Annotated in this window: 426 protein-coding genes, 5 tRNA genes, 14 pseudogenes and 1 riboswitch (2 of these 446 running past the window's edge); of the genes and pseudogenes, 192 read left to right on the top strand and 253 right to left on the bottom strand. The window is 61.9% G+C overall.

The genetic code is table 11. The features are described 5' to 3' along the window. From AC0NIE_RS21985 to AC0NIE_RS21975, 3 genes are all read left to right on the top strand, one after another. On the top strand, window positions 1-780 hold the end of the coding sequence (locus AC0NIE_RS21985) for an extracellular solute-binding protein (protein WP_473487353.1). Its footprint begins 1041 nt before the window's first position; 780 of the gene's 1821 nt are visible here — the last part of the coding sequence; the start codon falls outside the window, past its left edge; it ends in the stop codon at window positions 778-780. Between the two features lie 23 nt (window positions 781-803). Beyond that, window positions 804-1484 carry a DsbA family oxidoreductase gene (locus tag AC0NIE_RS21980; protein ID WP_473487354.1) on the top strand — a complete coding sequence of 227 codons (681 nt, stop codon included), beginning with the start codon at window positions 804-806 and terminating at the stop codon, window positions 1482-1484. A gap of 501 nt (window positions 1485-1985) precedes the next feature. After that, window positions 1986-3872, top strand: coding sequence for an ABC transporter ATP-binding protein/permease (locus AC0NIE_RS21975; protein WP_473487355.1), 1887 nt, complete (start codon window positions 1986-1988; stop codon window positions 3870-3872). A 60-nt stretch (window positions 3873-3932) separates the two neighbouring features. Here AC0NIE_RS21975 and gor read toward each other — a convergent pair whose 3' ends face one another. The 3 genes from gor to rpiA all read right to left on the bottom strand — a co-directional run bounded on the left by gor (window position 3933) and on the right by rpiA (window position 6764). Next, a complete protein-coding gene (gene gor / locus AC0NIE_RS21970; RefSeq protein ID WP_473487356.1) occupies window positions 3933-5321 on the bottom strand; it encodes a glutathione-disulfide reductase in 1389 nt (462 codons plus the stop codon). A gap of 152 nt (window positions 5322-5473) precedes the next feature. Further along, window positions 5474-6049, bottom strand: a complete 576-nt coding sequence (locus AC0NIE_RS21965; RefSeq protein ID WP_473487357.1) for a DUF2059 domain-containing protein — start codon at window positions 6047-6049, stop codon at window positions 5474-5476. Further along, complete coding sequence (gene rpiA / locus AC0NIE_RS21960) at window positions 6036-6764, bottom strand: ribose-5-phosphate isomerase RpiA (protein WP_123151354.1); 729 nt, start codon at window positions 6762-6764, stop codon at window positions 6036-6038. Before rpiA ends, AC0NIE_RS21965 begins: the two co-directional genes overlap by 14 nt. Window positions 6765-6911: 147 nt before the next feature. Here rpiA and AC0NIE_RS21955 point away from each other — a divergent pair, with 147 nt between their 5' ends. From AC0NIE_RS21955 to AC0NIE_RS21915, 9 genes are all read left to right on the top strand, one after another. Beyond that, window positions 6912-7595 (top strand): phosphoglycolate phosphatase, encoded by a 684-nt coding sequence (locus AC0NIE_RS21955; RefSeq protein WP_123151353.1) that lies wholly within the window; start codon window positions 6912-6914, stop codon window positions 7593-7595. Between the two features lie 126 nt (window positions 7596-7721). Beyond that, a tRNA-Val gene (locus AC0NIE_RS21950) sits at window positions 7722-7796 on the top strand. A gap of 455 nt (window positions 7797-8251) precedes the next feature. Beyond that, window positions 8252-9514, top strand: coding sequence for an ABC transporter substrate-binding protein (locus AC0NIE_RS21945; RefSeq protein WP_473487358.1), 1263 nt, complete (start codon window positions 8252-8254; stop codon window positions 9512-9514). Between the two features lie 69 nt (window positions 9515-9583). Then, entirely contained in the window at window positions 9584-10651 is a 1068-nt protein-coding gene (locus AC0NIE_RS21940; RefSeq protein ID WP_473487359.1) for a carbohydrate ABC transporter permease, read from the top strand. 1 nt (window position 10652) lies between these two features. Next, entirely contained in the window at window positions 10653-11528 is an 876-nt protein-coding gene (locus AC0NIE_RS21935; protein ID WP_123151345.1) for a carbohydrate ABC transporter permease, read from the top strand. A 4-nt stretch (window positions 11529-11532) separates the two neighbouring features. After that, the gene (locus tag AC0NIE_RS21930) at window positions 11533-11682 is read left to right on the top strand and encodes a hypothetical protein (protein WP_473487360.1); all 150 of its coding nucleotides are present in this window, start codon (window positions 11533-11535) and stop codon (window positions 11680-11682) included. Continuing rightward, a complete protein-coding gene (locus tag AC0NIE_RS21925; RefSeq protein WP_473487361.1) occupies window positions 11675-12745 on the top strand; it encodes an ABC transporter ATP-binding protein in 1071 nt (356 codons plus the stop codon). The genes AC0NIE_RS21930 and AC0NIE_RS21925 overlap by 8 nt, the downstream gene beginning before the upstream one ends. A 121-nt stretch (window positions 12746-12866) precedes the next feature. Then, a complete protein-coding gene (locus AC0NIE_RS21920) occupies window positions 12867-13124 on the top strand; it encodes a PepSY domain-containing protein (protein ID WP_473487362.1) in 258 nt (85 codons plus the stop codon). Window positions 13125-13355: 231 nt separating this feature from the next. Next, complete coding sequence (locus AC0NIE_RS21915) at window positions 13356-13832, top strand: hypothetical protein (RefSeq protein ID WP_123151340.1); 477 nt, start codon at window positions 13356-13358, stop codon at window positions 13830-13832. A 112-nt stretch (window positions 13833-13944) separates the two neighbouring features. Here AC0NIE_RS21915 and AC0NIE_RS21910 read toward each other — a convergent pair whose 3' ends face one another. Next, window positions 13945-15825 carry a L,D-transpeptidase family protein gene (locus AC0NIE_RS21910; RefSeq protein WP_473487363.1) on the bottom strand — a complete coding sequence of 627 codons (1881 nt, stop codon included), beginning with the start codon at window positions 15823-15825 and terminating at the stop codon, window positions 13945-13947. Window positions 15826-16038: 213 nt separating this feature from the next. Further along, window positions 16039-16785, bottom strand: coding sequence for a 3-oxoacyl-ACP reductase family protein (locus AC0NIE_RS21905; protein WP_123151336.1), 747 nt, complete (start codon window positions 16783-16785; stop codon window positions 16039-16041). Between the two features lie 99 nt (window positions 16786-16884). On the opposite strand from AC0NIE_RS21905, the gene AC0NIE_RS21900 reads away from it, so the two are divergent. Continuing rightward, window positions 16885-17499, top strand: a complete 615-nt coding sequence (locus AC0NIE_RS21900) for a TetR/AcrR family transcriptional regulator (protein WP_473487364.1) — start codon at window positions 16885-16887, stop codon at window positions 17497-17499. Window positions 17500-17559: 60 nt separating this feature from the next. Here AC0NIE_RS21900 and AC0NIE_RS21895 read toward each other — a convergent pair whose 3' ends face one another. Beyond that, entirely contained in the window at window positions 17560-18471 is a 912-nt protein-coding gene (locus tag AC0NIE_RS21895) for an alpha/beta hydrolase (protein ID WP_473487365.1), read from the bottom strand. A gap of 47 nt (window positions 18472-18518) precedes the next feature. On the opposite strand from AC0NIE_RS21895, the gene AC0NIE_RS21890 reads away from it, so the two are divergent. Continuing rightward, complete coding sequence (locus tag AC0NIE_RS21890) at window positions 18519-18971, top strand: MarR family winged helix-turn-helix transcriptional regulator (protein WP_473487366.1); 453 nt, start codon at window positions 18519-18521, stop codon at window positions 18969-18971. Window positions 18972-18976: 5 nt separating this feature from the next. On the opposite strand, the gene AC0NIE_RS21885 is transcribed toward AC0NIE_RS21890, so the two are convergent. Both AC0NIE_RS21885 and AC0NIE_RS21880 read right to left on the bottom strand, forming a co-directional pair. Further along, a complete protein-coding gene (locus tag AC0NIE_RS21885) occupies window positions 18977-19588 on the bottom strand; it encodes a pyridoxamine 5'-phosphate oxidase family protein (RefSeq protein ID WP_473487367.1) in 612 nt (203 codons plus the stop codon). A gap of 72 nt (window positions 19589-19660) precedes the next feature. After that, complete coding sequence (locus AC0NIE_RS21880; RefSeq protein WP_095492986.1) at window positions 19661-20014, bottom strand: gamma-butyrobetaine hydroxylase family protein; 354 nt, start codon at window positions 20012-20014, stop codon at window positions 19661-19663. A 199-nt stretch (window positions 20015-20213) separates the two neighbouring features. Between AC0NIE_RS21880 and moaA the strand changes: the two genes are divergently transcribed. From moaA to AC0NIE_RS21825, 11 genes are all read left to right on the top strand, one after another. Continuing rightward, window positions 20214-21209 carry a GTP 3',8-cyclase MoaA gene (gene moaA, locus AC0NIE_RS21875; RefSeq protein WP_473487368.1) on the top strand — a complete coding sequence of 332 codons (996 nt, stop codon included), beginning with the start codon at window positions 20214-20216 and terminating at the stop codon, window positions 21207-21209. Between the two features lie 148 nt (window positions 21210-21357). Then, window positions 21358-22278: a DMT family transporter gene (locus AC0NIE_RS21870; RefSeq protein WP_473487369.1), complete on the top strand. Its 921-nt coding sequence runs from the start codon at window positions 21358-21360 to the stop codon at window positions 22276-22278. A 40-nt stretch (window positions 22279-22318) separates the two neighbouring features. Then, window positions 22319-22951, top strand: coding sequence for a molybdenum cofactor guanylyltransferase MobA (mobA, locus tag AC0NIE_RS21865; protein ID WP_473487370.1), 633 nt, complete (start codon window positions 22319-22321; stop codon window positions 22949-22951). Further along, window positions 22948-23457, top strand: coding sequence for a molybdopterin-guanine dinucleotide biosynthesis protein B (gene mobB, locus AC0NIE_RS21860; protein ID WP_473487371.1), 510 nt, complete (start codon window positions 22948-22950; stop codon window positions 23455-23457). The genes mobA and mobB overlap by 4 nt, the downstream gene beginning before the upstream one ends. A gap of 214 nt (window positions 23458-23671) precedes the next feature. After that, window positions 23672-24454, top strand: coding sequence for an ABC transporter substrate-binding protein (locus tag AC0NIE_RS21855; RefSeq protein ID WP_192359880.1), 783 nt, complete (start codon window positions 23672-23674; stop codon window positions 24452-24454). 112 nt (window positions 24455-24566) lie between these two features. Further along, window positions 24567-25280, top strand: coding sequence for an ABC transporter permease (locus AC0NIE_RS21850; protein WP_473487372.1), 714 nt, complete (start codon window positions 24567-24569; stop codon window positions 25278-25280). After that, entirely contained in the window at window positions 25277-26110 is an 834-nt protein-coding gene (locus tag AC0NIE_RS21845) for an ABC transporter permease (RefSeq protein ID WP_473487373.1), read from the top strand. The genes AC0NIE_RS21850 and AC0NIE_RS21845 overlap by 4 nt, the downstream gene beginning before the upstream one ends. A 63-nt stretch (window positions 26111-26173) precedes the next feature. Next, window positions 26174-27043, top strand: coding sequence for an NAD(P)-dependent oxidoreductase (locus tag AC0NIE_RS21840; RefSeq protein WP_473487374.1), 870 nt, complete (start codon window positions 26174-26176; stop codon window positions 27041-27043). 8 nt (window positions 27044-27051) lie between these two features. After that, the gene (locus AC0NIE_RS21835; protein WP_473487375.1) at window positions 27052-27753 is read left to right on the top strand and encodes a DNA alkylation repair protein; all 702 of its coding nucleotides are present in this window, start codon (window positions 27052-27054) and stop codon (window positions 27751-27753) included. Between the two features lie 297 nt (window positions 27754-28050). Beyond that, window positions 28051-28293: a GNAT family N-acetyltransferase gene (locus AC0NIE_RS21830; protein ID WP_473487376.1), complete on the top strand. Its 243-nt coding sequence runs from the start codon at window positions 28051-28053 to the stop codon at window positions 28291-28293. Between the two features lie 47 nt (window positions 28294-28340). Then, window positions 28341-28910, top strand: a complete 570-nt coding sequence (locus AC0NIE_RS21825) for a DUF3299 domain-containing protein (RefSeq protein ID WP_473487407.1) — start codon at window positions 28341-28343, stop codon at window positions 28908-28910. An 11-nt stretch (window positions 28911-28921) separates the two neighbouring features. Here AC0NIE_RS21825 and AC0NIE_RS21820 read toward each other — a convergent pair whose 3' ends face one another. The 4 genes from AC0NIE_RS21820 to AC0NIE_RS21805 all read right to left on the bottom strand — a co-directional run bounded on the left by AC0NIE_RS21820 (window position 28922) and on the right by AC0NIE_RS21805 (window position 31551). Continuing rightward, a complete protein-coding gene (locus AC0NIE_RS21820; protein ID WP_006333679.1) occupies window positions 28922-29413 on the bottom strand; it encodes an Lrp/AsnC family transcriptional regulator in 492 nt (163 codons plus the stop codon). A 120-nt stretch (window positions 29414-29533) separates the two neighbouring features. Continuing rightward, window positions 29534-30151, bottom strand: coding sequence for a uracil-DNA glycosylase family protein (locus tag AC0NIE_RS21815; protein WP_473487377.1), 618 nt, complete (start codon window positions 30149-30151; stop codon window positions 29534-29536). A gap of 16 nt (window positions 30152-30167) precedes the next feature. Continuing rightward, window positions 30168-30779, bottom strand: a complete 612-nt coding sequence (locus tag AC0NIE_RS21810) for a glutathione S-transferase (RefSeq protein WP_473487378.1) — start codon at window positions 30777-30779, stop codon at window positions 30168-30170. 148 nt (window positions 30780-30927) lie between these two features. After that, window positions 30928-31551, bottom strand: a complete 624-nt coding sequence (locus AC0NIE_RS21805; RefSeq protein WP_473487379.1) for a thermonuclease family protein — start codon at window positions 31549-31551, stop codon at window positions 30928-30930. Between the two features lie 76 nt (window positions 31552-31627). Here AC0NIE_RS21805 and AC0NIE_RS21800 point away from each other — a divergent pair, with 76 nt between their 5' ends. Beyond that, window positions 31628-33148: a sensor histidine kinase gene (locus tag AC0NIE_RS21800; RefSeq protein ID WP_473487380.1), complete on the top strand. Its 1521-nt coding sequence runs from the start codon at window positions 31628-31630 to the stop codon at window positions 33146-33148. Window positions 33149-33253: 105 nt separating this feature from the next. Here AC0NIE_RS21800 and AC0NIE_RS21795 read toward each other — a convergent pair whose 3' ends face one another. Further along, window positions 33254-34249 (bottom strand): nicotinate-nucleotide--dimethylbenzimidazole phosphoribosyltransferase, encoded by a 996-nt coding sequence (locus tag AC0NIE_RS21795; protein WP_473487381.1) that lies wholly within the window; start codon window positions 34247-34249, stop codon window positions 33254-33256. Between the two features lie 182 nt (window positions 34250-34431). Here AC0NIE_RS21795 and AC0NIE_RS21790 point away from each other — a divergent pair, with 182 nt between their 5' ends. Both AC0NIE_RS21790 and AC0NIE_RS21785 read left to right on the top strand, forming a co-directional pair. Beyond that, entirely contained in the window at window positions 34432-34665 is a 234-nt protein-coding gene (locus AC0NIE_RS21790; protein WP_473487382.1) for a DUF1289 domain-containing protein, read from the top strand. 7 nt (window positions 34666-34672) lie between these two features. After that, window positions 34673-35377 carry a TIGR02281 family clan AA aspartic protease gene (locus AC0NIE_RS21785; RefSeq protein WP_473487383.1) on the top strand — a complete coding sequence of 235 codons (705 nt, stop codon included), beginning with the start codon at window positions 34673-34675 and terminating at the stop codon, window positions 35375-35377. 24 nt (window positions 35378-35401) lie between these two features. Here the strand turns inward: AC0NIE_RS21785 and AC0NIE_RS21780 are convergent, their stop codons facing one another. Continuing rightward, window positions 35402-36145 (bottom strand): SDR family oxidoreductase, encoded by a 744-nt coding sequence (locus AC0NIE_RS21780; RefSeq protein WP_473487384.1) that lies wholly within the window; start codon window positions 36143-36145, stop codon window positions 35402-35404. Between the two features lie 34 nt (window positions 36146-36179). Further along, window positions 36180-36299, bottom strand: a pseudogene (locus tag AC0NIE_RS21775) (SDR family oxidoreductase); the annotation flags it as partial. Window positions 36300-36531: 232 nt separating this feature from the next. On the opposite strand from AC0NIE_RS21775, the gene AC0NIE_RS21770 reads away from it, so the two are divergent. Then, window positions 36532-37467, top strand: a complete 936-nt coding sequence (locus tag AC0NIE_RS21770; protein WP_473487386.1) for an AraC family transcriptional regulator — start codon at window positions 36532-36534, stop codon at window positions 37465-37467. 99 nt (window positions 37468-37566) lie between these two features. Here the strand turns inward: AC0NIE_RS21770 and dusA are convergent, their stop codons facing one another. Next, window positions 37567-38562, bottom strand: coding sequence for a tRNA dihydrouridine(20/20a) synthase DusA (gene dusA, locus AC0NIE_RS21765; protein WP_473487387.1), 996 nt, complete (start codon window positions 38560-38562; stop codon window positions 37567-37569). 143 nt (window positions 38563-38705) lie between these two features. Between dusA and AC0NIE_RS21760 the strand changes: the two genes are divergently transcribed. After that, window positions 38706-38855 carry a hypothetical protein gene (locus AC0NIE_RS21760; RefSeq protein ID WP_473487388.1) on the top strand — a complete coding sequence of 50 codons (150 nt, stop codon included), beginning with the start codon at window positions 38706-38708 and terminating at the stop codon, window positions 38853-38855. Between the two features lie 97 nt (window positions 38856-38952). Continuing rightward, window positions 38953-40230: an NAD(P)/FAD-dependent oxidoreductase gene (locus AC0NIE_RS21755; protein ID WP_473487389.1), complete on the top strand. Its 1278-nt coding sequence runs from the start codon at window positions 38953-38955 to the stop codon at window positions 40228-40230. Window positions 40231-40335: 105 nt separating this feature from the next. Here AC0NIE_RS21755 and AC0NIE_RS21750 read toward each other — a convergent pair whose 3' ends face one another. From AC0NIE_RS21750 to AC0NIE_RS21735, 4 genes are all read right to left on the bottom strand, one after another. Continuing rightward, window positions 40336-41664, bottom strand: a complete 1329-nt coding sequence (locus AC0NIE_RS21750; RefSeq protein ID WP_473487390.1) for an aspartate aminotransferase family protein — start codon at window positions 41662-41664, stop codon at window positions 40336-40338. Between the two features lie 85 nt (window positions 41665-41749). Next, window positions 41750-42880: a phosphotransferase enzyme family protein gene (locus AC0NIE_RS21745; RefSeq protein WP_473487391.1), complete on the bottom strand. Its 1131-nt coding sequence runs from the start codon at window positions 42878-42880 to the stop codon at window positions 41750-41752. 169 nt (window positions 42881-43049) lie between these two features. Next, entirely contained in the window at window positions 43050-43718 is a 669-nt protein-coding gene (locus tag AC0NIE_RS21740) for a haloacid dehalogenase type II (RefSeq protein WP_473487392.1), read from the bottom strand. A 192-nt stretch (window positions 43719-43910) separates the two neighbouring features. Further along, complete coding sequence (locus tag AC0NIE_RS21735; protein ID WP_474044013.1) at window positions 43911-44807, bottom strand: LysR substrate-binding domain-containing protein; 897 nt, start codon at window positions 44805-44807, stop codon at window positions 43911-43913. 75 nt (window positions 44808-44882) lie between these two features. On the opposite strand from AC0NIE_RS21735, the gene AC0NIE_RS21730 reads away from it, so the two are divergent. The 5 genes from AC0NIE_RS21730 (at window position 44883) to AC0NIE_RS21710 (ending at window position 50499) form a co-directional block, all read left to right on the top strand. Continuing rightward, a complete protein-coding gene (locus AC0NIE_RS21730) occupies window positions 44883-46052 on the top strand; it encodes a four-carbon acid sugar kinase family protein (protein ID WP_473487394.1) in 1170 nt (389 codons plus the stop codon). Further along, on the top strand, window positions 46039-47052 hold the full coding sequence (gene pdxA / locus AC0NIE_RS21725; protein ID WP_473487395.1) for a 4-hydroxythreonine-4-phosphate dehydrogenase PdxA: 1014 nt from the start codon (window positions 46039-46041) through the stop codon (window positions 47050-47052). The genes AC0NIE_RS21730 and pdxA overlap by 14 nt, the downstream gene beginning before the upstream one ends. Then, window positions 47049-47762 (top strand): 4-hydroxythreonine-4-phosphate dehydrogenase, encoded by a 714-nt coding sequence (locus AC0NIE_RS21720; protein ID WP_473487396.1) that lies wholly within the window; start codon window positions 47049-47051, stop codon window positions 47760-47762. Before pdxA ends, AC0NIE_RS21720 begins: the two co-directional genes overlap by 4 nt. Window positions 47763-48316: 554 nt before the next feature. Next, window positions 48317-49642, top strand: coding sequence for an NAD(P)/FAD-dependent oxidoreductase (locus AC0NIE_RS21715; RefSeq protein ID WP_473487408.1), 1326 nt, complete (start codon window positions 48317-48319; stop codon window positions 49640-49642). A 179-nt stretch (window positions 49643-49821) separates the two neighbouring features. Beyond that, window positions 49822-50499 (top strand): aspartate/glutamate racemase family protein, encoded by a 678-nt coding sequence (locus AC0NIE_RS21710; RefSeq protein ID WP_473487397.1) that lies wholly within the window; start codon window positions 49822-49824, stop codon window positions 50497-50499. A gap of 249 nt (window positions 50500-50748) precedes the next feature. On the opposite strand, the gene AC0NIE_RS21705 is transcribed toward AC0NIE_RS21710, so the two are convergent. The 4 genes from AC0NIE_RS21705 to AC0NIE_RS21690 all read right to left on the bottom strand — a co-directional run bounded on the left by AC0NIE_RS21705 (window position 50749) and on the right by AC0NIE_RS21690 (window position 55591). Next, entirely contained in the window at window positions 50749-52203 is a 1455-nt protein-coding gene (locus tag AC0NIE_RS21705; protein ID WP_473487398.1) for an aldehyde dehydrogenase family protein, read from the bottom strand. Beyond that, window positions 52200-53474 (bottom strand): NAD(P)/FAD-dependent oxidoreductase, encoded by a 1275-nt coding sequence (locus tag AC0NIE_RS21700; protein WP_473487399.1) that lies wholly within the window; start codon window positions 53472-53474, stop codon window positions 52200-52202. The genes AC0NIE_RS21705 and AC0NIE_RS21700 overlap by 4 nt, the downstream gene beginning before the upstream one ends. 61 nt (window positions 53475-53535) lie before the next feature. Further along, the gene (locus AC0NIE_RS21695; protein ID WP_473487400.1) at window positions 53536-54705 is read right to left on the bottom strand and encodes an alanine racemase; all 1170 of its coding nucleotides are present in this window, start codon (window positions 54703-54705) and stop codon (window positions 53536-53538) included. Window positions 54706-54724: 19 nt separating this feature from the next. Then, window positions 54725-55591 carry a GNAT family N-acetyltransferase gene (locus tag AC0NIE_RS21690; protein ID WP_123145917.1) on the bottom strand — a complete coding sequence of 289 codons (867 nt, stop codon included), beginning with the start codon at window positions 55589-55591 and terminating at the stop codon, window positions 54725-54727. A gap of 304 nt (window positions 55592-55895) precedes the next feature. Here AC0NIE_RS21690 and AC0NIE_RS21685 point away from each other — a divergent pair, with 304 nt between their 5' ends. After that, window positions 55896-56834 (top strand): ornithine cyclodeaminase family protein, encoded by a 939-nt coding sequence (locus AC0NIE_RS21685; RefSeq protein ID WP_473487401.1) that lies wholly within the window; start codon window positions 55896-55898, stop codon window positions 56832-56834. 119 nt (window positions 56835-56953) lie between these two features. On the opposite strand, the gene AC0NIE_RS21680 is transcribed toward AC0NIE_RS21685, so the two are convergent. The 11 genes from AC0NIE_RS21680 to AC0NIE_RS21630 all read right to left on the bottom strand — a co-directional run bounded on the left by AC0NIE_RS21680 (window position 56954) and on the right by AC0NIE_RS21630 (window position 70291). After that, entirely contained in the window at window positions 56954-58261 is a 1308-nt protein-coding gene (locus tag AC0NIE_RS21680) for an NAD(P)/FAD-dependent oxidoreductase (protein ID WP_473487402.1), read from the bottom strand. Between the two features lie 204 nt (window positions 58262-58465). Beyond that, a complete protein-coding gene (gene tdh / locus AC0NIE_RS21675; protein ID WP_474043997.1) occupies window positions 58466-59500 on the bottom strand; it encodes an L-threonine 3-dehydrogenase in 1035 nt (344 codons plus the stop codon). After that, on the bottom strand, window positions 59500-60687 hold the full coding sequence (locus tag AC0NIE_RS21670; RefSeq protein ID WP_473488379.1) for a glycine C-acetyltransferase: 1188 nt from the start codon (window positions 60685-60687) through the stop codon (window positions 59500-59502). Before AC0NIE_RS21670 ends, tdh begins: the two co-directional genes overlap by 1 nt. A 38-nt stretch (window positions 60688-60725) precedes the next feature. Then, window positions 60726-61670, bottom strand: coding sequence for a homoserine kinase (locus AC0NIE_RS21665; protein WP_473488310.1), 945 nt, complete (start codon window positions 61668-61670; stop codon window positions 60726-60728). 33 nt (window positions 61671-61703) lie between these two features. Then, window positions 61704-63131 (bottom strand): threonine synthase, encoded by a 1428-nt coding sequence (thrC, locus tag AC0NIE_RS21660; protein WP_473488311.1) that lies wholly within the window; start codon window positions 63129-63131, stop codon window positions 61704-61706. Between the two features lie 64 nt (window positions 63132-63195). Further along, entirely contained in the window at window positions 63196-64506 is a 1311-nt protein-coding gene (locus tag AC0NIE_RS21655; RefSeq protein ID WP_473488312.1) for an NAD(P)/FAD-dependent oxidoreductase, read from the bottom strand. Window positions 64507-64563: 57 nt separating this feature from the next. Beyond that, window positions 64564-65442 carry an ABC transporter permease gene (locus AC0NIE_RS21650; protein ID WP_123145912.1) on the bottom strand — a complete coding sequence of 293 codons (879 nt, stop codon included), beginning with the start codon at window positions 65440-65442 and terminating at the stop codon, window positions 64564-64566. A 35-nt stretch (window positions 65443-65477) separates the two neighbouring features. Continuing rightward, window positions 65478-66428 carry an ABC transporter permease gene (locus tag AC0NIE_RS21645; protein ID WP_095492955.1) on the bottom strand — a complete coding sequence of 317 codons (951 nt, stop codon included), beginning with the start codon at window positions 66426-66428 and terminating at the stop codon, window positions 65478-65480. Window positions 66429-66497: 69 nt separating this feature from the next. Then, window positions 66498-68168 (bottom strand): peptide ABC transporter substrate-binding protein, encoded by a 1671-nt coding sequence (locus tag AC0NIE_RS21640; RefSeq protein ID WP_473488313.1) that lies wholly within the window; start codon window positions 68166-68168, stop codon window positions 66498-66500. 38 nt (window positions 68169-68206) lie between these two features. Next, window positions 68207-69871: an ABC transporter ATP-binding protein gene (locus tag AC0NIE_RS21635; RefSeq protein ID WP_473488314.1), complete on the bottom strand. Its 1665-nt coding sequence runs from the start codon at window positions 69869-69871 to the stop codon at window positions 68207-68209. Between the two features lie 51 nt (window positions 69872-69922). Continuing rightward, window positions 69923-70291: a hypothetical protein gene (locus AC0NIE_RS21630; RefSeq protein ID WP_474043995.1), complete on the bottom strand. Its 369-nt coding sequence runs from the start codon at window positions 70289-70291 to the stop codon at window positions 69923-69925. 363 nt (window positions 70292-70654) lie between these two features. Here AC0NIE_RS21630 and AC0NIE_RS21625 point away from each other — a divergent pair. From AC0NIE_RS21625 to AC0NIE_RS21615, 3 genes and pseudogenes are all read left to right on the top strand, one after another. Further along, window positions 70655-71979, top strand: a pseudogene (locus AC0NIE_RS21625) (NAD(P)/FAD-dependent oxidoreductase). Between the two features lie 84 nt (window positions 71980-72063). Next, a complete protein-coding gene (locus AC0NIE_RS21620; protein ID WP_473488316.1) occupies window positions 72064-73137 on the top strand; it encodes a tartrate dehydrogenase in 1074 nt (357 codons plus the stop codon). 10 nt (window positions 73138-73147) lie between these two features. After that, window positions 73148-73624, top strand: a complete 477-nt coding sequence (locus tag AC0NIE_RS21615) for an Lrp/AsnC family transcriptional regulator (protein ID WP_473488317.1) — start codon at window positions 73148-73150, stop codon at window positions 73622-73624. Between the two features lie 40 nt (window positions 73625-73664). On the opposite strand, the gene AC0NIE_RS21610 is transcribed toward AC0NIE_RS21615, so the two are convergent. Together AC0NIE_RS21610 and AC0NIE_RS21605 are read right to left on the bottom strand one after the other, a co-directional pair. Next, a complete protein-coding gene (locus tag AC0NIE_RS21610; RefSeq protein ID WP_473488318.1) occupies window positions 73665-75041 on the bottom strand; it encodes an aminotransferase class III-fold pyridoxal phosphate-dependent enzyme in 1377 nt (458 codons plus the stop codon). Between the two features lie 13 nt (window positions 75042-75054). Next, entirely contained in the window at window positions 75055-75897 is an 843-nt protein-coding gene (locus AC0NIE_RS21605; protein ID WP_473488319.1) for a GNAT family N-acetyltransferase, read from the bottom strand. 321 nt (window positions 75898-76218) lie between these two features. On the opposite strand from AC0NIE_RS21605, the gene AC0NIE_RS21600 reads away from it, so the two are divergent. Continuing rightward, window positions 76219-76908 carry a haloacid dehalogenase type II gene (locus AC0NIE_RS21600; protein WP_473488320.1) on the top strand — a complete coding sequence of 230 codons (690 nt, stop codon included), beginning with the start codon at window positions 76219-76221 and terminating at the stop codon, window positions 76906-76908. 109 nt (window positions 76909-77017) lie between these two features. Here AC0NIE_RS21600 and AC0NIE_RS21595 read toward each other — a convergent pair whose 3' ends face one another. From AC0NIE_RS21595 to argE, 5 genes are all read right to left on the bottom strand, one after another. Further along, window positions 77018-78493, bottom strand: coding sequence for an NAD-dependent succinate-semialdehyde dehydrogenase (locus AC0NIE_RS21595; protein ID WP_473488321.1), 1476 nt, complete (start codon window positions 78491-78493; stop codon window positions 77018-77020). A gap of 20 nt (window positions 78494-78513) precedes the next feature. Then, window positions 78514-79557: a tartrate dehydrogenase gene (locus AC0NIE_RS21590; RefSeq protein ID WP_473488322.1), complete on the bottom strand. Its 1044-nt coding sequence runs from the start codon at window positions 79555-79557 to the stop codon at window positions 78514-78516. A 177-nt stretch (window positions 79558-79734) separates the two neighbouring features. Continuing rightward, on the bottom strand, window positions 79735-80091 hold the full coding sequence (locus AC0NIE_RS21585; RefSeq protein ID WP_292178204.1) for a cupin domain-containing protein: 357 nt from the start codon (window positions 80089-80091) through the stop codon (window positions 79735-79737). A 14-nt stretch (window positions 80092-80105) separates the two neighbouring features. Next, window positions 80106-81029, bottom strand: a complete 924-nt coding sequence (locus tag AC0NIE_RS21580) for a 2-hydroxyacid dehydrogenase (protein ID WP_473488323.1) — start codon at window positions 81027-81029, stop codon at window positions 80106-80108. A gap of 17 nt (window positions 81030-81046) precedes the next feature. Then, window positions 81047-82171, bottom strand: a complete 1125-nt coding sequence (argE, locus tag AC0NIE_RS21575) for an acetylornithine deacetylase (protein ID WP_473488324.1) — start codon at window positions 82169-82171, stop codon at window positions 81047-81049. Window positions 82172-82413: 242 nt separating this feature from the next. Between argE and AC0NIE_RS21570 the strand changes: the two genes are divergently transcribed. Next, on the top strand, window positions 82414-83292 hold the full coding sequence (locus tag AC0NIE_RS21570) for a GNAT family N-acetyltransferase (RefSeq protein ID WP_473488326.1): 879 nt from the start codon (window positions 82414-82416) through the stop codon (window positions 83290-83292). Window positions 83293-83342: 50 nt separating this feature from the next. Here AC0NIE_RS21570 and AC0NIE_RS21565 read toward each other — a convergent pair whose 3' ends face one another. The 5 genes from AC0NIE_RS21565 to AC0NIE_RS21545 form a co-directional block, all read right to left on the bottom strand. After that, the gene (locus tag AC0NIE_RS21565) at window positions 83343-84521 is read right to left on the bottom strand and encodes a MalY/PatB family protein (RefSeq protein ID WP_473488327.1); all 1179 of its coding nucleotides are present in this window, start codon (window positions 84519-84521) and stop codon (window positions 83343-83345) included. A gap of 164 nt (window positions 84522-84685) precedes the next feature. Beyond that, window positions 84686-85825 carry an amino acid ABC transporter permease gene (locus tag AC0NIE_RS21560; RefSeq protein ID WP_473488328.1) on the bottom strand — a complete coding sequence of 380 codons (1140 nt, stop codon included), beginning with the start codon at window positions 85823-85825 and terminating at the stop codon, window positions 84686-84688. Window positions 85826-85828: 3 nt separating this feature from the next. Then, on the bottom strand, window positions 85829-87016 hold the full coding sequence (locus AC0NIE_RS21555; protein ID WP_473488329.1) for an amino acid ABC transporter permease: 1188 nt from the start codon (window positions 87014-87016) through the stop codon (window positions 85829-85831). A gap of 67 nt (window positions 87017-87083) precedes the next feature. Beyond that, complete coding sequence (locus AC0NIE_RS21550; RefSeq protein ID WP_473488330.1) at window positions 87084-88097, bottom strand: amino acid ABC transporter substrate-binding protein; 1014 nt, start codon at window positions 88095-88097, stop codon at window positions 87084-87086. 202 nt (window positions 88098-88299) lie between these two features. Then, a complete protein-coding gene (locus tag AC0NIE_RS21545) occupies window positions 88300-89253 on the bottom strand; it encodes a LysR family transcriptional regulator (protein WP_473488331.1) in 954 nt (317 codons plus the stop codon). Window positions 89254-89484: 231 nt separating this feature from the next. Here AC0NIE_RS21545 and AC0NIE_RS21540 point away from each other — a divergent pair, with 231 nt between their 5' ends. Continuing rightward, a complete protein-coding gene (locus AC0NIE_RS21540) occupies window positions 89485-90087 on the top strand; it encodes a cupin domain-containing protein (protein WP_473488332.1) in 603 nt (200 codons plus the stop codon). Window positions 90088-90370: 283 nt separating this feature from the next. On the opposite strand, the gene AC0NIE_RS21535 is transcribed toward AC0NIE_RS21540, so the two are convergent. Then, window positions 90371-92545, bottom strand: coding sequence for a xanthine dehydrogenase family protein molybdopterin-binding subunit (locus tag AC0NIE_RS21535; RefSeq protein ID WP_473488333.1), 2175 nt, complete (start codon window positions 92543-92545; stop codon window positions 90371-90373). A gap of 11 nt (window positions 92546-92556) precedes the next feature. After that, on the bottom strand, window positions 92557-93027 hold the full coding sequence (locus tag AC0NIE_RS21530; protein WP_473488334.1) for a (2Fe-2S)-binding protein: 471 nt from the start codon (window positions 93025-93027) through the stop codon (window positions 92557-92559). 320 nt (window positions 93028-93347) lie between these two features. Between AC0NIE_RS21530 and AC0NIE_RS21525 the strand changes: the two genes are divergently transcribed. Together AC0NIE_RS21525 and AC0NIE_RS21520 are read left to right on the top strand one after the other, a co-directional pair. Continuing rightward, a complete protein-coding gene (locus AC0NIE_RS21525) occupies window positions 93348-94067 on the top strand; it encodes a response regulator (protein ID WP_123145889.1) in 720 nt (239 codons plus the stop codon). Continuing rightward, window positions 94064-95545 (top strand): ATP-binding protein, encoded by a 1482-nt coding sequence (locus AC0NIE_RS21520; RefSeq protein WP_473488335.1) that lies wholly within the window; start codon window positions 94064-94066, stop codon window positions 95543-95545. Before AC0NIE_RS21525 ends, AC0NIE_RS21520 begins: the two co-directional genes overlap by 4 nt. 183 nt (window positions 95546-95728) lie before the next feature. Here AC0NIE_RS21520 and AC0NIE_RS21515 read toward each other — a convergent pair whose 3' ends face one another. The 4 genes from AC0NIE_RS21515 to AC0NIE_RS21500 all read right to left on the bottom strand — a co-directional run bounded on the left by AC0NIE_RS21515 (window position 95729) and on the right by AC0NIE_RS21500 (window position 100022). Next, window positions 95729-95995 (bottom strand): BrnA antitoxin family protein, encoded by a 267-nt coding sequence (locus AC0NIE_RS21515; protein WP_473488380.1) that lies wholly within the window; start codon window positions 95993-95995, stop codon window positions 95729-95731. Window positions 95996-96524: 529 nt separating this feature from the next. After that, a complete protein-coding gene (locus AC0NIE_RS21510; protein WP_473488336.1) occupies window positions 96525-98390 on the bottom strand; it encodes a CHASE2 domain-containing protein in 1866 nt (621 codons plus the stop codon). Window positions 98391-98395: 5 nt separating this feature from the next. Next, window positions 98396-98932 (bottom strand): FecR domain-containing protein, encoded by a 537-nt coding sequence (locus AC0NIE_RS21505; RefSeq protein WP_473488337.1) that lies wholly within the window; start codon window positions 98930-98932, stop codon window positions 98396-98398. A 496-nt stretch (window positions 98933-99428) separates the two neighbouring features. After that, window positions 99429-100022 carry a hypothetical protein gene (locus tag AC0NIE_RS21500; protein ID WP_473488338.1) on the bottom strand — a complete coding sequence of 198 codons (594 nt, stop codon included), beginning with the start codon at window positions 100020-100022 and terminating at the stop codon, window positions 99429-99431. Window positions 100023-100054: 32 nt separating this feature from the next. On the opposite strand from AC0NIE_RS21500, the gene AC0NIE_RS21495 reads away from it, so the two are divergent. Together AC0NIE_RS21495 and AC0NIE_RS21490 are read left to right on the top strand one after the other, a co-directional pair. Beyond that, a complete protein-coding gene (locus AC0NIE_RS21495) occupies window positions 100055-100315 on the top strand; it encodes a DUF305 domain-containing protein (protein WP_473488339.1) in 261 nt (86 codons plus the stop codon). A 67-nt stretch (window positions 100316-100382) separates the two neighbouring features. Continuing rightward, complete coding sequence (locus tag AC0NIE_RS21490; RefSeq protein ID WP_292542701.1) at window positions 100383-100715, top strand: four-helix bundle copper-binding protein; 333 nt, start codon at window positions 100383-100385, stop codon at window positions 100713-100715. Between the two features lie 178 nt (window positions 100716-100893). On the opposite strand, the gene AC0NIE_RS21485 is transcribed toward AC0NIE_RS21490, so the two are convergent. The 4 genes from AC0NIE_RS21485 to AC0NIE_RS21470 all read right to left on the bottom strand — a co-directional run bounded on the left by AC0NIE_RS21485 (window position 100894) and on the right by AC0NIE_RS21470 (window position 106341). After that, the gene (locus AC0NIE_RS21485; protein WP_473488340.1) at window positions 100894-104061 is read right to left on the bottom strand and encodes an efflux RND transporter permease subunit; all 3168 of its coding nucleotides are present in this window, start codon (window positions 104059-104061) and stop codon (window positions 100894-100896) included. Continuing rightward, window positions 104058-105506: an efflux RND transporter periplasmic adaptor subunit gene (locus tag AC0NIE_RS21480; protein WP_473488341.1), complete on the bottom strand. Its 1449-nt coding sequence runs from the start codon at window positions 105504-105506 to the stop codon at window positions 104058-104060. Before AC0NIE_RS21480 ends, AC0NIE_RS21485 begins: the two co-directional genes overlap by 4 nt. Further along, complete coding sequence (locus AC0NIE_RS21475) at window positions 105503-105904, bottom strand: FixH family protein (protein WP_473488342.1); 402 nt, start codon at window positions 105902-105904, stop codon at window positions 105503-105505. Before AC0NIE_RS21475 ends, AC0NIE_RS21480 begins: the two co-directional genes overlap by 4 nt. A gap of 122 nt (window positions 105905-106026) precedes the next feature. After that, window positions 106027-106341, bottom strand: a complete 315-nt coding sequence (locus AC0NIE_RS21470) for a hypothetical protein (protein WP_473613707.1) — start codon at window positions 106339-106341, stop codon at window positions 106027-106029. Between the two features lie 354 nt (window positions 106342-106695). On the opposite strand from AC0NIE_RS21470, the gene AC0NIE_RS21465 reads away from it, so the two are divergent. After that, window positions 106696-107064: a hypothetical protein gene (locus tag AC0NIE_RS21465; protein ID WP_473488344.1), complete on the top strand. Its 369-nt coding sequence runs from the start codon at window positions 106696-106698 to the stop codon at window positions 107062-107064. 43 nt (window positions 107065-107107) lie between these two features. Here the strand turns inward: AC0NIE_RS21465 and AC0NIE_RS21460 are convergent, their stop codons facing one another. The 9 genes from AC0NIE_RS21460 to AC0NIE_RS21420 form a co-directional block, all read right to left on the bottom strand. Beyond that, window positions 107108-108517 (bottom strand): adenylate/guanylate cyclase domain-containing protein, encoded by a 1410-nt coding sequence (locus tag AC0NIE_RS21460; RefSeq protein ID WP_473488345.1) that lies wholly within the window; start codon window positions 108515-108517, stop codon window positions 107108-107110. A gap of 356 nt (window positions 108518-108873) precedes the next feature. Then, the gene (locus tag AC0NIE_RS21455; protein ID WP_473488346.1) at window positions 108874-109158 is read right to left on the bottom strand and encodes a copper-binding protein; all 285 of its coding nucleotides are present in this window, start codon (window positions 109156-109158) and stop codon (window positions 108874-108876) included. 38 nt (window positions 109159-109196) lie between these two features. Next, window positions 109197-109685 (bottom strand): cupredoxin domain-containing protein, encoded by a 489-nt coding sequence (locus AC0NIE_RS21450; protein ID WP_473488347.1) that lies wholly within the window; start codon window positions 109683-109685, stop codon window positions 109197-109199. A 43-nt stretch (window positions 109686-109728) separates the two neighbouring features. Next, a complete protein-coding gene (locus AC0NIE_RS21445; RefSeq protein ID WP_473488348.1) occupies window positions 109729-111087 on the bottom strand; it encodes a multicopper oxidase family protein in 1359 nt (452 codons plus the stop codon). An 18-nt stretch (window positions 111088-111105) separates the two neighbouring features. Next, window positions 111106-112563 carry a TolC family protein gene (locus tag AC0NIE_RS21440; protein ID WP_473488349.1) on the bottom strand — a complete coding sequence of 486 codons (1458 nt, stop codon included), beginning with the start codon at window positions 112561-112563 and terminating at the stop codon, window positions 111106-111108. Continuing rightward, window positions 112560-112793, bottom strand: coding sequence for a hypothetical protein (locus AC0NIE_RS21435; protein WP_473488350.1), 234 nt, complete (start codon window positions 112791-112793; stop codon window positions 112560-112562). The genes AC0NIE_RS21440 and AC0NIE_RS21435 overlap by 4 nt, the downstream gene beginning before the upstream one ends. A gap of 84 nt (window positions 112794-112877) precedes the next feature. Beyond that, window positions 112878-113360, bottom strand: coding sequence for a hypothetical protein (locus AC0NIE_RS21430; protein ID WP_473488351.1), 483 nt, complete (start codon window positions 113358-113360; stop codon window positions 112878-112880). Between the two features lie 30 nt (window positions 113361-113390). Continuing rightward, entirely contained in the window at window positions 113391-113828 is a 438-nt protein-coding gene (locus AC0NIE_RS21425) for a YqaA family protein (protein ID WP_473488352.1), read from the bottom strand. Window positions 113829-113854: 26 nt separating this feature from the next. Continuing rightward, window positions 113855-115870, bottom strand: coding sequence for a multicopper oxidase domain-containing protein (locus tag AC0NIE_RS21420; RefSeq protein ID WP_473488353.1), 2016 nt, complete (start codon window positions 115868-115870; stop codon window positions 113855-113857). A gap of 302 nt (window positions 115871-116172) precedes the next feature. Here AC0NIE_RS21420 and AC0NIE_RS21415 point away from each other — a divergent pair, with 302 nt between their 5' ends. The 5 genes from AC0NIE_RS21415 (at window position 116173) to AC0NIE_RS21395 (ending at window position 121164) form a co-directional block, all read left to right on the top strand. Next, entirely contained in the window at window positions 116173-116892 is a 720-nt protein-coding gene (locus AC0NIE_RS21415) for a FadR/GntR family transcriptional regulator (RefSeq protein WP_473488381.1), read from the top strand. A gap of 123 nt (window positions 116893-117015) precedes the next feature. Further along, window positions 117016-117990 (top strand): sialic acid TRAP transporter substrate-binding protein SiaP, encoded by a 975-nt coding sequence (locus AC0NIE_RS21410; protein ID WP_473488354.1) that lies wholly within the window; start codon window positions 117016-117018, stop codon window positions 117988-117990. A gap of 145 nt (window positions 117991-118135) precedes the next feature. Continuing rightward, the gene (locus AC0NIE_RS21405; protein WP_473488355.1) at window positions 118136-118708 is read left to right on the top strand and encodes a TRAP transporter small permease; all 573 of its coding nucleotides are present in this window, start codon (window positions 118136-118138) and stop codon (window positions 118706-118708) included. A gap of 3 nt (window positions 118709-118711) precedes the next feature. Then, window positions 118712-120118, top strand: coding sequence for a TRAP transporter large permease (locus tag AC0NIE_RS21400; RefSeq protein WP_473488356.1), 1407 nt, complete (start codon window positions 118712-118714; stop codon window positions 120116-120118). After that, complete coding sequence (locus AC0NIE_RS21395) at window positions 120115-121164, top strand: L-idonate 5-dehydrogenase (protein WP_473488357.1); 1050 nt, start codon at window positions 120115-120117, stop codon at window positions 121162-121164. Before AC0NIE_RS21400 ends, AC0NIE_RS21395 begins: the two co-directional genes overlap by 4 nt. 47 nt (window positions 121165-121211) lie before the next feature. On the opposite strand, the gene AC0NIE_RS21390 is transcribed toward AC0NIE_RS21395, so the two are convergent. Both AC0NIE_RS21390 and AC0NIE_RS21385 read right to left on the bottom strand, forming a co-directional pair. Continuing rightward, a complete protein-coding gene (locus tag AC0NIE_RS21390) occupies window positions 121212-123704 on the bottom strand; it encodes a TRAP transporter permease (protein ID WP_473488382.1) in 2493 nt (830 codons plus the stop codon). A gap of 181 nt (window positions 123705-123885) precedes the next feature. Beyond that, window positions 123886-124869: a TAXI family TRAP transporter solute-binding subunit gene (locus AC0NIE_RS21385; RefSeq protein WP_473488358.1), complete on the bottom strand. Its 984-nt coding sequence runs from the start codon at window positions 124867-124869 to the stop codon at window positions 123886-123888. Between the two features lie 117 nt (window positions 124870-124986). Here AC0NIE_RS21385 and AC0NIE_RS21380 point away from each other — a divergent pair, with 117 nt between their 5' ends. Further along, window positions 124987-125859 carry a MurR/RpiR family transcriptional regulator gene (locus tag AC0NIE_RS21380; protein ID WP_473488359.1) on the top strand — a complete coding sequence of 291 codons (873 nt, stop codon included), beginning with the start codon at window positions 124987-124989 and terminating at the stop codon, window positions 125857-125859. A gap of 12 nt (window positions 125860-125871) precedes the next feature. On the opposite strand, the gene AC0NIE_RS21375 is transcribed toward AC0NIE_RS21380, so the two are convergent. Further along, window positions 125872-127194 (bottom strand): aspartate aminotransferase family protein, encoded by a 1323-nt coding sequence (locus AC0NIE_RS21375; protein WP_473488360.1) that lies wholly within the window; start codon window positions 127192-127194, stop codon window positions 125872-125874. A gap of 93 nt (window positions 127195-127287) precedes the next feature. Between AC0NIE_RS21375 and AC0NIE_RS21370 the strand changes: the two genes are divergently transcribed. The 3 genes from AC0NIE_RS21370 (at window position 127288) to AC0NIE_RS21360 (ending at window position 129224) form a co-directional block, all read left to right on the top strand. Next, entirely contained in the window at window positions 127288-128145 is an 858-nt protein-coding gene (locus tag AC0NIE_RS21370) for a beta-keto acid cleavage family enzyme (RefSeq protein WP_473488361.1), read from the top strand. Between the two features lie 249 nt (window positions 128146-128394). Then, entirely contained in the window at window positions 128395-128670 is a 276-nt protein-coding gene (locus AC0NIE_RS21365; RefSeq protein ID WP_165848381.1) for a hypothetical protein, read from the top strand. Between the two features lie 179 nt (window positions 128671-128849). Beyond that, entirely contained in the window at window positions 128850-129224 is a 375-nt protein-coding gene (locus tag AC0NIE_RS21360; protein ID WP_473488362.1) for a hypothetical protein, read from the top strand. Between the two features lie 141 nt (window positions 129225-129365). Here AC0NIE_RS21360 and AC0NIE_RS21355 read toward each other — a convergent pair whose 3' ends face one another. Continuing rightward, a complete protein-coding gene (locus tag AC0NIE_RS21355; RefSeq protein ID WP_473488363.1) occupies window positions 129366-130058 on the bottom strand; it encodes a N5-glutamine methyltransferase family protein in 693 nt (230 codons plus the stop codon). Window positions 130059-130850: 792 nt separating this feature from the next. Here AC0NIE_RS21355 and AC0NIE_RS21350 point away from each other — a divergent pair. After that, window positions 130851-131525: a LuxR C-terminal-related transcriptional regulator gene (locus AC0NIE_RS21350; RefSeq protein WP_473488364.1), complete on the top strand. Its 675-nt coding sequence runs from the start codon at window positions 130851-130853 to the stop codon at window positions 131523-131525. Window positions 131526-131720: 195 nt separating this feature from the next. Here AC0NIE_RS21350 and AC0NIE_RS21345 read toward each other — a convergent pair whose 3' ends face one another. After that, window positions 131721-133469 carry a PAS domain S-box protein gene (locus AC0NIE_RS21345; RefSeq protein WP_473488365.1) on the bottom strand — a complete coding sequence of 583 codons (1749 nt, stop codon included), beginning with the start codon at window positions 133467-133469 and terminating at the stop codon, window positions 131721-131723. Window positions 133470-133909: 440 nt separating this feature from the next. Here AC0NIE_RS21345 and AC0NIE_RS21340 point away from each other — a divergent pair, with 440 nt between their 5' ends. After that, entirely contained in the window at window positions 133910-134434 is a 525-nt protein-coding gene (locus AC0NIE_RS21340) for a helix-turn-helix transcriptional regulator (RefSeq protein WP_246805124.1), read from the top strand. A 132-nt stretch (window positions 134435-134566) separates the two neighbouring features. Here the strand turns inward: AC0NIE_RS21340 and AC0NIE_RS21335 are convergent, their stop codons facing one another. After that, the gene (locus tag AC0NIE_RS21335; protein WP_095492896.1) at window positions 134567-134869 is read right to left on the bottom strand and encodes a DUF982 domain-containing protein; all 303 of its coding nucleotides are present in this window, start codon (window positions 134867-134869) and stop codon (window positions 134567-134569) included. A gap of 215 nt (window positions 134870-135084) precedes the next feature. On the opposite strand from AC0NIE_RS21335, the gene AC0NIE_RS21330 reads away from it, so the two are divergent. From AC0NIE_RS21330 to AC0NIE_RS21320, 3 genes are all read left to right on the top strand, one after another. Then, the gene (locus AC0NIE_RS21330) at window positions 135085-136218 is read left to right on the top strand and encodes a glycosyltransferase family 4 protein (protein ID WP_473488366.1); all 1134 of its coding nucleotides are present in this window, start codon (window positions 135085-135087) and stop codon (window positions 136216-136218) included. Next, window positions 136190-138352 (top strand): amylo-alpha-1,6-glucosidase, encoded by a 2163-nt coding sequence (locus tag AC0NIE_RS21325; protein ID WP_473488367.1) that lies wholly within the window; start codon window positions 136190-136192, stop codon window positions 138350-138352. The genes AC0NIE_RS21330 and AC0NIE_RS21325 overlap by 29 nt, the downstream gene beginning before the upstream one ends. Before the next feature lie 161 nt (window positions 138353-138513). Continuing rightward, a complete protein-coding gene (locus AC0NIE_RS21320; protein WP_473488368.1) occupies window positions 138514-140289 on the top strand; it encodes an alpha,alpha-trehalose-phosphate synthase (UDP-forming) in 1776 nt (591 codons plus the stop codon). A gap of 197 nt (window positions 140290-140486) precedes the next feature. Here AC0NIE_RS21320 and AC0NIE_RS21315 read toward each other — a convergent pair whose 3' ends face one another. Genes AC0NIE_RS21315 through AC0NIE_RS21305 form a run of 3 tightly spaced genes read right to left on the bottom strand, consistent with a single transcriptional unit; the run spans window position 140487 to window position 143414 of the window. Next, a complete protein-coding gene (locus AC0NIE_RS21315) occupies window positions 140487-141158 on the bottom strand; it encodes an ABC transporter ATP-binding protein (protein ID WP_473488369.1) in 672 nt (223 codons plus the stop codon). Further along, window positions 141155-142396 (bottom strand): ABC transporter permease, encoded by a 1242-nt coding sequence (locus tag AC0NIE_RS21310; protein WP_473488370.1) that lies wholly within the window; start codon window positions 142394-142396, stop codon window positions 141155-141157. Before AC0NIE_RS21310 ends, AC0NIE_RS21315 begins: the two co-directional genes overlap by 4 nt. A gap of 7 nt (window positions 142397-142403) precedes the next feature. Then, a complete protein-coding gene (locus AC0NIE_RS21305) occupies window positions 142404-143414 on the bottom strand; it encodes an efflux RND transporter periplasmic adaptor subunit (protein WP_473488371.1) in 1011 nt (336 codons plus the stop codon). A gap of 139 nt (window positions 143415-143553) precedes the next feature. Here AC0NIE_RS21305 and AC0NIE_RS21300 point away from each other — a divergent pair, with 139 nt between their 5' ends. Next, window positions 143554-144246 carry a TetR/AcrR family transcriptional regulator gene (locus AC0NIE_RS21300; RefSeq protein WP_473488372.1) on the top strand — a complete coding sequence of 231 codons (693 nt, stop codon included), beginning with the start codon at window positions 143554-143556 and terminating at the stop codon, window positions 144244-144246. A gap of 65 nt (window positions 144247-144311) precedes the next feature. On the opposite strand, the gene AC0NIE_RS21295 is transcribed toward AC0NIE_RS21300, so the two are convergent. From AC0NIE_RS21295 to AC0NIE_RS21275, 5 genes are all read right to left on the bottom strand, one after another. Continuing rightward, window positions 144312-144842, bottom strand: a complete 531-nt coding sequence (locus tag AC0NIE_RS21295; RefSeq protein ID WP_473488373.1) for a cupin domain-containing protein — start codon at window positions 144840-144842, stop codon at window positions 144312-144314. A gap of 21 nt (window positions 144843-144863) precedes the next feature. Next, the gene (locus AC0NIE_RS21290) at window positions 144864-145727 is read right to left on the bottom strand and encodes a class I SAM-dependent methyltransferase (RefSeq protein WP_473488374.1); all 864 of its coding nucleotides are present in this window, start codon (window positions 145725-145727) and stop codon (window positions 144864-144866) included. 213 nt (window positions 145728-145940) lie between these two features. Then, window positions 145941-146447, bottom strand: coding sequence for a hypothetical protein (locus AC0NIE_RS21285; protein WP_473488375.1), 507 nt, complete (start codon window positions 146445-146447; stop codon window positions 145941-145943). Window positions 146448-146620: 173 nt separating this feature from the next. Continuing rightward, window positions 146621-149134 carry a two-component system VirA-like sensor kinase gene (locus AC0NIE_RS21280; protein WP_473488376.1) on the bottom strand — a complete coding sequence of 838 codons (2514 nt, stop codon included), beginning with the start codon at window positions 149132-149134 and terminating at the stop codon, window positions 146621-146623. Further along, a complete protein-coding gene (locus AC0NIE_RS21275) occupies window positions 149131-150075 on the bottom strand; it encodes a cytochrome-c peroxidase (protein WP_473488377.1) in 945 nt (314 codons plus the stop codon). Before AC0NIE_RS21275 ends, AC0NIE_RS21280 begins: the two co-directional genes overlap by 4 nt. Before the next feature lie 202 nt (window positions 150076-150277). On the opposite strand from AC0NIE_RS21275, the gene AC0NIE_RS21270 reads away from it, so the two are divergent. Beyond that, entirely contained in the window at window positions 150278-151027 is a 750-nt protein-coding gene (locus AC0NIE_RS21270) for a response regulator (protein ID WP_473488378.1), read from the top strand. Between the two features lie 82 nt (window positions 151028-151109). On the opposite strand, the gene AC0NIE_RS21265 is transcribed toward AC0NIE_RS21270, so the two are convergent. The 7 genes from AC0NIE_RS21265 to tpiA form a co-directional block, all read right to left on the bottom strand. Next, a complete protein-coding gene (locus AC0NIE_RS21265) occupies window positions 151110-152465 on the bottom strand; it encodes an IS5 family transposase (protein ID WP_473490040.1) in 1356 nt (451 codons plus the stop codon). Window positions 152466-152714: 249 nt separating this feature from the next. Then, window positions 152715-153017 (bottom strand): DUF982 domain-containing protein, encoded by a 303-nt coding sequence (locus tag AC0NIE_RS21260; protein ID WP_473487096.1) that lies wholly within the window; start codon window positions 153015-153017, stop codon window positions 152715-152717. A 352-nt stretch (window positions 153018-153369) separates the two neighbouring features. Continuing rightward, a complete protein-coding gene (locus tag AC0NIE_RS21255; RefSeq protein ID WP_473486996.1) occupies window positions 153370-153909 on the bottom strand; it encodes a DUF1697 domain-containing protein in 540 nt (179 codons plus the stop codon). Window positions 153910-153923: 14 nt separating this feature from the next. Then, complete coding sequence (locus AC0NIE_RS21250; protein WP_352953448.1) at window positions 153924-155561, bottom strand: CTP synthase; 1638 nt, start codon at window positions 155559-155561, stop codon at window positions 153924-153926. 139 nt (window positions 155562-155700) lie between these two features. Continuing rightward, window positions 155701-156813 carry a L,D-transpeptidase gene (locus tag AC0NIE_RS21245; protein WP_473487097.1) on the bottom strand — a complete coding sequence of 371 codons (1113 nt, stop codon included), beginning with the start codon at window positions 156811-156813 and terminating at the stop codon, window positions 155701-155703. Between the two features lie 212 nt (window positions 156814-157025). Beyond that, window positions 157026-157511, bottom strand: coding sequence for a preprotein translocase subunit SecG (gene secG / locus AC0NIE_RS21240; RefSeq protein ID WP_473486997.1), 486 nt, complete (start codon window positions 157509-157511; stop codon window positions 157026-157028). A gap of 178 nt (window positions 157512-157689) precedes the next feature. Further along, complete coding sequence (gene tpiA, locus AC0NIE_RS21235) at window positions 157690-158457, bottom strand: triose-phosphate isomerase (protein WP_473486998.1); 768 nt, start codon at window positions 158455-158457, stop codon at window positions 157690-157692. A 144-nt stretch (window positions 158458-158601) separates the two neighbouring features. Between tpiA and AC0NIE_RS21230 the strand changes: the two genes are divergently transcribed. The 6 genes from AC0NIE_RS21230 (at window position 158602) to lexA (ending at window position 164967) form a co-directional block, all read left to right on the top strand. Then, the gene (locus AC0NIE_RS21230; RefSeq protein WP_473486999.1) at window positions 158602-160494 is read left to right on the top strand and encodes a peptidyl-prolyl cis-trans isomerase; all 1893 of its coding nucleotides are present in this window, start codon (window positions 158602-158604) and stop codon (window positions 160492-160494) included. Continuing rightward, window positions 160491-161501, top strand: coding sequence for an anthranilate phosphoribosyltransferase (gene trpD / locus AC0NIE_RS21225; RefSeq protein ID WP_473487000.1), 1011 nt, complete (start codon window positions 160491-160493; stop codon window positions 161499-161501). Before AC0NIE_RS21230 ends, trpD begins: the two co-directional genes overlap by 4 nt. A gap of 4 nt (window positions 161502-161505) precedes the next feature. Next, entirely contained in the window at window positions 161506-162357 is an 852-nt protein-coding gene (trpC, locus tag AC0NIE_RS21220; RefSeq protein ID WP_473487001.1) for an indole-3-glycerol phosphate synthase TrpC, read from the top strand. 66 nt (window positions 162358-162423) lie between these two features. Continuing rightward, window positions 162424-162918, top strand: a complete 495-nt coding sequence (moaC, locus tag AC0NIE_RS21215; protein WP_473487002.1) for a cyclic pyranopterin monophosphate synthase MoaC — start codon at window positions 162424-162426, stop codon at window positions 162916-162918. 2 nt (window positions 162919-162920) lie between these two features. Beyond that, window positions 162921-164126 (top strand): molybdopterin molybdotransferase MoeA, encoded by a 1206-nt coding sequence (locus AC0NIE_RS21210; protein ID WP_473487003.1) that lies wholly within the window; start codon window positions 162921-162923, stop codon window positions 164124-164126. A gap of 103 nt (window positions 164127-164229) precedes the next feature. After that, the gene (gene lexA / locus AC0NIE_RS21205; RefSeq protein WP_095492879.1) at window positions 164230-164967 is read left to right on the top strand and encodes a transcriptional repressor LexA; all 738 of its coding nucleotides are present in this window, start codon (window positions 164230-164232) and stop codon (window positions 164965-164967) included. Here lexA and AC0NIE_RS21200 read toward each other — a convergent pair. Beyond that, window positions 164961-167417, bottom strand: coding sequence for a ComEC/Rec2 family competence protein (locus tag AC0NIE_RS21200; RefSeq protein WP_473487004.1), 2457 nt, complete (start codon window positions 167415-167417; stop codon window positions 164961-164963). The genes lexA and AC0NIE_RS21200 overlap by 7 nt on opposite strands. A 102-nt stretch (window positions 167418-167519) precedes the next feature. On the opposite strand from AC0NIE_RS21200, the gene gltX (AC0NIE_RS21195) reads away from it, so the two are divergent. Both gltX (AC0NIE_RS21195) and gltA read left to right on the top strand, forming a co-directional pair. Further along, the gene (gene gltX, locus AC0NIE_RS21195) at window positions 167520-168944 is read left to right on the top strand and encodes a glutamate--tRNA ligase (protein WP_473487005.1); all 1425 of its coding nucleotides are present in this window, start codon (window positions 167520-167522) and stop codon (window positions 168942-168944) included. A 181-nt stretch (window positions 168945-169125) separates the two neighbouring features. Then, the gene (gene gltA, locus AC0NIE_RS21190) at window positions 169126-170454 is read left to right on the top strand and encodes a citrate synthase (RefSeq protein ID WP_065009590.1); all 1329 of its coding nucleotides are present in this window, start codon (window positions 169126-169128) and stop codon (window positions 170452-170454) included. Between the two features lie 97 nt (window positions 170455-170551). Here the strand turns inward: gltA and lpxB are convergent, their stop codons facing one another. The 17 genes and pseudogenes from lpxB to AC0NIE_RS21105 all read right to left on the bottom strand — a co-directional run bounded on the left by lpxB (window position 170552) and on the right by AC0NIE_RS21105 (window position 187511). Next, entirely contained in the window at window positions 170552-171736 is a 1185-nt protein-coding gene (gene lpxB / locus AC0NIE_RS21185) for a lipid-A-disaccharide synthase (protein ID WP_473487006.1), read from the bottom strand. Further along, window positions 171726-172628: an LpxI family protein gene (locus AC0NIE_RS21180; protein WP_473487007.1), complete on the bottom strand. Its 903-nt coding sequence runs from the start codon at window positions 172626-172628 to the stop codon at window positions 171726-171728. The genes lpxB and AC0NIE_RS21180 overlap by 11 nt, the downstream gene beginning before the upstream one ends. Beyond that, window positions 172615-173448, bottom strand: coding sequence for an acyl-ACP--UDP-N-acetylglucosamine O-acyltransferase (lpxA, locus tag AC0NIE_RS21175; RefSeq protein ID WP_473487008.1), 834 nt, complete (start codon window positions 173446-173448; stop codon window positions 172615-172617). The genes AC0NIE_RS21180 and lpxA overlap by 14 nt, the downstream gene beginning before the upstream one ends. Window positions 173449-173461: 13 nt before the next feature. Continuing rightward, window positions 173462-173920: a 3-hydroxyacyl-ACP dehydratase FabZ gene (fabZ, locus tag AC0NIE_RS21170; RefSeq protein WP_123145852.1), complete on the bottom strand. Its 459-nt coding sequence runs from the start codon at window positions 173918-173920 to the stop codon at window positions 173462-173464. A 1-nt stretch (window position 173921) separates the two neighbouring features. Then, entirely contained in the window at window positions 173922-174980 is a 1059-nt protein-coding gene (gene lpxD / locus AC0NIE_RS21165) for a UDP-3-O-(3-hydroxymyristoyl)glucosamine N-acyltransferase (RefSeq protein ID WP_473487009.1), read from the bottom strand. 180 nt (window positions 174981-175160) lie between these two features. Continuing rightward, window positions 175161-177512, bottom strand: a complete 2352-nt coding sequence (bamA, locus tag AC0NIE_RS21160; RefSeq protein WP_473487010.1) for an outer membrane protein assembly factor BamA — start codon at window positions 177510-177512, stop codon at window positions 175161-175163. A 217-nt stretch (window positions 177513-177729) separates the two neighbouring features. Beyond that, a complete protein-coding gene (gene rseP, locus AC0NIE_RS21155; RefSeq protein ID WP_473487011.1) occupies window positions 177730-178872 on the bottom strand; it encodes an RIP metalloprotease RseP in 1143 nt (380 codons plus the stop codon). Between the two features lie 116 nt (window positions 178873-178988). Further along, the gene (locus AC0NIE_RS21150; protein WP_473487012.1) at window positions 178989-179834 is read right to left on the bottom strand and encodes a phosphatidate cytidylyltransferase; all 846 of its coding nucleotides are present in this window, start codon (window positions 179832-179834) and stop codon (window positions 178989-178991) included. Next, window positions 179831-180574 (bottom strand): annotated as a pseudogene (locus AC0NIE_RS21145) (isoprenyl transferase); the annotation flags it as partial. The gene AC0NIE_RS21150 and the pseudogene AC0NIE_RS21145, both read right to left, overlap by 4 nt. Window positions 180575-180591: 17 nt before the next feature. Continuing rightward, a complete protein-coding gene (frr, locus tag AC0NIE_RS21140; RefSeq protein WP_077384157.1) occupies window positions 180592-181146 on the bottom strand; it encodes a ribosome recycling factor in 555 nt (184 codons plus the stop codon). 126 nt (window positions 181147-181272) lie between these two features. Beyond that, a complete protein-coding gene (pyrH, locus tag AC0NIE_RS21135; protein ID WP_095492866.1) occupies window positions 181273-181995 on the bottom strand; it encodes a UMP kinase in 723 nt (240 codons plus the stop codon). A gap of 311 nt (window positions 181996-182306) precedes the next feature. Next, window positions 182307-183230 carry a translation elongation factor Ts gene (gene tsf / locus AC0NIE_RS21130; RefSeq protein WP_473487013.1) on the bottom strand — a complete coding sequence of 308 codons (924 nt, stop codon included), beginning with the start codon at window positions 183228-183230 and terminating at the stop codon, window positions 182307-182309. Between the two features lie 117 nt (window positions 183231-183347). After that, on the bottom strand, window positions 183348-184145 hold the full coding sequence (gene rpsB, locus AC0NIE_RS21125) for a 30S ribosomal protein S2 (RefSeq protein ID WP_095492864.1): 798 nt from the start codon (window positions 184143-184145) through the stop codon (window positions 183348-183350). 178 nt (window positions 184146-184323) lie between these two features. Then, window positions 184324-184935: a LysE family translocator gene (locus AC0NIE_RS21120; RefSeq protein ID WP_473487014.1), complete on the bottom strand. Its 612-nt coding sequence runs from the start codon at window positions 184933-184935 to the stop codon at window positions 184324-184326. Next, the gene (locus AC0NIE_RS21115) at window positions 184932-185210 is read right to left on the bottom strand and encodes a DUF4031 domain-containing protein (protein WP_095492862.1); all 279 of its coding nucleotides are present in this window, start codon (window positions 185208-185210) and stop codon (window positions 184932-184934) included. Before AC0NIE_RS21115 ends, AC0NIE_RS21120 begins: the two co-directional genes overlap by 4 nt. A gap of 72 nt (window positions 185211-185282) precedes the next feature. After that, on the bottom strand, window positions 185283-186581 hold the full coding sequence (locus AC0NIE_RS21110; protein WP_473487015.1) for a hypothetical protein: 1299 nt from the start codon (window positions 186579-186581) through the stop codon (window positions 185283-185285). 99 nt (window positions 186582-186680) lie between these two features. Next, window positions 186681-187511 (bottom strand): cell envelope integrity EipB family protein, encoded by an 831-nt coding sequence (locus AC0NIE_RS21105; protein WP_065009579.1) that lies wholly within the window; start codon window positions 187509-187511, stop codon window positions 186681-186683. Between the two features lie 138 nt (window positions 187512-187649). Here AC0NIE_RS21105 and AC0NIE_RS21100 point away from each other — a divergent pair, with 138 nt between their 5' ends. The 4 genes from AC0NIE_RS21100 to AC0NIE_RS21085 all read left to right on the top strand — a co-directional run bounded on the left by AC0NIE_RS21100 (window position 187650) and on the right by AC0NIE_RS21085 (window position 190672). Continuing rightward, entirely contained in the window at window positions 187650-188114 is a 465-nt protein-coding gene (locus tag AC0NIE_RS21100) for a RidA family protein (protein WP_123145841.1), read from the top strand. Window positions 188115-188121: 7 nt separating this feature from the next. Continuing rightward, window positions 188122-188850, top strand: coding sequence for a glycerophosphodiester phosphodiesterase (locus tag AC0NIE_RS21095; protein ID WP_473487016.1), 729 nt, complete (start codon window positions 188122-188124; stop codon window positions 188848-188850). Window positions 188851-188892: 42 nt separating this feature from the next. Continuing rightward, on the top strand, window positions 188893-190110 hold the full coding sequence (locus AC0NIE_RS21090; RefSeq protein ID WP_473487017.1) for a GNAT family N-acetyltransferase: 1218 nt from the start codon (window positions 188893-188895) through the stop codon (window positions 190108-190110). A gap of 130 nt (window positions 190111-190240) precedes the next feature. Next, window positions 190241-190672 carry an HIT family protein gene (locus AC0NIE_RS21085; protein WP_473487018.1) on the top strand — a complete coding sequence of 144 codons (432 nt, stop codon included), beginning with the start codon at window positions 190241-190243 and terminating at the stop codon, window positions 190670-190672. A gap of 84 nt (window positions 190673-190756) precedes the next feature. Here AC0NIE_RS21085 and clpA read toward each other — a convergent pair whose 3' ends face one another. From clpA to AC0NIE_RS21065, 4 genes are all read right to left on the bottom strand, one after another. Next, window positions 190757-193225 (bottom strand): ATP-dependent Clp protease ATP-binding subunit ClpA, encoded by a 2469-nt coding sequence (clpA, locus tag AC0NIE_RS21080; RefSeq protein ID WP_473487019.1) that lies wholly within the window; start codon window positions 193223-193225, stop codon window positions 190757-190759. A gap of 6 nt (window positions 193226-193231) precedes the next feature. After that, the gene (gene clpS / locus AC0NIE_RS21075; RefSeq protein ID WP_473487098.1) at window positions 193232-193558 is read right to left on the bottom strand and encodes an ATP-dependent Clp protease adapter ClpS; all 327 of its coding nucleotides are present in this window, start codon (window positions 193556-193558) and stop codon (window positions 193232-193234) included. Window positions 193559-193865: 307 nt separating this feature from the next. Further along, window positions 193866-194195: a phasin family protein gene (locus AC0NIE_RS21070; RefSeq protein WP_123145836.1), complete on the bottom strand. Its 330-nt coding sequence runs from the start codon at window positions 194193-194195 to the stop codon at window positions 193866-193868. Between the two features lie 71 nt (window positions 194196-194266). Further along, window positions 194267-194509 carry a hypothetical protein gene (locus tag AC0NIE_RS21065; protein ID WP_473487020.1) on the bottom strand — a complete coding sequence of 81 codons (243 nt, stop codon included), beginning with the start codon at window positions 194507-194509 and terminating at the stop codon, window positions 194267-194269. A 2-nt stretch (window positions 194510-194511) separates the two neighbouring features. Between AC0NIE_RS21065 and AC0NIE_RS21060 the strand changes: the two genes are divergently transcribed. After that, window positions 194512-195927 carry a D-alanyl-D-alanine carboxypeptidase gene (locus AC0NIE_RS21060; RefSeq protein ID WP_473487021.1) on the top strand — a complete coding sequence of 472 codons (1416 nt, stop codon included), beginning with the start codon at window positions 194512-194514 and terminating at the stop codon, window positions 195925-195927. Window positions 195928-195972: 45 nt separating this feature from the next. Here AC0NIE_RS21060 and AC0NIE_RS21055 read toward each other — a convergent pair whose 3' ends face one another. The 4 genes from AC0NIE_RS21055 to AC0NIE_RS21040 all read right to left on the bottom strand — a co-directional run bounded on the left by AC0NIE_RS21055 (window position 195973) and on the right by AC0NIE_RS21040 (window position 199429). Further along, the gene (locus tag AC0NIE_RS21055) at window positions 195973-196671 is read right to left on the bottom strand and encodes a DnaJ domain-containing protein (protein ID WP_473487022.1); all 699 of its coding nucleotides are present in this window, start codon (window positions 196669-196671) and stop codon (window positions 195973-195975) included. Further along, window positions 196671-197402 (bottom strand): vWA domain-containing protein, encoded by a 732-nt coding sequence (locus AC0NIE_RS21050; RefSeq protein ID WP_473487023.1) that lies wholly within the window; start codon window positions 197400-197402, stop codon window positions 196671-196673. Before AC0NIE_RS21050 ends, AC0NIE_RS21055 begins: the two co-directional genes overlap by 1 nt. A gap of 98 nt (window positions 197403-197500) precedes the next feature. Continuing rightward, window positions 197501-197938, bottom strand: a complete 438-nt coding sequence (locus tag AC0NIE_RS21045; RefSeq protein WP_473487024.1) for a DUF1489 family protein — start codon at window positions 197936-197938, stop codon at window positions 197501-197503. Window positions 197939-198025: 87 nt separating this feature from the next. Continuing rightward, window positions 198026-199429 carry an L-serine ammonia-lyase gene (locus AC0NIE_RS21040; RefSeq protein WP_473487025.1) on the bottom strand — a complete coding sequence of 468 codons (1404 nt, stop codon included), beginning with the start codon at window positions 199427-199429 and terminating at the stop codon, window positions 198026-198028. Window positions 199430-199590: 161 nt separating this feature from the next. On the opposite strand from AC0NIE_RS21040, the gene AC0NIE_RS21035 reads away from it, so the two are divergent. Beyond that, entirely contained in the window at window positions 199591-200346 is a 756-nt protein-coding gene (locus tag AC0NIE_RS21035) for a DUF599 domain-containing protein (RefSeq protein ID WP_473487026.1), read from the top strand. Here the strand turns inward: AC0NIE_RS21035 and AC0NIE_RS21030 are convergent. The 5 genes from AC0NIE_RS21030 to AC0NIE_RS21010 all read right to left on the bottom strand — a co-directional run bounded on the left by AC0NIE_RS21030 (window position 200283) and on the right by AC0NIE_RS21010 (window position 204289). Beyond that, on the bottom strand, window positions 200283-201092 hold the full coding sequence (locus AC0NIE_RS21030) for a YdcF family protein (RefSeq protein ID WP_473487027.1): 810 nt from the start codon (window positions 201090-201092) through the stop codon (window positions 200283-200285). The two genes, AC0NIE_RS21035 and AC0NIE_RS21030, sit on opposite strands and share 64 nt — an antisense overlap. A 26-nt stretch (window positions 201093-201118) precedes the next feature. Beyond that, entirely contained in the window at window positions 201119-202684 is a 1566-nt protein-coding gene (locus AC0NIE_RS21025; RefSeq protein ID WP_473487028.1) for an amidase, read from the bottom strand. Then, window positions 202684-203142 carry a GNAT family N-acetyltransferase gene (locus AC0NIE_RS21020; protein ID WP_473487029.1) on the bottom strand — a complete coding sequence of 153 codons (459 nt, stop codon included), beginning with the start codon at window positions 203140-203142 and terminating at the stop codon, window positions 202684-202686. The genes AC0NIE_RS21025 and AC0NIE_RS21020 overlap by 1 nt, the downstream gene beginning before the upstream one ends. A gap of 7 nt (window positions 203143-203149) precedes the next feature. After that, window positions 203150-203437: an Asp-tRNA(Asn)/Glu-tRNA(Gln) amidotransferase subunit GatC gene (gene gatC / locus AC0NIE_RS21015; protein WP_473487030.1), complete on the bottom strand. Its 288-nt coding sequence runs from the start codon at window positions 203435-203437 to the stop codon at window positions 203150-203152. Window positions 203438-203581: 144 nt separating this feature from the next. Further along, window positions 203582-204289 carry a metal-dependent hydrolase gene (locus AC0NIE_RS21010; protein WP_473487031.1) on the bottom strand — a complete coding sequence of 236 codons (708 nt, stop codon included), beginning with the start codon at window positions 204287-204289 and terminating at the stop codon, window positions 203582-203584. A 100-nt stretch (window positions 204290-204389) separates the two neighbouring features. Between AC0NIE_RS21010 and ruvX the strand changes: the two genes are divergently transcribed. Next, a complete protein-coding gene (gene ruvX, locus AC0NIE_RS21005) occupies window positions 204390-204875 on the top strand; it encodes a Holliday junction resolvase RuvX (RefSeq protein WP_123145825.1) in 486 nt (161 codons plus the stop codon). On the opposite strand, the gene AC0NIE_RS21000 is transcribed toward ruvX, so the two are convergent. The 3 genes from AC0NIE_RS21000 to AC0NIE_RS20990 form a co-directional block, all read right to left on the bottom strand. Then, the gene (locus AC0NIE_RS21000; RefSeq protein ID WP_123145824.1) at window positions 204842-205153 is read right to left on the bottom strand and encodes a DUF6105 family protein; all 312 of its coding nucleotides are present in this window, start codon (window positions 205151-205153) and stop codon (window positions 204842-204844) included. The genes ruvX and AC0NIE_RS21000 overlap by 34 nt on opposite strands. Beyond that, window positions 205153-205731: a hypothetical protein gene (locus tag AC0NIE_RS20995; RefSeq protein WP_473487032.1), complete on the bottom strand. Its 579-nt coding sequence runs from the start codon at window positions 205729-205731 to the stop codon at window positions 205153-205155. Before AC0NIE_RS20995 ends, AC0NIE_RS21000 begins: the two co-directional genes overlap by 1 nt. Before the next feature lie 128 nt (window positions 205732-205859). Next, window positions 205860-207488: a DNA alkylation response protein gene (locus AC0NIE_RS20990; protein ID WP_473487033.1), complete on the bottom strand. Its 1629-nt coding sequence runs from the start codon at window positions 207486-207488 to the stop codon at window positions 205860-205862. Window positions 207489-207652: 164 nt separating this feature from the next. Between AC0NIE_RS20990 and AC0NIE_RS20985 the strand changes: the two genes are divergently transcribed. From AC0NIE_RS20985 to dprA, 4 genes are all read left to right on the top strand, one after another. Beyond that, window positions 207653-208633: an aspartate carbamoyltransferase catalytic subunit gene (locus tag AC0NIE_RS20985; RefSeq protein ID WP_123145822.1), complete on the top strand. Its 981-nt coding sequence runs from the start codon at window positions 207653-207655 to the stop codon at window positions 208631-208633. After that, entirely contained in the window at window positions 208630-209916 is a 1287-nt protein-coding gene (locus AC0NIE_RS20980) for a dihydroorotase (protein WP_473487034.1), read from the top strand. Before AC0NIE_RS20985 ends, AC0NIE_RS20980 begins: the two co-directional genes overlap by 4 nt. Window positions 209917-210038: 122 nt before the next feature. Further along, window positions 210039-210626 carry a glycerol-3-phosphate 1-O-acyltransferase PlsY gene (plsY, locus tag AC0NIE_RS20975; RefSeq protein WP_473487035.1) on the top strand — a complete coding sequence of 196 codons (588 nt, stop codon included), beginning with the start codon at window positions 210039-210041 and terminating at the stop codon, window positions 210624-210626. Next, window positions 210623-211747 (top strand): DNA-processing protein DprA, encoded by a 1125-nt coding sequence (dprA, locus tag AC0NIE_RS20970; RefSeq protein WP_473487036.1) that lies wholly within the window; start codon window positions 210623-210625, stop codon window positions 211745-211747. The genes plsY and dprA overlap by 4 nt, the downstream gene beginning before the upstream one ends. A gap of 244 nt (window positions 211748-211991) precedes the next feature. On the opposite strand, the gene AC0NIE_RS20965 is transcribed toward dprA, so the two are convergent. Continuing rightward, window positions 211992-212067, bottom strand: a tRNA-Lys gene (locus AC0NIE_RS20965). Between the two features lie 263 nt (window positions 212068-212330). On the opposite strand from AC0NIE_RS20965, the gene AC0NIE_RS20960 reads away from it, so the two are divergent. Continuing rightward, a complete protein-coding gene (locus AC0NIE_RS20960) occupies window positions 212331-212822 on the top strand; it encodes a BA14K family protein (RefSeq protein WP_473487037.1) in 492 nt (163 codons plus the stop codon). Window positions 212823-212896: 74 nt separating this feature from the next. Here AC0NIE_RS20960 and glpK read toward each other — a convergent pair whose 3' ends face one another. The 21 genes from glpK to coaD all read right to left on the bottom strand — a co-directional run bounded on the left by glpK (window position 212897) and on the right by coaD (window position 233748). Further along, window positions 212897-214390: a glycerol kinase GlpK gene (gene glpK, locus AC0NIE_RS20955; RefSeq protein ID WP_473487038.1), complete on the bottom strand. Its 1494-nt coding sequence runs from the start codon at window positions 214388-214390 to the stop codon at window positions 212897-212899. An 84-nt stretch (window positions 214391-214474) separates the two neighbouring features. After that, window positions 214475-216217, bottom strand: coding sequence for an ABC transporter substrate-binding protein (locus AC0NIE_RS20950; RefSeq protein WP_254025941.1), 1743 nt, complete (start codon window positions 216215-216217; stop codon window positions 214475-214477). Window positions 216218-216289: 72 nt separating this feature from the next. Continuing rightward, window positions 216290-216571: a DUF2160 domain-containing protein gene (locus AC0NIE_RS20945; protein WP_473487039.1), complete on the bottom strand. Its 282-nt coding sequence runs from the start codon at window positions 216569-216571 to the stop codon at window positions 216290-216292. A gap of 27 nt (window positions 216572-216598) precedes the next feature. After that, window positions 216599-217417: a carbohydrate ABC transporter permease gene (locus AC0NIE_RS20940; protein ID WP_065007668.1), complete on the bottom strand. Its 819-nt coding sequence runs from the start codon at window positions 217415-217417 to the stop codon at window positions 216599-216601. Window positions 217418-217529: 112 nt separating this feature from the next. Then, window positions 217530-218396 (bottom strand): carbohydrate ABC transporter permease, encoded by an 867-nt coding sequence (locus tag AC0NIE_RS20935; protein ID WP_473487040.1) that lies wholly within the window; start codon window positions 218394-218396, stop codon window positions 217530-217532. A 2-nt stretch (window positions 218397-218398) separates the two neighbouring features. Beyond that, window positions 218399-219469 (bottom strand): ABC transporter ATP-binding protein, encoded by a 1071-nt coding sequence (locus AC0NIE_RS20930; RefSeq protein WP_473487041.1) that lies wholly within the window; start codon window positions 219467-219469, stop codon window positions 218399-218401. A 13-nt stretch (window positions 219470-219482) separates the two neighbouring features. Beyond that, window positions 219483-220565 carry an ABC transporter ATP-binding protein gene (locus AC0NIE_RS20925; RefSeq protein ID WP_473487042.1) on the bottom strand — a complete coding sequence of 361 codons (1083 nt, stop codon included), beginning with the start codon at window positions 220563-220565 and terminating at the stop codon, window positions 219483-219485. A gap of 28 nt (window positions 220566-220593) precedes the next feature. Next, the gene (gene glpD, locus AC0NIE_RS20920; protein WP_473487043.1) at window positions 220594-222120 is read right to left on the bottom strand and encodes a glycerol-3-phosphate dehydrogenase; all 1527 of its coding nucleotides are present in this window, start codon (window positions 222118-222120) and stop codon (window positions 220594-220596) included. Between the two features lie 126 nt (window positions 222121-222246). Further along, complete coding sequence (locus AC0NIE_RS20915) at window positions 222247-223014, bottom strand: DeoR/GlpR family DNA-binding transcription regulator (protein ID WP_473487044.1); 768 nt, start codon at window positions 223012-223014, stop codon at window positions 222247-222249. A gap of 125 nt (window positions 223015-223139) precedes the next feature. Further along, a complete protein-coding gene (locus tag AC0NIE_RS20910) occupies window positions 223140-224552 on the bottom strand; it encodes a pyridoxal phosphate-dependent decarboxylase family protein (RefSeq protein WP_473487045.1) in 1413 nt (470 codons plus the stop codon). Between the two features lie 55 nt (window positions 224553-224607). Further along, complete coding sequence (locus tag AC0NIE_RS20905) at window positions 224608-225339, bottom strand: proteasome-type protease (RefSeq protein ID WP_095492829.1); 732 nt, start codon at window positions 225337-225339, stop codon at window positions 224608-224610. 31 nt (window positions 225340-225370) lie between these two features. Beyond that, on the bottom strand, window positions 225371-226165 hold the full coding sequence (locus tag AC0NIE_RS20900; RefSeq protein ID WP_473487046.1) for a transglutaminase family protein: 795 nt from the start codon (window positions 226163-226165) through the stop codon (window positions 225371-225373). A gap of 61 nt (window positions 226166-226226) precedes the next feature. Then, window positions 226227-227168, bottom strand: a complete 942-nt coding sequence (locus AC0NIE_RS20895) for an alpha-E domain-containing protein (RefSeq protein WP_473487047.1) — start codon at window positions 227166-227168, stop codon at window positions 226227-226229. A gap of 173 nt (window positions 227169-227341) precedes the next feature. Next, a complete protein-coding gene (locus tag AC0NIE_RS20890; protein ID WP_473487048.1) occupies window positions 227342-228754 on the bottom strand; it encodes a circularly permuted type 2 ATP-grasp protein in 1413 nt (470 codons plus the stop codon). A 172-nt stretch (window positions 228755-228926) separates the two neighbouring features. Next, entirely contained in the window at window positions 228927-229163 is a 237-nt protein-coding gene (locus AC0NIE_RS20885; RefSeq protein WP_095492825.1) for an Lrp/AsnC ligand binding domain-containing protein, read from the bottom strand. 230 nt (window positions 229164-229393) lie between these two features. Beyond that, window positions 229394-230524, bottom strand: a complete 1131-nt coding sequence (gene tgt / locus AC0NIE_RS20880) for a tRNA guanosine(34) transglycosylase Tgt (RefSeq protein WP_473487049.1) — start codon at window positions 230522-230524, stop codon at window positions 229394-229396. After that, entirely contained in the window at window positions 230521-231633 is a 1113-nt protein-coding gene (queA, locus tag AC0NIE_RS20875; protein ID WP_473487050.1) for a tRNA preQ1(34) S-adenosylmethionine ribosyltransferase-isomerase QueA, read from the bottom strand. The genes tgt and queA overlap by 4 nt, the downstream gene beginning before the upstream one ends. A gap of 12 nt (window positions 231634-231645) precedes the next feature. Beyond that, window positions 231646-232044 carry a hypothetical protein gene (locus AC0NIE_RS20870; RefSeq protein WP_473487051.1) on the bottom strand — a complete coding sequence of 133 codons (399 nt, stop codon included), beginning with the start codon at window positions 232042-232044 and terminating at the stop codon, window positions 231646-231648. After that, window positions 232041-232553 carry a peptidylprolyl isomerase gene (locus AC0NIE_RS20865; RefSeq protein WP_023801171.1) on the bottom strand — a complete coding sequence of 171 codons (513 nt, stop codon included), beginning with the start codon at window positions 232551-232553 and terminating at the stop codon, window positions 232041-232043. Before AC0NIE_RS20865 ends, AC0NIE_RS20870 begins: the two co-directional genes overlap by 4 nt. Window positions 232554-232581: 28 nt before the next feature. Beyond that, complete coding sequence (locus AC0NIE_RS20860) at window positions 232582-233172, bottom strand: peptidylprolyl isomerase (RefSeq protein WP_473487052.1); 591 nt, start codon at window positions 233170-233172, stop codon at window positions 232582-232584. 75 nt (window positions 233173-233247) lie between these two features. Next, window positions 233248-233748 (bottom strand): pantetheine-phosphate adenylyltransferase, encoded by a 501-nt coding sequence (coaD, locus tag AC0NIE_RS20855; RefSeq protein WP_473487053.1) that lies wholly within the window; start codon window positions 233746-233748, stop codon window positions 233248-233250. A 336-nt stretch (window positions 233749-234084) separates the two neighbouring features. Here coaD and AC0NIE_RS20850 point away from each other — a divergent pair, with 336 nt between their 5' ends. Continuing rightward, window positions 234085-234237 carry a hypothetical protein gene (locus AC0NIE_RS20850; protein ID WP_473487054.1) on the top strand — a complete coding sequence of 51 codons (153 nt, stop codon included), beginning with the start codon at window positions 234085-234087 and terminating at the stop codon, window positions 234235-234237. A gap of 58 nt (window positions 234238-234295) precedes the next feature. Here AC0NIE_RS20850 and gyrA read toward each other — a convergent pair whose 3' ends face one another. Continuing rightward, complete coding sequence (gene gyrA, locus AC0NIE_RS20845; RefSeq protein ID WP_473487055.1) at window positions 234296-237106, bottom strand: DNA gyrase subunit A; 2811 nt, start codon at window positions 237104-237106, stop codon at window positions 234296-234298. A gap of 192 nt (window positions 237107-237298) precedes the next feature. Beyond that, on the bottom strand, window positions 237299-238153 hold the full coding sequence (locus AC0NIE_RS20840; protein WP_473487056.1) for an AraC family transcriptional regulator: 855 nt from the start codon (window positions 238151-238153) through the stop codon (window positions 237299-237301). A gap of 103 nt (window positions 238154-238256) precedes the next feature. Here AC0NIE_RS20840 and AC0NIE_RS20835 point away from each other — a divergent pair, with 103 nt between their 5' ends. The 3 genes and pseudogenes from AC0NIE_RS20835 to AC0NIE_RS20825 form a co-directional block, all read left to right on the top strand. Then, window positions 238257-238793, top strand: coding sequence for a hypothetical protein (locus tag AC0NIE_RS20835; RefSeq protein WP_473487057.1), 537 nt, complete (start codon window positions 238257-238259; stop codon window positions 238791-238793). Window positions 238794-238870: 77 nt separating this feature from the next. Beyond that, on the top strand, window positions 238871-239503 hold the full coding sequence (locus tag AC0NIE_RS20830) for a MarC family protein (RefSeq protein ID WP_473487058.1): 633 nt from the start codon (window positions 238871-238873) through the stop codon (window positions 239501-239503). A gap of 146 nt (window positions 239504-239649) precedes the next feature. After that, window positions 239650-239949 (top strand): annotated as a pseudogene (locus AC0NIE_RS20825) (transposase); the annotation flags it as partial. Between the two features lie 63 nt (window positions 239950-240012). Here AC0NIE_RS20825 and AC0NIE_RS20820 read toward each other — a convergent pair. From AC0NIE_RS20820 to AC0NIE_RS20810, 3 genes are all read right to left on the bottom strand, one after another. Continuing rightward, window positions 240013-240762: a hypothetical protein gene (locus AC0NIE_RS20820; RefSeq protein WP_473487059.1), complete on the bottom strand. Its 750-nt coding sequence runs from the start codon at window positions 240760-240762 to the stop codon at window positions 240013-240015. Window positions 240763-240834: 72 nt separating this feature from the next. Then, on the bottom strand, window positions 240835-241260 hold the full coding sequence (locus tag AC0NIE_RS20815; protein WP_473487060.1) for an OsmC family protein: 426 nt from the start codon (window positions 241258-241260) through the stop codon (window positions 240835-240837). 133 nt (window positions 241261-241393) lie between these two features. After that, window positions 241394-241912 carry a single-stranded DNA-binding protein gene (locus AC0NIE_RS20810; protein WP_473487061.1) on the bottom strand — a complete coding sequence of 173 codons (519 nt, stop codon included), beginning with the start codon at window positions 241910-241912 and terminating at the stop codon, window positions 241394-241396. A gap of 218 nt (window positions 241913-242130) precedes the next feature. On the opposite strand from AC0NIE_RS20810, the gene AC0NIE_RS20805 reads away from it, so the two are divergent. The 9 genes from AC0NIE_RS20805 to AC0NIE_RS20765 all read left to right on the top strand — a co-directional run bounded on the left by AC0NIE_RS20805 (window position 242131) and on the right by AC0NIE_RS20765 (window position 250691). Then, window positions 242131-242520 carry a cupin domain-containing protein gene (locus tag AC0NIE_RS20805; RefSeq protein ID WP_473487062.1) on the top strand — a complete coding sequence of 130 codons (390 nt, stop codon included), beginning with the start codon at window positions 242131-242133 and terminating at the stop codon, window positions 242518-242520. Between the two features lie 75 nt (window positions 242521-242595). Then, window positions 242596-242910 (top strand): ArsR/SmtB family transcription factor, encoded by a 315-nt coding sequence (locus tag AC0NIE_RS20800; RefSeq protein ID WP_473487063.1) that lies wholly within the window; start codon window positions 242596-242598, stop codon window positions 242908-242910. Then, complete coding sequence (locus AC0NIE_RS20795; RefSeq protein ID WP_473487064.1) at window positions 242907-243401, top strand: SRPBCC family protein; 495 nt, start codon at window positions 242907-242909, stop codon at window positions 243399-243401. The genes AC0NIE_RS20800 and AC0NIE_RS20795 overlap by 4 nt, the downstream gene beginning before the upstream one ends. A gap of 21 nt (window positions 243402-243422) precedes the next feature. Continuing rightward, window positions 243423-244028, top strand: a complete 606-nt coding sequence (locus tag AC0NIE_RS20790) for an ATP-dependent Clp protease proteolytic subunit (RefSeq protein ID WP_473487065.1) — start codon at window positions 243423-243425, stop codon at window positions 244026-244028. Window positions 244029-244153: 125 nt separating this feature from the next. Beyond that, entirely contained in the window at window positions 244154-244411 is a 258-nt protein-coding gene (locus tag AC0NIE_RS20785) for a hypothetical protein (RefSeq protein ID WP_473487066.1), read from the top strand. A 771-nt stretch (window positions 244412-245182) separates the two neighbouring features. Beyond that, window positions 245183-248104, top strand: a complete 2922-nt coding sequence (uvrA, locus tag AC0NIE_RS20780) for an excinuclease ABC subunit UvrA (RefSeq protein WP_473487067.1) — start codon at window positions 245183-245185, stop codon at window positions 248102-248104. A gap of 34 nt (window positions 248105-248138) precedes the next feature. Next, window positions 248139-248609: a GNAT family N-acetyltransferase gene (locus AC0NIE_RS20775; RefSeq protein WP_473487068.1), complete on the top strand. Its 471-nt coding sequence runs from the start codon at window positions 248139-248141 to the stop codon at window positions 248607-248609. A 27-nt stretch (window positions 248610-248636) separates the two neighbouring features. Beyond that, window positions 248637-249443 (top strand): DUF72 domain-containing protein, encoded by an 807-nt coding sequence (locus AC0NIE_RS20770; protein WP_473487069.1) that lies wholly within the window; start codon window positions 248637-248639, stop codon window positions 249441-249443. 96 nt (window positions 249444-249539) lie between these two features. After that, on the top strand, window positions 249540-250691 hold the full coding sequence (locus AC0NIE_RS20765) for a GGDEF domain-containing protein (RefSeq protein WP_473487070.1): 1152 nt from the start codon (window positions 249540-249542) through the stop codon (window positions 250689-250691). 40 nt (window positions 250692-250731) lie between these two features. Here the strand turns inward: AC0NIE_RS20765 and AC0NIE_RS20760 are convergent, their stop codons facing one another. The 6 genes from AC0NIE_RS20760 to urtA all read right to left on the bottom strand — a co-directional run bounded on the left by AC0NIE_RS20760 (window position 250732) and on the right by urtA (window position 257165). Then, window positions 250732-250908 carry a hypothetical protein gene (locus tag AC0NIE_RS20760; RefSeq protein WP_473487071.1) on the bottom strand — a complete coding sequence of 59 codons (177 nt, stop codon included), beginning with the start codon at window positions 250906-250908 and terminating at the stop codon, window positions 250732-250734. A 456-nt stretch (window positions 250909-251364) separates the two neighbouring features. Then, complete coding sequence (gene urtE, locus AC0NIE_RS20755) at window positions 251365-252060, bottom strand: urea ABC transporter ATP-binding subunit UrtE (protein WP_473487072.1); 696 nt, start codon at window positions 252058-252060, stop codon at window positions 251365-251367. A gap of 70 nt (window positions 252061-252130) precedes the next feature. Next, a complete protein-coding gene (urtD, locus tag AC0NIE_RS20750; protein ID WP_473487073.1) occupies window positions 252131-252877 on the bottom strand; it encodes an urea ABC transporter ATP-binding protein UrtD in 747 nt (248 codons plus the stop codon). Between the two features lie 3 nt (window positions 252878-252880). Next, window positions 252881-254113, bottom strand: coding sequence for an urea ABC transporter permease subunit UrtC (gene urtC / locus AC0NIE_RS20745; protein ID WP_473487074.1), 1233 nt, complete (start codon window positions 254111-254113; stop codon window positions 252881-252883). Further along, complete coding sequence (urtB, locus tag AC0NIE_RS20740) at window positions 254110-255729, bottom strand: urea ABC transporter permease subunit UrtB (protein ID WP_473487075.1); 1620 nt, start codon at window positions 255727-255729, stop codon at window positions 254110-254112. Before urtB ends, urtC begins: the two co-directional genes overlap by 4 nt. A gap of 125 nt (window positions 255730-255854) precedes the next feature. Further along, on the bottom strand, window positions 255855-257165 hold the full coding sequence (urtA, locus tag AC0NIE_RS20735) for an urea ABC transporter substrate-binding protein (RefSeq protein WP_473487076.1): 1311 nt from the start codon (window positions 257163-257165) through the stop codon (window positions 255855-255857). A 301-nt stretch (window positions 257166-257466) separates the two neighbouring features. Between urtA and AC0NIE_RS20730 the strand changes: the two genes are divergently transcribed. Further along, window positions 257467-257862 (top strand): hypothetical protein, encoded by a 396-nt coding sequence (locus tag AC0NIE_RS20730; RefSeq protein WP_123145941.1) that lies wholly within the window; start codon window positions 257467-257469, stop codon window positions 257860-257862. Between the two features lie 68 nt (window positions 257863-257930). On the opposite strand, the gene AC0NIE_RS20725 is transcribed toward AC0NIE_RS20730, so the two are convergent. The 3 genes from AC0NIE_RS20725 to AC0NIE_RS20715 form a co-directional block, all read right to left on the bottom strand. Beyond that, window positions 257931-259502 (bottom strand): GMC family oxidoreductase, encoded by a 1572-nt coding sequence (locus tag AC0NIE_RS20725; protein ID WP_473487077.1) that lies wholly within the window; start codon window positions 259500-259502, stop codon window positions 257931-257933. A 47-nt stretch (window positions 259503-259549) separates the two neighbouring features. Continuing rightward, complete coding sequence (locus AC0NIE_RS20720; protein WP_473487078.1) at window positions 259550-260098, bottom strand: gluconate 2-dehydrogenase subunit 3 family protein; 549 nt, start codon at window positions 260096-260098, stop codon at window positions 259550-259552. A 79-nt stretch (window positions 260099-260177) separates the two neighbouring features. Beyond that, window positions 260178-260573, bottom strand: a complete 396-nt coding sequence (locus AC0NIE_RS20715) for a VOC family protein (protein ID WP_473487079.1) — start codon at window positions 260571-260573, stop codon at window positions 260178-260180. Between the two features lie 365 nt (window positions 260574-260938). Here AC0NIE_RS20715 and AC0NIE_RS20710 point away from each other — a divergent pair, with 365 nt between their 5' ends. After that, entirely contained in the window at window positions 260939-261244 is a 306-nt protein-coding gene (locus tag AC0NIE_RS20710; RefSeq protein ID WP_077384009.1) for a ribbon-helix-helix domain-containing protein, read from the top strand. Here the strand turns inward: AC0NIE_RS20710 and AC0NIE_RS20705 are convergent. Further along, complete coding sequence (locus tag AC0NIE_RS20705) at window positions 261241-261951, bottom strand: purine-nucleoside phosphorylase (RefSeq protein ID WP_473487080.1); 711 nt, start codon at window positions 261949-261951, stop codon at window positions 261241-261243. The genes AC0NIE_RS20710 and AC0NIE_RS20705 overlap by 4 nt on opposite strands. An 85-nt stretch (window positions 261952-262036) precedes the next feature. Further along, a complete protein-coding gene (cckA, locus tag AC0NIE_RS20700; protein WP_473487081.1) occupies window positions 262037-264607 on the bottom strand; it encodes a cell cycle histidine kinase CckA in 2571 nt (856 codons plus the stop codon). Between the two features lie 368 nt (window positions 264608-264975). On the opposite strand from cckA, the gene AC0NIE_RS20695 reads away from it, so the two are divergent. Further along, window positions 264976-265710, top strand: coding sequence for a hypothetical protein (locus AC0NIE_RS20695; RefSeq protein ID WP_473487082.1), 735 nt, complete (start codon window positions 264976-264978; stop codon window positions 265708-265710). A gap of 101 nt (window positions 265711-265811) precedes the next feature. Here AC0NIE_RS20695 and dksA read toward each other — a convergent pair whose 3' ends face one another. Next, window positions 265812-266228 carry an RNA polymerase-binding protein DksA gene (dksA, locus tag AC0NIE_RS20690; protein ID WP_006202025.1) on the bottom strand — a complete coding sequence of 139 codons (417 nt, stop codon included), beginning with the start codon at window positions 266226-266228 and terminating at the stop codon, window positions 265812-265814. Between the two features lie 263 nt (window positions 266229-266491). Between dksA and AC0NIE_RS20685 the strand changes: the two genes are divergently transcribed. The 4 genes from AC0NIE_RS20685 (at window position 266492) to AC0NIE_RS20670 (ending at window position 270656) form a co-directional block, all read left to right on the top strand. Beyond that, window positions 266492-266995: a SixA phosphatase family protein gene (locus AC0NIE_RS20685; RefSeq protein ID WP_123145940.1), complete on the top strand. Its 504-nt coding sequence runs from the start codon at window positions 266492-266494 to the stop codon at window positions 266993-266995. 319 nt (window positions 266996-267314) lie between these two features. Continuing rightward, a complete protein-coding gene (locus AC0NIE_RS20680; RefSeq protein ID WP_473487083.1) occupies window positions 267315-268829 on the top strand; it encodes a YcjX family GTP-binding protein in 1515 nt (504 codons plus the stop codon). Further along, window positions 268826-269914, top strand: coding sequence for a YcjF family protein (locus AC0NIE_RS20675; protein WP_473487084.1), 1089 nt, complete (start codon window positions 268826-268828; stop codon window positions 269912-269914). The genes AC0NIE_RS20680 and AC0NIE_RS20675 overlap by 4 nt, the downstream gene beginning before the upstream one ends. A 187-nt stretch (window positions 269915-270101) precedes the next feature. Then, window positions 270102-270656 (top strand): hypothetical protein, encoded by a 555-nt coding sequence (locus tag AC0NIE_RS20670; protein WP_473487085.1) that lies wholly within the window; start codon window positions 270102-270104, stop codon window positions 270654-270656. A gap of 94 nt (window positions 270657-270750) precedes the next feature. On the opposite strand, the gene AC0NIE_RS20665 is transcribed toward AC0NIE_RS20670, so the two are convergent. Continuing rightward, window positions 270751-270909, bottom strand: coding sequence for a hypothetical protein (locus AC0NIE_RS20665; protein WP_473487086.1), 159 nt, complete (start codon window positions 270907-270909; stop codon window positions 270751-270753). Between the two features lie 13 nt (window positions 270910-270922). Here AC0NIE_RS20665 and AC0NIE_RS20660 point away from each other — a divergent pair, with 13 nt between their 5' ends. The 3 genes from AC0NIE_RS20660 to AC0NIE_RS20650 all read left to right on the top strand — a co-directional run bounded on the left by AC0NIE_RS20660 (window position 270923) and on the right by AC0NIE_RS20650 (window position 273669). After that, the gene (locus AC0NIE_RS20660; protein ID WP_473487087.1) at window positions 270923-271093 is read left to right on the top strand and encodes a hypothetical protein; all 171 of its coding nucleotides are present in this window, start codon (window positions 270923-270925) and stop codon (window positions 271091-271093) included. Between the two features lie 174 nt (window positions 271094-271267). Continuing rightward, complete coding sequence (locus AC0NIE_RS20655) at window positions 271268-273124, top strand: monovalent cation:proton antiporter-2 (CPA2) family protein (protein WP_473487088.1); 1857 nt, start codon at window positions 271268-271270, stop codon at window positions 273122-273124. Next, on the top strand, window positions 273121-273669 hold the full coding sequence (locus AC0NIE_RS20650; protein WP_473487089.1) for a DUF924 family protein: 549 nt from the start codon (window positions 273121-273123) through the stop codon (window positions 273667-273669). The genes AC0NIE_RS20655 and AC0NIE_RS20650 overlap by 4 nt, the downstream gene beginning before the upstream one ends. A gap of 103 nt (window positions 273670-273772) precedes the next feature. On the opposite strand, the gene folK is transcribed toward AC0NIE_RS20650, so the two are convergent. The 3 genes from folK to folP form a co-directional block, all read right to left on the bottom strand. Then, the gene (gene folK / locus AC0NIE_RS20645) at window positions 273773-274285 is read right to left on the bottom strand and encodes a 2-amino-4-hydroxy-6-hydroxymethyldihydropteridine diphosphokinase (RefSeq protein WP_473487090.1); all 513 of its coding nucleotides are present in this window, start codon (window positions 274283-274285) and stop codon (window positions 273773-273775) included. After that, entirely contained in the window at window positions 274269-274628 is a 360-nt protein-coding gene (gene folB, locus AC0NIE_RS20640) for a dihydroneopterin aldolase (protein ID WP_123145775.1), read from the bottom strand. Before folB ends, folK begins: the two co-directional genes overlap by 17 nt. Window positions 274629-274738: 110 nt before the next feature. Continuing rightward, window positions 274739-275581, bottom strand: coding sequence for a dihydropteroate synthase (folP, locus tag AC0NIE_RS20635; RefSeq protein ID WP_473487091.1), 843 nt, complete (start codon window positions 275579-275581; stop codon window positions 274739-274741). A gap of 84 nt (window positions 275582-275665) precedes the next feature. On the opposite strand from folP, the gene AC0NIE_RS20630 reads away from it, so the two are divergent. Beyond that, entirely contained in the window at window positions 275666-276283 is a 618-nt protein-coding gene (locus tag AC0NIE_RS20630; RefSeq protein WP_123145937.1) for a DUF922 domain-containing Zn-dependent protease, read from the top strand. A gap of 46 nt (window positions 276284-276329) precedes the next feature. Here the strand turns inward: AC0NIE_RS20630 and AC0NIE_RS20625 are convergent, their stop codons facing one another. The 3 genes from AC0NIE_RS20625 to AC0NIE_RS20615 form a co-directional block, all read right to left on the bottom strand. Continuing rightward, window positions 276330-277358 carry an NAD(P)/FAD-dependent oxidoreductase gene (locus tag AC0NIE_RS20625; protein WP_473487092.1) on the bottom strand — a complete coding sequence of 343 codons (1029 nt, stop codon included), beginning with the start codon at window positions 277356-277358 and terminating at the stop codon, window positions 276330-276332. Window positions 277359-277565: 207 nt separating this feature from the next. Further along, window positions 277566-277886 (bottom strand): 2Fe-2S iron-sulfur cluster-binding protein, encoded by a 321-nt coding sequence (locus AC0NIE_RS20620; RefSeq protein ID WP_006334837.1) that lies wholly within the window; start codon window positions 277884-277886, stop codon window positions 277566-277568. A gap of 101 nt (window positions 277887-277987) precedes the next feature. Continuing rightward, window positions 277988-278356, bottom strand: coding sequence for an Hpt domain-containing protein (locus tag AC0NIE_RS20615; RefSeq protein ID WP_473487093.1), 369 nt, complete (start codon window positions 278354-278356; stop codon window positions 277988-277990). Window positions 278357-278627: 271 nt separating this feature from the next. On the opposite strand from AC0NIE_RS20615, the gene AC0NIE_RS20610 reads away from it, so the two are divergent. Then, entirely contained in the window at window positions 278628-285185 is a 6558-nt protein-coding gene (locus tag AC0NIE_RS20610) for a kinesin (RefSeq protein WP_473487094.1), read from the top strand. 76 nt (window positions 285186-285261) lie between these two features. On the opposite strand, the gene AC0NIE_RS20605 is transcribed toward AC0NIE_RS20610, so the two are convergent. The 5 genes and pseudogenes from AC0NIE_RS20605 to AC0NIE_RS20585 form a co-directional block, all read right to left on the bottom strand. Beyond that, entirely contained in the window at window positions 285262-285705 is a 444-nt protein-coding gene (locus AC0NIE_RS20605) for an SRPBCC family protein (protein WP_473487095.1), read from the bottom strand. A 172-nt stretch (window positions 285706-285877) separates the two neighbouring features. Continuing rightward, on the bottom strand, window positions 285878-286672 hold the full coding sequence (locus AC0NIE_RS20600; RefSeq protein ID WP_473530225.1) for a methyltransferase domain-containing protein: 795 nt from the start codon (window positions 286670-286672) through the stop codon (window positions 285878-285880). Window positions 286673-287002: 330 nt separating this feature from the next. Next, window positions 287003-287563 carry a pyridoxamine 5'-phosphate oxidase family protein gene (locus AC0NIE_RS20595; protein WP_473489999.1) on the bottom strand — a complete coding sequence of 187 codons (561 nt, stop codon included), beginning with the start codon at window positions 287561-287563 and terminating at the stop codon, window positions 287003-287005. Window positions 287564-287609: 46 nt separating this feature from the next. Next, window positions 287610-287792: a BBE domain-containing protein gene (locus AC0NIE_RS20590; protein ID WP_473490001.1), complete on the bottom strand. Its 183-nt coding sequence runs from the start codon at window positions 287790-287792 to the stop codon at window positions 287610-287612. Between the two features lie 711 nt (window positions 287793-288503). After that, window positions 288504-288782: pseudogene (locus tag AC0NIE_RS20585) on the bottom strand (FAD-binding oxidoreductase); the annotation flags it as partial. A gap of 32 nt (window positions 288783-288814) precedes the next feature. Here AC0NIE_RS20585 and AC0NIE_RS20580 point away from each other — a divergent pair. Beyond that, window positions 288815-289204, top strand: a complete 390-nt coding sequence (locus AC0NIE_RS20580) for a cupin domain-containing protein (RefSeq protein ID WP_473489998.1) — start codon at window positions 288815-288817, stop codon at window positions 289202-289204. An 865-nt stretch (window positions 289205-290069) separates the two neighbouring features. On the opposite strand, the gene AC0NIE_RS20575 is transcribed toward AC0NIE_RS20580, so the two are convergent. Beyond that, entirely contained in the window at window positions 290070-291890 is a 1821-nt protein-coding gene (locus AC0NIE_RS20575; protein WP_473489997.1) for an adenylate/guanylate cyclase domain-containing protein, read from the bottom strand. A gap of 846 nt (window positions 291891-292736) precedes the next feature. Between AC0NIE_RS20575 and AC0NIE_RS20570 the strand changes: the two genes are divergently transcribed. Then, window positions 292737-293906, top strand: coding sequence for an aldose epimerase family protein (locus tag AC0NIE_RS20570; RefSeq protein WP_473487301.1), 1170 nt, complete (start codon window positions 292737-292739; stop codon window positions 293904-293906). Window positions 293907-294370: 464 nt separating this feature from the next. Here the strand turns inward: AC0NIE_RS20570 and AC0NIE_RS20565 are convergent, their stop codons facing one another. The 4 genes from AC0NIE_RS20565 to AC0NIE_RS20550 all read right to left on the bottom strand — a co-directional run bounded on the left by AC0NIE_RS20565 (window position 294371) and on the right by AC0NIE_RS20550 (window position 298485). Beyond that, window positions 294371-294976: an ABC-type transport auxiliary lipoprotein family protein gene (locus AC0NIE_RS20565; protein ID WP_425294063.1), complete on the bottom strand. Its 606-nt coding sequence runs from the start codon at window positions 294974-294976 to the stop codon at window positions 294371-294373. Between the two features lie 110 nt (window positions 294977-295086). Beyond that, complete coding sequence (locus tag AC0NIE_RS20560; protein ID WP_473487300.1) at window positions 295087-296460, bottom strand: MlaD family protein; 1374 nt, start codon at window positions 296458-296460, stop codon at window positions 295087-295089. 14 nt (window positions 296461-296474) lie between these two features. Beyond that, complete coding sequence (locus tag AC0NIE_RS20555) at window positions 296475-297296, bottom strand: ABC transporter ATP-binding protein (protein WP_473487299.1); 822 nt, start codon at window positions 297294-297296, stop codon at window positions 296475-296477. A 1-nt stretch (window position 297297) separates the two neighbouring features. Further along, entirely contained in the window at window positions 297298-298485 is a 1188-nt protein-coding gene (locus AC0NIE_RS20550) for an MlaE family ABC transporter permease (protein ID WP_473487304.1), read from the bottom strand. A 99-nt stretch (window positions 298486-298584) separates the two neighbouring features. On the opposite strand from AC0NIE_RS20550, the gene dgcA reads away from it, so the two are divergent. Further along, entirely contained in the window at window positions 298585-299568 is a 984-nt protein-coding gene (dgcA, locus tag AC0NIE_RS20545; RefSeq protein ID WP_473487298.1) for an N-acetyl-D-Glu racemase DgcA, read from the top strand. Here the strand turns inward: dgcA and AC0NIE_RS20540 are convergent. Continuing rightward, on the bottom strand, window positions 299539-300756 hold the full coding sequence (locus AC0NIE_RS20540; protein WP_473487297.1) for an MFS transporter: 1218 nt from the start codon (window positions 300754-300756) through the stop codon (window positions 299539-299541). The two genes, dgcA and AC0NIE_RS20540, sit on opposite strands and share 30 nt — an antisense overlap. A gap of 129 nt (window positions 300757-300885) precedes the next feature. Then, window positions 300886-301707: a UDP-2,3-diacylglucosamine diphosphatase gene (locus tag AC0NIE_RS20535; RefSeq protein ID WP_123145761.1), complete on the bottom strand. Its 822-nt coding sequence runs from the start codon at window positions 301705-301707 to the stop codon at window positions 300886-300888. Window positions 301708-301826: 119 nt separating this feature from the next. On the opposite strand from AC0NIE_RS20535, the gene AC0NIE_RS20530 reads away from it, so the two are divergent. Next, a complete protein-coding gene (locus AC0NIE_RS20530; protein ID WP_095491981.1) occupies window positions 301827-302606 on the top strand; it encodes an SDR family oxidoreductase in 780 nt (259 codons plus the stop codon). 54 nt (window positions 302607-302660) lie between these two features. On the opposite strand, the gene AC0NIE_RS20525 is transcribed toward AC0NIE_RS20530, so the two are convergent. After that, window positions 302661-303629 carry an MBL fold metallo-hydrolase gene (locus AC0NIE_RS20525; protein WP_473487296.1) on the bottom strand — a complete coding sequence of 323 codons (969 nt, stop codon included), beginning with the start codon at window positions 303627-303629 and terminating at the stop codon, window positions 302661-302663. 142 nt (window positions 303630-303771) lie between these two features. Between AC0NIE_RS20525 and AC0NIE_RS20520 the strand changes: the two genes are divergently transcribed. Continuing rightward, entirely contained in the window at window positions 303772-304716 is a 945-nt protein-coding gene (locus AC0NIE_RS20520; RefSeq protein WP_473487295.1) for a LysR family transcriptional regulator, read from the top strand. A 197-nt stretch (window positions 304717-304913) separates the two neighbouring features. On the opposite strand, the pseudogene AC0NIE_RS20515 reads toward AC0NIE_RS20520, so the two are convergent. Beyond that, window positions 304914-305240 (bottom strand): annotated as a pseudogene (locus AC0NIE_RS20515) (alpha/beta fold hydrolase); the annotation flags it as partial. Between AC0NIE_RS20515 and AC0NIE_RS20510 the strand changes: the two are divergent. The 3 genes from AC0NIE_RS20510 to AC0NIE_RS20500 all read left to right on the top strand — a co-directional run bounded on the left by AC0NIE_RS20510 (window position 305237) and on the right by AC0NIE_RS20500 (window position 309696). Continuing rightward, window positions 305237-305893 carry a LysR family substrate-binding domain-containing protein gene (locus AC0NIE_RS20510; protein WP_473487294.1) on the top strand — a complete coding sequence of 219 codons (657 nt, stop codon included), beginning with the start codon at window positions 305237-305239 and terminating at the stop codon, window positions 305891-305893. The pseudogene AC0NIE_RS20515 and the gene AC0NIE_RS20510 sit on opposite strands and share 4 nt — an antisense overlap. A gap of 213 nt (window positions 305894-306106) precedes the next feature. Continuing rightward, entirely contained in the window at window positions 306107-308431 is a 2325-nt protein-coding gene (locus AC0NIE_RS20505; RefSeq protein WP_473487293.1) for an NADP-dependent malic enzyme, read from the top strand. An 80-nt stretch (window positions 308432-308511) separates the two neighbouring features. After that, on the top strand, window positions 308512-309696 hold the full coding sequence (locus AC0NIE_RS20500; protein WP_473487292.1) for a DUF2865 domain-containing protein: 1185 nt from the start codon (window positions 308512-308514) through the stop codon (window positions 309694-309696). Here the strand turns inward: AC0NIE_RS20500 and gltX (AC0NIE_RS20495) are convergent. From gltX (AC0NIE_RS20495) to AC0NIE_RS20480, 4 genes are all read right to left on the bottom strand, one after another. Next, window positions 309614-310987 carry a glutamate--tRNA ligase gene (gene gltX / locus AC0NIE_RS20495; RefSeq protein ID WP_473487291.1) on the bottom strand — a complete coding sequence of 458 codons (1374 nt, stop codon included), beginning with the start codon at window positions 310985-310987 and terminating at the stop codon, window positions 309614-309616. The genes AC0NIE_RS20500 and gltX (AC0NIE_RS20495) overlap by 83 nt on opposite strands. Before the next feature lie 340 nt (window positions 310988-311327). Then, window positions 311328-313133 carry an ABC transporter ATP-binding protein gene (locus AC0NIE_RS20490; RefSeq protein WP_473487290.1) on the bottom strand — a complete coding sequence of 602 codons (1806 nt, stop codon included), beginning with the start codon at window positions 313131-313133 and terminating at the stop codon, window positions 311328-311330. A 568-nt stretch (window positions 313134-313701) separates the two neighbouring features. Then, a complete protein-coding gene (locus tag AC0NIE_RS20485) occupies window positions 313702-315447 on the bottom strand; it encodes an NAD+ synthase (protein WP_473487289.1) in 1746 nt (581 codons plus the stop codon). A gap of 109 nt (window positions 315448-315556) precedes the next feature. Next, window positions 315557-316270 carry a DNA-3-methyladenine glycosylase I gene (locus AC0NIE_RS20480; RefSeq protein ID WP_473487288.1) on the bottom strand — a complete coding sequence of 238 codons (714 nt, stop codon included), beginning with the start codon at window positions 316268-316270 and terminating at the stop codon, window positions 315557-315559. Window positions 316271-316354: 84 nt separating this feature from the next. Here AC0NIE_RS20480 and AC0NIE_RS20475 point away from each other — a divergent pair, with 84 nt between their 5' ends. Next, window positions 316355-316918 carry a DUF1003 domain-containing protein gene (locus AC0NIE_RS20475; RefSeq protein WP_473487287.1) on the top strand — a complete coding sequence of 188 codons (564 nt, stop codon included), beginning with the start codon at window positions 316355-316357 and terminating at the stop codon, window positions 316916-316918. Further along, window positions 316915-317502, top strand: coding sequence for a DedA family protein (locus AC0NIE_RS20470; protein WP_473487286.1), 588 nt, complete (start codon window positions 316915-316917; stop codon window positions 317500-317502). The genes AC0NIE_RS20475 and AC0NIE_RS20470 overlap by 4 nt, the downstream gene beginning before the upstream one ends. Before the next feature lie 3 nt (window positions 317503-317505). On the opposite strand, the gene AC0NIE_RS20465 is transcribed toward AC0NIE_RS20470, so the two are convergent. The 3 genes from AC0NIE_RS20465 to AC0NIE_RS20455 all read right to left on the bottom strand — a co-directional run bounded on the left by AC0NIE_RS20465 (window position 317506) and on the right by AC0NIE_RS20455 (window position 319007). Further along, the gene (locus AC0NIE_RS20465; protein WP_473487285.1) at window positions 317506-318093 is read right to left on the bottom strand and encodes a hemerythrin domain-containing protein; all 588 of its coding nucleotides are present in this window, start codon (window positions 318091-318093) and stop codon (window positions 317506-317508) included. A 40-nt stretch (window positions 318094-318133) separates the two neighbouring features. Next, window positions 318134-318493 carry a diacylglycerol kinase gene (locus tag AC0NIE_RS20460; RefSeq protein WP_027155134.1) on the bottom strand — a complete coding sequence of 120 codons (360 nt, stop codon included), beginning with the start codon at window positions 318491-318493 and terminating at the stop codon, window positions 318134-318136. 94 nt (window positions 318494-318587) lie between these two features. Next, a complete protein-coding gene (locus AC0NIE_RS20455; protein WP_473487284.1) occupies window positions 318588-319007 on the bottom strand; it encodes a GFA family protein in 420 nt (139 codons plus the stop codon). 258 nt (window positions 319008-319265) lie between these two features. On the opposite strand from AC0NIE_RS20455, the gene AC0NIE_RS20450 reads away from it, so the two are divergent. From AC0NIE_RS20450 to AC0NIE_RS20440, 3 genes are all read left to right on the top strand, one after another. After that, complete coding sequence (locus tag AC0NIE_RS20450) at window positions 319266-319640, top strand: antitoxin Xre/MbcA/ParS toxin-binding domain-containing protein (RefSeq protein WP_473487283.1); 375 nt, start codon at window positions 319266-319268, stop codon at window positions 319638-319640. After that, window positions 319600-320448 carry an RES family NAD+ phosphorylase gene (locus AC0NIE_RS20445; RefSeq protein WP_473487282.1) on the top strand — a complete coding sequence of 283 codons (849 nt, stop codon included), beginning with the start codon at window positions 319600-319602 and terminating at the stop codon, window positions 320446-320448. The genes AC0NIE_RS20450 and AC0NIE_RS20445 overlap by 41 nt, the downstream gene beginning before the upstream one ends. A gap of 75 nt (window positions 320449-320523) precedes the next feature. Next, complete coding sequence (locus AC0NIE_RS20440; protein WP_473487281.1) at window positions 320524-320934, top strand: SMI1/KNR4 family protein; 411 nt, start codon at window positions 320524-320526, stop codon at window positions 320932-320934. Window positions 320935-321006: 72 nt separating this feature from the next. On the opposite strand, the gene AC0NIE_RS20435 is transcribed toward AC0NIE_RS20440, so the two are convergent. Beyond that, window positions 321007-321339 carry a dihydrofolate reductase family protein gene (locus tag AC0NIE_RS20435; protein WP_473487303.1) on the bottom strand — a complete coding sequence of 111 codons (333 nt, stop codon included), beginning with the start codon at window positions 321337-321339 and terminating at the stop codon, window positions 321007-321009. Between the two features lie 373 nt (window positions 321340-321712). Here AC0NIE_RS20435 and AC0NIE_RS20430 point away from each other — a divergent pair, with 373 nt between their 5' ends. Continuing rightward, window positions 321713-321979, top strand: a complete 267-nt coding sequence (locus AC0NIE_RS20430; RefSeq protein ID WP_473487280.1) for a type II toxin-antitoxin system ParD family antitoxin — start codon at window positions 321713-321715, stop codon at window positions 321977-321979. Then, window positions 321976-322341 carry a type II toxin-antitoxin system RelE/ParE family toxin gene (locus tag AC0NIE_RS20425; protein WP_473487279.1) on the top strand — a complete coding sequence of 122 codons (366 nt, stop codon included), beginning with the start codon at window positions 321976-321978 and terminating at the stop codon, window positions 322339-322341. The genes AC0NIE_RS20430 and AC0NIE_RS20425 overlap by 4 nt, the downstream gene beginning before the upstream one ends. Before the next feature lie 155 nt (window positions 322342-322496). Here AC0NIE_RS20425 and AC0NIE_RS20420 read toward each other — a convergent pair whose 3' ends face one another. The 3 genes from AC0NIE_RS20420 to AC0NIE_RS20410 form a co-directional block, all read right to left on the bottom strand. Then, a complete protein-coding gene (locus AC0NIE_RS20420) occupies window positions 322497-323870 on the bottom strand; it encodes a class II 3-deoxy-7-phosphoheptulonate synthase (RefSeq protein ID WP_192359343.1) in 1374 nt (457 codons plus the stop codon). A 187-nt stretch (window positions 323871-324057) separates the two neighbouring features. Continuing rightward, window positions 324058-327555 carry a transcription-repair coupling factor gene (mfd, locus tag AC0NIE_RS20415; RefSeq protein ID WP_473487278.1) on the bottom strand — a complete coding sequence of 1166 codons (3498 nt, stop codon included), beginning with the start codon at window positions 327553-327555 and terminating at the stop codon, window positions 324058-324060. A gap of 14 nt (window positions 327556-327569) precedes the next feature. Then, window positions 327570-327857, bottom strand: coding sequence for an FAD assembly factor SdhE (locus AC0NIE_RS20410; protein ID WP_123145930.1), 288 nt, complete (start codon window positions 327855-327857; stop codon window positions 327570-327572). Between the two features lie 325 nt (window positions 327858-328182). Here AC0NIE_RS20410 and recG point away from each other — a divergent pair, with 325 nt between their 5' ends. Beyond that, entirely contained in the window at window positions 328183-330291 is a 2109-nt protein-coding gene (gene recG, locus AC0NIE_RS20405) for an ATP-dependent DNA helicase RecG (RefSeq protein WP_473487277.1), read from the top strand. Here recG and AC0NIE_RS20400 read toward each other — a convergent pair. The 4 genes from AC0NIE_RS20400 to AC0NIE_RS20385 all read right to left on the bottom strand — a co-directional run bounded on the left by AC0NIE_RS20400 (window position 330243) and on the right by AC0NIE_RS20385 (window position 335662). After that, window positions 330243-331001 (bottom strand): DUF502 domain-containing protein, encoded by a 759-nt coding sequence (locus tag AC0NIE_RS20400; protein ID WP_473487276.1) that lies wholly within the window; start codon window positions 330999-331001, stop codon window positions 330243-330245. The genes recG and AC0NIE_RS20400 overlap by 49 nt on opposite strands. 79 nt (window positions 331002-331080) lie before the next feature. Then, window positions 331081-332904 carry a glutamine--fructose-6-phosphate transaminase (isomerizing) gene (gene glmS / locus AC0NIE_RS20395; RefSeq protein ID WP_473487275.1) on the bottom strand — a complete coding sequence of 608 codons (1824 nt, stop codon included), beginning with the start codon at window positions 332902-332904 and terminating at the stop codon, window positions 331081-331083. Between the two features lie 248 nt (window positions 332905-333152). Next, on the bottom strand, window positions 333153-334514 hold the full coding sequence (gene glmU / locus AC0NIE_RS20390; protein ID WP_473487274.1) for a bifunctional UDP-N-acetylglucosamine diphosphorylase/glucosamine-1-phosphate N-acetyltransferase GlmU: 1362 nt from the start codon (window positions 334512-334514) through the stop codon (window positions 333153-333155). Window positions 334515-334915: 401 nt separating this feature from the next. Then, a complete protein-coding gene (locus tag AC0NIE_RS20385; protein ID WP_473487302.1) occupies window positions 334916-335662 on the bottom strand; it encodes a cytochrome c biogenesis CcdA family protein in 747 nt (248 codons plus the stop codon). Between the two features lie 174 nt (window positions 335663-335836). Between AC0NIE_RS20385 and AC0NIE_RS20380 the strand changes: the two genes are divergently transcribed. From AC0NIE_RS20380 to rpmG, 8 genes are all read left to right on the top strand, one after another. Next, window positions 335837-336214: a COG4315 family predicted lipoprotein gene (locus tag AC0NIE_RS20380; RefSeq protein WP_473487273.1), complete on the top strand. Its 378-nt coding sequence runs from the start codon at window positions 335837-335839 to the stop codon at window positions 336212-336214. A 455-nt stretch (window positions 336215-336669) separates the two neighbouring features. Further along, window positions 336670-339312, top strand: coding sequence for a type I DNA topoisomerase (gene topA / locus AC0NIE_RS20375; RefSeq protein WP_473487272.1), 2643 nt, complete (start codon window positions 336670-336672; stop codon window positions 339310-339312). Window positions 339313-339318: 6 nt separating this feature from the next. Then, window positions 339319-341625 (top strand): ribonuclease R, encoded by a 2307-nt coding sequence (gene rnr, locus AC0NIE_RS20370; protein WP_473487271.1) that lies wholly within the window; start codon window positions 339319-339321, stop codon window positions 341623-341625. A gap of 17 nt (window positions 341626-341642) precedes the next feature. Next, window positions 341643-342077, top strand: a complete 435-nt coding sequence (locus tag AC0NIE_RS20365) for a DUF983 domain-containing protein (protein ID WP_473487270.1) — start codon at window positions 341643-341645, stop codon at window positions 342075-342077. 73 nt (window positions 342078-342150) lie between these two features. Next, window positions 342151-342885, top strand: coding sequence for an NUDIX hydrolase (locus AC0NIE_RS20360; RefSeq protein ID WP_473487269.1), 735 nt, complete (start codon window positions 342151-342153; stop codon window positions 342883-342885). Between the two features lie 21 nt (window positions 342886-342906). Beyond that, window positions 342907-344082, top strand: coding sequence for an MFS transporter (locus AC0NIE_RS20355; RefSeq protein WP_473487268.1), 1176 nt, complete (start codon window positions 342907-342909; stop codon window positions 344080-344082). A 104-nt stretch (window positions 344083-344186) separates the two neighbouring features. Next, window positions 344187-344642 (top strand): YqfO family protein, encoded by a 456-nt coding sequence (locus AC0NIE_RS20350; protein WP_473487267.1) that lies wholly within the window; start codon window positions 344187-344189, stop codon window positions 344640-344642. A 325-nt stretch (window positions 344643-344967) separates the two neighbouring features. Then, window positions 344968-345135, top strand: a complete 168-nt coding sequence (rpmG, locus tag AC0NIE_RS20345; protein WP_006201775.1) for a 50S ribosomal protein L33 — start codon at window positions 344968-344970, stop codon at window positions 345133-345135. Window positions 345136-345678: 543 nt separating this feature from the next. Here the strand turns inward: rpmG and AC0NIE_RS20340 are convergent. Next, on the bottom strand, window positions 345679-347052 hold the full coding sequence (locus AC0NIE_RS20340) for a PleD family two-component system response regulator (protein WP_473487266.1): 1374 nt from the start codon (window positions 347050-347052) through the stop codon (window positions 345679-345681). Between the two features lie 33 nt (window positions 347053-347085). Further along, entirely contained in the window at window positions 347086-347442 is a 357-nt protein-coding gene (locus AC0NIE_RS20335) for a response regulator (RefSeq protein WP_287247952.1), read from the bottom strand. A 250-nt stretch (window positions 347443-347692) separates the two neighbouring features. Between AC0NIE_RS20335 and AC0NIE_RS20330 the strand changes: the two genes are divergently transcribed. Further along, window positions 347693-347992: a DUF3572 domain-containing protein gene (locus tag AC0NIE_RS20330; protein WP_473487265.1), complete on the top strand. Its 300-nt coding sequence runs from the start codon at window positions 347693-347695 to the stop codon at window positions 347990-347992. Between the two features lie 24 nt (window positions 347993-348016). Here the strand turns inward: AC0NIE_RS20330 and AC0NIE_RS20325 are convergent, their stop codons facing one another. The 4 genes and pseudogenes from AC0NIE_RS20325 to AC0NIE_RS20310 form a co-directional block, all read right to left on the bottom strand. Further along, window positions 348017-349504: a hypothetical protein gene (locus AC0NIE_RS20325; protein ID WP_473487264.1), complete on the bottom strand. Its 1488-nt coding sequence runs from the start codon at window positions 349502-349504 to the stop codon at window positions 348017-348019. 150 nt (window positions 349505-349654) lie between these two features. Beyond that, window positions 349655-349870, bottom strand: a pseudogene (locus AC0NIE_RS20320) (S8 family serine peptidase); the annotation flags it as partial. A 71-nt stretch (window positions 349871-349941) separates the two neighbouring features. Continuing rightward, window positions 349942-350073 (bottom strand): annotated as a pseudogene (locus tag AC0NIE_RS20315) (DUF6065 family protein); the annotation flags it as partial. A 151-nt stretch (window positions 350074-350224) separates the two neighbouring features. After that, on the bottom strand, window positions 350225-350800 hold the full coding sequence (locus tag AC0NIE_RS20310) for a GNAT family N-acetyltransferase (protein ID WP_473487263.1): 576 nt from the start codon (window positions 350798-350800) through the stop codon (window positions 350225-350227). Between the two features lie 68 nt (window positions 350801-350868). Between AC0NIE_RS20310 and AC0NIE_RS20305 the strand changes: the two genes are divergently transcribed. Next, the gene (locus tag AC0NIE_RS20305) at window positions 350869-352197 is read left to right on the top strand and encodes a DNA polymerase IV (protein WP_473487262.1); all 1329 of its coding nucleotides are present in this window, start codon (window positions 350869-350871) and stop codon (window positions 352195-352197) included. A 37-nt stretch (window positions 352198-352234) separates the two neighbouring features. Here the strand turns inward: AC0NIE_RS20305 and AC0NIE_RS20300 are convergent, their stop codons facing one another. Next, window positions 352235-352741 carry a hypothetical protein gene (locus tag AC0NIE_RS20300; RefSeq protein ID WP_473487261.1) on the bottom strand — a complete coding sequence of 169 codons (507 nt, stop codon included), beginning with the start codon at window positions 352739-352741 and terminating at the stop codon, window positions 352235-352237. A gap of 184 nt (window positions 352742-352925) precedes the next feature. Here AC0NIE_RS20300 and AC0NIE_RS20295 point away from each other — a divergent pair, with 184 nt between their 5' ends. Next, window positions 352926-353807, top strand: a complete 882-nt coding sequence (locus AC0NIE_RS20295) for a DMT family transporter (RefSeq protein ID WP_473487260.1) — start codon at window positions 352926-352928, stop codon at window positions 353805-353807. Window positions 353808-353952: 145 nt separating this feature from the next. On the opposite strand, the gene AC0NIE_RS20290 is transcribed toward AC0NIE_RS20295, so the two are convergent. The 3 genes from AC0NIE_RS20290 to AC0NIE_RS20280 form a co-directional block, all read right to left on the bottom strand. Then, window positions 353953-354963: a methyltransferase gene (locus AC0NIE_RS20290; RefSeq protein WP_473487259.1), complete on the bottom strand. Its 1011-nt coding sequence runs from the start codon at window positions 354961-354963 to the stop codon at window positions 353953-353955. A gap of 105 nt (window positions 354964-355068) precedes the next feature. Continuing rightward, window positions 355069-358596: a DNA polymerase III subunit alpha gene (gene dnaE / locus AC0NIE_RS20285; RefSeq protein ID WP_473487258.1), complete on the bottom strand. Its 3528-nt coding sequence runs from the start codon at window positions 358594-358596 to the stop codon at window positions 355069-355071. Between the two features lie 389 nt (window positions 358597-358985). Then, on the bottom strand, window positions 358986-360998 hold the full coding sequence (locus tag AC0NIE_RS20280) for an acetyl-CoA carboxylase biotin carboxylase subunit (RefSeq protein ID WP_473487257.1): 2013 nt from the start codon (window positions 360996-360998) through the stop codon (window positions 358986-358988). 203 nt (window positions 360999-361201) lie between these two features. On the opposite strand from AC0NIE_RS20280, the gene AC0NIE_RS20275 reads away from it, so the two are divergent. Together AC0NIE_RS20275 and AC0NIE_RS20270 are read left to right on the top strand one after the other, a co-directional pair. Beyond that, a complete protein-coding gene (locus AC0NIE_RS20275; protein WP_473487256.1) occupies window positions 361202-362329 on the top strand; it encodes an S-(hydroxymethyl)glutathione dehydrogenase/class III alcohol dehydrogenase in 1128 nt (375 codons plus the stop codon). A gap of 366 nt (window positions 362330-362695) precedes the next feature. Then, window positions 362696-363163, top strand: coding sequence for a YaiI/YqxD family protein (locus AC0NIE_RS20270; protein WP_473487255.1), 468 nt, complete (start codon window positions 362696-362698; stop codon window positions 363161-363163). On the opposite strand, the gene AC0NIE_RS20265 is transcribed toward AC0NIE_RS20270, so the two are convergent. Then, a complete protein-coding gene (locus AC0NIE_RS20265; protein WP_473487254.1) occupies window positions 363160-364212 on the bottom strand; it encodes an autotransporter outer membrane beta-barrel domain-containing protein in 1053 nt (350 codons plus the stop codon). The genes AC0NIE_RS20270 and AC0NIE_RS20265 overlap by 4 nt on opposite strands. Before the next feature lie 402 nt (window positions 364213-364614). Here AC0NIE_RS20265 and AC0NIE_RS20260 point away from each other — a divergent pair, with 402 nt between their 5' ends. The 4 genes from AC0NIE_RS20260 to AC0NIE_RS20245 all read left to right on the top strand — a co-directional run bounded on the left by AC0NIE_RS20260 (window position 364615) and on the right by AC0NIE_RS20245 (window position 368673). Next, window positions 364615-366054: a caspase family protein gene (locus AC0NIE_RS20260; protein ID WP_473487253.1), complete on the top strand. Its 1440-nt coding sequence runs from the start codon at window positions 364615-364617 to the stop codon at window positions 366052-366054. Window positions 366055-366203: 149 nt separating this feature from the next. Then, window positions 366204-366887: a DUF1345 domain-containing protein gene (locus tag AC0NIE_RS20255; RefSeq protein ID WP_473487252.1), complete on the top strand. Its 684-nt coding sequence runs from the start codon at window positions 366204-366206 to the stop codon at window positions 366885-366887. Window positions 366888-367001: 114 nt separating this feature from the next. Continuing rightward, on the top strand, window positions 367002-367883 hold the full coding sequence (locus tag AC0NIE_RS20250) for a cytochrome b/b6 domain-containing protein (protein ID WP_473487251.1): 882 nt from the start codon (window positions 367002-367004) through the stop codon (window positions 367881-367883). Between the two features lies 1 nt (window position 367884). Next, a complete protein-coding gene (locus AC0NIE_RS20245; RefSeq protein ID WP_473487250.1) occupies window positions 367885-368673 on the top strand; it encodes a molybdopterin-binding protein in 789 nt (262 codons plus the stop codon). Window positions 368674-368718: 45 nt separating this feature from the next. Here AC0NIE_RS20245 and AC0NIE_RS20240 read toward each other — a convergent pair whose 3' ends face one another. Further along, entirely contained in the window at window positions 368719-368958 is a 240-nt protein-coding gene (locus AC0NIE_RS20240; protein ID WP_473487249.1) for a hypothetical protein, read from the bottom strand. After that, the gene (locus tag AC0NIE_RS20235) at window positions 368945-369697 is read right to left on the bottom strand and encodes a hypothetical protein (RefSeq protein WP_473487248.1); all 753 of its coding nucleotides are present in this window, start codon (window positions 369695-369697) and stop codon (window positions 368945-368947) included. Before AC0NIE_RS20235 ends, AC0NIE_RS20240 begins: the two co-directional genes overlap by 14 nt. Before the next feature lie 164 nt (window positions 369698-369861). Continuing rightward, window positions 369862-369948, top strand: a riboswitch (glycine riboswitch). Between the two features lie 148 nt (window positions 369949-370096). On the opposite strand from AC0NIE_RS20235, the gene gcvT reads away from it, so the two are divergent. From gcvT to gcvP, 3 genes are read left to right on the top strand one after another with little or no spacing between them, the layout of a single operon-like run. Then, complete coding sequence (gene gcvT / locus AC0NIE_RS20230) at window positions 370097-371197, top strand: glycine cleavage system aminomethyltransferase GcvT (protein ID WP_473487247.1); 1101 nt, start codon at window positions 370097-370099, stop codon at window positions 371195-371197. 8 nt (window positions 371198-371205) lie between these two features. Beyond that, window positions 371206-371574 (top strand): glycine cleavage system protein GcvH, encoded by a 369-nt coding sequence (gene gcvH, locus AC0NIE_RS20225; protein ID WP_095492592.1) that lies wholly within the window; start codon window positions 371206-371208, stop codon window positions 371572-371574. 17 nt (window positions 371575-371591) lie between these two features. After that, window positions 371592-374402 (top strand): aminomethyl-transferring glycine dehydrogenase, encoded by a 2811-nt coding sequence (gene gcvP / locus AC0NIE_RS20220; RefSeq protein WP_473487246.1) that lies wholly within the window; start codon window positions 371592-371594, stop codon window positions 374400-374402. A gap of 71 nt (window positions 374403-374473) precedes the next feature. Here gcvP and AC0NIE_RS20215 read toward each other — a convergent pair whose 3' ends face one another. Continuing rightward, on the bottom strand, window positions 374474-375640 hold the full coding sequence (locus tag AC0NIE_RS20215) for a GGDEF domain-containing protein (RefSeq protein ID WP_473487245.1): 1167 nt from the start codon (window positions 375638-375640) through the stop codon (window positions 374474-374476). A gap of 267 nt (window positions 375641-375907) precedes the next feature. On the opposite strand from AC0NIE_RS20215, the gene parE reads away from it, so the two are divergent. The 4 genes and pseudogenes from parE to AC0NIE_RS20195 all read left to right on the top strand — a co-directional run. Then, on the top strand, window positions 375908-377959 hold the full coding sequence (gene parE / locus AC0NIE_RS20210; RefSeq protein ID WP_473487244.1) for a DNA topoisomerase IV subunit B: 2052 nt from the start codon (window positions 375908-375910) through the stop codon (window positions 377957-377959). A gap of 24 nt (window positions 377960-377983) precedes the next feature. Further along, a pseudogene (locus AC0NIE_RS20205) lies at window positions 377984-378666 on the top strand (IS5 family transposase); the annotation flags it as partial. 74 nt (window positions 378667-378740) lie between these two features. Then, window positions 378741-378965 carry a hypothetical protein gene (locus AC0NIE_RS20200; RefSeq protein WP_473487243.1) on the top strand — a complete coding sequence of 75 codons (225 nt, stop codon included), beginning with the start codon at window positions 378741-378743 and terminating at the stop codon, window positions 378963-378965. A 12-nt stretch (window positions 378966-378977) separates the two neighbouring features. Next, window positions 378978-379622 (top strand): annotated as a pseudogene (locus AC0NIE_RS20195) (ABC transporter substrate-binding protein); the annotation flags it as partial. A 187-nt stretch (window positions 379623-379809) separates the two neighbouring features. Here the strand turns inward: AC0NIE_RS20195 and AC0NIE_RS20190 are convergent. After that, entirely contained in the window at window positions 379810-380931 is a 1122-nt protein-coding gene (locus AC0NIE_RS20190) for a DUF2336 domain-containing protein (RefSeq protein WP_473487242.1), read from the bottom strand. Between the two features lie 224 nt (window positions 380932-381155). On the opposite strand from AC0NIE_RS20190, the gene AC0NIE_RS20185 reads away from it, so the two are divergent. Together AC0NIE_RS20185 and AC0NIE_RS20180 are read left to right on the top strand one after the other, a co-directional pair. Next, window positions 381156-381632: a MaoC family dehydratase gene (locus AC0NIE_RS20185; protein ID WP_473487241.1), complete on the top strand. Its 477-nt coding sequence runs from the start codon at window positions 381156-381158 to the stop codon at window positions 381630-381632. Between the two features lie 3 nt (window positions 381633-381635). Then, window positions 381636-382517, top strand: a complete 882-nt coding sequence (locus AC0NIE_RS20180) for an HpcH/HpaI aldolase/citrate lyase family protein (protein WP_473487240.1) — start codon at window positions 381636-381638, stop codon at window positions 382515-382517. Between the two features lie 12 nt (window positions 382518-382529). Here AC0NIE_RS20180 and AC0NIE_RS20175 read toward each other — a convergent pair whose 3' ends face one another. Together AC0NIE_RS20175 and AC0NIE_RS20170 are read right to left on the bottom strand one after the other, a co-directional pair. Next, window positions 382530-383138 carry a flavin reductase family protein gene (locus AC0NIE_RS20175; RefSeq protein WP_292185688.1) on the bottom strand — a complete coding sequence of 203 codons (609 nt, stop codon included), beginning with the start codon at window positions 383136-383138 and terminating at the stop codon, window positions 382530-382532. Continuing rightward, window positions 383139-383723: a nitroreductase family protein gene (locus AC0NIE_RS20170; protein WP_292185691.1), complete on the bottom strand. Its 585-nt coding sequence runs from the start codon at window positions 383721-383723 to the stop codon at window positions 383139-383141. Between the two features lie 155 nt (window positions 383724-383878). On the opposite strand from AC0NIE_RS20170, the gene AC0NIE_RS20165 reads away from it, so the two are divergent. Continuing rightward, complete coding sequence (locus tag AC0NIE_RS20165) at window positions 383879-384844, top strand: hypothetical protein (RefSeq protein WP_473487239.1); 966 nt, start codon at window positions 383879-383881, stop codon at window positions 384842-384844. Window positions 384845-384896: 52 nt separating this feature from the next. Here AC0NIE_RS20165 and AC0NIE_RS20160 read toward each other — a convergent pair whose 3' ends face one another. From AC0NIE_RS20160 to AC0NIE_RS20140, 5 genes and pseudogenes are all read right to left on the bottom strand, one after another. Further along, window positions 384897-385835 (bottom strand): lysophospholipid acyltransferase family protein, encoded by a 939-nt coding sequence (locus AC0NIE_RS20160; RefSeq protein ID WP_473487238.1) that lies wholly within the window; start codon window positions 385833-385835, stop codon window positions 384897-384899. A gap of 119 nt (window positions 385836-385954) precedes the next feature. After that, window positions 385955-387931 carry a threonine--tRNA ligase gene (gene thrS / locus AC0NIE_RS20155; RefSeq protein ID WP_473487237.1) on the bottom strand — a complete coding sequence of 659 codons (1977 nt, stop codon included), beginning with the start codon at window positions 387929-387931 and terminating at the stop codon, window positions 385955-385957. A 167-nt stretch (window positions 387932-388098) separates the two neighbouring features. Next, a pseudogene (gene blaOXA, locus AC0NIE_RS20150) lies at window positions 388099-388924 on the bottom strand (class D beta-lactamase). A gap of 136 nt (window positions 388925-389060) precedes the next feature. Beyond that, the gene (gene yidD, locus AC0NIE_RS20145; protein WP_473487236.1) at window positions 389061-389423 is read right to left on the bottom strand and encodes a membrane protein insertion efficiency factor YidD; all 363 of its coding nucleotides are present in this window, start codon (window positions 389421-389423) and stop codon (window positions 389061-389063) included. Between the two features lie 7 nt (window positions 389424-389430). Next, on the bottom strand, window positions 389431-389877 hold the full coding sequence (locus tag AC0NIE_RS20140) for an iron-sulfur cluster assembly scaffold protein (RefSeq protein WP_473487235.1): 447 nt from the start codon (window positions 389875-389877) through the stop codon (window positions 389431-389433). Between the two features lie 240 nt (window positions 389878-390117). On the opposite strand from AC0NIE_RS20140, the gene folE reads away from it, so the two are divergent. From folE to AC0NIE_RS20125, 3 genes are all read left to right on the top strand, one after another. Beyond that, window positions 390118-390753 (top strand): GTP cyclohydrolase I FolE, encoded by a 636-nt coding sequence (folE, locus tag AC0NIE_RS20135; protein WP_023801043.1) that lies wholly within the window; start codon window positions 390118-390120, stop codon window positions 390751-390753. A gap of 138 nt (window positions 390754-390891) precedes the next feature. Then, window positions 390892-391362, top strand: a complete 471-nt coding sequence (gene hisI / locus AC0NIE_RS20130; RefSeq protein ID WP_473487234.1) for a phosphoribosyl-AMP cyclohydrolase — start codon at window positions 390892-390894, stop codon at window positions 391360-391362. Window positions 391363-391446: 84 nt separating this feature from the next. After that, a complete protein-coding gene (locus tag AC0NIE_RS20125; RefSeq protein ID WP_473487233.1) occupies window positions 391447-392415 on the top strand; it encodes a patatin family protein in 969 nt (322 codons plus the stop codon). A gap of 35 nt (window positions 392416-392450) precedes the next feature. Here the strand turns inward: AC0NIE_RS20125 and recJ are convergent, their stop codons facing one another. The 5 genes from recJ to AC0NIE_RS20100 form a co-directional block, all read right to left on the bottom strand. Then, complete coding sequence (gene recJ, locus AC0NIE_RS20120; protein ID WP_473487232.1) at window positions 392451-394235, bottom strand: single-stranded-DNA-specific exonuclease RecJ; 1785 nt, start codon at window positions 394233-394235, stop codon at window positions 392451-392453. Window positions 394236-394296: 61 nt separating this feature from the next. Continuing rightward, complete coding sequence (gene glpX, locus AC0NIE_RS20115) at window positions 394297-395280, bottom strand: class II fructose-bisphosphatase (protein WP_473487231.1); 984 nt, start codon at window positions 395278-395280, stop codon at window positions 394297-394299. Window positions 395281-395421: 141 nt separating this feature from the next. Continuing rightward, window positions 395422-396735 carry a homoserine dehydrogenase gene (locus tag AC0NIE_RS20110; protein WP_473487230.1) on the bottom strand — a complete coding sequence of 438 codons (1314 nt, stop codon included), beginning with the start codon at window positions 396733-396735 and terminating at the stop codon, window positions 395422-395424. Window positions 396736-396777: 42 nt separating this feature from the next. Continuing rightward, window positions 396778-397995 (bottom strand): LL-diaminopimelate aminotransferase, encoded by a 1218-nt coding sequence (locus AC0NIE_RS20105; RefSeq protein ID WP_473487229.1) that lies wholly within the window; start codon window positions 397993-397995, stop codon window positions 396778-396780. A gap of 62 nt (window positions 397996-398057) precedes the next feature. Next, window positions 398058-398495 carry a hypothetical protein gene (locus AC0NIE_RS20100; protein WP_473487228.1) on the bottom strand — a complete coding sequence of 146 codons (438 nt, stop codon included), beginning with the start codon at window positions 398493-398495 and terminating at the stop codon, window positions 398058-398060. A gap of 66 nt (window positions 398496-398561) precedes the next feature. On the opposite strand from AC0NIE_RS20100, the gene phaC reads away from it, so the two are divergent. The 3 genes from phaC to AC0NIE_RS20085 all read left to right on the top strand — a co-directional run bounded on the left by phaC (window position 398562) and on the right by AC0NIE_RS20085 (window position 402144). After that, window positions 398562-400397: a class I poly(R)-hydroxyalkanoic acid synthase gene (gene phaC, locus AC0NIE_RS20095; RefSeq protein WP_473487227.1), complete on the top strand. Its 1836-nt coding sequence runs from the start codon at window positions 398562-398564 to the stop codon at window positions 400395-400397. Between the two features lie 215 nt (window positions 400398-400612). Beyond that, entirely contained in the window at window positions 400613-401878 is a 1266-nt protein-coding gene (locus AC0NIE_RS20090) for a YcbK family protein (protein ID WP_473487226.1), read from the top strand. Between the two features lie 191 nt (window positions 401879-402069). Continuing rightward, window positions 402070-402144, top strand: a tRNA-Glu gene (locus AC0NIE_RS20085). Between the two features lie 166 nt (window positions 402145-402310). Here AC0NIE_RS20085 and AC0NIE_RS20080 read toward each other — a convergent pair. From AC0NIE_RS20080 to AC0NIE_RS20070, 3 genes are all read right to left on the bottom strand, one after another. Beyond that, on the bottom strand, window positions 402311-403189 hold the full coding sequence (locus AC0NIE_RS20080) for a DUF4238 domain-containing protein (protein ID WP_473487225.1): 879 nt from the start codon (window positions 403187-403189) through the stop codon (window positions 402311-402313). Between the two features lie 79 nt (window positions 403190-403268). Continuing rightward, complete coding sequence (locus AC0NIE_RS20075) at window positions 403269-403571, bottom strand: hypothetical protein (RefSeq protein WP_473487224.1); 303 nt, start codon at window positions 403569-403571, stop codon at window positions 403269-403271. Beyond that, a complete protein-coding gene (locus AC0NIE_RS20070; RefSeq protein ID WP_473487223.1) occupies window positions 403568-403819 on the bottom strand; it encodes a hypothetical protein in 252 nt (83 codons plus the stop codon). The genes AC0NIE_RS20075 and AC0NIE_RS20070 overlap by 4 nt, the downstream gene beginning before the upstream one ends. 210 nt (window positions 403820-404029) lie before the next feature. Here AC0NIE_RS20070 and AC0NIE_RS20065 point away from each other — a divergent pair. The 4 genes and pseudogenes from AC0NIE_RS20065 to AC0NIE_RS20050 form a co-directional block, all read left to right on the top strand. Beyond that, window positions 404030-404257: pseudogene (locus AC0NIE_RS20065) on the top strand (helix-turn-helix domain-containing protein); the annotation flags it as partial. A gap of 121 nt (window positions 404258-404378) precedes the next feature. Further along, window positions 404379-404768, top strand: a complete 390-nt coding sequence (locus tag AC0NIE_RS20060) for a hypothetical protein (RefSeq protein WP_473487222.1) — start codon at window positions 404379-404381, stop codon at window positions 404766-404768. A gap of 1048 nt (window positions 404769-405816) precedes the next feature. Next, complete coding sequence (locus tag AC0NIE_RS20055) at window positions 405817-406422, top strand: NADPH-dependent FMN reductase (protein ID WP_473487221.1); 606 nt, start codon at window positions 405817-405819, stop codon at window positions 406420-406422. A gap of 80 nt (window positions 406423-406502) precedes the next feature. Then, complete coding sequence (locus tag AC0NIE_RS20050; protein ID WP_473487220.1) at window positions 406503-406691, top strand: hypothetical protein; 189 nt, start codon at window positions 406503-406505, stop codon at window positions 406689-406691. A 102-nt stretch (window positions 406692-406793) separates the two neighbouring features. On the opposite strand, the gene AC0NIE_RS20045 is transcribed toward AC0NIE_RS20050, so the two are convergent. Further along, the gene (locus AC0NIE_RS20045; protein WP_473487219.1) at window positions 406794-407276 is read right to left on the bottom strand and encodes an SRPBCC family protein; all 483 of its coding nucleotides are present in this window, start codon (window positions 407274-407276) and stop codon (window positions 406794-406796) included. 418 nt (window positions 407277-407694) lie between these two features. Between AC0NIE_RS20045 and AC0NIE_RS20040 the strand changes: the two genes are divergently transcribed. After that, window positions 407695-408111 (top strand): hypothetical protein, encoded by a 417-nt coding sequence (locus tag AC0NIE_RS20040; protein WP_473487218.1) that lies wholly within the window; start codon window positions 407695-407697, stop codon window positions 408109-408111. A 391-nt stretch (window positions 408112-408502) separates the two neighbouring features. Here AC0NIE_RS20040 and AC0NIE_RS20035 read toward each other — a convergent pair whose 3' ends face one another. Continuing rightward, complete coding sequence (locus AC0NIE_RS20035) at window positions 408503-408712, bottom strand: hypothetical protein (protein ID WP_473487217.1); 210 nt, start codon at window positions 408710-408712, stop codon at window positions 408503-408505. Continuing rightward, window positions 408706-408957, bottom strand: coding sequence for a hypothetical protein (locus AC0NIE_RS20030; protein WP_473487216.1), 252 nt, complete (start codon window positions 408955-408957; stop codon window positions 408706-408708). Before AC0NIE_RS20030 ends, AC0NIE_RS20035 begins: the two co-directional genes overlap by 7 nt. A gap of 169 nt (window positions 408958-409126) precedes the next feature. On the opposite strand from AC0NIE_RS20030, the gene AC0NIE_RS20025 reads away from it, so the two are divergent. Next, complete coding sequence (locus tag AC0NIE_RS20025) at window positions 409127-409291, top strand: type II toxin-antitoxin system antitoxin (RefSeq protein ID WP_082982500.1); 165 nt, start codon at window positions 409127-409129, stop codon at window positions 409289-409291. 15 nt (window positions 409292-409306) lie between these two features. Here AC0NIE_RS20025 and AC0NIE_RS20020 read toward each other — a convergent pair whose 3' ends face one another. Further along, window positions 409307-409600: a hypothetical protein gene (locus AC0NIE_RS20020; protein WP_473487215.1), complete on the bottom strand. Its 294-nt coding sequence runs from the start codon at window positions 409598-409600 to the stop codon at window positions 409307-409309. A 549-nt stretch (window positions 409601-410149) separates the two neighbouring features. On the opposite strand from AC0NIE_RS20020, the gene AC0NIE_RS20015 reads away from it, so the two are divergent. Further along, complete coding sequence (locus AC0NIE_RS20015) at window positions 410150-410431, top strand: hypothetical protein (protein WP_473487214.1); 282 nt, start codon at window positions 410150-410152, stop codon at window positions 410429-410431. Between the two features lie 125 nt (window positions 410432-410556). Here AC0NIE_RS20015 and AC0NIE_RS20010 read toward each other — a convergent pair whose 3' ends face one another. Further along, window positions 410557-410946: a hypothetical protein gene (locus AC0NIE_RS20010; protein ID WP_473487213.1), complete on the bottom strand. Its 390-nt coding sequence runs from the start codon at window positions 410944-410946 to the stop codon at window positions 410557-410559. Between the two features lie 282 nt (window positions 410947-411228). Here AC0NIE_RS20010 and AC0NIE_RS20005 point away from each other — a divergent pair. From AC0NIE_RS20005 to AC0NIE_RS19985, 5 genes are all read left to right on the top strand, one after another. Then, a tRNA-Ser gene (locus tag AC0NIE_RS20005) sits at window positions 411229-411318 on the top strand. Window positions 411319-411736: 418 nt separating this feature from the next. Further along, complete coding sequence (locus AC0NIE_RS20000) at window positions 411737-412504, top strand: hypothetical protein (RefSeq protein ID WP_473487212.1); 768 nt, start codon at window positions 411737-411739, stop codon at window positions 412502-412504. An 89-nt stretch (window positions 412505-412593) separates the two neighbouring features. Next, window positions 412594-413064 carry a DUF992 domain-containing protein gene (locus AC0NIE_RS19995; protein WP_473487211.1) on the top strand — a complete coding sequence of 157 codons (471 nt, stop codon included), beginning with the start codon at window positions 412594-412596 and terminating at the stop codon, window positions 413062-413064. Window positions 413065-413359: 295 nt separating this feature from the next. Beyond that, window positions 413360-413575, top strand: coding sequence for a hypothetical protein (locus tag AC0NIE_RS19990; protein WP_473487210.1), 216 nt, complete (start codon window positions 413360-413362; stop codon window positions 413573-413575). A gap of 169 nt (window positions 413576-413744) precedes the next feature. Further along, complete coding sequence (locus tag AC0NIE_RS19985) at window positions 413745-414020, top strand: hypothetical protein (RefSeq protein ID WP_473487209.1); 276 nt, start codon at window positions 413745-413747, stop codon at window positions 414018-414020. Between the two features lie 380 nt (window positions 414021-414400). Here AC0NIE_RS19985 and AC0NIE_RS19980 read toward each other — a convergent pair whose 3' ends face one another. The 3 genes and pseudogenes from AC0NIE_RS19980 to AC0NIE_RS19970 form a co-directional block, all read right to left on the bottom strand. Continuing rightward, complete coding sequence (locus tag AC0NIE_RS19980; protein ID WP_473487208.1) at window positions 414401-414583, bottom strand: DUF1214 domain-containing protein; 183 nt, start codon at window positions 414581-414583, stop codon at window positions 414401-414403. 112 nt (window positions 414584-414695) lie between these two features. Next, window positions 414696-414812, bottom strand: a pseudogene (locus AC0NIE_RS19975) (hypothetical protein); the annotation flags it as partial. 234 nt (window positions 414813-415046) lie between these two features. After that, on the bottom strand, window positions 415047-415322 hold the full coding sequence (locus AC0NIE_RS19970) for a hypothetical protein (RefSeq protein WP_473487207.1): 276 nt from the start codon (window positions 415320-415322) through the stop codon (window positions 415047-415049). A 90-nt stretch (window positions 415323-415412) separates the two neighbouring features. On the opposite strand from AC0NIE_RS19970, the gene AC0NIE_RS19965 reads away from it, so the two are divergent. Next, the gene (locus AC0NIE_RS19965; protein ID WP_473487206.1) at window positions 415413-415667 is read left to right on the top strand and encodes a hypothetical protein; all 255 of its coding nucleotides are present in this window, start codon (window positions 415413-415415) and stop codon (window positions 415665-415667) included. Window positions 415668-415837: 170 nt separating this feature from the next. Continuing rightward, on the top strand, window positions 415838-416017 hold the full coding sequence (locus AC0NIE_RS19960; RefSeq protein ID WP_473487205.1) for a hypothetical protein: 180 nt from the start codon (window positions 415838-415840) through the stop codon (window positions 416015-416017). A 1223-nt stretch (window positions 416018-417240) separates the two neighbouring features. On the opposite strand, the gene AC0NIE_RS19955 is transcribed toward AC0NIE_RS19960, so the two are convergent. Next, on the bottom strand, window positions 417241-417558 hold the full coding sequence (locus AC0NIE_RS19955) for a KTSC domain-containing protein (RefSeq protein WP_473487204.1): 318 nt from the start codon (window positions 417556-417558) through the stop codon (window positions 417241-417243). A 145-nt stretch (window positions 417559-417703) separates the two neighbouring features. On the opposite strand from AC0NIE_RS19955, the gene AC0NIE_RS19950 reads away from it, so the two are divergent. Next, complete coding sequence (locus AC0NIE_RS19950) at window positions 417704-418024, top strand: DUF2934 domain-containing protein (RefSeq protein ID WP_474043746.1); 321 nt, start codon at window positions 417704-417706, stop codon at window positions 418022-418024. A 146-nt stretch (window positions 418025-418170) separates the two neighbouring features. On the opposite strand, the gene AC0NIE_RS19945 is transcribed toward AC0NIE_RS19950, so the two are convergent. Next, window positions 418171-419073 carry a hypothetical protein gene (locus AC0NIE_RS19945; protein WP_474043745.1) on the bottom strand — a complete coding sequence of 301 codons (903 nt, stop codon included), beginning with the start codon at window positions 419071-419073 and terminating at the stop codon, window positions 418171-418173. 465 nt (window positions 419074-419538) lie between these two features. On the opposite strand from AC0NIE_RS19945, the pseudogene AC0NIE_RS19940 reads away from it, so the two are divergent. After that, window positions 419539-419793: pseudogene (locus tag AC0NIE_RS19940) on the top strand (IS1595 family transposase); the annotation flags it as partial. 189 nt (window positions 419794-419982) lie between these two features. Here AC0NIE_RS19940 and AC0NIE_RS19935 read toward each other — a convergent pair. The 3 genes from AC0NIE_RS19935 to AC0NIE_RS19925 all read right to left on the bottom strand — a co-directional run bounded on the left by AC0NIE_RS19935 (window position 419983) and on the right by AC0NIE_RS19925 (window position 423733). Continuing rightward, a complete protein-coding gene (locus AC0NIE_RS19935) occupies window positions 419983-420900 on the bottom strand; it encodes a class I SAM-dependent methyltransferase (protein ID WP_473489597.1) in 918 nt (305 codons plus the stop codon). Window positions 420901-422660: 1760 nt separating this feature from the next. Further along, complete coding sequence (locus AC0NIE_RS19930; protein WP_473489596.1) at window positions 422661-423320, bottom strand: DUF2161 domain-containing phosphodiesterase; 660 nt, start codon at window positions 423318-423320, stop codon at window positions 422661-422663. 116 nt (window positions 423321-423436) lie between these two features. After that, entirely contained in the window at window positions 423437-423733 is a 297-nt protein-coding gene (locus tag AC0NIE_RS19925) for a DUF982 domain-containing protein (protein WP_473489595.1), read from the bottom strand. A 287-nt stretch (window positions 423734-424020) separates the two neighbouring features. On the opposite strand from AC0NIE_RS19925, the gene map reads away from it, so the two are divergent. Beyond that, entirely contained in the window at window positions 424021-424848 is an 828-nt protein-coding gene (map, locus tag AC0NIE_RS19920) for a type I methionyl aminopeptidase (RefSeq protein ID WP_123150673.1), read from the top strand. A gap of 48 nt (window positions 424849-424896) precedes the next feature. Next, the gene (radC, locus tag AC0NIE_RS19915; protein WP_473489594.1) at window positions 424897-425652 is read left to right on the top strand and encodes a RadC family protein; all 756 of its coding nucleotides are present in this window, start codon (window positions 424897-424899) and stop codon (window positions 425650-425652) included. A 51-nt stretch (window positions 425653-425703) separates the two neighbouring features. Here the strand turns inward: radC and AC0NIE_RS19910 are convergent, their stop codons facing one another. Next, entirely contained in the window at window positions 425704-427155 is a 1452-nt protein-coding gene (locus tag AC0NIE_RS19910; protein ID WP_473489593.1) for an MFS transporter, read from the bottom strand. Between the two features lie 142 nt (window positions 427156-427297). Between AC0NIE_RS19910 and AC0NIE_RS19905 the strand changes: the two genes are divergently transcribed. The 8 genes from AC0NIE_RS19905 to AC0NIE_RS19870 all read left to right on the top strand — a co-directional run bounded on the left by AC0NIE_RS19905 (window position 427298) and on the right by AC0NIE_RS19870 (window position 434150). Further along, window positions 427298-428206: a LysR family transcriptional regulator gene (locus tag AC0NIE_RS19905; protein WP_473489592.1), complete on the top strand. Its 909-nt coding sequence runs from the start codon at window positions 427298-427300 to the stop codon at window positions 428204-428206. 167 nt (window positions 428207-428373) lie between these two features. After that, complete coding sequence (locus tag AC0NIE_RS19900) at window positions 428374-428511, top strand: hypothetical protein (RefSeq protein ID WP_244603015.1); 138 nt, start codon at window positions 428374-428376, stop codon at window positions 428509-428511. Between the two features lie 454 nt (window positions 428512-428965). After that, complete coding sequence (gene coxB / locus AC0NIE_RS19895; protein ID WP_473489590.1) at window positions 428966-429781, top strand: cytochrome c oxidase subunit II; 816 nt, start codon at window positions 428966-428968, stop codon at window positions 429779-429781. Window positions 429782-429868: 87 nt separating this feature from the next. Beyond that, on the top strand, window positions 429869-431638 hold the full coding sequence (ctaD, locus tag AC0NIE_RS19890) for a cytochrome c oxidase subunit I (RefSeq protein WP_473489589.1): 1770 nt from the start codon (window positions 429869-429871) through the stop codon (window positions 431636-431638). Further along, a complete protein-coding gene (locus tag AC0NIE_RS19885) occupies window positions 431635-432339 on the top strand; it encodes a cytochrome c oxidase subunit 3 (RefSeq protein WP_473489588.1) in 705 nt (234 codons plus the stop codon). Before ctaD ends, AC0NIE_RS19885 begins: the two co-directional genes overlap by 4 nt. 13 nt (window positions 432340-432352) lie before the next feature. Next, window positions 432353-433075, top strand: a complete 723-nt coding sequence (locus AC0NIE_RS19880; protein WP_473489587.1) for a heme-copper oxidase subunit III family protein — start codon at window positions 432353-432355, stop codon at window positions 433073-433075. Between the two features lie 9 nt (window positions 433076-433084). Beyond that, complete coding sequence (locus AC0NIE_RS19875; protein ID WP_473489586.1) at window positions 433085-433489, top strand: cytochrome C oxidase subunit IV family protein; 405 nt, start codon at window positions 433085-433087, stop codon at window positions 433487-433489. 187 nt (window positions 433490-433676) lie between these two features. Next, window positions 433677-434150: an aminoacyl-tRNA deacylase gene (locus AC0NIE_RS19870; RefSeq protein ID WP_123150665.1), complete on the top strand. Its 474-nt coding sequence runs from the start codon at window positions 433677-433679 to the stop codon at window positions 434148-434150. 57 nt (window positions 434151-434207) lie between these two features. Here AC0NIE_RS19870 and AC0NIE_RS19865 read toward each other — a convergent pair whose 3' ends face one another. From AC0NIE_RS19865 to AC0NIE_RS19850, 4 genes are all read right to left on the bottom strand, one after another. Further along, on the bottom strand, window positions 434208-435026 hold the full coding sequence (locus AC0NIE_RS19865) for a DUF2189 domain-containing protein (RefSeq protein ID WP_473489585.1): 819 nt from the start codon (window positions 435024-435026) through the stop codon (window positions 434208-434210). Between the two features lie 53 nt (window positions 435027-435079). Then, window positions 435080-435361, bottom strand: coding sequence for a hypothetical protein (locus AC0NIE_RS19860; protein WP_473489584.1), 282 nt, complete (start codon window positions 435359-435361; stop codon window positions 435080-435082). A gap of 72 nt (window positions 435362-435433) precedes the next feature. Then, the gene (locus tag AC0NIE_RS19855) at window positions 435434-436363 is read right to left on the bottom strand and encodes a heme o synthase (RefSeq protein WP_473489583.1); all 930 of its coding nucleotides are present in this window, start codon (window positions 436361-436363) and stop codon (window positions 435434-435436) included. A 111-nt stretch (window positions 436364-436474) separates the two neighbouring features. After that, complete coding sequence (locus AC0NIE_RS19850; RefSeq protein WP_473489582.1) at window positions 436475-436855, bottom strand: c-type cytochrome; 381 nt, start codon at window positions 436853-436855, stop codon at window positions 436475-436477. Window positions 436856-437142: 287 nt separating this feature from the next. Here AC0NIE_RS19850 and AC0NIE_RS19845 point away from each other — a divergent pair, with 287 nt between their 5' ends. Together AC0NIE_RS19845 and AC0NIE_RS19840 are read left to right on the top strand one after the other, a co-directional pair. Continuing rightward, window positions 437143-438030 (top strand): alpha/beta fold hydrolase, encoded by an 888-nt coding sequence (locus AC0NIE_RS19845; RefSeq protein ID WP_473489581.1) that lies wholly within the window; start codon window positions 437143-437145, stop codon window positions 438028-438030. Between the two features lie 70 nt (window positions 438031-438100). After that, window positions 438101-438427 carry an antibiotic biosynthesis monooxygenase family protein gene (locus AC0NIE_RS19840; RefSeq protein WP_473489580.1) on the top strand — a complete coding sequence of 109 codons (327 nt, stop codon included), beginning with the start codon at window positions 438101-438103 and terminating at the stop codon, window positions 438425-438427. Between the two features lie 81 nt (window positions 438428-438508). On the opposite strand, the gene tig is transcribed toward AC0NIE_RS19840, so the two are convergent. Together tig and AC0NIE_RS19830 are read right to left on the bottom strand one after the other, a co-directional pair. Then, on the bottom strand, window positions 438509-439981 hold the full coding sequence (gene tig, locus AC0NIE_RS19835; RefSeq protein ID WP_473489599.1) for a trigger factor: 1473 nt from the start codon (window positions 439979-439981) through the stop codon (window positions 438509-438511). 543 nt (window positions 439982-440524) lie between these two features. Continuing rightward, a complete protein-coding gene (locus AC0NIE_RS19830; RefSeq protein ID WP_473489579.1) occupies window positions 440525-441184 on the bottom strand; it encodes a hypothetical protein in 660 nt (219 codons plus the stop codon). A 521-nt stretch (window positions 441185-441705) separates the two neighbouring features. On the opposite strand from AC0NIE_RS19830, the gene AC0NIE_RS19825 reads away from it, so the two are divergent. Then, window positions 441706-441788, top strand: a tRNA-Leu gene (locus AC0NIE_RS19825). Window positions 441789-441862: 74 nt separating this feature from the next. Here the strand turns inward: AC0NIE_RS19825 and AC0NIE_RS19820 are convergent. Genes AC0NIE_RS19820 through AC0NIE_RS19810 form a run of 3 tightly spaced genes read right to left on the bottom strand, consistent with a single transcriptional unit; the run spans window position 441863 to window position 445065 of the window. Continuing rightward, on the bottom strand, window positions 441863-443311 hold the full coding sequence (locus AC0NIE_RS19820; protein ID WP_473489578.1) for an aromatic amino acid lyase: 1449 nt from the start codon (window positions 443309-443311) through the stop codon (window positions 441863-441865). Between the two features lie 60 nt (window positions 443312-443371). Further along, complete coding sequence (locus AC0NIE_RS19815) at window positions 443372-443953, bottom strand: GDYXXLXY domain-containing protein (RefSeq protein WP_473489577.1); 582 nt, start codon at window positions 443951-443953, stop codon at window positions 443372-443374. Next, window positions 443950-445065 (bottom strand): DUF2157 domain-containing protein, encoded by a 1116-nt coding sequence (locus AC0NIE_RS19810; protein WP_473489576.1) that lies wholly within the window; start codon window positions 445063-445065, stop codon window positions 443950-443952. The genes AC0NIE_RS19815 and AC0NIE_RS19810 overlap by 4 nt, the downstream gene beginning before the upstream one ends. 237 nt (window positions 445066-445302) lie before the next feature. Between AC0NIE_RS19810 and AC0NIE_RS19805 the strand changes: the two genes are divergently transcribed. Further along, window positions 445303-445443, top strand: coding sequence for a DUF1127 domain-containing protein (locus tag AC0NIE_RS19805; protein WP_091596947.1), 141 nt, complete (start codon window positions 445303-445305; stop codon window positions 445441-445443). 53 nt (window positions 445444-445496) lie between these two features. After that, window positions 445497-445637 (top strand): DUF1127 domain-containing protein, encoded by a 141-nt coding sequence (locus tag AC0NIE_RS19800; protein WP_023802557.1) that lies wholly within the window; start codon window positions 445497-445499, stop codon window positions 445635-445637. 373 nt (window positions 445638-446010) lie between these two features. Here AC0NIE_RS19800 and AC0NIE_RS19795 read toward each other — a convergent pair whose 3' ends face one another. Next, window positions 446011-446619, bottom strand: a complete 609-nt coding sequence (locus AC0NIE_RS19795; RefSeq protein ID WP_473489575.1) for a hypothetical protein — start codon at window positions 446617-446619, stop codon at window positions 446011-446013. A gap of 93 nt (window positions 446620-446712) precedes the next feature. Here AC0NIE_RS19795 and trmFO point away from each other — a divergent pair, with 93 nt between their 5' ends. From trmFO to AC0NIE_RS19780, 3 genes are all read left to right on the top strand, one after another. Beyond that, the gene (trmFO, locus tag AC0NIE_RS19790; RefSeq protein WP_473489574.1) at window positions 446713-448125 is read left to right on the top strand and encodes a methylenetetrahydrofolate--tRNA-(uracil(54)-C(5))-methyltransferase (FADH(2)-oxidizing) TrmFO; all 1413 of its coding nucleotides are present in this window, start codon (window positions 446713-446715) and stop codon (window positions 448123-448125) included. 77 nt (window positions 448126-448202) lie between these two features. Next, window positions 448203-448493 carry a type II toxin-antitoxin system ParD family antitoxin gene (locus AC0NIE_RS19785; protein ID WP_473489573.1) on the top strand — a complete coding sequence of 97 codons (291 nt, stop codon included), beginning with the start codon at window positions 448203-448205 and terminating at the stop codon, window positions 448491-448493. After that, on the top strand, window positions 448477-448809 hold the full coding sequence (locus tag AC0NIE_RS19780) for a type II toxin-antitoxin system RelE/ParE family toxin (protein WP_473489572.1): 333 nt from the start codon (window positions 448477-448479) through the stop codon (window positions 448807-448809). Before AC0NIE_RS19785 ends, AC0NIE_RS19780 begins: the two co-directional genes overlap by 17 nt. Before the next feature lie 52 nt (window positions 448810-448861). Here AC0NIE_RS19780 and AC0NIE_RS19775 read toward each other — a convergent pair whose 3' ends face one another. From AC0NIE_RS19775 to secDF, 3 genes are all read right to left on the bottom strand, one after another. Continuing rightward, window positions 448862-449689 carry a phytoene/squalene synthase family protein gene (locus AC0NIE_RS19775; RefSeq protein WP_473489598.1) on the bottom strand — a complete coding sequence of 276 codons (828 nt, stop codon included), beginning with the start codon at window positions 449687-449689 and terminating at the stop codon, window positions 448862-448864. 25 nt (window positions 449690-449714) lie between these two features. After that, window positions 449715-450104, bottom strand: coding sequence for an Mth938-like domain-containing protein (locus tag AC0NIE_RS19770; RefSeq protein ID WP_126106226.1), 390 nt, complete (start codon window positions 450102-450104; stop codon window positions 449715-449717). 104 nt (window positions 450105-450208) lie between these two features. Then, on the bottom strand, window positions 450209-452045 hold the 3' portion of the coding sequence (secDF, locus tag AC0NIE_RS19765; protein WP_473489571.1) for a protein translocase subunit SecDF. It continues 716 nt past the right edge of the window; the window shows 1837 of its 2553 coding nt (coding positions 717-2553); its start codon lies off the right edge, out of view; it ends in the stop codon at window positions 450209-450211.

Raw genomic sequence — 452045 nt, 5'->3', positions numbered from 1 at the left:
TGGGCCAACAAGAACTTGTTTGGCGGCAAGTACATGCGCACCATGAGCTATTGGCAGAATTCCGAGCTTTCCGCGCTCGGCCATCCGGCCGACGACAGGGAAAAGGCGCTTCTGGCACCCTACCCGGGTCGTGTGCCAGCCGATGTCATGGACGGCACCTGGCAGCCACCCGTCACCGACGGCTCGGGCCAGGACCGCAAGGTGCTGAAAGCTGCCTTCGACATATTGAAGGGCGCGGCCTATACCTTGCAGGATGGAGTGATGCTCGATCCCGAGGGGAAACCCTTCGGCTTCGAGATCCTGACCGCCTCTCAGAACGAGGAGCGCCTTGCCGCCATCTACCAGCGCACGCTGGCGAAGATCGGCATCGCTGTCACCATCCGCAGCCTTGACGGCGACCAAATCCAGTCGCGCAAGCAACGTTTCGATTTCGATGTGCTGATCGGCACCAGCGGCTTCGAGAACTCGCTGTCGCCGGGCATCGAGCAGCTCGGGCGCTGGGGATCAGCTGCCGCCAATGCCGAAGGGTCATTCAACCTTGCCGGCGTCGCCGATCCGGCGATAGATGCCGCACTAGAGGCGATGCTCGACGCCCGCAGCCGCGAAGATTATGTTGCCGCCGTCCGGGTCCTCGACAGGTTGTTGATCTCCGGCCACTACATGGTTCCGATGCAGCACAACACGCAGCAATGGCTCGCCTACTGGAGCTATCTGGAACATCCGCAAAAGACCCCCATATCCGGCTATCGACTGCCGACATGGTGGCGCAAGCCGAAGTGACCTCTTCGGAACAGGAGATCAAGATGAGCGACGAGAAGTCGATTACCGTCGATGTGGTCTCCGACTTCGTCTGTCCGTGGTGCTTCATCGGCCAGAAGCGACTCGACAAGGCGATCGCCGCGGCAAGCGATGTCGACGTGCACATACGCTGGCGGCCGTTCCAGCTCGACCCGACCATCCCGCCCGAAGGCAAGGATCGCCGCGAATACATGGTGGCCAAGTTCGGCAGCGACGAACGCGTCCGCGAGATCCACGCCCGCATCGAGCCACTGGGCGAAGCCGAGGGGATCAACTTCGCCTTCGCCGCCATCAAGGTCGCGCCCAACACGCTGGACGCTCACCGCGTCATCCGCTGGGCTGGCGCCGCCGGCGAGGTCATGCAGAACCGGCTCGTGCGGCGTCTGTTCCAGTTGAATTTCGAGGAAGGCGCCAATCTGGGCGACCATGTCGTACTGATCAACGCCGCCCGCGAGGCCGGTATGGATGCGTCCGTGGTCGAGACGCTTTTGCCGACGGACGCCGATGTCGAGGCGGTGCGCACCGAAATCGCCACTGCTTCGCGCATGGGTATCACGGGCGTGCCGTGCTTCCTGCTTGAGGGCAAGTATGCGGTGATGGGCGCGCAAGACGTTGACACGCTCACCGACGCCATTCGCCAGGTCGCGGCGGCAAAGGCGCGGGGCGAGTTGGAGAAAGCGAACTGATAGACGCCATTCCATAGGCGCGTTTGGCGACATTGCCACAGCAGCCAACGCCCTCCGGTCACTTTCCGGCTGCCGCCAGGTCGATATGGCAACAAGGATGACGGCGCGTCTTTGCGTCGATTCGTCTTCCGCAACATAAAAATCGGCCGATCGACCACGCTCTTCCCATAACAAAACTGTGCAAAAAGCTTTCCCTAGGGGAAGGTGCTGGCGCCCGCCCGCATGAACCACCAACTCATTGAAATTATAGAGATAATCTGCTTCGAGAACGACATCGCATGGCGTTGCCGCTGTTGCTTAATGGCAACGGCTAGGGGTTCAATCCTCCACAGACCGAGAAAAGATAATGGAAAATGATCAATTGGTGTTACTGTCTGTAACAAAACTAAAAGAGGTTTGGGCGGGATTGTGATTCGGGTCGGTAGACCAGAGCGACATTCAATATCGGAAAAATGGCTCCGCGGTGCCGCAAGGCCGCCGCTCCTGACACCGGTTTCCTCGATGCGCAGCTTCTGGGGGCTGATGCGGGCCTACTGGTTCTCGGACCGCTGGGTGGAGGCCTGGACGCTGACGCTGGTCATCGCGCTGTTTACCGCGCTCTCCAGCAAAGCCGGCGTCTGGTTCGCCGAAGCATCCGGGGAACTGGTCAACTCGATCGCCTTTTACCACGATGCCGCGAACACCACGCCGCTCGCATCGCTGCTCACCAATGCCGGCATGCTCATCCTTCTGGTCGTGCTCAAGGACGCGGGCTTTACCGGCATCCGCACCTTTGTTTCCGCAACGCTGCATCGCAAATGGCGCGGTTGGCTGGACAGCCGTTTCAACGAAGCGCTTCTCGACACCAATCACACGCACTTCCATGCCCAGCATGGTTCCTCCGGCACTGCTGCTCCCGACAACATCGACCAGCGCGTCCAGGAATCGATCAAGGACATGACCGGCGGAGCCATCGGCCTCGCCATGGGGGTCATGGCTGTCGCCACATCGCTTTATTTCGTCGGCCGGAAACTGCTTGAAACCTCGGCGGAGGTGAAAGGGCTGGAGTTCCTCGGCAGCTATGGCAGCGCGGTCCTGGCTTTCCTGGCGGTCGCCATATACGTGCCGCTGAACACCTGGATCGCGGTGAAGCTCGGCAGACTGCTGGAGCGGCTCAACATCCGGATGCAGCAGTCCGAAGGCAGTTATCGCGGCGAGTTGACGACGTTCCTGCGTCGCAGTTTCCACGTCGCCGCCTCACAGGGCGAGAATGTGCAAAAGACGATGCACGACCGGCTTTATGTCGACATCGACCGCACCTGGGCAAGGCTGAACATCGTCAACACCGGCTACCGTTCTTTCGAGCTGGTCTACAATTTCATCGGCGCCCGCATTGTCGCCTACGGGCCGGGCCTCGTCCCCTACATCCACAACCGTTTCGATCTCAAGGGCTACATAACCGGCTCCGAGATGGTCAACTCGCTGATCAGTCAGTGTTCGTGGTTCATCCATGTCATGCCTTCCATTGCGGCTCTGCGGGCCAACAGCCAACGCGTGACCGAACTCGCCAACGCGATCGAAAACGTCCAGCACCCGCAGGAATTCTACAGTCTCACCGGCTGCTCCGATTTCCGCTATGATCGCCAGAACCCGGTTTTCGGCTTGACCATCCAGAAGCTCGAGCTGACCCATCAGGGCGAGGACGCCACGCCGTTCCTGAGTGCTGCGAATTTGCGCTTCCGACGCGGTGAGTGGACGTTCCTGAAGGGCGAGTCGGGTTGCGGCAAGACATCGCTGATCAAGGCAATCAACGGCTTGTGGCCCTATGGCCGCGGTACCATCGTCTTCCCGGAAGGGGTCGAAAGTTTCTATGCCGCCCAGGAGGTCAAGCTGCAGCAGGTCTCGCTGAAGCAACTGGTCTGCCTGCCCGGCTCAGAGCGCGATTACACCGACACGCAGGTTGCATCGGCTTTGCACAGAGCGGGCCTTGGCGATTTTATCGAACACATGGCCGATGAAAGCCGCGAGGGCATGAACTGGGATCAGGTGCTTTCGGGCGGCCAGAAACAGAAGCTGGTTGTCGCTCGTATCGTGCTGCAGCAGCCCGGGCTGCTGTTCCTTGACGAAGCGACCGGCGCGCTCGACCCCGAAGGGAAGATCGCCTTCCATCAGGCGATCAAGGACAATTGTCCAGACGTCACGGTGATCTCGATCATGCACGAGGCCGTGCCGCCAAGGTCGCTTTCAGGCGCCGAATTCTACCACAGCATCGTTGCCATCGCGGACGGCGTCGCGACCAAAAAGCCGCTGGCGCCGAGCCTGCCGGTCGAGCTCACCACCATCCTCGAGCACCCAAGGCCGGTCGAGGAAAGATGGCTGCGCTTCCCTCGCCGCATGAGGCAGAAATAGCGGCGACACAACATCGCTGCCCAGTGTCGGCGGCTGTTCCGTCCGGGCGAAAGCAAAACGTCAGACGCGCTCGCCGTCCTTCACCCGGTAGGTCGGCTTGTACATGGTGACGAGTTCTTCCGCTGCGGTCGGATGCACGGCCATCGTGCGATCGAAATCATCCTTGGTCAGCCCCGCCTTCAGCGGAATGCCGAGAAGCTGCGCCATCTCGCCGGCATCCGGCCCAAGGATATGGGCGCCGAGCACTTTTTTCGAGGCGCCGTCGACCACCAGCTTCATCAGCATTTTTTCGTCGCGGCCCGACAGCGTGTGCCGCATCGGCCGGAAGGTGGCGCGGTAGATCTCAATATCGGAAAAACGTTTTATCGCCTCGTCTTCCGACAGGCCGACCGTGCCGATCTCGGGCTGCGAAAAGACCGCGGTGGCGATTGTATCATGGTCGGGCGCGGTCGGGTTGCCCTTGAAGGCGGTCTCGATGAAGCACATCGCCTCGTGGATCGCCACCGGCGTCAATTGCATGCGGTTGGTGACGTCGCCGATCGCCCAGATGTTGTCGATGTTGGTGCGCGAATATTGGTCGACATTGATAGCGCCGGTCTTGGTCATCTCGATGCCGACGCCCTCAAGACCCATGTTTTCGGTATTGGGAAGACGCCCGATGGCGAGCATGACCTGATCGACCGTCAGTATCTTGCCGCCGGTGACGACAGCATCGAGGCGACCGTCCGGGCGCTTCCTGATCCATTCGGATACGGCATGGCAGAGGATTTTTATCCCCTTCTTTTCCATCGTCTCGTGCAGCATGCGCCTGAGATCCATATCGAAGCGCGAGAGAATCTCCTTGCCGCGATAGACCAGCGTTGTGTCGACGCCGAGGCCGTGAAAGATGTTGGCGAATTCGACGGCAATATAGCCGCCGCCCTCGATCATGATCGCGTTCGGTAATTCCTTGAGGTCGAAGGCCTCGTTGGAAAAGATGCAGTGCTCGTGGCCGGGCAGAGCCGGGTGCGGCGCTGGGCGGCCGCCGGTGGCGATGAGAATCTGGTCGGCGGTGACGGTGCGGTCGTCGCCGAGAAGATGCACCACATGCGGATCGACCAGCATGGCGCGCGACTGAAACGTCTCGCCGCCGGCACCTTGGACATTCTTCCTGTAGATGGCTTCCAGCCGGCTGATCTCGCGATCCTTGTTGGCAACCAATGTCTGCCAGTCGAAGCTCGCCTGCGGCACGGTCCAGCCATAACCTGCGGCGTCGGCAAAATGTTCGGGAAATTGCGAGGCATAGACATAGAGCTTCTTCGGCACGCAGCCGCGAATGACGCAGGTGCCGCCAAAACGGTATTCCTCGGCAATGCCGACGCGCTTGCCGAGTGCCGCCGCCATGCGCGCCGCCCTCACCCCGCCGGAGCCGCCGCCGATGACGAAAAGATCGTAGTCGTAACCGGCCATGGTGCGGCTCCTTGCCCTTCAAAATGTTTGAGACAGGTAGGCTGCAAACCACCGAAAGAAAAGCCCGGACCACCACGCTGCGCATGCTGTCGGACGCGCAACGGACGCCGGGCTTTCCGGTCCAGCAGCGATAACGCCGCCGGGAAATATGCTCAGTTCTTCGGTGCTTCCGGCTCCGTACCAGCCGCAGGAGCCGCGGCGTTCGCCGGTGCGGCCGGCGCGGCGGCCTTCGCTGCCGCGGCCAGCGTTTCGCCGACCTGCTGGGCGAGATCGCGAGCGACGCCGTTCTGCCAGATGTCGGCCGCCTTGAGCAGGTCACGTGTCACGGCCGGGCCGCTGTCGAGCAGCTTCTTGCCGGAATCGGAATTGTAGAAAGCGGCGATTTCGGTAAGCTCTTTTTCGGAAAATACCTTGGCGTAGGCCATGGCTGCTTCCTTCTCCAGATCGGCGCGGCGCGAGGCCAGCGCCAGAGCCTTTTCGCTAACCGTTCTGCCGATCAGCTCCTGCATGTCCGGGTTCTTTTGGATAAGCTGCTGCTGAAGCGCGGCGGCGGCTTGCGGCAGGATGTTGTCGAACGGGTCCGTCGCGTGGATCGCCGCGACGGCGGCGCGGGCCGCCTTCAGATGCCCGTCGGTGACGTCCTGCGAGAACGCCGGCGATGAAAACGCAAAGACGGCTGAAGCTGCCAGAATGGCAGAAAAACGGCGAACCCGGTTATGCAACGTCATGATCGATAGAACTCCCTGGTTTTCGGGCGGCATGGACGGTTTGGATGCCGTCGCCGGCTATGATGGCCGCTGATGCCAGCCCGATGAAAAGACCATGCTCGACCACGCCCGGAATGGCATGGAGAGCATTCGAAAGCGCTCTTGTATCCGGAATGCGGCCAAAAGATGCATCGAGGATAAAGTGGCCGCCGTCTGTAACAAAAGGCTGCCCACCCGTCATCCTCAATGTGACGGGACCGGAAAGGCCGAGCCTTTCGGCCGCCGCGGCGACCGCGATTTCCGTGGCACGCAGGCCGAACGGGTTGACCTCGATGGGCAGTGGAAAACGGCCGAGCGTCTCGACCATCTTCGAACGGTCGGCAATGACGATCATCCGAGCGGAAGCCGCCGCTACGATCTTTTCGCGTAGCAGCGCACCGCCGCCGCCCTTGATCAATGTCAGCGCCGGATCGATCTCGTCGGCGCCATCGATGGTAAGGTCGAGTTCGGGCGTTTTTTCCAGCGTCGACAGCGGCACGCCAAGCTCGCCGCAAAGGATGGCGGTGCGCTCCGAGGTCGGCACGCCGATAATGGTGAGGCCGGTGGCGACCTTTTCGGCGAGCAGCCGGACGAACTCTTCGGCCGTCGAGCCGGTGCCGATGCCGAGCCGCATGCCGTCGCTCACATGGGCGAGCGCTGCCCGTGCGGCTTCGACCTTCAATTGTCTCGCATCCATGTCGCGCCCCAAAATTTGTATCGGCGCTCCTAGCATCTTTGCCCGTCCGGTCAAAGACTTTGCCCTGTGGATTGACCAAGCACTGCTTGCCTGGATGGGCTGAAGCGGCTATCGCCTGCCGGCAGCGCAATCGTCACAGGACAGGCCATGACCCGACCGATCATCGTGTTCGACCTCGACGGGACGCTGATCGATACAGCGCCAGACCTGCTCGACAGCCTCAACCACAGCCTTGCCGCCAGCGAACTGGTAGCCGTCGACGAGGCCGGCTTCAAGCGTTTCGTCGGCCATGGCGGGCGGGTGATGATCGAGCGCGCGCATGCCGCGCAGCAAAGATCGCTGGCAGTGGAGGAACACGACCGATTGCTAAAGCTGTTCCTTGATCACTACACCGACAACATCCCGGGCAAATCGCGCCCCTACCCCGGCGTCGTCGAGACGATCGCCCGATTCGAAGCAGCCGGCTATCTCCTGGCCGTCTGCACGAACAAGTACGAAGCCAACTCGGTGGCGCTGATCGAGGCGCTCGGCCTGGCGAAGCATTTCGCGGCGATTTGCGGTCAGGACACGTTTTCGTTCCGCAAGCCCGACCCGCGCCATCTGACCGAAACCATCGTGCTGGCCGGCGGCGATCCGCACCGCGCGCTGATGGTGGGTGATTCGCAGACCGACATCGATACGGCGAAAGCCGCGGGCATTCCCGTGGTGGCGGTCGATTTCGGCTACACCGACCGCCATGTGCGCGAATTCGAACCATCGGCGGTGATCTCGCATTTCGATGCGCTGACGCTTGGTCTGGCCGAACGCCTGATTGCCGCTGCGGGGCACTGAACGACGGCGACCGGGTCGCTCCCGGCGGAGTTGCATTCGGTCTTCGTCGGAACGCCCGGACATCGCCTTGACTTCCCCGGCCGGCCGGCCTTATATCGCGGCGCGCTTGGCCTTCGGGCAACGAGCGGGCGATTAGCTCAGCGGGAGAGCACACCCTTCACACGGGTGGGGTCGCAGGTTCAATCCCTGCATCGCCCACCAATACCCGCTTCCGGTACAAAGCTACCATCCGCTTCGCAGCCGCCGACGCTTCGAACTTCCGCCTCATGGCCAGGTTTGCCATGACCCGGTTCATGCGATTCGCCAGGCAGCTGGGTACACATCACTAAGCGCTGTCTACCCTTGGAATCGCTCGAGCTGCACATTGAACGCGGCCGGGAGAAAGTTGACGGACGATAAAATCGTCCTAGGTGAACTGCTATCTCAGTGGCCCGCGAACTGACGAGGGGAAATCGCCGTCGACCTCCTGCTCAGACCAGATGAAACTGCGCAATTGCAAATGCGTCCGGCTTCCGCGAACATTGCTGGACCCCATCAAGGGCCCGTAGCGGCCGACCCGAAACTGAGCCCTGGCTTCCCAGCCCGCTGTCATGGCGGCCTCGGGGATGACCCTGGATCCAGCCAGCGACCTTAAAGTCAAAAGGGAGGAATAACCGATGAACCTGACAAAACACCTTGCCGGTGTGGTGATCGCGTCGACCTGTCTGTGTGTGCCGGCGCTGGCGCAGACCAAGTTGACCATGTGGTATCACGGCGCCGGCAATGAGGTGGAGTCGCGAATCCTCAACCAGATCATCTCCGACTTCAACACCAGCCAGTCCGACTGGACGGTGACCATCGAGAGCTTCCCCGAGAAGAGCTACAACGATTCCGTTGCGGCGGCGGCCCTGGCGGGCAACCTGCCCGACATCCTGGATGTGGACGGGCCCGTCATGCCCAATTGGGCCTGGGCCGGCTATCTGCAGCCGCTGCCGATCGACGAGAGCGAGTTCGCCGACTTCCTGCCCGGCACCAAAGGCGTGTGGGATGGCAAGCTCTATTCGGTCGGTCTGTGGGAGGCGGCGGTGGCGCTTTTTGCACGCCAATCGACGCTGGATGAATTGGGCTTGCGCACCCCGACCCTCGACAAGCCCTGGTCGAGAGAGGAATTCATGGCCGCGCTCGATGCCGCCAAGGCCTCCGGCAAATATGAATTCGCCCTTGATCTCGGCATGAACGACCAGGCCGAGTGGTACTCCTATGCCTTCTCGCCGTTCCTGCAGAGCTTCGGCGGCGACATTGTCGACCGTTCGACCTACAAGACCGCGGAAGGCGCGCTGAACGGCGAGGCTGCGCAGGCCTTTGGCAAGTGGTGGCAATCATTGTTCACCGGAGGCTATGCGCCGGGCACCAGTGAGGACCCGGCCGATCAGCAGACCGGTTTCATCGGCGGCAAGTTCGCCTTCCAGTGGAACGGCAATTGGCGCGCGGTGGCAACGATGGAAGCCGTGGATGACGTTGTCTTCCTTCCAGCCCCCGATTTCGGCGCCGGCAACAAGATCGGCGCGGGATCCTGGCAGTTCGGCGTCTCGGCCAAGTCCAAGCATCCGGAAGGCGCTGCCGAGTTCATCAAGTTCGCCGCGCAGGACAAGTACCTGGCCGCCTTCTCCGACGGCATCGGCCTGATCCCGCCGACGCCCTCGGCGGCGCAGATGACGAAGAACTACAAGGATGGCGGCCCGCTCGCGGTGTTCTTCGACCTCTCCAAAGCACAAGCTCTGGTGCGCCCGGTCACCCCGGGTTACGTGGTCCAGGCCAAGGTCTTCACCAAGTCATTGGCCGATATCGCCAATGGTGCCGACGTGGCCGACACGCTTGACGCGGCGGTCGACGAGATCGACGCCGACATCGAAAGCAATGGTGGCTACGGCCACCGCTAGATCTGTCGCGCCGGGGTCCTCGCCAGCCGCGGACTCCACCCTCTTTGGCTTGCTGGGCGGATACGGCAAATGGCGTCGAAACTAACCCTGTCGAACCGGGCGGGCTGGACATTCGCCCTGCCGGGCTTCGCACTCATCTTTACATTCATCGTCCTGCCGTTTTTCTTCGCGATCGGTCTGTCATTGACAAATCAGCGGCTGCTGTCGCCGAACCCCACCCAGTTCGTCGGGTTGGAAAACTATCAGCAGCTCCTGGGCCTTGCGGTGGTGACCCTTGAGCCAGAGCGCAACGATGCTGGCGAAATGATCCGAAACGAGGCCGGCGAAATCCAGTATCCGCGCCTGCGTGCGATCACCCGTAGCGACGACTATCCTCAGTATCGCGGCATGCGCGAGTGGTTTCGCTGGCAGTCCGGCGAGAACGTCATGATCGTCATCGCCAGCGACGTTGTGTTCATGAAGGCGCTGGTAAACACCGTCCTGTTCGTCCTGGTCGTGGCGCCGGTGCAGGGCAGCCTCGCGCTGATGCTTGCTTTGCTGATCAACCACAAGGTCAGGGGCATCAACCTGTTCCGGACCATCTACTTCATGCCGGTGGTGGTCTCCATCGTCGTGGTCTCGCTCCTTTGGCGGTTCATCTATGACGGCCAGAACGGGCTGTTGAACAGCATCCTCCAGGCCCTCACCTTCGGCCTCTTCCCGCCCGTCGACTGGCTCGGCAATCCCTCGACCGCGCTGCCCGCAGTCATGGCCATGTCGATCTGGCAGGCCGTCGGCTTCCATATGGTCATCTGGCTAGCCGGGTTGCAGACGATCAGCCCGACGCTCTACGAGGCCGCCGCCATCGAGGGGGCTTCGATATGGCAGACCTTCCGCTATGTCACCTGGCCGGGCCTGCGCAACACCGCCGTGCTTGTCCTTGTCGTGATCACCATGCAGGGCTTCGCGCTTTTCGCCCAGATCGACGTGATGACCAATGGCGGTCCGCTCGACAGCACCCAGACCCTCGTCTTCCAGGCGGTCGAGCGCGGCTACGGCAAGCAGGACATCTCCGGCGGCTCGACCATCTCGGTCATCCTGTTCGCGATCGTGCTGGCGATCTCACTCACTCAGCGCTGGCTGACACGGGAGCGTTAAGATGGCCTTCAATCCTGACAATTACGGCCTGAGGCTCTTCGTCCGCTATCTGGTGCTGTGCCTGATTGCCTTGATCTTCATCTTTCCGCTCGTGTTCATGATCAACTCGAGCTTCAAGCCCGACAGTCAGCTCCTCGCGGACACCTCCAGCCTGCGTGCTTTCCTGCCCGTCGGGGACATCAGCCTCAACAACTATTTCGGAGCGTTCCGGCGGGCGCCTGTCGGCCTGTTCGTCCTAAACTCGGTTCTGGTCACCGGGGCGACCGTCCTTCTCTCATTGTTGATCTGTTCGCTGGCCGCATTCTCCTTCGCTTTCCTGCGGTGGAAGGGGCGCGACGTGGTGCTCTCGATCGTCATCGCCACGCTGATCATCCCTTTCGAGACCATCGCTATCCCGCTCCTGCTCCTGGTCTCGAAACTGCCCTGGATCGGGCTTGATGGGCTGCACTGGGGCTGGCTCAACACCTACAGGGTACAGATCATCCCCTGGATCGCCGATGGGCTGACGATCTTCCTGTTCGTGCAGTATTTCAAAGGACTGCCGGGCGAGCTAATCGAGGCAAGCCGGGTGGAGGGCGCGAGCTGGTGGCAGGTCTACTGTCGCGTTGTCATGCCGCTTTCAGGGCCGGTTCTGGCGACTGCCGCCATCCTGAAGTTCCTCGTGATGTACAACCAATATCTCTGGCCGCTTATCGTCGTGCAGCAGGAAAACTACCGCCCGGTCATGGTCGGTCTCGGCTACTTCTTTCAACTCAACGTCGCCTGGGGCGAAGTCATGGCCTATCTCACCCTTATCACCGTCCCGGTGCTGATCTTCTATCTCTTCCTGCAGCGCGCCTTCATCGCATCGATCGCCTCGACCGGTGTGAAGGGCTGAATGCATGGTTCTCGCGCTCAAACGCCAGTGGATCTGGGACGACTGGTACGCCCATGACGGCAAGCGCGGGCACGGCTATTTCCTCAAGGCCGACCAATCGATCGGTGATCCCGGATTGCCGCACATGAACCAGGGAGCCATTGCTTATGGCTGAGGTCTCGCTCAAGGCCGTCAAGAAATCCTATGGTCGCGTCGACGTCATCAAAGGCGTCGATATCCACATCAACGATGGCGAGTTCGTCGTCTTTGTCGGACCGTCAGGTTGCGGGAAGTCCACCTTGCTGCGGGTGATCGCCGGACTCGAGGACATAACCGAAGGCATCCTCGAGATCGGAGGCCGGGTGGTCAACGAACTCCCACCCAAGGAACGCGGTGTTGCGATGGTGTTCCAGAACTATGCCATCTTTCCGCACATGACGGTGCGCGAGAATATCGCGTTCGGCCTTACGATCGCGGGCGCTTCCAAGCAGGAAAAGGAGCAGAAGGTGGCCGAGGCCGCACGCATCCTGCAAATGGAACATCTGCTCGACCGCCGCCCAAGTCAACTTTCGGGCGGCCAGCGCCAGCGAGTCGCTATCGGGCGCGCAATCACCCGGAAACCGTCCGTATTCCTGTTTGACGAGCCGCTCTCCAACCTCGATGCCGCGCTGCGCATGGACATGCGTATGGAAATCGGCCGGCTGCGCAGGCAACTTGGCACAACGATGATCTATGTCACCCATGACCAGGTCGAGGCGATGACGCTGGCTGACAGGATCGTCGTCCTCAAGGACGGTCAAGTCATGCAGATAGGAGCGCCGATGGAACTCTATCACGAGCCGGCCAACAGGTTCGTAGCCGGCTTTCTAGGAGCCCCGTCGATGAATTTCCTGAAGGTCGACGTCCTCGACCTCGATGGCGAAGCGGCAACAGTTGGCAATCAATCCCTGGAGCCGATCAGGGTAGCGACCAGAAGGCGCTCCTTCCGGAAAGACGGCAAGGCCATCCTGGGTATCCGTCCGCAGTACCTCCGGGCGGCGCAACCTGGAGAAGGCATGCTGCATGGCGTCGTGGCACATACCGAGCGGTTGGGCAGCGAGACGGTCGTGGACCTGACACTTCGCGACGATCACGAGCTCATTGCCGCCTTCGATGAAGACAAGATCTTTGAACCGGGTAACGCCCTGGAGCTCACGTTCGACACGGCCTTAGCCCATCTCTTCCCCGACGAGGCGTGAGTTGCAGACGTGAGCAACGACAACGCGATGCGGCGGCGCGATTCGCGAGTGTCCATTCCAGAACCCCGGAACAAACCTGCATGGCCGCGAGTTTCTACTCCTTGAAGAGTGAGGGAAAGCCATGTCCAGACGTGTTTTGGCGACAGGTGTCGTAGTCCTCCTTCTCGGCGGACCGGCCCTTGTCGCAGACGGAACCCAGCTGCCGCCGCAGAATGCCAGGAAACTGTCGGAAATAATCGCCAAGGTCGAGCAGCGCGACGACTTTCGCTACGTCGACGAGGTCGGCTGGGACAGCGGCTCCTACACCGTCACCTATTACACGACCGACAAGGCGAAGGTCGAAATCACCTACGATCCGGTGACAGCCGAGCCGAAATAGATCGCGGCCATCTTCCCCCAGCCGATATGTGCGGCCGGCTTTCTCTTGAAGGACCGGGAACAATTCCGGCAGGTTACAGCGCAGCCTGGGGACGATCCCTCGGAAGCGGGCGGCGGCGTGGCTTCACCAAGAGCGGGGCGACGGTTCCCGCACGCTTTTCGGCATCCCCTTGCGCCGATGCGCCTTTGATGGCTGACTGCGGCGTGATCATTGAGCCGCACGGGGGTGGGCATGGCGACGGCAAAGCATGTGGCGAAACGCGTTCTGATGATGCTCGCCGGCTATTTCGTTGCGGTGCTGGTCGGACTGTTCGCAGTAGTAACGATCTATGGTGCATTGAGTTCGCTGCCTGATGCACCGGCGTATTTCGATCTCATGGGGGTCTCCCCCATCGCGGCGCTGGTCGTGCCGCCGCTCGGCATGTTGATCTATTTCCTGACGATCATGATGACCGGCCTGCAGACGCTGATCTTCGCGCTGATCGCCGAATTGTTTTCGCTGCGCAGTTTTTGGCTGCATATGGTCTTCGGCGCCGCAGCAGCGGCTGCCGGCTTCTTCCTGATCTGGCCGAGCGCGCCGGAGGACCTGAGCCCCGAGCGCTGGGCCGATATCGGCATCATCGCCGCCGCCGGTCTGGTCGCCGGCCTGGCTTACTGGCTGATTGCCGGGCGCGAGGCCGGCTTCCGGCTCCCGCTCTCCCTACGCTAATGTATGTCGCGCAAAAGTGTGCAGCGGTTTTGCGATAACGACATGCATAAAACAAAACAGCAACCTAAAGCGCGTCGCATGAGGCCGGTCAAACGCGACGCGCTTTAGAATCTCAGCTTGCCGGCGAGCGCACCGCTTCCGTGCTGTCGAGTGCCTGCTGCAGCCGCGTGTCGCGGTCATAGACGTCGCTGAAATATTCGACTTTGCCGGACATGTCCGGCCAGGCGGTGAAATAGGCGACATAGATCGGGATCGTGCGCGCCACCTTTTCGGTCGAATGTCCGTGCTTCAGCTTCTCCGCAATGTAGTCGACCGAGGTGCCGAGCACGGCCGCCGCCATGCCGCGCGGATCCTGCAGACGAACGCAGCCATGGCTGAGCGCGCGCATGTCACGCTGGAAAAACGACTTTTGCGGCGTATCGTGCATGTAGATTGCGTGCTTGTTGGGGAACAGGATCTTCAGTTCGCCCAGCGCATTGGCCTCGCTCGGCAGCTGGCGCACGCCATAAGGTACTTTCGCGCCATAGGCACCCCAATTGACCGAGGAGGAGGGAATGCGCTTGCCGCGCCCGTTGATCACTTCGTAGCCGGCGCGGTCGAGATAGCCGGGATCCCTGCGCAGCCGGGGCAGCATCTCGTTGACGAGGATCGACTGCGGCACGCCCCAATAGGGATGGAAGTCGACCTGCTCGACCTGATCGTAGAAGAAGGAAGTCTGGTTGGTGGTCTTGCCGATGACGGCGCGAGTCTTCAGCTTCTCCTCGCCATTTTCGATGTAGCTCGCCGTGAAGGCCGGCTGGTTGATGAAGACGCGCGGACTGCCGAGATCGGATGGCAGCCAGCGCAACTCTTCCAGCGCGACCTGCACCTTTTGAATCTTGTCGGCCTTGGACGTCCCGACCAGCGCCGCGACGGTGCGCGGACCGATGACGCTGTCGCCCTTCATGCCAGCCTTCTTCTGCACTGCCTTGATAACCGGCACCAGTTCCGGATCATAGACCTCGCTGGTGGCGAGCCTGGCCAATATCTCGCCATAGGCGCCGCCCATCTCGTCGTCTAGATTGCGCGCGATCTTCGCCAGAAGCTTCGGCAGTTCGGGGCTGGTCTGCCCAGGTTTCAGCAACAGCTTGGGGTCAACGACGATCTCGTCTTCGGCGCTGGCCTGAAGTGATTCCAGTTCGACGCGCAGCGCCTGGTATTCCGCATTCTGCGGATGCCGTGATTCGAGATAGGTGCGCACTTGCTGGGTGCGCACCAGCGTTTTCAGCACGCCTTCGATGTCGAGCGGCTTGGCCGGGAAATCATAGTAGCCGGTGATGCGATTGGGATCGACGCGGCCGCTTTGCGCGTCGTGGACATAGCGCAAGACGCGCGCCGACAGCGCCATCTCGAAGCGGACGAGTTCCTGCAGCCGCGCATCGGCCCCGCCGGTCGATGCGCCGGCGGCGGGCACTTCAACCGAATAGTCGGCCGGCGTCAGGCCATAGCTCGTCGCCTCGCCAAGCACCCGCACCGCATCCTGCGCGCGACCGTTTGGGCCGGTCCCGGTCACCCAGATGAAATCCGGATTGGCCGAGTAATAAGCGATCAACGCCTTGGCAATGTCAGGTTCCGCATAGAGCTCGTAGTCGCCGAGCCCGGCAATCGCTTCGCGAAAGGCGTCGCTGGTGAGCGACGGTACAAAGGCAGCGTCCTGTGGTGCCACCGGCTGTGGTGCTGCCATCAATGTCGCAAAATCGACACGCACCAGCCGGTCGGCCTTATAGGTATAGTAGGACGGGCTGTTGATCCTGCTGCCACCACCAGCGAATTCTCTCGGCCTCGGTCTGTGCCTCGGCGGCGGAGGGAAATCACCGTGGGGCGCGCGCCTGATACCACCGCCGAAAAGCCTCTCGAAAAGCCCTTGCGCGTCCGCCTGCGGCATGCCGAAGGCCAGCATTACCGTGACAACTGCAAGCGGCATCACGGTTGCTTTGTTTCCGAGGAATTTCATGGATCACCCGCTCCGGCTGCAACCGGTTCCCGTTCCGTATCGCTTGACGGTCTCGCCCACCGCACGGCGGGATGTAAGACGCGACCACACCGATTCATACCGATTTCGTTAAGCTTCCATAAATTTCGGCTATCCTGTTGCAGAACAGTTTCACAACGCCGTGACAACTAAAGCGAATTGGGCCCGCTCCGGTTCCCGAAAATAGTGCATGGGTCAGGCGTTGGCGCCGCCGTCGATCGTCAGTGCGGCGCCTGTCACAAAGCGCCCTTCGGGACCGGCCAGCCAGGCGACCATCCCGGCGATCTCTTCCGCCTTGCCGAAGCGGGGCGTCGCCATCTTCTGTCGCTGGTGCTCGGCGTGCGGGCCACTGGCCGGGTTCATATCGGTATCGGTCGAGCCAGGATGAACGACGTTGGCGGTGATGCCGCGCGAACCGAGGTCGCGCGCCAATGCCTTGGTCAAGCCGACCAGTGCCGCCTTGCTGGCCGAGTAGGCGCTGAGGCTGGTGTCGGTGACACGCTCCGCCAGATTGCTGCCGATCGAGATGATCCTGCCACCCTCGCCCATATGCACGACTGCCGCCTTCGAGGCCACGAACGGGGCTCTGACATTGACCTCCATGGTTTCATCGAAGTCGGCGAGCGGCAATTCATCGATCGGCGCGGCGCGCCAGATACCGGCGCTGTTGACGAGGATGTCCAGTCGCCCGAAGGTCTTCACTGCCTCGCTGACCGCCTCCTGGATCGCGGCAGCGTCGCGATTGTCGGCTTTGAGAGCAATGGCGCGACCGCCGGCTGCCTCGATTTCCCCGACGACAGCGCGGGCCTGCTCCTCGCCATTCACGTAAGTGAGTGCGACGCTGGCGCCGTCGGCCGCGAGCCTTCGCGCAATCGCTGCGCCGATGCCGCGGCTGCCGCCGGTGACGAGCGCAGCCTTGCCGTTCAAGCCTTGCGATGACATTCTTTTCTCCTTTTTTGTAATGATCGATACATAAATGTCTGCCAGCCTTGCCCGGGTGCGTCAATAGATTTATGTATCAATCAACACAGAAAGGATGCCATGCCCGAACGAGGCCGTCCCCGCACCTTCGATCGAACCGCTGCCTTGCGGCGCGCAATGGAGGTGTTTTGGGCCAAGGGCTACGAAGGGGCATCGATGAGCGAGCTGACCGCGGCGATGGGCATCAACTCGCCCAGCCTCTACGCCGCCTTCGGCAGCAAGGAAGCGCTCTTCCTCGAAGCGGTCGAGCTCTACACGCAGGTCGAAGGCACCGATATCTGGTCCGCACTGGAAAAGTCGCCGACGGCGCGCCAGGCGGTCGAGCGCTTCTTGCGCCAGACGGCCAAGGCCTATTCGCAGACCGATCGTCCGCAAGGCTGCCTGATCGCACTCGGCGCGCTGCATCAGGACTCAAGCCGCGGCGCCATCTGCGATGACCTGCGCCGCCGTCGCGCCGAAAACCGCGCAGCCTTGCTGAGACGGCTGGAACGCGGCGTGGCGGAAGGCGAATTGCCGGAAAATTTCGACTGCCGCACGGCTGCGACCTTTTATGCGACTGTGCAGCACGGCATGTCGATCCAGGCGCGCGACGGCGCATCGCGCGCCGCCCTTCTGGCGACGGTGTCTGGGGCCATGGCGGCGTGGAAGGTGATGGCCGGCACGGACGCGGCATGACAACCGCGACCGCTATGGCGGCTGGACTCCGGGTTGGGCCGGAAAAGCAAGATGTTCAGGTCAATGCAGCAGCGACGGTTCCCGGTGTTCGGCAACGAAACCGATCGCGCGCTCGACCACGCCCCTATCGGCGAGAATGCGGCGATGGCCGAGCCCATCGGCCCAGTAAAGCCTGATATGGTCGCCGGCGCCGGCATAGAGCCTTGCATGGTCGGCGGACACTTCGCGGTCGTCTGGCGCATGGATGACCAGCGTTGGCACCGGCGTGCTGGCAAGCTGGCGGTCGCCGGTGAATTCGTGCAGCGGTCGGCCGGCGATGCGTTCGACCCGGTCGGCCATAGCGGCCTGCGAGCGTGGGCCGACACTGAGCATGCGGCTGAAATCATTGAAAATCGCCGGCAGGGAGCTCGGCGCCGCGATCAGCACCAGCCGCTCGGCCGCCAGCGGCGGAATGTTCTTGACCGAACCGACAACGGCATTGGCGGCGACGGCACCGCCGAAGGAATGGCCGACGACCGCCACGAACGGACCGAACCATTCGCCGGTCAGCCGTGCGGCTTCGACAGCGCTGACCAGTGTCAGCCGGCGGCCCTGCGATTGGCCGTGGCCCGGCAGGTCGAGCGAGACAACCTTGTAACCGGCGTCACGATAGGCTTCGATCAGCGCGCGCATATATTCGGTGCGCGAACGCCAGCCATGGATGACGAGCACCGTGCCGGCGGCCCGCCTGCCCGGCTCTGGCCTGAATTCATGCACCATGACGCAGCCGTTTTTGGTCTTCAGCCGATGATGGCGCGCCTCGGCCATGAAGCCGGCGGCGCGGTCGACGGCGCGTCGCTCGCCGTCGCTGAGAACCTTGGCGTTCGGCGTGCGGCAGAACAGTTCGAACGCCGCGCGCCCTGTAAGGCGGGGAGCCACGTGTTCGGCGGCAGCAAACACGCCCCGGATGACCTTCAATCCAAATGATGCCATAGTGGCGACCCATCCATTCGTTCAAGCATGAACATAATAGTTCAAACATGAACATTAAACAAGAGCTACCCTGGGACAACCCGCGTTTTCGCAACTGGGTCGCGGTGGCGCGCGCCTGCCATGTGCTGGAGCGCACGCTGGCGGTGAAGCTCGCGCCGCTGGACCTGAAGCCGGCGCAACTCGACGTGCTGATGAACCTGTACCGCCATCCCGGCATGTCGCAGCACGATCTCGCCCGCCGGCTGCTGGTGGGCCGCTCCAACGTCACCATGCTTTTGCCGCAACTCGAGACACGCGGCCTGCTGCGCCGCGAAGGCGATCGGAAAGACAAGCGGGTGCTGCGGCTGACCTTGACCGAAGCCGGCACGGAACTGCTGATGCAGGCGCTGAAGGTCCATATGGCGCTGATCGAGAAAGCGATGAGCCAGTCGACGCCGGAGCAATGCGACATGATCGGCGAGCAGATGCGCAAGATTGCCGACGTGCTCAAGGAAGCGTGACCCGCTCACCACATCGACTTTTTCGCGCGCTCCGGCCATTCCCTGTCGTAAGCCTCGCCGTCGATGGCTTTCCGGCTGGTGATTTCCAGGATTTTTCCGGGTGTCGGCAGCGACTTCGGGTCGACATGCCTCGCCGGGTTCCACAATTCCGACCGGACAATGGCGCGGGCGCACTGGAAATAGACCGAATCGATATCGATGACCGTGACCGAACGCGCCGGTCGGCCGTCGACGCTGAACGAGGCACACAGCGCGGCATCAGTGGTGATGTGGGCGCGGCCGCTGACGCGCAGCGTCGTGCCGCAGCCTGGGACCAGGAACAACAGGCCGACGCGCGGATCGCGAATGATGTTTCTTAGCGAATCAGCACGGTTGTTGCCGCGCCGGTCCGGCATCATCAGGGTTTTCGGATCATGGATGCGGACGAAGCCGGCGAGATCGCCGCGCGGCGAGCAATCCAGCCCCTCCGGCCCGCTGGTCGCGAGCGCGACAAAAGGCGAGGCCTCGATGAAGGCGGCGTACTCGGGAATCACATGGTCGAGTTCCTTGACCAGCGAGGTCTCGCCGGGCAGACCATAGAGCGCTTCGAGCTGTTCGACCGTGGTAATGACGGACATGTTTTCGTCTCCGCGTATCCGCCGCCGCTACTCGATATCGGTGACGTTTTGACGACGGGGCCTGGGCCGGCGCTACCGATCGCGGCTTAGCCCCTTCTCTTCCAGCTCGGCGAGATAGGCGGCCCAGCGTGCGTCCTTCTCATGACCCAGCGTATGCAGGTAATTCCAGGTGAAGATGCCGGTATCATGAAAATCGTCGAAGGTGATGCGGACGGCATAGTTGCCGACCGGTTCGATCTTCAGGATCGCAACGTTGCGCTTGCCGGGAACGGTCACGCGCTGTTCGGGCGAATGGCCCTGCACTTCGGCCGATGGCGAGGCCACCCGCAGCAGCTCCGCCGGCAGTTCGAACGGCTGATGGTCCGGGAATGTCACGGTAAGCAGCCTGCGGTCCTTCGAGACCCTGAGTTCCTTCGGCGCCGTCATAGTGATAAGTTCCGCATCATCTGTCCTTTCCCTACGCCGCTTCGCGCAGCGGGAAAAGGCCGCTTCGAAACTTCCGACACGATCTGTCGGTGGCGCGATGTTGCCCAGGATCGAAACTTCTTATCTTGAATGGCAGGTTGGATCGTATCACATAGCCATATATAACGAAGCCGTTCGCAGCCATGGGAAACGCACCAGCATGGACATGATCGATCCTTTTGGTCGCACGATCAGCTATCTGCGCGTGTCGGTCACCGACCGCTGCGACTTCCGCTGTACCTATTGCATGGCCGAGGACATGGCGTTCCTTCCCAAGAAGGATCTGCTGTCGCTGGAAGAGCTCGACCGGCTATGCACGGTTTTCATCGAAAAGGGCGTCAGGAAATTGCGTCTTACCGGCGGCGAGCCGCTGGTGCGCAAGAACATCATGCATCTGGTGCGTCAGATTTCGCGTCATCTCGAGAGCGGCGCTCTGGAAGAACTGACGCTGACCACCAACGGCTCGCAGCTTTCGCGCTTTGCCGCTGAGCTCGCCGATTGCGGGGTCAAGCGCATCAACGTTTCACTGGACACGCTGGACCCGGAAAAATTCCGCCGGATCACCCGCTGGGGCAATCTCGACAAGGTCATGGACGGCATCGACGCTGCGCAGGCAGCGGGGCTGAAGGTGAAGCTCAATGCGGTGGCGCTGAAGGATTTCAACGACGCCGAGCTGCCCGAGATGCTGCGCTGGGCGCACGGCCGCGGCATGGAGTTAACGGTCATCGAAACCATGCCGATGGGCGAGATCGACGCCGACCGTACCGACCAGTATCTGCCGCTGTCGCTGCTGCGCGCAGCACTTGAGCGGCAGTTTACGCTGACCGACATCCCCTACAAGACCGGTGGTCCGGCCCGCTACGTCCACGTCGCCGAGACTGGTGGCAGGCTCGGCTTCATCACGCCGATGACGCATAATTTCTGCGAGAGCTGCAACCGCGTCCGGCTGACCTGCACCGGCACGCTCTATATGTGCCTCGGCCAGGAGGATGCCGCCGATCTGCGTGCACCATTGCGTGCATCCGAAGGCAATGAACTGGTCGCCGACGCCATCGATGAAGCCATTGGCCGCAAGCCCAAGGGCCATGATTTCATCATCGACCGCCGTACCAACCGTCCCTCGGTGTCGCGGCACATGAGTGTCACCGGCGGCTGATCTTCTCGGTCACAACGCCGAAATAAATCCTGCCGCTCTTGCGAGAAGGATGTAGCGGGCCGCGAAAGGCTGTGGCCCAGCCCTTTAACGTTGCTGTCTTATGACCGGCTGCTACAGGCTTGATGCAAAAGCACAACCGGTAACGCCTTTGCTTCTTTCCCCAAATCTTCGCGGCGCGCTGTTCATGGTGGTGGCCATGATTGGTTTCACCCTCAACGACGCGATCACCAAAGTCTCGTCGGAATCCATGAACATGGCGCAGGTCATGCTGATCCGCGGCGCCTTCGCTTCGCTTTTCGTGGGCCTGCTTGCCTGGCAACGCGGTGCGCTCGCCCTGCCCGGCTCGATGCTGCAGCCGATGGTTGCGGTGCGCGTCGCCGGCGAAGCCGGTGCCACGGTGTCGTTCCTCATCGCCCTTGCCCATCTGCCGATTGCCAATGTCTCGGCCGTGCTGCAGGCGCTGCCGCTGGCCGTGACGATGGGCGCAGCGCTTGTGTTCAACGAAGGCGTCGGCTGGCGGCGCTGGCTGGCCATCGCCATCGGTTTTGCCGGCGTGCTGATCATCGTGCGGCCCGGCTTCGACGGGTTCAGCATCTATTCGCTGCTGGCGCTGGCCTGCGTCGGCTGTTGTGCGGTGCGTGACCTGGCCACCAAGCGGATACCGCAAGCCATTCCGACATTGCTGGTGTCGACCACAACGGCACTCGCCATGACAATGCTCGGCGCGGCGCTGCTTTTGCCAATGGGCGGGTGGACACCGATGACGGGTGAAAGCACGGCGTTCCTGGCATTGGCGGCAGTGCTCGTGGTCATCGGTTACCAGTTCATCATCATGGCGATGCGGGTGGGCGACATCTCGTTCATCGCGCCGTTCCGCTACACAGCCCTGCTCTGGTCGATCCTGCTTGGCCTGTTCATCTTCGGCGACGTCCCCGACCTGCCGATGATCCTCGGCGCCATCGTCATCGTCGGCTCCGGCCTCTACGCACTTTACCGCGAACGGATCGTCGGCCGGCGAAAGACAGCCGCCGAAAGCGCTGGACCTGATATGGCGCCGGACGGCATATAGGCTTGCCGTTCGCGGCGAGTGACCGCATGGACGATAGACGATGACTAAAGAGATTGCCGGCGTCATTCTGGCCGGTGGCCAGTCGCGGCGAATGGGCGGCGGCGACAAGGGCCTGCTTGCGCTTGGCGGCGGCAGCCTGCTGGACCATATCGTTGCGCGCTTTGCTCCGCAGGTCGGTCCGCTGGTGCTCAGCGCCAATGGCGACCCGGCACGGTTTGCCGGGGTTGGGCTTCCGGTGGTTGCCGATACGGTAAAAGGTTTTGCCGGACCGCTCGCCGGGATCCTGACCGGCCTCGAGTGGGCTGCCGCGAACACGACTTGCGAGGCCCTTGTCACGGCCGCGGGCGATACACCGTTCCTGCCCGAAAATCTGGTTGAACGGCTGGCCGCGGCGGTCGACGAACGTCCCGGCACTATCGCCGTCGCCTGTTCCGGCGGCAAACGGCATCCGACATTCGCGCTCTGGCCGTTGGAGCTCCGTGAGGCTCTGCGGCGTTTTCTGGTCGACGAGGACATCAGGCGGGTTTCCGCTTTCATCGACCGGCATGAATTTGTCGATGTGGAATTCCCGATGCTGACCTCGGGAGGCCATCTGCACGACCCTTTCTTCAACATCAATACGTCAGATGACCTTGTTCGGGCCGAACGTCTGTTGCAGAGGATGGAGCCATGATGAGACGCGTCTTCGGTGTCACCGGCTGGAAGAATTCCGGCAAGACGACACTGACCGAAAAGCTGGTCGCCGAACTCGTTCGGCGTGGCTGGAAGGTGTCGACGGTGAAACACGCCCATCATGATTTCGACATCGACAAGCCGGGAGCGGACAGCTTTCGCCACCGACAGGCCGGAGCCACGGAAGTCGCCATCGTGTCGGACAGGCGCTGGGCGCTGATGCACGAATTGCGCGACGAGGACGAGCCGACGCTGGACGCGATCCTGTCGCGGCTCGGCACCTCCGACATCGTGCTGGTCGAAGGCTACAAGCGCGAAGTGCACAACAAGATCGAGACGCGGCGGCTGGAGGCTAAGGACCGGGCACCGCTTTCGGCAACTGATCCGCATATCGTCGCCATCGCCGCCGACTTCGCCATAGCGGGCCAAAGCCTGCCTGTCTTCGATCTCGACGACACGAAATCGATAGCCGACTTCATCGAGCGCACGACAGGTTTGACGCGCTGAGCCACTGCCGACGGACATTCGGCCGCCCCCTATTTCCTCGTTGGTATGCCTGCCCCAACGTCAGCATTGTCTGGGAATGCGAAACCCCGCAAGCAACGGTTTTACAGTTGCTTTTTCTTGGGAAAGAATGGGAGTATCGCGCCAGCGGGCGGTCAAAAGAACCGCCCACAGAGCCGTTTGGAACGACGGCCGGGAACATACAGAGAGGACCATCATGCGTACTGCACTGCGTATAGCGCTCGCCGCTTCGGCCGCGCTGCTGACATTGGGCGTTGCCCAAGCTCAGGAGAAAACTTTGAGGATCGGCACGGAGGGAGCCTATCCGCCGTTCAACAACCTGACTGCCGATGGCCAGCTCGTGGGCTTCGACATCGATATCGCCAAGGCGCTTTGCGACGAGATGAAGGTGAAGTGCACTTTCGTCGCGCAGGATTGGGACGGCATCATCCCGGCGCTTCAGGCCGGCAAGTTCGACGCCATCGTCGCCTCGATGTCGATCACGCCGGAGCGTGCCGAGAAGGTCGACTTCACCAACAAATACTACAACACGCCGCCGGCGATCGCCGCGCCCAAGGACAGCGACATCAAGGGCGTGACCAAGGAAGATCTCGCCGGCAAGACGATCGGCGTGCAGGCGTCCACCACCCACTTCAACTATTCAACCAAGGCTTATACCGACAGTACAATCAAGCCGTACCCGACCGCGCAGGAATATCAGCTCGATCTCGCCAATGGCCGCGTTGATGCGGTCAACGACGATATCACTGTTCTCGAAGGCTGGCTTGCCACGCCGGACGGCGCCTGCTGCAAGCTGATCGGTGCGATCACGCCCGACATCGAGATCCATGGTCCCGGCGCCGGTATCGCCGTACGCAAGGGCGAGACCGAGTTGGTCAATCAGTTCAATAAGGCGATCGACGCCATCCGCGCCAACGGAAAGTACAAGGAAATCAACGACAAGTATTTCAAGTACGACGTCTACGGCGGCGAGTCCTAATCCTTCCGGATTGACAGCGAACGGCGGGACATCCCCGCCGTTTGCAAGGAGCGGCGCGGGAGGGGTGACGCGCCGCTCTCAAAAAAAGCCATAGAGGAGAACAGGCAGGCGGATGCAAAGCGTTTGGACGCTGCTCAGTTGGGGACCCGAAGGCTGGCTCGACGACATCGCCTATGGTGTTTTCATCACCGTTTCGCTTGCAGCCGCGACCCTGCCTGTCGGTCTGATGATCGGCTTCCTGGTTGCACTGGCCAAGCAATCTGACGAACCGTCACTGCGGCTGGCCGGCAATATCTACACCACGATCTTTCGTGGATTGCCCGAGCTGCTGACCCTGTTCATGATCTTTTACGGCGCGCAAATCGGCATCCAGCAATTGATGCGCCTATATGACCCGACCGCTGCGGTCGAAGTGAACGCATTTGTTTCCGGCATGATCGCGCTCGGCGTCGTCTTCTCGTCCTATGCCAGCGAGGTCTTCCTCTCCGCGTTCCGCGCCATTCCGAAGGGACAGTATGAGGGCGGCTATTCGGTTGGCCTGTCAGGCGGGCAGACGATGCGACTGGTGGTGCTGCCGCAGCTTATCCGTATTGCCCTGCCGGGTCTTGCCAATCTGTGGCTTATCCTGCTCAAGGATACAGCGCTGGTATCCGCCATCGGTCTTGCCGACATATTGCGGCAGGCAGGCGTCGCCGCTCGCGTCACCAAGCATGCATTCCTGTTTTTTGGGGTCGCTGCTCTTATCTATCTGCTCCTCGCCGTCATCTCGTCCTTCGGCATCAATGCCATTGAACGCAGGGTTGGCCGACAACAGGTGCAACGATGAGTGCGGCAGCAGCCGACGTGGCGACCAAGGTCGAAAAACCGCCAGCAATCCCGCGCGGCTGGTCCCGGCAACGTGTATTGGGATATGCGTTGGTCGGTCTCTGGATCGTGCTCGGCATCGGCATGATTGTATACTTGGTCGAGGCGTGGAATTCCGAACTCTTCCAAAAATACGCTCCGGGCTACATCTCTGGCCTTGGCGTGACGCTCACGCTTGTCGCCGTGTCGATCGTGTTGGGAGCCGTCCTTTCAGTTCCTGTCGCCTACGCGCGGATGTCCAGGAACCGGATCCTGTCCAGCGTTGCCTACGCTTATGTCTACTTCTTTCGCGGCACTCCGCTTTTGACACAAGTCTTTCTTATCTACTATGGAGTGGGTTCGTTTCGACCGGCACTTGAAGCTGTCGGCCTGTGGGGCTTTTTTCGTGAAGCCTGGTACTGCGCCATTTTCTCGTTCACCCTCAATACAGCGGCCTATCAGGCTGAGATCCTGCGCGGCGCTATCGAGAGCGTCCCCAGAGGTCAGTGGGAAGGCGCTGCCTCGCTTGGCCTGCACAAACTGCAAACACTGCGCAAGATCATCCTGCCACAGGCGCTGATCGTGGCGCTGCGTCCCTATGGCAACGAGATAATCCTGATGATCAAAGGCTCCGCCATCGTGGCCCTCATCACCGTCTATGATCTGATGGGCATTACGAAGCTCACCTATTCGCGCACTTTCGACTTCCAGTCCTATATCTGGGCGGCGATCATCTATCTGATCATTGTCGAGATGCTCCGCCACGCGGTCGAGTGGATAGAACGGCGCATTACCATACATCTGCACCGCTGACTCCCATAGCTTTGCCTGATCCGCTAAGAAGGCCGGAAACAGGCTTCTAAGGGATTCGCAAACATGGCATCGGTGGCATTTCTCGGTCTTGGCGTCATGGGCTATCCAATGGCCGGACATCTCAGTAACAAGGGCGGCCACGACGTCACCGTCTATAACCGCACCAAGGCAAAGGCCGAGCAATGGGTTGCCCAGCATGGCGGCAGTGTTGCCAACACGCCGGCTGAGGCGGCCGACGGCAAGGACTTTGTCTTTTCCTGTGTTGGCAATGATGACGACCTGCGCGCGGTGACGATTGGAGCCGAGGGTGCGTTCCAGTCGATGAAGAAAGGAGCCATCTTCATCGACAACACCACGGCCTCGGCTGAAGTCGCGCGCGAACTGGCTGAGAAGGCGCAAGTGCGCGGTTTCTCGTTCCTCGACGCACCGGTCTCCGGCGGTCAGGCAGGCGCCGAAAACGGCGTGCTGACCGTCATGGTCGGCGGCGAACAGAAAGCCTTCGACAAAGCAAAGCCCGTCATCGATGCTTATGCCCGCATGGTCGGGCTGATGGGTCCGGCCGGCTCGGGCCAGCTCACCAAGATGATCAACCAGATCTGCATCGCCGGTCTTGTCCAAGGACTGGCCGAGGGCATCCATTTCGGCAAGAAGGCCGGGCTCGACATCGAGAAAGTCATCGAGGTGATCTCCAAGGGAGCGGCCGGCTCATGGCAGATGGAGAACCGCCACAAGACGATGAATGCCGGCAAATATGATTTCGGCTTCGCCGTCGACTGGATGCGCAAGGATCTCGGCATCTGCCTGGCGGAGGCCGATCGCAATGGCGCCACGCTGCCGGTGACGGCACTTGTCGACCAGTTCTACAAGGATGTGCAGGGGATGGGCGGCAAACGCTGGGACACGTCCTCGCTGCTGGCGCGATTGGAAAAGTAGGTTTTGTCGTGGCCGAGCTTTCGCCTCAATCCAGCGCCGAGGAGATTGTCGCCCATCTGCGCTCGATCGGCTCGCAAGAGAACCGCCTTGGCATGCTGCGCTACGGCATCAAGATCGAACGTGCGCTCGGAATCTCGCATGGCGTGCAGCGGCAGATTGCCAAGAAAATCAAGCGCAACCATGAGCGTGCCTTCGAACTGTGGGAGTCGGGCATCATGGAAGCGCAGTTCATCGCTTCCGTCACAGCCGATCCGAAGCGGTTTTCTGCCGCGGATGCAAGACGATGGGCGGCGACTTTCGACTCGTGGGATATCGTCGACGGCGTCTCCGATCTCTTTGTCGATACGGATTGCTGGCAGGAACTGATAGAAGAGTTCGCGGCCGACGAACGGGAGTTCGTTCGACGAACGGCTTTTGCCATGATGGCCTGGTCGGTCGTCCACCGGAAGAAGGAGCCAGAGGCGACCTTCCTCGACTTCCTGTCGATCATCGAAGCGCACGCCGGCGATGGCCGTAACTTTGTGAAGAAGGCGGTGAACTGGGCGCTTCGCTCTATCGGCAAGCGATCGATGAAATTGCACGGCGCTGCCCTTGCCCTGGCACAGAAGCTGGCCGGATCGACCGACAAGACGGCGCGCTGGATCGGCAAGGACGCTGCAAGGGAGCTTTCCGATGCCAAAACGCTCGAGCGGCTCGCCAGGAAAGGCTGACCGGAGGAAAATCCGCTTTACTGAGGTGACGCGACCCACGCGCGCCGATTTCGAGAACCTGTTCGAGCAGCCTGGCGCACCAAAATACTGCTGGTGCATGGCCTGGCGCCACCTCGAAAACCGCGAACATGCGTCCAACGATGAGAGAAGACGGGCCATGATGGCACTCATCGAAGCCGGCACGCCGGTCGGCATTGTCGCTCATGCCGAAGGCAAGATGGTAGGCTGGTGCTCCGTGGCGCCACGCGAGACATATCGCAAGCTGTCGCGGGAGCAGGACGACAGGGAGGCGGGCGTATGGTCAGTCGTCTGCTTCTATGTGCCGAGCGCATGCGCAGCCGCGGGCTGGCAAGCGCACTGCTCGACGCGGCCATCGATCACGCCTTCGCCCGAGGGGCCAGGACGATCGAGGCCTATCCGGTCGACCAGGCATCGCCGAGTTACCGTTTCATGGGCTTTCGAGAGATGTTCGTGGCCCGCGGATTCCACGAGATCGGCATGGCCGGCTCGCGCCGGCATGTGATGCGGCTCGAACGTTGACGCTGTCGGCGACGGCAGCTTTACTCCTGTCAAATGGAGAGCACACGATGAGCAATCGTCTTAAATCGACAGCGGCGCTGGCGGCCGTGCTGATTTCCATAATGGCGGGCAGCGCTTCCGCCGAAACCGCGCGCATATTCTGGAAGGACCTGCGCCCGGCAACCCAGCCCGCTGCCGAAAGTGTCGGATTGCCGATGATTGCGGCAAAAATGCCTGATCGTGGCGAGACGCTGTCTCTCAATTTGCAGGACAAGACCGTCCAACTGGCCGGGTATGCGCTGCCGCTCGATCGCGACGGCGATCTCGTCTACCAGTTCCTGCTGGTGCCGTGGACAGGTGCGTGCAGCCACATGCCGACGCCGCCGCCCAACCAGATCGTCCTTGTCACGCCCGCCCGCCCCTACAGGATGTCCGAAGCCTATCAGCCGGTATCTGTGACCGGCGCCCTGGAGCCGGGCATGGAGAAAAGTCAGCTTTTCATCCTCGACGGTGTCAGCGTGATCCAGTCGGGTTACACCGTACGCAAGGCGGAGGTGGCGGATGTCGATCTCGTGCCGGGCACGATCACGCTGCCGGCAAACTCGCCCTGGACTTTCCTCAACAAAAAGAAGAACTAATAAAAAAATCCTCAGGCAGCGTTGGCGCCCGATTCCTTGTCCAGAACCATGTAGTCCAGCGGCATTTCGGTGGTGTACTTGATCTGCTCCATGGCAAACGACGACGAGACGTCGCGGATCTCTATCTTGGCGATCAGCCGCTTGTAGAAGGCGTCGTAAGCAGCGATATCGGGCACTACCACGCGCAGGAGATAGTCGACGTCACCGCTCATGCGGTAGAACTCGACCACTTCCGGAAATTCCTGGATGACCTCCGAAAAGCGCCGCAGCCACTCATGGCTGTGCGAATTGGTGCGGATCGACACGAACACAGTGACGCGCACATTGACCTTTTCATGATCGAGGATGGCGACGCGCCGCTTGATCACGCCCTCCTCCTCGAGCTTTTGGATGCGCCGCCAGCAGGGCGTGGTCGACAGTCCGACTTTCTTGGCGACATCGGCGACCGCAAGCGTCGCGTCCTCCTGCAAAAGGCGGAGGATTTTTCTGTCAAGGCGGTCCATTTCGGTGCTCCCACGGGGATAGACTAGGAATAGATTGGCTATAGTCCTTCTTATTTAGGCCATTCACAAGAAAGAAATTCTGCCAGATGGCGCAAAAGCGAGTGATTTCTTGCTTACGCTTCAGCCGAGGCGATAGCGGATTTCCGATCTCAGAAACGGCAGCAAATCCATTTCAAACCACGGATTGCGCTTCAACCAGCCGGTGTTGCGCCACGACGGATGCGGTAGCGGCAGCACCTTCGGGTTGCTGGGCACATCCCAGATGGTGCGCCAATCCTTCACGGTCTCCGTCAGCGAGGACCGGCGCGCGGCGCCCATGTGCCAGGATTGTGCATAGAGGCCGATCGTCAGCACCAGGTCGATATGCGGCATCAGCGCCATCAGCGGCGCACGCCAGGCCGGTGCACATTCGCGGCGCGGCGGCAGGTCGCCGCCCTTGGCATCCTGGCCGGGAAAGCAAAAGCCCATCGGCACGATGGCGAATTTTGTCGTGTCGTAGAATTCTTCGCTGCTGACGCCCAGCCAGTTCCGCAACCGATCGCCGGAGGCGTCGGTGAACGGCATGCCTGACATATGCACCTTGGTGCCCGGCGCCTGGCTGGCAATCAGTATGCGGGCGCTCGACGACGGCCTGAGCACCGGGCGCGGCTCGTGCGGCAACGGGCGGCCGATCGGGTTTTCGACGCAGATACGGCAGGCGCGTACCCTCGCCGCGAAGTTTTCCAGCTCTTCGCTCATTCTCGGGAACTCATTCTCAGGCGGCAGCGCTCGGCCGGCTGGAGATCGCCTGATGCCAGCGCAGCACGTTGGCACAGTCTTCCGGCACCTTGATACGCGCCGGCTTCATGAAGTCGATGGCAATCAGCCCGGTGATGTCGGCGATCGAATAGGCGTCGCCGGCGACGAACTCCCGGTTCGCCAACTCGTCGTCGAGGAGTTTCAGGAATCCGACGACTTTCGGCTTGTTGGCCTCGCCCCATTCGGGGATTTGTGGACTCTCCCATTCCTTCATCGCCGGATGGATGTGCCGGAACGCGGCAGTGACGCAACTGAGCAAGTTGAGCTCCATGCGTCTTTGCCACATCTCGACCAGCGCTTTGCCGAGCGCGCCGCGGCCGAACAAAGCCGGTTCCGGATGCAGTTCCTCAAAATAGCGGCAGATGGCGACGGATTCGGTGATGACGGTGCCGTCGTCGAGTTCGAGCACCGGCAGGCGCTGCAGCGGGTTGCGCGAACTGACCGGCTGCTTTCTGTGCTCCAGCGCGCCCATGTCGACGGGCACCAGAGGAACCTCAAGCCCTTTTTCGGCAAGGAAGACGCGAACCCGCCGTGGATTGGGCGCCCGGCCGCCGTCGAAGAGTTTCATTTCATTCCTCCTATCGGATCGGCCCAAAACCGGAATCGATTTCCGGAAAGCACGATGCGAATCAAGAATTCCAGCGCATGCCTTGTGCGTCCTAATGGACGCACGTCGCTCTGATCAGGTCTGTTGCAACAAACTATAGGGTTGACCATCACCGGAAGCGAAAAATTTCTCGCAAGGCATCGCCAATCGAAGCCAAAGTGCCGTGCTTCCTTTCGGTCACTTCGTGATCGTGGCTCTCGCGCCAATCGTGCGGCTCGTCGAAAGTGCCGGCCCAGATGCCGGCCTTGCCGGAGCGGGCAGCGGCTTCTTCGGTTTCGAAATCGCCATAGGCAACTGCCCAGCCGGCCTCGACCTGGGCGCGGTTGAGATTCTTGCCGCCGGCGTTGCAGTCGCCGAGCAGCCGGCCGTAGCGATCGCGCTGCCAGCCGGTGCAGGAGACGGGTTTGCCTGATATCAGACGCACCAGCGACTGCCGCGCCAGCTTGCCGCAGGGATAGCCGGCGCCGTCCTTGCGGCAGACCTGCGAATATTCCGGCGCGTCAATGCCGCGCATACGGATGCGCTCGATACCGAGCGTGATCGTATCGCCGTCATTGACGACGGCGGCACCCTCCGTCTTGCGCGTCTCGATCCGGTCAAGGCGCGCCGCCAGAAGGATCAGCAGACCGAGGACGACGACTGTCAGTGCGTAGTCCACCAGCCGGCGCCAAATGCTTCGCGGCGGCGGCGGCATGTATCGCTGTCGCGGCCGCCGCGACCACGAACGGCTCATATGGCAAACCGTTGGTTAATCATTCGAACGTAGCTTAACAATTTGAAACCGCTGCACGCATAAATTTGAAGTCTCCATGCCCTTGCAACGCTCGACCACAGCGGACAAGTTTATTGTGGACCGCAGGAAACCCCATCGCAACAGCGATGTGGCGCGTGCGGTGCGCAAGACGCGCGACCGTCTTTCGCAGCAGGCCGGAAATCCTGATTTCGACCGCGAGCTGTTGAAACTCCACGCCCGTGCGATGTTAGGCGGCGCGATCATCGTTCCGCTTCTCGTCCTGGCGACCGCCGCGACCGGTCTGTTTGCCGGCGTCGGTAAGGGAATTGGCGTCTGGGCGCTTTTGATACTCATCTGCTACGCCATCGTCGTGTTCATGGCGAGGCGCGTCGACCGAACGGAAGCTGCCGAACTCAACCCGCTGCAAACGCACGGTGAATTCCTGATAGGCCATTTCCTTTGCGGCCTGGGCTGGGCCTGGTTTGCCTGGCTCGGTTGCGACGCTTGCCAGATCGACCAGTTCCAGTTGATCAAGGGTGTGGTGCTGCTGCTTGCCATGGCAGCGACCGCGATCACAGCGTCATCGTTGCGCGGTGCGTTGCTGGCGACTTTCGCCGTTCCGGTGGCCACCTATGCCTATGCCGGCGCCAGGCAGTGGATGCCGGTCGAGTTGATCATGGCCGGGTTGCTGATTGTCTCGCTGCCCTTCTTCGCCTATGTGGCGCGCCGGCTCAATCGCTCGTCCTTGATGCTGCTCTCGTTCCGCTCCGAAAAGGACGCGCTGATTGCCGAATTGGACACGGCGAAATCGATGTCGGACGAAGCGCGGCGACGGGCGGAGGACGCCAACCTGGCAAAGTCGCGGTTTTTGGCCTCGATGAGCCACGAGTTGCGGACGCCGCTCAACGCCATTCTCGGTTTCTCCGAGGTGATGGCGAACGAGGTGCTCGGCCCGATGAGCAACCCGACCTATCGCGACTATGCTCGCGATGTCCACGACTCTGGCCAGCATCTGCTCGACCTGATCAACGAAATCCTTGACCTGTCGCGCATCGAAGCCGGCCGCTACCAGCTTAACGAAGAGCCGATGATGCTGCTGTCCGTCGTCGAGGATTGCTGTCACATGATGGAGTTGAAGGCGCGCAACAAGGATATCCGGATCGTCCAGGATTTCGAAAACGCCTTGCCGCGCCTGTTCGCCGACGAACGCGCGGTGCGACAGATCGCGCTCAATCTTTTGTCGAACGCCATCAAGTTCACCGGGACTGGCGGCGAGATCCGCGTGCGCGTCGGCTGGACGGCGGGCGGCGGCCAATACCTCTCCGTCAAGGACAACGGGCCTGGCATACCGGAAGACGAGATTCCGGTCGTGCTGTCCGCCTTCGGCCAGGGCTCGATCGCCATCAAGAGCGCCGAACAAGGCACCGGGCTTGGCCTGCCGATCGTCCAGAGCCTGCTCGCCATGCATGGCGGCGAGTTCGAACTCCATTCCAAACTGCGCGAAGGCACCGAGGCGATCGCCATCTTCCCGTTGAGCCGGGTTATGGAGGAATTGCCGGCGCTGCCGACCAAAGCCGTTGCTGCGCGCCGGCGATAGACGCTCAATGCATGTCGCGCAAAAGTGTGCAGCGGTTTTGCGATAACGACATGCGTAAAAACAACCTAAAGCGCGTCGCATGAGGCCGGTCAAACGCGACGCGCTTTAGCGAACCGCCGCCGCCATGCCCGAGCTGGTGAGCGCCGCCGCCTTGACCAGGCCCGCGGCAAGGGCCGCCCCTGCCGCCTCGCCGTGGCTCACGCCCAGATCGAGGAGCGGGCGAAGGCCAAGCCGCTCGGCGGCTCGGATATGAGCAGGTTCCGGCGACAGGCCGGCAAGAAGACAATGGTCGAGCGCGGTGGGGTTGGCGGCATGCAGCGTCGCGGCGGCGGCAGTCGCAACTAGCCCATCGAGCAGCACCGGGATCTTCTGCATCCGGGCGGCGAGGATGGCGCCGGCGATCGCCGCGAATTCACGGCCGCCAACCCGGCGCAACGCTTCCAGCGGGTCCCTGAGACCTGTGCCGTGGAAGGCTAGCGCGGCATCGACCACTTCCGCCTTGCGCGCCCGCATCGATGCATCGGCGCCCGATCCGGATCCGACCCAATCGGCGCCCTTGCCGCCAAACAGTACGGCAAACAAAGTCGCTGCAACGGTGGAATTGCCGACGCCGAGGTCGCCAAGGCAAAGCAGATCGGTGCCGCCGGCGATCGCCTCCATGCCGAAGGCCATGGTGGCGGCGCAGCCGCGCTCGTCAAGTGCTGCGTCCTCGGTGATGTCGGCGGTCGGCATGTGCAGCGCTAGATCGAACACTTTCAGCCCGAGATCATTGGCGATGCAGATCTGGTTGACCGCCGCACCCCCGGCCGCGCAAAGCTCGACGGCGTTCGCCGTGGCAGCGACGGGCCGTGGCGAAATGCCGTGGCGAGCGACGCCGTGATTGCCGGCGAAGATCGCCACCAGGGGCCGGTTCACTGCCGGCGGCGCACGGCCGCTCCAGGCAGCGAGCCACGCGGCGATGTCCTCGATGCGGCCGAGCGAACCTGTGGGTTTGTCGGCCTTGGCAAACAGCGCACGAACGCGGGCTTCGGCTGCCGTGTCGGCCGGCGGCAGGGTCGCCAGAAGATTGCGAAAATCGTCGAAGGGCAGCGCGCTGGTCATGTCGTTGGTGATCGTTCCCAGAGTTGGTGAGCGGCATAGCCGCCTTGCTCGGCCGGCACAACAGCCTGCATTGACGCGAAAGCGGTTGCCGGCGGCGCATTCCGGAGGGCTTGCATTGGCCTTGCCGTTACACCATGTGGAAGCGAGACAAGGGATTCCTGACGGAACCCTGAGAGAATATTATGACGGCTATCGAATCCCCATGCATCCTGGTCTGTTCGATCGATATGAAAACCGGCTTCTGCTTCGGTTGCGGCCGCACGCGCGAGGAAATCGGCGCCTGGATCGAGATGACCCCTGAAATCCGCCGCAACGTGATGGCCGAGCTGCCGGCCCGGCTGGAAACAGTTGACCGCAGACCGCGCCGGGAAACCCGCCGCACCCGCCTCGCGCGCGAACGCGACGCTCTCTCGTGAGCCACATATGAACCGGTTTTTCTGGGTTTTGATGATCCTGATCGGGGTAGGCGTTGTCCTGCTCATGCTTAACGATTCCGCCGGCAGCACATTCGGCGTCGAGAATTACGATTTCAGCCGGCTGATCTGGCTTGGCGCGTTGGTCGCGCTCATCGGCGCCGCCCTCCTCAGATCAGGCAGACCCTTGGGCACGATGGCCCGCAATCTGGGCACCTGGGCCGTCATCGTGCTCGCACTGATCGCCGGCTACCAATACCGTTATGAATTGCAGGATTTCGCCAGCCGGGTAACGGCCGGCCTTGTTCCCGGCAGTCCGCTGGCATTGGGCCTTGAGGACGGCCATGCCACGGTGACCCTGGACAAGGCCGGCAATGGCCATTTCGAAGCGCGCATCATGGTCAACGGCACGCCGGTCCGGGCCGTGGTCGATACCGGCGCAACCAGCACCGTGCTGACCGCGCAGGACGCGCAAGCGGCCGGGTTCAATCCAGCCGTTCTCAATTTCACCATACCGGTTTCCACCGCCAACGGCATGGCGCGCGCCGCCGCCGTGAGAACCGACGAATTGGCGATCGGCGGGATCGTGCGCAAGGACATGCCGGTGATGATCGCCGCGCCCGGCATGCTCGGCCAGAGCCTGCTCGGCATGAATTTCATCGGCTCACTGTCCGGTTTCGACGTGCGCGGCGACCGCATGATCTTGCGCGATTGAACAGTCGGGCTGCTTCGGCGCCGCTCAATGAGCGTTGAGCATCTCGACCGCTTGATCAAACCGGCCGTCCCGCTCCGCCCAGCGCAGGAAGCCCACGCGCTCCACCAGTATCTCCTTGGGCGTCGGCTCCCGGCTGAACAACGCCATCGCCTCGTCAATGAACGCATTGAGCGGCATATACTCGTCGCGCGTCGACTGGCCGGGCGTGAGTTCAGTGCGAACCGCGGGCGGCGCAAGCTCGATCACTTCGACCTTGCCCCTGAGTTGCTCGCGCAACGACACCGTATAGGAATGGATCGCCGCCTTGCTGGCATTGTAGGTCGGCGTGCCACTCAGCGGCACGAAGGCCAGGCCTGACGAGACGTTGACGATCACGGCATTTTGCCGAGCCGCCAGATGCTCGATCAGCGCATTGGTGAGGCGGATCGGCCCGAATAGATTGGTGACGATCGTCTCCTCCGCGTCGCGCAGATCGCGGGTCCTGGTCAGATCCTCGCGGCGCATGATGCCGGCATTGTTGATGAGTACGTTGAGCGCCGGGTGCTCGGCGACTACGCGTTTGGCAAATGCTGCGATTGCTTCCGGATCTTCAACATTGCCGACCATGGCGTGCATGCCCTCACGCCCGGCGATCGTCCGCTCGAGCGCCTCCTTGCGCCGTCCTGCGACGATCACAGTGTTTCCAAGCGCATTGAAGCGCAGCGCCAGTTCCCGCCCGATCCCGGATCCGCCGCCGGTGATGAGGATCGTATTTCCGGTCATTTTCATCGTTCTGTGCTCCATCTATTCCAGCCAATCGGGGTCAAACGATCCCGCCGTTTGCGAATACCGTCTGCCCATTGATCCAGGCACGGTCCCCGCTGCAGAGCGCCGCGATTGCGTCGGCAATGTCGGAAGGCTCGCCGATGCGCTGATGTGGCGAAGAGCCATGGCGACATCGCCAGCACGGCTCGTCTCGGTGACACGTTCTGTCCAGACATATAGATCCCTTTCCTTGTCGAGCGGGCTTGTTCGGTTGGGACATTTCCTACAGGGCGATGCGGTCGACAGCTTGCCAACACCTGCGCAAAACTTGCTCGATCCTGCAGCCCACGTGATGTTTGTCCGCCCGCATGCTAGGATCGCCAGCATCGCGCCGCTGCAGGAGACATTGCATGGACGTCCTCAAACATGCCGTTCACACCTATGCCGCCCGCCATGCCAACCGGGACGGCCTGGCGCTGACGCCAGTGCCGGGCCTGCGGATGATGTGCGTCGAGTCACCACCTGGCGACTTGCACTCGGTCTATCGGCCGCTGGTTTGTCTGGTTCTGCAGGGTGCCAAGCTCATGACCGTGGGCAGGGAGCAGCAAGTTTTCTCCGCCGGGCAATCCGTGATCGTGAGCGCGGACATGCCGGTCGTCGGGCGGATCGTGCAGGCAAGCCAACGCGAGCCCTACCTGGCTGTCGCAGTCGAACTCGAGATGACGCTCCTGCGCGAGGTCGCGGCGCAGTTGGGCAGCGTGCGTGCGCAGCGCCCGTCAGAGACACGCACCTTGTTCGCTGAGGACACCAATGCCGCAATTCTGGATTGCGCAGTGCGGCTGATGCGCTTGCTGGACCGACCGGACGCTACCTCGCTCCTGCGCCCCGGAATTATGCACGAGCTGCATTATTGGCTCCTCTCCGGTCAGCATGGCGCGGCTCTGCGGTCGCTTGCGGATCCGGACAGTCACGCGAGCCGTCTCGCGGCGGCCATCGCGATTCTTAGAACCGAATATCGATCGCGTATTCCCGTCGAGCGCTTGGCGGCGGCAGCGGCGATGAGCCTCACCGCCTTCCACAAGCACTTCAAGCACATGACGTCGCTGACGCCGGGACAGTATCAGAAGCGGCTTCGCCTAATCGAAGCACGCCGCCTTATGCTCGATGAAGGCTTTTCGGCAACCAGCGCTGGGTTCGAGGTGGGCTACGAGAGCATCTCGCAATTCACCCACGAATATCGCCGCACATTCCAGGCGCCGCCGAAGCGCGATGCGCTGCGCACTCGATCCATGTCGCACGCGATCAAAGAAGAAATGCAGGACGCCGAGCGGGCGAGCGCTGCTTAGCTTGGACTAGGTTTGCCAGAGCTATCGACGGTCCTCTGGTTTGCTGAACAGACCGCGGAAGACACGCAAGCGACCGCATGATCTTGCGCGATTGGACAGTCAGGCTGCTTCGGCGTCCGTCCCGCTAAAATCGACTGCAGCGAAAGCCGCCTTCAGCACATCGGGTCCGGCGTCCGGCCTTGTCGCATCGGTCGAAAGGATCTGCCGGTAGCGGCGCGCCCCGGGCAGGCCGTGGAACAGGCCGACCATGTGACGGGTGACGTGGCCAAGCCGCCCGCCCCGCTCGATGTGGCGTGCCGCATAATCCGCCATGGCATCGATCAGCGCGGCAACGTCGAACGCGTTGGGTTTGTCGCCGTAAAACGCCGCGTCGACGCCTGCCAGAATGCCCGGCGTATGATAGGCGGCGCGGCCGAGCATGGCGCCGTCGACATGATCAATGTGATCGAGCGCCTCTTCAAGGGATTGAATGCCGCCGTTGATGCCGATGAATTTGTTTGGATTTTTGGCCTTCAGCTGATACACCCTGTTGTAGTCGAGCGGCGGGATGTCGCGGTTTTCCCTAGGGCTCAGCCCTTCCAGCCACGCCTTGCGGGCATGCACCCACAGCGCGTCTGCGCCGGCCGCGAAAACCCCGTCCGCCAGTGCATCGAGCGCCGGCTCAGGATCCTGCTCGTCGACGCCGATGCGGCATTTGACGGTGACGGGGATGCCGACAGAAGCCTTCATCGCCGCGACGCAATCGGCGACCAGAACCGGTGCTTTCATCAGGCAGGCGCCGAACGTACCCGACTGGACGCGGTCGGACGGGCAGCCGACATTGAGGTTGATCTCGTCATAGCCGAAGGCTTCGCCGATGCGGGCCGCCTCGGCAAGCTTCTGCGGATCGGAGCCGCCGAGCTGCAACGCGACCGGATGTTCCGTACCATCGAAGCCGAGCAAGCGCTCGCGCTCGCCGTGGATGACCGCGTCGGCGACGACCATCTCGGTGTAGAGCAATGCCCGGCGCGTCAACTGGCGATGGAGGAACCGGCAATGCCGGTCCGTCCAATCCATCATAGGTGCAATGGCAAACCGCATGCTTAAGTAATTCATTTCATTCCACTTTTTCGCTCTCAATCCGTCCAATGCCCCATTGGACCGACGGATAAAGAAGTTCCCATATCATATCCAAAAACACGCTTAACAGCGACGGAAGCTTCTGAGAAGCAGCGCTTGAGCCCGGATTGGTCACCTGAATGTGCACGAAAGCGATGAAGGCCAGTCATCCGAAAGCTGACCACGCGGCCCGCTATCAAGGGGATTTAACCTGGCAAATCGCCGAGGCGTACTGCGGCGTCTGCGCCACTGCCGCATTTCCTGCGGTTTCCGCCGCGCAGGACGACTGATTGTTGCAGGCCCATGGCAAGGGCCGTACCTCACAGCGCGGGAGCGGAGCTACACTTCATCCTGTCGGCGTCCCGACGAGCGCGAGAGGTGTTCAAAATGAAGCTTACCTCCTATTGGCATGATACGTCGAAAGCCTTTGCTGGGGCGACCCGCGAACCCCTCTCCGGCGATTTCGAAGTCGCCGTAATTGGGGCGGGCTTCACCGGTCTCAATGCCGCGCGCAAACTGGCCAAGTCTGGCGTGAAGGTCGCACTCATCGAGGCCGAGCATGTCGGATATGGTGCATCGGGGCGCAATGGCGGGCACCTCAACAGTGGTCACTTCGCCAGTTTTGGTGCGGCCAAAGCGCACTTTGGAGAGGCCAAGGCTCGTCGGTTCTGGCGCTCCTACGACGACTCGATCGACATGATCGAAGCCATCATTGCTGAAGAGGGCATCGACTGCAGCTTCCGCAGAGGAGGCAAGCTCAAGCTTGCATCCAAGCCATCGCATGTGAAGGGGCTGCAGGCCATGTGCGAGGAGCTTCGCCGCGAAGTGGACCCCTCGGTGGAGTGGCTCTCACGTGGCGATGTCCGCAAGGAGCTGGGTTCGGAGGCCTTTCACGGCGCCGTGCTGTCACCCAAGTCGGCGATGATGCATATGGGCCAGTATGCCAATGGCATGGCGGACGCAGCCGCTCGCCATGGTGCGACGATCTGGGAGCACAATCCCGTCCAGTCCTGCATCCGGGTGTCAGATGGCTGGCGGATCACTTCGCCGACCGGCTCGCTCGCTGCCCGCCGGGTCATCCTTGCGACCGACGCCTATACAACCGAGAATTTTGACTACTATCGGCGACGGATGATGCCAATTGCATCTTTCATCGTCGTGACGCGCCCGCTTACCCCCGAGGAGATCGCGGCAACCCTGCCGGGCAATCGGAACTACACGAACTCGCTCAACATCGCCAACTACTTCCGACTCACCCCGGACAACAGACTCTTGTTCGGCGGGCGTGCGAAGTTCTCGGCTGCCTCTAACCAGAAGACAGACGTGAGTTCCGGAGATCTTTTGCGCAAGCAGATGCTCGATGTGTTCCCGCAACTGGCCGATGTCGAAATCGACTATTGCTGGGGCGGTCTCGTCGGCTGCACTCAAGACCGCTATCCGCGCGCCGGCGCCGCCGATGGCCTGATCTACGGCATGGGCTATTCAGGACATGGCGCGCAGCTCTCGACGCTGATCGGAAGTGTGCTAGCGGACATTGCCATGGGCCACACAGATACCAATCCAATCGGTGGCATGGACTGGAATGCCGTCCCGCTGCATACCGGCAAGCCGTGGTTCCTGCCAATGGTGGGCACCTATTATCGGCTGAAGGATATGCTTGCCTGATCCCGCCGAGAGGCCCCAAGTGGCCGACCGACACCGCCAATCTCGGCGCGCACTGAACTAGGATCTGGGAACCAGGACCAGGCCACCTGCTCGCAGGCATGCGGTCTAGCCTGCGACCTTGATGAGCGCCCGCTCCATGGCTGCAAGGAAGAGGTCGACATGCTCGGCCTGACAAACGAGCGGCGGGCGCACTTTTAGCGAATCCTCGTTGGCCCCTGTCGTGCTGACAAGGACGCCGTCGTCGCGCATTGCGTTCACGACATCCAGCGCCATTGCCCGCCTGCCTGCCGCCGGGGCACCCTCAGGCCCTATATCGATGCCAAAGAACAGACCGGCGTTGCGGATCGCAAGAATTCCGGGCTGCTGCTTCGCGAGTTTCTCCAGCCCGGCTCGGAGGCGCTGGCTCATGGCAAGCGCTTTCTGAGGGATCTGGTCGCGCTGCAGGATCGTCAGCACGGCGTCCGCGGTCGCTATGCCAACCGTATTTCCGGCGAATGTGTTCGAGTAGCGAGAGGTGGCACCAAATTGCTCCATCGGTGCTTTACGACCAACGACAGCGCCAATTGGAAATCCATTGCCCATCGGCTTGCCGAGGGTAACAAGATCCGGAACGATCCCGTGCCGCTCAAAGCCCCACATATGAGCGCCGGTTCGCCCGAAGCCCGGTTGAACTTCGTCGGCGATGACGAGACCACCTGCCTCCCGGACGGCCGCAACTCCACTGGCAATGAAGCCAGGGGGATCGACCCATACGCCATCGCTGGAAAAAATACTGTCGATGAGCAGGGCCGCAACGCCGATGCCACGACGGTTCAGATCCACAATGGCCGAACGAATCTGTGCCTCGAAAAAGTCCGCAGCCTGGGCTTCCGGCACCCCTGCCGGCCCAGGTAGGGATACCATACGCACGAATGGGCTGAGCTTGACCGCGTCGCCCAGGTTCGGGGAAACCGCGGCGGTAGCCGCACTTGTGCCGTGATACGCGTAAGTCGAGACGATCACGCCTTCGTTGCCGCTCGCAAATCGCGCGATACGCAGGGCGAGATCGTTGGATTCACTCCCCGTGCAAGTAAAAACCACCCGGTCGAGCTCGCTTGGGAAAGTGTCGACCAGTCGCTCGGCATAGTCGATAAGTTTTGGCTCGAGATAGCGCGTGTTGGCGCTTATCCGGCCCGCCTGTTCTGCCATTGCGGCGTTTACTTCTGGGTGGCAATGGCCGAGCGACGGCACGTTATTGTAGAAATCAAGATAAGCCCGCCCGTCAGGGTCGTAGAGCCACATGCCTTCGCCGCGAACGAAGTGCACGGGCCGGCGGTACTGGAGCCGATAGGAGGCCCCAAGTACTTCGTCACGGCGAGCAATTAGCTCGGACTCGCGCCTGGGAAGGTCGGACTCGCCGGGCCTGTAGCGATTAGGCATGAGATCTCTGGACATGTGCTGCTGCCTATTTGAAAGAGTACCTTGATCAATTCGCGGTTCGTCTTTTGGCTACTGTGCCGGTCGAGCGAACCGAAATGCGTTACGGCTGAAACGACGGCATTGCCGCCAGGACGGCCGCCTCGCCCGATGCGACACCAAGAGGCGCCAGGATGGAAAGTCCGTGCTCGGCACGCGCGACATTCTTTTTGATGTACTGGGCGTCGGCCGGAAAAAGGTGGGATCGCCAGTAGTTGACCAAGATCAATGCGCTTTGTCGCGCCCGCATCAGTCCGACGAGCAGTGTTGCTTCCAGTGCCGAAAATGGAATGACAGAGGCGTAGCCGGCGATAAGATGCTCGGCTCCACCCAAAGGAAGGGTCGAATCCCCTACGACGTGACTTGCTGCGATCGCCAGGTCCTGGATCCTGGGGCTCCAGCAGCCATCGCCGAAATCGATGAAACCCATTCCCTGGCCCGTCACCATCATATTGAACGGGCTGGGATCATTATGAGTTACCTGCCACGCCACGTCAGAGATTTGTGGCTCAACGAACTCCGCATACTCCGCCATCGCGACGCGTACGCTATCGGCAATGCTCCCGGATGGCAGGTATTGCTCCAGTTCCATCAACCGCGACCAGCAACCGACATGCCAAAGAACGGGACGGTGAGCCGCGGGCACACTGACCAGCTCAAGAGCTAGGTCCAGCCGGGCGAGAGCACTGCCGGTTCGAAAAAGCAGGTCGGGAGTTGGCGTCGCCTGGTGCAGCGGAATGCCCTCAATCCGGGTCTGCAAGTACCCGCATGTCCCCTCTTGCTCAAACATCAATGCGCCGCTGGTCGTGCGGGGCACTTCGGGTGCAACGAAGCCCGTGAACCCTTGCAATCCGGCCATAGCGGCGGTTTGAAAACGAAAGCTGTCGACCGCCTCCGCTCTTGCCGACGTCTTCAGGATCAACCGGCGGCCGTCCGACAGGTTGACGTCAACGGTGCGCTCAACCTCGGAGGACAATATCTCGATCGATCCCGTCAATCCGTAGTGGCGCTTCAGTAGTGCCGCCGACATGTCCGGTTCGGAGGAGCCCGGCCGCATCGCCAGGATTGCGGCGGCATCGCGAAAATAGGCGTCGGTTGAAGCTGCCGCGTTAGGCAGATGATCGCATCCTGCCGTCATAGAGCCATTGAGCTGACCAGCTTCTTCATCGGGGACCAGATCAACACAAGCACCCAATTCGAAAAATCCTCGCCTGTTGGGGACGGTTGTTCTTCATGCTTCGACAGATGGAGCGCTCCAGCGATGGCGCGCCGCAGGTCTATTTCTCGGGGTATTTGAGACGGCGCCGCTGGCAGCCCTCGAAAATGGGCGCAGTGCTCTGCGGGGCTCCGGCCTATCCTCGCCCTCAGAGTCCGAAAACGCCTGGTAGCTGAGTCACATCGCGGATTTCGGTGTATTCGTAAAAGGGATTGGCCGGCTCGTGGCGGCGATTGACCCAGACCTTGCTCTTGATCCCCAGATCATAGGCGGACATCAGGTCGTGGCGGAAAGACGAGGAAACATGCGTGATATCCTCCGGGCCGCAACCCAGCATGTCGAACATGTATTCGAACGCCTTGAAGTGCGGCTTGTAGGCACCCGCCTCTTCAGCGGTCAAGACGGCATGAAAGGGCGCACCGAGCTTTGCCACGTTCGACGGAATCTGGGCCACCATGGAGTTCGTCAGGGTGACCAACGGAATTTCCTTGGCCAGTTTAGCCAATCCCTCGGGTACGTCCGGATGCGGCCCCCAGGTGGGGATGCGGTTGTAGATCGTTTCGGCGTCTTCGGCACGGAATGCGACGCTGTTGCGGCGGCAGGTGCGTTCCAGTGCGTTGTGAACGACATCTGCATAAGGCTTCCAGTCCTGCAGCACCTCATCGAGGCGGTAGCCCTGGAAGTTTCTGATGAATTCGTCCATGTGCGGCCCATCCAGAAGATGACCGAACAGGTCCCTGGCGGCTTCCGCCATTTGGAAATTGATGAGCGTGCCGTGGCAATCAAAAGTCACGTATTTCGGCCGGAAGCGATCCATGTCCTTGGTTCCTGTCAATCTGCCCTACCAGCCGAGCATAATCGCAGGCGTTTGGCAGAATGTGCCGCAATGCATGGTCATTCAGCAGAAGGCCCTCCGGTCGACCGCCAAACCAGCACGCCCTTTCGCAGTGCTGTCTCTTTCGCCCCGCCTGAGCCGATACGGGCGCAAAGGCGACCTTATTTTCTTAGTTTAGCTGTTCTCAAGCACCTGCCGCTTGAACGATCTCTCGGACTCTGCGGTCAGCCAATCGCGCAATGCGGCGAGGCCGGTTGAAACAATGACCGACTTCGGATGGATCAGGCCGTAGTCCGTCCCGTCGCGATCAAAGCCGAGAGGTGCTTCCAATCGCCCATTCGCGACGTCATCCGCTGCGATCGCCTGGGGGGCAAGAGCAACGCCAAGACCACCCAGGGCCGCTTCTGCCATCAGGAAATGATGATCCAGCAATTGGGTCGTTCGAGGGCGCGGCGCATCCATGTGCGCGTCGAGCCACGCTTCCCAAGCATTCGGTCGCGTCCGTGATCCGAGCGCCACATAGTCGCCACTCTCGAACCGCTTGCGCAGGGATGGCAGCATGACCGGACCAACCCGCTCCGGCATCAGCCTGGTGATGGTCCATTCCGGGTCCACCAGAAAATCGAGTCGGCGGATCGCAAGCGTCACCCGGTCACGCGCGAAGTCGAGCCCTCCGCCGCCGGTTGACAGATGCACCTCGACATCCGGGTATCGATCCTGAAACCCAGACAAGCGGGGGATCAGCCAGCGCATCGCCAGCGAGCGTTCGCAGGACAGGATGATCGGAATGGGCGTCGAGCTGGATCTGATTTCTGCCAAGGCATCAGTGATTAAATGGAACGCCTTGCCGGTTGCCTCCGCCAGCTTCACGCCATCGGAGGTCAGACGCACCCCTCGCCCGTCCGCTTCGAGCAAACGCAGACCAAGATCGGCGGAAAGTTTGGAGACACGGCGGCTGACTGCACCATGCGTCAGAGCGAGTTCGGCGGCCGCAGCACGCACAGATCCCAGACGCGCCACTGTCTGGAAGGCACGCAGATCGTCCAAAGAAGATACGTCAGATCGTTTCATTGGTGATTATATATCACCAACAATCGTCAGATCATATGGATAATCGCCGTCGATCATTCTGCTATTATCACCAACATGAAGCGCAACACATCTTTCCAGGTCGGGATAATCGCCGACGACCTGACCAGTGCTACCGACGGCGCGGCGGCCTTTCTCGCGAGAGGCCACGCACCTGTGATCAAGCGACAGGTCGACGGCGCGGAGAATGGAGCTGTCGCTTCGATCGATACCAACAGCCGCGCCTCCGACATCTCACAGGCAAGAAAGGCTACGGCCGACGCCGTGTCGGCCCTCTCGAATGCCCGCCTTCTGTTCAAAACCATCGATTCGACCCTGCGCGGCCATATCCGCGAGGAAGTCGCCGCCGCCTTTCGCGCCAGCGGCCGGAGCAAGCTTGTCATCGCTCCAGCCTTTCCCGAAGCGGGGCGGCTCACCGTCGGCGGGATCCAGACGGTGAACGGCATCCCTGTGAGTCAAAGCGTCTACGGCCGTGATCCAGTCCATCCCGCAGGCACATCGCACATTGCCGATCTGGTCGACCCGTCCCTGGGGATACCGACCATTCTCGCCCCAGACAGTTCCGGCGATGCGGCGACGAAAGGGTCCATTCTGATCCTCGACGCCGACAGCCAGGAGGTACTGAACCGGCAGGTCGCCAGCATCCCCAATCCTGAGACTGTTCTTTGGGTGGGCTCTCCTGGTCTCGCCATCGCGCTAGCATCGCTGGTCCCTGCCGTGCTGGATGGGCGCCCGGCAACCGGCCAAGCCGCCGGGCGGGTGGTGATCGTCGCAGGAAGCGCCAATCCGGTGACGCGCGTCCAATGCGAGACCTTGTGTGCACGAGGCGTTCCCGTCGTCAGCGACCTGGCCGACGCTCCCGGCGACGCCCGTGTGATTTGCCTTCGGGCACCGCTGCAACGGCAGGAGAATGCCAGCGCGGTGATGACGAACCTCGCCGGACAGGCAGCCGCAGCGGTCGCCCGGCGCGACTATGACGCGGTGATTGCCACCGGCGGCGAGACGATGGCCGCGATCCTCGACCGCCTCGGCATCAGCAGTTTCTGTCTCACCCGCGAGCTGGAGCCCGGATTTCCGGTCGGCCGCGCCGAACGGGCGGACGGAACGTCGCTCACCATCGCCATGAAGGCGGGAGGGTTCGGCTCACCTTCGGCACTCCTTGATGCCGCCCGCGACCTGCTGGCCAAACCGCTTTCAAGAAAGGCTCTGATCGATGACCGCCCATGACGCTCCTCTAGCCGTGACCATGGGTGATCCCTCCGGCATCGGCCCCGAGATCATCGCAAGAATGTATCTCCGTCGACCGGACAAGCGACACTGGATCGTCGTCGGTGATCCGCTGGTGATGAGCCACGCCCTCCGCGCGCTGGATGCTGAAGTGCGGGTCCGGCCGATCGCCTCCGTCGATGAGACCGTGCTCGATGACGGAACCCTCAACGTGCTTTGCTCCTCGCAGCTTTCCGCCCTGCCACCGGTCAGCCAGGTTTCGGCCGTCAGTGGACGCGCGGCGTTCGACGCCATCGTTGTCGCGATCGGACTGGCGCGGGACGGTTGGGTGGGCGGCATCGTAACGGCGCCGATTCACAAGGAGGCCCTCGCCGCCGCCGGTCTGCACTATCCCGGCCACACCGAAATCCTGGCCGATCATGGCGGGGCTCCCAAGGTCGCCATGATGCTGGCGAACGAGGACATTCGCACGGTTCTTGTTACCATCCATTGTTCGCTGTCCGAGGCGATCCGCAAAGGCGATTTCGCGGCGCAGATGGACGCCATCCGGTTGGCCCATGCCGGTGCGCAGGCGCTTGGCATCTCCCATCCGCGCGTCGCCGTCGCCGGCCTCAATCCGCATGCCGGCGAAGGCGGTCTCTTCGGAGACGAGGAAATCCGCATAATCCGGCCGGCAATCGAGGCGGCCCGTGCCGAAGGCATCGACGCCTCCGGCCCATGCCCAGGCGACACCGTGTTCATGCAGGCCCGCAAGGGCCGTTTCGACATCGTGGTCGCGCAGTATCACGACCAGGGTCTCATCCCGGTCAAATATATGGGCCTCGACCATGGCGTGAACGTCACGCTGGGCCTGCCATTCGTGCGCACCAGCCCCGATCACGGCACCGCCTTCGACATCGCGGGGTCTGGCGTTGCCGACCCCTCCAGCCTGGAGACCGCCTTCGACTATGCCCTTCGGCTCAAGGCCTCCCTCCCGAACCGGAAAGCCGTCACCCCATGACCCAATTCGACTTCATCTTCATGCTGACGCGCAACGACCGCACCGTGACCGACGCCGCCGTCCACGTCGAAACGGCGCTCCGCACCGGAATCCGCCACATCGGCTTCAAGGACATCGGCCTGCCGCTCGACGCGCTCGCCGACCTCGCCCGCCAGATCCGCGCGGGCGGAGCCAGCACCTATCTCGAAGTCGTATCGCTCGACCGCGACAGCGAGATCCGCTCGGTCAAGGCGGCGATTGACCTCGGCGTCGACTTTCTCCTCGGTGGTACCCATGCCCAGGACGTGCTGCCGCTGCTGGAAGGGACGCCCATCCGCTACTATCCGTTTCCTGGCCGCGTCGTCGGGCATCCGAGCATTTTGGAAGGATCGCAGGCCGAGATCGTCAAAAGCGCCTTCGCGCTCGCCAGCCATCCCGGTGTCGCCGGTCTCGACCTTCTCGCCTACCGTTCGGCAGGCAATGTGCCGTCTCTCATCGACGCTGTGTGCCGGGCCGTGCCCAAGCCCGTTATCGTCGCGGGATCGGTGGATCGCCCGGATCAGATCGAGACTATTCGCAAGAGTGGCGCAGCGGGATTTACCGTCGGTACCTCTGCGCTGGACGGCCGGTTCCCGGCAGAGGGCCCCGCACTGGAATTCCAGCTGCGGGCGATCTCGGCGTGCCTCGAAGGACATCAAGAGAGCATGGGAGGTGAGGAACGATCCTGGTAGACAGCAACGTTCGACTTTCGTTCTTCACTTGGCCAAAATCGCAGCTTCGAGCCGACTTGGCCGACCGGAAGATGGAGCCCTCGAGAACCGCTGGCCTCCAGCTTGCGCTATCCATTCCGACGCGACCCCTATTTCGGAACCTCAGAGGCAGCATCAGCGACGCGTGGGATTATCCGCTTCGGCCGCGCTCAAACGGACATTATTCAAATCGGCGCTTCAAATCTGTGAGCGCCTCAGGGCTGAGGCATTTTACGGTCGCGCTCCTTGCCACGGCCGGCCTTGTCGATTGCTGTCTTCATGTTGTCGTAGATACCGCGCCGCCGAATGCCACCGAACACGCGGAAGGCGATTATGGAACTTCGTCAAGAGATTATGACATTGATTTTAAAGCGTCAAAAACGGCAGCGCCGCGGCTCTTGAAGACGATAAAATCGCCGTCACTTGCCGGATGCCGGCGATATTCGGCGCAAAATACCGAAATGCCGCTGCAGTCAGTGCATTCTGCGGCACCAGTCGCCGATACTGCTAGCGCTCATTTGATTGCCGAGGCCGCCATGTCCCCTTTAATCCACCACATCAGCAGCGATGAAACGCTGCCCAAGTCAGCGGACGTCGTGGTGATCGGCGGCGGGATTGTCGGCGCCAGCGCGGCCTATTTCCTGGCGCGGCGCGGCCTGTCGGTGGCGCTTATCGAAAAGGGGTATGTCGGCTGCGAGCAGTCGAGCCGGAACTGGGGCTGGTGCCGTCGGCAGAACCGCGATGCACGCGAATTGCCGCTTGCCAATCTGGCGCTGCGGCTGTGGGAAGAGCTGACCGAAGAGATCGGGCACGACCTTGGCTTCCGCCGTTGCGGGCTCATCTATGCGACCGCGGATCCAAAGCAGCTCGCCGAATGGGACAAGTGGCGCGCCGTTGCGCGGCGGTTCGACGTCAAGACGCGGATGCTTACGGCCGACGAGGCCACTGCCGCCGTTCCTGCGGCTGGCGGCCGCAAATGGCTGGGCGGTGTCCACGCGGCAGACGATGGCAAGGCCGAGCCCTGGCTTGCCGCTCCTCGGATCGCCGAGGGCGCCCGCAAGCATGGCGCGACCATTCATCAGAACTGCGCGGCACGCGGCCTGGATATCACCAATGGGCAAGTGAGCGGCGTCGTTACCGAGAAAGGCCTTATCCGCACCAGTGCGGTGCTATGCGCCGCCGGCGCCTGGGCATCGGCTTTCCTGCGTATGCATGCGGTGTCGATGCCGCTGGCCAGCGTCCGTCAGACCGCCCTGCGGACCGGTCCGGCACCGGATTTCGGCGAGGCCGTCTTTACCCCCAACTTTGCCATGACGCGCCGGCTCGATGGCAGCTACACGATCGCCGTCAGCGGCCGGGCGACCCTGGAGATCACCCCGCAGGGCATCCGCTATGTCCGCCCGTTTCTGCCGATGTTCATGAAACGGCTGAAGGCCGTCGAGATCGGCATAGGCCGCTCATTCTTCGAGGGCCCGGACTCACTCCGTCGCTGGCATCTCGACAAGCCGACCCCCTTCGAGCGCATCCGCGTCCTCGATCCGGCGCCCGACCAGCGGATGCTGGCGACCATCAAGACCCGGGTCAAAGCGATGTTCCCCAGCGTTGCCGATGCCGGCGTCGTGTCCACCTGGGGCGGGTATATCGATTCCACACCGGACGCGGTGCCGGTGATTTCCCCGGTGGACAGCATCGGCGGCATGTTCGTCGCCGCAGGCTGTTCCGGACACGGCTTCGGCGCCGGCCCCGGGTTGGGCCATCTGGCGGCGGATCTGGTCGCCGGTGGCGCGGCATGCGTCGATCCGACTCCGTTCCGCCTGTCGCGCTTCACGGACAGATCGAAAATTGAAGTTGGCGACTTCTGATGCAATTGACCGCATGGCGACAGCAAGGAGCGCCGTGCGATCGCGGATCTGCATATCGGCTGGCCTAAGCGCGATCCGGACCGTTTGGTGAAGAGGATTCTTACGAGGGACCAGGTTGATGAACTGGTCAAGACATCCAGTTCCGCCAACTCAGCTTCCAGCAACTTGATGGAAACCACATGCCAAATCAAACCACGAGCGCTTCCGCCAGAAAGCTGGCTTTCATCCACACGGTTTCCAGCCTTGTTTCCGAGTTCGAGGGCCTCGCCAAAGAACGCTTGCCCGACTGGAAGCCATTCGCGATCCTCGACGAGAGCCTCCTGAGAAATACCATTGAGCGCGGGTCGCTATCCGATCTGACGAAACGAAGGCTTGCTACCTACGTATGGTCGGCAGTCGACGCCGGGGCAGATGCGATTGTCGTCACATGCTCGACTCTCGGACCGGCAGTCGATGCCATTGCGCCGCTTTGTCCTGTGCCGCTATTCCGTATTGATGAAGGCATGGCCAAAGCCGCTGTCGAGCATGGAAACCGCATAGGTGTCCTGGCGACCTTGTCCACAACGCTGGTGCCGACCGTGGATCTGCTGAAGCGCAAGGCATGCGAGGCGCGCAAGGATGTAGCGATCGACGATGTGCTTGTTGAGGGAGCATTTCAACTCCTCGCCGGCGGCGACGTCGAAGCGCATGACGCGCAAATCCGCCTAGCTCTCGAAGAGCTGTCGAAGAAGGTCGATGTGGTCGTTTTTGCGCAGGCTTCGATGGCTCGTGCGGTGCGGGGCACGGCCCACAGTCTTCCAGTTCTGACAAGCCCCGTACTTGGGGTTGAAAACGTGAAACGGCGTTTGGAGCGGTGAGCGCGCGCAACTGGTGATAGATTTCGCTTCTTGAGCCGACATCCACACCTTTCCTCGCTTATCGACTACGAGCACTTGGGATTCGAGTGGATTTCGCGCCCGAACACCACGTCCTGCTGGTTGCTGCCTGAGAGCTCGGCGACAGGCGCAGCGAGCCGCGCAGTCTTCACTTTAACTGGTTAACGATCCGCCCGGCCCACTGGCATAGATGGCGCCACCTGCGCCCTCTCCACATGGCGAAGATGTCGCCTAGAAATAACCGAGGATGGACTTGACCTCGAGATACTCCAACATGCCCTCGAGGCCGTATTCGCGTCCGTTTCCGGATTGCTTGAAACCACCAAATGGCGCGTGTGGATCCCACGCCGGGTAGTTGAGATGCACTTGACCGGCGCGAATCCGCGACGCGACGTACTTGGCGACGTCCATATCCCTGCCCTGCACATGGGCCCCGAGGCCATAGATGGTGTCATTGGCGATGGTGACGGCCTCGTCGACTGTGTCGTAGGGGATAATGCAAAGGACCGGCCCGAAGACCTCCTCCTGAGCGATGCGCATGCCTGTGCGCACGTCGGAAAAGATGGTCGGCTTCACATAGAGCCCGACATCTAGGCCGTCCGGACGGCCCAGTCCGCCGGTGAGAAGTTTTGCGCCTTCCGAAACGCCGACGTCGATCATTGTTTGGGTCCGGTCGAACTGAGCACGATTGGCGATTGCTCCGTGGGTGGTGGCCTCCGAAAGAGGATCGCCGACGACAATCTCATCCGCGGCCCGCTGGGCAATTGACTCGATCTCGGAAAGCAGCGCGCGCGGCACGATCATACGCGTCGGCGCACTGCATGACTGGCCGAGATTGCGGAAGGCGGCGGCTATGCCCAGCGAAACGGCGCGATCGAGATTGGCGTCGGGCAGGATCACGTTCGGCGACTTGCCGCCGAGCTCCTGCGCGACCCGCTTGACCGTCGGCGCGGCGGCCTGGGCCACCGCGATGCCGGCACGGGTGGAGCCGGTAATGGAGATCATGTCGACATCCGGATGGGAGGCGAGACCCATACCCACGCCTGGGCCGTCACCATTGACGAGGTTGAAGGCACCGGCAGGGAAGCCGGCTTCCTCAATAGCCTCGGCGAACAGCAGGGCGTCCAGAGGAGAGAGCTCGCTTGGCTTCAGCACGACCGTGCAGCCTGCGGCGAGCGCCGGCGCAACCTTGGCGGTGATCTGGTAGAGTGGCCAGTTCCAAGGCGTGATCAGGGCGCAGACACCGATCGGTTCGTGGGTGACGGCGGTGTGGCCGCGCTGCTCGACGAAGGGGAAGGCTGTCAGGACATCGCGAGCGACCCTCACATGGGCGATCGCGAGCGGCACCTGCGCGGTGCGCGCATATCCGATCGCCGCGCCCATTTCGAGGCTCAAGCATTGCGCAAGCAGTTCGTTGCGCGCTTCGAGCAGCGCCTGCAGGCGATCAAGCAGACCCGCGCGGTGTTCCGGCTTGGTACGGCTCCAGGTGGTGAATGCCCGGCGGGCCGCCGAGACGGCCGCGTCCACGTCCTCGCTGTTTCCGAGCGGAAACGGGGCCACAACCTCTTCCGTGGCCGGATTGACCACGACGCCCGTGGCGGTGCCCCGCGGCTCGCGCCATTCGCCGTCGATGAAGAACCTGCCCAGGCGGCCGTTGCGGGACAGGTGTTCAAGGGGCGTGGTCATGTCACGAGGTCCTTCATGCGGTAATAGGCACCGAGGATCGGCAGGAACCAGGGACGCCCGAAGTATCCAGGGATCGCCGGCCAGTCGAAATCCTTCCAGGGGTTCAGATCGGGGCGCCCGTCCATGACCTCGGCCATGATGCTGCCCATCAGCGTCGACATCTGGGTGCCGTGTCCGCTATAGCCCATTGAGTAGTAGATGCCGTCGCGCTCTCCGGCGCGCGGCAGGCGATCGCGGGTCATATCTACCATGCCGCCCCAGCAGTAATCGACCCGGGTGCTGGCCAGTTCCGGATAGACTTCGACCATCGCCGCTTTCAGGATGCGGCCGCTCTTTTCGTCGGATTGAGGATTGGACACCGCAAACCGCGCTCGCCCGCCGAACAGCATACGATTGTCCGGCGTGAGCCGCCAGTAGACAACGAGGTTGCGCGTGTCGACGACATTGCGTCGGGTCGGCATGAGGCGCTCGAGTTGCGAAGGCGACAGCGGTTCCGTCACAATCAAGAAGGCGCCGACCGGCACGATGCGACGGCGTATCCATCCGAGCGGACCAACCTGGGAAATGCCGCTCGCCAGCAGGACCTGACGCGCGACGATCTTGCCGCGCGGGGTCTCTACTTCATGCCCGGCGGTGACCTTGCGCATCGCGATGACGGGAGCCCGTTCATGGACCTCGGCGCCACGCCGTGCCGCGGCGGTCGCCAGACCCCGGACGAACCGGCCGACATGCATGCTGGCGCTCTTGGGAAACAGCAGCCCACCATAGTAGCGGTTGGTGCCGACTTCGGTTAGCAGGTCGGCGCGCGCGATCATCCTGGTTCCGGGATCGACATTGGCCGCCAAGAGTTCCTGGCTGCGCGCCAGCATGTCGTAGTGCTCAGGCTTGGCCGCAAGCTTGAGCTTGCCGACACGGGCGAAGCTGCAGTCGATCCGTTCTTCCTGCACCAGCCGCTCGACCATGTCGACGCCAGCGTCGAAGGCCTTGTAGAGCGCGTTTGCGGCCGGCTTGCCGTGCTTGCCGGCCATGATGGCATAGTTCTGGGCAAAACCGTTGTTGCACATGCCGCCATTGCGGCCGGATGCGGCGTTGCCGATCGTTTTGGCCTCCAACAGTGCAACCCGGGCGCCCTTCTTGGCGAGGGCCAGCGCCGCGGAGGATCCAGTCAAGCCGCCGCCCACAACCGCCACGTCGTAGTGGCCTTCGAGCGGTTTGGACGTGCCCTCATTGAACGGCTGAGAGGTGTCCAGCCAATAAGATGTAAGCTTCATAGTTGCACCACCAGTGCGTCAGTTTGCATGGGCGCCATGCAAAGCGTTGCGATTGGAGCCCCTACCATCCGCGGATCCGCTCCCAACGCGCTTCGATCCTGGGACTGTCCCCGTTGACGACGGCGTAGAAGTGATGCTGGGCGGCCATCGCGCAGGCATGGTTGGGCAGAATCCGGACCCGAGCCCCGAGCGGCAAATCGGGCATGGACTTTCCAGAACCAGCACGAATGGCGAGGATACCGTGTTCCTGGCTGGCCTGCGCCACGATCACATCTTCAAGCACCCGCCCCTTTTCGTCGCAGACCACGCCGTAACCTTGGTCGATCTGCTGGTTTGCGGTTCCCCGGTCGCGCGAAAGCGCCATCCACCCCGCGTCGACCAGCACCCAACCCTTTTCCGGCTTGGACCCGATCACCGTGGCCAACACGGAAATCGCGATATCGTCGAGACCGCAGACCCCTACCCCGTGCTGGACGAGGTCAAAGAACATGTAGACCCCGGCGCGCAGCTCCGTGACGCCTTCGAGGTTCTCGGCGAAGTGCGCCGTCGGCGTGGAGCCTAGGCTGACGATCGGGCAGGCATGGCCGTGAGCGCGCAAAGTTTCGGTGGCGCGCACGGTGGCCGAACGCTCGTTCTCGGCTGCCTTGACCAGCGCATCGGCCGTGCTCAAGCCATAGGACTCGCCGGCATGGGCGAGGACGCCGACCAGGTTGGCGCCTGCTGCGACGACCCTGTTGGCCACCTCGAGCAGCTTGGGATCGTCCGGCTTCAATCCACCGCGATGGTCATCGCAGTCCAGTTCGATGAAGACGGACGGCGTCACGCCGGTGTCCTCGCGTACACCGGCAAGGGCGTCGGCCTGGTCCACGGAATCGAGCAACAGCTTCACATCAGCGCCGGTACGGCGACAAAGCTCCATGGCGCGGACGACCGAAGCCGGCGACATGCCGACCGCATAAGTCATGTCTCGAAAGCCGTGGCCGGCGAAATACTCCGCCTCGGCGATGGTCGAGACCGTGATCGGACCGGGTTCGCCGGGGAACACATACCGGGTGACGTCGATGCTTTTGGCCGTCTTCATATGCGGGCGCAGCACCACGCCAAGCTTTCTGGCATGCTCGGCCAGACGCTGGATATTGCGCTCGAGCCGTCCCCGGTCCAGAAGCAGCGACGGGGTGATGAGGGCGTCGATCGTTTGGGCCGCTTCACGTGTCTTTACACTCGTATCCATCGCTCCCCTACCTCATTCCTTAACCGAACGACTGATTTGCCACGGCATACATGCGGGCCGTCCCGTCGGAGACGGGCCGTCGCCCCTTGACCATCGCGATCGCAGCACCGACGCGCGCGAGGCCCAGGCTATCCAGCCAGTCGCCCAATCCGTGTTCGGCATAGACGTCGATGCGCACGAATTGGCCGTGAAGCGTCGCAAGCTGGGCCAGGATCAGGAGTCGCGCGTCTTGGGCGCTTTCGGCTGCAACAGGGCCGACCACGTAGCCGCGGCCGAACCGCCTGGCGATGGCGTAGCCTGCAATACGCCCCGCGCGTTCGATGACCAAAACATTGCCCGCATCAGCGAGGCCAGCCACCATCGACGGCCGGGGCATGCCTGTGGCCCGTTCGTCGAAGGCCTGGATCGCCGCGAGGTCTGGGACCGTCGCCTGACGGATGCCATCGCGGGTACTCTGCGTCACGGCAACGGTCAGCGAGCCCTGGTGCTGAAGCACCGTGCCCCAGGCATTGAAGCCGCGTCGCTTGTAGAGCGCGAGCCCCTCTTCCGTCGAATTGAGCAGCACGTTGCGCCCGTCCGTGGCCTGAAGCAACCCGTCAAAAAGCCGGGAGCCGTTGCCACCGCCTTGCGCGGAGCCAGTGACTATGATCATCCCGGCAGTGGCATAGGCCTGTCCGTAATTCCAGGACATGGCAGTGCCGATCACCTGTCCCGCCCGCTCGAGGACTAGGCCATTGCCGACCGTCACGGCAAATTCCCAGTCCTCCTGGCGATAAGGCCAGCCCATCTCCTGCGACAGCTTCAGCGCGCCCGGCACATGGCGGGTCTCGAATTTCATCAGCTCGGTCGGGGCGCTGACGATATCCCTGTCATGATCAACGGCCATAAGTGCAACGCTGTCGCTTGATCCAAAGTCAGATTGAAGTCGGACCTTAGAGTCGCGCCAGGCGGACAGTTTTCGCTGCTGTTTTGACCTTTGAATTCAGCGGGATCATTCGTTTTGAGCCGTCCGTCGGCATGCCATATGGCGCAAATCGGGCGAGGAATATCTGGCACCTTGAATCGCCCTTCGTGGCTGCCCCGCGATCGGCGTCCGCACGATTCACAATGGACGTGATCCCAGCCTCATCAATGGCTTAGCCGCAACATTCCCCAGCGATGAAACGCTTGATGCTCAGAAGGAATTTTGGATGATCTACATCAGCGAAGAGGAGTCAGCCGCCCTCGTCACGCATGAACTTGCCTTCGAGGCGGCGCGGGAGGCTCTCGTGGCGGCAGCATCGCCGCAGAGCTTGGTCTTTCCCGCTGTTCTCGGGCGCACACAGGAGGCGACCAATACCTTCTCAATCAAATCCGGTTCGTCGGACGACCTGACTGGAGTGAAAATTGGTTCCTTCTGGTCGGGCAACCCGGCACGTGGCCTTCCCCGCCACAACTCCACCATCGTGCTGCTCGATCAGCATACAGGTCGGCTCGGCGCCGTAATCGAGGCCGGCAAGGTCAACGCCTACAGGACGGCCGCCGCCGACGCGGTTGCGGCCGATCTTCTTGCGAGCAAGCAAGCCAAGGTTCTGGCGATATTCGGCGCCGGCAACCAGGCGGGCCTCGAAGTGATGGCGCTGGCACGCATCCGCCCAATCGAAACCGTGCTGGTCGTGGCCCGGCCTTCGCCGCGACGCGACGCGCTTGTCGATCAGATCGGAGAAAGGGGTCTGGAGGCGCGCGCTGCCTTGCCCGAAGAAGCCGTGCGCGCGGCCGACATCGTGGTGACGGCGACACCCTCACGCGAACCGCTGTTCGACGCCGCTTGGGTGGGACCCGGAACCCATATCGTCAGCATGGGGTCGGATGCTCCGGGCAAGCGCGAATTGCCGAGCGAATTGTTTCCCAGGGCACGTCTGTTTTGTGATCTGCTTTCCCAGTCCGTCCAGATCGGCGAGTTCCAACATTTGCGCGACGAGATCGACGCCGGCGTGCTTGCGGTAACACCAATCGGCGACGTCATTGAAAAGCGTGCGCCCGGACGCCGCTTCGACAACGAAATCACGGTCTTCGACAGTTCTGGTATCTCACTACAGGATCTCTACATGGCCGACGCGCTGATCCGCGCAAACGCGTCCCACCGCTGATCTAACGTGCTAGCCCGCAGCACTGCTGTACCACGCACCACCGTTAGCGATGGCGGCATGCGGCAAGGCCACTCGGGCGTCGATCCTGTGCCGTAGCGTGTCCACGAGCCTAAGCAACGTCAATGCAATTTGAGACGCGGACGGACAACGCGGTTGACATGGCCGACCAGGATAAGAGCCAGGCCCTTGATCCAGCCATGTATGGCCAGCAAGTGCATGCGGTACAAAGACACGTAGATCATCCTGGCCAGCCGCCCCTCAATCGCCATCCGCCCTCCGACGAGGTTTCCCATTAAGCTACCGACGGTGGAAAACCGGCTCAACGACACTAACGAGCCCTTGTCCCGATAGACAAATGCTTCCGGCGTTTCCCCAGCAATCACGTGAAGAATGTTGCGATAAGCGGTCGATGCCATCTGGTGGGCAGCCTGAGCTCGTGGTGGCACCGGGCCGCCCGCCCCCTCTGGCTTGAAAAAGCAGCAATCGCCTATGGCGAAGATGCGCTCGTCCCGGCTCGTTTGGAGGGTGGGGAGGACGACAAGTTGCCTGCTACGCGCCACCTCAAGTCCGTCGAGCTCTCCTAGAATATTTGCCCCCTGCACTCCTGCAGCCCAGACGCAAATATTGGCGTGTATCTGCTCCCCGGTAGCGCACCTCAATCCCGTTTCCGTTGCTTCCGATACAGCTGTGTTTGCGAGCACCCGGACGCCGAGGGCCTCAAGTTCCTGATGTGCGGCCTTTGCTAAAGCATCTGGGAGAGCCGGAAGAATTCGCGGCCCGGCCTCTATCAATGTGACCCTCAGCCGGGTCTCGTCGAAGACTTCCAGGCCATAATGTCTAAGAGATGATGCAGCATTGTAGAGTTCAGCAGCGAGTTCAACGCCTGTCGCACCGCCACCTACGATAGCTATATCAACAAACGCGTCGTCGGTTGGATCAGCTGACATTGTCCTGGAAACTCGAAGACAATGATTCAACAACTTCAATCGAAAGCGATCCGCTTGATGACGGTCTTCGAGGAAAAGACAGTGATCCTTGACTCCGGGAGTACCGAAGTCGTTTGAAACCGACCCGATTGCGATAACGAGGTAATCGTATCTGAGCCGATGTCGACCAACCAGCTCCGACCCGTCATCGTCGAAAATCGGCGCCACTATAACCTGCCGCGCTGTGCGATCGATGGCCTCCAACGACCCGTAGAAGAAGCGGTAGCCCCAACGGTGCCCGTGTCCGCGGTAGCCAACTTCGTCAAGATTTGCGTCGAGTGATCCGGCCGCGACCTCATGGAGGAGCGGCTTCCAGACATGGGTGTGGTTCCGCTCCACAAGAATGATATCGAAATCCTTACGGCCGAGACGTGCTCCGAGCCGCCGCACGAGTTCAAGACCTCCAGCCCCACCGCCAATGACGACTATTTGAGTCTTCATTGCTGCTTGCCCGGTCTCGTTGAGGGATGCCTCTCAACACGACTACCCGCTGTCAGAGGCGCCAGATGGCAATCAAGTCCTGGATTCGATAGCCCTGAATGATAAAGAAGCGTCATCATCGCCCTCACGAACTCAAAAATCGCGTTGTTCCCGGGCGTTCACGCCGCGAATGGCGAGCCCTGGAGTCCAGCCCCAAGGCCGCCGTCACCAGTCCATCACCACCTTGCCCGAATTGCCGCTCTTCATCGCCTCGAAGCCGGAGATATAGTCGTCCACGCCGATGCGGTGGGTGATCAGGCCGCTGACATCGAGCGGTCCCTGCACCAGTGCGATCATCTTGTACCAGGTCTCGAACATCTCGCGGCCATAGATGCCCTTGAGATGCAGCATCTTGAAGATGACCTTGTTCCAGTCGATCTCGAAGCCGGTCGGCGCGATGCCCAAAATGGCGATCTTGCCGCCATTGTTCATGGCGTCGATCATGTCGCGGAAGGCGGGTGCCGCACCCGACATTTCGAGGCCGACGTCAAAACCTTCGGTCATGCCGAGCGCCGGCATGATATCGCGCAGCTTTTCCTTCGACGCGTCGACCACATGCTGGACGCCGAGTTTTTTCGCCAGCGCCAGCCGCACCGGGTTGATGTCGGTGATGACCACTTTTCGCGCGCCGACGCACTGCGCCACCAGCGCACCCATGATGCCGATCGGCCCGGCGCCGGTGACCAGCACGTCCTCGCCGACGAGATCGAAGGACAACGCGGTGTGAACCGCATTGCCTAAGGGATCGAAGATTGCAGCGATCTCGTCGGGCACATCGTCGGGGATCGGCACGACATTGTGCTGCGGGATCGCCAGATATTCGCCGAAGGCGCCCGGCCGGTTGACGCCGACGCCGAGCGTGTTGCGGCACAGATGCCCCCTGCCCGCCCGGCAATTGCGGCAATGGCCGCAGACGATGTGGCCTTCGCCCGAAACACGCTGGCCGATCTTGTATTCGGTGACCGCCGCGCCGAAGTCGGCGACAGTGCCGACGAATTCGTGGCCGGTCACCATCGGCACCGGCACGGTCTTTTGCGCCCACTGATCCCAATTGTAGATGTGGACGTCGGTACCGCAGATCGCGGTCTTCTTGATCTTGATCAGAACGTCGTTGGGGCCGATTTCCGGCACCGGCACTTCTTCCATCCAGATGCCCGGCTCGGCGCGAGATTTAACGAGTGCGCGCATCATGTTGGACATCAGCCAATCACTCCAAGTTCGCGACCCACCTCACCGAACGCAGCCACTGCCCGGTCGATATCGGCGGCCGAATGGGCGGCCGACATCTGCGTCCTGATGCGGGCCTGGCCCTTGGGCACGACGGGGAAGGAAAAGCCGATCACGTAGATGCCGCGCTCAAGCAGCATGTCGGCCATTTGCGAAGCCAGCGCGGCATCGCCGATCATCACAGGAATGATCGGGTGGTCGGCTCCGGCCAGCGTGAAGCCCGCTTTTTCCATGTTGGCGCGGAAGCGCGAGGCGTTGTCGTAGAGCCGGCGACGCAAGCCGCCGCCCTGCTCGATCATATCCAGCACCTTCAGCGAGGCCCCGGCGATCGCAGGCATCAGCGTGTTGGAAAATAGATAGGGCCGCGAGCGCTGGCGCAGCCATTCGACCACCGGGCTGCTCGCCGCCGTGTAGCCACCCGAGGCACCCCCCAGCGCCTTGCCGAGCGTGCCGGTGAGTATATGGACCCGGCCCTCGACGCCGCAATATTCCGGCGTGCCGCGGCCGTTCTTGCCAACGAAGCCGACTGCATGGCTGTCATCCACCATCACCATTGCATCGTATTTTTCCGCGAGGTCGCAGACGCCCTGGAGATTGGCGATGATGCCGTCCATGGAAAAAACGCCGTCGGTGGCGATCAGCTTGAAGCGGCTGCCTTCGGCCTTCTTCAATTCCTCCTCGAGCGCCGCCATGTCGTTGTTGGCATAGCGAAAGCGTTTTGCTTTGGAGAGCCTGACGCCGTCGATGATCGAGGCGTGGTTCAGCGCGTCGGAAATGACCGCGTCCTCCTCGGAAAGCAGCGTCTCGAACAGGCCGCCATTGGCATCGAAACAGGAACCGTAGAGGATTGTGTCCTCCATACCGAGGAAGCTCGATATCTTTGCCTCGAGCTGCTTGTGCTCTTCCTGCGTGCCGCAGATGAAACGCACCGACGCCATGCCGTACCCGTAGCGGTCAAGCGCCTGCTTGGCCGCGTCGCGCAATTCGGCGCTGTCTGCGAGCCCGAGATAGTTGTTGGCGCAGAAATTCAGCACCTTTTCGCCGCCCACCTCGATCTCGGACGACTGGGGCGAGGTGATGACGCGCTCGCGCTTGTACAGGCCCTCCGTCTCGATCTGCGAAAGCAGCTCGCGAACGTGGTCTTTGAGAGTCGGTGCCATCGTGCTTCCACTTCCATTTGTGATCTTCGCGGTCTTGCTCATGCGATCTCTCCCCGGAGCACGCGCAACATGCGCTCGAAGTGGCTTGGATCGTGTGCTTTGAGGAGCGCAGCTTCCCGGGGCTGGTACAGATCCCAGAGACGCGATAACCAAAAACGAAAGGCTCCAGCGCGCTGCATCGCAGGAAGCAATAAGCGTTCGGGTCCAGTGAGCGCGCGAACTGACTCATACGCGCCGAGAAAGGCGGCAACTTGCTTAGTGTCTTGGCGGCCGGTGCCACTATCGACGCACCAGTCATTGAGGCACACGGCAATATCAAACAAAAAGGTGTCGCATCCGGCGAAGTAGAAATCGAAGACGCCGGTCAGGTGACCATCTTCAAACAACACGTTGTCACGAAAGAGATCAGCGTGCACCGGCCCCCTTGGGAGTTGCTCGTAGGTGGAGGACACAGCAATCTGGTTCTGAAAGGCCAGCTCGCTCGAGAGCAGCGAGCGCTGTCCCTCAGATACGCAGCGGCCGACCACCGGCACCACCTCGTTCCACCATTCGAGGCCGCGCGGATTGGCCTGCCGCCGTGGGTAGTCGCTCCCGGTCACGTGCATTCGCGCCAGGATCTCCCCGACAGCGCGACAATGCGACTCTGTCGACGCCGTCACGCTCTCGCCAGGAAGCCTGTTGACGATCACGGCAGGCCGGCCTTTCAGCGTGTGAAGGATTTCGCCTCTGACGTTGGCAACCGGATCCGGGACCGGCATTCGCTGCGCCGCAAGGTGCTTCATCAGGTGAAGGTAGAAGGGCAATTGCTCGAACGTGAGCCGCTCGAACAGGGTCAGCACATATTCGCCTGCCTCGGTATCCACAAAGTAGTTCGTGTTCTCAATTCCGCTCGTGCTGCCGCGAACGGAATTCGGCTGTCCCAGGCCCAGAGCCTGAAAGAAGGTTGCGACTTCGTCGGGTGACAGCTCGGTATATACGGCCATGGCGAAAAAGGTCCCGGTCGCGGAAGCAGCCTTTCAGCAGACCGCGGCCTGCAGGGTTTCGGCGATGTAGGTCTTTACGGTCTGTGCATCGGCGGGAAGCAGTTTGAACCGTCTCGGCAAACCCTCTATGCCATCGAACCGTTGCGGAGGAACTGGCTCTCGGCCCAGGGCCTCTCTGATGGTCTCCGCAAATTTGACCGGCAGGGCCGTCTCGAGCACGATCATCGGCACATCCGAAACCGAATGCTCGCGCGCGACCTTCACGCCGTCTGCAGTGTGTGGATCGATCAGCGCGTTGGAGCGGTGCCACGCGTCACGGATCGTCTCCAACCGGTCGGCGTGGGTGCTCTTCCCGCTGCGGAAACCAAAATGGTCCGCCGCCTTCCCGAAGGCGGGATCCCCGCTGAGATCGAACGACCCGCTTTCGCGCAGTTGATCGTCGAACAGCGATCTCGTCCGGCTGGCGTCGCGACCGAGCCAGTCGAACACGAAACGCTCGAGATTGGAGGCCTTGGAAATGTCCATGGATGGGCTCGAGGTTTCATAGGTATCCGCCCGGCCCCGCACGCGATACACCCCAGTGCGGAAAAACTCATCGAGCACGTCGTTCTCGTTGGTCGCAATGACGAGACGGGCAATGGGAAGGCCCATCATGCGCGCAACATGACCGGCGCAGACATTGCCGAAATTGCCCGAGGGAACGGCGAAGTCGACCTCTGACGAATTCTCTTCAGTCACCTGAAAATAGGCAGAGAAGTAATACACCACCTGAGCGACCAGCCGGGCCCAGTTGATCGAATTGACGGCGCCGATCCGGTGGCGCCTCTTGAAGTCAGCATCGCCGGACACGGCTTTCACGATGTCTTGGCAATCGTCGAACACCCCTTCGATGGCAATGTTCTGAATGTTGTCGTCCTGCAGGCTGAACATCTGGGCTTGCTGAAAGGCGCTCATGCGTCCGTGGGGCGACATCATGAAGACGCGAATGCCCTTCTTGCCGCGCATGGCATATTCCGCCGCGCTGCCTGTGTCGCCACTGGTTGCCCCGAGGATATTCAGCTCCACACCCCGCCGCGCCAGTTCATACTCGAGCAGATTGCCGAGCAACTGCATCGCCATGTCCTTGAACGCCAGGGTGGGACCGTTCGACAGTTCCGCCACATGGAGACCCGTCTCAAGCGTTCGCACGGGCGCGATCCTGGCGGTCCCAAAAACCTCGGGCCTGTAGGTCTTTGCACAGATGGCCTTCAGGTCAGCGGGCGGAATATCGTCGATGTAGAGCGACAGGATTTCAAAGGCGAGCACTGGGTAGGACAAGCCGCGCCACCGATCCAGCGTAGCATCATCCAGCCGAGGGTAGACCTCGGGCACATAGAGGCCGCCATCCGGGGCAAGACCTTCAAGCAGAATCTCGCAGAACTTCCTGCGTTCGGGATGGCCGCGCGTGGAGATGTAGTGCATGTGATGCTGTTCCTTGTCGCCGCTATCGTTCGGCAAGGGTCGAGAGATCGCCACCCTTCGGCCTTCAGCGGCTGGCGCGCCACCAGGCGATACGGTCCTGCAGGGCGTAGGCCTTGATAACGGCCGGGATGAACCACGGATTGCCGCGATAGAGCGGGATCGCCGCAGGCGGTCGGAAATCGAATGCGGTGCGCGCCCGATCGCTATGTCCCATCAGCTTGTGAGCCGCACGCATGCCGACCCATGGCGCCCAGACCACGCCCGAACCGCAGAAGCCGGTGGCATAGACCACGCCATCCTTCTCGAAGATCCTGGGCAGCATGTCGCGGTGCATCGCCACATTGCCGAACCAGCTGTGCGAAAGGCGAACCTTCTCCAGTTCTGGGAAAATTTCGCCCAGCCCGTTTCGCAGACGGAGCGTCGGGGCTGCCGGATCGCCTGCACGCGAGCTGTCGCGCCCGCCGAGCAGGATGCGTCTGCCGTCCGGCGAAGGGCGGTAATAGAAGCCAAGCTCGCGGCCCTCGCCCATCATCATCCGCTTCGGCATCAGGCGCGCCATCACCTCAGGCGCGAGTTCCTCGGTGGCAATGATCCGGCTGCGAACCGGAACCAGCCGACGGCGCAGGAAGGGACTGGCGCCATCCGTGTAGCCATTTGTGCAGACCAGCACCTGCCGCGCCTGCACCGTTCCGGCCGAAGTCGCGACGCGGAACCCGGAGCTATCCCTTTCAATCGAGGTCACGGGCGTGTTCGAATGCACCGCCAGTCCCGAAGCGAGCGCCACCCGCAGGAGCTCCGCGTGGAATTTGGCCGGGTGCAGCCCACCGATGTCCATCCGGACCATGCCGCCGCGATAGAAGTCGGTGCCGACGTAGTTGCGCTGCTTTGCATATGGAACAGCGTAAGATTCGATCCCCAGTTTCCTCGCCAACGCCTCGGCGCCGCGGGCCATCTTCTCGTACTGTTCATATCCGATGGCGCCCTTGAACAGGCCAACCAGTTGAAAGTCGCAGTCGAGCTTTTCCGACTTGATGAAGTCGTAAAGGAATTCGCGCGCGACCTTGCCCTCGGCCTCGATCGCCATGGTTTTTTCTTCGCCGAAGCGCCGGGTGATCGTGGCGTAGTCCAGCCGGATACTCCCGCTGGTAATTCCGCCATTGCGCGTTGAAGCACCCTCGCCCGGATTCATCGCATCAAAAGCTGCAACCGAACGCCCCTCGCGCGCCAGCGCAAGCCCGGCCGAAAGGCCGGCGTAGCCGGCGCCGACGATCGCCACATCGACCTTCCTGGCCAGGGGCTGCGGCGGCAGCGGCATGACGGGCGCCGCTTCCCACCAGTAGGGTGTGTTTTTGTCGGCGACTTTCGGCTCGTGCATGTGAGTCACTTCTCACTGGGTTTTCGGGATCGGAATTGGGCCGCATTTGTCGACAGATCAGACACGGTCGTCTCGCACGTCGAGCGCATCACGCAGCCCGTCGCCGATGAAATTGAAACTTGTCACGGCCATGGTGATGGCGGCCCCGGGAATGATCGCCAGCCAGGGCGCACTGTCCAGATACTGCTGGGCGCCCTCGAGCATGTTGCCCCAGCTGGGTAGCGGCGGCTGAATGCCATAACCCAGGAAACTGATATAGGCTTCCAGCAGGATCGCGCGCGCCACTGTCAGGGTAGCGGCCACGATGATCGGACCCATGGCGTTTGGAAGGATTTCGCGGAACATGATGTGCGTGCCGCTCAGTCCCAGCATGCGCCCGGCCAGCACAAACTCGCGCTCGCGCAATGACCGCACCTCGGCCTCGACAATTCGGGCTACCTCCATCCAGCTGGTGACAGCGACGATCACGGTGACCATGGCCGGGCTTGGCTTCAGTGCCGCGGCCAAGGCCAGCAGCAGGAAGATGGAGGGGAATGACAGGAAGCCGTCGACCGTGCGCATCAGCGCTGCGCCGATCCAGCCGCCGCGGTAGCCCGCGATCACGCCGACGAACGTTCCGATAAGCGTCGACAGCAGCATGGCAGAGAAAGCCACCAGCAGTGAGGTCCTCCCCGCCATGAACAGTCGCGCCGCCACGTCCCGCCCCAAAGGATCGGTCCCGAGATAGTGGTCGCCGGTCAGCGGCGGTGAAAAGCGGGCGCGCAAATCGATGTATAGGGAATCATAGGGCAGGAGATGAGGGCCGAACACGCATGCCAGCGTGAGAACGGTGATCATCGCCACCCCCAGCAACGCCAGGTGATGGCTCGTGAACCGGCGCACGGTGCGGCTGCGCCACCAGCGGCTTGGTTCTGCATTTGCGGCGAGAGCGGTCATTTCGGGTGCCTCCTGTTGGGCGTGAGGTTACGCGCTCAACCCAGACGAATACGCGGGTCGACGATCGCCACCACGATGTCTGCGATCAGGTTGCCGAGAATGACGAGGATGGCTGAGAACATCAGCAGTCCCATCACGACCGGGTAGTCGCTGTAGCCGAGGCTGTCCAGGAACAGCCGCCCCATGCCTGGCCAGGTAAACACTGTCTCCGTCACCAGCGCGCCGGTCAGGATGCTGGGAAGCTGCACCCCGGCCAGTGTGATCATCGGCAAAAGCGCATTGCCGACGACGTGCTTCATTATGACTCGGCGCTCGCTCAGGCCCTTGGCGCGGGCGGTCTTGACGAAATCCTGGCTGATGGCGTCGAGCGTCGCCGTGCGCATGTAGCGGCTCCAGATCGCGACATGCACCAGCGACAGCACGATGCTTGGCAGGATCAGGTGATGCAGGTAGTTCAGGACCGAACCGTCGCCGATCGTGTACATGTTGCCTGCAGGGACCCAGCCCAGCCGCAGGGAGAAGATATAGATGCCGACGAGCCCGAACCAGAAGGTCGGGATTGACAGCGCGACCATGGCGCCGATCGTCGCCAGATGGTCGAACAGCGAGTAGCGGTGCGTGGCGCCGCGGATACCGATCCAGGTGCCGATCGCGATCGCAATCGCGGTGGACGTACCCATCAGCAGCAGCGTGGCAAAGACGTGCCGGCCAATCACGGCCAGCACAGGCGCGCCGTCGCGGAAGGAGTGGCCCCAGTCGCCCTGGAGAAGCCGCCAGGCCCAGTCGAGATATTGCATCCACAGCGGCCGATTCAGCCCCAATTGCTCTTTCAGGCGATCGAGATCGTCCTGCGTCATGCTCGGATCGAGCCCGAATTGCGCCAGTGGCCCCCCCGGTAGCAGGTTCAGGACGAGGAACCCGATGAGCGAGACGATCAGGAGCAGGATGAGGCTCTGCGAGAGCCGGTTCAGCAGGAAGCCGCGCATTCAACTCTCCTCTTTCAAGACAGCGCCGAAGACTGGCCGCCGCCGCGAGGCGGCGGCGGCGTATGTATGTCAGCCCTTCCAATACCATCCGGCGGCATGCCAGGATGCGACGCGGGTGTTGGAATTTGCCTCGAAACCCTCCAGCCCTTCCTTGCGGCCAAACACGTTGGTGGAGGCAAACAGAGGCAGGAACGGCAGATCCTGACGGACGATTTCCTGCACACGCAGATAAATGGCGCGCCGCACTTCCCGATCGAAGGTGCGGGTGCCCTTCTCGAGCAGCGCATCGACCTCCGGGTTGGAGTATTGGCCTGTGTTCGAGCCCTTTCCGCCCTTCGCGACGATCGCCTTGGTGTGCAGGCGGTTGGAAACGTCGGGGTCGCCCGCGATGACATTTGTTACACCGGAGATGGCCGACTCGAACTGCGATTTGAGCCAGAAATCGCCCCACATGACGGCGGCCGGCAGGTTGGAGATGGTCATCTCCACCCCGATCTCGGCGAATGTCTGCTGCAGGAACTGCTGCGTCTGCTCGCGCAGGTGGTTGCCGGAGGTGGTGGAGTTGGCGAACGACAGACGCACCCCGTCCTTCACCCGTATTCCATCGGCTCCGGGTACCCAGCCGGCCTCGTCGAGGATCTGGCCCGCGCGCTCGATGTTGAACTCCTGGGCCGGCAGGTTCGGATTGTAGTAGTAGGAACTCTGCGGCATGAACGTCTCGGTGGGGGTGTGGACCCCGTAATAAATTGCTTCGAGGATCGCTTTCCTATCGATTGCGGCGTAGAGCGCCTGGCGGACCGCCGGGTCCTTGAATTGCGGCTTCTCAAGATTGAGATAGATCGACTCGACCGATGCCCCAGGCTCCAGCTTGACCACACGATCCGATAGTTTGCTGGCTTCCGCGTAGCGGTCGGCGGTTATGAATGCCTGGTCGACAAGATCAATGTCGCCGCTCTTGAACTGGGTGTAGAGCACCGTCATGTCGGGGATGTATTTGAAGACGAGCCGCTCCAAATAGGGGCCCTCCCCGACATAATCCGCGTTCGCGACGAGTTCGATATGATCACCGGCAACGCGCTGCGCCCACTTGAATGCGCCAGTGCCGACAGGCGCCTGATTGAAGGCGGCGGCGTTGGGGTCGGCCTCTTTTTCGAGGATGTGCTTGGGAACCATGAAGGTTTCGGCGAGAAACGACAGGTAGGGGGCGAAAGCCTCCTCCATCCGCCAGGTCAGCTCGGTCGGCGAGACCACCTTGATATCGCGCACCAGCGAATGGCCGGCCGTGCGCCAGGCGCGGAATTGCGGATTGGTGATGAGCTCAAGAGTGAATTTCACATCCTCAGCCGTGAAGGGCTTGCCGTCGTGCCAGCGGACGTCGTCACGCAGGCGGATGCGCCACTTAAGACCGTCCTCTGAAATGTCGCCGTTTTTCTGGCTTGGCACTTCGACCGCAAGATTGGGCTGAAGAACGCCTTTGGGATCCATGCGGAAGAGCGCATCGAAAAGCGAGAAATGCACAGCGTCGTCGACCTCAATATGCGGCATCAACGGGTTGAACACGGTGGGTTCCTGCGAAAGTCCGACGACGACGCGACCGGTTGGGCTCGCTGGCCGGGTCTGGGCGAAGGCGGGCTTGCCCAACAGATTGGGCGCAATGAGGCCTGCCGCCCCGCCTATCGCCATCAATCGCAGTGCATCGCGCCGCGAGTAGTTTGATTTGGTGTCTGAGCGTTCAGTCATTGGAATTCCCCTTGTTCTGGCGGTGTCCGCCGTGGCTCTTACCCATTTGCTACAACCGGACGGGTAGATCCCGGCTGCTCTCCAGGAATCGCCGCCACCAGCTCACGCGTGTAGGCTGATTGCGGGTCGAGGAAGATTTGCGAGGGCGGTCCGCGTTCCACGATCCGCCCTTTCTGCATCACCGCGATTTCGTCGCAGATCTGGCTGGCGACGCGCAGATCGTGGGTGATGAAGATCATCGAAACGCCGGTCTCCCGCTGGATCTGGTCCAGCAACTGTAGGATCTGGGCCTGGATCGACACGTCGAGCGCCGACACAGCTTCGTCGGCGATCAGCAGCTTCGGTTTGAACATCAGCGCCCGAGCGATGCCGATGCGCTGGCGCTGCCCACCGGAAAATTCATGCGGAAAGCGACCAAAGGCGCCGGCATCGAGTCCGACATGAGCCAGGAGCGCCTTCGCCTCATCACGCGCTTGGGCATAGGGCGTTCCGTGCGCGACTGGGCCAACGGTCAGGATGTGGCCGATCGTCGATCGCGGGTTGAGCGAGGCGAAGGGATCCTGGAAGATCATCTGAACCCGCGGCCGCAGCGGGCGGAATTCGGCTTCGGAAAGCTTGGCGATGTCGCGGCCCTCGAACAGAATCCCGCCGCCGTCGCTGTCCAGCAGCTTGATCAAAAGCCGACCAAGCGACGATTTGCCGGAACCGCTTTCGCCCACAACGCCCAGCGTGCGCCCGGGCGCCAGATCGAACGAGACCTCGTTGACCGCGGGCACGACGCGCTGCGAGCCGAACAGGGAACTGCCGCTGCGGTAGGTCTTCACCAGGCCTTCGACCTTCAGGATCGGCGCTTTGTTGGCCGTCTCCAGAGGAACGCGGTCCTCGCCGGTCAGGCGCGGGACGGCCGCGATAAGGCGCCGGGTATAGGGATGGCCCGGCGACTTAAGCACCTGTTGGGCGCTACCCTGTTCGACGATGTGGCCCTTCTCCATCACGACGACACTGTCTGCGATCTCGGCCACCACCCCGAAGTCGTGGGTGATGAACATGACGCTCATCCCCTTGCGGCGCTGAATGTCGCGGATCAGCTCCAGAATCTGTGCCTGTGTGGTCACGTCGAGCGCGGTCGTCGGTTCATCCGCGATCAGGATCGTGGGTTCAAGCGCCAGCGCCATGGCGATCATAACCCGCTGCCGCTGCCCGCCAGAAAGCCGGAACGGATACTGATGATACATGAGTTCGGGGTCGGGCAGCCCCACCTCGGTCAGCAACTCGACAGCGCGGCCGCGACGGGATTTCGGAGTGCCGACGCCATGCGCCGCCATGACTTCGTCGATCTGCGCGCCCACCGTCATCAGCGGGTTGAGTGCCGAGAGCGGATCCTGGAAAATCATCGAGACAACCCGGCCGCGTAAGCTGCGCAGCTTGTCGGGCGACAGGCCTATGATGTTCATCCCATCCAGCTGGATGGCGCCCGAGGAGACGCGGATCACCTTGGGCAGAAGCCCCATGATCGCATTGGCTGTGACAGACTTTCCCGATCCGGATTCGCCGATGATGCACAGGATCTGGCCGCGCTTCAGATCAAAGGAGATGTTCTCGACGGCATGGGTCCGTTCCATGCCTTGCGGCAAATTCACCGTGAGGTCGCGTATCGAAAGCGCCACATCGTGGGGGGCTACAGCCTGAATGCTTGCGATCATCGAGATCACCTCCCCTTTCAACCGAGCGGGTCCACGCTGTTGCGGACCGCATCATCGCCCTTTGAGCAGAAGCGCCTCACCGTAGCGGCCGTCGTCTGGCCATCTCGGCGCTTCGCGCCCTGAGGCTGCGAGAAACTGATTCTGCTCATCCTGGCGGGTCCCTTGATGAAATCCGGTCCGTGTACCGGACACTGTTCCCTTTTCTTGGAGAACTCTCCGGGCGTAAGCCATGCCTATCAGAAGTCCTCTGGAGCTCGCCTGCCATAAGGAAGGGTTGCTCCGTTCTTTCAGCCAGTTTGACTGTTCTGTATCCGCATAGTCGTCGAAATTTGGCCCTCGGGCGGCAGGAACTTCTGAAAAGAACGTCCAGTTCGGCATTTCAGTCTGCAGCTGTTCGGCGCCCGCGACATGATCAGGCAACCATATCCTTCATGCGGCAATACGCCCCCACGACGGGCAGGAACCAGGGCCTTCCGGTGTGCATCGGCACCGTGTGCCAGGATGCGGTCGAGCGGATCGGTGTCCGTGCGGCCAATCGCAATGTCGGCCAAGGCACTGCCGATCAGGGTCGGCAACTGTGCGCCGCGCCTGAATAGCCATGCCGTGGATGACGCGACTGCATGAAGTGTACTCCTGCTTGCCCCGGTGACAGCGAGCTTTTCGCGCAACAATTGGCCGTCCTAGAGGCCGCTAACCGAAGGAAATTCCGTCCAGGCATGAACTCCGCAGCCTGCCTCTGCGGGCGGCAGGTTAGGATGCTTCAAATTACCGGAGTCCCCATCCATGCCCGCGCCGCTCATGCACATCGATTCCAGCCCTTCCCTGCCTCGCGAGGCGGACGTCGTCGTCATCGGCGGCGGCGTGTAGGCGTATTCACGGCATATTATCTCGCACGCCGCGGCGTCAGCGTTGCCCTGCTGGAGAAAGGACGCGTTGCTGCCGAACAGTCCAGCCGCAACTGGGGCTGGTGCCGCCAGCAGAACCGTGACGCGCGCGAGTTGCCGATGGCAACCAAGAGCCTCGATCTCTGGGAAAAAGTGGCGCAGGAGACTGGCGAAGACACCGGCTTTCGCCGTTGCGGGCTGCTCTATCTCTCGCAGAACGACGATGAGCTCGCAGGTTGGGCAAAGTGGCGCGATTTTGCGAGGACGGTCGGCGTCACGACGCATATGCTGAGCGCGGAAAAAGCCACCGAACGGGGTAAATCGACCGGCCGCAAGTGGAAGGGCGGCGTTTTCTCACCGACCGACGGAACGGCAGACACCTCGAGGGCGGTACCTGTAGCCGCGCGTGGGATCATGGCGGCTGGCGGCTCCGTACATCAATATTGCGCGGCTCGCGGCATAGAGTTGAGCGCCGGCCGGGTCAGCGGCGTCGTTACAGAAGCGGGAACCATCCGGACAACGACCGTGGTCATGGCCGGAGGCGCGTGGGCTTCTTCCTTCTGCAACCAGCTTGGTATTCGTTTCCCGCAAGCTGCCGTGCGTCAGTCCATTCTAGCCGTAGCGCCGGGCGCAAATGGCCTGCCGGATGCCCTGCATACCGCGCGCGTCTCGCTGACGCGGCGCGGCAACGGTGGATACACGCTGGCGATCAGCGGGCGGGCGCGAGTCGATCCAACACCGCAGCAGCTCAGGTTCAGCCGCGAGTTCGTGCCCATGTTCGCCCGCCGCTGGCGCAGTCTGGCTCCGGGAGCGTTCGAGGGCTGGCGTCAAGGTCATGAAAGCCTGAGGAAATGGGTACTTGACGACGTGACACCAATGGAACGGAATCGGATTCTCGACCCCAAACCTGACATGAGGCAGATTCGCCTAACATATCAAAGAGCCTGCGGCTTGCTGCCCGAACTCAAGCACACCGCGATTTCTCATGCTTGGGCGGGCTATGTCGACAGCACGCCCGATGGCATCCCGGCAATCGGTGAAGTCGAGGGAATTCCGGGCTTCCTTCTCGCCGCGGGATTTAGCGGCCACGGCTTCGGGATCGGCCCCGGCGCGGGGCATATGATCGCCGATATCATCACCGGCAGCGAGCCGATCGTCGATCCGCGTCCTTATAGGCCGGAGCGTCTGAAGACCGCTGCGTGGGGCAAGGTCGCTGAATTCTGAGAAGACCGATTTGCCAAGGTACGATCGGTCGCACATGAGATCGAGGCCGCGAGGCGGCCAGCACTAAAAACAGGGAAAGTGACGATGCGCGAATATGAGATTGCCGCCATTCCGGCCGACGGGATCGGCCCAGAGGTCATTGCCGCCGGTCTCCAGGCGCTTGAGACACTTGAAGAGCGCTGCGGCGACTTCAAGCTGCGCGTCCAGCACTTCGACTGGGGCTCAGACTACTACAAGGCCCATGGTCGGATGATGCCCGAGGACGGTGTGACGCAACTGAAGCGTTTCGACGCTATCTTCTTTGGCGCGGTCGGTGCTCCCGATGTGCCCGACGACATCACTCTCTGGGGCCTCCGGCTGCCGATTTGCCAAGGCTTTGATCAATACGCGAATGTGCGGCCGACGAGGATATTGCCCGGTATTGTTTCGCCGCTGGCAGGCGTTGGCCCTGGCGATCTGGATTGGGTGATCGTGCGGGAGAATTCCGAGGGCGAGTATTCGGGCCACGGCGGCCGAGCCCATCGCGGCCTCCCCGAGGAGGTCGGAACCGAGGTCGCGATCTTCACGCGCGTCGGCGTCACCCGCATCATGCGCTATGCATTCCGGCTGGCGCAGTCACGGCCGCGAAAGCTCCTGACAGTTGTTACGAAATCCAACGCGCAGCGTCACGGCATGGTAATGTGGGACGAAATCGCCGCCGAGGTGGCACGGGAATTCCCGGACGTCACGTGGGACAAGATGCTGGTTGATGCTATGACGATGCGTATGACGCTGAAACCACGGAGCCTCGATACGATCGTCGCCACCAATCTTCACGCCGACATATTGTCGGACCTTGCAGGTGCGCTTGCGGGCAGTCTCGGCGTAGCACCGACCGCCAATATTGATCCCGAGCGGCGCTATCCCTCGATGTTCGAGCCTATCCACGGCTCGGCGTTCGACATTGCCGGCAAAGGTATCGCCAACCCTGTCGCCACCTTCTGGACCGCCGCCCAGATGCTCGACCATCTGGGCGAAAGCGAAGCGGCCGACCGGCTGATGCGCGCTGTGGAATCGGTGACAAGGGAAGGCGTGCTGACGCCGGACGTTGGTGGCACCGCGACCACGCAGGAAGTAACGGACGCCGTTTGCCGGACGATCCGCGGTTCGAACGTGTGACAGGTTTCTGATGAAGCTCGACAAGATCGACATCAAAATTCTCTCCGAGCTGCAAAAGAACGGGCGCATATCCAACGTCGAGCTTGCCGAGCTGGTGTATCTGTCACCGAGCCCCTGCCTGATGCGGGTCAAGAAGCTTCAGGCGGAAGGCTTCATCACCGGTTATTCCGCCCTGATCGACGTCTCCAAGCTCGGGCAGACGTTGACGGTCTTCACCGAGATCACGCTCAGGAACCATCGGCAGACCGACTTCGCGCGGTTTCTTGCCACCGTCGAGAAGATCGATTCCGTCATCGAATGCCATCTTGTTTCAGGCGGCTACGACTACCTGGTGAAGTTTGTCACAGCGGGAATCACCGAATACCAGACGGTCATGGAGCGCCTTGTCGAAATGGACATCGGCATCGACAAATATTTCAGCTTCGTCGTGCTGAAATCCCCTATCGTGAAATCTCATTTGCCGCTCGACGCCATATTCGACAGATGAGGAAGAGGCTGCCCCGCGCATGCGGCGGCAGTCTGGACGATCATCTTTTCATCGCCGCCCGCACGTCCTTGTCTTCGAGGGTTTGATCCAGCGTCATCCGCGTGCGTTCGAGGATTCCATCGATATCGTCCTCCGTGCAGCAGAGCGGCGGCGCATAGCCCAGGATGCCGCTGTTGAAGGCGCGGATGATGAGGCCGTTCGCCCATGCGCGGTCGAAAATACGGCGACCCGGATCGGCTGCCGCCGGCAGCGGCGTCTTGCGCTCCTTGTCAGTGACCAACTCGACCGCGGCCAGCATGCCGCGACCGCGAATATCGCCAACCAGCGGGTGGTCGGCGAGCGAGCGAAGGCCTTCCATCAAGCGCTTCCCGGCCTTCCGCCCGTCCTCGAGCAAGCCCTCTTCGTAGAGACGCAGGCATTCCAGCCCCACCGCCGCGCTCACGGGATGGGCTGAATAGGTGTAGCCATGGCCGACGGGCGCTTTGCCGGCTCCGTCCGCGATCGTATTGTAGACATGGTCCGACATGAAGACTGCGCCCATCGGCACGTAGCCCGAGGTCAGTCCCTTCGCCGTGGTTATGAAATCCGGCACCACATCGTCCTCTTCACAGGCGAAGAGCGGACCGGTGCGGCCAAAGGCAGTGATGACTTCGTCGGCAACGAACAGGATGTCGTGTTCCTTGCACACGGCGTGCAGGGCCTTCAGCCAGCCTGTCGGTGGAACGAGGACACCGCCCGAACCCTGAATGGGTTCGGCGTAGAAGGCCGCAACGCGGTCCGCGCCAAGTTCCGCGATCTTGGCGCGCAGGGCCGCGACCGATGCGTCGATAATCGTCTGCGGATCGGAACCGACCGGATTGCGATAGGCGTAGTGCGAGGGAATTTTGTGCTGCCAGTCGTAAGGCACGCCGAAGCCCGCATGGAAAGCGGGGATCGCGGTCAGACCGGACCCTGCCGTCGAGGATCCGTGGTAGCCATACTCGACCGAGATGAACTGGTCCTTTTGCGGCGTACCCTTGGCATGGTAGTAGTAGCGAATGAAACGGATCGTGCTGTCGACTGCGTCGGAACCGCCCAGCGTGAAATAGACATGGTTCAGATCGCCGGGCGCCAGTTCGGCAAGTCTGGCAGCAAGACGAATGGCAGGCTCGGACCCCAGCCCGAAATATCCTGTCGCATAGGGAAGCTCTCTTAGCTGCTTGGCCGCTGCCTCAACGACGCTTTCCTGCCCGTATCCGACGTTTACACACCATAGACCAGCGAATCCGTCCAGCAGCGTTTTCCCGCTTGCATCGGTCACCCTTGCGCCCTTGGCGGATTTGAGCACCCGCACACCGGCTTCCTCGTGGCTCCGATAGCATGAAAACGGGTGAACCAGATGCGCGCGATCGAGTTCGATCAGTGAGTTTGCCAGCATTTCTTCCTCCGATTCAACCGAGTGCCTGACTGACCAACGCATATGTGCGGTGATGCGCGGGCTTGCTTTCTTTGTGCGTGGCCATGGAGCGTCGCATCGTGATCCCACCGCCGACGTGCGCGAGCCCGCGCCCGGTGAGCCATTCAGCAAGATCCGTTGAAACGTCGGTATCGACACGGACGAACTGGCCCTGATGATGGGCGAGCAGAAAGTCGATCAGGGCTTTGGCCTCGGTACCGTTTCTCGCCACCACCGGCCCAATGACCAGCCCCCGGCCGAATGGCCGGATGGCGGAAAAGGCCTGAGTATCGCCTTCATCGCGAATGACGGCGAACTTCGCGCGCTCGCGAAGCAGCTTCATCAGCGCCGAACGGTCATGGCCACTTGCCTCGCGATCCAGCACCCCGAGGCGGGCAAGATCGCCGCTCTCTGCCCAGGATACACGGGCCGGCGCGGAAACAGGCAATGCCTCGCCCTGATGCTGTACGATCTCGCCAGTCGTGACGAAGCCCAGCTTCTCATAGAGCGGCAGGCCTTCCCGTGTCGCCGCCAGGCAACAGCTGCGCTCACCCGCCTTGGCAAGCGCCTCTTCCATCATCTTTCGGCCGAGCCCGCGGCCGCGCATGGCCGCATCGACGATCACCATGTTGATGGCGGCGGCATCGTCGCCGTAGGGGGTCATCATGATGGTCGCCACCACCCGTCCTTCTTCCAGAGCGACGATCCCCCGGCTGACCGACTGGACCAGCTCCCAATCCTCGCGGCGATGCGGCCATTTAACTTGGCGAGACAACTCGACAGCACCTTCCAGGTGCCCCGGTGTCATCTCTTCAAGGATGATCTGTTGTGTGGTCATGATGAATTTCCGGCCTTCGTCTTCAGGTGCTAACGGTAGACCACCAAAGACAGCAGTTCCTCCCGACCGGCAGCCATGCGCGACGCGTTTTCACTATCCTTCGCCGCTCGCGCCGCATCTTCTGCCGAAGCATGGCCGACAGGCCGCGCTGCTCCCAAAGCTCGAAAGGACACGTGGCGCAACTCTCTGCCAAACCGGCGATGCAATACGAAACGATCTGCTTCAGGTCGCAGCGAATGCGGCCGTTAGTCTTCCAGATCTCCGACTATGGTGATCGTGGTACAGGCACGCTGTGCCGAGAAAACTAGGAGGATGGTCGCCATGTCGACGTTCAGACCGAAATATATCACCTTCGACTGCTACGGCACGCTCACCAATTTCGATATGGCCGGTGCGGCGCGGCGCGTCTACGGCGAGCGCCTCTCCCCAGAGGCAATGGCCAGCTTCGTGGAGGCTTTTAGAGGCTATCGCCTTGACGAGGTGCTGGGGCCATGGAAACCCTTCCTCGAGGTGGTGCAGAATTCCATCGAACGCAGCTGCAAGCGCATCGGTATCCAGTTCAAACCCGAAGATGCCCAACGCATCTATGACGAAGTGCCAACCTGGGGTCCGCACCCCGACGTCCCGGCTGGCCTGTCCAGAGTGGCCAAGGAAATCCCACTGGTGATCCTGTCCAACTCCATGAACAGCCTGATCATGTCGAATGTGGAAAAGCTCGGCGCGCCCTTTCACACCGTCATCACCGCCGAAGAGGTTGGCGCCTATAAGCCGCTGATGAAGGGCTTTGAATACATGCTCGACAAGCTCGGCTGCGGCCCTGAGGACATTACTCATGTGTCGTCCTCATTCCGCTACGATCTCATGACCGCCTATGATCTCGGTATCAAGAGCAAGGTCTGGGTGAATCGCAGCCACGAGCCCGCGAACCCCTTCTACGAATACACCGAGATCAAGGATATCGGAGGACTGGCCGCCGCCGTCGGACTGGAGCCCGTTCGGGAAGTTGCTTGAGGCTGGCGGGCCTCCGGCCATCGCGGCATCCGAAGTATCGAATGAGAAAGGGGCGGTTCGGCCGCCCCTTTCTCATTGCTTGTCTCGCTCTTGAGATTCGAAAAGGCCTCTAATTCAACCCGCCGACGTGAAGCGTCTTGACCTCCAGATATTCCTCAATCCCCAGCTGCGATCCTTCGCGCCCCAGCCCCGACTGCTTCACACCGCCGAACGGAGCGACCTCTGTCGAGATCAGGCCGGTGTTGAGCCCGACCATACCGAACTCCAGCGCCTCGGCCACACGCCACGATCGTTTGAGGTTTTCCGTGTAGAAATAGGCGGCAAGGCCGAAGGGTGTTCCATTGGCGATCGCGATGGCTTCCTCCTCGGTTTCAAAACGGAACAACGGCGCAACGGGCCCGAACGTCTCTTCCGACGCCAGCAGCATTTCGGTCGTGGCGTCGCCGAGCAGAATAGGCCGGGCGTATTGCTTGCCTTCCGGCACTGCTTCGCTCCGGGCAATTATCCGGGCGCCTTTCTCCAAAGCATCGGCGACATGCCGCTCGATCTTCTCGATGGCGGCCCCATTGATCATCGGCCCGATGACGACGCCCTCCTCTGTACCGGCGCCAACCTTCATCTCTGCAACTCGGCTGGCGAGCTTGGCAGCAAACGCCTCATAGATGCCGGCCTGCACGAGAATGCGGTTGGCACAGACGCAAGTTTGGCCGCCATTGCGAAATTTGGAGTTTACCGCCCCTTCGAGGGCGAGATCGAGATCTGCGTCATCGAAGACGATGAAAGGCGCGTTCCCGCCGAGCTCGAGGCTGAGCCTTTTGATGCCGTCGGCGGCGCCCTTCATCAGAAGCGCGCCGACGCGGGTTGAACCTGTGAAGGAGATCTTGCGCACCGTTTCGTTGGCCATCAGCTCTTTGCCGATCTCCGCCGGCATGCCGGTTACGATGTTGATAACGCCTGCCGGGATGCCCGCCCGCTCCGCCAGGACGCCGAGCGCGAGCGCCGAAAAGGGTGTGAACTCCGACGGCTTGATCACCACCGTGCAGCCGGCGGCAAGTGCGGGCGCCACCTTGCGCGTGATCATCGCATTCGGAAAATTCCACGGGGTGATGACGGCGCAGACGCCGACTGCTTCCTTGAGAACCAGAATGCGGCGATCGGCAGTGGGTGACGGAATGGTCGAGCCACCGATCCGGCGCGCCTCCTCCGCAAACCATTTCACGAACGACGCGCCGTAGCGGATCTCCGCGAGCGCCTCGGCAAGCGGCTTACCCTGTTCCAGAGTCAGCAGAAGCGCCAAATCCTGTTCATGCCGGCGAATGAGGTCGTGCCAGCGTTCCAGCAGTCCCCCGCGCTCGGCATGAGTCTTCTTCTTCCAACTCCTGAACGCCTCGGCCGCAGCGCCGATCGCGGCCCTGGTCTCGTCGCCCCCCATGTCGGGAACGGTGCCGAGAACATTCAGGCTGGCAGGGTTGGTGACCTCGGCGACGGCCTTTGTGTCCGCGTCCCGCCACACACCGCCAATCAACGCCTGCTGGCGGAACAGGTCGGTATCGTTAAAGGTGCCAATCTTCGTGATCGCATTCATGGTCTTTTTCCTCTGCCCTTTCAGCTCAATGCCGCAAGCACGGCTCGCGTGATTGTTTCAGTCCGGTCCTTGCCTGCGATCGTGCCTATGCCCTGCGCGGTTACGGACTCGATCGCCGACATCACTTCGGCCGCAGCATGCCGCTCGCCCAGATGCTCCAGCATCATCGCACCGGACCAGACCGCGGCGATCGGATTGGCGACGCCGAGATGCGCGATATCGGGTGCCGAACCATGGACAGGCTCGAACATGGAAGGTGCGCTGCGATCGGGATTGATATTGGCAGAGGCGGCATAACCCAGCCCGCCCTGGATGGCCGCTCCGATATCGGTGAGGATGTCGCCAAACAGGTTCGAGGCGACGATTACGTCGAGGCTGTCAGGCGCCAGCACCATGCGGGCAGCCATGGCGTCGATGTGGTAGTGCGAGACCTCCACATCGGGATAGTCCTTCGCTATCTCGCGCGTCACCTCATCCCAGAAAACCATGGAATGTTTCTGCGCGTTGGATTTGGTCACAGATGCGAGCTTCTTGCGGCGCGCCCGCGCCTGTTCGAAACCGAAACGCATGATCCGTTCGACACCCGCACGCGTGAAGATTGCTGTCTCAATCGCGACCTCATTGGCTGTGCCGGAATGAACGCGCCCGCCGGCACCGGAATATTCGCCTTCCGTATTCTCGCGTACGCACAGGATGTCGAAACCATCGGATCGGAGGGGCCCCTGAACGCCCGGCAACAGCCTGTGCGGTCGTATGTTGGCGTACTGCGTGAACCCTTTCCGGATCGGCAGGAGCAGTCCGTGAAGCGATACTGAGTCGGGCACTTCGGCGGGCCACCCCACAGCACCGAGATAGATCGCATCGAATTTCCGCAGTATCTCGATGCCGTCTGGCGGCATCATTGCGCCGGTTTCCAGGTAATAGGCGCACGACCATGGGAAGCTTGTGCCATCAAGGGCGAAACCGCCCCGTTTTGCCGCCGCCTGCAGCACCTGCCATGCCGCCCCAGTCACGTCTTTGCCGATGCCGTCGCCGGGGATGAGCGCTATTTTATAGGTCGTCATTTGATGGAGGTCCTCATCCGGCACTAGCGTTTCATCGGAACAATAATGGACCGCGCGCCGCATTTTCCGTCGAGGATGAGCCGCCCGACGGCGTTGAATCGCGTCAGGCGGAACTTGGAAAGTCGATTGTTCTGGAACCGCCGCGCGCGCTATTCGGCCGGACCTTGGGCATTGAACTCAGTCATAAACGCAGACGTAGATCTTGCGCACGGTCTCGATCGTACGCCAGACGCCGACGAAACCGGGCTTCATCACGAAACTGTCGCCGGCGCGGTAGGTCTTCGTCTCGCCCGCCTTCTCCTCGATTTCGATCACACCCGAAATGATGTGGCAGAACTCGTAGGTAGTGCCCTTGATCGAATGCGTCTCGCCGGGGGTCGCCTCCCAGACGCCGGTCAGAACCTTCTCACCTTTCGAGGCATCCTGCGCCCAGGTTTTGAAGGATGGAGTGCCAGAAATGAGCCGCTCCGGCAGCGGCAATGCCTCCTTCGGCGTGAAGGCGGGATTTGTGTCAATCGTGGTCAGCAGTGACATGTGAGGTTTCCTGGTTAGTAGCCGAGCGTTCGATCGACGAGGCCGATCAGTTCGTTGCCGGCGCGGTGGCGCCGGATGTTGTCCACGGCGGATTGCGCCGCCGTATGCGATTGTGTCACCGAGGCAATGTGCGGCGTTATCATCACCTTCGAATGCGACCACAGCGGATGGTCTTCCGGGAGCGGTTCTGGATCAGTGACATCAAGCATCGCCGCAGTTAGGTGACCGGTGTCGAGCGCGTCGATCAGCGCGGCCTGGTCGAGTTGCGGACCCCTGCCGACATGCAGCAGCTGCGCCCCGGCTGGTAGCAAGGAGAAGAGCCCGCCATTGAGAATGCCGCTCGTTTCCTGTGTCAGCGGTAGCAGACAGACGAGAATGTCCGTCTGCTTTAGAAAGCGGGGCAACTGATCGGCGCCGTGAAAACAGGCAACGCCCTCTATCCGCTTTTCGCGGCGGCTCCATCCGGCTAGCGGAAACTGGAACGGCTTCAGGCGCTCGATTGCCGCCTGCGCCAGCATGCCAAGACCAAGAAAACCGACCCGGCGTTCGGCCGCCTGCCGAGCGGCAATCGGTTGCCAGAGGCACCTTTTCTGCTGCTCGAGATAGGCGGGCATCTCCCGGTGGAGCGCCAACACGCCAAGCGCGACGTATTCCTGCATCATGCGTATGATGCCATCCTCGACCATGCGCACAAGCTTCACATGGCTTGGCACCACGTCCTGATTGAACTGGTCGACGCCCGCTCCGATGGAAAATAGCACTTCCAGATTGCGGTAGCGCGAGATCTCGTCCGGCACTGTCCAGGTGATGAGATAGCGCACATTCTCCGGCTCCATCTCCTCGCCGGAATGGAAGAATTCCAGATCCGGGAGTTCGCGCGCGAAGATCTCGCGGAACACCGCAGCACGCGCCGCATCGGAATTGAAAAGAAATGCCATGGAACCCGCCCTCTAGTTCATGCTGCAAGGCGCGCGCCGAGATCCTCGATCATGCTCTGGCAGGCAGCAAGTTCACCGATCTCGATGTATTCATTGGGACGATGCGCGCGGGAAATTTCGCCGGGGCCGCAAATGATCGCATCGATACCGGCCTGCTGATAAAGCCCGGCCTCCGTGCCGTAACTAACCGCTGTGAGCGGCTCCTGCCCCGTCAGCTCGGTCAGAACCGCCGCTAGCTCACTACCCTTCGCGGGCGCAAGGGCGGGATAGGAACTCAACTCGTGCCAAATTACCTCGAAGCCGCTGTCGCGCAGGGCAAAAAGCTCGGCCTTGACCGGCTCAAGCAGGGAGGCTGGAGAAACGCCCGGCACGGCACGTACCTCGATATCGGCAGTGCAGTGGCCAGCGATGATGTTGACCGCCTGTCCACCGGCGATGACGCCCACCTGCAAGGAAGAATATGGGGGCTCGAAATCTTGATCGAGCGGTCCGTCGGCGAGGGATTGGCCATAGGCCACGGCGTGCGTGATGACGCCGGCCATGGCGTGCACGGCATTGAGTCCGAGATCGGGGCGTGACGAATGGCCGGATCGCCCGATCACTTCGAGCCGCGCCGCCGCCTTCCCCTTGTGCGCACGCACAGGTTGCATCCGGCTCGGCTCGCCGACAATCGCGCCAAGCGGCCTCTCGCATAGCATCGGCAACGCAACCAGAAGATGCGGCACACCACGGCACCCCGCCTCTTCATCGTAGGAGAATGCGAGATGAACTGGCTGCCGCAGTTTCATCGCCGCAAGCCCCGGCAGCGCGGCCAATGCGCAGGCGAGAAAGCCCTTCATGTCGGTGGCGCCGCGGCCGTAAAGCCTGCTGCCCTCGCGACGCAGGACGAACGGATCCGAGCTCCATTCCGGCTCGCCGGCCGGCACAACATCCACATGTCCGGAGATGATGTAGCCCCGACCCTCGCGCGGGCCGACCGTGACGAACAGGTTGGACCGGTCGCCCTCGGGACCGGGCAGAACCGTCACCTCGGCTCCGGCTGCCTGACAGTAGTCGCGGATCCAATCGACGATCGCGCCGTTTGGCGTGCCCATAACAGAGGGAAATGCAATCAGGGTCGCGAGGATTTCTTCCACGTTCATGGCGGTCCGCTCTGCTTGCACATTGTCACCGGGTGCGACCAGCCTATCCGTAGGCAGCAGTGTTCCCTGCCGAATCGCGTCGTGCTTTGGCTGAAGATTGCGAAAAAACGCCTCGAATCAGCGAAACCTGCTGGCTTTCCCCTGTAAAGCTGCGGCAAATGAGGCCTGTCGCAAACATGGCTAAAGGCGCCAGGATCAAGACGCATGCCTTGGGCATTCGTTGAAGGAGCGGATCGACTAACATGCAGAGATCAGTGCGCCTGAAATCCTTTGAACTGGTCGCGCGGGACATCAATGATGTCGACGTTGATCTGCTGCATGCACTATCGATTTCTGTCCGCTGGCCGCATCGCCCCAAGGACTGGAACCTACTGCGCCGCGCCGGCCACGGCATCGTCGCCGTTGACGGAATTGGGCGCGTCTTCGGAAGCGCGATGTGGTTTCCCCACGGGGACGATTTTGCCACCATTGGTCTGGTGATCACGACGCCCCGCGCACAGGCGCAGGGAGGTGGCCGATGGCTCATGGAACAGGTACTTGAGCAGTGCGGGGATCGCAATCTGGCCCTGAATGCAACCCATCCCGCCTATCCTCTGTATATTTCACTCGGCTTCACGAGCGAGGCGATCGTCTACATGCGCCAGGGCGAGGCCCCACAAAAACTCCCGCCGATGCCAGTTCTGGATGGTGAACTCAGTGAGCTGCCCAGCGACAGACTTCGCGAGATCACCGAGCTGGACGCGCGTGCGTTTGGGACAAATCGTGCGGGGCTACTTGCGTTGCTCGCAGAGGATGCCTCGATAGCCACTCTGAGCCGCGGTGGCGAGGTCTTTGGCTATTCCATGTGTCGCGAGTTCGGGCGCGGCCATGTGATTGGCCCCATTGTGGCTCGAAGCGACCAGGACGCGGTCCATCTCACCGCCGTCCATCTGAAGAAGCTGGCAGGTCGATTCGCGCGCGTCGATACGCGCGAGAGGGATGGCGTGTTTGCCGAGTTCCTTCAGCAGAGCGGCCTCGGCATTGCCGAGACCGTGACGACAATGTCCAAAGGCCGCCGGTTCCTGAACCGGGAAAGCAACGGACCTTGGGTTTACGGATTGGCCAGCCACGCCTGGAGCTGAATGCAAGCACGCTATCGCCGTCAAGCAGCAGATGTGCAGGTTCAAGGCTCTCACAACGACTCCAGCGCCCTGGACATACGTTCGAGCCCTCTGCGCAACAGCGGACGAGGGCAACCGACATTGAGGCGAATGTAGCCTTCGCCACCGGGTCCATAGACGCGCCCATCGTACAAATTGACTCCGGCTCGGTCGACGAAAAACCGCTGAACGCCTCCCACCTTCCGATCGAGCCCGCGCGCATCCAGCCACACCAGGAAGGAAGCGTCCGGCCGCATCGGTGTGATGCCCGGCAGGCGATCCTCGGCGAACTTGAGGACGAAATCGACATTACCGCCGATGTAGCGCGTCAGCTGATCCAGCCACGGCGCGCCGGTGCTGTAGGCGATCTCTAGCGCCAGCCGTCCAAAGAAGTTGGCGTTGACCATGAACGATGCCTGCATGCTGGCCAGAAGCGCCTCGCGCCGCTGCTTGTTGGCCACCGACACGGTTGCGGAGGGCACGCCGGCCAGATTGAAGGTCTTCGTTGGAGCCGTGCAGATGAATGACTTTTCCGCGGCATCCTCCGAGAGGGACGAGAAGACAATGTGCGGGCGATCCGATAATCTGATATCGCAATGGATGTCGTCAGATATGACGAGGATGCCGTAGCGCTCGCAGACATCGTTCAGCGCCGTCAATTCCTCGTGCGTCCACGCCTTTCCAGCTGGATTGTGCGGATTACACAACAGGAAGGCCTTGGCCCCGGCTGCCAGTTTCGCGAAGTTCTCCAGGTCGAGCTCGTATCGGTTATTCTGCAACCTTAGCCTGTTGACCAGCAGCTTCCTTCCGTTGCCCTGAATTACTTCGAAATAAGGCGAGTAGATGGGAGACTGCACAATCACCCCGTCCCCGGGCTTCGTGAAGGTCCGAAGCATCGCGGCCACCGACGGCATGATCGCTGGCGCCGGCAGCAGGGATTCCAGTGCCGGCGACCAGTCGTGCCGACGCGCGAACCATGATTGCACAATCTCGTAGTGACGGGGGTCGCGGCGGGTATAGCCATAGATACCATGGTCCGCGGCTTCTCGCAGGCGCGCGATGACGGTTTCAGGCGCGCGAAAATCCATGTCCGCGGTCCATAGCGAAAGCAGATCTTCGCCCTCGACCCGAGGCGAGAATTCGTCCCACTGATTGGCCCATTTGACTGACCCAAATTGGTGGCGATCATAGATCCTGTCGAAGTCGATCATTCCAACATTTCTTTCCGCAACCGTAGATTGCGATGCATCTGCACAGCCATTGCTTGATTTCCGGGTGTGGTTTTTGCCGCTCGCCGCTGCTCGAACTTTCGGAGCGCTATCTGAGGATTTTGCGCAGGAAACTGTCGAGCACGGTCTGTCGCATATTCCGCTTCCTAGCTCTCGTGGCCGCGCGCCAACGCGCGCTCCATCGACTGCGAGTAGCGGGACATTCCAAAGCAGAAGATCCAGTAGACCAGCCCGGCGAAGAGATAGCCGGTCGAGGAGATCGTCGGCCCAGCCCAGTTCGGGTCGACTCGCGCCGTTTCGACGGCCCTCAGGAAGTCCGCAATGCCGACGATCGCTACCAGCGTCGTGTCCTTGAACAGCCCGATAAAGGTAGAGACTATGCCTGGGATAACGATCGTGAGCGCCTGCGGCAGGATGATCAGACGCATCATGGTGAAATAGCTGACGCCGAGCGCCTTTGCCGCCTCATATTGCCCCTTGGGGATCGCCTGAAGGCCTGCGCGCACCACCTCGGCCATGTAGGCGGACGAGAACAGCGCTATCGCAATCAGCGGACGCAGCAACCGATCGGGCGTCAGATAGTCGGGCACGAAGAGCGGCATCATGAAATTCGCCATGAACAGCACCGTGATGAACGGCACACCCCTCACGACCTCGATGAAGGTGACACATACTGCTCTGACGAGGGGAAGCTGCGATCGCCGGCCAAGCGCGAGAAGCACGCCGAGCGGCAGCGAGAAGACGATGCCCACGATCGACATGAGCAGCGTGATGAGCAGACCTCCCCACAAGACGGTATCGATGACCGGCAGATCGAGCGACGCGACGCCCCTCAACAGCACGAAGGCGACGAACGGATAGACAATAAAGAGCAGCAACCCAGCCAGGTTGCGCCGCGGCGCTTGTTTCCACATCAGCCAGACGATCAGCACGGCGCCGATTGCCAGCGTCAGGTCCACCCGCCAGCGCTCGGACACGGGATACGCCCCGTAACGGAGATAGTCGAATTTCTCGACGATGAACGGCCAACAGGCGCCGTCAGGGTTGGCGCGGCATTCTTCCTGTCCGTCGGCCCAGACTGCGTCCAAGACTGCAAAACTCACGAACTGCTGCAAAAGCCATGCCGCGAGAACCGTGAAGCAGATCGTCAGCGCGCCGGAGAACGGTGTCGGGAACAGGTTCTTTCTGATCCAGGTCGCCGGGCTCGGCCGGATTCCACAAGGCGGTGCCATCGGGGGCAGAAGCGAGCTGTTAACGAGCGGCGGATGCAGGGACTGGTCGCTCATGCATCACCTCTCGACGATCGCGAAACGTTGATTGAACGCGTTCATGGAAATCGACGTGACGAGGGAAATCGCGAGATAGACCGACAGCGTGATCGCCATCACCTGGACGGCGGCGCCGGTTTGGTTGAGCACCGTTCCCGCAAAAATCTGAACGAGGTCGGGGTAGCCGATAAACACGGCGAGTGAGGAATTCTTCGTGAGGTTCAGGTAGTGGCTAGTCAGGGGCGGTATGATGATGCGCAGTGCCTGCGGAACAATGACCAGGCGAAGCGTTTTGCCCGGCGCAAGCCCGAGCGCATGGGCGGCTTCGGTCTGGCCTTTCGGAACAGCCTGGATGCCGCTGCGGACAATTTCCGCGATAAAGGAAGCGGTGTAGACGGAGAGACCGATCAGAAGGGCGGCGAACTCCGGATAAAGCTGGTGCCCACCCCGGAAATTGAACCCTTTCAACTCCGGCACCACGAACGACACCGGCGAGCCGACCAAAAGGAACACGGTCAGAGGCAGTCCATTCAGGGCAGCGAGGCTGACCCACAGCACGGGCAGCTGTTTTCCGGTGCGGTTCTGTGCGCGCCTGGCGTAAGACCAATAAGCGACGCAGAAGATGGTAGCCGCCAGGAATGCAAGTCCCACGGTACCTGCTCCTGCGTAGAGCTGGACTTCCGGAATGATGAGACCGCGATTGTTCAGATAGACGCCGCCGGGGAGTTCGATCGACGCCCTCGGCGCAGGCAGCGCTTTCAGGACTGCATTGTACCAGAACAAAAGCTGCAGCAATAACGGGATGTTGCGTATGATCTCGACGTACGAAGCCGCGACCTTTGAAACGATCCAGTTCGGTGACAGGCGGGCAATGCCGACGACAAAGCCCAAGACTGTGGCCAACACGATTCCAAGCAAACTCACATAGAGCGTGTTGACCACACCCACCCAGAACGCTTGGCCGTAGGTGGAGAGCGTGTCGTAGGGGATCAGCGTCTGATTGATGTCGAAGCCGGCGGCCTCGTTCCAGAAGCCGAAAGACAGCGGAATCCCGCGTGCCCTCATGTTCGACGCAGTCTGGACGGCAACGCCCACGGCCAAAGCCAGCAGGCTGGCAGCCAGCAAAAGCTGATAGATGATGCCGCGGACCTTGGCGTCGTGCAGGGACAGGCTCCTGCGCGAGGGCGCGGCGAGCAGCACATCGGACATGACCCTGTTCCTGTGTTGGTGAAGAAAGACGCCGGCGCAATCGCCGGCGGCTCGTGACCGACCCAGCCTAGCGGATCGGCGGGGCGTACTGGAGACCGCCCTCACTCCAAAGAGCGTTCAGGCCGCGCTCCATCTTGAGCGGCGAGGCCTTCCCGATATTGCGATCGAACACTTCGCCATAGTTGCCGACCTGCTTGATAACGTCCACGGACCAGGTATCGCCAAGCCCGAGATCCTTTCCGAGGCTGCCCTCTGCTCCGAGCAGCCGACGAATGTTCGGGTTGTCCGACGACTTCATTTCATCGACATTCTCAGAGGTTATTCCCAACTCTTCGGCGGCTACCATGACAAGGAGCGTCCATTTGGCCACATTGAGCCAGTGATCATCGCCCTGCCGCACGGCAGGCCCAAGCGGCTCCTTGGAGATAAGTTCGGGAAGCACGACGCTGTCGTCAGCCTTCGCCATACGCTGGCGCGACGCATTCAAGGTGGACGTGTCAGCGGAGAGGACGTCGCAGCGACCTTCGTCGTAGGCCTTTACGACGGCTTCTTCATCAGCAAACCCGACGGTCGAGTATGACATCGAATGCGACCGGAAGTAATCGGCGAGATTCAACTCGGTCGTCGTGCCCTGAGTGACGCAGATGGACGCGCCATCCAGATTCTTGGCCGAACCGATGTTCTCTGCTTTGCGGACCATGAAGCCCTGGCCATCGTAGAAATACGTGCCCGCAAAAAGTATTCCGAGAGATGTGTCGCGGGATGACGTCCAGGTTGCGTTATGTGCGAGTATATCGATCTCGCCCGACTGTAGGGCGGTGAAGCGGTCCTTCGGCGTAAGCGGAATGAACCTTACCTTCTGCGCATCCCCCAGAACCGCTGCGGCAACAGCGCGGCAATAGTCGACCACGAATCCGGTCCATTTGCCCTCATTGTCCGGAAGGCTGAATCCGGCTGTCGCTGAGTTGGTTCCGCAGGTCAGAACTCCGTTCTTCTTGACATTTTCGACCGTCGCGGCGGACGCGTTGGATGCGACGAGCCCTATAGCTGCTCCGACCAGTCCTTTGAGAATTGCCTGCATCTTGGTTCCCCTTATTCTCTTGTGGAGCACCAAGGTTGCGCAAGCGTCATTATTGGTCAAATTCATTCTCGTCATGATGAATATGAGCCCCACTCATACACATGGCTACGCTCGTAAGGGTTTCAGCCGTTAATCCCTGTCTGAAGACACATCTTCTCATACCAGCGCACTTCATTGGAGCAACGCGACGTGTGTCTCCTGTTTATTTCCTCTGTTCTCTCTCAGAAACAATTTCTCTCTTCTTTATCTGCGACTCAGAGTAGATATTTGAGAGAACTTCTTTGAGCCAGATCGTCCCTGGGTCTGTGGCCATCTGCGGATGAAGGAGCAACCACGCGCTCACATTTGGGATCGGCAGGGGCGGCGAAAGGAGCGTCACTTCACTCGCTTTATCAAGGATTTGGAGGATTCCGTCACCACAATGAGCAACAAGTTCGGTGCCTCGCAAAACCCACGGAAGTGCCAGATAATTCGATATCGTCGCGACCACGTTCCGCCGCAAACCAAGCTCCTTGAGGGCGGCATCGGCAAGCCCGCTGGAAACACCATCGGCGGAAACCTGCAAGTGAGACGCTGACAGATATGTCTCCATTGACATCGCCGAACTTGCGATTTGGCTGCCGCTCCAAACTGCGCAGAAGAGACGATCCTGGCCCAGTTCGATCTTCAACAGGCTTGGGTCATCCTTGATCACTGCTCCAGTCAATGCACAGTCGATCTGTCGAAGATGAACCGAGGACGGAATATCGAGCCCGTTCGCTGGAATAATGTTCAACGTGGCACCGGGCGCCTGCCTGGAAAACTCCCTGAGAAGACGTGGTATGATTATCATCGCATGGTAGTCAGTGAGTCCGACACGAAAGTTCCGCCGAGTGGTTGCGGGATCGAAAGTTTGATGGCGATCAATCGAGGCTCGAATCGTTGCTAATCCGGCTGAGATGTCTGGCAGAAGCTCAACCGCCCGCGGGGTTGGCCTCATAACTCCTCCATCGCGCGTGAACAGCTTGTCGCCGAAAAGGTGCCGCAGCCTGGATAAGGAATGACTGATCGCAGATTGCGTTCTTCCCAATTCGCATGCCGTACGCGTAACGCTTCTTTCGCGCATCATTACGTCGAATACGCGCAGCAAATTCAGGTCGAGGTCATCGAAGCTCATGAGATTGCCATGAATGGTTTGTCATGAATCAGCACCGAAAGATGACCCGTCTCAAAGAGCCGATAAGGCCTTGGTTTTTCATCATGAGGCGAGAACGTCCACGAGTCACGCGCGCCTCGTTTTGCAGAGAATAGGGACGGCCTGCAACAGGCAGCGGAACCGACCGGCATGCAGCCGGTTGAATCGGCATGAAGGCTCGTCTTCCGACAACCAGCAATGCAAGGCTACATCATGAGCGTTCTGCAGAGTACCAAGAAAGCCGTCGAGCAGGTTACCGGTTTCGCAGCACCGGGCAGGCAAGAAGTAACCGATCTTGTAAGGCGGCGAAAAGCAAATGAGTTTTGGTTCAAGGATGATGGCCTGGTACCCAATCATCCGTTTTGGCCGCTTGTCGCCTATCGCGGCGCCGTGAGGCTGCCCGAAGAATTTGATCCCACAGCCGTCTTGGAGGAGCTTTTCGAGGTCAATGGATGGGGGGACAGCTGGCGGAATGGCATCTACGACTACGTTCACTACCATTCGCGAATACATGAGGTGCTCGGGGTTGCGGCCGGTACGGCCAAAGTCCGGTTTGGAGGCAAAAAGGGCCGAACCCTGTCCCTGAAGGCCGGCGACGTCGCGGTTCTTCCGGCCGGCACCGGGCACCAATGCCTTTCGGCATCCGACGATTTTCTAGTTGTCGGCGCCTACCCTCCATTTGGGACCTATGACGAATGCACGACTGCCCAGGAGCATGATCGCGCGCTCGCGACGACCAAGAAGGTAAGTCGTCCACGCAAGGATCCCGTCTATGGGAGCAGAGGCCCGCTTCTGCAAAGTTGGAAGAAGACCTGAAGCAGGCGCAGATCGATCGAAGACCCACAAGCACAGAACGCACGAGCTGGGGCGTCTCGCGCTCCTGGTCGCATTGTTTGGAAAACCCATCGATCAAGACGGGCACTTGGTGCTCGGCGATTACGGCCAGGTTGTTGCCGAGCGCCGCCGGCCCGTGACAGCCAGGTGCACGCCGTCGCACCAGGCGCCGCGTCGGCCCACGCCGACGCGCTGGCCACGAGCCCCGTAAGCAGAACGGGCACGCACGATCGTCCGCCGCGCCTGTTCTTCGAGCGCCTCCATGTCATGCGAGGTCATGGTTCTTCAGCGGCAGCGTGCGAATGCGCTTTCCGGTGGCGGCGAAGATCGCATTGAGGACAGCCGGCGCAGCGACCGCGATAGTCGGCTCGCCGACGCCGCCCCAGAAGCCGCCGGATGGCATTATGATCGTCTCCACCTCCGGCATGTCGGCCATGCGCACGACCTCGTAGCTGTCGAAGTTCTCCTGCTCCATGCGGCCGCCATTGACGGTGCATTCGCCGTAGATGCAGGCGGAAAGGCCGTAGACGAAAGAGCCCTCGACCTGCCTCTCCACCTGTGCGGGGTTGACGACATGACCCGGATCGGTGGCCGCCACGATGCGGTGGATCCTGAGCTGCCCGTCGATGGTCTCAACCTCCGCTGCCGCCGCGACATAACTGCCGAAGCCCATGATCTGCGCCAGGCCGCGGTGAACGCCGGCCGCCGGCGGGGTGTCCCAGCCGATCCGTTCGGCAACCGCCTCCAGCACGGCGAGATGCTTCGGATGTTTGGCCATCAGCTTGCGGCGGAAGGCGAGCGGGTCGACGCCGGCCGCATGGGCGAGTTCGTCCATGAAACACTCGACGTAGAGCGCATTCTGGTTGAGGTTGACGCCGCGCCAGAAGCCTGGCGGGATCGGTGGGTTGCGCATGGCATGGTCGACAAGCAGATTGTCCACCGTATATCCCAGCGTGCCTTCCGTGCCGCTGAGGACCAGCCCCTGGAAGACGACCGGGTCCATGCCGTTCTGCATGGCTTCCGGCCGCACCGCGGCAAGGATCGACTGGCCGGAGATGCGCATGTGCAGAGCGGTCAGGTTGCCATCGGCGTCGAGCGCGCCCGTCAGCCGGCATCGGGTGGTCGGGTGATAGGCGCCGTGCAGCATATCCTCTTCGCGCGACCACATGAGCTTTACCGGCGTCCCCGGCACCTGCTTGGCAATGCTGACCGCCTGGCGCACATAGTCCTGGAAGTTGCCGCGCCGGCCGAAGCCGCCGCCGAGATGGATCTTGTGCACCTCGCATTGCTGCACCGGCAGGCCGGCGGCCTCGGCCGCTGCAGCAAGGCTCGCCTCGCCATTCTGGGTCGGCACCCATACCTCGCAGCGCTCCGGCGTGTAGAGGGCCGTCGCGTTCATCGGCTCCATGGTCGCGTGGTTCTGGTAGGGGAAGGCATAGGTCGCCGTGACCGTCCGGCCGGCTGCGGACAGGACAGCACCGGCGTCACCTTGCTTGGCGCCGACGAAGGCGTCATTTGTGCCGAGCCCCTCTTCGAGCATCGCCGCGATCGAGGCGCTGGTGACCTGCCTGTTGGGACCTTCGTCCCAAACGACCGGCAAGGCATCGAGAGCGGTCTTCGCTCGCCACCAGGTGTCGGCGACAACCGCAACGGCGGTTTCGTCGACCTGAACGACGGTGCGCACGCCGGGCATGCCTGCGACCGCCGCCGCGTCAAAGCTCTCCACCTTGCCGCCGAAATACGGGCAGGCCCGGATCGCCGCGTTGAGCATGTTCGGCAGTCTGAGGTCGACGCCATAGACCTGGCTGCCGTTGAGCTTGTCGGCCGTATCGAGCCGCGGCAGCGGCTTGCCGGCTATGGTCCAATCCTTCGGATCCTTCAGCGTGACATTGGCGGGCGGCGTCATCCGCGCGGCGGCGGCGGCCAACTGTCCATAAAAGGTGGCGCGATCTGATGCTGCATGCGTGACCATGCCCATCCTTGCGGTGCATTCGCTGGCCGGCACGCCCCATTCGGCGGCCGCAGCGGCGATCAGCATCTCGCGCGCGATGGCGCCGCCAATACGCACATATTCGTGCGATTCGCGGATGCCGCGGCTGCCCCCGGTCGAGAAATTACCCCACACGCGGTCGCGCGCAAGGTTTTGGGCCGGCGACGGATATTCGGTCGTGACCTTGGACCAGTCGCAATTCAACTCCTCGGCGACGAGTTGCGCCAGGCCGGTCAGCGTCCCCTGCCCCATCTCGGAGCGGGCGATGCGGATGACCACCGTTTCGTCGGGCCTGATTACCACCCAGGCATTGATCTCCGACGTGGTCTCGGCGCCCTCGGCAAGCGCAGGTTTGATGAACGGCACGTTGAATCCGAGGGACAGGCCGCCGGCCGTGGAGGCCACGCCGATGATGAAGCTGCGGCGGGAGATGGAAATTATGGCGTTCATGACGGTTCTCCTCAACCGCGTTGCGTGGTTTCGCCGCTTTTGGCGGCCAGCTTGATCGCGGCGCGCACCCGGTTGTAGGTGCCGCAGCGGCAGATATTGGTGATCTCGGCGTTTATGTCCTCGTCCGCGGGGTTCGGGTTCTGCATGAGCAGACCCGCCGCAGCCATGATCATGCCGGCCTGGCAGTAGCCGCATTGCGGCACATCGAGCGCCAGCCAGGCCCGCTGGACCGGATGCGAACTGTCCGGCGAAAGCCCCTCGATAGTGGTGATTTGCTGGTCCGGCTCGACCGCGCTCACCGGCAGCACGCAGGAGCGCGTGGCGACGCCGTCTATATGGACGGTGCAGGCGCCGCAGGCGGCAACGCCGCAACCGTATTTCGTCCCGGTAAGCCCGATCTGCTCGCGGATCACCCACAGCAGCGGCGTGTCCGGATCGACCTCGATGTCACGTGGCGTGCCGTTGATGATCAATCTGGCCATTGTGCAATCCTTTCGATCAAAGGCTGGCGAGGACCTCCGTCCGGATGCCGCACGGCATGGCCTGGCGGCAAAGACTGGAAGTCCGGGCTAGCGACGAGGCCAAGTTAGGCGGAAGCTGTCGCAGAACCTTGTCCCGACGACCGGCAGTTCATCGCAAGCTGTCGCAGGCGCTGCGCTCTGATACATTTCGTTACACTTCTCACGCTTTGTTGATGCCGCGCGAGATTGCCGCCGTGGCGCAGAAGGTGATCATCCGTGTAGACGCAAACTAGATATCGTCGATACTGGCCGACTATTCAGCGGCGGCTTTGGAGCATTGTATGGAAGCGGCGCAGCACATCGCGGTCGTCGACGACCACAGGGACATCCGCGACCTGGTCGGGAAATACCTCACCCAGCAAGGTTATCGCGTCAGCGTCGCCGACAGCACGGCCGCGCTCAAGCGGCTGCTCGACCGCAGCCTGCCCGATCTTATCGTCCTCGACGTCATGATGCCTGGCGAGGACGGCATTGCCGCCTGCCGGCACGTGCGCGGAACGGTCGACGTTCCGATCATCTTCCTTACCGCCATGGCCGAGGAGGTCGACCGGATCGTCGGCCTCGAGATCGGGGCCGACGACTACCTGACCAAGCCGTTCAATCCACGGGAACTGCTGGCGCGGATCAAGGCCGTGCTCAGGCGCGTCCACAGCCTGCCGCCGCAGCGCGGTCGTCTAAAGTCGAACGCGCTTCGGTTCGACCGCTGGACGCTGAATGTCGGCCGCCGCGAGTTGGTCGGGCACGACGGCGTGGCGGTCGCGCTCAGCACGGCCGAATTCCGCCTTCTCACCGCTTTTATCGAGCATGTCGGGATCGTGCTCAGCCGGGATCAGTTGCTCGACCTCACCGTCGGGCGCTCGGCCGACGGTTTCGACCGGGCCGTCGACAACCAGGTGAGTCGGCTGCGCAAGAAGATCGAGGCGGACCCAAAGAATCCGATGCTGATCAAGACGCACTGGGGCGGCGGCTACTGCTTCACCGCCGAGGTGGCCCAGGCATGATGCGGTTGTGGAGACGCAGTCTGGCGGCCCGCTTCCTGATGCTGGTGCTGCTTGCGCTCGCCCTGTCGCAGGCGATCACGTTCCTGATCTCGTGGGACGAGCGCGGCCAGGCCCTGCACGCGGCGGCCAAGGGCGAGTTCGTCAGCCGCACGTCCTCGCTTGCGCTTCTGCTGGACACGACGCCGCCCTCGCTTCGGCCCGACATCCTCAATGTCAGCGGCACGGCCTATACGCGCTTCTGGACCTCGGACGATGGACCGAGCAATCCCCTCGCCTGGCAGCAGGAAGCCTTGACAGAGCTCGCCAAGCCGCTGCCAGGAATTGCCGGCAAGTATGCCGCGTATATGAACGGGCAGGCCTCGACCGCGGTCGATGCCGCTGATCCTTCCGTGCCGCCGCGCATGCTGGATTTGTCCGGCAATGGCATGCCATTCTCGCGGCCGGCCAAGTTTCTCTATATGGACGCCGCCCCAAACGGCATGGGCCTTTCCGTCCGCCTCGAGGATAGCACCTGGCTGAACGCCGCCTACGCCAAGGCGATGCCGAACGCCTTCTGGACGGCGCAATCGGCGATATCGCTGGCGCTCACCGCACTCATCCTGTCCGCCATAGCGATTTTCGGGGCGCAGGCAATCGCGCGTCCGTTGCGACGGCTCGCCAATGCCGCTGAACTTTTCGGCCGCGGCGAGGCCGTGCCGCGGCTGCCGGAATCAGGACCGGACGACATCCGCCAGACCGCCGAGGCGTTCAACCGCATGCAGGAGCGCCTGCAGCGCTTCGTCGAGGACCGGACGCGCATGCTGGCGGCGATCAGCCATGACCTGCGCACGCCGCTGACCTCGCTCCGGCTGCGCGCGGAGTTCGTCCAGGATCACGATCTCCAGGAAAAGATGCTGAAGACCATCGAGGAAATCCAGACGATGACGGAAGCAGCGCTCGCCTTCGCGCGCGAGGACGCCGCGGTAGAGGAGACGCGAACCGTCGATCTTTCGGCGCTGGTCGGCAGCCTCTGCGACGATCTCGCAGATCTGGGCCAAAACATCACCGTCAGCGACGGGCCAAAGGTGCTGTACCGCTGCCGGCCGGACTCCCTGCGCCGGGCGATCCGCAACCTCGTCGAAAATGCCATCCGCTACGGCGAGCAGGCCAAGGTGAGCCTGGTCAGGCGTACCGACAGCCTGGACATCATGGTCGAGGACGCCGGGCCCGGCATTCCGCCAGGCGAAATGGAACAGGTGTTCGCCCCCTTCTTCCGCCTGGAGCAGTCGCGCAACCGGGAGACCGGCGGCGTCGGGCTCGGCCTGTCAATCGCCCGCGCCATCGCCCGTCACCACGGCGGCGACATCGTGCTGGAAAACCGGAGCAGCGGCCTTCGCGCGGTCATCCGGCTGCCGCTGATCGACATGGCCAAGCAGCTTGCCCCGGCGCCTGTGCCTGAGACCAACCCTCCGACCGGACTGCAATCCTTGCCGGTTTGACCGAAACCCGTTCCCGCGATCGCGCCAGGCGCTCGCATTTGCGTTAATGCATGTCGCGCAAAAGCATGCCCCCGGGCCTGACCCGGGCCTGACCCGAGGGTGTGCAGCGGTTTTGCGATTTACGACATGCATAAAACAACAACCTAAAGCGCGTCGCATGAGGCCGGTCAAACGCGACGCGCTTTAGGTGATGGCGTCTGAACGGTCGTCCTCGGCGGCGATCCGCTTCTCGACGATGGCTCGCAAAGCGTCGTTAATAGGGTCCTGCCAGCCCGGTCCGTCGCCCTGGAAGTAATCCAGGACAGCTCGATCAATCCTGATTGAAACAAGCTCTCTGACATTTGGAGCAGCTGCGGTTTCGCGAACCGGTGCGGCCGGCTTCTTGGCAGGCTTGAAGGCGGCTTCGGCGGCAGCCATTGGATTTGTCGGTCGGCGCGGAGGATTTGCCATTGATGGTCCCGACTCGAGATAACGAAAGGAAGAGACATGCAACGCAATACGCATCTGAATGCCTCGGCCCACTGCCTGGAACAGTGAATCGAATGTCGACGCGAGAGGCAATGGTCTCGCCTCCCCGGGAGCAGGAAATGCGCGCCCTTGCATTATTTGCCGGCGTGTTGGTGGCTACGCCCTCGATGGCGACGGTGCAACTGGGCCCCTGTCCATTATTGGGACACAGATTCACGGTAGCGTTTCGCCGATACCTGATCGGCAAGGTTCGACCTCTCTCTGTCTTTCCGCCGCACAGCCTGAACCGGAAGTTCTAACCCAAAGGCGACCTTCGCCAGCCCATTTTGCTGCCCGATAGCCGACATTCGCGGCACAGCGCTGATGACCCGAAGCCGCCTTCCATCAATGCGGATTTTTCAAAATCTCCCGTTCGGGTTGGCCGAGGCCTCAGGCAGGATTTGAAGTGTCGCGGCCAAATGGGCGCCATTCAGACATTCCGGTACCATCATTGTTCACGGGGCCTAGTATCCTACAGCGTCTGCGAACTCTGCCACAGCCAGATTGCGAGCGAGCCTGAACGCCCGCGGACCTGTGCTTGCACAGGTCCTCTTAGAGCACCAGATTTGAACAACTCGCAGTCGCGGCCGGCGACTTGCACCATTTTGTCGCTCACTGCGACTTCGGCATTTTGGTCGGCCGCGATCTCCATCAAGCGACTGGCGACGTTAACCGTATCACCAGTAGTCGCGATGTGCTGACGGCCTTTGCCACCGAGTCTCGACGCAACGATTGTTCCGTAATGCGCTCCGATCTTGAAGCCGAGCCTCGATGCAGTTGATGCGGGCAACGAGACGAGCCAGTTGTTGGTACGGCTGGAGAGCGCTGCGCAGCAGCGGGCAGCATTGAAGGCATCATCTGTCGCTGCTTCCGGTAGACCGAACAGGATCATGGCTCCGTCACCCATGAAATTCGTGACAACCCCACCACAGCTTGTCACCTCTTCGTCCACCAACGCATGGAACGTGTTCAAAAGTTCGCGTGTGGCGTTCGGCCCCAATGTTTCGCTCAGTCCGGTGAAACCGGACAGGTCAATGAATATGATGGCGGCGTCCCTCCGGACAGGTTCCAGGAGAAAGTCGCCATGCTTCGCGAGCCACCCCGCAAGGCCCGGGGCCTGAACTCGTTGAAGCAATTCGCTCTGCGTGGCGAAATACTGGGCCTGGTTCCTGCCCAACCAAAGCTGCGCGGCCCCGAACAAAATAGCTGGCGGAATGGCGGCGGCCATCGGCAACGCCGCGCTCAGCCAGATATGGTGTGAGAATGCGGTCATATTGACCACGAACCAGATCACAACCACGCCGACGATCGCCGCAAGGCCGATGGCGTTGCGACGCCATGCCAACAGCCCCACAAGAACCACTGGCAGCACCACTGCAAAGCCGGCATCTGCAAGGCGAACGTACTGATCTCGCACTATGCCGTCGCCGGTCATCAGATGGGCAATGGCCGTCGACATGACCTCGACGCCTGGGAGCACGGGATCAAACGGTGTCGGGAAAACATCGCCGGTGCCGGTTGCAGTTGCACCGATCACAACAATTCGATCCCGAATAATGCCGCCATCGACTTGGCCCCCCAGCACCGTCGTGGCGCTGATCGTGCGGATCGTGCCGCGGGGGCCATAGAATGTCAGAGGGAGTATGTGACCAATGTCCGTCCGAATCCGCTGTCTGCCCAGAGATAGATAGTCGGGCGCAATTCCCGGATCCTCTCCCACCGCCATGGCGGCAACGCGCAGGGAGAAAGACGCTTCCGTCCGATCTTCGGCCCGAAACAGCAACGGGACGAACCGAGGCGTTCCCGTCCAGTCGGTAACCACGTTCACGACGCCGACAGCGGCGATATCCGAGAACGCTTCCAGGGGCCACAGAAACCGCTTGGCATTCGGCACTCGGGCGAGAGGGCCATCGCCCTCGACTGCAATCGATTGTTTACCTCCCGAGTAGACCGCTGCAGCAGCGATTACGCTTGAAGTCCTACGAAGCGAACGCGCGAGCGCCTCATCATCATCTTTTTTCCCGGGATCGACCAGCAGCAGGTCGACCGCAATGGCTTTCGGCCCAAAGCGAGCTATCGTATCGACAATCCGGGCAAGCGTGGCGCGGCTGAGGGGATAGCGGCCGTCGTTTCGGACTGTTTCGTCGTCTATTGCGACAATGGTAATCAGCTCCGGCGGCTTTGCCGTTCCCCGAACAAGCGTTCGAAGATCCGTCATCGTTGCTTCGACGCGATCGAGGGACCACATGTTGCCGCGCCAGTGCGCAAAGCCAAGGCCGACCCCCCAAAGACCCGCCAGAACGAGCGCAATCAGCGTCTGAAGCGCTCGCCCGCTCATTTAGCTTACTGACCGAAACGGGCCATCAAAGCCGAAACACGTGCGGCGGGCCAGCGCTTGACCGTCAGTGTGCCTGTTCCGGCTTCCACATCGACGCCTTCGCCCGGCCCGAGGACTACGCCAGCATTGGACGCCGGCCTTTGCACGGCGACGCGACCTTTGACGACGAAAACAGACGTCTTGCCACGGGCAACGTCGACTGCCCATTTTGTGCCTCGCACCGCGGCGATCGCCTGCGGGGTGACGACAGCGAAGCCACCCCGGACCCTGCCGGCTGGAGCATCGAGCAACAGCGCCTTGCGCCGTAATGTGACCGCATCGGCACTACCATTTCGATCACGGTCCACCAGTGCAAAACGAGCGCCATCTTCCGCAATGATGGTAAGGCCTTCCCGGCATCTCAGAATTTGTCGGGACGTACCGGCTACCAGTCGGAACGTACAGCCGGCGTTATTCGACTGCGCTGAAGCGGTATCCACCCAGAAGACACAGGCAAGCATGCATGCAATCAGGCTCCGGAGATATCGGCCACTTGCGCTCATGAACGTCTCCTTGCTTTTGCGAAAATCTGCGGCAAGAAAATCTTTGCATTGTCTTCTGCGGTCAGCTTGGCAGTATACTCATGCGTACGAACCGGCATTTGCAGCCGCGTTGCCCTAAAGATAGCACGGTGCCGACCAGCGATCTTAACACGATAGCTTGCTCCAACACCAAATAAGGCGACATCAAGCCGTTTGAAGCGGCCGCGATGCGAATGTCGCGAACGTCACGCGGCGACGCTGCTGTTCGGCTCATCTGCCAGAACGAGCAGGTCGCGCCACTACCCGTCATTCGCAGCGCGCCTATTAGCTGACCTTCAGCCACTGGCCGGAGACGACCCATACAAGACGGCAGCAGGTCAGTAGTGCGTGCCTCGAAGCGGACATTCCATATCGGCATATTACCTGATGATGCTCCTTCCTCATCCGCCGCATCGCCCGCCAGTCGCGAGTAACGGGACGGACTCTTGAAAGAGGTCGATACGGGTGAAAGATCACCTCACTTGGTTTGAGGCGGCTCATCATAGCAGATGTTGTAGAGGATTCGGCAACGCAGCTTCGTCATGTCCGGATAGTCATAGACACAGATCATCGACTTGAAAAACAGGTCGGTTTCACTGAATCCGTGCATCGCCTCTTCGTGCTGCATTGCTTGGTCGATGTTCGACTGAGGTATCATGGAGGCGAAAAGCTCGGCTTCCGGAAAGTCTTCAATCCTCTCGAACTTCTTGATCGAGTCGAGTTCGTTCATGACATGGAACATCTCGAAGGGCTTGTTCCCTTTGAAGATAACGTCGATCAAGCGTTCCGCCACCTCGTCGTAGGCGTCTTCTCCGCGACGTCGCAGATCGGCAATCATCTTCTCTCTGGTTCCGTCGAACCTGCGCCGGGCGATGTTTCTGCAGAGCTTGAGTTCATTTGCGATGGTCACGGAGAACTCGTCGCCTTGGCTCTTGTCCAGATAAGAGGCTTGCTCAAGGTCGTCGATCGCCTTGTCGAAACGGAGCTGCCACCTGTAAAGCTTGGCTCGATTGATATGTGGAGAAGGGTTCGGGTTTACCTCAAACGATCGCGTGTAGAGATCAAGGCGCATCAGCCGGGCACACCATGCCGGGAATGGCCAACATGGACATGTCGGGCATGGATGAAGCGCACAAGGCCAACATGGCGGCAATGATGAAGATGCATCCTGCCATGATGCAAGGCATGATGGCCAAAGACCCTGATGTCGCCTTCGCTTGCGGGATGATTGCGCATCACCAGGGCGCGATCGACATGGCCGAAGTCGAGCTGAAATACGGCGACAACGACGAAGCCCAAGAAGATGGCTCAGACGATCATCGCCGCCCAGACCAAGGAAATCGGCGAGTTCAAGCAGTGGCTTGAGACGAACGCGAAGTGATCGTTAGGAGGCGCCGTAGCGCGCTCCTAGGATCGAAGAAAGGACACCCCCATGCATCACCTTAGCCCCGAAATGAAAAGCTGCATCGACGAATGCCTGCGCTGCTATTCCGTGTGCCTTTCGACCGCGATGGGCCACTGCCTGGAACTGGGCGGTCAACACACCGAAAAACAACACTTCACGTTGATGATGGCGTGCGCCGAGATCTGCCGGACATCGGCGCATTTCATGCTCATCGGTTCCGAGCACCACAAGCATACCTGCGGCGAATGCGCGGAGATCTGCAACGAATGCGCGGATGACTGCGAGCGTCTCGGTGACATGCAGGAATGCGTAGAGGCCTGCCGTCGCTGTGCAGAGAGCTGCCGGAAAATGGCGGCGTAGATCTCATCAGAGGGCGCCCGGTTCAGACCGCGCGCCCTCGCTACTGCGAATGTCATCTGAAGAACACGAACTTGACCAAGGCGGCGATTGCCAGCGCGACAAGGACGAGGAGGATGAAGCCTGCCAGGCCCATTCCCTACATTCCGCCCGACATCATCTGATCCATCATTTTTCGCCCTTATTCCGCGGCCAATTTCACCCGAAAGTCTGCTCTTGGCTCCTCGACCGCACTCCGGATCGGCAACCGCCAGCCCTTGACGATGCCGTAGACGGCGGGAATCACGACGAGCGTCAGGATCGTCGAAGAAATCATGCCGCCGATCATGGGGACGGCTATCCGTTGCATGACCTCCGATCCGGTTCCCGTGCTCCACAGGATTGGCAGGAGGCCCGCCATGATGGCGACGACGGTCATCATTTTCGGCCGCACGCGCTCGACGGCGCCGAACATGATCGCCTCGTTCAGGTCCATCTTGGTCAAACTCCGCTTCCCGGCCACACATCTGGCCTTCGCCTCGCTCCATGCGTTGTCCAGATAGATCAGCATGATGACCCCGGTTTCGGCGGCCACGCCGGCCAGCGCTATGAAGCCCACCGCGACCGCGACCGACATGTTGAAGCCCAGCCACCACATCATCCAAATGCCGCCGACGATTGCGAATGGCAGCGACAGCATGACGATCAGCGTCTCGGTCAGCGCCCGGAAGTTGAGGTAGAGCAGCAGGAAGATCAGCGCGAGCGTTAGTGGCACGACGATCTTCAGCCGTGCATGGGCACGTTCGAGATATTCGAACTGCCCGCTCCAGGCGACCAAATAACCTGGCGGCAGTTTTACTTCTGCGGCGACGGCCTGTTGCGCCTCGCCGACATAGCCGCCGAGATCACGGCCGGCGATGTCGACGAAGATGTAGACTGCAAGTTGTCCGTTCTCGGTGCGGATCGAGGTCGCGCCGCGCGTGAGTTCGACCTTGGCGACTTCCCCGAGGGGCACGAAGCCGCCGCCAGGCAGCGCGATCTGCACGTCGCGGGCGATTGCGCCGGGATCGCTTCTCAGCGCGCGCGGATAGCGGATAGCGACACCATAGCGTTCGCGGCCCTCGACCGTGGCCGTGATGACCTTTGCGCCGAGCGCCATGGAGATCACATCCTGCACGTCGCCGACCGACAGCCCATAGCGGCCGAGGGCGGTCCGGTCGGGAACGATATCGAGATAGTAACCTCCGATCACCCGCTCGGCGTAGGCGCTGGACGTGCCGGGCACGGCCCTCAGTACCGCCTCGATCTGGCGCGCGACATTTTCCATTTGAGCGAGATCGGTGCCGTAGACCTTGACCCCAACGGGCGTGCGTATGCCCGTCGACAGCATGTCGATGCGGGCGCGGATCGGCATGGTCCAGGCATTTGAAACACCTGGAAACTGCAGCGCGGCGTCCATCTCGGTTTTCAGACCTTCCGATGTGACTCCGGGCCGCCATTCTGATTTCGGTTTCAGGTTGATTATCGTTTCGAACATCTCGGTCGGCGCGGGGTCGGTCGCGGTCTGTGCCCGGCCCGCCTTGCCGAAGACAGACTCTACCTCAGGGAATGACTTGATGATCCGATCCTGCATCTGCATCAGTTCGGCGGCTTTCGTGACGGACAGGCCCGGCAGCGTCGTCGGCATGTACATCAACGTTCCCTCGTCGAGATTCGGCATGAACTCGCTGCCGAGTTGGCGCGCCGGCCAAACCGTCACTGCAAGGGCGGCAATCGCGAGCAGGATCGTGAACATCTTTGCCCTCAGCACGCCGGCGATGATCGGCCGGTAGATCCCGATTAGCAGCCTGTTGAGTGGATTTCTGTGCTCTGGCACGATGCGGCCGCGCACGAGCATCACCATCAGGGCGGGCACTAGCGTCACCGAGAGCAGCGCCGCCGCCGCCATGGCGAAGGTCTTGGTGAAGGCGAGCGGACCGAACAGGCGGCCTTCCTGGCTTTCCAGCGTGAAGATCGGCAGGAACGAGACGGTGATGATGAGCAGGCTGAAGAACAGCGCTGGCCCGACCTCAGCTGCAGCCTTGATCAAAACCTCGATGCGGGGTTTGCCCGGAGGCGCCCGTTCCAGGTGCTTGTGGGCGTTCTCGATCATGACGATCGCTGCATCGATCATCGCACCAATGGCGATCGCGATGCCGCCCAGACTCATGATGTTGGAGCCGAGGCCAAGCAGCTTCATAGCGGCAAAAGCCATCAGGATGCCGACGGGCAGCATGATGATGGCGACCAGTGCGCTCCTCACGTGAAGCAGGAACACGATGGTGACGAGGGCGACCACGATGCTCTCCTCCACGAGCGTCGACTTCAGAGTCTCGATCGCAGCCTCGATGAGCTTTGAACGATCGTAGACGGGAACAATCTCGGTGCCCTCGGGCAGGCTCCTTTCGATCTCGGCGAGACTCTCCTTCGCGTTTTCGATGACCGTCAGCGCGTTCGCGCCCACCCGCTGCAGCACGATGCCGCTCGCGACCTCGCCCTCGCCGTTCTGTTCGGCGATGCCACGGCGCTCGTCAGGCACGATCTCGACCTTGGCGACGTCGCCGAGCCTGAGCGGCACGCCGCTGACTGACTTCAACGCAATGCTTTCGATGTCGGACACACTCTTCAGGTAGCCGCGTCCACGCACCATGAATTCGAACTCGGAGATTTCGACCGTGCGGCCGCCCGTGTCCATGTTGCTGGTGCGAACCGCTTCGCCAATTTCCGAAAGCGTCACGCCCTGAGCGCGCATCCGCGACGGATCGACCACGATCGAGTACTGCTTGACGAAGCCGCCGACGCTTGCGACCTCGGACACCCCTTCCGCCTTCGAGACTGCGAAGCGCACGACCCAGTCCTGCAGGGAACGGAGTTCCGCGAGGGACAATTCTTTGGCAACGACCGCGTACTGATAAACCCAGCCGACGCCTGTCGCGTCCGGTCCAAGCGCCGGGGATACGCCATCGGGCAGACGGCTGGCGGCCGCGTTCAGATATTCGAGCACGCGGCTCCGCGCCCAATAGGGATCGGTGCCGTCCTCGAATATCACGTAGACGAAGGACACCCCGAAAAAGGAGAAACCCCTGACCACCTTGGATCTTGGAACGGTGAGCATTGAGGTTGTCAGCGGATAGGTGACTTGATCTTCGACCACCTGCGGGGCTTGGCCCGGATGATCGGTGAAGATGATTACCTGGACGTCGGAGAGATCCGGTATGGCGTCGAGCGGCAAGGTCCGGACCGCATAAATCCCTGCGGCAGCTGCGAGCGCCGTGGCAAAGAAGACAAGAACAAGATTGCGCGCCGACCAGGCGATGAGATTCGCGATCACGGCTGCGCCTCCGCAGGCGTCAGAGCGCTGAGGGCTGCTTTCAAATTGCTTTCGGCATCGATCAGGAAGTTCGCCGAGACGACGATGCGTTCGCCCTCGACGATGCCCTCCATGATTTCGGTCATGCGTTCGCCGCGCAGGCCGATCTTCACGTCGCGCGGCTCAAAGCGGCCTTCACCCTTGTCGACGATCACGATCTGGCGCGCGCCCGTGTCGATGACGGCACCGTCAGGGACCGTCACGACCGGCTCGGTCGCGCCGGTGGCGACCTCGACCTCGGCATACATGTTCGCCATTAGCAGCCGATCGGGATTGGGCAGCTCGATGCGCAGCCGCGCGGTGCGCGTCTGGCCCTGGATTTCGGGATAGATCAGGCTAACCGTGCCCTCGAACGCCTTGCCCGGCAGGCTGCGAATGCGCACAGCTGCCTTGTCCCCGACCCGAACCGAGCTCAACTCGTATTCCGGCACGTCCGCCACTACCCAAACGACGGAGACATCGGCGATCCGGAACAGCGTTTCTCCTGCGTTGGCCATCATCCCGTCGACGGCCATCCGTTCGAGGACGACGCCGCTTCGGGGGGCCGTCAGCGTGACCGATATCGGCACTTTCTTCGTCTTCTCGATTTCCTCGATCGCCTCGACCGGGACGGCGAGATTTTCGAGGCGTTGGAAACTTCCGGTGGCGGCTTTGCGTCCGCCACCGCTTTTCAGGTCAGCAGCGTAGAGCGCCCCGGCTGCGGCGATTTCTTTGGCATAAAAGCGCACGAGCGGCTGACCCTGCTCGACTACATCTCCTGTGGTGATGGCCGCCACCTCCTCGAGGAACGCCTCGGTGCGGATCGACACGACGCTGACGCGGCGTTCGTCCAGCGTGACTGTGCCGGGAACACGGACCGGGCGCACAATCGCGCCTTTGGTGGCAAGCGCTGTCTTCACGCCTGTGCGTTGCAGCTTCCCTGCCGACACCTTGACGGTCGACCCGTCATCCGCCTCGCCGTCGAAGACAGGGATGTAGTCCATCCCCATGGAGTCTTTCTTGGGTGTCTGCGAGGTGTCTGGCAGTCCCATAGGATTTCGGTAGTAAAGGATCTTCCGCTCGCTCGGCGCCACCGCTTCGCCGCCTGCTTTCATCTTGGGTCGAACCTCGAAGCTAACGTCTTCGCTCGCCAGGACCGCGACGAAATCCCGGCCATCTTCGGTGCGGTTTGGCGTCGACGAATAGGCGGGATCTCCGTCGGGATGGCGGTAGTAGATGACGGGACCAGAGGGAGTCGGATCGGCAGTCGCCGGCTTCGGTCCCGCGTCGAGCGGGCGCCCGATGGTCGTCTCAATCATTTGCACGACGTCCGAGACGGACAGATCTTGTTGTCCGGCCGAGTATCCGCCGGCGCCCGCCCCGGCCGCCAATACGGCGAGGGTCAGGAATGAGCCGAGCTTATTCATTGGACGGCCTTGAATTCCAGGCGGCGCTCGACCGTTTCGCTCTCGCCCTGGACCTTCGCAGCGATCGAGAAGCGCCAGCCTCCCGCCATGATGAGGTTGGTCTTGAAGCGATAAATGCCGGACTCCTCGGATGGCAGCACCTCGACGGGCGCCGCCATCGCCTCCATTCCATCCGGAGCCATGTCCATTCTGGTGGCGAATACGACAGCGTTGTTCACCGGAGCGCCTGTCCTCTTGTCGAGGAGCCTGACGGCGACGACTGCACCGTTCCCTTCCTTGATCTCGTTCTCGACGAGTTGGAATTCGTAGTCCTCGGGCGCGGCCTTGGCCGCTTGGGAAGCCGCGATGACGGATGCGAACGCAAGCGTCGCAGCGCGTGGGGAAAAATTCGATTTCATGTTTTCAAGATTCCGAATGTCATTGAGCTGTTGCGCACGGCATTGGCATGGCAGACACCATGCGACTCCGCCCGCGCAGCATTCGGCCGCACGGATTCCGGCGCTGGAAGCGCCTGTGACAGTCAGGCTTTGGGTGGTCTGGGCGGGGGTTTCCCGATAAGCGACGAAAGGACCGCTTCCCTGCCGTTGAGGAACTCCTCTCCGCTCGGGGCTTGGACGAGGAACGTCGGCGTTTCGGGAACCGGAACGCTGCCGAGGCCCGACACGCACAGGACCGCGAGCGGGCAATCCTTGCCGCAGTCCGGCACCATTGGCTTGCCGTCCGGGCAGCAGGGCATGTCGCCCTGCATGATGGATAAAGTCGACCCGGCAACAGCAGCGCTCGAAGACGAAGCTCCCAAAGGTGCAAAGGCCAGCCCAAACACGGCCAGCAACAAGAGCACCCTTCCGAAACCGAACGAATTCGTCATCGTTTACACTTTGGCATAGGCAGCCACCGCGCGATAGTGTCTCGGGTGTTTATGACCTTCTTGTGAAATCGCGCAAAAGCCATCGCCGCCAACGCTTCCACTCATGCTTTGATCACTTCGAGCCGATGCAAAGAAGAAGCGATTTCGTTCTTCACGATGCCTAATCGCCGCGGCAAAGACTTCATACGACCGCCTCAAGCGCTGCGCACGTCGAGGAATATCCGGCCTTTCTGGATGCCTCCGCCCACTCCGAAACGGAGATTCGATTCGAATATCGACGCGAGAGATGATAGTCTGGTTTTGGATCCTCGGGAGGAGGAGATGCGCGCCATTCCATTTTTTGCCGGCGTGTTGGTGGCTACGCCCTCGATGGCGGCGGAGCAACTGATCTTTTACACTGCCAATTTTCCAGATGCCACCTCGGTCCGGCTTAGCATCCTGAACAATAGCGTCTCGCGAGATGGGGACTATGACTTCGACGTCGCTATTGGCTTAGTCGAAACAGACGCGAACGGCGCCATCAGGTACGAAGATACCGGCAAGCATCGTGCACGCGTTCGCTGCAATTATCCGGCGTATGTGAGCGTGGGCGCGCGAAGATATCCTATAGAGATGCCTCTAAGCCGTTCCGCACCTGACGATTGGAAAGAGAATCTCTGGATAACATTCTGCGCGGCCCCCTCGTCATGATATCCGTGACGTGAGGTCACCGGATCATCCGATCTCCAACCAATCATAGCGGCTTATGCCCTTGATGCTGCCGATTAGGTTCTGACCTGACCGTCGCCGTAACAGGCCGCACACTTCGCGGCGCATCGTTCGGCCGTGAAGCGTTCCGGTCGGGATCCTGTGGTTGGTAACTTTGTATCTTTGACGCCTGCATCGGCAGCAGATGGACGTCGACGGTTTCAGATCGGCCCGGGACGGTTGCAGCCCTCAGCGTTTGCCACTCAGGCGTCCTCAAATGCCGCGGCAGTTTGCAGGCGAGTTCGTCCGAGATGACGATGCGGGCATCCGTCAGCTTACACATGGCCTGAAGCCGTGCGGCCAGATTCACTGAATCGCCAATTACTGTGTACTCACTATGCAGTTCTCCGGGTATGACGCCTCCGATCACGTGGCCGAAGTGAACGCCAATCCCGAAAGTTAGGGGATCCCCGCCGTCGCGCATCCTTTTCTCGCTCCATAGCTCGAGAAAGTTGGACAACTCGACCGCGCATTCGAAGGCCCGGAGCGCGGCGGTCGGGAGTGGCATAGGAAACCCGAACACAGCCATGACGCCATCGCCGATGAATTTATCCACGATCCCGTCACATCCCGATACGGCTTGCGTCACCCGCCGCCTATATTCGGTGAGGAGGATGGCAATCTCCTCAAGCGGCATCGTCTCGGCGAGTCCGGTGAAGCCTCGGATATCGACGAACAGTATTGCCGCCTCCTGACGGCGAAGGCCGAGATGTGCACCCCCCGTCGCCAGGCGCTCGGCCGTCTCGGGAGCAAAGAAGCGGGCCAAGTTCGCCCGCTCGCTCGAACTTGCGACCGCTTCTTGCACCAGCCGCTGGATGTCGAGTACCAAAACGATCTGGATCGCCGCGACGACGGTGAAAGCCGCAAGGCGAACTACCGCCGCCTGAACTTCCTCGCAAGAGACGCGGAAAATGGCCTCAAAACCGTCCTCCCAAACCGGCAACAAGGCGACGGCCAAGGAACCGAGAATGACAAGGATTGCAAAGGCGGCAACCGGCCCTGCGCGCATGCGCATGCTTGCGTGTGAAAGAAGCACGAACGCGATCACGAGGCTTGGCGTTGCCAGTGCATCGACCAAAGAGGAGGTGGGGTCAAGAAGATGCTCGGCGGTCAGATAGATGACAAGGGACGCGTCTACCGCGACATAGACCCAATTCAGCCACGGGCGGAACAACCTCGTTATCACCAGGCCCACAGCTACAAAGGTAATCGCGGCGTAGGCGCTCAGCAGGGTAACGTGAATCTCGTGATTAACGATGTCCGGTTCGAGCGCGACAGAGAGCGCGAACACGAACAAGGCCACGAAACGCCAGAGCGCGGTGCGTAGTTCGTTGCGCTGTTCGACCTCCGAAATAAGGCCGCCGATCTCGGTTCGAGCGCGATTGCTAGATGTCATCGGTATTCAGCTCGACTTCTCAATAGGTGAACCCATCGGCGCGGACCGCGTCCTTGGCTTCGGGGCCACAAACATTGGCCTCCAAATGGGCAGCAGGGATCATCGACCGTCCCAACAGACGATCGTGCCGCAGTTTGATTTCGCGGGATTTATCGGAGCATGTCCCGTCTGAAGCGCTTCATCTCGCGGCCAAGCTGCGAACTGATGATACGGCCCAGCACGTTCCGAATGCTTTCCGAAAGGCGAAAAGCACTTGTCCTCGGCTCCGACAGTGCGTCACCCGACGGCCAAAATGGATCCTAGCAGCCACGGGCGGCGCGGGCCGACGTTTCCGACGGCCCGCTACCGCACCTCGCCTACTTGATTTCCGTGACCGTAATGCGCCCTTTCACACGGTCCGCGACGAACTCTATCGCTTGACCTTCCTTGACTTTGTCGAGCATCGCATCATCGGCGACCACGAAAACCATTGTCATCGCCGGCATGCCGAGGTTCGTGAGTTCTTCGTGCTTGATCGTGATCTTCTTCTGTTTCGTGTCGACCTTGGTGACCTCGCCCTTGGTATATTCGGCAGCCAGGGTCGCGGTAGCAAATGCGAGCGCGATGGTCGCGGCGGCGGTGATTTTCACAAACGATTTCATTTCAGATATCCTTCTGTTTGCTCAGAGTTGACGAGAAATCAGGGAGCGACGACCTTGATGTCGCCCTTCATGCCTGACTCGTAGTGTCCGGGAATAAGGCAAGCGAACGCGAAATCGCCAGCGTTGGCGAACGTCCAGATGATCTCGCCAGACGCGCCCGGGGCAAGTCGGATTGAGTTCGGATCGGCATGTTCCATCTCTGGGAACTTCTCCATTACCGCCTTGTGTTCCATGACCGCGGCGTACTGATCCATGACGAACTCATGATCTCCTTCGCCCTTATTCACGAACTTTAGGCGGATCGTCTCGCCCTTCTTGACTTTCAACAGGGCTGGTTCAAAAACCATTGCCCCGTCGTCCTTTTCCGTCATGGTTATGTTAACCGTCCGTTTTGCTTGTGCTTTCTTGCCGGGCGTTCCGATTTCCATTGACGCGGCCTCACCGTGGCCGCCACTGTGATTTCCCCCGGCTAAAGCCGCGCCGGGAACGACTGCCATCATCATGGCCGCGATCATCATTCGTTTCATGCTGGTCTTTCTCTGTTTGTTGGGGTTTGAGACGGTGGGCATTTCATCCCTGTTTTCCGTGGCTGCCGTGCGCTGCCGGAGCCATCGTTTTTGCGTCACCTGACTTTGCGGCGGCGGGAACGTCACCCGTCCACTCATAAGCAACGGTTCCTTCCGGATGCTGGTACCAGCCGGGATCGGCGTAATCGTTCGCGGACAGGCCCTCGCGGACCTTCACGACCGAGAACATGCCGCCCATCTCGATCGCGCCGAACTGTCCCCATCCCGTCATCATCGGGATGGTGTTGTCGGGAAGCGGCATCTCCATCTCGCCCATATCGGCCATGCCGCGGTCACCCATGGCCATGTATTCCGGCTGGACCCGGCGGATCTTGTCGGTGACTTTCGAGTTGTCGACGCCGATGAACGTGGGCACGTCGTGGCCCATGGCGTTCATTGTGTGGTGCGACTTGTGGCAATGGATCGCCCAGTCGCCCTCGTATTTGGCTTCGAACTCATATGCCCGCATGGCGCCGACGGGGATGTCGATCGACACCTCCGGCCACCGCGCCTCCGGCCGGACCCAGCCGCCATCGGTGCAGGTCACCTCGAAGTCGTAGCCATGCATGTGGATCGGATGGTTGGTCATCGTCAGGTTGCCCACCCGAACCCTGACGCGGTCGTTCTTTGCCACCGGAAGATGACTGATCCCCGGAAAGACGCGGCTGTTCCAGCCCCAGAGATTGAAATCCGTCATCTCCATGATGCGCGGGACGTATGACCCCGGTTCGATGTCGAAGGCGTTCAGCAGGAACACGAAATCGCGGTCCACGCGCATGAATTTCGGGTCTTTGGGATGAATGACGAAGAAGCCCATCATGCCCATGGCCATCTGGACCATTTCGTCGGCGTGCGGGTGGTACATGAAGGTCCCGCTCTTCACGAGGTCGAACTCGTAGACGAAGGTTTTGCCAGACGGGATTCCAGGCTGGGTCAGTCCTGTCACGCCATCCATGCCGTTTGGCAGGATCATGCCGTGCCAATGGATGGTGGTGTGCTCGGGGAGCTTGTTGGTCACGAAGATGCGGACCCGGTCGCCCTCGACCGCCTCGATCGTCGGACCGGGGGATTGACCGTTGTAGCCCCACAGATAGGCGGTCATTCCGGGCGCCAGCTCCCGCTCGACGGGTTCGGCGACGAGGTGGAACTCCTTCACCCCGTTATTCATGCGGTGCGGCAGCGTCCAGCCGTTGAGCGTCACCACCGGCTGGTAGTCCGGCCCGCTCGTCGGAAAGATCGGCGGCTGCATGTCCGGGGATTCCATGATCGGAGCCTCCGGCAAGCCCATCGCCGAAGTCTTGGTCCATGCCGTAACGCCGGCGAGCAGGGCTCCCGCGCCTAGTAACTGACGTCTTGAAAGCATCTATTGTTCTCCTTGGGTTCAGTGGCCTTCGGCGCCGGCCTCGGCTACGGCCGGGGCGTCGCCGCCACCGGCGCCCGATGCGCCTCCACCGTAGACGGCGGTTCCGAGATTGACGTCGGCGAGCCAGAAATTGCGCTTGGCGTTGAGGGAAAGCATGATCGAACTGATTTTCGCGCGGGTGTCTGCCAGAAGCTCGAACGTGTTGGTGATCATGCCGCTATAGGTGAGGACGGACTCTTCCTCGATTTTAGTTCGAAGAGGCACGACACTGTTGCGATAGTGCCGGGCAATGTCATAGGTCGAACGATATCCGTCATAGGCCGACCGCGCCTCGGAGCGGACGTTCACCGCTTTTTCCGCCAGCCGATTGGCAGCCTGCATGTAGGCGAGCTCAGCCTTGCGCATGCGCGCCTTGCCCGTATCGAAGATAGGGATGACGAACTCCAGCTCGAGGATGGGGGAGGTGCTCGTCTCGGTTCCGCCTTCTTCCGCCTCCTCGCGTTCCACTTCCACCCCAGTAAGAAGTTCCAGGTCGGTGACGTAGCGCGTCGCCTCGGTCAGACCGTAGGATTTCGCCAGCGCCTCCAGCTCGAGTTTCGCGATCTCAAGGTCGATGCGATTTCTTAGCGCCTCCGCCTCGATCGCGCGTTTGGCCTTGGCGCCTTTCGGTAAGGCTGGAAGCATGTTGGGGACTGAGTAATCGACGTCCGGTCCCCATAGACCCATCAGCCGGGTGAGCTCTTCCTTGGCAGTCCGGGCAGCGAGCCGCGCCTCCGCCGCCTGACCGGTGATCTCGGCATAGAAGACGTGTTCGCGGGCTTGGCCGGTCTTTGTGAAGGCGCCTGTCTCGCCAAGTTTCTGAGCGAGTTCCGAAGCAGCGTCGGCGGTGGCTTGCGCCTTGTTCAGATAGGAAACGCTTTCCCAGGCCGATACAGCGTTGACCCAGGCCCGCCGCGTATCGGCGGCCAGTCGTAGCGTTTCCTCGGCGGCGCGGAGTTGAGCCTGACGGAATCGCGCATCCGCGACCGCGACACGCCGCTTGTGGGTCGCCAGCGCAAGGATGTTGCTGATCACCGCGCCTTCAATCGTCCGCACCGGATCGACGCCGATCATGCCGACCGAGATCGTCGGATTGACGAGCATCGTTTCCTGCCACATGTCGGCCGCCGACAGGCCGATCTCCGCATAGGCGGCCTGGAGGCCCTTGTTGTTGAGCAAGGCGACCTGCACCGCGGTGTCCGGGCCGATCGTCTTCTTCTGGACGAGGCGCTTCACGCGCTCTGAAACCGTCCGCGCTTCCTCGCTGGATTGCACCCATACGGTTTTCTTGCCGGTCACGGATTCGGCACGCGCTGCGACTGTCGTGAAGCCGGCCATCGGGGCTGAGATGCCATCAAGGGCTGCGCTAGTCGTGCATCCGGCAGCGATCAGCGGAATGGTTACCACCGCAGCTATGGTCAGGGGCCGGCGCTTCATGATCCGGCTCCCGGGTTCGCGGGAGAGCGTTCTTGATTGAGGCGCCGCCAATTCTGCGGATCCACCGGCTCCCGGTTGCGATAGTCGACGACGACCGGGTGGTAGTGCACATCACGGACGCCCATTGCGGGATCGGCCGGATTGAAGGCGGGAAGGATGTCCGGCGGCGTGGTTGCCGCACATCCGGTAACTAACAGCGATGCGAGCATCGCGGAGCTTGCGATTTTCATTGTAGACCTGAAGCCATGACGTATGCGTTTGGCCGCGCGGGAACGGATTCCCGACGCTGCGCGCGAACGCCCCGAGAGGGCGCGTCAGTTCAGATGTTTGGGGGGCCTTATGAGCGCTGTGTATTCGCCGAGCGGCAAAGTGACGGCAACGACGGGCGCAAAGCAGCGGGAGACAACATGCTCCAAGTCAGGGCAATCGACCGGCACCGCATTTGCCGGCGCGCAATGGACTTCACAGCTCTTGTCGGCGGATTGCTTGGCGCCGTGATGATGCTCAGACGTACCCGCGTCGTCCGCCGTGGCGCCGTGATCGCCCATATCGTGTGCGGGTGTCTCGGCCTGGAGATCCGCCCCGGCGTGAAAGCCCGTGGCATTGGCTGTGGCGAACAGACCAGGCTGAAGAGCCGACATGACCAGGAACACGACCGCCAGCAGTGCTCGGAGCGGTATGTTTCCTAGGATCGTGAATCGACCAAGAGTCCTCATCAACCCTTCCGACAATTGTTCGGCTGATTTGTCAAGGTCGCCGCGGCCGCTTTGTTGCAGTGCAACCAAAAGTGAACGCAACTCCCTGCTGCGATGTCCACGATTTCGGTTTTACATCAGGCCCAGCACTGCTCCGGCGACGACCAGATAACGCGAAATCTTCGCGACGGCGACGATTGCGACAAAGCTCCATAGCGGCTCGCGCAAAGCCCCGGCGACCACGGTCAGCGGGTCACCGACGATCGGCATCCAGCTTAACAGGAGCGACCATCTTCCATAACGGCGATACCAGCTCATGGCGCGGTTGAGCGTCTCGGGACGCAGCGGAAACCAGGGCCTGTCCCGGAAGCGTTCGAGCCCTCGACCAAGACCCCAGTTCACCGCCGAGCCCAGGACGTTGCCTATGCTGGCGACAACAACCAGCATTGCGGGCGAGAAGGAATGTGTGGCGAGGAGCCCTGCAAGGGCGGCCTCCGACTGCGCCGGAAGGATGGTGGCTGCGGCGAAGGCAGCAAGAAACAGGCCGCCGTATACGGCAAACACATCCATCTATGTTTTCGCTTTGCGGAAAGGTTTCAGGGTTGCACATCGATCACGACCATCAGTCCGCCACCGCCCTTCTCTTCGACATTGTTGTTGGTCGTATGATGCCCGATATGGCAGTGGATCAGCCATTTTCCGGGCCGGCGTGCCTGCCAGACGACATCGTAGCGTTGCCCGGGTCCGACGTTGACCGTATCGGCAAGGAATCGTGCCGACTCAGGGATAGTCTCGCCGTCGCGGGCGACAACTTCGAATGGACCGCCATGGATGTGCATGGGGTGGATAAACCCATTATTGGTGCCGATGAAGCGCACTTTCAGGGTTTCGCCGACCTTCATCCTGATCGTGTCCGTTGACGGATAGGCGCGGCCGTTGATGGTGAAATAATTCGGCTGCCCGCCGTCCATCGGCATCGACGGAAAAGTCAGGCCCTCCCGCATCAGCCATTCCTGAAGCTGAATAACATAGTCGTGGTCGGCCGCAATCTCCTCCTGGGGATTGGCGGGATCGATGATGAGTGCGCCGTAGAGTCCGAGCGCCTGCTGGCGATCGACATGGTCATGCGAGTGATAGAAGTAGGTCCCCGATTGGCCCGCCGTGAATTCGTATCGGTAGCTGCCGCCGGGCGGGATCGGCTCCTGCGTGATCTCGGCCGGGCCGTCCATTTCGTTCGGCAGGATCAACCCGTGCCAGTGCAGGGTCGTGCTCTCCGGCAGACGGTTCGTGACGTTGATCCGCACCCGGTCGCCTTGCCGGATATGCAGCCTCGGGCCGGGCACCTGACCGTTGATCGCATAGGCGTCGACTTTCACGTCCGGCAGGATCGCCCAGCGGATGACCGAGGTTTCCAGGTCGAACACCTTTACCCCGTTCTCCATTCTGGCTTCCAGTTCCCGGTCGCCGCGAACTTCCAAGCCATGGCTGGCCGTGATCAGGCGAGGATGCACGGCGGCCATGTCCAGCATCGCTGCAGCCGGCGTGTCGCGGTCCATGATCATGCCGGGCGGCATGATGGCGCCGCCTACGTCTCGCGCGCTGAGGGTGAGGTTCACCCAGTTGGCCGGAGCGATCATGCCGAGCGCCAGCGCAAGTACGGACACGCCGCCGAAGGCCGCGAGTTGCGGCACAGTTGCATCCGGTTCCATGCCGTGACCGCCATGCGTACCACGCGACCCGCCTCCGCCATCGCCGTGGGAGGAGCTATGGCCGGATCCATGATGGCCGGCCCCGCGATTGCCGCCTGGGTTGCCATGTCTGGGGTTGGCATGTCTGGGGTTGGCATGTTCGTCGAGGCGCGCGTAAGCGTGGTGCCCCGCCATTCCGGCTTCCGCGCCGCCATATGCGTGCTCGCGCCCGCCTTCCCTCGCCTTGTCGAATTCCGGTTCGCGTTCGGTCATCAGCCCGTGCTTCAGGCCACGGGCCACCATCCATACGTTGGCAGGATATGCGGTGATGAAGCCAACGATCACGCCGAACGACATGACGCCCCAGAACAGAAGCTCGGTCGGCTCCATGGCCCGCATGTCGCTGCCCATCATCAGAAAGCTCATGACCGGCGCCATGCCCGCCATCATGAAATTCATGCTGATGAATTCCGGCATGAAGCTCTTGCGGACATTCTCCCAATAGGTGCCGCCCATCATCGATTTCATGAACAGCGACTGGAAGATGAACAGGCCGAAGGCGAACCCGGCAACATACTCCACGATGAGATCGATCCACATCGGCAGCCCGAGAGCGGCGGTGATTGCCGCCGCGAGGATGATGCCGGTGGCGTCTCCGGCGACGCAGTGGATCGTCGAGCCGACGCCTTGCTTCCAGAGCGGCTTAGTGAACGCCTCGTGTTCGCCTGGCCGCGGCTCCTTGTCGGCCAGCACGTAAATCAGCAGCCCCAGCGGTCCCATATAGAGCGTGACCAGGATGAAGCCCCATTTCATCACCACGGGTTCGGGATTGTTGCGGAACTGATCCCACGACACGTAGGCCGTGCTCAGGCCAGCAAGAACGAACCAGAATGCGAGGAAGTAGTCGACGGGCTGTACGAACACTGCAGAACTCCTGTCGGTTTTCTCTCCACTGACCTAGTCTGGCATTGCCTCTCCGGATCATCTGCGGCGGCTTCAGCTATCGCCTCGAAACCATGGGCATAAGCTTTCCAGTTGCTGGAATGTCAAGAGTTGCCGCCCAGCCAAATCGCCGATCCTTGCTTCCAAGAAAATGACAGAGAATGAGTTCCAAGGGCTGCTCCTTGACTCTTTGCTTTTTTCCCGGCACTTTTGATCAATAGGTCAGACCAATTTACCGATCCGGGATCAGCCAGATGATTCCGGTGAGGTGGAACTGGGTAACAATGCCGATCCAGGCCGTTGAACCGCGTCGACTTTACCGACAGATCGCCGACCAGCTCAGGCAGCTGATCGACGCGGGCGAATTCGCAGTCGGCGATCGCCTGCCGACCGAGCGCGAACTGGCCGATCAGCTGGGCATCTCCCGCCCGACTGTCCGTGAAGCGCTGATCGCGCTCGAGGTCGAGGGGCGCATACGCATTCGCGTCGGTTCCGGCATCTACGTCACCGAACCGCCGCGGGCCGACGTTTTGACGGCAGAGATGGATGAAGGCCCGTTCGAGCTGTTGCGGGCACGCGAGTTCATTGAAGGGGCGATCGCCGCCGAAGCCGCCCTCCATATTCGACCGATCGATATCGAACATATGGACGACGTGCTGCGCCGCATGGAGGACATACCTCACCCGACCAAGATGACGATCGCACTCGACCGCGAGTTCCATACGATGGTGGCGGGCATTCTCGGAAACGCCGTCCTGGTGCGCTGCATCGGCGAGCTTTTCGACCAGCGCATGAACCCATATTTCGAACGCCTGTCGAGCTATTTCGAGAACAGGGATTCCTGGCGGGTCGCCGCGGAGGAGCATCGCGCGGTGCGCGACGCGATCGCGGCGCGCGACCCTGAACGGGCTAAAGCCGCCATGCAGGAACATCTGCGTCAGTCGCAATTGAGATTCTCACGCAATTTCGGTGAGAAATCCGCAGCCAAGGAGGTCGCGGAATAGAGCATCGGACCCAAAAGTGGGAACCGGTTTTGGGAAAAACCGATGCTCAAACTAAAAGGTGTAGCAGCCGACCGGGAGGAGATCCGGTCGGAGCAGTCAAATCCAACCTCAGGGAGGAACACAATGCTGAGAAAATACGGAATTCTACTCGGTGCGATCGCAGCAATCGCTATGCCTTTGGCTTCGGCCTCGGCGCAGACAGCTCTGAAATGGGCCCACGTGTATGAGACGTCGGAGCCCTTCCATACCGAGTCCGTGTGGGCAGCGGAGGAGATTAAGAAGCGCACCCAGGGCCGCTACACCGTCGACGTCTATCCGGCCTCGCAACTCGGTAAGGAAGCGGATATAAACCAGGGCCTGACGCTCGGCACGGTCGATATCATCATTTCCGGGTCGAGCTTTGCGGCGCGCGAATATCCGCCGATCGGCGTCACCTATTTCCCGTATACCTTCCGCGACGCCGACCATTTGTTGAAATACACCAAAAGCGACGTCTACAAGGCGTTGACCAAGGGCTACGAGGAAAAGTCAGGCCATCACATAACGGCCACCACCTATTATGGCACGCGGCAGACCACCTCAAACCGGCCGATCGCCAAATGTGCCGATATGCAAGGTCTGAAGATGCGCGTCCCTGACGTTCCCGCCTATCTCGCCATGCCGCGCGCGTGCGGCGCCAACACCGCGCCGATCGCCTTCGCCGAGGTCTATCTGGCCCTGCAGAACGGCACCGTCGAGGCTCAGGAGAACCCGCTGACCACCATCGAGGCGAAGAAATTCTACGAGGTGCAGAAGCACATCGTGCTCACCGGACACATCGTCGATCACCTCAACACGATCGTATCACAGTCGCGCTGGGCCTCGCTTTCCGACGAGGACAAGCAGATCTTCACCGAGGTGATGCAGGAGGCAGCCGCCCGTGCCACGGCAAAGATCGTCGCGCGCGAAAAGGAATTGGTGCAGGTGTTCAAGGATCGCGGCATCACCGTGACCGACGTCGACCGTGCCGATTTTGAAAAGAATGTTCTTGAGAAGGTCACGTTCGAGGAGTTCGGCTACAACAAGGCCGATTGGGAAGCGATCCGCGCGATTAAGTAGAGTATCGGGAAAATCAGGTGCTCAGACAAGGGGATAGAGCGGCAACCGGATTCGCCGCTTTAACCTGCCCGTCCGTCCGGTTCCATGTTGCGCCGGACGGCCTTTCCAATCCTTGACGACCTACCAGCTTCGGGAGCCCGCGCCAATGGCCGAGGAACACCATACCGAGATCACCGTCGAAGAGATCGCCCACGCTTTCGAGGAGGTGCCGATACACATTGATCTGTCGCACCACGGCATCGAGGACTGGATAACGCTCGCCGTGTTCTGGGGGATGGTCGTCTGTGTCTTCCTGCAGTTCTTCACCCGTTATGCGCTGAACAACAGCCTTGCCTGGACCGAGGAGATCGCCATCAACGCGCTCGTCGTCGTCGTCTTTCTCGGCGCCGCTATGTGCGTGCGCATCTCGCGCCACATCCATGTCGATGTGCTCTACCATTACCTGCCGGAGCGCGTCGGCCGCTGGCTCGCGCTTAGCGTCGACGTCATCCGTGTCGTCTTCTTCGCCTACGGGACCTGGCTGATGTGGCGCTATGTCTCGATCGTCGCGCACGAGCGGATGGTCACCATCAACCTGCCGCGCCGCTGGTTCTTCTACGCCGTCCTGGCGGGCTTCGCGCTGATGTTCGCGCGCTCGATCCAGGTCTTCATTGGCAACTACAGGCGTGGCTATTCGGTGCTCGAGCGCCCCGGTGCGTTCGAAACGGTAGGGGACTGAGCGATGCTGCTATTGGTCGGAGGCTTTCTGGTCCTGATGCTGATTGGCGTGCCGGTCGCCGTGTCGATGGCGGCAGCCTCGGTGCTCTACCTCGTCATCTATGGTGTCGCGCCCGACATCATCGCAGCCCAGCGCATGATTGCCGGGGTGGAGAGCTTTCCGCTGCTCGCCGTGCCCTTCTTCATCCTCGCCGGCAACCTCATGAACATCGCCGGCGTCACTGGCCGCATCTATGCCTTCGCCCTTGCGCTGGTCGGCTGGATGAAGGGCGGCCTGGCGCAGGTCAACATCATCGGATCGGTGATCTTCTCCGGCATGTCGGGCACCGCGCTCGCCGACGCCGCCGGCATCGGCACCATCGAGATCAAGGCGATGAAGGACCACGGCTATCCGATCGACGCCGCGGTCGGGGTCACCGCTGCCTCGGCGACGCTCGGGCCGATTTTCCCGCCGTCGCTGCCCTTCGTCATTTACGGCATGATGGCGAATGTCTCGATCGGCGCGCTGTTCATGGCCGGCATCCTGCCGGGCGTGGTCATGACCGTGCTGATGATGGTGACGGTCGCCATCTTCGCCTATCGGCGCGGCTGGGGTTCCGACACGCCGTTCGAGCTTCGGCGGCTCGCCGAAGCGGCGGGCGAGGTGCTGGTGGTGGCGGCCTTCCCGCTCGCCTGTTATCTGCTGGTGCAGCTTGGCCTGTCCATCAATGTCGCGGTCGGCATCGCGCTGCTGTTGCTGATTGCGGTCGACTGGTATTTCGACTTCTCCGCGGTCATGGCACTGATGACGCCGATCATCCTGATTGGCGGGATGACGATGGGCTGGTTCACGCCGACCGAGGCGGCGATGGCCGCCGTGATCTGGTCGCTTTTCCTCGGGCTGGTGCGCTACCGCACGATGACGCTGCGCACACTCGCAAAGGCGAGCTTCGACACCATCGAGACGACGGCCTCCGTACTCTTCATCGTCACCGCCGCCTCGATATTCGCCTGGCTGCTCACCGTCAGCCAGGCGGCACAGCTGTTCTCGACCTTCATCTTCGCCCTCACCGACAACATGTGGGTCTTCCTCATCCTGGTGAACGTCCTGATGCTGGTGGTCGGCTGCTTCCTCGATACGATTGCGGCGATCACCATTCTTGTGCCCATCCTGTTGCCGGTGGCCGCCGTGTACGGCATCAACCCGGTGCATTTCGGTCTGATCATGACGCTTAACCTGATGATTGGTCTCCTCCATCCGCCGCTCGGCATGGTGCTGTTCGTCCTGTCGCGGGTCGCCAAGCTGTCGGTCGAGCGTACGACCATGGCGATCCTGCCCTGGCTCGTGCCATTGATCGTCGCGCTGATCCTGATCACCTTCGTCCCCGCCATCACGCTGTGGCTTCCGACACAAATGGGACTGATCCGATGATCGATAACGCAGTCGCCGCGACGCTGTTCGGCCCCGAGGATCTGCGCGTCGTCGAGCATCCGCTCGGTCCCCTCGCGCTGGGAATGGTGCGCGTGCGTTTCGGCGCAGGCGGCATCTGTGGTTCCGACCTGCACTATTTCCGCCATGCGCGGACAGGCGATTTTGTCGTTACGTCGCCGCTCGTGCTCGGCCACGAGGTCGCCGGAGAGATCGTCGAAATCAACGCGGACGCGCCAGGACTTGCCGTCGGTGATCGCGTGGCGGTCAACCCATCGCGCTGGTGCGGACAATGCGCGCGATGCGCGGAGGGCCGCGCCAATCTCTGCGAAAACATCTATTTCATGGGCTCGGCGTCGAAAACGCCGCATATGCAAGGCGGTTTTGCCAGCGTGTTCGATGCCACGCCCGCGCAATGCGTCAAAGTCCCGCCTGATGTCGCCTACCAGGCGGCGGCACTCGCCGAACCGCTCGCCGTCAGCCTGCATGCTGTGGCACGGGCCGGCGACATCGCCGGCCGCAACGTCATCCTGTTCGGCGCCGGCCCAATCGGGCTTCTGACCATGCTCGCCGCCAGGCTCAAGGGATGTGGCGAGCTCACCGTCGCCGACATAGCCGAGGCGCCGCTCGCCTTCGCCAGCGAACTTGGAGCAAACAGGACGATCGACCTGTCCGGCGGTGGCGACGAACTCAAGGCGCTCGCGGCCGACAAGGCGATCGACGTCGCGTTCGAGATTTCAGGCACCGCTGCGGGTCTCGCGGCGGCGATCGCCAGCGTCCGGCGCGGCGGCACGGTCGTTCAGGTCGGCAATCTTCCGGGTGGTCAGATCCCGGTGGCGGCCAATGCGGTGATGGCCAAGGAAATCAATCTGAACGGCACGTTTCGTTTCGGCGCGGAATTCAACCAGGCGGTCGATCTCATCGTCGGCGGGGATATAGACGTCCTGAGACTGGTGACCGCCGAACGCCCCCTCTCCTCGGCCCGCGATGCGTTTCGCCTGGCCGCCGACCGCTCGCAGAGCGTCAAGGTGGTGCTGACCGCCGACTGAGGGTTTGCCCAGCGCCTGCCACCAGCTGTTATCAACCGTTCCCAGGCTCAGCGCGCCGGCCCGGTTTCCTTCCTGTCCGCCTGCTTGCGCGCCCGCGCAAACTGCAGCCCGGCGACGCCGGTGGCCGCAGCAAGCGCCAGGCCGATCGGAATGAGGCTCGAGGGCTGGTCGGCCTTTCTGAGCACGGCCACCACGTCATATCCGACATCCAGCCCAATGCGTTTGGCGTAGGATCCGAAATCGACATTGCTGATCATCAGCGCGTCGCCCGCTTGCGTGATGGTAAGGCCGATGCCGCGCAGCCGCTCCAGCGGTTCGCCCGGCTCGCCGAGCGGCACGTTGACCGTTTTGCGTACATCTTCGCCCATAAGGTCGACACCCTCGACGACGAAATTGATGCGGCCATCGGCCGGCGTGCTCGCCACCGCCGGCAGGAACTCGCTCGCCGGCAATTCCTCGTAAGGCGGCGACACCTGATTGAGCCACCAGTCCGGCCGAAACAGCGTGAAGCAGATGACAAGCAGGGCCGCACTTTCCCAGAGACGGCTTTTCGTCACGAACCAGTTCATGGTCGCCGCCGAAAACAGCAGGATGGCGATCAACGACACCGTTGCCACCCAGATCGTCTGCGGCCAGGTGTCGACTCCGATCAACAGGATCGACGGATTGAAGATGAAGACGAAGGGCAGGATCGCCGTACGCAGCGAATAAAGCGCGCCCTGGAAGCCGGTGGCGATCGGATCTTCCTTGGAAATCGCCGCCGCCGCAAAGGCCGCCAGCCCGACGGGCGGGGTGATGTCGGCCATGATGCCGAAGTAGAAGACGAACAGGTGGACCGCGATCAGCGGGATTGGCAGTCCGGCCTGCGCCCCGAGATCGACCACGACCGGCGCCATCAGCGTCGCCACGAGGATGTAGTTTGCGGTGGTCGGAATACCCATGCCGAGCACAAGGCTGATCGCGGCGATGAGGATCAGCATCAGGATGACGTTGCCGCCGGAGATGAACTCGACGAGTTCCGTCATCATCAGGCCGAGACCGGTCAGCGTGATCGTGCCGACGACGATGCCGGCAGTGGCCGTGGCGATACCGATGCCGATCATGTTGCGGGCGCCGAGCGCCAGCCCGTCGATCAGGTCATCCCAGGCAGCCCATATTGAGGCGGCGAGGTTTTCGTTACGGAATACCGCCATCAGCGGCTTGCGGGTGGCGACGATACCGAGGATCGACAGGGTCGCCCAGAACGCCGAGAGGCCTGGCGACAACTGCTCGACCATCAGGCACCACAGAAGCACCGCGATCGGGATGAGGAAATCGAGCCCGGTCCGCGTGACGTCCCAGGCGCGCGGCAGTTCCAGGATTGGCGCGTTCGGATCGTCAAGTGCGAGGTCCGGATAGCGCGAGGAATACCAGACCGAGGCGACGTAGAGAGCGACGCCGGCGATCGCGAGCACCGGCGGCGCGGTTCCACCGAAGAGAGCCTGGATAGCAACGATGCCGTAATAAACGATACAGACGGCAAGAACGCTGCCCGACAGTCCCAGCCCCATCCGCAGCATCCGTTCCCTTGCCGGCGTCGGACGCTGCGGGATCGTCTTCAGGCCCATCTTTATCGCTTCGAGATGAACCATGTAGAGCAGCGCGATATAGGAGAAGACCGCCGGCAGCAGCGCGTGCTTGACGATCTCCGAATAGGGAATGCCGACATATTCGACCATCAGGAACGCAGCCGCGCCCATGACCGGCGGCATGATCTGGCCGTTGATCGAGGCTGAAGCCTCGATGGCGCCCGCCTTGACGCCGGAAAGGCCGGTGCGCTTCATCAGCGGGATGGTGAAGATGCCGCCTGAAACCACGTTGGAGACAGACGAGCCTGACACGACGCCGTTGAGAGCCGATGAGACCACCGCGACTTTCGCCGGGCCGCCGCGCAGATGGCCGAGCAGCGCGATGGAGATTTGCATCATCCAGTTGCCGGCGCCTGCCTTTTCCAGAAGCGTACCGAACAGGACGAAGAGAAAGACGAAGCTCGTCGACACACCAAGTGCAATCCCGAAGACGCCTTCGGTGGTCAGCCATTGATGGTTGAGAAACTTGTTGAGCGATGCGCCGCGATGCTGAATCACGTCCGGCATGTACTGGCCGGCAAAGGTGTAGAAGATGAAGACACATGCCACGACCACCATCGGAAGGCCGAGCGCGCGGCGCGTCGCCTCGAGAAGCAACAGGATGCCAACGGTGCCGGTAACGAGATCGAGCGTGGTCGGCTGGCCCGGCCGTCCGGAAAGCTGGACGTAAAAGAGAAAGAGGTAGGCGCCGGCAAACCCGCCGACCACGGCCAGCACCCAGTCGAGTAGCGGCACACGATCGCGGGGAGAGGATCTCAGCGCCGGATAGGCGAGGAACGTCAAAAACAGCGCGAAGCCGAGATGGATGGCGCGCGCTTCCGTATCATTGAGGATGCCGAAGCCGAACACGAACGGCAAAGGCGAAGCGTACCAGAGCTGGAAAAGCGACCAGGCAACTGCAACCCAGAGCAGGATTCGAGCGACTGTTCCGCTCGGACGCCGGCCACCCGTATCGGCCTCCGCGACGAGCTGTTCGAGCTCTTCGAGATCGACGCCGGCCGGTTGTTCTTTCACTTCGCTCAATGACGCCTCCTGTTGCGGATGGCCCCGGCGGGTCCGCTGAACCCGCCGGACAGTCGTCAGGTCACGAAGCCTACTTCAGCCAGCCCTTCTCCTTGAAGTATTTTTCAGCGCCCGGATGCAGCGGTGCGGAATTCCCTTCCGACACCATCTTGGCCGGGTCGAGCTTAGCGAAGGCCGGATGCAGCGACTTGAACTCGTCGAAATTCTCGAACACCGCCTTGGTCAATTGATAGACGCTCTCATCGGGAACCTTGGCCGAAGTCACCAGCGTGGCGAGCACGCCGAAAGTCCCGGTATCGTCGGGATTGTTTGCGTAAAGGCCGCCTGGGATGATCGCCTTGGCGTAGTAAGGATTCTCAGCGACGAGCTTGTCCACGACTTCTCCAGTCAACGGCACCAGCTTGGCGGCGCAGGTGGTCGTCGGATCCTGGATGTTCGCCGAGGGATGGCCGACGCCGTAGAAGAACCCGTCGATCTTGCCGTCGCAGAGCGCCGGGCCGTGCTCGTCAGCCTTCAACTCCGATGCGAGCGAAAAGTCGGCCAACGTCCAGCCCATCGCACCGAGCAGACGTTCCATGGAAGCGCGTGTCCCGGAACCGGGATTGCCGACGTTGAAACGTTTGCCCTTGAAGTCCTCGAATTTCGTCACGCCGGCATTCGGATGCGCCAGGACCGTGAACGGCTCCGGATGGATCGAGAAAACCGCGCGCAGGTCGGTATGGGCGCCACCATCCTTGAATGATTCCAGCCCCTTGTAGGCGTTGTACTGGACGTCGGACTGGGCCATGCCGAAGTCGAGTTCGCCTTCCTTGATCGTGTTCACGTTGAATGTCGATCCGCCGGTCGATTCGACCGAGCAGCGGATGCCGTGTGTCTTGCGATCTTTGTTGAGTAGGCGACAGATAGCACCGCCGGCGGCATAATAGACGCCGGTGACGCCACCGGTCCCGATGGTAACGAAATTCTGCTGCGCCATTGCGCTGGCCGAAAACAGCAGCGCCGCCGACAAGGCGGCGATCTGCGCTCCGTGGCGTGCAGTCCGGGCATGTTTCATCTGGTTCTCCCTTGGTACTTTGCGTGCCGTCGCGGCCGTCCGGTGTTTTAGTGTCAAGGCACGTCGATGCATGCTACGATTGTTGCGCTTTATCAATCAAGGGAAATGCTTGTTACAATGATTACGCGGGAGATGGGTTTCGACGCGCTTCTGGCGCGCATATTGACCGAACTCCCCGAATTGAGCTCGGAACTGCGCAAGGCGGCGCGATTCCTGGTCGATCATCCCGACGAGGTGGCGCTGGTTTCCATGCGGGTTCTGGCCGCGCGATCAGAGGTGACACCGACGACCTTCGTGCGATTGGCGCGGCGGCTGGGCTTCGGGGATTGGGCGGCGCTGCGCAAGCCGTTCGAGGACCGGCTGCGCTCAGGCAAGGCGCCTTTCGCGGCAAGGGCCGATGCGCTTGTCAAGCGCGGGTCCGAGGCGATTTTCGCGGAATCGCTAAGGACGACGGTTGCCAATCTGGCGGCGGCCGAAGCGGTCAACGGCGGCGAAGAAATAGCAAGGGCTTGCGCGATACTGGAGAAGGCACAGCGCATACGCGTCGCCGGGTTCCGAAGCTGCCGCGCGCCCGCCCACGCGCTCGTCTATCTCTGCCGGATGTTTCGGCGCGACGTCACGCTGCTCGGCGGCGACGGCGGTGCGATTGAGGCGGAACTCGCAGCGCTTGGAAAGAGGGAAGCGGTCGTCGCGATCGGCTTTTCGCCCTATTCGCGTGAACTCGGGCCGGTGATGGAGGCTGCGCAACGACACGGCGTTCCGATTGTCGCGATTGTCGACAGCGTGGCCGCTCCGATCGCGCGGCATGCCGACGTTACATTTCGATTCTCTACCGACAGCCCGTCCTTCTTCCCGTCGGTAGCCGCGGCTATGGCCATCGTTGAAGCGCTGGCTGCAACGATGCTGGCGCGCAGCGGGCCGGCCGCCGCGGCTCGTGTCAGGGAGACGGAACTGGAGTTACAGGCGTTCGGTGCCTATCTGCCGGAATGAAGAGCGCTGGCGCTATGCCACTGCAGCGTCTATCGCGTCGCCGAGCCGTTCAACAACCGCATCGATTGCTGCGGCGTCTATGATGAAGGGCGGCGCAAGCAGCACGTGATCGCCGCGGACGCCGTCGATCGTGCCTCCCGCGGGATAGACCAGCAGTCCGCGCATCATCGCCTCGCGCTTTACGCGCGCATTTAGTTTGCGGTCCGGATCGAACGGCTCTTTCGACGAACGGTCTTCGACCAGCTCAAGTCCCATGAAAAGGCCACGCCCGCGAATGTCGCCGATATGGGCATGGTTGCCGAACCGTTCGCCCAGTCGCCGCGAAAGATGTGCGCCCATCGCCCGAACATTGGCGAGCAGATCGTCGCGAGCGATCACCTCCTGGACGGCAAGCGCTGCTGCGCAGGCCATCGGATGGCATATGTAGGTGTGGCCGTGCTGGAAAAAGCCGGAGCCTTGGGCGAACGCGTCGAAGATGCGGCGCGAAAGCAACACCGCACCAATAGGCTGGTAGCCTCCGCCGAGGCCTTTGGCGATTGTCATCAGGTCGGGCGCGACACCGTCCTGCTCGCAGGCGTGCAGCGTGCCGGTGCGGCCCATGCCGCACATCACCTCGTCGAGGATGAGGAGCACACCGTAGCGGTCACAGATTTCCCGGATGCGCCCGAAATAGCCAGGAACGGCAGGCACCGCTCCTGCTGTCGCGCCGACGACAGGTTCCGCGACGAAGGCCATGACGATGTCCGGACCGAGTTCGAGAATTTTATCCTCGAGCGCCTGGGCGGCGCGCAGCCCGTAGGTCTCCTCGCTCTCACCGGATTGCTGATAGCGGTAGGCATAGCATGGGTCGATATGATGCGTGTCGATCAGCAACGGGCGGAATTGGGCGCGGCGCCACTCATTACCCCCGGCAGCGAGAGCGCCGAGCGTGTTGCCGTGATAGCTCTGTCGGCGGGCGATGACGTTTCGCCGCTCGGGCTTGCCAGTTTCGACGAAAAACTGCCGTGCCATCTTGAGCGCCGCCTCCACCGCTTCGGAGCCGCCGGACACAAAATATGCGTGGCTAATACCTTGCGGCGCGCCAGCGACGAGCTGGTCGGCCAATGTCTCGGCCGGCTCGTTGGTGAAGAAGCTGGTGTGGGCATAGGCGAGCTTGTCGGCCTGTGCGTGGAGCGCGGCCGTAACGTCGGGATGGCCGTGACCGAGGCAGGAAACCGCCGCGCCGCCTGACGCGTCGATATAGGCGCGGCCATCGCGGTCGAAGAGTTCGATACCGTTGCCGCCAGCCGCGACGGGCAGGGTCGCATGGATCTGACGATGCAGGATGTGTGTCATGCTTTCCTCGATTGACGACGGCGCGATTTGGAGCAAACCATCATGCAACACATGTTACATAGTGCGCAATACTGAAACGATTGGACTGCACCTATGACCATCGACAGGGACGTGACCGGCCCCGGACTTATCGCACCGACTGCGATCGCCGTTGCGCCGAATGGTGGACGGCGTGGCAAGCAAGACCACCCTGCCCTGCCGATCGGCCCCCAGGAACTGGCCCGGACCGCCGCCGCCTGCCTCGAGGCGGGCGCCGCTATGATCCATACGCATGTCCGCGATCGCGACGGCGGCCATTTGCTCGACGCGCACGCTTATCGCGAGACGACGAAAGCGATACGCGATGCGGTGGGCGAGCGGCTGATCATCCAGATCACCAGCGAAGCGGTCGGCCGATACCAGCCGGCCGAGCAGATGGCGATTGTTCGCGCTACCCGCCCTGAGGCGGTTTCGCTGGCGCTGCGCGAACTGGTGCCGGACGCTGCCCATGAGACCGCTTTCGCGGAGTTCCTGTGGTGGCTGAAGAGCGAGCGGATCGCCCCTCAGATGATCCTCTACGCGCCCGAAGAGGCGTCGGCCCTAGCCGCCATGCAGCAGCGCGGGCTGGTGCCTTTCGACGACATCCCGGTGCTCTATGTGCTCGGCCGCTACACGCCGGGACAGGTTTCGCGACCGGCCGACCTGCTTCCCTTCCTTGCGCATGACCGTCCGCGCTTCGCGCACTGGATGGTCTGCGCCTTCGGTCGGGAAGAAACCGCTTGCGTTACGGCCGGTGCGCTGCTGGGCGGCCATGCCCGCGTCGGGTTCGAGAACAATTTTACTCTGGCCGACGGCACAACCGCCAAGGACAATGCCGCGCTCGTAACGGCGACCAAAGGTGCCCTGACTGCTTGCGGCCTCAGGACCGCCCAGGCCAACGACCTGCGCGGCGCTTGGTCGATCCAGCGCTAGCCCTCGCCCGTACACCTTGACGCAGGTTTCCTTTTCTCATCAAGCGCGGCGGCAAGATCCCGAGATGTAAGCGATCCGTAAGCGGCCTTCCGTTAATGCCCGACCCCGAGCTTGGGCCACCTCCGCCGTTCTCGGAACGGCCGAGCAGCGGGCTCGTCGGTTCGTCACATTTGTCAAAAATCTCTTTGCTACGCTGCAACCGAAGGCTTTGACCGACGTTAAAGTTGCAGCGGGCCTGGGGAGGCATTTATGCAGACATACCTCGTCGAACAAATGGAGGGCGATGATGTGATCGCGGCGCGTATCATCAACGCGCCGAGCCCCTTCAGAGCCGCCGCCATGTCGACAGATCGACGTGTAACTCTCCGAACGTGGCAAAAGGATTGGATTCGCGTAACCGACGAGAACCGGGGACATATCTTTGCATACTGCTTTGTCTCCGCCGAAGACTCAGACACCAGCGGGCCTACAAAAGCACCGAATAAACAAAAAAAGGGCCAAAAAGCTGATCAGAGGGCCGGGTAAGCGCAAAACCACTGATCTTTTTGCCCCTAGCTGCGTGATATCGCCCAGAACCGCGAACGCGACGAATTAAGCCAATAGCGGCGGCGCTGGCGGTACGCCAGGCGCGATCGGCTGCGCCGCGATGTGACAGCCAACGGAAGCAAGCGCGGCCGTTTGGCGAAGATCGCGGCTTCATCAGAATGATCGATGAAAAGATTTCGGCTGGCGGCGATGGTGCGGTCGAGCAGATCCGCCGCGCTCAGGAGAATTCAATGTTGTCTACCAAGGATAGAGCCGAAACCTGCAAGGATCAGATCCGCGCTTTCCTGGCGTCGAATTTCTACATAGCCGACGCGGATGCTCTGGAGAGCCACACGTCCCTTCTCGACCAAGGCATCGTCGACTCGGCAGGGGTACTCGAGGTTATCGGCTTCATCGAGGATGAGCTTCGGCATCACCGTCGAAGACAGCGAACTCCTGCCGGAGAACCTCGATTCCATCCAAGGAATTGCGCAATATATTCTCCGCAAGCAAAACTGATTGCCGACATCTTGCCTAAAGCGCGTCGCGTTTGACCGGGCCTCACGCGACACGCTTTAGGTTGTTGTTTTATGCATGTCGTTATCGCAAAACCGCTGCACACTTTTGCGCGACATGCATTAGCGTTGTTCTACGCCGCCGACAGCGCAACAGAGCCTGCCGCAGTCTCGGCATGCTCACGCTTGCGGCGTGGTATGTCCCATAACCACCCTGCCCTCGCCGGCTTCGTTCGTGATCGCGCGGATAGTTTCGTACGCCTTGGAACGCCCCAGCAGACTGATGACCTGCCGGTCCTGGCCGAGCCCTACCTCAAAGAGCAGGATGCCTCCGCGCCGCAAGTAACGTGGCGCGTCCTTGATCACCCGCATATGGATGCTCAGGCCGTAGGGACCGGCCGCAAACGCTTCCCGCGGCTCGAGTTCGGTCAGATGCGCGCGGTCGCCCTCGAGCCGCTTTTCCGAAATGTAAGGCGGGTTGCAGATGATCACGTCCATCGTGCCATCTAGCTTCAAGCCCGAGAAAGCGCTGAACAAATCGCCCTGAAGCACCGACACGCGATCCGCCATGACGTGATGGGCGACGTTGCGGCGCGCGACTTCGACGCATCCATCGGTGAGATCGCTCGCCCAGACAAGCGCGGTGGGGGCGTAATGCGCGATGGCGCAGGCCAGATTGCCGGCCCCGCAGCACATGTCGATAACGCGCGGCGCCGGCAGGTTCATTTGACTCAGAACATCAAGTGCGGTCGTGCCGAGCAACTCCGTCTCCGGCCGGGGAACGAGCGCACCGGGCGCGATGAGCAACTCCAGCCCCATGAAGATGGTGCGGCCTTTGCTGTAGGCTTCGGCGACACTGATCTCTTCGCTCACGACAGACCCCCTTCCTGACTTGCCGGTCCCGGTGTCCGACAATTGCGTACCAATTAAGTGTATCTCAAATTCATTAAAATTCTCGATGGGCAATCGAAAAACACTCGTCGCCATAGGCTTGAAGACATGATGCAACGGAAGGAGTGATCACAAGCCTCTCATCTGTCGCATGACTGGGAATATTGCCTCATGATTGGCGATATCAGCTTTTCCCGCCTCGCTATCCCAGCCTTGCAAAGCCAATCCCGGAATTCTCGGTCCTGCGTCACGATTTTGCTACATTTTAATCAAAAGGCACATATACGTAAGCAAATCGTTATATTTCGGTAGCTAACGGAAAGCAGCCGCTTCCCGCAAAGGCGAGAGGGTTAGCGATCATCGACAGGACCAACAAGTTCGCGCCGCAATTTCGCACGAAAGATCGCAGACCATGAAGCCAACGCAAGGGCGCTCGCTCGATCTACGTTCCGCTGTGTTCGGCTCGATGCGCGGGCTGATCGGCGGCACACCGGAACCGGGAAGTCGCATCTAGCCATCGCCATAAGGGGTCAAAATTGGACGCCGACCGGGGGCAGTTTTGCAAGCCGTTTGACACATGCGACGACGTCAGCGGCTCTCGTTCACAGGGTCAAAAAAAAGAGGAGCCTTACCTGTTATTTAGGATTATATTAACAATCTGACGCATGCGGTGTTGGGGCACCGCGGCGTTGACTGGATGAATCGACGAGTGATTGGCCACGACTTTAAGGCCTATGACCGTTCCATCCGTCTAGGTTTGGTTGGGGTAGTTCAATGTATCGAATCGTTATCGCCGACGATCACGGCTTGTATCGTCGTGGCTTGCGATTGGCACTGACCGCAGGCATTCCAGGTGTGGAAATATTTGAGGCGTCGTGTTTCGATGCCGTACTCAGTCTGTTGGCGGAACAGGCGTCCGTTGATCTTGCGATGCTGGACTTGAACATGCCGGGATTGTTCAATCAGGAAGTGCTCAGCGGCATTCTGTCGGCTTATCCGGATACGCGATTTGCGATTGTTTCCGGGAACGATTCACGCTCGGAGATACTCACGGCTCTCTCGATCGGACTTCACGGCTATATCGTAAAGTCGCAAAGAGACGAGGAGGTCGTTATGGCCGTCAACGAAATCCTCTCGGGCCGCATCTACGTGCCTGCACTTCTGTCGCGCCCGGGTGCCGCGCAAGCAACTCACGTACCTACTCCATCCGAGCATATCCCACCCCGACGTACCACCAGTGGCAATCTTGGCAGGCTAACCTCGAGGCAAAAGGAGGTCCTCAAGCTGATGGCGGAAGGGTACTCGAATAAGGAAATTGCGCGCGATCTGGAAATCGCCGAAGCGACGACGAAAATTCATGCCGCTGCGGTTCTGCGTGAGCTTGGGGTACGGAATCGCACAGAGGCTGCCGTTATGCTGAAGACCTGGCTAACGAGGGATGTCAATTAGAGCGCCGCATCCTGGACGCGCAAGGGACGCTCTAAAGCTTTGAACCTGCGCGTTATGCCTTCTAATGCATGTCGCGCAAAAGTGTGCAACGGTTTTGCGATAACGACATGCATAAACAACAACCTAAAGCGCGTCGCGTGAGGCCGGTCAAATGCGATGCGCTTTAGAAACGAGCCCGATTTTTGCGTCAAAGCGTTAAGGGCCGATTTCCTTGCGCGACAGCCGCAGCGAATATCGCAGCCCGTGATCCGACATTTCCAACTTAGGCGAGTAACCGACAAGCGGCGCCCCATCCACTCCGATTATCATGGAACCGAATCCATGACGGACAACTTTTGAAGTCCGCCGCCGCCCCGATTCCACCCACTCGAACACGATGTCGCTGCGTGCATCTTCAGACGCGAATGTCCAATTTACCTCGATCCGGCCTTTTGAATCGCCAAGCGCTCCATGTTTCAGGGAATTGGTCGCAAGCTCGTGAACAATCATCGCAAAGCTCTCGGCGGCGCCGCCTGACATCGCAACGGAGGGACCGCTGACTGATATGTCGCGTGTCCCCATGTACGGTTGCAACTCCTGAACAACGAGATCGTGGAGCATTCCCGACGCGCTACTGTTGCCTGAAAGGAGCAGATGCGTTGCCTCAAGCGAACGAATCCGGTCGATGAGCGTCTCCTTGTACCTGGCGACATTGTTCTCCGGAACATTGACCATTTTCACGAGCGCCGTGATCACAGGAAATAGGTTGCTGAACCTGTGGCGTTGTTCGAGCATAATGCGCTCCCGCTTCTTTGCCGCGGCGCGCAGCAGCGTGGTTTGTCGTCGCTCAGTCAGGTCGGCGGCCACGCCGAGCCGCTGTAGACGATCATCGTATTTCTCTTCCCTTCCGCGCAGGGCAACCCAGCGGATATGTCCGTCCGGTCGTCGGACGCGAATCTCGACGTCGTAGTTCGTGACTGATGCGAGCTTTCTCGATGCTACCAGCTTTGGCCAGTCCGCCGGATGGACGACGGCTGACAGTTCCTCCAAACGGCGGCTAGCGGCCGTGGGCAGGCCGAGAATGTCCCAGAACGTGCCCGAGCCGGTGACGATCCCGTCTTTAAGGTCGATCCGCCACGTGGCCAAACGTCCGGCAGACAAAGCGAGATCCAGCCACTCCTTCTGAGCCCGAAGCGCTTCGTGTACGGCTCGTCGTTCCGAGATATCGTCGACCACTACGAAGATGCTCTCTGAGAGAACCCCGGCGGGCACAGACGAAGACAGGGTTAGCCGCGCCCAGAATGCCGAACCGTTCTTTCTTAACAGACGAACCTCCGAAGCGAACGAAGCAGAGTCGTTACCCAGGCCCGCCAGCAACTGCTCCAAGGCATCACGGTCGTCCGGATGAACGAGTGTCTCGAGCCGCAATTGGGCAAGCTCCTCCTCCTCGTAGCCAGTCATCTCACTGAGGCGCCTGTTGGATTGCAGCAGCTCACCTTTCTCGTTGGTGTTTGCGAATCCCATGGCGGCGCGTTCGAAAGCCCAACGGTAGCGGCTTTCAGTTGCTTCGACGGCGGCGAGTCTGGCTTCTGCTACTTCCAGCAGCTCACGCAAGTCCTGCCGCAGCCGATGAAACGTCACGGCAATCACGCCGCCCGAAACCACAAGCAAAATGGCGCGCGCCCAATCTTCGCTGGATATCTGACCATGCAGGGTGCTTCGTGCCCATAGGCCGGCAGCCACCATCAGGATTGTCGCCGCAAGCGCAGGCCCACGGTCTTCAAGGTAGGAAATGATAATAATAGCTGGTATGAACTCCAGAAAACTCGATCCCTCCCCAATATATGCTGACGCTTTTGTTTCAAATATCAGTGTAGCAGCCAGCACCAATACGGAGGCAATGTGAGTTAGCAGTCTGACTGATGGGTTCGAATCCGACCTGCGCGACTGCGAGTTCATGGGCATAGACTACAACCTTTTGACTAGGCCGTCGAGACTAGAGCAAAAAACGTACAACCTAGTACGACTGCCGGATTGCCATACCACTATCACAGCGCGCATTTTATCTCGTGGGGGGAGCATGACTTGGTCATAACTCCTCAGAATATATCGAATTTCAAGGTAGTAGGGCCCGTTTTTTCACGAGCCCCACGCAAGAAGACTGTTCGTAAATCACGAACGATTTACTACGGGCTGACGAACCTTTGGGGAGGTTAAAAATGGCTATGATCGAGAGACACAGTGATGCGGTTGCGGGAAAACGGAACGTTACAATAGGAGCCAAGTATAACCCTGGCGCCCAGATGATGCGGCCGTCATATGCTTATCATTCGATTGGTGCATCTGACCGACCGGACGCAGGGGCCGACGAACCGCGGAGACGCAGCCTGGAATCCGTCACGGGGATGCTTGATCGCATCGGCTGTGGCTATCTCGTACTGAACCGCGAAAGAAAAGTCATCGAATGGAATGCCGCCGCTCAAACCACGCTGGAGCGCCAGGGGGAGCCGGCTGATACAGCCAGCGAGCTTTCGGTAGCCCTAAAACGGCTGATCGCGAATGTTCCGGCCCATTTCCTGCCGGGCTCCCTGTCTTGGGTGGTGATCCGCAGCAGAGGCGACAGGCCGGTGGTACTGAAAGAGAACGGCCTTATCGCTCCTGACGGAACGAGCATTGTGGCATTGCTGGACCGTGAGAACAGGTCGGGGCCAAATCCTCAGACACTGCAAAGGATGTTTGGCTTGACGAGCGCGGAAACGCACCTTGCGCTGCGCTTGGCTCAGGGCGATGCGCCGTTGGAGATAGCCCGCAGTTGGCGCCTCAGCCGCACCACGATCCGCTCCCAGCTTGCCTCGCTGTTCGCCAAGACCGAAACGAGACGTCAGGCGGAACTGGTGGCTCTTCTCGGGCGCATTTCGGTCTTGCCATAAGGGCCGGCTTGGATCCAGGCGCCCGGGCATCGGCCCTGCAGATTGCGCGTCGCGTTGCACGGTTCGGGGCACCGGCTTGCTCAGCTAAGCCTGGCTCCGACAAGCCGAGGCCAACCTCAGCAGTCGCGACGTCTATCGCCTCGGCGCGTATACGCTGTCCATCTTTTCGCCGCCCATCGGCAGCGCCATGTCGTCATCCAGCAGCCGGGTGATCCGGGCAAAGCCCGTAAAAGCCTTTCTTGCTTCCTCGGCAGACATCTGGCCCGCAAGAGCCGCAGCGCAGCAGTTCAGCGCGCATTGATACACCGGGCCGCGCCGCCCTTTCGGCCAATGGCGCAAAAACGTCATCGCTTCGTTGACACTGTCGATTTCTTCGACAGGTTTCCCCTGCCCGCACGAAATTCGCACCGGCGTAAAGAACTGCAGGCGATTCATCGTTTCCTCCCGGTCGATCGCGATGCGTTCGATCGAACCTAATTAAATTCACGGCCAGCCAATTGGTTCCCGGCAAAAACGCCCACCCTTGCTAAATAGCAACGGGTCGGCTGAGTGAATCGCCAGTCATCGCCCGACTTCCTGCCTTGGCGGGAACGTTCGGGGGGGTGATGCATTTCGACTTTAGCGATGATCTTTGAGGGAAATGCCAGACTATGAGAATAGCCCATGTGGCGCCGCTCCATGAATCCGTACCGCCTCGGCTCTATGGAGGTACGGAGCGCATTGTCTCCTATCTGACCGAAGAATTGGTCGAGCTTGGCCATGACGTAACCTTGTTCGCCAGTGGCGATACAAAAACGTCGGCAAAATTGGTGCCGTGTCGCCAGCGTGCGCTGCGTCTTGACCCACGCCCACTGAAATCCGAGACAGCCGCCCACCTTTCGATGCTTTCCGAGGTGAGGAAACGATCTCAAGAATTTGATATCATTCATTTTCACCTCAGCCATTTCCTGCATTTTTCATTTTTCGAGCACATGCCCGAGCGGACGGTGACGACGCCGCATGGCAGGCTCGACTATGTCGATCTGGCGCCGGCCTATGACCGTTTTCCGCGCTTTCCGATGATCTCCGTTTCCCGTAGCCAAAGAACGGGGCTCGCCAACGCCAACTGGCTGACGACGATCCACCACGGGCTGCCTATCGAACTCTACAAACCGGTTTTCGAGACGAGCCCAGGGGAGCCCTACCTCGCCTTCCTTGGCCGGATGTCGCGCGATAAGCGTCCGGATCGTGCCATCGAGATCGCGCTGCGCTCGGGGCTGAAACTGAAGCTTGCGGCAAAGATCGGCGACGACGACCGGGCCTATTTCCGAGAGATGATCGAGCCGCTGGTCGACGGTGACCGTGTCGACTATGTCGGCGAGATCGAGGAGGACAAGAAGGCGGAATTCCTCGCCAAGGCGGCCGGCCTCGTATTCCCGATCGACTGGCCCGAGCCGTTCGGTCTTGCCGTCATAGAAGCGATGGCCTGCGGCACGCCGGTGATCGCCTGGAATTCCGGCGCCATGCCGGAAATCGTCGATCAAGGCATAACCGGTTTTATCGTGAATTCCATGGAGGGCGCGGTCGCATCAGTGCCGGGCATGCTGCGGCTCGACAGGCGGAAGGTTCGAGCTGTCTTCGAGAGGCGGTTTTCCGCCAAAAGAATGACCCGCGACTACGTTTCCGCCTACGCGCGCCTGATTGGTGCGTCGGCCGAAGCAAGAGCGGTCGTGAGCGGCATTACCTCGGGGGCGAAACGAGAGAGATATGTAGCGAATGGCCCAACTCGACGAGCGCAAGCTTGATCCCGCCGTAGCACTTGCGTCCCTGGACGCCACCGCACCTCGAGAGCCGCATCGGCTGTTCGCCCTCAAGCAAGGCGATTGCTTCGCCGTGGCCGACGCCTACGGCGATATCCGCGGCGCCGGCGATGGTTTCTTCCGTGACGACACGCGAGTGCTTTCCGAATTCCGGCTGACCGTCGGCGGCCGGCAGACATCGCTGCTCGGTGCGTCGCTCAGCCAGGACAATGTGCTCTTCACCTCCAACCTGACCAATCTGCCGATGCAGAGCGTCCGCGGCCGGGACATTCCGCAGGGCGCGATCCATATCGAACGCGTCAGGCTGCTTTGGCAGGACCGGCTGTTTGAACGCATCACCCTTTCCAATTACAGTCAGGAACACTCCACCATCCGCGTTTCGCTGCATTTTGCAGCCGACTTCCGCGACATGTTCGAAGTGCGCGGCTCGACAAGGCTGAAGCGCGGTATGGCCCATGCTGCCGAGACCGATGCGACCTCCGTCCTGCTTCGCTACGACGGGTTGGACGGGCTGGCGCGGATGTCGGCGATATCGTTCTCGCAGGCGCCGGACCATCTGACGGCCGACCGTGCGGATTTCCTGATTGCCGTGACGAGGCGCAGCAGCAAGGCGCTGTATGTCGAGGTCGGTCCCGAGGTCGCGGAAACGCCGAACCGCGATCGCTTCCGCGCCGCCGCGGCCCGGGCTCGCTTCGGCATGCGGATTAAGCGCCGCCATGGTGCCACGGTGCACAGTTCCGGGCGCGTCTTCAACGATTGGGTAGCGCGCGCTCGCGCGGATGTGGCGCTGCTGACCACCGAGCTTACGACCGGACCCTACCCCTATGCGGGCATCCCCTGGTTTTCGACGGCATTCGGCCGCGACGGCGTGATCTCCGCGTTGCAGATGCTGTGGCTCAACCCGGGCTTGGCGCGAGGCGTGCTGGCCTTCCTTGCCCAGCACCAGGCGACAGAGACATCGCCGTTCAGCGATTCGCAGCCGGGTAAGATCATGCACGAGACCCGCAAAGGCGAAATGGCGGCGCTGCGGGAGCTCCCCTTCGGCCGCTACTATGGCGGTGTCGACACGACGCCGCTCTACGTCCATCTCGCCTGCGCCTATGCGGACCGTACCGGTGACATGGCGTTCGTCGACAGCCTGTGGCCGTCGCTCTGCGCCGCGGCTGAATGGACCGAGGAGGCAAGCCGGCCGACCGGCTTCGTCACCTATCAGCGTGCTGCCGAGTCCGGCCTCACCAACCAGGGATGGAAGGACAGTATCGATTCCGTCTTCCATGCAGATGGCCGAATCCCCAAGGGACCGATCGCCCTGGTGGAGGTGCAAGGCTATGTCTTTGCCGCGTTCCGGGGGCTGGCGGCGCTCGCCCGTCGCCGCGGCGAGGACGACAGGGCCGATCATTGGGACAGCCAAGCCGAGGCCATGCGCGCCGCTGTGGAACGCCATTTCTGGCTGGACGATCTCGGCTTCTATGCCTTGGCGATTGATGGCGCCAGCGAGCCCTGCAAGGTGCGGACGTCTAATGTCGGGCATCTTCTCTATGTCGGGCTCCCCGAGCCGACGCGGGCGCAGATGGTCGCCGACCAGCTGCTTTCAGCGTCCTTCCATTCGGGCTGGGGGCTGAGGACGGTCGCCGACGATGCTGTGTTCTTCAACCCGATGTCATACCACAACGGATCGATCTGGCCGCATGACACCGCCATGTGCGGCGCCGGTCTGGCACGCTTTGGCGAGCGTGAAAGCGTGGTCCGGCTGATGAGCAGTACCTTCGAATCGGCGGTCCATTTCAACATGCGGTTGCCCGAACTGTTCTGCGGTTTTACCCGCGCGCCGGGCGAAGCACCGATCGCCTACCCCGTCGCCTGCTTGCCGCAGGCGTGGTCGGCCGGGTCTGCCTTCATGCTGATGCAGGCCTGCCTCGGCTTGGAGATCCACGGCTGGGAGGGCGAAATCCACGTGACCCGGCCCAGGCTGCCGATTGGTATCGACATGCTCACGCTGAGGCATCTGGGCGTTGGCGCAAGGGCGGTGGATCTGACATTTCAGCGCGTCGGCGACAGGGTCGTCGCCTTTCTCGCCGACCGACATGAGGGGTTAGTGCCGCTCATCGTGCGGACCTAGTTTGGCTTTACGCATCGAATTGACCGCCGCGCTTAAACTACCGGAACCGATGGCCCCATCCGTGCGTTGCAAAATCATGCCGGCGCACAGCGGCCTGTCACCAGTGGCCGGCTTTGAAAAAAAGAAAAACGGCCACCAACCGGAGGAAAATCGTTGTTCCAATGTCAGACTATGGCATAGAGGTACTCTGGATTCTGATCCTTGCAAGCCTCGGCCTTTCCGCTGTTGCCGTGGTGTTCTCGGTATTCCAACGGCGCCACAGCCACACACCAGCGGTCGCATACGCCGCAGGCGAGGACGTGGCTTCGGAAGCGGCTCGCAAAGTGCTGCGGGAGTTTGAAAAGAACGGCCACTCGGCCGATGCCGCACTGATCACATGGTCGCCCGACACCTTGCGCAAGATCCTGGCGGACGATCTGCCGGAGACGCAGGTGATCGTGGTATCCAACCGCGAGCCCTATATCCACAACATCAAGGATGATAGCGTCGAGCTATTGGTCCCGGCCAGCGGGCTGGTTTCGGCGCTCGAGCCGATCACCCGCGCCTGTGCCGGCACCTGGATCGCCTATGGCGGCGGAACAGCGGACCGCCTCACGGTCGACAAGAACGACCGGATTGAGGTGCCGCCTGGCAATCCGTCCTACGCGCTGCGCAGGGTCTGGCTGACGGAGGAAGAATACCAGGGCTATTATCTGGGCTTCGCCAATGAAGGTCTGTGGCCGCTTTGCCATATCGCCTTCACCCGCCCGATTTTCCGTGCGTCGGATTGGGAGGCCTATGAGGCCGTCAACCGGAAGTTCGCCGATACTGTGGTTGCCGAAGCGCGCAACGAGCGGCCGATCGTGCTGGTCCAGGACTATCACTTCGCGCTCTTGCCGCGCATGATCCGAGAGCGCCTGCCCGAGGCGATCGTCATCACTTTCTGGCATATCCCATGGCCCAACTCGGAAGTGTACAGCATCTGTCCATGGCGTGAACGGATCCTGGAGGGCTTGCTCGGCAGCTCCATCATCGGCTTCCATACCCAGTTCCATGCCAACAATTTCGCCGAAAGCGTCGATCGCTTTCTGGAAAGCCGTATAGAGCGGGCCGATGCGGCGATCTCCTACGGCGGACAGACGACGCTGGTGCACGCCTATCCCATCTCCATAGAATGGCCGGCCGAACTTTTGGCGAAACTGCCTGATGTCGACGAATGCCGCGCCCGCCTGCGCGAGAGGTTCGGACTGAAAGAGGATGTCAAACTGTGCGTCGGCGTCGAGCGTCTCGACTACACGAAGGGCATTCTCGACCGTTTCCGGGCGCTGGAAGAATTGTTCACGAGACATCCCGAATGGGTCGGGAAACTGGTTCTCCTACAGATCGCAGCACCCAGCCGCGGCACACTCCCGGCTTACAGGCAACTCCACGATGAATGCCGCCGCTACGTCGAAGAGCTCAACCAGCGCTACGGCAGCGAGGATTACAGTCCTGTCCTAATGGTAGACAAACATCACCCGCAGGAACAGGTCTACGAATTCTATCGCGCCGCCGACATATGCATGGTCACCAGCCTGCATGACGGCATGAACTTGGTGGCCAAGGAATTCGTCGCGGCGCGCGACGACGAACAGGGCGTGTTGTTGCTCAGCACCTTTGCCGGCGCTTCGCGCGAACTTCTGGAGGCATTGATCGTCAATCCCTACGATACCGCCATGACGAGCGAAGCGCTGCTGCAGGCGCTGACCATGACGCCGGAGGAACAGCGCGAGCGTATGCGGCCCATGCGCGAGATGGTCCGCGACAACAACGTCTATCGATGGGCCGGCAGCATGCTTCTGGACGCGGCCCGCCTTCGCAAGCGCGGCGACCTCGACCGGGTGACGGGCAACGGCGAGCGGCCATCGAACAACAATGTGATTCCCATGTTCGAGCGGCCAAGAAAGGCAGTGTCGTGACGAGCATTCGCTGCCGCTGCGTCATGTACCAGTTCTCCTGAATACTGCGCCAGTTCGACGTTCTGAGTTAAGTTAACGGTTCGTATATCGACTGCAAGCGCCAGACGTGCTTGAGAAACCCCATAAGGAAGGCGCCAAGGTGACCTCGATCGGATTAACGCGCCCTGCCCATCGCCTCGGCCCACTGGAGAAGCTCATCAGCCGATCTTCCCGTCCACGATGTGAATGCGGCGATCCATGCGCGCAGCCATGTCGAGATCATGCGTAACCGCTACGACGGTCTTGCCGCGCTCGCGCACAAGATTCTCCAGGATTGCGAAGACCTGCTCGGAGCTCTTGCTGTCGAGGCTCCCCGTCGGCTCATCGGCGAGGATAAGCGGCGGGTCATTGGCGAGCGAGCGCGCCACCGCGACGCGCTGACGCTGGCCGCCCGAGAGCTGGTCGGGCCGCTTCTCGAGATGTTCGCCGAGCCCCAGGGATGAAAGCAGCTCCCCGGCCCGTTCGCGCATCTGAGGCCGCGCCAGGCGGCCCAATTTGCGCATTGGGATTTCGACATTTTCGCGCGCCGTGAACTCCGGCAGCAGAAAATGAAACTGGAACACGAAGCCCAGCATCGAAAGCCTGGTCCGCGCGCGCTCCCTTTCATTCATCGGCTCGGTGTCGCGGCCGCCTATTCTCAACCTCCCGGCAGTCGGCCGGTCCAGCAGCCCGAGCAGATAGAGCAATGAGGATTTGCCGGACCCGGAGGGACCGGTGACGGCGACGAATTCTCTCTCGTTGATCGCGAGCGTGATGTCCTTGACCAGCGTGACGGGAACGGTCTCGGGCAGCACGCGCGTCAGTTTCTCGGTCTCGATGAGTGCGCTCATGAGGCGCCTCTGATGATCTCGACGGGGTTCAGGCGCGCCGCGCGGCGCGCCGGCAGGTAGCCGGCCACTGCCGCCGAGCCTAGCGCGAAAGCCGACGCAATGACGTAGTGCATCAAGCTCCAGGCGATCGGCAGCCGGGTCATCTCCTGGCCGGTCGCGGCGATCTCGAAACGCACAAGCGACAGTGCATAGGTCATGGAAACGCCGAACAGCCCGCCGAGCACGGACCCGGCCGCGCCGATCGCCACGCCTTCCAGCAGAAAGAGCCGGCGCATGTCGGACTCCGGAAAGCCAAGCGACTTCATGATGGCGATGTCGCGCGCCTTCTCGTGCGTGATGGTCGAGATGATGTTGTAGATGCCGAAGCCAGCGACCAGCATGATCGCGCCGACGACGGTGTACATGATGACGTTGCGCACGACGAGCGCTTCGAGGATCGATTCATTCGCCTCCTGCCACGCTACGGCCTTGTAGCCCAGTTCGGCCTCGGCACGCTGCGCCACCGCCGGAGCGCGGTTGGGATCGTCGAGCTTGATGCGGATCTCGTTGATTGCGTTTGGACGCGCGGAGAGGATCTGCGCGTTCTTCAGCAGTACATAGGCCTCACCTTCGTCGCGCGCGGTGGTGCCGGTGTGGAACAGGCCAGCGATCTTGAAGTTGCGCGTCAGCCCCTCGGAGGAGACCGCCGTTATCGTGTCGCCGAACCCGGCGCCGAGCCGGCTCGCCATCGTGTCGCCGATGAGCACGTTGTTGCCGCCCGCGGCAAGTGCCGAAAAGCTGCCTTCGACGAAGTCTCCGACGATCGGCGACACGCCGGACTCGCGCTCCGGTTCGATCCCAATGATCGCCGCGCCCACTTCGCGGCTGGAATAGCGGATCACCCCCTGCGTTTTGAGGCTTGCCGCGAACCGGCCGGGAATCCAGCTCTCGAGCCAGGAGGTCGCGGCGGTCGGATTGATGATGCCGCGGCGATCGTCGCGCGGCCTGAGCCCGGAGATCGCGACTGTCGCGAAGGCATTTTCGGCTGGCTGACGGCGGGCGGTGCGCTGCTCGTCGGTGATGTCGACATGCGGCATCGTATCGACGAGCTGCCTGACGAAATCGTCCTGCCCGCCCTGCATCAGCGCCGCCATGGCGATGGAGAATCCGACACCGACCGCAACGCCGATCACGGCAACCAGCGTCTGGCGACCGCGGCCGGCAATATGCGTGATGGCGATGTCGAAGATGAGAGGCATCGTTGCTTTATCTCTCCTGGGCGGCGGTGATGCTTACGCGCCCCCCGTCGGCCAGGTCGGCGGGGTAGGGCGAGATGACGCGAGCCTTCTCGTCGACACCTGACAGAACCTCGATGCCATTGGTGCCGCGAATGCCGGTTCGGATTTCACGGCGCCGGGCCTTGTCGCCTTCGACTATGAACAGCTTGTTCCCATCCATCGCAGCGGGCGGGATCAACAGCGCATTTTTCGAAACGCGGATGACGATGTTCACGTCGGTCGACATGCCTATACCAAGCGGCGTATCGTCCGGCAGGCGGAAACGGACGCGATAGGTCTTCGTCACCGGATCGCCCTTGGGCGTGATGCTGTCGACCACCGCTTCCAGGTTCTGCCTAAGGAACGCATCCGATTTAAGCAGCGCGCGCTGGCCGACCTCGACCCGGGGGATATCCTCCTCGTTGACCTCGGCGACCACCAGGAGCGGCTTCGGCTCGCCGACCCAGAATAACACCGTGCCGAGCTCGGCGACCTCACCCACCTCGCCGTCCTGCCTGAGCACGACACCGGCGCTCGGCGCTCGTAAGACGTAGGTGTCGAGTCGCGCTTTCTGTCCGGCAACCAGCGCCTCGATCTGGCCGAGCTCGCTCTGCGCACGATCGAGCGCCTGCTGGCTCGCAGCACGCCTTTCGGCAAGCACCGTCAGCCGCCGGAGCTCTTCCTGGGCAAGCGCTTGACGCGCTTCGAGCTCGCCAAGCACGGCCCGGGCCTCGCTGTCGTCGAGCTTGGCGAGCACGTCGCCTTGTGCAACCCTCGACCCCTCGCAATTACATTGCTCGACGATCCTCTCGCGGACCACGGGAGTCACCTTGGCCCAGGTTCGCGGCTCGACGGAGCCGCTCGCGTAAACGATTTCCGCCGCGTCGCCGCGTTGTGGAGTCACGACCGAAACCTTGGCCGGTTTCCACAGATACCAAGCGCCGAAAGCAGCCGCAGTCGCGACAAGAACAATGCCGACAGTCCAGCGTATCCGTCGCAAGAAACTCTCCCTCCATGATCGAATCCGAACGTCGGGCGGTGGACAGATATAGCATCAGACCGACCGTCGGTCTATAAAAGTTGCATTAAGAACCGGTTCGTGCTCCTCTTGCTCCACCTGCACTTTGTGAGGATCGATTTTGCCCCGAGTGATAAAGCCGCCGGAGATACGATCCGCCGAGCTCCTCGACTGCGCCCAGCGGCTTTTCTTCGAGCATGGCTACGACAACACGACTGTGAACGACATCATCCGCGAGGCCGGCCTGTCGAAGGGCGCGTTCTACCACTATTTCGCATCAAAAGAGGCCCTGCTGGAGGCGCTCGCCACACGTCTCGCCCGCGACAGCTTCACCGAGTTGCAGCCCGTGCTCAACGATCCGTCACTCGATGGGCTTGGCCGGCTCAATGCGCTCTTTGCCGGCTCGCGGCGGCTGAACGTCGAGCTTGCCCCGCAATTGCGCAAGACATTTTTCGTCCTGTTCCGGCCCGAGAATCTTGCCCTCTTCCATCGGGTCGACCAGGCGGCCAGGGAATTGGCCATGCCGATAATCACCGATCTGCTCAGGAAAGGAAGCGAGGAAGGCATCTTTGACGTGCCCGACCCGGAAGCTTTTGCCGAAATGTTTATGCAGCTGCGGCTGATCTTTCGGGATGTGATGCACCGCGCCTTACTGAAAGCCGAGCAGGGAAATATCGACGAAGCGGCGCGGCTGCTCGACGACCGGCTGCGGCTCTACGGCATAGCAATCGATCGGCTTTTGAAGCTGCCCGATGGAACGATAGAAGCGGCGCAACCCGGGTTTGCCCGGGCTTTCCTCGAAGCAGGCCCATGAGCCGCCGAGCCCGCAAGGCCGCGGAGCAGCAATTCACCGCGCCTCGTATACTGGTGCGGTCCAAATCAGGGGGGCGTCAGTGAAAGACCGACACTCGCATTCGCTTCCGGCGTCGCGTTCCAGTAGCCGTATGCCGCGGCGGTCGTCAGGAAATGCTGGATCGCGTCGGCTGACGGAGGATCCGAATGCCTGTTTTCCCCGGCGATCGGCTTTCCGACTTCCTGGAAGAACCGGCCCATCCTTGAAGTGCTGACGAGGATCATCACGGCCGCCTCAGTCGACAGGTTTCGAAAGGCGTGCTTTGCCCCGCCGGGCACGTGGAAAATGTTGCCCGGCCGGATCGATACCCAGACGAAGCCTTCCGGCGACTGCGAAAGCGCCTCAATCTCGCCGGAAATCGGGATGAAGGTCTCCGGATCGGCGTGGCTATGCAGCGGCACGGTAACACCCGGCGGAATGGTGCCGCGCATGACGCAAGGCTCGCCATCGCGCGGCGACGTAAGAAACTGAACCACAGGGCCCAGCACGTTGAGCGTCTCGACCGTGCGCGGGTCGACGAGATGTCCCGCGCGTTCGATGATGGCAGTGTCGAGCATCCGATGTCTCCCTTCGGTTCGTTATCCCGGCGTATTTGCCCATGCGCCGACAAAGGGCGGCAACATGATACACATCTGCTGTTCGACAGCCTCGCTGCGCAGTCGCTCGGCGAGCGTATCGACCCTTATTTCGGCGGCGGTCGCGGCGCCGACGGCCTCGGCCATCGGCAGCAGGCTGCGCAAGGTCTCGTAGATCGGCGAGTTGGGCCCGCTGCCGGCAAGGCCGGCGGAATTCATCTGCGGCGCAGGCAGCCCTGCGCCGGCGAAGACCATCGGTAGCCTGCCACCCATGTCGACCTCGAAACCCGCCCGCTCGATCGTCTCGATGATCCAGCCGCGGCATTTGCTGAACAGCGGCGCCTCTGGAAAACTGCGGGCGAGCGGCATCGCCATTTCCTGGAAGGCGATGATGCCGCCCGGCCGCAGATAGCCGGCATGCCTGCGCAGGGTTGCGGCCGGATCGGGCAGATACATCAGGACGAGCCTGCCGATCACCGCATCGAAGGTCTCGTCGGGCGAGAATGTATCAAGCTCACCGACAGTGAAACATGTCCAGTAACACTGGCCGGATTCGGTGGCGCGCCGCTCGGCAACGTCTACAGCCCCCGCCGAGCGATCGACGCCGAGCACTCTTCCCGAAGGCCCGACCAGCTTCCCGGCCAGCAAGGAGACGTCGCCGACGCCGCAGCCAATGTCGAGCACGCTCATGCCCGGTCCTATCCCCGCGCTGCGCAGGACATGCTCCGTAAGGTTGTAGATGAGCGATCCCTGCAACTCCAAGCGCTTGAATTCACCTTCCGTGTAGCCCAAGGCGTAGGGACGCGGATCCGTTGTGCCCTGATCGCGGTCGATCTTCGGCGCGTATTCGGCAAGCAGATTGTCCATTATTCGACTCCCTGATCGATCGGTCTGGATTTGACTCCCGATTGCCTGCTGGGCAGCCTATATGGCCACCCTGAGCTGGACCGTCATCACGATCGGTGATCAGTGCTACAACGTGATTTCCGGAATCGGGAATTGCGTTACGACTGAAACAGGCGGCCGTGTCTGACCTACCGCACAGGCGGAGAACACCCTGCGCCGGGTCTTCGGACGCGACTACGACTTCGGAGGATGCGGTACGAACACAATGTACGGTGTCTTCGGCGGACGATCGGGCGGCACATAGTCCGGAACCGGCGCATCGTCTGCCGGCAGCGAGAGCACATAGCGGTGTATGGCGCGCAGGTCGGCCTCGGTCATGGCACGCAGGTTGAACCACGGCATGGGGGGGCGCGTCTCGATTGTACGCGCTGACTCTACCCAGTCGTCCTCGTCCATGGTCCGCAAAAGGCGGCGAAGATTGGTTGGATAAGTCGTGCCCCACGGCCCATTGAAGCCGAGGGAGCCGCCGATCAGCCATCGATCCTCGGGTACGTTGCCGGCCTGCTCCAGATAACCTGGCGTGTGGCAGTCGTTGCAGCCGCCGATTTTCACCAGGTACCGACCGCGCTCGATCGAGTCGGCCGCTGTCGCCGCACCCACCCCATTTTGGTCGAGCGTCGCGACTGTGAGCGCTCCGCCCAGGCCAAGAGCGGTAATTCCGATGAGAGCCCATCGTGTCATCAGCTTCTCCGGTTTGCTGCTATTTGACGCCGACGAGACCATGATCCTTTCCGAAAACCGGTTTCCACTTTTCCGGATCATGGTCTGGACGCGGATGGAACATCGAACAGCCCGGCTACAGGTTGATTTCACCCAGATGGAATTTTGGTTACGGCTGTAACGAAAACCCGTGATCAGCCTGAATGCAGATGGCGAGCAAGGCACTGTGCGACGGCGGTCGACAGCAGCGGCTTCTTGATGACCTCGCTTATGCCGGCCGCCGTCAGTTGACGCGACCGGAGCGGACGGCCGTAACCAGTCATCAGGACAATTGGAAGGTCCGACCGGATCTCATGCAACTTGCCGGAGAACTCGACCCCTGTCATATCAGGCATGACCTCGTCCGTCAGCACCAGGTCAAAGCGCTCCGGATCGGTACGGAATGCACTGAGAGCAGCAGGGCTGCGGTCGAACCCGACCGGCTCGTAGCCAAGCGCGGCGAGCATCTCCTCTGCAAGTTGCATCAACGGCGTATCGTCGTCCACGACCAGGATCGTCTCGCCATTGCCATACTGGATCGGAACCTCGGTGCCCTCTCCCTCATCCTCGTCCTGGGTTGCAGCGGATTCGATCTGCGGAAAATAGATCTCGAAGGTCGTGCCTTGGCCAAGTTGGCTCTTCACGTCCACCGCGCCTCTATGCGCCGCAACGATGCCGTGCACCGTCGACAGGCCGAGCCCGGTGCCTTGCCCTGCCGGCTTGGTCGTGAAGAACGGCTCGAAGATGCGTTCGAGCGTCGCCTGATCCATGCCGGTGCCGGTGTCCCCGACGGCAAGACGGAGATAGCGGCCGGCCGGCAGGTTGCCGTGCGACAGCACCTGCGCCTCTACGAACTCCGTTATGTCGAGACCGATCTTCAATACGCCGCGGTTGTTCATCGACTGCGCCGCGTTGGTGCAGAGATTTATCACCACCTGCTGAAGTTCGGTCGGATCGCCCATCATCGCGGCATCCGCGGCTGCAAGATACGTCTCCACTGAAAGCGTCGCGGGAAACGAGGCGCGCAGCAGATCGATCGCCTCCGCAACCACGGGCTGTGCCCGCAGCGCGTGATGCTGTCGCTCGCGGCGACGGCTGAAGGCAAGGATCTGCTCCGTGACGTCCTGCGCCCGCCTGCCGGCCTTCATGATCTGCTGGACGTAGCGCCGCGCGCGGGATTCTTTCAACAGCACCGCCAGCGCCATCTCGCCATAGCCGAGGACGGCGCCGAGAATGTTGTTGAACTCGTGCGCTATGCCGCCGGCTAGCGTTCCGATTGCTTCCAGCCGCTGCGATTGGTTGAGCCGCGCCTGCAGCGCCTCGCGTTCGTTGTGCTCGCGCGCGATGGCGTTGGAGAAGATCTCGGCGGCGGTGCGCAGCAGGGCGATGTCGTCGTCGGTCCAATGCTTTTCATGCGTGACGCTATCGAGAGCCAGAAAACCCAGCCGCTCGCCGGCATGCCACATCGGTATGCACAGCCACGATCGAATCTGACGCGCCTGCAGGCATGCCTTCTCCTGCCCGTCGGGAAGCTCGCCGACGCGGGGGACGTCGATGCAGCCTTGCCGTTCGTGGTTCGCGAGCGTCCAGCGCGAAGCCAGCTCGATGGTGTCGTTCGGCAGGCGGGCCGTCGAGCTCCCGCCCGGGCGGCGATAAAAGTAGCCGCCGGAAAAATCGGCATCGTATGTGCGGCTGACGAGAATCTGGGCGCCGTCGAGCCCGGCATGTTCCACCAGGCGCGCGAGGCCCTTGCTGATGCCGGCCCGGATACGGTCACGCGGCAGATTGATGAACTGGGTGGAGATCGAGGCGATCAGGCCCTCGAACTGCAGCCGCTCGCGCAGGATCCGCGCATTGTGGCGCAGCCGGGCGAACAAATAGGCCACATAGCCCACGAGGACCAGCGCGGCGATGTAGAGCAGCGTCTGGAACCGCGCGGCCCGCGCCGCAGCGCGCCCATGCGCATCGAGATAAAGGTCCTGCAGCGCGCGGGCCCGTTCGCTCGTTGGCGCAGTCTGTAGCCGGGCGACGAGGTCGTCGACCGCCGGAAGCCTGGTGACGATAAGCCGGCCGTGGGAAACGAGCGAGTGGACGTCGCTTGCAGGCACGGCGTCGACGGACGGCCTGGCCAGCCGGTCGAGCGCAGCGGTCACTGCCTTTGCCGCCTCCGGCTGGGGATCATTGATGAACCGCGACATTGTGATCATCAGGGCTCCGATCTCGACCGCTCGAAGGCCATCGCCCTCGGTCGTAAGCCGACCGCTCATGTAGTTGAAATAGTTCAACGAGTTCTGCAGCAGCGCGTTGTCCGACTTGAACGCCTCGACGAGCGCCTCCTCGTCACCCACCGCGGCGATGACCTCGGCGACCCGCCGGTCGATATCCGCCCGTGCTTCGCCGCTCGCGATGTCCCGGGCGGCCGGCAGCGTCTGCGTCGCATCGTTCAGGTTCTCGATCGACCGCACAAGCGGATCATAGCTGCGCAGCAGCCCCGCGCGTGCCCGCAACACGTCGCGCTGGAGGGCGGCGTTATAGAGGATGACCGTCCTGAGAGCGTCGAGCGTGCGTTCGTGACGGGCGGCATCGGGAGCCGCGCCCTGCACCAGGAGGTAAGTCAGGATGATGAGCAGGCAGGCGACGATCGGCGCCAGGATGCGTAACGACTTCATTGCTGCAGGTGATCGGCTGCGCTGGTCAACGGCTGGCCGCGATACTCGCCCGTCAGCGTCCCGAGGAATTTGACGATGAGATCGGCATCGCGCCGGTCGAGCTCCCGGCCGAGTTGGTTCCGCGCCATGATCTTCACTGCGTCTGCGAGCGATGCGGTACGGCCGTCGTGAAAATACGGCGCCGTCACCGCGACATTGCGCAGGCTGGGAACGCGGAAGACGTGGCGGTCGCTCTCGACGCCGGTAATAGTGAAGCGGCCGAGATCCGCCTTGGTCAAGGTTTTCTGGCCGGCGAAGGGATCCTGAAAGATGCCGAACTTCTGAAACAGATTGCCGCCCACATTGGCGCCCTGATGGCAAGCGATGCAGCCATACGCCTTGAACAGCTGATAGCCATGTTCCTCGTCCGCCGTGATGGCGTCGCGCTCGCCCTTGAGATAGCGGTCGAAACGGGCATTGGGCGTGATCAGCGAGCGCTGAAAGATGGCCAGGGCGTCGAGCACATCCGTCCGGCCGGGGGCGCCGCCGTAGACCTTCACGAATCGCTGCGAATAGTCCGGGTCGGAGCGCAGTTTCGGCAGCAATTCTTCCCAGCTCGTGTTCATCAGCCTGTTATCGAGCAGGGCTGCCTCGTTCTGCTCCTCGACAGTGCGGAAATTGCCGCGCCAGTTCAGCCGGAAATTGAGCGCTGCGCTGAAGGCGGTCGGCGCGTTGAAATCGAGCTGCCCGCCATCCGTCGCCGTGGAACGAGCCTTGCCGTCGTCGCCGCTGAGATCGAGCCTGTGGCAGCCGCTGCAGGCGATGACATCGTCATGCGACAGCCGGACATCGTTGAACAGGCTCTCGCCGAGTGCGATCTTCGCCTGGTCGGAAGGACCAATGTCCGTTATCGGAGCAATCGGCTCACCGATCGGAGGGGCCGGCTGATTGACCAAGGCCAACGCAAATGGTGCCGCTGCTGCCAGGCAAAGCGGAACAAAAAGCCCCGCCCGAACCTTACCAATCTGCTCATGCGCCATCGAGTGAGCCTGTGGTATCCGATCACGAAGATCATCGCCGCTTACCAACAAATCGCCGAAATCAGCGTTAAGTGTAATAAAGCAACGGCTCGGTCATGGGTTCCATACGTGCGGACGGTCTGAGATGTTAGCCGAACAGAACACTCGCTACGAAGAGCAGTCGAAAGGCAGACTCGAACAGGCAGCGGCGGCGAAGCATATCCTTGTCGTCGATGACGACCCCGAAATTCGCGAGATGCTTACCAATTGCCTGGAGAGCGAGCACTTCAGGGTCAGCGCTGTCGCCGATAGCCGGGCCATGTCGCGCGTCTTCAACGAAAGACCGGTGGACCTGATGATCCTCGACATGCGGCTTGCCGATGAGGACGGCTTTGAAATCATGCGGCAACTCGGCAGTCCGCCGGAAGCCCCCGTCATCATCATCACCGGCCACAGGCCCGACGAGGTGGATCGCGTCGTCGGCCTGGAGCTCGGAGCAGACGACTACATCACCAAGCCCTTCAGCCTCAGGGAGCTGCTTGCGCGCGTTCGCGCCGTGCTGCGGCGGTCGGGGTCAACGCGTCAGCATTCGCGTGGCAAGAAGCACAAACGCTACCGCTTTGCCGGCTGGGAACTCGACATGCGGATGCGGCGTCTGAGGTCGCCCGCGGGCGAAGCAACGCCGCTGACCGCCGGGGAGTTCAACCTGCTGGCAGCGTTCCTGCAATCGCCGCAGCAGATCCTGAGCCGCGAGCAGCTTCTCGCCGCCAGCAGGATTCACGACGAAGAGGTGTTTGACCGCAGTATCGACGTGCAGATATTACGACTGCGCCGCAAGCTCGAGGTCAACCCGAGCGAGCCGAAGCTCGTTGTCACCGAGCGGGGCGCTGGCTAGTCGTCCGTGAAGAAAGCGATTTTCGCGTCAACCTTGAAAGTGATCTGCGTTGGAGCGCTTTGTCCCAACTGAGGGGCGGAGTTCAGGCTGATCGGGGCCGCAGTGGCGGCTTTGCGGTGGCTGCGAGCAGCGTCAGGAAGAAGGCACACAAAAGCCTCAGCCAGTTGAGCAGGAGGCTGAAGTTGTAGCCGACGGCGGCGAGCACGGCGTTGTTGGCGTCGCCTTCGGAGAAGGCCAGGAAGTTGCGCCCCATGCGGTGGTCGTTCTTGAGATGGCCGATGACGGGTTCGACGGCGGCCCGGCGTCGCAGCGCCCGTTTGACGGCCTTGGTGAGGCCGCGCTTGTAGCCGGCGACATGGACCTTGAACGTCTTGTCCTTCGGGGCGTTGTGGCCGCGGTAGCCGGCATCGGCGACGATCTTGGTGAGGTTGGCTCCGATCGAGGTCTCGATCGCGGGGATGACGGTGGCCAGCGTGTGGCCGTCATAGGGATTGCCGGGCATCGCCTTGATATGGGCGACGAACTGGCCGCCGCGGCTGCGATAGAGCGGCGTGGCGACCGAGACCTTGACGCCGAATTCATAGGGCTTGTGGGCCTTGCCCTTGCCGATGCATTCGACCTCGGGAGCGTGCAGGGAGTAGACCTTCCTGCCGCGTTCACGCTGGCGCTGGTCCCTGACGCGGCGGGCCAGCGACAGCGGCAGACCGAAGGGCGCCATCAGCTCCGGCCGCCCGGCGATCTTGCGGGTGATGTCGCGGATCACCGCGCCCAGCATGGTGCGCAGCCGCTTGAGCTGCCGGTTGGCCCGCTTGAACTGCTTGGCGTGGGCATAACGCTGATGCTTGATCAGCGCGATCTTGCCGACCCGCGCATAGGACTGGCGCAGGCGGATGCCGTGCTTCCCGGCCAGCTTGACCAGCCGCTCGCGGGCGCGATGCATCAGCTTGGCGTCGGTCGGAAAGGTGATCGCCTTCTCCTGCACGGTGGTGTCGACGATCACCGCGCGGAAGTCGGCCGGCTTGGCCGCCCCCAGCCGGGTCGCCGCCGCCAGGCTCTCCTGCAGCAGCGCCGTCAGCCGCTCCTCGCCCATGCGCAGGCGCCAGCGCGTCAGCGAGGTGCGGTCGAAGACCAGGCGGTGCTGGAAGAACTCCTCGCCGCAGAACAGCTGATAATAGGGGTTTTCCAGCCAGCGCTCGCACAGCCCTTCATCGGACAGGTTGTGCATCGACTTCAGGATCGCCAGCCCCGCCATCAGCCGCGTCGGCAGCGGCGGCCGGCCGGGGCCATCGTCGTAGACCTCGCCGAGCTTCTCTTCCAGGCAGCGCCAGTCGATCGCCGTCGCCAGCTTCACCAGTGCATGTTCCATGTTCAGGATCTGGTCGAGCCGGGACCGCAACAGGTCCGCCTGGCCACTGTCTCGCCGTTCCTTCGGCCGCATCGCTTGCTTCCCCTCTCCGGTCGAAACGCCATCGAATCACGCAACGCAGATGCAAACATTTTGCCGGAAATCGCCGCCCAAAGCCACGATTTCCGGCAAAACGAAACCCAAATTCAGGCGAAAATCTTAAATTAAATCAAAGCGTTCCGCGTTCTTCACGGACGACTGGCTACGTCTTCGCTGCCTCAGTCGAGGTGCTGTGACTTTGCCGCAGGGTGCCGCGTTCGTGGCAGGTGCAGATATGAACGTTCATCGCCTCAGCGCATGCACGTTATCAGTATTTTCGCCGCCCATCGGCAGTGCCATGTCGTCGTCGAGCAGGCGCGTGATGCGGGCGAAGCCGGCAAAAGCCTTCCTTGCTTCCTCTGCCGACATCCGGCCCGCCAAAGCAGCGGAGCAGCAATTCACTGCGCACTGGTAGACTGGCCCACGTCGGCCTGTCGGCCATTTACGCAAGAACCCCATCGCTTCGGCTACGCTATAAATTTCTTCGGCAGGGCTTTCCTGCCCGCGCGAAATCCGCACAGGCGTAAAGAATTGCAGGCGATCCATCGTTTCCTCCCGGTCGATCGCTATGTGCTTGATCGAACCTTTAAACTTACGGCTGGCCATTTGGTTTCCGGCAAACAGAGCCCGGGGCTAAAAAAGAGGCCCAGCTAAAACGAAGTCTTTCACATCACTCGACCGAAATCGAATCACCAAACGTGACAACCATGTGACGAACCGTTGCCCGCCGATAAGCGCGAATTTCATCGAATGCCTATAAGGCCTAAGCCGGCAAATCAATCGGTCGCCGGTTCCCTCGCGTCGAGGCTCTTTACAGGGAAAATGGCGCGTTCCGCCGGAGCCGGAGCGGCGAAGGCATGACATAATTTCCCCCTTCTCCCCTTGCTTGTGGGAAGCCCTATTCACCGACCATCTCGGCCAGCCTGCGCACTGTATTCCAGTTGCGCGAGGTGCCGACCCCGAGCCGTTTATGGCTTGCCGCTGCAAGCAACCGCGAACTTGGCGTCTCGCGGGAAAATGCGATCCAGATGTCGCCGCCGACCGCCTGCATCCGCTCATCCTTGCCGACATAGGCCTCCAGCGCCGCGACGGCCTCAGCGGGAACGGGCTTGCGCATCACACGCACCGCTACCTGATCCGCGGCGGCAGCCGATTCGGCGGGAAACGGATTGCCGGCCGCAAGCCTCAACCAGTCATCCGCGCGGCGCACGATGATGTCGACATCGCGGCCGAAGGTCTTTTGGAACGCCGTCTCCAATCGGCGCTCCAGCGCGGCAATTTCTGTCTCTTTCGTCTCGAAGACCAGATTGCCGGTCGCCACCAGCGTGCGCGGGTTGTTCAGCCCCAGGCCTTCCGTCATGGCCCTGAGATCGGACATGACGACACGCCCCCCCTCGCCCAGGACGATGCTGTAAAGCAGAGCGACGTAGGTTTGCATGGTAACCTATCGGCTTAGACCAAGCGGCTCTGCTCCACCGCCGCTTCGATGAAGCTGGCAAACAGCGGGTGCGGGTCGAGCGGCCGGCTTTTCAGTTCGGGATGATACTGCACGCCGATGAACCAGGGATGGTCGGGGTATTCGACCGTTTCCGGCAGCACGCCGTCCGGCGACATGCCGGCAAAGACCAGGCCGCAATCCTCGAGCCGCTCCTTGTAGTCGACATTGACCTCATAGCGGTGGCGGTGGCGCTCGGAAATCTGCGTGTCACCGTAGATGTCGGCGATTTTCGAGCCCTTGGCGAGGTCCGCCTGATAGGCACCGAGCCGCATCGTGCCGCCGAGGTCGCCGGTTTCCCTGCGCTTCTCCAGCATGTTGCCTTTCAGCCATTCGGTCATCAGGCCGACGACCGGTTCCTCGGTCGGGCCGAACTCGGTCGACGAGGCATGCTCGACGCCGGCCAGCGAACGCGCGGCCTCGATGCAGGCCATCTGCATGCCGAAGCAGATGCCGAAATACGGCACTTTTCGCTCGCGGGCGAACTTCGCTGCCAGGATCTTGCCTTCCGCGCCGCGCTCGCCAAAACCGCCGGGGACCAGAATGCCGTGGACCTTTTCCAGCCACGGCGCCGGATCTTCCTTCTCGAATATCTCGCTCTCGATCCAGTCGAGCTTGACCTTGACGTGGTTGGCGAGGCCGCCATGCGACAGCGCCTCGATCAGCGATTTGTACGCGTCCTTGAGGCCGGTATACTTGCCGACGACGGCGATGGTCACCTCGCCTTCCGGATTGTGAATGCGGTTGGACACCGCTTGCCAGGGCTCCATGCGCGGCTTCGGCGCCGGATCGATGCCGAAGGCGGCCAGCACTTCCGAATCCAGCCCTTCATTGTGATAGGCCATCGGCACGTCGTAGATGTGCGGCACGTCGAGCGCCTGGATGACCGCGCTCTCGCGGACATTGCAGAACAGCGACAGTTTGCGGCGCTCTTCCCTGGGGATGGGGCGGTCGGCGCGGACCAGCAGAATATCGGGTGCGATGCCGATGCCGCGCAATTCCTTGACCGAATGCTGGGTCGGCTTGGTCTTCAATTCGCCCGCCGTTGGAATGTAGGGCATAAGCGTCAGGTGCACGTAGACGGCGTTGTTGCGCGGCAAGTCGTTGCCGAGCTGGCGGATCGCCTCCAGGAACGGCATCGCCTCGATGTCGCCGACGGTGCCGCCGATCTCGCACAGGACGAAGTCATAGTCGTCGTTGCCGTTGAGGATGAAATTCTTGATCTCGTCGGTGACGTGCGGAATCACCTGCACGGTGGCGCCAAGATAGTCGCCGCGCCGCTCCCGCTCGATGATGTTCTTGTAGATGCGGCCTGTGGTGATGTTGTCCTGCTGGTTGGCCGAGCGGCCGGTGAAGCGCTCATAGTGGCCAAGGTCGAGATCGGTCTCGGCGCCGTCGTCGGTCACGAAGACCTCGCCATGCTGGTATGGCGACATCGTGCCGGGATCGACGTTGAGATAGGGATCGAGCTTTTTGATGCGTGCGCGATAGCCTCGCGCCTGCAAGAGAGCCCCAAGGGCCGCTGCAGCGATGCCTTTTCCAAGTGAGGAAACCACGCCGCCTGTGATGAATACATATCGCGCCATGGGAGTCATCGCTTAACGCGGCCGAATTGATTCCGCCAGAGAAAAAACCACCGCGAAGGCTTTTTCCCAAGAAGGCGCTCTGGTGGTGCGTGAACCAAAACAAAAGGGCCGGCGAGACCCGGCCCTTTTGGGATGACCCGTTAAGGCGTCAGATGATGACGACCTTGGTGCCTACTTTCACCCGGCGGTAGAGGTCCATCACGTGCTCGTTGATCATGCGGAAGCAGCCGTTGGAGGCGCTCGTTCCGATCGACTGCGGCGCGATGGTGCCGTGAATGCGCAGATGTGTGTCCTTCTTGCCCTCGTAGAGATAGATGGCGCGCGCGCCGAGCGGATTTTCGCCGCCGCCGGGCATGCCGTCCTTGTACCGGCCGTAATTCTTCGGCTCGCGCTTCTGCATCTCGAGCGTCGGGATCCAGCGCGGCCACTCCTGCTTGTCGCCGACGGCGACCGTGCCCTTGAACTGCAGGCCGTCGCGACCGACCGCAATCGCATAACGGCGGGCGGTCCATGAAGATTCGACGAGGTAGAGGCGACGCGCGCTGGTATCGATGACGATGGTACCGGGGCTGTAGCCGGTGAACTCGACCTCTTGCGGAACGAACTCCGGCTTCACCTTGAACTGCTTCTTGGCTTCCTTCCTGGCGAGTGCGGCATCGAGAGCGCGGGTCTCGGGGAGCAGCGACATCGACGAGGACGTGCCGCCGAACAGGCCTGCGAACAGCCCGACGCTCTGCGGCTTCTGTCCAACCGGCTCGCTGCGCAATTCCCCGTTGTTGCCGGTCAATGCGACATTCATGGCCTCGGCGGAAACTGGCTCGGCCGACTGGATCGGTGCGATGGGTTGAACCGGTTCGATGAACTTGATGGTCGTCTTCTTAGCCAGCCGGGCAGCGGACGTATCCTTCTTGGCAAGCCCCTTCTTGGCAAGAAACGCTTGCCGTTCCGCGTCGGCCTTGGCTTTGGCCGCCTCGCGCATCGCCAGCTTCGTGGCCTCGAGCGCCTTGGCTCGAGCGGCCTCCTTGTCGGCCGCGATCTTGGCTTCGATCTTGCTGATTTGGGCAAGATCGTCCGCGGTCGGGTTTTTCTTCTTCTTGAGCAGCCTAAGCTGCGCCGTATCGCTTTTGGCAGCGACGTTGACAACGTCAGTTGTTACTGCGGCTTTAGGAGCCGAATTACCCGCCGGCATGGCCGCGTAAGCGGGCGCACCAAGGCTGAGCACGGCACAAAGGCCGGCTAAAATGAAGCTGCGAAGCTGCATGGCGAAGATCCGATCGTTCAATGCTTGTTGCCCACGGCGTCGCCCGGCGTCCCCCAAGGACCCCGAAAGTGCCGCGCGCAATCTATAGTCGATTAATCGGAGACGCCTCAAGCGCCCTGTCGTGCCGTGCCCGGTCGAATCCTCGCGATCGTGCGGCATTTGCCGCGACTGTGTTCAAACAACAACAGATCGCGGCGCCGAACGTCTGCTGATTACTGGTTTGGAACCTGCGGCGTTACTGGCAGGGTGACGCCGTTTGTGGCCGGCGGCGTGGTCGAACCCGCCGCAGGCGGCGCAGCCGGCGCCGGGGCTGCGGCATCACTTCCGGAAGGCGGCGTTGGCGCCGTATTGCCGGTAGGCGGCGTTGGCGCCGTATTGCCGGAAGGTGGTGTCGGCGCCGTGGTGCCAGGCAACTGGTTGAGCACGCCGCCCGCACCGTTAGTCGCAGGCACACGATCGAGAATGTCGATCGGCTTTTCGCCGTAACGGGCGACGATCGACAATGTCAGCGAGGTGGCGAAGAAAGCCGCCGCCAGGATCGCCGTCGCCCGCGTCAGCGCGTTGGCCGCGCCGCGCGCGGTCATGAAGCCCGATCCGCCGCCGATGCCGAGGCCGCCGCCTTCGGAGCGCTGCAGCAGCACCACGCCGACAAGAGCGAGCACGACCATTAGGTGGACGACGATCAGTACGGTTTCCATAGTTTACCCTGGCAAAGCCTTGCGCGGCCGCGGATACGGCCGGTGATTTGGAGGCGGCTCAATACAATGCTTTGACGGCATTTCCAAGCCCGTGGCCGGAATATGGGAAGCGATGCGCCCTTTGCAACGATTTCCGCTGCGGCACAGCCTATCCGAAGCGTCCGACAGCCTTTCGATGCTACGAGATATTTCGATAGGCTTCGGCGATGCCGAGAAAGTCCGCCGCCTTCAGACTGGCGCCGCCGACCAGCGCGCCATCGACATTTTTCACGCCGAGCAGTTCGACCGCGTTCGACGGCTTGACCGAGCCGCCATAGAGGATGCGCATCTTCGCCGCCGCGCTGCCAAGCTTTTCCGACAGTTTTTCGCGAATATGCACATGCGCCTCAGCAACGTCGGCGGCGGTCGGCGTCAGTCCCGTGCCGATCGCCCATACCGGTTCGTAGGCGATGACGGTATTCGACGCCGTGGCGTCGGGCGGCACCGAGCCGGCGACCTGGCGCGACAGCACGTCGAGCGTCGCGCCTGCCTCGCGTTCGGCTCTCGTCTCACCGATGCAGATGATGGCTACCAGTCCGGCTCGCCACGCGGCGGACGCCTTGGCCTGTACAATGGCGTCGTCCTCATTGTGATCGGCGCGGCGTTCGGAATGGCCGACGATGACGTGGCTGGCGCCCGCGTCTTTCAGCATCTCGGCCGAAATACAGCCGGTATGGGCGCCGCTCTCCTTGGTGTGGCAATCCTCGCCCCCGGCCCGGACCGGCGTGCGCGACAAAATCTCTGCGGCATGCGCCAGCAGCGTCGCCGGAACGCAGACCAGCGCTTCGGTTTCCGCATCGAGCCCGCTCATAAAGCCGTTGCCGATCATCCTGAGTTCGTTGAGCGAGGCGCTGGTGCCGTTCATTTTCCAGTTGCCTGCGACCAGCGGGCGGATTCCTGGCGTCATGGGATTTGTTCCTCCGGGCGATATTCGGCTGCGTCCTCACTACCAAACTCAGCCCACAAAGCAATCGACAGTGGGCCGGAAGGACGCTATTGCGCTTGTTTCAGACTCGGCGCATGCGAAAATGCGTAAAAATCGGAAGTGACCATGCTTAGTATCTTGAGAAGCGCGGCGGGGACCTGGGTCGCGAAGGCACTGCTGATATTGTTGGTGTTGAGCTTCGCCGTCTGGGGCATTTCCGGGCAGCTGGTCGGTGGTTTTGCAGGCCACGATGCAGTTGTCACGGCCGGAGGCACCAAAGTGTCGATCAACGAGTATCGCCTCGCCTATGATCGCCAGATCAGCGTGATGTCGCAGCAATTCGGCCAGCGCATCAGCCGCGAGCAGGCGACGGCGCTCGGCCTCGACAACCAGGTGCTGGCGCAACTCGTGTCGGGCGCCGTTCTCGATGAGCAGGCCCGCAAGCTCGGACTAGGGCTGTCCAAGGACCGGCTGGCCCAACTCACGCATGAAGACCCGGCCTTCAAGGGTCCCGGCGGCACCTTCGACAGAAGGACTTTCGAATACATACTGCAACAGGTCGGCATGCGGCCGGAAGACTATCTGAGGAATCGCGCCCAGGTGGCTGTGCGCCAGCAGATCGTCGAGGCGGTTTCGGACGGCCTCAAGGCTCCGGATACTTTCTTGAAGGCAGTCGCGCTTTATCGTGGCGAAGACCGCACCATTGACTATCTGACCTTGCCGAAATCGCTGGTCGAGCCGATTGAAGCGCCATCCGACACTGCGCTTTCAGCTTATTTCGAGGAAAACAAAAAGACCTATGCGGCGCCCGAATACCGCAAATTCTCCTATGTCAGGCTCGAGCCGCAAGACATCATGGATCTGAGCGCCGTGACCGACCAACAGGTCAGCGACGACTACAACAAGAACAAGGGGCGCTACACCACGCCGGAAACGCGCACCATCGAACAGCTCGTGTTCAAAACGCCTGATGCCGCGAAGGCCGCGCTCGATTCACTCAAGACCGGCGCGACCTTCGACAAGATCGTCGCCGCCGAGGGCAAGACGCAAGCCGACACGCTGCTCGGCACGCTGTCCAAGGACAAGATCGCCGACAAGGCGGTGGCGGATGCGGCGTTTGCGCTCAATGTCAACGAAGTCAGTCCGGTCGTTCAGGGCGCCTTCGGTCCGGTGCTGCTGCGCGTCACCGACATCAAGCCCGAAGTGGTGAAGCCGCTGGCCGAAGTGTCCGCCGATATCCGCAGGGATCTGGCGCTGGGCGAGGCAAGCCGCATTCTGTTGGACGTGCATGACAATTACGAAGATATCCGCGCTTCGGGCAGCACGCTCAAGGAAGCGGCTGAAAAACTGAAGCTGAAGGTCGTCACCATCGACACGATCGATCGCACCGGCCTGAGGCCGGACGGCACCATCGTCAAGGACCTGCCGGAATCGCCGGAACTCATTAAGGCGGTGTTCGACGCCGAACCCGGCACCGAGAATCCCGACCTCACCACCGCCGACAACGGCTTCGTGTTCTACGAGGTGGAGTCGATCACGCCGGCCCGCGACCGCACGCTGGATGAAGTCCGCCAGAAGGTGGTGGCCGACTGGACGGCGGCGGAAACGACCAAGCGGCTCACCGCAAAAGCGGGCGAACTCGAAAAGCGTCTCGATGCCGGCGCTACGCTCGATGTGTTCGCGAGCGAGCTCAAGCTCGAGAAGCAGACCAAGCGCGGCCTCAAGCGCGAGGCGGACGACGTCGATTTCGGCAAGGAAGGGGCGGCTGCGATGTTCGGCGAAGGCCAAGGCGGGACCGGATTGATCCCCTCGCCCACCGGCGACGGACAGATCCTGTTCAAGATCGCCGAAGTCTTCGAGCCTGCCGGAGCCGACGCCAGCTCGGTGCCGGATGAGGCGCAGAAATCGTTCACCGCCGGCATGTCCGATGACCTGCTCGACCAGCTGGTGGCGCAGCTGCAGACGCAATATGACATTCGCATCGACCAGACCGCCGTTGCCCAAGCCCTGACCAGATGAGCGCGCTCAAGACCCATATCGCCAAGGTCGCCGCAGGCAATTCCCTTTCCTTCGAGGAAGCGCGCGAGGCCTTCGACATCATCATGTCGGGCGACGCTACGCCCGGCCAGATCGGCGGCTTCCTGATGGCGCTGCGCGTGCGCGGCGAGACGGTGAGCGAGATTTCCGGCGCCGTCGCCACCATGCGCGCCAAGATGCTGCGCGTCGACGCGCCCGCTGGCGCGATCGACATCGTCGGCACCGGCGGCGACAATTCGCACAGCGTCAACATCTCGACCGCATCCGCCTTCGTCATCGCCGCCTGCGGCGTGCCGGTGGCCAAGCACGGCAATCGCGGACTGTCCTCGCAGACCGGCGCCGCCGACGTGCTGACCGCGCTCGGCGTCAAGATCGATATCCCGCCGGAAACGATCGGCCACTGCATCCACGATGCAGGCGTCGGCTTCATGTTCGCGCCGGCGCATCATCCGGCGATGAAGCATGTCGGTCCGATCCGCGTCGAGCTCGGCACCCGCACCATCTTCAACCTGCTTGGCCCGCTCTCTAATCCGGCCAGTGTGAGCCGGCAGATGGTCGGCGTCTTCTTGCCGGAATGGATCATGCCGGTGGCCGAGACGCTGAAGGCACTGGGCGCCGACCACGCCTGGGTCGCCCATGGCGACGGTTATGACGAGATCACCACCACCGGTGAAACCCAAGTGGCCGAACTGGTCGGCGGCGAGATCCGCACCTTTACGCTGACACCGGAAGCGGTTGGGCTGAAGCGGCACACCAAGGACGAGTTGCGCGGCGGCGATGCCGCCTACAACGCCCAGGCGCTGCGCGACATGCTGGGCGGCGCTGCCGGCGCCTTTCGTGATACGGTGCTGATGAACGCCGGCGCGGGGCTGGTGGTGGCGGGCAAGGCGACGACGCTTGCCGACGGCATGGCGACGGCAGCGCAAGCCATCGACAGCGGCCGGGCGCTGAAAGTGCTCGATCGGCTGGTCGAGATTTCGAACGGATAGAGCCGTGTCTGATATCCTGCGCAAGATCGAAGCCTACAAGCGCGACGAGATCGCCGCGGCGAAGGCGCGCGTGCCGCTTGCCGAGATCAAGGCGCGGGCGAAGGACACCGACGCAGCGCGCGGCTTTCTCTCGGCTCTTGAAGCCAGGCGCAAATCCGGCAGCTTCGCGCTGATCGCCGAGATCAAGAAGGCGAGCCCGTCCAAGGGCCTGATCCGTGCCGATTTCGATCCGCCGGCACTGGCCAGGGCCTATGCGAAAGGTGGCGCCGCCTGCCTTTCGGTGCTGACCGACGCGCCGTCCTTCCAGGGTGCGCCTGAATTCCTCACCGATGCGCGCAACGCCGTGACATTGCCCGCTTTGCGCAAGGATTTTCTGTTCGAGCCTTATCAGGTGTTCGAAGCCCGTGCGTGGGGCGCTGACGCCATCCTGATCATCATGGCGAGCGTCGATGACGCCGTGGCCAGGGAACTCGAAACGACGGCGTTCGAACTCGGCATGGACGCGCTGGTCGAAGTGCATGACGAGGCTGAGACGGAACGCGCGCTGAAACTGTCATCGCGGCTGATCGGCATCAACAACCGCAATCTCCGGACGTTCGAAACCAGCATCGAGACCTCGGAGCGGCTCGCGACGATGATGCCGGCAGACCGCCTGCTGGTCAGCGAGAGCGGTATTTTCTCGCACGAAGACTGCCGCAGGCTGCAACGGAGCGACATCGGTACGTTCCTCGTCGGCGAGAGCCTGATGCGGCAACAGGACGTGGCCACTGCGACGCGCCTGCTTTTGACGGGCAATGCGCCCGCCATTGCATCGGCCCGAAAATCGGAATCGATTTTCGGAGAGCACGATGCATAGATTCAAAGTGTTAGAGCGTGCTTTGCGCGTCCAGACGGACGCACGTCGCGCTAAGGTGACCTGACGATGACGGCCGCCCTCACCCATCTTGGCGCGAAAGGCGAAGCCAATATGGTCGATGTCGGCGACAAGGCGGAGACGACGCGCACGGCAATCGCCGAAGGTCTTGTCTCGATGCGGCCCGAAACGCTGAAGATGATTCTCGACGGCGATGCCAAGAAGGGCGACGTGCTGGGCACGGCGCGCATCGCCGGCATCATGGCGGCCAAGAGGACGCATGAGCTGATCCCGCTCTGCCATCCGCTGCTGTTGACCAAGGTATCCATTGACATCGAACCGGACGCGACGCTGCCAGGCCTGAAGGTCACGGCGCTGGCCCGCGTCACCGGTAAGACCGGCGTCGAGATGGAAGCGCTGACCGCCGTCTCGGTCGCCTGCCTGACCATCTATGACATGGCCAAGGCGGTCGACCGCGCCATGGTGATCTCGGGCATCAGGCTGGCGGAAAAGACCGGCGGCAAATCCGGCGACTACAAGGCGGATGCCAAGGGGGCAGGCTAATAATGGCACTGCTTCCGGTCGCCGAGGCGCTCGAGCGCCTGCTTGAGGATGCTGCGCCCTTGCAGGCTGAAAGCGTCGCCCTGATGGACGCCGCCGACCGCGTGCTGGCGGAGCCGCTCCTGGCGCTCCGCACCCAGCCGCCGTTCAACGCGTCCGCCATGGACGGCTATGCCGTGCGGGCCGAGGATGTCGCATCCGTGCCCGCAAGACTTTCGGTGATCGGCATGGCGCCGGCCGGACGCGGCTTTGCCGGAACAGTCGGCCCGGCGCAGGCCGTGCGCATCTTCACCGGCGCGCCGCTTCCTGCAGGCGCGGACACCATCGTCATCCAGGAGAATGTCCGCGACCTCGGCGGCGGCAGCATCGAAGTGACCGCGTCGACGGTTGAAGGCCGCAACATCCGCCGCCTCGGGCTCGATTTCTCGAAGGGCGACGTCCTGCTGGAGAAAGGCCGCCCGCTTGATCCGGCGGCATTGTCGCTGGCGGCGTCGGCCAACCACCCGCAGGTCAGCGTGGTGAAACGGCCGTTGGTCGCCATCATCGCCACCGGCGACGAATTGCTGCCGCCGGGCAGCGACCTTGGCCCCGACCAGATCATCTCGTCCAATGCCTATGGCGTCGCCGCCGCGGCCCGCTCGGTCGGCGCCAGCGCGCTCGATCTCGGCATCGCCCCCGACCGCAAGGAGGCGATCGCCACGCTGGTGAAACAAGCGGTCGACGCAGGCGCCGACGTCATCGTCACGCTGGGCGGCGCCTCGGTCGGCGACCATGACCTGGTTCATGACGTGCTGACCGGTGAAGGCATGACGCTCGATTTCTGGAAAATCGCCATGCGGCCCGGCAAGCCGCTGATGTTCGGGCGGCTGGGTGACATCCGCTGCATCGGCCTGCCTGGCAATCCGGTGGCGAGCCTGGTCTGCACGCAGCTCTTTCTGACGCCGCTGCTTGCGCGGCTCGGCGGCCGCGCCTTCCGGCAGGACATGCGTCAGGCGCGGCTCGGCGCCGCCATGCCGGCCAACGATCTCAGGCAGGACTATGTACGCGCCGTGGTTAGCGAAGAAGCCGGCACGCTGCTGGCGACCCCGTTCGGCATCCAGGATTCCTCGATGCTCAAAATGCTGGCCGACGCCAACGGGCTGATCGTGCGCGAGCCGTTCGCTCCCCCAGCCGCGACGGGCGCCGCGTGCAGCGTGCTGATGCTACGCTGAACAAAACGTCAACACATTCATTAAATTTTAAACGGTTGCGGAACACAACTGGAACAGATAGTGTTTGTTCTGGGTTTGTTTTTCTGATTCTGTTGGGGTCGCGATGCTGACACGCAAACAACATGAACTGCTGATGTTCATCCACGAGCGGCTGAAGGAAAGCGGCATTCCGCCCTCGTTCGACGAGATGAAGGAAGCGCTCGACCTCGCCTCGAAGTCGGGGATCCATCGGCTGATCACTGCACTGGAGGAGCGCGGTTTCATTCGCCGCCTGCCCAACCGCGCCCGCGCGCTGGAGGTGCTGCGCCTGCCCGATTCGATCGCGCCCGGCCTCAATGCGGCGCGCAAATTCTCGCCAAGCGTCATTCAGGGCAGCCTTGGGCAGGGCAGCCTCGGACGACAGATCAAGCCGGCGCCTTCGCGCATGCCCGCAGCCGGCAATGACGACGACGTCGTTGCCACCATCTCCATACCGGTGATGGGCCGCATCGCTGCCGGTGTGCCGATCGACGCCATCCAGCACCAGACGCATTCGATTTCGGTACCACCGGACATGATCACCGGCGGCACGCACTACGCGCTGGAGGTCAAGGGTGACTCGATGATCGAGGCCGGCATTTTCGACGGCGACACGGTCATCATCCGCAACGCCGACACCGCCCAGCCTGGCGAGATCATCGTCGCCTTGGTCGACGACGAGGAAGCGACGCTGAAGCGGTTCCGCCGCAAAGGTGCCTCGATCGCACTGGAAGCCGCCAATCCGGCCTATGAGACGCGCATCTTCGGGCCGGACAGGGTCAAGGTGCAAGGCAAGCTCGTCGGACTGATCCGGCGTTACTGAACGGCAGGCTTTTTGGGTTTCTCGGCCCTGCGGTATGGCGGCAGGCCCCTCGCCTCGCGCGAAAATCTCCGCTGCTCATGCCAAGGCCTATAGGGCTGTCTGACGGCAAAACGGATTTCTGCGCGCGTCGTCGCAGATAGCGGATCGAAAAAGACGGCGGCACTGCCCATGCGAGCGAGCTGCCGTTTGGTGACGACGAGAACCAGCGGATTGCGGCAGGGATTATAATAGGCTGTGGCATCATCGATGACGATCAAATCCGCAAAGGCACAGGCTGGCCGTGCGGTTTTGCGGTCGTCGGCGAGCGCGATGATCGCGCCGGACTGGTGCCGGGCGAGGCACAGGCCGGCAGTGCAGTAGAAGGGCGCTCCCGGCGGCAGGTCGGCCGGGTCGACGATGTCGAACCGCACGTCTCCTTTTTCGAATGTCTCCGGCTCGACAATGGTCGCTGAAACCAGCGCATGTTTCCAGTTGTCGGTGGTGAATTCGTTCGAGCGCACCCGGTTGACGGCAAGTTCGCCGCCGCCGATCGGCAGCGCCACCAGATGCGCATCTTCCGAAATCAGCACGTCGGGGGTGCGCGTCTCGGAAATCGTCAGCAGGCCGGCGAGCGCAAAGGGAAGTGCCGCAAGCCGCAACCATGTCGTTGCCATCGTGGCGATGACCAGGGCGGCCGTCACCAGCAGAACCGACTGCAACGAGATCAGCCCGACGGCATCGACCGGCGACCGCTCGGAGATCCATCCCGATATTGCAATCATGGCCGTCAGCCCCTTGCCCATCATGTATAGGAAAGGGCCGTCGAAGCCGAACGGCATTGCCAAGGCGCTGACGACGGCCAGGAACATCACGACCGTGACGATCGGCATGACGGCCAGATTGGCGAACAGGCTGAGCGGCGAGACGCGCTGGAAGTGCCAGATGGCGAAGAGTGCGGTGGCGCTGCCGGCAATGATGGAGGTCATTGCGATGGTACCTGTCCCAGCGGCAAGTTTTCGCGTGACGAAAGCGATCGTTGACCGTCGCTGTGGCGGCGCGGTGGCCTTGTCGGCACGATAGTCGGACCAGCCGGCATAGGCGCCCACGAGAGCAGCGGTCGCGGCGAAGGACATCTGGAAGCTTGGGCCGACCACCTCGTGCGGCGACACGACGATGACGGCGATGGCCGAAATCGCCAGATTGCGCATGGTGAGTGCCGCCCGGTCGAACAGCACGGCGACAAGCATTACCGCCAGCATGATAAAGCTGCGTTCAGCCGCGACCACGATACCGGAAAAAATCAGATAGGCAGCGATGGAAACGAGTGCGGCAGCAGCCGCATATTTTTTGACCGGCCGGCGCGACGAAAAATCGGGAACCAGCGCAAAGGCGCCGCGCAGCAATCCCATGATGGTGCCGGCGACAAGCGCCATGTGCAGGCCGGAAATCGAGATGATGTGGTAGATGCCGGTGCGCCGCATCGATTCGTTTATCTCTTCGGGAATGCCGGCACGCACGCCGACGATCAGCGCGGCGGCAATCTCCCCCTCGGCGCCACCGATGCTGTCCCTGATATGGTCGGCGATGGTTTCACGCGCCTTTTCGATCGAGGAAGAAATGCGCGCGGCGAACGGTGCATCTTCGGAAACGACGATCTTCGGATTGCCGAGGAAAAAGCCACTGGCACCGATACCGGCGAAATAGCTGTCGAAGGAGAAGTCATAACTGTCCGGCCTAACCGGGCCAGTCGGAGGCAGAAGCCTCACATAGCCGGTTGCCACCGAGCCTGCGGTCATCTCAGCGGGAATTTTGCGTGCCGAAACCCTGACACGTTCCGGCGCATAACGCAGTGTCGGCCGGGCGGTCGACATCACGTCGATGGTCAGCCTGATCCGGCCGTTCGCCATCTGATCGAGCCTAACGACACGGCCGGTGAGCTGGGTCTGGATTTCCGAGCCGAGCATCTGCGTTCCCACGCGCCAGGTTTCAACCTTGGCGGCGAGTAGCCCGAGTGCGCACAGCAACGCTGCCATGAAGCACAGATGCGTTTTGCGCCATGAGCGTGTCACTGCCGCACACAATGCCGTGAGGACCACGACGGCAATAGGCTGCGGAAAGTCCGGTTCGACGGCAAGCGAAAAATAGACGATCACCCCGCATGCCAGAAAAACCGGCACCAGCAGAAAGGCGACGCCGCGGTCTAGTTCCAGGCCGGCTGCCGAGGCCACGCTGTTGCGGATACCGGATGGTGAAAGATGGCTAAGCTGTCGGCGGAAACGAATGACAGGCCCGGGTGTTGGAGCCGGTGTTGGCGCGGCGCGGTCCGGCGAAAGGGGCTGAATGCCCGGGTGCGACGCAGGCAGCGAAACGGGTAGCGGCTCGGCGTGGGGAACGTCGGCAAACAGCGATCGTTCGCTGACGCTTGTGGTCGCGCCCTCGCTCTTGTCCGCGCCGCGGCCTGGTCCAGCCATCGGGTCTGCCCCTTGCGCCCTTGACCTCCTATGCTACATGAACGCGCGACGCGCGAAAGTCCGCGCAATCACATCCGCTTCCTGCGCTTGCCTGAGAGTTCCATGTCCGACAAGGTCGTCACCCGTTTCGCCCCCTCGCCCACCGGCTTCCTGCATATTGGCGGCGCGCGCACGGCGCTGTTCAACTGGCTGTATGCGAAACACACCGGCGGCACGATGCTGCTGCGCATCGAGGACACCGATCGTGAGCGTTCGACCGATGCGGCAACCGCCGCCATCCTCGACGGACTCTCCTGGCTCGGCCTCACCTGGGACGGCGAGCCGGTATCGCAGTTCGAGCGCGCGCCGCGCCACCGCGTGGTCGCCGAGGAACTGGTGCGCATGGGCAAGGCCTATTACTGCTACGCTACGCCGGCTGAACTGGAAGCGATGCGTGAGAGCGCGCGGGCCAAGGGCTTGCCTCCCCGCTATGACGGCCGCTGGCGCGACCGCGACCCGTCCGAGGCGCCAGCCGGCGCCAAGGGCGCGATCCGAATCAAGGCGCCGGCCGACGGCGAGACGGTGGTGCATGATCTCGTGCAGGGCGAAGTCCGCTTCTCCAACAAGGATCTCGACGATTTCATCATCCTGCGCTCGGACGGCAATCCGACCTATATGCATGCCGTCGTCGTCGACGACCACGACATGGGCATCACCCACATCATCCGCGGCGACGATCATCTGACCAATGCCGCCCGCCAGATGGTGATCTATCGAGCCATGGGCTGGGACGTGCCGTCGATGTCGCATATCCCACTGATCCATGGCGCCGACGGCGCCAAGCTGTCGAAGCGGCACGGCGCCCTCGGCGTCGAAGCCTATCGTGCCATGGGGTACCTGCCTGAGGCACTGCTCAACTACCTGGCGCGGCTCGGCTGGAGCCACGGCGACGACGAGGTCATGTCGATCGCCGACATGATTGCCTGGTTCGACATCGGCGACGTCAACAAGGGGGCCGCCCGCTTCGACTTCGCCAAGCTCGAGGCGCTGAACGGCGTGCATATGCGCCGCATGAACGACGCCGAATTGCTCGATATCTTCATCAACACCTTGCCCTATCTCGAAGGCGGCCCGGCGATCGCAGCGCGCCTCGACGACACGCGCAAGGCACAGATGCTCGCCGCGCTGCCAGGCCTAAAGGAGCGCGCCAAGACGCTGGTCGAACTGGCCGACGGTGCCGCCTTCCTGTTTGCCGAGCGGCCGCTGCCGATCGACGAGAAGGCGGCTGCATTGCTCGGCGGTGAAGCGCGCGAGATCCTGCGGGGCGCCCACGCGGCGCTGAAGGCGATTTCAGGCGACTGGACGGCCGAAGCGGCGGAAGCCGCGATCAGGGAATATGCGGTGGCCGGCGGCCATAAGCTCGGCGCTGTGGCCCAACCTTTGCGCGCCGCGCTCACCGGCAAAAGCACCTCGCCCGGCGTGTTCGACGTGCTTGCCGTGCTTGGCCGTGAGGAAAGCCAGGCGCGCGTCGCGGATCAAATCGATTAGCAAAACTGGCCCAAGAAGATTGGCATTGAAAGGTGGGTTTCGCAGTGCAACATTAGGTCTTGGCCCAATTTGGCACGCAAATCCAATTGCGGGCGCAAACGCGCGAACTCCGATGCTTTCGACGTGTTGCGTTGCAGATATTTCGCCTTTGCCGGCATGAGAAAACCAAAAGGAGTTTGCAATGTCCGAAGCTGCGACAAAGATGGAATTTGGCGGCAAAACCCACGCGTCGACTGCTAAACTTGAATTCGGCGGCAAAACTCACGAGCTCAAGGTGCGAAGCGGCTCGGTCGGACCTGATGTCATCGACATCGGCTCGCTTTACAGCACCACCGGGGCGTTCACCTACGATCCCGGCTTCACGTCGACGGCAAGCTGCGAGTCGGAAATCACCTTTATCGATGGCGATGCCGGCATCCTTTTGCATCGCGGTTATCCGATCGACCAGCTGGCCGAGCACGGCGACTTCCTCGAAGTCTGCTATCTCTTGCTCTATGGTGAATTGCCGACCAAGGCGCAGAAGGACGATTTCGACTACCGGGTGACGCGCCACACCATGGTGCACGAGCAGATGTCGCGCTTCTTCACCGGCTTTCGCCGCGACGCGCATCCGATGGCGGTGATGTGCGGCGTGGTCGGCGCTCTGTCAGCCTTCTATCACGATTCCACCGACATCTCGGACCCGTATCAGCGCATGGTCGCGTCGATGCGGCTGATCGCCAAAATGCCGACGATCGCGGCAATGGCCTATAAATACCACATCGGTCAGCCCTTCATTTACCCGAAGAACGAGCTGAATTTCGCGGCCAACTTCCTGCATATGTGCTTTGCCGTGCCGTGCGAGGAATACAAGATCAACCCGGTGCTGGCGCGTGCGATGGAGCGCATCTTCATTCTGCATGCCGATCACGAGCAGAACGCCTCGACCTCGACCGTCCGCCTCGCCGGCTCGTCAGGCGCCAACCCGTTTGCCTGCATCGCCGCCGGCATTGCCTGCCTATGGGGACCGGCCCATGGCGGCGCCAACGAGGCGGCCTTGAACATGCTGGGCGAGATCGGCCATGTCGACCACATCCCGGAATTCATCGCCCGCGCCAAGGACAAGAACGATCCGTTCCGGTTGATGGGCTTTGGCCACCGCGTCTACAAGAACTACGACCCGCGCGCCAAGATCATGCAGAAGACCGCACATGAGGTTTTGGGTGAACTGGGCATCAAGGACGACCCGCTGCTCGACATCGCCATGGAACTGGAAAAGATCGCGCTGACCGACTCCTATTTCATCGAGAAGAAGCTTTATCCGAACGTCGATTTCTATTCCGGCATCACGCTGAAGGCGCTGGGCTTCCCCACCACCATGTTCACCGTGCTGTTCGCGGTCGCTCGTACCGTCGGCTGGATCGCGCAGTGGAAAGAGATGATCGAGGATCCGCACCAGAAGATCGGTCGCCCGCGCCAGCTCTATACAGGTGCGCCGGAACGCGACTACGTGCCGATTGCAAAGCGATGAAGAGAAGAAGTGAGTAGTGAGTAGTGAGTAGTAAATAAGAATTCTAGACGCTGAGCGGTTCTTTGCAATCTACTCACTACTCACTACTCACTACTCACTACTCACTACCCCTACTCGCTCCCTTGATGCACCTCATCACGACCCCCGCAGCGATATCGCCGGAAGGTCCGTCGACAGCCATGCGTCTGGCCACCTCGGCAAAACCGTCCTTCTGCCATGCGCGATAGGGGGTGTCGGAAAAAAGCGCCTCCAACTGCCGCGCAACATAGTGCGGCCGCACATATTCGTTGTAGCTTTCCGGCACGATCGGGCGATCGGCGATGAGATTGGGCAAGGCGGCGCTCCATACGGTGATCAGGCGCTGGGCCATCCGCATGACCGGATCGAGCCGGTAGCAGGAGATCATCGGCACACCCGACAGCGCCAATTCCAGCGACACCGTTCCCGATGAGATCAGCGCTGCATCGGCCTTGCCGAAGGCCTGCCATTTGCGTTCGGGATCAAGGATGATTTCCGGCTTCTCGTCCCAGCTTGCCACCGAAGCCCTGACCAGGTCGGCGACATGCGGCACCGTCGGCAACAGCAGGCGCAAGCGGTGTCCGCGTGCGCGCAGGATCGAGATCGTCTTACCGAACGGGCCGACTAGCCGTAGCACCTCGCCGCGACGCGAGCCGGGCAGCACAAGCAGTGTCTTCACACGATCGTCGGACAGGTCGCGCGGCAGGCTTTGCGCCTTGGCAGCGCCGATCACGCCCGGATCGTGCGTAAGGCGATGGCCGACATAGGTGCCGGGCGGACCACCGAGGCGGGCGAGCTCCTTCACCTCGAAGGGCAAGATGCAGAGGATATGATCGACATACGGTTTCATCGCCACCGCCCTGCCGGGTCGCCAGGCCCAGACGCTCGGGCAGACATAGTGGACGATCGGGATTGCCGGATCGGCGGCACGAACCTTCTTAGCCACGCGCAGCGAAAAATCCGGGCTGTCGATGGTGATGAGACAGTCGGGCTTTTCACCGGCGACCGCATTGCCCGTCTGGCTGATCCGCCTCATCAGGCGCGGCAGGTCGCGCAGGATGGCGCTCAGGCCCATCAGCGCGATCTCGCCGCCGTCGAAGAGCGGCGTGAGGCCGAGCGCCTGCAGATGCCGGCCGCCGATGCCGACGAGCCGGACCTCGCGGCCGGTCGCGCGTTTGAGCGCCTCTATAATGTCGGCGCCAAGCAGATCGCCGGATTCTTCGCCGGCGACGATCGCGATCTTCAGCGGTTTCTCAGTCGCCATGCACCGGCTCCGCAGCAGGCAGGCCGATCACGAACAGGCCGAGCGCATTGGCACGGGCGACGACGGTGGGGCCTTCCAGAACCAGCGAGCGACCGGCCTCGACGGCAATGCCGGCAAGTCCGGCGGCATGCGCCGCCTCGACCGTCTGCGGGCCGATGGAGGGCAGGTCGGCGCGCAACTCCTGGCCGGGCTTGGCGCATTTGACCAGAACGCCGCGCGTTCTGCCGGCCAGCCTGCCATGGCCGCGCAACTGCTTTGTTCGATCGAGCAATCCGTCAGTGCCCTCGACGCCTTCCAGCGCGATGGCGCGGCCGCCGATCGCAACAGCCGCCTGGCCGATATCCAGCGCGCCGATGGCCTTTGCCGCCGTATGCGCCGCTTCGATGTCGCGCCAGTCGGATTTCCGCGGCGCAGCCTTGGTCAGCGTCCCTTCGGCCGCGATCAGTTCCGGCACGATCTCATGGGCGCCGACAACCTTGATGCCGCTGCGCTCGACCCTTCGCACGAACAGTTTCAGCACGGTGTCGTCGCCTTGGGTTACACCGACAAGAAGGCTGGGCACCCAGGCGAGCAGGCCGAGATTGAGGCGCATGGCGCTCAGCCTGGGGCGGCGTGTGATATGGCCCGCTGTCACCAAATGGGTAACATGATGGTTCTTGAGCGTCGGCAGCAGTGAGCCGACATCCTCCAGCCTCAACGTCGCCTGCTCGTAGGCGTCGAAGTCGGATATGCGGTCGACCTCGCCCGCCACTATTACCACGAAGGGAGACTTGTCTTGCCCAGCAAGCGCCTTGGCGACTTCGACCGGCAAACTGCCGCCGCCGGCAATGATGCCGACCTTGGCGTCTGGCGCGAGATCAAGGCCCGTCCGAGTGGCCTCAATCTTCGTCATCTGCATCGTCGCCGTCGCCAGCCTTGAGCGACGGGACGGCATAGTGCCGCTTGCCGCGACTGGCGATGAAATCGATGATTTTCATGGCGGTCGGTGACGAGGCGAATTCCGCCTTGGCGAATTCGATGTTTTCGCCGACGGTTCGGGAGCGATCGAAGATCGTCCTGTAGGCCTTGCGCAGCGTGTGGATCTCGGAGCGCGGCAGGCCGGCGCGCTTCAGGCCGATGATGTTGAGACCGCGAAGGCTGGCGCGATTGCCGACGGCGATGGCGTAGGGAATGACATCGCCGACGAATGCCGAGCAACCGCCGAGAAAGGCGTTGTCGCCGACGCGGACAAACTGATGAACGGCGCTGAGACCACCGATATAAACGTTGTCGCCGATCTCGCAATGGCCGCCCAACGTCGCCTGATTGGCGAAGGTGGCGTTCTTGCCGACAATGCAATCATGGGCGATGTGGGCGTAGGCAAGGAAGTTGCCGTTGTCACCGATCGTCGTCTCGCCGCGGCTGGAATCGGTGCCGAGGTGCATGGTCACGCCTTCGCGGATCGTGCAGTTCTCACCGACGACCAGCGTGGTGCGGCCGCCCTTGTGCTTGGTATTCTGCGGCGGCGCGCCCAGTGTCGCCATCGGATAGACCTTGGTCGACGCACCGATGGTGGTCGCGCCCATCACCGAGATGTGGCTGACCAGTTCGACGCGGTCGCCGAGCACCGCGTCGGCGCTGATGTGGCAGAATGGCCCGATGCGGACGCCTTCGCCGATTTTTGCGCCTGCCTCGATGACCGACGATGGATGGATGACTGTCTGGATTTTCATAAGCATTCGATCGTCAGTCGCTCGCGACCATCATCGCCGAGATCTCGGCTTCCGCGGCCTTGACGCCGTCGACGAGAGCCTCGCAGGCGAATTTGAGAAGGTTGCCGCGTTTCTTGATTTTCTTCACATGGATCTTCAACTGGTCGCCGGGAACGACCGGTTTACGGAATTTGGCATTGTCGATGGTCAGGAAATAGACCAGCGACGGTTTTTCGGTGCCTAGGCTGCGGATGCAGATGGCGCCGGCCGTCTGCGCCATCGCCTCGACGATCAGCACGCCGGGCATGACCGGCTGATCCGGGAAATGACCCTGGAAATGCGGCTCGTTTATGGTCACGTTCTTGATGCCGATAGCCGACTCGTCGCCATCGATGTCGATGATGCGATCGATCATCAGGAACGGATAACGATGCGGCAGGAGCTTCATCAGCCCCAATATGTCGACCGCCTCGAGCGTCGTCGCCGCCACCATCTCAGCTCTTCCCCCCGTCGCCGGATTTCCGCGCCCTGGCCAGTCTTCGCAGAGCCGCGATCTCCCGCATCGCCTCCGCCATCGGCTGCGCCGGGTACCCTCCCCAAATCTCGCCCGCGGGGACGTTGCTCATGAACCCGCTTCTTGCAGCAAGCTTGGCCCCAGACCCAATGGTCAGGTGATCCGCAAGACCGACACCGCCACCCATGGTGACATTGTCGCCCACCGTTACGGAACCGGAAATACCCGAAAGGCCGGCGATTATGCAATTGCGGCCTATGCGGACGTTATGAGCGATCTGCACCAGATTGTCGATCTTGGTGCCTTGACCGATGATCGTGTCTGACATGGCGCCACGATCGACCGTTGTGTTCGAGCCGATCTCGACGTCGTCCTGGATAACGACCCGGCCGATTTGCGGGACGCGCTCCGGGCCCTTGGCCCCGGCCACGAAGCCAAAACCGTCCTGGCCGATGCGGGCGCCGCCATGGATGATGACACGATTGCCGATCAGCGCGTACTGGATGCTGGCGCCTGGACCGACATAGCCGTCGCGGCCGAACTGGCAGGAGGGACCGATAACGGCATGAGGAGCAATGACGGTTCCGCTGCCGATAGAAGCGCGGGGGCCGATGATCGCGCCGGCCTCGACGATCGCGCCGGCCTCGACATGCGCCGATGGATCGATATGGGCATGCGGCGAAATACCGGTTTCGCCGGTCATCGGCGCCGGTGTCGCAGCCGCCGGGAAAAGAAGGCGTCCGACCATCGCGAAAGCCTGTTGCGGGCGCGGATGGACCAGAACCGCGATACCCGCCGGCGCTTTGCCGGCAAATTCGGCGGGACAGAGAACCGCCGCTGCCCGCAGCGATTGCATCAGCGCGAAGTTGCGTCTGCCATCGACGAAGACAAGAGCGTGCTCGCCGCCTTCGCTTGCCGGCGCCAAGGCTTCGATCGATATTTCCGAGAGGCCGGACTCGACAAGCACCGAGCCGGTCAGATTCGCGACTTCGCCAGCCGTATACCGGCGTGATGGCGCGAAGAACACCGGATCGGTCATTCCAGAAGCTATATCCAGCTAGCGCATGACCCCGAAAATCGGAATCGATTTTCGGAAAGGATCATGCGCAAAATCAAAGTTCTACAGCGTCCTTTACGCGTCCAAGAGGACGCGCGGCGCTGTAGTGTCGGATCACTCTATTCCGGACCCCTACGGCCCGGAAGCATCGTCTCCCGCCAATCAGAAGCGGGTCGATATGCCGAAGTTGAATTCCTGCACGTCGTCGGTGTCCTCCTTGAGGACCGGTATCGCATAGTCGATGCGGATCGGGCCAAAGGGCGACGCCCACATCATGCCGAGACCGACCGAGGCGCGCCACTCCATGTCGGTTGTCGATGGATCGACACCCGCCACATCATTGCCATAAAGTGTCGCCGCATCAGCAAAGACCGCGCCGCGCAGGCCGAAGCTCTCCGGAATGACCGGCATCGGAAACTGGGCTTCCGCCGAGGCGTTGAAATAGGTGGTACCGCCGAGATGGTCGTCAAAGCCCTGGTCGTCGACAGGACCGATGCCGCCATAGGCGAAGCCGCGGATAATGCGGTCGCTGCTCTGGAAATGATCGAAGATGCGAAGGTCTTCGTCGCTGCCGTAGCCCTGGATATGGCCAGCCCCGCCCGAAATCAAACCAACCAGATCAAGCTGCTCTGACAACGTCTGGTAGACGCTGCCACGCGCCGTCACCTTGACGAATTTGGCGTCGCCGCCGAGGCCGGCGAATTCCGTGGTGACATTGGCGAAGATGCCTTCATGCGGGTTCTTCATGTCGTCGATGGTGTTGTAGACCAGACCGAGGCTGACCGACGACTTGAGCCACGGGCTTTCCTCAATGCCGTTTAGGATAGCCGTAGAGACGTCGCAGCCAGCCAGTGGATCGCAACCATCGTCGAGCTTGTACTTCTCCTGCGAGATATTATACGCCAGCTGCGTCGAGATGTCGTCAGTGATCGGCAGGCCAAAGCGCACTGTCGCACCTAGGGTCTCGCTCTTATAGTCGTCGTATTCCCTGGTCCGGTTGAAGATGTCGAAACCGGCGGCAATGCGCCGCCCGAGGAAATAGGGCTCGGTGAAGGAGAAGCTGTAGTCGCGCGAATTCTTGCCGCCGCCCGCCGATAGCTTGATGAACTGGCCGCGTCCGAGGAAGTTGCGTTCGGTGATCGCTCCTTCGATGGATGGGCCTGACGTGTCGCCGCCGGTCGAATAGCCGGCGCCGACCGAGAACTCGCCGGTCGATTTCTCGACCACGTCGACCACCAGCACCACCTGGTCCGGCTCAGAGCCGGGCACGGTGGAAACCTCGACTTTCTCAAAATAATCGAGCGCTTCCAGCCGTTTCTTCGCGCGCTGAATGAGAACCTGGTTGAAGGCATCGCCCTCACTCACGTCGAATTCGCGGCGAATGACATAGTCGCGTGTCCGGTCGTTGCCGCGAATCTCGATGCGTTCGACATAGGCCTTCGTGCCCTGGTCGATCGTATAGACCACCGAAATGGTGCGGTTCTCGAAATTGCGGTCGCCGCGCGGCGTCACCTGGGCGAAGGGATAGCCGGAACCGGCGACCCTCTCGGTCAATGCGATGATGGTGTCTTCGACATCCTCGGCGTTGTAGACCTCGCCCTTGCGGGTCTCGACCACCGACTGCAGCGATGCAGCGTCGACCTCGGGAATCGTGCTCTCGACGCTGACGTCGCCGAAGGTGTAGCGATCGCCCTCCTGCACGGTGATGGTCACCGTATATTTGTTGGTGGTCTCGTCGAGTTCGCCGACCGCGGAAATCACCTGGAAGTCGGCATAGCCGTGGTTGTAATAGAAACGGCGCAGCAGCTCTTCGTCGGCGCGCAGCTTGTCTTCGTCATAGACATCGTCGCGCAGCACGAACGAAAGGATGGACGAGCGCTTGGTGGAGATGACGTCGGACAGGCGACGGCTCGAGTAGGCGCTGTTGCCGACGAAATTGATCGCGGCAATCTGCGTGCGGCCGCCTTCGTTGATATTGAAGACCACGTTCACGCGGTTGTCGCCGAGATCCATGATCTGGGTGGTCACGGCGGCGTCGTCACGGCCGATACGCCTGTAGGCGGCCTTGACCGCCTCGATGTCGGCATCGAGCGCCTGCTGCGAGAACGTTCCACGCGGCTTCAACTGGACCGCGGCCGCAAGGGCGTTGTCCTTGAGCTTCTTGTTGCCCTGGAACAGCACCTGGTTCACGACCTGATATTCGGAAACCTTGATGACCAGCGACGAACCGACCTGGTTGATCTGGACGTCCGAGAACAACCCGGTGCCGAACAGCGCCTTGACCGCATCGTCGATATCGGAGCTGGAAAAGGGCTTACCGGGCTTGATCGTGACGTAGTTGCGGATCGTGTCGGCATCGACCCGCTGATTGCCGCTGACTTCAACTCTTGAAACAACAGCGGCCTCGGCCGCCGATGTGGCAACGAACTGCACTGCGAGCGCACCTGGTACGACCAGGGCGGCGGACAGGGCCACCGCGGACGCGGCGCTCAGAAACTTGGATGCTGCCTTCATCGGGCTTTTGTACCTTTTCTCGAAGTCCCCACGGCGAGAAAACCGGACGTGCGGTAATTTCCCCCACCGTATTAACCGGATTTTCCCTACACGCAAGGCTCCTGGTTAATTTGTATTTACTTAACCCTGTGGCGTGGCTTTCGCGTCACGCATATCCCCATGCATGGTAAACGGCGTCTCAACATTGGCTGTGTCGAAGCCAAATTTCTTCATGATTTCAGCATCCAAACAGGTCGTTCCAGAAAACGAACCCCATGAAGCCCAAGACGAGAAGCAGGCCGGCCCTGTAACCCATCTCCATCATACGTTCCGACACCGGTCGCCGAATGACGGCCTCCACGCCGTAGAACAGGAGATGGCCGCCGTCGAGGGGAGGAATCGGCAAAAGGTTGAGAATACCGATCCCGACCGACAACAGCGCAACAAGTTGCACAAGCCAGTCGAAGCCCAGTTTTGCCGCCTGCCCCGACATCTTTGCGATTTTGATTGGGCCGCCCAGCTGGCATTTATCCTCGCGACCGACGACGAAACGCTGCAGGAACTGGCCGGTACCCTGGATGATGTGGCCGGTTTCCTCGACCGCGGCAGCCAGTGCGCCAGCCGGGCTGTAGGTGATCAGGCGGGGCTGGCCGAACTCCTGGTTGTTGACGACGCCGATCACGGCCACCTTGACCTTGTTGCCCAGCGCGTCTTCCTGTTCCATCAATCGCGGCGTCGCCGTAACGGTGATCTCCTTGCCGCCGCGCAGCATGACGAAGGTGATGGCGTCGCCGCCGCGGCCCGAGACCCGGCGCTGGACGTCGGCGAAGGTCTGGACCTTGCTGCCGTCGACGCTGACGAATCGGTCCCCGGGCAGGATGCCGGCCTGCGCCGCTGGGCTGTCGGCGGTGACTTCAGCCACCATCGGCTCCATCACGGGGCGGCCATAGGCGGTAAACAGCACCGCGAAGACGGCGATCGTCAGCAGGAAATTGAACAGCGGGCCGGCAACCACAGTCGCCGCGCGCTTCCAGACCGGCTGCGTGTGAAACGCAACCTTGCGCTCGGCATCGGTCAGCAATTCGATCTCCTCCGAGCTGGGCTGGCTCGAGGTGGCGTTCATGTCGCCGACGAATTTGACGTAGCCGCCGAGTGGAATGGCGCAGAGTTTCCAGCGCGTGCCATGGCTGTCATTAAAGCCGAAGAGTTCCGGGCCGAAGCCAATCGAAAAGACCTTTACGCCGATGCCGCACCAGCGGCCGACGAGATAATGCCCCATCTCGTGGACGAACACGACTACGGTCAGCACGAACAGGAACGGCACCAGCGTGCCAAGGACAAAGCCTTCCGTGCTGAAAACCGCGTGAAGAATCTCGTTCAACTCATGTCCTCAAAATTCGTCCGCAGCACGGTCGTACCGCGACTGTGGCATCAATCCAGGCGAATCCATGGCGCATCCTGCGCAGGTCAAGATACCAGGCCAGGAAACAATGCCGATCAAGCTGGAAACAGCCCCTGTGCCGGATGGTCGGCGGTCGCCGAAATCCAGCCGATGACGTACAGGGCGAATGCCGCCGCGACAAGCCCGTCGACCCGGTCCATGACGCCGCCATGGCCCGGTATCAGCGTGCCCGAATCCTTGCGGTTGTGACGGCGCTTCACCCATGATTCGAAAAGGTCGCCAGCCTGGGAGACCAGCGAAAGCACGAGTGCAACGACGCCGAGCACTGCAAGATTGCCGGCTCCGGCCGCAGCGGCCAAAAGCAGCCCGGCAACCACGCCGCCGACAGCGCCGCCGAGCGCCCCGCTCTGGGTCTTGCCGGGCGAGATCGATGGCGCCAGCTTCGGACCGCCGACAGCGCGGCCGACGAAATAGGCTGATATGTCGGTCGCCCAAACCACCGCGAACAGGAACAGAATGGCGACGAGGCCGGGATGGTCGCCGTCGCGCAAAAGGGCAAGTGACAGGCCGGAAATGCCGGCATAGGCAAGGCCGGACGCGTCCCACTGTCTCGTTTGATGCATCGAAGTCTGGCCCATCGAAGTCTGGCGCATCGAACCCACGACCGCGGTGACAACGACCATCACTGCCACAAGTAGCAGCAGCCATGACGCCGGCAGGCCGGCGACCAAACCGCCGACGAAAACCAGAAGCAGCGCCTCCGGCAGAAAACCAAGACCCGTGGTGGCGACCGGGCGGCACATTTGCGTCCACTCGTAGAAGATCAGGATCGTCATGGCGGCGCAAAGCAACCGGAAGGGCAGTCCGCCAAGCCAGGTCAGACCGAGTGTGACGACCGCAAGCACGACGGCAGAAATGACGCGAAGCTGGAGGTTGCTCATCCCTTGGCCGTCACGGCGACGTCTTGAGCGCCAAGCCCGCCGAAACGGCGCTCGCGATTGGCAAAGTCGCGCAATGCGTCGGCCAGATGCTCGCGGCTGAAATCGGGCCAGTAGCAAGGCAGGAAGACAAGCTCGCTATAGGCCGCTTGCCACAGAAGGAAATTCGACAGCCTGAGCTCGCCGCTGGTGCGGATGACCAGTTCCGGATCTGGAATACCCTGGGTGTCGAGAGAGCCGGCAAAGGATTCGGCCGTGATCGCCTCGCTGTCGAGCTCGCCGCGCGCCACCGCCGAGGCAAGCTTGCGCGCCGTGCGCACGATCTCGTCGCGTCCGCCATAGTTGAAAGCGATGACCAAGGTCAGCGCGTCGTTGCGGGCGGTGAGCGTTTCGGCCTCTTCAAGCAGGGTCCTGATATCAGGTTGCAGCCCTGCCCGGTCGCCGATGATCCTGACCCGCACGCCGTTTTGGTGAAGCTCGGCGAGATCGCGGCGGATGAAGATTTTCAAGAGGCCCATCAGGTCGCTGACTTCGGACTTCGGCCGCGACCAGTTTTCCGACGAGAAGGCGTAGACGGTCAGGAAGGAGATGCCGAGGCCAGGAGCGGCGCGCACCGTGTTGCGCAGCGCCTCGACGCCGGCGCGATGGCCGGCAAGCCGTGGCAGGCCGCGCGCCTTGGCCCAGCGTCCGTTTCCGTCCATGATGATCGCGACATGCGCGGGGCTTGTCATAGTCTCGCTTTCGGGTCGGTCACCTACCCTTAAACCTGCATGATTTCTGCTTCCTTATCGGAAAGCAGATGGTCGATGGTGCCGATCATCTCGTCTGTGAGCTTTTGGACCTGGTCGGACCGCTTGCGATGATCGTCCTCGCTGATATCGCCGTCCTTTTCCGCCTTTTTGAGAAACTCCATGCCGTCCCGGCGCACGTGGCGCACGGCGATGCGCGCATTCTCGGCGTAGCCATGCGAGATCTTAACCAGCTCCTTGCGGCGCTGTTCGTTAAGTTCGGGCAGCGGAATTCTGAGATTGGTGCCGTCGACGATCGGATTGAAGCCGAGATTGGATTCACGGATGGCGCGATCGACCGCACCGACCATCGACTTGTCCCAGACCGAAACCGAAATCATGCGCGGCTCAGGCACCGACACGTTTGCCACCTGGTTGATCGGCATAGTGGTGCCATAGGCCTGCACCTGGATCGCGTCGAGCAGGTTGCTCGAAGCGCGGCCGGTCCGCAGCGAAGCCAGATCGTGCTTGAACGCAGCGATCGCCCCGTCCATGCGCCGTTTGAGATCATCGTATTCGCCACTCATCATCGTCTCCTCGACCCGTTAGCCCGGGTTCACTGTTCAGGGTAACCCCGTATTCAAGCCTCAATCCGAAAACCGGTTCCCGCTTTTCGCCTACGGGAAACCTTCGGTTCGGGATCGGGCTCCCGATCAGTCGTCTGTGACGACCGTGCAACGGCCGCCGCCCCTCAGAATATCACCGAAACCACCCTTCTCGTGGATCGAATAGACGATTATCGGAATGTTGTTTTCCCGCGCAAGTGCAATCGCGGCCGTATCCATGATCGAAAGACCACGTTTTATGACTTCGCCATGGCTGATGCGCTCGAAGCGTGTCGCATTCGGGTCCTTCTTGGGATCGGCAGAATAGACGCCGTCGACCTGAGTGCCCTTGAACAGCGCGTCGGCGCCGATTTCCGCCGCGCGCAGCGCCGCGGCCGAATCGGTGGTGAAGAACGGATTGCCGGTGCCGCCGGCGAAGATGACGACCTTACCCTGGTTCATGTAGGCGGTCGCCTGGCGCTGCGAAAAGCTCTCACAAAGCTCAGGCATGGCGATTGCCGACAGCACCACCGCGTCGACGCCGATCTTGTTCAACGAAGTACGCAGCGCCAGCGAGTTGATGACGGTGGCAAGCATGCCCATGTGGTCACCGGTGACCCGGTCACCTCCCTTGGAAGCAACCGCCACGCCACGAAAGATGTTGCCGCCGCCGATGACGACGCCGACTTCGATGCCCAGGGCGCGGGCCTCGGCGATGTCGGCGGCGATGCGATCGACTACCGACACGTCGATGCCGAAATGCTGCTCGCCCATCAACGCTTCGCCCGACGCTTTCAGCAAGACACGTCGGTAGAGGGGCTTCACCGTCATCTGATCCTCATTATCGTGCGTGCGACGCGCCTCGGGCTGCCGCCGCGTAGGCGCTGCCCCGAAACATTGGGTTCCGATACACGAAGGGCGCCGCGATGTCACGCGGCGCCCGAACCGGAAAACTCTCTTCCAGTCGTTAGCTTACGCCGGCAAATGCATCTTGCACGAGCAGATCCGGGCACGAGCAGATCCGGCAGATAGCCAGCTGGCTTGCCGCCGACCGCCTGGCCTTCATCGGTAACGCGCAAGAAATCGGCCGGGCATCCTCGCGGACACCCGGCCGTAAAGTCTTTCAGAAAATAGAGTGCGGTTTACTTCTTGACCGCCGCCGCGACTTCCGCCGCGAAATCGGTTTCTTCCTTCTCGATGCCCTCGCCGAGCGCGAAGCGCAGATAGGCAGTGATCTTGGCCGGTGCGCCGATTTCCTTTTCGGCATCCGTCAGCGCCTTCTCGACGGTGATGTCGGGATTGAGCACGAAAGCCTGCTTGAGCAGCACGACCTCTTCGTAAAACTTGCGCAGACGGCCCTCGACCATCTTCTCGATGATCGCCTCCGGCTTGCCGGACTGACGCGCCTGGTCGGCGAAGATCGCCTTCTCGCGCTCGACCGCGGCCGGATCGAGCTGCTCCGTCGTCAGCGCCATTGGGTTGGTGGCGGCGACATGCATAGCGACCTGACGGGCAAAGGCGTTGGCGGCCTGCGCGTTGCCTGTCGTCTCGATGGCGACCAGCACGCCGAGCTTGCCAAGGCCGTCGGCAACCGCATTGTGGACGTAGGTTGCGACAGCGCCGTGCTCTACGGTGAGCTTGGCCGAACGGCGGAAGCCAAGATTCTCACCGATCGTGCCGACAGCATCCTTGATGGTGTCGGCGACCGACTTGTCCGAACCCGGATACGGTGCGGCTGCGACGGCCTCGGTCTTGCCGCCATAGGCGAGCGCGACCTTGGCGACCTTGGCGACGATCTCCTGGAAGGCGGCGTTGCGGGCAACGAAGTCGGTCTCAGAGTTGACCTCGACGACCGCCGCCTCGCGGATACCGGAATCGACGCCGATCAGGCCTTCGGCGGCAGTACGGCCGGCCTTCTTGTCGGCCTTGGAAATGCCCTTCTTGCGCAGCCAGTCGACGGCCTCTTCCATGTTGCCGTTGGTCTCGTTCAACGCCGCCTTGCAGTCCATCATGCCCGCGCCGGTCAAGTCGCGGAGTTCTTTGACCTGTGCAGCCGAAATGCTCATTGTCGCCTCTTTGTTTAAAATGCACCGACGCACCACCGGTCCTCGATGATGCGCCTGGCGCCAGCGCTTAGCGCGCCAAAATATGAGAAAGATGAAGGCCGAAACCGGCCTTCACTGCTACGCTTCCGGTGTCTGGGCAGCCGGTGTTTCGGCGGTCGGCGTCGGCTCGAGTGCCGGCTCGACCGGAGCCTCGGCCAAAGCGCCGACGTCGACGCCGAGCGCGCCCTGCTGGCGAGCGATGCCGTCGATTGCAGCCTTGGCGATCAGATCGCAATAGAGCTGGATGGCGCGGGCCGCGTCGTCATTGCCCGGAATCGGGAAATCGATCTTGTCCGGGTCGCAGTTGGAATCGATGATGGCGACGACCGGGATGCCGAGACGCTTGGCCTCGAGGATGGCGATCGCTTCCTTGTTGGTGTCGATCACGAACATCAGGTCGGGCGTCGAGCCCATGTCTTTGATGCCGCCCAGCGCCTTGTCGAGCTTCTCGCGCTCGCGATCAAGATTGAGGCGCTCCTTCTTGGTGAGCCCCTGGGCCTCGCCGGCCAGCATCTCGTCGAGCTTGCGCAGGCGCTGGATGGAATTCGAAATCGTCTTCCAGTTGGTCATCATGCCGCCGAGCCAGCGGGAGTTGACATAGTACTGGGCCGAGCGCTGCGCGGCGTCGGCGACGATGTCGGACGCCTGGCGCTTGGTGCCGACGAACAGCACGCGGCCACCCTTGGCGACGGTGTCGGAAACCTGCTTCAGCGCCTGGTGCAGCAGCGGCACCGTCTGCGAGAGGTCGATGATGTGGATGTTGTTGCGGGCGCCATAGATATAGGGCGCCATCTTCGGGTTCCAGCGGTGAGTCTGGTGGCCGAAGTGAATGCCAGCTTCCAAAAGCTGGCGCATGCTGAAATCAGGCAGAGCCATTCTTGAGTATCCTTTCCGGTTAGCCTCCACGGACACAGGCATTTCTGGACTTTGTCCTCGAACGCCACCGGAGGTTTCAGCCGGATTTCTCCCGGGCAGACACCAAAGTCCGTGTGTGGAATGAGCGCGCATATAGAGGGGATGCGCGACAAACGCAAGCGCTGCGGTGTCTTGCGGCTCAGCGTGCGGCGATCAGCGCACCGGTGCCGATCATGGCGCCGCCGGCAAACCTGTTCATCAAGCGCATCCGCCTTGGCGTCTTGAACCAGCTCGAAGCCTGCCCGGCAAGCACCGCATAGACGCCCATAGTGATAATGTTGACGCCGATCACGACCGCAACCACGAGCAGCCCCTCAGCGAAGGTCATTGCGTTGAGATCGAGGATCAACGGCATGATGGAGGCGTGGAACAGGATCGCCTTGGGGTTGCCCAATGCGATGGAGATGCCGAGGTAAAACGATCGAGACAGTCTTGCCTGCGTTACCTCCAGTCCATTCGATCGCGCGGAAGCCGATCGCCACATCCTGATGCCAAGAAACATCAGATAGGCAGCACCCGCATATTTCAGGATGAGAAAAACCCATTCGAAGGTCTGTGCCAGTGCCACGAGACCGAGCAGCGCCAAAGTCACCAGCACCGCGTCGCCAGCGGCGATACCGAGGCCAGCCAGGAACGCGCGAACGAACCCGCGCGAGACGCCGTTGGCAATGACCGTGAATACCGCCGGGCCAGGCGTGGCGGCGGCGAATGTAATCGCAACGCAGTAAGCCAGAAATGCCGTCAACGTCATGGTCGTATCTTCCCCTTCGGCACCCGGACACGCCGGAAAACAGCAACGATCTCTTCGCGGCTACATTCGATGGCGCCCAGCCGCACCGCGCGGTCGCGCTCGAAGCCGGTTATGTCATAATGCGGCGCCGATGTCTTCGGCGGTCCCTGATAGGACGAACGCTTGATGCCGAGTTGTGCTGCAAAACGATGCAACTCATCGGTGTCGTCGGCCAGCAGGTGACACCAGCGGTGGCCGACCCATTTCCAGATCGCCGCGTCGACATAAACCGCCATGAGGCTTGCCGCACTCCTTCATCTTGCGCCGACCAGCGGAGCCGCAGTTCACTTGGGGCCAAGATCCAAACGTTAGCGATGATAGAAGGGATTCGGATAGAAAATGAAGCCGCCGCCGGCTTCGAGTTCGGCTACCGTCGTGGTGACAGCCGCCTGCATACGGCTGTGCAGTTCGGCGAGCGCATCGTCGATCGAGCCCGGAAAGGCGTGCAATCCCAACGGTTCCGGCACCCGGATATGCGCGCAGCGCGGCCCGACCGGCTGCGGCACGAAGCGGTTGATCGTGTCGCGCAGCGTGCCCTTGCAATAGTCGTTGCGGATGCGCTTCAGATGCTCGGCGATCTCCTCTTGCGTGATGCGCGAGTTGGCTGAGGCCCACGGTCCGACGCGTTGGAGACGCTGGATCGTGTCCGCCAGAGTGCGGACCTGTTTTTGCCTCTCAGCGTCACCGTTGTTTTCCCGCAGCCAGCGGCGCGACCGGCGCAAAAGCTCGGCGAACTCGTTGACGCTGGGATCGACCGAAATACCCTCCCCCAGGCGCCGGCTCAATTCGAGCAGCAGTTGCGTCTGACGCGCTGCATACGAAGCCCGTTCGTCGGACGCCATGCCACAGGCAATCTCATCGCGCGACAGCAGCGTCGCATAGATATGGTGGACGCGCTCCGGCAGCGTATCGGCGGCACGGCGTTCGATCTTCAGGGTCTTCTCGACATACGCGCATTCCTGCGCCAGCGCCGGCTCGACATTTTTGGTGAAGGCGAGCTTCCAGACAACCGGCGCGATCCAAATCCTAGAATCCTGATCCGTGACGCGACCGCGCTTGAGCGCTTCGAACCCCATCTCGACCGCCCCTGGAAGAAGCGGACCGACGACATTGGCATGCCAGCCGACGCCGCCTTCGGGATGCAAGAGAACACCATGCCCGTTCAGCGCCCAGGCGATCGAGTGTTCCTTGGCAGCCCCACTGTTGCCGGGAATCTGGGCGATCAGATTGTTGGCCAGCCAGAATTTCTGCATGATCCGGCCGAGGCCGTTGACGACGCCATGCGTGGCCCAGGATGCCGCGAGCGGACTGACCTGCGAGACGATCTCCTTGTCGATCATCCAGTCGGTAAAGAATTCCGGATGGTTGGGCGTGATGAACGCCGCCTTGCCGGCGCCGCAACAGGCCTTCAGCCGCTGCCGGTCGTCGTCGGGAAAGTCGATATGACGGACATTGGCGACGCCGCGCAATCCGGCCAGGCGGTTGAACGGCAACAGGTCGCGAACCCCGGGAATGCCATGCAGCATGACAACCCGGTTGACGACAGTCATGATCCTGATCAGCGCCGGATTGGGCCTCGGCGCCACGAACACATCGATTCTGCTCAACCCACCCCCCGATCGACCCATCGGCGTAGAAGTTGAGATGCAATTGCGGCGTGTTCAAGTCATTCGCCGCCGCCTTGGGGGGCGTGGTTAACCTGAAGCCTATTTCGGCGGACAGACTTTCGACTGATCGAACAACGACAGATTGACCAGCTTGCCGGTCATCGAGAACTCGCCATAGTCCATGACGAGGTCGCGCGTGATGCCGTTGTCATGCAGCTTGAAGCTGATCCGGTACTCCGGCACCTCCTCGCCTGACTTGTCGGTGCCGTCGAAATAGGCGATGTCGACCGGCCAGTATTTGTCGGTGGCGAGTTTCGCCAGTGCCGGCGCTTCCGGATCAGCCTTGTCGGCATCGGCTTTCTTGCCGACGACAACGGTGGTGGTCATCACCTTGTCGGCATCTTCCGAGCCGTCGAACAGGTTGGTTTCGTAGAAATTTTCGCCCTTTTCGGCCTTGTCGATCAGTTCGGCCAGATGCTGGGTCGGAAACTGGGTGGCTGCGAGTTCGAGGCTGCTCTTCTCCGGCTTGTCGATGTCGACCTTGAGGCCCTTCGTCTCCTTCGTCGCGGTGCCCTTGACCTCCTTGTCGAGGTTCTGGTCGACGAAGGATTTTGTCACGAACGAGAACGTCTTGCCTTCGGCGTCCTCGAAAGTGGTCGTCTGCTGGTCGGTCAGCTTTGTTGCATTGTCGTTGGTGGCAATCTGGGTGACGAAGCGGAACTTCACCGTGTAGCCTTCGCAAGGCGAACCGTTGAACTCATAGACCATGCGGCCGGAAATGCCGGTGATGCCGGAGCGATCGGAGGCTTTGTCCAGGCTCAGATCATAAACCGCGCGATGCGCCTGCAGCGCCGGTACGGCAAAAGCCGGCGCCATCGAGAACACCGCCGGCAGCAGGACGGCGTGGAATGCGAGGCGTGTTGCGCGCATGAGGGGCTCCGATCATCGCGCCTGATGGCAGGCCGCAGGGAAAGAGGGTCCAGCTTAAAAAAAGTCGTGGCGGAAGCGAGGCAAAAATAGCAATTTCGGCCCGGCCTGCGCGGCGTCATCAAGCAATAGGGAAATACCATGAGTGAAACAATCGAAAAGCGGCTAAGCGATCTCGGCGTGACGCTTCCGGTCGCCGCCGCGCCCGCCGCCAACTACGTGCCCTATTCCAGGTCGGGCAATCTGCTGTTCACCGCCGGGCAGCTGCCGCTCAGCGAGGGCAAGCTGCAGGCGAGTGGGCTGCTCGGCCGCGATGTCGACACCGCAAGCGGCAAGGAAGCGGCAAAATACTGCGCGATCAACATATTGGCGCAGGCCAAGGCAGCCCTTGGCGATCTCAAGAAAATCCGCCGCCTGGTGAAGATCACCGTCTTCGTCGCCTCGGCGCCAGATTTTGTCGAACAGCACCTGGTTGCCAACGGCGCCTCGGATTTTCTGGTTGCAGTGCTCGGCGATCACGGCAAACATGCCCGCTCCGCCGTCGGCGCCGCCTCCCTGCCGCTTAATGCCGCAGTGGAAATCGAAGCCATCTTCGAAGTCGAATGAGCCTGTCATGACCGATCTTTCCTGGCTGACCGCCCGACCCGTTGCCCATCGCGGCCTCCACGACATGAACAAGACGCGCTGGGAGAACACGCTTTCCGCCTTTGCCGCGGCAGCCGAACGCGGCTATGCGATCGAATGCGATGTGCATCTGTCGTCTGACCGCATCCCGGTCGTCATTCACGACAGCGATCTGAAGCGGCTGACCGGCCAGGACGGCTTCGTCTGGCAGCGAACGGCAGCGGAGATGACTGCGCTCACGGTTGGCGGCACAGCAGACCATCTGCCGACCCTGCAGCAGGCACTCGACCTGGTCGATGGTCGTGTGCCGATGGTCGTCGAGCTGAAAGGGGTCCCCGGTCGGGACGAAGGCTTGGTGGAAAGCGTCGGCAAGATGCTCAAGCAGTACAAGGGCAAGGCGGCGATCATGTCGTTCGACCACTGGCTGATCCGCGATTTCCCGAAACACGCGCCCGGCATTCCGGGCGGGCTGACTGCTTATGGCAATGACGTCAAGCTGATCGAGGCGCATTTCGCGATGCTGGCGCACGACATCGCCTTCGCCTCCTACGCCGCCGGCGACCTGCCGAACCGGTTTGTCAGTTTCGTGCGCGAAAGGCTCAAAATGCCGGTCATCACCTGGACCGTGCTCGACCAACCGGCGGTCGACTTGACCTTTAGATACGCCGACCAAATGACATTCGAAGGATTCGAACCCGATCTTGTACAGGTCGCTTGAAACCGAGCTTGCATGGACCGGCACGGAGCTTAAATAAGCCTCATGGATCAAGGCGATGAAGGCGACGGGCAAACGGCGAATGGAGCGTATGCGATCCGGGTTGCCTCCGGCATCGGAGCCTTCACCTGCGCGGAATGGGATGGCCTCGGCGGTACCGCACGCGGCGACACAGAAAACGGCTACAACCCTCTCGTTTCATTCGCTTTTCTGAGCGCACTTGAGGATTCGGGCTGCGCCGTGCGGCGAACCGGCTGGCAGGGCCATCATCTCAGGCTGGAGACAGCGCAGGGAAAGCTGCTCGGTGCCGTTCCCTGCTACCTGAAATCGCATAGCCAGGGCGAGTATGTTTTCGATCACGGCTGGTCGGACGCGTTCGAGCGCGCCGGCGGGCGTTACTACCCAAAACTGCAATGCGCCGTGCCGTTCACGCCGGTCACCGGTCCTCGCCTGCTGGTCAATAAGGGCGGGGACAGTCGCGCCGTGAAAGCCGGCTTGGCAGCGGGCCTGAAGGCGGTGACGGACAAGCTCGGCGTGTCTTCCGCGCACGTAACCTTCGCGCAGCAGAAGGATGTCGGGGCGCTGGAAGCGGCGGGCTTCCTGCACCGCACCGACCAGCAGTTCCACTTCTTCAATGAAGGTTATTCGACCTACGACGATTTTCTCGCCACCCTGGCATCGCGCAAGCGCAAGGCAATGAAGAAGGAGCGGCGCGAGGCGCTCGCTCACGGCATCTCGATCGACTGGCTGACCGGCAGGGATCTCACCGAAAGGATCTGGGACGACTTCTTTGCCTTCTACATGGATACCGGCAGCAGAAAATGGGGGCGGCCCTACCTCAGCCGTGAGTTTTTCTCGATGATCGGCGAGCGCATGGCCGACGACATCCTGCTGGTGATGGCCAAGCGCAATGGACGCTACATTGCCGGCGCTATCAATTTCATCGGTTCCGATGCGCTCTACGGCCGCAACTGGGGCTGCATCGAAGACCATCCGTTCCTGCATTTCGAGGTCTGCTATCACCAGGCGATCGACTTCGCGATCGACCGTAAGCTGAAAGTGGTCGAAGCGGGCGCGCAAGGCGAGCACAAGCTGGCGCGCGGCTATAGGCCGGTGACCATGCATTCGGCGCATTACATCGCGCATTCGGGCTTGCGCAACGCAGTCGCCGACTATCTCAGGCGCGAGCGGCGCGAAGTGGAGCGGATGGGCGACTATCTTGAAGAGCACACACCGTTCCGCAAGGATATGGCGGACGATTAGGGCGACGTGCGTCCAATTGGACGCACAAAGTACGCTCTAACACTTTGAATCTCCGCATCGTACTTTCCGAAAATCAATTCCGATTTTCGGGTCGGTACGGTAGAGCAAGGCACAATCCGGAGCGCACGCCATGGCCGAAGCCACCTACGACAGCAGCAATATCTTCGCGAAAATCCTACGCGGTGAAATCCCGTCGCATCGCGTCTATGAAGATGACGCAGTTGTCGCCTTCATGGATGTGATGCCGCAAGGGCCGGGTCATACGCTGGTTGTGCCGAAGGCGCGGTCGCGCAACCTGCTCGATGCCGATCCGGCAGTGTTCGGCCCGCTCTTCGCAAATGTCCAGAAAGTTGCGCGGGCAGTAAAAAACGCTTTCGATGCCGATGGTGTCACAGTCATGCAGTTCAACGAGCCTGCTTCGGGCCAGACCGTCTTTCACCTCCATGTTCACATCATTCCACGCTTCGAGGGCATCCCCTTGAAGCCGCATAGCGGCCAGATGGAGAAACCAGAAGTGTTGGCTGAGAACGCCGGCAAGATACGAACGGCGCTGGGAAGCTGAAGCCGGGCGTCGCGCACCACGCCTTCGGCCACTCTTTATCCAATAAAAAAGCCCCGTTGCCGGGGCTTTTTAGCTTTCAGGTCATCACCCCTTGCGGGGCAGTTGCGGCACCAGGCTGCGCTTGCCGCCATCCTTGCCCTTAGGCTCCGCCTTCTGCGCGATCGCCTTTTTCGGGACGGGCTTCTTGATGGCAGCTTTCTTGGGTTTCGGCGTGTCGTCCGGTTCTTCCTTCTTCGGCTTGACCGGCGCCTCGTCGGCGAGTGACTCGAGCTTCAGGCCGGTCTCGCCGGTCTCCTTCTGCTCGACGGTGACACGCACCGTGCCGCCCTTCTTGAGCTTACCGAACAGCACCTCGTCGGCCAGTGGCTTCTTGATGTGCTCCTGGATGACCCGGCCGAGCGGCCGCGCACCCATTCGTTCGTCGTAGCCCTTCTCGGCCAGCCAGGCGATCGCCTCCTGCGACAGGTCGAAGGTAACGCCTCGCTCGGAAAGCTGGGCCTCAAGCTGCATGACAAACTTCTGCACCACCTGGTGGATGACCGGAATCGGCAGCGAGCCGAACGGGATGATCGCATCGAGACGGTTGCGGAACTCCGGCGTGAACAGCCGGTTGATCGCCTCGACATCGTCGCCTTCGCGCTTGGTCGAGCCGAAACCGATCGCCGCGCGCTGCGCATCCGAGGCGCCCGCGTTGGTGGTCATGATCAGGATGACATTGCGGAAGTCGATCTGCTTGCCGTTGTGGTCGGTCAGCTTGCCGTGGTCCATGACCTGCAACAGGATGTTGAACAGGTCCGGATGCGCCTTCTCGACCTCGTCCAGCAACAGCACGCAATGCGGATGCTGGTCGACGCCGTCGGTCAGCAGGCCGCCCTGGTCGAAGCCGACATAGCCGGGAGGCGCGCCGATCAGCCGCGAGACGGTGTGGCGTTCCATATATTCGGACATGTCGAAGCGGATCAGCTCGACACCGAGCGAGGCGGCGAGCTGCTTTGCCACTTCGGTCTTGCCGACGCCGGTCGGTCCCGAGAATAGATAGGAGCCGATCGGCTTCTCCGGTTCGCGCAAGCCTGCCCGCGCCAGCTTGATCGCCGAGGTCAACGCCGTGATCGCGGTGTCCTGACCGTAGACGACACGCTTCAGCTCGACGTCGAGACCGGCCAGCACCTTCTCGTCGTCGGCGGAAACCGTCTTCGGCGGAATGCGGGCGATGGTGGCGATCGTCGCTTCGATCTCCTTGATGCCGATGGTCTTCTTGCGCTTGGCCTCCGGCACCAGCATCTGCGAGGCGCCGGTCTCGTCGATCACGTCGATCGCCTTGTCCGGCAGCTTGCGGTCGTTGATGTAGCGCGCCGACAATTCGACCGAAGCCTTGATCGCCTCAGCCGTGTAGCGGACCTTGTGGAACTCCTCGAAATACGGCTTCAGACCCTTCATGATCTCGATGGCGTCTTCGATGGTCGGCTCGTTGACGTCGATCTTCTGGAAGCGCCGCACCAAAGCGCGGTCCTTCTCGAAGAACTGGCGGAACTCCTTGTAGGTGGTCGAGCCGATGCAGCGGATCGTTCCGGACGACAGCGCCGGCTTCAACAGGTTCGACGCATCCATGGCGCCGCCCGACGTCGCCCCTGCCCCGATCACCGTGTGGATCTCGTCGATGAACAGAACCGCGCCCGGATAATCCTCGAGTTCCTTGACGACCTGCTTCAGCCGCTCCTCGAAATCGCCGCGATAGCGGGTGCCGGCCAGCAATGTTCCCATGTCGAGCGCGAAGATGGTGGCGTTGTGCAGAACTTCAGGCACGTCGCCCTCGACGATGCGCTTCGCAAGGCCTTCGGCGATCGCCGTCTTGCCGACGCCGGGGTCGCCGACATAGAGCGGATTGTTCTTGGAGCGGCGGCACAGCACCTGGATGGTGCGGTTGATCTCGGACTCGCGGCCGATCAGCGGATCGATCTTGCCGGCCTTGGCCTTGTTGTTCAGATTGACGCAATAGGCGGTCAGCGCGTCCTGCTGCTGCTTTTTCTTGCCGCCGTCCTCTTGCGGCTCGGCTCCGCTCTGGCCGCCCTGCTCGTCGTCGGCGCCGCGCGGCGACCGCGTCTCGGATGCGCCGGGACGCTTGGCGATGCCATGCGAGATGTAGTTGACCGCGTCGTAGCGGGTCATCTGCTGTTCCTGCAGGAAATAGGCGGCATGGCTCTCGCGCTCGGCGAAGATGGCAACGAGCACGTTGGCGCCGGAGACTTCCTCGCGGCCGGACGACTGCACATGGATCACCGCGCGCTGGATGACGCGCTGGAAACCGGCCGTCGGCTTGGAATCCTCGTCATAGCCGGTAACGAGATTGTCGAGCTCGGTGTCGATATAGGTGAGAACCGTATGCTTCAACTCGTCGAGATCGACGTTGCAGGCCCGCATGACCGCGGCCGCCTCGGTGTCGTCGATAAGGGCGAGCAGCAAATGTTCAAGGGTTGCGTATTCGTGGTGCCGCTCATTGGCGAGCGTCAGCGCCTGGTGAAGCGCCTTTTCCAGGCCTTGGGAGAAAGCCGGCATGTTACCTCACTTCTTCTCCATCACGCATTGCAGCGGATGCTGATTCTGTCGGGCGAAATCCATGACCTGAGACACTTTGGTCTCGGCCACCTCGAATGTATAGACCCCGCACTCGCCCACTCCATGATTGTGAACATGGAGCATGATGCGGGTGGCGGCTTCACGGTCCTTCTGGAAAAAACGCTCCAGCACGTGAACCACGAATTCCATGGGCGTGTAGTCGTCGTTGAGAATGAGGACCCGATAAAGGCTAGGCTTCTTGATCTTGGTCTTGGTGCGCGTGATGACGGCCGTGCCGCGACCGGCCTCATTGCCGTCGCCGCCGTTTTGCATCCGCACTACATCTCTCGTGGCAGTCAAACCAATCGTCACGTAGCCCTGCCTTTTCGAATCCCCATATGAGTTCGACATGTAGGTCTTCGATGGACGATTTTAAGCCCTTCTGTTTAGCTGACAATATGGCTAGGTGGCCAAACTTGACCGATTTTTCGAAATCGTGAAGGCAGCAGAGCCCTCTTTTCAAATTGCCATGAAAAAACCCGGCCGCGCGTTCGCGACCGGGTCTGTAAAAAACCCGGCCGCGCGTTCGCGACCGGGTCTGTCTTGCAGGCCCGAGGGCCATCTTCACATTATAGCGAGATTATTTCGCTTTTGCGACCATTGATTCGAACGGCTTGTAGGCCTCTTTGGCGAGTTCGGCATAGAGATCGCCGATCTTGGTCGCTTCGGTGACGAAGGCTTCGTACGATTGCTTGGCAAAATCGGACTGGATCTCGATCGCCTTCTCCAGCGACTTGGCCGACAAAAGTTTCTCGGCTGCTGCGCTGCCGGCCTCGAAGCTTTTCTTGGTGTACTCGCCCGCCTCGGTGGCGATGGCCTGCGCACCCTTGGAAAGGGATGCGAAGCTCTTCAAGCCGGTGTCGGCAAACTCCTTGCCGTATTTGCTGAAATCTTCATAGGTCTGAGTCATTTCACGCTCCCTTGACAGTTGACGTTGAACAGTAGACGCGCCCTGTCCGGGGCCGCGTTGTGCAATGCAAGTTATATATTGTGCACTGCACAAAAAGTCAATGTTTCACCGAGAGCGGTTCCAGCCGACCGGCGCGGCATACAGGCCCAGCCACCGGCAATGGCTAAGATTCGAATAAAGAGAAGCTCAAGCCCGAGGAAAATGGTGAACACGGTGGTTACCATAAACGGATTGGTAACGCTGACCGCGATAGCTTGCTTGAAGTGAGGCAGGACCTTTGCCGCCTCCAGCAACAAAAAATTCAAAGGAACCATCGGTGCGTCAGGCGTTGTCGGGCATTCTCTCCAAATCCTCGTCCTCTTTGAAAACGATCATGATCCTCGCTTTGGCGATGACATTCGTCGTTGCCGACGCTGCTTCGTCGATGGCGGCGAGGTCAGCGGCCATCGTCATCGATGCCAAGACCGGCAAGGTGCTTTATTCTTCGAATGCCGATGGTCGGCGCTACCCGGCCTCGCTCACCAAGATGATGACGCTTTACCTGGCCTTCGAGGCCATGGCGAACGGCAAGGTCAGCAAGAACTCCCGGGTCGTCTTCTCGGCCAATGCTGCTGCTGAACCGCCAACGAAACTCGGCGTCAGACGGGGCGGCGCGATCACGGTCGAGACCGCGATCCTATCGATGGTGACCAAGTCGGCAAACGACTCGGCAACGGCGCTCGGCGAGCTTCTTGGTGGCAATGAAGCCAATTTCGCCCACATGATGACAGCCAAGGCGCGGGCGCTGGGCATGAAGGGGACCGTTTTCCGCAACGCCCACGGCTTGCCAAATCCCGGTCAATTCACGACCGCGCGCGACATGGCGGTGCTCGGCATCGCGCTGCGGGAGCATTTTCCGCAGTATTACGGCTATTTCTCGCAGCGTTCCTTTCTCTACGGCCGCAAGCGCATCAACGGCCATAACCGCCTGCTTGGGCGCATCAAGGGCGTCGACGGTATCAAGACCGGTTACACCCGCGCCTCCGGCTACAATCTCGTTTCCTCGGTCGACGACGGCGATCGCCGCATCGTCGCAGTGATCATAGGCGGGAAATCCGGCGGCAGCCGCGACAACCAGATGGCCGCATTGATCAACACCTACATGCCGAAGGCATCCTCGCGCGGCAGCGGCATGCTGATCGCCAAGGCCAGCGGCGGCAATCCCATCACCGCGCTGGCAAAAGTGTTCCTGCCCAAGCGCGATGCGCCGACGCCGGACAGCAGGCCGGACGACGATGCCCCGGACGGCGATGCCATTGCCTCGCTAGTTGAGGAAACCGAGCCCGCCGTTGAAGAAACCAGCCCCGTCGCCCAGACCAGGCCCGTCTCTCAGACCAAGAAGGTCAACACAGTGGCCGCGGCCACGGCGGACGATGTGGCGACGGCACGGGTCGCAGCTGCCTACGCCGAACCGGCGGCGGTCGATCCCGTCAACACCGCATCGGTGCCGTCCGGTTGGGCAGTCCAGGTCGCCTCTTCGCCAAAACAATCCGAAGCCCAGGCTCTCCTGGACGAGACGAGCAAGCAGGCGCCTTCGATCCTCGCCGATGCCACAGGTTTCACCGTCGCCTTCGAAAAGGACGGCGTCACCTACTACCGCGCCCGGTTCGGCTTTGGTTCGAAGACTGCCGCCTGGAAAGCCTGCAACGCCCTGAAGAAAAAGAAAATCGAGTGCTACGCCGTCCAGCAATAGACGGCGTCGAAAACATCTCCCGGAAAAATTCTGCGTCGAAGGAGACTAGTTGTGATCGGAGAGCAAGACGTCCTTGGCTTCATTGATCCGCGCCGCCAGAAAAGAAGTGCCGCCGATATCGGGGTGCAAGCGCTGCATCAGGCGGCGGTGCGCCTTGCGGACATCCGCCGCGGCGGCCCCCGCTTCAAGACCAAGGATCTTGTAGGCCTCCTCCTTAGTCATGGCGCCCGAACCTGGCGAAACACCCAGCCCGTCGCCACCATTCGCCTCAGCGTCTTTGCGCCAGATGGGAAATCTGCCGTCAAGATACGTCTCTAGCAACTGGCGGCTCTCCGGGTCGCCGGGGAGTTCGCGATAAAGCTGCTGCAATTCCGCAAGGCTCATCGTGCCAAGCATCTTGCCTTCATGGCGGCCGGCGAGCACGAGCCCCTCCAGACTGCCGGTATCGTGATCAAGCTCCATTTCGAGTGCCGCGGTGCGCACCGTCGAATGCTTGCCCGGCTCCAGTTTCGCCGTCGGCCGCTTCATCCGCATCGAGCCATACCAGGCGAGCGCCGTCGACAGGATCAAGCCGCCGATGCCTTCGCGTCCGACCAGAAGCACGGCGACGCCGATCAGCGCCAGCAGGACGGGGCCAAGCGTCCTCATCCCGCTTGCGAGTTTCGCGGGGTCGGCGCGGAGAAATACCGTGGCCACGCCGAGCAGCACCAAAAGCAACGCCACGAATGCGATAATCGCGCCCATTATTTCCTGCCGCCTCGCAGATGCTCGATCATCAGCCGGTCTTCCGGCCTCCCCCTGGCCTCCAGTGCCTTCAGCCCGCCGGTTGCAAACACGGCGACCGCCGAAAGCAGGCTGGCCAAGGTTGCGGCCGCCCGCCGATCAAATCGAAACCAAGCCCCTTTGGACAGCCGCGCAATTTCCTTGAATGCCTTTTCCGCCTCGGCATCGTGGCCCTCCTGAAAGACGAAGACAGGAACGCCGTGCAGGCCGAGGCTGCCGGCCTTTTCGGCCAGGTCGTCTATATTTTCTTCCATCGCATCGCCGATATAGACCAGCGCGTTGACCTTGGCCGCCGCCGTCTGTTTCAGCGCATGGGCGAGCACCTTGCCGATCTGGGTATGGCCGCTGCGGCATTCGATCCGCGTCATCAGCTGCTTCAGCGCGTCCGTATCGGTGACGAAAGCGGATGAGCGGCACTCGCCAAGACCACGAAAATAAACCAGTTGGACCTTGAGCGCCCCGGCCTTGCCGACGGCGTCGAACATCTCGCCCTGCAGCGCACAGGCGAGATCCCAGGTCGGCTGGCGGCTCATCGTCGCGTCGAGGGAAAGGATCAGCCTGCCTGAACCGGTCGCGGACGCAGCGAGCGTCCTCGCCTGACGGATAAAGGCGTCGATCTCGCCGGTGCTCGATTGGAACTCGACCGGCGCAGGATTGGCCTTTGCGGGCACGGGCTGCTTCTTGTCGCTCATGACATTCAAGATGTGGCGTTGTCGCACAGCTTGCAAGCCCAGCATGAGGCGACTGGAGGGCCAGCGGTCACGGCAGCTTTGAATTTTGGGGGGCCTTCCTAGAGAAGGCCGAGATCGGCAAGCTCGCGCCTGAGTTTCGGCGGCATCTCGACCAGTCCCGCTTTACCCTTGCCGAGATCGGCCGGTGCGTCCGACGGTTTCAGGTAGCGCCAGCCTTGAAAGGCGCGGCGCGGCTGCCATTCGGTGCGCACGACCGCGGGATCGAGCATCAGATGACAGCGGCCGATGCCGTCGTCATCGGTGAAAGGACGGATCTCCGTGATCAACTGGCGGCATTGCACATTGCCCTTGATCACCCAGTAGAGGGAACCGCCATCGGTAACCTCGGCGCCGCGCGTCGGCATCATGCGGGTGGTGTGGTAGTGCTCGACCGGTTCACCGGCGCGCCGCCGTTCGTCGAGGCGGAAGGCGATCCACCCTTCGAGGTCCTCGACGCTGTCGCAGCCGACACAGAGCTTTATGAGATTGAGAGACATGGATTAAGGTTTAGTCCGGCGTGCGAAGGCGTCAACGGTCGGGTCGACTTTCTCCACAGTGCCAGTGTTCGCAGTGCCGAGTCTGGGTCAGCATTCCACGATATTGACGGCCAGTCCGCCGAGGCTGGTTTCCTTGTATTTCTCGTTCATGTCGAGCCCGGTCTGGCGCATGGTCTCGATTGCGGCATCGAGCGGCACGAAATGAACGCCGTCGCCCTTGATGGCCAGCGAAGCAGCGGTCACCGCCTTGACGGCGCCGAGCGCGTTGCGCTCAATGCAAGGCACCTGCACCAGCCCACCGACCGGATCGCAGGTCATGCCGAGATGATGTTCAAGTGCGATCTCGGCGGCGTTCTCGACCTGCTCGGGCGTGCCGCCCATGACGGCGCACAGCCCCGCTGCCGCCATCGCCGAGGCCGAACCGACCTCGCCCTGGCAGCCGACCTCGGCGCCTGAGATCGAAGCGTTGGTCTTGATGATGCCGCCGATCGCCGCCGCGGTCAGCAGGAAATCGCGGATGCTTGGCTGGTCGGCCTCGGGATGGAAATGCAGCCAGTAGCGCAGCACCGCGGGCAGCGTGCCTGCAGCACCATTGGTCGGCGCGGTGACGACGCGCCCGCCGGCGGCGTTCTCCTCGTTCACCGCCATGGCATAGATCGACAGCCAGTCGTTGGCGAGCAGCGGATTGGGCCGGTTCTGCTGCCACTGCTCCTGCAGCTTGTCATGCAATCGCCGCGCGCGTCGGCGCACCTTCAACCCACCCGGCATGATGCCGTCCTGCGACAGGCCACGCTCGATGCAGCTCTTCATGGCGCTCCAGATGCCGTCGAGGCCGGCGTCGAGTTCCTCGCGCGGCATCTGCGTCTCTTCGTTGACGCGCTTCATGTCGGCGATGGAAAGACCGCTTTTTGCCGCCATCGACAGCATCTCGACGGCGTTCTTGAAGGGGTATGGAACCTTCTTGCCTTCCGTCGTCACCGAGCCCTTCACCTTCATCCGCTGCAGTTCTTCCTCGGAAACCACGAAGCCGCCGCCGATCGAATAATAGATGCGCTTGAGCAGCAGGCGATCGTCGGCATCATAGGCGGAGAAGGCCATGCCGTTGGCGTGGCCGGAAAGCGGCGTCTTGCGGTCCAGCACCAGGTCCGTTGCCGGGTCGAAGCGATAGGAGGGATGGCCGGGCGGCGAAATCCGCTTGTCGGCGGCAATACGGTCGACGATGCTGTCCGCTTGATCGGGGTCCACCGTCTGCGGCATCTGGCCGGCAAGGCCGAGCACGACGGCACGGTCGGAACCATGGCCGATGCCGGTATAGGCAAGCGAGCCGTGCAGGCTGGCAGCGAGGCGGTCGACCTTGGCGCCGGCCGGGCGTGGCCAGTCATCTCCCGCGACCTCGTCGAGAAAACGCCGCGCAGCCGTCATCGGCCCCATCGTGTGCGAACTCGATGGTCCAATGCCGATCTTGAACAGGTCGAAAACCGAAAGGAACACGCGCCGCTCTCTCCTATTGGAATTTACATATAGGAATTCCTGTGATGTTTCCGCTCTTTCGAAGATCGCGGCGCTGCACCTGCCGACCTTGTTTGCTCCGGCAGCGACATCGTTGCGTTCCGCCATCGAAGCGGGGCCACCGCTTGTGGTAAAAGGGTCGCATGGGCGATTCCTTTCATTTGTCGACGGCCGACCTCGTGGCGCTGGCCTTCTTCCTTTTCGTATGGGTGCTGCATACGCTCGCCTCCGACGGGAAGCTGGTCAGCCGCATGTCGCTGACGACAGCGATGAACGTCCAGCGCGAAGCCTGGATGCGGACCATGGCCGAACGCGAGATCCGCATCGTCGACACCGCCATTATGGCAGGTCTTCAACAGGGAACCGCCTTCTTCGCCTCCAGTTCGCTGATTGCGATCGGCGGCTGTTTTGCCCTGCTCGGCGCCTCCGATCAGGTTGTTTCGATGCTGAGCGATCTGCCCCTCGGCGCGACATCATCCCGCTCCGCCTTTCAGATGAAGGTGTTCGGATTGGTGCTGATCCTTGCCTATTCCTTTTTCAAGTTCGGCTGGGCCTACCGGCTGTTCAACTATTGCTCGATCCTGATCGGTGCGGTGCCGATCCGGCACGGCAAGGCTTCACGCAACCCGGTCAGCGAAACCGCGGTATGGCGGGCGGCGCGCATGAACATGCTGGCCGGAAAACATTTCAATTCCGGCATGCGCGGCGTCTTCTTCTCGATCGGCTATCTCGGCTGGTTCGTCGACCCAACGGTGTTCGTACTGTCGACGCTGCTGTTGCTGGCGGTTCTGGTGCGTCGCCAGTTCTTCTCGGCGGCGCGGCAAGCCGTGATCGGTCAGCCGCCCGAACCAACACCCGGTCCGGGGAAAAGCCGATCGATGCGGCCCGACAGCCAGTAGGCGACGAGCCCGATCCATTCGCGGACCGCCGTGCTGGCGGTTTGCAGCGAACCGAAGGGATCGTCGCGGAACATGCCGATGCCTTCCTTGCCGGAGGTGCGGTAATCGACCGGCCAAGGAACGGTGGCAAAGCCGGCCTTGTCGAACAGCGCCTTGGCGCGCGGCATGTGGAAGGCCGAGGTCACCAGCAGCCAGGTCTCGCCCGGTTTCGGGGTGACAAGTTGCCGGGTGAAGACGGCGTTCTCGTAGGTGTTGCGGGATTTTTTCTCGAGGATCAGCCGATCGGCCGTCACGCCAAGCGCGGCGAACAGACGCGGCGCCGTCTCTGCATCGCCCTCGCCTTCGCCGATCATTGCGATGGTGCCGCCTGAGATGACGACTGTCGCTGTCGGAAAATGCCGTGCCAGCACGGCCGCCGCGAGCATCCGATCGCCGCTTGCACTCAGTTCATAGCCGCCACGCACGAAATTGATGGCGCCCTCCATGCCGCCGCCGAGCACGACGATGCCATCGACCTTTTCCGGCAGCGGCGGGCGCGGAAACCGCTCTTCGAGCGGGTTGAGCATCAGCGCGCCGAGCGAGGTCCAGGTCGAGAGGGCGAGGATGAGAAAGGCCAGCCAGCTGCCGGTGGCAAACAGCTTTTTACGCCCGACCAAGGCAGCAAGCAACGCAACCAGCAGCAGGATGATCGCCAGATTCAACGGCTGGACGAGGAGCCAAAATACCTTGGAAAGATAGTAGAACATCCCTCACCCTCAGCTGGGAGACGACACTACCACCACTTTTCCGGCTGGAACGTACCCGCCGCCTGCTCGATCACATGGGCGGTCTGGAACAAAGTTTCCTCGTCGAAGGGCCGGCCGATGAGCTGCAGGCCGAGCGGCAGGCCCTTGGCGTCTAGCCCTGCGGGCACGGCGATGCCCGGCAGTCCAGCCATGTTCACCGTCACCGTGAAGATGTCATTGAGGTACATCTTGACCGGGTCGGCGGCCATGTCTTCGTCGGCGATGCCGAAGGCCGCCGATGGCGTTGCCGGTGTCAGGATGACATCAACGCCCGCCGCGAATGCATTTTCGAAATCCCGCTTGATGAGATTCCGCACTTTCTGCGCCTGCAGATAGTAGGCATCGTAGTAGCCGGCGGAGAGGACATAGGTGCCGATCATGATGCGGCGCTTGACCTCGCGGCCGAAGCCAGCGGCGCGGGTCTTTTCATACATGTCAACGATGTCCTTGCCCGGCACGCGCAGCCCGTAGCGGACGCCGTCATAGCGGGCGAGGTTTGATGAGGCTTCGGCGGGCGCGACGATGTAATAGGCGGGTAGCGCATATTTGGTATGCGGAAGCGAAATGTCGACGATCTCAGCACCGGCATCTTTCAGCCAGGCAATGCCTTTCTGCCACAGCGCCTCAATCTCCTCAGGCATGCCGTCGACGCGGTATTCCCTGGGGATCCCGACCTTCATGCCCTTGATCGGCTTGCCGATCGCCGCCTCGTAATCCGGCACCGGCCGGTCGACCGAGGTGGTGTCCTTCGGATCGACCGAGGCCATGGATTTCAAGAGAATCGCGGCGTCACGCACATCGCGGGCGATCGGTCCGGCCTGGTCGAGCGACGAAGCAAAGGCGACAATACCCCAGCGCGAGCAGCGGCCGTAGGTCGGCTTGATGCCGACGGTGCCGGTGAAGGCGGCGGGCTGGCGGATCGACCCGCCGGTGTCGGTGGCGGTGGCGCCGGCACACAGGAGCGCCGAAACGGCGGAGGCCGAGCCACCCGACGAGCCGCCCGGCACAAGCTGGGCATTGTCGAGCGTACGCGCAGTCCGGGTGCCGCCGGCCGAGACAAAACCGCCATCGCCCTGATGCGTGGTCGGCATCACCACCGTGTCGAGGCGCGAACGCCTCCACGGATTGACGACAGGGCCGTAGTAGGAGGTCTCGTTGGAGGAGCCCATGGCGAACTCGTCCATGTTGAGCTTGCCGAGCATGACGGCGCCGTCGGCCCACAAATTGGCGGTGACGGTCGATTCGTAGTGCGGCTTGAACCCGTCCAGCACATGGCTGCAGGCCTGGGTGTGAATGCCTTCGGTGCCGAACAGGTCCTTTATCCCGAGCGGAATGCCTTCGAGCGACCCGCCCTCGCCCTTCGCCAGCTTCGCGTCCGAGTCCTTGGCCATGTCGCGCGCCTTGTCATCGGTAACGACGACATAGGCGTTGAGCGCCGGATTGGCCCGCTCGATCGCCTGGAGATAGGCTTCGGTGATCTCGGTTGCGGTGATTTCCTTGGTGCGCAGCATGGCGCGGGCCTGCGAAATCGTCAGGTGGGTCAGGTCGCTCATCAAGCAAGGCTCTTTTCGTAAAACACCGACCACTCGGCATCAGGGTAGTCCAGCACCGGGCCGCAGCGCGAAAATCCGGCGCGTTCATAGACGGTCCACGCAGCCGGATGGCGGTCGCCGGTTTCCAGCACCAAACGCTTCAGCCCTTCATTGCGCGCCAACGCTTCGATCCGCTCGACGATCCTGGCGCCGATCTTCCGTCCACGATGCGAAGGCCGCGCGTACATGCGCTTGACCTCGCCGACGGCGCCATCGTGGCGCTTCAGCGCGCCGCAGCCGATGGCAAGGCCGGTGTCGCGAGCGATGAAGACGGTTGTGTCATTGTCGGCCATCTGTTCGACGGTCATGTGGAAGCAGTGCTCCGGCGGCGTCAGTTCCAGCAGCGTGTCGTTGAGTTCCTTAACCAGCCCGCGCACGTCGTCCTGCAGCGGCGTCTCGATGGCGATCTCGATTGCCATCGGCCCGCTACTCCACGACCTTCGGAACGAGGAAGAAATTCTCTTCGGTGGCCGGTGCGTTGGCGACGATGTCGGCCGCCTTGCTGCCGTCGGTGACGACGTCCGGGCGCTTCTTCATCTCCATCGGGATAACTGAAGTCATCGGCTCGACGCCGGAAACGTCGACCTCGTTCAATTGCTCGACAAAGCCCAGAATGGCGTTCAACTCGCCGGTCATGCGCTCGGCATCCTCCTCGCTCACCGCAATACGGGCGAGATGCGCGACGCGCTTCACAGTCTTGACATCAACGGACATATTTGTTTGTGCCTCGGGAAAACCAGTCCGCGCTATAGCGGCGCGGCGCGTGCCGCGCAACATACATCGTGCCGAGAACCGGCCCAGAAGGTCCAAGGCAGGGCCACGCCGTCGCAGAGGAAATAGCTGCCGGCTTTGCATCCTCTACAAGGTGATCGTCCCGCCGATCTCCGGCAACGCCACCTTCACGCCGGATCCCTGCAACCCCGCGACGAACTTGTCGGCGGTCTGGTCGATGATCGGGAACGTGCCGAAGTGACTGGGGATGACGGTCTCGAACTGAAAGAAGCGCCGGCAGGCAAGGGCTGCCACTGCGCCACCCATGGTGAAGCGGTCGCCGACCGGCACGATGCCGATCTTCGGCTCATGTAATTCGTTGATCAGCGCCATGTCGGAAAAGATGTCGGTGTCGCCCATGTGATAGAGTGTCTTGTCCTCCGGAAAATGCAGGACGAGACCGCCTGGATTGCCGAGATAAGTGTTCTGGCCATTGTCACCTGGGAATGACGATGAATGCAGCGCCTGGACGAAGGTGGTGGTGAAACCGCCGCAATCGACGGTGCCGCCGATATTGCCGGGATTGATCTTCTTGTCGCTGGCGCCCTTGCCGACCAGGTACATGCAGACCTCGAAATTGGCGACCAGCATGGCGCCGCTTTTCCCAAGCACTTCAAGCGCACCGCTGATGTGATCGCTATGGCCGTGGGTCAAAAGGACATGCGTCACCCCTTCCGCCGGCTCTTCCCAGCCGCCCTTCCATGACGGATTGCCGATCAGATAGGGATCGATGAGGACTTTCGCGTCGGTGGTTTCGATGCGAAATGCGGAATGTCCGTACCAGGTCAGTTTCATGAATGCCTTCCTCGATTTTTGCTTTGCCAAAGGATAGAACGCCGGCAGTGAAATTAAAGTCCCGCAGCGCCCTTTGCGGGCAGCAGTCGAAGGAAAGCCGTTGAGCATCATCACCATCGAAGAGCTGCCGGCGCGGCTCAGCGGCGGCAAGACGCTGGCCGGGCTCGACCTCGGCGACAAGACCATTGGCGTCGCGGTTTCCGACCGGGGCTTTGCCTTCGCCCACCCGCGTCCCGTCATCATGCGCAGGAAATTCTCGCTGGATGCAGCTGTGCTGCTCGGCTTGCTGCAGAAAGAGAACGTCGGGGCCGTGGTGCTCGGTCTGCCGGTCAACATGGACGGGTCGGAAGGCCCGCGCGCCCAGAAATCCCGCGCCTTCGCCCGCAACATGGCTGCTGTGACCGACCTGCCCTTCGTTTTGTGGGACGAGCGACTGTCGACGGTGGCGGCTGAGCGGACGTTGATCGAGATGGATTTTTCGCGCCGCAAACGCGCCGGCAAGATCGATTCCGCCGCGGCGGCCTTTATTCTGCAGGGCGTTCTCGACCGGCTTCAGGCGCTCGGCGTCGGTGCCTGGTCGAAATAGCGGTCGAGCATTATCCTGATCCAGCCACCGATCACCCGGCGGCGGCGGAACGCCCAAAACGCCATGAGCAGCAGACTGTCGAGGATGCAGGCCTTTGCCACCATGCCGGGAATGAGCGCCGGATCGATGCCAAGCATTTCCCCATAGAGCTGGAAGACGAGGTCATGCAATTGGCGGCTCAGCATGACGTAGCCGAAATTGATATCGTTGAGCGACAGGAAGAACCAGCCCCAGAACAGGGCGAGCGGGGCCGCCCATAGCGCGAACAAGGTGCGCATCAGCGGCGATCCCTCAAGTTTGTGTCCGGCCCGAAGCTTGCGTCCGGCCGGCCGGAAATGCGCGAGAGCGCCGAGTTGTGCGCCGCCGCCTTCGCCATCACATGCGCGGCGGCACGGACTTCACCGGTGCCCGGAACCGTTGCGGCAAGGGCCGACCGCCGCTCTGCGAGCATGGCGACATAGGAAGCCAGCAGTGCCGCCAGTTGCACCGCGATAGCCATGAATAGCCCGTTGATGCCTTGCGCGGCGCCGCCGACGACAATCAGCGACAGTACGCCGGAGGCGGAGATGAAGGCGACCCGCACGACGCTGTCGGTGGCGTCCGGATTTGTCGGGTCGCTAAACAGAGTCTCGACAAAAGCCCAGCAGAAGAGCACCGCGACGACCAGCAGCGCTACGGCAAGCGCTGCCACGACGACGGCCTTTTCGAGGTCGACGAAGCTGGTGTTCTGGAGGACGACGCCGAGCACGCCAAGCGCTGCCGCAACACCGCGATTCCCGTCGATGCAGATGAACGCCAGCAGGGCGAAAACGACCGCCCAGTGCAAGGCCAGAAAGGAGCTTAATATATGCCGCATGGCGTTCCTGCTTCCGTAAACAGGACAGTGGGCTTTGCCGCCCGCCATCGCAATGGAAACCATTTGTTAAGGTTAACGGTCATCCACAGCGGCGCGACAGACGACGAGAAACCCTCCCAAGTCTCTTCTCAGGTGACCGGCGGATAGAGCGTATCGATGATCATACGCGCATCATGGCGTGAATCGAGCATGCCATAAGTGTTGCGCCACTGGCCGGCGAGGCGCGTCTCGACGAAGGCGTCGGCGATCCGCCCTGCCCCCAGCCTGCGAAGCTCCGCCGCTGCCGCCGACAGCGCCAGTTGCTCGGTGAGCAGGCGGGCCGAGCCCTCGTCGGTTGCCGCGACCTGCATTGCAGCCTTGAGCACACCGACGGTGCCGCGTCCGCCGGCGCCGAGATCGCGATCGATGCCGGCCAGCACCTCCTCGAACAGGCCCGGTGCACGCCCCAGCACGCGCAGCACGTCGAGCGCCATGACATTGCCGGATCCCTCCCAGATCGAGTTGACCGGAGCTTCGCGATAGTAGCGGGCGAGCGGCGCCTCCTCGACATAGCCATTGCCGCCGAGGCATTCCATCGCCTCGTAGAGCAGCGGTGGTGCGATCTTGCAGACCCAGTATTTGACGACCGGCGTCATGGCGCGCGCGAAGGCCGCCTCGCCGCGGTCGCTGGCCGCCTCGTCGAAGGAGCGCGCCAGCCGGAACGACAGCGCGGTGGCCGCAGCGACGTCGAGCGCCATGTCGGCCAGCACGCGCTGCATCAGCGGCTGCTCGATCAGATTGGTTCCAAACACCTGGCGGTGACGGGTGTGGTGGACGGCCTCGGCCAGCCCGGCACGCATGATCGCCGACGAGGCGATCGCGCAGTCGAGCCGGGTCAGCGTCACCATGTCCATGATCGTCTTGACACCCGCCCCTGGCTCGCCGACCATCTCGCCGATGGCGTTGACGAACTCCACCTCGGACGACGCGTTGGAGCGGTTGCCGAGCTTGTCCTTCAGCCGCTGGAAGCGGAAGCCGTTACCCGACCCATCGCCGAGAATGCGGGGAACGAGAAAGCACGAAAGCCCTTCCGGCGCCTGTCCAAGCACCAGGAACGCATCCGACATCGGCGCCGACATGAACCATTTGTGGCCGGTCAGGCGATAGAAGCTGCTGCCGGCGCGCTCGGCCCTGGTGACGTTGGCGCGGACGTCGGTGCCGCCCTGCTTCTCGGTCATGCCCATGCCCAGCGTCAGCCCGGCCTTTTCGACCGGCGGCTTTTGGCCCTGGTCGTATTTGCGTGTCGTCACACGCGGCGCCCATTCGCGAAAAAGCTTCGGGCTTGCCATCAGCGCTGCCAGCGATGCGCTGGTCATGGTGATGGGGCAGAGATGCCCGGTTTCGAGCTCGGCCGTCAGGTAGAAACGGGCGGCGCGCACCTGATGACGGCGGCCGATCTCGGCATCGCCATTTTCCCAGACCGACGAATGCAGCCCGTTCGCCACCGACCGGCGCATCAACGCGTGATAGGCTGGATGGAACTCGACCAGATCGATGCGCCGGCCCTGCCGGTCATGGGTCCTGAGCTTCGGCGTCTCGACATTGGCAAGGCGGGCCAGCTCCTGCGCCTCGTGCGTCAGCACGAAACGGCCGAGCCCGTCGAGATCCTTGCGCACCGGATCGGAAAAACGCTCGGCAAGCTGGATCAGCAACGGATCGCCCCGCCAGGCGTTGCCGCCTGCCAGCGGCGGCGGCTGGTTCGTCACGTCGTCGGTCACGCATTGTCCTTATCATCATCATCACAAGGCCACGAATCCGAAGCCATCGGCGGTTTATAGCCCAAGCCGCGCAACCCGCGCGACGAAAATACCGGGGAGAAAGGCCGCAATCCAAAGCTGGTGCTTGCAGCCAAAGGTCCTCCACCCTATAGCAGCGCCTTGAGATGACCGACGCTTCGTCCCTGCCACTCTATCCCCACCGCCATCTTCTGGGCATCCGCGATCTTTCCCCCGCCGACATCGAGCTTTTGCTGGACAGGGCGGACCGGGCGGTCGCGATCTCGCGGCAGTCGGAGAAGAAGACCTCGACGCTGCGCGGCCGCACCCAGATCAACCTCTTCTACGAAGCCTCGACCCGCACGCAGTCGTCGTTCGAGCTGGCCGGAAAACGGCTCGGTGCCGACGTCATGAACATGTCGGTGGCCAGTTCTTCGGTGAAGAAGGGCGAGACGCTGATCGACACGGCGATGACGCTGAACGCCATGCGGCCGGACATATTGATCATCCGCCACCAGTCGGCGGGTGCCGCCGCACTGCTGGCGCAAAAGGTCGGCTGCTCGGTGATCAATGCCGGTGACGGCGCCCATGAGCACCCGACGCAGGCGCTGCTCGACGCGCTGACCATCCGCCGCGCCAGGGGCCCGCTGTCGAAGCTGATCGTGGCGGTCTGCGGCGACATCCTGCATTCGCGCGTGGCGCGTTCCAACATCATGCTTCTCAATGCGCTCGGCGCCCAGGTCCGCGTCGTGGCGCCGTCGACGCTTCTGCCTGCCGGCATCGAGAAAATGGGCGTGATCGTCACCCGTTCGATGGCCGAAGGGCTCAAGGACGCGGATGTGGTGATGATGCTGCGGCTGCAGCGCGAGCGCATGGAAGGCGCTTTCGTGCCTTCGGTGCGCGAATATTTCCACTATTTCGGCCTCGATGCCGAGAAGCTGAAGGCGGCCAAGGACGGCGCTCTGGTCATGCATCCCGGCCCGATGAACCGCGGCGTCGAGATCGCCTCGGAAATCGCCGACGGTCCGCAGAGCGTCATCCAGGAACAGGTGGAGATGGGTGTTGCCGTGCGCATGGCGGTGATGGAAGCCCTGCTCGACCCCCGCCGCAATCGTGAGGACCGCAACCTCGAGGGCCGCGGCGCATGAACACAACGGTCTTCAGCCGGGCGCGCATCGTCGATCCGTCGCGCGGCATCGACGAGGTCGGCACGGTCATTGTCGAGGGCCGCAGGATCGTCGCTGCCGGCAAGGCGGCATTGAACCAGGGCGCTCCGCAAGATGCCGTCGTCATCGACTGCGCCGGCAAGGCTGTTATCCCCGGTCTGATCGATGCGCGCGTCTTCATCGGCGAACCGGGCGGTGAGCACCGCGAAACCATCGCTTCGGCCAGCGTGGCGGCGGCCGCCGGCGGCGTCACTTCCATCGTCATGATGCCCGACACCGACCCGGTGATCGACAATGTCGCGCTCGTCGAATTCGTGCTGCGCACCGCCAAGGACACGGCCATCGTCAACATCTTTCCGGCGGCTGCGATCACCAAGGGCCTCGAAGGCCGCGAGATGACCGAATTCGGGCTGCTGCGCGAGGCCGGCGCGGTCGCCTTCACCGACGGGCGGCACACCATATCAAGCGCACTGGTAATGCGCCGCGCGCTGACCTATGCGCGCGATTTCGGCGGCGTGATCGCTCATGAAACCCAAGACCCCGACCTCGCCTCGTCAGGCGTCATGAATGAAGGCCTCTATGCCAGCTGGCTCGGCCTTGCCGGCATTCCGCGCGAGGCCGAGTCCATTCCGCTGGAGCGCGACCTTGCGCTGGCGCGGCTGACCGGCGGCGCCTATCACGCGGCCAAGATCTCGACGGCCATGGCGGCAAACGCGATAACGCGGGCGAAAGCCGACAGCGCGAATGTCACAGCAGGCGTCTCGATCCACAATCTGTCGCTCAATGAGAACGATGTTGGCGAATACCGCACCTTCTTCCGGCTGACACCGCCGCTGCGCGCCGAGGAAGACCGGATGGCGATGATCGAGGCGGTCAAGGACGGCACGATCGACCTCATCGTATCCTCGCACGACCCGCAGGACGTCGACACCAAGCGCCTGCCCTTCGCCGACGCCGCGGCCGGTGCCATCGGACTGGAAACGCTGCTGGGTGCGGCGCTGCGGCTCTATCACAATGACGACGTGACGCTGCTTAGATTGGTTGAGACATTGTCCACGGCGCCGGCAAGACTGTTCGGCCTGCCCGGCGGCACGCTGAAGCCGGGTGCGGTCGCCGATCTTGCGTTGGTCGATCTCGACGAGCCATGGATCGTCAGCGAAAGCGGCATCCGTTCGCGCTCGAAAAACACCTGTTTCGAAGGCGCGCGGCTGCAGGGCAAGGTCTTGCAAACGATGGTGGCGGGCCGCACAGTGTTTTCAGCCTAATGCATGTCGCGCAAAAGTGTGCAGCGGTTTTGCGATAACGACATGCATAAAACAGCAACCTAAAGCGCGTCGCATGAGGCCGGTCAAAACGCGACGCGCTTTAGGGCATATCTGGGGGAACAATGGCTTACGGCATCGTCTTGGCGCTGGTGTTCGGTTATCTGCTCGGCTCGATCCCGTTCGGGCTCCTGATCACCCGCGCCGCCGGTCTTGGCGACGTCCGCAATATAGGCTCCGGCAATATCGGCGCCACCAATGTACTGCGCACCGGCAACAAGGGCCTGGCCGCCGCCACGCTGCTGCTCGACGCGCTGAAAGGCACGGCGGCTGTGCTGATCGCTGGTCGCTTTGCAGCGGAACTCGGGCCTTGGGCCGGCCTCGGCGCTTTTTTCGGCCATCTCTTTCCGGTCTGGCTCGGCTTCAAGGGCGGCAAGGGTGTCGCCACCTATCTCGGCGTGCTGACCGCCCTTGCCTGGCAGGTGGCGCTGATCTTCGCCGTCGTCTGGCTCGCCGCTGGTTTCCTGTTCCGCTATTCCTCGCTGGCGGCGCTCACGGCAGCAGTTGTCGTGCCGATCGCGCTCTATGTCCTCAGCACGCCTGAGATTGCCGGGCTCTTCGTGCTGATGAGCCTGATCGTCTTCATAAAACACCGGGCCAACATTGCGCGGCTGCTGGCCGGCACCGAGAGCAAGATCGGGGCCAGGGAGTGAGCCAGCGCGCCGCCGGGCCGCGACTCAGCGACCGGCAGCGGTTGAGCTGGCTTCGTTTGATCCGCACACCGAATGTCGGCCCGGCCACCTTTCGCGACCTGATCAACCGCTTCGGCTCGGCCGAGACGGCGCTCGAGATGTTGCCCGAGCTGATGATTTCGGGCGGCGCCAGAAAGAGCGTCCGCATCCCGTCGATGGCCGAGGCCGAGGCGGAACTGGAGACCGCCCGGCGGGCTGGGGCCCGCTTCGTCGGCATCGGCGAGGCCGACTATCCGCCGCTGATGAAAAGCATGGACCATCCGCCGCCGCTGCTCGCGGTCAAGGGCGAAGGTGCGGTGTTCCGGCTGCCGGCGGTTGCTATCGTCGGCGCCCGCAACGCCTCGCTGGCCGGGATCAAGATGGCGCGGACGCTCGCCGCCGAACTCGGCCGCGACGGCTACGGGATCGTCTCCGGCCTGGCGCGCGGCATCGACACGGCAGCACATCAGGGCAGCCTTGCGTCAGGCACGATCGGCGTGCTGGCCGGCGGCCTCGACCTGCCCTACCCGCCCGAGAATGCCGGGCTGTGCAACGAGATTGCCGAGCGCGGCGGCGCCATCATTTCGGAAATGCCATTCGGCTGGCAGCCGCGCGCCCAGGATTTTCCGCGCCGCAACCGCCTTGTCGCCGGTGCAGCATTGGGGCTGGTCGTGGTCGAGGCCGCGCAACGCTCCGGCTCGCTGATCAGCGCCAGGCTTGCAGGCGAGATGGGCCGACTGGTCTTCGCCGTCCCCGGCTCGCCACTCGATCCGCGCGCCGCCGGCGCCAACGCCTTGCTCAAGGACGGCGCCACCCTGGTCACCGATGCATCGGACATTACCGGTGCGATCGCGCCGCTGGTCGGCGCGCTGGTGCCAAGGACAGCACCCTTCGAAGAGCCGCCCGACTTTTCGGCAACACCGCCACCCGGCGAGGGCGACCGCGCCCGCGTCGTCGAAGCTCTTGGCCCGACGCCGGTGGCGGTCGACGAAATCATCCGCCACACCGGCCTGCATCCCGCCCAGGTTTTCATGGTGCTGTTGGAACTCGACCTCGCCGGCCGGCTGGAGCGCCACGCCGGCGGGAAGGTCTCGCTGGTGTGATCGGAGTTTTCCGGATGTCTCAGCGCACGATTCTTGGGAAAACCTGCCCCGATGCTATGAGGCGCTTACCAATACAATGGTGGGCGACGGGGCGGGCGGGTAGGAGAACGCTGCTGTGCTATCGTCTTGCGGTCGGCAGCCATCTGACGCCGGAACAGGTGCGCCGTGAGCGTTTCGCAGTGTCATAGGCTCTGGCTATGCTCCACCGGATCAGCCTAAATAATTGACTTTTCATATGAAACAATGGTGAGCGCGCAGGGATTCGAACCCTGGACCTACTGATTAAAAGTCAGTTGCTCTACCGGCTGAGCTACGCGCTCCCGCGGGCTCAGAATGCCGCCCTCGAAATTGCGCGGAACATAGGGAGAGTGCCTCGAGCGGTCAACCGGAAAAAGTGGGCACGTAAGCCGGGCTTTTCGCGGTCTCATGGCGCCTCGCAAAACGTCTCGACAAGGTCGGAGTTGCTGTCTCGCACAAAACCGAGACGCGTTACAAATCAGCAGCTTGCTATTTTTCGCGGAACAATTGCGCAACCCTGCCCGTTTTTGTCGCTACAAGGGACGACGCTTTCAAGGAGAAGATCATGAACAGGATCATGTCGGGCTTGCTGGCGACCGCGCTGTCAGCGTCATTCGCTGTAGCACAAATCGTGCCCGTCAACGCCCAGCCCATCTACGTGCCGCTGGGTCAGAACGTCTCGTCGGATGTACAGAACGTTCAGTATGAATGGCGGAGGAAGCGGGATTTCTCCCGCCGCGATTTCCGCCGTGATTTTTCCCGTCGCGATTTTCGTCGTTTCGCCCGCGACGACGATTTCAGGTATTGGCGCGGCTATCGCGGCTATCGCTACTATCGTCCCGGCTATCGCCGTTACGGCGACTACTGGTTCCCGCTGGCTGCCTTCGCTACTGGGGCGCTGATCACCGGCGCGATCGTCAACAACCAGTACCGCCGCGTCTATCGAGGCGATGCCCACGTGCAGTGGTGCTACAACCGCTACAGATCTTACCGGGCCTATGACAACACGTACCAGCCTTACTACGGCCCCCGCCGGCAGTGCATCTCGCCCTATTGATAAACCCAGGGCAGAGTTGAATAAAGGTAGTTGAGCCTGCGCCGACAACGGCGCAGGCTTTTCGGTGCGCGAACTTACAGCATGCTCAGCGTCCGGCGCACAGCATCGCGCCAACCCGCCAGCTTTGCGGAACGGACCGAAGCTCCCATATCCGGCTTGAATCTCCGTTCGAGCGCCCAGCTCTTGGCGAATTCCCTTGTCTTCGGCCAGACGCCCGCCTTCGAACCGGCCAGCCAAGCCGCGCCGAGCGCCGTCGTCTCCAAAATGGTTGGGCGGTCGACCGGCGCATCGAGGATGTCGGCAAGCCGCTGCATCGTCCAGTCCGACGCCACCATGCCGCCATCGACCCTGAGAACGGTCTTCGCTGACGCGCCCCTCCAGTCCTTGCGCATGGCATCGAGCAGGTCGCGGGTCTGGAAAGCCACGGATTCCAATGCGGCGCGGGCAAATTCGGCCGGGCCCGAATTGCGGGTCAGCCCGAAGATGGCGCCGCGCGCCGCGGCGTCCCAATGCGGCGCGCCAAGCCCGACGAAAGCCGGCACCAGATAGACTTCTTGAGTCGGATCGGCGCTCGCCGCCAGCACGCCGCTCTGCTCGGCTTTGCCGATCACCTTGATGCCGTCACGCAGCCACTGCACGGCGGCACCGGCGATGAAGATCGACCCTTCCAGCGCATACGTGGTCTTGCCGTTCAGCCTGTAGGCAATGGTCGTCAACAACCGGTTCTTCGAGCGCACCAGATCGCTGCCGGTGTTGAGCAGCGCGAAGCAGCCGGTGCCATAGGTGGATTTCATCATGCCCGGCTCAAAACAGGCCTGGCCGATGGTCGCCGCGTGCTGATCGCCAGCCACGCCGAGGATCTTTATTTCTGCGCCGAACAGGCTTTTCTCTGTGATTCCATAATCGTCGGCGCAATCCTTCACCTGCGGCAGCATTTTTCCCGGTATGCCAAGAATGGCCAGAAGCTCGTTGTCCCAGGCATTATCTTCGATGTTGTAGACCAGCGTTCGCGAGGCGTTGGTGGCGTCGGTGGCGTGAACTTTGCCGCCGGTCAGCCGCCAGATCAGAAAGCTGTCGATGGTGCCGGCCAGCAACTCGCCCTTCTCGGCGCGTTTTCTGGCACCCTTCACCTTGTCCAGCATCCAGGCGATCTTGGTGCCGGAGAAGTAGGGATCGAGCAGCAGGCCGGTCTTTCTGGTAAACTTCTTCTCCAGCCCCTGCTTCTTCAATTTCTGGCACAGCGGTGCAGTGCGGCGGTCCTGCCAGACAATCGCGTTGTGGATCGGTTTGCCGGTCGCCCGGTCCCAGATGACGACGGTCTCGCGCTGATTGGTGATGCCGATTGCCGAGATGTCGGCGGCCTTTCGCCTGGCAGCAGCCAAGGCTGCCTTGCAGGTCGAAACGACCGTGTCCCAGATTTCCTCTGGATCGTGCTCGACCCAGCCGGAGGCCGGATAGTGCTGGGCAAACTCCTTTTGTCCGCTGCCCACGAGTTTCATGGACCCGTCGAACACGATGGCGCGGCTGGACGTGGTGCCCTGGTCGATCGACAAGATGTATCCGGTCATGCTGTCTACCCCTCAGTTACAACGAAGGGAGACGGCTCGCGCCGCCTCCCTGTGGTCTCTTTCCGCTTTGGCGGTTCGGCAAGCCTACTGGGTGGTCCAGCGCTTGATCAGTTCCTCATAGACGATGGTCTCGCCTTTCGGCTTCTCGTTCTCGAGTTTGGCCTTAGGACCGTTCGGCTTGCCCAACCATTCGGCCGGATCTTTCGGCTCGTTGAGTCGCGGACCACAGCCGCCATAGACCTTAGCGGACTCGTCGGCGGCCTGCATGCGGGCCATCGTGATGTCCATTTCCTCAGCGAGGCGATCCATCGCCTGTTGCGGCGTGAACGCCCCGGAGTTCACGTCGCCGATCTGCTGCCACCAGATCTGGGCGAGCTTCGGGTAGTCGGGCACGTTGATGCCGGTCGGCGACCAGGCGACCCGGTCTGGAGAGCGGTAGAACTCCACCCAGCCGCCGAGTTTGGGCGCACGGTCGGTAAACGACTGATGCCGAATGTCGGAATCGCGGATCAGAGTGAGCCCGACATGGGACTTCTTCAAAGACACGGTCTTCGACACGACGAACTGCGCATAAAGCCAGGCGGCCTTGGCACGATCGGCCGGGGTCGATTTCAGGATCGTCCAAGAGCCCACGTCCTGATAGCCGATCTTCTGCCCTTCCTTCCAGTACGGGCCGTGCGGCGACGGGGCCATGCGCCACAACAAATTGCCCTGATCATCGACCGTGTTGTTGCCTTCCGACTTGGGCTTCACCATGTCGGCGAGGAAAGCCGTGTACCAGAAGATCTGCTGGGCCACGTTGCCTTGGCTCAGCGCGGGCAGCGACTGGTAGAAATCATAGCTCGCTGCTCCGGGAGGCGCAAAGTTGCGCAGCCACTCGTCCCACTTTGCGATGGCATAGACCGACGCCGGACCATTCGCCTCGCCACCGCGCGAAACACTCGCGCCGACCGGATTGCAGGTGCCCGCCTCCATGCGAATGCCCCATTCGTCGATCGGGATGCCATTCGGCTCGCCGGGGCTGCCGGTGCCGGCCATGGACAGCCACGCGTCAGTCATGCGCCAACCGAGATCGGGTGCGCGCTTGCCGTAGTCCATGTGTCCGAAGACCTGCACGCCGTCGATTTCCTTCACGTCCTTGGAGAAGAATTCGGCGATATCCTCGTAGGCGGACCAGTTCACCGGGACGCCGAGATCGTAGCCATACTTGGCCTTGAACTTTTCCTTGAGTTCCGGCTTGTCGAACCAGTCCTTGCGGAACCAGTAGAGGTTGGCGAACTGCTGGTCCGGGAGCTGGTAGAGCTTGCCGTCCGGGCCGGTCGTGAACTTGATGCCAATGAAGTCTTCGAGATCGAGCGTCGGAAGGGTGACATCCTTGCCTTCGCCGGCCATGAAATCGGTGAGATTCACGGCAAGCTGCAGCCGCGAATGGGTGCCGATCAGGTCGCTGTCGTTGACATAAGCGTCATAGAGGTTGCGGTTGGTCTGCATCTGGGTCTGCACGGCCTGGACGACTTCGCCCTCGCCGAGGATCTGGTGGTTGACCTTGATGCCGGTGATCGCCTCGAACGCCTTGGTGAGCACGGTCGATTCATAGGTGTGTGTCGGGATACCTTCCGACAGCACGTTGACTTCCATGCCGGCGAAGGGTTTCGCAGCATCGACAAACCATTGCATTTCGGCTTCCTGAGCCGAGCGATCAAGGGTCGAAAGACCATTGATTTCCGTGTCAAGGAATGTCTTGGCTTCGTCCATGCCTGCATAGGCCTGACTGGCCCCGAGCAGCAGGACTAGTGCCGTTGTCGATGTTAGTAGGTGACGTCGCATGAGGTTCCTCCCATTTCGGTTTCAAGTGCGATCGGAGCGGTCGTTGTGCGGCCGCTCCAACAGTTTCTCCCCCTAGACGAATCGAAAAACGCCGATGGCGTAGACGATCGAGAGGGCGAGTGCCCACCACAGGTTGGGTCCGACAAGACCCAGCCAAGCGAGATGGATATAGGCGCTGCCTAGCAGCGAAATGAACAGTCGGTCGCCACGCGTAGTATCGAGGCCGAGAATGCCATGGCGCGGCGCTCCGCCAGGACTGGCCCACTCCCACGCGGTCATCCCGACCAGAAGAAGCAGGATCACGCCGAAGAAGGTGGCGGTCTGCCAAGTCCAGGCCATCCATGACAGATCCATCGTCTTTATTCCTTCCCTGCGCCGCCGCTAGACGCGGCCGAGCGCAAACCCCTTGGCGATATAGTTCCGGACGAACCAGATGACGATCGCGCCCGGAACGATGGTGAGCACGCCGGCGGCCGCGAGCAATCCGAGTTCGTAGCCCGATGTGCTCGCCGTCCGGGTCATCACGGCGGCGATCGGCTTCGCGGCGACAGACGTCAGCGTCTTGGCGAGCAACAGCTCGACCCAAGAGAACATGAAGCAGAAGAACGCCGTGACACCGATGCCGGAAGCGATCAGCGGCATGAATATCTTCACGAAGAACCGCGGCCAGGAATAGCCGTCTATGAAGGCCGTCTCGTCGATCTCTTTCGGCACGCCGGACATGAAGCCTTCGAGAATCCACACTGCGAGCGGTATGTTGAACAGGCAGTGCGCCAGCGCAACGGCCCACGGCGTGTCGAAGAGATTGATGGCCGAGTAGAGCTGGTAAAACGGCAGCGCGAAAACCGCCGGCGGCGCCATGCGGTTGGTCAGCAGCCAGAAGAACAGGTGCTTGTCCCCAAGGAAGCGGTAGCGCGAGAAGGCATAGGCAGCGGGCAGCGCCACGCTGACCGAAATCGCAGTGTTGATAAATACATAGCTGATGGAGCTGATGTAGCCATTGTACCAAACGGGGTTGGTGAGGATCTCGACATAGCTCGCCACCGTGAAACTGCGTGGCCACAATGAGAAGCCGCCGAGGATTTCGTTCGTAGTCTTGAACGACATGTTGAGCAGCCAGTAGATCGGCAGCATCAGGAAGATGATGTAGACCGTCGGCACGAGCCAAAGGAAGCGCGCCTCCCGGCCGCGTCCGCTCATTACGCTCGCCGACCGGAGACCCGCCGCATTCGACGCCGGTGGCGGCGTTGTCTGCTCTCGCATCAAAACGTCGCTCCTTTTATCCCCAAGGCCTTCCTTCACCGATGTCATCTCAGCTCTCCGCTTCGGATTGGGTCATCAGGGTGTAGAAGAGCCACGACACCAGCAGCGTCATCAGGAAGTAGATGATGCTCATGGCCGCCGCGATTCCGAGGTTGAATTCGCCGAGCGCTGCCTTGACAAGATCGATCGACAGGAAGGTCGTGGCATTGCCCGGTCCCCCGCCTGTCAGTACGAACGGTTCAGTGTAGACCATGAAGGAATCCATGAACCGCAGCAGCATGGCAATGGTCAGCACGCGCTTCATCTTGGGCAGTTGGATAAAGCGGAACACCGACCAGCGTGATGCACCGTCAATCTTTGCAGCCTGATAGTAGGCGTCGGGTATCGAGACGAGGCCTGCATAGGCAAGCAGCACCACTAGCGAGGTCCAATGCCATACGTCCATCAGGACGACGGTGAACCACGCCGACAGCGGCTGGCTGGTGAAATTGTAGCTGATGCCCATCGCGTTGATAACATAGCCGAGCAGCCCGATGTCCGGCAGCGCAAAGATGTTCCACATGGCGCCGACGACGTTCCATGGGATCAGCAACGGCAGCGACATCAACACCAGGCAGACCGCGACCCATGGGCCGGAACGCGGCATGGCAAGCGCCACCGCCACGCCTAGCGGCACCTCGATCAGCAGGATTAACCCGGTGAAGGCGAACTGGCGCAGGAGCGATGCGTGGAAGCGCGGCGAATTAAGGACTTCCTGGAACCACTTAACGCCTTCAAAGAAGAACAGGTTGTTTCCGAACGTCTCCTGAACTGAATAGTTGACCACCGTCATCAGCGGGATGATTGCGTTGAACGCCACCAGCACCAGCACCGGCAGCACCATGAACCAAGCCTTGTTGTTCCAGGTCTTATCCATGCTCAGCCTCCCATCTCGACGCGCCAGGAATCGGCATAGATATTGATTCCTGCCGGGTCGAAAGCGATCTTCGGATCGGCGGGAATGTCCTCGTCCTCGCCGATGATCGCCGCGATGTCGCGGCCTTCGAAACTGGCGCGCACCACCTTGTGGCGGCCGATATCCTCGACCTTGCGGATTGAAACCGGCATGCCGCTGGCGCCAAGCCTGATATATTCGGGGCGGATGCCGAGTTCGATCGCGCCGGTGATCCCGGCCTTGGGCGCGCCCGGCAGTTCGATGGTCTGGCTGCCGAGCCGCGCGCTCCTGCCTTCGACCGCGACCGGCATGACGTTCATGCCCGGCGAGCCGATGAAATAGCCGACGAATGTATGCTTGGGACGCTCGAACAGTTCGGCTGGAGAGCCGATCTGCACGATCTCGCCCTCATACATGACGACGACGTTTTCGGCGAAAGTAAGCGCCTCGGTCTGGTCGTGCGTGACATAGACCATGGTGAAACCGAAGCGCCTGTGCAACTGCTTCAACTGCGAGCGCAGCACCCACTTCATATGCGGATCGATGACGGTCAGCGGCTCGTCGAACAGGATCGCGTTGACATCGGAGCGCACCAGCCCGCGCCCGAGCGAGATCTTCTGCTTCTGGTCGGCGGTCAGCCCCCTCGCCTTTCGCTTGGCCATGTCGGCCAGACCGGTCATTTCCAGGGTTTCGCGCACCTTGCGGTCGACGTCGGGTTCCGAAACGCCGCGGTTGCGCAGCGGGAAGGCCAGGTTGTCGTAGACGGTCATGGTGTCGTAGATGACCGGGAACTGGAACACCTGCGCGATATTGCGCTCCTGCGTCGACAGATTGGTCACGTCCTTGCCGTCGAACAGAAGCTCGCCATGCGACGGATACAACAGGCCGGAAATAATGTTGAGCAGCGTGGTCTTGCCGCAGCCCGACGGCCCCAGCAGCGCATAGGCGCCGCCGTCCTCGAAGGCGTGATGCACCTCCTTCAGCGCATAGTCCTTGTCCGACTTCGGATGCGGCCCGTAGGCGTGGCGGATATGGTTGCAGTCTATGCGCGCCATGTGCCCTCCTCCCTCAAGCCGCCAGCATCTGTGGCGGCGCGGCCGAGCGGCCGTTCGCGTCGAAAACCATGATGTGCCGCGGATCGATGAACACCTCGATGGTCTGGTCCGGCTCGAACACCAGGATGCCGTGCTCCAGCATCACCCAGCGGACATCGGCGAAGTCGAGATGCACAAAGCTTTCAGAACCGGTGATCTCGGTCACCGAGACCTTGGCTTTCACCGGAACCGCCGACGGGCTCGGCCGGGCAAGAGAGAGATGGTGGGGCTGGAAGCCGATCGTGTAACTCGTATCGGCAATACCGGCGAGTTCAGCCGGCACCGGGAGGTTCACCCCACCATCAAGAAGGAAGCTCGAACCGCTCTTCTTCAGCACGATCGTGTTGAGCGGCGGATCGGCGAATGTCTTGGCCGTGACGAGGTCGTTCGGCCTGCGGAAGACGTCGATCGTCGGGCCGAACTGGGTGATGCGGCCTTCGGAAAGCGTCGCCGTGTTGCCGCTGAGCAGCAAGGCTTCATGCGGCTCCGTCGTGGCGTAGACGAAGATGGTGCCGGTCGCCGCGAAGATTTTCGGCAATTCCGCACGCAGCTCCTCGCGTAGCTTGTAGTCGAGATTGGCGAGCGGCTCGTCGAGCAGCACCAGGCTGGCGTTCTTGACGATGGCGCGCGCCAGCGCGGTGCGCTGCTGCTGGCCGCCGGAGAGGCTGAGCGGTGTGCGGTCGAGGAAGGGCGTCAGCTTGAGAAGGGCTGCGGCATCGCGCACCTCCTTGTCGATCTTTGCCCGCTCGGTCCCGGCCACCCTCAGCGGCGAGGCGATGTTCTCGTAAACGGTCATCGCCGGATAGTTGATGAACTGCTGGTAGACCATGGCGACGTTGCGCTTCTGCACCGGGATGCCGGTGACATCCTTGCCATCGAACCAGACCGAACCGGATGTCGGCACATCAAGGCCGGCCATCAGCCGCATCAGGCTGGTCTTGCCGGAAAGCGTCGGTCCGAGAAGGACGTTGAGTGAGCCGTGCTGGAGCGTCAGCGACACGTCGCGTATATGCTCCGTCGCGCCGATCGTCTTCGTCACGTTTCTCAGTTCCAGCATGATGCCTCCTCCCAGGCTTTCTGCATCACTATTCGGCAGCCGCGACATGGCGCCGGCTTATCCCGCGCATGAATTCGTCGAGCGCTGCCGCCTGCTCGCGGCTCAGATGCAGGCCGCGCTTGGTCCTGCGCCACAATACATCTTCGGCCGTCATCGCCCATTCATTTTGAACGAGGTAGCGCACCTCGGCCTCGTAGAGATCGGCGCCAAAGTTGCGGCCAAGGTCGGCATTCGACCTGGCGAGGCCCAGCAGCATCCTTGCGCGAGTCCCGTAAAGCCGGGTCAGGCGGCGCGCCAGACGCGCATCGAGGAACGGATAGGCCGTCTTCAGTTTCGCCACTTCGGCGTCGAAGCCGCTGGCCGGGAAATCGCCGCCCGGCAGCGGCGCGTTTGCCGTCCACGGCTTGCCGCGCTTGCCGAGAAAACCCTCGATTTTCTCGAGCATCGATTCCGACAGCCGGCGATAGGTGGTGATCTTGCCGCCGAAGGTGTTGACGATCGGCGCCGCGCCATCGCCGCCGTCGGTCTTCAGCACATAATCGCGGGTCGCTTCCTGCGCCTTCGAGGCGCCGTCGTCATAAAGCGGGCGCACGGCGGAATAGGTCCAGACGATGTCCGAACGCTTGACCGGTTGCGCGAAATATTCGCTCGCCGCAGCACAGAGGTAATCGATCTCGGCGTCGCTGATCTTCACGTCATGCGGGTCGCCGGAAAAGTCCTGGTCGGTGGTGCCGATCAGCGTGAACTCTTCCTCGTAGGGGATGGCAAAGATGATGCGGCCATCCTTGTTCTGAAAGAAATAGGCGCGCGGATCGTCGAATTTCTTGCCGATGACGATATGGCTGCCCTGTACCAGCCGGACATTGTGCACGTCGTTCAAGCTGACCGCAGCCGACAGCACGTGGTCGACCCATGGGCCGGCGGCGTTGACCAAAAGCCGCGCCTTGACCTCCTCGGTGTCGCCGGTCTGCGTGTTTTCCAGGCTGACCGTCCAAAGCTCGCCTTCACGGCGTGCGCCGACGACTTTCGTGCGGGTTCGGATCGTTGCGCCGCGATCGGCGGCGTCGCGGGCGTTCAACGCCACCAGCCGCGCATCGTTGACCCAGCCGTCGGAATATTCGAAGGCCTTGCGGAACAACGGCTTCAGCGGCTTGCCGGCTGGGTCCTTTGCCATGTCCAGCGTCTTGGTCGCCGGCAGCAATTTGCGCCCGCCAATGTGGTCGTAGAGGAAAAGCCCGAGCCTGATCAGCCAGGCCGGGCGCAGGCCCTTGACATAGGGCAGCACGAAGCGCATCGGCCAGATGATGTGCGGCGCGTTCTTCCAGAGAATTTCGCGTTCCATCAGCGCTTCGCGCACCAGGCGGAATTCGTAGAATTCAAGATAGCGCAAGCCGCCATGGATCAGTTTGGTCGAGCCGGAGGACGTGCCGCTGGCCAGATCGTTCATTTCGGCAAGGAAGACCGAGAAGCCGCGCCCAACCGCATCGCGGGCGATGCCGCAGCCGTTGATACCGCCACCGATGACGAAGATGTCATGGATCGGGGGTGCGCTCACAATAGTCCTCCCGGATTTCGCATTGCAGCATTTTTAGGTTTTTACGAAACCGTGATGGGATTATTTCGAAATGAGAACGAATGTCAAACGAAATATAAACGGCGACAATTGCCGCAACGGCACCCACTAGGAGAGCGACGTTTCGATCAGCTGAACCTCTGCCTCCTGGCAGATCTTGCGCACCGACGGGATGTCGCAGCGGTCGGTGATGAAAGTGTTGACCTGCGACAGATGGCCGATGCGGACCGGCGCTGTCCGTTCGAACTTGGTCTGGTCGGAAACGAGGATGACATGCCGGGCATTGGCGATGATCGCCTGCGCCACCTTCACTTCACGAAAATCGAAATCGAGCAGCGCGCCGTCATGGTCGATCGCCGAGGCGCCGATCACCGCGTAGTCGACCTTGAACTGCCTGATGAAATCAACCGCCGCCTCGCCGACCACGCCACCGTCTGAGCCGCGCACGACGCCGCCGGCGATCACCACTTCGATCGAAGGATATATGCGCATCCTGTTGGCAACATTGATGTTATTGGTGATGACCATCAGGCCGCTGTGATCAAGGAGCGCCTTGCTGACCGACTCCGTCGTGGTGCCAATATTGATGAACAGCGAGGCATTGTCCGGGATCAGCCTGGCTGCTGCGCGGCCGATCGCCTCCTTCTCATCGGCGGCGATCTTGCGCCGTGCCTCATATTCCATGTTCTCGATGCCGGATGGGAACAGCGCCCCGCCATGAACGCGCGATAGCAGCCGCTGGTCGCACAAATCGTTAAGGTCCTTGCGAATGGTCTGCGGCGTCACGTTGAAATGCGTCGCCAGGTCGTCGACCAGCACGCGGCCATTGTCCTTGGCCATCTGGACGATTTCGGAATGACGCGGCGACAGATACATTGGGGACCTCCCGTTTTCGTTTTTCTTGTCTATAGCGGAAAACGAAAGTGATGAAAAGGTATGAGCCGGCTAACGAAATTACATGCGTCCAAAGACAAACCTCGACGCCACTTTGCCGACCAATTTCAGGCCAGCCCGCGGGCGATTTCGGTGATGACCTCGAAAGCGGTGTCGACATCCGCCGCCGTCGTCTCGAACTGACCGACCTGAAAGCGGATCGCGATCTGCCCGTCCACCCGTGTCTGCGTCAGGTAGATGCGGCCATCGTCGTTGATCGCATTGACCAGTCGCAGATTGTGTTCGTCCGAATCGATGCCGGCCGCGGCCAGATGCCGGAACGAAAACAGCGACAGCATCGGTTCCGTGACGATCTCGAAATCCGGTTCCCTGGCCAGCCGGGCGGCAAGACCTTCGCTCCAGGCGACATGGCTGCGGATCATGGTCCGCAGATTTTCCAGCCCGTGTGCGCGCAGCAGGAACCACAGTTTCAGTGCGCGAAAGCTCCGCCCGAGCGGCACTGACCATTCGGAATAGTTGATGATGCCGTCGCGTCCATGCGTCTTCAGGTAATCCGGCTTGATGGCGAGCGTCCGCACCAGGTCTTCCGGTCGGCGGATGAACTGCATCGAGCAGTCGAACTGCGCGCCCAGCCATTTGTGTGGGTTGAAGACGATGGAATCCGCCTCCTCCACGCCCGCCCAGAAATGCCGGTATTCCGGACATATCATCGCCGATCCGGCCCAGGCGGCATCGACATGCAGATAGAGCCCGTACCGCTTTGCCACGGCGGCGACGCCGGCGATGTCATCGGTGCCGCCGGTGCTGGTGCCGCCGACACAAGCGATGATGCCGGCCGGCAGCATGCCGGCATCCCGGTCGGCGACGATCGCCGCTTCGAGGGCTGTGACATCCATGGCGCGAAGGCGACCGGCAACCGGAATGCGCACGAGATTGTCCTCGCCGATGCCCGATACCCAGATTGCCCGGTCGATGGAGGTATGGACCTGGTCGGAAGAATAGACGCGCAATATCGGCTGGCCTTGCAGACCCTTCTTGTTGCCCTGCCAGTTGAGCGCGCGCTCGCGCATGGTCAGCACGGCGGCAAGCGTCGCCGACGATGCCGAATCCTGCATGACGCCGGAAAATCCTTCCGGCAGGCCAAGCGCCTGACGCATCCAGTCGACGACGCGCGTCTCGAGTTCGGTCGCTGCCGGCGAGGTCTGCCAGAGCATGCATTGCGCGGCCATCACCGAGACCAGATATTCGGCCACCACGGAAGCTGGTGCGGCATTGGCCGGGAAGTAGGCGAAGAAGCGCGGATGCTGCCAATGCGTCATGCCCGGCAGGATTTTTTGCTCGAAGTCGGCGAAGATTGCCTGCATCGTTTCGCCTTTTTCCGGCGGCGAGACATCGATGCTTCTAAAGATTTCGCCCGGTTCGACAAGCGGCCGCACCGGCCTTTCGCGAAGTGTGCTTCTGTAGTCGGCACCCCATTCGGCCGCGTACAGCGACCATTCCCGGAATTCGTTGCTATTCATTTTCCTCTCCGTCGCATCGAGCCCAGCAATCAAAGAGCACGAAAAACGGAGGCTTTCATTCGGGAAAATCGGGCAGGCTCGCAAAAGCAGCCTTCAGTGCATTCGACCAGCCGTCCGAGATCGTGCGGTAGTATTGATCGTCCTGGGCTATCCGCTTCTTCAGGCTGACCTTGAAGGCGTCCTTTTCATAGAACAGCAGGTCGAGCGGCAGACCCACCGACAGGTTCGATTTCAGCGTCGAGTCGAACGACACCAGCAGCAGTTTCACCGTCTCGGCGAAACTCATCGTCTTTTCATAGGCGCGGATGATGATCGGCTTGCCGTATTTGGTCTCGCCGATCTGGAAAAACGGCGTGTCGTCGGTGGATTCGATGAAATTGCCTTCCGGATAGATCATGAACAGCCGCGGCGCGCTGCCCTTGATCTGGCCGCCGAGGATAAAGGAGGCATTGAAATAGGAATCGGCCTTCTCGCCCGCCGGCGACGAACTGGCGATGACTTCCTTGACGGTGTCGCCGACCATCCGTACCGTCTGGTACATGGAAGGCGTTTCGAGCAGCGTCGCGTGGCGATCGGCCACCGCCTTGGTGCGTTCGTCGAGCAAACTGACGACGGCCTGCGTCGTCGCCAGATTGCCGGCCGACATCAGCACGATGACGCGCTCGCCCGGCTCCTCCCAGACATGCATCTTCTTGAAGGTCGAGATTGAATCCATGCCGGCATTGGTACGCGTGTCAGACATGAACACGAGCCCACGATCGATCTTCAGGCCGACGCAATAGGTCATCGAATCTCTTTGGCGGCAATCTTGCCGTGGATTACTGCTCCACGGTGACGATGACCGCAAGCTGTTCTTCCGCTTGTCCCAGCCGAATTCCTGATACGGGCGTGGCGTCGCGGTAATCACGGCCGGTCGCCACCTTTACATAGCGTTCGTCGGGCGAAATGCCGTTGGCGACGTCGAACGCGACCCAGCCAAGGCCCGCAACATGCGCCTCGGCCCAGGCATGGCTAGCCGCCTGCTCGACCGCCGCATCCATCATCAAATAGCCGCTGACGTAGCGGGCCGGAAAGCCCATGGCGCGTGCGGCGGCGGCAAAGATGTGGCTGTGGTCCTGGCAGACGCCGGTCTTGAGCGCCAGCGCGTCCTCGGCCGGCGTCGCCGCATTGGTGGTGCCCGGCGTATAGGCGACGCGCTCGCCGATCACCGCCATCAGCCGGTGCAATCTTTCGATATCAGTCCCCTCGCCGACCGAGGCCGCGAGTTCGCGAATGCCGCTGCCGACCGTGGTCAACGGGGTTTCATGGCCAAACAGCCAGAGCGGCGCGAAACCCTGATGTGGCCCGGAGACGCCAGATGTGTCGCGTGTCACCACCTCGCCTGATGCCTCGACGGTGATGAAATCGCGCTCGCCTTCGACGCTCAACAGCCGCGTGTCATTGCCGAAATGGTCGGTGAAGCGAACTTCCTCGCGCGCCCCCTCGATCGTCAGCGCCCAGGACAAAACGGTCTGCGTCGGCCCGCTGACCGGAAGCAGCCGCAACCGCTGCAACAGATAGTGCACCGGCGCATCGTAGCGGTATTCGGTCCGGTGGGTGATCCTCAGCCGCATTGCTCTCGTCCCCTGAGCATGATCTTTTCCGGAAACAGGCTTTCACTTTCCGGGATCATGCTCAATAGAACCTGTAGTCCTGCGCGATCTCGTCGCCGAGCCTGGTGTTGTCGCGAATGAAATTGGCCAGGAATTCATGCAGGCCGGCGTCGAATATGTCCTTGATCGAGCCGGCCGTCAGCATGGCCTGGGTCTTGCCCGCTGTCGCATGACAGGCATGGCGCTCGCCATAGTCGTCGCCCAGGAATCTGAGGTGCTCCGTCAGGAAACGGTAGCAGAATGTCAGCGAGCGCGGCATGCGAACGTTGAGGATCAGATAGTCGGCGATGTTGCTCGGCTTGTAGTCTGCCTCATAGACCCAGCGATAGGAGCGGTGCGCCGACACCGAACGCAGGATCGATTCCCACTGGTAGTTGTCGAGCGTCGAGCCGACCCACGAGATCGACGGCAACAGCACGTAATATTTCACGTCCAGGATGCGCGCCGTGTTGTCGGCGCGTTCGACATAGGTGCCGAGCTGCGAGAAATCGAAGATCTCGTTGCGCAGCATGGTGCCGTAGAACGAACCGCGGATCAGCGCCGTTTCGCGCTTGATCGCGTCGAGCACGCTGGGCAGGTCGCGTTCGTCGATCGGCTTGGCCAGCATGCGCTTCAGCGACATCCAGGCCTCGTTGATGCTTTCCCAGGTTTCGCGCGTCAGCGCGGTGCGCACCATGCGGGCGTTGTTGCGGGCCGTCTCGATCGACACCATCGTGCTCGACGGGTTCGATGTGTCGCGCAGCAGGAAATCCGCGACGTTGGCGGCGGTATAGTCGGAATATTTCTGCGTGAAGGCAGCGTCCGAACCGGCACTGAGAAGCACCGAATTCCACTCTTCGGAGGCGTTCTGGGTACGAGTCAGCGCCATGCGCAGCCCGGCATCGACCAGCCGCGCCATGTTTTCCGCCCGCTCGATGTAGCGGTTCATCCAGTAGAGCCCGTTGGCGGTGCGGCCGAGAAGCATGGAAAGCGGCCCTTCGGGGCTAGTGAGTAGTGAGTGGTGAGTAGTGAATAGTGAATGTTTGGATTTCGACGGAATATGACATTGTGCTTTCCTCTGCTGCCGACTACTGAATACTTACTACTGACTACTGACTACTGACTACTCACTACTCACTATTCACTATTCACTATTCACTAATCATCCAGCACCCATGTATCCTTGGTGCCGCCGCCCTGGGACGAATTGACCACCAGCGAGCCCTCCTTCAGCGCCACGCGCGTCAGCCCGCCCGGCACGATCTGGATGCGGTCGGAAACCAGCACGTAGGGCCTGAGATCGACATGGCGCGGCGCCAGCCCCTTGTCGGTCAGGATCGGACAGGTCGACAGCGCCAGCGTCGGCTGGGCGATGTAGTTCGACGGTTTTGCCGCGAGTTTTTTGGAAAAGTCCTCGCATTCCTTCTTGGTCGCCGCCGGCCCGACCAGCATGCCGTAGCCGCCGGAGCCGTGCACCTCCTTCACCACCAACTCGTCGATATGTTCGAGCACGTATTTCAGGCTGTCCGGCTCCGAGCAGCGCCAAGTCGGGATGTTGCCGAGGATTGCCTTGCGGCCGGTGTAGAATTCGACGATCTCGGGCATGTAGGAATAGATCGCCTTGTCGTCGGCGATGCCGGTTCCCGGCGCATTGGCGATGGTGATGTTGCCGGCGCGGTAGACATCCATGATGCCCGGCACGCCAAGTGCTGAGTCCGGACGGAAGGTCAACGGATCGAGGAAAGAATCGTCCACCCTTCGATAAAGCACGTCGATCTGCTTGTAGCCTTCGGTCGTACGCATCGCGACGTGGCCATCGACGACGCGCAGATCCTGCCCCTCGACAAGCTGCACGCCCATCTGGTCGGCAAGGAAGGCATGTTCGAAATAGGCTGAGTTGAAGCTGCCCGGCGTCAGCACGGCAATGGTCGGCGCACCCTTGGTGCTCAGCGGTCGCACCGCTGCCAGCGACTGGCGCAAGAGCTGCGGATAGTTTTCCACCGGCCGCACCTTGATCTGCTGGAACAGCTCTGGGAAGAGCTGCATCATCGTCTCGCGGTTCTCCAGCATGTAGGAGACGCCGGACGGCGTGCGCGCATTGTCCTCCAGCACATAGAACTCGTTCTCGCTGATGCGAACGATATCGACGCCGATGATATGGGTGTAGACGCCGGCCGGCGGCCGTACCCCGATCATCTCCGGCAGGAACGCCTCGTTCTTGGCGATCAATTCCTTGGGGACGCGCCCGGCGCGCAAGATCTCCTGGCGGTGGTAGATATCGTCGAGAAACGCGTTCAGCGCCTGGACGCGCTGCTCGATGCCCTGCGTCAGCCGTCGCCATTCATTGCCGGAAATGATGCGCGGGACGATATCGAAGGGAATAAGGCGTTCGGAGGCTTCCTGCTCGCCATAGACGGCAAAGGTGATACCGGTCTTGCGAAAGACGCGTTCGGCGTCCTGCATCTTCTCGCTAAGCCTGGCCGGATCCTGCTCCTTCAGCCAGCGGTCGTAAGCCGAATACGGTTTTCTCAATCCGGAGATTTCCGGAAGCATTTCGTCGAACGCTGCCAATCGCATACTCCCCTGTGAGGCCATTTCACTGGCGTCACGCGAGAAAATCAAGCGCAATCGGTGATTTGGAGGATGCTGGCGATCAGTATGTCGCGACCTGCCTAAAATTAGGGCATCGCCGATATGGCTGGGTCAGGCTTTGCCTCGTGCCCGGGCAGGCGGCCGGCGCCGCTCAGAACGCGCGGAAGGTGACGACTGTAAACGTGTCCTTGATACCTGGAAGAATCTGCACCTTCTCGTTGACGAAATGGCCGATGTCTTCCTCGTCGTCGACATAGAATTTGGCGAGCAGATCGTAGTCGCCGGCTGTCGAGTAGATTTCCGAGGCGATCTCGGCATCGGCCAACGCGCCGGCAACGTCATAGGACTTGCCCAGATCGCACTTTATCTGCACGAAAAATGCCTTCATTGCCCGGTCCTGCTCAGGCTTGCACGCATATCGGCCCTTGTGGCAGACTGCCGCCCGGCTTTCAAGCATCAGGACGGCGCTCAGGCGGAACCCGGCTTAAGTGCAGCCAATCGCCGAAATGTTCGCGCCCGCTGATCGTCGGGCCGGACGGCAAGGATTACCCGACGGCAGTTCCCGCATCACTGGCTGCAACCTGCGCGCGGCACTTCGCTGAGCACCTGAGCGCTCGATCACATCGCCGGGATATCGCCCCTAGCCCAGCCCTCGGAAATTTCCGCCGCCCGCGCCTCGAAGGCGCCGGCGTCGATGGCGGCACGAATGTCCTGCATCAGCCTCTGGTAGTAGGAAAGATTGTTCCAGGTCAGAAGCATCGCCCCCAGCGCCTCTTGCGAGCGGACCAGATGATGCAGATAGGCGCGTGAATAATCTCTGGCGGCCGGGCAGTCGCTTTGCTCGTCCAGCGGACGCGGATCGTCGGCATGGCGGGCGTTGCGCAGATTGACCTTGCCGCGCCGAGTGTAGGCGAGGCCATGGCGGCCGGCGCGCGTCGGCATCACGCAATCGAACATGTCGATGCCGCGCGCCACCGATTTCAACATGTCGTCGGGCGTGCCGACACCCATCAGATAACGCGGCCTGTCGGCGGGCAGTTCCGGGCAGGTGATGTCGAGCATTTCGAGCATCACCGCTTGCGGCTCGCCGACCGCCAGCCCGCCGATCGCATAGCCCTTGAGGTCCATCGCTTTCAGCGCCTGCGCCGAGCGCAGCCGCAGGGCCGGTATGTCGCCGCCCTGGACGATGCCAAACATCGCCTTGCCCGGCTGGTCGCCGAACGCCGTCTTGCAACGCTCGGCCCAGCGCAGCGACAGCTCCATGGCCCGCTCGATCTCCTTCTCCATGGCCGGCAGCGCGGTGCACTCGTCGAGCTGCATCTGGATGTCGGAATCGAGCAGCCCTTGGATCTCGATCGAGCGCTCGGGCGACATCTCATGGGCGGCGCCGTCGATATGCGAGCGGAAGGTGACGCCGTTTTCGGTCAGTTTCCTAAGCTTCGACAGCGACATCACCTGGAAGCCGCCGCTGTCGGTCAGGATCGGATGCGGCCAGCGGGCGAATTCATGCAGGCCGCCAAGCCGCGCCACACGTTCGGCGCCGGGCCGCAGCATCAGATGATAGGTGTTGCCCAGGATGATGTCCGAGCCGACACCGCGCACCTGGTCCATATACATGGTCTTGACCGTGCCGCCGGTGCCGACCGGCATGAAGGCCGGCGTGCGGACTTCTCCGCGCGGCATGGTGATGGAGCCGCGCCGCGCTTTGCCGTCGGTCGCCGGCACCTCGAAGGTGAACGCCTTAGTCATTGAATTCCTTGTTCTATACCGGGCGCGCGTCCATCGTTCTCCTCTTTGAACAGAAGGCTTGCATCTCCGTAGGAGTAGAACCTGTAGCGGGTCTCGATGGCATGCGCATAGGCCGCACGCATCGTTTCCAGACCGCAAAACGCCGAAACCAGCATGAACAGCGTCGAACGCGGCAGATGGAAATTGGTCATCAGCATGTCGGCGGCCTTGAAACGGTAACCGGGTGTGATGAAGATGTCGGTCGGACCCGACCATCCGGCCAATGTGCCGTCCTCCCGCGTGGCGCTCTCCAGCAGGCGCAGCGACGTCGTGCCGACGGCGATGATGCGTCCGTCGCGCGCCTTCGCTGCGTTGAGCGCCGCGGCGGTTTCCGGGCTGACCGAACCGATTTCGGCATGCATCTTGTGATCGGCGGTGTCGTCGACTTTCACCGGCAGGAACGTGCCGGCGCCGACATGCAGGGTGACGAAGCGCCGCTCGACGCCCTTGGCATCGAGAGCGGCGAAAAGCTCGGGCGTGAAATGCAGGCCGGCAGTGGGTGCCGCCACAGCACCCTCCTCCCTGGCATAGATGGTCTGGTAGTCGCTGCGGTCGCGTTCGTCGTCGTCGCGCTTCGAAGCGATGTAAGGCGGCAGCGGAATGTGGCCGACGGCGTGTAGCGCCTCATCGAGAAACGGACCTGACAGGTCAAAACCGAGCAAAGCCTCGCCGGCCTCGCCCTTCTCGATCACCGTGGCATCGAGCTGGCCGAGAAAGCAGGAATTGGCGTCATGGCCGAAATGGATGCGGTCGCCAACGGCGATGCGCTTGCCCGGCCGCATGAAAGCCAGCCAGCGGTCGGGAGCCACTCGCATGTGCAGCGTGGCTTCGACCTGCGCCGCTGCTTCGCCGCGCCGCCTGATGCCTTTCAGCTGCGCCGGGATGACCTTGGTATCGTTGAAGACCAGCACGTCACCGGTCTCGAGCAGGGACGGCAGCTCGCGCACCGTCCGGTCCTCAAGTCCCTCACCCGGCCTGACAACCAGCATTTTGGCGCTGTCGCGCGGTTCCGCCGGTCGAAGCGCGATGCGCTCCTCCGGCAGATCAAAGTCGAATAGATCGACGCGCAAGAAAACCCCGCCTCAAAATTCCGGGCAGGTCACCGCCCAGGCGCCAACACCGTCGATGCTCAGCGTGCCGCCCATTGCGAAATTGGACTGTTCGCTGGCCTTGACCAGTCGCAATTTGGCTACGATCGAGCTGATGCCCTCATCGGTGAGGTCGATCGCCATCTGCTGGTCGTCCTCGAATGCCTGTCCGACGATGACTTTCGTCGAACCCGGCTGACCGTCGGTGGTCCAGTTCCTGCCGCCGGCATCAAGCCATACGCGCGCAACCGCGATGACGGCAGTGTGCCCCATCAGGACGTCGATCGATGCCGCGTCGCCCTCAGCGCTGCAAACAATCGATTCTGTCGCCAGCGCCGGAGTAGCCGCCGCGACAAGCATCAGAGTGATCGCCGCGACAGCTCGGTAGGTCATTTTACGTCGGCCGCCACCTTCAGCGACACGATCTTGTCAGGATCCGGCACCGGCTCGCCGCGCTTGATCTTGTCGACATTGTCCATGCCTTCGATGACCTGGCCCCAGACCGTGTATTGGCGGTTGAGGAAGGCGGCATCGTCGAAGCAGATGAAGAACTGCGAGTTGGCCGAGTTCGGGTTCTGCGAGCGTGCCATCGAGCAGGTGCCGCGGCCGTGATTGGCGTTGGAGAACTCCGCCTTCAGGTCGGGCTTGTCGGAGCCGCCGGTGCCGGCGCGCGACGGTGCGAAAGAGGGCTTGCTGGAATTGCCGAATTTCACGTCCCCGGTCTGCGCCATGAAGCCGTCGATGACGCGGTGGAACACCACGCCGTCATAAGCGCCTTCGCGCGCCAGTTCCTTGATACGGCCGACATGGCCGGGTGCCAGATCGGGAAACAGTTCGATGACGACCTTGCCCTTGGTCGTTTCCATGATGAGCGCGTTCTCGCGGTCCTTGATCTCGGCCATGTCAGAATATCCTTTGAAACAAATGGGTTTACTTGCCGTCGGCGGCGATGCGCACCTTGATCATGCGATCGGGACCGGTGACGACCCCGTTCTGCGCCTCGTCGCCTTTCTTTATCTGGTCCACCAATTCCATGCCTTTCTCGACATTACCGACGATGGTGTACTGGCCATCGAGCGGCGGCGCCGGCGCGAACATGATGAAGAACTGCGAATTGGCGGAATCCGGGTCCTGCGAGCGGGCCATGCCGACCACGCCGCGCTCGTAGCGCTCGGACGTCGAGAATTCGGCCGGCAGGTCGGGAAGATCGGAACCGCCGGTACCCACAGCATCGGCGTTGAAGCCGTTTTTCATGTTGCCGAACTTCACGTCGCCGGTCTGCGCCATGAAGCCGTCGATGACGCGGTGGAAAGCGACGTTGTCGTAAGCGCCCTGACGCACCAGCTTTTTGATCTGCTCGACATGCTTCGGCGCGAGATCGGGCCTGAGCGCGATGGTCACGTCGCCGCCCTTCAGCGTGATGATCATGGTGTTTTCCGGATCGGTGGCGAACGCCGAAACGGTTGCAGCCACAAGACCGAAAACAACGACAAAGCAGGTGGCGAGCCTTTTGAGCGGCATGGATATTTCTCCTAAAACCTTTGTTTCATGCATGTCGTTGTCCCAAAACCGGGTTCCACGTTGGGGCGACACGCATTATTTCGCAAATTTGGCGGTAAGTGCGCCGGCCACAGCCGCCGGCACGAAGGGGCGGATGTCACCTCCCATCGAGGCTATCTGACGGACAAGTGTGGCGGTAATGGTTCGCACCGAGGGGCTGGCGGGCAGAAAAACCGTCTGCAATTCCGGCGCCATAGTCTCGTTCATGCCGGCCATCTGCATCTCGTAGTCGAGATCGGTGCCGTCGCGCAGGCCGCGGATCATGATCGAGGCGCCCTGCTTCCTGGCCGCGTCGATGACCAGCCCGTCGAAAGCGACAACCTTGATGCGCGCGCCGTCGCGGCCGAATTCGGCCTTCGTCGCTGCTTCGATCAGGCCGACCCGTTCCTCGAACGAAAACAGCGGCTTTTTGCCAGGATGAGTGCCGATCGCCGCATAGACGGTGTCCGCCACGGCCAGCGACGCCTTCAGCACGTCGAGATGGCCGTTGGTCGGCGGGTCGAAGGAGCCGGCATAAAGGGCGATGCGTTCGGTCATGGCAGGGTGCTTCTAGCGAGCCTCTCTCGCAAAGGCAATCCGATCAGCGAGCCGCCAATGCATGTCGCCGCAAAAGCATGCCCTCGGCCTGACCCAGGGCCTGACCCGAGGGTGCGCGGCGGCTTTGGGACAACGACATGCACCCAGAAAGGGACTCGAAGCGCATCGGCTGAGCCACGTTAATCGCGATGCGCTTTGAGTGAACCTTTTGGCCGAGATGAACGACCAATGAATGGGCCGATCACGAAGGCTTCACGCAGCGTTCACTAGGTTGCAGCTTCAGAAGGTGAAACCAAAACCCCATTTAATCGTTGCTAGGTGCAGGAGAACACGCACATGCTGATCTACATGCTCGCCGCCGCAATGACCGTCGCCATGCTGATAGCCACTGTATTCGGGCTGCATCAGGAAGCAGGGCGTATCCGCGCCAAGGTCAATACCAAACGGTTCGAAGGCTTCGGTATCCGCAAGCCTTATCGCCACTTCTGAACCGGCCGCTATCTGTTGACGGCGCCGGACCCACGGGTCGGCACACCCCAATCAAGGCTTAGTCGGCGTTGTTCTCCGGGCCAGCGCCTTCAGTACCGATATCCAGAGTTGCGTCGCCGTCGACGCTCTCTTCGGCTTCCTCGTCTGATTGCGGTTCCGTTATCCGCTCCACCGAAACGACCTTCTCGCCGTCAGCCGTGTTGAAGATGGTCACGCCCTTGGTGGCGCGGCTGGCGAAACGAATGCCGTTGACCGGCACGCGGATGACGGTGCCGCCGTCCGAGACAAGCATGATCTGATCGTCGTTGCCTACCGGGAAAGTCGCCACCAGGCGGCCGATCTCAGCCACTTTCGACACATCGGTGGCGCGGATGCCCTTGCCGCCGCGCCCTGTGAGGCGGAAATCATAGGAAGACGAACGCTTGCCGTAGCCATATTCCGTCACCGTCAGCACGAACTGCTCGTGTTCCTTGAGGAATTCGTAGCGCTCGTCGGAAAGCTCCGTCTCCTCGCCGACCTCCTCATTGGTGAGCTGGATATCTTCGTCCTCGCCCGCCGCAATGCCGGCGGCGAGCCGCCTTTCGGCCGCCACCCGCTTGAGATAGGCGGCGCGCTCGGCCGGCGGCGCCTCGACATGTTCGATCACCGCCATCGAGATCACCCGGTCGGTGGCAGCCATGGCGATGCCGCGCACGCCGACCGAGTTGCGGCTCTGGAAGACGCGCACGTCGCTGACCGAGAAGCGGATGCACTGGCCGGAGCTTGCAGTCAGAAGCACGTCGTCATTATCGGTGCAGGTCTCGACGCCGAGAATCTCGTCGCCTTCCTCTTCCAGCTTCATGGCGATCTTGCCGTTGCGGTTGACCTGGACGAAGTCCGACAGCTTGTTGCGGCGCACCGTGCCGCGCGTCGTGGCGAACATCACGTCGAGCTCGCCCCAGCTGGTCTCGTCCTCGGGCAGCGGCATGATGGTGGTGATGCGTTCGCCCTGCTCCAGCGGCAGCATGTTGATCAGCGCCTTGCCGCGCGACTGCGGATTGCCGATCGGCAGGCGCCAGACCTTTTCCTTGTAGACGATGCCACGCGAGGAGAAGAACAGCACCGGCGTGTGGGTGTTGGCGACGAACAGCCGGGTGACGAAATCCTCTTCCTTGGTCGACATGCCGGAGCGGCCCTTGCCGCCGCGGCGCTGTGCCCGGTAGAGCGACAGCGGCACACGCTTGATGTAGCCGGAATGGCTGACCGTCACGACCATGTCCTCGCGCTGGATCAGGTCCTCGTCTTCCATATCAGCCCCGCCCTCTGAGAGTTCGGTGCGGCGCGGCGTGCCGAACTCGTCGCGCACGGCGGCAAGCTCGTCCTTGACGATCTGCTGAATGCGGGCTCGGGACGACAGGATGTCCAGGTAATCCTTGATCTCGTCGCCTATCGTGTTCAACTCGTCGGCGATTTCGTCGCGGCCGAGCGCGGTCAGCCGCTGCAGGCGCAGTTCGAGGATGGCGCGGGCCTGTTCCTCGGACAGATTGTAGGTGCCGTCCTCATTGATGCGGTGGCGCGGATCGTCGATCAGCAGGATCAGCGATTCGACGTCGCCCGAGGGCCAGCGCCGCTCCATCAACTGCTCGCGCGCCGTTTGCGGGTCCGGGGCGCTGCGGATCAGCTTGATGACCTCGTCGATATTGGCAACGGCAATGGCAAGGCCAACCAGCACATGGGCGCGGTCGCGCGCCTTGCGCAGCAGGAATTTCGTGCGCCGGCTGATCACGTCCTCGCGGAAGGCGACGAACGCCTTCAGCATGTCGGTCAGCGTCAGCAATTCCGGCTTGCCGCCGTTCAGCGCCACCATATTGGCGCCGAACGACGTCTGCAGCGGCGTAAACCGGTAGAGCTGGTTGAGGATGACGTCGGCGACCGCATCGCGCTTCAGTTCGATGACGACGCGGTAGCCCTGGCGGTCGCTCTCGTCGCGAATGTCGGAAATGCCCTCGATGCGCTTGTCGCGCACAAGCTCGGCCATCTTCTCGATCATCGACGACTTGTTCACCTGGTAGGGAACCTCGGTGATGACGATCGATTCACGGTCGTTGCCACGCGCCTCGACGTTGACGCGCCCGCGCATGACGATGGAACCGCGGCCGGTCGAATAGGCGCTGTAGATGCCGGAGCGGCCGAGCACGATGCCGCCGGTCGGGAAATCCGGCCCCGGAATGATCTCCATCAGCGCCGGCAGATCGATCGCCGGATTGTCGATGAGGGCGATGGCGCCGTTGCAGACCTCGCCCAGATTGTGCGGCGGGATGTTGGTGGCCATGCCGACGGCGATACCGCCGGAGCCGTTGACCAACAGATTTGGAAAGCGCGCCGGCAGGACTTTCGGTTCACTGCCGGACGCATCATAAGTGTCCTGGAAATCGACGGTGTCCTTGTCGATGTCTTCCAGCAACTCATGCGCGACCTTGGTCAGGCGCGATTCGGTGTAACGCATCGCCGCCGGCGGATCACCGTCGATCGAGCCGAAATTGCCCTGCCCGTCGATCAGCGGCACGCGCAGCGACCAATCCTGCGCCATGCGCACCAAGGCGTCGTAGATCGAGGCGTCGCCATGCGGATGGTATTTGCCCATCACGTCGGCGACCGGGCGCGCCGACTTCACATATTTGCGATTCCAGTGGTAGCCGCTCTCATGCGCGGCATAGAGGATGCGGCGATGCACCGGCTTCAGCCCGTCTCGCACGTCGGGCAGCGCACGGCTGACGATCACGCTCATGGCGTAATCGAGGTAGGAGCGCTGCATCTCCTCGATGATGGATATCGGCTCGATGCCGGTCGGGCCGCCGTCGGCCCCGCGCGGTGTCTTCTGGTCGGTCAAATCAGGTCACAATCTAATCGGGAATCACTCGGTGCTTATATAGGAAGCCGGGTCGAAACTCCAATGTCCGCGGCAGTTTTCCAGTGGCGATTTTTGTGGTGATTTCAAAAGGATATCACTGATTGCGACGATATGGCCGAGGCGCTTTTTCGTGGCTGTCGCGGCAAAGCTCATTGTCAGGCCAATTTTGCTTCACAAAGCCGTAACGGCAGATGCGTTCAGCGCTTTATCGCCTCGCCGCTGGAGCCGATAGGCGCCGGGCGCCACCCCCATCACGCGCCGGAAACGACGGTTGAAGGTCGACAAATCGTTGAACCCGGCCTCGAAGGCGATCGTCGAGATTGGCTCGTCCGACATGCGCAGCCGCACCGCTGCCCTGTGCAGCCGGGTTTTCAGCAGGAACTGGTAGGGCGCCATGCCCGCGACGTGTCGGAAGGTGCGCAGGAAATGGTAGGGGCTAGTCGCCGTCTCGCTTGCAAGCTCGGCAAGCGAGACCGGCCGGTCGGCATCCAGCTCAATGCGCCGCACCGCCTCCGCGACACGTTTCTGGTCACGGCGGCTCGGCACCCGGGCAGCAGGCGTGACGCCGGAGGCAACGGCTGCGCCGGCAATGCGCAAAGCGAGTTCCTCGAACGCCTCGATGTCGGCCATCTCGCGTGCGGCTTCCGCCTCGGCCAGCAGCGGTGCCAGCGCCGGTAACGGCGGCAGCCGCGGCGTCTCGAAGGCCAGCTTCTTCGTGCCCGGCGTGTCGGCGACGATCTGTTCCATATAGGCCGGGCTGAAATGATAGGAGAGGCAGCGGTCGCCGGCGCCATGCTCGTGCCCACACTCGTAGCAAGTGCCAGGGTTGCCGAGCAGAAGCGCGCCCGGCGTCAGCATCGCCGTGCCCTGGCGTGCGCGGTAGCGGAATGTGCCATTGGTCACCACGGCGACGCAGAAGTTGCGATGCTCTTCCTCGAACGGGCGATCAGCGACGCCGGCAGTGCAGACCACGTCCGACACCTGCCAGCCTTTTCCGGACGCCAGTGTATGCACGCTCGTCGTCATGGCCGAAACATAGCAATTTTTCCCAAGCGCAAGAAGCCTAGCGCGGCGTATTCATCCCATTCTCCTGACAAGATGGGGCTCCTGACAAGAAGAGACCACAACCATGTTCAATTCATCCTCCTTTGCCGAAGCCTTGCATAGCGACGGGCCAGCCGCGAACCTTGCCGAGAAACTGGATCTTTACGGCCGCTTCGTCGGCGCCTGGACATTCGACGCCACGCGTCATCTCGAAGACGGCCAGGTGCTGACCGGGCGCGGCGAGGTGCATTTCGGCTGGGTGCTCGAAGGCCGCGCGATCCAGGACGTATGGATCCTGCCCGCGCGGAACACTGGCGCACAGAGTTCCCTCGGCAAATGGACTTTCTATGGCACGACACTGCGCGTCTATGACCCCGGCGTCGACGCCTGGCACATCTTCTGGAGCGATCCGCGCACCCAGTATTACAGCCGCCAGCTCGGCCACGCCGAGGGCGACACCATCGTCCAGCAAGGCGCTGACGGCACCGGCGCCTCGGTACGCTGGAGCTTTTCCCGCATCACCGAAAATTCGTTCCGCTGGCTGGGCGAACGCTCGCAGGACGACGGCGCGACGTGGCGGCTCGAAGTCGAGTTCCTGGCGCGGCGCGTCGCCAGCACCTGACCTGCACGGTTTCCCCTGACGCCGCTTTGCTCTACCAATGCAGGGTCTCGGGCACGGCCCGGCGGGGAGGGTCAGAGATGCCGAGCTTCGACAGCCTGTTCAACGCCTTCGTCACCATTCTCGTGACCATCGACCCGCCTGGGCTGGCGCCGCTCTTCCTCGCTGTGACGCGCGGCATGAACCGCGAGGAGCGCAACCAGGTCTCCGTGCGCGCCTCGATCATCGCGTTCCTGGTGATGGCGCTGTTCGCAATCGCCGGCGCATCGATCCTGTCGGTGTTCGGCATCACGCTGCCGGCGTTCCGCGTCGCCGGCGGGTTCCTGCTGTTCTTCATCGCCTTCGAAATGGTGTTCGAGCGCCGGCAGGACCGCAAGGAGAAGATCGGCGATGTCGCCATCACCAAGGACATGATTCACAACATCGCCGCCTTTCCGCTGGCGATCCCGCTGATCGCCGGTCCGGGCGCGATCTCGGCGACCGTCCTGCTGTCCGGCGCTTTTCCAGGTTTTGGCGCGCAGGCAGCCCTTGTCGGCATCATCGCGATCTGCCTTGTGATCACTTACCTGGTATTCGTGCTGGCCGAGCGCATCGACCGTATCCTCGGCCAGACCGGCCGCTCGATCCTGACACGGCTGCTGGGCGTCATCCTGGCGGCACTCGCCGTGCAGTTCGTCGCCGACGGCGTCAAGGCGTTAATGGCGGCTCCCTGAACCGACGAACAACAACGCGTTTAGTTTAGGGTTGTATCAGTCGATGAACGATGACCGGCTAGCCCGTTTCATTGACTGCCCATGCCCTTTGCCCAATCGCCCCTTAGGATCAGAATGGCTCCGGCGAAGACCTTGGACGCTCCCGCGGAGGGCTGACGACCAAAATCCACGCCGTGGTCGACGCGAATGGCCTACCGCTCCACGTCTCAATCACCGGCGGTCAGCAGCACGATAGCCTGGTCGCACGCGCTCTGCTTGAAAGCTTACCGCGCGGCGGGATGGTTCTCGCCGACAAGGCTTACGACGCGACCGAGATACGAACATTTCGTGAGTTCACGTGGAGGCTGGGCGAACATCCCGCCCCGTCGGCACCGGCGTGGTCCAATCTGCTTCAGCCCGTACCTATCGCCACCGAAACCAGGGCGAACTGTTCTTCAACCGGATGAGAAACACGCCGCTAACTTCCTCGTCTTCGTTAAGCTCGCGGCCATCCGGCTCTGGCGTCGGGTTTATGAGTCCACGACCCGAAGCCGGGGCATAGGCCGGCCATTCTCGGATTCAACCGGCCCGCCCTGCAGGTCAAACCAATTGCCGCCAAGAGCCGGCCGTGCGGTTTCGGTCCAACCTGGAAAACCTTGTTTGCGTTCGAGATACCCCAATCGCGCGAGTAGCTGTGCAATGGCTGGTGCTTGTTTCACAAGGACGACAGGCAGTGACCGGGCGGTGCTGGATGAATTAGCTAGTACCTGTATATGCTCAAGGTCGACTCTGGCCTCCAGGGCGTCAATGATAGGTTCTATCTGAGAACGCCAATGTTCGCTTTCCCACACGAGGTCGAGATAGGTTCGTAGGACATAGTTCAATGACGAAAACGAATATTCCGAATAGGTTGCGGCGATGTTGGTGCTGCGCCGAATATCATGACGAAGCCTGAAGAATGCTGGAAAACTACGATCATCGTATCCAGAGTGCCATTGCCCCTTCACCAGCCTCACCGGTTCGGCGACTCCCAGCGTCCAGAGCAATCCGGACGCTTGCTCGTAAACCGATATGAGGCTGTGACTGAAAACACGTCCCGCGCGGTACAGTTCCTTCACTTCCGTACTCTTAGCTTCGACGTAATTCCCTTTTTCATCTTGCGGGCCATGCCGTATCGTCCGCAAAATTATTTCGGCGACCAACAGTCGATAGAGCGATTTTTTACTTTTTCTCTCCGCTGAACGTCCGAATACAAACTTCGCCAGACTGGTCAGCGACATTAAACATAAACTCCGGACTGCAAAAATGACGACGCCACGGGAAAGTCTAAATATTCAGCCCTTATTATTCGGTTACTTCGCCGCTGTATCCACAACCTCGAAATCATGCGTGACGGTGGCGGTCTTGGCCATCATCGCGGTCGCTGAGCAGTATTTTTCGATCGAAAGATCGATCGCCCGTTTCACCTTGTCGGGCGAGAGCGCGCGGCCCTTGATGATGAAATGCATATGGATGCGGGTGAACACCCTGGGTTCCTTCTCCGCCCGGTCGGCGTCGAGTTCGACCACGCAGTCTTCGACCGCCTCGCGCCCCTTTTCGAGGATGTGGACCACATCATAGGCCGAGCAGCCGCCAGTGCCGAGCAGCACCAGCTCCATCGGGCTCGGCCCCGGCGTCTTGCCTTCCGGTCCGAACGCAGTCCCCAGTACCACCTTGTGACCGCTGCCGGACTCGCCGACGAAAGTGCGCTCCTCGACCCATTTGACCCGTGCTTTCATCTGATACGTCCTTTCACCGCGCACTACTCAAACGCACAACGTCCCGAAAATCCAAGACAGATTTTCGGGACGCCAATGCGTGGCCTCAAATAGTGGCGTTGTCAGCTCGCGCAGAGCCGCTCGCTCCGAGCGATCAGAACGGAATTTCGTCGTCTAGTTCGCGCGACGAACCGCCGCCACCCTTGTTGCCGCCACCGACGCCGCGATTGAAACTCTCGCCCGGGCCGGACTGGCCGAAATCGGAACCGCGGCTGCTGCCGCCACCGGCATAGCTGCCGACCTGACCGCCCTCGCCCTGCCCGCGTGCGTCGAGCATCTGCAGCTCGCCACGGAATTTCTGCAGCACGATTTCGGTCGTGTAGCGGTCATTGCCGGTCTGGTCCTGCCATTTGCGCGTCTGCAACTGGCCCTCGACATAAACCTTCGCACCCTTCTTCAGATACTGCTCGGCGACCTTGGCGAGCTGCTCGTTGAAGATGACGACATTGTGCCACTCGGTCTTCTCCTTGCGCTCGCCGGAAGTCTTGTCGCGCCAGCTTTCCGAAGTGGCGACGCGGATATTGACGACCGGCTCACCCGAATTCAAACGGCGGATTTCCGGATCCGCCCCGAGATTGCCCACCAGAATGACCTTGTTGACGCTACCCGCCATGATACTTCTCCGCGCTCATCCGAAACAAAATTTCTGTCGCTCACCTTATAGACTGCGGACAATCCCTGCCTGCCGTGGCTGGCTTTTCCCACAAGGTTTTTGTTCTCTTTTCGTTCCTAGGCTCATTAATCTCTACTGTCAAGGAATGTCAGCAACAAGTAGTATCTTGGGCCTGGAAATTCACGATATCTGGCCGCCGGGATCGAAGGTTGAACACAATGAAGACAGTTGTACATGAGGACCAGCCGCAAGAAGAGTGGCGAGCGGGAGTACAAACCCGCATGCACGTCTCGGCCCGCAACGGCGCAACTCAACTTTGCATATTTGAACAATGGGTCGAGCCCGCGGTTGGCGCCCCGGCACATTGGCACCCGGTCGAGGAAGTGCTTACTGTGATCGCTGGCAAGGCTGAAATGTGGATCGATGAGGAGAGTATCGTCTTGACTCCCGGGCAGTCCCTTGTTGTTCCCGCGCACAGGAAACATGGCTTCCGAAACGCCGGCTCCGAAACGCTTCATATCCATGCCGTGCTCGCGTCACCAATTTTCGAGGCGACGTTCGACGGGTCCCCCGAGATGGTGAGACGCTGGCTTCTAACGAGCCTGTAAAAAGCGCCTGCCTAAAACACCGCCAGCCTAAAACACCGCTTGCCAAACCAATAAGTGTCGACTTATGCTTCTGCCATGATCGAAGCAGAGATTTTTCGAGCGCTTTCCGACCCGACGCGCCGCGCCGTCTACGAACGGCTCGCCGCCGGCGAGATGACCGTATCGGAACTGCGCAGCGGCGTGACCGTGTCGCAACCGGCCGTCTCGCAGCATCTCGCAGTGCTGCGCGGCGCCGGCCTGGTGGCCGAGCGGCGAGTCGGCCGCAACGCTTATTATCGCGCCGATCCGCAAGGGCTCGACCCGCTGCTCGGTTGGATCGAGCGCTACCGCGCGTTCTGGCCCGAGCGTATCGAAAGACTCAAGGCGGTTTTGAAGGATATGGACCAATGACGGCAAAACAGCATTCAGACATGGCGGCAGATTCGATCGAGTTTGAGTGCGAGCTTCCAGAGCCGCCGGAAAAAGTGTGGCGGGCGCTGACGGTGCCGGACCTGCTTGCAGCCTGGATGATGCCGAACGACATCAAGCCGGAGATCGGCGGCCGCTTTGCCTTTGCTAAGGCTGATAGTCAGATCGAGTGCGAAATCCTCGACGCCGAGCCCGAACGCCTGCTGCGTTATTCCTGGCGGGAGCGGCCGGCGCCTGGCAACACAGCGGATCCGCTCACCAGCCCGCTGGACAACCCAATGGATAGCATTGTCACCTTCACGCTCGACCGCACCCTGTCGGGCGGCACGCATCTGCGCATCGTCCACGATGGATTTGCGCGGGTAGCTACGCCTGCGGTTGCAGGCGCCGGTTGCCGGGTTTCGCTCAACGGACACAGCCCCAGACAGATCATAGCCGCAAACACGCCTCGCCTCTCCCTGCGCGCGGCCTGAACGACACAACGGAGAAAAGCGATGAGCGGTTTTGCCAACCTGGTGCCGATGGTGATCGAGCAGTCGAGCCGCGGCGAACGCGCCTTCGACATTTTTTCGCGGCTGCTGCGCGAGCGCATCGTCTTCATCAACGGTCCGATCGATGACAATGTGTCGGCGCTGGTCTGTGCCCAGCTTCTGTCGCTGGAATCCGACAATCCCGACAAGGAGATTTCGCTCTACATCAACTCGCCGGGCGGCGTGGTGACCAGCGGTTTCGCCATCTACGACACGATGCAGTATATACGCAGTCCGGTATCGACCGTCTGCATGGGCTTTGCCGCCTCGATGGCCTCTTTCCTGCTGATGGCGGGCACGCCGGGCCGGCGCATCGCGCTGCCCAACACCAGCATCCTGCTGCACCAGCCGTCAGGCGGTTTCCAGGGCCAGGCCTCCGACATCCAGCGCCACGCCGAAGGCATCCTCAGGACTAAGCGGCGCATGACCGAGCTTTACGCGCACCACTGCGGTCGCACCTTCGAAGAGGTCGAACGCACGCTCGACCGCGACCATTTCATGACCGCCGAGGAGGCAAAGACCTGGGGGCTTGTCGACCATGTTTTTGACACGCGCAAACAGGCGGCGTGAAAGGGGTGGCCGAACGCCAGGAGCGATAACAGCCAAGCCGTTCGGCAAGTTTGATCGCCACCGGTCTGGCTTCGGCCAGTGTGCGGCGATACAGTCCGCCGATGTCTAGGATTTCACGCACTTGCTTGAACCGACTGATCATCGGCATCGCCGTCGCGGCCATGACCTCCGGCGCAGCGCTCGCCGAAGACAATTCAACGCCGCCCCACGAAGGCACGCTGCCAGGCGTGGCCGGCGACTATCGCGTCGCCAGGCCGGCTCCCGAACCCGACGACGCCGTGCCCAGCAACGGCCAGTTCAAGATCGGCGATACCGATGTCAGGATTTCCGGCAGCATAACCTTCGATGTCGGCGCCGGCACGATCAATGCCCCCCGGCGGTAGGACAGGTCCATCGGCCTTCATCGTTGCCACAAATCTCAAGGCACTCGTGCGCTGCGGCCATCTGAAATGAACAGCCCCGCCGCTGCTTCCGCAAACGGTCGGGGCTTTTTTTGGATCTAAAATCCAAACTTGCCGGGAGTACACTGCCGGCCTTTGATTTCGGATGCTTCGCGGCGTTCAGCCGACGATCCGACTAGTAGTCTCTGATTTTAATGGGGATCGGCAGATCACGGTTTGTCGGGCGGCGCAAACGCCTGGCCCTGGCACTTATGCCTGCCGCGGCTCCAGCGACACGTGGAGCCTCAAGGGACTGTCCGGTGGAGTCATTCCTCTGCTCTCCTTTTCTGTCCATTGCGACCGGTGTCGTCCGAAGCACATATCGCAAAAGCCCGCGGCGTCTCGCAGGCCACCTTGGGTGGCGCGGCCATCAAAAGACGGCCGGCTTCGGTTGACGTTTGGAGTCTGACTCTCAGAGGCTGAGACGTCAACCGTTGGATAGCCGATTACAAAAAATGTGATCGCTTGTGTGGCGAATCCGAAATTTGCATCCGTTTTGAGCAGCCCGGCGTCGGCCGTGGATTACCTGGGCGCTTTTGTCAGGAGCGTGTTCGGCCTTTGTTCTTTCCGCTTGCTCGCCCGCGCGAAAGACGGTTAAAGGCTCTGGTCGAGAGTTGTGGCGTCTCTCGAAAAGGTGACGAAATTACCTACATAGGGGATGGTCGGGACAACCCGCCATCCCATGAGATTCCAGATCTGAGGCGGCGACCGGCGATGGCCGACCATAAATATCTTTCCATTCGCGGGGCGCGCGAACACAATCTGAAGAATGTCGATCTCGACTTGCCGCGTGACAGCCTGATCGTCATGACCGGCCTGTCGGGGTCCGGCAAGTCGTCGCTCGCCTTCGACACCATCTATGCCGAAGGCCAGCGCCGCTATGTCGAGAGCCTGTCGGCCTATGCGCGGCAATTCCTCGAAATGATGCAGAAGCCTGACGTCGACCAGATCGACGGCCTGTCGCCGGCCATCTCAATCGAGCAGAAGACCACTTCGAAGAACCCACGCTCGACGGTCGGGACCGTCACCGAGATCTACGACTATATGCGGCTGCTGTTCGCGCGCGTCGGCATCCCTTATTCGCCGGCCACCGGCCTGCCGATCGAGAGCCAGACGGTGTCGCAGATGGTCGACCGCGTGTTGGCGGTCGAGGAAGGCACTCGTCTGTTCATCCTGGCGCCGATGGTGCGAGGGCGCAAAGGCGAATACCGCAAGGAACTGCTGGAACTGCAGAAAAAGGGTTTTCAGCGCGTGAAGGTCGATGGTGTCTTTTACGAAATCGCCGACGTGCCGGCGCTGGACAAGAAATACAAGCATGATCTCGACGTCGTCGTCGACCGCATCGTGGTGCGCGGCGATCTGGCGACGCGGCTTGCCGATTCCATCGAGACCGCGCTGAAGCTCGCCGACGGGCTGGCGGTGGCCGAATTCGCCGACCGGCCGCTCGACGCCAGCCAGACCGGCGAGGATTCGGTCAACAAGTCGAAGAACGAGACGCACGAACGTATTCTGTTCTCGGAAAAGTTCGCCTGCCCGGTGTCCGGCTTCACCATTCCTGAGATCGAGCCGCGGCTGTTCTCCTTCAACAACCCGTTCGGCGCCTGCCCGACCTGCGACGGCCTCGGCAGCCAGCGCGCCATCGACGCCAGTCTGATCGTGCCCGACGACAATTTGTCCCTGCGTGCGGGCGCCGTCAGCCCATGGGCGAAATCGACCTCCCCCTATTACGTGCAGACGCTGGAGGCGCTGGGCAAGGCCTATGGCTTCAAGCTCGGCGACAAGTTCCGGGACCTGACCGAAGAGGCAAAGCAAGCCATCCTGCATGGCACCGGCGAGCGCGAGGTCACTTTCCAGTATGATGACGGCCTGCGCTCCTACAAGACGACGAAAACCTTCGAGGGGGTCATTCCCAATCTCGAGCGGCGCTGGAAGGAAACCGAATCGGCCTGGATGCGCGAGGAGATCGAGCGCTTCATGTCGGCCACGCCTTGCCCGGCCTGCCGCGGCTACCGGCTGAAGCCGGAAGCGCTTGCGGTGAAGATCGCCGGCAAGCATATCGGCGAGGTCACCGAGCTGTCGATCCGCAAGGCCGACCAATGGTTCACCGCCCTGCCCGCTTCGCTCAGCGACAAGCAGAACGAGATCGCGGTGCGCGTGCTCAAGGAGATCCGTGAGCGGCTGCGCTTCCTGAACGATGTCGGGCTCGACTACCTGACGCTGTCGCGCAATTCCGGCACGCTGTCGGGCGGCGAGAGCCAGCGCATTCGCCTGGCCTCGCAGATCGGCTCCGGCCTCACCGGCGTGCTCTATGTGCTGGACGAGCCGTCGATCGGCCTGCATCAGCGCGACAACGCGCGCCTGCTCGACACGCTGAAGCATCTGCGCGACATCGGCAACACGGTGATCGTCGTCGAGCATGACGAGGACGCCATCCTGCATGCCGACTATGTCGTTGATATCGGCCCGGCCGCCGGCATCCATGGCGGCCACATCATCGCGCAGGGAACGCCGCAGCAGATCATGGCGAGCCCCGCCTCGATCACCGGCAAATATCTGTCAGGCGAGCTCGAAGTGGCGACGCCGGCCGTGCGGCGCGAGGCCAAGAAGAACCGGCGCCTGAAGATCGTCGGCGCGCGTGGCAACAATCTGAAGAACGTTACCGCCGAAATCCCGCTCGGCACCTTCACCGCCGTCACCGGCGTCTCCGGCGGCGGCAAGTCGACCTTCCTGATCGAGACGTTGTTCAAAGCAGCGTCGCGCCGCATCATGGGCTCGCGCGAGCATCCGGCCGATCATGACCGCATCGAGGGCCTCGAATTTCTCGACAAGGTCATCGATATCGACCAGTCGCCGATCGGACGGACGCCGCGTTCCAATCCCGCCACCTATACCGGCGCCTTTACGCCGATCCGCGACTGGTTCGCCGGCTTGCCGGAATCCAAGGCGCGCGGCTATCAGCCGGGCCGCTTCTCGTTCAACGTCAAGGGCGGCCGCTGCGAGGCCTGCCAGGGCGACGGTGTCATCAAGATCGAGATGCACTTCCTGCCCGACGTCTATGTCACCTGCGACGTCTGCCATGGCAAGCGCTACAACCGCGAAACGCTCGACGTCCTGTTCAAGGGCAAGTCGATTGCCGACGTGCTCGACATGACGGTCGAGGAGGGCGTCGATTTCTTCGCCGCCGTGCCCGGCGTGCGCGACAAGCTGGAGACGCTGAAACAGGTCGGCCTCGGCTACATCCATGTCGGCCAGCAGGCGACGACGCTGTCGGGCGGCGAGGCGCAGCGCATCAAGCTCGCCAAGGAACTGTCGCGCAAGGCGACCGGCAAGACGCTCTACATCCTCGACGAGCCGACCACCGGCCTGCATTTCCACGACGTCGCCAAGCTCTTGGAAGTGCTGCACGAGCTGGTCGACCAGGGCAACACGGTGGTCGTCATCGAGCACAATCTCGAGGTCATAAAAACCGCCGACTGGGTGCTCGACCTCGGTCCCGAGGGTGGCGACGGCGGCGGCGAGCTGGTGGCGTCAGGCACGCCGGAGGACATCGTCCGCGAGAAGCGCAGCTACACCGGCCAGTTCCTGCGCGAATTGCTGGAGCGGCGGCCCGGAGGCAAGCGCGAAGCGGCGGAGTGAGTGAGGACTGGCTGGCGTTTGGAAGAACCTTCAAATGAAGATCAGAAGAGCGCTTGCTGAGGATCTCGCCACAATCGTCCGGCTGACCGAAGCCGCCTATGCGCCCTACACGGCCTTGCTGGGCGCGCCGCCGATCCCGGTCACCGAGGACTATGCGCCGCGGATCGAACGCGGCGAGGTCCGGCTGCTGGAAAGCAGCGGCGAGCCGGCCGGACTGATTGTCCTCGAGCGGCACCCAAACCACACGATGATCTTCCCCGTCGCCGTCGGCCCTGCTTTCCAGGGCAAGGGTTTCGGCATCGCACTGCTCAAGTGGGCGGACGAACAGACGCGCCTGTGGCATTTGCCCGAGGTGCGGCTCTACACCAACGCCAGGATGGAACGAAACATCGCGCTCTACAAAGCCTATGGCTTTCACGAAACGGGTCGTCGGCCCAATCCATACCGGCCAGGATCGACGGTCGTCGACATGGCTAAAGCCACCCAGACAACGGCCATCGCCTGATCCTTTTCAGCAAACGGGAGGACGACAGTGACTCAATCAGGAACAATTCGCGCCGGCATGGGCGGCTGGACCTTCGAGCCATGGGACGCGTCGTTCTATCCGGACAAGCTGTCCAAGGCGAAACAGCTGCACTACGCTACCCGGCAGGTGGCGAGCATCGAGGTCAACGGCACCTATTATTCGAGTTTCAAGGAGCCGACCTTCGTCAAATGGGCTAACGAGGCGCCGGACGGTTTTGTCTATTCGCTGAAAGGCAACCGCTTCGTCACCAACCGCCGCGTGCTCGGCGAGGCCGGTGAATCGATGATGCGCTTCCTGGGGTCGGGCGTCGCCGCACTCGGCGACAAGCTCGGGCCGATCCTGTGGCAGTTCGCGCCGACCAAAAAGTTCGATCCGGACGATTTCGAGGCCTTCCTCAAGCTTTTGCCTGAAAAGCAGGACGGCGTTGCGCTGCGCCATGCGGTGGAGGTGCGCAACGACAGCTTCGTCGTGCCGGAATTCGCTGCCCTGGCGCGCAAATACAAGGTGGCGATCGTCTACGCCGACCACGCCAAATATCCTGGGATCGCCGACATCACCGGCGATTTCATCTATGTCCGGTTGCAGACCGGCAGCGATGATAATCCCGACTGCTACACGCCAAAGGCGCTCGACGAATGGGCGGCACGGGCAAAAACCTGGGCGGATGGCAAGGCGCCGGCCGACCTGCCGCGCACCGATCCGCCAACCGACGCACCGGTCAAACCGCGCGATGTGTTCGTCTACTTCATCACCGAGGGCAAGGTCCGCGCGCCGTTCGGCGCCATGGCGCTGATGAAGCGCGTCACCGGCTGACAACGTCGAATCATGGCATCTTCACAGCCGTCGTAACCTTATCGATACCTCCTTGCTGCATGAATTCGCGGAGCTGGGGCAGCCGCGGGTTAGGGCATGTCGCTCGACTACCACTCACTTCTGCTGGCTGTCGGTTTTTCCGCCGCCTGCCTGAGCCTGACGTTGTTCGGCATCTGGCTAACCGCGCGAACTGAAAAGTTTCTGCTGACATGGTCGATCAGCGCGTTGTTGGTCGTCGGCGACGTATTCATATACGAGGACTATATCGAGACGCCCGGACGCATCCTCGGTATCGCGACCTTCGCCTTGCTCCTGGTTGGGTTCTCGACCATGCTGGGCGCCGCCTACCAGTTCAGGTCAGGCCAGTCGCCGATCCCGCTGACGGTGCTCGGCAGCTGCATCTCGCTTGCCCTGGCGCTGCCGCCGATGGCGCTCGGATATGACGGGCTCGGCTTCATATTCGAAAATTTCCTTGCCGCCCTGATTCTGTTTTCAACGGCCTATCAGTACTGGGTCGGGCGCGCTGAAACTCCTGTCCCGATCATCGGCCTTACCGTGCTCTACTCGGCCACCGGCATTTCCTTTGTGCTGTGCGCCATGGCTCTTGCATGGGATGGGAAGCTTGTCCTCGGACATGCGCCCAGCAACTGGGCCGAGGATCTGAGCCTCGTCGTCGTCATCGCCAGCATGACCGGCATCGGCGCCCTTTCGCTGGCACTCAACCAGGGCCGTCTGGCCCGATATCACCGTCTGAACGCGCTGACCGATCCGCTGACCGGCCTGCTCAATCGCCGCGCGCTGTTCGATCTCAATGGCGGCGCCCCGATCGGGGCTTTCACGGCGGTGGTCATGTTCGACCTCGACGGCTTCAAGGTCATCAACGACGAGTTCGGGCACGCCACGGGCGATCAGGTGTTGAGAGTGTTCGCCGAGGACCTGGTCGAGAACCTTCGCCCGACCGATGTCGCCGCGCGCATGGGCGGAGAGGAATTCGCGCTGGTTCTGAAGCGCACCCTGCCCGAAGCGGTGGAGTTCACCGCCGAGCGTATACGCACCTCCTTCGCCGCGCGTGTCATCGAGACCGAAACCCGTCCCCTGACATGTACGGTCAGCGCCGGATACGCTTTCGGCAGCAAGGACGGCATGAGCTTTGACAAGGTGCTCAGCGCCGCCGACAAGGCGCTCTATGCCGCCAAGCGTGGCGGTCGCAACCGCGTCGCGGCCTCGACCTTCCGACGCGCAAGTTAGCCGCGTGGCGGTATAGCGCATCCGCCCCTTCCGTCAGCCCTCACGCCGCCATCACGACCTCGTTGTAGGTATCGAGATCGACGTAGAAGACCTTGGTGATCTCTGCGATCAGCTCGTCGTGGTCGTATCCTTGCGATTTCAGAACATTGATAGCGGTCATGATGTCGACGCGCTCGGTGAGCCGTCGTTTCTGGTAGTCCTCGACGTAACGTTCCATCGGCGTCCCTGGCCCAAGTGCCCCAAATGCATCGAACAAAAATCGGATCGCGGGAAGGGGTTGCTTGCACAGAACGTGCCGGCTGAGCCCACGCCTCACCTTGATCCGTCAACGAGACTGATACGGAAAGCGGCCGACTCAACAAGGCCAAGTAAAGCCTAGCATGCAATCCTCGGCGCGCCAGAGGCGTTCAGGAAAGACTGAGCGGCTTTCGTGATTTCGTCATCCTTGGGCGCAGTGACGCGAAGCGGAGCGAAGACCCAACGCCGTAACTTCAGAGCATCGCCACAGTGCAGAATCCAGGGTGGGGGGAGAACGGCTTCTATTCTTGACCGCTGCACTCTTCGGCGGATGTCACGGCATGGATCCTGGGCTCTGCGCCGCGTCGCTTCGCTCCTTGCTTCGCCGCAGGATGACGAGGGGAGAGATGGTTCGGCTAATCTCGAGGGTCTGCGATCAAACGGTCAGGAACTTGCGAACATCCGCCCGGTCGAGATCCTCGGCCGGGCCGGTGTGGACGATCTGCCCGCGGTCCATGATGTTGACCTCGTCTGCCAGTTCCCGGCAGAAATCGAGATACTGTTCGACCAGCAGCACGGCTATGCCGGCCTGGTCGCGCAGATAGCGGATGGCGCGGCCGATATCTTTGATGATCGACGGCTGGATGCCCTCGGTCGGCTCGTCGAGCACCAGCAGTTTCGGCCGCATCACCAGTGCCCTGCCGATGGCAAGCTGCTGCTGCTGGCCGCCGGAAAGGTCACCGCCCCGGCGGCCGAGCATCTGCTTCAGCACCGGGAACAATTCGAAGACATGGCCGGGAATGTTGCGGTCGGCGCGCCTCAATGGCGCAAAGCCCGATTCGAGGTTTTCCCGCACCGTGAGCAGCGGGAAGATCTCCCTGCCCTGCGGCACGAATGCGATGCCCGACCGGGCGCGATCATACGCCGCGCTCCGGTCGAGCGCCTTCCCCTCGAAGGCAACGCTTCCGCTCGTCAGCCGGTGGTGGCCGACGATCGATCTCATCAAACTGGTTTTGCCGACGCCGTTGCGGCCGAGCACGCAGGTGATCTTGCCCGCGCCGGCCTTCAGCGAGACGCCACGCAGCGCCTGGGCGGCGCCGTAGTGCAGCGTGGCGTTGGAGACTTCGAGCATGGTCAGCGCCTTCCCCAACGCCTGAAGAACGAAAGGTCGAAATGATGGAACGGAACGCGCCAGACCATGATTATCTCCCCAGATAGACTTCAACGACACGCTCGTCGGCCGAAACGAAATCGAGCGAGCCTTCGGACAGGACCGAACCTTCGTGCAGGCAGGTGACCTTGACGCCGAGCTCGCGCACGAAATGCATGTCGTGCTCGACGACGATGACTGAGTGGTCGCGCGCAATATCCTTGAGCAGCCGCGCGGTCTCCTCGGTCTCGGCGTCGGTCATGCCGGCGACAGGTTCGTCGACCAGCAGCAGCTTCGGATCCTGCGCCAGCAGCATGCCGATCTCGAGCCATTGCTTCTGTCCGTGGCTGAGATTGGCGGCGAGTTCATCGCGCTTGTCGCCCAGCCGGGTGATGCCGAGGATATCGTCGATCTGCCGCGCCTCCGCGGCCGAGCGGCGATGGAGTAGCGCCGGGAAGATTGAGCGTGGGCCCTTCAGCGCGAGCACCAGGTTCTCCTCGATCGTGTGGCTTTCGAAGACGGTCGGCTTCTGGAATTTCCTGCCGATGCCCATCATGGCGATTTCGGCCTCGTCATGTTTGGTCAGGTCGACCTGGCCGTCGAAGTAGACCTCGCCCGCGTCGGGACGCGTCTTGCCGGTGACGATGTCCATCATCGTGGTCTTGCCGGCGCCGTTGGGACCGATGATTGCCCGCATCTCGCCCTTGTCGAGCACCAGCGACAGATTGTTGATGGCGCGAAAGCCGTCGAAGGAAACCGAGACGCCGTCGAGATAGAGGATGGTGTTGCTCTTCGACATCGCTCACTCCGCCGGCTGCGGTTCGGGGCCGGACGCGGACCAGTCGCCGGGCGTCCTCGCGGCACTGCGAACGATCTTCGGCGGCGCCGGGGCATCCTGATCGGTGCCGGCTTCCTCGGCAATCGAGGCCGCACGCAGCGCCTTGGCATTGCCGCGCCAGGAATCCCACATGCCGACAATGCCCTTGGGCAGGAACAGCGTGACGGCGACGAACAGTCCGCCCAGCGCAAACAGCCAGAACTCGGGCAGCACGCCGGTGAACCAGGATTTGCCGGCATTGACCACAAGCGCGCCGATGATCGGCCCGACGATGGTGCCGCGCCCGCCTACGGCCACCCACACCACGACCTCGATCGAATTGGACGGCTCGAACTCGCCTGGATTGATGATGCCGACCTGCGGCACGTAGAGCGCGCCGGCAATGCCGGCCATGACAGCCGACACGGTGAAGGCGAACAGTTTGACGTTCTCCGCGCGCCAGCCGAGAAAGCGGGTGCGGCTCTCAGCGTCGCGCACCGCCATCAGCAGCTTGCCGTATTTGGAACCGACGATTGCCCAGGTGACGAAGACGGCGAGCGCCAGCGTGGCGGCGCTGGCCGCGAACAATGCCGAGCGTGTCGCATCCGCCTGCACGTTGTAGCCGAGAATATCCTTGAAATCGGTCAGGCCGTTGTTGCCGCCGAAACCCATGTCGTTGCGGAAAAACGCAAGCAGCAGCGCATAGGTCATCGCCTGGGTGATGATCGACAGGTAGACGCCGGTGACGCGGCTGCGGAAGGCGAACCAGCCGAAGACGAAGGCGAGCAGGCCGGGCACCGCAAGCACCATGATCGCGGCAAACCAGAACTGGTCGAAACCGTACCAGAACCACGGCAATTCCCCGTAGTTCAGGAACACCATGAAGTCCGGCAGCAGCGGATTGCCGTAGACGCCGCGCGAACCGATCTGGCGCATCAGATACATGCCCATCGCATAGCCGCCGAGCGCGAAGAAGGCGCCGTGGCCGAGCGAAAGGATGCCGCAATAGCCCCAGACGAGATCGAGCGCCAAAGCGAGCAGCGCGTAGCAGAAATACTTGCCGGTGAGCGCGACGACATAGGACGGCACGTAGAACGCACTCGTCGGCGAGACCGCAAGATTGAGCAGCGGCACGATGAAGGCGACCGCCAAAAGGATGAAGATCGTGATCGCGATGCGGCGATCGGCGCCGGCGGCGAAGAAGCGTCCCGTGATCATGCTTCCACCGACCTGCCCTTCAGCGCGAAAAGGCCGCGCGGGCGCTTCTGGATGAACAGGATGATGATGACCAGCACGACAATCTTGCCGAGGACTGCCCCGGCATAGGGTTCAAGGAATTTGTTGACGATGCCGAGCGAGAAGGCGCCGACCAGCGTGCCCCAGAGATTGCCGACGCCGCCGAAGACGACGACCATGAAGCTGTCGATGATGTAGCCGCGGCCGAGATTGGGCGAGACATTGTCGATCTGGCTGAGCGCGACACCGGCGATGCCTGCAATGCCGGACCCCAATGCAAAGGTCAGCGCGTCGACCCATGGTGTCCTGATGCCCATCGAAGCGGCCATGCGGCGGTTGGCGGTGACGGCGCGCATCTGCAGACCCCAGGGCGTGCGCTTCATCACATAAAGCAGCACCGCGAACACGCCGAGCGCGAATACCAGTATCCAGAGCCGGTTCCAGGTCACGGCGAGCTGGCCGATATCGAACGAACCCGACATCCATGACGGGTTGCCGACCTCCTGGTTCGTCGGCCCGAAGATGGTGCGCACGGCCTGCTGCAGGATCAGCGAGACGCCCCATGTCGCCAGCAGCGTCTCCAGCGGCCGGCCGTAAAGGAAACGGATCACGCCCCGCTCGATGACAAGGCCGACGAGCGCCGCGACCGAGAAGGCGAGCGGCAGTGCGATGACCAGCGACCAGTCGAACAGGCCGGGAAAGGAGTTTCGGATCACTTCCTGCACGACAAAGGTCGTGTAGGCGCCGAGCATGACCATTTCGCCATGCGCCATGTTGATGACCCCCATGACGCCGAAGGTGATGGCGAGACCGATCGCCGCCAGCAGCAGCACCGATCCGAGCGAGATGCCGTACCAGATGTTCTGGCCCGCATCCCACAGCGCCAGCGTCGAATTGATGTTGGCGATCGCCGCCGTCGCCGCGTCCTTGACCGCGCCTTCGGAATTGGCCTCGACGGCGGTGAGCAGGGACAGTGCGTTGCGATCGCCGCGCGCGCCGATCAGGGCGATCGCCGCGAGTTTGTCGGCTTCCGGCCTGTCCGACACCAGAACCGATGCGGCGCGGGCCTGTTCGAGCAGCGCTTTGACGCTTGCCACGCTCTCGCTGGTGATTGCGGCATCGAGTGGCTCGATGTTTGTGGCATCGGGCGTCTTGAACATGGTGTCGGCGGCAGCAAAGCGCGCAGCCGGATCTTTCGCGCCGAGCGTCAGTGTGCCCAGAGCATCGCGGATGGCGCGGCGCAGCGTATTGTTGACCTTGATCTTGGTGATCTCGCCCTTGGCCGCCTCGCCGGACTTTTCCCCGCTCAGCGGGTCGAGCAGCGCAACGCTGCCGCCGCCTTCCTTGCCGATGAAAACCAGCGAATCGGCCTTGCGAACGTAAAGATCGCCCTCCGCAAGCGCGCCAAGCGGACGTTCGACGGCAGTGTCACCGGTGGCCGCGAGCTCGCGCACGACAGCTTCGGTGGCCGAAAAATTCGAGGCAGTGGCAAATTTGGCAATGATGGCGCGCAGATCCGCTTCGGCAGCGTTCGACGGCGACAGCATCCCCAGGAGGAGGAGCAGCAGCGTCAGGCCGATCGCGCGGGTGAAGATCATCGATTTCTGGCGACTCTTGAAAGGTTGAACTTCGCGTCCGGGCGGGCTGGAGGAGAGGAGGAGCTCGCCCGGACGCGTCGCGGTCTAGGTCGTGGAGAAATCCACGACCGTCAGACCCGGGAGGATCAGTTGGTTCCCTTGCCGCCACACTTGCCGGTTGCAACATTGAAGTTGCCGCAGGACAGAGGCGCGCGCCAATCGGAGATCAGGTCCTTCGAATCAGCCAGATAGTCAGACCACTCGTCACCCATCACCAGGCCAGGCGTCTGCGAGACGGTCTCGAACTGGCCGTCGGCCTGGATTTCGCCGATCAGCACAGGCTTGGTGATGTGATGGTTCGGCATCATGGTCGAATAACCACCGGTCAGGTTCGGCACCGAGACGCCGATCACGGCGTCGATGACCTTGTCAGGATCGGTGGTGCCGGCCTTCTCAACCGCCTTCACCCACATGTTGAAGCCGACATAGTGGGCTTCCATCGGGTCGTTGGTGGTGCGCTTGTCGTTCTTGATGAACTTGTGCCAGTCGGCAATGAACTTCGCGTTCTCGGGCGTATCGATGCTCTGGAAATAGTTCCAGGCGGCGAGATGGCCGACGAGTGGCGCGGTGTCGAGACCGGCAAGCTCTTCCTCGCCGACCGAGAAGGCCATGACCGGGATGTCCTCGGCCTTGATGCCCTGATTGCCGAGTTCCTTGTAGAACGGCACGTTGGCGTCGCCATTGACGGTCGAGACGACGGCGGTCTTCTTGCCGGCCGAGCCGAACTTCTTGATCGCCGAGACCTCGGTCTGCCAATCGGAGAAGCCGAACGGCGTGTAGTTGACCAAGATGTCTTCGGCGGCGACGCCCTTGGCTTTCAGATAGGCTTCGAGGATCTTGTTGGTGGTGCGCGGGTAAACGTAGTCGGTGCCTTCAAGCACCCAGCGTTTCACCGAACCGCCGTCCTCGCTCATCAGATAGTCGACGGCCGGAATTGCCTGCTGGTTCGGCGCCGCACCGGTGTAGAACACGTTGCGCTCGCTCTCCTCGCCCTCATACTGGACGGGGTAGAACAGGATGTTGTCGAGCTCGCTGAACACCGGCAGCACCGACTTGCGCGACACCGAGGTCCAGCAACCGAACACCGCCGCGACCTTGTCCTTGGAGATCAGCTCGCGCGCCTTTTCGGCGAACAGCGGCCAGTTCGAAGCCGGATCGACGACGACCGCTTCGAGTTTCTTGCCGAGCAGGCCGCCCTTTGCATTCTGCTCTTCGATGAGCATCAGCATGGCGTCCTTCAGCGTCGTCTCCGAAATCGCCATGGTACCCGACAGCGAGTGAAGAATACCCACCTTGATCGTATCGTCAGCCGCCCTGGCCGGGACGCTCATCAGCAGGCCGGCCGTAACCGCGCCTGCCGAAAGCATTTTTGTTATTGTCGAGAAACTTCCCCTCATATTTCAAACTCCCTAGCTGGTTGATCGCATCGCAAACAGACCATGCAACGGCTGTGCCAACCGCGGGAGCAAAATTAAGTGGGCTTGGATTTCCCAGCCCTACCAGCCGGTTAATATATTAGCCGCCAAAGATAAGCGCCGCCGCCGGTGCTCTGCCTGGAAAAAACTCCCCCGCTCTCGCCTAATTTTTGATCACTCGCGAATTAATGCGCCAATTTTGAGCAGAACCAAATCAAAGACGGCGAACCGTTGCACCGCAGCAGGAAAATGGGGCAAGTTCGATCTTCAAAAGAGCGACGTCATGGCCTCCAGGATTTCTTGTATTTTCAGCACCATGCTTCTGGTTGCGGCCACCGGCGGCGCACGCGCCGACTTCACCGACGGCAAATTGCCGGACGGCACCTATCACTGCGAAGTCTATCTGCTTGGCATGTTCCTCAGCCTTGGCGACATCACCATCAAGGGGAATGTCTATAGCGGCCCGGTGACCTTCGGAACCGCCCGGCAGGGCTACAACTATCAGATGGATGCAAACGGCGAGATCACCTGGTTGGGCCCGTTGGGCGGCTATACGACCGGCGGCAACTCGATCTCGCTCACGCAAGCCACCCTGGACGGTCAAACCAGCCCGTCCTTCGACATCATCATGAAGCAGCCTGACGGCGCCTTCACCGCCTCGACCTGCACAAAGCGTTGAACAGCCGACAGGAAGAGGCGCGAAACCTTGCGAGGTTCCGCGCCAGCAGGCAAGTCTGGAGGGTATGGCTAAATGCTCTTGGCCGACATCTGTTCGGCAATATAGTCAGCCTGACGGATCGCCAGCGACACGATCGTCAATGTCGGATTTTCAGCGCCGCCGGTGGTGAACTGGCTGCCATCCGACACGAACAGGTTCTTGATGTCGTGCGCCTGGCCATGCTTGTTGACGACGCCGTCGGTCGCCTTCTCGCTCATCCGGTTGGTGCCGAGATTATGGGTCGACGGATAGGGTGGCGTCGGGAAGGTCCGCGTCGCCCCGACCGCCGCGTAGAGCGCCGAGCCCTGCTTGTAGGCGTGGTTGCGCATCGCCGTGTCGTTGGCATGGTCGTCGAAATGGACGTCCGCCACCGGCATGCCGTGCTCGTCCTTGATATCGGCATGCAGCGTGATGCGGTTTTCCTCGCGCGGCATGTCCTCGCCGACGATCCACATGCCGGCCATATGGTCGTAGTGGTCGAGCGCCGTGGTGAAGGAACGCCCCCAGCCGCCGGGATTAAGGAAGGCGGCCATGAACGGCAGGCCGAGCGACAGCGTCTCTAACTCGTAGCCGCCGACGAAGCCGCGCGAGGAATCGTTGCGGGCTTCGTCGCGGATGATACCGGCCATGGTGGTGCCGCGATACATATGCACCGGCTTGTCGAAGATGCCGTAGACCGAGCCCGTGGTGTGGCGCATGTAGTTCTTGCCGACCTGCCCCGACGAATTGGCAAGGCCGTCGGGAAACTGGCTCGATGCCGAATTGAGCAGCAGCCGCGGGCTCTCGATCGAATTTCCCGCGACGGCGACGATGCGGGCCTTCTGTTCCTGAAGTTTGCCGTCCTTGTCGGCATAAACGACGCCGGTCACCTTGCCGCTGGGATCGTGGTTGATCTTGATCGCCATGGCGTTTGGCCTGACCTCGAGATGGCCGGTCGCCTCGCCCTTGGGAATTTCGCTGTAGAGCGTCGACCATTTGGCGCCCCATTTGCAGCCTTGGAAGCAGAAGCCGGTCTGCTGGCAGGCATTGCGGTCGTCGCGTGGCTCGGAATTGATTGCCATCCGGCCGGTGTGGCACTCCTTGTAGCCGAGCTTGTCGGCGCCGGCCTTCATCACCTTGAAGTTGTTGTTGCCAGGAAGGCCCGGGATGTTGTTGGTGAGCGTCACGCCTAGTCTGTCTTCGGCCTTTGCGTAGTAGGGCTCCAGCTCGGCAAGCGTGATCGGCCAATCGAGCAGGTTCGCGCCTTCCAGTTTTCCGTAGGTCGAAAGCGTTCTGAATTCATGCTCCTGAAAGCGCAGCGAGGCGCCCGCCCAGTGCGTGGTCGAGCCGCCGACCGCCTTGACGATCCAAGCCGGCAGATTGGGGAAATCCTTCGCCACCCGCCAGTCTCCCGAGGTCGTGCGCTTGTCCGTCCAGGCGAGCTGGGCGAATGAATCCCACTCGTCGTTGATGAAATCCTCATATTCGTGGCGGGCGCCCGCTTCCAGGATGACGACATCGATGCCCTTCTGGGCGAGTTCGTTGCCGAGCGTGCCGCCGCCGGCGCCCGAGCCGATGATGACGACCACGCCATCGTTCTTGAGATCAAATGGTGCTGCCATGGATTCCTCCCGTGATGTCTGTTGTGTACGGTTTGGGACGATGGGGCTCAGAGCCACTCGATGTCGTCGAACCCGCGCGCCATGTAGCCGCCCTTGGAGTAGGACTCGCCCTCGTAGCCGAAGATCGGCCAGACCTCCTTCTGGTTGTAGAGGCCGACGACAAGCCCGCCGCGGACTGCCTGGAAGAACGGCGTGTCCTCGATCTCTCTCAGCACCGTAATGCGCTGCTCCTCCCAGCCGAGACCGGTGTAGCCGCCCTTGCCCGACTTCACGTCGAGATCGGCAATTCCCTTTTCGATCAGATCTTTGTGGGTGGGGTCTTTCCCGGCCTGCTCATCATGGGCCTTGACGGCGATTGCGTAATATTTGTCAGGCACTTGATCGTGCGGGTAGATGTCGCGCGCCATGTGAATCAGGGTCGCCATGGTTTCGGGCTTGAGCGCGGATGTTTCGAGACCCCAGGCATGTTCCGGGCTGATGACGGCACTGCCTGAAATGACCAGCAACGCGCCGACACCGCCGCGCTTCAGAAGCTCGCGGCGCGATAGGCCGGGCTTCTTTTCATGGGCCGGCTTGCTCTCATAAATCGTGACCATTTGTTCCTCCCTTGCTTGCTATCTGCACCCGAAGGTGCCCTGGCTGGCGCCGCGCTGGCCGGCGCGGCCGTAATGTCTCCTATTTGAACCGGCCCTGACGCTGCAGGACCTCGATCTTGTAGCCGTCGGGATCCTCGATGAAGAAGAAGCGCGCGAGCAGCGCTCCGTCGCGGTTGAACTCGACGATCTTCTTCAGGCTCAGGCCAAGCGCGCCGAGCCGGTCATGTTCGCTGTCCAGATCGGCGACCGAAACCGCGAGATGGCCGTAGCCGTCGCCGAGCGCGTAAGGCTCCTGGCGGCCCTTGTTGACGGTGAGCTCGACCTCGAACTCCGCCTCGGCATTGCTCAGATAGACGAGCGTGAAGGTTTCGAAATCGAGCCGTTCAGCGACGTCCAGCCCAAAGGCTTTCCGGTAGAAGTCGATGGACCGGGCCTCGTCCAGAACCCGGATCATGGTGTGGATCGTCTTCGCCAAATGACACTCCGTCGCAGCAGCGCCTTATGCGCGTCGGCGTGATTATGCGCGGGTTGCGGCAGAGGTGGTGGCAGCCGATTACCACGCGCTAATCTAACGACGGGGTGGCAAACCGCTAATGCATGTCGCGCAAAAGTGCGCAGCGGTTTTGCGATAACGACATGCATAAGAACGAGGCCTAAAAGCGCGTCGCATGAATCCATTCAAACGCGACGCGCTTTTAAGGACGAAAGTCCGATTGCTGTTTTCCGCTTTCCAGCTGAAGATAATTTGCCACGATAGGCACTGCTCAAAGGCGCGAATCGCTGCAGATTGCGCCTAAAATCAACAAGAATGGCCAAGACCAATAAGAACGGGAGGTAACGATGTGCAGAGTTTTTGCCGGGCAGGATCCGGAGGGCTACCGGCAGATCAATCGATCGATCCGCATCGACGGGCACTCGACGAGCATCCAACTCGAGGCGACGTTCTGGGCATTGCTCGACGAGATCGCCGACAGCCAGGGTCTGACGACCCCGAAATTCATCTCGAAGCTCTATGACGAGGCTATCGAGATCAATGGCCAGATTCCGAACTTCGCCTCGATGCTGCGCACGACCTGTGCTCTCTATCTGCGTGGCCATCGGCCGGGCATCGAGGAACACACGGCCCCGAAGCGGCAAGCAGCTTAACTTTCGATCGCAACATCGAGTGCCAGGCGAGTCATATCGGTGAAAAGCGCCTGGCGTTCGGAATAGTCGGTTTGCTCGCCGGTCACCACATTGTCGACGACAGTCAGCATCGACAGGGCCCGGGCGCCGAAATGCGCGGCAATGCGATAGAGCGCACTGGTCTCCATATCCACGGCCAGCGCGCCCTGTGCCTGTGCTTCGGCGAAGCGATCGCGCCCCTGGGGATGATAGAATATATCGCTGCAGATGGTCAGCCCGGCCTGATGTTCGATGCCGATTTCGGCAGCCCGCGTCAATGCCTGGGCATAAAGCGCCGGATCGGGGCCGGCATCAGCACCGTAGAGCCCAAAGACTTGGCCGCTCTCTGCACTTTCACCCCGCACCGACTGCGAGATCACCAGGCTGCGCAGTTTAACCGCCGCCGTCAGGGCGCCACAGGTGCCGGTGCGGATCAGTGTCCTCACGCCATGGAAGTCCAGCAATTCATGCGCGTAGATCAGGAATGACGAGACGCCGATGCCGGTGGACTGGATGCTGACGGGCTTACCGCGAAACAGGCCGGTAAAACCGAGGGCCTCCCTTCGACGGTTGACGCAGCGCGGCGCCTCCAGAAAGGTTTCCGCCATCCATTCGGCACGCTGCGGATCGCCCGGCAACAGCACTGTTGCGGCATAATCACCCTTGCCTGCCTCGTTGTGCGGCGTCACGGTATGCTCCCCCAAAACCCGCCGCCCGTTTCGCCATAATCATGGCAGTCTCACGCCATTTCGCAAGTGCGAGAATTAGTATGCCCTAAGATTCCAGCACATCCTTGACGATTGTGGCCAGTTGCTTGAGCGAAAACGGCTTCGGCAGGAAACCGAAATGCGCGTCTGCCGGCAGGTTCTTGGCGAACGCATCCTCGGCGTAACCGGAAACGAAGACGAATTTGATGTCGGGTTGCCGCTTGCGCAGTTCGCCAAGCAGGGTCGGCCCATCCATCTCAGGCATCACCACGTCGGAAACGACAATGTCGACCTTGCCGCCGAGCGCCTCGAAGACTTCCAGCGCCTCGACGCCCGAGGACGCTTCGTGGACGGTGTAGCCGCGCGACGTCAGCGCCCGCATGCCGCCCATGCGCACGGCATCCTCGTCCTCGACGAGCAGCACCGTGGCCGAGCCCGACAGATCCTTGGCTGCGTCGGCGATCTTTGCCGGTGCGACCGGTGCCTCGCCGGGCTCGCCTGCCTTTCTCGCCTCAGCAATGTAGCGCGGCAGGAAAATGCGGAACACCGATCCCTTGCCGACCTCGGAATCGCAGAAGATGAAGCCGCCTGTCTGCTTGATGATGCCGTAGACCATGGACAGGCCGAGGCCGGTGCCCTTGCCGACCTCCTTGGTGGTGAAGAAGGGTTCGAAAATCTTCTTGAGGACTTCGGGGGCGATGCCGCTGCCGGTGTCTTCGACTTCGACCACCACGTAATCGGCCGGCGCAAGTTCGCGGTAGGGTAGGCTTTTGCTCTCTTCTGTCGTGACGTTCCGGGTGCGCACGGTGAGGTCGCCGCCAGCCGGCATCGCATCGCGCGCATTGACCGCCAGATTGACCACCACCTGCTCGAACTGCCCGATGTCGACCTTCACCGGCCACAGATCGCGGCCATGATCGACCTTCAGCTTGATGTCGCTTCCGACCAGGCGGGCCAGCAGCATCCGCAGGTCGGCAAGCACGTCGGTCAGGTTGAGCACCTCCGGCCGCAGCGTCTGCTTGCGCGAGAAGGCCAGAAGCTGCCTCACCAGCGAAGCCGCCCGGTTGGCGTTCTGCTTGATGTTCATGATGTCGGGGAAGGACGGGTCCGACGGGCGGTGGTTGGTCAACAAAAGGTCCGACGCCATGATGATGGCGGTCAGGACGTTGTTGAAGTCGTGTGCGATGCCGCCGGCAAGCTGGCCGACCGCCTGCATCTTCTGGCTTTGCGCCATCTGGCCCTCGAGCGCCTTCTGCTCGGTGGTCTCGACGGCATAGACGATAGCCGATTCTTCGGCGCCCTCGCCGGTGCCGTCGGCAACCGCGTTGACGTAAAAGCGCATGTGCCGTTCTTCATTGCCGGGCAGCAGCGTATCGATCGGTTCGATGTCGGCCTGCCTTTGTCGCGCTTTTTCGAACGCCGCGGCAAAGGCGGGCCGGTCGCGCTCATGGATCACCGTGTCCAGCCGCACGCGCCGATCGACCGCGTCCCCGTCGACGACGGAGGAAAACAGCGACAGGAAAGGCGCGTTGGTGCGCAAGATGCGCCCGCTGTTGTCGACCGCCGCTATTGCCATCGGCGTCGAATTGAAGAAGCGGGTGAAGCGGATCTCCGAGGCGCGAAGATCGGCGGAAGCGTCCTCACCTTGCGTCCGGTTGAGCACGATGGTGCGCGTCGGACCGTTGACACCCTCGCGGCTGGCTGAGACCCTATGCATGAAACGCACGGGCAGCGCCTCGCCTTTCACCGTCGTCAGATCGAGATCGATGATCGCATTGCGCGTGGTGCCGGGATCGGCCTTGACTGAGCGGACCAGCGCCATGCCGTCGCCGGCGACGATCTCCGGAAGCGTAACGGCACCAGGCGTGAAGCTCGTCAGGTCGATGCCCAGCCACTCCGCCAGCGTGGCGTTGATATAGGTGACGCGGCCTTCCTGGTCGGCCGAAAAGAAGCCGGCCGGCGCATGGTCGAGATGGTCGATGGCCTCCTGCAGATCGAGGAAGAACCGCTCCTGCTCGGCCCGTTCCTCCGAGATATCGGCGAGTTGCCAGGCGAGCAAGGGCAGCCGCTGGCCCGGGACGCTGAAGGCGCGGGCGCGGGCACGGTACCAGCGCGCGCCCGGCTCGGCGCCGGGTCGAATGGATTGCGCAAGCCGAAACTCTCCGTCGCCGGGCTGGCCGTCGCGCAGGCCGGAGGCGAGCCGGTATATGGTCACCGAGGCCTCGGGAACGTCGGACAGCAAACTTTCGACCGTCTTGAGATCCGCCGCGGACGCGGCGCCCGTCATGTCGGCATAGGCCCGATTGGCGTAGACGACACGACCCTTGGTGTCCGTGACCAGAAGACCTTGCGACATCGAATCGACAAACGCTTTCGATAGCTCGTCACTCGTCGAGCGCGGTGTGATCTGCACGAAGCCGATGGCGGTGGCGAACAGGAAGCCGACGCCGATCATCGCCAGCACACCAAGCATTCCGAGCAGGAATGGATCGCCAAGACGTTCGCGGAAAAGGCCGAAGACGATCGCAGCGCCGGTCAGGACGACGATGAAGACGATGAGCCGGGTGACCGCACCCGGTCGCGTGTTCTGGTCGACGATCGGTACCGGATAGAAATCGCCGCGCGCTTCCTTGGCCATATGCCCCCTGCTCGTGAAATCCGGTACTTGCCCCTGCCCGGTTGAATCACATTCTCAGGGTCCGGAAAAGGCCTTGGCGGCAAATGTCCGCTAAAAATGACGCCCGTTCTGCGCCTGGTGTGGTGAAACCGAAATTCGCATCACCTTGGTGCAACGCGGAGCGAATTTCGGATTCATCACATCAGCAACTTGCTGAAAATCCAGTGTGGTGGATTTGAAGTGGGAACGCTGACGCACTCAATTCGCAGGAACTTCAAATCCACCAGATTGGCGTTTCAAGCTGTTCAAGAAGCGCGAAAGGCAACTTGCAGGGGCGTGCCGCAACAGTCTAGTGTCACTTTTCTTCGAAAGCCGATACGGGGGCACTAATGCAAGGGCTGGATAGCGTTTTGGGTCCTTATGCCGCGGAAATCCTGTGGACGCTGGTCGCGCTTGTCCTTCTGGCCATTATTCTCCTCATCATCAAGCTGGTCCGCAATCTGACCTTTGGAACATTCGTTGCCGGTGGCAGGAACCGCAAGACGCGCCTGGCCGTCATGGACGCCACCGCTGTCGACAGTCACCGCCGGTTGGTGCTGGTGCGCCGCGACGACATCGAGCACCTGCTGTTGATCGGAGGCCCAACCGATGTCGTCGTCGAACGCGACATCCGGCTGTCGGCGCTGCGCCGTCCTGCACTGACCGGAGATAGCGGCGGCCATCAGCCGGCACCGCGGCCGCGCGCGCCTCAACCGGCTCCTGCGCCAATGACGCAAGCACCGCCTCCGCAGCCGGTAAGCGCGGCCCCGGCGCCTGTCCGGCCCCATCAGACGGCGCCAGCGCCGAAGCCAGCAGCGCAAAGTCATCAATCGGCGACCGTCACGCCGCTGCCCGCCTACGGATCGGCGAACGCCACTGCCTTTCGACAGGCGCCATCGCCGGCAAGACAGGATTCCCCGCCAAAGCAGGATTCTATTGACGATACGCTGATGAGGGAGCTCGAGGTCTCGTTTGATGACCCGCACCCCACCAAGCCGGAGAGCAAGCCGGCGGCAAAGGCACCGTCGTCTCTCGATGACGAGATGACGAAGCTTCTCGGCGAGCTTTCCAGCCAGAAAAGATAACCGGCCAGAAACCGGGGCAGCGAACAGCTAACAAAAAATGTCCGGAGACCGGCCATGACAAAATTCGCTATCGGCTGCTTTTTAGGCGCTCCGCCTGTGCTTCAGTCGTCGCGGTAGACCTTCTCGCGGCGCTCGTGGCGCTCCTGCGCCTCGATCGACAAGGTCGCGATCGGACGCGCATCGAGCCGCTTCAGCGCGATGGGCTCGCCGGTTTCCTCACAATAGCCGTAAGTGCCTTCATCAATGCGCTGAAGCGCGGAATCAATTTTTGAAATGAGTTTTCGCTGGCGATCGCGGGCGCGAAGTTCGATGGCGCGGTCAGTTTCCGAAGAGGCGCGATCAGCGAGATCGGGATGGTTGGCGTTTTCCTGCTGCAGGATTTCGAGAGTTTCGCGCGCTTCGCGCAGTATGTCGTTCTTCCAGGTGACGAGCTTCAGGCGAAAGTAGGATTTCTGCCGTTCGTTCATGAACGGCTCGTCTTCGGAGGGTACGTAATCGGCAGTAACGATGTCGTTCATTCGACTCACCCAAACAGCCCCAATTTTGGCGCCTATATATTCGCGGACCGAATGCTGCACAAGCGTAATCGACGACAGTTTCACGCAATTGTTAATGTCGGGCAAAACGGTATTGGCCGCATCATTCGCATGAAGGGCACGACCGAATTCGCGTATGATTTGTTGGGTTTGAAAGGTGCCGGCCATTGTGCATAAGGCCGTTCTCATGGCTAATCCTGCAGCGCCTTTTGACGAGTTTCGGTGTTTGGCACAAGCGAGGGCCGGTGAGCAAGCTCTACCTGTTGAGGCATGCCAAGGCCGGATGGGCCCTGCCCGGCATGCGCGATTTCGACCGTCCGCTCGACGCATCCGGCCTCGCCGACGCCGAAACCATGGGTGCGGCCATGCGGGCCCGCAGCTACATTCCGGACCTCACCCTTTGCTCCAACGCAAAGCGAGCGCGCCAGACGCTGGAAGGCCTGGCCGGCCACACCGATACAGGCCGGGTCCTGTTCTTGGACACGCTCTATAGCGAGGACGCCGCCAGTTATCTCTCGATCATCCGCGGCAATGGCGGGCCAGGCTCGCTGCTCGTCATCGGCCACAACCCGATGACGGAAGATCTTACTATCGCGCTTTCGGGCGATGGCGACGAGGCTGCGAGGGGAATTCTGAACCACGGCTTCCCGGCCTCCGGCCTTGCGGTCGTCCGTTTTCCAGGCAGTCTTGCCAATGCCGCGCAAGGCACCGGCTATCTCGAAGCCTTCGTGACGCCGGCCGATCTCTGACGCCATTTCAACCTAGCGTGGTGGATTTGAAGTTCCTGCCACTTCAATGGCATCAGCTTTCAGGAACTTCAAATCCAAAAGCATACTACAGCGCCGCGCGTCCTCCTGGACGCGCAAAGGACGCTGTAGAACTCAATTTTGCGCATGATCTTTTCCGAACCTATGGTTCGGGTTCATGCGCGAATTCAATGATTTGCTGGTGTGACTTAGAATCCGAAATTCGCTCACTGCGCTGCTCCAAGGTACTGCGAATTTCGGATTCGCCACACTAGGCGGCAGCGTCTATATCGGGTCGTACCGAAGCCCCGAGAGACGCATTTTGGCATCATCGCTGACCACTTTCACCGACGAGGCGAAGATTGCCCTGGATACGCTGTCGGGGCGCGCTACCGGGCTTTTTTCGCCATCGCTGCGGCTGGGTGTCACTGGCCTTTCCCGCGCAGGCAAGACAGTGTTCATCTCAGCCTTTGTCCACAATCTGATCCATGGCGGGCGCTTGCCACTGTTCGCGGCGCAGAAATCGGGACGCATCGCCCGTGCCTTCCTCGAAGAGCAACCGGATGACGCCGTACCGCGATTCCAGTACGAGGATCACGTAGCGGCCCTGGTCAACGACCGCCTGTGGCCGGATTCGACACGTGCCATTTCCGAGCTGAGGCTCACCATCGAATATGAATCGGCCTCCGGCTGGAGCCGCATGTTTTCATCGGGCAGATTGTCGCTCGATATCGTCGACTATCCCGGCGAATGGCTGCTCGACCTGCCGCTGCTCGGCAAATCCTACGCTGATTTCTCACGCGAAGCCTTCGAGATGGCCGTGCTGCCGGTGCGCGTCGACCTTTCACAGGAATGGCGCGCGCTCTCGGCAACGGTCGATCCGAATGCGGACGCCGACGAGATGACGGCGCGCCGCCTCGCCGACAGCTTCGCCGCTTATCTCAAGGCATGCAAGCTCGACGAGCGGGCGCTTTCAACCCTGCCACCCGGCCGTTTCCTGATGCCCGGCGATCTTGAGGGCTCGCCGGCACTGACCTTCGCGCCCTTGCCGGGCCTGAGTGAGCGGCGGGCGCGTTCCGGGTCGCTTCAGGCGATGATGGAGCGGCGCTACGAGGCCTACAAGACATATGTCGTAAAGCCGTTCTTCCGGGAGCACATCACGCGCCTCGACCGTCAGATCGTGGTGATAGACGCCCTGCAGGCCTTGAACGCGGGCCCCGGCGCCATGGCCGATCTCGAACGTGCTGTGACCGAAATCCTCGCATGTTTCCGCCCCGGCCGCGGCAATTTCCTGACCGACTTTTTTTCAAGGCGCATCGACCGCATATTGGTAGCGGCGACGAAGGCGGACCATCTGCACCACGAAAGCCACGACCGGCTGCAGGCGATCGTGCGGCGGCTCGCCGACCGTGCCGTGGCGCGGGCGAATTTCACCGGCGCCGATGTCGACGTAGTTGCCCTGGCGGCGGTGCGCGCGACCCGGGAAGGCACGGTCAAGCAAGGCCGTGAGACGTTGCCGGTCATCATTGGCACACCGTTGAAAGGTGAAAAGATCAACGGCGAAACATTTGATGGAAGAACCGAAACAGCCATATTTCCCGGTGACTTACCAGAGAAAATTGACACGGTGTTCGAAGTCTCTGGGCCAGACAATCGGCAGAGCCCAGACCATCGGCAAAGTCCAGACCGTCGACAAAGTAATGATGACCCGGCAATCCGCTTCGTGCGCTTTCGCCCGCCAAAGCTCGAAAGCACGGCTGAAGGCGTCACGCTGTCGCTGCCGCATATCAGGCTCGACCGCGCCCTGCAGTTCCTGATCGGAGATCGTCTGGCATGACCGCGCCCCGCAAGCCGGCGGCTTTTCGCATCGAGCCGGAAGCCGCGCCAAAAGAACGGGCAGCCTTGCGGCAGCCCGACGCTCCATCGGCCAGAAGGCCACGCGCCGCGAAGGCCGATCTTGCCGTCGTCACTCCGGCGGAAATCGACGTTTTCGACGAGCCAGATATTATCGCCGCCGAACCGCCGCCGGCGACCGCGCCGCGTAAGCGTTCGATATCAGGTGGCTTGTTGTTCGGCGCATTGGGCGTTCTGGTTTCGCTGGCCCTCGGCCTTTGGACCGATCAGCTGATTCGCGATCTGTTCGCACGTGCCGAATGGCTGGGCTGGCTTGCCGCCGGGATGGCCGTGATCGCGGTGCTGGCGCTTCTGGTCATCCTCGTCCGCGAATTCCTGGCGATCGCCCGCCTCGCCGAGGTCGAAAAGCTACAGAAGCGGGCACTCGACGCCATTGCCCGCGACGATCCGAAGGCCGCTCGCGCCGTGGTCGACGAACTCTCGGCCTTTGTCGCGGCCAAACCCGAAACCGCGGCCGGCAGACGTGCGTTGGCAGACTTGCGCGACGAGATCATCGACGGTGGCAATCTGGTGCGCCTGGCCGAGACCGAAATCCTCGGCCCCCTCGATGCGCGCGCCAAGGTGATGATCCTCGAAGCGGCAAAGCGTGTGTCGCTGGTGACGGCGGTCAGCCCTCGCGCTCTGGTCGACGTCGCCTATGTCGTGTTCGAAGCGGGCCGGCTGATTCGCCGGCTGTCGGAACTTTATGGCGGCCGGCCGGGCACGCTGGGGTTCTTCCGGCTGGCGCGCAGCGTTCTCGCTCATCTGGCGGTGACCGGCTCGATTGCCGTCGGCGACAGTTTCGTTCAGCAGATCGTCGGCCATGGCCTCGCTGCTCGGCTCTCGGCCAAGCTTGGCGAAGGTGTCGTCAACGGCATGATGACAGCGCGCATCGGCATTGCTGCCATGGAGACCGCAAGGCCCCTGCCCTTCAGCGCCACGAGACGCCCCGGCATGGGTGATTTCCTGTCCGCGCTGACATCGTTTGCAACGAAAAAGCACAAGGAAACATCGGCTTCCGACAATTGACAACTATCTCCAGCGCCGCACGTCTAGTGGGCGCGAAAAGGACGCTGAAGCACTTTGATTCGCGCATGATCCCAGCGCAAATCGCTTCCGATTTTCGGAGCCATGCGCTAGCGGTGACGAAGCATTAACCAATCTTGTTCATGGTCGGACGGGTTCCAAACAGTCTCTTTGTTGCCGGGTGTCGTCGATGAAAAGCGTGATCTTGTCTAGCGTCCTGCCAATGGCGGTCGCGGTTTCAACAACTGCCGGCATGGCCGAAAAGACCTTTGCAGCAGAACGGGACAAGAAGTTCTTTCAATCGGTGGAAGGCGAATGGGTCGGCCCGGGGGAAATCGTCGCCGGCAAATACAAGGGCACGAAATTCACCTGCAATTTCACCGGTTCGACACCAGACGGCAAGATCGGCATGTCGCTCGACGGCGGCTGCCGGGTCGGCATGTTCACCCAGCAGATGTCGGCGACGATCCAGCACAAAGGCCGCGAGGGCTACAAGGGCAGCTTCATGGGCGGTGCTGCCGGTTCCGGCCTCGACATTATCGGCGGCAACGTGGTCAGCGCCAACAAGGTCGTCTTCACCATCAACCGCAACCAGTTGCGCGGCGTCATGCAGGCTCTTGTCCCCAACGACAATTCGATGACGGTGACGGTTGCGGTGCGCGTCGACCAGCAATTAGTGCCGGTCATTGGCATGAACCTGAAGCGCGTCGATACAGTCGAAGTCGGCTCCATAGCGCCGAACTGAGCGACCTTTTGCACGTCCGATAGGCGGCGCTCTACTCTAGTTGCAAAAAAGCGGCAGCCACCGCCACCGCTTTCTCCAAAACTCCGATCGATGCTCAGCCCTTGATGGCGGTGATCAACTCGTCATAGGCCTTGCAGGCCTCGTCCGCCGTCGTCGTGCCCTGATACTTGGTTATGACCGCCTGGACCTTGGCGGTGAGGTCGGCTGCCTTGGCCGGATCCTTGGTAACGGCCTCCTGAAGGGCTGCAGTCATGTCCTGAGCTTTCTTGGACAGCATTTCGGTCGTGCAGTCCGGCGCCTTCGAGCAGGCCGATCCGGCGAGTGCCGCGATGCCAACGGCAACAAGCAAAAAAATCTACATGTCAGTCGTCTCCCTCAAAAAAGGCGGCCGACTTGATCGTCGTCCGCCCTTCACGGCCAAAGCCGCGCGTCCTTAGCGCCCGATTGCTGCAACATTCAACGCAGCGGGTGCATAAAGCTGTGGAGCGCGCCTGCAACGCTGCTGCACCAGTTTCCGGATTCGGACTGTTCGATTTCAGCCGAAGCCCCTATCTTGGCCGCTCGATGCCGCAGCACGTGCGGCGGCCCCTAGAGAGAACGGGACGGCAGGCATGGCGGCAGAAGCAGCGGGCAGCGATCTAATCCACGTGGTGGCGCTGCTCGCCGCAGGTGTTGTCGCCGTACCGATCTTCAAGCGCGTGGGGCTTGGCTCCATTCTCGGCTATCTGGCTGCCGGCGTGGTCATCGGCCCGTTCGGCATCGGCATCTTTTCCGAATCGGAAGCGATTCTTCACGTCGCCGAGCTCGGCGTCGTCATGTTCCTGTTCATCATCGGGCTGGAGATGCAACCGTCGCGGCTGTGGGGACTCAGGCGAGAGATCTTTGGCCTTGGGGCATTGCAGGTCGGCGTGTGCGCGCTGTTGCTGACCGGCGTCGGACTGGCGGGAGGTTTTCCGGTCTCGCAATCCTTCGTCGCCGGCGCCGGCTTCGTGCTGACCTCGACGGCGATCGTCATGCAGCTTCTGGAGGAGCGCGGTGAGATCGCCGCGCCCAAAGGCCAGCGCATTGTCTCCATCCTGCTGCTCGAGGACCTGGCGATCGTGCCGCTGCTGGCCCTGATCGCCTTCCTAGCGCCGGGCGGCGCCGATATGAGCTTGACGCAGCGGCTGATGGAGGTGGGCATCGGCCTTGCCGCCATCGTCGGGCTGGTGCTGGCCGGGCGCTATCTGCTCAATCCGTTCTTTCGCATCCTGGCGGACGCCCGCGCCCGCGAAGTGATGACCGCAGCCGCCCTTCTGGTGGTTCTGGGGTCGGCGCTTGCCATGCAGCTCAGCGGCCTGTCGATGGCGATGGGCGCTTTCCTGGCCGGCGTGCTGTTGTCGGAATCCACCTTCCGCCATCAGCTCGAGGCCGATGTCGAACCGTTCCGCGGTGTGCTGCTCGGGCTGTTCTTCCTCGCTGTCGGCATGTCGCTCGACCTGCATGTGGTCATCGAGAACTGGCGGATTGTCGTCATCTACGTCGTCGCCTACATGGTGATAAAGGCGATCGGCATCTATCTCGTCGCCCGCATCCTCAAGACCGGTCACCGGGAAGCGCTCGAGCGTGCCGTCTTCATGGCGCAAGGCGGCGAATTCGCCTTCGTTCTCTATTCCGCAGCCGCGGCGGTCGGCATCATCGACAGCCAGGCTAACGCGACCCTGACGGCGATCGTCATCATCTCCATGGTGCTGACACCGCTGGCCATTCTGGCATTGCGGTATCTGACGCCGCGCGACGAGCAGTCGCTCGAAGGCGTCGACATCGCCGATGGCCTTACCGGCAGCGTGCTGATCATCGGCTTCGGCCGCTTCGGCCAGATCGCCAGCCAGCCGCTGCTGTTGCGCGGGATCGATGTGTCGATCATCGACAATGAGGTCGAGATGATCCAGGCGGCGGCCGATTTCGGTTTCAAGGTCTATTATGGCGACGGCACGCGGCTGGACATTCTGCGTGCCGCAGGCGCTGGCCGCGCGCGCGCCGTGTTGATCTGCGTCGACAAACCCGATGTCGCGGTCCGCATCGCAAAGCTCATCAAGGCGGAGTTTCCCCTGCTGACCGTGCTGGCACGCGCTTTCGACCGCGGAACCGCACTCCAGTTGATACGTGCCGACGTCGATTTCCAGATTCGCGAAACCTTCGAATCAGCGCTTGTCTTCGGCGGCTCCACGCTGGAAGCGCTGGGCGTCGACCCGGAGGAAGTCGCCGACGTGATCGAGGACGTCCGCCACCGCGATGCCGCCCGCTTCGAGCTGCAGCTCGCCGAAGGCGTTCGCGCCGGAGCGCGCTTCCTCAAGGGCAATATCGGCACGCCGATTCCGACACCGCTCAGCCAGCCACGCCACGCCGGTCAGGCGCTCAATGAAGAAACCGCCGGCGTTCTGCATAAATCCGAGCCTGCGGATTTAACACCTGGAGCAAACAGATGATCGAACTGGACGAGCGCGCGCTCTCCGTCACCAAATTCTGGCGTGACGCTGGGGAAGACGCACGGTTCGAGAAGAATGACGCCTTCGACGCGGAGTTCCGCAATCGGTTTCTCGACCTGCACTACGCTGCCGCGCGGCGTGAATGCGACGACTGGTCGGAGCATGCCGAAGGCTCACTGGCGCTGATGATCCTGCTCGACCAGTTCCCGCGAAACTGCTTTCGCGGCACCGGCCATATGTATGCGACCGACCCGCTGGCAAGGCATTTTGCCGAGAAGGCGATCGCCGCCGGCCAGGATCTGGCGCTCGACGAAGAGCTGCGCGTCTTCCTCTATCTGCCTTATGAGCATTCGGAGCATCTCGCCGACCAGCTCAAATCAGTGGACCTCACTACCGCCAAAGCCCAATCTTATCTGAAATATGCGGTCGAGCACCTGGAGATCATTCAGCGCTTCGGCCGCTTTCCGCATCGAAACAGGATGCTTGGCCGCGAGACGACGCCGGAGGAACAGGTGTTCCTCGACGGCGGCGGATTTTCCGGCTGAGCTCAGTGCATCGGAGCGAAAGGTGCGAAGCGGCTTTCGGTTAAATCCAATGCGTAAACAAAGAGATAGAGCAGCGCAGCGGTTCCATTTGAAAACACGCCGTTTAGGTCAGCCACCAATCCCGGCCGGACGGCAATTGCTCGATGCCGGCGCTGTCGAGAGCGGCAAGCCGCTCCGCCACGCTTCTGCCGTCGACGGTGAGGTCAGGCGCGATCTCGGCCAGCGGCGCCAGAACGAAAGCGCGCTCCAGCATGCGCGGATGTGGCACTTCCAGCCCGGTTTCGTGGATAATCCGATCGCCGAACACCAGAATGTCGATGTCGATCAGGCGTGGACCCCAGCGCTCCTCGCGCACCCGCTTCAGCCTGCGCTCTACATCGAGGCAGAGATCGAGCAAAGCATGTGGTGCGAGCACAGTCGAAATTTCGGCAGCCGCATTGAGAAAATCCGGCTGGTCGAGCTTGCCCCAGGGCGGCGTGCGGTAAAGCGAGGAGACGACAACGACGCGCGCGTTCTCGTCGGCGTCCAGCATGCGCAGCGCCGCGCCCATCGACCTTGCCGGGTCGCCGAGATTGCCGCCAAGGCTGAGGTAGACAGTATTATTCGGGCCAGACAACGGTCACCTCGACATGATCGAGCACACCGGGCACCGGAGCGTTCGGCTTGCGCACGGTAATCTCGGCCTTTTTGATCTGGGGAAACCGGGCCGTCAGCGCCCGGGCCACCTCCAGCGCCAGCGCTTCTATCAGAAAACGCCTCTCCCCGGTTATGATCTTTTCGATCACCCCGAAGGCGACACCATAGTGGACGGTATCCTCGATGGAATCGTCGACCAGCGCGCGGCCGGGTTCGACGGTGAGCGCGGCGTCGACATAGAAGCGCTGGCCGAGCGTCTCCTCCTCATCCAGCACGCCGTGCCGGGCGAAGAAAGCGCAGTTCTTCATGCGTATGACATACATCGCTCAGCGTCCCGCTCGATTAGAGCGAGGTGCGTCCAGTTGGACGCACAAACTACGCTCTAACGCTTAAATCGACGCATCCTGCCGGAAATCGATTTTGATTTTCGAGCCTATGCGGTGGTTTCACGCGCCAGCATAGCATCGGCAAGCGCCAGCGCATCCACATTGATTGCGACATCGTGGACGCGAAAAAGCTGCGCGCCCTTGAGCCTCAGTATGACGCTCGTCGCCGCCGTTCCGGCACCCCTGGCCGAGGCGTCGCGGCCGGTGACGGCGCCGATGAAGCGCTTTCGCGACGTACCCGCCATCAGTGGAAAGCCCAAGGCATCGAGTTCGGAAAACCGTGCCATCAGGTCGAGATTTTCCTCCGCTGTTTCCTTGGCGAAGCCAAAGCCCGGATCGAGCACGATTTGGTCGTCGGCAACGCCGCTTCGCCGGGCGATTTCCAGTGACTTGCTGAGGAAGGAAAACTGATCCTCGATCACGTCGGGCAGTTTTTGCCTGTCACGTCCGGTGTGCATGATGACCAGCCCGGCGCCGGTCTCGGCAGCGACCCGCGCGACGCCCGGTTCGCGCTGCAGGCCCCAGACATCGTTGACGATATGGGCGCCGGCAGCGACGGCAAGCCGGGCAGTGTCCTCGCGATAGGTGTCGACCGAAATCAGCGCCTTGCCAAGCCTGGCGAGCGCCTCGATGACAGGCAGCACGCGGGCCTGCTCTTCCTCGACGGCTACCGGAGATGCGCCGGGACGTGTCGATTCTCCACCGACGTCAATGACGGAGGCGCCCTCTTCCACCATCCGGCGGGCCTGGGCCATCGCCTGTTCGGGCGCAACGAACAGTCCCCCGTCGGAAAAACTGTCCGGCGTGACATTGAGGATACCGACGATCACCGCCTTGCCGCCAAGGTCGAGATGACGCCCATGCGCCAGTTGCCATCGCCGTGTCGTCATTGTCCATCAATCATGTGTGATCCGCCAAAGATCAATTCCGTTGCGCCGGCAGCGGCCGTAGCGCATGGTAGGCAAAGAGGCAACATGATGAAACGATCACTGCTTTGCGCCCTGATGCTCGCTTTTTCTGCCTTGCCGGCGGGCACGGCGAGTTTGGTAAAGACATATAGCTACTTCAGCATCGGCGGCAGAACGCTCGATGATATCGGATCCCAGCTTACGAAACTTGGACCTCAGGTGAAAAGCACCGGGATGCGGCATCCAGGCGCCACGCAGATGGCGTTCACCACCCGCGTCAGCTATGCGGAAAAATCGAATTCCTGCGCGATTGCTGACGCCGACGTCACTCTCAAGGTCAAGGTGATCCTTCCCGAGTGGCGCCGCTCGCGCAAGGCTGATGCGGGCGTAAGGCTGTTTTGGGATACATTGTCCGCCGACATCAAGCGCCATGAGGACCGCCATGTCGAGATCGCCAAGAACCATGCCCGCGACCTCGAGGATGCGCTGAAGGCGACCTATCCGCAGAAGACTTGCCAGGAGGCCAAGGCCAAGGCCGCGGAAGTCGCCGCCGCTATTCTTGCCAAGCACGACCAGGCCCAGATGCAATTCGATCGCGTCGAGACAATCAATTTCGAAAGCCGTATCCTGCGGCTGCTGCGCTATCGCATGGAGCGCATCGAGAACGGCCGGCTGCCGGGTTAGCTCAGGCCAGATGATAAGATCGATTCTCGTGGAGTAAGAGTGGGCGTCAGCCGGCGACGCCGAGCTTCTTCTGTAAGCTGGTCGACGACGTCGTATACTGGAATACGATGCGCTCGCCGGGGCTGACGATGCGCTTGGCTGCCTGGGCCATCAGGGCGACCTCATGGAAGCCCGACAGGATCAGCTTCAGCTTGCCGGGGTACCAGTTGATGTCGCCGACGGCGAAGATGCCCGGTACCGACGTCTGGAATTTCTCGGTGTCGACCGGGATCATGTTCTCATGAAGATTGAGCCCCCACTCGGCGATCGGTCCGAGCTTCATGGTCAGGCCGAAGAACGGCAGCATCCGCGTGCACGGCACCTCGATATCGCCGCTGGGGCCTTTGATGGTCGCGGAGGAAAGCTGGCCGTCGGCGCCGGACAATCCCGTCACCTGCCCGACCTGGAAATCCAGTTCCTTCATCTCCTGCATGGCGTACATCTTGTTGACGCTGTCGGGCGCCGCGCGAAACTCCGGCCGGCGGTGGACCAGCGTCACGCTCTTGGCCACAGGCTGCAGGTTCAGCGTCCAGTCGAGCGCCGAATCGCCGCCACCGACGATGATGAGGTCGTGGCCGCGAAATTCCTCCATCCGGCGAACCGAGTAGAAGACGCTCTTGCCCTCATAAAGCTCGATGCCCGGGATCGGCGGCCGCTTCGGCTGGAACGAGCCGCCGCCGGCGGCGATAACCACAACTTTGGCTTCAAACACCTCGTTCTCGTCGGTGATCACGCGAAAGCTGCCGTCCTCGAGCTTTTCGAGGCTTGAGACCATGCGGTTGAAGGTGAAGTCGGGCTTGAACGGCGCGATCTGCTCAAGCAGTCTGTCGACTAGGCCCTGCGCCGAAATCGATTGCCAGCCGGGAATGTCGTAGATCGGCTTTTCCGGATAGAGTTCGGCGCATTGCCCGCCGGGCCGATCGAGTATGTCGATCAGATGGCATTTCATGTCGAAGAGGCCGAGTTCGAACACGGCGAACAGGCCGACAGGCCCCGTCCCGACAATCAATACGTCCGTCTTGGTGATATCGGTCATGAATGCGCCTTCGATGCGCACGACCGCAAAAATCGAAATCGATTTTTGCTGGGGATCATGCGCCAAATCACGGTGCTACAGCGTCCTTTGCGCGTCCGAGAGAACGCGCGGCGCTGTAGAGAACGGCGCGACACTGCATGACCATTGGCCCGCTGCCAAGCCGGAGCCGGAAAAATCGGCTATATCTAGCGCTTCAGCCTTCACGCTTCAGCCTTGGCGGGCGGGCACGCGCACAACCAGCCCGTCGAGAGCGTCGCGCACCTTGATCTGACAGGAAAGCCGTGAGTTCGGCTGGACGTCGTAGGCGAAGTCCAGCATGTCCTCCTCCATCGCTTCCGGCTCGCCGACTTCCGCCGTCCATGCCTCGTCGACATAGACGTGGCAGGTCGCGCAGGCGCAGGCGCCACCACATTCGGCCTCGATCCCCGGCACAGCGTTGCGGATCGCGTTCTCCATGACGGTCGAGCCGTTTTCGGCATCCACGTCAAAATGTGTGCCGTCATGGGCGATGAAGGTCAGCTTGGTCATTTGTCACCTGAAGGGAGTCCCAGCCGAGATAATCACTCCGGCAGACAAGTCAACTGCCGCGCGAAAGCGGCGCTCTATGCCGTTTTTTTTCGGAAATCGGTTTAACGGCTGATGGCGGCGACGAAATCGCGGACTTCTTCGATCAGGGCGCCAAGCCGCTTGAGGGTATTGATATCTTCAGGTTGAAGTTCGATCGCGCTGGCGCAATCGGCAATAGCGAAGGCGCCGACGCCGCGCGCCGAACCTTTCAGCCCGTGCGCCAGAAGCAGTCTTTGCCTCACATCGGCGTCGACGATCCTGTCGCGAACCGACAGCGCCTGCTGTACGAACAGCGCCAGCACCTCCTGCTCGAGGCTGCGGTCGCCCATCGTCTGGCGCGCCAGGTGCGCCAGGTCCACCGGCCGCGACCCGGCCGTTCCCGACACGTCGCCGCCGGGCATCGAGAAGGCAATGCCGTTTTCGCCACGCATGAATCTGCAACTCCGTTCTTCCAGCCGCAAAAAATAGGCCCATCCTGTGGACGACGGGTTAATGATTGGCCCGGAAAAATGTTGCGATAACGGCGCCGGAATCACAGTTCTGTTAACCTTATATTTAAAGTTTTACGTATCGCGCCGAATGCATGTTTTCTTTACCCCGGTGTGTCATTACGATACGACAGGTCCATTTTCAGCCTCTTGCGTGGGACACGACAAGCAGAATCAATAAGTCCCGCGGCAGCTTGTACAGGGTAGCGAAGGCATGGCGAAGAAAACATCGACGACAAGAACGCTCGACAACGACGTAGCCAGGGAACTCGAAAAAGCACTTGATATCGATCTGAGCGGCGATGCCGGCGGCGACCTCGACATCGCAGCGTCGATGGAAGATCTGGAAGCGCAGATATCGCAGGCTGCCGACGAGTTGGCCCGCGAAGGCCGTAACCAGAATGCCGAACCTGTCGCCGACCAGAGCCAGAATGCCGAGCCTATCGCCGACCAGGGACAGAATGCCGAGCCCGCCAACTGGAGCCTACAGACGGAGCCTGCCAACCAGGACCAGAAAGCAAAGCCCGCGGCAATGGCCAAGCCGGCTGAACTGCGCTCTTTGGAAACGCGCAATGGCCAGCCGGCCGGTTTCACGCCAGCCAATGACCCGCGTCAAAAAGACTACAAAACGCTGCTGCACACCCTCAATCGGCGTGCCTCGAACACGATCTACTGGATCGTGGCGCTCGTTTCGCTTGCCTGGATCGCGGGCGCCGGTGCATTGGCCAACCTGCTGTTTGGACCAGGCATCTGGCAAATCCGCACGCCCGGCCAGTTCTTCGCCCGTCCCGAACTGATCGGCCTGGCGATCGCTGCGATCCTGCCCGTCCTCCTGTTCTGGGCGTTTGCAGCCATGATCCGCCGCGCGCAGGAAATGCGCATCGCGGCTCAGTCGATGACGGAAGTGGCCTTCCGCCTGACCGAGCCGGAAAATATTGCCCAGGATCGCGTCATGATGATCGGGCAAGCCGTCCGCCGCGAGGTGGCGGCCATGGGTGAAGGCATCGAGCGCACGCTTGCGCGTGCCGTCGAGCTCGAAACCCTGGTCCACAGCGAGGTGAACCAGATCGAACGCTCCTACTCGGAGAATGAATCGCGCATCCGCTCGCTTGTCGACGGGCTGGGCAGCGAGCGCGAAGCGGTGGTCACTCACGCCGAACGCGTGCGCGCCTCGATCACCGGCGCGCATGAGACGCTGAAGGACGAAATCGGGGCTGCCAGCGACATCATTCGCGACAGCATTCTCAACGCCTCGACCAACCTGTCGATGACCATCACCAATTCCGGCGACACGCTGATCGACAGGATCAACCAAAGCTCGTTGTCGATCTTCGATTCGGTGGAAGGCCGGCTCGAGTCGATCACGGACCGGCTGTCGACCTCCGGCGAAGCCTTCGCCAGTCTTCTCGATACACGCATCGCCAAGCTGACGGACACGACCGACGGCCTCACCCGGTCGCTGACCGATCTGCTCGACGATCGGACCTCCGGCATGGTATCGCTGCTCGGCGGCGCCGCGCGCACGCTCAACTCCGAATTTGAAGCCAGCCTTGACGGCATCGAGCGGACGCTGGCCGAACGCGGCCAAGCGCTGATCAGTGAATTCCAGACCCGCGCCGAAGCGCTCGACACCGGCACCCAGAAGCTCAACGCCGCACTCGAGGCCCGCGCACGCCAGATCAACGAGACGCTGGTCGAGCGCGCGCGCGAAATCGCCCATACCTTCCAGGAGAGCAAGGAGACGCTGTCGGCGATGATCGATCAGGGCAAGACCCAGATCGGCGCCGACATGGCCGATATTGTCTCGTCGACTTCGTCCATGCTCGAAGCACGCGCAGGCGATTTCGCCGGGCGCATGGAAGCGGCCCGTCATGTGGTGTCGCGCTCCTTCGACGCCGACATCCAGCGGCTTGCCGATGCCCGCGTCGGCATCGAAGAAGCCGTCGAGAACCACAGCCGCAAGCTTTCCGAAAGCCGCGAACGCATGGCGGCGGCAATGCAGGCCGATCTTGCGAAATTCGCCGAAAGCCGCGCCGGCATCGACGCGGCCGTCACCGACCAGGTGCAGAAGCTTGCCGAAGGCCGCAACCTGATCTCGCGCGCCCTCGAAGAGGATCTGCGCAAGGTCAACGAGTCAAGCGCCGCCATCGATGCTTCGCTCGGCAGCCATCTCGAAAGGCTCGAAGAGGGCCGCAACAGGCTTTCACAAGCATTGAACGAAGACTCCGGAAAACTTGTACAAGCCCGTACGATCATTGACGAAATGGTTGCCGGCCATGTTGGCAAGCTCGCCGAAGGCCGCAGCATTCTTTCACGCGCCCTCGAGGCCGATCTCGGCAAGCTGGCCGACAGTCGCGCCAGCATCGACGGACTGGTCGCCGGTCAGGTCGAGAAGATCGCCGAAGGTCGCGCCATACTCGCCAAGGCGTTGGAAACCGACATTGTCGGCATCAAGGATCTTATCGAGGGCCATTCCGCCAAACTGGCGGAAGACCGCAGCCTGCTTTCGCGCTCGCTTGAAGGCGACCTGTCCGACATCCGAGGCTTGATCGAGAACCATTCGGGCAGGCTCGCCGACGATCGCAGCCTGCTTTCGCAGACGCTCGAGGCAGACCTCGCCAAATTGGCGGAAAGCCGATCGAGCATCGACGGGCTGGTCGCCGGTCAGGTCGAGAAACTGGCCGAAGGCCGCGATATCCTCAAGCGCGCGCTGGAATCCGATCTCAACACGATCAAGGACGTCATATCAGGCCAGTCCGAAAAGCTGGCGGAAGATCGTGGTCAGCTCTCCAAGGCGTTGGAAACCGACCTGCAGAGCCTGAATGGCCTTATCTCCGATCACATGAACAGGCTCGCCGAGGATCGTTCAATCCTGTCGAAGGCGCTCGAAGACGACCTCGCCAAACTGGCCGAAAGCCGGTCGAGCATCGATGGTCTGGTTACCGGCCAGGTCGAGAAGCTGGCAGAGGGCCGCGACATCCTCAAGCGCGCGCTGGAATCCGATCTCAATACGATCAATGACGTCATAGCAGGCCAGTCCGAAAAGCTGGCGGAAGACCGCTCGACCCTGTCCAAGGCGCTTGAGGACGACCTCGCCAAGCTGGCGGAAAGCCGGTCGAGCATCGATGGTCTGGTTACCGGCCAGGTCGAGAAGCTGGCCGAAGGCCGCGACATCCTCAGACGTGCGCTGGAAGCAGACCTCAATACCATCAAGAGTGTCGTCGCCGACCAGTCCCAGCAGCTGACTGACAATCGCGCACAGTTTGCGCAGGCGCTGGAAGCCGATCTCGGCAGCGTCAACGGTCTTGTAAACACCCATGCCGAGAAGCTCATCCAGGACCGCTCGATCCTGTCCAAGGCGCTTGAAGACGACCTCGCCAAGCTGGCGGAAAGCCGGTCGAGCATCGACGGGCTGGTTGCCGGCCAGGTCGAGAAGCTGGCCGAAGGCCGCGACATCCTCAGACGTGCGCTGGAAGCAGACCTCCACACCATCAAGAGTGTCGTCGCCGACCAGTCCCAGCAGCTGACCGACAATCGCGCACAGTTTGCGCAGGCGCTGGAAGCCGATCTCGGCAGCGTCAACGGTCTTGTAAACAGCCATGCCGAGAAGCTCATCCAGGACCGCTCGATCCTGTCCAAGGCGCTTGAAGACGACCTCGCCAAACTGGCGGAAAGCCGGTCGAGCATCGACGGGCTGGTTGCCGGCCAAGTCGAGAAACTGGCCGAGGGCCGCGACATCCTCAGACGTGCGCTGGAAGCAGACCTGCAGAAAATTGCGACGAGCCGCAGCGAGGTGGACGACATCATCGCCGGGCATGTCGGCAAACTGGGCGAAGGCCGCGACGCGCTGACCCGTGCGCTGGAGGACGATCTCTCCAAGCTCGCCGATACGCGCAAGGAAGTCGACCGTTCCCTGTCCGGCCATATCGACCAGATCGCCGCCAGAAGCACCGATATCTCGGACGCCATTGCCGCAGACGTCGAAAAGATCGAGCAGGCGTTCAGCCGCCAGACCGGCATCATTGAGGAGCGCGCCGCAACCATGGAGCGCGCGCTGTCGACCGGTGTCGACAACGTCCGCAGCGTGCTCGAAAAGAGCGCCGTCTTCGTTGCGGGAGCGCTGCGTGAAAAGGTCATGGAAGTCACCAGCGCGCTGCATGAGCAGGCAGGCGCGGCGTTCAGCGACGCCGATCGCAAGATCGCCGAACGTGCCGAGCAGACCTCGGCCGCCTTGCTCGCCAGGGCGGAGGATATCGCCCGCACCTTCGAGGAGGCGGACCGCCGCCTCGCCGCACGTGCCGAAGACACGTCGAGCACGCTCATTGCCCGCGCCGAGGATACATCCAGCGCAATCATGGCCCGTGTCGACGACACATCGAACTCCTTGCTGACGCGCGCCCAGGAAACAGCCGACCAGCTGGCCGCTCGCGCCAGCGAGATCGCCGGTACATTCGATGCGGCGGACCAGAAGCTGGTTGCCCGCGCGGTCGAAACGGCGCAGTCGCTGGCGGCACGCGCCGGCGACATCCTGCGCAATTTCGAAGGCGCCGACGAACGGCTCGGCGTGCGCATCGGCGAATCGGCCGAAGCGCTAGCAGCGCGGGCATCGGACCTTGGCCGCATTTTCGATGCCGCCGACCAGCAGCTGATCTCGCGCATCGCCGAAGGTTCGGAGGCGCTGGCGGCCCGAGCATCCGAGATCGGCCGTATCTTCGACGAGGCGGATCACCGTCTGGTTTCCCGCATCACCGACAGCACGTCGACGATCGGAGAACATGCCGACAGCATCGTCGGGGCGTTTGCCAGCACCGAGCAGCGGGTTGCCGAACGTGCGAGGCAGACCGGTCAGGAACTGGCCGTCCACGCCCGTGAAATCGAGCAGGCGCTCGCCGGCGCCGACGAGCGCCTGGCATCCAGCGCGGCGGCTGCGGCGGCTCGCGTCGAGGAGCAGGTTGCCGGCGTCGAAAACCGTCTCGTCTACACCACCGAAACGATAGGCCAGAAGCTCAACGAGCAGGTTTCGACCGCTGAGGCGCAACTTATTTCGCGTGCCAACTCGATCGCCGAAACCTTCACTGCGGTCGGCCAGCATATCGGCCAGAGCACCAACGACGCGGCGAAGACCATCGGCACTAACACCCGCGAGCTCAACACCATGCTTGCGGCACGTTCGGCCGAGATCTCGAAAATCCTCGACGAAACGGCACGGCCGCTGGTCGAGCGCTTCGCCCTGGGCGGCTCGGAACTGCAAAAGAGCATGGAAGAGGTGACCGAACGCGCCACCGAGAAGCTGCGCAGTGAAAACGCCACCCTCGTCAATGCGCTCGCCAGCCGCACGGCCGAAACATTGTCGGCCGTCGAAGGCGCGCGCTCGACGCTCGCCGACAGTGTCGCCGATCTCATCGGCCGCATGAGCACCTCGAGCTCGCAGCTCGGTCAGTTGATCGAGCAGGCGGCGGCCAATCTCGGCCAAGTCGACGAACGCCTGACCGGCAGCACGCAAAGCTTTGCGGCGACGACGGAAAAAGCCGCGCAGACCTTCGCCAGTTCGGCACGCCTGGTCGATTCGAACACGACACGGCTTACCGAGCTGTCATCCGCGACCTTGCGCGAGGTTGCCTCGATCGCCACCAAGTTCGACGAGCACAGCCGATTGCTGTCCAGTGCTTCGGATCTGTTGAGCTCGGCCCAGAGCAACCTCGAACACACGCTGGAAAGGCAATCGTCGCTGGAGGACCTCGCCGTCGGCCTGGTCAAGAAGTCGGAGGATCTCGAAAAGGTCATGCGCTCGTTCGAGGATCTGGTCGGCCAGACGTTGCAGAACGCCGAAGGCAAGACGCTGGAGTCGGCGGACAAGATCCGTACCGCCATCTCCGACGTCGTCGATTCGGCAACGAAGCGCTTCGCCGACGCGACCGAGGAGATGCGGCGCACCGCCGGCTCGATCAAGAGCGAGCTCGACCTCACCCGCGCCGAGCTCAAGAAGGGCGTCATCGAGATGCCGGAAGAGGCAAAGGAATCGACCACGGCCATCCGCCGCGCCGTTTCCGAGCAGATCAACGCGCTGAAGGAACTTTCGGATATCGTTGCGAAATCGGGCCGCAACACCGACTCCTCGGAGCCGCGCAACCTGCGTCCTGCGCCGCAAGCGCCTGCCGCGCGCGCCGCTGAGCCGCAGGGCCGTCCTCCAGGCCCGCAACCGGAGCCTCTTGGCCCGCAGGCGCCATCGGGTGACACCGCACTGCGCGGCACGCTCGACCTGGAACGCCCGGCTGAGACGGCGCCGCGCCAGCGCGACCCCAATGGCCGTACGCCGCAGGGCGGCTGGGTGCGCGATCTCTTGACCGGGGCATCGCGCGAAGAGGGCGCCAAGCCCGCGGCACCTTCGGAAGCGCCACGCTCGGCCCCTGCCCAGCGCTCGCCGCTTCATGTCGTGGAGTCGCTCAACTCGCTTTCCGTCGACATCGCCCGCGCCATCGATCACGACGCCTCGATCGAGCTGTGGGACCGCTACCGGCGCGGCGAGCGCGACGTGTTCACGCGGCGTCTCTACACATTGAAGGGTCAGCAGACTTTCGACGAGATCCGTCGCAAATATCAGATGGAGGCGGAGTTCCGCGCCGCCGTCGACCGTTACTGCGACGATTTCGAAAAACTGCTCAAGGACGTGTCGCGCAACGACCGCGACAACATGATGGCGCAGACCTACCTGACGTCGGACACCGGCAAGGTCTATACGATGCTTGCACACGCCAGCGGCCGCCTGCATTGATCAGGCGATAGGGACCGAAAAGGCGGGAAAATTTCCCGCCTTTTTCATGCCGTCCCGCGTCCTCGGGGATGATGCTCTATTGATTGATCTCCGGTTCGACGAGCCTTGCCAGGTTTCGCAGCGACTCCTGCCAACCGAGATAACAAGCCTCAGCTGGAATGGCGTCCGGAACACCTGCCTGCGTGATATCCAGTTCCGTGCCGACTGATACTTTCTTCAATATCACCGTCACCTGCATCTCACCGGACAAGTTAGGATCGTCGAACTTGTCCGTATAGCGCAGGCGTTCGCCCGGAACGAGCTCGACATATTCGCCGCCAAACGAATGGCTTTTGTCCGTTGTGAAGTTGCGGAACGACATTTTGAATGTGCCGCCGACTTTGGGTTCCAGATGATAAACCGTGCAGGTAAAGCCGTTGGGCGGTAGCCATTTCGCGAGCGCGTCCGCCTCAACGAATGCGCGATAGACTTTTTCTGGGCTGGTTGCCAGAACGCGGTGCAGGCGTACGGTACTGGGCATATCATTTATCCTTGTGATGTCGTTCCATGCCCAAGGACGAACCGGTCTTGACCAATCCGACACAAGTTCTGAGGTTTTTGGAACCGGGGCCGCAGACCTTCATGTAGGGCTCTCTGCGACCGCTTTCGACCCTTCTCTGCCCTTCCACCGAGTTCAGCTTGAACTGTCCCAGTCACGCAGCCGCAACTTTGTCGGCAACAAAGAGGTAACGATTGAGGCTGAAGAAGAACTTCCCCTGCTTGCCAAGCTCGGCGAATTCAGCAAGCCAGGCGTTTGCTTCCTCCTGGGACACGCCTCTGCGTCCGACCGCAAACGACGCCATGATACCCAGCGCACGCTTGCCGTAGGTGTTATCGTGGTATTCGGGATTGAACATCGGGATCACGTTGCGCTGTCGGATCGTGAAACCGGCGTCGCGGAGGTGCCCTGACAAGATGCGGGGTAGCCCGGCGTGTACGAAATGTTCTTCCCAGGCCGATAACACCCGCCCCATGCGCGCCTCGTCCTCCGTGTGAATCACCAACGACCTGTAATCCGTGTCCAGAACGACCACGCGACCGCCCGGACACGTTACCCGATAAAGCTCCGCAAGGGCTGCCGGAATATCCGCAACATATTCGTAGACCTGAGTCGATACTGCGGCATCGAAACTACCATCCGGATACGGTAGGTTGGTTGCATTTGCCCGCTGGTATTCGGTCCAAGGCAGGTCGGCGCAGCGCTTTCTCGACATGGCTAGCATGTCTTCGCTGATATCAATGCCGCACACACGGCCCTCACGCCCGACTGAAGCTGCCATGTCATAGGCCAGGAGTCCGGGGCCGGAACCGATATCGAGAACCCGTTCACCCTCCCTCAGCTGCAGAGCCTTTAACACTTGGCACCGCTGTGCGGCCACGTCCGGAGTTAGATAGAGCGCCTCGACCTTTCGGCTGGTCTCTTCGTCAAATTGCAGCCCACCGCTCATTTGGTTTGACCTCCCTAAATAGCGCCAGCGCGACAGGCATAGCCACCACTTTAGATTATCATATCCTCATCATATCCGCCTCCCCTCAGCCGGCTCGCGGCGATGTGGTCATGATGCTCGATCTCAGGAACTTCGGCTATTGGCGCGAACAAGCCTGCCAGCGGCGGGCGAATTGGAACCCATTCGAAGAACCAGCGTCGCAATCGGGTGGAAGTTTGCCGTATGGCGCGGCTGCGAACGGCCGCTTCGCGCCACGAGGCGGACATCAATCGGGGGAGACCGCGACGAGTCAACTCCGGCGCCCCATCGTTCTTGCCGCAGGATTCGCAGTCACTGCGGTCGGTCGAAGACCTCAAGAGCGACCAGGCCATCGATGCTCCGCACATTGTGCTCGTGCTTGAACTTGACGATCTCCCGCTCGCCTTTCTTCTCGGCCCACCTCAGAAGCGTGTCCCGCGGTTTCACGAATTTGTAGAGGGGCACACCGAAGCCACAGGAATCCTGGATGCGCGTAAGACCGACGCGAATGACGGAGCGCACGCCGAGCTTGCGGCCGAAGCGCTTGTTGATCGCCGCGAAGTCTGGATTGTCGGGTTCCAACACCTCGCCCCGGCCGTAGAGGCGCAAAATGAACGGCGGCCCTTCGAAGGCGCAGAACATAATGGTGATCCGCCGGTTTTGCTTGACGTGAGCGATGGTCTCGGCGCCGCTTCCCGAGAAGTCCAAATAAGCGACGGTATGGGGATCAAGGATGGCGAAGGTATCCTGGCCCTTGGGCGACACGTTGACGTGGCCACCTTCCTCCAAGGGAGCAGTGGCAACGAAAAAGACATGCTGCCGTTCGATGAAGGCCTCGAGCCGATCGGTTATGTGTCCATAAAGCTTGCCCATCGCTGCCTCCGTCATCTGGCGCAACCATTCGCCAGAGTTCGGCCGATCATGGCCGCTCGGGCACAGGCGGAATGTTTTGGTTGAGACGGAACAGGTTGGTCGGGTCATATTTCCTCTTCAGCGCCATGAGCCGGAGATACTTGTCGGGACCGTAGGCGGCCCGCACCCGCTCCTGCCCCTCTGCGCCGAGGAAATTTACGTAGACGCCACCCGTCGATAGTGGATGCATTGCTTCCCAGAAGGTTCGGGCCCATGCGACATGACCTTCGGTGGTTTGCGGATCGGACCACACCGCATTGATATTCAAGGCGTGTTCGGCGTTGCGATCCTCGAAAGCTGTCGCTGAGCCATCAATTCGACGGATAGCGCCACCCAGGTGGAACAGGATGGTGTAGGACATCGGCGACGGCGCCTGCCAGGCGTGCCCAATCAGCGCGTCGAGCTTCGCGTCGTCGAGCGGCCCGAGATAATCGGCTTTCCAGTAGTAGTGCAGACCATGGGGCACGCTCGCATCGAACATGCCCTGGTGGCTGGTGTACGGGGTCGCCCTGATCAAGTCGATGAGGGGCTCGCCGAAACGCCGCAGCGGCGCGAGAACGCGCTCTCCGTCATCGAGCGAGCCCGCGTAACAGACGGCGATGACGACGACAGGGCGACCGTGGAGATCCGAGGGCAGGTACGGCGCCGGCGGCGCCTTTCGGAGATTGACGATCGTCGTCAAATCGTCCGGCGCAGTGGCGATGTAGTCGCGATAGATACGGAGCACTTCGGGCGCCCGTTCAGCGGCATGCAGCACCACGCCTGCGAGCACTTGTGGCCCGACTGGATGGAGACGATACTCGAAGCCGGTGACGATGCCGAAGTTGCCGCCTCCGCCTCTCAGCCCCCAAAGAAGATCGGTATTCTCGCGCCCGCTCGCGCGGCAGGATCCGCCGTCGGCGGTCACAACGTCGGCTGCAGCGAGGTTGTCACAGGTCAGTCCGTGCCTGCGCATCAGCCAGCCGATGCCGCCACCCAGTGTGAGTCCAGCGATCCCCGTATGCGTGACGATGCCGCCGGTGGTGGCAAGGCCGAACGCCTGCGTTGCGCTGTCGAAGTCGCCCCAGAGTAGTCCCGGCTCGGCACGCGCGCTTCGGCGCTCGGGGTCGACTTCAATGCGCTTCATGCCGGAAAAGTCTATGACGAGCCCGTCATCACAGACCGCACTGCCCGCAACATTGTGCCCACCGCCGCCAGCTTGGGCAAGTTAAGATGGCCTTCAAGCCCGTCGAGGCTTTGGGGGACTATAGCGTGTGGGAATCGACGAGTCCGCCCGGCTCTGGTGCCGGCCTCCATCGCCATGATTATGACGAGTGGCATATGATCATCGAAGGTCGATACGAATGCCAGGTCGGCGACGAGGTTCGCGTTCTTGGCTCAGGGGAGATGATGTTTGCCCCTGCTGGAACACCGCACGCCATCAAGAATGTCGGCCCGGGCGAAGGGCGGCAAATAGGGATCAGTTCGCCTGCTGGGGCATTTGAAGCGTTTATCGCAGATGTGGTCAATTCGCAGGTCGATAGTGGCAATCCGTCAAGGCAGGGGGCGGCGACTTTCAGGGACATTGCCGCCAAGCATGGAGTCGAGTTCATCAATGCCTAAAGGACCAAAGGCAAGAAGCGTCCCGCCGAACGATCCACGCGCCGTGCTACTCTGCCAACGGAGGGGATCATGCAGATTATTGATCCTAACCTTCAGCCGAGGCAGCCGCGCTCTGCATAGTCGCACCGGGAGGTGGCACACGTACTCACAGCCATTCCGTCGAGGAAGTCTGGCCGTTCTGGAAGGCCAAGCCGAGCTGTGGTTGGATGATGAACGAGAACAGTTTCAACGGGACAATCCGTCATCGTGCCAGCCGGCACGCCAATCTTCGAGGCCTCTTTCGAGGGGCAACCGGAAGTGATGACATTGGGCTACCGCAAAAGCATAACACCCGCCATCTTGATGACTGGATGGGTCGATGCAAGCCGTAGCGCGAACAGCAGCTATGGAGAAGCGCCGGGAAGGTCGGCAGTTGGCGCGACCGAGCCGGCCAAAGGATTCGGCTCTGCCGTACAGCCACGGAGCGTTCTACGTCGCGGTTGGGTGGAAGGCCGTCGTTCGCCTCGCTCATCGGGACAAGCAGGTTGTGCCATGAACGGACGTTCTTGGTTCACAAGTTCATTTCGCGGATGCCACAGTGAAACGTGCCGCTCCGTGTGACTAGATCGCCGCTGCATCGGTCCGGCATTCGGTAGCAAACGCCACCAGACTTGAGCCGCCTTCCAGCGTCTGGACGCCCTTACTCGCGATGAGCCAATCACGGGGAGCGTTTCGGCGATTGCTGGAGCGACCTTCGTGTTGGCAGCTTTGTTGCGGCGGCCGCGAGATGGGCTTTCACGCAGCACAATTCCGAAAGTCGTCGCGACATGCTGCCAGGAACGCTCCTCACCGGTAAGCGATCGGTTCTCGAGGTCAATCCAACCCGTCAATTCAGGCCGGCACGGGCAAGTCCCTCGATCAGGCGCGCCCGATCCTCGGCGCGGACGAAAGAAGATGTTGCTCCGACCGCGTCCCGTGAGATGTCAGGGACTAGCGACTTGAGCCGTCCGAGCAAGTCCGTGGCAGCCTCCTGGTTGTCCAGAAGTCCGGCACAGGCCGTGCCGATGACCAGCGGAACCGCGTGGCCGGACCGCAAGCGATGCGCCTCCCGTGCATAACTCAATCCAAGCTCGTAATTCGCGCCCTGGAAGTAAGCCATGGCGTAGTAGAACTGAAAGTCGCCGAGAAAAGCCTCGCGCGGGCTCAGTCTGAGGGCGTAGTCGATGCAAGGAATGGCGTCCGCCGCGCGGCCCCCGTTGGCATGCGCAAGTCCCAACTGGCCGTGTGCAAACGCGGAGTTGGGGTTGATCGCGACAGCCTGGCTGATCGCTGCCATCGCCAGGACATTGTCACGCGTCGCAAAGGCTATCATCGCCTGCGCAAGGTAAGCCCACGGTTCCTTATCGTCCGCGGCAATGGCTTGTTGGACGATATCCCTGGCAAGGGCCAAGGCGTATCCCATGTCCTCCCACCCCTGGAACGCGCGCCACATCGTAATCCAACCTTTCATGGCGAGCGCCTGGGCATAATCGGGAGCCAGTCCGATTGCCCGATCGAGCAGGGGGAGCATCTTCCGGCTGCTCTCCTCAGACAACTGGGAACACAGGAACACCGCCCGCACGACACATTCCCAGGCATCAAGGCCATGATGCGGCTTGGGGCTTTCGCGGGCATGCTCTGCCGCCAGGAGTTCCGGCCCGATGCGACCGACGACGCTTGCAGTGATTTCGTCCTGAATGACGAAGATGTCGCCGAGGTCGCCGTCGTACCTCTCGGCCCAGAGATGGGCTTCGGAGGCCGCATCGATGAGCTGCGCGGTCACCCTCACGCGGTTGCCGGACTTGCGGACACCCCCCTCGAGAACATAGCGGATCCCGAGTTCGCGCCCGATGGCGCGCACATCCCCGGGCTTTCCCTTGTAGGTGAACATCGTGTTGCGGGCGATCACGAAGAAGCCCTTGAGCTTGGATAGCGCGGAGGTGATGTCCTCGGTGAGCCCATCGCTGAAGAAGTCCTGCTCCGGGTCGGCGCTCATGGCGTTGAACGGCAGCACCGCAATGGATGGTCGGTCCGGAAGTGCGGGCCTGGGCGATGCCGTTCGTGCGGTCGTCCCTTCCAGAAGGGGGCGGTACAGTCGCACCGGCCGCTCCATGTTCTTGAGCGCGCGTTCGCCGAGGTACTCGTAGTCGCAGTCAAGCTTGCCCTGGAGGTGATCGTACGCCGTGCCGGAAATGCAAATGCCGCCTGGATCCGCCAAGGTCTGGAGGCGGGCCGCGATGTTGACGCCATCGCCGTAGAGATCCCCATCAACCTCGTGGATCACATCACCGAGATTGACGCCGATCCGGAAGATGATGCGTCGCTCCGTTGGGATATCGGCCTGGTTCTCGGCAACGCCCTTCTGGATGGCGACCGCGCACGCGACGGCATCGACGACCGAGCCGAACTCCACGAGCGCACCGTCGCCCATCAGCTTGACAATACGGCCCTGATGCTCGGCCAGCAGCGGATCGATCACCTCCCGGCGCAGAACCTTCAGGGCCGACAACGTCCCAGCCTCGTCATGTTCGACGAGGCGGGAATAGCCGACGACGTCAGCGGCCAGGATCGCGGCCAGCCGCCGCTCCGCTCTTGCAGTTGCCATGGCTGTCTCTCCCTCAGGAGATCCGCCGGATGAAGCCCAGGCGATTGACGCGACATGCACCATCCGACTGCCCGACACCGCGACCGTGCTGGTTCATGATACCACTGAGACGGTCATGTGGCGACGCTTCACGAGAGTGCCGCCTTCAACAGGAACAGGATCCGCGAAGCGGTCACTGCAAAGGTCTGTTGCGGTCCAATGGAAGGACGGCGTCATTCGAAGGAAGGTCCGTTTTCGGGACTTCGAACCCACTGGCGCGCTGAACTTGCCAAAGCGGTTTCTTCCGTCGTTGGCGGTGGGAACAATCGCTCCGTCAGCCACGTGTCCCAACCTCAGGATGGTCCGGAGTGGGTCAGGACTTCCCCTTCAGGCTCTGCAGCGGTAGGGCAGAGAAGGGTCGAATCCTGCGGTTGAGCGAATGTCGGCAATGGAGAAGCCCGCCGAATGACCGGAATTGGCGTGCGCCGTGACAAGGCGGCGCTTTCCAGTGGGTGCAAGTCCCACCCGGCAAGATGCTCCAGCCGGAAGCAACCGGAGCAGGCATGGAGGAGACAAAATGTCTGAAGCCTTCGGATAGTGGTCACGTAGGTGACCGCGCGAGTGTGCAGGCCGCAACGTGAGTGAACGCTGAGCAAGCCTCGAAAAGGACGATGTGCAGGCCGACCCACCAGCCATTGTGGGGAAGGCTGACACAATGGGTGAGTGTGAGCGACGATTGAACCCACTTTCGCTGCACCGGGGTACTGGCGGCAGCATGTACACACAAGGAAAGCGCACGCAACAAGCACGGTGCTATTGTACAATCTCTACCAGGACGCGCTTACCTTGATAGCCCGATGAGTTTAGAATTGGTCTTTCAGGCGGCTCGTCAGAAGTCGCCGGCGAAGAGGCCTATCGAGGGAGGAAACCATGACGCCGATCGAACCAAACAGGTCGCGTATCTGGCATAGGTCAGTGCTCGGCGCGGCCGTGCTCGGCATGGGCGTGCTGCTGACGGGAACGAGCGCCGGCGCCGGCTCTGTGGACAAGACCCCATTCGGAAACACGCAGGACGGCAAAGCCGTCGATCTCTACACGCTCACCAACGACAGGGGCGCGTCCGTCAAGTTCATCGCCTATGGCGGTATCATCACGGCGATCAATGTGCCCGACCGCTGGGGCAAGCTCGACAACGTCGTGCTCGGCTTCAAGGAACTCGCCGACTACGAATCCATGAACCCCTATTTCGGCGCCTTGATCGGGCGCTACGGCAATCGCATCGGCGGCGCGAAGTTCACGCTCGACGGCACGCAATACCAACTCGCCGCCAATAACGGGCCGAACAGCCTGCACGGCGGCACGAAAGGCTTCGACAAGGTCGTCTGGGCGGTCGAGCCGCTGAGCAGCGTCAGCGGCGCCGCAGCGCGGCTCAACTACACGAGCAAGGATGGCGAGGAAGGCTATCCCGGCACGCTCACGGTCCAGGTCGTCTATAGCCTCACCAACGACAACGAGCTGCGCATCGACTACGAGGCGACGACCGACAAACCAACCGTGGTCAATCTCACGAGTCATTCCTACTTCAATCTCGCCGGCGACGGCACGGGTGGGATCGACGATCACATCCTCACGATCAACGCCGATCGCTACACGCCGGTCGATGCGACCTTGATCCCGACCGGGCAGCTCGCCTCCGTGACCGCCACGCCGTTCGACTTCCGCCAAGGGGCGCCGATCGGCGCACGCATCCGCTCGAACGACCCACAGATGGCCTATGGCCGCGGATACGATCACAACTTCGTGCTGAACCGGTCGGGTGGTGGACTTTCGCTCGCCGCCCGAGTCTACGAGCCGCGCTCGGGCCGGATCATGGAGATCTCGACCACCGAGCCCGGCGTCCAGTTCTACAGCGGCAACTTCCTCGATTCGACGCTCGTCGGCGCGGCCGGTCAGCAATACCGCCAGACCGACGGCTTCTGCCTTGAGACGCAGCACTTCCCGGATTCGCCGAACAAGCCGTCATTTCCAACGACGGTGCTGAACCCGGGCGAAACGCTGAAGTCGACTACGATACACAAATTCTCCACCGACGCGTCCTAGCGTTGCAGCTGCGTTCTTTTCTGGTTGCTGAATCGATGGGTCGCCATGATTCGGAGATCATGGATGACGGGCGTTTCGATCGAGACGCTGGAGCTCTGGGCGTCGTCGCTGCGGGAGGCAAGGCAGCGGATCCGGAGCTTGCTTGCTGGCGCTATGTCCCCGGCGGAACACGCAGCGTCTCCGCGGCGAAGCAGGCGAACGTTGCGGCTTTCCATCGCCCACAAAGCCGCTGGCCGTAGCCAAATCAGACCTTCATGCAAGTCGCTGTCTACGTCCGAAAGGGGGTCGATTCAAAGCTGTAGCGCGAAGGGCGGCTTTGGAGAAGCGCCGGGAAGGTCGGTAATTGGCGCTCCCTGCTCGTTCCAGTCGTCGAAACGGACGGCAGTTCCCCACCCGTCTCGGCCATTGGCGGCAGCCAGATGATTGAGTTTGATCCTAAGCTGCGCCCGGCAGTTCCGGCTGTGTCAGATCACCGAATCGGTCCAGCGGACGATGTCCTTGGCGGCATCGCCGAATGCGCGGTCGAGCGCGCCGACATAGGCCTGGTTCCCGCCGCCGGAGACGGGCGCGGTCGCGGTAAAGCTCTTCGAGGCGCGCACCTCGCCATTGCGGTCGTTCAGTATCCGCACGAACAGCTCGACCTCGGCATGTTCGCCGCCGTCGACCCGGACTTCGAAGGAACGGACTTCGACGATCACCTGATAGTCGATCGCCAGCCCCTCGCCCGGCTTGCCGACACCGGCGAAGCTGCCCGAGCGCTGGAATGTCTCGGCCAGCCGCGCCTGCACGATCAGCGGCAGCCGATCGGCCCATTGCGCGCCCTTGAGGTACTGGATCGAACGCACAGACGGCTTGATAACGATGTTCTGGCTGTCCAGCGCCTTGAGCGCGGAGGGTTGGGCAATGAGGATCTGGCGGCGGCTGCGGCCGCGCGCATCGAGCGGCGGCGCCGACAGTTCGAATGTGTCCAGGGGCGCCGGCCCGCCGCCCGGCAAAAACGCGCAACCGGCTAGCGAAAGCGTAAGCAATGCCACACCCGCTTTGAGCCCGCCCGATTTGACCCCGCCCAATTTAAGCACCACCGACTTCACACGCGATCCCCGTTGTCCCCCGAATCGTATGAGCAATCCGCTTCCGCAGTGCACTTGCCTGCTGTTCTTGGGGCGGGCGAAAGCCGAAGTCAACGCCGCGCCCTGCCGTCGAATTGCCGAACCTCGCCTTCGCCGCCTGACAGGATCCGCTGCGGATTGCGGCTGAGATCCGTCACCGCCTCTTCGATGCGACTGATCGAACGGCGGCTGTCCTGGACCAGCGCCTCGACGTCCTGCAGGCCCTGACCGGAGAATCGCGCCAGATTGTCGGTGATGGTGCCGAGGCGGGCGTTCAGCGTGTCGGCGACCTGCCTGAACGATTTCAGCGTATTCCTGGCATCGGCTATCATGCCGTCGGCCTGACCTGAGCCGAGCAATGTATCGACCTTGGCGAGGATGCCGTCGACGCGCACCGAAGCGTCGTTGAGACGCTCCGCCAGTTGCTGCGCGTCCTTGATCGTCTGGTCGATATCGTCGGCCCGGTTGGCGAATTTGCTGGTCACCTTGGCGACGTCGGCGGCAGCCTCGTTGGCGTTTTCGCTGGCCTTCTGGATGTTGGCCAGCGCGGTGCGAACCTGTGCCGGGTCGATGCCGTCGAGAACGCCGTCGACCTTGGCCAGCGTGCCTTGCGTCCGTTGGGCGAAATCGTTGATCGATCCCACCGCTGTGTCGACATTCCTGACGACCGTGTCGAACTGCTTGCTGGTTTCCTTCAGGTTCTCGGTCACCGTATCGACATTGGCGACGATGCTCTTGATCTGATCCTTGTCGACGGCGTTGAGCAGCCCTTCCGCCGCCTTCAGCGTACCGTCGAGCTTGCCCGAGACGCCCCTCAATTCGTCCGACAGCGAACTGACGCTGGCGAGGAATTTGTCGATGCCGTCGGAGTTCTTGGCCAGCGCGTCGGAGAAGGTCTGCACATTGTTGACGGTCTGCGTCAGCGGCCCGCGAACGTCCCTGGTGAAGCCTTCGAGCTGGGTGAGAACCGTATCGGCGCGGGTAAAGATGTTCTGCGCCGTCTGCAACAGGTTGGTGACCGCCGACGGGTTGGCGACGATCTCGGCGACGCGGCCCTCCGCCTCCGCCTGGTCGAGAAGGTTGACCTCCTTGAGGTCGGCGCCCCTGAGTTCGATATTGGCCTGACCGGTGAGGGTAGCAAGGCCGATATCGGCCTGCGTCGATTTGGTGATCGGCGTCGTGCGGCCTATTTCGGCTTCGGCTATGGCGGCGGTCGGATTGGCGAGGTCAATATAGACTCGCCTTACATCCCCAACCCTGACGCCGTTGAACAGCACGAAACTGCCGCGGCCGAGACCGGAAGCTGATCCCGGAATGCGCACCCGCAGCATCGCCGTCTCACCCCTCTCGCCGATCGCGGCCGTCCAATAGACGAACGCGAATGCTGCCAGGATCGCAGCTAGCGTGAAAATGCCGACAATGACGTAGTTGGCTCTGGTTTCCATTTATCCACTTATGGCTACGCGCGGGCCGCAAGATCAAGTTGCCGCGCACGTTTTCCGCGAAAATAGGATTTCACCCAGGGTTCCTCGCTTCTGAGCATGTCGTCGATCGTGCCTTCGACCAGCACTTTCTTGTTGCCGAGCACGGCCACCCGATCACAAGCGGTGAACAGCGTGTCGAGATCGTGCGTGACCATGTACACGGTCAGATCCATGGTATCGCGCAGCTTGACGACGAGTTCGTCGAACTCAGCCGCGCTGATCGGATCGAGGCCGGATGTCGGCTCGTCCAGGAACACGATGTCGGGGTCGAGCGCCAGTGCGCGCGCCAGCGCCGCACGCTTGATCATGCCGCCGGAAAGCTCGGACGGGAATTTCTGCGCCGCATCCGGCGGCAACCCGACCAGTTCGACCTTGAGCATCGCCAGCTCGTCCATCAGCTTTTTCGGCAGGTCGAGATATTCGCGCATCGGCACCTGCACGTTTTCGAGAACCGTGAGCGCCGAAAACAGCGCGCCGTGCTGAAAGAGGACGCCAAGGCGCATGTCGATGCGAAGACGCTCCCTCTCGCTCGCCTTTTCGACATCGACGCCGAACAGCTTGATCGTTCCCGACTGCTTGTGCACCAGGCCGAGGATGGTGCGCAGGAGAACCGACTTGCCGGCACCAGAGGCGCCGACAAAGCCGAGGATCTCGCCGCGCCTGATATCGAGCGACAATCTGTCGAGAATGACCTTGTCGCCGAAGGACACGGTGATGTCGCGCGCGGAAAGCACGATCTCGTCTTCGTCGGCCCCTTCCGCAGCCCCAGTCGCCTTTGTGCTGCCCTGCGTCGCCATGTCAGAACTCGATCGCCGCGTAGAACATGGCGAAAAGCCCATCGAGGATGATGACCACGAAGATCGACTTCACCACCGAAGCGGTCACGTGTTGTCCCAGCGATTCGGCGCTGCCGCCAACCTTCATGCCTTCGACCGAGGCGATCGTGCCGATGATCATGGCCATGAACGGCGCCTTGATCAGCCCGGCAAAGATGGTGCTGAGATCGATGGCGACACGCAGCCGGTCGATGAAGGCGGCCGGTGCGATATCGGAATAGAGCCATGCCGCCGCGATGCCGCCGCCAAGTGCGGCGAAATTGGCGATGATCGTCAGGCAAGGCAGTGCGATCACCAGCGCGACCAGCCGCGGAAACACCAGCACGCCGATTGGATTGAGCCCGATGACCTTCAGCGCGTCGACCTCCTCGCGCATTTTCATCGAGCCGATTTCAGCCGTAATGGCGCTGCCCGATCGGCCGGCGATCATGATCGCGGTCATCAGCACGCCGAGCTCGCGCAGGATCAGCACGCCGACCAGGTCGACGACGAAGATATCGGCGCCGAAATAGCTGAGCTGATAGGCGCCTTGCTGAGCGACGATCGCCCCGACGATGGCCGACATCAGCACGACCACCGGGATGGCGCCGACGCCCATGCGGTCCATCTGGTTGAAGATCGCCGCCGGATTGACCGCATGGCCGCGGCCAAGCTTCATCTGCGAGCCGCGTATCGTGGCGCCCAGTATGTTCATCGCGGCCAGGAAATCGTCACGCATCTCATAGACGCGCCGGCCAACCGCCTCGAGCCCGCGAATGATGATATTCGGCGGCCTAGCGGTGCCGGAATCAGGTTCGCGTCGAACCGCGTCACCGACGGCGCCGAGCAGCATCGAGGCAATCTCGCTTTGCCCCTGCACCGTGATTTCCACACCCTTCTTTTCGAAGGCGCTAACCAGACGGTCGATCACCCAGGCCCCGGCGGTATCCATCTTCTCGATACGCGAAAGGTCGATCGCCAGCGTCTGGAAGCCGCTGCGCTTCTCGATCTTGCGCATCTCGGCGTCGACCAGCGTCACGGTGCGCGTCGTCCAGTTTCCGGAGAAGGCGCAGCCGAGAACGCCGCCCTCCTCACCGACCGCGACGCGTGGCTGGTGGTCGGCCTCCTTGGCGGTCTTGCCGCTTGCGAAGCGTTTGCGGATCGTCAACATGGCGTCCTGTTTAGTCTGACGGGCCATCTGTTTAACCTGACGGAACCCACCTGTCGATTTGCCGACAAGCTTGTTGTCGCACAGCCGGAGCAGAAAAATATGGCGCGTGTCATTTCGGTCGAGTCCGAGCACTTTCCCATCGCCGGGACCTTCACCATTTCGCGCGGTTCGAAGACCGAGGCCGAGGTTATCACAGTGACGATCAGCCAGGCCAACCATAGCGGGCGCGGCGAATGCGTTCCCTATAAGCGCTATGGCGAAACGATGGACGGTGTGCGCGATGCGATCGAGGCGATGCGGGAGCAGATTCAAGGCGGCATCAGCCGGGCCGCGGTGCTCGACGCTATGCCGGCGGGCGCGGCGCGCAACGCCGTCGACTGCGCGCTATGGGACCTGGAGGCGAAGATCACAGGCAAGCCGGTCGCTTTCAGCATCTGCACGGCTCCGCCGAGGGCGCTTGAGACGGCCTACACTCTGTCGCTCGGTGAGCCCGAAGCGATGGCAGCCCAGGCCCGCGCCAACGCCCAGCGCCCGCTGCTCAAGGTCAAGATCGGCGGCGACAACGATATGGCCCGTATCCGCGCGGTCAGAGAGGCGGCACCGGCGAGCCGCATCATCCTTGACGCTAATGAGGGCTGGAGCGACGACAACATCGTTGCAAATCTCGCCTTTGCTGCCGAATACGGCATCGCTCTGATTGAACAGCCGCTGCCGGCGGGCCGTGACGGCATCCTTCGCCACATCGCGCACCCGGTGCCGATCTGCGCCGATGAAAGTGTGCATGAGGCAGGGGGCCTTGCCTCGCTTGTCGGCCTTTACGATGCCGTCAACATCAAGCTCGACAAGTCGGGCGGCTTGACCGCTGCCCTCGTCCTTCGCGATCGCGCCCGCGAACTGGGTTTTGGCGTCATGGTCGGCTGCATGGTCGGCACGTCATTGGCCATGGCGCCGGCCGTGCTCTTGGCGCAGGATGCCGATTTCGTCGATCTCGACGGGCCGCTGCTGCTTGCCCGCGACCGTGCTCCCGGTCTCGTCTACCAAGGTTCACTGGTGTCACCGCCCGATCCGGCGCTGTGGGGCTGAACGCGCGGCAAGCCCGATCAGTACAAGGCCGACCAAGGCGATCGGAACCATGGCAAAAAAACCATCCACGCCGAAGCGGTCATACAGAGGCCCGGACATGAGCGTCACCACGGCCGTGAAAAAGCCGTTGGAGAAATAGGCGATGCCTTGCGCGGCCCCGGTGCGTTCCTCCGCGACCGTCTCACCGATCATTTTCTGCAGGCCGATCAAAACCAGCGCCACGGAGACCGCATGAAGCGTCTGGACAGCGAAGAATCCGGCGATGCCAAGGCCGAGCGGCCAGATCATGGGAAAGGCAATCCAGCGCATGATCGCGCCTATCCCGGCCATCACCATGATCGACACGACCGAGAAGGAGCCGAAAACCCGGGTAAAGACCATGAACATGCCGATCTCGGCCACCACACCCCAGCCCCAAAGCAACCCGACAACCTGATCGCCGATGCCGATCGATTTCCAGTAGATCGAGACGAAGCCGTAGAAAAACGCATGGCTGGCGGTGATGACGCCGACGCCGATGGAGAAATACAGGAAATAGGCGTTGAGGAGTTTTGGCGCCGATTGCTGGATGTCGGCCGCCGAAAGCGGCGAGGCACGGCGCGGACGGCCGAGCCGCGGCGCGATCAATCCGACGGCAAGCGCGGCGCCAAACGCCACGAAGATGATCATCGGAACAGCCGGGGCGCCGGTCGCCGACAGGATGAAACCGCCCGCAAGATTTGCGCACAGATAGGAGATCGATCCCCATTTGCGCATGCTTGCGTAGTTGGAGCCGAAGCGGCGCACACCCGATAGCGCCAGCGAATCGGCAATCGGCGAATGCGGTGTCCAGACCACGGTGAGCGCCAGCGAAACGGTGAGCACCATGGCGTAGGTCGGCGTCAGGAAATAACCGGCGGACGCAGCCACAGATGCGGCCACCAGCGCGACATAGACATGGGCGCGGTCGCTCGCCCTGTCGGCCAGTGCTGTAAGCAATGGCGTCGTCACCACGCGCAGGAACATTGGTGCTGCGAGAATGACCGCTATCTGCTCGGCATCGAAACCCTCTGCCTGCAACCACAGCGGGAAATATGGCAAATGCATTCCGAGCGGCACGAAAAGCGTGAAGAAAATCAGGCCCATGCGCAGTTCGAAATGACGCGGCTTGACGAGTTGTTCGGGTGAAAGCGGCGGCAGGGAGGACATCAACAGGCAATCCGTCGGCGCAGCGTTCAGCCGAGTCGGCCTGCAGCGCACGCCAAATCCATAACATGCTGAAAAAGTCGGCGGAACCGCTTGGACTAATCGATTAAAGCGAGGTGAGGTCGGGTTTGGTCAGGCAGCCTGGACTGCCCTGCCCTTGATGTCGATCGGCACCAGCACTTCGCTGCCGACCGGAGCCTCCGGCAGGACGTGCGCCCAGTGCAGGATCTCCATCCGGCCGTCGAAATGCTCGACCACCGCGGTGCAGCTCTCCACCCAATCGCCGGTGTTGATGTATTGCACGTCCTCATAATTTTCGATCGCGGCATGGTGGATGTGCCCGCAGATCACGCCGTCGACATGCGAGCGGCGCGCTTCCTCGGTCAGCATGGTTTGGAACGAGCCGATGAAATTCACCGCCTTTTTGACGTTGACCTTGGCCCAGGACGAAAACGACCAATAAGGCAGGCCAAGCAGTTGGCGAAGCCGCGTCACCACGCGGTTGACGAGCATGGCCGCGTCGTAGGCATAGTCGCCAAGATAGGCCAGCCAGCGCGCATTGTGGACGACAGTGTCGAACTGGTCGCCATGGATAACAAGAAGACGTTTGCCGTCGGCGGTCTCGTGAATGGCGCGGTCGGCGACGACGATGCCGCCGAAATGCACGCCTTGGAACTGGCGCGCGAACTCGTCGTGATTGCCGGCGATGTAGGTGATGCTGGCGCCCTTGCGCGCCTTACGCAGCAATTTCTGGACGACGTCGTTGTGGCTCTGCGGCCAGTGCCAGTTCCGTCTCAGCCGCCAGCCGTCGACGATGTCGCCGACGAGATAGATGATATCGGCGTCGTGATGGCGCAGGAAATCGATCAGGAACTCGGCCTTCGCCGCCTTCGATCCGAGATGGACGTCGGAGATGAACATGCTGCGGAAAGTGCGGGGCTCTGCGCCAGGCATTGGATTCTCACCGTTGCTCTCGTGCAGCCTATGCCCCGATTCATGCAACAACCGTATGACGGTTGCGATTGGTCCAGCCTCAAGAGTAGGTTGCCGCGCCAATCAGAGGAGAAATCGCCATGGATCTCGGTATTCGCGGAAAAAAGGCCATCGTCTGTGCTTCGAGCAAGGGACTTGGGCGCGGTTGCGCCATGGCGCTGGCCGAGGCCGGCTGTGATCTGGTCGTCAACGGGCGCAATGCCGACCAATTGGCGAAGACCGCCGCCGAACTGCGCGAAAGATTTGGCGTCGAGGTGACCGAAATCGTCGGCGACGTGTCGAAGCCCGAGGTGCAGAAGGCGCTGCTTGCCGCCTGTCCCGATCCCGATATCCTCGTCAACAACAATGGCGGTCCGCCGCTTCGCGATTTCCGCGAACTCGACCGCGAAAAAATCCTCGAAGGCGTCACCCAGAACATGGTGACCCCGGTCGAGCTGGTTCAGGCTGTCATCGACGGCATGGCCGAACGCGGCTTCGGCCGCATCGTCAACATCACCTCGCTGTCGGTCTATGTTCCCATTCCCGGCCTCGATCTGTCGTCCGGCGCGCGCGCCGGCCTGACTTCGTTCCTGGCCGGCGTCGCGCGGACGGTGATCGACCGCAATGTGACGATCAACAACATGCTGCCGGGCAAGATCGACACCGACAGGCTGCGCCCTCCGCATGAAGCCGGCACCCCCGAAGATCCGGCTGCTGCCGCCGTGCGCAAGACCCAGGCAGCAGCCAACGTTCCGGCCAAGCGGCTCGGCACGCCGGAGGAATTCGGCCAGATCTGCGCCTTCCTGTGCTCGGTTCATGCCGGCTACCTGACCGGGCAGAACATACCGGTCGACGGCGGCGCCTATGTCAGCGCGTTCTAATACCTAACGCCTGGTACCTGCTGGGAACGCCGCCCCTTCCCGCGCTGGCCGCCACTACAGTTCATAGGGCCATTCGGCCGGCACGAAGCGATAGGCTTGGCCGTCGCGCGCGACGTGTCCGAAACCGGGGAACGGCAAATGCATTCCGGCGATCAGCATCCGGTCGGCAGCGACCCGATCGAGCGTCCGCTTGCGCGTTTCGGCGGCCAGTTTGGAATCGACATCGAACGCGATGCTCCAGTCGGGGCGCGCGAACTGGTAGGTCGCCATGTGCACGACATCGCCCCAGATGAACAGCGCCTCGCCGTCCGATTCCACGATGAATCCGGCATGGCCCGGAGTGTGGCCGGGCAGCGGCACGGTGCGGATCGAGCTGAGCGCCTCGCGCTCGCCGTCCACTTGCCGCAGGCGGTCCGCATAAGCGGCGGCAGCCTTGCGTGCCCCGATGAAGAACGGCTTCGCCTCGTCCGGCGCCTGGTTCATGTTCGCGTCGTCGTGCCAGAAGGCGTAGTCGGTGGCGGTGACGACGAGCTCGGCATTGGGAAACAGCGCCTGGCCGGCGGGAGTCAGCACGCCGTTGATATGGTCGGGATGCATGTGGGTAATCAGCAATGTGTCGATCTGGTCCGGAGAGACGCCGGCCGCCTCGATAGCGGCCGGAAGTCGGCCGAGTGACGGGCCCATGCTGTCCGACGTACCGGCGTCGACGAGCACCAGACGGTCGCCCAGATTGATGAGATAGGCATTGACCGGTGCGCGGCGCGGTCCGGGCTTCTGGAAGCTGGCCGCAGCCAGCCGCTCCGCATCGGCCTCAGCGAGCCCGATGACCAACTCGGAACCAATGTCGATATAGCCGTCCAGCAGCGCCGTGACCTCGATCGAACCCACCTTGCGGTGCAACGCGCCAAGGGTCGGGGCGTGAGCCAGCGGCGCACGGGCCAGTGCCGGAACGGAGGCGCCGGCTAGAAGGGCGCCGCCGGCTAGGCCGGCACTGGCGAGAAAATGTCGGCGGGAACGCGTCATGGCATCATCTCCGGTTGGGGGATCGTAGGGGCTCCGAGTCAGAGCAAGACGGGTCTACTTCATAGGTTCAGCTTTTTGAACTTGCCTATATCGTATATAAGCTATTACCTTTGCTTATTAATCACGACGGGGAGTTGCTATCATGGACCGCCTGACCGAGCTGACCAGCTTCATACGCGCCTTCGAGACCAGCAGCTTCTCGGCGGCAGCGCGCGAGCTGGGCTTGAGCCAGCCGGCCGTCAGCCAGCAGATCCGCGCATTGGAAAAGCGCCTCGGCGTCCGGCTATTTGACCGTACGACGCGGTATGTTTCTCCGACGGAAGCCGGCCGACGCTATCTGGAGCGTGCCCGCGACATCGTCGAGCGCCTCGAGGAGGCGGACCGCAGCGTCGGTTGTCTCGAATCAAAGATGTGCGGACGTCTTGCAGTCGGCGCGCCGGCCAGCTTCGGCGCAGGTGTGCTCGGCAACTATCTGATCGAGTTCAAGCGGGCCTATCCGGAACTGATGCTCGACGTGGCACTGACCGACAGTTTCGTCGACGTAATCGCAGAGCGGCTCGACGTTGTGATCCGCATGGGGACCATCGATGACGATCGGCTGATCGTGCGCAAGCTGGGTGTGATGGAGCGACGCCTCGCGGCAACGCCGGACTATCTCGACCGGATGGGCAGGCCGCGGCGACCTGAGGATCTTGCCGAGCATGACTACCTGCTTTACGCCCACATCACGACGCGCGAGATCGTTCCGCTCACCGGCCCAGGCGGCCAAAAGGCCGAGGTGCGGATTCGGCCGGCCATGCGCTCCAACAATTCGCTCCTTAACCAGCAGGCACTGCTGTCTGGCATCGGCATCGGCCTCGGCCACAAGGTGATACTCGACCCGCTCGTCGCGCAAGAGCGGCTCGAATATGTGCTGCCTGACTGGCACTACGCACCGCACCACGTGCATGCGGTCTATCCGTCGAACCGCTTCATACCATTGAAGGTCAGGCGGTTCGTTGACGGCTTCACCGAGCACCTCGCTGCGATGGGTGCGCTCATCGATGACAAAAAAGCGTGTGCATCCAAGGAAACGGCGCCGGTCTAGTGAAGTCTGACGTTTGTACGCGCAGGGAATTGGCGGAGACGGGAGAGTCGAGATGTGGCGCGGCGGAGATAGGCGCAGCCCCGCAACCCGCGCGGTGAGTAGCTGTCGGGTGGACGGTAGCCGGAAAGCCTGGAGGCGGTCGACCGGACACCCTTGCGGCTGCTGCTCCCGCAAGACATACGAACTTCCCGTCATGGTCATTCCTCCGGCCGATCGAGAAACCGCTTCACAGCGTCGAGGAACACACCGCGTCCTGCGGCCTCGCGGTCGAGATGCACGAAGTGCGTGGCTTCCGGGATGTCCAGACGTTCCGCTTTTGGTGCTTCGTCCACGATTGTCTTCGCGTCCTGTGGCCGGCTCCAGAAATCCCGTCCGGAGCGGATGGCGAGCACTGGCATTGTGAGGGCCGCCGCCGACCATTGCCGGCGATCGAACGCGAGTTCGAAACTGTCGGCCATAGCGCCGCTCGGTGACCGGAAACTCGGCGGCTGGCGGGTCGACGCCGTCTCGTCAGAGGCGAGTGCCTGCCAGTGCTGGAGCGGCGGCCATCATGGCTGCTGTGAGCACGAGGGGGAAAACGGTGAAATGGGACATGATATCTCCGGTCGCAATTGCGTTCCGCAAAGACTGCCAGCTATTCGATATCTTATCGATGACGCGTTTGATCGAGATGTCCACCAGTGAGCAGATTGCGGCGTTGTCGCTGAGTGAGATCGACATCGGTTTCGTGCATCCACCGCTCGGGACCGACGAACGTCTCGACGTCCATGACTATCCTGCTGAAGATCTTATCGCCGTTCTGCCTGACGACCGGCAGACGCACGGGGTGACGCTGGCGGACATCGCCCGCCACGGGCTCATCATGTTTCCGGCTGCACAAGGCCCGGCGCTCCATGCCCGCATCGTGGACACTTTCACCAAGGCTGGCCTCGACGTGCGGATCGTCCAGGAGGCAACGCGGGCACTGACCATGCTATCGCTCGTGTCCACAGGCTTGGGCGCGGCCCTGCTGCCACGATCGACACAGCGCCTTGTGTTTCAGGGCGTCCGGTATGCAGCGATCGCCGACGCATCCCTGCCCGCCTGGCCACTTGCCGTGATCGCGAAACGGCGGCCACGGCCGACCATTGTCGGTAGCGTCTGGAAACTGCTTGACGGTCGGCCAGACGTGACTTGACCGCCGGCGATCGGACATAACCCGGTCGCGCAATGCGCTCCCATGACATCAGCCCGGCAGTGGCAAGGCAGGTGAGGATTTCAGCGCAACAGTCTGACATAGATGAGTTTTTGACGATTCTTGCGCCTAATTGGCGGTTGCGTCATTTGGCATCGTGAAAATCCAACGCTGCATGCTAAAAGGGCTTCAAGGCAGGATCGCAGGGAGGCCCGCATGGAAGGCGAAAACAAAAAAGCAGCCCGGTCGGACCTCGACGAAGCCGCACTTTATTTCCACAAGCATCCACGGCCTGGAAAGCTTGAAATCCAGGCAACAAAGCCGCTCGGCAACCAGCGCGACCTGGCGCTTGCCTATTCGCCCGGCGTCGCGGCGCCCTGTCTGGAAATCCGCGACAATCCGGCGGCGGCCGCCGACTACACGGCGCGCGCCAATCTGGTTGGCGTCGTCTCGAATGGTTCGGCGGTGCTCGGCTTGGGCAATATCGGTCCGCTGGCCTCCAAGCCGGTAATGGAAGGCAAGGCTGTGCTGTTCAAGAAATTCGCCGGCATCGACGTCTTCGATATCGAGATCGACGCGCCTGACATCGAGCGCATGGTCGAGACGATCTCGGCGCTGGAGCCGACCTTCGGCGGCATCAACCTCGAAGACATCAAGGCGCCCGAATGCTTCGAGGTCGAGGAACGGCTCAAGGCCCGCATGGCCATACCGGTCTTCCACGACGACCAGCACGGCACCGCGATCATTGTCGCCGCGGCCGTTCTCAACGGGCTGGAATTTGCCGGCAAGACCATCTCCGACATCAAGATCGTCACCTCCGGCGCAGGAGCTGCGGCCCTTGCCTGCCTCAACTTGCTGGTTTTGCTTGGCGCGCGCGTCGAAAACATCTGGGTCACCGACCGTTTCGGCGTCGCCTACAAGGGCCGCGTCGACGAGATGGACCGCTGGAAGGACCCCTATGTGAAGGACACCGAGGCGCGCACGCTGGCCGATGTGCTGCCGGGCGCCGACGTGTTCCTGGGTCTTTCGGCCGCCGGCGTGCTGAAACCGGAATTGCTCCAGCATATGGCGCCAAAACCGCTGATCCTGGCGCTGGCCAACCCCAACCCCGAGATCATGCCGGAAGCAGCACGGGCGGCGCGACCCGACGCGATGATCTGCACCGGCCGCTCCGATTTTCCCAATCAGGTCAACAACGTACTTTGTTTTCCTTATATTTTCCGTGGCGCACTGGACTGCGGCGCCAGCGCCATCAACGAAGAGATGAAGATGGCCGCGGTGCGGGCGATCGCAGCCCTTGCCCGCGAGGAACCGTCCGATGTCGCCGCCCGCGCCTATTCCGGCGAAACGCCGATCTTCGGGCCTGATTTCCTGATCCCCTCGCCCTTCGATCCCAGGCTGATCCTGCGCATCGCTCCGGCCGTCGCCAAGGCCGCCTGCGACACCGGTGTCGCGACACGGCCGATCACCGACATGACGGTCTATATCGACACGCTGAACCGCTTCGTCTTCCGCTCCGGCCTGGTCATGAAACCGGTGTTCACGATGGCCAAGACGTCGAGCGCCAAGCGCGTCATCTATGCCGACGGCGAGGACGAGCGCGTGCTGCGCGCCGCCCAGGTGGTGCTGGAGGAAGGCATCGCCGAGCCGATCCTGATCGGCCGCCCGCATGTCATCGAAGTCAGGCTGAAACGCTACGGACTGCGCATCAAGCCGGGCGTCGATTTCGGCCTGATCAATCCCGAGGACGACCCCCGTTATCGCCACTATGTCGACCTTTTGATCGAACTCGCCGGCCGGCGTGGCGTCACGACGGAGGCCGCGCGCACCATGGTGCGTACCGACAACACCGTGATCGCAGCACTTGCCCTCAAGCGTGGCGACGCCGACGCCATGGTCTGCGGACTGGAAGGACGTTTCGAGCGGCATTTGCGCAATGTCACCCTGATCATCGGCCCGCGCGCCGGTATCAAGGATCATGACCTGTCGACGCTTTCCATGCTGATCTCGCAGCGCGGCATCATTTTCCTCACCGACACCCATGTTACCGTCGATCCGACGGCCGAGGAGATCGCCGAAATGACGGTGCTGGCTGCCGAAGAAATCCAGCGCTTCGGCATCGAGCCCAAGGCCGCCCTGCTGTCGCATTCGGATTTCGGCTCACGCGATTCGCCAAGCGCGCTCAAGATGCGGCAGGCAGCGGCGATCCTGGCGCGCATTGCGCCAGACCTGCAATGCGACGGCGAGATGCATGCCGACTCGGCTCTGTCGGAGCAACTGCGCCAGCGCGTCTATCCGCATTCGCGGCTGAAGGGCGAAGCCAATCTGCTGGTGTTCCCCAATCTCGATTCGGCGAACATCACGCTCACCGCGCTGCGCGCGATGATGGACGCGCTGCATGTCGGGCCGATCCTGCTCGGCACCGACAGGCCGGCGCATATATTGACGCCGTCGGTGACGTCACGCGGTGTCGTCAACATGACGGCGCTCGCCGTGGTCGAAGCGGCCCATAAGGCGCAGGCGGTCGTAAATCTGGGCTAAAACGGCCTTTCGCGGTAAGCTAACAAATAACCGCAAAGCGGTAGCTTTCGCGACGGGCGGTTAAACGGAGTTCACGGCGAATGACGGGCGGAGGGTGGAAGCTGACGCGTGCCGCGGCGCTGCTCGGTGCACTGGCGTTATCAGGCCTTGCCGTCACTCAGCCGCAGGCCGCCTCCGGTGTTTGCCGCCAGCTGGAAGCCGATCTCGCGGCCGCTTCGCGCGGTGGCGGCAAGCCGGCCCTGCTCAGGAAATACGACGACGCGATCGTGCGACAGCGCGAGCAGATTTCAAAGGCAAGCCGCCAGTCCGACAGCGCCGGCTGCGACTTTTTGCTGCTCGGCCGCAATCGCAACGCTTGCGGCGCACTCGAGGCCACGCTCGACCGCATGATCGCCAATCTCGATGCCCTGCAGATCAAGCGCGCGCAGCTCGCCGACGGCGGCTCGCGCCGCGATCGCGCGCGCATATTGGCTTCGCTCGACGCCAATGGCTGTCGCGACAGCATCGTGCCTTCGGAACGTGCGCCTGTCCTGGAGGCGAACCGTGAGAATGGCAATGGAAATCTGCTCGATCGGCTTTTGGGCGACGCCAGAAATCAGCCCGATGCGCTGGACGAACCGAGCGATCCCGACGAAGAACGCGGTGTCCGCGCCATGATCAATCAGCCCGACGGCATGGACCTGCCGCGCCTCGGCGACGAATTCCGCACAATGTGTGTGCGCACCTGCGACGGCTATTTCTTCCCGATGTCGAATGCCGCCTCGCTGGGCGATTTCGAGCGCGATCAGAAGAACTGCGATTCGAGTTGCCCCGGCACCGAGATGCAGGTGTTTTATGCGCGCGGCATAGGCGACAACTCGGCTGACATGACGTCTTCGGTAACCGGCAGGCCCTATAGCGAACTGCCGACTGCCTATCTCTACAAGCAGCCCGAAACCTCTCCCTCGCCGGCCTGCGGCTGCAACGCAGCACGAAATTTCGAGATCATTGCCGGCAACCCGCCAAGCCCGGAACAGACTGACCCCGATGTAGAGACCACACCATTGCCTGTCGCCAAACCCGATCCAGGCGCCGACCCCGAGACATTGGCCAATGTCGAAGGCGGGCTCGACCGCGACGTCATCAAGCGCCTCGCCGTCAAACCCTCGCCGACGACTTTGCCGCCGCCGGGACAGCGCAAGGTCAGGGTCGTCGGGCCAACGTTCCTTCCCGACCCAGCAGCGGCAACAGATCTGCAAGCTCCGGTCCCGAAGGCTGCCCCGTAAGCGCCAACCTGAGCGGCATGAACAGCGCCTTGCCCTTGCGGCCGGTCGCTTCCCTGATCCTGCCCGTCCACTCCTTCCACACCGACCCGTTCCAGGGGTCTTCCGGCAAAAGGTCGAACGCCTGGCGAAGGAAATCGCGGTCGACGTCGGAAAAGTCCGGCTGCTCCTGCGGGCCGTCGCGAAGTGTGCGCCACCAGATTGCGGCATCGGCCAGCCTGTCGAGATTGCCGCGCACCGCCAGCCAGAACGGCTCGGCCTGTTCGCCGGAAATGCCGAGCACGATCAGCCGGTCGCGCGCCTCTGAAAACGGCATATGATGCAGCAGCGTGCGGTTGAGCACGAAGAGCTCGTCCGGGTCGAATTTCGCGGCGGATTTCGAGGTCGCGGCCGGATCGAAGCGCCGGGCAAGCTCGGTCATATCGGGCACCGCCACGACGTTTTCCGAGGTGCCGACAAGCACGGCCAGCGAGGCGACGGCCATCGGTTCGATGCCGGTCTCGCGCAAGCTCTCGATGGAGAGCGCGCCGCTCCGCTTCGACAGGCCCTCGCCCGATGCGGTGGTCAACAGATTGTGGTGGCCGAACACCGGCGGCTCGGCACCCAATGCCTGGAACAGGGCGATCTGCACACCGGTGTTGGTGACGTGGTCGTCGCCACGGATAACGTGGCTGACGCCCATCTCGATGTCGTCGACCACCGAAGGCAGAGTATAGAGATAGGTCCCGTCCTCGCGCATTAGAACCGGGTCGGAAAGCGAGGCGAGGTCGACGGTTTCCTCGCCGCGCACCAGATCGTTCCAGTGGATTTCCGTGCGCTCCGGCTGCAAGGGGTCGCTGGTGAAATTGGGCAGCAGAAAGCGCCAGTGCGGCCGGCGGCCATCGGACTGGTATTCGGCGATCTGCTCAGGCGTCAGCGTCAACGCTTCGCGGCCGTAGACCGGCGGCAGGCCGCGCGTGCGGCGCACCTTGCGCCTGAGATCGAGCTCTTCGGGTGTCTCGTAACAAGCATAGAGAAGGCGCGCTGCCTTCAATTTCTCCATCGCCGCATCGTAGATCTCGAAGCGCCGTGACTGGTATTCCGTGGCGTCGGGAAAGATGCCCAGCCAATGCAGGTCGTAGAGGATGGCGTCGGAGAATTCCTGCGTCGAGCGCGCGACGTCGGTGTCATCGAAGCGCTGGATGAAGCGGCCCTTGTTGTTCATGGCGAACAGCCAATTGAACAGCGCAGTGCGCGCATTGCCGATATGAATGCGGCCGGTTGGTGACGGGGCGAAACGGACGGTAACTGTCATGAACGGGGCGTACCGGATGGTTTTGCTGTTGACAAGACACGCCCCCGCGCCTGGCCGCAGACATAGAACATGACGAAGGCGATGAAAAGGCGGCAGCGCCGCGCGTCCTACCGCATCGGCCCGAAAATCGGAACCGATTTTCGGAAAGCACGATGCGCAGCTTCAAAGTGTTAGAGCGTACGTTGTGCGTCCAAGTGGACACACGTCGCTCTAGCGCATCGGCCCGAAAATCGGAACCGATTTTCGGAAAGCACGATGCGCAGATTCAAAATGTTAGAGCGTACTTTGTGCGTCCAAGTGGACGCACGTCGCTCTAATGGACGCGCGGCGCTGTAGGCCGTCAGATCGCCAGCCCCTTGGTCAATTCGAGCGCCTGGCGCTCGAACAGCCGGCGGTAGATGCCGCCCTGCAGCCGGATTAGTTGGTCATGCGAACCCTCCTCGACGATGCGGCCGCGATCGAACACTAGAAGCCTGTCCAGCGCCCGTACCGTCGAAAGCCGGTGCGCGATGACCAGCGTCGTGCGGCCGACCATCAACCGCTCCATCGCCTGCTGGATCAACACCTCCGATTCTGAATCGAGGCTCGACGTCGCCTCGTCCAGAATGAGGATCCGCGCATCGGCGAGGAAGGCCCGCGCGATCGCCACGCGCTGGCGCTCGCCGCCCGACAGTTTCACGCCGCGCTCGCCGACCAGCGTGCCATAGCCTTTCGGCAGATCGACGATGAAGTCGTGCGCGCTTGCCAGCCGTGCGGCGTGCTCGATTTCGGCTTGCGTGGCGCTCGGCCGGGCATAGGCGATGTTTTCGGCCAGCGACCGGTGGAACAGGATCGGCTCCTGCTGGACGATGGCGATCTGCCCGCGCAGCGACGCCTGCGCCACCCCGGAAATATCCTGACCGTCGATCAGGATCGTTCCCGCGTTCACGTCGTAAAGGCGCTGGATCAGCTTGACGAAGGTCGTCTTGCCCGAGCCCGAATGGCCGACCAGCCCGACGCGCTCGCCCGGCGCGATGTCCACCGAAAAGTCGCGATAGAGCGGCAGTCGGTGGCTGCCATAATGGAAGGTGACTTTTTCGAAGCTGACGCGGCCGTCGGTGATGCGGATCGGCCTGGCGCCGGGCACATCCTCGATGCCGAGGCGCTCGAACTGGAAGTCGACCAGTTCCTCCATGTCGTTGATCGAGCGCTGCAAATTGCGGATATGCGTGCCGATATCGCGCAAATAGCCTTGCAGCACGAAGAACGAGGTCAGCACGAAGGTGACATCGCCGGCGCTCGCCTGCCCCCACGACCACAAAAGCAGGGAGAATCCTATCACCGCTGTTCTCAGAAGCAGCAGCATCGACCCTTGCGTGGTGCCGTTGACGGTGCCACGCACCCAAGTGCGGCGCGTGCGGGCGCGCCATCTGGCGACGACCTTGGCGAGGCGCGTTTCCTCGCGTTCCTCGGCGCCAAAACCCTTGACCACGGCGTTGCAGCTCACCGCATCGGCCAGCGAGCCGCCCAGGCGCGTGTCCCATGCGTTGGCAAGCCTTGCGGCAGGCGCGACATAGCCAAGCGACAGCAGCGCCGTCACCGCGATGAACAGCACCGAACCTGCGGCGACGACAGCACCCATCAGCGGCCAGAACCAGCCGAGCAGCAGCGTCGAACCGACGAGCATGACGACGGACGGCAGCAGCGCGATCAGGATCGTGTCGTTGAGCAGGTCGAGCGCCCACATGCCGCGGGTTATCTTGCGCACGGTCGATCCGGCGAAGCTGTTGGCGTGCCAGTCGGTGGAGAAGCGTTGGACGCGATGGAACGCGTCGGCGGCGATATCCGCCATCATCTTCAGGGTCAGTTCGACGATAGCCATGAAGGCGAGGTTGCGCAGCACGACGCCGGTGAGCGCCAGCGTCACCAGCATCGAAAACGCTGCCGTCGCCGCATTCCACGCGACATCGTCGGCTGCAGCACTGCTGGCGACGGCGTCGACCAGCCGGCCGGAATAGAGCGGCGTCAGCACGTCGGCCAAGGTCGACAGCAGGAACGTGCCCATGATGAGCGAAAGCCGCCACGGCTGGCGCCGCCAATGGCTGAGCGTGAAGCCAAGGACGCTGCGAAAGGCGCCGGCGCGCAAATCTATCTGAAAACGAGCCATGATGTCATTCGGGCGCAAGCGAGCCCGGCCCCGGTAAGGTCGAAAATTGAAAAAACCGCGTTGGGCGAATTAGCGCCCGGGAATGCGGAGGTTCGGCATATTTGGCGGCTCGCCCGAATACGGGCGGCGACCGGCATCGACGAAGGCCTGTTGTCAGGTGGGCTTGCCCATGAAGGTGAAAACCTTCCGGCGCGCCCTCTGAGACCTAGGCTTCGCGGCCTCGCATAACGATGTCAAATCCTGCCATTCGGTCCTCCCATTAGAGCGACGTGCGTCGATTTGGACGCACAAAGTACGCTCTAACAAATTGAACCTGCGCATCGTGCTTTCCGAAAATCGGTTCCGATTTTCGGGCCGATGCATAGGGATCGCGGAAAGGCGTTTATAGAGATGCGTCAACGTGTCGCCAAGCCAGCAAGTTGCCGAAAAGCGCATCTGGTCCAACTGTGAGGCGATTTTGCAACAATCGCGGGTTGTACGATTTCCTCGGTCAGGCGGCCGGAATGCGGTCAAGCTGACTGTGCCACTCGTGCGGACGCAACCACTTCACAGGAGCCAAAAACGGCGCCTATCCGCCATCCCTGAACCGGTTGGTGATGGGATAACGGCGGTCGCGGCCGAAATTCTTTTTGGTGATCTTCACGCCGGGCGCTGCCTGCCGGCGCTTGTATTCGGCGATGTAGAGCAGGTGTTCGACGCGCGTCACCGTCGCCCGGTCGTGGCCGCGGGCCACGATCTCGTCGACACCCATCTCGTTCTCGACCAGACACTCCAATATGTCGTCCAGCACCGGATAGGGCGGCAGCGAATCCTGATCCGTCTGGTTCTCGCGCAGTTCCGCCGACGGCGCCTTGTCGATGATGTTGTTCGGGATCACTTCGCCGGATGGACCCAGTGCGCCCGCCGGCACGTGCGTATTGCGCCAGCGCGCCAGCGCATAGACCTGCATCTTGTAGAGGTCCTTGATCGGGTTGAAACCGCCATTCATGTCGCCGTAGAGCGTGGCGTAGCCAACCGACATTTCGCTCTTGTTGCCGGTGGTGACCACCATCGAGCCGAATTTGTTGGAGATCGCCATCAAAATGGTGCCGCGCGCGCGGCTCTGCAGGTTTTCTTCGGTGATGCCTTCCTTGGTGCCCTCGAAAAGCTGCGTCAGCGTATGCAGGAATCCCTCGACCGGTTCGAAGATCGGCACGATGTCATAGCGGCAGCCGAGCGCACGGGCGCAATCCTCGGCGTCTTTGAGCGAGTCCTTCGAGGTGTAACGGTAAGGCATCATCACGGCGCGCAGCCGTTGCTCGCCGAGCGCATCGACGGCAAGTGCTGCGCAGATCGCCGAATCGATGCCGCCGGAAAGGCCAAGCACGACATTCCTAAAGCCGTTCTTGTTGACGTAGTCGCGCAGGCCCAGCATGCAGGCGCGATAATCGGCCTCCTCCTTTTCCGGTATTTTCGACATCGGCCCTTCGGAGCAGACCCAGCCCTCGGAATTATTTCCACTTTGCGCGCCTGCGGCGGCATTGTTTCTATTTTGCGCGCCTGCGGCGGCGCGGTTGCGCTTCCAGGTGCTGACGTTGACCGTCTCCTCGAACTGGCTCATCTGGAAGGCCAGCGTCTTGTCGGAACCTATGGCAAACGACGCACCGTCGAAGATCAGCTCATCCTGGCCGCCAAGCTGATTAGCGTAGATGATCGGCAATCCGCATTCGATGACCTGGCGAATGACGATCTGGTGGCGAACGTCGACCTTGCCGCGATAGTAGGGCGAGCCGTTCGGCACCAGCAGGATTTCAGCGCCGCTTTCGGCCAGCGTCTCGCAGATGCCGACATCGCCCCAAATGTCTTCGCAGATCGGAATTCCCAGGCGCACGCCGCGGAAATTGACCGGTCCCTGCATTTCAGGACCAGCCTGGAAGACGCGCTTCTCGTCGAATTCGCCGTAGTTCGGCAGATCGAGCTTGTAGCGCTCGGCAAGGATCTTGCCGCCATCGGCAAAGATGATCGAATTGTGCGTGCCGCTCTTGCGCTTCAGCGGCGTGCCGATAATGACACCCGGCCCGCCATCGGCGGTATCGCCAGCGAAATCCTGCGCCGCCCGATCGCAGGCCTTCAGGAACGCTGGCTTCAGCACAAGATCCTCGGGCGGATAGCCGGCGAGGAAAAGCTCGGTGAACAGCACGAGGTCGGCGCCCTGGCGGGCGGCATCCGCCCTCGCCTCGCGGGCCTTGGCGAGATTGCCGGCGACGTCGCCAACCGTCGGATTGAGCTGGGCGACGGCGATGCGCAATATGTCGGAAGCGGTGTTGTCGGTCATGCCTGCTGACTTAGCGCGGCAAAATTCGCCGGGCAATGGCGTTCATTTGCACCACTGACCGATCGACGAATGTCGATCGTGTCGAACCGATTGACATGTCGATCGTGTCCTATTCGCCCATATATTCGCGCAACGCTTCCGGCGAATGGTTCTCGCCGATCGACATCGCCAGAATGCGCGAAATATGCCGGCGCGGCAGGCCGGTTTCCGCCGCCCAGGCATTGATCTGGTTCTGGATCTTGTCGAGATCCCGCTTCGAGGTCGGGCTTTCGGCGATGTCCAGGCCGGCGTCGCGAAGTGCGGCCGCCATGTCGGCCGAGACGATGAAGGCGTCCCACTCCAGCCACCTCAGAAAATACTGGCCGGTATTGCCGCCGAGCCGGCTGCCATGCTTGGCGAGATAGGCCATCAGCCCAACCTGGTCGTCTTCAGGCCAGTCGGCGAGGAACTTGCCGAAGCCGTCATGCTCCTTCGATACCCGCTCGACGAAGGCCGCGTTGTCGCGGACGGATTTGATCTTTTGCGGATTGCGCACGATGCGCTTGTCGGCTGTCAGCTCGTGCCAAAAATCGTCTGGCTGGAACAACAGCCGTTTCGGCTCGAAGCCGAGGAACGCTTCTTCGAAACCAGGCCATTTCTGCTCGATGACCCGCCAGACGAAACCAGCAGCGAAAACACGCTCGGCCATGGTCGAGAGGATGCGGTCGTCGGTAATCTTTGCCACCGCGGCATTGTCTGGCATAGGCCCCAGCAGCGACGCCAGCGCCGCTTCCCCGCCCTTGCGTTTGGCCGCGCGGGCGCGGATTTTCTGAAAATCCAACATTGTTTCCTCACCTTATCGCGTCAATCTACCACTTCCCGCGCGAACCGGCAGCCTTTAGGTCTATCGCTGACGACGGAGGCGACAATGAACAAGACGATCGAAGATCTGGCAAACCGCTGGCTAAAGCGAAAGCCGGATGGTCTCAGCGCGCTCGAAAACCGGGTGCTGCAATCAACGCTCGAACGCACCACGATCTCGAAGGACACCAACAAGGCCGTCGCTTTTCATCAGACGTTTGGCGACCGCCTCGCCGACACCATCGCCCGGATCGGCGGTTCCTGGTCCTTCATCCTGGCCTTCATCGCCTTCCTGATCCTGTGGACGTCAGGCAATGTCTGGCTCCTGTCGCGCGATGCCTTCGATCCCTATCCCTTCATTTTCCTCAACCTCATCCTCTCCATGATCGCTGCGCTGCAGGCGCCGGTGATCATGATGGCGCAGAACCGCCAGGCGGAGCGTGACCGCATCGACGCCGCCCACGACTACGAGGTCAATCTGAAGGCCGAGATCGAGATCATGGCGCTGCATGAGAAGCTGGACGAATTGCGCCACAGCCAGATCGTTGGCATGCGCGACGAGATCGCGCAGTTGGCCGAACAGGTGAAGCGGATCGACGAGATTCTGTCGAAGCAGCGGACGCGTTCATGACGGATGCCATCCACCATCTCATCGAACAATATGGACTGATTGCCGTCTTTCTGGGCTGTGTCGCCGAGGGCGAAAGTGCGGCCCTCCTCGGCGGGTTTTTCGCGCATCAGCATGTCTTCGTCCTGTGGCAGGCCTTTCTCGCATCGGCCATTGGCGCCTTTGTCGGCGATACCTTTTTCTTTATCCTCGGACGAAGCTTCGCCGACCATCCATTCGTGGTCAAACTGAAGGGCCGGCCGGGTTTCAGCCACGCCTATCGTCTTGTCTCCACCCATCCCGACATTTTCGTGCTGTCAAACCGCTTCATTTATGGCCTGCGCCTTGTCGGCGGCATCGCGGCCGGACTGTCCGGCATTGCCGTGACGCGCTTTGTCATTCTCAACGTCATTTCATCCATGGTCTGGGCCGGATTGTTCACCACCATCGGCTATGTGTTCGGACTGGGCGCGGAGCGCATCGTCGGCCAGGCGTTGGCCCGTCACGAGCGATTGCTGATCGCCCTGGCGATTGGGTTGGGCGTGGCCGTCCTTGCCTGGTTCATCGCTCACACCATCGCCAAAAAGGAGCGTAGCAAGGAGAGGTGAGGATCAGTCGATGCCGAGCGCCCGGTCGCCACGGTCGAGGATCAGCGGGATGATCAGGTCTTCCTCATCGGCAAGGTGCCGGGTCAGCATGGCGATCAGCCGGCTGTTCTCGTCGGCATAGGCATCGGCGGCAAAGCGCTGCTTGTCCTCGCTCTCCTGAAGCGTGCGGATGAAAGCGTTCGCCGCCTCGGCATTGCGCTCCAGCCCTTCATGGATTGTGTGATGATCGGCATCGAGAATCTCGAAGCCGCGTTTCAGCCGGGTCTCCGCCTTGGCGAAGACCGGGAAATAATGATTGTCCTCGACATTGTGGTGGCCGTCGAGATGACCGAGAAAATGATTGAGGCGCGGCGCGAACCAGCGCGCGAACTCCGGCGCCGTCAGCCTGCCCTCGCGATAGTCGCCGATGCCGTTGGTCAGCAAGCCGCCGAGCTCGCGGAACATGTCGTGCCGCTGCAGCCACATGTTGGCCATGCCATGGATATTGGAATGCGCCTGCCAGATCTCGCGCGGGTATTTCTCGGCAAGCCAGCGCAATTCGTCCGGCAAGCCTGCGCGTTCGAGCAGCAAAAAATCGATGGCTTCCGACACGACAGTCTCCTTTGGTAACCGCCATGTAGTATCAGGAGCGCTAGATCGGTAGCCCCATGATTCGCTCGATGATGGCGATGCCCCAGACGCCGGCAACGATCACCACCGAAATCAGCACCGCCAGCGAACCACAGTCCTTGGCGAGCTGGATATCGACGTTGAACTCCCGGCTGAACGCATCGCATGCGGCCTCGATGCCGGTGTTCAGCACTTCGACCATGATCAGCAGCAGCACCGCGCCGATCAGCAGGGCATAGCCGCGCCACGACACCGAAACAAACCAGCCGAGCGGCAAGGCAAGCACGAGCAGCATCAACTCCTGCTGGAAGGCTTTCTCGCTGGAAGCCAATTTGCGAAATGCCCGCACTGAATTGAAGAAAGCATCGATCAGCCGCTGCATGCCAAACCTTTCCGAACCACCGGCAGGGGATAGCGCAATGGCCGGATCAAGGGAATAAGGCGATCTCTGCAAAAATCATTCGCCGGCGACCTAGTCACTCATCCGCGACCTTGATCGACGGCGTCGACTTCTCGAACTGCGGCAGTCCATCGTCGATCGTGTAGTAGTCGCCCTTGTCGCCGACGAAGATGTGGCATTGGCCCTGAAGTCCGGTGGGCTTGTCGAACAGTCCGGCCAAAACCGAGACATATTCATTATCCTGCGGCTTCCAGAACAGCAGCGAGCCGCATGTCTTACAGAAACCGCGCCTGGCAATCGAAGATGCTTCGTACCAGGTGATGCTTTCCGCGCCCGCTATTGTGATGTCTGCGTTGGCAACATTGGTTGCAGCGTAGAAGTGACCACTTTGCTTCCGGCACTGCGAGCAGTGACAATAGATCACGCCGCGCAACAGCCCGCGCGTCCTGAACCGCACAGCCCCGCACAGGCATGATCCGGTATGAGCGTCGTCCATCTTGCCTCCCAACTCAGTCGCCACCCTGAAATCGCCGTTTATGGCATCGGCGTGCTTGCCAGGATTCCAGTTTTGCAGCGGCTATGTCCCAGCAAATGCGACACTCGGCGGGCGTGTCACGCACAGCACGGTTTGTACAAAGCGGCGGGCCGCGCGAGCAGCCTCGCGACGGCCCGCCAAATTGTTTAAAGCCAGCATGCATCTTTCCATATGAATTTTCATGGCATATATTTTCACCAGAAAGGAGAGGCGCTTACAATGCAGCCCCATCTCGCCGCCAACACGGCCGAAAATGCAGTCCTGACCAGGGCCACGCTGCGCGCCGCTGATCTGCTGGACATTACCGCCAGGATGCTGGCCTCCATCATCGGGGTCTCGGAAGCCACGGTTTCGCGCATGCGCAGGCAGGAATTCCTGCTGGAGCGTGGAACCAAGCCATTCGAGCTTGCCGTGCTGTTCGTCCGGCTGTTCCGCTCGCTCGACGCCATTGTCGGCGGCGACGAGACCGTCGCCCGGGCATGGCTGAAGAATGCCAATACGGCCTTCGACGGCACCCCGCTCGAAAAAATCGTGACGATATCAGGGCTTGTCGATGTCATCGCCTATCTGGACTCCCGACGCGCTCTCGTCTGAAGCCGCCAAACTCGATGGCAAGTCCAAGCTCGAGGGCAAGTACTGGCTCGACGGCAAATACTGGCGCATGGTCGAGGCGCAGCACCGCGTCTCGACATTGAAGATCGTCGATACGCTCGACGAACAGGCCCTCCTCGAAGACCTGATCGAGGAAACCAAGCCGCAAATCCCCTTGGAATGCCGGCATCTGCATTATCTCTTGGCAACGCCCTTCCGCCACGGCTCGGTCTACCCGCACGGTTCGCGCTTCCGCCGCGCCGGCAGGACCAAGGGCGTCTACTATGCGGCGGAGACCATGATGACCGCCGTCTCCGAGATGGCTTTTTACCGCCTGCTGTTCTTCGCGGAATCGCCTGATACGCCGTGGCCGCACGACGCCGCTGAATACACAGCCTTCGCCGCCGCGATACGCAGCACAAAGGTGATCGACCTGACGCGGCCGCCGCTCGACCGCGACGCGGCGGCGTGGACGCACCCGACCGACTATGCGGCCTGCCAAAATATTGCCGATGTCGCGCGCGAAGCCGGGATGGAGGCGATCCGCTATCGCTCCGTGCGCGACCCGAAAGGCGCCAATGTGGTGCTGCTGGCATGTAGCGCCTTTGCCAAGCCGAAACCGCTGGAACCCCACACCTGGCGCATCCGGCTGGGCGCCTCCGGCGTACAGGCGATCTGTGAGTTCCCGCAAAAGCGGATCGAGTTTTCCAGGACGGCGTTTGCCGCCGATCCCCGGCGAAACGGACTGCACTGGGAACGCGGGCGCCGAGCAGATACTAGTGATGAAAATCAGACGCTTGGTGCACGCTAAACTACCGCTTGGGGTAGAAAGCGGTCGACTGTTCAAGCTACTCTGCTTCAGATGAACATGTGTTGGGTCTGATTCATGCTTGACGGTCGCGAATGGTTTGGCGTGCCGGGGGCCTCCGCTGAAGCGCTCGCTGAACTGAAGCAAGTCTCGCCAGTTGAACTGCCGGATGCGTACTACCGTCTCTTGACGTTCACTGACGGCGGAGAAGGGCCGCTGCCTGTTAATCCTTATAACCTGTGCCTCGATACCGCCGCTGAGGTCATGGAAGGGATTCGTACGCGAAATTATGGCAGAGACGATCTGGTAGGATTTGTTATCTTTGGAGGTAACGGAGGCGGAGAATTCTTAGCCTTTGACATACGGAAGAATGCGCCGTGGCGGGTGGTCTTGATCGACATGGTTGCTGGACCCGAAACTGCTGAGCAAGTTGTTCCTGATTTCGATGCATTCATCGAACTGATCGGCCGTGAAGCGGACGATGCTTGACGTTCCTGCACAGGGTCGAAACCGGCCGATTGTCGGATTGTCACCACTCGCAAAACCACGTCGAGCCACGCCTCAACCGGCGGGTGCGTAGCCATGGGTAAGGCTTTCCTTACCAAGCGGCCTCAAGGTCAGCGACACGCCGGACTGGAAGTACGGCTTGCCGCCGCCCAGCACGACCGGGTGCATGTAGAGCCTGTACTCGTCGATGAGACCGGATCGTGCGAGATGCGCGGCAAGATCGGCGCCAGCGACGGTGATCTGGCTATCCGCTTCCGACCTGAGAGATTTCACCACGTTCTCGACATCGCCGTTCGCCAGACGGGCATTAGGTCCGACTTCCCGAAGCGTCGTCGAAAACACGATCTTCGGGGTTTCGCGCCAGGCGCGGGCAAAATCCCGCTCGATTTCGGCACCGGTCTGTCAGTCCGGACTGTCCCAGAAGCGCATCACCTCGTACATCCGGCGTCCACAGAGCGCGATCGAAGTCTACCTCATCATGTCGCTAAAATGCCGGTGCAGCTCCCCTTCGGGTACCGGCAGGGCAATGTCTCCGTAGCCGTCCAAGGACATCAGCATGGCATAGACGACCTGGCCTTCGGCGCCTCCGTTCTGTCCCCGCATCAAAGTGCAAACTGATTGCATTTCGCAATCAGTCTATCGCAAGATGCATGGAATGCAAGCTTGAGGCATTGTCGTCCCCAAATCAGATTTCATGCCATTGACAAAGATTGCCAAACACTCATTTATCCGGGCGAAGCCCAGAGGCAGAGGAAACGACATGGCAACGATGAACGTAAGCCTTCCAAGCGACATGGTCGAATTCGTGGAGCATGAAGTCTCCCAAGGCGGGTACGGTTCCTCGAGTGAAGTCGTCAGGGAAGCGCTGCGCTTGCTGCGACACGAAAAGGCCCAGCAGGCGGAGAAACTCGCCATCCTCCGGCGCGAAATCAGCATAGGGGTGGAAGCCGCCGACGCAGGACGCTTCTCGAAGAAAAGCGTCAGTGACATTCTCGACGAGGTGATGCTCGAATCGCCCAAGAGATGAGACACGGGCTTACCGAACCCGCCGAACGCGATATCCGGGACATCTTGCGAAATACGATGCAGATGTTCGGTCCGCAGCAGGTCCGGGCCTATGCCCGCATAATCGAACTTGGTATCCAGCTAGTCTCGGAAGCCCCGGATCGACCAGATTCCATCGAGCGCGGCGAACTCGCCGCGGGTGTTCGACTGCTGCACCTGGAGATCGCTGCGAGAAGGCGCGGAGGTGCTGCGCATTGCCTTTATTATATGAGGGGTCGCCTCTCGGACGATACGATCGGCGTCATTGTCGTTCGAGTTCTTCATGAGCGCATGGAGCCACGGCATAGAGTGATCAGAGCACTCAAGAAGAGCCAAGGTAGATAGCCCGGAGATACCCGGCGGTGATGAGTCGTCCAGTGGTCCGGGTTCCTCATTCGAAAGCAGTTGACGTTTCCATCGCCTAAAGTGGTCAGGCCAGGCGCACCAGTTGCCAACAAGCGAGGGTGTCTCCGACGCTTCTTGATCGATGGTGACTGAAATCAGCCGTTAACGGCCTGCTTGTGCTGAACCGGGTGGCTCTTCTTGAGCAGGTCCGACACCAGGAACGCCAGTTCGATCGCCTGGTCGGCGTTGAGGCGCGGGTCGCAATGGGTGTGGTAGCGATCCTGCAGCTCCTCGGCGGTGATGGCGCGAGCGCCACCGGTGCATTCGGTCACGTTCTTGCCGGTCATCTCGATATGGATGCCGCCCGGATGCGTGCCTTCGGCGCGATGCACCTCGAAGAAGGTCTGCACTTCCTTCAGGATGCGATCGAACGGCCGCGTCTTATAGCCGGCAGCCTCGATCGTGTTGCCGTGCATGGGATCCGACGACCACACCACGCTGCGGCCTTCCTTCTTCACTGCGCGGACCAGCTTCGGCAGATGCTCGGCGACCTTGTCGGAGCCGAAGCGCGCGATCAGCGTCAGCCGGCCGGGCTCGTTTTCCGGATTGAGCAGGTCGATGAGCTGCAGCAGGCCGTCCGGCGTCAGCGACGGGCCGCATTTCAGGCCCAGCGGGTTCTTGATGCCACGGCAGTACTCGACATGGGCATGGTCGGGCTGGCGGGTACGATCGCCGATCCAGATCATATGGCCGGAGGTTGCGTACCAGTCGCCTGAGGTCGAATCGACGCGGGTCAGCGCCTCCTCGTAACCGAGCAGCAGCGCCTCGTGGCTGGTGTAGAAATCGGTCTCGCGCAGCGCGTAATTGGTCTCCGAGGTGATGCCGACAGCCTTCATGAAGTCCATCGTCTCGGTGATGCGGTTGGCGAGCGACTCGTATTTCTCGCCCTGCGGGCTGTCCGACACGAAGCCCAGCATCCATTGATGCACGTTCTCCAGGCTGGCATAGCCGCCCTGGGCGAAAGCGCGTAACAAGTTGAGCGTCGCCGCCGACTGGCGGTAGGCCATCTCCTGGCGTGCGGGATCGGGAATGCGCGACTTGGCGTCGAACTCGATGCCGTTGATGATGTCGCCGCGATAGCTGGGCAGCGTCACGCCGCCCTTGGTCTCGTTGTCGGACGAGCGCGGCTTGGCGAACTGGCCGGCGACACGACCGACCTTCACCACCGGCTGCGCGCCGGCGAAGGTCAGCACCACAGACATCTGCAGGAAGACGCGGAAGAAGTCGCGGATGTTATCCGCGCCATGCTCGGCAAAACTCTCGGCGCAATCGCCGCCCTGCAGAAGGAATGCGTCGCCGGCAGCGACGGTCGCAAGCTGCTTCTTCAGCTTGCGTGCCTCACCTGCAAAAACCAGCGGCGGAAAGGTGGTGAGCTGGGCCTCCGTGTTCTTCAGCGCGGCAAGATCCGGATAGGCAGGAACCTGCTGGATCGGCTTTGCTCTCCACGAATTCGGCGACCATTTCGTCATCGTTGCACCCAAACGTTCTTTCCAGCGGGTGCCATCGCCCGCCATTTCGCCCCCAAAATATGGGGATTGCGGCTCCATACACGAAGCCGATTTCCTATTCTAGACCGGATTTGGACGTGTGGCGAATGGCCGTGATGCGACGAAAAGCGCGGAATGTTTGCGGCGAAACGCTCAGGCCAACGCCGTGCTAGACCGTTTTCTCCGCCAGCCTTGCCAGCTGCGTCATGACAACTGCGGAACCCGCCAGCCGCTTTTCGGGTGTAGACCAGTCGCGGCTAAAAACGACGCTGTGATCCGGCCGGATCTTGGCCAACGAGCCCTGCTCGCCAATGAGCGTGACCAGTCCGACGGGGTTCGAGAACTCCCGCTTGCGGAAGTGGATGACGACGCCCTTTGGTCCGGCATCGAGCTTTTCGACATTGGCCTTGCGGCAGAGCGCCTTGATGAAGACGATCTTCAGCAGATGCTTCACTTCCTCCGGCAGCGGTCCGAAGCGGTCGATCAGCTCGGCGCCGAAGGCGTCGATCTCCTCGGTGTTTTCGAGGTCGCCGAGGCGGCGATAGAGCGCCAGCCGCAGCTGCAGGTCCGGAACATAGCTTTCCGGGATCATCACCGCCGTGCCGACGGCGATCTGCGGCGACCAGCCGCCTTCCTGCACCTCGCCGGAATCCTTGACCTCGGCGACAGCCTCTTCCAGCATCTGCTGGTAAAGCTCGAAGCCGACCTCCTTGATGTGGCCGGACTGCTCTTCGCCGAGAAGGTTGCCGGCGCCGCGGATGTCGAGATCGTGGCTGGCGAGATGGAAGCCGGCGCCCAGCGTATCGAGCGACTGCAGCACCTTCAGCCGCCGCTCGGCAGTGTCGGTCAGCTTGCGGTTGGCCGGCAGCGTGAACAGCGCATAGGCGCGCACCTTCGAGCGGCCGACGCGGCCACGCAACTGGTAGAGCTGCGACAGGCCGAACATGTCGGCGCGATGCACGATCAGCGTGTTGGCGGTCGGGATATCGAGGCCGGATTCGACAATGGTGGTCGACAAGAGCACGTCGTACTGGCCGTCGTAGAAGGCGTTCATGATGTCGTCCAGCTCGCCGGGCGGCATCTGGCCGTGAGCGACAGCCACCTTCAGCTCGGGCACGGATTCGCGAAGGAAATCATGAATTTCCGCCAGATCGCTGATGCGCGGCACGACATAGAAGGAATGACCGCCACGGTAGCGTTCCCGGAGCAGGGTTTCGCGGATGACCAGCGGGTCGAAGGGCGAGATGAAGGTGCGCACCGCCAGGCGGTCGACCGGCGGCGTGGCGATCAGCGACAGTTCGCGCACGCCGGTCAACGCCAGCTGCAGCGTGCGCGGGATCGGCGTTGCCGACAGCGTCAGCACATGCACGTCGCTCTTCAGGTCCTTCAGCCGTTCCTTGTGCTTGACGCCAAAGTGCTGTTCCTCGTCGATGATCAACAGGCCAAGGTTCTTGAATGAGATCGACGAGCCGAGCAGCGCGTGAGTGCCGATGACAATGTCGACAGTGCCTTCGGCGATGCCTTTCTTGGCCTCGGCCAGTTCCTTGGCGCCGACCAGCCGCGAAGCCTGGGCGACGCGGATCGGCAGGCCGGAGAAGCGCTGCGAAAAAGTCTTGAAATGCTGGCGTGACAACAGCGTCGTCGGCACCACCACCGCGACCTGAAAGCCTTCCATCGCCGCGATGAAGGCGGCGCGAAGCGCAACTTCCGTCTTGCCGAAGCCGACATCACCGCAGATCAGCCGGTCCATCGGCTTTCCGGCGCCCAGGTCGCCCATGACCGAATCGATCGCCGTCTGCTGGTCGTCGGTCTCCTCATAGGGAAACCGCGCGGCGAATTCGCCATAGAGACCGTCCGCCGGCACCAGCGAAGGAGCGGCGCGCATATGCCGCTCGGCGGCGATGCGGATCAACTGCCCGGCCATGTCGAGCAGCCGCCGCTTCAGCCGCGCCTTGCGCGACTGCCAGGCGCCGCCGCCAAGCTTGTCCAATGTCGCTTCTGCCGAATCCGAGCCATAGCGCGACAGAAGTTCGATGTTCTCCACCGGCAGGAACAGCCGGTCGTCACCAGCATAATGGATTTCGAGACAATCATGCGGCGCGCCGACCGCCTCGATGGTGCGCAGTCCGATGAAGCGGCCAATGCCGTGATCGGTATGGACGACGATGTCGCCGGAGGACAACGCCGAGGCCTCGGCGATGAAGTCGGAAGGACGCTTCTTGCGCTTCGAGCGACGGATCAGCCGGTCGCCCAGAATGTCCTGCTCGGCGATGATGACCAGTTTCTCGGTCTCGAAGCCGGATTCGAGCGGCAGCACGGCAAGTCCCGCCTGCCCCGGTTCGAGCCTTTCGGCCTCGGCCAATGTGGCGACCGGCCTGAGATTGCCGAGGTGATGCTCGGCCAGGATCTGGCCGAGCCGGTCTAGCGAACCTTCGGTCCAGCCGGCGATGACGACGCGGCGGAGGGCGGCCCGCTCATCGGCAATGTGTTTTACGACGACGTCGAAGACGTTGATGTTGGGGTCGGCGCGTTCCTCGACGAAGCTGCGGCCATGCCGCGAGCCGGCATGGAAGATTTTCTTGGCGCCGGCGTCGGGCGCGTCGAACGGCGTGAAGTCGATCGCTTCGCGCGGGCCAAGCGCGGCGATGAGGTTTTCGGGCGACAAATAAAGCAGGTCGGGCGGCACCGGCTTGTAGGGGACGGCGTCCTTCAATGCGCCGTCGGCCTGCTTCCTGCGCGCCTCGTAATGGTCGAGGATCAGCGCATGGCGCTCGGCCAGCGCCTCATGCGCCAGATGGTCGAACACGACAGGCGTGTCGGGCAGATAGTCGAACACCGTCTCCAGCCGCTCGTAGAAGAACGGCAGCCAATGTTCCATTCCGGCGAAACGCCGTCCCTCGCTGACCGCCGCATAGAGCCCATCGTCGCGCGAGGGTGCGCCAAAGGCTTCGATGTAGCTGCGGCGGAAGCGGCTGATGGTCTCCGGCGTCAGCGCCACTTCGCTCATCGCCTGCAGCGCCATCGACTTGCGCTGGCCGGTGGTGCGCTGCGTGGCGGCGTCGAAGACGCGGATCGATTCCAGCGTATCGCCGAAGAAATCGAGCCGCAGCGCTTCCGCCCAGCCCGGTGCGAACAGGTCCAGAATGCCGCCGCGCACGGCAAACTCGCCGACGCCGCGCACGGTCGGCACCCGTTCGAAGCCTGATTTCTCCAGCCGCGACACCAGTGCATTCATGTCGATCTGGTTGCCGGGTTTGGCGTGAAATGTCCGCGCCTCGACGAGGCTTGCCGGCGGAATGCGCTGCAGCAGCGCATTGGCTGTGGTGAGGATGACGGCGCGGTGTGGTTTCTTCGCCAGCGCGATCATCGCTGTGAGCGCGTCGAGACGCCGTGCGGCAGCATCCGAGCTGGGCGAGACGCGGTCGTAAGGCAGACAGTCCCAAGCCGGCAGTTCCAGCACCGGCAGGCCAGGCGCGGCGAATGAAAGCGCCTCGATGATCGAAGGCAGGCGCTGGCCGTCGCGCGCCACGAACAGCACCGGCTTGTCAGGCGCGATCTCGTGCGCCGCCTGCACCAGCGCAAAGGCTTCGTATCCGTCGGCGACACCGTCGACGATGAACTGGCCGGCGCGGCCTTTCGGCAGGCCGATCGAGGGAATGAGGCTCATGGATTACACGTCGTTCAGAATGTCATCGTCTGGCGCGACGCCAGGATTTTTTGCAGGACGGCACAATCGATATTTGCCGGAATCGGGCGTTCGCCGGTGATCACGGGCAGGAATTCGGTGTCGGGAACATCGAGGAGCCTCTCATATTGGTCGAGTTCGTCGCCGGTCAAGGCGCCGATCTCGGCGTCTGCGAAACTGCCGAGAATGAGGTCCATTTCGCGCATGCCGCGATGCCAGGACCGAAACAGAAGCTTGCGGCGGCGGGCGTCGAGCCCCTCGCTTGATCGTCTCGTTCCCGTCATTGACCAGCATCCTTGCCTGAAGCGGCGCATATAGCGTGGATAGAGGGCGGTGTCAGCCTTGCAACGGTCCGGGGGGTGTCTAACATCCCGGTGTGACATACACTCCTGACAACTTCAGCCCAGGCACCCCCCTCTGTCCTGCCGGACATCTCCCCCTCAAGGGGGGAGATTTGCTGTCGCGCCTGGTTTCGTCAATCTCCACCGCTGCAAGATGGGCGACGAGGCCAAAGCTGCCAATCTCCCCGCTTGAGAGGGAGATGCCAAGTGATGGCAAAGTGGGCAGGCCAGAGGGGGGTGAGCGCCGACATCGCGTGGTCTCTCACAAATGAGACCTTCGCTCCTCGATCCGCTGTTTGTCCCGATCACCTCGCTTGCCGGCGTCGGGCCGAAGGTTGGCGCGCTGATCGAGAAGGTCGTGCCGGCCGATCTCGGCGACCGAGCGGCGCGTGCCGGCGATCTTCTGTTCGTGCTGCCTCACACGGTGATCGACCGCCGCAACCGGCCGGGTATCGCCGGTTCGGCCGAAGGCGCGATCGTCACCCTCGATCTGCGCATCGACCGTCACCAGCCGCCGCCGCGCGGCAACAGATCGGTGCCGTACCGGGTCTACGCCCATGACGACACCGGCGAGATCGCGCTGACCTTCTTCCATGCGCATGCCGCCTATCTTGAAAAGGCGATGCCCGAGGGCGAGCATGTCGTGGTCTCCGGGCGCATGGAATGGTTCAACGGCCGCCCGACTATGGTTCATCCCGACCACATCGCGTTGGCCGGTGAGGCGGAAAACCTGCCGCTGGTCGAGCCGGTCTATCCGCTCACCGCCGGGCTCTCGGGAAAAGTGCTGCGCCGGGCAATCGGCCAGGCGCTCGCTCGCTTGCCGGTGCTGCCGGAATGGCAGGACGGCGAGTTTCTGCGCAGCCGGACCTTTCCTGCCTTTGGCGACGCGCTCGCCCGCATCCACAATCCCGCCGACCCGATCGACGTGTCCATCGACGGCGCTGCCTGGCGGCGTCTCGCCTATGACGAGTTTCTGGCAGGCCAGGTGTCGCTGGCGCTGGTGCGCGCAAAAGTCCGCCGCTTGTCCGGACGACCATTGGTCGGCGACGGCCGCATCGTCGAAAGGCTGCGCGCCGCCCTTCCCTATTCGCTGACCACCTCGCAGGAAATGGCGCTTGCCGAAATCAACGCCGATCTCGGTGACCCCGAACGCATGCTGCGCCTGCTGCAGGGTGATGTCGGCTCCGGCAAGACGGTTGTCGCGCTGCTCGCCATGGCGCGCGCCGTCGAGGCCGGCGGCCAGGCGGCCCTGATGGCGCCGACCGAAATCCTGGCGCGCCAGCACCTTGCGACGATTGCACCTTTGGCCGAACAAGCCGGCCTGCGCGTCGCCATCCTCACCGGCCGCGAAAAGGGCCGCGAGCGCACCGAGACGCTGGCCGGTCTGGCCAATGGCGAGATCGACATCGTCGTCGGCACCCACGCCCTGTTCCAGCAAACGGTGACGTTCCACGACCTTGTCCTCGCCGTCATCGACGAGCAGCACCGTTTTGGCGTCCACCAGCGGCTTGCCATCACCGCCAAGGGCGACGCGCCCGACATGCTGGTGATGACGGCGACGCCGATCCCGCGCACGCTGGTGCTGACCGCTTTCGGCGACATGGATGTGTCGAAGCTGACCGAAAAACCGGCCGGTCGTCAGCCGATACGCACTGTCACCCTGCCGCTCGAACGGCTCGACGAGCTGATCGGCCGCATGCGCGACGCCGTCGCCGACGGCCAGAAGATCTACTGGATCTGTCCGCTGGTCGAGGAATCCGAAGAGATCAAGCTGATGTCGGCGGAGGACCGTTTTGCCTCGCTGTATCAGCTGTTCGGCGACCGGATCGGCCTGGTGCACGGCCGCATGAAGGGCGCCGACAAGGACGAGGCGATGCGCGCCTTCAAGGCCGGCGAGACACGCATCCTGATCGCCACCACGGTCATCGAGGTCGGCGTCGATGTGCCGGATGCGACGATCATGGTCATCGAGCATGCCGAGCGCTTCGGCCTCGCCCAGCTGCACCAGTTGCGCGGCCGGGTCGGGCGCGGCGAAAAACCGTCCTCCTGCGTGCTGCTCTACAAGGATCCGCTCGGCGAGACGGCAACGCGCCGGCTGTCGGTGATGCGCGAGACCGAGGACGGCTTCCGCATCGCCGAGGAGGATCTGAAGCTGCGCGGCGAAGGCGAGCTGCTGGGCACCCGCCAGTCCGGCACGCCGGGCTTCCAGGTGGCGCGCATCGAGGCGCATGCCGACCTGCTCGAAGCCGCCCGCGACGACGCACGGCTGATCCTGTCGCGCGATCCGGAGCTGCAATCCGAACGCGGCGCCGCCCTTCGCATGCTGCTTTATTTGTTCGGCCGCGACGAGGCGGTGCGGCTCTTGCGCGCCGGCTGAGGCCCGGCACCCACCGGCGGATTGGCGATCTGCACGCCGATCGGCTTGCCGTTCAACGTCACCATTTTCGTCTTGACCTCCGGTGCCACCAGCCCGGCCGAGACGATCAGCTTGGCCCCGTCCTCGATCGTCATGTCGAGCAGCACGACATCGGATTTCGGCACATACATCAGGAAGCCGGTGGTCGGGTTGGGCGTGCACGGCATGAACACCGCGATCAGCGGGTTGCCTTCCTGGTCGAGCTTCTGGTTGATCTCGGTTTCCTTCTCGCTGGCGACGAAGACCAGCGACCAGACGCCCTTGCGCGGGTATTCGACCAGCCCGACCTGGCGAAACATGTCTCCCTTGTTCGACAGCACGGTCTCGAAGATCTGCTTCAGCGAGCCGTAGATGCCGCGCACCAGCGGCATGCGGCCGAGCAGGCGCTCACCAAACAGGACGATGGCGCGGCCGACGATATTGGCGGTCAGGAAACCGATCAGGGTGATCAGGATCAAGGCGACGATCAGGCCAAAACCCGGAACCGGCGCCGGCAAATAGCTATCGGGGTTGTAGCGCGCCGGAATATAGGGTTTCACCCAGGAATCGACCCAGCCGATGAAGGACCATGCAATGTAAGCGGTGATCGCCAGCGGCGCGCAGACAACAAAACCTGTCAGGAAATAATTCCGCAGCCGGGTCATGCCTGAGGTCTTGGAAGCATCGGACATGGTTCACCGCAGCACTGATTGCGGCACAACATTAGTGAACCGCAATCGGCTTTGGAACTGCGAAATTTTTAAACCACGGCTATTCCACAGTCACCGATTTCGCCAGGTTGCGCGGCTGGTCGACGTCGGTGCCCATGAACACCGCGGTGAAATAGGCCAGCATCTGGATCGGCAGCGCGTAGATGATCGGCGAGATGATTTCCGGCACGTCCGGCAGCACGATCGTCTCCATCGTCTTCACCGTGGCGTGCGCGGCACCCTTGCTGTCGGTGATCAGGATGATCTTGCCGCCGCGCGCAGCCACTTCCTGCATGTTCGACACGGTCTTTTCAAAGATGCGGTCATGCGGGGCAATAACGATGACCGGCATGTTCTCGTCGATCAGCGCGATAGGCCCGTGCTTCAGTTCGCCGGCGGCATAGCCCTCGGCATGGATATAGGAGATTTCCTTGAGCTTCAGCGCGCCTTCCATGGCCAGCGGGAAATTGGTGTCGCGGCCGAGATAGAGCACGTTCTTGTAGTGCGAGAGGTCGCGCGCAACCTTTTCGATCTGGCCGTCGAGCTTCAGGACCTGGTTGGCGTAGCGGGGCGCTTCCGACAGTTGGCGGACCAGCGTCGTTTCCTGCTCGCGCGAAATCGTTCCGCGCGCCACGCCGGCCCGCACGGCAAGCGAGGCCAGCACCGACAATTGACAGGTGAAGGCCTTGGTCGAGGCGACACCGATCTCCGGCCCGGCCAGCGTCGGCAGGATGACGTCGGACTCGCGCGCCATCGTCGATTCGCGGACATTGACGACCGCGCCGATCTTCATCCCGGCCTGCCGGCAATAGCGCAGCGAGGCCAGAGTGTCGGCGGTCTCGCCCGATTGCGAGATGAAGAAGGCGGCGTCTGTCTTCGACAGCGGCATCTCGCGGTAGCGGAATTCCGAAGCGACATCGATGTCGACCGGCAGCCGCGCATAGCGCTCGAACCAGTATTTGCTGATCAGGCCGGCCAGATAGGCGGTGCCGCAGGCCGAAATCGCCAGCCGATTGATCTCAGCGAAATTGAACGGCAGCTCGAGCGGCTTTGAGACGCCGCCAACAAAATCCACATAATGCGCCAGCGTGTGCGAGATCACCTCGGGCTGTTCATGGATTTCCTTCTCCATGAAATGGCGCCGGTTGCCCTTGTCGACCATGAAGCTGGTGCTGAGCGACTGCTGGCGCTTGCGGTCGACCTTGTTGCCGTCCATGTCGAAGATGCCGACGTCGTTGCGGCGCACCACCGCCCAGTCGCCATCCTCCAGATAGGTGATCGAATTGGTGAAGGGGGCAAGCGCGATGGCGTCGGAGCCCAAAAACATCTCGCCATCGCCATGGCCGACGGCCAGCGGCGGGCCGTTACGCGCGCCGACGATGAGATCCTCGTCGCCCTTGAACATGATGGCCAGCGCAAAGGCACCTTCCAGCCGCTTCAGCGCCTGGTGCGCGGCCTCGACCGGCTGCAGGCCCCTGGCCAGTTCGCGACCCACCAGGTGTGCGACGACCTCAGTGTCGGTCTGCGATGAAAATGTGTAGCCGTCGCGCATCAGCTCGTCGCGCAATTCGGCGAAATTCTCGATGATGCCGTTATGGACGATGGCGACGCCGTCGGAAAAATGCGGATGCGCATTGGTCTCGTTGGGCACACCATGCGTCGCCCAGCGCGTGTGGCCGATGCCGATCATGCCGTCGAGCGGTTCGTCCTTCAGCCGGCGTTCGAGATTGATCAGCTTGCCCTCGGCGCGCCGGCGCGCAAGCTTGCCGTGCTCGACGGTGGCGACGCCAGCCGAATCATAGCCGCGATATTCGAGCCTTTTCAGTGCATCGACGATCAGTGGCGCGACCGGCGAGTGACTGACAATTCCGACGATACCGCACATAGACGTTGCCCCCGATTCCGGCATAAAAGCCCGGCGCCATTTAGGGTTGGCCGGGCTGCCGCGAAAATCACATTGCGTTTCGTCCCGTATCAGCCGGAACGATCTTGCACAGATGCACCATGACAGGGCGCTCTTGCAATCCGGTTACAGCAATCGCTCAGTTTCTCCGAGCATGCATCCTATCTCGCCTCGGTGGTTCCTGAAATCCGTCGAAGACATGATGCAGCTCGTTGCGGAGCTCCGTCAGGCTAGCCTTTTTTCCGGGCCGCCGCAGCCGAAGCAAAACGCTCGCGCAATTCCTTGCCCTTGCCGGGCAGCGTCCTCTGGCGGGCGCGGCCGAAGGCCAATCCATCGTCGGGCACGCTTTCGGTGATCACGCTGCCCGAAGCGATGTAGCCGCCCTTGCCGATTGTAACAGGCGCCACCAGCGAGGAATTCGAGCCGACGAAAGCGCCCTCGCCGATGTCGGTGAAGAACTTCGAGTAGCCGTCATAATTGCAGGTGATGGTTCCAGCGCCGATGTTGGCGCCAGCGCCGACGCGGGCATCGCCGATATAGGTCAGGTGATTGACCTTGGCGCCCTCCTCGATCGTCGCCTGCTTGACCTCGCAGAAATTGCCGACCTTGGCTTTTTGCTTGAGGTCGGCGCCGGGGCGCAGCCGGGCGAACGGACCGACATCGCAGTCGGAAGCGATGGTGGCGCCTTCAATATGGCTGAAGGCATGGATCTTGGCGCCCGTCGCGATCTTCACGCCGGGCCCGAACCAGACATTGGGTTCGACGATCGTGTCGGCGCCGATCTCGGTGTCGTGCGAAAAGAACACGGTTTCGGGCGCGATCAATGTGACGCCGGAGAGCATGGCCTCGCGCCGCCGACGCGTCTGCCAGATGGCTTCCGCTGCGGCGAGTTCGGCACGGTTGTTGATGCCGAGCACATTCTCGAAGCCGGCTTCTGCGGCGATGACGTCAAGGCCTTGCCCGCCGGCGATCTCGACGATGTCGGTGAGATAGTATTCGCCCTTGGCGTTGTCGTTGCCGACTTGGTCGAGCAGGTTCAGCGCATGCTTTCCCGCAATCGCCATCAACCCGCCATTGCAGAAGGTGATTTTCTTCTCCTCGTCGGTGCAGTCCTTTTCCTCGCGGATGGCGATGAGCTTGCCGCCTTTTTCGATCAGGCGGCCATAGCCGGAAGGATTTGATGTGCGGAAGCCGACCACCACGACGGCAGCGCCCTCGGCCAGTTTCAGGCGTGCAGCAACCAGCACCTCCGGATCGATCAGCGGCGTATCGCCGAACATTACCAGGACGTCATCGTAACCCTTTGATATCGCATCGCGAGCCGCCAAAACGGCATGCCCCGTGCCGAGCCGCTTGTCCTGGACGAAGGTCTCCGCCTTCGGCGCGAACTTTTGCGTGGCCTTGCGCATCTCGTCCGCGCCATGGCCGATCACCAGCGCCAGATCACCGCTGCCTGCGGCTTCCGCAGCCTTGACGACATGGGCGACCATCGGCAGGCCGGCGATCGGGTGCAGTACCTTTGGCACAGCGCTCTTCATGCGTGTGCCTTCGCCGGCGGCGAGTATGACGGACAGGCAGGTTCTCTGGCTCATGGAATGGCAACCATATGAAAAGGGTTGGGAATCAAGGCATGTCTAGCATTGGCGCCAATGCTGCGCCAATGCGGTTAAATTCCAGTGAGGTGGTTGTGCTGCGTCGCAAATTCGATTTCTAATCCGGCCAATGATCTATGCTGGCGCTGCCCCTCATCTGCCTGCCGGCATCTTCTCCCCGTATAGTGACGGGGAGAAGGAGGCTGGCCGCAACCTCGGCACCCTTTCTGCAACGCTGGAGATTGGCGAAATCCTTTGCGAAGGCGTCCTTCTCCCCGTCACTATACGGGGAGAAGTGCCCGGCAGGGCGATGAGGGGCGGCGCAAACCTGAAGCGATTACCGTGCCGGCAGCGCCAGCTGCGATAGCTGTGAGTCGCATCAAGCTTTCGACTTGATCTAATCAACCCAGTTGCCCCAGCATCGGGAAATTCTCCAGCAGCCAGTAGGACGCGGCCTGCACGCCGCCGGTCAGGAAAAACACGCCGGCGACGACCAGCAGTGCGCCCATCACCTTTTCGACACGGCCGAGATGGACGCGGAATTTCGAGAGAAAGCGCATGAAGGCGCCGGAAAACAGCGCCGCGATCATGAACGGTATGCCGAGGCCGAGCGAATAGGCGGCAAGCAGCAGCGCGCCCTCGCCCACCGTCTCGCGGCCGCCGGCAAGCGTCAGGATCGGCCCCAGTACCGGTCCGATACAGGGTGTCCAGCCGAAGGCGAATGCCAGTCCCATGACGTATGCGGCAACGATACTGGCCGGCTTGCCCTGTGACTGGAAGCGCGCCTCACGCGACAGCAGCGGGATGCGCAATATGCCGAGGAAATTCAGCCCCATCAGGATGATCAGCACGCCGGCGGCCATGGCCAGCGGCTCCTGCCAGACGCGCAGCAGCCGGCCAATGGTCGAGGCGCCGGCGCCCAGCGCCACGAACACGGTCGAGAAGCCGAGAACGAATGCGATCGAGGCATAGAGCAGCGCGCTGCGTGCGTCGGCCTTGGCCGCGACGCCGGCATTGCCGCGGAAATCATCGACCGATACGCCGGCCATGTAGCAGAGATAGGGCGGCACCAGCGGCAGCACGCAAGGCGACAGGAACGAGATCGCCCCCGCCCCGACCGCGCTGACATAGCCGATATCCAATGCCATTTCCGAAACTCCAACTGTATCGGCGCCGATATAGCGGCGCACGGGCTTGTCCGCCAATCACCAATGCGTGGCAAGTTGCCGCCTCGCATCGAGGAAGAAACGACACGCCAAGCGCGTTGATGCAACGAGGCCGCGGCTTTCCGCGCGCTTCTCGATCATATCAGGGAGAGCGTCATGAAATCGATCACAGTTGGGCTGGCGATGCTTTTGCTCGGCACCGCCACTTCATATGCCGCCGAAGCGTGGAAAGAAGCCGATGTCGGCGGCACCAAGATATACACCGATGCCAACGGCATGACCCTTTACACCTACGACAAGGACGAGATGGGCAAGTCGAACTGCTACGACAAATGCGCCGCCAATTGGCCGCCGCTGAAGGCTGAGGCCGACGCCAAGCCCGAGGGCGAATGGACAATCGTCGACCGCACCGACGGCACCAAAATGTGGGCCTATGAAGGCAAGCCGCTCTACACATTCATCAAGGACAAGAAGGCCGGCGATGTGACCGGCGACGGCGTCGGCGGCGTCTGGCACATCGCCAAGGCCGACTAAGCCCCGAACCTGCATCCCCGCCATGACCGGCGGGAAATCCCTGGCTGCCGCGTAGCCCTGCAGGCCTCCCGGCGGCCAGCCTCTTGTGCTGTCCCGCTTGACACACGAGCCCCACTCGCCACGCCAGTCTCGCCCGCCAGCGTCGTCTCATCATGCCGGGCGTCCCTCAGCTGGGGCTGGCGCGTGATCGATGTTTCTCTTATATCCGCAGAAGATTTTGTCCCGTTTTCCCGGATTCATTGCTGACTTGCCCAACGATAGGGCAGCCGCTCCCCTTATCTGGGATTGCGGATATCACATGATGCGCCCTTGGGTTGCGCGCTCAATGCAGGACTACATTTTGGGCGCTTCCCCTTGACCGGACGCAAAAGCGCGGCCATGTGAGCGACAATTGTACGAGATTTCGTCGCGCGCAGCGGAATTCTTCTGCCGCACCACAGCTGATATGAGACCTCATGGACGTCGTCGTCGTCGAATCGCCGGCCAAAGCGAAGACAATCAACAAGTACCTCGGAAAGAACTACAAGGTCCTGGCCTCGTTCGGTCACGTCCGCGATCTGCCGGCCAAGGATGGCTCGGTGCGTCCGGACGAGGATTTTGCCATGTCCTGGGCTGTCGACACCGCCTCGAGCAAACGTCTTGCCGACATCGCCAAGGCGGTCAAGGACGCCGACGGCCTGATCCTCGCCACCGATCCGGATCGCGAAGGTGAAGCCATTTCCTGGCATGTCCTGGAAGTGCTGAAGCAGAAGCGCGCGCTGAAGGACAAGCCGGTCAGCCGCGTCGTCTTCAACGCCATCACCAAATCGTCGGTGCTGGAAGCGATGGCCAATCCGCGTCAGATCGATGCGCCGCTGGTCGACGCCTATCTCGCCCGCCGTGCGCTCGACTATCTCGTCGGCTTCACCCTGTCGCCTGTCCTGTGGCGCAAGCTGCCCGGCGCCCGTTCCGCCGGCCGCGTCCAGTCGGTGGCATTGCGCCTCGTCTGCGACCGCGAGTTGGAGATCGAGCGCTTCATCCGCGAGGAATACTGGCAAGTCGCCGCCATTCTCGGTACGCCGCGCAAGGAAAATTTCGAAGCGCGGCTGACCGCCTTCGACCGCAAGAAGCTGCAAAAGCTCGACATTTCGAACAAGGCGCAGGCCGACGACATCAAGGCGATGCTGGAAGGTGCGACCTTCAAGGCGCTGTCGGTCGAAGCCAAGCCGACCAAGCGCAATCCAGGTCCGCCCTTCACCACCTCGACGCTGCAGCAGGCCGCCTCCTCGCGCCTCGGTTTTTCGGCAAGCCGCACCATGCAGGTGGCGCAGCGGCTCTATGAAGGCATGGACATCGGCGGCGAGACCACCGGCCTGATCACCTATATGCGAACCGACGGCGTGCAGATGGCGCCCGAGGCGATATCAGCCGCGCGCGACGCGATCGCAAAAGAGTTCGGCCCAAAATACCTGCCTGAAAAGCCGCGCTACTACACGACCAAGGCCAAGAACGCCCAGGAAGCGCACGAAGCGATTCGCCCGACCGATTTCATGCGCACGCCCGCTTCGGTCAGGCAATATCTCGATGCCGACCAGGCACGGCTCTACGAGATAGTGTGGAAACGTGCCATCGCCAGCCAGATGCAGCCGGCCGAGATCGAGCGTACCACGGCCGAGATCGAGGCGGTCAACGGCGCCCGCACCGCGGAGCTTCGCGCCGTCGGTTCGGTCGTTCGCTTCGACGGCTTCATTGCCGCCTATACCGACCAGAAGGATGAGGATTCGGAGGACGAGGAAGACCGCCGTCTGCCCGAGATCCGCGCCGGCGAACAGCTCGACCGCGAGGCGATCAATGCCACCCAGCACACCACCGAACCGCCGCCGCGCTATTCGGAAGCCTCGCTGATCAAGAAGCTGGAAGAGCTCGGCATCGGCCGGCCGTCGACTTACACGGCGATCCTGAAGACGCTGGAGGACCGCGACTACGTCAGCATGGACAAGCGCAAGCTGTTGCCGCAGGCCAAGGGCCGGCTGTTGTCGGCCTTCCTCGAAAGCTTCTTCGAGCGCTATGTCGAATATGATTTCACCGCCTCGCTCGAGGAAAAACTCGATGAAATCTCCGACGGCAGGCTCGCCTGGAAGGATGTGCTGCGCGATTTCTGGAAGGATTTCTCGGGCGCCGTCGCCGACATCAAGGAATTGCGTGTCACCGACGTGCTCGACGCGCTCAACGAGGAACTGGCGCCGCTGGTGTTTCCCGCGCGCGAGGACGGCTCAAATCCGCGCATCTGCCCGAAATGCGGCACTGGCAACCTGTCGCTGAAGCTCGGCAAGTTCGGCGCCTTCGTCGGCTGCTCGAACTATCCCGAATGCTCCTTCACCCGCCAGCTCGGCGACGCCGCCAACCCCAATGGCGAAAACGGCAATGGCGAGGACCGCACCAAGGTGCTGGGCAAAGACCCCTACACGGCGGAGGAAATCACGCTGCGCAGCGGTCGTTTTGGCCCCTATATCCAGCGCGGCGACGGGAAGGAGGCCAAGCGTTCCAGCCTGCCCAAGGGCTGGACAGTCGATTCGATCGACCACGAAAAGGCCCTCGCCCTGCTGTCGCTGCCGCGCGACGTCGGCAAGCATCCGGAATCCGGCAAGATGATCTCGGCCGGTCTGGGGCGCTACGGCCCGTTCGTTCTGCATGACGGCACCTACGCCAATCTCGACAGCATCGAGGACGTGTTCTCGATCGGTCTCAACCGCGCCGTGTCGGTCATCGCCGAGAAGCAGTTGAAGGGCCCGGGCGGCCGCAATGGCGGCACGCCCGCCGCCTTGAAGGAGCTTGGCGAGCATCCCGCAGGCGGCGGCAAGATCGTCGTGCGTGACGGCAAATACGGGCCTTATGTTAATTTCGGCAAGGTCAATGCGACGCTGCCGAAGGGCAAGGACCCGCAGTCGGTGACAATCGAGGACGCGGTGGCGCTGATTGCCGAGAAGGAAGCCAAGGGTGGCAACGGCGGCAGAAAGCCCTTCCGCAAAGCGGCGGCACCTGCCAAAAAGCCTGCGGCGGCCAAAAAACCGGCGGCCCAAAAACCGGCGGCCAAGAAAGTGGCCAACAAAAAGGGATAGTGCATCGTGGCGCGCAGGGTATCCGGAAGAAGTCATGGCGATCTGCGCACCGCCGACACCAGGGCCAAGGTCAAAGACAACTACCGCCCGTCCCGCGACGAAATCCTGCGCTACATCGCCGAAAACCCCGATCGCTCCGGCAAACGCGACATCGCCAAGGCGTTTGCGCTGCGCGGCGAGGACCGTATCTGGCTGAAGGACACTTTGCGCGACCTGCAGGACGAAGGCCTGCCGACCAAGGAGCACAAACGGCTCGCCCGTGTCGGCGCCCTGGCCCATGTCGCCGTGCTCGACATCTTTGGCCGCGACGCCGACGGCGTGCTGCTGGCGCACCCAACCGAAGCCGTGGGCAACGGCGAGCCGCCTGTCATAGCGATCCGCGTGTCGCGCGGCGGCGGCGGCCCGACACCGGGCGTCGGCGACCGTGTGCTGGCCAAGACCTTTCCAACCGATGACGCGACGGGCCCCGCCTATACCGGGCGGGTGATGAAGATCTTCGAGAAGCGCACCGAGGCCGTTCTCGGCGTCTTCCGCGTGCTGCAGGACGGCACCTTCCGCATCGAGCCTGTCGAAAGACGCCAGCCGGAGCTGATCGTCGACAAGGAATTCCAGAACGGCGCCAAGAATGGCGATCTGGTCGAGGTCGAGCCGGCGCGGGCCTCCCGCTATGGGCTGCCCAGAGCCAAGGTGCTGGCGGTGCTCGGTTCGCTGACCAGCGAAAAGGCGGTCTCGATGATCGCCATCCACGCGCACGACATTCCGCACATTTTCCCGGCAGACGTCATTGCCGAGGCGGAGGCGGTCAAACCGGCGACGCTGGCCGGCCGCGAGGACTGGCGCGAGCTGCCGCTGGTTACCATCGATCCGGCCGACGCCAAGGACCATGACGATGCGGTGTTCGCCACATCGGATCCGGACGAGAAGAACCCCGGCGGCGTGGTAGTTACCGTGGCGATTGCCGATGTCGCCGCTTATGTGCGCTATGGCACCGCGCTCGACCGCGAGGCGCTGAAGCGCGGCAATTCGGTCTATTTCCCGGATCGCGTCGTGCCGATGCTGCCGGAGCGCATCTCCAACGACCTTTGTTCGCTGCGCGAAGGCCAGGATCGCCCGGCGCTGGCGGTCCGCATGACCTTCTCGGCCGATGGCCGCAAGCTCAGGCATTCGTTCCACCGCGTCATGATGAAATCGGCGGCGAAACTCGCCTATCGCCAAGCGCAGGCCGCGATCGACGGCGCGCCGGACGACAAGACCGGCCCGATCCTCGACACGGTGCTAAAACCGCTCTGGGACGCCTACGCCGTCGTGAAGCGCGGCCGTGAGACACGCCAGCCGCTCGAGCTTGAACTGCCGGAGCGTAAAATCCTGCTCAAGGAGGATGGCACCGTCGACCGGGTCGTCGTGCCGGAGCGGCTCGACGCGCACAAGCTGATCGAAGAATTCATGATCCAGGCCAATGTCGCGGCGGCCGAGACGCTGGAGGCGAAACGGCAGGCGCTGGTCTACCGCATCCATGACGCGCCTTCGCTCGCCAAGCAGGAATCGCTGCGCGAATTCCTGCAGACGCTTGGCCTGTCGCTGGCACGCGGCGCGCAGATGCGACCGAACCAGTTCAACGGGATTCTGGATCGCGTCCGCGGCGCCGACCATGAGGGACTGGTCAACGAGGTGGTGCTGCGCACGCAGATGCAGGCCGAATATTCGCCCAGCAACATCGGCCATTTCGGCCTCAATCTGAAGCGCTACGCGCATTTCACCTCGCCGATCCGCAGATATGCCGACCTGATCGTGCATCGCGGGCTGATTGCCGCGCTCGGCTTCGGTGCGGGTGGACTGACGCAGGATGAGGCGGAGCGGCTGGAAGAAGTTTCTGCGCTGATCTCAGCCACCGAGCGCCGCGCCATGGCTGCCGAGCGCGACACGGTCGACCGGCTGATCGCCGCCTATCTCGCCGAGCGTGTCGACGATCGTTTCGATGCACGCATTTCGGGCGTCACCAAATCGGGACTATTTGTCCAATTGCCGCAGTATGGCGCAGATGGTTTCATCCCGGTGTCAAGTCTGGAGGGCGATTACTACATATACGACGAAACTGCCCGATCGCTTTTCGGAGAACGCACCGGCAAGGGCTACCAGCTTGCCGACCGCGTCGAGGTTCGCCTGATCGAGGTGGCGCCTATGGCCGGCGCGATGCGTTTCGAGATGCTGACCGACCCGAAGCCGCTGCCCGGCTCCAAACGGTCGTTTCACAAGGCCAAAGGCCGCGCCCGTGCGTCGCAATCGCGTCCAGGCTCGCGCGGCAGGAGACGGTAATGCCAAGCGATTTGAAAATGAATCAAAAGGTTTTCGGCGGCGAACATCACTCGGGCCGGATCGCCCGCCCGCTGTGGACGGCGATCAAGCGTGGCGCGCTTGGCCGCTGCCCGCATTGCGGCGAGGGAAAGCTGTTTCGCGCCTTCGTCAAGACCGTCGATAAATGCGATCATTGCGGCGAGGAGCTTCACCACCACCGCGCCGACGATCTGCCGGCCTATCTGGTGGTGGTCATCGTCGGTCACATCGTGCTCGGCGCCTTCATGGGCGTCGAAGCGACCTCCACCCTGTCCACCTGGCAGCACATCGCCATCTGGGTGCCGCTGACCATCCTCCTGGCGGTCGTCTTGCTGCAGCCGGTCAAGGGCGCCGTCATCGGCCTGCAATGGGCGTTCTATATGCATGGCTTCGGCGGGGAAGAAGACCTGATCGAGTCGCATCCCGAGGCTTGAAACCGAGGCTGACGCAAATCGGCATGGCTGGACGCCACTTTCGCATCGGAGAAGATTCCGCTAGGTCGTGCGCATGGACGTTATGACCAAGGCGGAAGTCGACAAGGTTGAGCGGATCGCGCTCGACGCCAAGCCTATACGCCCGCGCGACGCCGCGACGCTGATCCTGCTCGACCGCAAGGGCGACGAGTTCCTGGTGCTGATGGGCCGGCGCCACACCCGTCACGCCTTCATGCCGGGGAAATTCGTCTTTCCCGGCGGCCGCACCGATCCGGCCGACAGCCGAATTCCCGTCGCCACCGCGTTGCACCCTGAGGAACAGGCGAGGCTGACCGCCGGCGTCGGCCGCACCAGCCCGGCCCGCGCCCGCGCCATCGCCCTGTCGGCGATCCGCGAGACCTATGAAGAAGCCGGCCTGCTGATCGGCCAAAAGGGCGCCTTCGCCACGACGAGGCGCGATTGGCAGGGTTTTGTCGAGCACGACGTAAGACCCTCGCTGGAAGCGCTGCGCTTCATCGCGCGCGCCATCACGCCGCCAAACCGGGTGCGGCGCTTCGACACGCGCTTCTTCAGCGCCTGGCGCGAAGATGTCGCCGTGGAGTTGCCGGACGGCGGTCCGACCAACGAGTTGGAGGAACTGGTCTGGCTGCCGCTCGCCAAGGCCAGAGAAGCTGATATTCCCGACATCACCATGGCTATCCTCGAAGAGCTGGAAAAGCGGCTCGTCGATGATCCGCTGCTGCGCCCCGGTGGTTCCGTGCCGTTCTACCGGCTTGTCGGCAATCGCTTCGTTCGCGAAATTCTGTAGAGCATAGAGCATTCACATCCCATGACAGTCGATACCCAGCAAGAGGTCGAAGAACGCGTACATTGGCTGCCAATGATCGCGGCGATCTCGTCGATCAGCGTCGTCGGCATCGCCATCGGCCTCGGCATGCCGCTGCTCAGCGTCATCCTCGAAACGCGCGGCCATTCGGCGTCGATGATCGGCTTCAACACCGCTGTCGCCGGCCTCGCCTCGATCGTCGGCGCACCGCTCGCCACCCCGCTCGCCATGCGGTTCGGCGTCGCCTGGACGATGCTGGCCATGATCGCCACGGGAGTGCTGGCCTTTGTCGGCTTCCACTTCGCGCCGGACTTCTGGATGTGGTTTCCGCTGCGCGTCCTGCTGCACATCGCGCTGACGGTGCTGTTCATCCTGTCGGAATTCTGGATCAGCACATCGGCGCCGCCGCACCGGCGCGGCCTTGTCCTCGGCATCTACGCCACCGTGCTGTCGCTCGGCTTTGCCGCCGGGCCGTGGCTGTTCGCCCATCTCGGCAGCACCGGCTTCCTGCCCTTCGGCGTCATCATGGCGCTGGTGACGCTGGCCGCCATTCCAGTTCTGGCGGCACGCAACGAGAGCCCGACGATCGTCTCCAATGGCGAAACCAGCAACTTCCTGCGCTACATCTGGTTGGTGCCGACGGCGACCGCCGCGGTGCTGGTGTTCGGTGCGGTCGAGACCGGCGGCTTTGCGCTGTTCCCGGTTTATGGCAATCGCATCGGCTACTCCGAGGCCAACGCCGCCCTGCTGCTCACCATGATCGGCCTCGGCAACGTGCTGTTGCAGATCCCGCTCGGCATGATCAGCGACCGTGTCAGCGATCGCCGCTATCTGCTTCTGGCTTGTGCAATCATCGGCCTTGCCGGCACCATCTTCATGCCGCACTTCGCGCAGAATTGGCACCTGATGGCGGCGCTTCTGTTCGTCTGGGGCGGCGTGGTCGCGGCCATGTACACGATCGGGCTGGCCCATCTCGGCTCGCAGCTTTCCGGGCACGACCTGGCCTCGGCCAACGCTGCCTTCGTGCTCTGCTACGGTGTCGGCATGGTGCTCGGCCCGCAGGCGATCGGCATCGGCATGGACCTTTTCGGACCCTCGGGCTTCGGCTGGGCGCTCGGCATGTTCTTCGCCTTCTATATCGCGCTGGTCGGCGCCAGGCTGGTCCGAAAAATCCTGTAGAAAGACCGATCGATGCCTCATGTAGCGCGAGGCTGCTGACATAACCGTGTCAGCAGCACTTGGATAGATTGTCAGCAACACGCCACGAATTTGAGGATGCCACCATGATCGACTCCGGGTTCGAAACAAAATCGGTGCGGATGGAATTGCTGCTGCTCGTGACCTTTCAAGCACCGGTCGGCGATGTTGACCGCATCATGGAAGCGGTGGTCGCGATCGCGCCGCTGACCATGGACAAATACGACAGCAATGCCTACCAGTCGGCGCACGGCATCGAGCGCTACCGGCCGCTCGAAGGCGCTGCCGCCGGCGCCGAGACGGAATTGCGCCGACGGCCGGGTACGGTGGAAGTGTCGTTCGAGCTGCCCGACGACCAGGCGCTGGCGGCCCGCATCGTCGAAACGATCTTCCAGGCCCACAGCTATCAGGAGCCGGTGATCCGCATCCAGCCGATCCTCGCCAGCCGCTCCAAGGGGTTGGACGACCGCTCCAACCCGAACCGCTGGTGGAACACCACGGGAGACTGGAAGAAGGCCGCTCCAATTAAGGAAGATGCATAGAATCGGAAAGCAGCCTTCCCTTCTCCCCGTGTGGGAGAAGGTGGCCGAGCCCACGGGTCTTGCCTCCGGCAAGCCCGAGGACAGGCTCCGCTCGGTCGGATGAGGGGTGCTCCAGCTTGGCACTGACGGCACTCCGTCCAGCACCCCTCAACCGTCTTGGCGCTGCGCGCCAATCCACCTTCTCCCACAAGGGGAGAAGGACGAGGCAGCCTCACGGGGTTGACTTTCCGGGCGCGTTCTTTATGTGTCGCGCCAAGTTTCCCGCGTCCGGGTGTTTCCCCGTGCTCCAGCGGCCAAAACTCCACGAACATAACGGACTGATACAATGGCCAAAGCCGCAAACATCAAGATCAAGCTTCTGTCGACCGCCGACACCGGTTTCTTCTACGTGACCAGCAAGAACAGCCGCACCAAGACGGACAAGCTGTCGTTTCGCAAATACGATCCGGTCGCCAAGAAGCACGTCGAGTTCAAGGAAACCAAGATCAAGTAATCTAGTTTCCTGCTTTAAAGCCGAAACGCCGCCCTGTGGGCGGCGTTTTCGTTTTCAAGGCCTCGAAAAGTCCAAAATTTCCAACGCTTGGCGCAGAGTCTTGATGTCATTTTGAGAATGGGGGCCGGTCGGCGTTTGGCAGCGGTACGAGGAGGCCACTATGTGCCAGCGCCGGCCGGCCGACCCCACGGACCCAGGAGATGCGGCGGACCTGAATCATGGGGTATTCTTCGGATCGACCCGGCGAACTACCCTCGCGCCGGTTCCGTCACTGGTCTGCACATTTGCGCAACAGCCTGTGAAAATCAACAATTTCTTAACCAAGCCCGGCGAATCGCTTGCGTTAAGGTAAATTCGTAACCCTGTCGCACTGACTGGATAATCAGGCGTCGGCGCCTGCCTCTGAACTGAGGTCTGTTGAGATTCAGGTGAGGCTGAGTCGAAAATGGCTCCCGAAAACCGGGACGGAGCGTGCGTTCGGGTAAGTCAGTACCGGAAGCGCAGGACACTGCCATTTGCAGGTCAGCTGAATATCAACGGACTTTAGGCCGCGTTGGCGACGACGCGGTTGCGGCCGGCGCTCTTGGCTTCGTAGAGCGCGAGGTCGGCGCGCTTCATCAGCCCGGCAACCGTATCCACGCCCTTCAGCACCGACGACACGCCGACGCTGACGGTAACCTCGATCGTGTTGCCGTCATGACCAACGGCAAACGGCATATGGGCGATTTCGGCGCGAATGCGCTCTGCGACCTTTTCGGCGACCGCGCCGTCCGTGTCCGGCATCACCACGACGAACTCCTCGCCGCCGAAGCGGCAGGCGAGATCGATGCCGCGCACATTCTTGCGCAGCCGCCGCGCGAATTCGCGCAGCACCTCGTCGCCGCCGTCATGGCCATGTGCGTCGTTGATGGTCTTGAAGCGGTCGAGATCGGTGATCATCATCGACAGCGGCCGTCGCCGGGCCACGGCACGGTCGAACAGCGTCTGCAGATGGCTGTCGAGGTAACGGCGGTTGTGCAATCCCGTCAGGGCGTCGGTCACCGCCATCTCGATGGTCTGGGTGACGCTGGCGCGAAGCTGGTCGTTGTAGCGCTTGCGGCGCACCTGCGTGCGCAGCCGAGCGGTCAGCTCCTGCTGGTCGATCGGCCGCATCAGATAGTCGTTGATGCCGAGTTCGAGGCCGCGGACGATGCGCCCCTCCTCACCCTGCTGCGCCAGAAGGATGATCGGCACGAAACGGGTGCGATCGAGCGAACGCAGTTGCGAGCAGAGCCTGAGCGGATCGAAATCAGCAAAGGCCGTCGAGATCATCACGCATTCGTAGGGCGTCTCGGCGGCCTGGAAGAAGCCGGCATGCGGATCGGTGGCAATGTCGAGGTCGGCGCTGCCGCGCAGCATCTTCTGGACGCGCTCGACGGAAGATTTGCGCTCGTCGATCAGCAGAACCTTCGGCGCGGTGTCTGCGGATGCGAAGTTGCGGCTCAACAGCTCCTCGATGCCGATATTGCGCGTGGTCGAGGCGCGCAGGCGCAGCTCGTCCGTCAACGTCTTCAGCCTGACCAGGCTTTTGACGCGCGTCATCAATTGCAGATCATTGACCGGCTTGGTCAGAAAATCGTCGGCACCGGCCTCGAGGCCGCGCACCCGGTCCGAAACCTGGTCGAGCGCGGTGATCATGACGACCGGGATGTGCGACGTCGCCGGATCGCTCTTCAGCCGCCGGCAGACCTCGAACCCGTCCATATCAGGCATCATCACGTCGAGCAGCACGACGTCGACCTTGCCGTTTTCGCAGGTCTCGATCGCGTCCAGCCCGTTGGTGGCTGTCAGCACCTCGAAATATTCGGCAAGCAGCCGGACCTCGAGCAGCCTTACATTGGCAGGGATGTCGTCGACGACGAGGATCCGTGCGGTCATCTTATAAAGCTCCGGCTCGGCTGGAAGGGCGCATCAGGCGTCGCCCAGGTAGGATTTGATGGTTTCGATGAAACGCGGCACCGAGATCGGCTTGGAAATATAGGCTTCGCAGCCACCCTGGCGGATGCGCTCCTCGTCGCCCTTCATCGCGAATGCGGTGACGGCAATGACCGGTATGACATGGAGGTCGTCGTCCTCCTTCAGCCATTTGGTCACTTCCAGCCCCGATACTTCGGGCAGTTGGATGTCCATCAAGATGAGGTCCGGCTTGTGCAGTCGCGCCAGATCCAGCGCTTCCAGGCCGTTGCGTGTGCGTACCGTCTCGTAGCCGCTCGCTTCGATGAGGTCGCGAAAGAGCTTCATGTTGAGCTCATTGTCCTCGACAATCATGACCTTCTTAGGCATCAAATTCCCGTCCCGGCCTGCCTTCCGCTCGAAGGTTGCCGTCATGCGCCCTCGCCGGTACGCACCAAACCCTGCTCGACTCTACGGCAATATAATTGACGAAACGGAAACCGGCTGCCGGAAAAGCTTCGGATTTCACCTCGAACACCGCATTGCAGAGCTAGGTGGCTTGCCGCAGCCGACGCTTGCGATTACTGCCAAAAAGAGACTCATTCCACCGCGCAAGAAGGTAGTGATGGCAAACGCAGCGTCAATGCGCGAGGAAGCGGAAATCATTGCCGTGAAGGCATTGGGCTTCGTTGCCGCCGATCCGGAACTTCTGCCCCGTTTCCTGGCGATCACCGGCATCGAGGCGCATTCCATCCGCCTTGCCGCCGGCGAGCCGGGGTTCCTGGCCGGCGTGCTGCAGTTCATCCTCGCCCACGAGCCGACGCTCATGCGGTTCGCGGAGGAAACCGGCACGCCGCCGGCTTCCGTCGGCAAGGCGCTGCGGGCGCTGCCGCTTGGCGACGACGACCATGAACATTCGATATAAGCGACGATCGGATCGCGAAAACGCCTACGGCGTCGTTTCTTCTTCGCTGTCGTCGCCTTCATCATTCGAAACCGGATCGGCCGGCTTCACCATGACACCATTGACCGTGACCGAACCGTCCGGCTTGCCGTTGACGACCCATTCGATGCGGCCGTCCGGCAGCGTCTTGCCGAATCCCTTGATCGCAAGCGCCACCGGCACATATTGCGCGGCTTCCGGCTCCGACTTCGCCGCCGCCTGCAGGCTTTCCACAATTCTGTCGTAGCCTGCAATATCGATCGTCACATTTGCCTCGGGCTTCATGCCGGGGAACGTCATCTCGCCCTCCATCGCGATTTCCATGTCGCCGTTCTTCACCGTGCTGTGGCCGATGACAAATTTCGGCGTCTTGGCCATGAAATCAGCTTTGATCTGATCGCCAAAGTCAGCCGGCAGCGGCGGATTCTTGTTTAGATCAAAGGCTTCGATCGCCTTTTTCGCCATGCTGTAGAGATCGAAGTTGGCGCCGCCGAAATTCAGATTGATGTCGGTGGGCAGCAGCGCCGTACCCCAGGCGGGCACAAGATTCGGAGGGATCGTCAATCCTGCGGCCTTGATCGTATAGTTGATTGCTCCGTTCTGGGCGATGCCGTCGGACCCGAAGCTGGTGCCGAGCTCCGCCGCACCGAAATGTCCAACCGGGCTTTCGACAGTAACGTCCTTCAATCCGTAGCTGCCGTCGATCCGCTCCCACAGCGGCAGCGCGGCGAGCAAAAGCGATTTGAGCTGCGCCTGGTTGGCCTTCAGCTTGGTCTCGTCTTCATTGGCGACGGCAAATGCCAGCAGATCGAGAAACGGCTTTGTCCGCACGCCTTTGCCGGTCGCATTCACCGACAGCTCCGGTGATTTGATCGTAAGCGGGAATTTCAACCCGCTTTTGGGGTCGTCAAAATCAAGTGCTTCGGCGAAATCGGCGACCGTCTGCGTCGCGGTGAAATCCACGCCGCCATTAGCAGCTTTGGTTGCGTTCATGGTGGCAGTACCGGCGCCGGTACTCACCTTGGCGCGCTGCATGGTGTCCCGGGAATTCATCGTCATTCCGGCCATCGAGTGTGTGGCGCTGGTGAAAGCTGCCAGTTCGGGATCGTAGACGCCGGAAAACCTGCCGTCTGTAATCGAGAACTGCATGCTCTGCGGGCCCTCTGGCCCCTTGAACTCGAAGGAACCGCTTTGCGACACATCCGCCGAGACGCTCCATGTCCCGTTGCTGCCCGGCTTGACGAGCAATGCGTAGGGGCTGAAGTCGAACTTGAAGGAATGCTGCGCCGCCAGCAGGTCCACGACAGGTTTGACGTCGACAGCGAGTTTGTAAGCGTCGCCTTCCACGGAAACCTTCAGGAGACTGCTCGCCTTACTGCCGATATAGCGGGACAGATTTTCGGAGAGCTGCTTCGCACCCTCGTTGTCAACGGTCTGGCCGAAGACGGGTGCGCTGAGCGCGAGGACAAAGACGGCCGGAAGAACACGGTTCACGCAGAATCTCCGTTGCTATTCTTGTGACAAAAACGCCAACCGCAACCGTAAGCGGAAACGGACGAGGTGCAATCCCTCCTTGGCGCTAGAAGCCGATTTGTAGTGATCCTTCGCGCCCCCGGCTGTCCCTTCGGCATCAACAGTGAAGCTTCACGTCGCCTTCCTCGGCGTGACGACGCAAGCCCCGCGGGCATTGAGCAGGCCCCAGCCGAAGACGGCGTCCTTTCCCGGCGCGCCGAGATCTTCCGCCGACTTGCCGAGCGCGTCATGAATGTCGGCTGCGGTGGCGTTGCTGTTTGCCGATTTCATCAACGCCGCTGCGGCGGCAACAAATGGCGCCGCGAAGGAGGTGCCGGTCTTCGGCCGTCAGGCGAACTCAGCCCGGTCGCCACGATCTGGTCCGGCGCCTGCAACGGCAAAGGGACGGCGGGCTGCGCATCGACTGCCGGCAATTTGCGGAACCAGTCCGGCAAGACCGTCTTGGCCGCCACTGGCGGCGCGATGACGCCATGATCTTCCGGCCGACAGACAAACCGGATCGGGCGAGTGGTCTGGGAAAAATGAAACATCGATAGCCTCCATGGAAAAATCCGAGGAGGAACGGGCCGCAGGCGGATTTATTCCTGCTGGACGTCAACTGTCTGACTATGCAGGCCGGCCGCGACGGTTTGGCCGCCGCCGAGCGACCGCCGCGGCAGCGGCGCGCACAGCGGCACTGGCTCAAAGCACCAGTCGCATCAGCGGCCGGCCTGCCTTGCGCTCGACCAGCCTCTCGAAGCCGGCTTTCTCGAAGACCCGCGACGAGCCGACGAACAGCCCGATCGAACGCGAATCTTTCGACAGGTCGATCGGACACGCCTCGACCAGCCGCGCGCCATTCTGGCGAGCAAACTCGATGCCGCCTTCGACCAGCCGGTGCGTCACGCCCCTGCCGCGCGCCTTAACGCGGATGAAGAAGCATGAGATCGCCCAGACGCCCGGATCCGTGGCGTCGGCGGGATCGACCGGCGCCGACCCCCTGCCCTTATTGTTCCATTCGGGCACGTCGGCGCGCGGGCCGATCTGCATCCATCCGACCGCCTTGCCATCCTCGAACGCCAGCAGGCCTGGTGGCGGCCCGGCCTCGATCCGCGCCTTGATGTGGTCCTTGTTGCGCTCCCGGTTGCTGGCGCGGCGCACTGCCGGCGACAGCCGGAAATGTGTGCACCAACAGCCGTAGCAGGCGCCTTGCTTACCGAACAGATCTTCGAAATCCGCCCAAAGCTCGGGCACCAGCGGCGCTATGGTCGTATTCACGAGCTCTCTCCCGGCCCACCGCCTTGTCGTGGCGTCCGTCCTGACGTACCATTGCCTTTGTTCTCTTTATGTTCGCAGCGATGGCGGCTCCTGTCAACAATCCCGATCACGGTTTTTGCCGCGACTGCCTGACCTTTCAGCGCAGCGAGGCACGGCGCTGCGAACGCTGCGGCAGTCCACGGCTTGCCCGTCATCCGGAGCTCTACCGGCTGCATCTCGCCCATATCGATTGCGACGCGTTTTATGCGGCGGTCGAAAAGCGCGACAACCCGGCGCTGAAGGACCGGCCGTTGATCATCGGCGGCGGCAAGCGCGGCGTCGTCTCCACCGCTTGCTACATCGCCCGCATCCATGGGGTGCGCTCGGCGATGCCGATGTTCAAGGCGCTCGAAGCCTGTCCGGAAGCGGTCGTCATCCCGCCGGACATGGAAAAATATGGTCGCGTCGGCCGCGAGGTGCGCGCCATGATGCAGGCGCTGACGCCGCTGGTCGAGCCGATCTCCATCGACGAAGCGTTTCTGGACCTTGCCGGCACCGAGCGCCTGCATGGCTTGCCACCGGCGGTTGTGCTGGCGCGCTTCGCGCTCGGCGTGGAGAAAGAGATCGGCATCACCGTTTCATCAGGCCTTTCCTACTGCAAGTTCCTGGCCAAGGTGGCGTCGGACTTTCGCAAGCCGCGCGGCTTTTCGGTGATCGGTGAGGCCGAGGCGACCGGATTCCTGGCCGGGCAGCCGGTGACGCTGATCTGGGGCGTGGGAAAAGCTTTCGCCGCCACGCTTGAACGGGACGGCATCCGCACCATCGGCCAATTGCAGCGCTTGGAGCGCAATGACCTGATGCGCCGCTACGGCGTGATGGGCGACCGGCTCTATCATCTTTCACGCGGCGAGGACGAGCGCCGCGTCCATCCCGACCAGGATGCGAAAAGCGTCTCGGCGGAGACCACCTTCGACACCGACATTGCGTCCCTGGATGAATTGGTTTCGGTGCTGAGAGCGCTGTCCGAAAAAGTGTCGGGGCGGCTGAAGAAATCCGGCATCGCCGGGCGCACCGTCGTGCTGAAGCTGAAGACCCAGGATTTCAAGACCCGCACGCGCAACCGCCAGCTCGGCGACCTGACACGGCTGGCCGACCGCATTTTTTCGACCGGGCTCGAGCTGCTGCGCAAGGAAGCGGATGGCACGAAATACCGGCTGCTTGGCATCGGCGTCAGCGACCTCTCGGACGACGAAAAGGCCGATCCGCCCGACCTCGTCGACATCCAGTCGCGCAAGCGGGCCATGGCCGAAGGCGCCATCGACACGCTGCGCGACAAGTTCGGCCGCAAGGCGGTGGAGACCGGCTATACTTTCGGCAAGGGCCGCGGCGCCTACCCGCCCGAGCCGATCGAGGACTGAGCCTTCGGTTCGGAAAAGATCGTGCCAGACAAGAAGATCAGCTGCGTCGCAGATCGATCCGGCTGGTCACCACCTTCTCGCCGGTCTTCGGATCGAGGTCGGTGACCGTCAGCCGCATGCCGTTCCCGCTGGTTTTCTCGACCGTCATTTGCGCCTTGCGATCACCGTTGACATTCTTCGCCCAGCGGATGCCGAGATTGATCGCATTGCCCGAGCGCCTGCCGCTGAGCTGTGCCGGCCCGGTGCGGGATCCGACATAAACGCCGGTGTACTTCGTCCCGCTGGACTTCAGATCCGCGCTGATGGCACGCGTCACCACGATAAGACCGCGGCAGCTGCCGTCCAGGGACAATGACGTCGAGGTTGCATCGGAATTGAAGTTACACGAGACATTCACCGTCGGTGCATCGGTGTCTACCTGGACGGTACCCTTGCCGGTGAATTTCCCCTGGAACGAGCTGAGGAAATTTGCCTCGTCGGCATGAGCCGCGCCGGCCGCAGCTAGCAGCCCGCCGGCAAATAGAAATCGCACGAATGATTTCATCGAATCTCTCCTCCTTGAGATCGGAGACACTTCCTGCCAAGGTCGGGCAAATACTGAGGATCAACGCCTTCCGTCACGGCAGGTTCCGTCTTCAACATGACCTTTTCGCATCGCGCCGCCTTTGGCCTAGCCGAATGCGCCGACTAGCGGTTGCGATCAAAGTCGCGGCTTGCGACATACGCGCATGGCACCCTCACCCTCGCTCCCCAAGGCCGCATTCTGGATGGCGCTGTCGATTGCTTCGTTTCTGACGATGTCGGTCGCCGGCCGCGCCACGACAGCCGAGCTCAACGTCTTCCAGGTGCTGGAGCTGCGCTCGGTGATCGGCCTTTTCATCCTCCTGCCGCTGGTGATGATGTCGGGCGGTTTTGCAGCGATGCACACCAAACGCCCCTTGGCCCATATCGCCCGCAACGTCGTCCATTATGTCGGCCAGGCGGCATGGCTCTACGCCTTGACGCTGATCCCGCTGGCCGTGCTGATCTCCATCGAATTCACGACGCCGATCTGGACGGCCATTCTGGCGGTCGGCTTTCTTGGTGAAAGACTAAGCCGGCCCAGACTTGCGGCCATCGTGCTCGGGCTGATCGGCGTGGTGATCATCGTCCGTCCGGGCGTCGGTGCCGTCGATCCGGGACATGTTGTCGTGCTGGGTGCCGCGGTCTGCTTCGGTATATCTGTGGTCCTGGTCAAATCGCTGACGCGGACGGACAGCGTCGTGTCCATCATCTTCTGGATGCTGGTCATCCAGTCGATGCTCGGCCTTGTCCCGGCGCTCTACGAATGGCGCAACCCGCCGCTCGAACTGTGGCCGTGGCTCCTGCTGATCGCCTTCACCGGCATGTCGTCGCATTTCTGCATGGCCCGCGCGCTCGCCTATGCCGACGCAACCGTCATCTCGCCGATGGACTTTTTGCGCGTGCCGCTGTCGGCGCTGATCGGCTGGCTGCTGTATCAGGAGCAGATCGACGCTTTCACCGCCGGCGGAGCCTTGCTGATCCTGCTCGGCAATCTGCTCAATCTGCAGAAGAAAGCGACCAAACCAGCGGAAGTGGCAGCGTCGTAGCATTTTGCAGCCAAACGTCTTCGTTTGGCGTCCGACAAAATGCGTTAAAGCAAAGAGCTAGAGCGCGGTTTTGGTTCCACCAAAACCGCGCTCTAGTCTCGCATTTCAGTCGCCTTCGTCGGGTAGTTTCAGACCCGGAAAGCAGTCAGACCGGTTCCGCCTCGATGACACTGATGCGAGGTCCGGCTTCAACGATATTCGCGACCCGAAAATCCGACGCCGCAAGCAGCAACCTGAATTCTTCCGCCGTGCGCTCCTGCCCGCCCGGCATGACCAGCATGTTCAGATCGCCAAATTTTGCGCTGGCGCCTTCGTTGGGCGCCGCCAGAATGCTCTCGAGCACCAGCAGCTTGCCTTCTGGGCGCATCGCCCGGCGGCAGGTTTTCAGGATCCGGATGTTTGTGTCGTCGTCCCAGTCATGCAGGATCCATTTAAGCACGATCGCATCGGCGCCCTCGGGCACCGAGACGAAGAAATCGCCGGCGACGATGTCGCAGCGATCGGCCACGCCCGCAGCCTCAAAGACCGGGCCGGCCTTCGTCACGACCTGCGGCTGATCGAAAAGAATGCCGCGCTGGCCGGGATTGCGGCGGAGGATTTCGGCAAGCAGCGCGCCCTGCCCGCCTCCGACATCCATGACGACAGAGAACGGCCGGAAGTCATAGGCCGCGATCACCGCAGCGGCGACGCCACGCGACGTGGCCGTCATCGCCCGGTCGAAGATGACGGACTCTTCCGGATGCTCCGCCCGGTATTCCCAAACGCCCTTGCCATGAGCGTGGCGAAAGGCGTTTTCGCCGGTGCCGACACTGTGCTGAAGATCGCTCCATGCCCGACGGAAATACGGCCGTCCGGCCAGAATCGCCCACGGCGCGACCGAATACTGAACATCGGATCGCAACGCGCCGCCAACCGGGGTCAGTGAGAAGAAGCGGTCTTCCGCTTCATGGAACACGCCGACCGAAGCAAGGGCGCGCAGCAGCCGGTAGAGCGCCTGCGGATGGGTATTGGTCAGCGCGGCCAGTTCGCCGCTGGTGCGTTTTCCGTCCTTGAGATGGTCTGCAATGCCCAGCGTGGCGGCGACGCATATCGCCTGAGATACCTGGAACCCATTGACCATTTTCTGGAGTTCGGCAGCGGCATCCCGCTCATCCATGACCAGCTCCCCTGGCCGCCAAAAAGACCCAGGCCGCCGAGCTCACAATACCAGCGGCATCGTCACCGGGCAATGCGACCGGGCTGGCGGAATACGGTCGTTAGCTCACACCAGTTCCACTTCCACCACGCCCGGCACCGCGCGCATGGCCGACGCGATCTGTGGCGAGACGCGGTAACGGTTGGGCAGTTCGATCTCGACCTCGCCCTGCGCCTCATCCTTGATGACGATAATACTCACCTGGCTGTCGCCGCGCTGGGTAAGCTGCGATTGAATCGCCGACGCCGGTCGGTCATCCCTGACAAAGATGCGCAAGGCCTTCTGGATACGGCTTGCCTCGTCTTCCAGAGACTGCACGGTCTGGATGCGCAGGTTGACGCCTTCGGGCCTGTCCTCGGCCGAAACGGTGATCACCACCGAACGGCCGGGCTCGAGCAGGTCGCGATACTGCGCCAGCCCCTCGGAAAACAGCACCGCCTCATACTGGCCCGACGTGTCGGAAAACTGCACGACGCCCATCTTGTTGCCGGTGCGCGTCTTGCGCTCCTGCTTGGTGGTGACGGTGCCGGCAAGCCGCCCGGCGGCAGCACCCCGTTTGACGGCGGCCGAGAACTCGGCCCAGGTCTGCACCCGCATCTTCTGCAGCGCCGCCTTGTATTCGTCCAGCGGGTGCGCCGAGAGATAGAAGCCGACCACCTGGAATTCACGGTGCAGGCGGTCGGCGGCAAGCCACGGGTCGGTCGCCGGCAGATTGAGCGCCTGCGACTGCGCGCCGAGCGAGGCGCCAAAAATATCGTGCTGGCCCGACATTGCATTCTGCTGCGCCAGCGACGCCAGCCCCATCATCCGCTCGACGCCCGCCATCATCGCGGCGCGGTCGTGGCCGAAGCAGTCGAGCGCGCCGGCCATGATCAGGCTTTCGAAGACCCGCTTGCCGACGATCTTCGGATCGACCCTTTCGCAGAAATCGGCGAGGCTCTTGAACGGTTTTTCGCCGCGCATGGCGACGATGTGCTCGACCGCCGCGTCGCCGACGCCCTTGAGCGCGGCCAGCGAATAGAAGATTCGGTTCTCGCCGACCTCGAAGGCGCGGAAGCTGGTCATTACCGACGGCGCCACGACATCGATGCCGAGGCGCAGCGCATCCTGGCGGAAATCGGCGAGCTTGTCGGTGTTGCCCATGTCGAGCGTCATCGACGCGGCCAGGAACTCGACCGGGTAGTGCGCCTTCAGATAGGCCGTCTGGTAGGAGACGACTGCATAGGCGGCGGCATGCGACTTGTTGAAACCGTAGTCGGCGAACTTTGCCAGCAGGTCGAAAATGAAGTCGGCTTGCGGCTTGCCGACGCCACGTTCAACCGCGCCCGAAACGAAGCGTTCGCGCTGCTTGTCCATCTCGGCGCGGATCTTCTTGCCCATGGCGCGGCGCAGCAGATCGGCTTCGCCGAGCGAATAGCCGGCAAGCTCCTGCGCGATCTGCATCACCTGCTCCTGGTAGACGATGACGCCTTGCGTCTCCTTCACCAGATGGTCGATTTTCGGATGGATCGACGCCATCTCCTCCTCGCCATGCTTTCTGGCGTTGTAGGTCGGGATGTTCTCCATCGGTCCCGGCCGGTAAAGCGCGACCAGCGCGATGATGTCCTCGATGCAGTCGGGCCGCATACCGATCAGCGCCTTGCGCATGCCGGCACTTTCCACCTGGAACACGCCGACCACTTCGCCGCGCGACAGCATGGCGTAGGTGTCGGGGTCATCGAGCGGAATGTGGGCGAGATCGATCTCGATGCCGCGGCGGCGGATCAGCTTGACCGCGGTCTCCAGCACCGTCAGCGTCTTCAGGCCGAGGAAGTCGAACTTCACCAGCCCGGCCTGCTCGACATACTTCATGTTGAACTGGGTGACCGGCATGTCGGAGCGCGGGTCGCGATACATCGGCACCAGCTCCCATAGCGGCCGGTCGCCGATGACGATGCCGGCGGCGTGCGTCGAGGCGTGGCGGTAGAGCCCTTCCAGCTTCTGGGCCATGTCGAGCAGCGTCTGGACGATCGGCTCCCGTTCGGCCTCTTCGGCAAAGCGCGGCTCGTTGGCGATGGCGTCGGCGAGCTTGACCGGATTGGCCGGGTTCGACGGCACCATCTTAGAGAGCTTGTCGACCTGGCCATAGGGCATCTGCAGCACGCGGCCGACATCGCGCAGCACCGCGCGGGCCTGCAGCGTGCCGAAGGTGATGATCTGGCCGACCTGGTCGCGTCCGTATTTCTGTTGGACGTAGTGGATGACCTCCTCGCGCCGGTCCTGGCAGAAATCGATGTCGAAGTCGGGCATCGACACGCGGTCTGGATTGAGGAAGCGCTCGAACAGCAGCGAGAAGCGCAGCGGATCGATGTCGGTGATGGTCGTCGAATATGCAACCAGCGAGCCGGCGCCCGAACCGCGGCCCGGACCGACCGGAATGCCTTGCGCCTTCGCCCATTTGATGAAGTCGGCAACGATCAGGAAATAGCCGGGGAACTTCATCTTCTCGATAATGCCGAGTTCGAACTCCAACCGTTCGCGGTATTGTTCGACTGTGTAGCCAGGGGCCAGACCGTGCGCCGCGAGCCGCGCCTCCAGCCCTTCATGCGCCTGTCTGGCAAGCTCCTGCGCCTCCGCCTTCACCGCCGCATCAGCGTCGGCGACATCGCCGCCGGCAAAGCGCGGCAGGATCGGATTGCGGGTCTTGGGATAGTAGGAGCAGCGCAGCGCGATCTCGACGGTGTTGTCGATCGCTTCCGGCAGATCGGCGAACAGCCTCGCCATGTCAGCCTGGCTCCTCAGAAAGTTGTCGGGCGACAGGCGGCGGCGATTGTCGACGGCGACGACCGAACCTTCGGCGATGGCGATCAGCGCGTCATGCGCCTCATAGTCGTCGCGTGAGGAGAAAAACGCCTCATTGGTGGCGACCAGCGGCAAGTCGTTGGTATAGGCGAGATCGACTGACGATTTCTCGATGGCCCGGTCATAACCGGAAACCCGCTCGAGCTCGACATAGAGCCGGTCGCCGAACAGCGCTTTGAGCGCCAAAAGCCGCGTCTCGGCGAGATCGCGGCGATCCTCCTTCAAGGCATTGCCGATCGGGCCGCGCGGCCCGCCGCTGAGACAGATCAGGCCGTCGCAATGGCCTTGCAGCATCTCGGTCGTCAGATGCACGGCCTCGCCGGGCGGCGTTTCCAAATAGACCCGGCTGACCAGCCTGACCAGATTGCTGTAGCCGGCCTCGGTCGCAGCGATCAAAACCACCGGCCGCATCTCCGGGCCTTGCCGCCTGCGGTCGCGCTGGCTGTCGCTGGCTTCACCGGAAAAGGCGAGAGCGGTCTGGCAGCCGATGATCGGCTGGATACCCTCCTTCACCGCCTTCTGCGCAAATTCGAGCGCGCCGAACAGATTGTTGGTGTCGGTGACGGCGATGGCCGGGGCGTCATCCCTCACCGCATGGCCGACGACCGTGCCGAGCTGCAATGCGCCTTCGAGCAGCGAATAGGCCGAATGCACGCGCAGATGAATGAACGGCCGCGCCGGCAGTTCCGGCCGCGACGCCTTGACAAAGGCCTCACGTCGCAACGGGTCGCGTGGAAGTGTCTCATTCGCCATGGTTTTTAGCGCCGCTTGAAAGGACTCAGTCGATGAAGACGTATTGTCCGGCACCGGACGATGCGAGTCCAGCGAGAGCGGGCGCTCGACCGGCCAATTGTGGCGCCGTCCCTCATCCGCCGGCCGACACCTTCTCCCCGTATAGTGACGGGGCGAAGGGGCTGGTCGCAACCTTGGCACCCATTCTGCAAACGCTGGTGATTGGCGAAATCCTTTGAAAGGCAGCTTTCTCCCCGTCCCTATACGGGGAGAAATGCCCGGCAGGGCAATGAGGGGCAGCGCAAACCTAAGGCGATTGCCTTGTAGCTGCCAGTGGCTCAACTTGACAAGTGACGGCAGTTATGTTGCGCCAATGATCCGCCGCCGAGGCCGTTTTTTTGTTTTCAGCCTCACGCGAATTCCATGATCACCGCGTCGACGGCGAGACTGTCGCCCGGTTTTGCCCTGAGTTTCGAAACGGTGAGATCGCGCTCGGCGCGCAGCACGTTTTCCATCTTCATCGCCTCGACCACCGCCAGCGTCTCGCCGGTCTTGACCTCCTGCCCTTCGGCAACGGCGATCGACACGACGAGGCCGGGCATCGGGCAGAGCAGCATCTTCGAGGTGTCAGGCGCCACTTTTTCCGGCATCAGCCTTTCGAGCTCGGCGATGCGCGGCAGCATGGCGCGTGCGGTCACCGACATGCCTTTCCAGGCGATGCGAAGCCCGTTCGGTACCGGCCTGATCTGCGCCGCGATTCTTCGGTCGCCGACCGTGCCGCGCCAGATGAGATCGCCCGGACGCCAGTCGGAGGCTACCGTCAGCGCCTTGCCGCCGTCGATCGACAGACCGAACTCCATCGGAATGGAGATCATACCTTCGATAACCGAGGCCGAAAGGTAATCCCCGCCGATCTTGACCACCCAGTCGCGTTTCAGGACACCCGAATGCGGCGCCAGCCGCCCGCCCAGCCGGTCGAGCCGATCGCGGCGCAGCAGTTCGACCGCGGTGGCGATCGCTGCCAGCACCGCCTTCTCCTCGCTATCAGGCACGATCGGCGCGAAGCCATCAGGATATTCCTCTGATATGAAGGCGGTCGATATCAGCCCTTCCCGCCAGCGCGGATGCTGCATCAGCGCCGCCAGGAACGGCATGTTATGCTCGATGCCGTCGACGACGAAGCTGTCGAGCGCCACGGACATGGCGTCTATTGCCGCGATCCGAGTAGGCGCCCAGGTGCACAGCTTGGCGACCATCGGATCATAGAACATCGAGATTTCCGAACCTTCGGTGACGCCGGTATCGTTGCGGACGACGATTTCGCCGAACCGTCCCTCTTCCGGTGGCCGGTATCTCGTCAGCCGGCCGATCGACGGCAGGAAATTGCGATACGGGTCCTCGGCGTAGAGCCGGCTTTCCACCGCCCAGCCGTTCAGCTTGACGTCGCTTTGCTTGATGACGAGCTTTTCGCCGGCAGCAATGCGGATCATCTGCTCGACCAGATCGATGCCGGTGATGAGCTCGGTTACCGGGTGCTCGACCTGCAATCGCGTATTCATTTCAAGGAAATAGAAGGTCTTTTCGCTGTCGACGATGAACTCGACCGTGCCGGCGCTCTGATAGTCGACCGCCCTCGCCAGCGCCACCGACTGCTCGCCCATGGCTTTCCGGGTCTTGGCGTCGAGGAAGGGCGAAGGCGCCTCTTCGACGATCTTCTGGTTGCGGCGCTGGATCGAGCATTCGCGCTCGCCGAGATAAAGCGCGTTGCCATGCGCGTCGGCCAGCACCTGGATCTCGATGTGGCGCGGATCGACCACGAACTTCTCGATGAAGACGCGGTCGTCGCCGAACGAGCTTTTGGCCTCCGACCGCGCCCGGTCGAACCCGTCGCGCACCTCGGCCTTGCTCCAGGCGATGCGCATGCCCTTGCCGCCGCCGCCGGCCGAGGCCTTGATCATCACGGGGTAGCCGATCTCGCCGGCTATTTTCTCGGCATGACCAGCATTCTCGATGACGCCGAGCCAGCCCGGCACCGTGCTGACTTTGGCTGCATTGGCGAATTTCTTCGACTCGATCTTGTCGCCCATCGCCCTGATCGCTCTGGGTTTCGGGCCGATGAAGACGATGCCCTCCTTCTCCAGCGCCTCGCAGAAGGATGCGCGTTCGGACAAAAACCCGTAGCCGGGATGCACGGCTTCAGCACCTGTCGCCTTGCAGGCAGCGATGATCCTCTCCGGCACCAGATAGCTCTCAGCGGCCGGCGAAGGCCCGATATGCACAGCCTCGTCGGCCATCTCGACATGCACGGCGTCGCGATCGGCATCCGAATAGACCGCCACGGTGGCAATGCCCATCTTGCGCGCCGTCTTGATGACGCGGCAGGCGATCTCGCCACGATTGGCGACCAGGATTTTTGTGAACATGCGGGTTGCGTTCCCTCGGCTGCCTTTCTTTTATGGGCTTCGCCCGGCCGGTCAAGGCAAGTTGGCGCATATCCCCGGGCGCAAGTCGTCCGGCGCCGGCCAAAACCCGGCAACGAACTGTCAATTCGTCCCATAGTCCAGAACCTGCAGATACGCTAATGCTCGGCCCCGATTGCAGACTTGCCCCTGAGAGGAGAGCCCCGATGAAAACCCGTGCCGCTGTCGCTGTCGCCGCCGGAAAGCCGCTGGAAATCCTGGAGGTCGACCTCGACGGACCGCGCGACGGCGAGGTGCTGGTCGAAATCAAGGCGACCGGCATCTGCCACACCGACGAATTCACGCTGTCGGGCGCCGATCCCGAAGGCATCTTTCCGGCGATCCTCGGCCATGAGGGTGCAGGCATTGTCGTCGATGTCGGCAAGGGCGTCACCTCGGTCAAGAAGGGTGACCACGTCATCCCGCTCTACACGCCGGAATGCCGGCAATGTCCGTCCTGCCTGTCCAGAAAAACCAATCTGTGCACCGCGATCCGCGCCACGCAGGGGCAAGGCCTGATGCCGGACGGCTCGTCGCGCTTCTCGATCGGCAAGGACAAGATCTTCCACTATATGGGCTGCTCGACCTTCTCCAACTTCACCGTGCTGCCCGAGATCGCGCTGGCCAAGGTCAATCCCGACGCACCCTTCGACAAGATCTGCTACATCGGCTGCGGCGTCACCACCGGCATCGGCGCGGTGATCAACACTGCAAAAGTCGAGATCGGCGCCACGGCCGCCGTCTTCGGTCTCGGCGGCATCGGCCTCAACGTCATCCAGGGGCTGCGCCTCGCCGGCGCCGACATGATCATCGGCGTCGACCTGAACAACGACAAGAAGGAATGGGGCGAGAAATTCGGCATGACGCATTTCGTCAATCCGAAGGAGATCGACGGCGACATCGTGCCCTATCTCGTCAACATGACCAAGCGCGGCGCCGACCAGATCGGCGGCGCCGACTATACGTTCGACTGCACGGGCAGCACCAAGGTGATGCGGCAGGCGCTTGAGGCATCGCATCGCGGCTGGGGCAAGTCGGTCGTCATCGGCGTTGCCGGCGCCGGCCAGGAGATCTCGACGCGGCCGTTCCAGCTCGTCACCGGACGCACCTGGATGGGCACCGCCTTCGGCGGCGCGCGCGGCCGCACCGACGTGCCAAAGATCGTCGACTGGTACATGGACGGCAAGATCGAGATCGACCCGATGATCACCCACACGCTGAAGCTGGAGGACATCAACAAGGGTTTTGATCTGATGCACGAGGGCAAGAGCATCAGGAGCGTGGTGGTTTACTGACGAGAACCACCAGCCGCTGATACCGCGACTTGGACCGCGAAGAAGCAAGGCAATCGCTTCAGGTTTGCGCTGCCCCTCATTGCCCTGCCGGGCATTTCTCCCCGTATAGTGACGGGGAGAAAGACGCCTTCGCAAAGGATTTCGCCTATCTCCAGCGTTGCAGAAAGCGAGCCGAGATTGGGCCAGCCCCTTCTCCCCGTCACTATACGGGGAGAAGATGCCGGCAGGCAGATGAGGGGCGGCGCCGACCTTTGAAGCGACTGCGCTGCACCAACAGGTCCGGAGCGTTGCGGGGATAGCGACCACTCGAATATCATCGACGGGGCTTGGCGAAATCGCCCGGCTTCATACGCGTTGGAATGAACCATGTCCGCACCCGCCGTTTACGTCGACGCCGATGCCTGCCCGGTGAAGGCCGAGGTCGAGAAAGTCGCCGAGCGCCATGGCGTCGTCGTCACCTTCGTCTCCAATGGCGGCCTGCGCCCGTCACGTGACCCGATGATCCGCAACGTCGTCGTGTCCAAGGGCGCCGACGCGGCGGACGACTGGATCGTCGACAATGCCAAGCCCAACGACATCGTTGTGACATCAGATATCCCGCTTGCCGCCCGCACGGTGGCGCTCGGCGCCCATGTGCTTGGGCCGACCGGGCGCCCGTTCACGCCGGAAACGATCGGCATGGCGGTGGCGATGCGCGACCTCAAGCAGCATCTGCGCGAGACCGGCGAAAGCAAGGGCTACAATGCCAGTTTCGCGCCGCAGGACCGCTCGCGTTTTCTCGGCGAGCTCGACCGCATCTTGCGGCGTGCGTTGAAATCCGCCGCACCGGATTAGAACGCGATCTTGAGGCCCAGCTTGCCGCTGACGGTTGAACTGTCCTCGGACCATTTGCCGCGAATTTCAGTGCTGACGGTTGTCGATGAAGACATCTTCAGATTGAAGCCGGAGGACAGCGCCACCGAGAAGTCCGCATCCTCAAAATTGCTCTTCAGACCAGAAACGCTTGCCGTGTTCGAATAGCCGAAACGCTGCTGCAGATCCGCGCGCGCATAAGGGCTGATGACCATGCCGTTTCCGAGCTGGTAATCCGCGTAAACCCCAGGGTCGAACTTGATCGCGCCAAACGATAAACGGCTCTTTCCAAACTCAGTGCCGGCGTCGTCCGTGTATGCGTCGCCGGTAAAGGTAACGCCCAACAGCCCGCCACGAAGATCGAAACGCATGCGATCGGTCAAGTTGAAGATGCGGCCGATCGACCCTGTTATCGCGTAGCCTTGCGTGTCGTAGCTGCCGTCATTTCCCTTGACGTCCGTGTTGCCCAGGAACGCCGAGGCGGCCACAAGAGCATAGCTGGTGCCTTTACGATAAAGCCCATAGCCGCCGAACATGCCGCTTTTGTTGGTCGCGTCACCGACACCAAAAACGTCGACATTGACGTCAGCCGAGGCATAACCGCCGAACAGCCCCAGATTCAATCCGTGCTCGCTGTCGAATCCGAAATGCTTTGCCGCGTTGAAGTCGACACTGGCGGCAGCGGAGAATTCTTCGACGTCGAAGCTCGGTCCGTCAAAGACGTCGAAATCGTCCGAAACGGTGAAGCCGTCATGCTCCGTGTGGGCCAACTGGCCGGAAGCGAAAACGCCGAACGGTGAAGACTGGGCCGGCGGAGCTGCGATTGCGGGGCCGACTTCCGCCTGGATGATGTCGTCGGACAATTTGAGAAGAGCATCCAGGGACGTGTCGACAATCGCGCTATTGACGGTCACGCCGACGTAGCAGTCCGCCTGAAAGCCGCCCTCACTGTCGTCGATACAGGCGTTTGCCTTCGAGGGCAGCAAAACCAATGCAGCACCAATCGAAATTGAACTCGCGCACAGGCGCAAACACCAACTCCTGCCTTTCATTGTCCCCCTCCCCTGCTACTTGTGTCATCTGGCTTAAATATCAGGACATGCAATGCGCAGTTGAACTATGAAAAACATCACTGACTGCAGTAGATGCGGGTGCAACACTACGCCAGCGCTGGTAGGAGCATAACAAATTATCTCTGGCGTGGATATGATTTCGTCTGGACCGCTGGCTTCCGGCGGGCCGAAATGGTTGCGGCGGCTATCGTCCGGCTGGACCCCACGGCATCTCTAGAAACCGAGCTCGGCCAGATCGAAGGCTGGGTTGCGCCTTACGCTTCCTTTGATTTGGGTTCTGGTGTAAAAATTGCGGCGGTCTTCGGTCGGGCGGACACTTCGGCGACTTGAAGATGTCACGCGCCGAAACGAGCCCTTGCCATGAGCTACCGTCTTCTCCTGCGCATTGCTGTGGTCCTGCTGGTTTCCCTTTTCGGATCCCTCGGCGTTCGAGCCGCGGTCGAGGAAGGCCAGTCGCCACAGCCAGGCAAGCGGCTCGCGATCGTCATCGGCAACTCCGACTACCGGAGCGCCCGTCTCCCGCATCTGGCCAATGCTGCAAACGACGCGACCAGATTTTCTGAAAGCCTGAAGAGGCTGAAATTCGATGTGCTAACGGCAACCAACCTGTCGTCCGACGGGTTCACCGAGCTTTTCAAACAAGCCGAGGGCAAGTTGGCAGGCGCCAGCGCTGTCCTCATCTTCTACGCTGGCCACGGCGTGCAACTCGGGGGCGAGAACTATCTTCTGCCGGTCGATACGCCCAACGCCGAGAACCTGCAGGAGTTGATCGCGGGCGCGGTCAAGCTCAACGATGTGATTTCGAGATTTGCCAGCCGTGAAAGGCAGACCTTCGTGTTTCTTGATGCCTGTCGTAACAACCCGATGGGCAAAGGCCCCAGCGCCATGGACGGCCTCGCGCAGATCGAAGTCGGTGAAAACACGTTCATTGCCTTTGCAACACAGCCTGGCAACGTTGCTGTCGACGGCTCGGGCGACAACAGCCCCTTCACCACGGCATTGTTGAAGAACGTCGAAATTCCCGGGCTCAGCATTTCGGATATGATGATCCGGGTGCGCAACGAGACCGAGGCAATCACCATCGGGCGTCAGGTTCCGTGGGATCAGTCGAACCTTCGCGAGCAGTTTTACTTCACCGAGCAGCAAGTGCTCGACCCGGCCCAGCTCAGCGCCAGCCTGTCGCGCATCCTGGCCGATCCTGCCGCCAAGGAGAGGTTGAAGGTCGAGCTCGCTTCCAACGACCTGCAGACGGCCGTGCTGATCGTTGGCCAGACATTGCGTTCGGTCGAGGTTTCGCCCTTACCCGACGCTGCGGCCAAGCCCGCCGGCACGCAGGTCGCCAGCCTCGAGGGGGCCAGGCAGAGCATCGTCTCCGGACTTGAAGCGCTGATCGTCGGTACTTCGGCGACTGAAACGGATTCCCAAAAAGCGACCGATCTCGCGCGCAGCATCCAGACCGAATTGCGACGTTTGGGCTGCTATCGGATGACAGTGGACGGAAGTTGGGGCAAGGGCTCCGTGCGCGCGCTCGCCAACTACTACAAAAACACCGCGAGAACCGCATCTGCGACCGAGCCTACGGTTGAACTCCTGAGTGACCTGTTCCTGCACTCCGGGCGGGTTTGCAAGGACCCGGTGGTCGTGCGGAAGATCAAGCCGGCGAAGGTGGCATCAGAGGCGGCTCCGGCGCGCAAGGGGGCGGGCAACCGAAAAGCCGCAAGGTGGCAGCAGCAATCCTCGCGCCCGGTTGCACCTCCGCCCGACATCAGCGGCGGCATTGGGATCGGCGGGGTTTTCTAACGCACGCCGCAAATCGGAATCGATTTTTTGCTTCGCCACCTTCGGTTCGGAAAGGATCATGCGCAGATTTCAAAAGTGTTACAGTGTCCTTTCGCGTCCGAAAGGACGCTCGGCACCGTAGAAGACGGACCGCCATCAGAGGCCGGGCCATGACGACCGAGCTGCCCCTGAAGAAACCACTGCACCGCCACATGCAGTTCGCGGTGTCGGCCTGCATCGGTGTAGTGGCACTGGCGATCGCGCTGGTCTTGCGCACTCCGCTGGCCCTTTCGATCGGCGCCAATGCGTTTTTCGCCGCCTACACCGTCATCGTCGTCGCCCAGATGCCGCTGCTCACCGACCGCTATCTGAGCAAGAACGCGCGGGCCACCGACCAGCCGGTGCTGGTCATCTTTGCGGTGACGCTGATTGTCGTCACCGTCGCCATCATCTCGCTGTTCCAATTGATCAATCGGGAGGGCAGCGCGCACCCTGTCGAACTCACCTTCGCGCTGCTGTCGATCCCGCTCGGCTGGTTCACCATCCACGCCATGACAGCGCTGCACTACGCGCATGTTTACTGGGTCAACGATGAAGAGACCAACCCCGGCAGCAAAGCGAAACAGAAAAAGCCGGTCGGCGGTCTCGTATTTGCCGGTAAGGAACGGCCGGACGGCTGGGACTTCCTCTACTTCTCGACCACCGTCGGGATGACCTCGCAGACCTCCGATACCGCGGTCTCGACCACGCAAATGCGTCACATCGTGCTTTTGCATTCGATCCTGTCGTTCTTTTTCAATACAGTGATCGTCGCCGCAGCGGTCAACCTCGCCGTCAGTCTCGGGAGCCGGTAGTATCGGGCAGCTCGTAATAATTCCGTGATCGGATGAAACATCGCTTTGGCTGGCAACGTATTGGGAGGAGAACGATCGGAAAGGCCGACTGAACGGCCGGGAGGACGCGAAAGAATGGAATCGGTTGCCAGGAGCCAATCCACCGTCGGGCCAGATACTGCCCTCCCGAAGGATGCGACGCTGATCTACCGGCAGTCGCGCTGGACGCGGCTGACGCACTGGCTCTGGGCCATCTCGCTGTTCTTCATGCTGCTTTCCGGCCTGCAGATCTTCAACGCCCGCCCACAGCTCTATATCGGCAAGGAGTCGGGATTTGCGTACAACAACACCGTCTTCGCCATTGGCGCCGAGAACACCGCAAACGGCCCGCGCGGCTACACCGAAATCTTCGGCAAACGCTTCGACACAACCGGTGTGCTCGGCTGGTCGGGGCCGGCGGGTCGGGAGACGTCCCGCGCCTTCCCGTCCTGGGCGACGATCCCCTCTTATTATGACCTCGGCACCGCCCGCGTTGTCCATTTCTTCTTCGCCTGGATACTGACCACGACACTGGTCGTGTGGCTGGTCGCCAGCCTGGTCAACGGCCATCTGCGCCGCGATCTGGCCCCGCGCATCGACGATCTCAGGCGTTTGCCGCGAGACATCGTCGATCATGCCAGGCTCAAGTTCCGTCACACGCGCGAATACAACACGCTGCAGAAGATGGCCTATGGCGGCGTAATGTTCGTGCTGCTGCCGCTGATGATCATCACCGGCCTTGCCATGTCGCCGAGCATGAACGCGGCGCTGCCGTTCCTCAACGATCTGCTCGGCGGACGGCAGACGGCGCGGACCATTCATTTCATTGTAATGCTGCTGCTCGTCGCCTTCTTCATTATCCATATGCTGATGATCTTCGCCGCCGGCCCGATCAACGAGCTGCGTTCCATCATCACCGGCTGGTACCGAACCGATCCGCCGGCGCATCGCGGCAAGGCGCCGGAAAGGAGTGCGTGAGATGGCGAAGTTTGTGATCAGCCGCAGGAAATTCCTGACCTCGGCCAGCCTCGGCGTCTCCGGTATCATGCTGTCGGGTTGCGATGCCTTCGACAGCCAGCTTCGCGTCGGCGACGGCCTGCGCAGCTTCCTCGAAGCCGCCAACGGACTGACGTGGCGCGCGCAACGTCTGCTCGCCGGCGATTCGCTGGCGCCGGAATTCACCGAAGCCGACATTCGCCAGCCGCAGCGGCCGAACGGCGTCACCGCGCCGGACGACGATGTCTACAAGGGTCTGCTCGCCAACAATTTCGCCGACTGGCGGCTCGAGGTTTCCGGCCTTGTCGAAAAGCCGCTGTCGCTGACCCGCGAGCAGCTGATGAACATGCCAAGCCGCACCCAGATCACCCGCCACGACTGCGTCGAAGGCTGGAGTTGCATCGCCAAATGGACCGGCACGCCGTTGTCGCTGGTGCTGGATCAGGCGGTGGTCAAGCCGCAGGCGCGCTACGTGATGTTCCATTGCCTCGACACGATCGACCGCAGCCTGTCCGGCGACATCAAATATTACGGGTCGATCGACCTGATCGATGCCCGTCATCCGCAGACGATCCTTGCCTATGGCTTGAACGGCAAGCCGCTGCCGGTCGAGAACGGCGCGCCGCTGCGTGTCCGCGTCGAGCGCCAGATCGGCTACAAAATGCCGAAATATCTCCGCAAGATCGAGCTGGTCGACAGTTTCGCCGCTATCGGCGGCGGCAAGGGCGGCTACTGGGAGGACAATGGCTACGACTGGTACGGCGGCATCTGAGGCCATAGCTCCGCCATTTCCGATCAGTGTTTTAGCGCTTTTTGCTCAAGCGACCTTGTCGATCAGCGGCTTGAGCACCGGATGGATTTCCGGCGAGGCATGTTTGATGAGTGTCAGCAGCGCGCGCTCGTTCTCATGCAGCGGCCGGTCGCTGCCAATGCGCTCGGCCAGCCACTTCGCCTCGCTGGCGTCGATGGTTTCGGCGCGGCGGGCCAGCGCCTCGGCTGCCTTGTTCTTCGATTCCCATTCGGATTCGATATCACCCGGCGCGCTATAGGCTTCCATGATGCCGGCGAGACCGCCCGATACCATGCGGCCGAAGAAGCCGCCGATCTCCGGATGGGCCTGATCGGAAAGAATCCCGGCGCAGCGCCACGTCGCGTACCGGCGCTTCGTAGCCGGCCGAGCACATGACGAAATTGGCGATCGCCTTGACGAAGAGATCGTTCCAGGATGGGTCATTGTGGACCGCCGCGGTCCGCTCGTTGATCTTGAATAGCATCTCGGCCTCGGCGCGAGTGATCGCAATGTTGCCGTCGCCGCCATGGGCGTAGAGAATGCGGCGCAGAAGCTCAACCTCGGCTTTGGCGATCAGGCCAGGAACCAGCTTGCCGCCGTGCATCAGTGGCCCCTTGCCGTCGATGACGGCATGGGCGACCTGCTCCAGCGCATAGGCGCAAAGCCCGTTCGGCGAGGATTTCGCCCTTTCCAGCACATGCACCAGCAATTCGAGTTCGGTCCAGCTGTCGACCATGCCGTCGCGCGAAATCGCTCGGACCAGCCAGTCGGCATCGTCCTGCGAGATATAGCCCGCCGGCTTTTCCTGATGAACGATGAACTCGGTGACGGCTTCGATGAAAAAGTCCGGCCATTCCGCGCATTTGTGCTTGGCCGTTGCGTCGAGCGCAAACAGCGCCTCGGCCTCGCCGCGCGTCACCACACCATCGCCGAACACTTCGCGACGCAGCATGACGACATCCTCGGCCGTGATGCGGTCCTTCGAGGTCATGATCAATCCGCCCATTTTCGTTCCCCGTCCAAACGTCGTTTGGACCCATATATCGGCAGTGTCTTGAGAAACCGGCAAACCGCGTGGTTAGCGAAGACTTGTCGGTAAGGTGTCGCTGGCAGGTGACAAGGTGTCGCCCACAGGCTATGGATGAAGAGTCGAGGGCTCAAATTGAGTCCTACCTGTTTGCGGGAGAGAGCAGCGAGAGCTGCCGCCGAAGGGGAAATCGCCCGAAATCTCTCAGGCAAAAGAACCGTAGACGGGAAAGACACTCTGGAAAGTCGGGGCTTGCCCCCGCGCCGAAGGTGTAAGCGCTGCCGACAGAGTTACGGGGCGCGAGTCTCTCAGGCTTCAGACAGAGGGGCACGGACTGGTCGCCATTCGCGGCCGATTGCGTGCGACTCTGGAGATGACATGACGGGCGACGACACCAAACACCTTCCCCTCGAAGACCTGCACGTGGCCGCCGGTGCGCGCTTTGGCGCGTTCGCCGGCTGGTCGATGCCGCTGACCTATCCGGCCGGCGTGATGAAGGAGCACCTTCATGCCCGCGAACATGCAGGGCTGTTCGACATCTCGCACATGAAGCTGTTCGAGATCAGTGGCTCGGGCACCGTCGCACTTCTGAACCGAGCCTGCCCGTTAGACGCCGGCGCGCTTGAGATTTCCCAGTCCAAATACACGTTCCTTCTCAATGAAGCCGCCGGCATCCTCGACGATCTGATCGTCACCCGGCTCGGCCAGGCACGCTTCATGGTCGTCGCCAATGCCGGCAATGCCGAAGCCGACGAAAAGCACCTGCGCGCCCTTGCCATGGATTTTGACGCAAAGGTGGACGCACTCGACCGCATCTTCCTGGCGATCCAGGGGCCTGAAGCCTGGGCCGCCCTATCCCGCGGCGGCATCGAAACCGGATCGCTGCTGTTCATGCACGGCTTTGAGCCCCGCGAGAACTGGTTCATGAGCCGGTCGGGCTATACCGGTGAAGACGGTTTCGAGATCGGCCTGCCGGAAGCGGACGCGCGAAATCTCGTCGCCAAACTGCTCGTGGACGAGCGCGTGATGTGGGTTGGGCTGGCCGCCCGCGACAGCCTGCGGCTCGAAGCAGGGCTGTGCCTGCACGGACTGGACATCACGCCTGAGATCGACCCGGCCAGCGCCGGGCTGATGTGGGCGATCCCAAAGGAGGTTCGCGCCTCTGGCGCTTTCATCGGCGCCGACGCATTGCGTGCAATCCTGGAGCGCGGCCCGGCGCAGAAACGCGTCGGCCTGAAGCCGGAAGGCCGCCAGCCGGTGCGCACCGGCGCTGCCCTTTTCGACGCCGACGGCGATCCCGCCGGCCACGTCACCTCCGGCGGCTTCGGCCCCTCGGCCACCCATCCGGTCGCCATGGGCTACGTCCTGACAGCGCTGGCCAAACCTGGCACAAAACTCTTCGCCGACGTTCGCGGGACGAAAATCCCGGTCGATATCAATCCCCTGCCCTTCACGCCGCATCGCTACCGCAAAGGATGAACCTTCTCATGGCAAAAACCTATTTCACCGAAGATCACGAATGGCTCCGCGTCGAAGGCGGTGTCGCCACCGTCGGCATCACCGACTACGCACAGGAGCAGCTCGGCGATCTCGTCTTCGTCGAATTGCCGGAGCTTGGGAAAAAGCTGGTCAAGGGCGATACGGCCGTCGTGGTCGAATCCGTCAAGGCGGCATCGGACGTCTATGCACCGGTCGACGGCGAGGTCACCGAGGCCAACACCTCGCTCTCGTCGGACCCGTCTCTGGTCAATTCGGCAGCGACCAGCGACGGCTGGCTGTGGAAGATGAGGCTGGCCGATGAAAGCCAACTCGAAGGTCTCCTGGATGAGGCCGCCTATAAAGCCCATATTGGTTGATAGAAGGACCAGGAAAGATGACCGCAGCACCCTACTCCTTCTCGGCCCGCCATATCGGCCCCGGCCTCAATGACGTCAGAGCCATGCTGGCGACGATCGGCGTTCCCTCCGTCGAGACGCTGATCAGCCAGGCTGTGCCGAAATCGATCCGGCTCGACCGGCGGCTGGCCTTGCCGGCCCCGGCGAGCGAAGCGGAGGCGCTGGCCGAGCTTTCAGCGACAATGGCGAAAAATACAGTTCTGAAGAGCTTCATCGGCGCCGGCTACCACGGCGTCCACGTGCCGCCGGTCATCCAGCGGAATCTGTTCGAGAATCCGGCCTGGTATACGGCTTACACGCCCTACCAGGCCGAGATCAGCCAGGGCCGGCTCGAAATGCTGTTCAATTTCCAGACGCTGGTCACTGAGCTGACCGGGCTGCCGGTGGCGTCTGCCTCGCTGCTCGATGAAGCGACGGCGGTGGCCGAGGCGGTCGGCATTGCGTTACGCCATCATCGCGACAAGCGGACCAAAGTGGCGCTGGCCGGCACGCCGCATCCGCAGACGCTCGACGTCGTGCGCACCCGCGCCGAACCGCTCGGCATCGAGGTCGACGGCGAAACCATCGACGACAATACCGCCGCTCTGCTGGTCTCCTGGCCCGACACGTTTGGCGTCTATGGCGACCACAAGGCGGCAATCGAGAAAGCCCGTGCCACCGGCGCGCTGGTCGTCTTCATTGCCGATCCGCTCGGGCTGACGCTGACCGAAGCGCCGGCAAAGCTTGGCGCCGACATCGCCGTCGGCCCGATGCAGCGCTTCGGCGTGCCGATGGGCTTTGGCGGGCCGCACGCCGCCTATTGCGCCGTCTCCGACAGGCTGACGCGGCTGATGCCCGGCCGCCTTGTCGGTCAGTCCACCGACAGCAAGGGCCGCCCCGGCTATCGCCTTGCGCTCCAGACGCGCGAACAGCATATCCGCCGCGACAAGGCGACATCCAACATCTGCACCGCGCAGGCGCTGCTCGCCAACATGGCGACGGCCTATGCGATCTGGCACGGCCCCGCCGGGCTGCAGGCGATTGCCGGCCGAACCCATGAATTGGCTAACCGGCTGGCTGCCGGTCTCAAAGCAGCAGGCGTTTCGGTGCTTGGCGCAAGCCGCTTCGACACGGTGACGGTGGAAGTGAAAGGCAGAGCCGGCGCGATCGCCGCCGCTGCTGAAAAGACCGGCCGGCTGCTGCGTGTCATCGACGCCGACCACATCGGCATCAGCTTCGATGAGACCTCGACCGATGCCGATCTGGACGCGATCGCGGCGCTGTTCGGCGCCAAGCCGGGCGCCACTACCGGCAGCACCATGCCCGGACAGCCTCGCGGCAAGGAGTTTCTCACGCAGCCCGTCTTCCACGACAACCGCTCGGAAACCGACATGATGCGCTTCCTGCGCCGGCTGGCCGACAAGGACCTGGCGCTCGACCGCGCTATGATCCCGCTCGGCTCCTGCACGATGAAGCTCAACGCCGCCGCCGAGATGATGCCGGTAAGCTGGCCTGATATCGCCAACCTGCACCCCTTCGCCCCGGCAAGCCATTCGGCCGGCTACCGCGCGATGATCGACGAGCTGGAAGGCTGGCTGGCGGAGATAACCGGCTTCGACGCGGTGACCCTGCAGCCCAATGCCGGCAGCCAGGGCGAATATGCCGGGCTGCTTGCCATTCGCGGCTATCACCGCTCACGCGGCGAAGGCCACCGCACGGTCTGCCTGATCCCGTCATCCGCGCATGGCACCAATCCGGCGAGTGCGGCGATGGCCGGCATGAGCGTCGTCGTCGTGCGCTGCACCGAAGACGGCAACATCGACGTCGATGACCTGAAAACCAAGGCGGACGAGCATGCGCAAGACCTCGCAGCGCTGATGTTCACCTATCCCTCGACGCACGGCGTTTTCGAGGAAGGCGCGCGCGACATCTGCGCCCTCGTCCACAGCCATGGCGGCCAAGTCTATTTCGATGGCGCCAACCTCAACGCGCTGGTTGGCCTCGCCCGGCCGGGCGACATCGGCGCCGATGTCTGCCACATGAACCTGCACAAGACGTTCTGCATCCCGCATGGCGGCGGCGGTCCCGGCGTCGGCCCGATCGGCATCAAGGCGCATCTGAAGCCGTATCTGCCCGGCCACGTCACCGAAGGCTCGGGTCATGCCGTGTCGGCCGCACCATTCGGCAGCGCATCGATCCTGCCGATCACCTGGATGTATATCCGCATGATGGGCGCTTCGGGCCTGAAGCAGGCGACCGAGACGGCGATCATTTCCGCCAACTACGTGGCGACGCGGCTCGAAGCGCATTTCCCGGTGCTCTACAAGGGCCGCCACGGACGCGTCGCCCATGAATGCATCCTCGACACCCGCGTGCTCAAGGACAGTGCCGGCATCAGCGTCGACGACATCGCCAAGCGGCTGATCGATTATGGTTTCCATGCGCCGACCATGTCGTTTCCGGTGGCCGGCACCTTGATGGTCGAGCCGACCGAGTCCGAGCCCAAGAGCGAGGTGGATCGATTCTGCGAAGCGATGATCGCGATATCGGGCGAGGCAGCCAAGGTGGCGAAAGGCGAATGGCCCTTGGCCGACAATCCGCTGGTCAATGCGCCGCATACAGCGGCCGAGGCGCTGGCCGGCCAGTGGACCCATCCCTATTCGCGCCTGGAGGCAGCCTACCCCGCCGGTGATGCCGACACATCAGCCAAATACTGGCCGCCGGTGTCGCGCATCGACAATGTCGGCGGCGACCGCAACCTCGTCTGCTCCTGCCCGCCGCTGTCGGAATATCTGGGGGCGGCGGAGTAGACCATGATCCCGAAAAGTGGAATCCGGTTTTCGGACAAGATCATGGTCTAACAAGAAGATAGAAGCCTCAATCAGGCAGAACGCAAGGCCGGCGCGTCGGCCTTGCTCGTCTTCTGGGCGACGACGCGATTTCGCCCGGCGCGCTTTGCCGCATAAAGTGCGGCGTCGGCTTCGGCCAGCACATGGTCGAGGCTGGTCCCATCCGTCCCGCCAAAGCCGATGCCGCCACTGACGGTGCTGCGCAACGGACCAAGCTGGGTGGCCACGATTTCCGTGCCGAAGGCGACGCTGATCTTGCTCGCAATGTCGTAAGCCTTCTCTTCAGTCATCCGCGACATGACGAGGACGAATTCCTCGCCACCCAGCCGGAAGGCGTCGACTCCGGTCCTGGCATATTTCCTGATGACAGCGGCGAAGCGGCGCAGAACCTGATCACCGACCGGATGACCGAATACGTCGTTCGTTTTTTTGAAATGATCGAGGTCGAACATGGCGACGGACATGAACGGGCCGAAAACCCGCTCACCGTAGAATGCCGTCAACGCCCGCCGGTTCATCAGCCCGGTCAATGGGTCGGTCATGGTCTCGGCCTTCAATTCGATCTGCGCCTGCAAGTGGTGCAGGGAGAGCGTCAGTGCGCCGAGCCCGGTCATGCAGGCGACCGCGACGACGGAATTCAACCGTTCGGCCCAATTGTCGGGCGCAACGCCGAGCTCCCATTGGCCCTCGACCAGCAGGACCGCGCCGCAAAGCACGAAGGACAGCGCACAGACGCAGCTCAGGAAGGAAACGACCAGCAATATCCGGCGATCGTGGCCACCTTTGATCCAGAACATCACCCCGATAAGCGAGAGCAGCGCCGTTACCGTCGCGTAGGTGACGATGAAGCCGACGCCATCAAGGCCCAGCGACGTCGCGCCTGCGCAAACCGCCATCGCAGCCACGGTCGGCAAGATGGCGCGCCTGTAGTCGCGCACGCCGAGATACTGCATGGCCGACAGGCAGAGGGTCAGGAAGCCCAGGCTGAGAAGCGCAAGCACAATCTGGCAAAGCCAGGGGCTGGGATGCCTGGCATAATGCCAGAACAAGACCACATGCGCGACGAGCACGAGAATGCCGCACGCCACCGTCAGCACATAGCGTGCCTGCGGCGCGGTGAACCAGATCGCAAACATGGTGATGCTGAGGCACGTGCCCGACAGCGCCGCCGCGAGCAGGAGCGAACTGTAATCCAACATGCGCTAGCAGCAGCCTTTTCACGGGTTCTGCCGCATTCTAGGCCACCGGCAGTGGACGGATACCGTTTTTCGGCCAACCTTCGGACGTAACCTTCGGACAAGGTTTACAAAGCGTCGATGCCCTCGACCCATTTCCGCCGCTTGGTTGTCGGATGGTTTTGCAGTAAGAGGCTCTATCCTCGAACGTAACAGGAACCTCCGTCGCCTGCCCGCAAAAAGCGTGGCAGTATCGGGTGGTGATTCGCAGCATCGGAATCCAGGACCAGCATGAACGACAGCAACGATCTTTTCAGCAATTTGGACAAGCAGCCGCAACCGGTTCGCGCCACCGCGCGCCCAGCCGACCCGCTGGTGCAGGCGGCGAAGCGCCCGGCATCCCGCGACGGCAGCGAGAGCTACAGTGCCGCCGACATCGAGGTTCTGGAAGGGCTGGAGCCGGTGCGGCGGCGGCCCGGCATGTATATCGGCGGCACCGACGACAAGGCGATGCACCATTTGTTCGCCGAGGTCATCGACAATTCGATGGACGAGGCGGTCGCCGGCCACGCGACTTTCATCGATGTCGAGCTTTCGGCCGACGGATATCTGGCGGTGACCGACAATGGCCGCGGCATTCCGGTCGATCCGCATCCGAAATTCAAGAAGCCGGCGCTCGAAGTCATCATGACGACGCTGCATTCCGGCGGCAAGTTCGACAGCAAGGTCTACGAAACCTCGGGCGGCCTGCACGGCGTCGGCGTCTCCGTCGTCAACGCGCTGTCGGACCATCTGGAGGTCGAGGTCGCGCGCGGCCGCCAGCTCTATCGCCAGCGCTTTTCGCGCGGCGTTCCGGTGACCGGCCTGGAGCAGCTCGGCGAGGTGCATAACCGCCGCGGCACCAGGATACGCTTCCATCCCGACGAGCAGATCTTTGGCAAGGGTGCGGCATTCGAGCCGGCGCGGCTCTACCGCATGACCCGCTCGAAAGCCTATCTGTTCGGTGGCGTCGAGATCCGCTGGACCTGCGATCCGTCGCTGATCAAGGAGAAGGACACGACACCGGCTAAGGCCGAGTTCCATTTTCCCGGTGGCCTCAAGGACTATCTGAAAGCCTCGCTCGGCGACGAATTCCAGGTCACCCGCGAAATCTTTGCCGGCAAAAGCGACAGGCAAGGCGGTCACGGCTCGCTCGAATGGGCGGTGACCTGGTTCGGCGGCGACGGGTTTCTCAATTCCTACTGCAACACCATTCCGACCGGCGAAGGCGGCACGCACGAGGCGGGCTTCCGCAACGTTTTGACCCGCGGCCTGCGCGCCTATGCCGAGTTGGTCGGCAACAAGCGCGCTTCGATCGTCACGTCGGAAGACGTCATGATCTCGGCGGCAGGCATGCTGTCGGTGTTCATCCGTGAGCCGGAATTCGTCGGCCAGACCAAGGACAGGCTGGCGACGATCGAGGCGATCAGGATCGTCGAGACTGCCATCCGCGACCCCTTCGATCACTGGCTGGCCGACAATCCGCAGGAAGCCTCGAAGCTGCTCGAATGGGTGATCGCACGTGCCGACGAACGGGTGCGCCGCCGCCAGGAAAAGGAAGTGTCGCGCAAGAGCGCGGTGCGCAAGCTGCGGCTGCCCGGCAAGCTCGCCGACTGCACGCAGAATGCCGCGGCCGGCGCAGAACTCTTTATCGTCGAGGGCGATTCGGCCGGCGGCTCGGCGAAACAGGCGCGCGACCGCGCCAGCCAGGCGGTGCTGCCGCTGCGCGGCAAGATCCTCAACGTCGCCAGCGCCGGCAACGACAAGCTGGCCGGCAACCAGCAGATTTCCGACCTGATCCAGGCGCTTGGCTGTGGCACGCGGTCAAAATACCGCGATGAGGATCTGCGCTACGACCGGATCATCATCATGACCGACGCCGACGTCGACGGCGCCCATATCGCTTCGTTGCTGATCACCTTCTTCTATCAGGAGATGCCGAGCCTGGTCCGCGGCGGCCATCTCTATCTGGCGGTGCCGCCGCTCTACTCGATCCGGCAAGGCGGCAAGGTCGCCTATGCCCGCGACGACGCGCACAAGGACGAACTTCTGCGCACCGAGTTCACCGGGCGCGGCAAGGTCGAAATCGGCCGCTTCAAGGGGTTGGGCGAAATGATGGCCGCCCAGCTCAAGGAAACCACCATGGACCCGAGAAAGCGCACGCTGCTCAGGGTCGATGTGATCGACGCCGAGGCGGCGACCAAGGACACGGTCGACGCGCTGATGGGCACCAAGCCGGAAGCCCGCTTCCGCTTCATCCAGGAACGTGCGGAATTCGCCGAGACGGAAGTGCTGGACATCTGAGCGTTCTAGGGTTCGGACCCATAAACGCGTGGCAAGCCGCGCGTCGATGACTGCCGGGTGATCAGCGGGATCGTCCACGTTCTGAAGTCCGGCGGGCGCTGGATCGATGCGCCGCCCGACTATCGGCCGCGCAAGACCGTCTACAACCACTATGTCCGCTGGGCGGCCAAGGGCGTCTGGGCTGACCTCTTTCACGCTCTCGCCAGCGCCGGCGGCCCGCCGGCCCAAGTGCTCATCGGCTCCTCCGCCGTGAAGGCGCACCGCTCGGCCTCGGGCGGAACGGGGGGAGCGCAATCAGGCCATCGGCCGTTCGCGCGGCGGGCACACGACCAAAATCCACGCGCTGACCGATCGTGAATGCCGGCCCATCGCCTTCCAGCTGACCGGCGGCCAGGTCGCTGATTGCACGGCAGGATCAGCTTTGCTGAAGCAGATGCCGGCCGCCCGAATCCTCATGGCGACAAGGGTTACGACAGCAACGCCATTCGCCGCCAGGTCGAGGCGAAGGCACGATGCCGAACATCCCCCCCAAGGCCAACAGGCGTTGGAACAACTGCTTCTCGCCCGTGCTCTACCGCGACCGCAACGCCATCGAGCGCATGTTCTGCCGCCTCAAGGACTTCCGCATCGCAACCCGATACGGCCGTCTTGCCGTCAACTTTCTCGCTGCCATCTGCATCGCCGCGACCGTCAACTACTGGTTATGAGTTGTCCTCCGCTCTGTTAGATTTCAACCAGTGAGAGGATTCCAGCGGCGGAGAGGGAGTTGCCCACAGTTGGCATGGCCACAATCGGCATCATCACCGCGGGACCTGGGCGGCCGATCGAGGGGTTCAAAGCGGGGCTCAAAGAACTGGGGTTTGTCGAGGGTCACAGCATACGCTTTGAACAACGATCGGCCGATGGTGATTTGAGCCGGATTCCTGCATTCGCCGCTGAACTGCTTCGACTGAAGGTCGACCTTGTCGCTGTCATCGGCGCAGTGACCGCTCGCGCGGTTCAGTAGGCAACAACGCAGCTACCGATCATTTATTCTGTTGTTGTCGATCCGGTGACCGATAGCCTTGCCGCGTCCATGGAGAAGCCAGGCGGCAATATGACAGGCGTGACGAGCTTCGATCCGAACCAAGCTCGGTCCCATGTCGAGTTGCTGAAGGCTGTTGCGCCAACTCTGGATCGGGTCGCGATCATCAGCGACCAGGGCGTGTCCGATTGCCTTTCAGCTTCGAATTCCAAAGCGGCACGGGAGCTTGGCCTTGCCCCGCAGGTTCTTCGCGTCAGCGGTCCTCAGCCTGATATCGAGGGCGCGTTCACGGCGATGGAGCACGGGCGGGCCGGAGCCCTCATCGTTCTGGAAGAACCCGTCATTTCGGCGCACCGCACCAGAATTGCCGAGCTTGCGATTTCCTATCGGCTGCCGACTGTCTTCCCCAGGGAGCAGATCGATGCGGGCGGCCTGTTCTGTTACGGCACAAGCCTGAGAAACGCGACCCAGCAGATGACGCAGAGCGCAAAGAAGATTCTCAATGGAAGCAGCCCCGGCGACTTGCCTGTCGAGGTTTTGTCCCAGCATGAGTTGGTCGTAAACCTGCGGACCGCACGAAGGCTTGGTCTCGCAGTGCCCACAACGATCATCGATCAAGCCGTCCAAGTGATTGATTAGCTTCACTGCTATTGTGGCGCCACGCTTTCCCAGCAAGCCTAAGCCTATGTTGGGGCACCTCGCCATCCGAGGCAGCCGGCTTTCTGGGTTGCCATGGCTAAATTATGAGTCTGGACCCTTGTACGTGAGCACCGGAAGCGCAGGAAACCATCGTTTGCGGGCCGGCATCACCTGAATATCGACATACCTACGCCGCAGCGATTGCCAGCGCATGGCCACGCGCGTTTTCGCGCAGCGCATCGAGATGGATCGATTTGACCAATCCGGCGAGATCGCCTTCGGCGGACTGCCCGCCCAATTCCTTCAGCATCAGCCAACTGACTTCCTGGACGCCGGCAAGGCGCTTGCCATTGGCGACCTCGCGCCAGATCTTTAGCGCACGCAGAATGATCGCGTGCGTGACCGCGGCAAGGCCGGCGCTGCGGAACAGCGCCTGCAGCGCCACGTCGTGCCCGCCGGCCAGCAGCGCTCTCACCCGTTGCTCGGATTGCTGGCTGAGCGCAACCAGCGCCGAGCCGAAGAAGTCGACCTTGCCATGCGCGATGGTGCGAATGATGAAGCTTGCGGTCAGGTCGTCGCGCAGGCGCAGATGCTCGATAAGCGCCGCATGTTCTTCCTGGCGCGTGCCCTCGATCAGCGTCATGGAAGCTTTGACACAGGCGTCGCGCATGACGCGCTCGGTTCTGGCACGGCCCATCAGCGCCACCACCAGCGGCGAGCCTTTAAGCGTTTCACCAAGTTTTATCAGAAGCATATGCCGGCAGTCGGCAGGCAGGCGCGCATCGGAAATCAGCGCTTCGCGCACCGAAGGCAGATGGCCATGGCGTTCGGCGATACGGCGGAAGCTGAGCGAAGCGATGTCGGCGCCGCTGTTGGCGAGAAGCGTGGCGCAGGCTTCCGGCTCGCCGATTTCGGCGATCGCCGCTGCGACCGCCATGGAGACACGCGCACGATCCGCGATCAGTTTCTGCGTCGCCTTTTGGCCACCGGCAACGCGGTCGATCAGATCGGCATCGGTGAGCATCGGCGAACGTGCCAGCACCAGGCTTGCAACTTCCGGTTGATCGGACGCCAGCGCGCTGATGATCTGCAGCGGCGCGTGATGGCTCATCGACAGCGCTTCTGCAATCGCCAGCCGCACTTTCGACGAGGCATCGTCGAGCAGCAGCGTCAGCGCGGCCTCCGCCGCGCAGCGATCCTCGAAAGGCAGATCGGCATTGATGTAGGCGCGAGCCAGAGCGCCTGCCGCAGCGGCGCGCTCCGAAACCCTCGCCGTGTAGATCCATTTCAGGAAATGCGAAACAACCATGCCGTCCGCTGCGCCCCTAACCCGAGTCCGTTCCCGTCCCGTGACGACCGTAGGCAGAAATGGTTTACGAACGGTTCACCATGTTTGTTAACTGGCTTGCGAGCGCGGTATGCAGCGCCTATCAACCTTTCCTTAGGGCGACATGGTCCCTTTCGGAAAGTACGCTCTAACACTTTGAATCTTCGCATCGTGCTTTCCGAAAAATCGATTCCGATTTCGGGCCGATGCGGCAGCGGAGGACATCGATCATGGCCGGGCTTTATCTGGAAGAGTTCGTCGTCGGCCATGTCTTCCGGCACACGCTGCGGAAAACCGTCACTGAAAGCGACAACATGCTGTTTTCGGTAATGACGCTGAACCCGCAACCGCTGCACATCGATTTCGACTTCGCCGCCAAAAGCGAATGGGGCAAGCCGCTGGTCAATTCGCTGTTCACGCTGGGCCTGATGATCGGCATTTCGGTGAACGACATCACCGTCGGCACCACCATCGCCAATCTCGGCATGAAGGAGACGGTGTTTCCGCATCCGGTCTTCCACGGCGACACGATCCGCGTCGAGACGACGGTGGTGTCGGTGCGCGACTCCAGGTCGAAGCCGGACCGCGGCATCGTCGAGTTCGAGCACCGCGCCTACAACCAGAACGACGTGCTCGTCGCCAAATGCACGAGGCAGGCGATGATGATGAAGAAGGCGGCCTGACCGATGCGCTCGCTGCTGTTCGTTCCCGGCGATTCCGAAAAGAAGCTGGAAAAGGCGTTTGGCGCGGGCGCCGACGTGGTCATCGTCGATCTCGAGGATTCGGTTGCGCCACAAAACAAGGCTTTGGCACGCGACATCGCCGCACGGTTCATCACCGAACACAGGCATCAAACCAGATCCGCAATCTATGTCCGCATCAACGATCTCTCGACCGGCCTGACCGATGACGACCTGGCGGCACTCGTGCCAGTGAAACCCCACGGCATCATGCTGCCGAAGTCGAACAGCGGCCAGGATGTCCAGCATCTCTCGGCCAAGCTCAGGGTGCACGAGGCCGAAAGCGGGCTGCCGGATGGTGCGATAAAAATCCTGCCGATCATCACCGAAACAGCTGCCGGCGTGCTGGCGGCTGCGACCTACGCCAACGCAAGTGCGCGGCTTGTCGGCGTGACCTGGGGTGCGGAAGATCTATCGGCAGCAATCGGTGCGCGCACGGCCCGCGACGAGAATGGCCGCTACACCGATGTGTTCCGCTTCGCCCGCACCATGACCATCCTCGCCGCGGGTGCCGCGGAAGTCGCGGCGATCGACACGGTTTTTCCGCACTTTCGCGACGTGGCCGGCTTCGAGGCGGAATGCGCCGAGGCAGAGCGCGACGGCTTCACCGGCAAGATGGCGATCCATCCGGCCCAAGTGCCGGCCATCAACGCCGCCTTCACGCCGTCGGCCGAGGCGGTGAAACACTCCCTGGTGATCGTCGAGGCATTCGAGGCGGCTGGAAATCCCGGCGTCGTCGGCATCGATGGCAAGATGTACGACCGGCCGCATCTCAAGCTGGCAGAGCGACTTCTGGCGCGAGCCAGAGCGGCAGGGATTTCGGCCTAAAATTTTCCCAGCCTAATCTTTTCTCCAGCGAGGCCGGCTCATTGAAAATATCTCGCTGACGCTGGCATAGTCCATATAGCCGAGACGGCCGACATTGCCCGCCTTGACGATATCGAACATGCCGTCTTTCAGAAATGCATCGTCGATATGCACGCCGACGACTTCGCCGGCAACGACGACAGCGCCGGTCAGCGTCCCGTCCAGCGCCTTTGGCCGCAGGATCTCTGTCACCCGGCATTCAAGCGCCGCGGGCGCTGCCGCCACGCGGGGCGGCGCAACAAGGCGCGACGGCGCCATGGTGAGATCGGCATAGTCGAATTCGGTGACGCCGCGCGGCGCATCGACCGCCGTGCGGACCATTTTTTCAGCAAGATCGCGGCTGACGAGATTGGCGACGAACTCGCCTGTTTCTTCGGCGAAGGTCGCGCTGTCCTTCTCGCCTTCGGACGAAAACCACACGATGAAGGGCCGCGTCGAAAACGCATTGAAGAAGGAATAGGGGGCGAGGTTGACCTCGCCGGCCTTGTTCACCGTCGAGATCCAGCCGATCGGCCGTGGCGCCACGATCGCCTTGGACGGGTCATGCGGCAGCCCGTGACCTTTAGACGGCTCGTAGAACATTCAGCCCACCCACGGCCCCGCATAGTCGGCATAGAGCTTTGCCGGATCAGGCCGCGGCCGCTCCGGCGCCGGCCCCTGATAGGAGCCGATATGGACGAATCCGACGACCCGCTCATGCGGCGCCAGCCCCAGGATCGCCCTGCCCTCCGGCACATCGGAATACCAGTTGCTGATCATGTTGGTGCCATAGCCCAGCGCATTGGCTGATATCATCAGGTTCATCGCCGCCATGCCGCCGGACAGGAACATCTCCCATTGTGGGATTTTTGGGTTTTCCTTCGGGCTCGACACCACGCCGATCACCAGCGGCGCGCGCGAAAAGCGCGCCAGTTCCTGGTTGTAGCGGCCCTCTGGCAACGGCCCTTCGCGTTGTTCGGCAAGGCTTGCCAACTTCTTGCCGATCTCGACGCGTGCCTCGCCCCGGTAGAGGATGAAGCGCCAGGGCTCGAGCCGGCCGTGGTCCGGCACCCGCGAGGCGGCGGCAATCATCGTCGCGATGTCAGCGTCGCTAGGTGCTGGTTCCTTCAACTCCGGGATCGGCGCGGAATTTCGGGTCAGCAGAAAATCGATGATCGGCGACGCCATGGGCGCAAGTCTCCTTGGAATTTAAGCTGAAGCGCACCATCGGGCATCGGGCGGCTCGCGGCAGCGGCGCGGCGCGCCGACAAAGAGCCTCTAGCAGAAGCTGATCGGACTCTTAAGCCTTGAAATTGCCACCGCCTTGGGCTTCAACGCAAGGCATGTTTGAGGGGACATTGCGACTTTTGCTGATCTGGCTCGCTGCCGCGCTGTTGATGGTGCCGGTGTCGCTTGCGGTCGCTCAGGATGCGGACGGACTCGGAGACCTGAAACTTCCCGGAATTTCGAGCTATGCGCCTCCGAAAAGCGATGCACCGCTGGCATCGGGGAGCAGCGGGGCGATCACGCTGTCGGCGCAATTGACTGACAAGGGCGCCGACATCACACGCGGCATCGTCTGGCGCGTCTTCAAGCCTGACCCCATCGGCGACGGCAAGCTGCCGATGGTCGCTTCCGCCCATGGCGGCAGCGCGGTGTTCCAGCTCGAGCCCGGCAGCTATCTGGTCCATGCCTCTTACGGCCGGGCCGGCGCCACCAAGCGCATCACCGTCGGCAAGGACGCCAAGCGCGAAAGCCTGGTGCTCGATGCCGGCGGACTCAAGCTCGACGCCGTGCTGTCGGGCGGGGTGCGCATACCGCCGAAGAAATTGCGCTTTTCGATCTATGAAGGCCAAGCCGAAGCCAATCACGATCGCGCCCTGATCATACCCGACGTCGAGCCGAACAGCGTCGTGCGGCTGAACGCGGGCGTCTATCACGTCGTCTCGACCTATGGCTCGGTGAATGCGGTCATCCGCTCCGACATCCGCGTCGAGGCCGGCAAGCTGACCGAAGCGGCCGTCGAGCACCGTGCGGCGGAGATGACCATGAAGCTGGTACGCGAGTCGGGTGGAGAGGCGATTGCCGACACCTCCTGGTCGTTGCTCAACGAATCCGGTGATCCCATCAAGGAAACCGTCGGCGCCTTTGCTTCGATGGTGCTTGCCGAGGGCGACTACACCATCATCGCCAAGAACCGCGACCGGATCTACCAGAAGGATTTTACCGTCGTGGCCGGGCAGAACAAGGAAATCGAGGTTTTGGCCACGGAGGCTTCGGCGATGGATCCTGAGGAAGGCGCGGACTAACCGTCCGGACACTGCCCTGTAGATTCGGGTCCAGCAGCCTATGATTTGTCGATCAGGCCGCCTTGCGTATGCGTCGCGGCAGGAATTGGCCGCGGCCGCGCGCCTCGGCCGGCGCCAGATCGAAAACGCCACGATGGAGGCGGTCGAGCAAAGCCTTGCGGTCGCGCAGCGGCTCCAGTTCGTCCCATCCCAACACGTCGCCGATGCGCACGTCGATCGATTTGCCCGACAGCCGCGCGAATTCGTGGATGAGTAGGGAAATGCGCAGCGTCAGCGAAGCCCTACCGACTAACTTCGCCACACGCCCGTCACGCTCGGCCATGTTCATCGGTCCGCTGACCAGGTGGAACAGCCGGCCGTTCTGGCCGGAAAAGTGCATTGGGACAACCGATGCCTTGGCATCCTGGACGAGACGGGCCGGAAACATCTTCCACGGCAGATCACGCGCCCGGCCAAAACCTTTCGGCGCGGTGGCGACGCCGCCCGCGGGGAAGATGACGATGATGACGCCCTCTTTCAGCAGCCGCACCGCCTCATGGCGCACCGCCATGTTGTTCCTGAGCGCGTCCTTGGTCTCGGAAAAGTCGATCGGCAGCGAATAGGGCTCCATCTCGCGGATCTTGAGCAGATCCTTGTGGATCATCACACGGAACGGGCGCTGAAGCTGCTCGGCCAGCGAGAGCACCGCAATGCCGTCGCCGATCCCAAACGGATGGTTGGCGACGATCACCAGCGGCGTGTCAGGCAATTTTTCCGGCGGCCATTGGCCGGTGGTCCGCACCTCGACATCGATCAGCTCCAGCATGCGGCTGAACACGCGCTCGCCGGTCGGCACCACATGGCGCCGCCAAAAGTCATAGAGGGCCGCGAAGCGGTCGCGACCGGACAGGCCTTCGATGGAGTGGATGAACCAGCGCGTCAATGCCGGCTGATGCGGGCTGGCATAGGAAAGCTCGGGAAACGGTCTTTCGCGCAACTTCAGCTTGAGCATGAGGGCTCGTTACAAGGCTGGCGTGACAAGCATGTGAAATGGCAGGCATGTGAAATAGCGGCATGTGAAAATGGCGGTGGATCGCTCCACCGCCATTCCGTCGACAAATCCGGCTGAACTCAGGCCGCTCGTTTGCGCCTGCGGTCGGGCGTTACCGCCTCTTCGGCCAGCATTGCCACCGCCTTGCCAAGGCCAAGCGACTCCTGGTCGCGCGAGCCGAGCCGGCGGATGTTGACCGTCTCTTCCTCCGCCTCGCGCTTGCCGCAGACGAGGATGACCGGAACCTTGGCCAGCGAGTGCTCGCGGACCTTGTAGTTGATCTTCTCGTTGCGAAGATCGGTCTCCGCCAACAGTCCGGCTGCCTTCAGTTGCGCGACGACCTTTTGCGAGTAATCGTCGGCATCGGAGGTGATCGTTGCAACCACCACTTGCAGCGGTGCGAACCACAGCGGGAAATGGCCGGAATAATTCTCGATCAGGATACCGAGGAAGCGCTCCATCGACCCGCAGATGGCGCGATGCACCATCACCGGCTGCTTCTTTTCCGAATCGGAACCGATGTAGAAGGCGCCGAACCGTTCCGGCAGGTTGAAGTCGACCTGCGTGGTGCCGCATTGCCAGTCGCGGCCGATGGCGTCCTTCAGCACATATTCGAACTTCGGCCCGTAGAACGTGCCCTCGCCCGGATTGACGCCCGTCTTGATCCGGTTGCCCGACCGCGCCGCGATCTTGTCGAGCACGTCCTGCAGCACGCCCTCGGCATGATCCCACATCGCGTCGGTGCCGACCCGTTTTTCGGGGCGGGTCGCCAGCTTGACGGTGATTTCGTCGAAGCCGAAGTCGGCATAGGTCGACAGGATCAGGTCGTTGATCTTGATGCACTCGTCGGCGAGCTGTTCCTCGGTGCAGAAGATGTGAGCATCGTCCTGGGTAAAGCCGCGCACGCGCATCAACCCATGCAGCGCGCCGGACGGCTCATAGCGATGCACATTGCCGAATTCCGCAAGTTTTACCGGCAGATCGCGGTAGGACTTCAGCCCGTGTTTGAAGATCTGGACGTGGCCGGGGCAGTTCATCGGCTTCAGCGCAAACATCCGGTCGTCGTCGGTGTCGTCGCCGGCAACCGTCACCTTGAACATATTGTCCCGGTACCAGCCCCAGTGGCCTGACGTCTCCCACAGGCTCTTGTCGAGCACTTGCGGCGCGTTGACTTCCTGATAACCCTGCTCGTCGAGGCGGCGGCGCATGTAGTTGACCAGGTTCTGGAACATTCTCCAGCCCTTGGCATGCCAAAAGACGACGCCCGGCCCCTCCTCTTGGAAATGGAACAGGTCCATCTCGCGGCCGAGCTTCCGGTGATCGCGCTTTTCGGCTTCCTCCAGCATCATCTGGTAGGCATCGAGCTGCGCCTGGTCAGCCCAGGCCGTGCCGTAGATGCGGGTCAGCATCGGGTTGTTGCTGTCGCCGCGCCAATAGGCGCCGGCCACCTTCATCAGCTTGAAGGCGCTGCCGATCTGCCCGGTCGAGACCATATGCGGGCCGCGGCAGAGGTCGAACCAATCGCCCTGCGCGTAGATCTTGAGGTCCTGATTTTCGGGGATGGCTTCGATCAGTTCCAGCTTGTAGCGCTCGCCCTTCTCGGCAAAGATTTTTTTCGCCTTCTCGCGCGACCACACCTCTTTGGTGAACGGCTTGTTGCGCGCGATGATCTCGCGCATCTTTTTCTCGATCACCGGGAAATCGTCGGGCGTGAACGGCTCGTTGCGGGCAAAATCATAGTAGAACCCGTTCTCGATCACCGGGCCGATGGTCACCTGTGTACCCGGCCACAATTCCTGCACGGCTTCGGCCAGCACGTGTGCTGCGTCGTGGCGGATGAGCTCCAGCGCGCGCGGGTCTTCGCGGGTGATGATCTCGACCTTGCCGGACTTGCCGAGCGGATCGGAAAGATCGCGCACCACGCCATCGATCGAGTAGGCGACCGCCTTCTTGGCCAGCGACTTAGAGATCGATTCTGCCAGGCCGGCGCCGGTCATCGCCGCGTCGTAGTCGCGGACGGAGCCATCGGGAAATGTCAGGGAAACGGAATTCAGCATAAAATTCTCCTATCCAGTCCCGCAAACGAGCGCGGGTGGTGAATTGCACGTCGCCCAAGAGTGTGCAGCGGTTTTGGGGCTACGACATGCACAAGGTAAACGCCGGATGTGCGTCCGGCGGCAGTCTTTTATGGGCAGATTCCCGTGCCGTAAAGGCGAATGGCCGATCACTTGCTCTTGTTGATGAGATTCGGCAGGTCTTTCAGGAATATCGCCCCGCGTCTGAGGACCCTTGGGCGTGTCGGAACGTTTCGTATCGATTACCAGGCGGGCAAAGACGATATTGCGCGTATCCTTGTTGGCCCAGCCGACAAACCAGCCAAGCCAGCGCTTGTCGGCGCTGTCGCCAAGCCTGGTGGTCCCGGTCTTGCCCTGCACGGTCCAGCCACCTGCCTGGAAGGTCGGCAAGATCGCCTCGGTCATCGCATAGGCCTTATCCGAAACCGGCAGTTTGCGGGCGAGCAAGCGGCGCAAGAAATCGACCTGTTCAACCGGCGATATCTCAAGGGAAGAATTCACTCAGGACCGGGTGAGGCCATCATTCTTGCCGGGAGTGCCGCAAACATCGGTGTTGCTGTAGTCGAATTTCGAGACGTAGCCGGCAAACCGTTCGCTGCCGAGGCGGCGGGTGATTTCCCCCGAAAACCACAGCACCGAGTCCTTTTCCCAGATCGTCGGATCGACGGTTTTCTGGTCCCGCTTAACCGCCTTGAACTCGGGCTTGTAGTCCCACGCCGGCGTGTGCGCGTCGCCCAGGATTCCCGCGTCATAGCCGATCAGGGCCAATGGGACCTTGAACGTCGAGGCGGGACTGAAGCGCTGGTCACAAATCCCTTGCCGATGCAGCGTTTCGCCGCTCACAGCATCCAGGATCAGCGTGCATTCGACGTCCTTCAGTGGCGCGGATTGAGCGCGGATCGGAAAACCAAACAGCCAGGCCAGAAGGTAGATAACCAAGGCGAAAACGAATGGGCGGCGGTCGATCTGGCGCATTGGGGCAATCTCTCCTGAGGCATGTCAGGAGCGGCTTAGCGAGGCGTCATGTCTCGATCTTGTCTTAAATGCGCAACGTGCGGTTAACCCTAGCAAATCGTAAAGATCTGCCCGATGCAGAGCTCTCCTTTCCGCATCAGCTTTCAGGGTCACTGCGCTTTTTTCCAATCCGCCAATACCGCCAGGGCGTGAACCAGACATAGCGCTCGGTCAGCACCTCCGGCACGCGGTCAATGCCATGCGTTCCGCCCGGCCCGCAGCGCAGCACCCGGAAAAACCCCATCCAGCCGCCCGCCCATAATCCATGGCGGGCGATCGCTTCGTGCGCGTATTCGGAGCAGGTCGGCAGATGCCGGCAGGAATTGCCGACAAAGCCGGACAGCGTCAGCTGATAAAAACGCACGAGCGACGTGCCGAGGATTCGGCCGGGCGTCTTGCGCCACGGGCCGGGCCAGTTGCGTGTGTATCGCGGCCTCTGATGCGTGTGATCCGTCGCCATTTGACGGCTACGCCGCCTGTTCGGCGCGCTTCTTCTCGATCTGGCCGATCGCGTCGACCACCGCATCGAAGGTCAGCATGGTCGAGGCATGGCGCGCCTTATAGTCGCGCACCGGTTCGAGATATCTGAGGTCGGCGAAGCGGCCACCCGGCGGCGCGCCGTTTTCCTTCAGCATCTTCAGCATCGTCTCGCGAACGCTGCGCAATTCATCCGCGCTGGCGCCGACGACATGTTGCGCCATGATCGAGGACGACGCCTGGCCAAGCGCGCAGGCTTTGACGTCATGGGCGAAATCGGTGACGACGCCGTCATCCATCTTCAGATCGACGGTCACGGTCGAGCCGCACAGCTTGGAATGCGCGCGCGCGGTTGCATCAGGATGGTCGAGCCGGCCGATCCGCGCGATATTCCCGGCAAATCCCAGAATTTTCGCATTGTAGACGTCGTCGATCATATTTTTCCAATCCGTCGCCGCCAAGCGAACAGCGATTGCCGCTGACGGTCTTCCTTTCGCTCGGCACGATCATATATAATGCTGGTACTCGGGTATGGACAAGGCAACCAACAACCTCGTCTTTGCTCAAATCACTTCACGCCGCTTACGGGCTGGAAACAGGGCACGTTTCTAACACCCGAAAGGTCGTGGTCCGTTCAACTCGTTCCTCCTGAGAGGGGAACTACGGGAGACGCCTTTATGGATGCCGTCATCAAGAAATTCATGCCCCCTTCCGCCTATATGGAAAAGCCGGTCACCGATCGGCCGACCGAAGCCGAAGCCGAGGCCGCGGTTCGCACGCTGTTACGCTGGACCGGCGACAATCCGGACCGGGAGGGCCTGGTCGATACGCCAAAGCGTGTGGTGAAGGCCTATCGCGAAATGTTCGGCGGCTACGACAAGTGCCCGGCCGAGGAACTCGGCCGCACTTTCGAGGAAGTCGCCGGCTATGACGACCTTGTCCTCGTCAAGGATATAACATTCCATTCGCACTGCGAGCACCACATGGTGCCGATCATCGGCAAGGCGCATGTCGGCTATCTGCCGGATGGCAAGGTTGTCGGCCTGTCCAAGATCGCGCGCGTCGTCGATATCTTCGCCCAGCGCCTGCAGACCCAGGAAGCCATGACCGCACAGATCGCCGGCGTCATCCAGGACGTGCTCAATCCGCGCGGCGTCGCCGTCATGCTCGAAGCCGAGCATATGTGCATGGCCATGCGCGGCATCCGCAAGGAAGGCTCGACGACGCTGACCTCGACCTTCACCGGCGTCTTCAAGGACACGCCCGAGGAACAGGTCCGTTTCGTTACCATGGTGCGCGGCGGCAGGGGCTGAACGACCGTCGCCGGTCGCTAGCCATGCCCCCGAGAAGTGGGAACCGGTTCTCGGATAGGATCATGGCCAAACAACAAGACAGGGCCTCGCCCATTCCGATCCTATCGGAATGGGCGAGGCCCTGAACAAGGACCGGCGATGTCGGCAGTGGAATTTCCGAAAGCTCCATCAGACAAGAAGGCACTGGAAGAAAGCACTGTCTTTTCGCCGCGCTTCGATGCCGGCGGCCTCGTCACCGTCGTCGTCACCGATGCCGAAGACGGCATGCTGCTGATGGTCGCGCATATGAACGCCGAAGCGCTGGCGCTGACGCTGGAAACCGGCATCGCCCACTACTGGTCGCGCTCGCGCAACGCTCTGTGGAAGAAGGGCGAAACGTCCGGGAATGTCCAGAACGTCGTCGAGATGCTCACGGATTGTGACCAGGATGCCATATGGTTGCGCGTCAAAGTGATGGGCCACGACGCAACCTGCCACACCGGCCGGCGTTCTTGCTTTTATCGGACGGTGGGACTGATCGGCGGCAAGGGGACGCTTGCCAGCGACGGCAGCAAGCCGCTGTTCGATGCGGAAAAAACGTATCGAAAGCCCCGTGAACCATCCATATGAACCATTCGCCGAACTGCAGCCACGTATATTCATGATTTCGGAACGGTCAGCCTGTATGTTGGCCGTGGGACAAGGGAGATTGTGATGCTCGAATGGGCGTCATCGCGCAACAGACCGGACGTTCGAGAGGCCAATGGCCTGTCATCGTCCGCCGGTGCATCCGAAACGAACCCCGCCAAGAAAACAGGCATTTCGCTGGCATTGGGCGGCGGCTGCGCGCGCGGCTGGGCCCATATCGGCGTGCTGCGCGCGCTCGACGAAGCCGGCATCGAAGTGTCGATGATCGCCGGCACCTCGATCGGCGCGCTGGTCGGCGGCTGCTATCTTGCCGGCAAGCTGGACGAGTTGGAAGAATTCGCCAGAAGCCTGACGAAGCGGCGCATTTTTGGCCTTCTCGACCTCAATCTGCGCGGCAGCGGCTTGTTCGGCGGCATGAAGCTCGATGCACGGCTGCGCGAGCACATGGCCGGCATCCGTTTCGAGGATCTGCCGAAGCCTTTCGTCTGCGTCACCTCGGAGATCCGCACCGGCCATGAAATCTGGCTGTCGGGCGGGTCGCTGATTACCGCCATGCGCGCCTCCTATGCGCTGCCCGGCGTTTTCGAACCGGTCAGTTGCAACGGGCGCGTGCTGGTCGACGGTGCGCTGGTCAATCCGGTTCCGGTCTCGGTCTGCCGCGCCTACGAGCAGCCGCTCGTGGTCGCGGTGAACCTTCACTACGATCTGTTCGGCCGCGCCGCCGTCATCAAGCACAGCGCCGGCGAACTGTTCGTCGAAAAGGATGCGCCAAGGCCCGGCCAGATCGACGCAGGGCACCAGTACCAGACACGGCTCGGCATCACCGGCGTCATGGTCGAAGCCTTCAACATCATCCAGGACCGCATTTCGCGTGCGCGACTTGCCGGCGACCCGCCTGACATGTCGCTTCAGCCTAAGCTCAGCCATATCGGCCTGACCGAATTCCACCGCGCCGACGAGGCGATCCGCATCGGCTATCAGGTGACGATGGCCCAGATCGATGAGCTGGTCCGCCTGCAGACGGTTCTGGCTTAAACGCGATCCCGCGCGGCAGAATCGGGAAGCGATTCTCAGGCGCATGCGGCATCGACGATGCGGAACTGCACCGTGCGGTTGCCGTTCCAGTGATTGCCCGACAGCGAACCGGCGACGTGCACCGGCTTGCCCCTGTTCTTGAACAGGAATTCGCCGAGCGCCGTATCGACGGCGCGAAAGGCGATCGCCTGGATGCGGCCGCCGCTTGCCGACTGCAACTCGGCGCGGATGTGATTGGTGCCGACCGGCCTTGCATCGGCGAGGCGATGGCGCGGCAGCGCGAAGATCGGTGCGACATGCCCGGCGCCGAACGGGCCGGCTTTCTCCAATGCATCGAGCAAGCCGAGCGTCGCGCCCTCGGCGGCCAGCGCACCGTCGATCGCCAGGCTTTCCTCGCCGTGCAGCCGGAACACGTCGGCCGCCGCTCGTTCCTCGAAGAAGGCCCTGAGCGCGCCAAGTTTCGCCCGCTCCACTGTGATGCCGGCCGCCATGCCATGGCCGCCGCCCTTGACGATCAGCCCGGCAATGGCCGCCTCGCGCACCAGCCGGCCAAGGTCGAAGCCCGACACCGAACGGCCCGACCCCGTGCCGACACCGTTGGCGTTGAAGGCGATGGCGAAAGCGGGCCGGCGCGCATGGTCCTTGAGCCGCGAGGCCAGCAGACCGACAATCCCCGGATGCCAATTGGAGCTGGCGGTGACGACGATAGCCGGCCCATTGCCACCGGCAAGCTCGGCATCGGCCTCGACGCGTGCCGCGGCCAGCATTTCCAGTTCCATCTGCTGCCGCTCCTGATTGAGCCGGTCCAACGTCTCGGCGATGGTGCGGGCCTCGACGGGATCGTTGGTGGCGAGTAGGCGGCTGCCGAGCGCTGCGTCGCCGATGCGCCCGCCGGCATTGATGCGCGGTCCGATCAGATAGGCCAGGTGGAAGGTGCTGACCGGCTCGCCGATGCGCGAGACCCGCGCCAGCGCGGCCAGCCCTTCGTTCCTCTGCTGGCGCGCCATCTGCAGCCCCTTGACCACGAAAGCGCGGTTGACGCCGGTCAGCGGCACCACGTCGCAGACGGTCGCCAGGGCCACGAGGTCGAGCAAGCCGAGCAGGTCGGGCGGTGCGGCATCCGGCAACCGGCCGCGCAGGATCTTCGCCGTCCGCACCAGAGCCAGAAAGACGACGCCGGCGGCACAAAGATGGCCCTGCCCCGAAAGGTCGTCCTCGCGATTGGGATTGACCACCGCAACCGCTGCCGGCAACGGACCGCCGAGTTGGTGATGATCGAGCACCACGACATCGGCGCCGGCAGCGTTCGCCGCGTCGATGGAAACGGCGCTGTTGGTGCCGCAATCGACGGTGACAATCAGCGTTGCGCCGCGCGAGACAAGTTCGCGCATGGCTTCCGGGTTGGGACCGTACCCCTCGAAGATACGATCCGGTATGTAGATCTCCGCTGGTACGGAGAAATGCGTGAGGAACCGCTTGAGCAGCGCCGACGAGGCCGCGCCATCGACATCGTAGTCGCCGAAGATCGCCACCTTTTCCCTGGCAACGACTGCCCCGGCGATGCGGACGGCGGCCTTGTCCAAGTCGGTCAGCGACGCCGGGTCCGGCAAAAGATCGCGGATGGTCGGATCAAGGAACCGCTCGGTCTCCTCGGCGGTCACGCCGCGCCCGGCAAGGACGCGCGCGACGATGTCCGGCACGCCATAGCCTTGCGCGATGGCGAGTGCGGTCATGTCCTGCCGCTCGGTCAGCCGGTGTTCCCAGGAAACACCTGATGCCGACTGCCTGACGTCGAGGAAGATACGGTTTTCGCCCGTCATGCGACGCGCCGTCTGCGGATTGTCATTTCTCACAATATGCGACGGCTAGCCGAGTCGGGAATCAAAACTTTTCCAGATCCTGGTGCCTTGCCTTGATCTCACGCACGGTGCGCGACGACGAGCGCAGCACGATCGTATGAGTGGTGATGGAATTACGGCCGAACTTGACGCCGGCCAGCATGTTGCCGTCGGTCACGCCGGTTGCCGCGAACAGCACGTCCCCGCGCGCCATGTCTTGCGCGCGGTAGATCCGCTTCGGATCCAAGATGCCCATCTTCGCCGCGCGCGCCAGCTTTTGCGGCGTGTCGAGGATCAGCCTTCCCTGCATCTGGCCGCCGGTGCAGCGCAACGCTGCCGCCGCCAGAACACCCTCCGGGGCGCCGCCGGTGCCGAGATAGATGTCGATGCCGGTTTCGTCCGGATCGGTGGTGTGTATGACGCCGGCGACGTCACCATCGCCGATCAGCCGGATCGCAGCGCCCGTGGCGCGCACCGCCTCGATCAGCGCGCCATGGCGCGGCCGGTCGAGGATGCAGGCGGTGATCTCCGACACCGGCACGCCCTTGGCCTTGGCCAGGCTGGCGATGTTTTCGGCCGGCGAGGCATCGATGTCGATGACGCCGTCCGCGTAGCCCGGGCCAATGGCGATCTTGTCCATATACACGTCGGGCGCAAACAGGAGACTGCCCTTTTCCGCAATGGCGATGACGGCCAGCGCATTAGGCAGGTTCTTGGCGCAGATCGTCGTGCCTTCGAGCGGGTCGAGCGCAATGTCGACCGCCGGGCCTTTGCCGGAACCGACCTCTTCGCCGATATAGAGCATCGGCGCCTCGTCGCGCTCGCCCTCGCCGATCACCACCGTGCCGTTGATGGCGAGGCGGTTGAGCTCCTCGCGCATGGCGTCGACCGCAACCTGGTCGGCGGCCTTTTCGTCGCCGCGTCCGCGCAACCTTGCCGCCGCAACCGCAGCGCGTTCGGTGACACGCACCAGTTCCATGGTGAGTATCCGGTCAAGGCCGGCGACGATGTTCTGGGCAACGTTCATCGGTGGACAATCCTCGTTGGCACATTGCCTCCCGCCAGAGGCGCGCCGGTTGTGTCAAAGCTCCATGACAACAGCAAGACCTGGGCGGGCCTTTTTTGAAAACGCAACGATATCAATCGATTGAAGGAGAAGGAGAAATCCCTATTCCGCGCGCTCGATGCGGATAACCTGCGGCTTGTCGGTCAGATGATCGTCCTTGGTGATGCCGTCGACCGCCTTGCGGACAGCCGCTTCCGTCGTCTCGTGGGTGACGAGGATCACCGTCTTCTGCAAGGCGGTATCCGCCCCGGCGGCGTGCTGCACGATCGATTCCAGCGAAATGTCGTTGTCGGCCATGCGCTTGGCGATGGCGGCAAAGACGCCGATGCGGTCATGCACGGTCAGCCGGATGAAATAGCCGCCGGCATGGCTGCGCATCTGCGCCTTCTTGTAAGGTCGCAATTCCTTCGCCGGCAGGCCGAAGACCGGACCGTGCTGGAAACCGGGCCGGCTCTTGGCGATGTCGGCAATGTCGCCGACCACCGCCGATGCGGTGGCGTTGCCGCCGGCACCGGGACCGGAGAGCAAAAGCTCGCCAAGGATATCGGTTTCGATGGCCACCGCATTGGTGACGCCGTGCACCTGCGCGATGACCGAAGCCGTCGGCACCATGGTCGGGTGCACGCGCTGTTCGATACCGCTTTCCGTGCGTTGGGCGACGCCGAGCAGCTTTATCCGGTAGCCGAGATCGCTGGCCGCACGGATGTCGGCCTGGCTGATGTTGGAAATCCCCTCCATGTAGATGTCGTTGGCGGCGATCCTCGTGCCGAAGGCAAGGCTGGTCAGGATCGACAGTTTGTGTGCGGTGTCGTGACCCTCGATGTCGAAGGTCGGGTCGGCCTCGGCATAGCCGAGCCGCTGCGCGTCCTTCAGGCAGTCGTCGAACGAGATGCCTTCGGCCTCCATGCGGGTCAGGATATAGTTGCATGTGCCGTTGAGGATGCCGAAGACGCGGGTCACCGAATTGCCGGCCATCGCCTCGCGCAGGGTCTTGATGACCGGAATGCCGCCCGCTACCGCCGCCTCGTAATTGAGCAGCACGCCCTCCCTCTCGGCGATCTCGGCCAGCGCCACGCCATGCTTGGCGAGCAGCGCCTTGTTGGCGGTGACGACGTGGCGGCCGGCTTCAAGCGCTGCTTTCACGGATGATCGCGACGGCCCTTCGTCACCGCCGATCAGTTCGACAAAGACATCGATATCGGCGGCCTGCGCCATTCCTACCGGATCGTCGAACCACTTGACCGCGCCGAGGTCGACGCCGCGGTCGCGTTTGCGATCGCGGGCCGAAACGGCTGACACGACGATCTCGCGGCCGCATTGCCGCGTCAGTTCCGCAGCCTTGTCGCGCAGCACGCGCGCCACCGACGCGCCGACGGTGCCGAGACCGGCGATTCCAACACGCAACGCTTCAGCCATGTCCGGCGACGCCCCTCAAGGTTGGTTGATGTAATCAAGCACTCAGCGATGCGCGGCGAGCGGCACCACATTGTTGGGCTGTTTGGCGCTGGACGTTAGGAAGCGCTTGATGTTGCGCGCCGCCTGCCGGATCCGGTGCTCGTTCTCGACCAGCGCGATGCGCACATGATCGTCGCCATGCTCGCCGAAGCCGACGCCCGGCGCCACCGCCACGTCGGCGTGCTCGATCAGAAGCTTGGAGAATTCGAGCGAACCGAGATGCTTGAACGGCTCCGGGATCGGCGCCCAGGCGAACATCGATGCCGCCGGCGCCGGGACGATCCAGCCGGCGCGGCTGAAAGCGTCGACCATGACGTCGCGGCGCTTGTGGTAGATGTCCCGCACTTCGGCGATGTCGGCGCCGTCGCCGTTGAGCGCGTGCGCGGCCGCCACCTGGATCGGCGTGAAGGCGCCGTAGTCGAGATAGGATTTCACCCGCGTCAGCGCCGAGATCAGCCGCTCGTTGCCGACGGCAAAACCCATGCGCCAGCCGGGCATGGAAAAGGTCTTCGACATCGAGGTGAACTCGACCGCCACGTCGATCGCGCCCGGCACCTGCAGCACCGAAGGCGGCGGATTGCCGTCGAAATAGATTTCCGAATAGGCAAGGTCCGACAGGATGATGATGTCGTTCTTCTTGGCGAAGGCCACCACCTCCTTGTAGAAATCGAGCGAGGCGACCTGCGCCGTCGGGTTCGACGGGTAATTGAGGATCAACGCCAGCGGCTTCGGGATCGAATGGCGGATGCCGCGCTCCAGCGCCGGAATGAAGCCGTCGTCCGGCTCCACCTGCAACGAGCGGATGACGCCGCCCGACATGATGAAGCCGAAAGCGTGGATCGGATAGGTCGGGTTGGGGCACAGGATCACGTCGCCGGGCGCGGTGATCGCCTGCGCCATATTGGCAAAGCCTTCCTTCGAGCCCAGCGTCGCCACCACTTGCGTGTCCGGGTCGAGTTTCACCCCGAAACGGCGGGCATAATAATTGGCCTGGGCGCGGCGCAGGCCCGGAATGCCGCGCGACGACGAATAGCGGTGCGTGCGCGGATCGCGCACGACCTCGCACAATTTGTCGACGATCGCCTTTGGCGTCGGCAGGTCCGGATTGCCCATGCCAAGGTCGATGATGTCGGCGCCGCGCGAACGGGCACTGGCCTTCAGCCGGTTGACCTGCTCGAAGACGTAGGGCGGAAGCCGGCGGACCTTGTGAAATTCTTCCATGTCAATTCCAGACGGTCAAAGTGGTTTTCGGCAAAGGTGCTTGTCGGTCGCGCGATATAACCCTATTTGCAGGTAGGGTCGAGGGCGGGATCGCATTTGGTTTCGATCTGCTTCAGCGCGTCGGTGCCGTGCTTCCTTGCCAGTGTGTTCAGCGCCGCCTGGTTCGTGGCCTTGACCGCGCCGCCTTTTGAACCCTGCGCCTGCTCGTCGGCTTTCAACTGGGCGAGCTTGGCGTTCCTTTCCGCCTCGGTGAACTGTTCCGCCGCCGCCTGCGGCGGAATATTCAGGTTCGGATAGGTGCCGGTGTTCTTTGGCCCGTCGCTAGCCGCGACCGGCGTGGTACCCTCGACGTTGGTGCTCGAACAGCCTGATATCGCCAGCAGGACGACCGTCGCGCCCATGCGGCAAAAACGACCAGTGCCAGAAAAACCAGTGGTAGAAAAAACAGCGTCGCCAATATTAATCGTCATATTGTTTCCTTGGCAGCCGAGGTAGAGCACGTTGGACCCTGTCGGACATCCCATGGTAATATGTCAAGAAAACGCTTCGGGAGGAACCCGCAAACCATGTCCAAAACACCCGATTCGGGAAAAACGGAAGATGAGCGGCCCTCGACCGTCGAGCAATATCTGGTGAAGGACCCGGAACGCTTCGCCTTGAACATGGCGCGCATGATCGAGCAGGCCGGCAAGGCGGCCTCCGCATGGGCCGAGCCGCGGGAAAGAGGCGAGGTGCGCGATCATGTCGCCGAGCCGGTCGTCGACATGGTGAAGACCTTCTCCAAGCTGAGCGAATACTGGCTTTCCGACCCGCAGCGCGCACTGGAGGCGCAGACGCGGCTGTTCTCCGGCTACATGACCGTCTGGGCCAACTCGATCCAGCGCCTCAGCGCCGGCGGCGAAGATGCCGACGACGCGGTCAAGCCCGAGCTCGGCGACAAGCGTTTCCAGGATCCGGAATGGGGCCGCAACGCTTTCTTCGATTTCCTCAAGCAGGCCTATCTCGTCACCTCGCGCTGGGCGGGCGAACTGGTCGAGCACGCCGATGGCCTGGACGAGCACACCCGCCACAAGGCCAGCTTCTACGTCAAGCAGGTATCCAACGCCATCTCGCCATCGAATTTCATCCTGACCAATCCGGAACTGTTTCGCGAGACCATCGCCTCGAATGGTGAAAACCTGGTGCGCGGCATGAAGATGTTGGCCGAGGACATCGCCGCCGGCAAGGGCGACCTGAAACTGAGGCAGGCAGATTACTCGTCCTTCGAGATCGGCAAGAACCTGGCCACGACACCCGGCAAGGTGGTGGGCCGCAGCGATGTCGCCGAGATCCTGCAATACGATCCTGCGACCGAGACCGTACTCAAGCGGCCGCTGCTGATCTGCCCGCCATGGATCAACAAATTTTACATTCTCGATCTCAACCCGCAAAAATCCTTCATCCGCTGGGCGGTCGAGCAGGGTCACACCGTCTTCGTCATCTCCTGGATCAACCCGGACGAGCGCCACGGCACCAAGAGCTGGGAGGCCTATATCAGAGAGGGCCTGCAATACGGCCTGGACACGATCGAAAAGGCCACCGGCGAAAAGGACGTCAACGCCGTCGGCTATTGCGTCGGCGGCACGCTTCTGGCGGCGGCCCTGGCGCTGATGGCGCAGGAAGGCGACCACCGCATCAAATCGGCCACCTTCTTCACTACGCAGGTCGATTTCACCTATGCCGGCGACCTGAAAGTGTTCGTCGACGAGGAGCAGGTCGCTGCCGTCGAAAAGGCGATGAACGAGAAAGGCTATCTCGACGGCACCAAGATGGCGACCGCCTTCAACATGCTGCGCTCGGGCGACCTGATCTGGCCCTATGTCGTCAACAACTACATGCGCGGCAAGGATCCCCTGCCCTTCGACCTGCTCTACTGGAACGCCGATTCGACCCGCATGGCCGCGGCCAATCATTCCTTCTACCTGCGCAATTGCTATCTCGAGAACAGACTTTCGCAAGGCATGATGGAACTGGCGGGCCGCGTGGTATCGCTGAAGGATATCACCATCCCGGTCTACAACCTCGCCTCGAAGGAAGACCATATCGCGCCGGCGCTTTCGGTTTTCCTCGGCTCCAAATATTTCGGCGGCGAGGTCGACTACGTCATGGCCGGCTCCGGCCACATCGCCGGCGTCGTCAATCCGCCGGCGGCGCAAAAATATCACTACTGGACCGGCGGCAAGCCGGCGGGCGACTTCGACCAGTGGCTCGCCGAGGCCACAAACCATCCCGGCTCCTGGTGGCCGCACTGGCAACGCTGGATCGAGGCCAAGGACAACACCCGCGTGCCGGCCCGCAAACCCGGCAAGCACATGAAAACCCTGGGCGAGGCGCCAGGCAGCTATGTCAAGGTGCGTGTGTAACCTTCTGTAATGTGTGGTGAGTTGACGCGCCGCCAAAAGAGGACGAAATGGTGTCGTCAACCCTTAAGCAGCCTCGATTCCTCTCTAGCCGTCGAATTACTCTGGGGCTTGCGGATTTGACACAGGTCTCGTTTCCGTTCGGGGACAAGGATTTATTTCGGCGAGTCGTTCCGACGCCGCGCCAATGATTTACCGGCCGGACATCGAGGGGGAATTTGGTTTTGAAATCAGCAGGATCGCGCCTCGCGAAGGGAGAAAGCCGCGCCATTGCGGCCGCGCTTTTCTCCGTGCTCCTGGCGTCCTGCACCTCGGCCGGTGACCCGTCCCTGTCAGTCGGCATGCCCGGTTATAACGCCTCTGCTACGGATATCAGCACGGCCTCTGGTACCCAACAGGTCGCCGTTGATTCGTCGTCGCAGATCACGACTTCACAGATGACGATGACCGCCGAGGGCGACGCAACCCTTCCCGAGCAGGTCACTTATGTGCCAATGGCCAAGCCGGGGACCCAGGCCCCCCAGGGAGGCGCCGAGTCCGATGCCGGCTTCCCCGTCACGGCTCCTGCGCGCGCAGACGCGACTGCGGGACAGACGCCGCAGCCACAGGAGCAACAGTCGGCGCAGACGGTTAAACAGGCCGACGCTGCTGCGCAGAAGACCGAAACCGTCGATGCAGACACGGCCGCGCCGAAGTCCAAAGCCGAGGCCGCCGCGCCGGCGATGAACAACCCGGTTTATGTGACCGCCGGAGAGCCGCAGCCGCAAGCCTATGCGCCGAAGAAGAAGGGGTTCCTCGCCTCTTTGTTCAGCGCCACGCCCGCCTCGGCGGCCCCTGCCCCGCAGGCCAACAACAGGTCGGGCGAGAAACCGGCGTCGGCGCTGCCCAAGGCGGCGGCGGCAAAGCCGACCATCACCTTGGCCTCGGCCAAATCGGCTGAAAAGCCGGTGCAACTGGCTTCGATCGGCGACACCAGCCATTTCACCGATGACGCGCTGCCTGGCGTACGCAAGACCGCACTCTTCGAGATCAAGCGCAAATCCGGCCTCGACGACGACAGCGACGTCGATCTGAACGAGGATGAAGGCGGCGCCTATCAGGTGGCATCCGCTGCCGGGCTTGCCCGGCTGGCGCCCAACGGTCTTTTGAAGCAGACCGAGAATGTCGACGTTGCCTGCCTAAAACCTTCGCTGGTCCGCGTGCTCAAGACGATCGAGGGCCACTACGGCAAGAAGATGATCGTCACCTCCGGCTATCGTGACCCGGCCCGCAACCGCCGCGCCAACGGCGCCAAGAATTCGCTGCACATGTATTGCGCCGCTGCCGACATCCAGGTTCCAGGCGTCTCGAAAGCGCAACTGGCAAGCTACATCCGCAGCATGCCCGGGCGCGGCGGCGTCGGCACCTACTGCCATACCGAATCCGTTCACATCGACGTTGGTCCCGAGCGCGACTGGAACTGGCGCTGCCGCCGGCGGCGGTAACGGCTGGTTCTTTCTCTCCCTTTATGCAACATCCGCAATGTGCCGTCTCACGACGGCATACGGTGCCGCGTCGAACCGGGCTAAATCGCCGAAAATGCGCGGCTTTGCGGCCACTGAAAAAAGTTGTCGCAGGCAGCGGCAGACGGGTTGCCGGTTTGGTGCAACGCAACTATAAGCGCTCACATCTGAGCGCGCCCATCGTCTAGCGGTCAGGACACCGCCCTTTCACGGCGGTAACAGGGGTTCGATTCCCCTTGGGCGTACCAATGATTTCAACAACTTAGCCGAAAGTTCCACTTCCCTGTCCAATATTTGGCCAATTTCCTAATTGGGCTGGCCGAATCGTCTGGAGAAAGCGCGGGCCGGCCTCCATATGGGCGACCAAACAGTTGGACGATCTCCTGGCATGGCGATGTGGGCCTGGAAGGACGCTCAAGGCTCTATTTGAGCACCGCTGAATGCGGCAAGGGACGTTGTAAGTGCGGCGGAGCGTGAAGCTATCATATTGCTTTTCGCCGCGGCGGCCTGGTTCAGCCGCCTCACCTCCTGGCCATCAGAAAGACTTCGAAAGAGCGTTGCTCGACCTCTTCCTGTCCAAACCAGCGAGACCTCGGAGGAAATAGGAAACCACCATTCAACGGTGGGGTCGGTGAGTGCCGCTCGGCCTGGAAAATTGAGTTTGTAGACCGGATAGCTCGATATGATGAAGGCCTTCTTCGGGTTCGAGATCTTCACGATGCAGAGGTTCATTGATTCGACGGTATCGACAATTGACGCATTCCCTTTGGAAATTACGTCGCGCCGGACGTTCTGGAGCATTCGCCTCCACGTCTCCTCCTTTCCGAAGTATTCCCTTTCATGATCATCGAGCGGGCGGTATCGGGTTTCGAACTCGCGAAGTACCTTCTCGCCATCGATCCGGAACGTTGCAAGGCTGGAGAACTGCCTAAAATTGTCCGGCACCCGCTTCCACTGGTAGTAGGTATAGATCGCAAGCAGCTGACGTTCGTTTGAATGCAGTGCGACGCCTCGGCTATGTTTCGCCGTCTCCACGATGCGCGCTATCAGCGGCGCTACAATTCCCTCCAGATGAGCAAAGGCGAGCTCTAGGTCGACGTTTTTAGACAGGTCTATTTCAAATGAGGTGTAAAGCTGTCGTTCAAAGAACACCTTACCAGGTGGATTCTGGAACACCCCCCGGGCAAGCGTTCGCCGATCAAAGACGTGCAAAGCGCCAGCATCGTCAACGAAGTTTCGGAGAAGAAACTGCGGCACGAAATGATGGTCGGCTGGCGGCTTGTTCTTGGCCATACCTCGGTAAGTAGCAGGCGAACAAAAAGCCCGCCACCGTGAGGCAGCGGGCTATCAAGTGGAAATGTTTTCCGGTTGATCAGTGACGCTCTGCCGGTGCCTCCAGAAACTCCATGAAGCTCTCAACCACCTTGTCGACCGGCATTGACCGCGCGTTGCATCCGCGAAGGATGGCGGCGGCGATCTTGAGCATGTCGGATCGACTTCCGACCAGCCTGGCAACTACTGCGTTTTCAATGCCGCGGTTTTCGCTATCGTAGCTTGATCGCTGGTTCACGGTCAGCGTCAGCCTGAGATTGTCGCCCATAAACAGGAGCGGCCCGGCGCCGGTAACGAAGATATCAGAGCAGACACATGGTTCGACGGTCGGTGTGGTGCTCATATTCCGTGTTCCCTCTTCCAGTCCATCTCGTTTTGCTCACCCCGGGTTCTGACAAAATTCCTGATCGTTTGGAAATCGTCGCCTCGGGCGCACATCTTTTTGACGGCGGCGAGGATCGCTAGAATTTCTAGCCTCAACCGCTGAGCCTCTTCCGGCGGCAGATCCAGCAGCATTGCATCGAGACTGGTTTTCGTCCGCATAGCTGGGATCGCGTCAGCGACAGACGGCGCTGCGGTGGCGTCGGTCATCGTTGAAGCGGCAGCCAAGGCCGCGGCCGCGGCAGCGGCAGCCGCGAGGCCAAGAAGGCGGCGGCGGTTGACATTGGGCATGCCTTCGGCGGCCGCCCGAACAGTTGTGTTCGGCATTGGATCTTCCTCCGTTTGCGATAACGTTACACTAATGGTATAAGGCTGAACCGATTAATGAAGTCAACATCTTTAGTGCAAGGTTTAACTAAAATGGGAATGTCGTCTGCTCAATGCCGGGCCGGCCGGGCGCTTATCGGATGGTCGCAAGATCAACTGGCGATGGCTTCGAAGGTGGCGAAGGCGACAATTGCAAATTTCGAAGCTGGGAAGCGGGCGTCGTATGACCGCACTCTGCTTGACCTTCAGGCAGCGCTCGAAACGGCCGGAGTCGAGTTCATCCCGGAGAATGGTGGCGGCGCCGGGGTGAGGCTGAGGAAGTGACCGATGCACCGCTGAAACCCAACATCGTGTAGACGCGCCGCCGTTCATCCACGGTTCAGGCTCCTTGGCGTATACTAGACAGCCTGCAACTGGGTCTTCCTATTCAGAGGAGTCCGCGATGAAAAGGCTCTTATCAGCCCTAGCGGCCACAATCTTGGCCGCATCTTTCGCCTTGCCGGTCAATGCCGCGCCGATGTTCATGCAGAAACCCGAGCAAATGCGGGCCGACGTGGTCGAACCCGTCCACTGGAAAAACGGGAACGGCAATCGTTACTGGCGGAATGGCCGCCACTGGAACAACGGGTACGCACGGCGGTCTTGCCGCTACTACGGGTCATGCTATCCACGCCGCTACTACGGCTACCGTAACTACTATCCGCACCACTATCGGCCATACTATCGGCCGTACTATCAGGGCTACTACCCGCGCTACTACCCGCGCTACTATCCTGGCTACTATCCAGGCTACTACCCTGGCTCGGGAGTGAGCATTTATCTGTCGTTCTAGCTAGCTGGATGTCCGATATCCACAGGGCTGAAACGGCCAATAAGGAAGGCTGCGGCTAGCGTCGTGGCGTTGTCGGCGCGCTCTGGTCTGGGCAGTCAGGGTTTGACCATTTCTTCACATGGAGAGCGCTGATGTGAGCCAGCGCCTTGTGGCCTGCGTCAATTTCATTAACGATCGAGAAGTTGAAAACCACAATGCCCAACACAGGATCTACTCCGCGAGTTGGCGGGGCAGATTGCATCGTTGGAGGCGGCGCTAGTAGAATGATACGCCGATCTGCCGGTCCGGGCGATCGACGAGGAAGCGAGACGGACGGCAGCGCGTAGGCCTTCCGCGATCACACCATAGGCGTCCCTACATCCCAACACCCTGTGCCCAACAGCGAGCCGCCGGGAAGTGAGGAGGCATGAGCAACTTAGGCTTATGGGTCATACTCGTGACGGCGACCATGGCGATCCTTTACCTGTTGTCGTATGTCGAGATCAGGATTTAGGGGCAGTAGCGCCCGGCGTGTGACTTAACCGCCCGGCGCTACCCGTGCCGTAGGGGGCCGTACCGGTCCTGTGGTGTTCCACTGGACGAATGGTGCATCCTTGCCGGTGATATCCTTCACCGTCTTCAACAAGGCTGCATGCGTGCTTTGCAGCGCCCGGTAATGGTCGCTGGTAGGCGATAGCAGCGGCTTGACGATGCTCCTGTGCAGCGCCTCCGCTGCCGCCAGAAAGCGGTCAATTTCAGCCTGGGAAAAGCTGCTTGGAAAGTTTGGTCCTGGTCAATAGCGATCTCCGTTGAAAGGTCGCCGCAACGGGAGGAATATAATCCTGAAAACGAGGGCGTCGGCAATAGGACGCCTTTGGCATTGGGTTGATATTAGCTCAGGGCCTGTCCGCGCTTGGCGCCGACCAACTTTTGTTCAGAAGTCTGGATTTGCGCTATCTGCAGCCGGCCGGACGGCCCGCAGAGACACGTGCACTAATCTGCCTATGGGTGTACCCTTCGCGGCTGCGCCGCCAGCCGCACACTGGCATTCTCCCGAGGAGGTATTCCCATGACCGCGTACAAAGTCGGTTATCTCATTGGCAGCCTCGCCAAGGGCTCACTCAACCGCAAGCTGGCCAAGGCGCTCGTGAACCTAGCGCCAGCCGAGCTCTCGATGGCCGAAATCCCGTTCAAGGACCTGCCGCTCTACAGCTACGACTACGACGCGGATTTCCCTCCACAGGCAAGGGCCTTCAAGGATGCGCTCGCCGCAGTCGAAGCCGTGTTGTTCGTCACGCCGGAGTACAACCGCTCGATCCCAGGCGGGCTCAAAAACGCGATCGACTGGGCGAGCCGACCCTACGGCAAGAATTCGTTCACCCGAAAACCGTCGGCGATCATCGGCGCCTCGCCGGGTATGCTCGGGACTGCGCTGGCGCAACAAAGCCTTCGCGGCGTTCTTGCCTTCTGCAACTCCCCACTGATGAACGCGATCGAGGCCTACATCCAGTTCAAACCCGGCCTGATCACCGACGACGGCGAGGTCACCGACCCCTCGACTGAGGAGTTCCTGCGCGACTACATGATGCAATTCCACCGCTTCATTACTCTGGTCTATACCGCCCTTCCCAGACCGGAGCCAATTCCTGCTAAAGAAGGCCTGACGTCCACATAAGTTCAAGGACACGCGCGGCCAGCCGGTGCCGAGCGTTAGACTTCAACCACTAGTATGCTGGGCCGCTTGTGGAGGTTGCAATGCTGAATGACATCGTGGCGTGGTTCAAGGCGACGTTCGGGCAGAAGCGCCAAACTCGCACGGAAGCCAAACGGGAGCAGGCCGAGAAGGACAAGCCCTTCTACCGCACGTTGGCTATCGACGGAAAGCGCCGCTTCCACGAGGAGCGGGCCAAAAGAGACAAGAAGGACCGCGATAAGCGACAATAAACGGGTTGGGCGCCGGTACCAAATGACCGCAATGGGCGCAACATGCAGCCTAGCACAAGAATTCTTTGTCCTTGTCGCGTTGCCTGTTCATCGACAGCCGGATCAGTTGCCGCTCATTTTGGCGATCTCGTCGAGGCCGGCTTTGTAAATGCCGCTGATCACGTTCTTGGCCTCGTCATCCGACTGGCCCTTTGAGTCAAAGCTGCTTTTCCAGTCCACCCTGGTCCCATCTCCTTCTGCCGAGACGCTAATCGTGGCGCGGTAATTCTCGACGGGAAGCGGAGAGTCGATGATGTCATAGGTGTAACTGGTATCCGTCTGCTCGACGAGTTTCTCCTTGAATGTGCCGCCGTCAGCGGTCGTGAGCGTGCGATAGGTCGCGCCACCTTCTTCGCTCTGCTCGCACTTCGATACGGCGGGATGCCAGGTCTGAATAGCGCAGAAGTCGCCGATCTTCTGCCAGACCGTATCCGGTTTGCCCGCCACGGTGGCGGAACTGGCGACTTCCAGCGCGGCGGCCGATCCGACCAGAAGACCCATTGCAGCAATAGTGGAAACCAAGGTTCTTGGAGTTCTTGTTTTCATCTGCGGGTTCCTCCCTACGATACCCCGCCACCATCTATTTTCTCATGAATGTCGGCTTCCCGATAGAGACCCATGCCCGAATACAACGATGGCCGCGAAGGTACGGCCTTACGGCTGTCAACTGAAAGGCCCGCGCCTCTGGCGGAGAGCGCGGGCTCGATCGGGGGTTGGGGCCCGATCTGCAGCGAGCAAGCCCGGGAGCGCCCACTGCTCACAGACAATCATTAGGATTTACTAAAGTTCCATTTGGGAAACACCCCCGAGGCGTCTTTCAAACGATAGGCGCGAGAATCGCGTCAGGGTCGAGGCCAAGGGCCGTGACTAGCAGGATGGCGTCAGGGTCGTCGGAGTAGACCTCGGGTCGATCCGGAGCAAACCAGCGGGCGAAATAGACCGGGTTTTGGGAGGGCTAGCCAAGGTGCAGACAAAGCTGGAAAAAGATCAGGAGGCTATCGGTCGAATTCTCGAGGTGCTGCTCTCAGGCGGCCACGGACGTCACCGGTTCGACTCCTATAAAGATGGACTCAAAATCCTCCACATGGACGACCTCGATAAGGCGACTGCGGCCTTCGACGACGTGCTTAACTGGATGCTCGACGAGGGCCTCGTTCGAGCCCAGAACGTATCTGCGACGCCGTCCCATGGGACTACCTACATTGGCGTCCAACTGACCTCGAAGGGGCTGCAGGCGCTTCAGATGAAGGCATCAACTGACGAGAAGTCGGTGGCCGAGACACTGAAAGATACGAAGGGCGATCTTGCGCCATCGGCCTACGTGAAGATCGGCGCCTTATTCGGCGGATTGGTCGGTGGCACTATCAAGGCGATCAGCTGATGAAAAAAGCCCGCCACCGTGAGGCAGCGGGCATTCCGATCAGACTTCGCGGAATAATGATGGACCTGAGACGTTGTCGATAGAGAACACCCTACCAAAGGAGGTTATCGATATGCGCCTTTTCATCCTGTTTTCGGTATTACTTTTGACTGCCTGCATGACAGCACCACGCGGCGAGGCTCCACCCGCACCGGCAACCGCGTCTACATCGAGCGGGGGCAGTAGTGGCAGTGCCGGCGGTACTGGCGGTACTGGCGGTGGCGGCTACTAAAGACGCGATCGACACTCAGTTTTGGAAATCGCAGAGAACGTTAATCGCGCCGAACTGACCGCCCCAGCAAAAAAGCCCGCCACCGTGAGGCAGCGGGCCAAGTCGGCGGCCGGGCATTTCTCAGTTTGCCTTCTCGCGGATCGCCTGGAAAATGTAGGAACGGAACTTGGCGCCCAACTCTGGCGAGAGGCGGAATGAGCGGCCGCCGCTGGCGTCTTCGGTCTTGAACACCAGGATCATGTCCCCGTTCGCCGGGTCGAAGTTCGGGATGATGTATTCCAAGCGCTCGGCTTTCTCCAGGTAGTGGGCAACGCGGTCCTTCTTCAGCACGACGCATCCCACCCGAGCGCTTCATAGTAGGCTTGCCTAGCCTTTTGGGACATCGACTCCGCGGTGCAGGCAACGAAGAAAAGCCGATCGGCCTCGCCTTGGGTCAGCACATGATTGGGGCCGGACGGTTTTGCGGTTAGTCCCATACTGTCCATCATGCCTACGAGGACATCGAGCATGTTGATAGTGTCGCAGAGCAGCGGCTCCAGACCGAAGAAGGCTGCCTTTTCCTTGTCGGCGCTCATGACGCACCGCCTAGGATGTGGCGGCGGTTGATTCTCGGGCATGCCTTCGGCGGCTGCCCGAACAGTGATGTTCGGCATTTGGTTTCTCCCGTGGTTTAGTTTGCTTACCCTCTCACAATCTCATACAATGTCATCAATCGTCAACTACATTGTATGAGGATCGCACACCATGGTCAGGACGGCTCCGATTTCGTTCCGCATCGAACAGGGGTTGAAAAATGCTCTGGAGGAAGCGGCGAAGGATGACATGCGGTCTGTGTCATCGATGGTCGAGAAGATCCTGACCACGTATCTGCGGGAAAAGGGCTACCTGCCGAAAGGCGCAGCAGAATAGCTATGCTCGTCACCGTCAGCCGGGAGGAGTGTAGAGCGGCTCTCTGCATCGATGAACCAAGCACTGGCCATCGCGCGTCGGCACAAACCCTACCGCTGGGATTTCCGACCAGTCGCACGCATTGCTGTACTGGCGGACGTAGAGGGCATAGGTGTTCGGGCCGGTGGTCAGCACCACCGAGCCATGGCTCTGGATTAGCGCCTGCGTCTGTTGGCAGGTCATGGCGCGGGTGTCTGGCCTGGCCTGGGCGAGGGTTGTGAAGGCAAGCGTGACCGCTGCCAAGGTCAACGCAATCCGGCGAATGGACATGACGAGACTCCCATGATGAGCCATTTGGTTGACAAACTCGCATGTCGCAGGGCAGCTGTGCAATGGCGGCCTCCAAATCGGAATTCCGGACTGGAGCAAACCGCCCGCCCCGTGCGAACTGACGGCGTGCCGCTGGAGCCCGCAACCGAGGACGCTCTCAACTCCATCGCGGCTGAAATGAAAATTGGCCGGGCGGATCTCATTCAAACCGTGCTCCGCGAATGGCTGGAGACAAACGCCTATCTGCCAGTCCGAACGATATGGGCGGCGTCAGGATAGTGGCTACGAAGTTGCCGCGTGATTGAGGAACGCCGCGCGTTGCCGACTGTGCTCGCCCGCGCCGACGAGGTGGAGCGGGCGGACATGCCCCGTTAAATCGATCTAGGCTGATTTACGAGTACACGGCTTAGCTCTCGTCACTGAAACCGAGCAGCGTCGCATGGCGTATGTGGCCGTGCTCGCCACGGAGATGCTTGACGCGCAGCTTCATCCCAGGCCCGACCATTGCGTCGCCGGTCTCTTCTTCATGGCCTTCGGAGGCGGTCCGGCGTGGACGCGCTCCCACAATCGTTGCCGCATGTCGTGGCCCAAGGTGATGAAGGCGGAACCGACATATTTCCCGGTGCCTGGTTCGGCCAGCAGGGCGAATGCTGCCTTGCCCCGCTCGCGCTCGACGCCGAGCAGCTCGAATTCGTCGACCGTGCTGCCGGCAAAGTCGCAACACGACCACGCGGCGACCAGTTCTCGTCCAGGTTTTCACGCTCAAGGCTCGGGGCTGTGCAGGTCCCGTCCTCGACAACAGCACCAATCCTGGTGCTAAATGTCTGCTAGCTAATGGTCCGTCCCGCCAATAACCGGAAATGGCGCGACCAAGACCGGTTCTGGCAACTGGGCCAAACGGGTGAAAGCCACGTGCGCCGCGAGTAGGACATCAATTCGTGCCAGTCGTTTTTCGGTCATTGTCCTATTCTCAACACCACTTTGCGCCCGTCGGAAAGGGTTCCCGTTCCTGTGCCAACCGGGGGTTGTCTGCTGGTCAGCGAGAACACGAATCGGGTTGAGAGTTGCCCGCAAACCATCGTTCCTTCTCCATGCGAGAAGGTAAGGTTGGCAGTGGTCGTGCCTCGGCATTCGACCCCGGTGTTGGTCTGTCCGCGAATAGTACCGCGCCGTGTAATACTGTTGACGAAAGCCGTCCCGGAAAAGGAGAGCGTCCCGTCAACAGTCTGACCGGAGACTGGTGCCGTGATGGTGAGCAGATTTTGCGCCTGCGTGTAGCCGGCAGCGTCTGCGACACCACAGGCAATCAACATTGTCGCCAAGATTCCCCGGAAAGTACGGTGCATATGGACGGTTCCCTTGAGACCGCTCCTGCGAGGCTAAAGCAAACGCCTTTGGCTCCTCATCTGTTGAGCCGTCTTCAGTTGTCAAGGAATTCAGCAGTCAGACTGCCGTGATTGGCTTCCAGCCGCGCCTTGGACGCGACGTGGTTGCAAATTCACGATGGAGGGATAGCCGCGGTTTAAGGCATCGGTCTTGAAAACCGTTGCTGGAGAGGTAGGAAACGGCAGGAATCCGGTATTTGACAAGGATCGAGGCCGAGAAAATATCACATAAATATCACATCTGGAGCGATGGCCGAGTGGTTTAAGGCAGAAGTCTTGAAAACTTCCGTACCGGGAACGGTACCGTGGGTTCGAATCCCACTCGCTCCGCCAGACCGCAAACGATTGCAGAGGCAATCCCTAAGTCACGATAGCCGCCGCCTAGGCAATCCGCCTCCAAATCCGCAATGCCGCTTTCCCCAAAGGACAATATCGCCGAGACCGGCCGACAGCTAACGTTGCGTCAGTCCAGAGTGTCTTCTCCCAGTCACAACCGACACTCTGCCTCGGCCGTTCCAATTTGAACAGCTGGCGGGATTTCGAAATCCTCCGGCACCACCGCGACACCGATTTCGGCCGCCTCGACCTCGCACTCGATGCCGCGGCGATCAACCAATGGACGGTGGTGAGCATGAAGACCGACTGGAAACAGATTTTCCAGGGAAGTAGGACCACGGTTTCGTGGTTTCGATCAGGGTGAAAGCAGACGCAAGGACAGTACCGGCAAACTCAAACGCGAAGGACAACTGCAATGAATAGGATTCGCATCACGAGCCTGATGGCTTTTGCTGGAGGTTTGGCCGTGGCAGCCACCGGGGCAATGGCCCAGGACGCCGCCAAGAAGCCGCATGTGCCGCTCGAAAAGACCATCGGCGCGGTTACGCCGACCGGTCCGGTGCCATCGCTCGCCGTCGTCAACTCGGACGGCGCCAAGCTGGAGGGCGGCAAACTGGTCCTGACAGGCGTAGCCAAGAATGCGATTGTATTCGCCGACCGGCCGGTCCGGGCCGCAGGACATGTCACCACCGAGCAATTCATCATGCAGTGGGATGAAGGCAAGGACAACTTTGCCATCGACCCGCCGAATGCGACCGTCTCGGTGCTCGGCGGCGATGGATCGGATGTAAGCGATGTGGTCGTGACCCTGAAAACTCCGAAGCTGGAAGGAACGACGCTGACGTTCGACGTCGCCGTCCTGGAAGGAAATCTGGACGGCACTGATGGGCCGGCGGCGGTCTTCATCGACAATTTTGGCGGCGGCTTCCATGGCGGTGGCTTCCACGGCGGCTACGCGCATGTCGGTGACGCCACCTTCGCCCACGTCGGCGGATGGCATGGCGGGGGCTATGGCGGGGGCGGCTACTGGCATGCTCCGGTTTACCATGGAGCCTGGTATGACGGCGCAGGCGTTGCAGCGGGCGTCGTGGCCGGCGCTGCCATTGGAGCCGCGGCGACCGCTCCTTACCGCTACGGCTACGGGGACCAGTGCGGGTACTATCCCTATCCACCGTGCTACTAGGAGGAAATGGCACTTCCAACGTTTGGTGGCTCGCTCCCCAGGGAGCGGCCATCGCTAGAAGCGACATCAATTCAAAGGGAGACATGACAATGGCCTATCTTCGCAGCGCATGTTTTGCGCTCTTCGTAGTATCGATCCCCCTCGCTGCGACTGCCCAGAACTCGACACAGGTCGGCACATTGTCGTGCGACGTGTCACGCGGGATCGGCATGTTCGTGGTCGAAAAGCAGACACTTGCCTGCGTTTTCCAAGACCAGAGCGGCAAGGTCGAAAACTATGCCGGTTCAATTGATCAGTTCGGCGTGGAACTCGGCGAGGTTAAGAATGGGCATTTGATCTGGGGCGTGGCGGCGGCGACAAGCGGCCTCCCGGCGGGCGCGCTGGCGGGCACCTATGCCGGTGTGGGCGCCAACGCATCGTTCGGCGCCGGCGCTGGCGCCAATATTCTCGTCGGCGGCAGCGACCGCTCGCTCTCCTTGCAGCCGATCTCCGTCGAGGGTCAGCAAGGCATCAACATAGCGGGTGGTGTCACCACCGTCACCTTGACGGCGACTGATTGAGGAACGACTGGTCGCACAACGCTGGGGGCCGCAGAGGACGCTGGTCCTAGGCTGAGCGCGCGCCCATTGAGGCATGAGATTTTCGCGAAGGGCCTCGCGCACGCACTGCGAGCGGACCCTATTGCTAACTTACCCCTGGATGAAAAAGTACCAGGCTGGCTGGTTGAAGAAGTCGCAGAGCGGTTCTGTTCAGAATATTTTGCCCCAAAGGGCAATACCGCCAACACTTTTTTGATGCCAGCTTTGACAGTACCGCTTGGCATGGCAGGCGTGAACAAGAGATGGGAAGCTCGTCATGAGTGGTAATCATGGTAGTGATCGCCGGCACGGAGTGCAGCAAACGGGCGGACGGATGAAACGGCGCGACCTATTGCTCAGCGGCTGTTCGTTGCTGGTAGCATCAATGCTGCCGGCCGTGCCAAAAGCTCTGGCTCAGACTTCGAAAAAGCCCAACATCCTCGTCATCTGGGGCGATGACATCGGCATTGACAATATCAGTGCGAGGGCGTGACGGTGGCGCTTCCGGCTGCCGGTAATTGGGCGACGAGACTCCACCGCAAGTTCCCTAAAGGACAATATCGCGGAGCCAAGTGCTCTCCTATGGTTGACCTAGGGGTAGGCCCGACCCGTGCCGATCCCGCACGAGCACGAAATAAAAGCAACCAAGAGAGGAAATGACCATGAACATCAAGATGCTTTGCATGGGCGCGATGGCGTTTTCGATGATGACCGACGCCGCACTTGCCGAACACGGCGGCGCCCTCGACGAGCCGACGAAAATGGCGCCCTTCTACACCGCTGCCGACATGAAGACCTTAAAATCGGAAGCCGACTTCAAGGCCGCTTGGGAGGGGTTGAAAGACGAGGATCGCGCCACGATAAAGCAGGAATGCGGCGACATAGCCAGTGATGACCAGGGGCATGGCGACTTCTGCACGATGGTTGGCCACCAGTAAACGCTGCCGGTTTGGTGAAGTCGGAGATGGCGGGCAGAGTTGCCTGCCATTTTTCCGTGACCGGACCTTTTCCCTCAGCGCTCATGAGATTACCGGCGGGCGCGTTCATCCATGTCACATTGCGGCTAACTAAACGACGCTTTCAGATCGACCCCCAAACCTTCCGCTAAAGCGCCGATGGGCTGCCGTAAGGCCCGACGCCAACCGAGGGTCAGATCGTGTCATGCGACACTCGCGAACGAACGACTCCAAAGGATAGAATGTTGACATTCGTCTCATCGATTGGAACGAGCAAATAGCGCCAGTCCCGGACCTTTGCAGTAATGCAGCGAAGGTCGCATCTCGACCAATGGTTCACCGCCCGGCATCGGCAGCTGTCGTCAATTCACCTTCTCGATATCGCCGGGCTTCCAACTTTTGTCGATGGCAGCTTCGGTCGGGCCGTAGAGCCTGAGGATGGCGAAATACCCCTTGTTCGGCACAGTCGCGAGCCAGTTGCCGGCCTTGCCCTCTGGGGCTTTGGGGCCGAGGTAAAGGTCCGTGCTGCCGTCGGCGTTCTGCACCGGCTTGTCGCGCGAGCCGAGCGACGGGAATGGTTGCCCCGTTGGCCAGGCCCGAGGCGTTCTCGGCTTCGTAGAGCGTCACCGACCAGAAGTTGGCGGCTGGAACGTTCGGCGGCAGGTTGATCTTGTAACTCGAACCGCCCGAGAGCGACGCGCCGGTGCTATCGGTAAAGGCTATGACGCTGACAGGCTTCGTGACTTGATGGCAAAAGTTATCATGGGTGACCACTGATTTCTGAACGTGAGCTAAGAGCAACTACGACAGGGCCAGGCGCAAGGCGGCTATAATGCCCGCCTCGGCATGGCTCCGATACACTCCGCCTTGCCGGCACAATATGACCAAACTCTCAGACTTGGGACCACACCAGGCCGGCCGCTGGGCAGCCCGTCTGCACATCTGCCGCATGTACCGCGCTCCCGGGCCATGCGCCAGGACGAGCAGTTCTGACGTGCCTCCAGCCCGCTAGTCGGGATACTTCAAAGGCTTGTGGCTTGGCGTAGCGTGGTGAAGAGCCTCGCCAAGATCGCGCATGTCCATTTCTTGCCCGCAGACAGGGCAAATCTGGAAATGCTTCGCTTCGTCCTGCACCGGGCCATCGTGGCGCTCCCCCTTGAAGCCAGTCGCTTCACTATTCGTCCGCGGACGGTTCCGAATGGCCTTCACCGTGTCGGTGAGCGTCGGTCCGCCCCTCGCTTTCGCTCTGATCCGCTCAAACACTTTCTGTCGGTCGTCGGCCATTCCACACCTCCTGACCGCAAAACGCTGGCCGGACGGTTTTGTTGCTACCCACGTTGCGCTTGATACGATCGCGCGACCAGGAGCACCAAGATGAGCGGGCCGGAGCAGGATTTTGCCGAGAAGCTCCGCAGCCGCATCAGAGAGAGTGCCGCAAACGAACGCGGTGAACGGGCAGGGCTACAGCTAGTTCGCATGGCTATCGAAATGACGTGCCCCGCTGGTGTGCTGCCGAGCGAAGAAGCTGTCCTGCTGCTCTATGGTCCTGAGCCGGTCCATGAGGGGGAAGCGCTGGCCAAAGCCATCATTGAGACGGTGGAAAAGCTGACCCGGTGCCCACCGCGTTGATTTGTTGCCGGCCGGCTAGGCAGCTTCTGGACTCTCGCCCGCAATGGCGGCAGGCAAGCCGGCGGCATCGACGGCGGCGTGCCCGACTACAGCAAGGAAGCCGACTGCATCGAACGCCAGCTTGATGGCTTTGCCGCGTTCAGAAACTGCTGCCCCCGAAGGAGTGAACCATGACTGACACCAACACCGCCGACATCCTCGTCATCGACGTCAGCGGCTACGTCACCCGCTTCGGCACCGCCTGCGCCTACGAGGTCTTTCAGGCGGGCTTTGTCCGTCCTCAAGCAGAGCCTGTTCGACGAGACGACCGGGCGCTCGATGGTCAAGGTGGCCTGAGCCAGGACGCCTGAACAGTGCGCACCATAGGCAAGAAGATCGGCCTGACGCAGGAATAGCTCGCCAATATCGGGTCGGCTCACGCCCTCGTGCGGCGTCATGGGCCCCCACAAGCCACCCTCACCCCGCCTGCCGCAACCCGGGGGGCGACCGGCACGGACAAGGATGCCTGCTTCGCGCACCCCATCAGCAGCGGTGTGGCTTCTAGCCGCAAGTAATTGCTTGAAGCAGTTCCCGACACCACATGGTGGTCCATAGCCAGCCAAGCGAGATAAACTCGACGCAGTCGCGCTGCCCTCCACAGGGCAAATCAGACTATTGGATCATGGCGATGGCCTACGGCCAACCTTAGGAAACTAGAAAGACATCATGCCTGAAAACACCAGATTAACGTCGAGGGATGTCCCCCTCATTCAGCTAGGCCTCTATCAGTGCCGCTTTCCGGTGAGCGAAGACCCGTCAGTACCTGGCGGTTACCGTTTTTGCGCTGGGCCAACTTCGCCGGATCGCGTCTACTGTGATCACCACCACAGCATCGTGACCGCCGTCGAGCCTCGTCGAGCCCGTTCGGGTTTCCACCTCGCTCAACGACGCGCCGCGTAGGCTGCCCGGTCTCTAGGCTCGGCGCTTTGAGCTCTGACGCTGACAGTCGACTTCAGCCGTTTGCATCGTCGTCCTTTCGCGGGCTGAGCCCTCCGCGCGCTGGCGGTGGGCGTTGCTTCGTCGTCTATCATGCCGCCCCCTATTCGGATTGGTAGCGTCAGATCGATCAGCCTAGCCTGCAGGAGGGATGGCGTGAGTTCGTCACCCTGACCTATGCCACGGCGCACCTGGCCGAGCCTGGGCCAAGGCTGGCCAAGAGCACAGGCCGCCCGCTGCTGTGAGTTCGCAACGCCAAAGCACAATCACCCCGATCCGTTGCTTGATGATCCCGCGAGCACGAACGGACATGCCGTGGCGGTCCCCGTTTTCTGGTTCGATGAATCGCTGGAACAAAACACCAGATCGGACCGGGCTGCGGCATTAAGTCCCCAGACGACAAGCAAAAGATGAGCCGCCCATAGAGCCGGCGCGAGCAACGAGGAGAGAATCGTTGCGGATCGCATAGTTAACCCCTCTCGTATGAACTTATTGGGACGGATCGCCTTTCCAAATTACGCATCAGCCGCCTTTGACGTGAGGCGAAGCCAGCCCCGATGGTCTCGATGGATGGCCTTCCGATGTCAGCAGATCCAGATCATCCCGTCTCGTTGCCGGCCGCAACCCGACGGTACCGGAAGTGCTTGCGGATGTGGTCGTTGAAGTAGCGGCCCTTGGCGAAGGCCGCTTTGAATGCGGCAAAAGTCTCCGGCGGCACGCCCTCAAACTCATATCGTTTTCCGCTGGCGACGAACCACACCGAAAGGATTCGGCTCTCCGGATCGTATTCCGTTTTGCGTATTGAGGTGGATGGCATGACGGCAGCTAGATCAAAAGTAATCAACAAGCGGAGCGGCGGTCGCGTTCCCTCGTGGTATCGCTCCCGAGCAGCGCACGAGGATTTTCTCCAGGCCACCTAACGCATCGCGGCGTCGCAACACGCGGCAGGCACGGTGCTCCGGAAGCCAGTCTTTCGTCCCTCTTTTGTCCGAAATCGGCGCGTAGGATCGGATCGTTCCGTGGCCCCACGCGTTGGAGAAAAGGCAACGGGAGGAATGAACATGTCAGACGAGAAACACGAACGCATTAGGCGACGCGCTTATGAGATATGGGAAGCGCTGGAGATCGAGACCGAAGACCGCTCGCTCGGTGCTCGGCCACCAGCAATATCTGGTGCCGATGTACCAGTTCCCGCGCAGACCCAAAGCCGAGAGAAGAAAGGCAAGCGTGCTGCTGGTCAATCGGATGTTGAGGCGGCGGAAGCACTGGCGATGAGAACAGGCATCACCGGCGATCAAGCTCAAGAGCTTATCGACCGCCTCGGTGACGATCCGCTGGCGCTCGATGAGGCGGCGCGGAGCCTTAGGGCGTCCGAACGGTAACTGCCGGCTTTCTCAGGCAGCCCATCGTGTAACTCGACAGATCGCCGCAGATTTTCAATCTCCGTCCCCCGCCAGCGGACCGCCGAACAAATGAAAGCCCGCGCCTCTGGCGGAGAGAGCGGGCCGCTCGGGTCGCGGTCTGAGTTTCATGACGTTGGACCGAGATCGCGGTTTCGCCTTCGACGCTCGATGATGCGAGCGTTTCGACGAGCGACTCTGAGTTCGGTGAGCGTCGGCTGCCACCAGCCCCGGGAATGTTCCATTGGCCCGGCTTCACGACGAGCGGGCCATGTCCTGATGAGTTCCGTCAGCGTTGCCGAGCGCCACGTTCCCCACACGTAGTCGATGTCGGTCCGCGTCGCATGTGGGTAGAAAGCAGCTACTGCCGACGGCTCGGCAATTTCCCCTGACACATCGGTAAAGACGACAATGCCGTACTGCTCTGTTGCGACAGCGCGGCCCATCGGAGGCAAGTCTTCAGCAGGCAACGGATAGCGATGGCGGCGGCGTTCCGCATATCGCAACCGCGTGGTTCTTTGAGCTTCCGAGTCCCTCGCCGCCTCGCGTCGTCGCTTCCTTTCCTCGGGTTCGCTACGTCTGGCAGCCTCTTCGATTGTCGGCCATCGGCGCCGCAGTTCCTCATAGGATCGAAACGGCACGCGCCACGCCCGGAGTTCATCGTCCCAACTTGCCCAGGGAATTTCGTGTAGTTCCCGAAGGACGGTCTTCGAATAGGGTGTCCGAATGCGCAGGTCGTCGGCAACCTCGAGATAGGGACTGGAGATCGGATCGAAAGCGAACGCGTCGCGCCCCTTGCTGTCGGCGTGGATCGCCAGCAACTCGGCCTCACGCGCCAGCCAGCGGTCAACCCGGCGGGCCGCCGTCTTGCCTGGTACAAACCAGCTCCTGCGCTCGTCGCTCCACCTCGCTCGCGGAAATGCCGCCCGAAATCGTTCGACTGTCATTCGGTCATAAGGAAAGTTCGCCAAGGCACCAGGCGTGCCTTGTTTCTCCAGCGCATGCTGATGCTTTGGTTCCTCCACGGTCATGCCGTCAATTGTGTTGGATTCGCAGAGAAACGTGCCGCCGGCCCTAATGGTTCACACGCGAACCAGAACGTGAGTGCCCTTCGCAAGGGACGCCGCCAATCACGACGGACGCCCCCGAGCGCGTCACGCTAGAGGCTGAGCATAACGCCTTTGAGGGATTGCCCGAGAAGAGAACGAAGCTGCGCTCCTTTCAGCTCTGCTGGCAGCTCTAATGTGCAGTGTTCGCCATGCGCACCTTGCGGGGGCGAAGCTTGCGCGCCATGCTGATCGCATGAGGGGTCTTACAATTGCGCTGACGACTATGCTGGTCGGGATCGTACCGGCCAGCGCTGACGTCGCGTTTGATACCTGCATCAAGCAACTCTGCACATCGACCAAACAGGCCGATTGTTGGGTTAAGGCAGGCGCCGCGCTATGCGATCGCGATCAGATCCAGTGCAAGGAGCTTCCCGATCACGCGCCGGCGTGGGCACGATCTTCGAGGAAAGCCACCTGCCGCTGCACAAGTGGCTACAGGCAATCCACCTTATGTGCTCATCCAAGAAGGGCATCAGCGCCCATCAGCTGCACCGCGTTCTGGAATGCACCTACAAGACCGCGTGGTTCCTGGCCCATCGCATTCGCGAGGCAATGCGCTCGGATGACTTCATGCGGATGGGCGGCGACGGCAAGACCGTCGAGGCGGACGAAACCTACATTGGCCGCCGCGTGACGTTCCGGTCAACAAGGGCCTATTGACAGCGCGCCATGACACTCCAAGCTTTTTAGAGCTAACCGTTGATCCAGTCATCCAATAGCGGTTCAGTATGGGTCTCCAGATACTGGTCCGCGAGTTGGTTCTGCCGCGCCGCAATTTCAGCGTGACCGTGGGGTCATAAAGCTCCTTCGACATCACGGCGGCTGTATATGTCATTTTCGCATAACCACTGCGGCCTGATGATCGTGCGCCTGCTCCTTCACAGCGACAACTGGTATGATCCGGCCCCACCGCCGCTCCAAGGAAGCGACGTCATAAAACACCTGAGAGTTCGGGTCAGCGCCGAAGGTAAACACCGACCACTCGACTCCATCAGGATTATTTTCGGCGAAGTTGGAGTTCAGGTCTGCAAGTAGGTCAGAGAAAAGTGGATCATCGCGATACTTCGTTCGCAGAAGATCAATCGTCTGCCGAGTATGAATGGTGATATATGCGTAACCGTCCTGACGGAGAACGCGCCGAACTTCGAGGAGCCACGCCTCAGCCAATTCGGATATATGCGTGAAAACCGATCCGCAGTAAACCAAGTCGAAGGTGCTGTCTTCAAATGGAAGATGCGGTGCTGTGGTGTTGGTTGCGAAGAGCATCGGCGGATTAAGGTGTTCCTGGCACCAGGCGATATGCTCGGCATTAATGTCGAGGCCCCAATGCTCTGATGTCTCGTCTCGCGGAAGAAATCGCAGCATGCGGCCACTGGCGCATCCGAGATCGAGCACGCGTGTCAACGGAATAGGCGGTTGCCCGACTTCATTAAGGATGCAAAGCATTTGTGCCACGTCATCTTGTCCGCATTTCAAATAGTCTAATTCAGTCTGGGCGTATCCTTCCCACAGATGTTGAGGTGGAACCGGCGCGGCATTCTTTGACTGGGAGGGACAAACAAACAAGACATTATTGTGTCTGGCTAAGGGGATGAATCGGGCCGAGCTGCCGGGACGTTCTAGGCTGAGTTGCTCGGTCGCGCGCTTGAAACGCTTGGTTTTACTTAACTGCCCAGCTAGCTTTTCCATCAGCGCCATTGCGCGACGATCCTGACTTAGTTTACGAGCTAGTTGTTCAATGAGGTTCATTTGCGCAGCCTCCAATTCTGATCGATGGTTTACGCACAAATTCGAGTCTAGGCCCGTCCCATCTGGTGGCTAGGGGAACGGATCATGATCATTTACTAAATTAGCAATTCTGCATGAAACGGCTTATTATTTTTCCCAGCCGGCGGGCACGCCCACACCCCCGCCGGTTAGGCCCGGCGGTTGATTGCCTACTCCGCAGCGGCTGTCGGGCCGACCATCTCAGCGAGGATGCAGTGGAAGCGCCAGAGACGATCCAAAACGCCTGGGCCGCGCTCAAGCTGGTTCGCATGGCGATCGAACAGACCTGCCCGCCGGCGTGCTGCCAAGCGAGGAAGCTATCCTGCTGCTCTATGGTCCCGAACCGGTCCATGAGGGCGAAGCGCTTGCCAAAGCCATTATCGAAACGGTGGAAAGGCTGAACCGATAACGTCCAAACGGTTCGCCTGGGCGTACCGCTTGAGAAACACACCCGCTAGAAATCTTTATCTGGCCTCGATAGGCACGAGAATCGCGTCAGGGTCGAGGCCAAGAGCCGTGACTAGCAGGATTGCGTCCGGGTCGTCGCAGTAGACCTCGGGTCGATCGGGAGCAAACCAGCGGGCGAAATAGACCGGGTTTTGCGTTGGAACGGTGGATCGATGCGGATTTTGTCCTTTCCTGCATCCTTGAAGGAGCCGCGATTCAATTAGCATGCTGTTAATTAGTTCCGGAAAATTTTAACGAATCGTTGACCGCGCTGTCCCAGAATAGGACGGCGCGGTCAAACCCCCAAACGGGCTGCGCTGGCGGCTCCGGCAATTCGCCTTCCCGCGCTACTGTCGGAGCCGCTACCACACTCCTCCAAAATACCAGTAATCGTTGAAACAACTATTACCGCACGTGCTTTCCAGTGCGTTTTCCCAGTCGTTAGACTTTGATGGAACAGGCCTCGCCTTCACGGTTGACGCTGAGACAGTCCATCTCAGCGAGGAAGCATGGAAGCCCAAGAGAACATCCGCAACGCCTGGGCCGCCCTCAAGCTGGTTCGCATGGCTATTGAACAGACCTGCCCCGCAGGAGGCGGCCCGCTTCCACAAGAAAGGTTGGTTCATCCAGGCTGAGAACGTCTGTCGCCAGATCCTGAACACCGAGCCGACGCATGATCAGGCTCTGTACGGACTCGGTCACGTTTTGGGTACGAAGGGCGATCACCGTCAGGCTGCGGACTGCTTCGGCGCGCTTGCAGCTATGTCGCCGCAATCTGTAAGCGCCTGGCTTTGCCTGGGCATTGCGCAGCAGTCGCTAAACGACCACTCCGCAGCCATCGTGTCGTTTGGGCGAGCCACGGACCTCGATCCAGGCCTCACCCTAGCGCGTTATGCCCCGGGGCCGCAGCCTTCTCGCCCTTCAGCGGACGGATGAGGCGGCCCAGGCTTTCACGCCGGTGCTTGAGAATGGATCGCCCGCGCCGGCGGAAACCGCCCTGCGCGCCAAGGCCCGGCGACAATTGCAGCAGTTGAGGACAGCCAAGCCGCTCTACATAAAGAAACCTGAGCGCGAGACGCCCGTCATCCAGCCGTCGGTGCCGCTGGGGCTGACAAATCTGCTTAAGGTTGCGCGGCGGCAACCACAAGCCGCTCCATCTCTTCTGTTGCTTGACGAGGGGCTTGCCTTAGGATCAGCACGCGATTGGCCCGTCCAGAGCGGCCAAACGCAACGGCAATCAAGTCGGGAGAGGTCCCTGCCGCTCCAAGCCGCTCAAACAACTCGGCGCCGCCTCGTCATGGAGCCGGTTGCGGCCAGCGCTGCAACGCAGCACGGCCAACGTCCGTAAGCGCATAGACGCCGCGCTCGGCCCTGGCGAACCAGCCATAGACGTTGTGAAGCAGGATCTTGGCAGCGCGTGGTGAAACGGTTTTCAAGTCGCGCGGACGCTTCGGGCCGTCAACCATGGCAGCGGCGCAGGCCAGTGCATCCTGTCGGTAAGCGGTCATTATCGGCGTGCGCGAGCCGCCGCCGACCACAGGGTCGCCGCGCCGGCGCCGATGCTCGTCCACCAGGCGCGATCTTCGCCTCGGATCTCGCCGGGGCGGCAAGGCGGCCGGGCTGAGCAGCAATTCGACGTTGCCGGCGGAACCAACTCCCAAAAGGCCGAAGCCGAGCCGCCTGCAGAGTGCGCGGAACCGGCGATCGCGCTCGCGGCCTTTGCCTCGACTTGACATGCGCGCCGCAAGCCAGACCTCATCGCATGACGCAGCACGATCGACACCTTGAAGTATGAGCTCGAGGTTGAACTGCAATTTCAATTCGCAGATGACGACCACGGGCGGCTCGCCGTCGCGCAACCCCACGACGTCGCAACCACCAACTTCGCCTTTGACGGTGAATTCCAGGCCCTCAAGAAACCGCTTCACCGGCATGTAAAGAGACGTTTCCTGCATGCGCGAGGCATAGCCGATTCGTGACTGGCTGGCACAGCATCACCGAAGAGCATGCCGCTCTGGGCCAGATTTGCCGCTCGTCGAACGCATGGAAGTGTGGGATGCCAGCTCGGCCGCTAAGCTCTCAGCCCCCTCGCCTCACCAGAACGCTTGCCCGGAACCATCATATCCCTGGCCAGCAGGCGGCTCACCCGGCAGAACGCCATGAACGCCCGGCAGGCGTCCTCGGTCTCGACCAGGTCGACCGTGGCGCCGAAGCAGGCATTGAATGCGGCCTGATAGACCGGGCCTTGCCGGCGAACCGGCCAGCCTTGCAGGAAATCCAGCGCCTGTTCGACGCTGTAGATTTCCTCGACCGGCAGGCCAGGCGCGGTCGTGATGCGCACCGGCACCTCGAATTGCAATCTGTCCATTCCTGTCTCTCCCGAACGCGTTCCCGCAGCAACACCGTTCGTCGCAATGTTGCTTTGACCGGCTTTTCGCTCAGGCCCCACTTCTTGCTCAGAAATATGTCGTCAGTGCGGACAAACACCCCGGCACGCGCCGGACAGGCACAAGATGAAGCCGCGAGGTATGAATATCGCCGGCTTAAGCCGATCGCCGGCAGTTCGTCCTTGAACCTGACGCCGTCCGGTGCCAAATCTGGGAGGATTTTCGCGCGGGCTCATTGGAAGCCCTTTCTTCCGGCAAGACGGACACAATGGTCACCTATCTCGACGCCGCCATGGCACCACTCAGAAACACCGGCCAGATCCGCCTCTATGGCGAAGAAGGCTTTGCCGGCATGCGCAAGGCCTGCGATCTCACCGCGCGCTGCCTCGACGAACTGGTGTCGATCGTCGCACCGGGCGTCACCACCGAAACCATCGACCGTTTCGTCTTCGAGTTCGGCATGGATCACGGCGCATTGCCGGCGACGCTGAACTATCGCGGCTACACGAAGTCGTCCTGCACCTCGATCAACCACGTCGTCTGCCATGGCATTCCCGACAACAAGCCGTTGAAGGACGGCGACATCGTCAACATCGACGTCACCTACATCCTCGATGGCTGGCACGGCGATTCCTCGCGCATGTATCCGGTGGGCACGATCAAGCGCGCCGCCGAGCGCCTGCTCGAGGTCACGCATGAATGCCTGATGCGCGGCATCGCGGCGATCAAGCCCGGCGCCCGCACCGGCGCCATCGGCGCCGCCATCCAGACCTATGCCGAAAGCGAGCGCTGCTCGGTGGTGCGCGATTTCTGCGGCCACGGCGTCGGCCAGCTCTTTCACGACGCGCCGAACATCCTGCACTATGGCAGCGCCAGCGAAGGCGTCGAGATGCGGCCGGGCATGATCTTCACCGTCGAGCCGATGATCAATCTCGGCCGGCCGCACGTAAAAGTGCTGTCGGACGGCTGGACGGCGGTGACACGCGACCGCTCGCTGTCGGCGCAGTATGAGCACACGATCGGCGTCACCGAAACCGGATGCGAGATTTTCACGCTGTCGCCAAAAAGCCTCGACCGTCCCGGCCTGCCGGCCTAGTGTTTGTGCGAGGGCCGGATCTTTCCGGTCAAGAAAATGCGGGCGGCCATGGGGACAACCAGCGACGACGACGAGCGGGGTTTCTTTCCCGAGAGACCGACAAAATCGCTCGCGAAAGCCACGTCGGTCGAAAAGCCGCATTATCTCGGTCATCGCGACCGCTTGCGCCAACGGTTCGCGGCCGCGGGTTCCGACGCCCTCCCCGATTACGAATTGCTGGAGCTCTTGCTCTTTCGCCTGATCCCCCGCGCCGACACCAAACCCGTCGCCAAGGCATTGCTGGCGCGCTTCGGCACGCTGGCCGAGGTGCTTGGCGCGCCGGTCGCGCGGCTTGAGGAGGTCAGGGGTATCGGCCCGGCGGTGGCGCTCGATCTGAAGATCGTTGCCGCGGCCGCCCAACGCGCGGCACGTAGCGAGATCAAAGGCCGCGAGGTCTTGTCGTCCTGGACGCAGGTTCTCGGATACTGCCGGTCGGTCATGGCCTTCGAGGAGCGCGAGCAGTTCCGTATCCTGTTTCTCGACAAGAAGAACGCACTGATCGCCGACGAGGTGCAGCAGGTCGGCACCGTCGACCACACGCCGGTCTATCCGCGCGAAGTGGTCAAGCGCGCGCTCGAACTCTCCGCCACGGCGATCATACTGGCGCATAACCATCCGTCAGGCGATCCGACGCCGTCGCGCGCAGACATCGAGATGACCAAGCTGGTCATCGAGACGGCCAAACCGCTCGGCATCGCCGTCCACGATCACATCATCATCGGCAAGAAGGGTCATGCCAGCATGAAGGGCCTGCTGCTGATCTGACGCCCTGCTTGAACATGCGTCGGCTTCTCGCCGAAAGCGTCCCGTCTCGTGTCATGACACGCCAGGCAGCGAAGGACGTGGCGCGGGAGTACGGCTGCCAACCGCGATGGCGAGCGCGACGACGATCAGTATAGCCGCGACCGCGAACGTGATCCGCATACCGGCGGCAACGGCCTCGGGGCGCGCCGTTGCGATGTCCATCGCCTCTGAGGCGAATGCGAACACAGCGCCCATGACGGATGCGCCGGTGATGAGCCCGAGATTGCGCGACAAATTGAGCAAGCCGGAAACGACGCCCCGCTGGTCCGGGTGGATATCCGACATGACAGCGGTGTTGTTGGCGGTTTGGAACAGCGCATAGCCCGATGTGATGACTGCGATCGGGGCGATGTAGCCGGGGACGCCTGATATTGCCGGCATCACGGATAGACTGAAGCAACCGGCGGCTATCGCGATGAGCCCAATGATGGTCATGCGCCCGGCGCCAAAACGGTCGGCTATGCGACCAGCTGGCACACCGGTCAGCGCGGCGACAAGCGGACCGACCGACATGACGATGCCAACAAGAGCCGCGTCGAGCCCGAGCGCACGAGACAGATAGAACGGCCCGACCACCAGCGTCGCCATCATCACCGTCGCAACGAGCGCGCTCATGGCGAGGCTGGCACTCAGCATCGCATTGCGGAACGCGCCCAATCGGATCAAAGGCGACGCCACTCTCGCCTCCACAAGCACAAAGAAGCCGGTTCCGAAGACGGCAGCCACCAACAGAGCCATGTTGAGCGGACCAAAACTGCCACGCCCGATCGTCATCGCGAGCGCATACGCGCCAAGCGTCAAGGCAAGCAGCAGCGTGCCGACAACGTCGAAGCCGGCCCGATCCGTCTTCGGCCCCCGGCGATCAGCCGGCAGATAGCGATAGGCGAGAACAAATGCCAGCAACCCCAGTGGCACGTGGACGAGGAAGATCGCCCGCCAACCGGCTCCGGCAATCAGAAGGCCGCCGAGCGAGGGACCCAGAGCGGTGCCGATCGCCGACATCGTTCCGAGCAGCCCCATGGCGCTGCCGGTCCTTGCCTTCGGAACCGTCTCAGCGACAAAGGCCATGGTCAGCGCCATCATGATAGCCGCCCCCAGGCCCTGCGCCGTCCGGGCTGAGATCAGCAGCCAGAGCGTCGGCGCGAAACCACATAGGACTGAGGCCGTCGTGAACAGGAAGAGCCCGGCCAGCAGCAGCAGCCGGCGGCCGGTGATGTCACCGAGCCGTCCGACGCTGACGATCAGCGTGGTGATGGCGAGGAGATAAGCCAGCACGATCCACTGGACGTCCTGGAACGAGGCGTTGAACGCCTGCGCCAACGTCGGCAAGGCAACATTGGCGATGCTGATCCCGAGTGAGGACAGCAACATCGACAACGAAAGGCTGGCGAGTGCCCACCGAACCGAAGGTGCCCGTTGTGGATTTCCAGCGACTGCCCGTCCTGCATCGATTGGCTTCAACATGAACTCCGTTTTCTGGCGACTCCTGAAACGGAGTTGGCAGACAGGTAGTCCTTGGCTTGGTATGACGAAAGGCGCATCGTTTGCAGTTAATCATTGCGTCTGACGCTATGTCACATAGTGCCGACCGTGCTACGATCAGCATATGTCGCATCCCGATCTCAATCTGCTTGTCACCCTTGATGTGCTGCTGACGGAAGGCAGCGTGGCGCGCGCCGCCAAGAGGCTGCGGCTGAGCCCGTCGGCGATGAGCCGGGCGCTGGCGCGATTGCGTGAGACGACCGGCGATCCGCTGCTAGTCAGGGCTGGACGCGGCCTCGTGCCCACACCCCGAGCCATCGAGCTCCGCGAGCGCGTCGGTCAGCTTGTGGAGGACGCCGAATCCGTTCTGCGTCCTGTTGAGACGCTCGACCTGAAACGGCTCGTGCGAACCTTCACGCTCAGAAACCAGGATGGCTTTGTCGAGAGTTTCGGACCGGATCTCATTGCGCGCGTCGGCCAACAAGCACCGGGCGTGCGGCTGCGTTTTGTGTTGAAGCCAGACAAGGACAGCACGCCCCTGCGCGACGGCAGCGTAGACCTGGAAACCGGCGTCGTCGGAAACGCCACGGGACCGGAGGTGCGCGCGCAAGCGCTGTTTCGTGATCGTTTCGTCGGCGCCGTGCGGATGGGGCATCCATTATGCGAGCTGACGATCACCCCTGCCCGTTACGCAGCCTGCCGGCACATCCTCATCTCCCGTCGCGGGCTCGACAGGGGGCCGATCGACGACGCCTTTGAGCCGTTAGGGTTGAAACGAGAAATCGTCACGGTCGTCGGCGGCTTTTCGGAAGCTCTGGCCCTGGCGCGTGCCTCGGACCTGATCGCCAGCGTTCCCGAACGCTATACGGGGAACCTGCGCGACGGGATGTTCTGTTTCCCTCTGCCGATTCCCTTGCCGGAAATCACGGTTTCACTTTTGTGGCACCCGCGGCTGGATGCCGATCCGGCGCATCGCTGGCTGCGCGGTTGCGTTCGAGACGTTTGCGCCGGAACAACTCCCTGGATTTCTTAGTGATTGAGGCGAGCGTTGCTGATCCGATCACGGCAACTCGGTGTTGCAGGTGCCGGCGATCTGGCCGACCGCCTCGCTGAGCCCGGCAAGGTCGAAATCGGCCTCGCCTCGCCCTGACACCATCCCGAACCAGCCTCCTCCCGCGCTTGCCGACCGACCAGCTTTCGTTGACCTTGCTGGCGTTGTCGACGGTTACCGACACGGTGATGGTCCGGCTGGCGGAGACGGCATCGTTCAACTGCAGCCATTCGCTCCAGCGCGAGGAGGAGCGTCGTGGCGACCGCGCCTCCAATGCCGACGAATAGCTTCAGCGATCCCTCCAACGACCTGCACTTTGCAACTCGGCGCAGATAATGATCAAAACCTCGTATCGCCAGCCGCCAACCGCTGCTTGGGCACGAATCTATCGCCTACCGCATCGGCTCGAAAATCGGAATCGATTCGCGGACAGCACGATGCGCAGATAGTGAGAGTGCAGAGTGTATTTTGTCCGTCTAAGTGGCCGCACGTCGCTCTAAGGTCAAAACCGCACATGGGGCGGCCTTTCACAATTCGGCGGAAACCCGTGTTGTTCGGCGCTTTTGGCAGGCTTTTTCTTCGCCGCAGCCTTCTTCTTCTTAGGTTTTTCCACATCATCGCCATTGCGTTTTCGGCTGACCGGAAGACCGCACTAGAATTTCGATCAGAAATCGAGCTATGATGCATTTGGCATTTCCTGGGACGGCTTCGCGCCCTTGGAATGCCGGGAGGAAACGGGATATGGCCATAGCGCTTGTACTCGTTTTGGTAGTTGTGGGCTCAGTGTTGTTCCACTTCCTGAGCCCATGGTGGTGGACGCCGATTGCCTCTAACTGGGACTATATCGACAACACCATCATCATCACCTTCTGGATCACCGGCGTCGTCTTCGCCGCCGTCGTCCTATTTATGGCCTATTGCGTCTTCCGCTTCCGTCATCGGGAAGGCAATCAGGCGGCATACAAACCCGAGGACAAGCGGCTCGAATGGTGGCTGACGATCGTCACCGCAACCGGGGTCACGGCCATGCTGGTTCCCGGCCTGTTCGTCTGGAACCAGTTCGTCAGCGTCCCAAGCGACGCAACTGTGGTCGAAGTCGTCGGCCAGCAATGGCAATGGAGTTTCCGCTTGCCCGGCAAGGACGGCAAGCTCGGCACATCCGACACCCGTAACGTCAGCCCTGAAAATCCCCTGGGCGTCATTGCCGACGATCCCAGTGGCCAGGACGATGTCGTCGTCGAAGCCGCCGATCTGCATCTGCCGGTCGGCAAGCCGGTCAAGATGCTGCTTCGCTCGATCGACGTGCTGCATGATTTCTATGTCCCTGAATTCCGCGCCAAGATGGACATGATCCCGGGCTCGGTCACCTATTTCTGGTTCACCCCGACCAAGACCGGAACCTTCCAGGTCCTGTGCGCCGAACTTTGCGGCCAGGGGCATCCTTTGATGCATGGTGTGGTCATGGTCGACACGCAGGAAGATTATACGGCCTGGCTCGGCGAACAGCAGACTTTTGCGCAATTGTCGGCCCCCCAGCAGGTGGGCTCGGCAGAGTAGACGCCGTGAAAGACGGCGACGTGGGTTGAAATTGCGGCAGGGCTCGAAACTGTCGAGCCTGGCCGAGAAGGGCACGGAGGTGTTCCTATGGTCGATATCACGCCTGCAGATGCGGTGCCGCCGGCCGAAGTCCCGGAGATGGAACTCTACCATCCGCACAGCTGGTGGACGAAATACGTTTTCTCGCAGGACGCCAAGGTCATCGCCATCCAGTATTCGGCGACGGCGACGGCAATCGGCATGGTGGCGCTGGTGCTGTCCTGGATGATGCGGCTGCAGCTCGGCTTCCCCGGCACGTTCGATTTCATCACGCCGGAAGCCTACTACCAGTTCATCACCATGCACGGCATGATCATGGTGATCTACCTGCTCACGGCACTCTTCCTGGGTGGCTTCGGCAACTACCTGATCCCACTGATGGTCGGCGCGCGCGACATGGTCTTTCCCTATGTCAACATGCTGAGCTACTGGATTTACCTGCTCGCCGTACTGGTTTTGGTGTCGAGCTTCTTTGCGCCCGGCGGGCCGACGGGTGCCGGCTGGACGCTCTACCCGCCGCAGGCGATCATGACCGGCACACCAGGCGGCCAGGACTGGGGCATCATGCTGATGCTCATCTCGCTGATCCTGTTCATCATCGGCTTCACCATGGGCGGCTTGAACTATGTGGTGACGGTGCTGCAGGCCCGCACACGCGGCATGACGCTGATGCGCCTGCCGCTGACTGTCTGGGGTATCTTCACCGCGACGGTCATGGCGCTGCTCGCCTTTCCGGCGCTGTTTGTCGCCTGCGTGATGATGCTGTTCGACCGTGCGCTCGGCACCAGCTTCTTCATGCCGGCGATCGTCGAGATGGGCGAACAGTTGCAGCATGGCGGCGGCAGCCCGATCCTGTTCCAGCATCTGTTCTGGTTCTTCGGCCACCCCGAGGTCTATATCGTGGCGCTGCCGGCCTTCGGCATCGTATCCGACCTGATCAGCACCCATGCACGCAAGAACATCTTCGGCTACCGGATGATGGTCTGGGCCATCGTCGGCATCGGCGCGCTGAGCTTCGTGGTCTGGGCCCACCACATGTATGTCAGCGGCATGCATCCCTATTTCGGCTTCTTCTTCGCCACCACGACATTGATCATTGCCGTACCGACCGCGATCAAGGTCTACAATTGGGTACTGACGCTGTGGCGCGGCGACATCCACCTCACAATACCGATGCTTTTTGCCCTGGCCTTCATCGTCACCTTCGTCAATGGCGGGCTGACCGGATTGTTTCTCGGCAACGTCGTCGTCGACGTTCCGCTGTCGGACACGATGTTCGTCGTCGCCCATTTCCACATGGTCATGGGCGTCGCCCCGATTCTCGTGATCTTCGGGGCGATTTATCACTGGTACCCGAAGGTCACTGGCCGGATGCTGAACGAGGCAATGGGCCAGTTCCATTTCTGGGTCACCTTCCTCGGTGCCTACCTGATTTTCTTTCCCATGCACTACATCGGCCTGATGGGCGTGCCGCGCCGCTACAACGAACTGACCGACATGACGGTGATGACGGAATCGGCCCACCACCTGAACTCGTTCATCAGCGTCATGGCCTTTATCGTCGGCTTCGCCCAGATAGTATTCCTGTTCAATCTGATCTGGAGCATCCGCCATGGCCGGGAAGCCGGCGGCAATCCGTGGCGCGCCACGACGCTCGAATGGCAGACGCCCGAAACACCGCCCGCCCATGGCAATTTCGGGAAAGAACTGCCGATCGTCTATCGCTGGGCCTATGACTACAGCGTGCCGGGCGCCAAAGAGGACTTTATCCCGCAAAACATGCCGGGCTCCTTCGGATCCTCAAGAGAGCCGGCATGAGCGTCATTCTGGTCTTCCTCCTCGTGATCGCCGGCTTTGCCGGATGGTGGCTCTCCCACCAGCGGCTGATGGCCAAGCCATGGCTCGAGCAAGGTGTGATCGGGGATGTTATCGGCTCGGAAGGATCGGCGCTGCCGACCGCCAAGATCGGCCTCGGCGTCTTCCTCGCCGTCGTCGGCTGCCTGTTCGCGCTTTTCACCAGCGCCTATTTCATGCGCATGGCGCTGTCGGACTGGCAGGCGTTGCCGCTACCGCGCGTGCTCTGGTTCAACACAGGCGTGCTGGTCCTGAGCAGCATCGCGCTGCAATGCGCCTCGGTCGCTGCGCGCCGGGGCCAAATCGACACGGTCAGGCTTGGCCTCGTCACAGCTGGGCTCACCGCACTTGGCTTCCTGATCGGACAGCTTGTGGCATGGCGGGACCTGACCGCCGACGGCTACCTGCTGACCGCCAATCCGGCCAACAGTTTTTTCTACCTGATAACCGGGATGCACGGCCTGCACATACTGGGAGGGCTGGTGGGCCTGAGCAGAACGACTGCCGGCGCCTGGAACGGAGCACCGGCGGAGCGGCTTCGCCTCAGCGTCGAATTGTGCGCCATGTACTGGCATTTCCTGCTTTTCGTCTGGCTCGCCATCTTCGCGCTTCTGGCCGGCTGGGCCGCGACTTTTATCGAGATTTGCCGACAGTTGCTGACCTAGGAGGGCCGGGCGGATGGCAGAGACGACAGTGACACATATCGGCCAAACACAGCCGCGGCCGGCGGGCTTGCAAGGCGTCGCGGCCGACTGGTCCTCGGATCAGCGCGCGTTCAAGAACGTGTCCTGGGGCAAGGCCATGATGTGGATATTCCTGCTCAGCGACACCTTCGTCTTCGGCTGCTTCCTGCTCTCCTACATGACCGCGCGCATGTCTACCCGAGTGCCGTGGCCCAATCCGAGCGAGGTCTTTGCCCTTCACATTGGCGGCTCGGACATTCCGCTGATCCTTATCGCCATCATGACCTTCGTGCTGATCTCGAGCAGCGGAACGATGGCCATGGCGGTCAACTTCGGCTATCGCCGCGACCGCCGCAAAACGGCGATCCTCATGCTTTTGACCGCAGCACTCGGCGCGACCTTCGTCGGCATGCAGGCGTTCGAATGGACCAAGCTGATCACCGAAGGGGTACGGCCCTGGGGCAATCCGTGGGGTGCGGCGCAGTTCGGGTCATCCTTCTTCATGATCACCGGCTTTCACGGCACCCATGTGACGTTTGGGGTGATCTTCCTGATCATCGTGGCGCGAAAGGTCTGGCGCGGCGATTACGACACGGGACGGCCTGGTTTCTTCACCAGCCGCAGGGGTCGCTACGAGAACGTCGAGATCATGGGGCTCTACTGGCATTTCGTCGACCTGGTCTGGGTGTTCATTTTCGCATTCTTCTATCTTTGGTGAGAGGCAGATATGGCTGAGATAACCGCAAACGGCCTGGGGCAACATACGCTGCACGGAGCTCAAGCGCATGATGCGACAGCAACCGGCATCGCCCCCGCGGAGGTTCATCAGGAGCACCCGATCAAGCTCTATCTGGTCGTCTGGGCATGGCTGTTCATCCTCAGCGCCTGCTCCTATATGGTCGATTATCTCGGCATCCACGGCTATCTCAGATGGTCGCTGATCCTGATCTTCATGATGCTCAAGGCCGGGCTGATCGTCGCGGTCTTCATGCACATGGCCTGGGAACGGCTGGCGCTGACATATGCGATCATATTGCCGCCGATACTAGTGCTGGTGTTCGTGACAATGATGGTCTTCGAATCGGATTACACGCTTCTCACCCGGATGGTGTTTTTTGGGGCCGAGCCCTGACGAGCAATCCGGGTACAGGGTCGACGGCGTCTCCCGTCAAGAGCTGGAAGCGCTAGTTGCGGTCCGCTCCTGTCTGCCTTGAAACAATCGACAGCTGGCCCATTTTTGTTAGCACGGGAAACGACGGAAGGAGAATGATTGCCTGCGTTTCCACATGCGTCGCGAACTCCAGCAAGGGAGGCTCAGGATGACGATCGCAAACAGACTGAAGGACTTTATCGACGGGAAAGGAATTTCCTATGACACCGTCGAGCACCACCGCACGTCGACAAGCAGGCAGGCCGCCATAGCGGCGCATGTGCCCGGCAGCATAATGGCCAAATCGGTGGTCGTTCACCACGAACTCGGCTATGCGCTGGCCGTGGTTCCCAGCACGCACAGGATCGAGCTCGGCACGTTGCAGGATGTCATGGACAAACGTATCGGACTCGCCTCCGAAGACGAGGTGGTTTCGCTCTTCGAGGATTGCGACACCGGCGCCATCCCGCCGATCGGCGCGGCCTACGATGTGCCGGTGATTCTCGATGAGAGCCTCGGCAATGCCGCCGACATCTATTTCGAGGGCGGCGACCACAGGACGCTCGTGCATGTCAGCGGCAAGGACTTCCGCAACCTGACCAGCGACGCACGCCAGGCCCGCTTTAGCTACCCGGCTTACTGAACACCCTGGCCAACTTGCCGCACCGATGCTCTCGCCGGTGCGGCAGGCAGGATTTTGTCAGTTAGCCGGTCTGGTGGAGGCCGGCGATTCCACAACTTTCCGATAGACGTGCCAGGTGGCGTGACCGAGGATCGGCAGCACCACCGCTAGCCCGGCAAACACCGGCAGCGAACCAATGATCAGCGCGACGGCGACAATCAGTCCCCAGACAGCCATCACGATCGGGTTCGCCAGGACCACACGCACTGAGGTGTGGATGGCTTCGTAGGCACCGACATCACGATCGAGCAACAACGGGAACGCGACGACCGTGGTGCACAACACCACGGCGGCGAAGACAAAGCCGATAGCGTGGCCAAGGATAATCAGCGTCCAGCCGCGTCCGGTGGCGAATATTTCACTGATGAAGCTGGAGAGCGATTCCGGCGGGGCCGGGCCGAACACTTGCTGGTAAAATATCTGCGCGGTCAAAAGCCAGGCGATGAAGATCGCAAGCAGCATGATCCCGACCGCCGCGATGGCCGGCAGCGCCGGAGAATTCCTGACCCCGAAAGCGTGGCTCCAGGAGGCGTCGAGCCCGGCCTCCCGTCGCCGGCTGATCTCATAGAGGCCGATCGCCGCGAATGGACCGATCAGCGCAAAACCCGACACCAGCGGAAACAACAGCGGCAGCGCATTGTTGCCCGACGTCCAGACGGCGAGCACGACGCCGACAAGCGGATAGATCAGGCAGAGGAAAACGATATGCGACGGTTTGACCATGAAATCGTCGACGCCGCGCTTGAGCGCGTCGAAAAGGTCGGAAACGCCGATCTTTCGAATTCTGGTGTGCTCCAGCGTCTCGCTGGCGCCTGCAATCACGTGAAAACTTGCCATGACCATTCCTCCAGACCAGGTCCGGTAAGGTCGCGATTTTACGGTGCTGCCGTTCAGCGTGACTGGCCACGCAAAACCGCGACCTGCACCATGATCAACATACGCTCTTGCAGGGGATTTGTCGCCGCCCTTTGTCTTGAGAGGACGGCTCCGGTGATCCGGCTAGCTCTAACCGCATTTCTTCGATATTCTCCAAGCTGGGTTGAAGGGTGAAGGTCATGGATGGAAAGACCGTTCTCATGCTCGGCCTTGGCGTAGTTATTCTGCTGTTGCTGGGATTCTGCGCAGTGCCAATGTGAGGTTTGAGCAGGTTCGGAGCGCACCTCGATCAGCAATCGCCGATTCTCAACCCGGCAAGCAATCCGAGAACATCAGGATTCAATGCAGCCACGAGGCAGGTCATGCCGTCAATTTCCGGCTGACATGACGACACGCATTGCAGTGGTATCGGCAAGCAGCACGGCAAAGATCGCGAAAAGATAGAGAATCGAATAGGCAAACAGCGCCTTTGCGCGATTCATCTCCTTGTCGATCAGAAGCTTCCAGGCATGCCAGATGAAACCCGCGCCCAATGCGGCCGAAACAATCCCGTACAATCCGCTCGCGAATCCAAAGGCCCAAGGCAGCACGCCGATTGGTGCTAGGATCAGTGAATAGACGAAGATCTGTTTTCTGGTCGAAGCCTGGCCGGCCACGTTCGGCATCATGGGAATGCCGGCAGCAGCATAGTCGCCGATCTTGAACAGCGCGAGCGCCCAGAAATGCGGCGGCGTCCAGAGGAAGATGATCAGAAACAGGATGAGACTTTCAGCCCCCACGGCGCCGGTGGCCGCCGCCCACCCGATGACAGGAGGAAGGGCACCCGCGGCGCCGCCTATGACGATATTCTGCGGCGTCGAGCGTTTCAGCCACATCGTGTAGATGACAACGTAGAAGAAGATGGTGAAGGCCAGCAGCGATGCGGCAAGCCACCCAACCAGCACGCCGAGCGTCATGACCGAAAGTACGGAAAGCACCAGGCCGAAGCCGAGAGCTTCGCCTGGCATGACCCGGCCTGAAGGGACCGGCCGCTTCGACGTGCGCGACATCAACGCGTCAATATCGGCATCGTACCACATGTTGAGTGCCCCGGCCGCTCCCGCTCCAACTGCAATTGCACCAATTGCAATCACGGCGATGACCGGATTCATCGCCCCAGGCGCCACCATCAGGCCGACGAAAGCGGTAAAAACAGCAAGCGCCATGACGCGTGGTTTCAGAAGCGCGAAGAAATCACTGACCGTCGCTTCAGAGATCTGGATACCGGTATCCTTGAGGCCGCTTTCCCGAGCCGACATTTCAGGCGACCACCGATGGGAACGGGCAATCTGGCCGACCCATCAGCCGGCGGAAGAGCCAGGTTACTTCCTGGCGGAAGAACCGGGTTACTTCCTGGCGGAAGAACCGGGTCATTTGGAGAATTGCTTCAGATAGGCGATGACGTTGGCGAGATCCTCGTCCTTCTTGAGGCCGGGAAATGCCATCTTCGTGCCCTTGACCATGGCCTTCGGGTCGCGAAGGTAATTCGTCAGTGTGGCGTCGTCCCATTTGACGCCGGATTTACCCGCCTCGGTCATAGCTTTAGAATATTTGAACCCTGGATGCGTGCCGGCCGTCCGGCCGATAACGCCGCTCAACGACGGACCGACCTTGTTCTGGTCCTTGTCAACGACGTGACAGACTTTGCATTTGGTGAAGACCTTCTCACCCGCGGCGGCATCCTGTGCCTGCGATTGGTTTGTGATGAACGTCGCAACAGACACGACGACGAAAAACGCGATTGCACGCATGGCATTCCCTCCCCGATCGCCAAATCTGCCTTGGACGATCTGCGCGTGCCGACAGTTTCGCCGGCATGCGCCCCTTGCACGACAGAGCGGAATATCCGCGTCATGGAATTGCGGCATCTACATACCACAGAAACTGGCCGGCAGATAGAAGAGTCGATCAGCAGGATTGCCGCCGAAACGATAAGGCCGCTCGATCGGCGTCGAGCGCAGTCGGAACGCATACCGGCTAACGGCGTTAGACCAGCTACGGTTCAACGTCTGCAAGATCGAAGATCAGAGAAGCGTCCATGAACGACAGGAGCGTCCTGGACGTGCGCCACGACACCCGCACGATCGATGGCGACACGGTCTTTTACAGAGAAGCAGGTCCTGCCGCCGCGCCGGTGTTGTTGCTTCCGCATGGCTATCCCTGCTCATCCTTCCAATATCGCCGGCTGATGCCGGCACTCGCCGATCGCTGGCGAACGGTCGCGCCGGACTTCCCCGGCTTTGGCTATAGTGGAACCCCCGATCCGGCACGGTTCGGTTATGATTTTGACGCCTACGCGACTTTCCTGGAGCGGTTCACCGACGCGCTGGGGCTCGGCAGCTATGCGTTATGGCTGCACGACTACGGCTCGCAGATCGGCCTGCGCCACGCTATAGCTCACCCATCGCGGATCAGGGCCCTGATCATCCAGAATGGCGACATCTACGCGGGTGCTCTTGGCCCAAAATACGAAACGATCCGGCGTTTCTGGCGGGATCCTTCACCGGCGAACCGTGCGCCGCTCGAAAACGCGGTGAGCGAGGACGGCTTTCGCGCCGAGTTCGTCGGCGAAGTCGATGGCGACGTCGCTCGATGTGTCCCGCCCGATATGTGGAAATTGCATTGGCCGCTGATGAATACGCCTGTGCGCCGTGCGCTTTCAGTCGGACTGATGGAGAAGCTCAAGGCTAATCTCGACTGGTTCCCTCGTTACCAGGGATACCTGCGCGAGCAACAGCCGCCGGCAGTGATCCTTTGGGGCCTGAAGGACGAATACATGCCCGAGCCGGCAGCGCGCGCCTATCTGCGCGATCTCCCCGAGGCCGAACTGCATTTGCTGGACGACGCAGGGCACTGGCTGCTGGAGACCCATTTCGAGGTCGCCCTGCCATTGGTGCGACGGTTTCTCAGCAAGGTCCTGCATTAATCGGCCCGCACAACACCGCAGCGGATCCCGCCATAGCTCCTCATCACAATCATCGAGAGGAGCGCAAGTCATGACCGACAACGCCACAATTGCCCGGATCTGGCGGGGAAGGACACACAGTGATTTGGCAGACGTCTACGAGCCCTATCTACGCCGCGAAGGCATTCCGCCGCTTCAGGAGAAGGCACTTGGCGTGCAGTTGTTTCGCGAAGATCGCGAAGAAGAAACAGAGTTCGTGACGATCTCGTACTGGCCTGACGTCGAAGCCATGGCGAGCTTCACCGGCGGCGACCCGCACAAGATCCATCACCTGCCGCGTGACGAAGAGTTTCTCGTTGAACTGCCCCAACGAGTGACGGTGATGCGGATCCTCGTCAATCAATTACCTGGCAATTAGGGCGGCAGCGGCCTTGCGACGTCGACAGCATCGAAAAAGGCCGCCTCAAGGGCGGCCTTTCGCAATTCGCAGAATGCCGTGTTATTCGGCGTCCTTGGCGGCTTTCTTCTTCGGCGCGGCCTTCTTCTTGGGCTCTTCCGCATCGTCGGCCTTCTTGGTGTCGGCCTTCTTCGCGGCAGCTTTCTTCGCCGGCTTCGCCTTGGCCGTCTCGCTGTCCTCGTCGTCGGCCATCAGCTCTTCCTTGCTTACCTTGACGTCGGTGACCGAAATCTGGCTGAGCAGATGGTCGACCACCTTCTCCTCGAACAGCGGCGCGCGCAGCGTGTTCAGCGCTTCGGGATTGCTGCGGTAGAATTCGAAGGCTTCCTGCTGCTGGGCGGCCGGATAGCGGCGCACCTGCTCGAACAGGCCACGCTGCAATTCCTCGTCCGACACGGTGACGCCGGCCTTCTCGCCGATTTCGGCGAGAACCAGGCCGAGACGCACGCGGCGCTCGGCAAGCCGCATATATTCGGCGCGCGCCTCTTCTTCCGTCGTCTCCTCGTCGGCGAAGGTGCGGCCGGCGGCTTCCAGATCGCGGTTGACCTGGTTCCAGATGTTGTTGAACTCGGCCTCGACGAGCTTCGACGGCGCCTCGAACGAGTAGGCGGCATCGAGCTGGTCGAGCAGCTGGCGCTTGATCTTCTGGCGCGTCATCGAGCCGAACTGGTTCTCGATCTGGCCGCGCACCACGTCACGCAAACGCTCCAGCGACTCCAGGCCGAGATTCTTGGCCATTTCGTCGTTGATTTCCAACGCACCGGGCTTGGACACTTCCTTGACGGTAACGTCGAAGGTGGCTTCCTTGCCGGCCAGATGCGCCGCCTGGTAGTTTTCCGGGAACGTGACCGTGACCTGCGTCTCGTCACCGGCCTTGCTGCCGATGAGCTGATCCTCGAAGCCGGGAATGAATTCCTTGGAGCCGAGCACCAGCGGCTGGTCCGTGCCGGCGCCGCCGCTGAAGGCTTCGCCATCGATCTTGCCGACATAGTCGATCGTCACGCGGTCGCCTTCGGCGGCCTTGCCGGTCTTCGGTTCGTAGGTGCGCGCCGATTCGGCGACACGCTGGACCTGCTCGTCGATTTCCGAATCCGGCACGTCGAACACCTGACGCGTCACCTTGATGTCGGAGAAATCCTTGATCTCGATCGGCGGGATGATCTCGTAGTTCAGCCGGAACTCGAAGTCGGCGCCGCCGGCCAGGATTTTCTCGGCCTCCTTCTCGTCCTCGGTCATGATTACTTCGGGCTGCATGGCAGCCTTTTCGCCGCGCCCGGTAATGATCGAACGGGTCGAATCGTTGAGGATCTCGTTGACCACTTCGGCCATGAACGACTTGCCATAGACCTTGCGCAGGTGCTGCACCGGCACCTTGCCGGGACGGAAGCCGTTGATGCGGACCTTGCTCCTGGCATCGGAAAGCCGCGCCATCAGCTTGGCTTCCATGTCACCGGCCGGCACGGTGATCTTGATCTCGCGCTTGAGACCGGAGTTGAGCGTTTCGGTGACCTGCATCATAGAACCTTTGTTTCCACCAATGAGGCAGCCAAACGGCTCCTGCCGTTTACAGCCTGCCGGTATGATCTTGCCGGGAATGGCTTTTGGTGCGGGACTTGGCAATTTGTCCGCCCAACGCGGCTCAAATCCTCCAGAAATACGCTCCAAAATGTGAATAAGTCTTTGTTTTTCCTACTTCTTATCACATTCTGCAGAAGCGGATCGTCGCATCCCGTCACATTCGACACGCCTTTTGTCACAGGCGCGGCTAATTTTCAACCATCTTCGCGTCTACCGCGCCGCGCGTCCTTCTTGGACGCGCAAGGACGCTTGTAGCACCTTGATTTTGGCGCATGATCCCGAAACACGATTTTTCGATTTTCGGGATCATGCGCCGGCGAACGGCCGCTATTTTGACCGCGACATTGACAGAATAATGGCTCAGCGCAGCGATCCTGATGCAGAGAAGCCCGCCACGTTGCGGGTGGCGGGCCGGCCGCGAAGCCAGGAGAGTATTGTCAAAGCCTCCACGGCCGATGCGACGCTCTCGTTTGCGAGTGCTCAGCGACGCGCGATCAGCATGCAAAGCTGCCGCAGGTCACGGTCATAGGTGCCTTCGCTGCTGAGCACGTCGACACAGCGTTTCTTCATGCGCATCAGTTGGCTGCTGGACATCTGCGCGACCACGCTCGGCATGCCGGGAGTCCCCGGTGTTCCAAGAGTGCCAAGTGTCCCGGCAAGCGTTCCGCCGCCGACGCCGACACCGACACCGCTCGTGCGAGCGACATTGGCACCCAGGCCCGCTGTAGGGCCGCCGGTGCCGCCTAAATTTGCGCCTGCGCCAGCCGTAATGCCGCCGGTGCCGCCCACGTTTGCGCCTGCACCGGCAGTGCCACCGACATTGGCACCCAGGCCAGCCGTGACGCCCCTACTGCCGCCAATCGATGCACCGGCGCCTGCATTTACCCCGCTCCTGCCGTCGATCGAGGCGCCGGCACCAGCGGTAAAGCGCTTGCTGCCGCCAATCGATGCACCGGCGCCGGCGTTCACCCCGCTCCTGCCGCCGACCGAGGCGCCGAGACCGGCGTTTACGCCGCCTCGGCCGCCGACCGATGCGCCGGCGCCGACGCTAATGCCGCCTGCGCTGGAGGGAAAAGATAGAGATAAAACAAGTGCACCACCGGCCAAAGCTGTGGCGAAACTCTTAACGAAATTTGCCATGACACTCTCCTTTGGTAGTTACCCCACAGCAGCAGTTTCAGCGCCTGCTACTTTAGCGATAACGAACTCAGGGAGTTGTTGAATTGCTAACACGAAACAATGTTTGCGATCGTAACTACGGGTAGCAAAATATTCTGAATCAATTTGAAAGAATTTGGGAATACATCCTCGGCCAGGAAGACCTGACCGCGAACGAGTTCGTTCGCGCCACCTCGCCTATTTTGGACGGAAGGTCCGCGCCGTGGCCGCCGACGGCACTATCTGGTGCTCGTCATGGCAGATAGCTTTGCAAGGAAACCGAATGTCCCGTCACGACTTTGTGCTCCAGCGCTAGACCTATATGACCGCCAGTTTGAGCGCGATGCCGATGCATGGCGCGCGTGGGCCCACGGTCTACGGGCTGGGACTTGCCCAAGCGAACGGCATAGACGGCAACGCGAGGCCCAAAAAACCTCGAAAATCTAAGTCTTGAACTTGTGACATGGCTTGTGACATAGACATGTCACGGTGACACGAAGCCAGCGGGTATGGCGGAATTGGTAGACGCACCAGATTTAGGTTCTGGCGTGAGAACGTGGGGGTTCGAGTCCCTCTACCCGCACCACTGCTCCCCCTCGAACAGTGGATTAAGGTTCCAGTGTCGGAAGGCGAGTCCCTTCATCCGCACCAATTTGGTGCCTACTCCTCAAAGACCTGGCGCGTGAACCATCCGGTCAAAGTCGCAAGTTCAGGCCCCAGCACGCGATCGTCACCGACCGGCGGCACGATGCTTCTGATATCCGCGGCGAACGACTGAAGCGCCAGAGGCGCCACGCGCTCGGTGACATGCAGTGCCTGCGAGGCGATCACCGCCAGCATCGCCATCGCGGCATCGAGGCAGCGGCCGGCGCGTGCTTCCTTCGTCCATGCGAGGAACACCGTCGTGGCGACGTCGTCCTGGCCGGCGCCGGCCGATTCCGTTCCCGGGATGAAGGTTCGCTGGGCCGCGAGTTTCGCCTGCTCCAGATAACCCGTGATCGCCATCGGCACATAGCCGACATTGCCGTGGCCGTCGCTGTCGCTCCAGTCCCGCCCCGTCAAAAGCAGATCGGGCAGGAGCGAGACCTTGCCGTTCAAAAGCTTCGAGGCGTGGCTGTCGCACAACAGGCAGATATCGGCCCATATCGCCGCCAGATCATCCAGGGCGGGTGTTGCCATGGCATTGTGATAGCCGCCCGTGCTGATGCAGCGCCCGAGCGGATGCACGTCGTCAGGCGGGATGTAGACCGGGTTGTCCGAGACCGAGGTGAGCGACACGGTCGCCGCGCCTTCCGCCGATGCCAGCGCGCGATGCGCGTGCCCCAGGATGCGAGGAACGATGCGATAGCTGACCGGCGCCTGATAATTGCGGCGCCCGGTGCCGGCGCCGGCAAGAAACTCCCTCAATCCGCACAGCGCCGCTGCTTCGTGTTCATCGCCCCAAAGCGCGTCGAGCGCCGGGTCGTAATGTTCGAGCGGCGCGCGAAACGCTTCGATCGAAAGCGCAAAGACTTTTTCGGCAAGGCGAATGCGGCGGCGAGCCGCCAAGGCAGCGTCGGCCACAAGTGCGGCAGCGCAGGGCGAGCCATTGATCAATGATCCCCTTTCCTTGACTTCCAGGTCGAAGCGCGTCGAAAGTTCTGCAAAGAGCGGATAGAGGGCGAGGATTTCACCGGCACCGCCCTGGCCGGAGGATGGCACCAGGGGCATAGGTCCGCTATCCAGCATCGAAGCGACGGCGAGCGCCATGCGTGGTGTGGTCGCAGCATTTCCTTCGAGGAAATTCGCCAGGCGGGCGAGCACGATCGCCCTCACCACGCGATCTGGCAAAGGCTCGCCGAACGATGTGGCGGCTGCGAACGCCTTGATGCGCGCGTGGCGATCCCGCTCGCCAAGTTCGAGCCGCCTGCTCGCCAGTTCTCCCATGGCGGTGGTCACGCCATAGATGACTGGTACAGGGTCGGTCTCGATGAGACGCAGGAACGACGCGCGACACTCTGCGATGCGCTGCAAGGCATTGCCGCTGATTTGCACCGTGTCTTTCTTCCAGGCGACGCGGAAAACCGAGTCGAGATTTATGTCTTCTCGTGTCGTCAGGATAATTGTCATGTTTGATGCTGTCCGAGCCGGCCACGCTTTCCAATTCTAATCCGGCCCGGCTTTCCAATTCTAATAAAGCGGTTCCTCGAACAGCGTCTTGTCGCCGTCCATCAGCGCCTTGATCTGCGCGGCGCCATCGGCTGCGATTGCGACGCGGACGCCGAACGGCCGCACCCGCATGTCGTTCTGGATCGCCATCCCCTCGCCTTCCGGCAGATAGAAACGTTCAATGCCGTAATCCGGCGCGATCGTCGTGGCTGCACTGAGATCCCACCCCTCAGCCACATGCCCGACGATATCGGCTTCGTCGGATGCTGCCGGCGCAGGCGCTTGCCCGAACCAGGCCGCGGTCGCCTCCCAATAGCCGTCGGCGCCCTGCTTCAGCCTGACGACGATCGGCGTGTCGTCGCTCGTGAGCTTACCGGCCGGAATGTTGGCGATCAGCTTCACCGGTATGCGCGAAATCTCATAGCCAAGGCGAATAAAGTCGCCGCGCAGGAGATCGCGCGGATCGATCGGTTCGACCCTCAGCAGCACTTGCCTGCCGTCGCGCAGGATCGCCGCCCGGCCGGCGATGATCCAGCTCAGGAAGCCGATCTGGACGAGCGCCAGCACCACCGCCGAAACGATCAGTCTTTTACCGGTCATCATGCCGCCGCTCCTTCCACGCTCGAGGCCCTCATGCGCTTTTCCACGCGGAGGATGACAAGGGCAAGCAGGCCAAGAAGCACAGCGGCTGCAAGGAAGAAGCCTGCTGTGTCGAGCATCGACTGCAACATCACCACATAGATGATGGCGAGTTCGAGGGCGAAGCCGGCATAGGCAACCCAGCGCAAGCCCCCGCTCTCGCGGCCTCCCAGCACAATCGCCGCGACAATGCCGGCAAGCGCAACGGCCGAGGCAATGCCGAAGCCGCCGTTGTTGCTCTCACCGGCTAGTTCGAACTGGATCATCGCCAGGCCGGTGAGAAATCCGATCAGCGCGTGTAAGGGCAGACGGCCGCCAAGCTGCAATATCCGGTCGACGGGCCCGGCAGCGAAGATCGCAGCCGCGAAAAGCAGCGTCGACACGACAATGAGCGGGACGGCGACCTGCAGCGTTTCGTATTCCGTAAACAACAGCACGAGATAGAAAATGACCGACAGGATGATCAGGTGCCGAGCCGCCTGGCTGCGGGTCCAGAACGAAATGGCGAACAACACGCTCGCCATGACGACGAAGAGATGCGGAAATTCCGCGCGCCCGAAATAGTCAAACCCCCTCAGGAACAGCCATGCGTCGGCAATGCCGACAGAAGCGACGGTCAGTGGGTTCGAGCGCAGCGCAACCGCCGCTAAGGCCGTGCCAGCGCCCCAGGTGATCAAGGCCGATGTTTCGTCGCCGGATAAATGATACATCTGGCCGATCAGCGCGATCGATCCGCCGAATGCCGCCGCGGCGGCGATCCAGAGTGCCTCGCCGATAGCAGCATGGTCGAGTGTCTTCAGCACCGCGCCGCCGACATAGCCGGCGAGGATGATGGCGAAGAGCGCTGCCACCCGCGCCAGCCGCGGGATGGCTTCCCAATTGGCGGCGACGAAGATAAGGACGGCCGCACCAAAAAGCAGCGCAGCCATCATCGCCAGGATCGAGCCGAAGCTCAGTGATTTGCGCTCATTGGCCTCGACGTCGCGCGTCAACGCGTCGGCCGTCGAGGCGTCGATCAGGCCAGCCTGCAGCCATCGTGCGATATCGGTCCTGACGCGTGACGAATAGCTCGCCATGCCTTTCTCCCCCAGCTTGCTCTTTTTTTCAGCCGATCCGGCCAAACCGTTGACGCTACGGCATTTTCCGATTCGGGCCTATCTATGTCGAAGACGTGATTTGGCGGCGATGGTGCATTGCACAATTTGCATTGCTGCCATGCACCAATAGCGCTGTTAAATCGATATGACCCCACCTATCTTCAGGGCGTACACAAAGACGGAATGATCCGGAAGAAAGACGAAACGAGAAATACCATGAACCTGATCCGCAACTACCGCAACTGGCGCCGCTACCGGGACACCGTTTCCGAGCTGAGCCGCCTGAGCACCCGCGAACTGACCGACCTCGGCATCAGCCGCAGCGACATCCACTACGTCGCCCGCAAGGCGGTCTAATCCTCTTCGGACCGCAAATGGTCCGAACCAGCTTGACTTGAAAAGAGAACGCAATGAACCTGATCCGCAACTATCGTAACTGGCGCGTTTATCGCTCGACGGTTACCGAGCTGGGTCGCCTTTCGAACCGCCAGCTGCATGATCTCGGCATCGTCCGCGAAGAGATCAAGAGCATCGCCCGCAAGGCGATCTAGTCAAGGAATTTCGCCAGGGTCGACCTCCTCCCCGACCCTGACGAATACGGTCAGCCTTCACCTCCTCCCGAGGGTTGACCACAAAAACGGCGCCCGCCGTACCTCCTCCCGCGGCGGGCGCTGTTTCCCCGGAACGAAATTTCGTCCCAGGGGCGAAAGGAATTTCGTCCCAAAAGGGTTTCGCCCCCTTTCATCAGGCGAACGGAATTTCGTCAAAGCCGACCTCCTCCCCGGCGATGACGAATACGGTCGATCTTCACCTCCTCCCGAGGATCGACCAGCAAAACGACACCCGCCGGACCTCCTCCCCCGGCGGGTGTTGTTTTTTTCAGGGTCGAGGCACTCTGGGAGCCGTTTTGGCGGCATGTCCCTGTCAGTCCAGCGCACCGCTTTCCAGAACGCCCCGTTTCTTCCACTGGCTCAACGGAAAAATGTCCGGTGCGCCGCCCATCGGCGCATACCAGGAATCCACCACCCATTCGGTGCCGCCGCGGTCGCTGATCACCGCCGTCCAATGGGGATAGCGTCCGTCGACAAACAGGCCTCGCGAAGCTTTGTCCTCGACCTTGTGAAACCTGAGCAGTTTTCGCTCGGCAAGATAGACCAGCAGCGCATGCGTATTGGTCGATTCGTCGACACAATCCATCTGGCCCCTGATGCGCGATGCACCGAATTCCGATTGCGGCAGATCGCGAATGCCGGTGGCCCGGAAAATGCGCTGCTCGAAATAGCGGACAGCCTTCGAAATAGCGGAACGCTCGGCCTGGGGCGAACCCGCACCCGCACGCAGGATAGCGCGGAAACGCGCGCCGTCACCGGGGCCAAGCGCCAGCATCGTGCGATAGTTGCAACTGTAGCCGTGGCATATGGGGATCCGCCTGGAAGCCGTCGCGGCCAGTTCGCCGGCGGCGGCTGTTTCGCCCACAGCGATCAAGACTGTCAGAAATGCCGCTCTGGCAAAGACCCCGAGACTCCCGTCCATTCTCCGACAGTAGACGATTGCAGCACTTGGCGGCAACAGCGCCGCTAACCGGGGCAATTGCAATCGCAGCTACAAGCGACTATTTCGGCGCTCATGAGCAAGAATCCCATTCACGTCATCGGCGGCGGTCTCGCCGGCTCCGAAGCCGCTTGGCAGGCCGCCGAGGCCGGCGTTCCCGTTGTCCTGCATGAAATGCGTCCCGTCCGCGGCACCGATGCGCACAAGACGAATGGGCTGGCCGAGCTGGTCTGTTCCAATTCCTTCCGCTCCGACGATGCGCAGACCAACGCCGTCGGCCTGCTGCACGCCGAAATGCGGCTGGCCGGTTCGCTGATCATGAGCGCCGGCGACGCGCACCAGGTGCCGGCCGGCGGTGCGCTGGCCGTCGACCGCGACGGATTTTCCGAAGCGGTGACCAAAAAGCTCGAAGCGCATCCGCTCATCACCATCCGGCGCGAGGAAGTACCCGGCCTGCCGCCGGCGGACTGGGACCAGGCGATCATCGCCACGGGCCCGCTGACCTCACCTGGGCTCGCGCAATCGATCGCGGAAGTGACCGGCGCCGACGCGCTCGCCTTCTTCGATGCTATCGCGCCGATCGTCCATTTCGACACAATCGACATGAACATTTGCTGGTTCCAGTCACGCTACGACAAGGTCGGGCCCGGCGGCACCGGCAAGGACTACATCAACTGCCCGATGGATAAGGAGCAATATCTCGCCTTCGTAGGGGCGCTTGTGGCGGGCCAAAAGACCGAATTCAAGCAATGGGAAGGCACGCCCTATTTCGACGGCTGCCTGCCGATCGAGATCATGGCCGAGCGCGGCGTCGAGACGCTGCGCCATGGGCCGATGAAGCCGATGGGGCTTACCAATGCGCACAATCCATCGGTGAAGGCCTATGCCGTCGTGCAACTTCGACAGGACAATGCGCTGGGCACGCTCTACAACATGGTCGGCTTTCAGACCAAGCTGAAGCACGCCGAGCAGGTGCGCGTCTTCCGCACCATCCCGGGCCTCGAACGCGCCGAATTCGCCCGCCTCGGCGGCCTGCACCGCAACACCTATATCAATTCGCCGACGCTGCTTGACCAATCGCTGCAGCTGAAGTCGCGGCCCGGCCTGCGCTTCGCCGGTCAGATCACCGGCTGCGAAGGCTATGTCGAAAGTGCCGCCATCGGCCTGCTTGCCGGGCGCTTTGCCGCCGCCGAGCGGTTGGGCCACGCGCCGGCGCTGCCGCCGATGACCACAGCTTTTGGGGCGCTGCTCAACCATATTACCGGCGGTCACATCGTTTCCGACGACGAGCCGGGAAAGCGCTCCTTCCAGCCGATGAACATCAATTTCGGCCTGTTTCCCCCTGTGGAAGCGCCGAAAGCCGAGGGAAAGCGCCTGCGCGGCAAGGACAAGACCGTCGCCAAGCGGCGTGCGGTGACGTCACGCGCACTGGCCGACTGCCGCGAATGGCTGGGACTTGCATCATTGGCGACGGAAGCGGCGGAATAGTCCGCCTGTCTGTTCTTGTCGATCGGGCGACAGGAGAGTAGGATATTATCCTACTCTCCATCATAGGGAGCAATTCCATGGAGCCCGCCGAGAAACTGTCCGTCACGGTGACGCCCGCAATGGCGCGCATGATCCGCAAAAAAGTCGAGGACGGCTCCTTCGGATCGGCAAGCGAGGTCATCCGCGCAGCACTTCGCGCCTTCCAGCGCGAGGAGGAAGAGCATGCCGAGCGCATGGCCTCGATCAGGGCGCGCGTGAAGGCATCTATCGAGGACACGAGACCGAACCTTTCTGGGGAGGAGGTTCGCGACCGTCTTAAGGGATTTTTCGCGCAGTATTCGAGCCGCGCCGATGATTCGGCGGCTTGAGGTCGAGTATCGCGAAAGCGCCAGCGGTGATCTGGCAGCAATTTTCAGACATATCGTCGAGGCTAGCGGAAGTGCTGACATCGCACTGAAATTCGTTCTGCGTATCGAAGACCGCTGCCAAAACATCGGCAATGCCCCTCGCGGTGGCCGCCCGCGCGACGACATCGTGCCAGGCTTGCGAACAGTTCCGTTCGAGCATTCTGCCGTCATCGCTTACATGGTCGATGACGATCTCGTACGCATCGTCAACATCTTCTATGGCGGGCGCGACTACGAGACACTGATGCGCGATAGCGGGCCTAGCGAACCATCATAATGAAAGCGATTCTATGATCGCCGCCGCTTCATGGTTCCAGTTCGGCGCCAGATCAGCCGGTTGAAGCAGGCCAGCCTCGAGTCGCCCGGCGCAACAGCAGCCAATGGCGGCGCCAGGGCGAGAGCCGCGCCACGCCGTTCAGAGGCGAATGACTTTCCATCTTGGCGAGATAGGCGCGCGACAAGGCCAGCGGCAAAAATGCCGGTCGCAGCGAAACCGGCAACGCCGATGCGCCGCTTTCGAAAGCTGTAAGATGTTCTTGCGCCAGTGCGATCATCGCGGCGACAGCGCGTTCTGCGCCCGGCCCGCCATCGCCTGCAACGAACTCCTCGGGCGACGACCCTGCCGCGGCCAGAATGTCGGCCGGGACAAAGCACTGCCCGCGCTTGCGGTGCAATGGCAGCAGCAGCAAAAGGCCGGTCATCGCTTGTGCGCAACCTGCCCTGCCCGCAAGTTCGGCAAACCGCGGTGCTGCGACGGGATCGAGTACCATCGCTGCAAGCTGGATGAGCGCCGCTGCGGTCTCGCCGCAATAGCCTTCCAGGTCGGTGCGCGACGGCATAGGGTCGTCATAGAGATCGAAAACGCGGGCTTCGAGCATGTGCTCGAAGGCGGGTATCGGCAGGTGGTGGGCGGAAATCGTAGCCTTTAGCGCGTCCGCGACAGGATGGCCAACCCCGTCCCCACTGTCCTCGGTTGCGATGACATCGCGCCACCATTGCAGCCGCACCTCGCCGGGTAGCGCCTCGCGGATACGGTCGCGAATGCCTGATATCTCGGCATTGAAGGCATAGAGCGAAAAAAGTGCGTCACGCTTGTCCTCAGGCGCATAGAGCGCGCAAACATAGCGGTCATGGTCGGCGGCTCGCACCGTTTCCATGACGATTTTGGCGTTTTCGGTCACGTCACTCGACGGCGATCAGTGCGGCGGCCACCGCACGGTTTTCCGCCAGAAGAACATTGTAGGTCCGCACGGCAGCACCAGTCGACATCGGATCGGCCGCAATGCCCGCCGCCTTCAGCGCAGCACGCAGCGCCGCCGGCAACGGCCTGAGATCCTTGCCGGCGCCGACCAGCAGGATCTCGACCTTGTCAGCCTCGTTGAGCAGCTTGGCGAAATCCGCCGCCGTCAGTGCCAGGGGATCAGCCGGCTCCCAGCCATAGATGCCCGACGGCAGGCACAGGAGCGAGCCGCGATGAGACATGTCGGCGAAACGAAACCCGCCATTGCCGTAGGCCTCGATCGGCGCACGGCCAGGGAAATGCGCTTCGCGGATGACGATGCCTTTTGCCACTAGTGGTCCGATTCTAACATTCGCATCCCATTCCAACAGCGTCGTTTGCGAATGTTAGAACGATAGGGACCACCAGCAAATAGATGTTTCTGCCGCGGCAATCGTCAGGTTGCCAAGGCTTTGCCGCCGCCCACCGGCTTCTCCTCATCGGCCGTCGCGGCCTGCGGCCGCAGCTTGAACAGGATGAGCAGCGGGGCGGCGATAAAGATCGACGAATACGTTCCGAAGACGACGCCGAACAGCATCGCCAGCGTGAACGAGCGGATCACCTCGCCGCCGAACAGCACCAGCGCCAGCAGCGCTAGCATCGTCGTCACCGAGGTCAGCGTCGTTCGCGACAGCGTCTCGTTGATGGCGTTGTTCAACAATTGCGGCAGCGGCATTCTCTTGTATTTTCGTAAGTCTTCGCGAACACGGTCATAGACGACGATCGTGTCATTGAGCGAATAGCCGATGATGGTGAGTATCGCCGCGAGCGACGACTGGTTGAATTCGAGACCGGTGATGACGAAGAAGCCGATCGTCATGACCACATCGTGGACCGTGGCGATGATGGCGCCGACCGCGAACTGCCATTCGAAGCGGAACCAGACATAGATCAGGATTCCGAGCAGCGCTATCAGCATGGCGATGGTGCCTTGCTTGGCGAGTTCGCCGGAAACCGTCGGTCCCACCACCTCGACGCGGCGGAAATCGTAGTTGTCCTGCAACTCGCCGCGCACCTTGTCGATGACGGTCTGTTCGGCGTTCTCGCCGCCCTCCTGCGTGCCGACGCGAATCAAGACGTCGTTCGGGTCGCCGAACTGCTGCACCTGCACTTCGCCGATGTTGAGTTCCGAAAGCCTGCCGCGGATGTCGGCAATATCGGCGGTGCCATCTTTGGCCTGGACCTCGATCAGCGAACCGCCCTTGAAGTCGATGCCGTAATTGATGTCGACGGTCATGAACAGCACGACCGACAGGATCGACAGCATGCTGGACAGCGCGAATGTCCAGCGGCGGATGCCCATGAACGGAATTCTCGTGCCCGGCGGGACGAAGGTCACCGGCGCGCGCGGCAATTCCTTCGGGCGGGCGCGGCGGAGCCAGATCGACACCAGCAGCCGGGTGAAGGTGAAGGCGGTGAAGACGGTGGTCAGAATGCCTATGGCGAAGGTTACGGCAAAGCCCTTTACTGGTCCGGTCCCGAGCCAGAACAGCACCACGGTCGCGATCAGCGAGGTGACGTTCGAATCGACGATGGTCGCCAGCGCTTTCGAAAAGCCCGTGTCGATCGCCTGGATTACCGAGCGACCGTTTCGCCGCTCCTCGCGGATGCGCTCGTAGATGAGAACGTTTGAATCGACCGCCATGCCGATGGTCAACACGATACCGGCGATGCCCGGCAATGTCAGTGTCGCCCCGAGCAACGACAACAACGCGATGATCATCGCAACATGCACCGCCAGCGCGATGTTGGCAATGAAGCCGAGAAAGCCATAGGCCACGAACATGAACACGACGACGAGGATCGAGCCGATCACGCCGGCGACCTTGCCGGCGTGAATGGAATCCTCGCCGAGCCCAGGGCCTACTGTGCGCTCTTCGATCACCGTCAGCGTCGCCGGCAGCGCGCCGGCACGCAACAGCACGGCGAGGTCGTTGGCGCTCTCGGCGGTGAAATTGCCCGAGATCTGGCCGCTGCCGCCAAGGATCGGTTCGCGGATCTGCGGCGCTGAAATCACCTGATTGTCGAGGATAATGGCAAACAGCTTGCCGACATTCTGCGAGGTGGCCTGGCCGAAACGCGCCGCTCCCTTGGAATCGAAGGTGAACGAAACCACCGGCTCATTGGTCTGGGAATTGTACGTCGCCTGCGCATCGACGAGATTTTCGCCCGAAACGATGACGCGGTTCTCGATCAGATACGGAACCGGCGGATCGTCCTGCGAATACAGAACC

Source organism: Mesorhizobium sp. WSM4842 (assembly GCF_055901575.1).
This window is presented reverse-complemented; position numbering and strand designations above follow the sequence as displayed.

Bases quoted from the DNA above. Each gene is read 5' to 3' on its own strand.
- AC0NIE_RS21980 (WP_473487354.1), top strand. From the start codon at position 804: ATGAGCGACGAGAAGTCGATTACCGTCGATGTGGTCTCCGACTTCGTC.
- AC0NIE_RS21975 (WP_473487355.1), top strand. From the start codon at position 1,986: ATGCGCAGCTTCTGGGGGCTGATGCGGGCCTACTGGTTCTCGGACCGC.
- gor (WP_473487356.1), bottom strand. From the start codon at position 5,321: ATGGCCGGTTACGACTACGATCTTTTCGTCATCGGCGGCGGCTCCGGC.
- AC0NIE_RS21965 (WP_473487357.1), bottom strand. From the start codon at position 6,049: ATGACGTTGCATAACCGGGTTCGCCGTTTTTCTGCCATTCTGGCAGCT.
- rpiA (WP_123151354.1), bottom strand. From the start codon at position 6,764: ATGGATGCGAGACAATTGAAGGTCGAAGCCGCACGGGCAGCGCTCGCC.
- AC0NIE_RS21955 (WP_123151353.1), top strand. From the start codon at position 6,912: ATGACCCGACCGATCATCGTGTTCGACCTCGACGGGACGCTGATCGAT.
- AC0NIE_RS21945 (WP_473487358.1), top strand. From the start codon at position 8,252: ATGAACCTGACAAAACACCTTGCCGGTGTGGTGATCGCGTCGACCTGT.
- AC0NIE_RS21940 (WP_473487359.1), top strand. From the start codon at position 9,584: ATGGCGTCGAAACTAACCCTGTCGAACCGGGCGGGCTGGACATTCGCC.
- AC0NIE_RS21935 (WP_123151345.1), top strand. From the start codon at position 10,653: ATGGCCTTCAATCCTGACAATTACGGCCTGAGGCTCTTCGTCCGCTAT.
- AC0NIE_RS21930 (WP_473487360.1), top strand. From the start codon at position 11,533: ATGGTTCTCGCGCTCAAACGCCAGTGGATCTGGGACGACTGGTACGCC.
- AC0NIE_RS21925 (WP_473487361.1), top strand. From the start codon at position 11,675: ATGGCTGAGGTCTCGCTCAAGGCCGTCAAGAAATCCTATGGTCGCGTC.
- AC0NIE_RS21920 (WP_473487362.1), top strand. From the start codon at position 12,867: ATGTCCAGACGTGTTTTGGCGACAGGTGTCGTAGTCCTCCTTCTCGGC.
- AC0NIE_RS21915 (WP_123151340.1), top strand. From the start codon at position 13,356: ATGGCGACGGCAAAGCATGTGGCGAAACGCGTTCTGATGATGCTCGCC.
- AC0NIE_RS21910 (WP_473487363.1), bottom strand. From the start codon at position 15,825: ATGAAATTCCTCGGAAACAAAGCAACCGTGATGCCGCTTGCAGTTGTC.
- AC0NIE_RS21905 (WP_123151336.1), bottom strand. From the start codon at position 16,785: ATGTCATCGCAAGGCTTGAACGGCAAGGCTGCGCTCGTCACCGGCGGC.
- AC0NIE_RS21900 (WP_473487364.1), top strand. From the start codon at position 16,885: ATGCCCGAACGAGGCCGTCCCCGCACCTTCGATCGAACCGCTGCCTTG.
- AC0NIE_RS21895 (WP_473487365.1), bottom strand. From the start codon at position 18,471: ATGGCATCATTTGGATTGAAGGTCATCCGGGGCGTGTTTGCTGCCGCC.
- AC0NIE_RS21890 (WP_473487366.1), top strand. From the start codon at position 18,519: ATGAACATTAAACAAGAGCTACCCTGGGACAACCCGCGTTTTCGCAAC.
- AC0NIE_RS21885 (WP_473487367.1), bottom strand. From the start codon at position 19,588: ATGTCCGTCATTACCACGGTCGAACAGCTCGAAGCGCTCTATGGTCTG.
- AC0NIE_RS21880 (WP_095492986.1), bottom strand. From the start codon at position 20,014: ATGACGGCGCCGAAGGAACTCAGGGTCTCGAAGGACCGCAGGCTGCTT.
- moaA (WP_473487368.1), top strand. From the start codon at position 20,214: ATGGACATGATCGATCCTTTTGGTCGCACGATCAGCTATCTGCGCGTG.
- mobA (WP_473487370.1), top strand. From the start codon at position 22,319: ATGACTAAAGAGATTGCCGGCGTCATTCTGGCCGGTGGCCAGTCGCGG.
- mobB (WP_473487371.1), top strand. From the start codon at position 22,948: ATGATGAGACGCGTCTTCGGTGTCACCGGCTGGAAGAATTCCGGCAAG.
- AC0NIE_RS21855 (WP_192359880.1), top strand. From the start codon at position 23,672: ATGCGTACTGCACTGCGTATAGCGCTCGCCGCTTCGGCCGCGCTGCTG.
- AC0NIE_RS21850 (WP_473487372.1), top strand. From the start codon at position 24,567: ATGCAAAGCGTTTGGACGCTGCTCAGTTGGGGACCCGAAGGCTGGCTC.
- AC0NIE_RS21845 (WP_473487373.1), top strand. From the start codon at position 25,277: ATGAGTGCGGCAGCAGCCGACGTGGCGACCAAGGTCGAAAAACCGCCA.
- AC0NIE_RS21840 (WP_473487374.1), top strand. From the start codon at position 26,174: ATGGCATCGGTGGCATTTCTCGGTCTTGGCGTCATGGGCTATCCAATG.
- AC0NIE_RS21830 (WP_473487376.1), top strand. From the start codon at position 28,051: ATGGTCAGTCGTCTGCTTCTATGTGCCGAGCGCATGCGCAGCCGCGGG.
- AC0NIE_RS21825 (WP_473487407.1), top strand. From the start codon at position 28,341: ATGAGCAATCGTCTTAAATCGACAGCGGCGCTGGCGGCCGTGCTGATT.
- AC0NIE_RS21820 (WP_006333679.1), bottom strand. From the start codon at position 29,413: ATGGACCGCCTTGACAGAAAAATCCTCCGCCTTTTGCAGGAGGACGCG.
- AC0NIE_RS21815 (WP_473487377.1), bottom strand. From the start codon at position 30,151: ATGAGCGAAGAGCTGGAAAACTTCGCGGCGAGGGTACGCGCCTGCCGT.
- AC0NIE_RS21810 (WP_473487378.1), bottom strand. From the start codon at position 30,779: ATGAAACTCTTCGACGGCGGCCGGGCGCCCAATCCACGGCGGGTTCGC.
- AC0NIE_RS21805 (WP_473487379.1), bottom strand. From the start codon at position 31,551: ATGAGCCGTTCGTGGTCGCGGCGGCCGCGACAGCGATACATGCCGCCG.
- AC0NIE_RS21800 (WP_473487380.1), top strand. From the start codon at position 31,628: ATGCCCTTGCAACGCTCGACCACAGCGGACAAGTTTATTGTGGACCGC.
- AC0NIE_RS21795 (WP_473487381.1), bottom strand. From the start codon at position 34,249: ATGACCAGCGCGCTGCCCTTCGACGATTTTCGCAATCTTCTGGCGACC.
- AC0NIE_RS21790 (WP_473487382.1), top strand. From the start codon at position 34,432: ATGACGGCTATCGAATCCCCATGCATCCTGGTCTGTTCGATCGATATG.
- AC0NIE_RS21785 (WP_473487383.1), top strand. From the start codon at position 34,673: ATGAACCGGTTTTTCTGGGTTTTGATGATCCTGATCGGGGTAGGCGTT.
- AC0NIE_RS21780 (WP_473487384.1), bottom strand. From the start codon at position 36,145: ATGAAAATGACCGGAAATACGATCCTCATCACCGGCGGCGGATCCGGG.
- AC0NIE_RS21770 (WP_473487386.1), top strand. From the start codon at position 36,532: ATGGACGTCCTCAAACATGCCGTTCACACCTATGCCGCCCGCCATGCC.
- dusA (WP_473487387.1), bottom strand. From the start codon at position 38,562: ATGAATTACTTAAGCATGCGGTTTGCCATTGCACCTATGATGGATTGG.
- AC0NIE_RS21760 (WP_473487388.1), top strand. From the start codon at position 38,706: ATGTGCACGAAAGCGATGAAGGCCAGTCATCCGAAAGCTGACCACGCG.
- AC0NIE_RS21755 (WP_473487389.1), top strand. From the start codon at position 38,953: ATGAAGCTTACCTCCTATTGGCATGATACGTCGAAAGCCTTTGCTGGG.
- AC0NIE_RS21750 (WP_473487390.1), bottom strand. From the start codon at position 41,664: ATGTCCAGAGATCTCATGCCTAATCGCTACAGGCCCGGCGAGTCCGAC.
- AC0NIE_RS21740 (WP_473487392.1), bottom strand. From the start codon at position 43,718: ATGGATCGCTTCCGGCCGAAATACGTGACTTTTGATTGCCACGGCACG.
- AC0NIE_RS21735 (WP_474044013.1), bottom strand. From the start codon at position 44,807: ATGAAACGATCTGACGTATCTTCTTTGGACGATCTGCGTGCCTTCCAG.
- AC0NIE_RS21730 (WP_473487394.1), top strand. From the start codon at position 44,883: ATGAAGCGCAACACATCTTTCCAGGTCGGGATAATCGCCGACGACCTG.
- pdxA (WP_473487395.1), top strand. From the start codon at position 46,039: ATGACCGCCCATGACGCTCCTCTAGCCGTGACCATGGGTGATCCCTCC.
- AC0NIE_RS21720 (WP_473487396.1), top strand. From the start codon at position 47,049: ATGACCCAATTCGACTTCATCTTCATGCTGACGCGCAACGACCGCACC.
- AC0NIE_RS21715 (WP_473487408.1), top strand. From the start codon at position 48,317: ATGTCCCCTTTAATCCACCACATCAGCAGCGATGAAACGCTGCCCAAG.
- AC0NIE_RS21710 (WP_473487397.1), top strand. From the start codon at position 49,822: ATGCCAAATCAAACCACGAGCGCTTCCGCCAGAAAGCTGGCTTTCATC.
- AC0NIE_RS21705 (WP_473487398.1), bottom strand. From the start codon at position 52,203: ATGACCACGCCCCTTGAACACCTGTCCCGCAACGGCCGCCTGGGCAGG.
- AC0NIE_RS21700 (WP_473487399.1), bottom strand. From the start codon at position 53,474: ATGAAGCTTACATCTTATTGGCTGGACACCTCTCAGCCGTTCAATGAG.
- AC0NIE_RS21695 (WP_473487400.1), bottom strand. From the start codon at position 54,705: ATGGATACGAGTGTAAAGACACGTGAAGCGGCCCAAACGATCGACGCC.
- AC0NIE_RS21690 (WP_123145917.1), bottom strand. From the start codon at position 55,591: ATGGCCGTTGATCATGACAGGGATATCGTCAGCGCCCCGACCGAGCTG.
- AC0NIE_RS21685 (WP_473487401.1), top strand. From the start codon at position 55,896: ATGATCTACATCAGCGAAGAGGAGTCAGCCGCCCTCGTCACGCATGAA.
- AC0NIE_RS21680 (WP_473487402.1), bottom strand. From the start codon at position 58,261: ATGAAGACTCAAATAGTCGTCATTGGCGGTGGGGCTGGAGGTCTTGAA.
- tdh (WP_474043997.1), bottom strand. From the start codon at position 59,500: ATGTCCAACATGATGCGCGCACTCGTTAAATCTCGCGCCGAGCCGGGC.
- AC0NIE_RS21670 (WP_473488379.1), bottom strand. From the start codon at position 60,687: ATGGCACCGACTCTCAAAGACCACGTTCGCGAGCTGCTTTCGCAGATC.
- AC0NIE_RS21665 (WP_473488310.1), bottom strand. From the start codon at position 61,670: ATGGCCGTATATACCGAGCTGTCACCCGACGAAGTCGCAACCTTCTTT.
- thrC (WP_473488311.1), bottom strand. From the start codon at position 63,131: ATGCACTACATCTCCACGCGCGGCCATCCCGAACGCAGGAAGTTCTGC.
- AC0NIE_RS21655 (WP_473488312.1), bottom strand. From the start codon at position 64,506: ATGCACGAGCCGAAAGTCGCCGACAAAAACACACCCTACTGGTGGGAA.
- AC0NIE_RS21650 (WP_123145912.1), bottom strand. From the start codon at position 65,442: ATGACCGCTCTCGCCGCAAATGCAGAACCAAGCCGCTGGTGGCGCAGC.
- AC0NIE_RS21645 (WP_095492955.1), bottom strand. From the start codon at position 66,428: ATGCGCGGCTTCCTGCTGAACCGGCTCTCGCAGAGCCTCATCCTGCTC.
- AC0NIE_RS21640 (WP_473488313.1), bottom strand. From the start codon at position 68,168: ATGACTGAACGCTCAGACACCAAATCAAACTACTCGCGGCGCGATGCA.
- AC0NIE_RS21635 (WP_473488314.1), bottom strand. From the start codon at position 69,871: ATGATCGCAAGCATTCAGGCTGTAGCCCCCCACGATGTGGCGCTTTCG.
- AC0NIE_RS21620 (WP_473488316.1), top strand. From the start codon at position 72,064: ATGCGCGAATATGAGATTGCCGCCATTCCGGCCGACGGGATCGGCCCA.
- AC0NIE_RS21615 (WP_473488317.1), top strand. From the start codon at position 73,148: ATGAAGCTCGACAAGATCGACATCAAAATTCTCTCCGAGCTGCAAAAG.
- AC0NIE_RS21610 (WP_473488318.1), bottom strand. From the start codon at position 75,041: ATGCTGGCAAACTCACTGATCGAACTCGATCGCGCGCATCTGGTTCAC.
- AC0NIE_RS21605 (WP_473488319.1), bottom strand. From the start codon at position 75,897: ATGACCACACAACAGATCATCCTTGAAGAGATGACACCGGGGCACCTG.
- AC0NIE_RS21600 (WP_473488320.1), top strand. From the start codon at position 76,219: ATGTCGACGTTCAGACCGAAATATATCACCTTCGACTGCTACGGCACG.
- AC0NIE_RS21595 (WP_473488321.1), bottom strand. From the start codon at position 78,493: ATGAATGCGATCACGAAGATTGGCACCTTTAACGATACCGACCTGTTC.
- AC0NIE_RS21590 (WP_473488322.1), bottom strand. From the start codon at position 79,557: ATGACGACCTATAAAATAGCGCTCATCCCCGGCGACGGCATCGGCAAA.
- AC0NIE_RS21585 (WP_292178204.1), bottom strand. From the start codon at position 80,091: ATGTCACTGCTGACCACGATTGACACAAATCCCGCCTTCACGCCGAAG.
- AC0NIE_RS21580 (WP_473488323.1), bottom strand. From the start codon at position 81,029: ATGGCATTTCTTTTCAATTCCGATGCGGCGCGTGCTGCGGTGTTCCGC.
- argE (WP_473488324.1), bottom strand. From the start codon at position 82,171: ATGAACGTGGAAGAAATCCTCGCGACCCTGATTGCATTTCCCTCTGTT.
- AC0NIE_RS21570 (WP_473488326.1), top strand. From the start codon at position 82,414: ATGCAGAGATCAGTGCGCCTGAAATCCTTTGAACTGGTCGCGCGGGAC.
- AC0NIE_RS21565 (WP_473488327.1), bottom strand. From the start codon at position 84,521: ATGATCGACTTCGACAGGATCTATGATCGCCACCAATTTGGGTCAGTC.
- AC0NIE_RS21560 (WP_473488328.1), bottom strand. From the start codon at position 85,825: ATGAGCGACCAGTCCCTGCATCCGCCGCTCGTTAACAGCTCGCTTCTG.
- AC0NIE_RS21555 (WP_473488329.1), bottom strand. From the start codon at position 87,016: ATGTCCGATGTGCTGCTCGCCGCGCCCTCGCGCAGGAGCCTGTCCCTG.
- AC0NIE_RS21550 (WP_473488330.1), bottom strand. From the start codon at position 88,097: ATGCAGGCAATTCTCAAAGGACTGGTCGGAGCAGCTATAGGGCTCGTC.
- AC0NIE_RS21545 (WP_473488331.1), bottom strand. From the start codon at position 89,253: ATGAGCTTCGATGACCTCGACCTGAATTTGCTGCGCGTATTCGACGTA.
- AC0NIE_RS21540 (WP_473488332.1), top strand. From the start codon at position 89,485: ATGAGCGTTCTGCAGAGTACCAAGAAAGCCGTCGAGCAGGTTACCGGT.
- AC0NIE_RS21535 (WP_473488333.1), bottom strand. From the start codon at position 92,545: ATGAACGCCATAATTTCCATCTCCCGCCGCAGCTTCATCATCGGCGTG.
- AC0NIE_RS21530 (WP_473488334.1), bottom strand. From the start codon at position 93,027: ATGGCCAGATTGATCATCAACGGCACGCCACGTGACATCGAGGTCGAT.
- AC0NIE_RS21525 (WP_123145889.1), top strand. From the start codon at position 93,348: ATGGAAGCGGCGCAGCACATCGCGGTCGTCGACGACCACAGGGACATC.
- AC0NIE_RS21520 (WP_473488335.1), top strand. From the start codon at position 94,064: ATGATGCGGTTGTGGAGACGCAGTCTGGCGGCCCGCTTCCTGATGCTG.
- AC0NIE_RS21515 (WP_473488380.1), bottom strand. From the start codon at position 95,995: ATGGCAAATCCTCCGCGCCGACCGACAAATCCAATGGCTGCCGCCGAA.
- AC0NIE_RS21510 (WP_473488336.1), bottom strand. From the start codon at position 98,390: ATGAGCGGGCGAGCGCTTCAGACGCTGATTGCGCTCGTTCTGGCGGGT.
- AC0NIE_RS21505 (WP_473488337.1), bottom strand. From the start codon at position 98,932: ATGAGCGCAAGTGGCCGATATCTCCGGAGCCTGATTGCATGCATGCTT.
- AC0NIE_RS21500 (WP_473488338.1), bottom strand. From the start codon at position 100,022: ATGCGCCTTGATCTCTACACGCGATCGTTTGAGGTAAACCCGAACCCT.
- AC0NIE_RS21495 (WP_473488339.1), top strand. From the start codon at position 100,055: ATGGACATGTCGGGCATGGATGAAGCGCACAAGGCCAACATGGCGGCA.
- AC0NIE_RS21490 (WP_292542701.1), top strand. From the start codon at position 100,383: ATGCATCACCTTAGCCCCGAAATGAAAAGCTGCATCGACGAATGCCTG.
- AC0NIE_RS21480 (WP_473488341.1), bottom strand. From the start codon at position 105,506: ATGAATAAGCTCGGCTCATTCCTGACCCTCGCCGTATTGGCGGCCGGG.
- AC0NIE_RS21475 (WP_473488342.1), bottom strand. From the start codon at position 105,904: ATGAAATCGAATTTTTCCCCACGCGCTGCGACGCTTGCGTTCGCATCC.
- AC0NIE_RS21465 (WP_473488344.1), top strand. From the start codon at position 106,696: ATGCGCGCCATTCCATTTTTTGCCGGCGTGTTGGTGGCTACGCCCTCG.
- AC0NIE_RS21460 (WP_473488345.1), bottom strand. From the start codon at position 108,517: ATGACATCTAGCAATCGCGCTCGAACCGAGATCGGCGGCCTTATTTCG.
- AC0NIE_RS21455 (WP_473488346.1), bottom strand. From the start codon at position 109,158: ATGAAATCGTTTGTGAAAATCACCGCCGCCGCGACCATCGCGCTCGCA.
- AC0NIE_RS21450 (WP_473488347.1), bottom strand. From the start codon at position 109,685: ATGAAACGAATGATGATCGCGGCCATGATGATGGCAGTCGTTCCCGGC.
- AC0NIE_RS21445 (WP_473488348.1), bottom strand. From the start codon at position 111,087: ATGCTTTCAAGACGTCAGTTACTAGGCGCGGGAGCCCTGCTCGCCGGC.
- AC0NIE_RS21440 (WP_473488349.1), bottom strand. From the start codon at position 112,563: ATGAAGCGCCGGCCCCTGACCATAGCTGCGGTGGTAACCATTCCGCTG.
- AC0NIE_RS21435 (WP_473488350.1), bottom strand. From the start codon at position 112,793: ATGAAAATCGCAAGCTCCGCGATGCTCGCATCGCTGTTAGTTACCGGA.
- AC0NIE_RS21425 (WP_473488352.1), bottom strand. From the start codon at position 113,828: ATGGATGTGTTTGCCGTATACGGCGGCCTGTTTCTTGCTGCCTTCGCC.
- AC0NIE_RS21415 (WP_473488381.1), top strand. From the start codon at position 116,173: ATGCCGATCCAGGCCGTTGAACCGCGTCGACTTTACCGACAGATCGCC.
- AC0NIE_RS21410 (WP_473488354.1), top strand. From the start codon at position 117,016: ATGCTGAGAAAATACGGAATTCTACTCGGTGCGATCGCAGCAATCGCT.
- AC0NIE_RS21405 (WP_473488355.1), top strand. From the start codon at position 118,136: ATGGCCGAGGAACACCATACCGAGATCACCGTCGAAGAGATCGCCCAC.
- AC0NIE_RS21400 (WP_473488356.1), top strand. From the start codon at position 118,712: ATGCTGCTATTGGTCGGAGGCTTTCTGGTCCTGATGCTGATTGGCGTG.
- AC0NIE_RS21395 (WP_473488357.1), top strand. From the start codon at position 120,115: ATGATCGATAACGCAGTCGCCGCGACGCTGTTCGGCCCCGAGGATCTG.
- AC0NIE_RS21385 (WP_473488358.1), bottom strand. From the start codon at position 124,869: ATGAAACATGCCCGGACTGCACGCCACGGAGCGCAGATCGCCGCCTTG.
- AC0NIE_RS21380 (WP_473488359.1), top strand. From the start codon at position 124,987: ATGATTACGCGGGAGATGGGTTTCGACGCGCTTCTGGCGCGCATATTG.
- AC0NIE_RS21375 (WP_473488360.1), bottom strand. From the start codon at position 127,194: ATGACACACATCCTGCATCGTCAGATCCATGCGACCCTGCCCGTCGCG.
- AC0NIE_RS21370 (WP_473488361.1), top strand. From the start codon at position 127,288: ATGACCATCGACAGGGACGTGACCGGCCCCGGACTTATCGCACCGACT.
- AC0NIE_RS21365 (WP_165848381.1), top strand. From the start codon at position 128,395: ATGCAGACATACCTCGTCGAACAAATGGAGGGCGATGATGTGATCGCG.
- AC0NIE_RS21360 (WP_473488362.1), top strand. From the start codon at position 128,850: ATGATCGATGAAAAGATTTCGGCTGGCGGCGATGGTGCGGTCGAGCAG.
- AC0NIE_RS21350 (WP_473488364.1), top strand. From the start codon at position 130,851: ATGTATCGAATCGTTATCGCCGACGATCACGGCTTGTATCGTCGTGGC.
- AC0NIE_RS21345 (WP_473488365.1), bottom strand. From the start codon at position 133,469: ATGCCCATGAACTCGCAGTCGCGCAGGTCGGATTCGAACCCATCAGTC.
- AC0NIE_RS21340 (WP_246805124.1), top strand. From the start codon at position 133,910: ATGCTTGATCGCATCGGCTGTGGCTATCTCGTACTGAACCGCGAAAGA.
- AC0NIE_RS21335 (WP_095492896.1), bottom strand. From the start codon at position 134,869: ATGAATCGCCTGCAGTTCTTTACGCCGGTGCGAATTTCGTGCGGGCAG.
- AC0NIE_RS21330 (WP_473488366.1), top strand. From the start codon at position 135,085: ATGAGAATAGCCCATGTGGCGCCGCTCCATGAATCCGTACCGCCTCGG.
- AC0NIE_RS21325 (WP_473488367.1), top strand. From the start codon at position 136,190: ATGGCCCAACTCGACGAGCGCAAGCTTGATCCCGCCGTAGCACTTGCG.
- AC0NIE_RS21320 (WP_473488368.1), top strand. From the start codon at position 138,514: ATGTCAGACTATGGCATAGAGGTACTCTGGATTCTGATCCTTGCAAGC.
- AC0NIE_RS21315 (WP_473488369.1), bottom strand. From the start codon at position 141,158: ATGAGCGCACTCATCGAGACCGAGAAACTGACGCGCGTGCTGCCCGAG.
- AC0NIE_RS21310 (WP_473488370.1), bottom strand. From the start codon at position 142,396: ATGCCTCTCATCTTCGACATCGCCATCACGCATATTGCCGGCCGCGGT.
- AC0NIE_RS21295 (WP_473488373.1), bottom strand. From the start codon at position 144,842: ATGCTCGACACTGCCATCATCGAACGCGCGGGACATCTCGTCGACCCG.
- AC0NIE_RS21290 (WP_473488374.1), bottom strand. From the start codon at position 145,727: ATGGACAATCTGCTTGCCGAATACGCGCCGAAGATCGACCGCGATCAG.
- AC0NIE_RS21285 (WP_473488375.1), bottom strand. From the start codon at position 146,447: ATGACACGATGGGCTCTCATCGGAATTACCGCTCTTGGCCTGGGCGGA.
- AC0NIE_RS21280 (WP_473488376.1), bottom strand. From the start codon at position 149,134: ATGAAGTCGTTACGCATCCTGGCGCCGATCGTCGCCTGCCTGCTCATC.
- AC0NIE_RS21270 (WP_473488378.1), top strand. From the start codon at position 150,278: ATGTTAGCCGAACAGAACACTCGCTACGAAGAGCAGTCGAAAGGCAGA.
- AC0NIE_RS21265 (WP_473490040.1), bottom strand. From the start codon at position 152,465: ATGCGGCCGAAGGAACGGCGAGACAGTGGCCAGGCGGACCTGTTGCGG.
- AC0NIE_RS21260 (WP_473487096.1), bottom strand. From the start codon at position 153,017: ATGGATCGCCTGCAATTCTTTACGCCTGTGCGGATTTCGCGCGGGCAG.
- AC0NIE_RS21255 (WP_473486996.1), bottom strand. From the start codon at position 153,909: ATGCAAACCTACGTCGCTCTGCTTTACAGCATCGTCCTGGGCGAGGGG.
- AC0NIE_RS21250 (WP_352953448.1), bottom strand. From the start codon at position 155,561: ATGACTCCCATGGCGCGATATGTATTCATCACAGGCGGCGTGGTTTCC.
- AC0NIE_RS21245 (WP_473487097.1), bottom strand. From the start codon at position 156,813: ATGCAGCTTCGCAGCTTCATTTTAGCCGGCCTTTGTGCCGTGCTCAGC.
- secG (WP_473486997.1), bottom strand. From the start codon at position 157,511: ATGGAAACCGTACTGATCGTCGTCCACCTAATGGTCGTGCTCGCTCTT.
- tpiA (WP_473486998.1), bottom strand. From the start codon at position 158,457: ATGACGCCAGGAATCCGCCCGCTGGTCGCAGGCAACTGGAAAATGAAC.
- AC0NIE_RS21230 (WP_473486999.1), top strand. From the start codon at position 158,602: ATGCTTAGTATCTTGAGAAGCGCGGCGGGGACCTGGGTCGCGAAGGCA.
- trpD (WP_473487000.1), top strand. From the start codon at position 160,491: ATGAGCGCGCTCAAGACCCATATCGCCAAGGTCGCCGCAGGCAATTCC.
- moaC (WP_473487002.1), top strand. From the start codon at position 162,424: ATGACGGCCGCCCTCACCCATCTTGGCGCGAAAGGCGAAGCCAATATG.
- AC0NIE_RS21210 (WP_473487003.1), top strand. From the start codon at position 162,921: ATGGCACTGCTTCCGGTCGCCGAGGCGCTCGAGCGCCTGCTTGAGGAT.
- lexA (WP_095492879.1), top strand. From the start codon at position 164,230: ATGCTGACACGCAAACAACATGAACTGCTGATGTTCATCCACGAGCGG.
- AC0NIE_RS21200 (WP_473487004.1), bottom strand. From the start codon at position 167,417: ATGGCTGGACCAGGCCGCGGCGCGGACAAGAGCGAGGGCGCGACCACA.
- gltX (WP_473487005.1), top strand. From the start codon at position 167,520: ATGTCCGACAAGGTCGTCACCCGTTTCGCCCCCTCGCCCACCGGCTTC.
- gltA (WP_065009590.1), top strand. From the start codon at position 169,126: ATGTCCGAAGCTGCGACAAAGATGGAATTTGGCGGCAAAACCCACGCG.
- lpxB (WP_473487006.1), bottom strand. From the start codon at position 171,736: ATGGCGACTGAGAAACCGCTGAAGATCGCGATCGTCGCCGGCGAAGAA.
- AC0NIE_RS21180 (WP_473487007.1), bottom strand. From the start codon at position 172,628: ATGACGAAGATTGAGGCCACTCGGACGGGCCTTGATCTCGCGCCAGAC.
- lpxA (WP_473487008.1), bottom strand. From the start codon at position 173,448: ATGAAAATCCAGACAGTCATCCATCCATCGTCGGTCATCGAGGCAGGC.
- fabZ (WP_123145852.1), bottom strand. From the start codon at position 173,920: ATGGTGGCGGCGACGACGCTCGAGGCGGTCGACATATTGGGGCTGATG.
- lpxD (WP_473487009.1), bottom strand. From the start codon at position 174,980: ATGACCGATCCGGTGTTCTTCGCGCCATCACGCCGGTATACGGCTGGC.
- bamA (WP_473487010.1), bottom strand. From the start codon at position 177,512: ATGAAGGCAGCATCCAAGTTTCTGAGCGCCGCGTCCGCGGTGGCCCTG.
- AC0NIE_RS21150 (WP_473487012.1), bottom strand. From the start codon at position 179,834: ATGAGCAACCTCCAGCTTCGCGTCATTTCTGCCGTCGTGCTTGCGGTC.
- frr (WP_077384157.1), bottom strand. From the start codon at position 181,146: ATGAGTGGCGAATACGATGATCTCAAACGGCGCATGGACGGGGCGATC.
- pyrH (WP_095492866.1), bottom strand. From the start codon at position 181,995: ATGACGGTGAAGCCCCTCTACCGACGTGTCTTGCTGAAAGCGTCGGGC.
- tsf (WP_473487013.1), bottom strand. From the start codon at position 183,230: ATGAGCATTTCGGCTGCACAGGTCAAAGAACTCCGCGACTTGACCGGC.
- rpsB (WP_095492864.1), bottom strand. From the start codon at position 184,145: ATGGCTCTGCCTGATTTCAGCATGCGCCAGCTTTTGGAAGCTGGCATT.
- AC0NIE_RS21120 (WP_473487014.1), bottom strand. From the start codon at position 184,935: ATGACGTTGACGGCATTTCTGGCTTACTGCGTTGCGATTACATTCGCC.
- AC0NIE_RS21115 (WP_095492862.1), bottom strand. From the start codon at position 185,210: ATGGCGGTTTATGTCGACGCGGCGATCTGGAAATGGGTCGGCCACCGC.
- AC0NIE_RS21105 (WP_065009579.1), bottom strand. From the start codon at position 187,511: ATGCGCGCAACACGCCTCGCATTCCACGCCGTCCTGCTGCCGGCGGTG.
- AC0NIE_RS21100 (WP_123145841.1), top strand. From the start codon at position 187,650: ATGAGTGAAACAATCGAAAAGCGGCTAAGCGATCTCGGCGTGACGCTT.
- AC0NIE_RS21095 (WP_473487016.1), top strand. From the start codon at position 188,122: ATGACCGATCTTTCCTGGCTGACCGCCCGACCCGTTGCCCATCGCGGC.
- AC0NIE_RS21090 (WP_473487017.1), top strand. From the start codon at position 188,893: ATGGATCAAGGCGATGAAGGCGACGGGCAAACGGCGAATGGAGCGTAT.
- AC0NIE_RS21085 (WP_473487018.1), top strand. From the start codon at position 190,241: ATGGCCGAAGCCACCTACGACAGCAGCAATATCTTCGCGAAAATCCTA.
- clpA (WP_473487019.1), bottom strand. From the start codon at position 193,225: ATGCCGGCTTTCTCCCAAGGCCTGGAAAAGGCGCTTCACCAGGCGCTG.
- clpS (WP_473487098.1), bottom strand. From the start codon at position 193,558: ATGCAAAACGGCGGCGACGGCAATGAGGCCGGTCGCGGCACGGCCGTC.
- AC0NIE_RS21070 (WP_123145836.1), bottom strand. From the start codon at position 194,195: ATGACTCAGACCTATGAAGATTTCAGCAAATACGGCAAGGAGTTTGCC.
- AC0NIE_RS21065 (WP_473487020.1), bottom strand. From the start codon at position 194,509: ATGGTTCCTTTGAATTTTTTGTTGCTGGAGGCGGCAAAGGTCCTGCCT.
- AC0NIE_RS21055 (WP_473487022.1), bottom strand. From the start codon at position 196,671: ATGGGCGCGATTATCGCATTCGTGGCGTTGCTTTTGGTGCTGCTCGGC.
- AC0NIE_RS21050 (WP_473487023.1), bottom strand. From the start codon at position 197,402: ATGAGCGACAAGAAGCAGCCCGTGCCCGCAAAGGCCAATCCTGCGCCG.
- AC0NIE_RS21045 (WP_473487024.1), bottom strand. From the start codon at position 197,938: ATGTCTCTCAATCTCATAAAGCTCTGTGTCGGCTGCGACAGCGTCGAG.
- AC0NIE_RS21035 (WP_473487026.1), top strand. From the start codon at position 199,591: ATGGGCGATTCCTTTCATTTGTCGACGGCCGACCTCGTGGCGCTGGCC.
- AC0NIE_RS21030 (WP_473487027.1), bottom strand. From the start codon at position 201,092: ATGTTCTACTATCTTTCCAAGGTATTTTGGCTCCTCGTCCAGCCGTTG.
- AC0NIE_RS21025 (WP_473487028.1), bottom strand. From the start codon at position 202,684: ATGAGCGACCTGACCCACCTGACGATTTCGCAGGCCCGCGCCATGCTG.
- AC0NIE_RS21020 (WP_473487029.1), bottom strand. From the start codon at position 203,142: ATGGCAATCGAGATCGCCATCGAGACGCCGCTGCAGGACGACGTGCGC.
- gatC (WP_473487030.1), bottom strand. From the start codon at position 203,437: ATGTCCGTTGATGTCAAGACTGTGAAGCGCGTCGCGCATCTCGCCCGT.
- AC0NIE_RS21010 (WP_473487031.1), bottom strand. From the start codon at position 204,289: ATGAAACTGACCTGGTACGGACATTCCGCATTTCGCATCGAAACCACC.
- AC0NIE_RS21000 (WP_123145824.1), bottom strand. From the start codon at position 205,153: ATGCGCACCTTGTTCGCGCTATGGGCGGCCCCGCTCGCCCTGTTCTGG.
- AC0NIE_RS20995 (WP_473487032.1), bottom strand. From the start codon at position 205,731: ATGCGGCATATATTAAGCTCCTTTCTGGCCTTGCACTGGGCGGTCGTT.
- AC0NIE_RS20985 (WP_123145822.1), top strand. From the start codon at position 207,653: ATGACCGACGCTTCGTCCCTGCCACTCTATCCCCACCGCCATCTTCTG.
- AC0NIE_RS20980 (WP_473487034.1), top strand. From the start codon at position 208,630: ATGAACACAACGGTCTTCAGCCGGGCGCGCATCGTCGATCCGTCGCGC.
- plsY (WP_473487035.1), top strand. From the start codon at position 210,039: ATGGCTTACGGCATCGTCTTGGCGCTGGTGTTCGGTTATCTGCTCGGC.
- AC0NIE_RS20960 (WP_473487037.1), top strand. From the start codon at position 212,331: ATGAACAGGATCATGTCGGGCTTGCTGGCGACCGCGCTGTCAGCGTCA.
- glpK (WP_473487038.1), bottom strand. From the start codon at position 214,390: ATGACCGGATACATCTTGTCGATCGACCAGGGCACCACGTCCAGCCGC.
- AC0NIE_RS20950 (WP_254025941.1), bottom strand. From the start codon at position 216,217: ATGCGACGTCACCTACTAACATCGACAACGGCACTAGTCCTGCTGCTC.
- AC0NIE_RS20945 (WP_473487039.1), bottom strand. From the start codon at position 216,571: ATGGATCTGTCATGGATGGCCTGGACTTGGCAGACCGCCACCTTCTTC.
- AC0NIE_RS20940 (WP_065007668.1), bottom strand. From the start codon at position 217,417: ATGAGCGGACGCGGCCGGGAGGCGCGCTTCCTTTGGCTCGTGCCGACG.
- AC0NIE_RS20935 (WP_473487040.1), bottom strand. From the start codon at position 218,396: ATGGATAAGACCTGGAACAACAAGGCTTGGTTCATGGTGCTGCCGGTG.
- AC0NIE_RS20930 (WP_473487041.1), bottom strand. From the start codon at position 219,469: ATGGCGCGCATAGACTGCAACCATATCCGCCACGCCTACGGGCCGCAT.
- AC0NIE_RS20925 (WP_473487042.1), bottom strand. From the start codon at position 220,565: ATGCTGGAACTGAGAAACGTGACGAAGACGATCGGCGCGACGGAGCAT.
- AC0NIE_RS20915 (WP_473487044.1), bottom strand. From the start codon at position 223,014: ATGTATCTGTCGCCGCGTCATTCCGAAATCGTCCAGATGGCCAAGGAC.
- AC0NIE_RS20910 (WP_473487045.1), bottom strand. From the start codon at position 224,552: ATGAATAGCAACGAATTCCGGGAATGGTCGCTGTACGCGGCCGAATGG.
- AC0NIE_RS20905 (WP_095492829.1), bottom strand. From the start codon at position 225,339: ATGACCTATTGCGTCGGCCTGAAGATCGATCGTGGGCTCGTGTTCATG.
- AC0NIE_RS20900 (WP_473487046.1), bottom strand. From the start codon at position 226,165: ATGCGGCTGAGGATCACCCACCGGACCGAATACCGCTACGATGCGCCG.
- AC0NIE_RS20895 (WP_473487047.1), bottom strand. From the start codon at position 227,168: ATGCTTCTCGGCCGCACCGCCAACGGGCTCTACTGGATGAACCGCTAC.
- AC0NIE_RS20885 (WP_095492825.1), bottom strand. From the start codon at position 229,163: ATGAAGGCATTTTTCGTGCAGATAAAGTGCGATCTGGGCAAGTCCTAT.
- tgt (WP_473487049.1), bottom strand. From the start codon at position 230,524: ATGACTAAGGCGTTCACCTTCGAGGTGCCGGCGACCGACGGCAAAGCG.
- AC0NIE_RS20870 (WP_473487051.1), bottom strand. From the start codon at position 232,044: ATGACCTACCGAGCTGTCGCGGCGATCACTCTGATGCTTGTCGCGGCG.
- AC0NIE_RS20865 (WP_023801171.1), bottom strand. From the start codon at position 232,553: ATGGCCGAGATCAAGGACCGCGAGAACGCGCTCATCATGGAAACGACC.
- AC0NIE_RS20860 (WP_473487052.1), bottom strand. From the start codon at position 233,172: ATGCCGCTCAAAAGGCTCGCCACCTGCTTTGTCGTTGTTTTCGGTCTT.
- coaD (WP_473487053.1), bottom strand. From the start codon at position 233,748: ATGACCGAACGCATCGCCCTTTATGCCGGCTCCTTCGACCCGCCGACC.
- AC0NIE_RS20850 (WP_473487054.1), top strand. From the start codon at position 234,085: ATGCTGATCTACATGCTCGCCGCCGCAATGACCGTCGCCATGCTGATA.
- AC0NIE_RS20840 (WP_473487056.1), bottom strand. From the start codon at position 238,153: ATGACGACGAGCGTGCATACACTGGCGTCCGGAAAAGGCTGGCAGGTG.
- AC0NIE_RS20835 (WP_473487057.1), top strand. From the start codon at position 238,257: ATGTTCAATTCATCCTCCTTTGCCGAAGCCTTGCATAGCGACGGGCCA.
- AC0NIE_RS20830 (WP_473487058.1), top strand. From the start codon at position 238,871: ATGCCGAGCTTCGACAGCCTGTTCAACGCCTTCGTCACCATTCTCGTG.
- AC0NIE_RS20820 (WP_473487059.1), bottom strand. From the start codon at position 240,762: ATGTCGCTGACCAGTCTGGCGAAGTTTGTATTCGGACGTTCAGCGGAG.
- AC0NIE_RS20815 (WP_473487060.1), bottom strand. From the start codon at position 241,260: ATGAAAGCACGGGTCAAATGGGTCGAGGAGCGCACTTTCGTCGGCGAG.
- AC0NIE_RS20810 (WP_473487061.1), bottom strand. From the start codon at position 241,912: ATGGCGGGTAGCGTCAACAAGGTCATTCTGGTGGGCAATCTCGGGGCG.
- AC0NIE_RS20805 (WP_473487062.1), top strand. From the start codon at position 242,131: ATGAAGACAGTTGTACATGAGGACCAGCCGCAAGAAGAGTGGCGAGCG.
- AC0NIE_RS20800 (WP_473487063.1), top strand. From the start codon at position 242,596: ATGATCGAAGCAGAGATTTTTCGAGCGCTTTCCGACCCGACGCGCCGC.
- AC0NIE_RS20795 (WP_473487064.1), top strand. From the start codon at position 242,907: ATGACGGCAAAACAGCATTCAGACATGGCGGCAGATTCGATCGAGTTT.
- AC0NIE_RS20790 (WP_473487065.1), top strand. From the start codon at position 243,423: ATGAGCGGTTTTGCCAACCTGGTGCCGATGGTGATCGAGCAGTCGAGC.
- uvrA (WP_473487067.1), top strand. From the start codon at position 245,183: ATGGCCGACCATAAATATCTTTCCATTCGCGGGGCGCGCGAACACAAT.
- AC0NIE_RS20775 (WP_473487068.1), top strand. From the start codon at position 248,139: ATGAAGATCAGAAGAGCGCTTGCTGAGGATCTCGCCACAATCGTCCGG.
- AC0NIE_RS20765 (WP_473487070.1), top strand. From the start codon at position 249,540: ATGTCGCTCGACTACCACTCACTTCTGCTGGCTGTCGGTTTTTCCGCC.
- AC0NIE_RS20760 (WP_473487071.1), bottom strand. From the start codon at position 250,908: ATGGAACGTTACGTCGAGGACTACCAGAAACGACGGCTCACCGAGCGC.
- urtE (WP_473487072.1), bottom strand. From the start codon at position 252,060: ATGCTCGAAGTCTCCAACGCCACGCTGCACTACGGCGCCGCCCAGGCG.
- urtD (WP_473487073.1), bottom strand. From the start codon at position 252,877: ATGTCGAAGAGCAACACCATCCTCTATCTCGACGGCGTCTCGGTTTCC.
- urtC (WP_473487074.1), bottom strand. From the start codon at position 254,113: ATGATCACGGGACGCTTCTTCGCCGCCGGCGCCGATCGCCGCATCGCG.
- urtB (WP_473487075.1), bottom strand. From the start codon at position 255,729: ATGATCTTCACCCGCGCGATCGGCCTGACGCTGCTGCTCCTCCTCCTG.
- urtA (WP_473487076.1), bottom strand. From the start codon at position 257,165: ATGAGGGGAAGTTTCTCGACAATAACAAAAATGCTTTCGGCAGGCGCG.
- AC0NIE_RS20730 (WP_123145941.1), top strand. From the start codon at position 257,467: ATGGCCTCCAGGATTTCTTGTATTTTCAGCACCATGCTTCTGGTTGCG.
- AC0NIE_RS20725 (WP_473487077.1), bottom strand. From the start codon at position 259,502: ATGGCAGCACCATTTGATCTCAAGAACGATGGCGTGGTCGTCATCATC.
- AC0NIE_RS20720 (WP_473487078.1), bottom strand. From the start codon at position 260,098: ATGGTCACGATTTATGAGAGCAAGCCGGCCCATGAAAAGAAGCCCGGC.
- AC0NIE_RS20710 (WP_077384009.1), top strand. From the start codon at position 260,939: ATGTGCAGAGTTTTTGCCGGGCAGGATCCGGAGGGCTACCGGCAGATC.
- cckA (WP_473487081.1), bottom strand. From the start codon at position 264,607: ATGGCCAAGGAAGCGCGCGGCGATTTCTATCCGGTACCGATCGTCGAC.
- AC0NIE_RS20695 (WP_473487082.1), top strand. From the start codon at position 264,976: ATGCAAGGGCTGGATAGCGTTTTGGGTCCTTATGCCGCGGAAATCCTG.
- dksA (WP_006202025.1), bottom strand. From the start codon at position 266,228: ATGAACGACATCGTTACTGCCGATTACGTACCCTCCGAAGACGAGCCG.
- AC0NIE_RS20675 (WP_473487084.1), top strand. From the start codon at position 268,826: ATGACCGCGCCCCGCAAGCCGGCGGCTTTTCGCATCGAGCCGGAAGCC.
- AC0NIE_RS20670 (WP_473487085.1), top strand. From the start codon at position 270,102: ATGAAAAGCGTGATCTTGTCTAGCGTCCTGCCAATGGCGGTCGCGGTT.
- AC0NIE_RS20665 (WP_473487086.1), bottom strand. From the start codon at position 270,909: ATGACTGCAGCCCTTCAGGAGGCCGTTACCAAGGATCCGGCCAAGGCA.
- AC0NIE_RS20655 (WP_473487088.1), top strand. From the start codon at position 271,268: ATGGCGGCAGAAGCAGCGGGCAGCGATCTAATCCACGTGGTGGCGCTG.
- AC0NIE_RS20650 (WP_473487089.1), top strand. From the start codon at position 273,121: ATGATCGAACTGGACGAGCGCGCGCTCTCCGTCACCAAATTCTGGCGT.
- folB (WP_123145775.1), bottom strand. From the start codon at position 274,628: ATGTATGTCATACGCATGAAGAACTGCGCTTTCTTCGCCCGGCACGGC.
- folP (WP_473487091.1), bottom strand. From the start codon at position 275,581: ATGACGACACGGCGATGGCAACTGGCGCATGGGCGTCATCTCGACCTT.
- AC0NIE_RS20630 (WP_123145937.1), top strand. From the start codon at position 275,666: ATGATGAAACGATCACTGCTTTGCGCCCTGATGCTCGCTTTTTCTGCC.
- AC0NIE_RS20625 (WP_473487092.1), bottom strand. From the start codon at position 277,358: ATGACCGATATCACCAAGACGGACGTATTGATTGTCGGGACGGGGCCT.
- AC0NIE_RS20620 (WP_006334837.1), bottom strand. From the start codon at position 277,886: ATGACCAAGCTGACCTTCATCGCCCATGACGGCACACATTTTGACGTG.
- AC0NIE_RS20615 (WP_473487093.1), bottom strand. From the start codon at position 278,356: ATGCGTGGCGAAAACGGCATTGCCTTCTCGATGCCCGGCGGCGACGTG.
- AC0NIE_RS20610 (WP_473487094.1), top strand. From the start codon at position 278,628: ATGGCGAAGAAAACATCGACGACAAGAACGCTCGACAACGACGTAGCC.
- AC0NIE_RS20605 (WP_473487095.1), bottom strand. From the start codon at position 285,705: ATGCCCAGTACCGTACGCCTGCACCGCGTTCTGGCAACCAGCCCAGAA.
- AC0NIE_RS20600 (WP_473530225.1), bottom strand. From the start codon at position 286,672: ATGAGCGGTGGGCTGCAATTTGACGAAGAGACCAGCCGAAAGGTCGAG.
- AC0NIE_RS20595 (WP_473489999.1), bottom strand. From the start codon at position 287,563: ATGGGCAAGCTTTATGGACACATAACCGATCGGCTCGAGGCCTTCATC.
- AC0NIE_RS20590 (WP_473490001.1), bottom strand. From the start codon at position 287,792: ATGCATCCACTATCGACGGGTGGCGTCTACGTAAATTTCCTCGGCGCA.
- AC0NIE_RS20580 (WP_473489998.1), top strand. From the start codon at position 288,815: ATGGCCTTCAAGCCCGTCGAGGCTTTGGGGGACTATAGCGTGTGGGAA.
- AC0NIE_RS20575 (WP_473489997.1), bottom strand. From the start codon at position 291,890: ATGGTGCATGTCGCGTCAATCGCCTGGGCTTCATCCGGCGGATCTCCT.
- AC0NIE_RS20570 (WP_473487301.1), top strand. From the start codon at position 292,737: ATGACGCCGATCGAACCAAACAGGTCGCGTATCTGGCATAGGTCAGTG.
- AC0NIE_RS20560 (WP_473487300.1), bottom strand. From the start codon at position 296,460: ATGGAAACCAGAGCCAACTACGTCATTGTCGGCATTTTCACGCTAGCT.
- AC0NIE_RS20555 (WP_473487299.1), bottom strand. From the start codon at position 297,296: ATGGCGACGCAGGGCAGCACAAAGGCGACTGGGGCTGCGGAAGGGGCC.
- AC0NIE_RS20550 (WP_473487304.1), bottom strand. From the start codon at position 298,485: ATGTTGACGATCCGCAAACGCTTCGCAAGCGGCAAGACCGCCAAGGAG.
- dgcA (WP_473487298.1), top strand. From the start codon at position 298,585: ATGGCGCGTGTCATTTCGGTCGAGTCCGAGCACTTTCCCATCGCCGGG.
- AC0NIE_RS20540 (WP_473487297.1), bottom strand. From the start codon at position 300,756: ATGTCCTCCCTGCCGCCGCTTTCACCCGAACAACTCGTCAAGCCGCGT.
- AC0NIE_RS20535 (WP_123145761.1), bottom strand. From the start codon at position 301,707: ATGCCTGGCGCAGAGCCCCGCACTTTCCGCAGCATGTTCATCTCCGAC.
- AC0NIE_RS20530 (WP_095491981.1), top strand. From the start codon at position 301,827: ATGGATCTCGGTATTCGCGGAAAAAAGGCCATCGTCTGTGCTTCGAGC.
- AC0NIE_RS20525 (WP_473487296.1), bottom strand. From the start codon at position 303,629: ATGACGCGTTCCCGCCGACATTTTCTCGCCAGTGCCGGCCTAGCCGGC.
- AC0NIE_RS20520 (WP_473487295.1), top strand. From the start codon at position 303,772: ATGGACCGCCTGACCGAGCTGACCAGCTTCATACGCGCCTTCGAGACC.
- AC0NIE_RS20505 (WP_473487293.1), top strand. From the start codon at position 306,107: ATGGAAGGCGAAAACAAAAAAGCAGCCCGGTCGGACCTCGACGAAGCC.
- AC0NIE_RS20500 (WP_473487292.1), top strand. From the start codon at position 308,512: ATGACGGGCGGAGGGTGGAAGCTGACGCGTGCCGCGGCGCTGCTCGGT.
- gltX (WP_473487291.1), bottom strand. From the start codon at position 310,987: ATGACAGTTACCGTCCGTTTCGCCCCGTCACCAACCGGCCGCATTCAT.
- AC0NIE_RS20490 (WP_473487290.1), bottom strand. From the start codon at position 313,133: ATGGCTCGTTTTCAGATAGATTTGCGCGCCGGCGCCTTTCGCAGCGTC.
- AC0NIE_RS20485 (WP_473487289.1), bottom strand. From the start codon at position 315,447: ATGACCGACAACACCGCTTCCGACATATTGCGCATCGCCGTCGCCCAG.
- AC0NIE_RS20480 (WP_473487288.1), bottom strand. From the start codon at position 316,270: ATGTTGGATTTTCAGAAAATCCGCGCCCGCGCGGCCAAACGCAAGGGC.
- AC0NIE_RS20475 (WP_473487287.1), top strand. From the start codon at position 316,355: ATGAACAAGACGATCGAAGATCTGGCAAACCGCTGGCTAAAGCGAAAG.
- AC0NIE_RS20470 (WP_473487286.1), top strand. From the start codon at position 316,915: ATGACGGATGCCATCCACCATCTCATCGAACAATATGGACTGATTGCC.
- AC0NIE_RS20460 (WP_027155134.1), bottom strand. From the start codon at position 318,493: ATGCAGCGGCTGATCGATGCTTTCTTCAATTCAGTGCGGGCATTTCGC.
- AC0NIE_RS20455 (WP_473487284.1), bottom strand. From the start codon at position 319,007: ATGGACGACGCTCATACCGGATCATGCCTGTGCGGGGCTGTGCGGTTC.
- AC0NIE_RS20450 (WP_473487283.1), top strand. From the start codon at position 319,266: ATGCAGCCCCATCTCGCCGCCAACACGGCCGAAAATGCAGTCCTGACC.
- AC0NIE_RS20445 (WP_473487282.1), top strand. From the start codon at position 319,600: ATGTCATCGCCTATCTGGACTCCCGACGCGCTCTCGTCTGAAGCCGCC.
- AC0NIE_RS20440 (WP_473487281.1), top strand. From the start codon at position 320,524: ATGCTTGACGGTCGCGAATGGTTTGGCGTGCCGGGGGCCTCCGCTGAA.
- AC0NIE_RS20430 (WP_473487280.1), top strand. From the start codon at position 321,713: ATGGCAACGATGAACGTAAGCCTTCCAAGCGACATGGTCGAATTCGTG.
- AC0NIE_RS20425 (WP_473487279.1), top strand. From the start codon at position 321,976: ATGAGACACGGGCTTACCGAACCCGCCGAACGCGATATCCGGGACATC.
- AC0NIE_RS20420 (WP_192359343.1), bottom strand. From the start codon at position 323,870: ATGACGAAATGGTCGCCGAATTCGTGGAGAGCAAAGCCGATCCAGCAG.
- mfd (WP_473487278.1), bottom strand. From the start codon at position 327,555: ATGAGCCTCATTCCCTCGATCGGCCTGCCGAAAGGCCGCGCCGGCCAG.
- AC0NIE_RS20410 (WP_123145930.1), bottom strand. From the start codon at position 327,857: ATGACGGGAACGAGACGATCAAGCGAGGGGCTCGACGCCCGCCGCCGC.
- recG (WP_473487277.1), top strand. From the start codon at position 328,183: ATGAGACCTTCGCTCCTCGATCCGCTGTTTGTCCCGATCACCTCGCTT.
- AC0NIE_RS20400 (WP_473487276.1), bottom strand. From the start codon at position 331,001: ATGTCCGATGCTTCCAAGACCTCAGGCATGACCCGGCTGCGGAATTAT.
- glmS (WP_473487275.1), bottom strand. From the start codon at position 332,904: ATGTGCGGTATCGTCGGAATTGTCAGTCACTCGCCGGTCGCGCCACTG.
- glmU (WP_473487274.1), bottom strand. From the start codon at position 334,514: ATGAGCCAGAGAACCTGCCTGTCCGTCATACTCGCCGCCGGCGAAGGC.
- AC0NIE_RS20385 (WP_473487302.1), bottom strand. From the start codon at position 335,662: ATGGCATTGGATATCGGCTATGTCAGCGCGGTCGGGGCGGGGGCGATC.
- AC0NIE_RS20380 (WP_473487273.1), top strand. From the start codon at position 335,837: ATGAAATCGATCACAGTTGGGCTGGCGATGCTTTTGCTCGGCACCGCC.
- topA (WP_473487272.1), top strand. From the start codon at position 336,670: ATGGACGTCGTCGTCGTCGAATCGCCGGCCAAAGCGAAGACAATCAAC.
- AC0NIE_RS20365 (WP_473487270.1), top strand. From the start codon at position 341,643: ATGAATCAAAAGGTTTTCGGCGGCGAACATCACTCGGGCCGGATCGCC.
- AC0NIE_RS20360 (WP_473487269.1), top strand. From the start codon at position 342,151: ATGGACGTTATGACCAAGGCGGAAGTCGACAAGGTTGAGCGGATCGCG.
- AC0NIE_RS20355 (WP_473487268.1), top strand. From the start codon at position 342,907: ATGACAGTCGATACCCAGCAAGAGGTCGAAGAACGCGTACATTGGCTG.
- AC0NIE_RS20350 (WP_473487267.1), top strand. From the start codon at position 344,187: ATGATCGACTCCGGGTTCGAAACAAAATCGGTGCGGATGGAATTGCTG.
- rpmG (WP_006201775.1), top strand. From the start codon at position 344,968: ATGGCCAAAGCCGCAAACATCAAGATCAAGCTTCTGTCGACCGCCGAC.
- AC0NIE_RS20340 (WP_473487266.1), bottom strand. From the start codon at position 347,052: ATGACCGCACGGATCCTCGTCGTCGACGACATCCCTGCCAATGTAAGG.
- AC0NIE_RS20335 (WP_287247952.1), bottom strand. From the start codon at position 347,442: ATGATTGTCGAGGACAATGAGCTCAACATGAAGCTCTTTCGCGACCTC.
- AC0NIE_RS20330 (WP_473487265.1), top strand. From the start codon at position 347,693: ATGGCAAACGCAGCGTCAATGCGCGAGGAAGCGGAAATCATTGCCGTG.
- AC0NIE_RS20305 (WP_473487262.1), top strand. From the start codon at position 350,869: ATGTTCGCAGCGATGGCGGCTCCTGTCAACAATCCCGATCACGGTTTT.
- AC0NIE_RS20300 (WP_473487261.1), bottom strand. From the start codon at position 352,741: ATGAAATCATTCGTGCGATTTCTATTTGCCGGCGGGCTGCTAGCTGCG.
- AC0NIE_RS20295 (WP_473487260.1), top strand. From the start codon at position 352,926: ATGGCACCCTCACCCTCGCTCCCCAAGGCCGCATTCTGGATGGCGCTG.
- AC0NIE_RS20290 (WP_473487259.1), bottom strand. From the start codon at position 354,963: ATGGATGAGCGGGATGCCGCTGCCGAACTCCAGAAAATGGTCAATGGG.
- dnaE (WP_473487258.1), bottom strand. From the start codon at position 358,596: ATGGCGAATGAGACACTTCCACGCGACCCGTTGCGACGTGAGGCCTTT.
- AC0NIE_RS20280 (WP_473487257.1), bottom strand. From the start codon at position 360,998: ATGTTCACAAAAATCCTGGTCGCCAATCGTGGCGAGATCGCCTGCCGC.
- AC0NIE_RS20275 (WP_473487256.1), top strand. From the start codon at position 361,202: ATGAAAACCCGTGCCGCTGTCGCTGTCGCCGCCGGAAAGCCGCTGGAA.
- AC0NIE_RS20270 (WP_473487255.1), top strand. From the start codon at position 362,696: ATGTCCGCACCCGCCGTTTACGTCGACGCCGATGCCTGCCCGGTGAAG.
- AC0NIE_RS20260 (WP_473487253.1), top strand. From the start codon at position 364,615: ATGAGCTACCGTCTTCTCCTGCGCATTGCTGTGGTCCTGCTGGTTTCC.
- AC0NIE_RS20255 (WP_473487252.1), top strand. From the start codon at position 366,204: ATGACGACCGAGCTGCCCCTGAAGAAACCACTGCACCGCCACATGCAG.
- AC0NIE_RS20250 (WP_473487251.1), top strand. From the start codon at position 367,002: ATGGAATCGGTTGCCAGGAGCCAATCCACCGTCGGGCCAGATACTGCC.
- AC0NIE_RS20245 (WP_473487250.1), top strand. From the start codon at position 367,885: ATGGCGAAGTTTGTGATCAGCCGCAGGAAATTCCTGACCTCGGCCAGC.
- AC0NIE_RS20240 (WP_473487249.1), bottom strand. From the start codon at position 368,958: ATGGAAGCCTATAGCGCGCCGGGTGATATCGAATCCGAATGGGAATCG.
- AC0NIE_RS20235 (WP_473487248.1), bottom strand. From the start codon at position 369,697: ATGGGCGGATTGATCATGACCTCGAAGGACCGCATCACGGCCGAGGAT.
- gcvT (WP_473487247.1), top strand. From the start codon at position 370,097: ATGACGGGCGACGACACCAAACACCTTCCCCTCGAAGACCTGCACGTG.
- gcvH (WP_095492592.1), top strand. From the start codon at position 371,206: ATGGCAAAAACCTATTTCACCGAAGATCACGAATGGCTCCGCGTCGAA.
- gcvP (WP_473487246.1), top strand. From the start codon at position 371,592: ATGACCGCAGCACCCTACTCCTTCTCGGCCCGCCATATCGGCCCCGGC.
- AC0NIE_RS20215 (WP_473487245.1), bottom strand. From the start codon at position 375,640: ATGTTGGATTACAGTTCGCTCCTGCTCGCGGCGGCGCTGTCGGGCACG.
- parE (WP_473487244.1), top strand. From the start codon at position 375,908: ATGAACGACAGCAACGATCTTTTCAGCAATTTGGACAAGCAGCCGCAA.
- AC0NIE_RS20200 (WP_473487243.1), top strand. From the start codon at position 378,741: ATGGCCACAATCGGCATCATCACCGCGGGACCTGGGCGGCCGATCGAG.
- AC0NIE_RS20190 (WP_473487242.1), bottom strand. From the start codon at position 380,931: ATGGTTGTTTCGCATTTCCTGAAATGGATCTACACGGCGAGGGTTTCG.
- AC0NIE_RS20185 (WP_473487241.1), top strand. From the start codon at position 381,156: ATGCGGCAGCGGAGGACATCGATCATGGCCGGGCTTTATCTGGAAGAG.
- AC0NIE_RS20180 (WP_473487240.1), top strand. From the start codon at position 381,636: ATGCGCTCGCTGCTGTTCGTTCCCGGCGATTCCGAAAAGAAGCTGGAA.
- AC0NIE_RS20175 (WP_292185688.1), bottom strand. From the start codon at position 383,138: ATGTTCTACGAGCCGTCTAAAGGTCACGGGCTGCCGCATGACCCGTCC.
- AC0NIE_RS20170 (WP_292185691.1), bottom strand. From the start codon at position 383,723: ATGGCGTCGCCGATCATCGATTTTCTGCTGACCCGAAATTCCGCGCCG.
- AC0NIE_RS20165 (WP_473487239.1), top strand. From the start codon at position 383,879: ATGTTTGAGGGGACATTGCGACTTTTGCTGATCTGGCTCGCTGCCGCG.
- AC0NIE_RS20160 (WP_473487238.1), bottom strand. From the start codon at position 385,835: ATGCTCAAGCTGAAGTTGCGCGAAAGACCGTTTCCCGAGCTTTCCTAT.
- thrS (WP_473487237.1), bottom strand. From the start codon at position 387,931: ATGCTGAATTCCGTTTCCCTGACATTTCCCGATGGCTCCGTCCGCGAC.
- yidD (WP_473487236.1), bottom strand. From the start codon at position 389,423: ATGGCGACGGATCACACGCATCAGAGGCCGCGATACACACGCAACTGG.
- AC0NIE_RS20140 (WP_473487235.1), bottom strand. From the start codon at position 389,877: ATGATCGACGACGTCTACAATGCGAAAATTCTGGGATTTGCCGGGAAT.
- folE (WP_023801043.1), top strand. From the start codon at position 390,118: ATGGATGCCGTCATCAAGAAATTCATGCCCCCTTCCGCCTATATGGAA.
- hisI (WP_473487234.1), top strand. From the start codon at position 390,892: ATGTCGGCAGTGGAATTTCCGAAAGCTCCATCAGACAAGAAGGCACTG.
- AC0NIE_RS20125 (WP_473487233.1), top strand. From the start codon at position 391,447: ATGCTCGAATGGGCGTCATCGCGCAACAGACCGGACGTTCGAGAGGCC.
- recJ (WP_473487232.1), bottom strand. From the start codon at position 394,235: ATGACGGGCGAAAACCGTATCTTCCTCGACGTCAGGCAGTCGGCATCA.
- glpX (WP_473487231.1), bottom strand. From the start codon at position 395,280: ATGAACGTTGCCCAGAACATCGTCGCCGGCCTTGACCGGATACTCACC.
- AC0NIE_RS20110 (WP_473487230.1), bottom strand. From the start codon at position 396,735: ATGGCTGAAGCGTTGCGTGTTGGAATCGCCGGTCTCGGCACCGTCGGC.
- AC0NIE_RS20105 (WP_473487229.1), bottom strand. From the start codon at position 397,995: ATGGAAGAATTTCACAAGGTCCGCCGGCTTCCGCCCTACGTCTTCGAG.
- phaC (WP_473487227.1), top strand. From the start codon at position 398,562: ATGTCCAAAACACCCGATTCGGGAAAAACGGAAGATGAGCGGCCCTCG.
- AC0NIE_RS20080 (WP_473487225.1), bottom strand. From the start codon at position 403,189: ATGGCCAAGAACAAGCCGCCAGCCGACCATCATTTCGTGCCGCAGTTT.
- AC0NIE_RS20075 (WP_473487224.1), bottom strand. From the start codon at position 403,571: ATGAGCACCACACCGACCGTCGAACCATGTGTCTGCTCTGATATCTTC.
- AC0NIE_RS20070 (WP_473487223.1), bottom strand. From the start codon at position 403,819: ATGACCGACGCCACCGCAGCGCCGTCTGTCGCTGACGCGATCCCAGCT.
- AC0NIE_RS20060 (WP_473487222.1), top strand. From the start codon at position 404,379: ATGAAAAGGCTCTTATCAGCCCTAGCGGCCACAATCTTGGCCGCATCT.
- AC0NIE_RS20055 (WP_473487221.1), top strand. From the start codon at position 405,817: ATGACCGCGTACAAAGTCGGTTATCTCATTGGCAGCCTCGCCAAGGGC.
- AC0NIE_RS20050 (WP_473487220.1), top strand. From the start codon at position 406,503: ATGCTGAATGACATCGTGGCGTGGTTCAAGGCGACGTTCGGGCAGAAG.
- AC0NIE_RS20045 (WP_473487219.1), bottom strand. From the start codon at position 407,276: ATGAAAACAAGAACTCCAAGAACCTTGGTTTCCACTATTGCTGCAATG.
- AC0NIE_RS20030 (WP_473487216.1), bottom strand. From the start codon at position 408,957: ATGAGCGCCGACAAGGAAAAGGCAGCCTTCTTCGGTCTGGAGCCGCTG.
- AC0NIE_RS20025 (WP_082982500.1), top strand. From the start codon at position 409,127: ATGGTCAGGACGGCTCCGATTTCGTTCCGCATCGAACAGGGGTTGAAA.
- AC0NIE_RS20020 (WP_473487215.1), bottom strand. From the start codon at position 409,600: ATGTCCATTCGCCGGATTGCGTTGACCTTGGCAGCGGTCACGCTTGCC.
- AC0NIE_RS20010 (WP_473487213.1), bottom strand. From the start codon at position 410,946: ATGCACCGTACTTTCCGGGGAATCTTGGCGACAATGTTGATTGCCTGT.
- AC0NIE_RS20000 (WP_473487212.1), top strand. From the start codon at position 411,737: ATGAATAGGATTCGCATCACGAGCCTGATGGCTTTTGCTGGAGGTTTG.
- AC0NIE_RS19995 (WP_473487211.1), top strand. From the start codon at position 412,594: ATGGCCTATCTTCGCAGCGCATGTTTTGCGCTCTTCGTAGTATCGATC.
- AC0NIE_RS19990 (WP_473487210.1), top strand. From the start codon at position 413,360: ATGAGTGGTAATCATGGTAGTGATCGCCGGCACGGAGTGCAGCAAACG.
- AC0NIE_RS19985 (WP_473487209.1), top strand. From the start codon at position 413,745: ATGAACATCAAGATGCTTTGCATGGGCGCGATGGCGTTTTCGATGATG.
- AC0NIE_RS19970 (WP_473487207.1), bottom strand. From the start codon at position 415,322: ATGGCCGACGACCGACAGAAAGTGTTTGAGCGGATCAGAGCGAAAGCG.
- AC0NIE_RS19965 (WP_473487206.1), top strand. From the start codon at position 415,413: ATGAGCGGGCCGGAGCAGGATTTTGCCGAGAAGCTCCGCAGCCGCATC.
- AC0NIE_RS19960 (WP_473487205.1), top strand. From the start codon at position 415,838: ATGACTGACACCAACACCGCCGACATCCTCGTCATCGACGTCAGCGGC.
- AC0NIE_RS19950 (WP_474043746.1), top strand. From the start codon at position 417,704: ATGTCAGACGAGAAACACGAACGCATTAGGCGACGCGCTTATGAGATA.
- AC0NIE_RS19945 (WP_474043745.1), bottom strand. From the start codon at position 419,073: ATGACCGTGGAGGAACCAAAGCATCAGCATGCGCTGGAGAAACAAGGC.
- AC0NIE_RS19935 (WP_473489597.1), bottom strand. From the start codon at position 420,900: ATGAACCTCATTGAACAACTAGCTCGTAAACTAAGTCAGGATCGTCGC.
- AC0NIE_RS19930 (WP_473489596.1), bottom strand. From the start codon at position 423,320: ATGCAGGAAACGTCTCTTTACATGCCGGTGAAGCGGTTTCTTGAGGGC.
- AC0NIE_RS19925 (WP_473489595.1), bottom strand. From the start codon at position 423,733: ATGGACAGATTGCAATTCGAGGTGCCGGTGCGCATCACGACCGCGCCT.
- map (WP_123150673.1), top strand. From the start codon at position 424,021: ATGGTCACCTATCTCGACGCCGCCATGGCACCACTCAGAAACACCGGC.
- radC (WP_473489594.1), top strand. From the start codon at position 424,897: ATGGGGACAACCAGCGACGACGACGAGCGGGGTTTCTTTCCCGAGAGA.
- AC0NIE_RS19910 (WP_473489593.1), bottom strand. From the start codon at position 427,155: ATGTTGAAGCCAATCGATGCAGGACGGGCAGTCGCTGGAAATCCACAA.
- AC0NIE_RS19905 (WP_473489592.1), top strand. From the start codon at position 427,298: ATGTCGCATCCCGATCTCAATCTGCTTGTCACCCTTGATGTGCTGCTG.
- coxB (WP_473489590.1), top strand. From the start codon at position 428,966: ATGGCCATAGCGCTTGTACTCGTTTTGGTAGTTGTGGGCTCAGTGTTG.
- ctaD (WP_473489589.1), top strand. From the start codon at position 429,869: ATGGTCGATATCACGCCTGCAGATGCGGTGCCGCCGGCCGAAGTCCCG.
- AC0NIE_RS19885 (WP_473489588.1), top strand. From the start codon at position 431,635: ATGAGCGTCATTCTGGTCTTCCTCCTCGTGATCGCCGGCTTTGCCGGA.
- AC0NIE_RS19880 (WP_473489587.1), top strand. From the start codon at position 432,353: ATGGCAGAGACGACAGTGACACATATCGGCCAAACACAGCCGCGGCCG.
- AC0NIE_RS19875 (WP_473489586.1), top strand. From the start codon at position 433,085: ATGGCTGAGATAACCGCAAACGGCCTGGGGCAACATACGCTGCACGGA.
- AC0NIE_RS19870 (WP_123150665.1), top strand. From the start codon at position 433,677: ATGACGATCGCAAACAGACTGAAGGACTTTATCGACGGGAAAGGAATT.
- AC0NIE_RS19865 (WP_473489585.1), bottom strand. From the start codon at position 435,026: ATGGCAAGTTTTCACGTGATTGCAGGCGCCAGCGAGACGCTGGAGCAC.
- AC0NIE_RS19855 (WP_473489583.1), bottom strand. From the start codon at position 436,363: ATGTCGGCTCGGGAAAGCGGCCTCAAGGATACCGGTATCCAGATCTCT.
- AC0NIE_RS19850 (WP_473489582.1), bottom strand. From the start codon at position 436,855: ATGCGTGCAATCGCGTTTTTCGTCGTCGTGTCTGTTGCGACGTTCATC.
- AC0NIE_RS19845 (WP_473489581.1), top strand. From the start codon at position 437,143: ATGAACGACAGGAGCGTCCTGGACGTGCGCCACGACACCCGCACGATC.
- AC0NIE_RS19840 (WP_473489580.1), top strand. From the start codon at position 438,101: ATGACCGACAACGCCACAATTGCCCGGATCTGGCGGGGAAGGACACAC.
- tig (WP_473489599.1), bottom strand. From the start codon at position 439,981: ATGCAGGTCACCGAAACGCTCAACTCCGGTCTCAAGCGCGAGATCAAG.
- AC0NIE_RS19830 (WP_473489579.1), bottom strand. From the start codon at position 441,184: ATGGCAAATTTCGTTAAGAGTTTCGCCACAGCTTTGGCCGGTGGTGCA.
- AC0NIE_RS19820 (WP_473489578.1), bottom strand. From the start codon at position 443,311: ATGACAATTATCCTGACGACACGAGAAGACATAAATCTCGACTCGGTT.
- AC0NIE_RS19815 (WP_473489577.1), bottom strand. From the start codon at position 443,953: ATGATGACCGGTAAAAGACTGATCGTTTCGGCGGTGGTGCTGGCGCTC.
- AC0NIE_RS19810 (WP_473489576.1), bottom strand. From the start codon at position 445,065: ATGGCGAGCTATTCGTCACGCGTCAGGACCGATATCGCACGATGGCTG.
- AC0NIE_RS19805 (WP_091596947.1), top strand. From the start codon at position 445,303: ATGAACCTGATCCGCAACTACCGCAACTGGCGCCGCTACCGGGACACC.
- AC0NIE_RS19800 (WP_023802557.1), top strand. From the start codon at position 445,497: ATGAACCTGATCCGCAACTATCGTAACTGGCGCGTTTATCGCTCGACG.
- AC0NIE_RS19795 (WP_473489575.1), bottom strand. From the start codon at position 446,619: ATGGACGGGAGTCTCGGGGTCTTTGCCAGAGCGGCATTTCTGACAGTC.
- trmFO (WP_473489574.1), top strand. From the start codon at position 446,713: ATGAGCAAGAATCCCATTCACGTCATCGGCGGCGGTCTCGCCGGCTCC.
- AC0NIE_RS19785 (WP_473489573.1), top strand. From the start codon at position 448,203: ATGGAGCCCGCCGAGAAACTGTCCGTCACGGTGACGCCCGCAATGGCG.
- AC0NIE_RS19780 (WP_473489572.1), top strand. From the start codon at position 448,477: ATGATTCGGCGGCTTGAGGTCGAGTATCGCGAAAGCGCCAGCGGTGAT.
- AC0NIE_RS19775 (WP_473489598.1), bottom strand. From the start codon at position 449,689: ATGGAAACGGTGCGAGCCGCCGACCATGACCGCTATGTTTGCGCGCTC.